Origin of the sequence: Ensifer sp. NPDC090286 (genome assembly GCF_044769565.1) — a bacterium.
Taxonomy (GTDB): Bacteria; Pseudomonadota; Alphaproteobacteria; order Rhizobiales; family Rhizobiaceae; genus Ensifer.
In genome coordinates this window covers 390,948-845,405 of the sequence record NZ_JBIVYF010000003.1, presented here as the reverse complement: position 1 = coordinate 845,405, position 454,458 = coordinate 390,948, and the positions used below count along the sequence as shown (strand labels likewise).

Annotated in this window: 424 protein-coding genes, 6 tRNA genes, 1 pseudogene and 1 riboswitch (2 of these 432 running past the window's edge); of the genes and pseudogenes, 258 read left to right on the top strand and 173 right to left on the bottom strand. The window is 63.2% G+C overall.

Annotated features, from left to right (window positions below; translation table 11 throughout):
- From ACIQUG_RS19255 to dnaN, 7 genes are all read right to left on the bottom strand, one after another.
- A protein-coding gene (locus ACIQUG_RS19255) for a hypothetical protein (protein WP_034804494.1) crosses the window boundary here: on the bottom strand, positions 1–88 show its 5' portion. It extends 74 nt beyond the left edge of the window; only the first 88 of its 162 coding nucleotides appear in the window; the start codon lies at positions 86–88; its stop codon lies beyond the left edge, outside the window.
- A 240-nt stretch (positions 89–328) separates the two neighbouring features.
- Positions 329–1,309, bottom strand: a complete 981-nt coding sequence (locus ACIQUG_RS19250; RefSeq protein ID WP_043615439.1) for a complex I NDUFA9 subunit family protein — start codon at positions 1,307–1,309, stop codon at positions 329–331.
- 121 nt (positions 1,310–1,430) lie between these two features.
- Positions 1,431–1,718 (bottom strand): DUF1330 domain-containing protein, encoded by a 288-nt coding sequence (locus tag ACIQUG_RS19245; protein ID WP_043615443.1) that lies wholly within the window; start codon positions 1,716–1,718, stop codon positions 1,431–1,433.
- Positions 1,719–1,833: 115 nt separating this feature from the next.
- Positions 1,834–2,538: an orotidine-5'-phosphate decarboxylase gene (pyrF, locus tag ACIQUG_RS19240; protein ID WP_402323548.1), complete on the bottom strand. Its 705-nt coding sequence runs from the start codon at positions 2,536–2,538 to the stop codon at positions 1,834–1,836.
- 3 nt (positions 2,539–2,541) lie between these two features.
- Entirely contained in the window at positions 2,542–3,129 is a 588-nt protein-coding gene (locus ACIQUG_RS19235; RefSeq protein WP_402323547.1) for a histidine phosphatase family protein, read from the bottom strand.
- A gap of 4 nt (positions 3,130–3,133) precedes the next feature.
- Positions 3,134–3,736, bottom strand: a complete 603-nt coding sequence (gene pmtA / locus ACIQUG_RS19230; RefSeq protein WP_402323546.1) for a phospholipid N-methyltransferase PmtA — start codon at positions 3,734–3,736, stop codon at positions 3,134–3,136.
- 237 nt (positions 3,737–3,973) lie between these two features.
- Positions 3,974–5,092 carry a DNA polymerase III subunit beta gene (gene dnaN / locus ACIQUG_RS19225; RefSeq protein ID WP_192448080.1) on the bottom strand — a complete coding sequence of 373 codons (1,119 nt, stop codon included), beginning with the start codon at positions 5,090–5,092 and terminating at the stop codon, positions 3,974–3,976.
- A gap of 252 nt (positions 5,093–5,344) precedes the next feature.
- On the opposite strand from dnaN, the gene rsmI reads away from it, so the two are divergent.
- From rsmI to ACIQUG_RS19175, 10 genes are all read left to right on the top strand, one after another.
- A complete protein-coding gene (rsmI, locus tag ACIQUG_RS19220; RefSeq protein ID WP_402323545.1) occupies positions 5,345–6,274 on the top strand; it encodes a 16S rRNA (cytidine(1402)-2'-O)-methyltransferase in 930 nt (309 codons plus the stop codon).
- Positions 6,264–6,632 (top strand): YraN family protein, encoded by a 369-nt coding sequence (locus ACIQUG_RS19215; protein WP_402323544.1) that lies wholly within the window; start codon positions 6,264–6,266, stop codon positions 6,630–6,632. Before rsmI ends, ACIQUG_RS19215 begins: the two co-directional genes overlap by 11 nt.
- Positions 6,633–6,792: 160 nt before the next feature.
- The gene (locus ACIQUG_RS19210; RefSeq protein WP_402323543.1) at positions 6,793–8,091 is read left to right on the top strand and encodes an extracellular solute-binding protein; all 1,299 of its coding nucleotides are present in this window, start codon (positions 6,793–6,795) and stop codon (positions 8,089–8,091) included.
- Between the two features lie 5 nt (positions 8,092–8,096).
- A complete protein-coding gene (locus ACIQUG_RS19205; RefSeq protein WP_402323542.1) occupies positions 8,097–9,101 on the top strand; it encodes an ABC transporter permease subunit in 1,005 nt (334 codons plus the stop codon).
- A gap of 10 nt (positions 9,102–9,111) precedes the next feature.
- A complete protein-coding gene (gene ugpE / locus ACIQUG_RS19200; protein ID WP_402323541.1) occupies positions 9,112–9,954 on the top strand; it encodes a sn-glycerol-3-phosphate ABC transporter permease UgpE in 843 nt (280 codons plus the stop codon).
- A 65-nt stretch (positions 9,955–10,019) separates the two neighbouring features.
- Complete coding sequence (locus ACIQUG_RS19195; protein ID WP_402323540.1) at positions 10,020–11,132, top strand: sn-glycerol-3-phosphate import ATP-binding protein UgpC; 1,113 nt, start codon at positions 10,020–10,022, stop codon at positions 11,130–11,132.
- Positions 11,129–12,118 (top strand): endonuclease/exonuclease/phosphatase family protein, encoded by a 990-nt coding sequence (locus ACIQUG_RS19190; RefSeq protein WP_402323539.1) that lies wholly within the window; start codon positions 11,129–11,131, stop codon positions 12,116–12,118. The genes ACIQUG_RS19195 and ACIQUG_RS19190 overlap by 4 nt, the downstream gene beginning before the upstream one ends.
- 147 nt (positions 12,119–12,265) lie before the next feature.
- Entirely contained in the window at positions 12,266–13,213 is a 948-nt protein-coding gene (gene gshB, locus ACIQUG_RS19185; protein ID WP_112770645.1) for a glutathione synthase, read from the top strand.
- A gap of 215 nt (positions 13,214–13,428) precedes the next feature.
- A complete protein-coding gene (locus ACIQUG_RS19180) occupies positions 13,429–14,961 on the top strand; it encodes a YifB family Mg chelatase-like AAA ATPase (RefSeq protein ID WP_402323538.1) in 1,533 nt (510 codons plus the stop codon).
- A 114-nt stretch (positions 14,962–15,075) separates the two neighbouring features.
- Positions 15,076–15,564, top strand: a complete 489-nt coding sequence (locus ACIQUG_RS19175; protein WP_402323537.1) for an SRPBCC domain-containing protein — start codon at positions 15,076–15,078, stop codon at positions 15,562–15,564.
- A 76-nt stretch (positions 15,565–15,640) separates the two neighbouring features.
- Here the strand turns inward: ACIQUG_RS19175 and cysK are convergent, their stop codons facing one another.
- Positions 15,641–16,609 (bottom strand): cysteine synthase A, encoded by a 969-nt coding sequence (gene cysK, locus ACIQUG_RS19170; protein WP_402323536.1) that lies wholly within the window; start codon positions 16,607–16,609, stop codon positions 15,641–15,643.
- Positions 16,610–16,746: 137 nt separating this feature from the next.
- A complete protein-coding gene (locus ACIQUG_RS19165; RefSeq protein WP_402323535.1) occupies positions 16,747–17,364 on the bottom strand; it encodes a LysE family translocator in 618 nt (205 codons plus the stop codon).
- Between the two features lie 173 nt (positions 17,365–17,537).
- On the opposite strand from ACIQUG_RS19165, the gene ACIQUG_RS19160 reads away from it, so the two are divergent.
- Entirely contained in the window at positions 17,538–18,170 is a 633-nt protein-coding gene (locus ACIQUG_RS19160; protein ID WP_402323534.1) for a LysE family translocator, read from the top strand.
- A gap of 39 nt (positions 18,171–18,209) precedes the next feature.
- Here ACIQUG_RS19160 and ACIQUG_RS19155 read toward each other — a convergent pair whose 3' ends face one another.
- Positions 18,210–18,515, bottom strand: coding sequence for an NIPSNAP family protein (locus ACIQUG_RS19155; protein ID WP_043615489.1), 306 nt, complete (start codon positions 18,513–18,515; stop codon positions 18,210–18,212).
- A complete protein-coding gene (locus ACIQUG_RS19150) occupies positions 18,512–19,426 on the bottom strand; it encodes a DMT family transporter (RefSeq protein WP_402323533.1) in 915 nt (304 codons plus the stop codon). Before ACIQUG_RS19150 ends, ACIQUG_RS19155 begins: the two co-directional genes overlap by 4 nt.
- A 132-nt stretch (positions 19,427–19,558) precedes the next feature.
- On the opposite strand from ACIQUG_RS19150, the gene ACIQUG_RS19145 reads away from it, so the two are divergent.
- Positions 19,559–19,996, top strand: a complete 438-nt coding sequence (locus ACIQUG_RS19145) for an Lrp/AsnC family transcriptional regulator (protein WP_402323532.1) — start codon at positions 19,559–19,561, stop codon at positions 19,994–19,996.
- A gap of 13 nt (positions 19,997–20,009) precedes the next feature.
- Here ACIQUG_RS19145 and dut read toward each other — a convergent pair whose 3' ends face one another.
- Positions 20,010–20,483: a dUTP diphosphatase gene (gene dut / locus ACIQUG_RS19140; RefSeq protein WP_402323531.1), complete on the bottom strand. Its 474-nt coding sequence runs from the start codon at positions 20,481–20,483 to the stop codon at positions 20,010–20,012.
- Between the two features lie 91 nt (positions 20,484–20,574).
- On the opposite strand from dut, the gene ACIQUG_RS19135 reads away from it, so the two are divergent.
- Positions 20,575–22,158 (top strand): peptide chain release factor 3, encoded by a 1,584-nt coding sequence (locus ACIQUG_RS19135; protein WP_402323530.1) that lies wholly within the window; start codon positions 20,575–20,577, stop codon positions 22,156–22,158.
- A 73-nt stretch (positions 22,159–22,231) separates the two neighbouring features.
- Here the strand turns inward: ACIQUG_RS19135 and ACIQUG_RS19130 are convergent, their stop codons facing one another.
- The 3 genes from ACIQUG_RS19130 to ACIQUG_RS19120 form a co-directional block, all read right to left on the bottom strand.
- Positions 22,232–22,930 carry a B3/4 domain-containing protein gene (locus ACIQUG_RS19130; protein ID WP_402323529.1) on the bottom strand — a complete coding sequence of 233 codons (699 nt, stop codon included), beginning with the start codon at positions 22,928–22,930 and terminating at the stop codon, positions 22,232–22,234.
- A gap of 33 nt (positions 22,931–22,963) precedes the next feature.
- On the bottom strand, positions 22,964–23,881 hold the full coding sequence (locus ACIQUG_RS19125) for a DMT family transporter (RefSeq protein ID WP_402323528.1): 918 nt from the start codon (positions 23,879–23,881) through the stop codon (positions 22,964–22,966).
- Positions 23,882–23,976: 95 nt separating this feature from the next.
- Positions 23,977–24,783: an AraC family transcriptional regulator gene (locus tag ACIQUG_RS19120; protein WP_402323527.1), complete on the bottom strand. Its 807-nt coding sequence runs from the start codon at positions 24,781–24,783 to the stop codon at positions 23,977–23,979.
- Here ACIQUG_RS19120 and ACIQUG_RS19115 point away from each other — a divergent pair.
- Positions 24,737–25,663, top strand: a complete 927-nt coding sequence (locus ACIQUG_RS19115; RefSeq protein WP_402323526.1) for a DUF2268 domain-containing putative Zn-dependent protease — start codon at positions 24,737–24,739, stop codon at positions 25,661–25,663. The genes ACIQUG_RS19120 and ACIQUG_RS19115 overlap by 47 nt on opposite strands.
- A gap of 18 nt (positions 25,664–25,681) precedes the next feature.
- Here ACIQUG_RS19115 and ACIQUG_RS19110 read toward each other — a convergent pair whose 3' ends face one another.
- The 7 genes from ACIQUG_RS19110 to ACIQUG_RS19080 all read right to left on the bottom strand — a co-directional run bounded on the left by ACIQUG_RS19110 (position 25,682) and on the right by ACIQUG_RS19080 (position 34,434).
- Positions 25,682–26,101, bottom strand: coding sequence for a GFA family protein (locus ACIQUG_RS19110; protein WP_402323525.1), 420 nt, complete (start codon positions 26,099–26,101; stop codon positions 25,682–25,684).
- A 173-nt stretch (positions 26,102–26,274) separates the two neighbouring features.
- Positions 26,275–27,075, bottom strand: a complete 801-nt coding sequence (iolB, locus tag ACIQUG_RS19105; protein ID WP_402323524.1) for a 5-deoxy-glucuronate isomerase — start codon at positions 27,073–27,075, stop codon at positions 26,275–26,277.
- A gap of 117 nt (positions 27,076–27,192) precedes the next feature.
- Positions 27,193–28,092 (bottom strand): myo-inosose-2 dehydratase, encoded by a 900-nt coding sequence (iolE, locus tag ACIQUG_RS19100; protein ID WP_402323523.1) that lies wholly within the window; start codon positions 28,090–28,092, stop codon positions 27,193–27,195.
- Positions 28,093–28,190: 98 nt separating this feature from the next.
- Positions 28,191–30,044, bottom strand: coding sequence for a 3D-(3,5/4)-trihydroxycyclohexane-1,2-dione acylhydrolase (decyclizing) (iolD, locus tag ACIQUG_RS19095; RefSeq protein WP_402323522.1), 1,854 nt, complete (start codon positions 30,042–30,044; stop codon positions 28,191–28,193).
- 73 nt (positions 30,045–30,117) lie between these two features.
- Positions 30,118–32,055, bottom strand: coding sequence for a 5-dehydro-2-deoxygluconokinase (iolC, locus tag ACIQUG_RS19090; RefSeq protein ID WP_402323521.1), 1,938 nt, complete (start codon positions 32,053–32,055; stop codon positions 30,118–30,120).
- A 124-nt stretch (positions 32,056–32,179) separates the two neighbouring features.
- The gene (locus ACIQUG_RS19085) at positions 32,180–33,034 is read right to left on the bottom strand and encodes a MurR/RpiR family transcriptional regulator (RefSeq protein WP_402323520.1); all 855 of its coding nucleotides are present in this window, start codon (positions 33,032–33,034) and stop codon (positions 32,180–32,182) included.
- Between the two features lie 272 nt (positions 33,035–33,306).
- On the bottom strand, positions 33,307–34,434 hold the full coding sequence (locus tag ACIQUG_RS19080) for a Gfo/Idh/MocA family protein (RefSeq protein ID WP_402323519.1): 1,128 nt from the start codon (positions 34,432–34,434) through the stop codon (positions 33,307–33,309).
- Between the two features lie 270 nt (positions 34,435–34,704).
- On the opposite strand from ACIQUG_RS19080, the gene ACIQUG_RS19075 reads away from it, so the two are divergent.
- Positions 34,705–35,511 carry a class II glutamine amidotransferase gene (locus ACIQUG_RS19075; protein ID WP_043615528.1) on the top strand — a complete coding sequence of 269 codons (807 nt, stop codon included), beginning with the start codon at positions 34,705–34,707 and terminating at the stop codon, positions 35,509–35,511.
- Positions 35,512–35,704: 193 nt separating this feature from the next.
- Here ACIQUG_RS19075 and coaBC read toward each other — a convergent pair whose 3' ends face one another.
- Complete coding sequence (gene coaBC / locus ACIQUG_RS19070; RefSeq protein ID WP_402323751.1) at positions 35,705–36,925, bottom strand: bifunctional phosphopantothenoylcysteine decarboxylase/phosphopantothenate--cysteine ligase CoaBC; 1,221 nt, start codon at positions 36,923–36,925, stop codon at positions 35,705–35,707.
- Between the two features lie 265 nt (positions 36,926–37,190).
- Here coaBC and ACIQUG_RS19065 point away from each other — a divergent pair, with 265 nt between their 5' ends.
- Together ACIQUG_RS19065 and ACIQUG_RS19060 are read left to right on the top strand one after the other, a co-directional pair.
- A complete protein-coding gene (locus tag ACIQUG_RS19065) occupies positions 37,191–39,002 on the top strand; it encodes a diguanylate cyclase (RefSeq protein WP_402323518.1) in 1,812 nt (603 codons plus the stop codon).
- Positions 39,003–39,162: 160 nt separating this feature from the next.
- Entirely contained in the window at positions 39,163–40,743 is a 1,581-nt protein-coding gene (locus ACIQUG_RS19060) for an ABC-F family ATP-binding cassette domain-containing protein (RefSeq protein ID WP_402323517.1), read from the top strand.
- A gap of 7 nt (positions 40,744–40,750) precedes the next feature.
- On the opposite strand, the gene ACIQUG_RS19055 is transcribed toward ACIQUG_RS19060, so the two are convergent.
- The 4 genes from ACIQUG_RS19055 to ACIQUG_RS19040 all read right to left on the bottom strand — a co-directional run bounded on the left by ACIQUG_RS19055 (position 40,751) and on the right by ACIQUG_RS19040 (position 44,431).
- Complete coding sequence (locus tag ACIQUG_RS19055; protein ID WP_402323516.1) at positions 40,751–41,653, bottom strand: cation diffusion facilitator family transporter; 903 nt, start codon at positions 41,651–41,653, stop codon at positions 40,751–40,753.
- A gap of 226 nt (positions 41,654–41,879) precedes the next feature.
- Positions 41,880–43,148: an MFS transporter gene (locus tag ACIQUG_RS19050; protein WP_402323515.1), complete on the bottom strand. Its 1,269-nt coding sequence runs from the start codon at positions 43,146–43,148 to the stop codon at positions 41,880–41,882.
- Positions 43,149–43,355: 207 nt separating this feature from the next.
- Positions 43,356–43,826 carry a nucleoside deaminase gene (locus tag ACIQUG_RS19045; protein WP_402323514.1) on the bottom strand — a complete coding sequence of 157 codons (471 nt, stop codon included), beginning with the start codon at positions 43,824–43,826 and terminating at the stop codon, positions 43,356–43,358.
- 11 nt (positions 43,827–43,837) lie between these two features.
- A complete protein-coding gene (locus ACIQUG_RS19040) occupies positions 43,838–44,431 on the bottom strand; it encodes an ankyrin repeat domain-containing protein (RefSeq protein WP_402323750.1) in 594 nt (197 codons plus the stop codon).
- Between the two features lie 358 nt (positions 44,432–44,789).
- Here ACIQUG_RS19040 and ACIQUG_RS19035 point away from each other — a divergent pair, with 358 nt between their 5' ends.
- Entirely contained in the window at positions 44,790–45,662 is an 873-nt protein-coding gene (locus ACIQUG_RS19035; protein WP_402323513.1) for a LysR family transcriptional regulator, read from the top strand.
- Positions 45,663–45,713: 51 nt separating this feature from the next.
- Here the strand turns inward: ACIQUG_RS19035 and ACIQUG_RS19030 are convergent, their stop codons facing one another.
- The 5 genes from ACIQUG_RS19030 to ubiE all read right to left on the bottom strand — a co-directional run bounded on the left by ACIQUG_RS19030 (position 45,714) and on the right by ubiE (position 50,185).
- Positions 45,714–46,493 (bottom strand): SDR family oxidoreductase, encoded by a 780-nt coding sequence (locus tag ACIQUG_RS19030; protein WP_402323512.1) that lies wholly within the window; start codon positions 46,491–46,493, stop codon positions 45,714–45,716.
- 157 nt (positions 46,494–46,650) lie between these two features.
- Positions 46,651–46,911: a hypothetical protein gene (locus tag ACIQUG_RS19025; protein WP_402323511.1), complete on the bottom strand. Its 261-nt coding sequence runs from the start codon at positions 46,909–46,911 to the stop codon at positions 46,651–46,653.
- 167 nt (positions 46,912–47,078) lie between these two features.
- Positions 47,079–47,609, bottom strand: coding sequence for a GNAT family N-acetyltransferase (locus ACIQUG_RS19020; protein WP_402323510.1), 531 nt, complete (start codon positions 47,607–47,609; stop codon positions 47,079–47,081).
- Positions 47,610–47,828: 219 nt separating this feature from the next.
- Positions 47,829–49,403, bottom strand: a complete 1,575-nt coding sequence (ubiB, locus tag ACIQUG_RS19015) for a 2-polyprenylphenol 6-hydroxylase (protein ID WP_402323509.1) — start codon at positions 49,401–49,403, stop codon at positions 47,829–47,831.
- 5 nt (positions 49,404–49,408) lie between these two features.
- Positions 49,409–50,185 carry a bifunctional demethylmenaquinone methyltransferase/2-methoxy-6-polyprenyl-1,4-benzoquinol methylase UbiE gene (gene ubiE / locus ACIQUG_RS19010; RefSeq protein WP_402323508.1) on the bottom strand — a complete coding sequence of 259 codons (777 nt, stop codon included), beginning with the start codon at positions 50,183–50,185 and terminating at the stop codon, positions 49,409–49,411.
- A 172-nt stretch (positions 50,186–50,357) separates the two neighbouring features.
- Between ubiE and mutM the strand changes: the two genes are divergently transcribed.
- The 4 genes from mutM to dnaA all read left to right on the top strand — a co-directional run bounded on the left by mutM (position 50,358) and on the right by dnaA (position 55,113).
- Positions 50,358–51,248, top strand: coding sequence for a bifunctional DNA-formamidopyrimidine glycosylase/DNA-(apurinic or apyrimidinic site) lyase (gene mutM / locus ACIQUG_RS19005; RefSeq protein ID WP_402323507.1), 891 nt, complete (start codon positions 50,358–50,360; stop codon positions 51,246–51,248).
- Between the two features lie 46 nt (positions 51,249–51,294).
- Positions 51,295–52,068 (top strand): enoyl-CoA hydratase, encoded by a 774-nt coding sequence (locus ACIQUG_RS19000; RefSeq protein ID WP_402323506.1) that lies wholly within the window; start codon positions 51,295–51,297, stop codon positions 52,066–52,068.
- A 190-nt stretch (positions 52,069–52,258) separates the two neighbouring features.
- Positions 52,259–52,525 (top strand): 30S ribosomal protein S20, encoded by a 267-nt coding sequence (gene rpsT / locus ACIQUG_RS18995; RefSeq protein WP_043615568.1) that lies wholly within the window; start codon positions 52,259–52,261, stop codon positions 52,523–52,525.
- Positions 52,526–53,667: 1,142 nt separating this feature from the next.
- Entirely contained in the window at positions 53,668–55,113 is a 1,446-nt protein-coding gene (gene dnaA, locus ACIQUG_RS18990) for a chromosomal replication initiator protein DnaA (protein ID WP_043615700.1), read from the top strand.
- A 50-nt stretch (positions 55,114–55,163) separates the two neighbouring features.
- Here the strand turns inward: dnaA and gcvA are convergent, their stop codons facing one another.
- Positions 55,164–56,108: a transcriptional regulator GcvA gene (gcvA, locus tag ACIQUG_RS18985; protein WP_402323505.1), complete on the bottom strand. Its 945-nt coding sequence runs from the start codon at positions 56,106–56,108 to the stop codon at positions 55,164–55,166.
- A 134-nt stretch (positions 56,109–56,242) separates the two neighbouring features.
- On the opposite strand from gcvA, the gene ACIQUG_RS18980 reads away from it, so the two are divergent.
- The 6 genes from ACIQUG_RS18980 to ACIQUG_RS18955 all read left to right on the top strand — a co-directional run bounded on the left by ACIQUG_RS18980 (position 56,243) and on the right by ACIQUG_RS18955 (position 60,567).
- Positions 56,243–57,202, top strand: coding sequence for a DMT family transporter (locus ACIQUG_RS18980; RefSeq protein WP_402323504.1), 960 nt, complete (start codon positions 56,243–56,245; stop codon positions 57,200–57,202).
- A gap of 123 nt (positions 57,203–57,325) precedes the next feature.
- The gene (locus ACIQUG_RS18975; RefSeq protein ID WP_402323503.1) at positions 57,326–57,700 is read left to right on the top strand and encodes a YciI family protein; all 375 of its coding nucleotides are present in this window, start codon (positions 57,326–57,328) and stop codon (positions 57,698–57,700) included.
- The gene (locus ACIQUG_RS18970) at positions 57,697–58,968 is read left to right on the top strand and encodes an RNA polymerase sigma factor (RefSeq protein WP_402323502.1); all 1,272 of its coding nucleotides are present in this window, start codon (positions 57,697–57,699) and stop codon (positions 58,966–58,968) included. Before ACIQUG_RS18975 ends, ACIQUG_RS18970 begins: the two co-directional genes overlap by 4 nt.
- Before the next feature lie 69 nt (positions 58,969–59,037).
- A complete protein-coding gene (locus tag ACIQUG_RS18965; protein ID WP_052201752.1) occupies positions 59,038–59,451 on the top strand; it encodes a DoxX family protein in 414 nt (137 codons plus the stop codon).
- Positions 59,452–59,474: 23 nt separating this feature from the next.
- Positions 59,475–59,846 carry a DUF1801 domain-containing protein gene (locus tag ACIQUG_RS18960; RefSeq protein WP_402323501.1) on the top strand — a complete coding sequence of 124 codons (372 nt, stop codon included), beginning with the start codon at positions 59,475–59,477 and terminating at the stop codon, positions 59,844–59,846.
- A 106-nt stretch (positions 59,847–59,952) separates the two neighbouring features.
- Complete coding sequence (locus tag ACIQUG_RS18955) at positions 59,953–60,567, top strand: glutathione S-transferase family protein (protein WP_402323500.1); 615 nt, start codon at positions 59,953–59,955, stop codon at positions 60,565–60,567.
- Between the two features lie 82 nt (positions 60,568–60,649).
- Here ACIQUG_RS18955 and hemW read toward each other — a convergent pair whose 3' ends face one another.
- From hemW to rph, 4 genes are all read right to left on the bottom strand, one after another.
- Positions 60,650–61,834: a radical SAM family heme chaperone HemW gene (gene hemW / locus ACIQUG_RS18950; protein WP_402323749.1), complete on the bottom strand. Its 1,185-nt coding sequence runs from the start codon at positions 61,832–61,834 to the stop codon at positions 60,650–60,652.
- A gap of 79 nt (positions 61,835–61,913) precedes the next feature.
- Entirely contained in the window at positions 61,914–62,558 is a 645-nt protein-coding gene (rdgB, locus tag ACIQUG_RS18945) for an RdgB/HAM1 family non-canonical purine NTP pyrophosphatase (protein WP_402323499.1), read from the bottom strand.
- A 17-nt stretch (positions 62,559–62,575) separates the two neighbouring features.
- Complete coding sequence (locus ACIQUG_RS18940; RefSeq protein WP_402323498.1) at positions 62,576–62,995, bottom strand: VOC family protein; 420 nt, start codon at positions 62,993–62,995, stop codon at positions 62,576–62,578.
- Between the two features lie 15 nt (positions 62,996–63,010).
- Positions 63,011–63,730, bottom strand: coding sequence for a ribonuclease PH (rph, locus tag ACIQUG_RS18935; RefSeq protein WP_113536647.1), 720 nt, complete (start codon positions 63,728–63,730; stop codon positions 63,011–63,013).
- A gap of 262 nt (positions 63,731–63,992) precedes the next feature.
- Between rph and hrcA the strand changes: the two genes are divergently transcribed.
- Both hrcA and grpE read left to right on the top strand, forming a co-directional pair.
- Positions 63,993–65,072: a heat-inducible transcriptional repressor HrcA gene (gene hrcA / locus ACIQUG_RS18930; RefSeq protein WP_205237234.1), complete on the top strand. Its 1,080-nt coding sequence runs from the start codon at positions 63,993–63,995 to the stop codon at positions 65,070–65,072.
- Between the two features lie 164 nt (positions 65,073–65,236).
- Positions 65,237–65,845 carry a nucleotide exchange factor GrpE gene (gene grpE, locus ACIQUG_RS18925; protein ID WP_402323497.1) on the top strand — a complete coding sequence of 203 codons (609 nt, stop codon included), beginning with the start codon at positions 65,237–65,239 and terminating at the stop codon, positions 65,843–65,845.
- Between the two features lie 91 nt (positions 65,846–65,936).
- On the opposite strand, the gene ACIQUG_RS18920 is transcribed toward grpE, so the two are convergent.
- Positions 65,937–67,172: a D-arabinono-1,4-lactone oxidase gene (locus tag ACIQUG_RS18920; protein WP_402323496.1), complete on the bottom strand. Its 1,236-nt coding sequence runs from the start codon at positions 67,170–67,172 to the stop codon at positions 65,937–65,939.
- Positions 67,173–67,183: 11 nt separating this feature from the next.
- On the bottom strand, positions 67,184–67,951 hold the full coding sequence (locus tag ACIQUG_RS18915) for an SDR family NAD(P)-dependent oxidoreductase (protein ID WP_402323495.1): 768 nt from the start codon (positions 67,949–67,951) through the stop codon (positions 67,184–67,186).
- Positions 67,952–68,100: 149 nt separating this feature from the next.
- Between ACIQUG_RS18915 and ACIQUG_RS18910 the strand changes: the two genes are divergently transcribed.
- Complete coding sequence (locus ACIQUG_RS18910; protein WP_402323494.1) at positions 68,101–68,916, top strand: helix-turn-helix transcriptional regulator; 816 nt, start codon at positions 68,101–68,103, stop codon at positions 68,914–68,916.
- Positions 68,917–68,969: 53 nt separating this feature from the next.
- On the opposite strand, the gene ptsN is transcribed toward ACIQUG_RS18910, so the two are convergent.
- From ptsN to lptC, 6 genes are all read right to left on the bottom strand, one after another.
- A complete protein-coding gene (ptsN, locus tag ACIQUG_RS18905) occupies positions 68,970–69,434 on the bottom strand; it encodes a PTS IIA-like nitrogen regulatory protein PtsN (RefSeq protein ID WP_043615607.1) in 465 nt (154 codons plus the stop codon).
- 172 nt (positions 69,435–69,606) lie between these two features.
- Positions 69,607–70,179: a ribosome hibernation-promoting factor, HPF/YfiA family gene (gene hpf, locus ACIQUG_RS18900; protein ID WP_104662637.1), complete on the bottom strand. Its 573-nt coding sequence runs from the start codon at positions 70,177–70,179 to the stop codon at positions 69,607–69,609.
- A gap of 224 nt (positions 70,180–70,403) precedes the next feature.
- Positions 70,404–71,942, bottom strand: coding sequence for an RNA polymerase factor sigma-54 (gene rpoN / locus ACIQUG_RS18895; RefSeq protein ID WP_402323493.1), 1,539 nt, complete (start codon positions 71,940–71,942; stop codon positions 70,404–70,406).
- A gap of 146 nt (positions 71,943–72,088) precedes the next feature.
- Entirely contained in the window at positions 72,089–72,907 is an 819-nt protein-coding gene (gene lptB, locus ACIQUG_RS18890; protein WP_043615614.1) for an LPS export ABC transporter ATP-binding protein, read from the bottom strand.
- Positions 72,908–72,919: 12 nt separating this feature from the next.
- Entirely contained in the window at positions 72,920–73,480 is a 561-nt protein-coding gene (locus tag ACIQUG_RS18885; RefSeq protein WP_192448025.1) for an LptA/OstA family protein, read from the bottom strand.
- Positions 73,481–73,495: 15 nt separating this feature from the next.
- On the bottom strand, positions 73,496–74,164 hold the full coding sequence (lptC, locus tag ACIQUG_RS18880; RefSeq protein WP_402323492.1) for an LPS export ABC transporter periplasmic protein LptC: 669 nt from the start codon (positions 74,162–74,164) through the stop codon (positions 73,496–73,498).
- 263 nt (positions 74,165–74,427) lie between these two features.
- On the opposite strand from lptC, the gene sppA reads away from it, so the two are divergent.
- The 3 genes from sppA (at position 74,428) to ACIQUG_RS18865 (ending at position 76,271) form a co-directional block, all read left to right on the top strand.
- Complete coding sequence (gene sppA, locus ACIQUG_RS18875; RefSeq protein WP_043615623.1) at positions 74,428–75,387, top strand: signal peptide peptidase SppA; 960 nt, start codon at positions 74,428–74,430, stop codon at positions 75,385–75,387.
- A 36-nt stretch (positions 75,388–75,423) separates the two neighbouring features.
- Positions 75,424–75,819: an integration host factor subunit beta gene (locus tag ACIQUG_RS18870; protein WP_371742532.1), complete on the top strand. Its 396-nt coding sequence runs from the start codon at positions 75,424–75,426 to the stop codon at positions 75,817–75,819.
- Between the two features lie 107 nt (positions 75,820–75,926).
- Complete coding sequence (locus ACIQUG_RS18865; protein ID WP_034797442.1) at positions 75,927–76,271, top strand: lipopolysaccharide assembly protein LapA domain-containing protein; 345 nt, start codon at positions 75,927–75,929, stop codon at positions 76,269–76,271.
- A gap of 60 nt (positions 76,272–76,331) precedes the next feature.
- On the opposite strand, the gene ACIQUG_RS18860 is transcribed toward ACIQUG_RS18865, so the two are convergent.
- Complete coding sequence (locus ACIQUG_RS18860; protein WP_402323491.1) at positions 76,332–76,790, bottom strand: carbon monoxide dehydrogenase subunit G; 459 nt, start codon at positions 76,788–76,790, stop codon at positions 76,332–76,334.
- Positions 76,791–77,099: 309 nt separating this feature from the next.
- Here ACIQUG_RS18860 and ACIQUG_RS18855 point away from each other — a divergent pair, with 309 nt between their 5' ends.
- From ACIQUG_RS18855 to ACIQUG_RS18835, 5 genes are all read left to right on the top strand, one after another.
- On the top strand, positions 77,100–78,254 hold the full coding sequence (locus ACIQUG_RS18855) for a class I SAM-dependent methyltransferase (protein ID WP_402323490.1): 1,155 nt from the start codon (positions 77,100–77,102) through the stop codon (positions 78,252–78,254).
- Complete coding sequence (locus ACIQUG_RS18850; RefSeq protein ID WP_192448022.1) at positions 78,251–79,111, top strand: RNA methyltransferase; 861 nt, start codon at positions 78,251–78,253, stop codon at positions 79,109–79,111. The genes ACIQUG_RS18855 and ACIQUG_RS18850 overlap by 4 nt, the downstream gene beginning before the upstream one ends.
- On the top strand, positions 79,108–79,599 hold the full coding sequence (gene lspA / locus ACIQUG_RS18845) for a signal peptidase II (protein ID WP_402323489.1): 492 nt from the start codon (positions 79,108–79,110) through the stop codon (positions 79,597–79,599). The genes ACIQUG_RS18850 and lspA overlap by 4 nt, the downstream gene beginning before the upstream one ends.
- 55 nt (positions 79,600–79,654) lie before the next feature.
- Complete coding sequence (locus ACIQUG_RS18840; RefSeq protein WP_402323488.1) at positions 79,655–81,931, top strand: hybrid sensor histidine kinase/response regulator; 2,277 nt, start codon at positions 79,655–79,657, stop codon at positions 81,929–81,931.
- 121 nt (positions 81,932–82,052) lie between these two features.
- Positions 82,053–82,943: a GNAT family N-acetyltransferase gene (locus ACIQUG_RS18835; RefSeq protein WP_043615637.1), complete on the top strand. Its 891-nt coding sequence runs from the start codon at positions 82,053–82,055 to the stop codon at positions 82,941–82,943.
- Between the two features lie 349 nt (positions 82,944–83,292).
- Here ACIQUG_RS18835 and ACIQUG_RS18830 read toward each other — a convergent pair whose 3' ends face one another.
- The gene (locus ACIQUG_RS18830; protein WP_402323487.1) at positions 83,293–85,578 is read right to left on the bottom strand and encodes an NADP-dependent malic enzyme; all 2,286 of its coding nucleotides are present in this window, start codon (positions 85,576–85,578) and stop codon (positions 83,293–83,295) included.
- Between the two features lie 103 nt (positions 85,579–85,681).
- Between ACIQUG_RS18830 and mutS the strand changes: the two genes are divergently transcribed.
- From mutS to trmB, 18 genes are all read left to right on the top strand, one after another.
- Positions 85,682–88,435, top strand: coding sequence for a DNA mismatch repair protein MutS (gene mutS / locus ACIQUG_RS18825; protein WP_402323486.1), 2,754 nt, complete (start codon positions 85,682–85,684; stop codon positions 88,433–88,435).
- A 233-nt stretch (positions 88,436–88,668) separates the two neighbouring features.
- Positions 88,669–91,512 carry a [protein-PII] uridylyltransferase gene (locus tag ACIQUG_RS18820; RefSeq protein WP_402323485.1) on the top strand — a complete coding sequence of 948 codons (2,844 nt, stop codon included), beginning with the start codon at positions 88,669–88,671 and terminating at the stop codon, positions 91,510–91,512.
- Positions 91,509–93,104, top strand: a complete 1,596-nt coding sequence (murJ, locus tag ACIQUG_RS18815; protein WP_402323484.1) for a murein biosynthesis integral membrane protein MurJ — start codon at positions 91,509–91,511, stop codon at positions 93,102–93,104. The genes ACIQUG_RS18820 and murJ overlap by 4 nt, the downstream gene beginning before the upstream one ends.
- Positions 93,104–93,496, top strand: coding sequence for a VOC family protein (locus tag ACIQUG_RS18810; protein ID WP_402323483.1), 393 nt, complete (start codon positions 93,104–93,106; stop codon positions 93,494–93,496). Before murJ ends, ACIQUG_RS18810 begins: the two co-directional genes overlap by 1 nt.
- 111 nt (positions 93,497–93,607) lie before the next feature.
- Positions 93,608–94,672, top strand: coding sequence for a tryptophan--tRNA ligase (gene trpS / locus ACIQUG_RS18805; RefSeq protein ID WP_043615653.1), 1,065 nt, complete (start codon positions 93,608–93,610; stop codon positions 94,670–94,672).
- A gap of 165 nt (positions 94,673–94,837) precedes the next feature.
- Positions 94,838–95,329, top strand: coding sequence for a universal stress protein (locus tag ACIQUG_RS18800; protein ID WP_043615656.1), 492 nt, complete (start codon positions 94,838–94,840; stop codon positions 95,327–95,329).
- 106 nt (positions 95,330–95,435) lie between these two features.
- Entirely contained in the window at positions 95,436–96,002 is a 567-nt protein-coding gene (locus tag ACIQUG_RS18795; RefSeq protein ID WP_043615659.1) for a NifU family protein, read from the top strand.
- A gap of 101 nt (positions 96,003–96,103) precedes the next feature.
- Positions 96,104–96,763 (top strand): tRNA (adenosine(37)-N6)-threonylcarbamoyltransferase complex dimerization subunit type 1 TsaB, encoded by a 660-nt coding sequence (gene tsaB / locus ACIQUG_RS18790; protein ID WP_402323482.1) that lies wholly within the window; start codon positions 96,104–96,106, stop codon positions 96,761–96,763.
- Positions 96,764–96,769: 6 nt separating this feature from the next.
- Entirely contained in the window at positions 96,770–97,267 is a 498-nt protein-coding gene (locus ACIQUG_RS18785) for a GNAT family N-acetyltransferase (RefSeq protein ID WP_043615664.1), read from the top strand.
- Positions 97,268–97,421: 154 nt separating this feature from the next.
- Complete coding sequence (locus ACIQUG_RS18780) at positions 97,422–98,213, top strand: 1-acyl-sn-glycerol-3-phosphate acyltransferase (protein WP_060519777.1); 792 nt, start codon at positions 97,422–97,424, stop codon at positions 98,211–98,213.
- Positions 98,214–98,284: 71 nt separating this feature from the next.
- Positions 98,285–99,685 carry a tRNA (N6-isopentenyl adenosine(37)-C2)-methylthiotransferase MiaB gene (miaB, locus tag ACIQUG_RS18775; RefSeq protein ID WP_402323481.1) on the top strand — a complete coding sequence of 467 codons (1,401 nt, stop codon included), beginning with the start codon at positions 98,285–98,287 and terminating at the stop codon, positions 99,683–99,685.
- A gap of 27 nt (positions 99,686–99,712) precedes the next feature.
- On the top strand, positions 99,713–100,768 hold the full coding sequence (locus tag ACIQUG_RS18770; protein ID WP_043615671.1) for a PhoH family protein: 1,056 nt from the start codon (positions 99,713–99,715) through the stop codon (positions 100,766–100,768).
- Positions 100,769–100,786: 18 nt separating this feature from the next.
- Entirely contained in the window at positions 100,787–101,293 is a 507-nt protein-coding gene (gene ybeY, locus ACIQUG_RS18765; protein WP_402323480.1) for an rRNA maturation RNase YbeY, read from the top strand.
- Positions 101,294–101,305: 12 nt separating this feature from the next.
- Positions 101,306–102,466: a hemolysin family protein gene (locus ACIQUG_RS18760; RefSeq protein WP_402323479.1), complete on the top strand. Its 1,161-nt coding sequence runs from the start codon at positions 101,306–101,308 to the stop codon at positions 102,464–102,466.
- A 233-nt stretch (positions 102,467–102,699) separates the two neighbouring features.
- The gene (lnt, locus tag ACIQUG_RS18755; RefSeq protein ID WP_402323478.1) at positions 102,700–104,295 is read left to right on the top strand and encodes an apolipoprotein N-acyltransferase; all 1,596 of its coding nucleotides are present in this window, start codon (positions 102,700–102,702) and stop codon (positions 104,293–104,295) included.
- A gap of 146 nt (positions 104,296–104,441) precedes the next feature.
- The gene (locus ACIQUG_RS18750; RefSeq protein WP_043615681.1) at positions 104,442–104,861 is read left to right on the top strand and encodes a helix-turn-helix domain-containing protein; all 420 of its coding nucleotides are present in this window, start codon (positions 104,442–104,444) and stop codon (positions 104,859–104,861) included.
- A 201-nt stretch (positions 104,862–105,062) separates the two neighbouring features.
- Entirely contained in the window at positions 105,063–106,331 is a 1,269-nt protein-coding gene (gene metK, locus ACIQUG_RS18745) for a methionine adenosyltransferase (RefSeq protein WP_043615683.1), read from the top strand.
- Between the two features lie 167 nt (positions 106,332–106,498).
- The gene (gene trmB, locus ACIQUG_RS18740) at positions 106,499–107,197 is read left to right on the top strand and encodes a tRNA (guanosine(46)-N7)-methyltransferase TrmB (protein ID WP_402323477.1); all 699 of its coding nucleotides are present in this window, start codon (positions 106,499–106,501) and stop codon (positions 107,195–107,197) included.
- Positions 107,198–107,362: 165 nt separating this feature from the next.
- Here trmB and ACIQUG_RS18735 read toward each other — a convergent pair whose 3' ends face one another.
- Positions 107,363–107,620 (bottom strand): DUF1150 family protein, encoded by a 258-nt coding sequence (locus tag ACIQUG_RS18735; protein WP_034797387.1) that lies wholly within the window; start codon positions 107,618–107,620, stop codon positions 107,363–107,365.
- A 47-nt stretch (positions 107,621–107,667) separates the two neighbouring features.
- The gene (locus ACIQUG_RS18730) at positions 107,668–108,099 is read right to left on the bottom strand and encodes an Hsp20 family protein (protein WP_034797386.1); all 432 of its coding nucleotides are present in this window, start codon (positions 108,097–108,099) and stop codon (positions 107,668–107,670) included.
- Between the two features lie 240 nt (positions 108,100–108,339).
- Here ACIQUG_RS18730 and ACIQUG_RS18725 point away from each other — a divergent pair, with 240 nt between their 5' ends.
- Complete coding sequence (locus ACIQUG_RS18725) at positions 108,340–109,284, top strand: nucleoside hydrolase (RefSeq protein ID WP_402323476.1); 945 nt, start codon at positions 108,340–108,342, stop codon at positions 109,282–109,284.
- Between the two features lie 75 nt (positions 109,285–109,359).
- Here the strand turns inward: ACIQUG_RS18725 and ACIQUG_RS18720 are convergent, their stop codons facing one another.
- The 3 genes from ACIQUG_RS18720 to ACIQUG_RS18710 all read right to left on the bottom strand — a co-directional run bounded on the left by ACIQUG_RS18720 (position 109,360) and on the right by ACIQUG_RS18710 (position 114,267).
- Entirely contained in the window at positions 109,360–111,765 is a 2,406-nt protein-coding gene (locus tag ACIQUG_RS18720) for a methyl-accepting chemotaxis protein (protein WP_402323475.1), read from the bottom strand.
- A gap of 356 nt (positions 111,766–112,121) precedes the next feature.
- Positions 112,122–113,021 (bottom strand): ribokinase, encoded by a 900-nt coding sequence (locus tag ACIQUG_RS18715; protein WP_402323474.1) that lies wholly within the window; start codon positions 113,019–113,021, stop codon positions 112,122–112,124.
- 52 nt (positions 113,022–113,073) lie between these two features.
- Entirely contained in the window at positions 113,074–114,267 is a 1,194-nt protein-coding gene (locus ACIQUG_RS18710) for a DNA recombination protein RmuC (protein ID WP_402323473.1), read from the bottom strand.
- A 151-nt stretch (positions 114,268–114,418) separates the two neighbouring features.
- Between ACIQUG_RS18710 and def the strand changes: the two genes are divergently transcribed.
- The 3 genes from def to truA all read left to right on the top strand — a co-directional run bounded on the left by def (position 114,419) and on the right by truA (position 116,784).
- On the top strand, positions 114,419–114,943 hold the full coding sequence (gene def / locus ACIQUG_RS18705; RefSeq protein WP_043616874.1) for a peptide deformylase: 525 nt from the start codon (positions 114,419–114,421) through the stop codon (positions 114,941–114,943).
- A 162-nt stretch (positions 114,944–115,105) separates the two neighbouring features.
- Entirely contained in the window at positions 115,106–116,041 is a 936-nt protein-coding gene (fmt, locus tag ACIQUG_RS18700; RefSeq protein ID WP_402323472.1) for a methionyl-tRNA formyltransferase, read from the top strand.
- The gene (gene truA, locus ACIQUG_RS18695; protein ID WP_034797373.1) at positions 116,041–116,784 is read left to right on the top strand and encodes a tRNA pseudouridine(38-40) synthase TruA; all 744 of its coding nucleotides are present in this window, start codon (positions 116,041–116,043) and stop codon (positions 116,782–116,784) included. Before fmt ends, truA begins: the two co-directional genes overlap by 1 nt.
- 10 nt (positions 116,785–116,794) lie before the next feature.
- Here the strand turns inward: truA and ACIQUG_RS18690 are convergent, their stop codons facing one another.
- The 5 genes from ACIQUG_RS18690 to ACIQUG_RS18670 form a co-directional block, all read right to left on the bottom strand.
- Complete coding sequence (locus ACIQUG_RS18690) at positions 116,795–117,394, bottom strand: hypothetical protein (RefSeq protein ID WP_402323471.1); 600 nt, start codon at positions 117,392–117,394, stop codon at positions 116,795–116,797.
- Positions 117,381–118,574 carry a succinyl-diaminopimelate desuccinylase gene (gene dapE / locus ACIQUG_RS18685; RefSeq protein WP_402323470.1) on the bottom strand — a complete coding sequence of 398 codons (1,194 nt, stop codon included), beginning with the start codon at positions 118,572–118,574 and terminating at the stop codon, positions 117,381–117,383. Before dapE ends, ACIQUG_RS18690 begins: the two co-directional genes overlap by 14 nt.
- Before the next feature lie 246 nt (positions 118,575–118,820).
- Positions 118,821–122,006, bottom strand: coding sequence for an efflux RND transporter permease subunit (locus ACIQUG_RS18680; protein ID WP_402323469.1), 3,186 nt, complete (start codon positions 122,004–122,006; stop codon positions 118,821–118,823).
- A 128-nt stretch (positions 122,007–122,134) separates the two neighbouring features.
- Positions 122,135–123,337 (bottom strand): efflux RND transporter periplasmic adaptor subunit, encoded by a 1,203-nt coding sequence (locus ACIQUG_RS18675; RefSeq protein WP_192447997.1) that lies wholly within the window; start codon positions 123,335–123,337, stop codon positions 122,135–122,137.
- A 79-nt stretch (positions 123,338–123,416) separates the two neighbouring features.
- Positions 123,417–124,241 carry an alpha/beta hydrolase fold domain-containing protein gene (locus ACIQUG_RS18670; protein ID WP_043616803.1) on the bottom strand — a complete coding sequence of 275 codons (825 nt, stop codon included), beginning with the start codon at positions 124,239–124,241 and terminating at the stop codon, positions 123,417–123,419.
- A gap of 140 nt (positions 124,242–124,381) precedes the next feature.
- Between ACIQUG_RS18670 and ACIQUG_RS18665 the strand changes: the two genes are divergently transcribed.
- Positions 124,382–125,290: a LysR substrate-binding domain-containing protein gene (locus tag ACIQUG_RS18665; RefSeq protein ID WP_402323468.1), complete on the top strand. Its 909-nt coding sequence runs from the start codon at positions 124,382–124,384 to the stop codon at positions 125,288–125,290.
- A 161-nt stretch (positions 125,291–125,451) separates the two neighbouring features.
- Here ACIQUG_RS18665 and ACIQUG_RS18660 read toward each other — a convergent pair whose 3' ends face one another.
- The 3 genes from ACIQUG_RS18660 to dapD form a co-directional block, all read right to left on the bottom strand.
- On the bottom strand, positions 125,452–127,422 hold the full coding sequence (locus ACIQUG_RS18660) for a DEAD/DEAH box helicase (RefSeq protein ID WP_402323467.1): 1,971 nt from the start codon (positions 127,420–127,422) through the stop codon (positions 125,452–125,454).
- A 139-nt stretch (positions 127,423–127,561) separates the two neighbouring features.
- Complete coding sequence (locus tag ACIQUG_RS18655; protein WP_113536592.1) at positions 127,562–127,945, bottom strand: DUF805 domain-containing protein; 384 nt, start codon at positions 127,943–127,945, stop codon at positions 127,562–127,564.
- Positions 127,946–127,950: 5 nt separating this feature from the next.
- Positions 127,951–128,808: a 2,3,4,5-tetrahydropyridine-2,6-dicarboxylate N-succinyltransferase gene (dapD, locus tag ACIQUG_RS18650; protein ID WP_034797345.1), complete on the bottom strand. Its 858-nt coding sequence runs from the start codon at positions 128,806–128,808 to the stop codon at positions 127,951–127,953.
- Between the two features lie 365 nt (positions 128,809–129,173).
- Here dapD and ACIQUG_RS18645 point away from each other — a divergent pair, with 365 nt between their 5' ends.
- A complete protein-coding gene (locus tag ACIQUG_RS18645; protein WP_043616817.1) occupies positions 129,174–130,073 on the top strand; it encodes an LOG family protein in 900 nt (299 codons plus the stop codon).
- Positions 130,074–130,178: 105 nt separating this feature from the next.
- On the opposite strand, the gene ACIQUG_RS18640 is transcribed toward ACIQUG_RS18645, so the two are convergent.
- Together ACIQUG_RS18640 and ACIQUG_RS18635 are read right to left on the bottom strand one after the other, a co-directional pair.
- Entirely contained in the window at positions 130,179–130,700 is a 522-nt protein-coding gene (locus tag ACIQUG_RS18640; RefSeq protein WP_402323466.1) for an EF-hand domain-containing protein, read from the bottom strand.
- A 173-nt stretch (positions 130,701–130,873) separates the two neighbouring features.
- Positions 130,874–131,587: a pyrimidine 5'-nucleotidase gene (locus tag ACIQUG_RS18635; protein ID WP_402323465.1), complete on the bottom strand. Its 714-nt coding sequence runs from the start codon at positions 131,585–131,587 to the stop codon at positions 130,874–130,876.
- A gap of 158 nt (positions 131,588–131,745) precedes the next feature.
- Between ACIQUG_RS18635 and ACIQUG_RS18630 the strand changes: the two genes are divergently transcribed.
- From ACIQUG_RS18630 to bchE, 5 genes are all read left to right on the top strand, one after another.
- Positions 131,746–132,537 carry a sterol desaturase family protein gene (locus tag ACIQUG_RS18630; protein WP_402323464.1) on the top strand — a complete coding sequence of 264 codons (792 nt, stop codon included), beginning with the start codon at positions 131,746–131,748 and terminating at the stop codon, positions 132,535–132,537.
- 58 nt (positions 132,538–132,595) lie between these two features.
- Complete coding sequence (locus tag ACIQUG_RS18625) at positions 132,596–133,510, top strand: EamA family transporter (protein WP_402323463.1); 915 nt, start codon at positions 132,596–132,598, stop codon at positions 133,508–133,510.
- 75 nt (positions 133,511–133,585) lie between these two features.
- Positions 133,586–134,665 carry a bifunctional transcriptional activator/DNA repair enzyme AdaA gene (locus ACIQUG_RS18620; RefSeq protein WP_402323462.1) on the top strand — a complete coding sequence of 360 codons (1,080 nt, stop codon included), beginning with the start codon at positions 133,586–133,588 and terminating at the stop codon, positions 134,663–134,665.
- Entirely contained in the window at positions 134,662–135,432 is a 771-nt protein-coding gene (locus ACIQUG_RS18615; RefSeq protein ID WP_402323461.1) for an isocitrate lyase/phosphoenolpyruvate mutase family protein, read from the top strand. The genes ACIQUG_RS18620 and ACIQUG_RS18615 overlap by 4 nt, the downstream gene beginning before the upstream one ends.
- A 145-nt stretch (positions 135,433–135,577) precedes the next feature.
- Positions 135,578–137,107 (top strand): magnesium-protoporphyrin IX monomethyl ester anaerobic oxidative cyclase, encoded by a 1,530-nt coding sequence (gene bchE, locus ACIQUG_RS18610; RefSeq protein ID WP_402323460.1) that lies wholly within the window; start codon positions 135,578–135,580, stop codon positions 137,105–137,107.
- Between the two features lie 65 nt (positions 137,108–137,172).
- On the opposite strand, the gene argB is transcribed toward bchE, so the two are convergent.
- Complete coding sequence (argB, locus tag ACIQUG_RS18605; RefSeq protein ID WP_065372260.1) at positions 137,173–138,060, bottom strand: acetylglutamate kinase; 888 nt, start codon at positions 138,058–138,060, stop codon at positions 137,173–137,175.
- A 158-nt stretch (positions 138,061–138,218) separates the two neighbouring features.
- Here argB and ACIQUG_RS18600 point away from each other — a divergent pair, with 158 nt between their 5' ends.
- From ACIQUG_RS18600 to msrB, 4 genes are all read left to right on the top strand, one after another.
- On the top strand, positions 138,219–138,758 hold the full coding sequence (locus ACIQUG_RS18600; protein ID WP_402323459.1) for a sigma-70 family RNA polymerase sigma factor: 540 nt from the start codon (positions 138,219–138,221) through the stop codon (positions 138,756–138,758).
- Positions 138,755–139,474: an anti-sigma factor domain-containing protein gene (locus tag ACIQUG_RS18595; RefSeq protein ID WP_402323458.1), complete on the top strand. Its 720-nt coding sequence runs from the start codon at positions 138,755–138,757 to the stop codon at positions 139,472–139,474. The genes ACIQUG_RS18600 and ACIQUG_RS18595 overlap by 4 nt, the downstream gene beginning before the upstream one ends.
- A 164-nt stretch (positions 139,475–139,638) precedes the next feature.
- The gene (locus tag ACIQUG_RS18590; RefSeq protein WP_402323457.1) at positions 139,639–140,196 is read left to right on the top strand and encodes a fasciclin domain-containing protein; all 558 of its coding nucleotides are present in this window, start codon (positions 139,639–139,641) and stop codon (positions 140,194–140,196) included.
- Between the two features lie 206 nt (positions 140,197–140,402).
- The gene (gene msrB / locus ACIQUG_RS18585) at positions 140,403–140,894 is read left to right on the top strand and encodes a peptide-methionine (R)-S-oxide reductase MsrB (RefSeq protein ID WP_402323456.1); all 492 of its coding nucleotides are present in this window, start codon (positions 140,403–140,405) and stop codon (positions 140,892–140,894) included.
- Between the two features lie 13 nt (positions 140,895–140,907).
- Here msrB and ACIQUG_RS18580 read toward each other — a convergent pair whose 3' ends face one another.
- The 6 genes from ACIQUG_RS18580 to rpmH form a co-directional block, all read right to left on the bottom strand.
- A complete protein-coding gene (locus ACIQUG_RS18580) occupies positions 140,908–141,444 on the bottom strand; it encodes a DUF1269 domain-containing protein (RefSeq protein WP_043616846.1) in 537 nt (178 codons plus the stop codon).
- Positions 141,445–141,594: 150 nt separating this feature from the next.
- Entirely contained in the window at positions 141,595–142,248 is a 654-nt protein-coding gene (gene yihA / locus ACIQUG_RS18575; protein WP_402323748.1) for a ribosome biogenesis GTP-binding protein YihA/YsxC, read from the bottom strand.
- A gap of 56 nt (positions 142,249–142,304) precedes the next feature.
- Positions 142,305–143,237 carry a DMT family transporter gene (locus ACIQUG_RS18570; RefSeq protein WP_060607210.1) on the bottom strand — a complete coding sequence of 311 codons (933 nt, stop codon included), beginning with the start codon at positions 143,235–143,237 and terminating at the stop codon, positions 142,305–142,307.
- A gap of 158 nt (positions 143,238–143,395) precedes the next feature.
- A complete protein-coding gene (yidC, locus tag ACIQUG_RS18565; RefSeq protein WP_402323455.1) occupies positions 143,396–145,183 on the bottom strand; it encodes a membrane protein insertase YidC in 1,788 nt (595 codons plus the stop codon).
- A complete protein-coding gene (gene rnpA, locus ACIQUG_RS18560; RefSeq protein WP_034797300.1) occupies positions 145,183–145,581 on the bottom strand; it encodes a ribonuclease P protein component in 399 nt (132 codons plus the stop codon). The genes yidC and rnpA overlap by 1 nt, the downstream gene beginning before the upstream one ends.
- Positions 145,582–145,601: 20 nt before the next feature.
- A complete protein-coding gene (rpmH, locus tag ACIQUG_RS18555; RefSeq protein WP_077962533.1) occupies positions 145,602–145,736 on the bottom strand; it encodes a 50S ribosomal protein L34 in 135 nt (44 codons plus the stop codon).
- A gap of 397 nt (positions 145,737–146,133) precedes the next feature.
- On the opposite strand from rpmH, the gene ACIQUG_RS18550 reads away from it, so the two are divergent.
- Positions 146,134–148,137 carry a methyl-accepting chemotaxis protein gene (locus ACIQUG_RS18550; RefSeq protein ID WP_402323454.1) on the top strand — a complete coding sequence of 668 codons (2,004 nt, stop codon included), beginning with the start codon at positions 146,134–146,136 and terminating at the stop codon, positions 148,135–148,137.
- Between the two features lie 445 nt (positions 148,138–148,582).
- Positions 148,583–150,064: a HAMP domain-containing sensor histidine kinase gene (locus ACIQUG_RS18545; RefSeq protein ID WP_043616856.1), complete on the top strand. Its 1,482-nt coding sequence runs from the start codon at positions 148,583–148,585 to the stop codon at positions 150,062–150,064.
- Positions 150,065–150,122: 58 nt separating this feature from the next.
- On the opposite strand, the gene ACIQUG_RS18540 is transcribed toward ACIQUG_RS18545, so the two are convergent.
- Positions 150,123–150,368, bottom strand: a complete 246-nt coding sequence (locus ACIQUG_RS18540; RefSeq protein ID WP_402323453.1) for a hypothetical protein — start codon at positions 150,366–150,368, stop codon at positions 150,123–150,125.
- Between the two features lie 24 nt (positions 150,369–150,392).
- On the opposite strand from ACIQUG_RS18540, the gene ACIQUG_RS18535 reads away from it, so the two are divergent.
- Positions 150,393–150,469, top strand: a tRNA-Arg gene (locus ACIQUG_RS18535).
- 281 nt (positions 150,470–150,750) lie between these two features.
- A complete protein-coding gene (locus ACIQUG_RS18530; protein WP_402323452.1) occupies positions 150,751–151,620 on the top strand; it encodes a DUF6625 family protein in 870 nt (289 codons plus the stop codon).
- Between the two features lie 144 nt (positions 151,621–151,764).
- Here ACIQUG_RS18530 and ACIQUG_RS18525 read toward each other — a convergent pair whose 3' ends face one another.
- From ACIQUG_RS18525 to ACIQUG_RS18490, 8 genes are all read right to left on the bottom strand, one after another.
- On the bottom strand, positions 151,765–152,448 hold the full coding sequence (locus ACIQUG_RS18525; protein ID WP_402323451.1) for a hypothetical protein: 684 nt from the start codon (positions 152,446–152,448) through the stop codon (positions 151,765–151,767).
- Between the two features lie 202 nt (positions 152,449–152,650).
- Positions 152,651–153,028, bottom strand: coding sequence for a MerR family transcriptional regulator (locus ACIQUG_RS18520; protein WP_402323450.1), 378 nt, complete (start codon positions 153,026–153,028; stop codon positions 152,651–152,653).
- Positions 153,029–153,556: 528 nt separating this feature from the next.
- Positions 153,557–153,988, bottom strand: a complete 432-nt coding sequence (locus tag ACIQUG_RS18515; protein WP_402323449.1) for a DUF1810 domain-containing protein — start codon at positions 153,986–153,988, stop codon at positions 153,557–153,559.
- Positions 153,989–154,028: 40 nt separating this feature from the next.
- Positions 154,029–155,015: an aldo/keto reductase gene (locus ACIQUG_RS18510; RefSeq protein WP_402323448.1), complete on the bottom strand. Its 987-nt coding sequence runs from the start codon at positions 155,013–155,015 to the stop codon at positions 154,029–154,031.
- A 165-nt stretch (positions 155,016–155,180) separates the two neighbouring features.
- Positions 155,181–155,765 carry an IMPACT family protein gene (locus ACIQUG_RS18505; protein ID WP_402323447.1) on the bottom strand — a complete coding sequence of 195 codons (585 nt, stop codon included), beginning with the start codon at positions 155,763–155,765 and terminating at the stop codon, positions 155,181–155,183.
- Between the two features lie 335 nt (positions 155,766–156,100).
- Positions 156,101–159,808, bottom strand: coding sequence for a trifunctional transcriptional regulator/proline dehydrogenase/L-glutamate gamma-semialdehyde dehydrogenase (gene putA / locus ACIQUG_RS18500; RefSeq protein ID WP_402323446.1), 3,708 nt, complete (start codon positions 159,806–159,808; stop codon positions 156,101–156,103).
- A gap of 186 nt (positions 159,809–159,994) precedes the next feature.
- The gene (locus tag ACIQUG_RS18495; protein ID WP_043618902.1) at positions 159,995–160,309 is read right to left on the bottom strand and encodes a YkgJ family cysteine cluster protein; all 315 of its coding nucleotides are present in this window, start codon (positions 160,307–160,309) and stop codon (positions 159,995–159,997) included.
- Between the two features lie 41 nt (positions 160,310–160,350).
- Positions 160,351–161,157, bottom strand: a complete 807-nt coding sequence (locus ACIQUG_RS18490) for a phosphodiesterase (protein WP_402323445.1) — start codon at positions 161,155–161,157, stop codon at positions 160,351–160,353.
- Between the two features lie 200 nt (positions 161,158–161,357).
- Here ACIQUG_RS18490 and ACIQUG_RS18485 point away from each other — a divergent pair, with 200 nt between their 5' ends.
- Positions 161,358–162,392 (top strand): proline racemase family protein, encoded by a 1,035-nt coding sequence (locus ACIQUG_RS18485; protein WP_402323444.1) that lies wholly within the window; start codon positions 161,358–161,360, stop codon positions 162,390–162,392.
- Positions 162,393–162,479: 87 nt separating this feature from the next.
- Here ACIQUG_RS18485 and ACIQUG_RS18480 read toward each other — a convergent pair whose 3' ends face one another.
- Positions 162,480–162,779 carry a tetratricopeptide repeat protein gene (locus tag ACIQUG_RS18480; RefSeq protein ID WP_402323747.1) on the bottom strand — a complete coding sequence of 100 codons (300 nt, stop codon included), beginning with the start codon at positions 162,777–162,779 and terminating at the stop codon, positions 162,480–162,482.
- Between the two features lie 15 nt (positions 162,780–162,794).
- A pseudogene (locus tag ACIQUG_RS18475) lies at positions 162,795–163,340 on the bottom strand (sel1 repeat family protein); the annotation flags it as partial.
- Positions 163,341–163,556: 216 nt separating this feature from the next.
- Here ACIQUG_RS18475 and ACIQUG_RS18470 point away from each other — a divergent pair.
- On the top strand, positions 163,557–164,180 hold the full coding sequence (locus tag ACIQUG_RS18470; protein ID WP_402323746.1) for a FecR domain-containing protein: 624 nt from the start codon (positions 163,557–163,559) through the stop codon (positions 164,178–164,180).
- Between the two features lie 35 nt (positions 164,181–164,215).
- Here the strand turns inward: ACIQUG_RS18470 and ACIQUG_RS18465 are convergent, their stop codons facing one another.
- The gene (locus ACIQUG_RS18465) at positions 164,216–166,078 is read right to left on the bottom strand and encodes a CHASE2 domain-containing protein (protein ID WP_402323443.1); all 1,863 of its coding nucleotides are present in this window, start codon (positions 166,076–166,078) and stop codon (positions 164,216–164,218) included.
- A 5-nt stretch (positions 166,079–166,083) separates the two neighbouring features.
- A complete protein-coding gene (locus ACIQUG_RS18460; protein WP_402323442.1) occupies positions 166,084–166,788 on the bottom strand; it encodes a Crp/Fnr family transcriptional regulator in 705 nt (234 codons plus the stop codon).
- Positions 166,789–167,051: 263 nt separating this feature from the next.
- Between ACIQUG_RS18460 and ACIQUG_RS18455 the strand changes: the two genes are divergently transcribed.
- Positions 167,052–167,474, top strand: a complete 423-nt coding sequence (locus tag ACIQUG_RS18455; RefSeq protein ID WP_043618888.1) for a DoxX family protein — start codon at positions 167,052–167,054, stop codon at positions 167,472–167,474.
- A 184-nt stretch (positions 167,475–167,658) separates the two neighbouring features.
- Here ACIQUG_RS18455 and ACIQUG_RS18450 read toward each other — a convergent pair whose 3' ends face one another.
- Together ACIQUG_RS18450 and ACIQUG_RS18445 are read right to left on the bottom strand one after the other, a co-directional pair.
- Positions 167,659–168,087, bottom strand: coding sequence for an RbsD/FucU family protein (locus ACIQUG_RS18450; RefSeq protein WP_402323441.1), 429 nt, complete (start codon positions 168,085–168,087; stop codon positions 167,659–167,661).
- A complete protein-coding gene (locus tag ACIQUG_RS18445; protein ID WP_402323440.1) occupies positions 168,087–169,319 on the bottom strand; it encodes an ROK family transcriptional regulator in 1,233 nt (410 codons plus the stop codon). The genes ACIQUG_RS18450 and ACIQUG_RS18445 overlap by 1 nt, the downstream gene beginning before the upstream one ends.
- A gap of 342 nt (positions 169,320–169,661) precedes the next feature.
- Here ACIQUG_RS18445 and ACIQUG_RS18440 point away from each other — a divergent pair, with 342 nt between their 5' ends.
- The 7 genes from ACIQUG_RS18440 (at position 169,662) to ACIQUG_RS18410 (ending at position 176,433) form a co-directional block, all read left to right on the top strand.
- On the top strand, positions 169,662–170,687 hold the full coding sequence (locus ACIQUG_RS18440; RefSeq protein ID WP_402323439.1) for a sugar ABC transporter substrate-binding protein: 1,026 nt from the start codon (positions 169,662–169,664) through the stop codon (positions 170,685–170,687).
- 198 nt (positions 170,688–170,885) lie between these two features.
- A complete protein-coding gene (locus ACIQUG_RS18435) occupies positions 170,886–171,971 on the top strand; it encodes an ABC transporter permease (protein ID WP_402323438.1) in 1,086 nt (361 codons plus the stop codon).
- Positions 171,971–172,753, top strand: coding sequence for an ATP-binding cassette domain-containing protein (locus tag ACIQUG_RS18430; protein ID WP_043618874.1), 783 nt, complete (start codon positions 171,971–171,973; stop codon positions 172,751–172,753). The genes ACIQUG_RS18435 and ACIQUG_RS18430 overlap by 1 nt, the downstream gene beginning before the upstream one ends.
- Positions 172,750–173,370, top strand: a complete 621-nt coding sequence (locus ACIQUG_RS18425) for a nucleoside triphosphate hydrolase (protein ID WP_402323437.1) — start codon at positions 172,750–172,752, stop codon at positions 173,368–173,370. Before ACIQUG_RS18430 ends, ACIQUG_RS18425 begins: the two co-directional genes overlap by 4 nt.
- 186 nt (positions 173,371–173,556) lie before the next feature.
- Entirely contained in the window at positions 173,557–174,594 is a 1,038-nt protein-coding gene (pyrC, locus tag ACIQUG_RS18420) for a dihydroorotase (RefSeq protein WP_402323436.1), read from the top strand.
- A gap of 128 nt (positions 174,595–174,722) precedes the next feature.
- Positions 174,723–175,415, top strand: coding sequence for an orotate phosphoribosyltransferase (locus tag ACIQUG_RS18415; RefSeq protein ID WP_402323435.1), 693 nt, complete (start codon positions 174,723–174,725; stop codon positions 175,413–175,415).
- Positions 175,416–175,506: 91 nt separating this feature from the next.
- Positions 175,507–176,433 (top strand): carbohydrate kinase, encoded by a 927-nt coding sequence (locus tag ACIQUG_RS18410; protein ID WP_402323434.1) that lies wholly within the window; start codon positions 175,507–175,509, stop codon positions 176,431–176,433.
- Positions 176,434–176,436: 3 nt separating this feature from the next.
- On the opposite strand, the gene ACIQUG_RS18405 is transcribed toward ACIQUG_RS18410, so the two are convergent.
- The 5 genes from ACIQUG_RS18405 to ACIQUG_RS18385 form a co-directional block, all read right to left on the bottom strand.
- The gene (locus tag ACIQUG_RS18405) at positions 176,437–176,649 is read right to left on the bottom strand and encodes a helix-turn-helix transcriptional regulator (protein ID WP_034797229.1); all 213 of its coding nucleotides are present in this window, start codon (positions 176,647–176,649) and stop codon (positions 176,437–176,439) included.
- A gap of 3 nt (positions 176,650–176,652) precedes the next feature.
- Positions 176,653–177,207: a DUF2975 domain-containing protein gene (locus tag ACIQUG_RS18400; protein ID WP_402323433.1), complete on the bottom strand. Its 555-nt coding sequence runs from the start codon at positions 177,205–177,207 to the stop codon at positions 176,653–176,655.
- A gap of 135 nt (positions 177,208–177,342) precedes the next feature.
- On the bottom strand, positions 177,343–177,816 hold the full coding sequence (locus ACIQUG_RS18395) for a hypothetical protein (protein ID WP_402323432.1): 474 nt from the start codon (positions 177,814–177,816) through the stop codon (positions 177,343–177,345).
- A 153-nt stretch (positions 177,817–177,969) separates the two neighbouring features.
- Positions 177,970–179,595, bottom strand: a complete 1,626-nt coding sequence (gene pgi, locus ACIQUG_RS18390; RefSeq protein ID WP_402323431.1) for a glucose-6-phosphate isomerase — start codon at positions 179,593–179,595, stop codon at positions 177,970–177,972.
- A gap of 139 nt (positions 179,596–179,734) precedes the next feature.
- A complete protein-coding gene (locus ACIQUG_RS18385; RefSeq protein WP_402323430.1) occupies positions 179,735–181,435 on the bottom strand; it encodes a long-chain fatty acid--CoA ligase in 1,701 nt (566 codons plus the stop codon).
- 349 nt (positions 181,436–181,784) lie between these two features.
- Between ACIQUG_RS18385 and ACIQUG_RS18380 the strand changes: the two genes are divergently transcribed.
- The 8 genes from ACIQUG_RS18380 to ACIQUG_RS18345 all read left to right on the top strand — a co-directional run bounded on the left by ACIQUG_RS18380 (position 181,785) and on the right by ACIQUG_RS18345 (position 192,676).
- Positions 181,785–183,008 carry an MFS transporter gene (locus ACIQUG_RS18380; protein WP_246810618.1) on the top strand — a complete coding sequence of 408 codons (1,224 nt, stop codon included), beginning with the start codon at positions 181,785–181,787 and terminating at the stop codon, positions 183,006–183,008.
- 188 nt (positions 183,009–183,196) lie between these two features.
- Positions 183,197–184,357, top strand: coding sequence for an AI-2E family transporter (locus ACIQUG_RS18375; protein WP_043618916.1), 1,161 nt, complete (start codon positions 183,197–183,199; stop codon positions 184,355–184,357).
- A 327-nt stretch (positions 184,358–184,684) separates the two neighbouring features.
- Positions 184,685–184,771, top strand: coding sequence for a K(+)-transporting ATPase subunit F (gene kdpF, locus ACIQUG_RS18370; RefSeq protein ID WP_402323745.1), 87 nt, complete (start codon positions 184,685–184,687; stop codon positions 184,769–184,771).
- Positions 184,772–184,856: 85 nt separating this feature from the next.
- The gene (gene kdpA, locus ACIQUG_RS18365; protein ID WP_402323429.1) at positions 184,857–186,566 is read left to right on the top strand and encodes a potassium-transporting ATPase subunit KdpA; all 1,710 of its coding nucleotides are present in this window, start codon (positions 184,857–184,859) and stop codon (positions 186,564–186,566) included.
- Positions 186,567–186,578: 12 nt separating this feature from the next.
- Entirely contained in the window at positions 186,579–188,696 is a 2,118-nt protein-coding gene (gene kdpB, locus ACIQUG_RS18360) for a potassium-transporting ATPase subunit KdpB (protein WP_402323428.1), read from the top strand.
- Positions 188,697–188,698: 2 nt separating this feature from the next.
- Complete coding sequence (gene kdpC, locus ACIQUG_RS18355) at positions 188,699–189,268, top strand: potassium-transporting ATPase subunit KdpC (protein ID WP_402323427.1); 570 nt, start codon at positions 188,699–188,701, stop codon at positions 189,266–189,268.
- 22 nt (positions 189,269–189,290) lie between these two features.
- Complete coding sequence (locus tag ACIQUG_RS18350; RefSeq protein ID WP_402323426.1) at positions 189,291–191,987, top strand: DUF4118 domain-containing protein; 2,697 nt, start codon at positions 189,291–189,293, stop codon at positions 191,985–191,987.
- Positions 191,984–192,676, top strand: coding sequence for a response regulator (locus tag ACIQUG_RS18345; RefSeq protein WP_402323425.1), 693 nt, complete (start codon positions 191,984–191,986; stop codon positions 192,674–192,676). Before ACIQUG_RS18350 ends, ACIQUG_RS18345 begins: the two co-directional genes overlap by 4 nt.
- Before the next feature lie 31 nt (positions 192,677–192,707).
- On the opposite strand, the gene ACIQUG_RS18340 is transcribed toward ACIQUG_RS18345, so the two are convergent.
- Together ACIQUG_RS18340 and ampC are read right to left on the bottom strand one after the other, a co-directional pair.
- Entirely contained in the window at positions 192,708–193,862 is a 1,155-nt protein-coding gene (locus ACIQUG_RS18340) for an alpha/beta hydrolase (RefSeq protein WP_402323744.1), read from the bottom strand.
- A gap of 306 nt (positions 193,863–194,168) precedes the next feature.
- Entirely contained in the window at positions 194,169–195,341 is a 1,173-nt protein-coding gene (gene ampC, locus ACIQUG_RS18335) for a class C beta-lactamase (RefSeq protein ID WP_402323424.1), read from the bottom strand.
- A gap of 533 nt (positions 195,342–195,874) precedes the next feature.
- On the opposite strand from ampC, the gene ACIQUG_RS18330 reads away from it, so the two are divergent.
- The 6 genes from ACIQUG_RS18330 to ACIQUG_RS18305 all read left to right on the top strand — a co-directional run bounded on the left by ACIQUG_RS18330 (position 195,875) and on the right by ACIQUG_RS18305 (position 201,313).
- Complete coding sequence (locus tag ACIQUG_RS18330; protein ID WP_192447951.1) at positions 195,875–196,126, top strand: glycine zipper 2TM domain-containing protein; 252 nt, start codon at positions 195,875–195,877, stop codon at positions 196,124–196,126.
- 17 nt (positions 196,127–196,143) lie between these two features.
- The gene (locus tag ACIQUG_RS18325; protein WP_402323423.1) at positions 196,144–196,497 is read left to right on the top strand and encodes an EF-hand domain-containing protein; all 354 of its coding nucleotides are present in this window, start codon (positions 196,144–196,146) and stop codon (positions 196,495–196,497) included.
- A 451-nt stretch (positions 196,498–196,948) separates the two neighbouring features.
- The gene (locus tag ACIQUG_RS18320) at positions 196,949–198,253 is read left to right on the top strand and encodes a DUF3300 domain-containing protein (protein WP_402323743.1); all 1,305 of its coding nucleotides are present in this window, start codon (positions 196,949–196,951) and stop codon (positions 198,251–198,253) included.
- A gap of 20 nt (positions 198,254–198,273) precedes the next feature.
- Entirely contained in the window at positions 198,274–199,221 is a 948-nt protein-coding gene (locus ACIQUG_RS18315) for a DUF2950 domain-containing protein (protein WP_402323422.1), read from the top strand.
- 5 nt (positions 199,222–199,226) lie between these two features.
- Positions 199,227–200,462 (top strand): hypothetical protein, encoded by a 1,236-nt coding sequence (locus tag ACIQUG_RS18310; RefSeq protein WP_402323421.1) that lies wholly within the window; start codon positions 199,227–199,229, stop codon positions 200,460–200,462.
- 179 nt (positions 200,463–200,641) lie between these two features.
- Positions 200,642–201,313 (top strand): VOC family protein, encoded by a 672-nt coding sequence (locus ACIQUG_RS18305; protein ID WP_402323420.1) that lies wholly within the window; start codon positions 200,642–200,644, stop codon positions 201,311–201,313.
- A 39-nt stretch (positions 201,314–201,352) separates the two neighbouring features.
- Here the strand turns inward: ACIQUG_RS18305 and ACIQUG_RS18300 are convergent.
- Together ACIQUG_RS18300 and ACIQUG_RS18295 are read right to left on the bottom strand one after the other, a co-directional pair.
- Positions 201,353–201,428 (bottom strand) — tRNA-Thr (locus tag ACIQUG_RS18300).
- A gap of 76 nt (positions 201,429–201,504) precedes the next feature.
- Positions 201,505–202,515, bottom strand: coding sequence for an NAD(P)H-dependent flavin oxidoreductase (locus ACIQUG_RS18295; RefSeq protein ID WP_402323419.1), 1,011 nt, complete (start codon positions 202,513–202,515; stop codon positions 201,505–201,507).
- A 340-nt stretch (positions 202,516–202,855) separates the two neighbouring features.
- Between ACIQUG_RS18295 and ACIQUG_RS18290 the strand changes: the two genes are divergently transcribed.
- Positions 202,856–204,097, top strand: a complete 1,242-nt coding sequence (locus ACIQUG_RS18290) for a biotin transporter BioY (RefSeq protein ID WP_402323418.1) — start codon at positions 202,856–202,858, stop codon at positions 204,095–204,097.
- A gap of 84 nt (positions 204,098–204,181) precedes the next feature.
- On the opposite strand, the gene ppk2 is transcribed toward ACIQUG_RS18290, so the two are convergent.
- Positions 204,182–205,078, bottom strand: coding sequence for a polyphosphate kinase 2 (ppk2, locus tag ACIQUG_RS18285; protein ID WP_043622436.1), 897 nt, complete (start codon positions 205,076–205,078; stop codon positions 204,182–204,184).
- Between the two features lie 232 nt (positions 205,079–205,310).
- Between ppk2 and phoR the strand changes: the two genes are divergently transcribed.
- The 7 genes from phoR (at position 205,311) to phoB (ending at position 213,183) form a co-directional block, all read left to right on the top strand.
- On the top strand, positions 205,311–206,576 hold the full coding sequence (gene phoR / locus ACIQUG_RS18280; RefSeq protein WP_402323417.1) for a phosphate regulon sensor histidine kinase PhoR: 1,266 nt from the start codon (positions 205,311–205,313) through the stop codon (positions 206,574–206,576).
- A gap of 195 nt (positions 206,577–206,771) precedes the next feature.
- Complete coding sequence (locus tag ACIQUG_RS18275; RefSeq protein ID WP_402323416.1) at positions 206,772–207,806, top strand: substrate-binding domain-containing protein; 1,035 nt, start codon at positions 206,772–206,774, stop codon at positions 207,804–207,806.
- Between the two features lie 94 nt (positions 207,807–207,900).
- A complete protein-coding gene (gene pstC, locus ACIQUG_RS18270) occupies positions 207,901–209,385 on the top strand; it encodes a phosphate ABC transporter permease subunit PstC (protein WP_402323415.1) in 1,485 nt (494 codons plus the stop codon).
- Positions 209,382–210,704, top strand: a complete 1,323-nt coding sequence (pstA, locus tag ACIQUG_RS18265; RefSeq protein WP_205237174.1) for a phosphate ABC transporter permease PstA — start codon at positions 209,382–209,384, stop codon at positions 210,702–210,704. The genes pstC and pstA overlap by 4 nt, the downstream gene beginning before the upstream one ends.
- Before the next feature lie 13 nt (positions 210,705–210,717).
- The gene (pstB, locus tag ACIQUG_RS18260) at positions 210,718–211,533 is read left to right on the top strand and encodes a phosphate ABC transporter ATP-binding protein PstB (RefSeq protein WP_034797173.1); all 816 of its coding nucleotides are present in this window, start codon (positions 210,718–210,720) and stop codon (positions 211,531–211,533) included.
- A gap of 50 nt (positions 211,534–211,583) precedes the next feature.
- Entirely contained in the window at positions 211,584–212,297 is a 714-nt protein-coding gene (gene phoU, locus ACIQUG_RS18255; protein ID WP_089043230.1) for a phosphate signaling complex protein PhoU, read from the top strand.
- A 202-nt stretch (positions 212,298–212,499) separates the two neighbouring features.
- The gene (phoB, locus tag ACIQUG_RS18250) at positions 212,500–213,183 is read left to right on the top strand and encodes a phosphate regulon transcriptional regulator PhoB (protein ID WP_034797168.1); all 684 of its coding nucleotides are present in this window, start codon (positions 212,500–212,502) and stop codon (positions 213,181–213,183) included.
- Between the two features lie 68 nt (positions 213,184–213,251).
- Here the strand turns inward: phoB and ACIQUG_RS18245 are convergent, their stop codons facing one another.
- Positions 213,252–213,773: a GcrA family cell cycle regulator gene (locus ACIQUG_RS18245; protein WP_043622357.1), complete on the bottom strand. Its 522-nt coding sequence runs from the start codon at positions 213,771–213,773 to the stop codon at positions 213,252–213,254.
- Between the two features lie 421 nt (positions 213,774–214,194).
- Here ACIQUG_RS18245 and ACIQUG_RS18240 point away from each other — a divergent pair, with 421 nt between their 5' ends.
- The 3 genes from ACIQUG_RS18240 (at position 214,195) to ACIQUG_RS18230 (ending at position 217,639) form a co-directional block, all read left to right on the top strand.
- The gene (locus ACIQUG_RS18240; protein WP_043622361.1) at positions 214,195–215,394 is read left to right on the top strand and encodes an aspartate aminotransferase family protein; all 1,200 of its coding nucleotides are present in this window, start codon (positions 214,195–214,197) and stop codon (positions 215,392–215,394) included.
- Positions 215,395–215,498: 104 nt separating this feature from the next.
- Positions 215,499–216,416 (top strand): ornithine carbamoyltransferase, encoded by a 918-nt coding sequence (gene argF / locus ACIQUG_RS18235; RefSeq protein ID WP_043622364.1) that lies wholly within the window; start codon positions 215,499–215,501, stop codon positions 216,414–216,416.
- A 233-nt stretch (positions 216,417–216,649) separates the two neighbouring features.
- Positions 216,650–217,639 (top strand): Hsp33 family molecular chaperone, encoded by a 990-nt coding sequence (locus tag ACIQUG_RS18230; protein ID WP_192447938.1) that lies wholly within the window; start codon positions 216,650–216,652, stop codon positions 217,637–217,639.
- Positions 217,640–217,711: 72 nt separating this feature from the next.
- Here the strand turns inward: ACIQUG_RS18230 and apaG are convergent, their stop codons facing one another.
- Positions 217,712–218,104, bottom strand: a complete 393-nt coding sequence (apaG, locus tag ACIQUG_RS18225) for a Co2+/Mg2+ efflux protein ApaG (protein ID WP_043622371.1) — start codon at positions 218,102–218,104, stop codon at positions 217,712–217,714.
- On the opposite strand from apaG, the gene ACIQUG_RS18220 reads away from it, so the two are divergent.
- Positions 218,103–218,330, top strand: coding sequence for a hypothetical protein (locus tag ACIQUG_RS18220; RefSeq protein WP_402323414.1), 228 nt, complete (start codon positions 218,103–218,105; stop codon positions 218,328–218,330). The two genes, apaG and ACIQUG_RS18220, sit on opposite strands and share 2 nt — an antisense overlap.
- A 1-nt stretch (position 218,331) precedes the next feature.
- Here ACIQUG_RS18220 and ACIQUG_RS18215 read toward each other — a convergent pair whose 3' ends face one another.
- Positions 218,332–219,516 carry an O-succinylhomoserine sulfhydrylase gene (locus ACIQUG_RS18215; protein WP_402323413.1) on the bottom strand — a complete coding sequence of 395 codons (1,185 nt, stop codon included), beginning with the start codon at positions 219,514–219,516 and terminating at the stop codon, positions 218,332–218,334.
- Between the two features lie 44 nt (positions 219,517–219,560).
- A riboswitch (SAM riboswitch) is annotated at positions 219,561–219,639 on the bottom strand.
- A gap of 74 nt (positions 219,640–219,713) precedes the next feature.
- Between ACIQUG_RS18215 and ACIQUG_RS18210 the strand changes: the two genes are divergently transcribed.
- The 3 genes from ACIQUG_RS18210 (at position 219,714) to ACIQUG_RS18200 (ending at position 221,940) form a co-directional block, all read left to right on the top strand.
- Positions 219,714–220,811: a 2'-deoxycytidine 5'-triphosphate deaminase gene (locus tag ACIQUG_RS18210; protein WP_043622376.1), complete on the top strand. Its 1,098-nt coding sequence runs from the start codon at positions 219,714–219,716 to the stop codon at positions 220,809–220,811.
- 81 nt (positions 220,812–220,892) lie between these two features.
- Positions 220,893–220,967 (top strand) — tRNA-Gly (locus ACIQUG_RS18205).
- 139 nt (positions 220,968–221,106) lie between these two features.
- The gene (locus ACIQUG_RS18200; RefSeq protein WP_402323412.1) at positions 221,107–221,940 is read left to right on the top strand and encodes a transporter substrate-binding domain-containing protein; all 834 of its coding nucleotides are present in this window, start codon (positions 221,107–221,109) and stop codon (positions 221,938–221,940) included.
- 34 nt (positions 221,941–221,974) lie between these two features.
- Here the strand turns inward: ACIQUG_RS18200 and ACIQUG_RS18195 are convergent, their stop codons facing one another.
- The 3 genes from ACIQUG_RS18195 to ACIQUG_RS18185 all read right to left on the bottom strand — a co-directional run bounded on the left by ACIQUG_RS18195 (position 221,975) and on the right by ACIQUG_RS18185 (position 224,014).
- Entirely contained in the window at positions 221,975–222,385 is a 411-nt protein-coding gene (locus ACIQUG_RS18195) for a tellurite resistance TerB family protein (protein WP_043622382.1), read from the bottom strand.
- A 128-nt stretch (positions 222,386–222,513) separates the two neighbouring features.
- Positions 222,514–223,347: a thermonuclease family protein gene (locus ACIQUG_RS18190; protein ID WP_402323411.1), complete on the bottom strand. Its 834-nt coding sequence runs from the start codon at positions 223,345–223,347 to the stop codon at positions 222,514–222,516.
- A gap of 13 nt (positions 223,348–223,360) precedes the next feature.
- The gene (locus tag ACIQUG_RS18185; RefSeq protein ID WP_402323410.1) at positions 223,361–224,014 is read right to left on the bottom strand and encodes a helix-turn-helix transcriptional regulator; all 654 of its coding nucleotides are present in this window, start codon (positions 224,012–224,014) and stop codon (positions 223,361–223,363) included.
- 186 nt (positions 224,015–224,200) lie between these two features.
- Here ACIQUG_RS18185 and ACIQUG_RS18180 point away from each other — a divergent pair, with 186 nt between their 5' ends.
- Complete coding sequence (locus ACIQUG_RS18180; protein WP_402323409.1) at positions 224,201–225,283, top strand: calcium:proton antiporter; 1,083 nt, start codon at positions 224,201–224,203, stop codon at positions 225,281–225,283.
- A gap of 15 nt (positions 225,284–225,298) precedes the next feature.
- Here the strand turns inward: ACIQUG_RS18180 and ACIQUG_RS18175 are convergent, their stop codons facing one another.
- Positions 225,299–225,808, bottom strand: coding sequence for a winged helix-turn-helix transcriptional regulator (locus tag ACIQUG_RS18175; protein WP_402323408.1), 510 nt, complete (start codon positions 225,806–225,808; stop codon positions 225,299–225,301).
- Between the two features lie 133 nt (positions 225,809–225,941).
- On the opposite strand from ACIQUG_RS18175, the gene ACIQUG_RS18170 reads away from it, so the two are divergent.
- Positions 225,942–226,406 (top strand): SRPBCC family protein, encoded by a 465-nt coding sequence (locus ACIQUG_RS18170; protein ID WP_402323407.1) that lies wholly within the window; start codon positions 225,942–225,944, stop codon positions 226,404–226,406.
- A 68-nt stretch (positions 226,407–226,474) separates the two neighbouring features.
- Here the strand turns inward: ACIQUG_RS18170 and ACIQUG_RS18165 are convergent, their stop codons facing one another.
- Positions 226,475–227,056 carry a LysE family translocator gene (locus ACIQUG_RS18165; protein WP_402323406.1) on the bottom strand — a complete coding sequence of 194 codons (582 nt, stop codon included), beginning with the start codon at positions 227,054–227,056 and terminating at the stop codon, positions 226,475–226,477.
- Positions 227,057–227,275: 219 nt separating this feature from the next.
- On the opposite strand from ACIQUG_RS18165, the gene ACIQUG_RS18160 reads away from it, so the two are divergent.
- Positions 227,276–228,160: a DMT family transporter gene (locus tag ACIQUG_RS18160; protein ID WP_402323405.1), complete on the top strand. Its 885-nt coding sequence runs from the start codon at positions 227,276–227,278 to the stop codon at positions 228,158–228,160.
- A gap of 22 nt (positions 228,161–228,182) precedes the next feature.
- Here ACIQUG_RS18160 and ACIQUG_RS18155 read toward each other — a convergent pair whose 3' ends face one another.
- From ACIQUG_RS18155 to ACIQUG_RS18130, 6 genes are all read right to left on the bottom strand, one after another.
- Positions 228,183–229,016, bottom strand: a complete 834-nt coding sequence (locus ACIQUG_RS18155) for a methyltransferase domain-containing protein (protein ID WP_402323404.1) — start codon at positions 229,014–229,016, stop codon at positions 228,183–228,185.
- Between the two features lie 73 nt (positions 229,017–229,089).
- Entirely contained in the window at positions 229,090–229,518 is a 429-nt protein-coding gene (locus ACIQUG_RS18150) for a GNAT family N-acetyltransferase (protein WP_402323403.1), read from the bottom strand.
- Positions 229,519–229,678: 160 nt separating this feature from the next.
- Positions 229,679–231,895, bottom strand: a complete 2,217-nt coding sequence (locus ACIQUG_RS18145; protein ID WP_402323402.1) for a 3-hydroxyacyl-CoA dehydrogenase NAD-binding domain-containing protein — start codon at positions 231,893–231,895, stop codon at positions 229,679–229,681.
- 11 nt (positions 231,896–231,906) lie between these two features.
- On the bottom strand, positions 231,907–232,311 hold the full coding sequence (locus ACIQUG_RS18140; protein WP_192447927.1) for a YbaY family lipoprotein: 405 nt from the start codon (positions 232,309–232,311) through the stop codon (positions 231,907–231,909).
- Positions 232,312–232,322: 11 nt separating this feature from the next.
- On the bottom strand, positions 232,323–233,531 hold the full coding sequence (locus tag ACIQUG_RS18135; protein WP_192447926.1) for an acetyl-CoA C-acetyltransferase: 1,209 nt from the start codon (positions 233,529–233,531) through the stop codon (positions 232,323–232,325).
- Between the two features lie 65 nt (positions 233,532–233,596).
- Entirely contained in the window at positions 233,597–235,393 is a 1,797-nt protein-coding gene (locus ACIQUG_RS18130) for an acyl-CoA dehydrogenase C-terminal domain-containing protein (protein WP_402323401.1), read from the bottom strand.
- A 479-nt stretch (positions 235,394–235,872) separates the two neighbouring features.
- On the opposite strand from ACIQUG_RS18130, the gene ACIQUG_RS18125 reads away from it, so the two are divergent.
- The 4 genes from ACIQUG_RS18125 (at position 235,873) to ACIQUG_RS18110 (ending at position 242,108) form a co-directional block, all read left to right on the top strand.
- A complete protein-coding gene (locus ACIQUG_RS18125) occupies positions 235,873–239,691 on the top strand; it encodes a peptidoglycan-binding protein (protein ID WP_402323400.1) in 3,819 nt (1,272 codons plus the stop codon).
- Positions 239,692–240,031: 340 nt separating this feature from the next.
- Entirely contained in the window at positions 240,032–240,958 is a 927-nt protein-coding gene (locus ACIQUG_RS18120) for a sulfite exporter TauE/SafE family protein (RefSeq protein ID WP_192447923.1), read from the top strand.
- On the top strand, positions 240,958–241,758 hold the full coding sequence (locus ACIQUG_RS18115) for a TIGR02186 family protein (RefSeq protein ID WP_402323399.1): 801 nt from the start codon (positions 240,958–240,960) through the stop codon (positions 241,756–241,758). Before ACIQUG_RS18120 ends, ACIQUG_RS18115 begins: the two co-directional genes overlap by 1 nt.
- A gap of 113 nt (positions 241,759–241,871) precedes the next feature.
- The gene (locus ACIQUG_RS18110; protein WP_034797129.1) at positions 241,872–242,108 is read left to right on the top strand and encodes an Lrp/AsnC ligand binding domain-containing protein; all 237 of its coding nucleotides are present in this window, start codon (positions 241,872–241,874) and stop codon (positions 242,106–242,108) included.
- 51 nt (positions 242,109–242,159) lie between these two features.
- On the opposite strand, the gene pdeM is transcribed toward ACIQUG_RS18110, so the two are convergent.
- Together pdeM and ACIQUG_RS18100 are read right to left on the bottom strand one after the other, a co-directional pair.
- A complete protein-coding gene (gene pdeM / locus ACIQUG_RS18105) occupies positions 242,160–242,885 on the bottom strand; it encodes a ligase-associated DNA damage response endonuclease PdeM (protein ID WP_402323398.1) in 726 nt (241 codons plus the stop codon).
- Positions 242,886–242,969: 84 nt separating this feature from the next.
- On the bottom strand, positions 242,970–245,516 hold the full coding sequence (locus ACIQUG_RS18100; protein WP_402323397.1) for a ligase-associated DNA damage response DEXH box helicase: 2,547 nt from the start codon (positions 245,514–245,516) through the stop codon (positions 242,970–242,972).
- 108 nt (positions 245,517–245,624) lie between these two features.
- Here ACIQUG_RS18100 and ACIQUG_RS18095 point away from each other — a divergent pair, with 108 nt between their 5' ends.
- Positions 245,625–246,128, top strand: coding sequence for an Rrf2 family transcriptional regulator (locus ACIQUG_RS18095; RefSeq protein ID WP_205237160.1), 504 nt, complete (start codon positions 245,625–245,627; stop codon positions 246,126–246,128).
- A gap of 35 nt (positions 246,129–246,163) precedes the next feature.
- The gene (locus ACIQUG_RS18090) at positions 246,164–246,628 is read left to right on the top strand and encodes a carboxymuconolactone decarboxylase family protein (protein ID WP_043622424.1); all 465 of its coding nucleotides are present in this window, start codon (positions 246,164–246,166) and stop codon (positions 246,626–246,628) included.
- Positions 246,629–246,728: 100 nt separating this feature from the next.
- Here the strand turns inward: ACIQUG_RS18090 and ACIQUG_RS18085 are convergent, their stop codons facing one another.
- The gene (locus ACIQUG_RS18085; protein ID WP_043622427.1) at positions 246,729–247,364 is read right to left on the bottom strand and encodes a YitT family protein; all 636 of its coding nucleotides are present in this window, start codon (positions 247,362–247,364) and stop codon (positions 246,729–246,731) included.
- An 80-nt stretch (positions 247,365–247,444) separates the two neighbouring features.
- Positions 247,445–248,407: a methyltransferase gene (locus ACIQUG_RS18080; protein ID WP_402323396.1), complete on the bottom strand. Its 963-nt coding sequence runs from the start codon at positions 248,405–248,407 to the stop codon at positions 247,445–247,447.
- Between the two features lie 162 nt (positions 248,408–248,569).
- Between ACIQUG_RS18080 and ACIQUG_RS18075 the strand changes: the two genes are divergently transcribed.
- The 3 genes from ACIQUG_RS18075 (at position 248,570) to ACIQUG_RS18065 (ending at position 250,869) form a co-directional block, all read left to right on the top strand.
- Positions 248,570–248,836, top strand: a complete 267-nt coding sequence (locus tag ACIQUG_RS18075) for a DUF6460 domain-containing protein (protein ID WP_034797119.1) — start codon at positions 248,570–248,572, stop codon at positions 248,834–248,836.
- Positions 248,837–248,838: 2 nt separating this feature from the next.
- Positions 248,839–249,342 carry a CAP domain-containing protein gene (locus ACIQUG_RS18070; protein ID WP_402323395.1) on the top strand — a complete coding sequence of 168 codons (504 nt, stop codon included), beginning with the start codon at positions 248,839–248,841 and terminating at the stop codon, positions 249,340–249,342.
- A gap of 171 nt (positions 249,343–249,513) precedes the next feature.
- Positions 249,514–250,869 carry an MATE family efflux transporter gene (locus tag ACIQUG_RS18065; protein WP_402323394.1) on the top strand — a complete coding sequence of 452 codons (1,356 nt, stop codon included), beginning with the start codon at positions 249,514–249,516 and terminating at the stop codon, positions 250,867–250,869.
- On the opposite strand, the gene ACIQUG_RS18060 is transcribed toward ACIQUG_RS18065, so the two are convergent.
- Both ACIQUG_RS18060 and ACIQUG_RS18055 read right to left on the bottom strand, forming a co-directional pair.
- The gene (locus ACIQUG_RS18060) at positions 250,845–251,930 is read right to left on the bottom strand and encodes a quinone-dependent dihydroorotate dehydrogenase (protein WP_402323393.1); all 1,086 of its coding nucleotides are present in this window, start codon (positions 251,928–251,930) and stop codon (positions 250,845–250,847) included. The two genes, ACIQUG_RS18065 and ACIQUG_RS18060, sit on opposite strands and share 25 nt — an antisense overlap.
- Positions 251,927–252,274 carry a DUF952 domain-containing protein gene (locus tag ACIQUG_RS18055; RefSeq protein WP_192447914.1) on the bottom strand — a complete coding sequence of 116 codons (348 nt, stop codon included), beginning with the start codon at positions 252,272–252,274 and terminating at the stop codon, positions 251,927–251,929. Before ACIQUG_RS18055 ends, ACIQUG_RS18060 begins: the two co-directional genes overlap by 4 nt.
- A gap of 169 nt (positions 252,275–252,443) precedes the next feature.
- On the opposite strand from ACIQUG_RS18055, the gene ACIQUG_RS18050 reads away from it, so the two are divergent.
- Complete coding sequence (locus ACIQUG_RS18050; protein WP_402323392.1) at positions 252,444–252,863, top strand: hypothetical protein; 420 nt, start codon at positions 252,444–252,446, stop codon at positions 252,861–252,863.
- Between the two features lie 81 nt (positions 252,864–252,944).
- Positions 252,945–253,595 (top strand): response regulator transcription factor, encoded by a 651-nt coding sequence (locus ACIQUG_RS18045; RefSeq protein WP_034797087.1) that lies wholly within the window; start codon positions 252,945–252,947, stop codon positions 253,593–253,595.
- Between the two features lie 63 nt (positions 253,596–253,658).
- Here ACIQUG_RS18045 and ACIQUG_RS18040 read toward each other — a convergent pair whose 3' ends face one another.
- Positions 253,659–257,162 carry a NahK/ErcS family hybrid sensor histidine kinase/response regulator gene (locus tag ACIQUG_RS18040; RefSeq protein ID WP_402323391.1) on the bottom strand — a complete coding sequence of 1,168 codons (3,504 nt, stop codon included), beginning with the start codon at positions 257,160–257,162 and terminating at the stop codon, positions 253,659–253,661.
- 260 nt (positions 257,163–257,422) lie between these two features.
- Here ACIQUG_RS18040 and mscL point away from each other — a divergent pair, with 260 nt between their 5' ends.
- Positions 257,423–257,851 carry a large conductance mechanosensitive channel protein MscL gene (gene mscL / locus ACIQUG_RS18035; RefSeq protein WP_043613162.1) on the top strand — a complete coding sequence of 143 codons (429 nt, stop codon included), beginning with the start codon at positions 257,423–257,425 and terminating at the stop codon, positions 257,849–257,851.
- A gap of 206 nt (positions 257,852–258,057) precedes the next feature.
- Positions 258,058–259,224, top strand: a complete 1,167-nt coding sequence (locus ACIQUG_RS18030; RefSeq protein ID WP_402323390.1) for a pyridoxal phosphate-dependent aminotransferase — start codon at positions 258,058–258,060, stop codon at positions 259,222–259,224.
- 33 nt (positions 259,225–259,257) lie between these two features.
- Here the strand turns inward: ACIQUG_RS18030 and ACIQUG_RS18025 are convergent, their stop codons facing one another.
- From ACIQUG_RS18025 to ACIQUG_RS17985, 9 genes are all read right to left on the bottom strand, one after another.
- Positions 259,258–259,566 (bottom strand): chorismate mutase family protein, encoded by a 309-nt coding sequence (locus ACIQUG_RS18025; RefSeq protein ID WP_034797078.1) that lies wholly within the window; start codon positions 259,564–259,566, stop codon positions 259,258–259,260.
- A 452-nt stretch (positions 259,567–260,018) separates the two neighbouring features.
- Positions 260,019–261,023, bottom strand: a complete 1,005-nt coding sequence (gene cydB / locus ACIQUG_RS18020; RefSeq protein ID WP_402323389.1) for a cytochrome d ubiquinol oxidase subunit II — start codon at positions 261,021–261,023, stop codon at positions 260,019–260,021.
- Positions 261,013–262,440: a cytochrome ubiquinol oxidase subunit I gene (locus tag ACIQUG_RS18015; RefSeq protein WP_402323388.1), complete on the bottom strand. Its 1,428-nt coding sequence runs from the start codon at positions 262,438–262,440 to the stop codon at positions 261,013–261,015. Before ACIQUG_RS18015 ends, cydB begins: the two co-directional genes overlap by 11 nt.
- 323 nt (positions 262,441–262,763) lie before the next feature.
- Complete coding sequence (locus ACIQUG_RS18010) at positions 262,764–264,245, bottom strand: ArnT family glycosyltransferase (RefSeq protein WP_402323387.1); 1,482 nt, start codon at positions 264,243–264,245, stop codon at positions 262,764–262,766.
- Positions 264,246–264,400: 155 nt separating this feature from the next.
- Positions 264,401–265,570, bottom strand: a complete 1,170-nt coding sequence (locus tag ACIQUG_RS18005) for a M20 aminoacylase family protein (protein WP_402323386.1) — start codon at positions 265,568–265,570, stop codon at positions 264,401–264,403.
- 1 nt (position 265,571) lies between these two features.
- Positions 265,572–266,396 (bottom strand): ABC transporter permease, encoded by an 825-nt coding sequence (locus tag ACIQUG_RS18000; RefSeq protein WP_192447903.1) that lies wholly within the window; start codon positions 266,394–266,396, stop codon positions 265,572–265,574.
- Positions 266,393–267,118, bottom strand: coding sequence for an ABC transporter permease (locus tag ACIQUG_RS17995; protein ID WP_402323385.1), 726 nt, complete (start codon positions 267,116–267,118; stop codon positions 266,393–266,395). Before ACIQUG_RS17995 ends, ACIQUG_RS18000 begins: the two co-directional genes overlap by 4 nt.
- Before the next feature lie 102 nt (positions 267,119–267,220).
- Positions 267,221–268,003 (bottom strand): transporter substrate-binding domain-containing protein, encoded by a 783-nt coding sequence (locus ACIQUG_RS17990; RefSeq protein WP_192447901.1) that lies wholly within the window; start codon positions 268,001–268,003, stop codon positions 267,221–267,223.
- A gap of 36 nt (positions 268,004–268,039) precedes the next feature.
- Positions 268,040–268,813: an ABC transporter ATP-binding protein gene (locus ACIQUG_RS17985; RefSeq protein ID WP_043613145.1), complete on the bottom strand. Its 774-nt coding sequence runs from the start codon at positions 268,811–268,813 to the stop codon at positions 268,040–268,042.
- A 286-nt stretch (positions 268,814–269,099) separates the two neighbouring features.
- Between ACIQUG_RS17985 and ACIQUG_RS17980 the strand changes: the two genes are divergently transcribed.
- The 8 genes from ACIQUG_RS17980 to ACIQUG_RS17945 all read left to right on the top strand — a co-directional run bounded on the left by ACIQUG_RS17980 (position 269,100) and on the right by ACIQUG_RS17945 (position 278,326).
- Positions 269,100–269,723, top strand: coding sequence for a TetR/AcrR family transcriptional regulator (locus ACIQUG_RS17980; RefSeq protein WP_402323384.1), 624 nt, complete (start codon positions 269,100–269,102; stop codon positions 269,721–269,723).
- A gap of 17 nt (positions 269,724–269,740) precedes the next feature.
- Positions 269,741–270,931, top strand: a complete 1,191-nt coding sequence (locus ACIQUG_RS17975) for a pyridoxal phosphate-dependent aminotransferase (protein WP_402323383.1) — start codon at positions 269,741–269,743, stop codon at positions 270,929–270,931.
- The gene (locus tag ACIQUG_RS17970; protein ID WP_402323382.1) at positions 270,928–272,535 is read left to right on the top strand and encodes a 5-guanidino-2-oxopentanoate decarboxylase; all 1,608 of its coding nucleotides are present in this window, start codon (positions 270,928–270,930) and stop codon (positions 272,533–272,535) included. Before ACIQUG_RS17975 ends, ACIQUG_RS17970 begins: the two co-directional genes overlap by 4 nt.
- 165 nt (positions 272,536–272,700) lie before the next feature.
- A complete protein-coding gene (locus ACIQUG_RS17965; RefSeq protein WP_246764908.1) occupies positions 272,701–273,108 on the top strand; it encodes a hypothetical protein in 408 nt (135 codons plus the stop codon).
- Positions 273,109–273,219: 111 nt separating this feature from the next.
- On the top strand, positions 273,220–275,760 hold the full coding sequence (secD, locus tag ACIQUG_RS17960) for a protein translocase subunit SecD (RefSeq protein WP_402323381.1): 2,541 nt from the start codon (positions 273,220–273,222) through the stop codon (positions 275,758–275,760).
- Between the two features lie 513 nt (positions 275,761–276,273).
- Complete coding sequence (locus ACIQUG_RS17955; RefSeq protein ID WP_034797039.1) at positions 276,274–276,486, top strand: hypothetical protein; 213 nt, start codon at positions 276,274–276,276, stop codon at positions 276,484–276,486.
- A 233-nt stretch (positions 276,487–276,719) separates the two neighbouring features.
- Positions 276,720–277,172 (top strand): RrF2 family transcriptional regulator, encoded by a 453-nt coding sequence (locus ACIQUG_RS17950; protein WP_402323380.1) that lies wholly within the window; start codon positions 276,720–276,722, stop codon positions 277,170–277,172.
- A 143-nt stretch (positions 277,173–277,315) separates the two neighbouring features.
- On the top strand, positions 277,316–278,326 hold the full coding sequence (locus ACIQUG_RS17945) for an SIS domain-containing protein (protein WP_402323379.1): 1,011 nt from the start codon (positions 277,316–277,318) through the stop codon (positions 278,324–278,326).
- A gap of 36 nt (positions 278,327–278,362) precedes the next feature.
- Here the strand turns inward: ACIQUG_RS17945 and ACIQUG_RS17940 are convergent, their stop codons facing one another.
- On the bottom strand, positions 278,363–278,887 hold the full coding sequence (locus tag ACIQUG_RS17940; protein ID WP_402323378.1) for an Lrp/AsnC family transcriptional regulator: 525 nt from the start codon (positions 278,885–278,887) through the stop codon (positions 278,363–278,365).
- 48 nt (positions 278,888–278,935) lie between these two features.
- Here ACIQUG_RS17940 and ACIQUG_RS17935 point away from each other — a divergent pair, with 48 nt between their 5' ends.
- Complete coding sequence (locus ACIQUG_RS17935; RefSeq protein WP_402323377.1) at positions 278,936–280,123, top strand: MFS transporter; 1,188 nt, start codon at positions 278,936–278,938, stop codon at positions 280,121–280,123.
- A 21-nt stretch (positions 280,124–280,144) separates the two neighbouring features.
- Here the strand turns inward: ACIQUG_RS17935 and ACIQUG_RS17930 are convergent, their stop codons facing one another.
- The 5 genes from ACIQUG_RS17930 to ACIQUG_RS17910 form a co-directional block, all read right to left on the bottom strand.
- Entirely contained in the window at positions 280,145–281,458 is a 1,314-nt protein-coding gene (locus ACIQUG_RS17930) for a capsule biosynthesis protein (RefSeq protein ID WP_402323742.1), read from the bottom strand.
- 28 nt (positions 281,459–281,486) lie between these two features.
- Positions 281,487–283,079, bottom strand: coding sequence for an LTA synthase family protein (locus ACIQUG_RS17925; protein WP_402323376.1), 1,593 nt, complete (start codon positions 283,077–283,079; stop codon positions 281,487–281,489).
- A 97-nt stretch (positions 283,080–283,176) separates the two neighbouring features.
- On the bottom strand, positions 283,177–284,016 hold the full coding sequence (locus ACIQUG_RS17920) for an SDR family oxidoreductase (protein ID WP_402323375.1): 840 nt from the start codon (positions 284,014–284,016) through the stop codon (positions 283,177–283,179).
- Positions 284,017–284,100: 84 nt separating this feature from the next.
- Positions 284,101–285,516 carry an aminotransferase class I/II-fold pyridoxal phosphate-dependent enzyme gene (locus ACIQUG_RS17915; protein ID WP_043613128.1) on the bottom strand — a complete coding sequence of 472 codons (1,416 nt, stop codon included), beginning with the start codon at positions 285,514–285,516 and terminating at the stop codon, positions 284,101–284,103.
- Complete coding sequence (locus ACIQUG_RS17910; protein ID WP_402323374.1) at positions 285,513–293,024, bottom strand: type I polyketide synthase; 7,512 nt, start codon at positions 293,022–293,024, stop codon at positions 285,513–285,515. Before ACIQUG_RS17910 ends, ACIQUG_RS17915 begins: the two co-directional genes overlap by 4 nt.
- Positions 293,025–293,432: 408 nt before the next feature.
- Between ACIQUG_RS17910 and ACIQUG_RS17905 the strand changes: the two genes are divergently transcribed.
- The 3 genes from ACIQUG_RS17905 to pncB all read left to right on the top strand — a co-directional run bounded on the left by ACIQUG_RS17905 (position 293,433) and on the right by pncB (position 296,749).
- On the top strand, positions 293,433–294,620 hold the full coding sequence (locus ACIQUG_RS17905) for a polysaccharide biosynthesis/export family protein (RefSeq protein WP_192447888.1): 1,188 nt from the start codon (positions 293,433–293,435) through the stop codon (positions 294,618–294,620).
- A 179-nt stretch (positions 294,621–294,799) separates the two neighbouring features.
- A complete protein-coding gene (gene pncA, locus ACIQUG_RS17900) occupies positions 294,800–295,399 on the top strand; it encodes a bifunctional nicotinamidase/pyrazinamidase (RefSeq protein ID WP_402323373.1) in 600 nt (199 codons plus the stop codon).
- Between the two features lie 45 nt (positions 295,400–295,444).
- Positions 295,445–296,749 (top strand): nicotinate phosphoribosyltransferase, encoded by a 1,305-nt coding sequence (pncB, locus tag ACIQUG_RS17895; protein WP_034797014.1) that lies wholly within the window; start codon positions 295,445–295,447, stop codon positions 296,747–296,749.
- A gap of 342 nt (positions 296,750–297,091) precedes the next feature.
- On the opposite strand, the gene ACIQUG_RS17890 is transcribed toward pncB, so the two are convergent.
- Complete coding sequence (locus tag ACIQUG_RS17890) at positions 297,092–297,808, bottom strand: DNA helicase (RefSeq protein WP_402323372.1); 717 nt, start codon at positions 297,806–297,808, stop codon at positions 297,092–297,094.
- Between the two features lie 325 nt (positions 297,809–298,133).
- A tRNA-Thr gene (locus ACIQUG_RS17885) sits at positions 298,134–298,208 on the bottom strand.
- 151 nt (positions 298,209–298,359) lie between these two features.
- Between ACIQUG_RS17885 and ACIQUG_RS17880 the strand changes: the two genes are divergently transcribed.
- The 10 genes from ACIQUG_RS17880 to ACIQUG_RS17835 all read left to right on the top strand — a co-directional run bounded on the left by ACIQUG_RS17880 (position 298,360) and on the right by ACIQUG_RS17835 (position 304,912).
- Positions 298,360–298,611, top strand: coding sequence for a hypothetical protein (locus ACIQUG_RS17880; protein WP_402323741.1), 252 nt, complete (start codon positions 298,360–298,362; stop codon positions 298,609–298,611).
- Positions 298,612–298,873: 262 nt separating this feature from the next.
- Complete coding sequence (gene murA, locus ACIQUG_RS17875) at positions 298,874–300,166, top strand: UDP-N-acetylglucosamine 1-carboxyvinyltransferase (protein WP_192447886.1); 1,293 nt, start codon at positions 298,874–298,876, stop codon at positions 300,164–300,166.
- A gap of 106 nt (positions 300,167–300,272) precedes the next feature.
- Positions 300,273–300,713: a DUF2948 family protein gene (locus ACIQUG_RS17870; protein ID WP_043613197.1), complete on the top strand. Its 441-nt coding sequence runs from the start codon at positions 300,273–300,275 to the stop codon at positions 300,711–300,713.
- 55 nt (positions 300,714–300,768) lie between these two features.
- Positions 300,769–302,073, top strand: a complete 1,305-nt coding sequence (hisD, locus tag ACIQUG_RS17865) for a histidinol dehydrogenase (protein ID WP_402323371.1) — start codon at positions 300,769–300,771, stop codon at positions 302,071–302,073.
- The gene (locus ACIQUG_RS17860) at positions 302,070–302,546 is read left to right on the top strand and encodes a UPF0262 family protein (RefSeq protein ID WP_043613116.1); all 477 of its coding nucleotides are present in this window, start codon (positions 302,070–302,072) and stop codon (positions 302,544–302,546) included. The genes hisD and ACIQUG_RS17860 overlap by 4 nt, the downstream gene beginning before the upstream one ends.
- 14 nt (positions 302,547–302,560) lie before the next feature.
- Complete coding sequence (locus ACIQUG_RS17855) at positions 302,561–303,028, top strand: low molecular weight phosphatase family protein (RefSeq protein ID WP_402323370.1); 468 nt, start codon at positions 302,561–302,563, stop codon at positions 303,026–303,028.
- 270 nt (positions 303,029–303,298) lie between these two features.
- The gene (gene infA / locus ACIQUG_RS17850) at positions 303,299–303,517 is read left to right on the top strand and encodes a translation initiation factor IF-1 (RefSeq protein WP_004435948.1); all 219 of its coding nucleotides are present in this window, start codon (positions 303,299–303,301) and stop codon (positions 303,515–303,517) included.
- A gap of 143 nt (positions 303,518–303,660) precedes the next feature.
- The gene (locus ACIQUG_RS17845; protein ID WP_034797002.1) at positions 303,661–304,281 is read left to right on the top strand and encodes a Maf-like protein; all 621 of its coding nucleotides are present in this window, start codon (positions 303,661–303,663) and stop codon (positions 304,279–304,281) included.
- 4 nt (positions 304,282–304,285) lie between these two features.
- Entirely contained in the window at positions 304,286–304,498 is a 213-nt protein-coding gene (gene yacG, locus ACIQUG_RS17840; protein WP_043613109.1) for a DNA gyrase inhibitor YacG, read from the top strand.
- A 338-nt stretch (positions 304,499–304,836) separates the two neighbouring features.
- Positions 304,837–304,912 (top strand) — tRNA-Phe (locus ACIQUG_RS17835).
- Positions 304,913–304,985: 73 nt separating this feature from the next.
- On the opposite strand, the gene ACIQUG_RS17830 is transcribed toward ACIQUG_RS17835, so the two are convergent.
- Complete coding sequence (locus ACIQUG_RS17830) at positions 304,986–305,885, bottom strand: LysR family transcriptional regulator (protein WP_034796999.1); 900 nt, start codon at positions 305,883–305,885, stop codon at positions 304,986–304,988.
- Between the two features lie 98 nt (positions 305,886–305,983).
- On the opposite strand from ACIQUG_RS17830, the gene ACIQUG_RS17825 reads away from it, so the two are divergent.
- From ACIQUG_RS17825 to ACIQUG_RS17795, 7 genes are all read left to right on the top strand, one after another.
- Positions 305,984–307,054 (top strand): 4-oxalomesaconate tautomerase, encoded by a 1,071-nt coding sequence (locus tag ACIQUG_RS17825; protein WP_402323369.1) that lies wholly within the window; start codon positions 305,984–305,986, stop codon positions 307,052–307,054.
- Positions 307,055–307,108: 54 nt separating this feature from the next.
- Positions 307,109–308,089 (top strand): Bug family tripartite tricarboxylate transporter substrate binding protein, encoded by a 981-nt coding sequence (locus ACIQUG_RS17820; RefSeq protein ID WP_402323368.1) that lies wholly within the window; start codon positions 307,109–307,111, stop codon positions 308,087–308,089.
- A gap of 1 nt (position 308,090) precedes the next feature.
- Positions 308,091–308,612 (top strand): tripartite tricarboxylate transporter TctB family protein, encoded by a 522-nt coding sequence (locus ACIQUG_RS17815; RefSeq protein ID WP_402323367.1) that lies wholly within the window; start codon positions 308,091–308,093, stop codon positions 308,610–308,612.
- A gap of 1 nt (position 308,613) precedes the next feature.
- On the top strand, positions 308,614–310,119 hold the full coding sequence (locus ACIQUG_RS17810; protein WP_402323366.1) for a tripartite tricarboxylate transporter permease: 1,506 nt from the start codon (positions 308,614–308,616) through the stop codon (positions 310,117–310,119).
- A 197-nt stretch (positions 310,120–310,316) separates the two neighbouring features.
- Positions 310,317–311,363, top strand: a complete 1,047-nt coding sequence (locus ACIQUG_RS17805) for an acyltransferase family protein (protein ID WP_402323365.1) — start codon at positions 310,317–310,319, stop codon at positions 311,361–311,363.
- Between the two features lie 179 nt (positions 311,364–311,542).
- The gene (locus tag ACIQUG_RS17800) at positions 311,543–313,306 is read left to right on the top strand and encodes a flagellin (protein ID WP_402323364.1); all 1,764 of its coding nucleotides are present in this window, start codon (positions 311,543–311,545) and stop codon (positions 313,304–313,306) included.
- Between the two features lie 259 nt (positions 313,307–313,565).
- The gene (locus ACIQUG_RS17795; RefSeq protein ID WP_034796981.1) at positions 313,566–313,787 is read left to right on the top strand and encodes a hypothetical protein; all 222 of its coding nucleotides are present in this window, start codon (positions 313,566–313,568) and stop codon (positions 313,785–313,787) included.
- Positions 313,788–313,892: 105 nt separating this feature from the next.
- On the opposite strand, the gene ACIQUG_RS17790 is transcribed toward ACIQUG_RS17795, so the two are convergent.
- The 7 genes from ACIQUG_RS17790 to ACIQUG_RS17760 form a co-directional block, all read right to left on the bottom strand.
- Positions 313,893–315,140: a glycosyltransferase family 2 protein gene (locus ACIQUG_RS17790; RefSeq protein WP_402323363.1), complete on the bottom strand. Its 1,248-nt coding sequence runs from the start codon at positions 315,138–315,140 to the stop codon at positions 313,893–313,895.
- 463 nt (positions 315,141–315,603) lie between these two features.
- Positions 315,604–315,990 carry a DUF930 domain-containing protein gene (locus ACIQUG_RS17785; RefSeq protein ID WP_402323362.1) on the bottom strand — a complete coding sequence of 129 codons (387 nt, stop codon included), beginning with the start codon at positions 315,988–315,990 and terminating at the stop codon, positions 315,604–315,606.
- Positions 315,991–316,109: 119 nt separating this feature from the next.
- Positions 316,110–316,571 carry a YbaK/EbsC family protein gene (locus ACIQUG_RS17780; protein WP_043613094.1) on the bottom strand — a complete coding sequence of 154 codons (462 nt, stop codon included), beginning with the start codon at positions 316,569–316,571 and terminating at the stop codon, positions 316,110–316,112.
- Between the two features lie 87 nt (positions 316,572–316,658).
- Entirely contained in the window at positions 316,659–316,847 is a 189-nt protein-coding gene (locus tag ACIQUG_RS17775; protein WP_034796970.1) for a hypothetical protein, read from the bottom strand.
- Positions 316,848–316,975: 128 nt separating this feature from the next.
- Positions 316,976–317,230: a GlsB/YeaQ/YmgE family stress response membrane protein gene (locus tag ACIQUG_RS17770; protein ID WP_034796969.1), complete on the bottom strand. Its 255-nt coding sequence runs from the start codon at positions 317,228–317,230 to the stop codon at positions 316,976–316,978.
- Positions 317,231–317,386: 156 nt separating this feature from the next.
- On the bottom strand, positions 317,387–318,682 hold the full coding sequence (gene rhaI, locus ACIQUG_RS17765; protein WP_402323361.1) for an L-rhamnose catabolism isomerase: 1,296 nt from the start codon (positions 318,680–318,682) through the stop codon (positions 317,387–317,389).
- A 14-nt stretch (positions 318,683–318,696) separates the two neighbouring features.
- Positions 318,697–320,796, bottom strand: a complete 2,100-nt coding sequence (locus ACIQUG_RS17760) for a bifunctional rhamnulose-1-phosphate aldolase/short-chain dehydrogenase (protein ID WP_402323360.1) — start codon at positions 320,794–320,796, stop codon at positions 318,697–318,699.
- A 202-nt stretch (positions 320,797–320,998) separates the two neighbouring features.
- On the opposite strand from ACIQUG_RS17760, the gene ACIQUG_RS17755 reads away from it, so the two are divergent.
- From ACIQUG_RS17755 to ACIQUG_RS17725, 7 genes are all read left to right on the top strand, one after another.
- A complete protein-coding gene (locus ACIQUG_RS17755; protein ID WP_065774466.1) occupies positions 320,999–321,811 on the top strand; it encodes a DeoR/GlpR family DNA-binding transcription regulator in 813 nt (270 codons plus the stop codon).
- Between the two features lie 115 nt (positions 321,812–321,926).
- A complete protein-coding gene (rhaS, locus tag ACIQUG_RS17750) occupies positions 321,927–322,916 on the top strand; it encodes a rhamnose ABC transporter substrate-binding protein (protein ID WP_043613083.1) in 990 nt (329 codons plus the stop codon).
- A 256-nt stretch (positions 322,917–323,172) separates the two neighbouring features.
- Positions 323,173–324,669, top strand: coding sequence for a sugar ABC transporter ATP-binding protein (locus tag ACIQUG_RS17745; protein ID WP_402323359.1), 1,497 nt, complete (start codon positions 323,173–323,175; stop codon positions 324,667–324,669).
- Positions 324,666–325,646, top strand: a complete 981-nt coding sequence (locus tag ACIQUG_RS17740) for an ABC transporter permease (RefSeq protein WP_402323358.1) — start codon at positions 324,666–324,668, stop codon at positions 325,644–325,646. The genes ACIQUG_RS17745 and ACIQUG_RS17740 overlap by 4 nt, the downstream gene beginning before the upstream one ends.
- Positions 325,646–326,650, top strand: coding sequence for an ABC transporter permease (locus ACIQUG_RS17735; RefSeq protein ID WP_402323357.1), 1,005 nt, complete (start codon positions 325,646–325,648; stop codon positions 326,648–326,650). The genes ACIQUG_RS17740 and ACIQUG_RS17735 overlap by 1 nt, the downstream gene beginning before the upstream one ends.
- Positions 326,651–326,657: 7 nt before the next feature.
- Complete coding sequence (rhaM, locus tag ACIQUG_RS17730) at positions 326,658–326,972, top strand: L-rhamnose mutarotase (protein ID WP_402323356.1); 315 nt, start codon at positions 326,658–326,660, stop codon at positions 326,970–326,972.
- 4 nt (positions 326,973–326,976) lie between these two features.
- Positions 326,977–328,365 carry an FGGY-family carbohydrate kinase gene (locus ACIQUG_RS17725; protein ID WP_402323355.1) on the top strand — a complete coding sequence of 463 codons (1,389 nt, stop codon included), beginning with the start codon at positions 326,977–326,979 and terminating at the stop codon, positions 328,363–328,365.
- Positions 328,366–328,401: 36 nt separating this feature from the next.
- Here the strand turns inward: ACIQUG_RS17725 and ACIQUG_RS17720 are convergent, their stop codons facing one another.
- Positions 328,402–328,659 carry a hypothetical protein gene (locus ACIQUG_RS17720; protein ID WP_402323354.1) on the bottom strand — a complete coding sequence of 86 codons (258 nt, stop codon included), beginning with the start codon at positions 328,657–328,659 and terminating at the stop codon, positions 328,402–328,404.
- Positions 328,660–329,053: 394 nt separating this feature from the next.
- Between ACIQUG_RS17720 and ACIQUG_RS17715 the strand changes: the two genes are divergently transcribed.
- From ACIQUG_RS17715 to visR, 13 genes are all read left to right on the top strand, one after another.
- Entirely contained in the window at positions 329,054–330,670 is a 1,617-nt protein-coding gene (locus tag ACIQUG_RS17715) for a globin-coupled sensor protein (protein WP_402323353.1), read from the top strand.
- Positions 330,671–330,711: 41 nt separating this feature from the next.
- Complete coding sequence (locus ACIQUG_RS17710; protein ID WP_043613068.1) at positions 330,712–331,005, top strand: STAS domain-containing protein; 294 nt, start codon at positions 330,712–330,714, stop codon at positions 331,003–331,005.
- Positions 331,006–331,008: 3 nt separating this feature from the next.
- A complete protein-coding gene (locus ACIQUG_RS17705; RefSeq protein ID WP_025425897.1) occupies positions 331,009–331,374 on the top strand; it encodes a response regulator in 366 nt (121 codons plus the stop codon).
- Positions 331,375–331,393: 19 nt separating this feature from the next.
- The gene (locus tag ACIQUG_RS17700) at positions 331,394–333,685 is read left to right on the top strand and encodes a chemotaxis protein CheA (protein WP_402323352.1); all 2,292 of its coding nucleotides are present in this window, start codon (positions 331,394–331,396) and stop codon (positions 333,683–333,685) included.
- Positions 333,686–333,690: 5 nt separating this feature from the next.
- Positions 333,691–334,161 (top strand): chemotaxis protein CheW, encoded by a 471-nt coding sequence (locus ACIQUG_RS17695; protein WP_043613065.1) that lies wholly within the window; start codon positions 333,691–333,693, stop codon positions 334,159–334,161.
- Positions 334,158–335,066 carry a protein-glutamate O-methyltransferase CheR gene (gene cheR, locus ACIQUG_RS17690; RefSeq protein WP_402323351.1) on the top strand — a complete coding sequence of 303 codons (909 nt, stop codon included), beginning with the start codon at positions 334,158–334,160 and terminating at the stop codon, positions 335,064–335,066. Before ACIQUG_RS17695 ends, cheR begins: the two co-directional genes overlap by 4 nt.
- Entirely contained in the window at positions 335,063–336,121 is a 1,059-nt protein-coding gene (gene cheB, locus ACIQUG_RS17685) for a protein-glutamate O-methylesterase CheB (protein WP_402323350.1), read from the top strand. The genes cheR and cheB overlap by 4 nt, the downstream gene beginning before the upstream one ends.
- Positions 336,121–336,510: a response regulator gene (locus ACIQUG_RS17680; RefSeq protein ID WP_025425902.1), complete on the top strand. Its 390-nt coding sequence runs from the start codon at positions 336,121–336,123 to the stop codon at positions 336,508–336,510. The genes cheB and ACIQUG_RS17680 overlap by 1 nt, the downstream gene beginning before the upstream one ends.
- Positions 336,507–337,061: a chemoreceptor glutamine deamidase CheD gene (cheD, locus tag ACIQUG_RS17675; RefSeq protein WP_043613058.1), complete on the top strand. Its 555-nt coding sequence runs from the start codon at positions 336,507–336,509 to the stop codon at positions 337,059–337,061. Before ACIQUG_RS17680 ends, cheD begins: the two co-directional genes overlap by 4 nt.
- A 73-nt stretch (positions 337,062–337,134) precedes the next feature.
- Entirely contained in the window at positions 337,135–337,527 is a 393-nt protein-coding gene (locus ACIQUG_RS17670; protein ID WP_043613055.1) for a hypothetical protein, read from the top strand.
- A gap of 358 nt (positions 337,528–337,885) precedes the next feature.
- The gene (gene fliF / locus ACIQUG_RS17665; protein ID WP_205237095.1) at positions 337,886–339,562 is read left to right on the top strand and encodes a flagellar basal-body MS-ring/collar protein FliF; all 1,677 of its coding nucleotides are present in this window, start codon (positions 337,886–337,888) and stop codon (positions 339,560–339,562) included.
- An 842-nt stretch (positions 339,563–340,404) separates the two neighbouring features.
- On the top strand, positions 340,405–341,145 hold the full coding sequence (visN, locus tag ACIQUG_RS17660; RefSeq protein WP_402323349.1) for a transcriptional regulator VisN: 741 nt from the start codon (positions 340,405–340,407) through the stop codon (positions 341,143–341,145).
- A 12-nt stretch (positions 341,146–341,157) separates the two neighbouring features.
- Positions 341,158–341,904: a transcriptional regulator VisR gene (gene visR, locus ACIQUG_RS17655; protein ID WP_402323348.1), complete on the top strand. Its 747-nt coding sequence runs from the start codon at positions 341,158–341,160 to the stop codon at positions 341,902–341,904.
- Between the two features lie 106 nt (positions 341,905–342,010).
- Here the strand turns inward: visR and ACIQUG_RS17650 are convergent, their stop codons facing one another.
- The 6 genes from ACIQUG_RS17650 to motA form a co-directional block, all read right to left on the bottom strand.
- Complete coding sequence (locus ACIQUG_RS17650) at positions 342,011–342,451, bottom strand: hypothetical protein (protein WP_043613045.1); 441 nt, start codon at positions 342,449–342,451, stop codon at positions 342,011–342,013.
- Positions 342,452–342,456: 5 nt separating this feature from the next.
- Positions 342,457–343,533, bottom strand: a complete 1,077-nt coding sequence (flhB, locus tag ACIQUG_RS17645) for a flagellar biosynthesis protein FlhB (protein ID WP_043613043.1) — start codon at positions 343,531–343,533, stop codon at positions 342,457–342,459.
- Between the two features lie 198 nt (positions 343,534–343,731).
- Entirely contained in the window at positions 343,732–344,763 is a 1,032-nt protein-coding gene (gene fliG / locus ACIQUG_RS17640; protein ID WP_402323347.1) for a flagellar motor switch protein FliG, read from the bottom strand.
- A 29-nt stretch (positions 344,764–344,792) separates the two neighbouring features.
- Complete coding sequence (fliN, locus tag ACIQUG_RS17635; RefSeq protein WP_402323346.1) at positions 344,793–345,401, bottom strand: flagellar motor switch protein FliN; 609 nt, start codon at positions 345,399–345,401, stop codon at positions 344,793–344,795.
- Positions 345,402–345,461: 60 nt separating this feature from the next.
- Positions 345,462–346,397, bottom strand: a complete 936-nt coding sequence (locus tag ACIQUG_RS17630) for a FliM/FliN family flagellar motor switch protein (RefSeq protein WP_402323345.1) — start codon at positions 346,395–346,397, stop codon at positions 345,462–345,464.
- A gap of 4 nt (positions 346,398–346,401) precedes the next feature.
- On the bottom strand, positions 346,402–347,280 hold the full coding sequence (gene motA, locus ACIQUG_RS17625; RefSeq protein ID WP_043613037.1) for a flagellar motor stator protein MotA: 879 nt from the start codon (positions 347,278–347,280) through the stop codon (positions 346,402–346,404).
- A 182-nt stretch (positions 347,281–347,462) separates the two neighbouring features.
- Here motA and ACIQUG_RS17620 point away from each other — a divergent pair, with 182 nt between their 5' ends.
- The 14 genes from ACIQUG_RS17620 (at position 347,463) to fliP (ending at position 357,203) form a co-directional block, all read left to right on the top strand.
- Positions 347,463–348,242, top strand: a complete 780-nt coding sequence (locus ACIQUG_RS17620; protein WP_043613033.1) for a DUF1217 domain-containing protein — start codon at positions 347,463–347,465, stop codon at positions 348,240–348,242.
- Positions 348,243–348,244: 2 nt separating this feature from the next.
- Entirely contained in the window at positions 348,245–348,970 is a 726-nt protein-coding gene (gene flgF, locus ACIQUG_RS17615) for a flagellar basal-body rod protein FlgF (RefSeq protein WP_402323344.1), read from the top strand.
- Positions 348,971–348,988: 18 nt separating this feature from the next.
- Positions 348,989–350,380, top strand: a complete 1,392-nt coding sequence (fliI, locus tag ACIQUG_RS17610) for a flagellar protein export ATPase FliI (RefSeq protein ID WP_402323343.1) — start codon at positions 348,989–348,991, stop codon at positions 350,378–350,380.
- Positions 350,380–350,934, top strand: coding sequence for a flagellar protein (locus ACIQUG_RS17605; protein ID WP_402323342.1), 555 nt, complete (start codon positions 350,380–350,382; stop codon positions 350,932–350,934). The genes fliI and ACIQUG_RS17605 overlap by 1 nt, the downstream gene beginning before the upstream one ends.
- Before the next feature lie 178 nt (positions 350,935–351,112).
- A complete protein-coding gene (flgB, locus tag ACIQUG_RS17600; protein WP_034797574.1) occupies positions 351,113–351,493 on the top strand; it encodes a flagellar basal body rod protein FlgB in 381 nt (126 codons plus the stop codon).
- Between the two features lie 5 nt (positions 351,494–351,498).
- The gene (gene flgC, locus ACIQUG_RS17595) at positions 351,499–351,918 is read left to right on the top strand and encodes a flagellar basal body rod protein FlgC (RefSeq protein ID WP_034796910.1); all 420 of its coding nucleotides are present in this window, start codon (positions 351,499–351,501) and stop codon (positions 351,916–351,918) included.
- On the top strand, positions 351,918–352,259 hold the full coding sequence (locus ACIQUG_RS17590; protein WP_043613027.1) for a flagellar hook-basal body complex protein FliE: 342 nt from the start codon (positions 351,918–351,920) through the stop codon (positions 352,257–352,259). Before flgC ends, ACIQUG_RS17590 begins: the two co-directional genes overlap by 1 nt.
- 11 nt (positions 352,260–352,270) lie before the next feature.
- Positions 352,271–353,059, top strand: coding sequence for a flagellar basal-body rod protein FlgG (flgG, locus tag ACIQUG_RS17585; protein ID WP_034796905.1), 789 nt, complete (start codon positions 352,271–352,273; stop codon positions 353,057–353,059).
- Positions 353,060–353,076: 17 nt separating this feature from the next.
- Complete coding sequence (gene flgA, locus ACIQUG_RS17580) at positions 353,077–353,586, top strand: flagellar basal body P-ring formation chaperone FlgA (RefSeq protein WP_402323341.1); 510 nt, start codon at positions 353,077–353,079, stop codon at positions 353,584–353,586.
- Positions 353,583–354,698, top strand: coding sequence for a flagellar basal body P-ring protein FlgI (locus ACIQUG_RS17575; protein ID WP_402323340.1), 1,116 nt, complete (start codon positions 353,583–353,585; stop codon positions 354,696–354,698). The genes flgA and ACIQUG_RS17575 overlap by 4 nt, the downstream gene beginning before the upstream one ends.
- Positions 354,695–355,234, top strand: a complete 540-nt coding sequence (locus ACIQUG_RS17570; RefSeq protein ID WP_043613023.1) for a MotE family protein — start codon at positions 354,695–354,697, stop codon at positions 355,232–355,234. The genes ACIQUG_RS17575 and ACIQUG_RS17570 overlap by 4 nt, the downstream gene beginning before the upstream one ends.
- Positions 355,231–355,944: a flagellar basal body L-ring protein FlgH gene (gene flgH / locus ACIQUG_RS17565; protein ID WP_043613021.1), complete on the top strand. Its 714-nt coding sequence runs from the start codon at positions 355,231–355,233 to the stop codon at positions 355,942–355,944. Before ACIQUG_RS17570 ends, flgH begins: the two co-directional genes overlap by 4 nt.
- Positions 355,945–355,962: 18 nt before the next feature.
- Positions 355,963–356,457, top strand: a complete 495-nt coding sequence (locus tag ACIQUG_RS17560; RefSeq protein ID WP_402323339.1) for a flagellar basal body-associated FliL family protein — start codon at positions 355,963–355,965, stop codon at positions 356,455–356,457.
- 8 nt (positions 356,458–356,465) lie between these two features.
- On the top strand, positions 356,466–357,203 hold the full coding sequence (gene fliP / locus ACIQUG_RS17555) for a flagellar type III secretion system pore protein FliP (RefSeq protein ID WP_402323338.1): 738 nt from the start codon (positions 356,466–356,468) through the stop codon (positions 357,201–357,203).
- Positions 357,204–357,409: 206 nt separating this feature from the next.
- Here fliP and ACIQUG_RS17550 read toward each other — a convergent pair whose 3' ends face one another.
- Positions 357,410–359,323 (bottom strand): glycosyl transferase, encoded by a 1,914-nt coding sequence (locus ACIQUG_RS17550; RefSeq protein WP_402323337.1) that lies wholly within the window; start codon positions 359,321–359,323, stop codon positions 357,410–357,412.
- A gap of 368 nt (positions 359,324–359,691) precedes the next feature.
- Between ACIQUG_RS17550 and ACIQUG_RS17545 the strand changes: the two genes are divergently transcribed.
- The 22 genes from ACIQUG_RS17545 (at position 359,692) to ACIQUG_RS17440 (ending at position 380,139) form a co-directional block, all read left to right on the top strand.
- Complete coding sequence (locus ACIQUG_RS17545) at positions 359,692–360,633, top strand: flagellin (RefSeq protein ID WP_402323336.1); 942 nt, start codon at positions 359,692–359,694, stop codon at positions 360,631–360,633.
- 287 nt (positions 360,634–360,920) lie between these two features.
- Entirely contained in the window at positions 360,921–361,862 is a 942-nt protein-coding gene (locus ACIQUG_RS17540) for a flagellin (protein WP_402323335.1), read from the top strand.
- A 367-nt stretch (positions 361,863–362,229) separates the two neighbouring features.
- Positions 362,230–363,204 (top strand): flagellin, encoded by a 975-nt coding sequence (locus ACIQUG_RS17535; RefSeq protein ID WP_043624928.1) that lies wholly within the window; start codon positions 362,230–362,232, stop codon positions 363,202–363,204.
- Between the two features lie 450 nt (positions 363,205–363,654).
- On the top strand, positions 363,655–364,308 hold the full coding sequence (locus ACIQUG_RS17530) for a hypothetical protein (protein WP_402323334.1): 654 nt from the start codon (positions 363,655–363,657) through the stop codon (positions 364,306–364,308).
- Complete coding sequence (locus ACIQUG_RS17525) at positions 364,305–365,576, top strand: MotB family protein (protein WP_402323333.1); 1,272 nt, start codon at positions 364,305–364,307, stop codon at positions 365,574–365,576. Before ACIQUG_RS17530 ends, ACIQUG_RS17525 begins: the two co-directional genes overlap by 4 nt.
- Before the next feature lie 5 nt (positions 365,577–365,581).
- The gene (gene motC, locus ACIQUG_RS17520) at positions 365,582–366,883 is read left to right on the top strand and encodes a chemotaxis protein MotC (RefSeq protein WP_402323332.1); all 1,302 of its coding nucleotides are present in this window, start codon (positions 365,582–365,584) and stop codon (positions 366,881–366,883) included.
- Positions 366,880–368,295: a flagellar hook-length control protein FliK gene (locus ACIQUG_RS17515; RefSeq protein WP_402323331.1), complete on the top strand. Its 1,416-nt coding sequence runs from the start codon at positions 366,880–366,882 to the stop codon at positions 368,293–368,295. Before motC ends, ACIQUG_RS17515 begins: the two co-directional genes overlap by 4 nt.
- The gene (locus ACIQUG_RS17510) at positions 368,246–368,803 is read left to right on the top strand and encodes a transglycosylase SLT domain-containing protein (protein WP_192448310.1); all 558 of its coding nucleotides are present in this window, start codon (positions 368,246–368,248) and stop codon (positions 368,801–368,803) included. Before ACIQUG_RS17515 ends, ACIQUG_RS17510 begins: the two co-directional genes overlap by 50 nt.
- A 269-nt stretch (positions 368,804–369,072) precedes the next feature.
- On the top strand, positions 369,073–369,744 hold the full coding sequence (gene rem, locus ACIQUG_RS17505) for a transcriptional activator Rem (RefSeq protein WP_192447840.1): 672 nt from the start codon (positions 369,073–369,075) through the stop codon (positions 369,742–369,744).
- Between the two features lie 91 nt (positions 369,745–369,835).
- On the top strand, positions 369,836–371,047 hold the full coding sequence (locus tag ACIQUG_RS17500) for a flagellar hook protein FlgE (protein WP_192447839.1): 1,212 nt from the start codon (positions 369,836–369,838) through the stop codon (positions 371,045–371,047).
- A gap of 23 nt (positions 371,048–371,070) precedes the next feature.
- Positions 371,071–372,501 carry a flagellar hook-associated protein FlgK gene (gene flgK / locus ACIQUG_RS17495; protein ID WP_402323330.1) on the top strand — a complete coding sequence of 477 codons (1,431 nt, stop codon included), beginning with the start codon at positions 371,071–371,073 and terminating at the stop codon, positions 372,499–372,501.
- A 2-nt stretch (positions 372,502–372,503) separates the two neighbouring features.
- Positions 372,504–373,559 carry a flagellar hook-associated family protein gene (locus tag ACIQUG_RS17490; RefSeq protein WP_402323329.1) on the top strand — a complete coding sequence of 352 codons (1,056 nt, stop codon included), beginning with the start codon at positions 372,504–372,506 and terminating at the stop codon, positions 373,557–373,559.
- A gap of 34 nt (positions 373,560–373,593) precedes the next feature.
- Complete coding sequence (gene flaF / locus ACIQUG_RS17485) at positions 373,594–373,941, top strand: flagellar biosynthesis regulator FlaF (protein ID WP_034800744.1); 348 nt, start codon at positions 373,594–373,596, stop codon at positions 373,939–373,941.
- Complete coding sequence (gene flbT, locus ACIQUG_RS17480; protein WP_034800746.1) at positions 373,938–374,387, top strand: flagellar biosynthesis repressor FlbT; 450 nt, start codon at positions 373,938–373,940, stop codon at positions 374,385–374,387. Before flaF ends, flbT begins: the two co-directional genes overlap by 4 nt.
- Complete coding sequence (gene flgD / locus ACIQUG_RS17475) at positions 374,378–374,788, top strand: flagellar hook assembly protein FlgD (protein WP_034800748.1); 411 nt, start codon at positions 374,378–374,380, stop codon at positions 374,786–374,788. Before flbT ends, flgD begins: the two co-directional genes overlap by 10 nt.
- A gap of 7 nt (positions 374,789–374,795) precedes the next feature.
- Entirely contained in the window at positions 374,796–375,062 is a 267-nt protein-coding gene (gene fliQ, locus ACIQUG_RS17470) for a flagellar biosynthesis protein FliQ (RefSeq protein ID WP_043624946.1), read from the top strand.
- A gap of 129 nt (positions 375,063–375,191) precedes the next feature.
- Positions 375,192–377,279 (top strand): flagellar biosynthesis protein FlhA, encoded by a 2,088-nt coding sequence (flhA, locus tag ACIQUG_RS17465; protein ID WP_043624949.1) that lies wholly within the window; start codon positions 375,192–375,194, stop codon positions 377,277–377,279.
- A complete protein-coding gene (fliR, locus tag ACIQUG_RS17460; RefSeq protein WP_043624952.1) occupies positions 377,276–378,028 on the top strand; it encodes a flagellar biosynthetic protein FliR in 753 nt (250 codons plus the stop codon). Before flhA ends, fliR begins: the two co-directional genes overlap by 4 nt.
- Positions 378,029–378,032: 4 nt before the next feature.
- Positions 378,033–378,446, top strand: a complete 414-nt coding sequence (locus ACIQUG_RS17455) for a hypothetical protein (RefSeq protein ID WP_192447833.1) — start codon at positions 378,033–378,035, stop codon at positions 378,444–378,446.
- 80 nt (positions 378,447–378,526) lie between these two features.
- Positions 378,527–379,081 carry a rod-binding protein gene (locus ACIQUG_RS17450; RefSeq protein WP_043624958.1) on the top strand — a complete coding sequence of 185 codons (555 nt, stop codon included), beginning with the start codon at positions 378,527–378,529 and terminating at the stop codon, positions 379,079–379,081.
- 123 nt (positions 379,082–379,204) lie between these two features.
- On the top strand, positions 379,205–379,573 hold the full coding sequence (locus ACIQUG_RS17445; protein ID WP_043624961.1) for a hypothetical protein: 369 nt from the start codon (positions 379,205–379,207) through the stop codon (positions 379,571–379,573).
- On the top strand, positions 379,573–380,139 hold the full coding sequence (locus ACIQUG_RS17440) for a hypothetical protein (RefSeq protein ID WP_402323328.1): 567 nt from the start codon (positions 379,573–379,575) through the stop codon (positions 380,137–380,139). The genes ACIQUG_RS17445 and ACIQUG_RS17440 overlap by 1 nt, the downstream gene beginning before the upstream one ends.
- 64 nt (positions 380,140–380,203) lie before the next feature.
- On the opposite strand, the gene ACIQUG_RS17435 is transcribed toward ACIQUG_RS17440, so the two are convergent.
- Positions 380,204–381,193, bottom strand: coding sequence for a glycosyltransferase family 2 protein (locus tag ACIQUG_RS17435; RefSeq protein WP_402323327.1), 990 nt, complete (start codon positions 381,191–381,193; stop codon positions 380,204–380,206).
- Positions 381,194–381,333: 140 nt separating this feature from the next.
- On the opposite strand from ACIQUG_RS17435, the gene ACIQUG_RS17430 reads away from it, so the two are divergent.
- Genes ACIQUG_RS17430 through ACIQUG_RS17420 form a run of 3 tightly spaced genes read left to right on the top strand, consistent with a single transcriptional unit; the run spans position 381,334 to position 384,283 of the window.
- Positions 381,334–382,581 (top strand): glycosyltransferase family 4 protein, encoded by a 1,248-nt coding sequence (locus ACIQUG_RS17430; protein ID WP_402323326.1) that lies wholly within the window; start codon positions 381,334–381,336, stop codon positions 382,579–382,581.
- On the top strand, positions 382,578–383,393 hold the full coding sequence (locus tag ACIQUG_RS17425) for a WecB/TagA/CpsF family glycosyltransferase (RefSeq protein WP_402323325.1): 816 nt from the start codon (positions 382,578–382,580) through the stop codon (positions 383,391–383,393). Before ACIQUG_RS17430 ends, ACIQUG_RS17425 begins: the two co-directional genes overlap by 4 nt.
- An 11-nt stretch (positions 383,394–383,404) precedes the next feature.
- Entirely contained in the window at positions 383,405–384,283 is an 879-nt protein-coding gene (locus ACIQUG_RS17420) for a DUF6492 family protein (protein ID WP_402323324.1), read from the top strand.
- Positions 384,284–384,291: 8 nt separating this feature from the next.
- On the opposite strand, the gene ACIQUG_RS17415 is transcribed toward ACIQUG_RS17420, so the two are convergent.
- Positions 384,292–385,566 (bottom strand): lipopolysaccharide biosynthesis protein, encoded by a 1,275-nt coding sequence (locus ACIQUG_RS17415; RefSeq protein WP_402323323.1) that lies wholly within the window; start codon positions 385,564–385,566, stop codon positions 384,292–384,294.
- A gap of 257 nt (positions 385,567–385,823) precedes the next feature.
- Here ACIQUG_RS17415 and ACIQUG_RS17410 point away from each other — a divergent pair, with 257 nt between their 5' ends.
- Positions 385,824–387,839: a GumC family protein gene (locus tag ACIQUG_RS17410; RefSeq protein ID WP_402323322.1), complete on the top strand. Its 2,016-nt coding sequence runs from the start codon at positions 385,824–385,826 to the stop codon at positions 387,837–387,839.
- 255 nt (positions 387,840–388,094) lie between these two features.
- Positions 388,095–388,994 (top strand): bifunctional methylenetetrahydrofolate dehydrogenase/methenyltetrahydrofolate cyclohydrolase FolD, encoded by a 900-nt coding sequence (gene folD / locus ACIQUG_RS17405; RefSeq protein WP_402323321.1) that lies wholly within the window; start codon positions 388,095–388,097, stop codon positions 388,992–388,994.
- Between the two features lie 48 nt (positions 388,995–389,042).
- Here folD and ACIQUG_RS17400 read toward each other — a convergent pair whose 3' ends face one another.
- Positions 389,043–390,074 (bottom strand): substrate-binding domain-containing protein, encoded by a 1,032-nt coding sequence (locus ACIQUG_RS17400; RefSeq protein WP_043624972.1) that lies wholly within the window; start codon positions 390,072–390,074, stop codon positions 389,043–389,045.
- A gap of 292 nt (positions 390,075–390,366) precedes the next feature.
- Between ACIQUG_RS17400 and ACIQUG_RS17395 the strand changes: the two genes are divergently transcribed.
- The 7 genes from ACIQUG_RS17395 (at position 390,367) to ACIQUG_RS17365 (ending at position 397,979) form a co-directional block, all read left to right on the top strand.
- A complete protein-coding gene (locus ACIQUG_RS17395; RefSeq protein WP_402323320.1) occupies positions 390,367–391,725 on the top strand; it encodes an ABC transporter substrate-binding protein in 1,359 nt (452 codons plus the stop codon).
- Between the two features lie 192 nt (positions 391,726–391,917).
- Positions 391,918–392,931 (top strand): carbohydrate ABC transporter permease, encoded by a 1,014-nt coding sequence (locus ACIQUG_RS17390; RefSeq protein WP_402323319.1) that lies wholly within the window; start codon positions 391,918–391,920, stop codon positions 392,929–392,931.
- 1 nt (position 392,932) lies between these two features.
- Positions 392,933–394,078, top strand: coding sequence for a carbohydrate ABC transporter permease (locus tag ACIQUG_RS17385; protein WP_402323318.1), 1,146 nt, complete (start codon positions 392,933–392,935; stop codon positions 394,076–394,078).
- A 28-nt stretch (positions 394,079–394,106) separates the two neighbouring features.
- Positions 394,107–395,759, top strand: a complete 1,653-nt coding sequence (locus tag ACIQUG_RS17380; protein WP_402323740.1) for an alpha-glucosidase family protein — start codon at positions 394,107–394,109, stop codon at positions 395,757–395,759.
- Positions 395,760–395,820: 61 nt separating this feature from the next.
- On the top strand, positions 395,821–396,909 hold the full coding sequence (locus ACIQUG_RS17375; RefSeq protein ID WP_402323317.1) for an ABC transporter ATP-binding protein: 1,089 nt from the start codon (positions 395,821–395,823) through the stop codon (positions 396,907–396,909).
- A 221-nt stretch (positions 396,910–397,130) separates the two neighbouring features.
- Positions 397,131–397,535, top strand: coding sequence for a hypothetical protein (locus ACIQUG_RS17370; protein WP_402323316.1), 405 nt, complete (start codon positions 397,131–397,133; stop codon positions 397,533–397,535).
- Positions 397,536–397,613: 78 nt separating this feature from the next.
- Positions 397,614–397,979, top strand: coding sequence for a GFA family protein (locus ACIQUG_RS17365; RefSeq protein WP_402323315.1), 366 nt, complete (start codon positions 397,614–397,616; stop codon positions 397,977–397,979).
- A 58-nt stretch (positions 397,980–398,037) separates the two neighbouring features.
- On the opposite strand, the gene edd is transcribed toward ACIQUG_RS17365, so the two are convergent.
- From edd to ACIQUG_RS17340, 5 genes are all read right to left on the bottom strand, one after another.
- On the bottom strand, positions 398,038–399,858 hold the full coding sequence (gene edd, locus ACIQUG_RS17360; RefSeq protein ID WP_402323314.1) for a phosphogluconate dehydratase: 1,821 nt from the start codon (positions 399,856–399,858) through the stop codon (positions 398,038–398,040).
- Positions 399,859–400,050: 192 nt separating this feature from the next.
- Positions 400,051–400,749 carry a 6-phosphogluconolactonase gene (pgl, locus tag ACIQUG_RS17355; RefSeq protein WP_402323313.1) on the bottom strand — a complete coding sequence of 233 codons (699 nt, stop codon included), beginning with the start codon at positions 400,747–400,749 and terminating at the stop codon, positions 400,051–400,053.
- Positions 400,750–400,758: 9 nt separating this feature from the next.
- A complete protein-coding gene (gene zwf / locus ACIQUG_RS17350) occupies positions 400,759–402,234 on the bottom strand; it encodes a glucose-6-phosphate dehydrogenase (protein WP_402323312.1) in 1,476 nt (491 codons plus the stop codon).
- 97 nt (positions 402,235–402,331) lie between these two features.
- Positions 402,332–403,618 carry an NAD(P)/FAD-dependent oxidoreductase gene (locus ACIQUG_RS17345; RefSeq protein ID WP_402323311.1) on the bottom strand — a complete coding sequence of 429 codons (1,287 nt, stop codon included), beginning with the start codon at positions 403,616–403,618 and terminating at the stop codon, positions 402,332–402,334.
- A gap of 15 nt (positions 403,619–403,633) precedes the next feature.
- A complete protein-coding gene (locus tag ACIQUG_RS17340) occupies positions 403,634–405,070 on the bottom strand; it encodes a glutamine synthetase family protein (RefSeq protein ID WP_043617932.1) in 1,437 nt (478 codons plus the stop codon).
- Between the two features lie 123 nt (positions 405,071–405,193).
- On the opposite strand from ACIQUG_RS17340, the gene ACIQUG_RS17335 reads away from it, so the two are divergent.
- The 3 genes from ACIQUG_RS17335 (at position 405,194) to ACIQUG_RS17325 (ending at position 409,640) form a co-directional block, all read left to right on the top strand.
- Positions 405,194–406,378, top strand: a complete 1,185-nt coding sequence (locus ACIQUG_RS17335; RefSeq protein WP_402323310.1) for an NAD(P)/FAD-dependent oxidoreductase — start codon at positions 405,194–405,196, stop codon at positions 406,376–406,378.
- A gap of 235 nt (positions 406,379–406,613) precedes the next feature.
- Positions 406,614–406,760, top strand: a complete 147-nt coding sequence (locus tag ACIQUG_RS17330; protein WP_192447798.1) for a hypothetical protein — start codon at positions 406,614–406,616, stop codon at positions 406,758–406,760.
- Positions 406,761–407,114: 354 nt separating this feature from the next.
- Positions 407,115–409,640, top strand: a complete 2,526-nt coding sequence (locus ACIQUG_RS17325) for a methyl-accepting chemotaxis protein (RefSeq protein WP_402323309.1) — start codon at positions 407,115–407,117, stop codon at positions 409,638–409,640.
- A 90-nt stretch (positions 409,641–409,730) separates the two neighbouring features.
- Here the strand turns inward: ACIQUG_RS17325 and ACIQUG_RS17320 are convergent, their stop codons facing one another.
- Positions 409,731–409,934, bottom strand: a complete 204-nt coding sequence (locus tag ACIQUG_RS17320; RefSeq protein WP_402323308.1) for a hypothetical protein — start codon at positions 409,932–409,934, stop codon at positions 409,731–409,733.
- An 89-nt stretch (positions 409,935–410,023) separates the two neighbouring features.
- On the opposite strand from ACIQUG_RS17320, the gene ACIQUG_RS17315 reads away from it, so the two are divergent.
- Positions 410,024–410,905: a LysR family transcriptional regulator gene (locus tag ACIQUG_RS17315; RefSeq protein ID WP_192447794.1), complete on the top strand. Its 882-nt coding sequence runs from the start codon at positions 410,024–410,026 to the stop codon at positions 410,903–410,905.
- 67 nt (positions 410,906–410,972) lie between these two features.
- Here ACIQUG_RS17315 and ACIQUG_RS17310 read toward each other — a convergent pair whose 3' ends face one another.
- The 3 genes from ACIQUG_RS17310 to aceA form a co-directional block, all read right to left on the bottom strand.
- Entirely contained in the window at positions 410,973–412,082 is a 1,110-nt protein-coding gene (locus ACIQUG_RS17310; RefSeq protein WP_402323307.1) for a helix-turn-helix transcriptional regulator, read from the bottom strand.
- A 269-nt stretch (positions 412,083–412,351) separates the two neighbouring features.
- Positions 412,352–412,591: a hypothetical protein gene (locus ACIQUG_RS17305; protein WP_034800815.1), complete on the bottom strand. Its 240-nt coding sequence runs from the start codon at positions 412,589–412,591 to the stop codon at positions 412,352–412,354.
- A 121-nt stretch (positions 412,592–412,712) separates the two neighbouring features.
- Positions 412,713–414,002 (bottom strand): isocitrate lyase, encoded by a 1,290-nt coding sequence (gene aceA / locus ACIQUG_RS17300; protein ID WP_192447791.1) that lies wholly within the window; start codon positions 414,000–414,002, stop codon positions 412,713–412,715.
- A gap of 228 nt (positions 414,003–414,230) precedes the next feature.
- Here aceA and ACIQUG_RS17295 point away from each other — a divergent pair, with 228 nt between their 5' ends.
- Positions 414,231–415,640, top strand: coding sequence for a short-chain fatty acyl-CoA regulator family protein (locus tag ACIQUG_RS17295; protein ID WP_402323306.1), 1,410 nt, complete (start codon positions 414,231–414,233; stop codon positions 415,638–415,640).
- On the opposite strand, the gene ACIQUG_RS17290 is transcribed toward ACIQUG_RS17295, so the two are convergent.
- Positions 415,634–416,602, bottom strand: a complete 969-nt coding sequence (locus ACIQUG_RS17290; protein ID WP_402323305.1) for a fatty acid desaturase family protein — start codon at positions 416,600–416,602, stop codon at positions 415,634–415,636. The genes ACIQUG_RS17295 and ACIQUG_RS17290 overlap by 7 nt on opposite strands.
- Positions 416,603–416,937: 335 nt before the next feature.
- Here ACIQUG_RS17290 and ACIQUG_RS17285 point away from each other — a divergent pair, with 335 nt between their 5' ends.
- From ACIQUG_RS17285 to ACIQUG_RS17270, 4 genes are all read left to right on the top strand, one after another.
- Positions 416,938–418,032, top strand: coding sequence for a polyamine ABC transporter substrate-binding protein (locus ACIQUG_RS17285; RefSeq protein ID WP_043618210.1), 1,095 nt, complete (start codon positions 416,938–416,940; stop codon positions 418,030–418,032).
- 104 nt (positions 418,033–418,136) lie between these two features.
- Complete coding sequence (locus ACIQUG_RS17280; RefSeq protein WP_192448307.1) at positions 418,137–419,279, top strand: ABC transporter ATP-binding protein; 1,143 nt, start codon at positions 418,137–418,139, stop codon at positions 419,277–419,279.
- Between the two features lie 4 nt (positions 419,280–419,283).
- The gene (locus tag ACIQUG_RS17275; protein ID WP_043618213.1) at positions 419,284–420,195 is read left to right on the top strand and encodes an ABC transporter permease subunit; all 912 of its coding nucleotides are present in this window, start codon (positions 419,284–419,286) and stop codon (positions 420,193–420,195) included.
- Between the two features lie 3 nt (positions 420,196–420,198).
- Positions 420,199–421,017, top strand: coding sequence for an ABC transporter permease subunit (locus ACIQUG_RS17270; protein WP_192447783.1), 819 nt, complete (start codon positions 420,199–420,201; stop codon positions 421,015–421,017).
- 66 nt (positions 421,018–421,083) lie between these two features.
- Here the strand turns inward: ACIQUG_RS17270 and ACIQUG_RS17265 are convergent, their stop codons facing one another.
- Positions 421,084–422,901 (bottom strand): AsmA-like C-terminal region-containing protein, encoded by a 1,818-nt coding sequence (locus tag ACIQUG_RS17265; RefSeq protein WP_402323304.1) that lies wholly within the window; start codon positions 422,899–422,901, stop codon positions 421,084–421,086.
- Between the two features lie 186 nt (positions 422,902–423,087).
- Between ACIQUG_RS17265 and ACIQUG_RS17260 the strand changes: the two genes are divergently transcribed.
- Positions 423,088–425,040 (top strand): acetoacetate--CoA ligase, encoded by a 1,953-nt coding sequence (locus ACIQUG_RS17260; RefSeq protein ID WP_402323303.1) that lies wholly within the window; start codon positions 423,088–423,090, stop codon positions 425,038–425,040.
- A gap of 290 nt (positions 425,041–425,330) precedes the next feature.
- Here ACIQUG_RS17260 and ACIQUG_RS17255 read toward each other — a convergent pair whose 3' ends face one another.
- Both ACIQUG_RS17255 and ACIQUG_RS17250 read right to left on the bottom strand, forming a co-directional pair.
- Complete coding sequence (locus ACIQUG_RS17255; protein ID WP_402323302.1) at positions 425,331–427,013, bottom strand: ABC transporter permease; 1,683 nt, start codon at positions 427,011–427,013, stop codon at positions 425,331–425,333.
- Between the two features lie 92 nt (positions 427,014–427,105).
- On the bottom strand, positions 427,106–430,846 hold the full coding sequence (locus ACIQUG_RS17250; protein ID WP_402323301.1) for an ATP-binding protein: 3,741 nt from the start codon (positions 430,844–430,846) through the stop codon (positions 427,106–427,108).
- Positions 430,847–431,076: 230 nt separating this feature from the next.
- On the opposite strand from ACIQUG_RS17250, the gene ACIQUG_RS17245 reads away from it, so the two are divergent.
- A complete protein-coding gene (locus tag ACIQUG_RS17245; protein ID WP_043618231.1) occupies positions 431,077–431,526 on the top strand; it encodes a phasin in 450 nt (149 codons plus the stop codon).
- A gap of 189 nt (positions 431,527–431,715) precedes the next feature.
- Positions 431,716–431,792: transfer RNA gene (locus ACIQUG_RS17240), tRNA-His, on the top strand.
- A 49-nt stretch (positions 431,793–431,841) separates the two neighbouring features.
- Here the strand turns inward: ACIQUG_RS17240 and ACIQUG_RS17235 are convergent.
- Complete coding sequence (locus ACIQUG_RS17235) at positions 431,842–432,042, bottom strand: hypothetical protein (RefSeq protein WP_402323300.1); 201 nt, start codon at positions 432,040–432,042, stop codon at positions 431,842–431,844.
- A gap of 247 nt (positions 432,043–432,289) precedes the next feature.
- Between ACIQUG_RS17235 and ACIQUG_RS17230 the strand changes: the two genes are divergently transcribed.
- Complete coding sequence (locus tag ACIQUG_RS17230; protein WP_402323299.1) at positions 432,290–434,053, top strand: adenylate/guanylate cyclase domain-containing protein; 1,764 nt, start codon at positions 432,290–432,292, stop codon at positions 434,051–434,053.
- 54 nt (positions 434,054–434,107) lie between these two features.
- Here the strand turns inward: ACIQUG_RS17230 and ACIQUG_RS17225 are convergent, their stop codons facing one another.
- The gene (locus ACIQUG_RS17225) at positions 434,108–434,989 is read right to left on the bottom strand and encodes a LysR family transcriptional regulator (RefSeq protein ID WP_402323298.1); all 882 of its coding nucleotides are present in this window, start codon (positions 434,987–434,989) and stop codon (positions 434,108–434,110) included.
- 128 nt (positions 434,990–435,117) lie between these two features.
- Between ACIQUG_RS17225 and ACIQUG_RS17220 the strand changes: the two genes are divergently transcribed.
- Positions 435,118–436,614, top strand: a complete 1,497-nt coding sequence (locus ACIQUG_RS17220; protein WP_034800841.1) for a CoA-acylating methylmalonate-semialdehyde dehydrogenase — start codon at positions 435,118–435,120, stop codon at positions 436,612–436,614.
- Positions 436,615–436,794: 180 nt separating this feature from the next.
- Here ACIQUG_RS17220 and ACIQUG_RS17215 read toward each other — a convergent pair whose 3' ends face one another.
- The gene (locus tag ACIQUG_RS17215) at positions 436,795–437,814 is read right to left on the bottom strand and encodes a Fe(3+) ABC transporter substrate-binding protein (RefSeq protein WP_402323739.1); all 1,020 of its coding nucleotides are present in this window, start codon (positions 437,812–437,814) and stop codon (positions 436,795–436,797) included.
- Positions 437,815–438,027: 213 nt separating this feature from the next.
- On the opposite strand from ACIQUG_RS17215, the gene rirA reads away from it, so the two are divergent.
- A complete protein-coding gene (gene rirA, locus ACIQUG_RS17210; RefSeq protein ID WP_034801384.1) occupies positions 438,028–438,492 on the top strand; it encodes an iron-responsive transcriptional regulator RirA in 465 nt (154 codons plus the stop codon).
- 63 nt (positions 438,493–438,555) lie between these two features.
- Here rirA and ACIQUG_RS17205 read toward each other — a convergent pair whose 3' ends face one another.
- Together ACIQUG_RS17205 and ACIQUG_RS17200 are read right to left on the bottom strand one after the other, a co-directional pair.
- A complete protein-coding gene (locus ACIQUG_RS17205) occupies positions 438,556–439,011 on the bottom strand; it encodes a response regulator (protein ID WP_402323297.1) in 456 nt (151 codons plus the stop codon).
- A gap of 10 nt (positions 439,012–439,021) precedes the next feature.
- Positions 439,022–439,735, bottom strand: a complete 714-nt coding sequence (locus ACIQUG_RS17200) for a LuxR C-terminal-related transcriptional regulator (RefSeq protein WP_402323296.1) — start codon at positions 439,733–439,735, stop codon at positions 439,022–439,024.
- Positions 439,736–440,382: 647 nt separating this feature from the next.
- On the opposite strand from ACIQUG_RS17200, the gene ACIQUG_RS17195 reads away from it, so the two are divergent.
- The 8 genes from ACIQUG_RS17195 to ACIQUG_RS17160 all read left to right on the top strand — a co-directional run bounded on the left by ACIQUG_RS17195 (position 440,383) and on the right by ACIQUG_RS17160 (position 447,915).
- A complete protein-coding gene (locus tag ACIQUG_RS17195; protein WP_034800843.1) occupies positions 440,383–441,978 on the top strand; it encodes an ABC transporter substrate-binding protein in 1,596 nt (531 codons plus the stop codon).
- A 204-nt stretch (positions 441,979–442,182) separates the two neighbouring features.
- On the top strand, positions 442,183–443,187 hold the full coding sequence (locus ACIQUG_RS17190) for an ABC transporter permease subunit (protein ID WP_034800844.1): 1,005 nt from the start codon (positions 442,183–442,185) through the stop codon (positions 443,185–443,187).
- A gap of 10 nt (positions 443,188–443,197) precedes the next feature.
- Positions 443,198–444,106, top strand: a complete 909-nt coding sequence (locus ACIQUG_RS17185) for an ABC transporter permease subunit (protein ID WP_034800846.1) — start codon at positions 443,198–443,200, stop codon at positions 444,104–444,106.
- A 2-nt stretch (positions 444,107–444,108) separates the two neighbouring features.
- Positions 444,109–444,951, top strand: a complete 843-nt coding sequence (locus ACIQUG_RS17180) for an ABC transporter ATP-binding protein (RefSeq protein WP_402323295.1) — start codon at positions 444,109–444,111, stop codon at positions 444,949–444,951.
- Entirely contained in the window at positions 444,948–445,778 is an 831-nt protein-coding gene (locus tag ACIQUG_RS17175) for an ABC transporter ATP-binding protein (protein ID WP_043618254.1), read from the top strand. The genes ACIQUG_RS17180 and ACIQUG_RS17175 overlap by 4 nt, the downstream gene beginning before the upstream one ends.
- 173 nt (positions 445,779–445,951) lie before the next feature.
- Positions 445,952–446,299: a RidA family protein gene (locus ACIQUG_RS17170; protein ID WP_025426006.1), complete on the top strand. Its 348-nt coding sequence runs from the start codon at positions 445,952–445,954 to the stop codon at positions 446,297–446,299.
- A gap of 177 nt (positions 446,300–446,476) precedes the next feature.
- Entirely contained in the window at positions 446,477–446,647 is a 171-nt protein-coding gene (locus tag ACIQUG_RS17165; protein ID WP_090425577.1) for a hypothetical protein, read from the top strand.
- Positions 446,648–446,784: 137 nt separating this feature from the next.
- The gene (locus ACIQUG_RS17160; protein ID WP_402323738.1) at positions 446,785–447,915 is read left to right on the top strand and encodes an AI-2E family transporter; all 1,131 of its coding nucleotides are present in this window, start codon (positions 446,785–446,787) and stop codon (positions 447,913–447,915) included.
- A 29-nt stretch (positions 447,916–447,944) separates the two neighbouring features.
- Here ACIQUG_RS17160 and ACIQUG_RS17155 read toward each other — a convergent pair whose 3' ends face one another.
- Positions 447,945–448,742, bottom strand: coding sequence for a response regulator (locus tag ACIQUG_RS17155; protein WP_402323294.1), 798 nt, complete (start codon positions 448,740–448,742; stop codon positions 447,945–447,947).
- 156 nt (positions 448,743–448,898) lie between these two features.
- On the opposite strand from ACIQUG_RS17155, the gene ACIQUG_RS17150 reads away from it, so the two are divergent.
- Positions 448,899–449,147 carry a NepR family anti-sigma factor gene (locus tag ACIQUG_RS17150; protein ID WP_402323293.1) on the top strand — a complete coding sequence of 83 codons (249 nt, stop codon included), beginning with the start codon at positions 448,899–448,901 and terminating at the stop codon, positions 449,145–449,147.
- 46 nt (positions 449,148–449,193) lie between these two features.
- Here ACIQUG_RS17150 and ACIQUG_RS17145 read toward each other — a convergent pair whose 3' ends face one another.
- Positions 449,194–449,442 carry a glycine zipper domain-containing protein gene (locus tag ACIQUG_RS17145; protein ID WP_034800856.1) on the bottom strand — a complete coding sequence of 83 codons (249 nt, stop codon included), beginning with the start codon at positions 449,440–449,442 and terminating at the stop codon, positions 449,194–449,196.
- 512 nt (positions 449,443–449,954) lie between these two features.
- Between ACIQUG_RS17145 and ACIQUG_RS17140 the strand changes: the two genes are divergently transcribed.
- Both ACIQUG_RS17140 and ACIQUG_RS17135 read left to right on the top strand, forming a co-directional pair.
- Positions 449,955–450,278 carry a hypothetical protein gene (locus ACIQUG_RS17140; protein WP_402323292.1) on the top strand — a complete coding sequence of 108 codons (324 nt, stop codon included), beginning with the start codon at positions 449,955–449,957 and terminating at the stop codon, positions 450,276–450,278.
- Between the two features lie 75 nt (positions 450,279–450,353).
- Positions 450,354–450,551, top strand: a complete 198-nt coding sequence (locus tag ACIQUG_RS17135; protein WP_043618266.1) for a CsbD family protein — start codon at positions 450,354–450,356, stop codon at positions 450,549–450,551.
- A 105-nt stretch (positions 450,552–450,656) separates the two neighbouring features.
- Here ACIQUG_RS17135 and ACIQUG_RS17130 read toward each other — a convergent pair whose 3' ends face one another.
- On the bottom strand, positions 450,657–450,851 hold the full coding sequence (locus ACIQUG_RS17130; protein ID WP_402323291.1) for a hypothetical protein: 195 nt from the start codon (positions 450,849–450,851) through the stop codon (positions 450,657–450,659).
- 226 nt (positions 450,852–451,077) lie between these two features.
- Between ACIQUG_RS17130 and ACIQUG_RS17125 the strand changes: the two genes are divergently transcribed.
- The 3 genes from ACIQUG_RS17125 to ACIQUG_RS17115 all read left to right on the top strand — a co-directional run bounded on the left by ACIQUG_RS17125 (position 451,078) and on the right by ACIQUG_RS17115 (position 453,224).
- Complete coding sequence (locus ACIQUG_RS17125; RefSeq protein ID WP_034800864.1) at positions 451,078–451,242, top strand: DUF1328 domain-containing protein; 165 nt, start codon at positions 451,078–451,080, stop codon at positions 451,240–451,242.
- A gap of 156 nt (positions 451,243–451,398) precedes the next feature.
- Positions 451,399–451,902, top strand: coding sequence for a TIGR00645 family protein (locus ACIQUG_RS17120; protein WP_082006056.1), 504 nt, complete (start codon positions 451,399–451,401; stop codon positions 451,900–451,902).
- A gap of 68 nt (positions 451,903–451,970) precedes the next feature.
- Positions 451,971–453,224, top strand: a complete 1,254-nt coding sequence (locus ACIQUG_RS17115; RefSeq protein ID WP_402323290.1) for an NAD(P)/FAD-dependent oxidoreductase — start codon at positions 451,971–451,973, stop codon at positions 453,222–453,224.
- Positions 453,225–453,296: 72 nt separating this feature from the next.
- On the opposite strand, the gene ACIQUG_RS17110 is transcribed toward ACIQUG_RS17115, so the two are convergent.
- Positions 453,297–454,091 carry an SDR family NAD(P)-dependent oxidoreductase gene (locus ACIQUG_RS17110; RefSeq protein WP_402323289.1) on the bottom strand — a complete coding sequence of 265 codons (795 nt, stop codon included), beginning with the start codon at positions 454,089–454,091 and terminating at the stop codon, positions 453,297–453,299.
- A 51-nt stretch (positions 454,092–454,142) separates the two neighbouring features.
- On the opposite strand from ACIQUG_RS17110, the gene ACIQUG_RS17105 reads away from it, so the two are divergent.
- Positions 454,143–454,458 carry the 5' portion of a TetR/AcrR family transcriptional regulator gene (locus ACIQUG_RS17105; protein WP_402323288.1) on the top strand. It continues 302 nt past the right edge of the window, so 316 of the gene's 618 nt are visible here — the first part of the coding sequence; its start codon is at positions 454,143–454,145; its stop codon lies beyond the right edge, outside the window.

The following is a 454,458-nucleotide window of genomic DNA, read 5'->3' as shown; positions in this document are numbered from 1 at the left end:
TGCTGGCGACCGTGTTCGGCGCCATGAACGAGCCAGCCAGAATGATCAGTGCCGCACACGCAAAAAAGATTGCGATCGACTTGCCCATGGACGCTATGCCTTTCGAGATTGATGCTGCCGCCCGCCGTCATGCCTTGGGATCGGGGGCGCGAGGCGGTGTTTAGTTGGTGGATATGACATGATCAATATCAGGACATGTTGAATTTGCGGTAAATGCCAATCGCTTTTGCCAGTGCGGCAGAACTGCAACGCTGTTACCGCAATACAACAGAAAACAGCCGCCGGAGGTTCCGGCGGCCGTTCAAAAAAATCGCTGGGTCGCTGCCGATCAGGCGGCGCGGCCGCTACGGGTGTACTGGCCCTGAGGGCGGTAGCGCACGAGGTAGGTCGGCAGGATCGGTTCCAGCATCGTCGGGTCGATGCCGATGCCCGAAAGCGTGCGGCCTTCCGAAACGGCCTTTGCCGAGACGACATTGTCGGATTTCAGCAACACCACCTGGTCGGCGGTGAGCGGCGGCGTGACGAAGGGGATCAGCGACGAAACGCTGCCGATGAGGGACGCAACGCCGAAGGGCAGCGAGACGAGTGCGCGCTTGCGGTCGATCGTGTTGAGCATGATCTCGAGACAGTCGCGGAAGCTCAAGACGTCCGGGCCGCCGAGTTCGTAGATCTTGCCCTTGGCGATCTTGCCGTCGACGGCGCGAGCAACGGCCTCGGCGACGTCGGTCACGTAGACGGGCTGGAACTTCGTCTCGCCGCCACCGATCAACGGCAGGGCCGGCGAGAAGCGGGCCATGTTGGCGAACTTGTTGAAGAAGCCGTCCTCGGGACCGAAGACGACCGACGGACGCAGGATGATTGCGTCGGGCTTCGTTTCCAGGATCGCAGCCTCGGCGCGGCCCTTGCTGCGGGCGTAGTTCGAGGCGGACGATGCGTCGGCGCCGATGGCGGAGATGTGGGTCAGCGTCGCGCCGACGCCGCGGGCGGCTTCAGCCACCGCACGGGCGCCGAAATCCTGGACGGCATCGAAGGTGTTGCGGCCGCTTTCGAACAGCACGCCGACGCAGTTGATGACGTGATCGGAGCCTTCGACGGCGCGGTCGACCGATTTACGGTAACGCAGGTTCGCCTGGACGAAGGAGATCTGGCCGACATTGCCGAGCGGCTGGAGATGGCCGGCAAGATCCGGACGGCGAACGGCGACGCGGATGCGATAGCCGCGCTTGGCGAGCGCGCGCACCACATGACGGCCGACGAACCCGGATCCGCCGAAAATCGTCACCAGCGGCGGAAGGTTGGACAAGGTCATGGGATGTGCACTCCTGATCGGATCGGAAAGAATTGATTGCTACATAGCCCAACAGCCGCGAGAGGTGAAGGCCAATCGACGCCTGCGTGCAGAGCCTGCTGAAGGTTGGAGGCGGTGGGGATCAGACGCCTTCGACGACCACCATCTCGGCGTCGGCGACTTCCTGGCGGATCGCAGCGGCAATCTGGTACTCGGGCGAGTTATAACAGTCGATCGCCGCCTGCAGAGACGGAAATTCGATCACCACGTTGCGGGCGCGAACGCCACCTTCCAGCCGGTGATGCACACCGCCGCGTGCCAGAAAATTGGCGCCGTACTTCTCGAAGGCCGGCTTTGCGGCCGCCACATAGTCCTTGTAGCGCTCGGGGTCGCGGACATCGACCCGTGCGATCCAGTATCCCTTGGCCATACTGAGCTCCTCGTCTTGCAGCACGAAAGGCTGACGGGAGTGTTACTTCCGGCAAATTTGGGTCGAGGTCAAGCGGATCGGCCGGCCGCGCGGGTCCTAGGGCTGCCGCCCGGCATCAGCGGGCAAGCGCGCCGTTCATTTCGGCAAGGATGGCGCGGGCAGCGACAAGCGGCTCGGCGGCTGCGACGATTGGGCGCGCGACGACGAGATGGCTGGATCCGGCCTTGAGCGCCTCGGAGGGCGTCATCACCCGCTTCTGGTCGCCCTTGTCCGCGCCGGCCGGGCGGATGCCCGGAGTGACGAGCGCCATGTTGGGGCCGATAATCTTGCGCACGGCCGAAGATTCTTCCGCCGAGCAGACGATGCCGCCCATGCCCGCGGCGCGCGCCTGTTCGGCCCGGCGCAGCACCAGCGTGTGCGGGTCGTATTCGTAGCCGGCATCGATCACGTCCTGCTCGTCCATCGAGGTGAGCACGGTGACGCCGAGCAGGCAGAGGTCGGAGCCTTTTGCAGCCTCGACAGCCGCCTTCATCGCCTTCGGATAGGCGTGCAGGGTCAGCATCGACATGCCCATCTTGGCGATGTTCTCGACGCCCTTGGCCACCGTGTTGTCGATATCGAGCAGCTTCATGTCGAGGAAGATCTTCTTGCCGCTCTTGGCCAGGTCGCGTGCGAATTCCAGGCCGCCGGCAAAGACCAGCTGGTAGCCGATCTTGTAGAAGGAGACGTCGTTTCCGAGCGTCGACACGATCTTCTCGGCATCCGCAATCGTCGGAAGGTCGAGGCCTACGATCAGTCTGTCGCGCGCGGTTTCGGTCATCGTCTAAATCCCCTGCCAGTGTTCCATCGGGGTCCAGTCGCATGCGACGGCTCGATCCGCAAGGCGGAAAGCAAAGACATTGCCGCCGCCGCCACCCTTCTGGTCGGCGGCGCGCGCGATCGGCGCGCCGGTGAGCCGACATTTCAGAAGCGTGCCGACGCCGCCGTGGCCGACGAAGGCGATCGGCATCTTCGGATCGTGATCGCCGAGGATCCGAAAGACCGCATTCGAGATGCGGGCCTGGGCGTCGATCGCCCGCTCCCAGCCCTTGAAGCTCTCGGTGGGATTGGCGAAGAACCAGTCGGCCGCCTTCTCGAATTCCGGCGGCGGCAGGAAGCCGGTAGCCGACCGATCGTTCTCGCCCATGTCGTGGTGGACCTCAACCGTCACGCCGGCCGCATCGGCCAGCAGTTGTGCGGTCTCGATCGCCTTGGTTTCGTCGCTCGAAACGATCCGTCCGAGCGAACGCACCCAGGGCAACGCGGCGGTGATGACCGCGCGTTCGCGGCCAACGGTGGAAAGGCCCCATTGCGGGACGGGCACATCAGGATCGATCTGGACCTGCGGATGGGTGACGTAGACGCCGAACATCCTGTCAGTGCGCCCGGCGATAGACCCAGAGCTGCGCCGGCGGAATGTTGCGCACGACGAAGTCGAGATGCTGGATGCTGTAGCGGTCCGGCATGGCAACGACGGGCGACAAAGGTCCGTAGGAAATCTGCACGACCGGCCGGCCGACCGGAATGCGCGACAGCAGATCGTCGATCAGTTCGACGCGCCGGTGCATCGGGAAGTTCAGAAGCGGCACGGCCGAGACGACGCTGTCGAAGGTCTGGCCATTGAGTTCGCCAAGGGTATGCTCCAGATCGAAAGCATCGCCGTTGATGAAGTTGACGCCGTTGAAGTTGGTCTTGAGCTGATTGTAGAAATCGGTCGAATACTCGATCGATACGAGATTGGACGGCTCAAGGCCACGTTCCAGGATCGCCTTGGTGATGACGCCAGTGCCGGGGCCGAGCTCAAGAACCGGTATGCCCGAGGCCGGGTTGATGACGCTTGCCATTCGGCGCGCGGTGACGGAGGAGGTCGGCAGGATCGCGCCGACGGCCTTGGCGTTGCTCATCCATCCCTTGAAAAAGCGAATCTCCTCGTCGAACTTCCGTCCGAGCCGTTCCTTCACCTTCACGCGCAAATTCATTGAACCCCTCAAAACCGCTGTCCTCTCCTCGCACAGGCCGTCCGCGCAAAATTCCCCACCCGGTGATTCGAGCCGGTGGCGGCGGCGTCAACATAATGTGTCCCCATCTGCGGCAAAAACAAGTCTGTCTGCGCCTGAAAGCGTTCGCTTATCAACAGCCCGCAAATGCCGCGGCCAACAAAAAACCCGCCACGCGCGGGCGTGACGGGTTGGCAATTCGTGCCGCGTCAGGCCCGGCTACACGCGCATCGGCATGAGCACATAGAGCGCATCTTCAGCGGCCAGATCACGGACGAGCGTCGGCGAGCCCGGGTCTGCCAGCATGAAGATCGCATCGGTGCCGGTCAGTTGCGACGTGATGTCGAGCAGGTACTTGGCGTTGAAGCCGATTTCGAGCGGATCGTGGTCGTAGCCGACGGGCAGTTCTTCCGTAGCACTACCGGAATCCGGATTGTTGACCGTCAGCGTCATCTGGCCTTCGTTCAGCGCCAGCTTGACGGCGCGGCCGCGCTCCGAAGAGATCGTCGATACGCGGTCGACGGCCTGGGCGAAAGACTGGCAATCGACGCGCAGTTCCTTGTCGTTGTTGGCCGGGATGACGCGCTGGTAGTCGGGGAAGGTGCCGTCGATCAGCTTCGAGGTCATGACGATCGAGCCCATCGTCAGGCGGATCTTGGCGTCGGAGACTTCGACGGTGACGACGAGATCCGGGTTGTCGAGCAGCTTCTGCAATTCGCTGACGGTCTTGCGCGGGATGATGATGCCCGGCATGCCTTCGGAACCGGACGGCGCTTCGACGTCGGCGCGCGCCAGGCGGTGGCCGTCCGTTGCGACAGCGCGAAGCTTCAGCTCACCCTTGCTTTCGACCGTGTGGACGAAGATGCCGTTGAGATAGTAGCGGGTTTCCTCGGTCGAGATCGCGAACTGGGTGCGATCGATCAACATCTTGAGGTCGGTCGCCTTGAGGCGGAACGAATGCGAGAAGCTGCCAGCGGTCAAGTCCGGGAAGTCGGATTGCGGCAGGCACTGCAGCGAGAACTTGGAGCGGCCCGAGGCGACGGTCATCGCCGTGCCTTCGGCGTTGGTGGCGAGCAGCACTTCCGAACCGTCGGGAAGCTTGCGCACGATGTCGTAGAGCAGGTGCGCCGGCACAGTGGTCGCGCCCGCCTGTTCCACCTGCGCCGGGGTCGCCTCGGTGATTTCGAGGTCGAGGTCGGTCGCCTTCATTTCGAGGCTGGCGCCGTCGGAACGCAGGAGCACGTTCGAGAGGATCGGGATCGTGTTTCGCCGCTCCACCACGCGGTGCACGTGGTTCAGCGATTTCAGGAGGTTGGATCGCTCGAGAGTAATGCGCATGGGATGCCGCTTTCAACCATTGCCCGGCGGGCGAAACGTCCGCCTGAGCGTCAACTGCGAGTGCCCCGGCCGACCGACCGGATAGATGTGGACCGGCAAAATGGCAGAAAGAGCGCCCGGAAAGCAAGGGGTTTGAGGGCTTCTGTCCCCAGATGCGGCACGTAGGCCCGCCGTCTTGCCCTTGCTCTGTCATGGTGGCTCACTCATAAAGGCCGGATAGACACATCGGTCAGCACGATCAGGACGTTACAGGTGGAAAAGCAGAAGACAGCGGAACCGGCAGGCGGACAGAGGGAGCGCAGCTACCGGCTGCACAATGTGAGCGTTCCGGCCCGCCCCCTCGATGCCGCGCTCTATCTGGTGGCGACCCCGATCGGCAATCTCGGCGATATCACGCTGCGGGCGCTGGAAACGCTGGCCGGCGCCGATGTGCTTGCCTGCGAGGACACGCGGGTTACACGCGTGCTGCTCGACCGCTACGGCATCGTCAATCGGCCCTATGCCTACCACGAGCACAATGCCGACGAGGTTGGGCCTCGGTTGCTGGCAGCGCTTGCGGAAGGGCGTTCGGTGGCGCTGGTCTCCGATGCCGGCACGCCGCTGGTCTCCGACCCCGGCTATCGCTTGGGGCAGCTTGCGATCGAAGCCGGACATCGCGTCGTGCCGATCCCCGGCGCCTCGGCGCCACTGGCAGCGCTCGTCGGTTCGGGCCTGCCGAACGACGCTTTCCTCTTTGCCGGTTTCCTGCCGACCAAGGACAAGGCCAAGCGCGATCGCCTCAGGGAACTCGCCGCCGTGCCGGCAACCATCCTGTTCTTCGAATCGCCGCACCGGATCGCTGCGACGGTTGCCGCGGCGGCCGACGTTTTGGGGGACGGCAGACGGGCGTCCGTGTGCCGCGAATTGACCAAGACCTTCGAGGAGTTTCGCCGCGGCACGCTCGGCGAGCTTGCCACCCATTATGAACAGGCGGGGCCGGTCAAGGGCGAGATCGTGCTCGTCATCGGCCCTCCTGACGCCGCGCCCGAACCGGAAGCGGCCGATGTCGATGCGCTGCTGCAAAGCCTCGTTGCCGACATGCCCACCGGCAAGGCGGCAACCGAAGCCGCCCGCCAGACGGGCCTGCCGCGCAAGGAACTCTATGACCGGCTGCTGCAACTGAAGGAGCGCCATGACGACTGATGGCGGCGACAGGCGGAAGCTGAAGGCGCTGAGGCGAGGATACCTTGCCGAATACCGCGCCGCGCTTTGTCTCCTGCTCAAGGGCTACCGCATCGTCGCCATGCGCCATCGCACCAAACTTGGCGAGATCGACATCATCGCAAGGCGGGGCGACCTCATCGCCTGCGTCGAGGTCAAGGCCCGCCGCTCGGCCGAAGACGGCGTCTTTGCCGTGACGGCGACGGCACAGAGGCGCATTCGTGCCGCAAGCGATCTCTGGCTGGCGAAACAGCCGGATTTCAACAGGCTTTCCGTACGTTACGACATCGTCACGGTGACACCCTGGGGCTGGCCGCGGCACCTGGCGGATGCGTTCTGAGCCGGTACCGGATGACGGAAAATGATCGCGTTGTTCCGTCCGAGTTTCCAGTTGGAACATATTCGCGAATTTGTAATCGTTCCGACATAAAAGCGTTACCAGCCTGTCATTGAAGGTCACTAGTCCACTGCCATCCGCAACCCGGTGGAGAGGATTAGTCATGTTCAAGAAGTTTACGCTCGCAGCCCTTACCCTTGCCTTTTCGGCGACCTCGTCGCTCGCCGCGACCGATATTACCTGGTGGCACGGCATGGCCGGCCGCAACGGCGAAGTCATCAATGAAGTTTCCAAGAAGTTCAACGAAGCCCAGAGCGCCTGCGCGCTGACCCCGGTTTCCAAGGGCACCTACGAGGAAGCGCTCGCTTCCGGCATCGCCGCCTTCCGCTCGGGCGAACAGCCGAACATCCTGCAGGTCTTCGACGCCGGTGCCGCCACCATCATCAACGCCAAGGGCGCGGTCATCCCCGCCGAAGACCTGATCATCAAGGCTGGCCACAACTTCGACCGCAACGCCTTCATCGACGGCGTGCGCTACTTCTACGCCGACAGCGAAGGCAAGTTCGTCGGCATGCCGTTCAACTCGTCGGCGCCGATTATGTACATCAACGACGAAGCGCTGAAGAAGGCCGGCGTCGAAGCGCCGAAGACCTGGGAAGAGTTCGAAGCTGCCGCCCCGAAGCTCAAGGAAGCCGGCTACATCCCGCTCGTCCAGTCGCAACTGACCTGGCAGTTCACCGAGAACTTCTTTTCGCGCAACAACATCCAGTTCGCCACCAACAACAACGGCTATGATGCCGTCGCCGACACCGAGCTGAAGGTCACCGACCCGAACCTCGTCATGATGTTCGACAAGCTCAAGGCCTGGAAGGACGAAGGCTACTTCGCGTTCTACGGCGCCGGCTGGAACGACAACCAGAAGGTCTTCGAAGAAGGCAAGGCCGCCTTCTGGATCGGTTCGTCGGGCTCCTTCGGCGGCCTGCAGAAAACGGCGCAGATGCCGTTCTCGGCAACCTTCCTGCCCTATTGGGGCTCGATCAAGGGCGCCGGCACCAACTCGTTCATCGGCGGTGCTGCTCTGTTTGCCATGTCCGGCAAGTCGGATGAGGAAAACAAGTGCGTTGCCGACTTCTTCCAGTTCCTGACCTCGCCTGAGATCCAGTACTTCTACCACAAGGCCACCGGCTACGTCGCCATCACCAAGGCAGCCTACGAGCTTGCCCAGAAGGACGGCTACTACAAGGAGAAGCCGGTTGCCGAAGTCGGCATCAAGCAACTCATGCTGCCGGCCGGCGACTGGTCGAAGGGCTACCGCCTCGGCTTCTACCCGCAGATCCGCGAAATCATGGAACGCGAGTACGGCCGCATCTTCTCGGGCGAAACGACCGTCAAGGACGCGTTCGATACGATCGAGAAGGAAGGCAACGAGCTGCTCGCTCGCTTCGCCAAGACGGCCGGCTGATCTCCATGTCGACCGTGACAGATCTCCTCCCCGCGTCGCGGGGAGGGACCGGAACAAAGACCGGGGGGCGTCGCTTCGGCGCCTTCCGGTTTTTCGGTGGCCAGTCGAATAGCGGAGGGGAAAGTGCTGCAAAGCGCGTGCAGTTCTCCTCGCGGTTCCTGCCTTACCTCTTCCTCGCGCCGCAGCTCGCGATCATCTTCATCTTCTTCTACTGGCCCTCGGTTCAGGCGATCCAGTCGTCCTTCTATCTCGAAGATCCCTTCGGCTTCGGTTCGACCTTCGTCGGCATGACCAACTACACGGACGTGCTGAAGTCGGGCGAATATCTCGGAATTGCCCGCTTTACTGCCGTCTTCACCGCGCTCGTGACGTTCTTTGCGCTGTCGATCGGCCTGTTGCTCGCCGTCAAGGCGGATGGCGTCATTCGCGGCAACGCCGCCTACAAGACGCTGCTCATCTGGGTCTATGCCATCGCCCCGCCGGTCGCCGGCCTCATCGGCATGATGTTCTTCGACCAGCATATCGGCCCGATCGTCGAGCTTGCGCGATGGTTCGGCTGGGACATCAAGGTGGGCCTCAACTACTTCGACACCGCCTTTTCCATGGTGGTCGTCTCGGTCTGGAAACAGATCCCCTACAACTTCATCTTCTTTCTTTCGGGCCTGCAGGGCATTCCGGTGGCGGTTCGTGAGGCGGCGGCGATCGATTGCCGCTCGGGCTTCCGCCGCTTCTGGACGGTGATCCTGCCGCTTCTGGCGCCGACCGCCTTCTTCCTTCTGATCATCAACGTCACCTATGCGCTGTTCGATACCTTCGGCGTCATCGACGTGATGGTGAAGGACAAGGCCGCCAACAACCCGATCACCCTTGTCTACAAGGTCTACATGGACGGGTTCCGCGGCAACGATCTCGGCGGCTCCTCGGCCCAGTCGGTGATCCTGATGCTGATCGTCTTCGTTCTCACCATATTCCAGTTCCGCTTCATCGAGCGGCGCGTGCACTACAATTGAGGCGGGGCCGATGTATCGCACCAAGATTTTCGACCACGTCATCCTCCTCTTCGGCGTCTTCATCATGGTGGCGCCGGTTGTCGTCGCCTTCATGACCTCGACCCACGAGGCGGCCGATATTCACCGCAATGGCCTCAGCCTCACCTGGGGCGGCCATTTCGTCGAGACCTACACGACGGTGCTGACGCGCGAGGGCGGCTTCACCGGCAAGATCACCGGCTTCAACATGATGCTGAACTCGATGATCCTGGGCCTCGGCTTTGCCGTCGGCAAGATCGTGCTGTCCATGCTGGCCGCCTATGCGCTGGTCTATTTCCGCTTTCCGCTCGCGACCTTCTTCTTCTGGGTGATCTTCACCACGCTGCTTTTGCCGCTCGAAGTGCGCATCCTTCCGTCCTACGAAGTGATGAACACGCTGAAGCTGACGAACACCTATACCGGCCTGATCGTGCCGCTGCTCGCATCCGCCACCGGCACCTTCTATTTCCGGCAGTTCTTCAAGTCGGTGCCGGACGAGTTGCTGGAGGCGGCCCGTATCGACGGCGCGGGGCCGTTCAAGTTCTTCATCGACGTCCTGGTGCCGCTGTCGCGCACGATGATGGCGGCGATCTTTATCATCATGTTCGTCTACGGCTGGAACCAGTATCTTTGGCCGACGTTGATGACCACGGACGAAGGCTTCTTCACGCTGGTGCGCGGCATCAAGCAGATCCTGCTCGTCTGGGTCGGCTCGAACATCCCCGACTACAACGAGGCCTTCGCGTTGGCGATCCTCGCCATGCTGCCGCCTGTCATGATCGTCGTGATCTTCCAGCGCTGGTTCATCAAGGGCCTGACCGAAAGCGACAAATAGCGGAGCGGCGGCGGGACAAAGGTCCCGCCCGCTCCTGAAACGACACCAATTTTACGGAGGCAGCCATGGCGGCCATTACTATCGCCGAGGTCTCGAAGATCTATCACGGCAATGTCGAGGCGGTGAAATCCGTCTCGATCGACATCGAGGACGGCGAATTCATCGTGCTGGTCGGCCCGTCCGGCTGCGGCAAGTCCACGCTCTTGCGCATGGTTGCCGGCCTTGAAACGATATCCAAGGGCACGGTGACGATCGGCTCGCGCGTCATCAACGACGTCGATCCGGCCGAGCGCGACATCGCCATGGTCTTCCAGAACTACGCGCTCTATCCGCACATGACCGTCTACGAAAACCTCGCCTACGGCCTGAAGAACCGCAAGACGCCGAAGGCGGAGATCGACGCCCGCGTCGCCGAAGCCGCGCGCATGCTGGAAATCGAGCCCTATCTCTCCCGCAAGCCCCGCGCGCTCTCGGGCGGCCAGCGCCAGCGCGTCGCCATGGGCCGCGCCATCGTGCGCAAACCGGCGGCCTTCCTCTTCGACGAGCCGCTCTCCAACCTCGATGCCAAGCTGCGCGTGTCTATGCGCGGCGAGATCAAGCGCTTGCAGAAACGCCTCGGCACGACCTCGCTCTACGTCACCCATGACCAGCTCGAAGCTATGACGCTTGCCGACCGGCTGGTGGTTCTGAACGGCGGCCGCATCGAACAGATCGGCCGGCCGCTCGACGTCTATCACCGCCCGGCCTCGACCTTCGTCGCGAGTTTCATTGGCTCGCCGGCTATGAACCTGATCAAGGGGCACATCGATGGCGGCAGCTTGCAGATCGGTCTCTACAGGATAGACCTCGCCGGCCGCGCGCCGGTGGAGGGTGCCGTCACCGTCGGCTTGCGCGCCGAGGATCTCCGGCTTGCGGGCGTCGGCGAGGACGCCATGCTGTTTCAGGTCGACTATGTCGAGGAACTGGGCGCGCAGCGGCTCGTGCATGGCACCATCGAGGGCCAGGCGCTGACCATCGCGCTGTCTCCGGAAACGCCGCTGTCGGGCGATCTCGCGGTGACCATCGCGGTCGACCGCCTGCACTTCTTCTCGCCCGAGACCGGAAAGCGGCTGGAGCGCGGCACGTCGTTTGCCAATGAAGCCCCGGCGCAGACCCTTCGCCTGGAGACCGCATCGTGATTTTCGAAACCGTCGAGCAACTTGCCGTTCCCTCGCTTGAAACCCGCGCCAGCTTTGCCGAGATCGTTCGCACCATCGCCGCCCATGACGCCGCCATGGCTGCCCGGCCGGAGATGAACAGCGTCGAGGTCGGTGGTGCGCCGTCCTCCGAGACGTCGCTCGCCTTTCCGTTCACCGTCTCTGCCTGGAACCTGGAACGCTGCCTGTTTGCGCCGGAAAGTGCTGCACATCTGGCCGAAACGGGCGCGCCGGTCGTCCTGCTTTCGGAAATGGACAACGGCATGGCCCGCACCGGCCAGCGTCATCCGACCGCCGAAGTCGCCGATATGCTCGGCATGCAATACGCCTATGGCATCGAGTTCATCGAGCTTGGCCTCGGCTCCGACACCGAGCGCGAATTCTGCGAGGACGATTTCAACGCCAAGGGTTTCCATGGCAATGCGTTGATGGCATCCGTACCGCTCAGTCGACCCTTCATGCTGCGCCTCTGGGGTGAACGCCTGTGGTTCACCGATGGCGAGCAGCCGCGCCTTGGCGAACGTATGGCGATCGGCGCCGTCATTGAGACCGAGGCCGGTCCCTTCGTCGCCGTCTCCACCCATCTCGAAAGCGCAACGACCGCCGTCTATCGCGAGCGCCAGGTCAAGGAATTGATCGATGCCCTCGACGAGACTTTCCCGGGCCTGCCGCTGCTGATCGGCGGGGACCTCAACACCGGCAACCATGCCGGCGGCGACTTCGAGGCCGAAGGCCTCTTTGCCATCAGTGCCGCACGCGGCTTTACCCGCCACGGCGGCTCGCTCGACATCATGACCACACGGCCGAGCCTCATCACCCGCTGGCCGGAACGGGCGATGAAGCTCGACTGGTTCCTGTCGCGCGGTCTGAAAATTGGCGAGACCCGCATCATCCCGTCGCTCGACGAAACCGGCCGGCCGCTTTCGGACCACGATCTCATCACCTGCGTCGTCGAAGGCTTCGAATAGGCCCGGCTCTCCTTGCCTAAGGCCCGCCCGCATTCTACATGTCGAGGGCTTTACCAGTGCGGCAGGGGGCAGCGGTTTTCCCGTCCTCTTCCGTTCCGGTAGTTTGAAATCGATCACGGCTGTCCGTGATCCATGAGGGATGGGTAGATGGCGAAAATCGTCAATGTCGGGGTCCAGATGGACCATGTGTCGGGCATCAACATTGCGGGGGATTCCACCTTCGCCATGAGCCTCGAGGCACAGTCGCGCGGCTATCGCCTTTTCCACTACACGCCCGAAAAGCTGTCGCTGCGCGACGGCAAGGTCTATGCGAGCGTGCAGCCGATGACGCTGCGCGACGTCAAGGGTGACCACTTCACGCTTGGCGAAGCCGAGCGCGTCGATCTCTCGACCATGGACGTCATCTTGCTCCGCCAGGACCCGCCCTTCGACATGGCCTACATCACCTCGACGCATCTTCTGGAACGCCTGCATCCGAAGACGCTCGTTGTCAACGACCCCGCCTGGGTGCGCAATTCGCCGGAGAAGATCTTCGTCACCGAATTCGCCGACCTGATGCCGAAGACGCTGATCACCCGCGATCCCGCCGAAATCGCCAGCTTCCGCCAGGAAATGGGCGATATAATCCTGAAGCCACTCTACGGCAACGGCGGCGCCGGGGTCTTCCACTCGACCCGCGACGACCGCAACATGTCGTCTCTCCTGGAAATGTTCGGGCAGATGTTCCGCGAGCCCTTCATCGCCCAGGAATACCTGCCGGCCGTGCGCAAGGGCGACAAGCGCATCCTGCTCGTCGATGGAGAGCCGGTGGGCGCCATCAACCGCGTTCCGGCGGACCATGACGCCCGCTCCAACATGCATGCCGGCGGCCGCCCGGAGCCAACCGAACTGACGGCGCGCGAGAAGGAAATCTGCGCGCGCATCGCGCCGGCACTCAAGGAGCGCGGTTTCCTCTTCGTCGGCATCGACGTTATCGGCGACTACATGACCGAGATCAACGTGACCTCGCCGACCGGCATCCGCGAAGTCAAGAAGTTCGGCGGCGCCGATGTCGCCAGTCTTCTCTGGGACGCGATCGAACGCAAGCGCGCCTGATCAATACCTCGGCCGACGATCCATCTCGGGTCGATGGCGCTGCCGCGGGCTTCCGCCCGCGGCCGTTTGCTGGAACGCCCTTGCCGGTGCGTCCACCTCTTTCAGATGTTCTGTTATTGTTCTTGTTTTTGTGCGTGATCCGTGCAAGGCTTCTGCCTGCAACCCTGGGCGGTTGCGGCGCCCGATAGCCGGGCTGCCTGGGCGAGGGGGCAAGCATGGTCGCGCGCGTCAGCACGGTGGCATTTCAGGGTATCGAGGGGTTGCCTGTTGACGTGCAGGTGATGGTTGCGCCCGGCAAGGTCGGCATGCAGATCGTCGGCCTGCCGGACAAGGCAGTCGCCGAAAGCCGCGAGCGGGTACAGGCCGCGTTGCATGCGTCTGGTCTCGCCCTGCCGGCCAAGCGGGTCACCGTCAATCTCGCGCCCGCCGATCTGCCGAAGGAAGGCAGCCATTTCGACCTCGCCATCGCACTCGGGCTGATGGCAGCCCTCGGCGCCATCCCCGGCGACGCGCTGGCGCCTTATGTGGTCATCGGCGAACTCAATCTCGATGGCACCATTGCCGCCGTTGCCGGGGCGCTTCCCGCCGCGATCGGCGCCAACGCGCTCGGTAAGGGGCTGATCTGCCCGGCCGAAAGCGGACCAGAGGCGGCCTGGGCCGGCGCCGAGATCGATATCCTTGCGCCGCGCAGCTTGATCGCGATCGCCAATCATTTCCGCGGCACGCAGGTGCTTTCTCGGCCTGAAGCCGCCATCCGCTCGGGCGCATCTAATCTGCCCGATCTCGCCGACATCAAGGGACAGGAGAGCGCCAAGCGGGCGCTCGAGGTGGCTGCTGCCGGCAACCACAATCTCTTGATGGTCGGCCCGCCCGGATCGGGCAAGTCGATGCTTGCTGCCCGCCTGCCGTCGATCCTGCCGCCGCTCAATCCGGCCGAATTGCTCGAAGTGTCGATGATCCACTCGATCGCCGGGCAGTTGCCGGGCGGCAAGCTTTCGGACCGACGGCCGTTCCGCACGCCGCACCATTCCGCCACCATGGCCGCGATGGTTGGTGGCGGCCTTCGCGCCAAGCCCGGCGAGGCGTCGCTCGCCCATAACGGCGTGCTGTTTCTCGACGAGTTTCCGGAATTCACGCCGCAGGTACTCGATGCGCTGCGCCAGCCGCTCGAAACGGCCGAATGCATCATCGCCCGCGCCAATCACCGGGTGAGCTATCCCGCCGCGATCCAGCTTGTCGCCGCCATGAACCCCTGCCGCTGCGGCATGGCCGGCGAGCCGGGCCGTAGCTGCGCCCGCGGCCCGCGCTGTATGTCCGACTACCAGGCGCGCATCTCCGGCCCGCTGATGGACCGCATCGATATCCGCATCGACGTGCCGGCCGTCAGCGCCGCTGATCTCCTGAAGCCGGCGGCCGCCGAAAGCAGCGAGGTCGTCGCCCGTCGCGTCGCCCGCGCCCGCGCCATGCAGATCGACCGCTTTGCCGCCCTCGGCCATGCGGAGCTGACCAGCAATGCGCGCGCATCGACCTCGCTGATCGAGAAGATTGCGGCACCCGATGCGGCCGGGCTGCAGCTTCTCAGGGACGCTGCCGAAAAGATGAAGTTCTCCGCCCGTGGCTACCACCGTGTGCTGAAGGTCGCCCGCACGCTCGCCGATCTCGATGGCGCAGTAACCGTCGGCCGCATTCATCTCGCCGAGGCGATTTCCTATCGCATTGCCGGCGAGCGGCTGCAGGCGGCTGCCTGACGAGGGCAGACAAGACTGTGGATGCCCAGCTCTCGCCGTCTCGGGCACGCATGATGCTGGAAGCGGATCGTCCAAGCTTTCTTGAAGCAGCTTGGCCGGCGAGGAGTGAACTGGATGACGGATACTCCAACGGGCAGAAGAACCGATCGCGCCGAATGTCTGATCCAGGCGTCGCCGTCGGCGGTCTATGCCGCGATCATTGATCCCGTTGCCGTGGCGGTCTGGTTGCCGACCGAGGGCATGAAGGGGCAGGTGCATGCCTTTGAGCCGCACGTCGGCGGCGCGTTCCACATGGAGTTGATCTACGAGGCGCCGGACGACAGGACGCAGGGTAAGAGTTCGGAGGATGCCGACATCGTTTCCGGTCGCTTCGTCGTGTTGGAGCCGGATCGGTGCGTGGTGCAGGAGACGGAGTTTCAATCCGACGATCCGGCTTTTGCCGGGACGATGCGGATCACCTGGGCGCTGGAGCCGGTTGCAGATGGCACCCGCGTCAGCGTCACCTGCGAAAACGTGCCGGAGGGCATTTCGAAGGAAGATCACGACGCCGGCCTGCGCTCGACGCTTGCCAATCTTGCAGGCTTCACGGAGCAGGCTGGCTGAAGCGGAACCACGCATCAACGACGAACAAAAAGGGCGCCCGTGGCGCCCTTTCCAATTGTAAGTGATGCCAGCCCGATCAGCCGCCCAGGCCCTCGAACAGCACCGTCGAAAGGTAGCGTTCGGCAAAGGACGGGATGATGACGACGATGGTCTTGCCGGCGTTTTCCTCGCGCTGGCCGATCTCGATCGCGGCGGTGAGTGCGGCGCCCGCGGAAATGCCGACCGGCACGCCTTCGAGCTTGGCGACCAGGCGTGCCAATTCGATCGCTTCCGCGCTGTTGACGGTGACGATCTCGTCATAGACCGTGGTGTCGAGGATCGCCGGGGCAAAGCCTGCGCCGATGCCCTGGATCTTGTGCGGGCCGGGGGCGCCACCCGACAGGACCGGGGATTCTTCCGGCTCGACGGCGATCACCTTGATCGAGGGCTTGCGCGCCTTCAGCACCTGGCCGGCGCCGGTAATCGTGCCACCGGTGCCGATGCCGGAGACGAAGATGTCGACCGCGCCGTCCGTGTCGTTCCAGATTTCCTCGGCCGTCGTCTTGCGGTGGATTTCCGGATTGGCCGGGTTTTCGAACTGCTGCGGAATGATGGCGTCCGGCAGCGTCTCGACCAGTTCCTGCGCCTTGGCGATCGCGCCCTTCATGCCCTTGGCGCCTTCGGTCAGCACCAGCTCGGCGCCGAGCAGCGCCAGCATCTTGCGCCGCTCGACCGACATGGTCTCCGGCATCGTCAGGATCAGCTTGTAGCCTTTGGCGGCCGCGACGAAGGCGAGCGCGATGCCGGTGTTGCCGGAGGTCGGCTCCACCAGCGTCGTGCGGCCGGGCGTAATCTTGCCCTGCGCTTCCAGGCTCTCGATCATCGCCACGCCGATACGGTCCTTGACCGAGGCGATCGGGTTGAAGAATTCGAGCTTGGCCAGCAGGTTCGCCTTGACGCCCTTTTCCTTGGCAAGCTTGTCCAGCCGCACGATGGGCGTGTCGCCGATCGTTTCCGTGATCGAGGAGTAGACGCGGCCGCGGCCGGGCTTGCGTGTGTCGGACATGGGTTTCTCCCTTGGGCGTGAAGTGTCGTGCTACGAGAATAGGAACAATGGGCGCGCAATTCCAGAACGACAAACACCGCGCGGCGATCCGCCGAAGGAAAAACCACCGGCGAAGTCGTTGTTCGGGAAAAGTTTTTTCAGTTGGCGCGAACGGCGATATAAGCCGCCGTCCCGGCAAGCACGCTGGCGGCAACCCGGTTCAGAGCTTTCAGGGCCTTCGGTTGCTTGAGCAACTGACGCGCACGCGAGGCGAGCAGCATATAGGGCACGAGCACGCTTAGGAGCACCAGGAAGGTGGCGGTCAGCAGCAGGCCGTAATCGCCGGGGCCGATCGCCCTGATGTCGATCAGCGTCGGCACGAGCGCCACGTAAAACAGCATTGTCTTCGGATTGCCGAGCGTGATCAGCAGGCCGGACAGGAAGGACATGGCCGCACTCGTCGACGGCTTTGCCTTGATGTCCTCGGGCAGCAGCCCCGCGCTCCAGAGCTTCCAGGCGATGTAAGCGAGATAGAGAACTCCGGCAAACTTCACCACCAGGAAGGCTGTGGTGAAGGTCTGGGCGATCAGCGCGAGCCCGAGGATAACGGCCGTCAGATAGATCATGTCGCCAAGCGCGATGCCGAGGCCCATGAAGAAGGTTTCGCGGAAACCGGAGCCGAGCGCGCGCGCAACCAGCGCCGTCACGCCGGGGCCGGGGATGGCAGCGGCGATGAAGAGCGCGCCGCTATAGGCGATGAGGGCCGCGAGCGTCATGGAACGTCCTTGCGAAGAAGATGCCGATATCTACCGCAAGCGACCGAAAAAGGAAATCACCGAACTGCGATCGGCGGCGTCCGCTGACGAAATTGACCGGGTGACAAGTCTGCCGTTGTCCGCTGCAGCGAAATGCGTAGAGCTTGCTGAAAACGAGCGAAAGGCGCCTCTCCATGCCCGAGTTGAAGGATATAATCGGCTTTGCCCTCCTGGCCCTTGGCATGGTGCTGACGCCGGGGCCGAACATGATCTATCTGATCTCGCGCTCGATCAGCCAGGGGCCTGGCGCCGGCTTGATCTCGCTCGGCGGGGTGGCGCTCGGCTTCGTCGTCTACATGGTCTCGGCGGCACTCGGGATCACCGCGCTGCTCCTGGCCGTGCCCTTCGCCTATGATGCGCTTCGCATCGCCGGTGCGGCCTACCTTTTCTATCTCGCCTGGCAGGCTGTTAGGCCCGGCGGACGCTCGCCCTTTCAGGTCAAGAACCTGCCCAAGGACGGACCGAAGAAGCTGTTCGTCATGGGTTTCCTGACGAGCCTGCTCAATCCCAAGGTGGCGGTGCTCTATCTCTCGCTGCTGCCGCAGTTCATCCGGCCGGAGCTCGGCAACGTGCTCGGGCAATCGCTGGTCTTCGGCTCGATCCAGATCGCGACCAGCGTGACCGTCAACGCCATGATCGCGCTCGCCGCCAGCGGTATCGCCGCCTTCCTTGCCGGGCGGCCGTTGTTCATGGTGGTGCAGCGCTGGGCGATGGGCACGGCGCTGTTCGGCTTCGCGCTGAGCATGGCCTCGGAAGCGCGGCGCTAACGCGCGCTTGCCGATGCGTTCTTCAATCCCGGAGCGGGCTTACTCGAAAACCGGCCGCATGAAGCTGCGTTCGTAGCTGAGGATGCAGCGCGTCTTCTCGGCATAGGCGAAGGCGTCCTGGCATTCGGGATCCGCGGCCATTTCCTTGCGGTAGGCCTCGTAGGCGGCCAGGCTCGGAAAGCTGAAGAGCGCCAACGCAATATTGTTCGCCCCCTCGTGCGGCAGGAAGTAGCCGTGATGCGTGCCGCCCAGCCGATTGACGAGCGGGATCCAGAGCTTGGCGTAGTGCTCGAACTCGGCCGCCTTGTAAGGGTCGATAACGTATTTCAGGTAGCAGGTGATCATGCGGTTCTCCCTTCGCGTTCCCGCTTGATAGAAGAGGGAAGGCGAAGTTTCCAGCCAAGAGTCATGCCGGCGGCGGCAACAAGGATCGCGACCGAGCCAGCGATCTGGATCGGCTGCAGCTGGTGCCCGAAGGCGAAGCGGTCGACGACGATCGCGGCGATCGGATAGATGAAGGAAAGCGCGCCGGTCACATGTGTCGGCAGCCGCTGGATCGCGCCGTAGAGCAGCACATACATCAGCCCGGTGTGGATGATGCCGAGGGTCAGGACGATCGACCATTGCGTTGCGCCTGACGGGGCGGGTGCGGCAAGCGCCATCGGCGCCAGCATCACGGTGCCGGTGATTACCTGGATCAGCGCGATCAGATGCGGCGGCGTGCCCTTGAGCAGCTTGGTCGCAATTGCTGCGATCGCGTAGAAGAAGGCAGCGCCGATCGAAAGGGCAACGCCGATCAGATAATCTTCGGGCGCGAAGCCCTGGCCGGGCTTGGCCGAAATGATCGCGAGCATGCCGGCGAACGACACCAGGAGCCAGAAGATCTTTGTGACAGTGATCTTCTCGCCGAGGAACACGGCGCCGAGCCCCAAGAGCATGAAGGGCTGGGTGTTGTAGACCATGGTCGCGATCGAGATCGATGCGTGGGAATAGGCGGCGAACAGCAGCAGCCAGTTGACGACGATGGCGATACCGCCGACGACCGACAGCAGCAGCATCCGCCGGCTGAAGTGACGACGGTCGAGAAGTCCGAGCGCCCAGGCGATGGCAACGAGTGTCACGGCCCCGAAGACGCAGCGCCAGAACACCACGCTCGTCACCGGCTGCCCCGACATCAGCACGAACCAGCCGATGGTACCGGAGATCAGCATTGCTGCCGTCATCTCGATACTGCCGCGTTTGAGTTCGGTATTCATGGTCGCTGCTCTCCTATTGGTGATCGGAGAATAGCCGGTACTCATGGCCTTTCCCATGGATGAACGAAGGCAATTGCGCTATATTGCCTAATTATCGAAGTTCTGATTGTTGTTGTGACTTATGGTGTCGTAATGCTGGACGAGATGGACCGACGTATCCTCGACATACTGGCAGCCAATGCCCGGGTGTCGCTGAAGGAGTTGGCGCAAGAGGCGGGGCTCTCATCGCCGAGCGCGGCCGACCGGCTGCGCAAGCTGGAAGAGCGCGGCGTCCTCGACGGTTTCACCATCGCCCTCAACCCCGCCAAGGTCGGCTACCCGCTGCAGGCGGTCATCCGCGTGCGGCCGATGCCGGGCATGCTGCACATCGTCGAGCGGCTGATCCAGGAAACGCCGGAATTCGTCGAATGCGACAAGGTCACCGGCGACGATTGCTTCATCGCCAAGCTCTACGTGCGTGACATGGCGCAGCTCGACACGATCCTCGACCGGATCGCCGAGAAGGCGCAGACCAACACCTCGATCGTCAAGTCGACGCCGGTCAAGCGCCGCCTGCCGCCGCTCCTTTAATGGGAAATCTGTCTTAAACGCCGGTCGAGCCGAAGCCGCCGGCGCCGCGTGCCGTCTCGCTTGCCCCGTCGGCCTCGCGAACCGTGACCTGCGTGACCGGTGCGATCACCATCTGGGCGATGCGCATGCCGCGCTCGATGATGAATTCCTCGTCACCGAGATTGACCAGCAGCACCTTCACTTCGCCGCGATAGTCGCTGTCGATCGTGCCGGGCGTGTTGAGGCAGGTGATGCCGTGCTTGAAGGCAAGGCCAGAGCGCGGGCGGATCTGCGCCTCGTAGCCGGCGGGCACTTCGAAGATGAAGCCGGTCGGAACGAGGGCGCGCTTGCCGGGGTTCAGCATCAGGGGCCGATCGGCGGCAACGCCTGCGCGCAAATCCATGCCGGCAGCGCCTGCGGTCTCGTAGGCCGGAAGCTCCAGGCCTTCGCCGTGCGGCAGGCGAACGAGGTTGAGGGTCGGGCGGGATAGGGGCGTGTGCGTGCTCATGCCCGCATAAGCCGGGCCACGGGCGCCTCGGTCAATTGCATAATCGGGGCCGAGCCTGTAAAGGACGCGGCAACTCACAGGATTTTACGATATGGCTGAAACTCTCGCCGAGGCGGTCTCCCGCCGCCGCACATTTGCGATTATCGCCCACCCGGACGCCGGTAAGACCACGCTCACGGAAAAGTTGCTGCTGTTCGGCGGTGCCATCCAGCTCGCCGGTGAGGTCAAGGCCAAGAAGGACCGCATCCAGACCCGTTCGGACTGGATGAAGATCGAGCGCGAGCGCGGCATCTCGGTCGTCACCTCGGTGATGACCTTCGAGTATGGCGGCAACGTCTTCAACATTCTCGATACGCCCGGTCACGAAGACTTCGCCGACGACACCTACCGCACGCTGACGGCGGTGGATGCGGCCGTCATGGTCATCGACGCCGCCAAGGGTATCGAGCCGCGTACGCTGAAGCTCTTCGAAGTCTGCCGCATGCGCGACATCCCGATCATCACCTTCGTCAACAAGATGGACCGCGAGAGCCGCGATCCCTTCGAGATCCTGGACGAGGTCGAGGAAAAGCTGGCGCTCGACTGCGCGCCGGTGACCTGGCCGATCGGGCGCTCCAAGACCTTCTGCGGCTCCTACAATCTCGCCGACAACACCGTGCGCGGGTCCGACACGCAGGAAATCCCGACCAAGGTCAACGGTCCGGAAATGGCCTCCCATCGCCTGCCGGAAAACGAGCGCGATGCCTTCACCGAAGAGCTGATGCTGGCGATCGAGGCGTGCAAGCCCTTCGACAAGAAGGCCTTCCTCGAAGGTCACCTGACCCCGGTCTTCTTCGGCTCGGCGCTGCGCAACTTCGGTGTGCGCGATCTCATCAACGCGCTCGGCCACATCGCGCCGCCGCCGCGCGACCAGGTGGCGGATGTCCGCACGGTGCATGCCACCGACGACAAGATGACGGCCTTCGTCTTCAAGATCCAGGCCAACATGGACCCGAACCATCGCGACCGCATCGCCTTTGCCCGCGTCTGCTCCGGCAAGCTGGAGCGCGGCATGAAGGCGCGGCTGTCGCGCACCGGCAAGCAGCTCGGCCTCAGCGCCCCGCAGTTCTTCTTCGCCTCGCAGCGCCAGCTCGCCGACACAGCTTACGCCGGCGACGTCGTTGGTATCCCGAACCATGGCACGCTTCGTATCGGCGACACGCTGACCGAAGGCGAACCGCTGGTGTTCCAGGGCGTGCCGAACTTCTCGCCGGAAATCCTGCGCCGCGTGCGCTTGGAAGATGCGATGAAGGCCAAGAAGCTGAAGGAAGCGCTGCAGCAGATGGCGGAAGAGGGCGTCGTGCAGCTCTTCTCGCCGGAAGACGGTTCTCCGGCGATCGTCGGTGTCGTCGGTGCGCTGCAGCTCGACGTGTTGAAGGAGCGCCTCAGCGCCGAATACGGCCTGCCGGTCTCCTTCGAAATGTCGCGCTTCTCGGTCTGCCGCTGGATCTCGTCCGACCAGCCTGCCGAACTCGACAAGTTTGTCACGGCCCGCCGCGGCGACATCGCCCGCGATCTCGACGGCGACCCTGTGTTTTTGGCGCAGGACAGCTTCTCGCTGCGCTACGAGGCCGAGCGTTACCCGGCGATCAAGATGGTCGCGATCAAGGAATATCACGTCGCCAAGGCGGCCTGATTGTTTGCGTCCGGCCGATGCCAAGGCATCGGCCGGTCTCTCGGCGCTCAGGCGCCGTGTCCGAACGAAATCCCTAAACCGAAAAATCGAAACGCGGCGACCAACGATCGAGCATGGCCACGCTTGGACGAGCGCCCCAGCTCTGTTCGATGGCCGGCGAAAGTACTGTGAGCAGGCGGTCGATGTCCTCACGTGCCGTCTCTTGCAGCGCCTCCGCCACGATCAGCGCTCGCGTGGTCTCAGGTCGTATCGCCGAAAGGCCGCTCTGCCGGTTGGTCCAGCGTCGGGCATGCGCCCGCCCCTCGGCATCAGTGAAGACCACTTCGGCTGGATCCGGATTTTCCGTTTCTCCTGAGAACGTCAGATAATGCTCGTTGCCGGATGCCCGGCAGACATGCAGATGGCCGGCAACCTGCGCTAGATCGAAGACCGCGATCGGTATGGCGAAGGCGAGCGACGCGGCGTTGCAGAGATCGATCAGCGGGTGGATCGAAGGCAGGTCGCCTTCCTTGCGGAAGCGGCGGAGCAAGGCTTCGGACGCCGAGCGATACTGCGTCGGCTTCAATCCCATCTTGGCAAAGGTCCGGCGCCAGGCCTGGATCTCGGGCAGGTCGCTTTCCGAACCTGAACCGAGACGATCGTTTGCGATCGCCTGGAACTGGCGAACATGGTCCTCGACCGAGACGCCGCCACTGATGCCATCGATGAAAAGCGCGCCGGCGCTCAGCTCCGGGAAATCGCGCCAGATGTCGTCTGCGTGCTGGAAGTGCATGGAAGTCCTCGAATTGGGTGCGTTCATTCTGGTTCAGGCCTTTGCGGTCGGAAGGGCGCGAGCTGTCCTTCGGCCAGCGAGGATCTGGGGCAGGGTCAGGCCGAGGACGGCGGCGAGCACACAGCCGATCCCAAGCAATTGTGGGACGCCGACCGGCTCGCCGAGCAAGAGAAAGGCGAAGGCGACAGCTGAAACGGGCGCCAGCGCGGTGAAGACGGAAGCCTCGGTGCCGCTCACTTTGGCCGCCCCCGCATACCAGAGCAAGAACCCGGCAACGGTCGGGATGAGGGCGTAGTAGAGAACCGCAACGATTGCGTCCCTGTCGATCGCGGACGTTGCATGCGTCTCGAAGAGTGCCGGGATGACGGCGACCACGAAGCCGAGGCCGGCCATCAGCGTCGAAAGCGCGAGCGGCGAGATCTCCGTCTTCACGCGCTTGTTGAGAAGGATGAAAAGGCCCTCGCAGATGACGGCGCCGAAGATGAGGGCGATGCCGAGCGGCGAATGGGTCCCGCCTTCACCGGGCTTGAAGACGATGGTGAGCACGCCGGCTGCGGCAAGCGCGATCGCCGCGAGTACTTTGCGGTCCGGGCGCTCGCCGAGAAGAAGGATGGCGATGGCGGCGGAGACCACCGGCAGGGTGCCGATCACCACGCCCGCATCGGTTGCCGACGTCAGGCTCAGGCCGGCGATCAAGAGCGTCGTATAGCCGACGCTGCCGGCGCCCGCCTGGGCAATGAGGAGAAGCCAGTCGCGGCCTTTCAGTTTCGGCCATGACGTCCTAGTGAGCCACATCAACAGCAGGAAGAGCGGGAAGGCGACGGCAAAGCGCAGCGCGGTGGCCGTGAACGGTGGCAGGCCCGCTGCGATGATCTTGCTGGCGATGACCGTGCTGCCGACGAGGATCATCGCCAGCGACAGATAGAGATAGCCTTGAAATTTTCCCGACACGCCCGTTCTCCGTTGCTACGCCACGCTTGTCGCTGCGCGGCCGGTGCAGCAATGCGCCCGGGGGAGGGCTCTGGTCTTGAACGGAATTGCGGGTGCTACTTTTTGGCCTCGGCATAAATGCCGGGCGAGAGGCCATACTTGCTGACGAAGACGCGGGTCATGTGGCTCTGGTCGGCAAAGCCGGCCGTAAACGCAGCCTCTGCCAGCGGCATGCCTCCACCGATCAGGCGGCGAGCGAGATCGATCCGGCGCTGGACGATATAGGCATGTGGCGTCAGGCCGACCGCGCTTGCGAAATTGCGCACCAGCTGAAACCGGCTGAGCCCGGCTTCAGCGGCGAGATCGGCAAGCGTGATCGCGGCCGTCGGGTCGTCGTCGATCATCGTCTTTGCCGCCGTGACTGTTGCCGGCTTCTCACCCTGGTGTCGCTTGCCGGTGGCAAGAACGCCTGCCAGCAGCATGAGGAGCTGTTCTTCATGCCGGATGGCGTCGGCCCTGGCCGTTGGGTCGGTGATGGCCGCAAACAGCGCCCGAAATTGATCTGCCACCTCCCGGTCGTGAAAGGCGGGGGCAGTGAACTCGCCGGAATCCGCGCGGCCCTGGCTGATATCCTCGGCGGCAGCGGCGATGACGGATGGATCGAAATAGAGCATGCGCCAGGCGCGGCCGGCATCGCCGATCGGCATGCCGTCATGCACTTCGCCAGGGTTGACGGTGATCATGTCGCCGGCGCCGGCTTCGACCATGCCACGGCCACTGAGCGACTTCTGCGCGCCCTCATAGATGAGACCGATGCCGAACTGGTCGTGGGTGTGACGGGCGAAGGACTGGCGCGTTTCGGCCTCGACCGCGTCTATGCCCGCGGCCGCGCTACGCAGCATCCTGATCTTGCCCTTCGCCATCTCGCGCGCCTGCTCCGGTCTCCAGTCTCGTCTTGTACACCGCAGGGCCGCCTCCGGCCATCGCAATGACGCGTCCTCGGGCTCACATCCGCGGCTAACGGAAACTTTCATCTTTTCGACGTTGCAATCACCGGCCGCATCCTTACGTTGCGATCCCAAGCGGCGCGAAAGGGAGATGATCGAAATGCTGGATCTGCGTGTTCACTTCCTCGAAGCGGACGGATCTCTGGCGCCGTGGCGCGAACGGATACTGGAGTCCGTGCGCGAGACCGCCGAGCGGATCGGCGCGGAGGTTTCTGCCTCAGACAGCGCCGCACCCATCGATGTCCTCGTCGAGCATCGTGCGGGCGAGACGATTCCCGAACTCGGTGTTGCGGGCGCCTGCTATCGCCGGGCGCTGGTCTTCTTCACGGTCGATCCCGGCAACGAGAATTTCGAGGCGAGCCTTGCTGCGGGAGAAGTGCGCAAATTGCTGACGCACGAGCTGCATCATTCCTTCCGCCACGGCGCTTGCGGTTATGGTTCCAAGCTCGGCGAAGCTTTGGTCAGCGAGGGGCTGGCCGATGCCTTCGATGCCGAGATCAACGGCGGCGACGGCCACGCGTGGAATCATGCGCTCAAAGCTGCAGACTGGGAAGGCTTGTTGGAGCGCGCCGAGCGAGAGCTTTGGGCCGAGACTTATGATCACGCGGGCTGGTTTTTCGGAACCGATCGCTCGCTACCGCGCTGGGCCGGCTACACGATCGGCTATCACCTGGTGAAGACCTATCTGGCGGCGAACCCGGATGCGCGCCCGTCGCAGATGACGGCAACGCCCGCATCGGTGGTGATCGGCGAGGCCTGGGCACCGCTCAAGGAACGCCTGCTCGTTGCGGCATGATGGTTTCGTTCGAGACGACTAGGTGTGAGGCGGCTCGTCGCGATCACGCCCCGGCAGCTTCCTGACGTCGCCGATCCAGGGCAGCGCGGAGGTGCACCAGATCTGCGAACGCGGCCTGAGCTGCCGGCGCTGGTTGATCGTTCCCACCCGGATGCCGACCTCCAGTGCGTCCTCGTCCGTGCCGGTCGTATAGACCGGAGAGCCGCAGTTGGGGCAGAAGAACTGCAGCCGCTGCCGGCCGTTTGCGCCGATCTTCACATAGAGCTTCGGCTCGCCGCCGGTCAGCCGGAAGTTCTCCCGCTCTGTGCCGGCGGTGACGCGGTAGGCCGATCCCGTGAGTTGCTGGCAATCGGTGCAATGGCAGATGCCGACATCGGCCGGATCGATCTCCGCCTCGTAGGTCACGAAGCCGCAATGGCATTGCCCGTCGATGTGCATGAAGCCCTCCCTGAAAGCGGGAAAGCTAGGGCGGAGCCGCAAAAAGTGTATGCCGTTCTCATCCGCCCCTAAGCCTTAGCGAGTGTTGGGGCGCGACTGTTGCGACGCTTCGTTCCGCCTTTGTGGCGTAGGGAGGAAGCGCGATGGTGCAATGCCGTTTGGTTCGACGCCGCTTACACGCCAGTGAACAGCCACTCGTGTTCGCGGGCGTTGTGGAACTTCCAGATCCGCTTCGGCCCGGCCATGACGTTGAGATAGTAGACGTCGTAGCCATGCACGGCGGCGACCGGATGATAGCCCTTCGGCACCAGCGTCACGTCGCCGTCCTCGACAGCCATTGTTTCGTCGAGCGAGCGGTCGTCGGTATAGACGCGCTGCATCGCAAAACCCTGCGGCGGGTTGATGCGGTGGTAGTAGGTCTCTTCCAGATAGCTCTCGGCCGGCAGGTCGTCCTGGTCGTGCTTGTGCGGCGGATAGGAGGAGGTGTGGCCACCGGGGGTGATCACTTCGACCACGAGCAGCGACTGCGCCGAGGCGTCGTCTTCCGGCATGATGTTGGTGACGTAGCGGGTGTTGGTGCCCTTGCCGCGGGTCATCTGCGGATGGGTGCCTGGGGCGATGACCTTCGCCTTGAAGCCGTCGCCGCCCGGGGCCGAGCAGATGGCAAGGTCGAGGTCGGAGGTGGCCGTTGCCTGCCAGCGGCTGCCTTTCGGCACGTAGACGGCATAGGGCTGGCCCTCGAACGGCGTCATGCGCTCGCCGAGCTCGCCGAAGCTTTCGCCGTCGACGGCGACCTTCGCCTTGCCGGACACGAGCACCAGGCAGATTTCCTTGTCGCCGGTCTCGCCCTCGGTCGTCTCGCCCGCTTTCAGCCGTTCCAGCGCGAAGCCGACATAGGTCCAGCCGGCGCTCTCCGGTGTCACGTTTTGCATGAGGCCCGATTTGGCCTTCGGTTTGACGAGCAGCTTGGACATGTCGATCTCCCTAACTCTTTTATCATGGGGCGCCGGTCGTACGGTCTGCCCCTCTCCTTGGGTTTAACCCGAGGAGAGGGGCTCGCGCCATCGAACCCGGCGACCGAAAGTCTGGGCTTACTTGTCGAGCCCGGCTTCCTTGGCAAAGGCCTTCAGCGACTTCAGCCCGAGCGACTGGTATTCGAACGGGTTGCGCACGGCGGAATCCTGCTCCGCCTCGATCACCAGCCAGCCGGAATAGTTGTGTTCTGCGGCGATCTTCAGCACCGGCAGGAAGTCGACCCCGCCTTCGCTGTCGCCCGGAACCGTGAAGACGCCACGGCGCACGCCCTCGAGGAAGGAGAGGCCTTCGCCTTCGACTACCTTGCGGACAGCGGGGCGCACGTTCTTGCAATGGATGTGGCGGACGCGGTGCATGTATTTCTTTGCGACCTCGGCCGGATCGGAACCGCCGAACCACGCGTGGCCGGTATCGAGCAACAGCTTGGTCGCCGGGCCGGTGTTCTGCATCAAGAGGTCGATCTCCTCGCCGGTCTGGACGATCGTGCCCATGTGGTGGTGGTAGACGAGGTCGATGCCCTGGTCGGCGCAATACTGAGCGATCGCTTCGAGATCGGCGCCAAACTTCTTCCACTGGTCAGCCGGCAGCACCGGCTTGTCGTTTGCGACCGACTTCGTATCGTCGCCATGGATGGCGTTCGAGGTTTCGCAGACGATCGCCACCTTGCAGCCATTGTACTTCAGGAGATCGAGATGCGGCTGGATCGCCTTCTTCTCGGCCTCGACGTCATGGGTGAGCAGGTTGGTCGAGTGCCAGCCGGAAACGAAGACGAGATCATAAGCGCCGAGCTTCTGCTTCAGTGCCTCCGGATCGGACGGCATCTTGTGGCCCTTCTCGATGCCGTCGAAGCCGATCTTCTGGCAATCGGACAGGCAGTCCTCGAGCGTCAGATGCGCGCCGATCGAATGATCGTCGTCGTTGCTCCAGGCGATCGGGTTGGTTCCGTAGCGGATCATGTCTTTCACTTTCTGATGCCATCCGCGCAAAGCGGATATCTTGTGAGCATAAACGGGAAAAGCGCCCGCGCGAAAACGCGGGCGCCGAAAGGGCAATCTTAGCCGAAGCGCTGGGCGGCGAGCGCCTTCTCGTAACCCTCGCGCGCCGCGTTGACCTGGGCGCGGCCCGAGACCTCGGGCACCGCGACATCCCACCAGTGGCCGCCAGCCTGCGTGGTAACAAGGGGGTCGGTGTCGATGACGATGACCGTCGTGCGCGTCTCGCTTGCCGTTTCCTTGAGTGCGGTTTCGAGCTCGGAGATCGAGCCGACCTTGCGGGTGACGGCGCCCATCGCGCCGGCATGCGCCGCAAAGTCGATTTGCGGCAGTTCGACGTGATGCGTGTCCTTCAGGAGATTGTTGAAGTTCGCGCCGCCGGTGCCCATCTGCAGCCGGTTGATGCAGCCGTAGCCGGCATTGTCGAGCAGCACGATGGTGAACTTGGCGCCGAGCATGATCGAAGAGGCTATCTCCGAGTTCAGCATCATATAGCTGCCGTCACCGACCATGACGATCACGTCGCTCTCGGGCTTTGCGAGCTTGACGCCGAGGCCGCCGGCCACTTCGTAGCCCATGGTCGAGAAGCCGTATTCCATATGGTAGCCGCCGGGCTCTTCCGCCTGCCACAGCTTGTGCAGTTCGCCCGGCAGACCGCCTGCGGCGCAGACGAGCGTCGTGTTCTTGGCTCCGCGGGCGCGCTGCACGGCGCCGATCACCTGGGCGTCGGAGGGAAGGGCCGCATTGGTCGTGGCCGTTGCCTTGTCGGCAACCGCCAGCCATTCGGCCTTGCCGGACTTGGCCTTGGCGGTCCAGCTCGGATCGGCCTTGTAGCTGCCGAGACCGCCGGAGATACGGTTGAGGCCGGCGCGCGCGTCGGCAATCAGCGGCAGTCCGTTGTGCTTGCCGGCGTCGAAAGGCTGGACGTTGAGGCCGATGATCTTCAAGCCTTCGTTCTTGAAGAGCGCCCAGGAGCCAGTCGTGAAGTCCTGCAGGCGCGAGCCGACGGCAAGCACCACGTCGGCGTCCTCGGCAAGCGCGTTGGAGGCGGAGGTTCCGGTCACACCGACCGAGCCCATGTTCAGCGTATGCGAATGCGGCAGCGCCGACTTGCCGGCCTGGGTCTCGACGACCGGGATGCCGTGGCGCTCGGCGAAATCGCCGAGTTCCTTGCTTGCTTCCGAATAAAGCACGCCGCCGCCGGCGATGATGATCGGCTTCTTCGCTGCCTTCAGCACCGCAATGGCCGTCGCCAGTTCGTCGAGATCGGGCTCGATGCGGCGCGGCACCCAGACCTTCTCGTCGAAGAAGTTCTCCGGATAATCATAGGCTTCGGCCTGTACGTCCTGGCAGAGCGACAGCGTCACCGGGCCGCAATCGGCGGGATCCGTCAGCACCTGCATGGCGCGGCGCAGCGCCGGGATGATCTGCTCGGGGCGGGTGATGCGGTCGAAGTAGCGCGACACCGGGCGGAAGCAGTCGTTCGCCGAGATCGTGCCGTCGCCGAAGCTTTCCACCTGCTGCAGCACCGGATCGGGTCGGCGGTTGGCAAAGACGTCGCCGGGCAGGAAGAGCACCGGCAGGCGGTTGACGTGGGCAAGGGCCGCCGAGGTCACCATGTTGAGCGCGCCGGGGCCGATCGAGGTGGTGCAGGCCATGAAGCGACGGCGGAAGCTCGCCTTGGCAAAGGCGATTGCGGCATTGGCCATGCCCTGCTCGTTCTGGGCGCGGTAGGTCGGCAGCGTCTCCTTGATCGCATGCAGCGCCTCGCCGACGCCAGCGACGTTGCCGTGACCGAAGATCGCGAAGACGCCGCCGAAGATCGGCACCTTCTTGCCATCGATGACGGTCATCTGGCGGGTCAGGAACTGCGCCACCGCCTGTGCCATGGTCAGGCGCACGGTCTTCTGGCTCATAATCTGTTTCCTCCTCGTGGCGGAATCGTCCTGTTCCACCCTGTCTGCTGCATGGTCGACGATTGCGTCGATCCTATGCCGCCTTTGTTTCACCCAGTTGCAGCCAGAGATCGACCAGGGCCTTGAACTTTCCGGCCATGTCGGCGATCGCCTGGTCGTCGCTCATCGTGCCGCCGAGCCAGGCCCTGCCGGCATCAGCGAAGATCGTGCGGCCGACGGCAAAGCCGCGAACCGTCTTCGAGGTGCGAGCGGCGGCAAATCCGTCCTTCAGCTGCTCATAGGGCGCCTCGAGGCCCAAGAGCACCACGCCGCGGCAGAGCGGATCGCGGGCCTCGATGACGGCATCGATCGCTGCCCAGGCGCCGCGGCTTGCCTGCGGCTCGAGCTTCCACCAGTCCGGCTTGAGGCCGGCATCGTAGAGCTCGGTCAGCGCCCGCGGAATGGTCTGGTCGTCGAGCTTGCCATGCTTGCCGGCAATGATCTCGATCAGGATCTCACGGCCAACCTTGCGCGCCGCCTCGAAGGCCGAGCGGAGCTTTGCCACCTGCTGGGCTTTCAGCTCTGCCGGATCGTCCGGGTGATAGAAGGAGAGGACCTTGATGCAGTGGTCGACCGGCCAGTCGATCAGGCGGCTGCCGAGATCCTGGCTGAATTCGAATTGCAGCGGCCGCGAGCCCGGAAGCTCGATCGGCTTGCCGATCCAGAAATCGCGGTGGGCGCCGGCGGCATAAAGCGCATCGCGGCCGTATTTGTCGTCGATCAGCATGCCGAAACCGGAGCGGCCGGCCGCGACCTGGGCGGCGGCCTTCACCGCCAGCACCTTGAAGGCTGGAATGCGGTCCAGCAAGGACTGGTCGCCGGCGGCCATGTCTTCGAGCTGGCTGCGATGGTCGATCGCCAGTGCCATCAGCAGCGGAATGTCGCGGCGGCGGGTGGTCGCCCAGTGAACGTGGTTGATCGCCTCGTCCTTGCGCAGGGCCCGCTCCTTGCTGCCCTTTTCCAGGAAGAACTGTAGCTCGGTCCATGTCGGGATTTCAGGCGCGCAGAGCAGGCGCGAGACGGCGAAGGCGCCGCAGGCATTGGCCCATGTGGCCGACGTCGCGTGCGGCTCGTTTTTCAGCCAGCCGCGCAGGAAACCGGACATGAAGGCGTCGCCGGCGCCGAGCACGTTGTAGACCTCGATCGGGAAGCCCTTGCCGACGATGCCGTCTTCGAGGTCGTCGGTGATCGGACCGTCATAAACGATGCAGCCCATCGGTCCGCGCTTGAGCACAATCGTCGCCTTGGAGAGCGAGCGGATCGTTTTCAGCGCCTGCAAGAGGTCGCTTTCGCCGGACGCGATCAGCACTTCCTCTTCGGTGCCAACGATCAGGTCGCAGTCGGCGAGAACGGTCTTCAGGTGCGCCGAAACGCGATCCGACGCGATGTATCGGCTCTCGCCGGCGTCATGGCCGGCAAGGCCCCAGAGGTTCGGGCGGTAGTCGATGTCGAAGACGACCTTCGCGCCATTTTCCTTGGCGATGCGGATCGCCTTGCGCTGGGCGGCGTCCGTGTTCGGCTTGGAGAAATGCGTGCCGGAGACAAGCACGGCGCGGGCGGAGCGGATGAATTCTTCCGAAATGTCGTCTTCGCAAAGCGCGTTGTCGGCGCAGTTGTCGCGATAAAAGAGCAGCGGGAAGGTCTTGTCGTTTTCGACCGCGAGGATCGCAAGCGCCGTCAGCCGCTCCGGATCGGTGACAATGCCGCGGGTCTCGACGCCTTCACGGGTGAGCTGCTCGCGGATGAAACGGCCCATCTGCTCGTTGCCGACGCGGGTCAGAAGCGCTGACTTCAGACCGAGGCGCGCCGTGCCGACCGAGATGTTGCACGGGCAGCCGCCGACGGACTTCGCAAAGCTCGAAACATCTTCAAGCCGCGTGCCGATCTGCTGGCCATAAAGATCGACCGAGGCTCGGCCGATGGTGATCAGGTCGAGCGGCTTTGCTCCCTGTGCCGAAACGTTCTGGCTCACTGCTTCCTCCCCGCGGACACCTTGGCGGGCCCGACCATTTCCGTACTGTGGGTGATGGCCGTATGAAACATAAATTCCGACGTTTCGTCAATATGGAATTTTCATTCTATCTGTTCCGTTTCGCCTAGCTGCCCTCGGCGAGGCGCTGACGCTTCTCGGCAATGGCGACCGTCAATGCCATTGCAAAGGCCATGCTGGCCGAAAGCGAACGGAAGCCGGCATGATCGGCCTCGACCAGTTCGAACCAGACCTTCGAGGATTCTGCGAGCGGCGAGAAGGCCGAGTCCGTCAGCGACACGACCGGCACCTTGCGTTCGGCGAGAAGCCGCGCCTGGGCGGCACTTTCAGACGCATAGGGCGAGAAGCTGACGGCAAAGGCGGCATCGTTCTTCGTCGCCATGGCCAGCATGTCTTCGTCGATGCCGGCGGCGGTGCCGACGAGCTGGTACTTCACCTTCAGCTTGCCGAAGGCATAGGCCATGTAGCTGGAGATCGGATAGGAGCGGCGCTTGGCGATCAGGTAGACGGTGTCGGCCTTGGCGAGGATATCGACGGCGCGCTCAAAGGCTTCCGGATCCACCGACGAGGCGATGTTGTCGAGCGAGCGGTGGGCGGCAGCGACGAAGCCGTTGAAGATCGAGCCGCTTTCGAGCTTGCTGTGATCGTTGGCGCTGAGCGCCTTCAACCGGTCCTCATAGCCGGGCGTGCGCTCGCGCAGCCGGGCGCGAAAGATCTGCTGCAGGCTGGAAAAGCCCTCGAAGCCGAAATGCTGGGCGAAGCGCACCAGAGTCGACGGCTGCACTTCGGCCGAGGTGGCGATGCTCGCGGCTGTGCCGAAGGCGATTTCATCGGGATTGTCGAGCGAATAGGCGGCGACCTGGCGCAGCCGTTTCGGCAGCTCCGCCTTGCGTTCCAGAATGGCGGCCTTCAGCGCCTCGAAATCCTGCGGCACCTCTGTCGTCGTTTCCGGCATGGCCATGTCTCGCTCGTCTCCCTCGATATCAGTCTGGCTTTTGACCTCACCCTAATCGATTAGTCGGGAACGGGATAGAACAGGCGTTCTATTTTTCCTCCAGCATTTCCAGCAAAAGTGCGCAGCGGTTTTGCGTCCGGAAATGCGCAGCAGAACAGAGAGCATTTCCAGCAAAAGTGCGCAGCGGTTTTGCGTCCGGAAATGCGCAGCAGAACAGAGAGCATTTCCAGCAAAAGTGCTCAGCCGTTTTGCGTTCGCAACGCGCAGCACGGAACCGCTTAGATCTGCACCCATTCGTTGGTCTTGGCCGATTGATAAGTTGCCGAAAGCACCTTCTGCACCTCGTAGCCTTCGCGGAAATCCGTCGAAGGCGCCTTGCCGCCGGCGATGGCGTCGAGGAACTCCTTGACCTCGATCGCCTTCAGGTCGTTGAAGCCGATCTGGTGGCCGGGCGCCACGCAGAAGGCGCCATAGGGCGGATGCTCCGGCCCCGCCCAGATGGTCTTGAAGCCGCGGGTGCGGATGTCGTCGCCGGTCTTGTAGAGGCGAATTTCGTTCAGCCGCTCCTGGGTGAAGACAATGCTTCCCTTCGAGCCGTAGATCTCGAAGTCGTGCTGCATCTTGCGGCCGGTCGCGATCCAGCTTGCCTCGAAGCTGCCGGTCGCACCGTTCTCGAAGCGCACGAAGGCGCGGGTGATGTCGTCGACCTCGACTGCGCGGGTTTCACTGGAGCCGGCGGAAACCGGGCGTTCGGGGATCTGGATGATGGTTTCCGCCAGCACCCGGCTGATCGGGCCGACCAGGTGGCGCATGGAGGCGATGATGTGGCTGCCGATATCGGCAAGCGCGCCGCCACCGCTGGCCGGGTTCAGGCGCCAGCCCCACGGAACCTGCGCATCGGCCATGAAGTCTTCCGCATGAATGCCGCGCATCGAACGGATTTCGCCGATCTCGCCGCTTTCGATGATGTCCTTGGCAAGGAAGATCAGCGGGTTCTTCAGATAGTTGAAGCCGACCTGGGTGACGACGCCGGCCTTTTCCGCCGCTTCGACCATCTCCAGGCATTCGGCAACGGTCGGCGCCAGCGGCTTTTCGCAATAGACGTGCTTGCCATGGGCGATCGCCGCCAGCGCCATCTCCTTGTGCAAGAGGTTCGGCGTGGTGATGTCGATGATGTCGATATCCGGATCGGTCAGGAGTTCGCGCCAGTCGGCCGTCGCCTTGCGGAAGCCCAGTTGGCCGCGAGCGCGCTCCGCGCTCTCGACGGTCACGTCGGCGACCGAAACCAGATCGAGCTCGAAGGGCAGGTCGAAGACCCGTGCGGCAATGGTGAAGCCGAGCGCATGGGCCTTGCCCATGAAGCCCGTGCCGATCAGGCCGATGCCGAGTTTGCGCTTGCTGCCCATGCCGAATTCCTCCCTGGCGGCGCTGCCGTATTGGTTCGAAATGAAATGAATTGTGCAAGATTTGTCAATATGGAATATTTGTTCGAAATAGGGTGGGGTGCGCGCCCTGTGCCACTCGAAACAGCCAAATCTGTGTGTTCCGGCTAGTTTCACCTTGACGAAGGGGGAATGTGTTAACGCATTTTTACCATGTTCCGTTGGAACATCGCATTTCGTCATGGTTAACGAATCGCCCTCACGTGAACGGGGCGGAGCTGGAGTGAAGTCAGCATGTGCCGCTGGGCAGCCTATCGCGGAGAGCCGCTCTATCTCGAGGAACTGGTGACCTCTCCGGCGCACTCGCTGATCGAGCAGTCCCATTGCGCGACACGGGCCAAGACCGCCACCAACGGCGACGGTTTCGGCATCGCCTGGTATGGCGATCACCCGGAGCCCGGACGTTACCGCGATATCCTGCCCGCCTGGTCCGACTGCAACCTGAAGAGCATCGCAAGGCAGATCCGCTCGCCGCTTTTCCTTGCCCATGTGCGTGCCGCAACCGGCGGCGGCACAAGGCGCGACAACTGTCATCCCTTCGTCTTCGGCCGCTGGTCCTTCATGCACAACGGCCAGATCGGCGACTTCGAGCATCTGCGCCGACCGATGGAGAGCATGCTCGACAACGACCTCTATTCGGCGCGCACCGGCACGACGGATTCGGAGCTCCTGTTTCTGCTCGCCATGCAGTTTGGCCTCGACCGCGATCCGCTCGGCGCCATCGCCGAGGCGCTGGCCTTCATCGAGCAGCTTGCCGAACATCTGGAGCGCCAGGTGCTGGTGCGCTTCACCGCCGCTTTCTCCGACGGCCAGGATCTCTACGCCGTGCGCTACGCCTCCGACTGGAAGGCGCCGACTCTCTATGCCGCACCGATGGGCCCGAGCGGCGGCTATTGCCTCGTTTCCGAGCCGCTCAACGACGACGACAGTGCCTGGGTGGAAATCCCCGACGGCACGGCGGTTATCGTCGGCGAAAATGGCGTCGATGTCCGGTTGTTTTCGACCAAGGGCACGCCGGTTCGGTCGCGCCAGCTGGCTTGAGATATCGCATCCACGACTGCAGCAGTTGTCGTCGGCCCCTCATCAGGCTGCCGCCACCTTCTCCCCGCAGGCGGAGCGAAGGGACAGGATAGCGCCGTCTTCACTCTACCTCACCGTAGCTGGGTAGGGCACGTCCCCTCGCCCCGCCGGCGGGGGAGGGTTAGTCTTCGGGTTTAACCCGGGCGATGGTGGATCAGCCCCGATCTTTCCGCGCCAGCTCGTCGGCGATCATCGCCGCAAGCTTCTCCGCGACCGCGTCCTTGTCCATCTCCGGCCAATCATCATTGCCGGTGGCCGAGATCAGTTTCACCTTATTGCGGTCGCCGCCCATGATGCCGGTTGCCGGCGACACGTCGTTGGCGAGGATGAAGTCTGCGCCCTTGCGCTCGAGCTTGGCGCGGCCGTTGTCGGCGACATTTTCGGTTTCGGCGGCAAAGCCGATGACGAGTTTCGGCCGCTTGGCGTGGTGGCCGACCGTCTTCAGGATATCGGGGTTTTCAGCAAGCTGCAACGGCGGCGGCGCCTCGCCGGGCTTCTTCTTGATCTTGTTGCCGGCGGCCGTCGCCACCCGCCAGTCTGCAACGGCGGCGACCATGACGGCAACGTCGGCAGGGAGGGCGGCAAGCACCGCGTCGCGCATCTCTTCGGCCCGTTCCACATGCACGACCTTCACGCCGGCCGGATCCGGGATCGTCACTGGGCCGGAGACCAGCGTGACGTTTGCGCCGAGTTTCGCGAGCGCCGCGGCGATCGCATGGCCTTGTTTGCCCGAGGAGCGGTTTGCGATGTAGCGCACCGGGTCGATCGGCTCATGCGTCGGCCCTGACGTGACGACGACGCTGCGTCCGGCAAGCGGTTTTGGCTTTCCGCCAAGAAGATCCTCGACGGCCGCGACGATCGCCAGCGGCTCGCTCATGCGGCCTTCGCCGGCCTCGCCGCTTTCCGCCATCTCGCCCGCTTCGGGACCGATGAAGCGGATGCCGTCCTTGGCAAGGGTCGCCCGGTTGCGGCGGGTTGCCGGATGCGCCCACATCTTCGGGTTCATCGCCGGCGCGACCAGCACAGGCCGGTCGGTCGCGAGCAGAATGGTCGTGGCGAGATCATCCGCGTGGCCGTTCGCCATCTTCGCCATCAGGTCGGCGGTGGCCGGTGCCACGACGATCAGGTCGCATTCGCGGGCAAGGCGGATATGGCCGACATCCTGCTCGTCCTCGCGGGAGAACAGCTCGAGATAGACATGCGAGGCCGAAAGAGCACCGACGGCCAGCGGCGTCACGAACTGCTGTGCGCCCGATGTCATCACCGGCCGCACGCTCGCGCCGCGTTCCCTGAGGCGCCGGATGAGATCGAGGCTCTTATAGGCCGCGATGCCGCCTGAGATGATGAGGAGAATACGCTTGCCCGACAGTGTCATTTGCACCCGGCCCTTCGGCCGTCCTCTTGCCCGGCATGGGCTGCCGAGCCTACGCGATACCAGAATAATCCAGGCGACCGGCCTCACCGACGCCTTTGATGTCGAACCTACTTGAGCGATCTGCCGGGCGCAACGTGTCCGGAGGGGTCGGCAGGTCGAGGCTGAACAAAAGCCGCGCCGCTTGCATCAACCGGGGCAGGGGCTGTTGCCGAAGCCTGATAATGCGGTTAATCCGCTCTCAATCCGCGGGGGCTAAGCTTCTTCCATGCGAATAAATGCGATCACAAACTGGGCCTATGGCGTGACCGTCCTTCTGACGGGGCTTTCTGGTGCCGCCTTCATCCTGTCGACCGACAGCGCGATCAAGGAACGCCAGGCGGTTGAGCAACATCTGGTGCTTGATACGCTCGGCGAAGAGCTTGCGCTCGGGGCTGAAACGCGAAGTGACGAGGCACGCCTTTATGTGATGCGCGGCGACGAGCGCCATCTCGAAGCCTTCCACCGCGCCGAGGAAGAAGAACGCCGGCGCGAGGAGGCGACCAAGACCGCAACCAAGCTTGGCGCGACGCCGGCGGAGATCGCCGCCTTGCAGGAAATCGTTCGCGAGGCGGAAGCCCTCGACAAGGTCGAGGTTGCCGCCATCGAGGCCTATCAGAAGGCTGACCGCGCCGGCGCGCAGGAAAAGCTCTTCGGGCCCGAGCACGAGCGTCTGCAGACCGCCCTTCTTGAGACGGTGGCGCGGTTCAGGGACCTGACCAACGTTCGGACCGGCGCGGCCCTCAACGAGGCGCAGGAGCGCAGCGATTGGTATGCGGCCGCCGCCAAGACGATGCTCGGCATCACCGCCGCCCTGTTCCTGAGCGTGCTCTATTTCATTCTCAAGCGCCGCGTCGCCATGCCGCTTACCCGAATGAGCGGCATCGTCACCCGCCTTGCCGAGCAGGATTATGCGGTAGAGGTCCCGCTCGATCGGCGCCGCGACGAGATCGGTGAGATGAACCAGGCGATCCATATCTTCCGTGAGAACGGCCTGGAGCGGGATCGGCTGGACGCGGAGCGGCGGCTGGACCAGCAGACCAAGGATCTCATCCTGCAGATGATGCACCGGCTGCAGGCCTGCCAGAGCCAGGACGAGCTGGCCGAGGTCGTCGCCCGTTTCGCGCCGCAGGTCTTTCCCAATCTTGCCGGCCATCTCTATGTGCTGAACGACAGCCGGACGCTTTTGACTCGCGTCGGCACCTGGCTCGATCCGCAGCATTCAGCGCCGACGTTTCCGTCCAGCGCTTGCTGGGGGCTTCGCCGCGGCCGGCCGCATGTCAGCAACCGCGGCCACAGCGACATTGCCTGCCAGCACCTCGACGATGACGGCGTGATCGGCCTCTGCGTGCCGCTGACGGCCCAGGGCGACACGATCGGGCTGCTCTATTTCGAAGAGCGGTCTGAGGAGGAGTTCGCGGTCGAAGCGTCGCGCCTCTATCTCGAGCTGATCGCCGAAAACATCGGGCTTGCCGTCGCCAATCTTCAACTGCGCGAAAAGCTCACCAATCTCGCCGTCCGCGATGCACTGACGGGCCTGCTCAACCGGCGCTGCCTGGACGAGGCGCTGAACCGGCAGCCACGCGGGCAGGACGGCAAGCCGCTCAGCTGCCTGATGATCGACATCGACCACTTCAAGCGCTTCAACGACGAGTTCGGCCACGATGCCGGCGACGTCGTCATGCAATATGTCGCCCAGATCATCGTCGATACGGTCGGCGATGCCGGCAGCGCCTACCGCTTCGGCGGCGAGGAGTTCACCGTGCTCATGCCCGACGCCGGCGAAGCAGCGGGCTTCGAGCTTGCCGAGCGGCTGAGGACCCGGATAGGCACGACGCCGCTTTCGCATCGCGGCCGCATTCTGGGCACGGTGTCGGTCTCGGTCGGCGTTGCCGCGGCGCCGGACGATGGGCCCGTTGCCACGCTTTTGACCCGGGCCGACGCCGCTCTTCTCGACGCGAAGAACCACGGCCGAAACCGGAGCGTGCGCGCCTCGGGGCTCGCCTTTGGCGACGACGAGGCGCGACGCAGCCTCGCCTGATCCCCTGGCTTCCGGCACACCGTATCGAATGCCCCGCCTTGAAACGGGCGCATTCGATGCTATCTATGACCCGATAGAAATCTGAACAGGATACACGCATCGATGGATTTCACCCTGACCGCCAAGCCGAACCGTCTTGCCATCAGGGAAAACCGTATCCATGCCTGCTTCGATTTCACTCTCCCAAATTTCGTGGTCCACGCCTGAGGGCAGAAGCCTCCTTTCCGATCTCGATCTGACCTTTGGTCCTGTCCGCACCGGCCTTGTCGGCCGCAATGGCGTTGGCAAATCCACGCTGCTGCGACTGGTCGACGGCACGCTGACACCGCAGGGCGGCAAGGTCAGTGTTGTCGGCAGCCTCGGCGTGCTCAGCCAGACCGTTCAGGTCGCGGCAGGCGAGACCGTCGCCGATCTCTTCGGCGTCACCGACGCGCTTGCGGTTCTGCAGAAAGCGGACGAGGGGCACGCTTCCGTGGACGAACTGGCTTCTGCCGATTGGACGCTGGAGGCCCGCATGGAGGAGGCGCTTGCGCGCGTCGGTCTGGACGCGGCAGCGCAAACGCGCCTTGCCGCCCTGTCCGGCGGGCAGATGACCCGCGTGAAACTTGCCGCGCTCGTCTTCAAGGAACCGGATTTCATTCTGCTCGACGAACCCACCAACAATCTCGACAAGGAAGGGCGTGCCGCCGTTGCCGCGCTGATGGCGGGCTGGCGCGGCGGCGCCATCGTCGTCAGCCATGACCGTGAACTCCTGGAGACGATGGACGCGATCGTCGAACTCACGACGCTTGGTGCGACGACCTATGGCGGCAACTGGAGCCATTATCGCGAACGCAAGGCGATCGAGCTGGCGTCCGCGCGCCACGATCTCGCCGATGCCGAGCGGCGTCTGGCCGAGGTGGAGCGCAAGACCCAGGAGACGGCCGAACGCAAGGCGCGCAAGGATGCCGCCGGCCGCCGAAAGCGGGCCAAGGGCGACGAACCGCTGCTCCTGCTCGACGCCAGGAAGGAGCGCAGCGAAAAGACCGGCGGCGACAATGCCCGCCTCGCTGAACGGCGGCGGGACCAGGCAGTCGGCGATCTCGTCGACGCGCGTGAACGCATCGAGATCCTGCAGCCTCTGACCGTCCGCCTGCCGGCGACCGGCCTGCCTTCCGGCCGCAGCGTCCTGCAGGTCGATGATGTCAGCGTTGGTTATGGACCGGGAAAGCCGATCGTCGATCGGCTGTCGCTTTCGGTCGTCGGGCCGGAGCGCATGGCGCTCACCGGTCGCAACGGTTCGGGCAAGACGACGCTGTTGTCGCTACTGACGGGTGATCTCGAGCCATGGTCCGGCACGGTGCGCGTCCAGGTCGATCACGCCATGCTCGACCAGAAGGTAAGCCTGCTCGATCCTCGTCTGTCGATCCGCGACAATTTCCGGCGCCTCAATCCCGACGCCAGCGAGAACGATTGCCGGGCGGCGCTCGCCCGCTTCATGTTCCGGTCGGATGCTGCGCTGCAGGTCGTCTCAAGTCTCAGCGGCGGCCAGATGCTGCGCGCCGGTCTCGCCTGTGTGCTCAGCGGCAGCAAGCCGCCGCAGCTCCTCATCCTCGACGAGCCGACCAACCATCTGGACATCGATTCCATCGAGGCGGTCGAGGCGGGGCTCAGGGCCTATGACGGCGCGCTGCTCGTCGTCAGCCACGACCAGGCCTTCCTGGAGGCGATCGGCATCACCAGGCGGATCGAACTTTCCTGAAGGAGGATTATTCCGCCCAGCGCGCGTCGCCGGTAAAGGCGATCGTCAGCCAGCGGTCAGGGCCGGGATCGCCGATCTCTTCGCCGATCTCGGCGCGGATCCGGTCGAGTTCGGCGAGCGTGCCGACCTTGGTTTCGGGCGTTCCGATCAGATAGACCTCGATCGTCTTGGAGCGCCCGACCTTGGCGACATAGGTGCGGTAATCGGCAAAGCCGTGACGCGTGACGGCGTTTGCCGCCGCCTGCCGCACCCGCTCGTCGAGTTCGGCGGGTGCGACGAGGAAGATCTCCTTCAATGCGTGGAAGACCGTGCGGATCGGCAGCGGGATCAGGCAGAGCGTCAGCACGATCAGGATCGCCGGGTCGACATAGGGCGTGACGTATTCATAAGCCGTCCCCTTCAGGGCGGCGGCGATCGCAAAGGCGACGAGCAGCGCGGAGGTGATCGCACCGGACATCGCCCAGGCGCGCACGTCGAGCGCCAGGAACTCCGAGCCGATCGGCCGGTTCGCCCGGCGTACATAGAAGAACATGACGGCGCAGATCACCACGACGACGGCCGCATAGGCGATCGCCCAGTCGAAGGCGAGGTGGTTGCCGCCCGACAGGAGCGAGCCGACGGCGTTCACCATCGCGTAGAAGGAAAGCAGCGTCAGCAGCCCGGCATTGAAGAGCAGCACCATCGGCTCGATGTGCCAGAAGCCCATCTGGAAGCGCTTGCTCGGCTTCGGGATCAGCTGCGTCACGCCGAGCGCGAGCAAGGTCATGGAGGCGTCGACGGCCGAGAACACACCGTCGAACACGATCGATACCGAACCCGAAAGCAGACCGAAGATAACGCCCGTCACCCCGACGACGACGGTGGCCGCGATCGATTGTTTGAGGACTGTCTGTTCGCTTGGCGCACTCATGATCTTGTTTTTACTCCGGTTTTGGCGCGGTGCTTAGGCGTTGGCAGTGTCGAAATGGTGGCAAGGAGGGGCGATGACGCTGCAAGCATAGCGTTTCGGCCCGTCGCAAGACAGTCGCGACGGGATGGCGCTCAGGCGCATGACATTGGGTTTTGTCGATTGGCGGGTTCAAATAATACCGCCGCGTCCCGGCCGATCGCCGGACAGGATCCCCTGTAGCGGAGGGCTAGGCGAACTGTCCCAGCCGCAAGAGGTCTCCCGTCGCGGCGCCATTGTCGAGCGCCGTGGCGCGCGCGGCCTCGGGCCGCGGCGGCGGCATGGAATGGCCGATCGCAAACAGAAGCGCACCTGCCGCCGCAAACAGCCCGAACAGCAGGAACATGCCGGCGCCGCCGACGGCGCCAAGCGCAAGGCCGCCGATGAGCGGCCCGAGGAAGTTTCCGAATGTCGAGAGCGAATGGGCGCCGAAATAGGTGCCCCGATTGCCGGCGTTGGAAATGCCGTCGACCAGCACATATTCCGAGGGCACGACCAGCACCTCGCCGATGGTGAAGAGGATCATCGAGGCGACCAGCATTTCCATTCCGGACGAGGCGGCAAATCCGATCTCGCCGATCAGGAACAGCAGGCTGCCAAGCGACAGCGCGCGCAGGGCGCCGATCCGTTCGATGACGAAGCGGGCCGGCGTGCTGGCGACCAGTACCGTTACCGCGTTGGTCGAAACCAAAAGCGCAAAGAGCGTGATGCCGTCCTCGAAGCCGCTGTTGAGATACTGCGACAGGGTCACCGACCATTGACCGTGAACGGCGAGAAGCAGGGTACCGCCGACGACGAAGAAGACCAGGCGCCGGTCGCGCAAGGCGGCGACAAGTCCGCGCCAGCCAACGGCACTCCCTGACGCTCGTTCGGTCTCGGTGGACTGCCTGCTGCTGGCCTCGGGTACCGTGAGCAAGATCACGAGACCGAAGGCTGCATGGATGACGCCGGCGATGACGAACAGCGTCACATAGGCCGCACCGACCCATACGCCGATCAACGGCCCGATCGCCCAGCCGGCATTGATGGCGAGATAGCGCCAGGAGAAAACCTTGAGGCGCAGATGTTCAGGCGCCGCATCGCTCATCAAGGCACGCGCGACCGGCTCAAAAACGGCGGCGGCAACGGCAGAGACGATGTGGGCCAGCGCGAAGGCGGCGATCGATTGTGCCAGTCCGAGCCCGGCCAGCGCCAGTCCGGCCATGAAGAGTGCGACGGTCAGCACAGCTTTTCGGCCAATTCGGTCCGAGAGCGTGCCGGCGAAAGGGCTGACGATCGCGCCGAGCAGCGGACCCATGCCGATCAACGCGCCGATGCTGGCGGGGGTGAGGCCGAAGTCACGCTGGAGGCGGATCGCAAGGAAGGTCAGGCTCATGCCTTTGGCGATCGTCACCACGCCGGAGCCCGCGATGAGAAGCAGCGCGACGAAGCGGCCGGCTTTTTCGGAATAGGCAGTCATCACGGGCACCTGCTGGCTGGAAACCGCCCGGTCTCCTTAAAGGATGGGGCAGAGCAAAAGGAAGAAACGCCTATGCGATTACAGCCGGCACGTGTGTTCGGCAAGGGGCATCGTTTCCCCGATCCTCTGGACCGAACAGAAGGCCCGAGGCGGCCGTCGGCCGCCCCGGCTGTTCACATCCGGATGGCCGGGCGTTGACCCGGCGGCTCAGCCCTTGGCCTGTCGCGCTTGCCAGGCCGCGTAAAGCGGTGCCGTCCCGGCATCGTCGACCGGCACGTGGCGGAAGCGCATGGCCTGCTCGGCGAGCGGTTTTGCCAGTTCCGCATAGATCGCTGCGGTCGAGAGGCCAAAGGGCTCGGCGTCGGCATTCGAGTTCGCATAGGCGATCTCGGTGATCCCGGCCATGCGCATGGCGGCAAGGCACATCGGGCAGGGCTGGCCGCTGGCATAGACGGCGGCGCCTTCGAGCCGCGGGGAGCGAAGATTCTGGGCGGCCTCCCGCAGCGCGTTCAGTTCCGCATGCGAGGTCGGGTCGCCGGATGACAGCATCTCGTTGACGCCGCGACCGACGATCTCGCCATCCTTGACGACGACGGCGCCGAAGGGGCGTCCGCCTTTCTCGACGTTGCGGCGGGCAAGCGTTACCGCCTCGGCCAGATAGGTCTGTTCCTGGGTCATGGGAGTTCTTTCTAGCGGGCGCCGGCGTCGGCCAGCAGCTTCTCGATCTTGCCATAGCCGCGCTGGCGGGAATGGGTCAGCGGGCTGACACCCTCGCCATCGGCAAGGTTCACGTCGGCGCCGGCCGCAATCAGCAGCCGTACGATCTCGGTGTGTTTTTCGCCGCCGCTGCCGAGGATGATGGCTTCGAGCAGCGCGGTCCAGCCGAGGCGGTTGACGTGATCGACGTCGATGCCGGCTTCGATCAAGGTCTTGACGGTCTCGACATGGCCGCGCTCGGCGGCCGGGATCAGCGCCGTTCCGCCATAGCGGTTGGTGCTCTTGAGGTCGGCGCCATTGGCAAGCGTCAGCTTCAGGATTTCGAGATGCCCGCGCGCGCCGGCATAGAGGTAGGGGCTGTCCTGGATCTTGTCCTTGGCGTTGACGTCGGCGCCGGCCTCGATCAGGGCACGCGCCGCATCGACGCGATTTTCATGGGTGGCGGCGAGCAGCGCCGTCGCACCGCTGGCGTCGCGCGCTTCGATGCTCGCGCCTTCCTTGAGCAGCGCCTTCACCTTGTCTGGATCGCCAGTCTCGGCGGCGGAGATCAGTTGGTTTTCAAGCATCGAAGCCCCCACGGTTTGAGGTGCAAGGCTGAAGGCGGCAATCGATACGCCGATCAGCGAGCCGAAAAGTCTTGGTCGCATTTGGTCTTTCCGATCATGCAGGCCGGTCGAATGGATCGACCGATCGCAATGGTTCCGGTTACGAGCGAAACGAGGAAACCCGGAAGGGGCTCCGTCCATGCCGCTCTCGCTCATCGCGATCTCGTGCTTACTTGAGCCGATCCGTGACCTTTTCAAGGGCGCAAGACACGCGTCGTCGCCGAACGTCTCCCGCGCCCGGTATGGCCCCCCGTCCGCGACCTTAGGCACTGCTGCATTCATTTGGAAATTAAATATATGAATGCTATCAAGTGGAACTATGAATGGTCAGCCTTTCGATCTGGATCTGCTGAGAGCTTTCGCGACGGTGGCCGATTGCGGTGGATTCACCGCTGCCGCCGGCCGGCTCAATTCCACCCAGTCGACGGTCAGCCAGAAAGTCCTGCGGCTGGAAGAACAGGCCGGTCATCGGCTGCTCGAACGCAGCCATCGTCAGGTCCGGCTGACCGAAGCGGGCGAGCAGTTGATCGGCTATGCGCGGCGCATGCTGGCGCTCGATGCAGAGGCGCGGCAGCTTCTCTCCGGCGCATCGGTCGCCGCGACGCTGCGCCTCGGCCTGCCCGAAGACTTTGCCGCCGGTCGCACGACCCGCATGCTTTCGGCCTTTGCCCGCCGGCATGACAATGTCAGGCTCGAAGTGACGAGTGGGCTCAGCCGCGAGCTGCGGTCACTCTATGATCGCAGCGAGCTCGATATCGTCGTCGTCAAGCAGCGCCGCGGTTCAGGCGAAGCGGTGCAGCGGTGGCAGGAGACCCTGTGCTGGATCGATAGCGCCGCCCATCCAGTTCTGGCGCTCGATCCCTTACCGCTCGTCGTCTTTCCGCCGCGCGGGCTTTATCGCGACGACATGGTGGCGGCGCTGGATGCCTCAGGGCGACGCTGGCGCGTGAGCTATACGAGTTCCAGCCTTGCCAGCATTCAGTCGGCCGTTGCCGATGGGCTCGGCATCAGCCTGCTGCCGGCCCGCGTCGTCCATGAGGGGCACCGGGTGGTGAAGCCGCAGGACGGGCTGCCGATGATCGAGACGATGGAGATCGGGCTCTATTACCGGCCGGAGGCCGGCGCTCTGGTCACGCGGCTTGCAGAGGATCTCTCAGCGCTCATCGGCGATGACAGCCGGGACGAGGCATGACCTCGCCTTCGCAGGTTCCCCCAATCCGTCGGCGGAAATGTCTTGACCGTATCAGAGCATCGAACGGCTGAGGCCGCCATCGACGGGCAGCGCCACGCCGGTGATGTAGCTTGCCTGGCGGCCGGCAAGGAAGGCCGCGGCCGCCCCGAATTCCGCCGGTGTGCCGTAGCGGCCGATCGGGATGTCGCGTTGGCTGCGGGCTGCGACCGTTGCGATATCGAGCCCCTCGCTTTCGGCGTCCATCCGGTCGAAGCTGAGCGTGCGGTCGGTGGCAAGCCGCCCCGGCAGAAGCAGGTTGACGGTCACGCCGTCGGCCGCGACTTCGCCGGCGAGCGTCTTCAACCAGCCGGCAACCGCACTTCTGAGTGCGTTCGACGCGGTGAGCCCGACGATCGGCTCGCGGATGCTGGTGGAGGCGACGGCAATGATGCGCCCGAACTGGCGTTCCCGCATGCCGGGCAGCAGCCGTCCGGTGATGCGCATGCCAGCCAGTACCATGGTCTCGAATTGCACCCGCCAGAAGTCCGGCTCGATGACCGAGGCAGGCGAGGGCGGCGGCCCGCCGCCATTCAGCACCAGAATGTCGATCGTACCGAAATCGGCTTCGAGCTGGTCCAGCAGGCCATCGAGGCTTTCGGGTTTCGAGAGGTCGAGGGCATAGCCGCGCGCCGAAGGGCTGACGTCGGCTGCCACTTTGGCGGCCGATGCCGCATCGCGGCCGGTCAGCGCCACGATGACGCCTTCGCTGGCAAGAGCCTCGGCAATGCCGCGCCCGAGCCCCTTGCTGCCGCCGAGCACCAGCGCGCGTTTTCCAGCGATGCCAAGATCCATGGCCGACCCTCCTCGATTGCGGAATTCAGAATGGCTCGGCATCCGAGCTACACCAGATTTCCGCGCAGCGGAATCGTTTTGACGCCGGTGGGGTGGAAATGCAAAAGCCCGGCCGCATGGCGGCCGGGCTCTCAAGCGCCCTCCCTCATTCTGTCGCTTAGCGGCAGATGCGGATTTTCTTGTAGTAGCGGTTGCCGTAGCTGTCGTAGCGCTTCACCGTCTTCAGGAAGCAATAGGGTTCGTCCTCGTAGTAGTAAGGCCCGCCATAATAGCTGTCGACATAGCCGACACGGCCGCTCCAGCCATGGCCGTAATAGCCGTCGCTGAAGCCGATCGAGAAACCGCCGGCCTGAGACGGTGCCGCAAAGGAGATGGCGGCGATGGCGGCGACAGCGGCTGCGACGATGAACTTGCGCATGAAATCTCTCCTCTGGAATGGTTGGGATGATCCTTCGTCATCCATGAGACGAAAGTCGCATGCTTCCGATATATGCGCAGTTACGAATGGAACAGGATGTAGCCGGAGGTTGCGTGAACGCGCGCTCCGCCGGCCACAGCCTAAGCTGTCGTCGAGCGTCGTGTTCTTCAGACGCCGTTTAGCCCTGCCAGGGCGCGAATGCGCGCCATCGCGAACACGTCGGCGAGAACGCCGTGCCGCAGCGCATAGGCCCGGTGCGTGCCTTCCATCTCGAAGCCGGCCTTGCGGTAGAGCGCGATCGCCGGCTCGTTGTCGGTAAAGACCGTAAGCTCGATGCGGCTGATGCCGAGCCAGTTGTCGGCGGCATCGATCAGAGCGGTCAGCAACGACTTACCGATGCCTTCGCCGCGATGATTGTCGTCGACGCTGATCCCAAGGGCTGCCGAATGATGCCGGCGCCCCTTGCTGCGGTGTAGTCCGGCCAGGCCGAGGATCCGACCGGCGCGCTCGGCGACGATGACGATGCTGTCGTCCGAAAGGGTTTCCAGCCACTTGCGTGTCTGTTCCGGATTGGAGAACGGCTGGCGCAGCGTGCCTGAGCGGATGCCCGGCTGGCTCATCAGCGCCGAGATCGCTTCGAAATCGACGGCGCGGGCCGCGCGGATGCTGATATCTGAAGGGTCGTTCGCCTCGGTCATTGTTTCCTCTCTTGGCTCCGAGGAAACAGGACCAACCCTGCTCGCCTCGGCAGGGTTGGTGGGGGGACATTTCGCCTTAAGTCAGCGCAACAGGTCTCCCGCACACCCCTGGGGTATGCGTGCAAAGCACCATTGCGAGCATCGAGCGATTGTCCATGAGGGGACGATAGCAAGCGAGGGTAGAAAAGCAAGCCGGTTCGGCGACCGGATTGCCGACGGTCAAGTCACCTGCCAGGCGATATAGACGAGGGTGGCGGCGATCAGCCAGAGCGCGATGCGGCCAGAGCGCGTGTGTTTCGCCTCCGCCTTCCCGATCGCATGCGCGGTCTCGGCATCGAAACGCAGGCCGTTTTCGCTCATCGCCATGATCTCGCTCGAGAACTTCTCCGTGCGTGCGGCGATTTCAGGCGCGGCTTCGGCCAGCCGCAGTGCGGCATGCAGGCCGTCGCGCAGATCCGTGACGATGCGCTTCGGCCCCAGATTGTCGCGGATCCATTTGCCGACGACCGGCTCGGACGCCTTCCACATGTTGAAGCGCGGATTAAGCGTGCGTGCGACCCCTTCGACGACCACCATGGTCTTCTGCAGCATGACGAGCTCGGGACGCGTCTGCATGTCGAAGAGTTCGGTGACCTCGAAAAGCAGCGTCAGCAGCTTCGCCATCGAGATGGTTTCGGCCGGCTGGCCGTGGATCGGCTCGCCGATCGCGCGGATCGCCTGGGCGAAACTCGCAGCATCGTGGTGCGAGGGCACGTAGCCCGCCTCGAAATGCACGTCGGCAACGCGCTGGTAGTCGCGGGTGATGAAGCCGAAGAGGATCTCGGCCAGGAACCGGCGCTCCTTCTTGCCGAGACGGCCGACGATGCCCATGTCGACGGCGACGATATGGCCGGCGTCATCGACGAAGAGATTGCCCTGGTGCATGTCGGCATGGAAGAAGCCGTCGCGCAGCGTGTGGCGCAGGAAGGACTGGATCAGCACTTCGGCGAGAAGGTTGAGGTCGTGGCCGGCGGCCTTCAGCCCCTCGATATCCGACATCTTGACGCCGTCGATCCATTCCATGGTGACGACGTCACGCCCGGTCCGTTCCCAGTCGACCTTCGGCACGCGGAAGCCGGAATCGTCCTTGGTGTTCTCGCCAAGTTCGGAAAGCGCGGCCGCCTCCAGGCGAAGATCCATCTCGATCTTCGTCGTCTGCTCCAGCGTCTTGGTCACCTCAACCGGCTTCAGCCGGCGCGTATAGGGCAGGAAACGTTCCTGCATGTGGCTGACGAGATACATCGCCTCGATGTCGGAGGCGAAGCGCTGGCGCACACCCGGGCGGATGACCTTGACGGCGACCTTGTCCGGTCCGCTGTCGCGCATCACGATCGCCGGATGCACCTGCGCGATCGAGGCCGCGGCCATCGGCTCGGAAAATTCGGCGTAGAGATCGTCGACCGTCCGGCCGAGCGAGCCTTGGATCGCGGCCTTCGCCTCGTTCTGCGGGAAGGTCGCCATGCGATCCTGCAACAGCGACAGGTCGGCGGCAAACTCCGCGCCGACGACGTCGGGGCGGGTTGCAAGGAATTGGCCGATCTTCACATAGGAAGGGCCGAGCCGGGCGACGGCGCGCGACAGCCGGTCGCTGCGCTCTTCTCCCGGAACCCTGCGGCGCGCCAAAAGTCCGGCTGCCTTCTGGGCGAAACGGGCAAAGGGTGGCAGGTGCTCCGTCGGGACGGCCGAGACGACGCCTTCGCGCACGAGAACCCAGCCGATCCGCGCGAGGCGGATATATGCTCCAGGCGTGCTCATCGGGATCAGATTTTCCAGCCGGAATGCAGCGCTGCGATGCCGCCGGTGTAATTGGTGAAGGAAACGCGGGAGAAACCCACCTCCTTGATCATCGTCGCGAAGTCTTTCTGGTTCGGGAACTTGCGGATCGATTCCACCAGATACTGGTAGGGCGCTTCGTCGCCGGTGATCAGCTTGCCGAACTTCGGGATCGCGTTGAACGACCATGCGTCATAGAAGCGGTCGAGCAGCGGCATTTCGACTTCGGAAAATTCCAGCACCAGCAGGCGGCCGCCGCGCTTCAGCACCCGGTATGCTTCCTTCAGCGCCACGTCGATGCGCGGCACGTTGCGGATGCCGAACGCGATCGTATATGCATCGAAGGTGTTGGCCTCGAAGGGCAGGTCCTCGGCATTGGCCTCGACGAAATCGAGATTGGCGGAGAGCTTCTTCTTCTCGGCCCGCTCGGCGCCGACGGCCAGCATCGAGCCGTTGATGTCGAGCACGGTCGAATGCGCCTTGCGGTCGGAGGCCTCGATGATGCGGAAGGCGATGTCGCCGGTGCCGCCGGCAACGTCGAGGGTCCTGTAACCCTCGCGGCGTGGCGGGTTGAGGGCGGCGATCATCGCGTCCTTCCAGGCGCGATGCAGGCCGGCCGACATCACGTCGTTCATGATGTCGTAGCGCTTGGCGACCTTGTGGAACACGTCGTTGACGAGCGGCTGCTTCTCGCCCGTGCCGACGTTGCGGAAACCGAAGGATGTTTCCATGCCGCCATCGGCCGATACGCGCTGATCCGTCATACGAAGAACTCCACCTGAACCAATTTTTCCGGCACCATAGCGAAAAGGCCCGCCACGCGCTATCTCGTGGGCGGGACCGCGGCTGCGGCATAGCGCACCCCTATAGGATAAGAAGGCCGCCAAGGAAATGCCAACCACCGCATCCGGTGGCTGAGATCGAAGGAGTGCATGCATGCCGGAGTTGCCCGAGGTCGAAACCGTCAAGCGCGGCCTGGCGCCGACCATGGAGGGGGCGCTGCTGGTCAATGCGGAACTGCGCCGTCCGGATCTGCGATTTCCTTTCCCGGAGAATTTCTCCTCGACCGTTGCCGGCCAGCGCATCGTATCGCTGTCGCGCCGCGCCAAGTATCTGATGATCGATCTGGAAGCCGGCGACGTGATCATCGCCCACCTCGGCATGTCCGGCTCCTTCCGCATAGAGGCGGGACCGGCGGCAGCAACGCCGGGCGAATTCCACCATCCGCGCGGCAAGGACGAAAAGCACGATCACGTCATTTTCCATCTCGACGGCGCGCAAGGCCCGGTGCGGGTGATCTACAACGACCCGCGCCGCTTCGGCTTCATGGACCTTGCTCGCCGCGACACGGTGGCAAACCACGCCTATTTCCGCGCGCTCGGCGAGGAGCCGACCGGCAACGTGCTCGATGCCGCCTATCTCGCCGCACGCTTTGCCGGCAAGGCGCAGCCGCTGAAGGCGGCTTTGCTCGACCAGAAGAACATCGCCGGTCTCGGCAACATCTATGTCTGCGAGGCGCTGTGGCGCTCGCACCTGTCGCCGCTGAAAGCGGCCGGCGCGCTCGTCGACAAGCGCGGCAAGCCGAAGGACGGGCTCGTGCGCCTGACCGACGCGATCCGCGAGGTCATCGCCGATGCCATCGCCGCTGGCGGATCGTCGCTGAAGGACCATATCCAGGCCGACGGTTCGCTCGGCTACTTCCAGCACTCCTTCTCCGTCTACGACCGCGAAGGAGAGGCTTGCCGCACGCCCGGCTGCAACGGTACGGTCGCGCGGATCGTGCAGGCGGGCCGCTCGACCTTCTATTGCCCGCATTGCCAGAAATGAACGCCGGTCCGTGAGCGGTCTGGCGCATGAACCGGAGGAAACAGGAATGACCTACGAAACGCTGCTGGTCGAAACACGCGGCCGCGTCGGCCTGGTGACGCTCAATCGTCCGCAGGCGCTGAACGCGCTGAACTCGACCGTGATGCGCGAGCTTGCCGCAGCTCTGAAGGCCTTCGATGCCGACAAGGAGATCGGCGCCGTCGTCCTCGCCGGCTCGGAGAAGGCCTTTGCCGCCGGCGCCGATATCAAGGAGATGCAGACGCTCGATTTCGTCGACAGCTATCTCGGCGACTTCATCGGCGGTTGGGACCAGGTGGCGGCAGCCCGCAAGCCTTTGATCGCTGCCGTTTCCGGCTATGCGCTCGGCGGCGGCTGCGAGCTGGCGATGATGTGCGACTTCATCATCGCGTCCGAGACCGCGAAATTTGGCCAGCCGGAAATCACCCTCGGCGTCATTCCCGGCATGGGCGGCTCCCAGCGTCTGACGCGCGCCGTCGGCAAGGCGAAGGCCATGGACCTGGTTCTGACCGGCCGGATGATGGATGCGGCCGAGGCCGAACGCGCGGGACTCGTATCGCGTGTGGTGGCGCCGGAGAAACTGATGGAGGAAGCGCTGGCCGCGGCCGAGAAGATCGCCTCCTTCTCGCTGCCGGCGGTCATGATGGCGAAGGAGGCCGTAAGCCGCTCGCTGGAGGTAACGCTTGCCGAAGGCCTGCGTTTCGAGCGGCGTCTCTTCCACTCGCTGTTTGCGACCGAGGACCAGAAGGAGGGCATGGCCGCCTTCGTCGCCAAGCGCAAGCCGGACTTCAAGCATCGCTAGCGCAAGGGGAGGCGCGCAGATTCTGGAAAATGCGCGTTGACGGGGCGGCCGTTTCCCGCTATACGCCGCCCTCAGTTTGGAACGCCATCCTGGGCTTTCCGGAAATACTCCCGAATTGCTTTGATGACAGGTCGCAGTGACCCGGCACGGCGAGGGCGGAGTTCATGTCAGTTTTCGAAGAGAGGCACAAATGGCCAATACAACTTCGGCGAAAAAGGCGACCCGCAAGATCGCACGCCGCACTGCAGTGAACAAGGCACGTCGTTCGCGCGTCCGTGGCTTCATCCGCAAGGTAGAAGAAGCGATCGCCACCGGCGACCAGGCTGTCGCAGCCGCAGCGCTCAAGGCAGCTCAGCCCGAGCTGATGCGCGCCGCCACCAAGGGCGTCCTGCACGCCAACACTGCATCGCGCAAGGTTTCGCGTCTTGCACAGCGCGTAAAGTCGCTTTCGGCCTAATCCGGCTAAGAAAAATCTGTTAATCGAGAGCCCGGCCCTTGCGCCGGGCTTTTCGGATTCATACTTCTGTCATTGCGATGGTTAATCTGGCGGCTTGGGCTTATGTCAGTGCGATGACAAAATTTATATAATTATTTCAATGACTTGTGAGAGGTCCTTATCAAAGGGATGTCTCTGGCTGGGGGTCCGTTAGGCCCATTCTGAGTCAAGCGAATTTTTATTTTTTTTCTTTTTCGCCAGCTAAGCAAAGAGCGAAAAATCAAAACCCTTGATTCAACAGGGATTCTTCTCGGACTCGGAATGCGGCAAGCAAATGGCAGCCGGAGAGTCAACGGCCGGCGCTTAAGGTTGCGTAAAAATCGCGATTGATCTTGCCCATCGATCCTGCCTAAATGCCCTCCACAGGGGACACGGACCACATCTGTAAAAGGAAGCAAAAGAGGCCATTTCGAAGAAATGGTTTCGATGTTTCTGTCCTTTGTATCAGGGCGGCTCCGCGTCGTTCAATCAGACAAGTCGAAGGTGAAAAACCGGATGGTTCATACCACTCCGGACGAGAAACTTTCGTCCTGTGATTGTGAGGCGGCCATCTGCAGCACCGTGCGTCCGGTCGGACGCCTGAAGGTCGCTGCGGCGCTTTGACGGCTGCCTATCCTGCCCTTTGATCGGCTACGACAAAGGAAACACGCAGGCGGTCTCGATGGAGGGTGCAAGCGGCGCCCGACGCGAGGCCAAGGTCCAACGCGCGGCTCATCGCTTCGTACGAGGGTGCGAGGAGCTGTTGACGAGGAGGAGGATCCGGTACGGCGCGGGAGCGCGTCGAAGGGATTGTTGACAAGAGGCGCGAGGGGACATCCTCCGGCCCGAAGGGCAGGTGGGTGCGCGTAGCGCGCAGCGAGGCGGGAGATGAGGAGCCCGGCGTCGTCTGCGACTGTGACGTTCGGCGAAAGCGGCATGGCCTTCGAAGGCGCCGCGGGCGACGGACATAAGAGATGAGGCCGGCAGCGATGACGGCATCTGAACATGAATTGGAAGGCGGCAAAATGCAGATGAATTTGGTGACGGCGGGCGCACTTCAGAAAGAAGGAGACGCATTTCAGGCCGGAAGCAATCTATCTCAGGCGGCGGGGGAAAAAATCGACATGAGGCACGACGCACTGTTCGAGCGGGTAAGTGCGCGTCTCAAAGCTCAAGTCGGTCCGGATGTCTTTGCAAGCTGGTTTGGGCGTCTGAAGCTCCATTCCGTATCCAAGAGCGTTGTGCGCCTATCGGTGCCGACCACGTTCCTGAAGTCCTGGATCAACAACCGTTATCTCGACCTCATAACCTCGATCTTCCAGCAGGAAGACGGCGAGATCATGAAGATCGAGATCCTGGTGCGCACGGCAACCCGTGGCGCCCGTCCGACCACCCAGGAAGATGTGCTGCCGCAGGCGGCAGAAGCAGCTCCGGCCCAGCCCGCGCGCCGTCCGGCCGCAGCCCAGCCGGTGGCAAGCGTTGCTGCGGCGACCGTCGCAAGCATGCAGAAGCCGACCCAGGCGCCGCTTTTCGGCTCGCCGCTCGACCAGCGCTACAATTTCGAGAGCTTCGTCGAGGGTTCCTCGAACCGCGTGGCGCTTGCCGCCGCCCGGACGATCGCGGAAGCCGGCGCCGGTGCGGTGCGGTTCAACCCGCTCTTCATCCACTCGAGCGTCGGCCTCGGCAAGACGCACCTTCTGCAGGCCATCGCCATCCAGGCGCTGCAGAGCGCGCGTGCACCGCGCGTCGTCTACCTGACGGCCGAATACTTCATGTGGCGTTTCGCCACCGCGATCCGCGACAACGACGCGCTGTCCTTGAAGGAGTCGCTGCGCAACATCGATCTCCTGATCATCGACGACATGCAGTTCCTGCAGGGCAAGTCGATCCAGCATGAGTTCTGCCATCTCCTGAACATGCTGCTCGATTCCGCCAAGCAGGTCGTCGTCGCCGCCGACCGCGCACCGTGGGAACTGGAATCGCTCGACAGCCGCGTTCGTTCGCGTCTCCAGGGCGGTGTCGCCATCGAGATGGACGGCCCGGACTATGACATGCGCCTGGAAATGCTGAAGCGTCGCCTGGACACGGCCCGTCAGGACGACGGCTCGCTCGACATTCCCGGCGAAATCCTCAGCCATGTGGCACGCAACGTGACCGCCAGCGGCCGCGAACTGGAAGGCGCCTTCAACCAGCTCCTGTTCCGCCGCTCCTTCGAGCCGCAGCTCTCGATCGAGCGCGTCGATGAACTGCTCGGCCACCTCGTCAACGCCGGCGAACCCCGCCGTGTGCGCATCGAGGACATCCAGCGCGTCGTCGCCAAGCACTACAACGTCTCGCGCCAGGAGCTTGTCTCCAACCGCCGCACCCGTGTCATCGTCAAGCCGCGCCAGATCGCCATGTATCTGTCGAAGACGCTGACGCCGCGCTCCTTCCCGGAGATCGGCCGTCGCTTCGGCGGACGCGACCACACGACCGTGCTGCACGCCGTGCGCAAGATCGAGGAGCTGATCTCGGGTGACACCAAGCTCAGCCATGAGATCGAACTGCTGAAGCGCCTGATCAACGAATAGTCGAGGCGGATTGCCGAAAAAAAGCCCGGGTTCGCCCGGGCTCTTTTGTTTTACCGGACCGCTTTCAGTGTCGGCCGCGGCGAACGCTTGGCCTCCGGATTTCCCACGCCCTGTTCGGCCCGTGCCTGCTCGATGATCCAGGCGCGAAAGGCCGTGACCGGCGGCCGGTCGAGAGCCGCCGGCGGGTATACGAGATGATAGGCAAGCCCGGTCATGACGCCCTCGGGGAAGGGGGCTTCCAGCACGCCCTCCGCAAGCTCGCGCGTGACCAGCGACAGGCGCACCAGTGCAACGCCGTCGCCGGCCTTGGCCGCCTCGATGGCGCCGTTGCTGTTGACGAAGACTGGCCCCCGTCCGGCATCCACCCCGTCGGCGCCTGCCGCATCCAGCCACAGCCTCCAATCCTGACGGTGCACGTCGTGCAGGAGCACATGCGCGGCAAGATGGCCCGGCGTATCGAGCGGGTTCCTGGCGCGTAGTGCCGGGTGAAGGACGGGGACCGGGTCGTCATCGATCAGCCGTTCACTGACGAGCCCGTCATAGCGGCCAAGCCCGTGGCGGATGGCAATGTCGACCCCGTCGGTGCTGAAGTCCGTCAACCGGTTGGTGGTGCTGATGCGCACGTCGATGCCAGGCACCTGCAGCTCGAAGGCGCCGATGCGCGGGACCAGCCATTGGGCGGCAAAAGTGGGCGTGCAGCTCACCGTCAGCACCGGCGCGCGCTTGCGTGCCGTCAGTTCCTCGGTCGCCTCGCGCATCATCCGGAACGCGCGCCTGAGTGTCGCGAAATAGGTGCTGCCGTCCTCCGTCAGCACCAACTGTCTCGGCCGGCGCTCAAACAGCGTCACGCCAAGCGTCTGCTCCAGTTCGCGCACCTGCAGGCTGACCGCGCCAGGCGTCACGTTGAGTTCCTGTGCGGCCTTCGTCACGCTCGAATGGCGCGCCGTCGCCTCGAAGGCGCGCAGCGAGGCGAGGGAGGGAAGGGATGTCGCCATGGTTTAGCCAAACTCAATCATGTGTCGAGAAATGATCGTTTGTTCGAAGCTCAATATCCTGAGAATAATGGCACAAAGTCAAGATGGTCGATGCCATCACGGTTTAGCCTGACAAACAAACGAGGGTTAAGGCAATGACACAAGCAACGCAGGCCAAGGTCATGGGCGCCCGGGAATGGGGCATGTTGATCCTGCTCTCCATTTTGTGGGGCGGTTCGTTCTTCTTCATCGGTGTCGCCGTCAAGGCGTTGCCGCCGGTCACGATCGTGGCGCTCCGCGTCAGTCTCGCGGCGCTCGCGCTGCTCGCCTTCGTTCGTCTGATGGGGCTGTCGATGCCGCGCGACCCGCGCGTGTGGCTCGCTTTCTTCGGCATGGGTCTGCTCAACAATCTCATCCCCTTCTCGTTGATCGTCTGGGGGCAGACGCATATCGCCAGCGGCCTTGCCTCGATCCTCAATGCGACGACTCCGCTTTTCGGCGTGATCGTCGCGCATCTCCTGACCGATGACGAGAAACTGACAGCCAACCGTTTTGCCGGTGTCGTCGTCGGCTTCCTCGGGGTTGCGATGATGATTGGCCCCGCGGCGCTCGGTGGTCTCGGTTCGAACCTGCTTGCCCAGGTCGCCGTGCTTGGGGCTGCGCTCTCCTATGCGCTCGCCGGTGTCTTTGCCCGCCGCTTCAAGCGCATGGGCGTGGTGCCGATCGTGACGGCGACCGGCCAGGTCTCGGCTGCAAGCATCATGCTGGTCCCGCTGTCGCTGCTGATCGATCACCCCTGGACGCTTCCCATGCCGGGCTTCGACGTCTGGGCCGCGATCGTCGGCATCGCGTTGATTTCCACGGCGCTCGCTTACGTCCTGTTCTTCCGCATCCTGGAAACGGCCGGCGTCACCAACCTGATGCTCGTCACCTTCCTGATCCCCGTCAGCGCCATCCTGCTCGGTGCGATGTTCCTCGGCGAGACGCTGGAGCCCAAGCATTTCCTGGGCATGACGCTGATTGCCGCCGGGCTTGCGGCGATCGACGGACGGCTCCTGCGCCTCTTCCGTCGCCCGGCCGTCAACCCCATCTTGGAGTGCCGCGACAACCTCTGAGGATTTCAGGTTTACACGCATGGCGGGCCGGTAGGCGAAAGCACTACCGGCCTGTTTTTTTCATTCGGGTTGTCGGCTATCTGTCGATGTCATCGTCTTTGATTTGAGGAGCAGGAGAGTTCCATGCTTTACGCCGTATTTTGCTACAATAACGAGAATGTCACCGACACCTGGAGCAAAGAGGAGGACGAAAGGGTGATGCGGGACATGGCAGCTGTCGAGCGCAAGTATGCCGAGGCCGGCAAGCTTGGGCCGATCGCCCGCCTGATGCCGACCATGACGGCGACGACGCTCCGGCACAGCCATGCCGAGACGATCGTTACCGATGGCCCCTTCGCCGAAACGAAGGAGCAGTTGCTCGGCTTTTTCGTGATCGACTGCGTATCTCTGGACGAGGCACTCCAGTTCGCCCGCGAACTCGGTGATGCCAATCCATCGGCTGGCTCCTACGAAATCCGTCCCCTTGCCATCTACAAACCCAGTGAGCTTGCTTCATGACAGACACATCCTGGATAGACCTCGCACTCGTTTCTGCCCGGCCGCAGGCCGTGGGCGCGCTGTTGCGCTATTTCCGCAACCTCGACACCGCCGAAGAAGCGTTTCAGGAGGCCTGTATCCGGGCTTTGAAGACCTGGCCGAAGAGCGGCCCACCGCGTGACCCCGCGGCCTGGCTGATCTTCGTCGGCCGCAACAGCGGCATCGACAAGGTTCGCCGCCAGTCCCGCGAGACGGCGCTGCCGCCGGAGGAAATCCTCTCCGACCTCGAAGATCGGGAGGGCGCGCTTGCCGACCAGCTCGACGGTTCCCACTATCGCGACGACATTCTTCGCCTCCTGTTCGTCTGTAGCAATCCGGCGCTGCCGGCAACGCAGCAGATCGCGCTGGCGCTGCGCATCGTCTCGGGCCTTTCGGTCAAGCAGATCGCGCGCGCCTTCCTCGTCAGCGAGGCGGCGATGGAACAGCGCATCACCCGTGCCAAATCCCGGGTCGCCGCCGCCGGGCTTGCCTTCGAGACCCCGGATGCGGCCGATCGGTCAGACCGGCTCGCCGCCGTCGCGACGATGATCTACCTCGTCTTCAACGAGGGCTATTCGGCGATGAACGGACCGGAAAGCGTCTCGGCCGACCTGTGCCAGGAGGCGATCCGGCTCGGACGCCTGCTGCTTCAGCTTTTCCCGGCCGAGCCTGAGATCATGGGGCTGACGGCGCTGCTGATGATCCAGCATTCGCGGGCACGCGCCCGGTTCGATGCCGATGGCGCCGTCATCCTGCTCGAAGACCAGGACCGGGGCCTGTGGGACCGCCCGCTGATCGACGAGGCCTTGGCGCTGATCGACAGGGCGATGCAGTATCGCCAACCGGGCGCCTACCAGATCCAGGCGGCGATCGCGGCGCTGCATGCCCGCGCCGAACGGGCGGATGAGACCGACTGGGCGCAGATCGACCTGCTCTACCAGGCGCTCGAACGGCTGCAGCCATCGCCGGTGATCACGCTCAACCGCGCCGTGGCGGTTTCGAAGCGTCAGGGCCCGGAAGCGGCGCTGGCGATGATCGCGCCCTTGGCGGAAAAGCTCTCCGGCTATTTCTATTTCCATGGCCTGAGCGGCCATCTCCTGAAGCAGCTTGGCAAGGTTCGCGAAGCGCGCGTCGCCTTCGACCATGCGATCGCACTCGCCACCAACGCGGCCGAATGCGCTTACATCCGCATGCAGCTCGACAAGCTCGATGAAACGCCTGGCATCGAGATCTCCGAAAGAAAAATCTGACGGCCGCTGTCGGGATCCCGCATGCGGTTTCGTCCTTGGACCGAGAACGAAATCCAAGGAGAGAGACCCATGACCACCAGCCTTGCAGTGCCGGCCCCGACGGCAAAGTCGATCATCCTCGGCCGCTTCCTCAGCGGCCTGCTTGTCGCCTTCCTGATCTTCGATGCGGCCATCAAGCTCGTGCCGCTTGCCGTCGTCACCGAAACCATGGTCGCGCTCGGCTACTCGGCCGACCAGGGCCTGGCACGTCTGCTCGGCATTCTCACATTGCTATGCACGGTGCTCTATGTGATCCCGCGCACCTCCATCCTCGGCGCCATTCTGCTCACCGGCTATCTCGGTGGCGCGATGGCGACGCATCTTCGGGCCGGCAGCCCGCTCTTCACCCATCTGCTTTTCGGCTTCTATCTCGGCGTGATCGCCTGGGGCGGCCTCTGGCTTCGGGATCCGCGCCTGCGCGCGCTCATCCCGCTCAAGAACTGATAGCAAGCGACAGAAAGACGACCATGACCAAGACAGTCAACGACTACATCGCCGGTCTCTCCGGCGTTCCCGCCGACGTGGCGAAACGCCTGCATGATGCCCTCCTGGCCACAGGCGCACTCACCGACGCCGTCAAATGGGGCCACCCCATCTATGAGGCCGGCGGCGCGGTCTGTCTGCTCAAGGGGGCAAAGGATTACGTGACCTTCGGCTTCTGGCGCGGCGCCGAAATGCTCGATCTCGACGCCCGCCTGGAGAAGGGCGGCGGCAAGGGCGACATGGCCTATATTCGGTTGCGCACCACCGATGACGTGGACGACGCTCAGGTCACCCGTCTGGTTGCCAGGGGCATCGAGCTCAACCAGCTGAAGGGCGATCCGATGAAGGCGGCCTAGACGAAACAAACTTGCAGCTCGGCCGATGAAACAGAGCGCCTTTATCGGTCGTGATGCAATATCTCTTCACGGGACAAAAATTCACACCAGATCCCGCGAGATAGACATGATCCTCTACTACCAGACCCATTCCCCCTTCGCTCGCAAGGCGCTCGTCTTTGCCCATGAGGTCGGCTTTGCCGACCGGCTCGAGGTCATTCATCACGAGACCAGCCCGACACGGCGAAACGAGGAGGTCTATGCAGAAAACCCGCTCGGCAAGGTTCCGATCCTGTTGCGTGAGGGGCAGGAGCCGATCTTCGACAGCGACGTGATCTGCGCTTATCTCGACACGCTCCATGAGGGCCGCAAGCTGATCCCTGAGGCGGGCGAGCCGCGCTGGCGCGCGCTCAGGCTGCAGTCGGTGGCGCAGGTGCTGGCGCAGACCGGTATCGGCCTTCGCTGGGAGGGGGAGCGCAGGCCGGAGCATCTGCGTTATCCGGCGCTTGCCGATGGTTATGCCGAGAAGATCGAGGCGACCTACGATTGGCTGGAGCGGACGCTGGATCCGGAGGCTGCCGTCGATGTCGGCCAGATTGCGCTCGCAACCACGCTCTCCTGGATGGCTTTCCGCGACTTGCCGTCGTTCCGGGATCGGCCGCGCTTGACCCGCTGGTTCGACGCTTTCGAAGAGCGGCCGTCCATGCGGGCGACGCCGCTGTCGGGCGAAACGTTCGATTGAACCGGTAGCCGGCGAAAAAAAACCGGACGCCGCTGCGGACCATTGCCCGACAGTGGCCGTCCGCTGCTGCGTCACGATCGCCTTACGGGCAGGCGAGATCGGCAACCACCGCGTCGAGGATCAACATGCCCGACGGCGTGCAGCGCAGGCGGGAATTGCCGAGCCGCTCGATGAAGCCGTGATCGATCAGGAACTGTTCGCGCTCCGGGTCCGGATCGCGGCCGGAAAGGGTCTGCCAGCGGGCGAGATCGACGCCTTCTTTCAGCCGCAGGCCCATCAGCAGCAACTCGTCGGACTGTGCTTCGAGATCGAGCGATTCTCGTTCGATCATGCCGTGGCCATGGGTCTCGACAAGATGCAGCCAGGCCTCGGGCTTGCGCTCCGTGGAGGTCGCGATCTTGCCATTGCCGATGCCAAGGCGCCCATGGGCGCCCGGGCCGATGCCGGCGTAATCGCCATAGCGCCAGTAGGTGAGGTTGTGGCGGCTTTCGGCGCCCGGCCGGGCGTGGTTCGAAACCTCGTAGGCCGGCATGCCGATCGAAGCCGTGATGTCCTGGGTCGCCTCGTAGAGCACCGCCGATTGTTCACCGTCGGGAACGATGAGCTTGCCGGCCTTGTGAAGGCCGAAAAAGGGCGTGCCTTCCTCGATCGTCAGCTGGTAGAGCGACAGGTGGTCGACCGCGTAGGAGACGGCCTCCTTCAGCTCGCGCTCCCACTCCTCGACCGTCTGGTTCGGGCGGGCGTAGATCAGGTCGAAGGACATGCGCGGAAAGATCTCGCGCGCCAGTCGGATCGCCTTCAGTGCATCCTCGACATTGTGCAGTCGGCCGAGGAATTTCAGGTCTCGGTCGTTCAGCGCCTGGACGCCGAGCGAGACGCGGTTGACGCCGGCGGCACGGTAGCCGTGGAAGCGTGTCGCCTCGACGCTCGACGGGTTCGCCTCCATGGTGATCTCGATGCCGTCGGGCACATGCCAGTGGCGGGCGATGCCCTGGAGGATGGCGTCGACCGTGGCGGGTTCCATCAAGGACGGCGTTCCGCCGCCCATGAAGACGCTGGTGACCGTGCGCGGGCCGGAAAGCTCGCGCACTTCTTCCATTTCCTTGAGAAAAGCGGCAACGAAACGCGGCTGGTCCACCGGCTGGTGGCGCACATGGCTGTTGAAGTCGCAATAGGGGCATTTGGCCGCGCAGAACGGCCAATGCACATAGACCCCGAAACCGGGGTCCATGCCGTCACCGATCGCCGATAGCGTGGCAGTCTGCATTATTGCGTCTCTCATGGTCACATTTCATCGGGAGCGGGGATGCGGCGGATAAATTCGCGGTTTCCTCCTCCCGCTCCGATCACGCTCCGAGGCAGGTTTCGGCAAAGATCTTGAAGGCGCGGGCGCGGTGCGACAGGGCCTCTTCGTCGCCCGGCTTCCAGCCGTGCTTCTCGTCGGCGCTCATCTCGCCGAAGGTGGTGTCATAGCCCTTGGGCTGGAACACCGGATCATAGCCGAAGCCCTGGCTGCCGCGCGGCGGCCAGACGACGAAGCCTTCGACCTCGCCGCGGAAGAGTTCCACATGGCCGTCCGGCCAGGCAAGGCAGAGAACCGAGACGAAGCGGGCGGTGCGCTCGGAAGGCGTTTTGGCGCCTTTCTCCTGCAGCGCATCTTCGACCTTCTGCATGGCCATGGCGAAGTCGCGGCTGCCATCTTCGCGCTCGGCCCAGTTGGCGGTATAGACGCCGGGTGCGCCGTCGAGCGCGTCGATCGCGAGACCCGAATCGTCCGAAAGCGCCGGCAGGCCGGAGGCGTTGGCCGAGGCGAGCGCCTTGATCGTGGCGTTCTCCTCGAAGGTCGTTCCGGTCTCGTCGGGCTCGACGAAATTGAGGTCTGCGGCCGACTTCGCCTCGAAGCCGAGCGGGCCGATGAGATCGCGGATTTCGCGGATCTTGCCGGCATTGTGGCTGGCGACGATCAGCGTCTTGTTGTCCAGTTTGCGCATGGTGTCTCGTTTCGTGTTCATTCGATGGACCAGAGGCCCGGTTCCGCACATTCAAGGCTGTTGCCGGCCGGGTCGCGGAAATAGAAGGACCGCGCCCCGTTCGGCCAGCGAAGATCGCTTTCGATCGCGACGCCTGCCGACTCCAGTTTTGCTCTCCAGGCGTCGAGCGCCTCGGCCGGCACCCGAAAGCACATATGCCCCCGGCCGGTCGTCCCGTGCGGAGGCACCGGCAGGGCGGCGTCCGGCGCTGGCGGTTTCACCGTTTCGGCCGGATTGAAGATCAACAGCACGCCCGGTCCGCAGCGATAGAAGACGTGACGATTACCGGCGCGGGTGATCTTTCCGAGGCCAAGAATGCCGCCATAGAAGGCCTCGGCGGCATCGAGATCGGCTGCGTAGAGCGCGGTCTCGAGAATGCCTTCCAGCGCCGGGGCCATCCTGACGTTCCTTCCTCAGCCGGCGATTGCCTGCTTCTGCAGCGCCACCAGTTCGGCAATGCCGTTCTTGGCAAGGCCCATCAGGCTTGCGAATTCCTCTTCCGAGAACGGCTTGCCTTCCGCCGTGCCCTGGATCTCGACGATGCCGCCCGAGCCGGTCATGACGAAGTTGGCGTCGGTCTCGGCAGCGGAATCTTCGAGGTAGTCGAGATCGATCACCGACTGGTTGGCGAAGATGCCGCAAGAGATGGCGGCGACATGATCCTTCAGGACCTTCTCGACCTTGACCATGTTGCGGGCTTCCATCCACTTCAGGCAGTCGTGCAGCGCGATCCAGGCGCCGGTGATCGAGGCCGTGCGTGTGCCGCCATCGGCCTGGATGACGTCGCAGTCGATCGAGATCTGGCGTTCGCCGAGCGCCGGCAGATCGACGACGGCACGCAGCGACCGGCCGATCAGCCGCTGGATTTCCTGGGTGCGGCCGCTCTGCTTGCCGCTTGCCGCCTCGCGCCGCATGCGCTCGCCGGTGGCGCGCGGCAGCATGCCGTACTCCGCCGTCACCCAGCCCTTGCCGCCATTGCGCAGCCAGGCCGGAACCTTTTCCTCAAGGCTGGCGGTGCACAGCACATGCGTATCGCCGAACCGCACCAGACACGAGCCTTCCGCATGCTTGGAAAAATTGCGCTCGAAAGAAACCTTGCGCATTTGATCGGTTTTTCTGCCGGATGGCCGCATCGTCAACTCCTATCGTATCTCGTGAGCCTTCTACTGCATAATTCCCTAAATCGAAATCGATTTAGGGACAAAATTGTGCAGCAGTTTAAGGTGCTGCAGCGACCTTTGGCGCGCCCGAGGACGCGCAGTGCTGCAGAACATGACGCGGGCAAAGGGAGCCGGTGGAAAGCCGGGCAATCGACCGTTTTTTCCCTTTTGCCAACGGGCCGCCGGGACACTATATTCCGGCCACGGCAGGATGTGCCTGCATATGTGGAGTGACATGGTACTGCGCAATCCCGGAGCAAAGGAAATCGCCGCGGCGCTCGACGAGCGCTCGGGCGAAATTTTCCGTCGCATCGTGGAGACCTATCTGACGAGCGGCGAGCCGCTCGGCTCGCGCAATCTGTCGCGGCTTTTGCCGATGGCACTGTCGCCCGCCTCCGTGCGCAACGTGATGAGCGACCTCGAAGACCTCGGCCTCATCTATTCGCCGCATGTGAGCGCCGGTCGCCTGCCGACCCAGACGGGCCTGCGCTTCTTCGTCGACGCCTTCATGCAGGTCGGCAATCTCTCACCTGAAGACCGCGCCTCGATCGACCGGCATGTCCGGCGCGACGACCATACCCAGCCGGTCGATGCGCTTTTGACCGAAGCGAGCCAGATGCTGTCCGGCATGTCGCGCGGCGCGGGTCTTGTCATCACCGCCAAGGCCGATCCGGTGCTGAAGCATGTCGAGTTCATCCGCCTGGCGCCGACCAAGGCGCTGGCCGTGCTCGTCGGCGAACATGACCAGGTGGAAAACCGCATCATCGAGCTGCCGGCAGGCGTCACCAGCTCGCAGCTTACGGAAGCCGCAAACTTCCTCAACGCCCATCTCGCCGGACAGACGATCGCCGAGGTGCGCACCCAGCTCGAAAGGGTGAAGCTGACGGTGCGCGGCGAACTCGACGCGCTGTCGCAGGATCTGGTCGAGCGCGGCCTCGCCATCTGGTCGGGCAACGAGGGCGACGAGAAGCCGGCGCGCCTGATCGTGCGCGGCCGTGCCAACCTGCTCGAAGGGCTCGAAGGCGCAGAGGATATCGACCGGCTCAGAATGCTGTTCGACGATCTGGAAAAGAAGGACAGCATGATCGAGCTGCTCGATCTTGCCGAAAGCGGCCCGGGTGTGCGGATCTTCATCGGCTCGGAAAACAAGCTGTTCTCGCTGTCCGGCTCCTCGCTGATCGTTGCACCCTATCGCGATGGCGAGGACCGCATCGTTGGTGCCGTCGGTGTCATCGGTCCGACGCGGCTCAACTACTCGCGCATCGTTCCGATGGTCGACTATACCGCGCAGCTGATGTCGCGGCTTTCGCGCTAAGAGCGCGCCTTTAGCGCACGTGCGCCATTGAACCCTTGATTTTTCGGCCCCAAACCTCGATATCGGCTTCAAATCCAGTTCCTGAGCATTTTTGCTGAAACGCAGGCTCGCGCTTGCGGTGTGGAAATGCGAAGGACAATAGAGACGACACTGCGGAGAACGTCATGACCGACGATACGAACAAGCACGGACCCGAGGCCACCGACGAGGTATTCGACGCCGCACCGGACGCTGTCGAGACAGCAGCCGTTGCCGAGCCCGATCCGTTGGAACTCGCCCGGGCCGAGAGCGCCGAGCTGCGCGACAAGTACCTTCGGCTTGCCGCCGAGATGGACAACCTGCGCCGTCGCACCGAACGCGACGTCAAGGATGCCAAGTCCTATTCGGTTGCAGGCTTTGCCCGCGACATGTTGGCGGTATCCGACAACCTGCGCCGCGCGCTCGACGCCATTCCGGCGGAAGCCAAGGAAGCTGGCGAAGCCGGTCTCAACACGCTGATCGAAGGCGTGGAGATGACCGAGCGCTCGATGCTTTCGGCGCTCGAGCGCCACGGCGTCAAGAAGCTGGAGCCGGAAGGCCAGAAGTTCGACCCGAACTTCCACCAGGCGATGTTCGAAATCCCGAATGCGGATGTGCCGAACAACACGGTGCTGCAGGTCGTCCAGGCCGGCTACACCATCGGCGACCGCGTCCTGCGTCCGGCCATGGTCGGCGTTTCCAAGGGCGGCCCCAAGGTCGTTGCCGGCGAGAACGGCGACACGCCGGCCGCCTGATCCCGCCAAACGGAATTCAACAAAAACGCCGCGCGAACTTCGCGCGGCGTTTTTGTTTGGTGCACCGTGCGGCGGTAGCTGCGGGCAAGACTTACCCGAACAATTGCTGCAGGTGATCGTTGAGGAAGCGTCCTTCGGGATCGACCTTGGCCCTCAGCGCCCGGAAGTCGCCGGCGCGGGGGTAGAGTGCCGTTACATCCTCGGCGCCGAGGAAGTGCAGCTTGCCCCAGTGCGGCCGCGAGCCGTACTGCCTGAGGATCGTGTCCACGTCCTTCAGGTATTCCCAATAGTCGGTGCCCGGCTCGCCGGAGACCGACAGCGTGATCGAGTCCTGCTCGAAGAACGGGCTGATCCAGCCGGTGTCGCCGGCGGTGAAGCGATACTCGATCGGATAGATGCACGTCGGGTGCTTTTCCAGCATCAGCTTGCGCACCGCCTTGACCGCTTCCTTGCCGTGGGCGACGGGCACCGCATATTCGAGCTCGTGGAAGTTCGGCACGTATTCGATCGGGTAGATCTCCGAGGAATAGGCGATCTTCTCGAAACCGCGCTCCATCGGCGCTTCCCCGGTGATGTCGATCACCTTCATCTCGCAGACGTCGGAGGTCTTGTCGGTGGTCGAAACCGAGGCCGTATCCGGCAGGCAGTAGCAGTGGCGGCTCTCGGGCACCGGGCACCAGAAGAAGCCGAAATGGCGGTGCTTGGCGGCAAGCTCGTCGTGCTGCTCGATCATTTCGTCGAAGGTGCAGCGCCAGAGCTTTTCATGGAGATTGTAGCTCTCCATCGCCTGCAGGGTAATCTCCGAGATCACGCCGAGCATGCCGACGGAGACGCGCGCCGCCTCAAGCAGGTCCGGCGTCGTCTCGTCGACGACGAGAATGCTGCCGTCCGGTTGCACGAGGCGCATGCCGACGATCTGCGAGGCCATGTTGCCAAGCCTGGCGCCGGTGCCATGGGTGCCTGTTGTCAGCGCGCCGGCCAGCGCCTGGCTGTCGATATCGCCCTGGTTGATCAGCGACAGGCCGTTTTCCTTCAGCACCTTGCCGAGCTGGTTGATGGTGGTGCCGGCCTTTACCGCGACGCGCTTGCGCGCACTGTCGATCCCGACGACACCTTGCATGCTGGAAAGCGTCAGATGCAGCCCGCTCGTCAGCGCCACCGGTGTGAAGGAGTGGCCGGACCCGGCGCAACGGACGTTCAGCCCCTGCGCTGTCGCATCGCGCACCATTTCGGCCAGCGCCGCCTCGCTCTCCGGCGCGCCGCGATGGCGCACGATGCATGATTGGTTTCCGACCCAGTTGCGCCAGTGGCCACCTGCCTGAAGCATTTTCCCCTCCCTCAAACCGCGGTGAAGCAATTGTCGACGAACAGATGCGTGCCGTTGACGAAGCTCGCCTCGTCGCTCGCCAGAAACAATGCGGCGCTGGCCACTTCCTTCGGATCGCACATGCGGCCCTGCTGCGCGGCGATCGCCGCTTCCGAAACGTCGACGCCATATTTGCTGAGGCCAACGAGTTCGCGCTTGCCGTGGTCGGTGGCGATGAAGCCCGGGCAGACGGCGTTGCAGCGGATGCCGCGGTCGCGAAACTCGACGGCGATGGCGCGGGCGAACATGTGGCAGGCGCCCTTGGTGGTGTCGTAGAGCACTTCCATCGGTGTGGCCGCCACGGCCGAGATCGACGAGGTGCAGACGATGCTGCCGCCGCCGGCCGCAAGCATGCCCGGCAACACTGCCTTGGTCATCAGGAACATGCTGCGCACATTGACCGCCATCAGCCGGTCCCACTCGTCCTCCTCCGTTTCGAGGAAGGGGCCGACGGCAAGGATGCCGGCGTGGTTGAAGAGCACGGTGATGGAGCCGAAGGCCGCTTCGACCGCCTTGACGGCGGAGGTCACCTCTGCCGACACCGAGACGTCGGCGGGGGCGAAAATCGCCTCGCCGCCATTGGCGCGGATCGAGGCGGCCACCTCTTCGCCCTTGCTGCGCGGCAGGTCGACGATCGCGACCTTGGCGCCTTCGCGCGCGAACAGCTCGGATGCGGCAAGACCGCAGCCTCCCGCGCCACCGCTGATCAGCGCCACCTTGCCTGAAAGCCTGCCTGCCATCGTCATCCTCCCCTTGGGCGTCCTTCGCAACTGTCGCCAATGACGACCCGCGATGGATCCGGTTTCTCACTCCCCGGGAATTATTGTTGACGAGTGAGGGGCTGTCGATATCCCATGGGGGATACGTAGGGTTGGGGGATGACAAGGGAATGCTCGCAAGCGAGTCCGCCGATATCTCGGCGATGATCGGCCTGATCGGCACGGAGGATTTCGGCCGGGCGCTCGACCGGATGCTCCGGTCGGTCACCGGCTTCGATCTCTCGGTCGTGTTTGCCTACCCCTACGATGCCAGGCCGATCGTCCTGCATGACGGCTATACGGCCAAGGTGTCGGCAAGTGCGCTTTCCGCCTATCTCGGCGGCGCCTATCTGCTCGATCCCTTCTATGTCGCCTGTTGCGCCGGCCAGCCTGCGGGCCTCTGGCGAATGCGCGAGCTGGCGCCGGACCAGTTCTTCCAGTCCGACTTCTCGTCGTCGGCGGAAGTGCATCCTTGCGTGTCGATGGAATCCGGCGTTCTCGTCGAGGAGGTGGGCTTCGTCATCCCGCTCGATGGCGGCCTGCAGGCGACCTATTCGCTGATGCGCGGCCGCGGCGGCGAACCTTTCAGCGAGGCGGAACTGGCGCGGCTCCGCGTCTACGAGCCGATCGTGCGCGAGGCCATCCGGTCGAACTGGCGCCAGCGGGGCCAGACGGTCGCGCCGCCGCCTTCCGAGGAGGGCGACGACGATGCGATGGAAGCGGCGTTCGAGAGCCTGTGTTCAGATCGACTGACCAAGCAGCAGCGCAACATCGTGCGCCTGATCCTCAGGGGCCACAGCAACCTGTCGATCGGCAAGGTGATGAACATTGCCGAAGGGACGGTGCGCATCCACCGCAAGAACATCTATCGCCGGCTCGGCATTTCGAGCCAGGGTGCGCTGTTCCGGATTTTCATTGATCATTTGAACGGGCGTCAGCTCTATTGACGCAAGGTTCGGGCGACTGTGCGCATCCTGCCGGATGCGCCCGTTGTTCAAGCTCAGGCGGCGTGCGAGGTCGCGTCGTCGTCGAGCAGCGTGTAGATCGCGCTGGCGGAATCGCTCGAACGGATCTTGGCGACCATGTCCTGGTCGCGAAGCACGCGGGCGATGCGCGACAGGGCCTTGAGGTGGTCCGCGCCGGCGCCTTCCGGAGCAAGAAGCAGGAACACGAGATCGACCGGCTGGTCGTCGAGCGCCTCGAAATCGACAGGCGTGTCGAGACGCGCGAAGATGCCGATGATCGAGGGAAGGTTGTTGAGCTTGCCGTGCGGGATGGCGATACCGTTGCCGACGCCGGTGGAACCAAGGCGCTCGCGCTGCAGGATCACGTCGAAGATTTCACGCTCCGGAAGCCCGGTGATCTTAGAAGCTTTTGCCGCCAATTCCTGAAGGAGCTGTTTTTTCGAGTTGGCCCTCATGGCCGGGATGATCGCATTTTGATGCAGTAGACCTGCCAATGCCATTCTTTTGTCCTCGTTCGCCGGTTAGAGCCGGACAACATCATCATAAATGCGTCGCAATGGCTCTAACCATCTTTGTCATGGCGGGTTCCATGCACAGAAAAGTCACATTTTCCGGCCTGGCCGCTGAGTTGCGGGAGAGGGACGCCGGCATGCCGGCATCCCTCTTTTTCGCTCATGCTTTGATATTGGCAGCGTCGATCCAGCCAATATTTCCATCGTTGCGTCTGTAGACGATATTCAAGTCATCCTTGCCTGGGCTGCGGAACATCAGGACGGGTTCGTCCGTCATGTCGAGTGCCATCACGGCACTGGCGACAGACATCGTCCTCAACTGTTTCGTGCTTTCGGCGACGATCGTCGGTGCGTAATCCTCGGGGACTTCGTCATCCTCGAAGGGCACCGAATCCATCACTGTGTAGGCCACTTCGGCAGCGTTCTGTCCGTTGCCGTTGTGATGATCCTTCAGCTTGCGCTTGTAGCGACGCAGGCGCTTTTCGATGCGGTCCGACGCCGCGTCGAAGGCTGCCTGTGGATCGTTCGCCTGGCCATTCGCCTGCATTACCACGCCCGTATCGAGATGAAGCTTGCAGTCGGCGCTAAAGCGCGGCCCGGATTTTTCCACAGTGACCTGGCTTGAATATCCTCCGTCGAAATATTTGGTAACGGCCTGCTCGATCTGCTCGCCAATGCGGGCGCGGAACGAATCGCCGATTTCCATCTGTTTACCGGATACACGCACACTCATGGAGTTTCCTCTCTCGTTCGTGATTTGCGCAGCCAGTCTATTCCAAGCGGTCCCGTCATCCAAGCCTTTCAGACTTGCGAGCGCGCCTCTGTCGCAGCCACCGGTCGCACCGGTCGCCTCCGGGGCGAGCATGTCCCCGGCAATTGCGGCGGGCTCATATCGCCTGTGTCGGAGAGAGTCAATCGAAGGTCGCAAAAAAGTTAATGCGCCTTAACGTTCGGGGCTCAGAAACCGGAGGCCTTGGCGAGCGCGCGCTTCTCCCGCCGGCGCTGCACGGAGGAGGGGATGTTCATCGCCTCCCGGTATTTGGCGACCGTGCGCCGCGCGATGTCGATGCCGGCCTTTTTGAGGATGTCGACGATGTCGTCGTCGGAAAGCACAGCCTCGGTGCTCTCCTCCTGGATCAGCGTGCGGATCTTGTGGCGCACGGATTCCGCCGAATGGCTGTCGCCGCCTTCGGCCGAGCCGATCGAGACGGTGAAGAAATATTTAAGCTCGAACAGCCCGCGCGGCGTCAGCATGTACTTGTTCGAGGTGACGCGGCTGACGGTCGATTCATGCATCTTGATGGCGTCGGCCACGGTCTTGAGGTTCAGCGGCCGGAGATGCCCGATGCCGTTGGCGAGAAAGGCGTCCTGCTGGCGCACGATCTCCGTCGCGACCTTCATGATCGTGCGGGCGCGCTGGTCGAGGCTACGCGTCAACCAGTTGGCATTCTGCAGGCATTCGTTGAGGAAGGCCTGGTCGGCGCTGTTTTTCTGCGTGCCGCGCGAAACCGAAGCGAAGTAGTCCTGGTTGACCAGAACGCGCGGCAAAGCGTCCGGATTGAGCTCGACCAGCCACGACCCGTCGGGCGCTGCCCGCACGACGATATCGGGCACGATCGCCTCGCTGACGCTGGTCTCGAAGCTGGTGCCTGGCTTCGGATCGAGCTTGCGGATTTCCGCCAGCATGTCGATCAGGTCTTCCTCGTCGACGCCGCAGATCTTCTTGAGCGTTGCGAAGTCCCGCCGCGCCAGAAGTTCGAGATTGGCAAGCAGTGCCTCCATCGCCGGGTCGAACCGGTCGCGGGCGCGCAGCTGGATGGCGAGACATTCGCCGAGCGAACGGGCAAAGACGCCCGGCGGATCGAACTGCTGCAGCGTCAGCAGTACCCTGACGACATCGGCATGCGCGGTACCCAGCCGTTCGCCGACCTCGCCGAGGTCCGCCTGCAGATAGCCGGCGTCGTCCAGCTGGTCGATAAGGTGCTGTGCGATCAGGCGGTCTGACGGCGTCGGCAGTGCGAAGGGCAATTGCTCCAGAAGCGTTTCGCGCAGGCTCTTGCGGCCGGCGACGAAGTCGTCGAGGTCGTAGTCTTCGCCCTCGCCGCCGCCGGGCATCGATTTCCACTGGCCAAGCAATTCCGGCGCGTCGGCGCGCTGCGGTGCCGTGTCGTCCTGGAAGACATTGGCAAAATCGGCATCGAGCTGGTCGTCGAGCCGCTCGCCGCTTTGCGATGTGGCGCTGTCATAGAGATCCGCCTGGCCGCCGCCGTCGTCGTTCCCGCCACTCTCGTCGCCGCCGGCCATCTCGCCCCGTTCCGGGGTGAGCTGATCGTCATTTGCCTGAAATTCGAGCAGCGGGTTCTTTTCGACTTCCTGGGCGATGAACTGGTTGAGTTCAAGATGCGTCATCTGCAGCAGCTGAATCGACTGCATGAGTTGTGGCGTCATCACCAGGGACTGGGACTGGCGCAGATGAAGGCTGGCGGACAGGGCCATGCTGACGCGAAACTCCCGAGAAATCTCCAGGGGCCGCGGTGCTACTCCGGTCGCCGATCGGGCCCTTTTCTTAATTGGCCCAAAAATTGCTTATCGGAAAGGTTTGGTCAAGCGCGATCGCGGGCGGAATCGCCCGCGAGGCGGTCTCAGAGGCTGAAATTGTCGCCGAGATAGAGCCGGCGCACGTCAGGATTGGTGACGATGTCGTTGGCGCGACCATGCGTCAGCACTTCGCCGGCATGGATAATGTAGGCGCGATCGATGAGACCAAGCGTCTCGCGAACGTTGTGGTCGGTGATCAGCACGCCGATGCCGCGCGAGGTCAGATGCCGGACAAGTGCCTGGATGTCGGCGACCGAGATCGGGTCGACGCCGGCAAAGGGCTCGTCGAGCAACATGAAGGTCGGGTCGGTCGCAAGCGCGCGGGCGATTTCGAGACGGCGGCGTTCGCCACCGGAAAGCGCGATCGCCGGCGACTTGCGCAAATGCGTGATGTTGAACTCGCCGAGCAGGTCGTTGAGCTTGCTCTCGCGTCGCTCCAGGTTCTTGTCGTGGACCTCGAGCACGGCGCGGATGTTCTCCTCGACCGTCAGTCCGCGGAAGATCGACGCTTCCTGCGGCAGGTAGCCGACGCCGAGGCGCGCACGCCGATACATCGGCATGGTCGTCACGTCGTTGCCGTTGATCTCGATCGAGCCCTCGTCGACGGGGACGAGGCCGGTGATCATGTAGAAGCAGGTGGTCTTGCCGGCGCCGTTCGGTCCGAGCAGGCCTACGGCTTCGCCGCGCCGCACCACGAGCGACACGCCGTTGACGACCCGGCGCTCGCGATAGGCCTTGGTCAGCCCACGGGCGATCAGCGTGCCGTCATAGCGCGCCTTGTCGACCGCATGGCCGGAGGCGACCGCAGCGGTCGCCGACGGTTTGCGGACCCGTTTGCGCTTGTGGAGGAAGGGAAGTTGCACGAGCGGTCTACGTCAGTTCGTCTTGCGGGACTTCGGGTCGAGCTGGATCTGCACGCGTCCGCCGCAGGCTTCGAGCTGGGCCTCACCGGTTTCCATCTGGACGTTGAGCTGGCAGCCGACGAAGACGTTCTTGCCTTCCGAGAGGACGACTTTGTCGCCCTTGAGAACGAAGACCTGCTTGGTCATGTCGAACGAGCCGGTGTCGGCCGTCGCCTGCTGGGTGCCGGAGCTCAGGAAAACCTTGTTGCTGACCTCGATGCGGTCGATGTCGGCGTCGCCGCTCGAAACCGAGCCGCCGCCGGACTTGTAGAAGACGACCATGTTGCCCGCCTGCAGCGTCGTCGTGCCCTGCACGACCTTGACGTTGCCGCTGAAGATCGCCTTGCTTTCCGGGTCCTTGATTTCGAGCTTGTCGCTCTCGATCTGGATCGGCTTGTCGTTGGACAGCTCAAGGCCCTTCATCTTGCTCGACGTGGCCTGCGCAAAAGCGCCGGAGGCAATAATCAAAGCGCCGGCCCCGGCAATGGCCAGGCTGGCGGAAATCTTGAAAAATGATGCGGTTGTGACCGACATGGAGTGCACCGGGTCCTATTTCGCGTTTTTGCGGATGGCGGTGGGCTCGACGTTCACCCTCACCATGCCCTCGAAAATTACAATACGTCCCTTATCCGTCATTCGCAGCGTCTGCGCAATGATCGAACCACCCTTCATGCTGATCGCAACGGGCTGCTTCGTTTCCATCTCGCCGCCATTGATGTCCAGATAGGCCGACTGGAAGTCGGCGTTGATGCCATTATTGACGGAAATGGTGAACGGGGCGTTCATGTCGAGCGTATTGGCGCCGCGATCATAGATGCCGTTGGTGGCGTCGACGGTTGCGATCATCGAATCCTTCATCGGCATTTCCGCGTGGATCGTCTGCAGCGTGATGATGTCCGGGTTGGCGATATCCTGAAGCGCCCGCTGGGCCTTCATCGAATAGCTGATGCCCTGCTTGTTGCGGCCGGAGATCGCCGGGTTCTTCATGACGATCTTGCCATCCTCGATCGTCGCGGTCTCGATCTGCAGGTCGACGGGCATGAAGGCGCGCACGAAGGAGACGGCGGCAAAAATGACGGCGATGACGCCGGCGATGATCGGCAGGATGATCTTCAGGCGACGCACGCGCGCGGAATGCCGCGCGGCGAGCGCGTAGGCGTCGGCGGAGCTCGCACCCGTATCGGCAAAGATGCCCGGGGCTGGCGCGTGGTTCAACATGAAAAGGCCTGTCGGTTCTACTGCTTTTGTCGCTGACCCGGCGAAGGGGTCATTTACATACATTGGTGTAAGTCGTCGCAAATATGGATATTTTTTGCTGTCGCACAATGGCGCCGCAAAAAAACTCGGGTAAGGCGCAAAAACGCCCGCCGCGGCTTTCAACCGTGACCAAGCGCGTTTATGGAATATGCCTCTTCGCGCGCAGATAGCACGTTCCCGCGGAAACTGACAGAAGCAGCGCCAACAAATCGGGAGAAACCCACATGGACGAACTCGCCATCGCCGATCGCCGCAGCCTGCGCCGGAAGTTGAGCTTCTGGCGCTTTGTGGTGGCGGGCCTGCTTCTCCTCGTCGCGCTCGCAATCTTTGCCTGGTCCGGTGCTGCCGACGACGTCGGCCACAACAGGCAGCATGTGGCGCGCGTCGCGATCACCGGCCTGATCCAGGATGACCGCGAGCTGCTCGAGCGTCTGCAGAAGATTGCCGACAACGACAGCGTCAAGGCGCTGGTCGTGACCATTTCGTCGCCGGGCGGCACCACCTATGGCGGCGAGGTCATCTATAAGGCGATCCGTAAGGTCGCCGCCAAGAAACCGGTCGTTTCCGACGTGCGCACGCTTGCCGCTTCGGCGGGCTACATGATTGCGCTCGGCGGCGATACGATCGTTGCCGGCGAAAGCTCGATCACCGGCTCCATCGGCGTCATCTTCCAGTACCCGCAGGTCAAGGAGCTGATGGACAAGCTCGGCGTCTCCCTGGAATCGATCAAGTCGCGGCCGCTGAAGGCGGAACCTTCGCCCTTCCATCCGGCCAGCGACGAGGCGAAGGCCATGATCCAGTCGATGATCGACGACAGCTATGCCTGGTTCGTCGACCTGGTTGCCGAGCGCCGCAAGTTGTCGCGTCCCGATGCGTTGCTGCTCGCCGACGGACGCATTTTCACCGGTCGCCAGGCGCTGAAGGCCAAGCTCGTCGACAAGCTCGGCGGCGAGGACGAAATTCGCGCCTTCCTCACCGAGAAAAAGGTGTCGAAGGACCTGCCGATCGTCGATTGGGAAGCCCCCCGCAAGACCCTGCCTTTTGGCCTCGGCGCGCTGGTCGGCAACTGGATCAAGATGTTGGGATATGACGCTTTTCCGGCAATGAGCGGGCTCGAAAAAGTTGCAGGCGACAAGTTGTTTCTTGACGGTCTTGTTTCGGTTTGGCAGGTTGATGGCCAATGAGCAAGGCGACATATACCCAGCCTGAGCCGTCGAGCGATGTCGGTGATTTTGCAAATGCCGCGCACCGCCTTGCGGAAATCACAATGCAGACCGAAAAAGCAAAACAAACAAGAATTTGAGGGGGCGACAGTGATCAAGTCAGAACTGGTGCAGATTGTTGCAGCTCGCAATCCGCATCTCTACCACCGCGACGTCGAAAATATCGTCAACGCGGTCCTCGATGAGATCACCGACGCGCTCGCCGCAGGCAACCGGGTCGAACTGCGTGGCTTCGGCGCCTTCTCGGTCAAGAACCGGCCCTCGCGGTCCGGGCGCAACCCTCGAACCGGCGATTCCGTTTTCGTTGAGGAAAAATGGGTGCCGTTCTTCAAGACCGGCAAGGAACTGCGCGAGCGGCTCAACCCGGGCATGAACGGCGACGACGAGGATTGATTATCCTTGGCGGTCTACTGAGGCCCCCAACGACCCCCTGTAAACGAGGCCCGTTGCCGGCAAGTGTCCGGCAGAGAGCGTGGGCGTCGGCGAAATGGAGCGATTGAATGTTCAAGAAACTGATCAACATCGTTGTTCTTGTACCGGTCGCCATCATCCTGATTGTGCTCAGCGTGGCCAACCGCCAGAGCGTGACGCTGGCACTGAACCCCTTCCGGCCGGAAGACAGCGTGCTTTCTGTGAGCGCGCCGTTCTTCGTCTTCCTGTTCCTTGCGGTCATCGTCGGCGTCATTCTCGGTGCCGCTGCGACCTGGTTCAGCCAGGGCAAGTACCGGCGGCGCGCGCGCAACGAGGCCAACGAAGCAGTGAAGTGGCACCGCGAGGCGGAGAAACACCGCAGCCAGGCGGAAAAGCTCGCAACCCAGGCGACGCTGGCAGCGCCGCAGAACTGATCAGAAGCTCACAAGCCTGAGAAGGCCGAGGCGGGATGCCCGCTCGGCCGCGTTGCGTCTTCAGCTCGCAGCTTCCGCCGGGCCGCCAACGGCGGCGCCAAAATCGGCGAAGAATTGCTGCGCCAGTTTCTTGGCGGTCGAGTCGATCAGACGCGAGCCGAGCTGCGCGAGCTTCCCACCGATCTCTGCCTTGACGTCGTAACGCAGCACCGTTTCGTCCCCGTCCTCGGTCAAGGCGACATCGGCGCCGCCCTTGGCAAAGCCGGCGATGCCGCCCTTGCCTTCGCCCGAGATCGTATAGCTCTCTGGCGGATTGAGGTTGGAGAGCACGACATTGCCGGTGAAGGAGGCCGAGACCGGGCCGATCTTGATCTTCACCACGGCCGCAAGCTCGGTCGGCGACGTCATTTCCAGCGACTGGCATCCGGGGATGCATCGTTTGAGGATTTCCGGGTCGTTGAGGCCGCGCCACACCGCGTCGCGCCCAGCCGCAATCCGTTCTTCGCCGGTCATGTCCATGCGTTTTCCTCCCCCGTGGCGGCGCCAGGCGCCCGATTTCGGCGCGCAAACATCGCTCCGACACATTAGACCTGCCGCGGAATTTTGTCGCGAAGCCGGTTCCGGCCCATGGAAATTCGCAGCGGTTCTCGCGCCTTGATCTTCGCAAAACGGAAACGGCTTTGCCAAGAGCATCAGCGATGCTATTTGCAGCTTCAAGAGATGCTGCGGCTTCAGGCTGCGGCGACAAACCTCATGGCGTCCGCCGGCTCGTCCCGGATACTGCGCAGGCAGGCGGCCCATGCACCAACAAAGCCCAGGGATTTCAGCGTGAAGGAAAAGGACCGGCGGTCGAAGAATGCCTCCGTGACGACGGCCAAGGGCCGTGGTGCCGAAGCGCGTGGCGGCGGCCGCCACGCAGAGAAGCGTTCGGCACCGCCAAAGGGCGGCGGCTTCAAGGAGCGGCCGGCGCGACCGGCGGCAGCGCAGGGCGCGGAGACGCGCGAGAAGCCAGCAAAGCATGCGCCTGCGCAGGAAACGCCGGCGCGGGTGATCGCGCGGCGAACCGGCGACAAGCCGGCCGAGCGCGTGCCGCTCATTCTTGAAACGTCCGACGCTTCCGGCTACCACCTGATCGACAGCGGCGCCGGCGAGAAACTGGAACAGTACGGTCCCTATCGCATCGTGCGCCCCGAGGCGCAGGCGCTCTGGCCGCGCAACCTGCCCGACAGCGTCTGGGAGAAGGCCGACGCGATCTTCACCGGCGACACCGACGAAGACGGCATGGGCCGTTGGCGCTTTCCCGGCGCCGTGCTCGGCGAGACCTGGCCGATGCAGCTTCTCAATACGGAATTCCACGGCCGTTTCACCTCGTTCCGCCATGTCGGCGTCTTTCCCGAACAGCTCGCGCACTGGAGCTGGGTGAAGGAGCAGGTCGAGGCGGCCGGACGGCCGCTGAAGGTTCTGAACCTCTTCGGCTACACCGGCGTCGCCTCGCTGATCGCCGCCAGGGCCGGCGCCGAGGTCACCCATGTCGACGCCTCCAAGAAGGCGATCGGCTGGGCGCGCGAAAACCAGCAGCTGGCGCGGGCCGAAAACCTGCCGATCCGCTGGATCTGCGACGATGCGATGAAGTTCATCCAGCGCGAAGAGCGACGCGGCAGCCGCTACGACATCATCTTGACCGACCCGCCGAAGTTTGGCCGCGGGCCGAACGGCGAGGTCTGGCAGCTTTTCGACCACCTGGCCGCGATGCTCGACATCTGCCGCGAGATCCTGTCGCCGGAGGCGCGCGGCCTGGTGCTGACGGCCTATTCGATCCGGGCGAGCTTCTACTCGATCCATGAACTGATGCGCGAGACGATGCGCGGCCGCGGCGGCCGGGTGGAGTCGGGCGAACTCATCATCCGCGAGGGCGGGCTTGACGGCCGCGAGCCGGGCAGGGCGCTTTCGACTTCACTCTTCAGCCGGTGGGTACCGCAATGACGAACGACAGAAGCGAGCACGGCACTGGTCGTGTCGGTCAGGTGAAGGAGGTCACGAGCCTCACCAACCCGATCATCAAGGACATCCGCGCGCTGACGCAGAAGAAGCACCGCGACGAGACGCGCTCCTTCATGGCCGAAGGCCTGAAGCTGGTGATCGACGCGCTCGACCTCGGCTGGAAGATCAAGACGCTGATCTATGCCAAGGCCGCCAAGGGCAAGCCGCATGTCGAACAGGTGGCGGCCAAGACCTTTGCCAAGGGCGGGCTGGTGCTGGAAGTCAGCGAGAAGGTGCTGTCGACGATCACCCGGCGCGACAATCCGCAGATGGTCGTCGGCATCTTCGAGCAGCGCTACCAGTCGCTGAAGGACCTGAAGCCGCAGCTCGGCGAAACCTATGTGGCGCTCGATCGCGTCCGTGACCCTGGCAACCTCGGCACCGTCATCCGCACGGCCGATGCCGCCGGTGCCTCCGGCGTCATTCTCGTCGGCGAGACCACCGATCCGTTTTCGCTCGAAACCGTGCGCGCGACGATGGGCTCGGTCTTTGCGATGCCGGTGGCGCGCGCCAGCGTCGAGGATTTCATCCGCTGGCAGAAATCCGCCGGCGTGAAGGTCGTCGCGACCCATCTTGCCGGCGCCGTCGACTATCGCACCATTGACTACAAGTCGAAGCCGGTCGTGCTTTTGATGGGCAACGAGCAGTCGGGGCTGCCGGAGGAGCTCGCCCGCGAGGCTGGTGCGCTTGCCCGCATCCCGCAGGCCGGCCGCGCCGACTCGCTCAACCTGGCGATCGCCACCGGCATTATGCTGTTCGAGGCACGCCGTCACCTTTTGACCCTGGATGCCCGTGCATGAACGAGAAGCAGGTGCTGTTTTCCCGGCCGGTGCCGATCGCGGTCTTTATCCTTCTTGCTCTGGCCGCCGATCAGGTGATCAAGTATCTGGTCGAGCTTTACCTGCCGTTCAACCAGGCGGTCCATGTCGTGCCGATGCTGGCGCTCTACCGCACCTACAACTACGGCGTCGCCTTCTCCATGCTTTCGGGTATGGAGGGCTGGTTCATCGTAGGCATGCGGCTCACCGTCTGCGCCTTCGTGCTCTGGCTGTGGAAGCGCACGCCGAAGGATCGGTTCTTTGCCCATTTCGGCTACGCGCTGATCATCGCCGGTGCGCTTGGTAACCTCGTCGACCGGGTGATCTTCGGCTACGTCATCGACTACATCCTGTTCTATACGGAGACGTGGTCCTTCGCCGTCTTCAATCTGGCCGATACCTTCATCACCATCGGTGCCGGGGCGATCATCCTTGACGAGCTGCTGCACGCGAAAAAGGCGGATCGGTAAGATTTTATCGAAGCCTTGAAGCCATTCGGAACGCCTGTCGTGTTAGCCGGAACGCATGAGCGAACCGTCACGACTGCTAGAGCGGATCGAAACCGGCTTCGGGAGAGATGCCCGGGCGGGTAGCGCTGCGTCGGTTTCGGCGCTTCCGCTCGATGGACCGCCGTCCCGTGAGGTGTCGGCGCAGCCCGCTTCCGGTGCGCGCCCTGCGCTTAATTATGCGTCCCTGGCGCTGCTCGGCCTGGTCGCTTCCGGCCTTATCCTCGTCGTCGGCATGACTGCCGGCTTCCACCTGTTCGCCGCGGCGATTGCCGCGGCCGGCGTGGTCGGTGCGCTTCTGCTCGCCGTCGAAGCCATCCGCGCGTTTGACAGCGTGCCGGTTTCCGACGAGGCGGAGCGAGACAAGGATTGGCACCGCTCCGAAACCTCGGCGCTACTTTCGACCATTCACGATGCGCTGGGCGACCTTGCGATAATGCGCGGCATGGACGGAAAGATTGTCCACGCCAATGCCGTCTTTCATCAGATCTGCGGCCGGTCGGATGTCCGGGGCATGGCCTGCGGCGCCCTTGGCCTGACCTTCGAGCCGAAGGCCGCGCCCAATCATTACCTCGTGCGCATCGCCGCTGCCGAGGGCATCCGTCTTTTCGATTGGCATGACGTGATCGCCCGCGATCCGGCGAGCGGCAAGCTGATGCGCCACAGCATTGCACGCGACGTCACCGAGGAAGCGCGGGCGGCGCGCGAGCGCGAGGCGGCGCGCCGGCGGGCTGAAGAGGCGAGTCAGGCAAAATCGCGACTGCTTGCCACCGTCAGCCATGAAATCCGCACGCCGCTTTCGGGCATTCTCGGCATGAGCCATCTGCTCGGCCAGACCCGCCTGTCGAGCGAACAGAAGAACTATCTCGCCGGAATGCAGCAATCCGGTCACGCGCTGGTCCAGCTGGTCGAAGACCTGATCGACTTTTCGTCGCTTTCGGCCGGTCGCTTCCAGTTTCGCCCGAGCCGGCAGGATCCGCGCGGCGTGATCGAGAGCGTCGTGGAAATGCTCTCCAACCGCGCCCACGAGAAGGGCATCGAGATCGGCGCCACCGTTTCCGTCGATGTCCCCGCACTGATGGCCTTCGACGCGGCGCGCCTGCGCCAGGTGCTTTTCAATGTCATCGGCAACGCGGTCAAATTTACGGAAGTCGGCGGCGTCTTCGTCAGCGCCGACACGATCGAAGACTGCGTGCGGATCCGCATCGACGATACGGGTCCGGGGATGTCGCCCGACGATCTGAAACGCATCTTCGAGGAGTTCGAGCAGGCCGGCAACGACGAACAGCGCGCCAAGGGCACCGGTCTCGGCCTCGCCATATCCAGGCGCATCATGCAGGCCTGCGGCGGCAGCCTCACGGCCGCAAGCGCGCCCGGCCGCGGCAGCCGCTTCGAAATCCGCATGCCGCTTGCAGAGGTCGAGGCGATCGCGCCGGAGCGCCGCTCCACTCTTGCCGGATCGCATGTTCTGGTGATGGCCCCCGATGGCCCGGCCTCGGCGGCGCTGGCCGCAACCATCGCGACGCTTGGCGGGCGCTGCCACCGCGCAACGACGCTTGCCGCAGCCCAGCATGTTCTCGCCGACGTGCAGGCAGGCGGCGCGCCGCTCACCGACGTGATCGTCGATCACCGGCACGCCCAGCAGTACGAGCAGCTTCTGGCGCTGCAGCCGGCCATCGGGCGGCTGGAGGTTCGCCGCACCTATCTGATCAATCCGGAGGAGCGCAACAGCCACCCCGTCAACCAGATGGATGGCTACGAGGCCTGGCTGATCCGGCCCCTGCGCGAAAAGTCGCTGGTCGAAGTGCTGCTCGGCCGCCTGAAAGGCATCGAAAAGCGCGACGCGATCAACGACAACAGGCCGGTCCTGCGCGAGGAGCCGGTCGTCGAACCCGATCGTCGGCCGGGACACGGCATCCTGCTGGCCGAGGACGACCCGATCAATGCACTGATCATCCGCACCCTGCTGCAGCGCTCGGGACATGCGGTGCAACTGGTCAGCGACTTCGCGGGGGTCGCAGAGACGTTGCGGGCGCCCGCCGGAACCACATCGCCGGAGCTTCTCGTCACCGACCTCAACATGCCGGGTGGCGACGGGCTTTCCATGATGCGGCAGATACGCGCGGACGAGGCGTCGCGCGCGCTGGCGCGGCTGCCGGTGATCGTTCTGACGTCGGATATCCGCGAGGACATGCGCGACCGCCTGCTTGCCGCCGGTGCCGATGTCGTGCTCGCCAAGCCCGTGGAACCACAGGTGCTGACCGCCGAGATCGCGCGTCTGCTGCGCAAACGGTAACTCTTGCGGCGGTTACGGTATTGATCGGACAGCGGGGGTTGTACGCAATGTTCATGTCACTATGTTGTTGCAGAAACGTGGTCTAAGCCCCCGCAGACAGATTTGATTCGGGATGACGCGGATGGCCATCGAGCTACTGGATTCGGCGAACGTGGTTGACACTTCTCAGGCTTGCATCGGCAAGAAAGCCGCCGCTCCGGCGTCCGACGTTCTCGGCAGGATCGCCAATCTCGAGACGCGGCTCGCCCGCACGGCGTCGGAAATCGATGCCGCTCAGGCCGTGCGTTACAAGGTTTTCGTCGAGGAGATGAAGGCACAGGTCGGCCCCGAGGCCGATCGGCGCAAGCGCGACGTCGACAGCTGGGACGCGATCTGCGACCACCTTTTGGTTCTCGACACGTCGATCGAAGGCGACGCCGAGGATCAGATCGTCGGGACATACCGGTTGCTGCGCCAGGATGTGGCTGAGCGCTCGGGCGGCTTCTACTCGTCTTCCGAATTCGCGATCGACGCGCTTCTCGCCCGTCATCCGACCAAGCGCTTCATGGAACTCGGCCGTTCCTGCGTTCTGCCGGACTACCGCACCAAGCGCACGGTCGAACTCCTGTGGCAGGGCAACTGGGCCTATGCGCTCAAATACGGCATGGACGCGATGTTCGGCTGCGGTTCGTTCCCCGGTGTCGTTCCGGCCGAGCATGCGCTGGCGCTATCCTTCCTGCACCACAATATCCGCGCCCGCGACGACTGGGCCGTCAGCGCACGGCCCGAGCTGCACCGGACGATGGATCTGATGCCGGCCGAGGCGATCAATGCCAAGAAGGCGCTTGCCGCTCTGCCGCCCTTGATCAAGGGCTATATGCGTCTCGGCGCCATGGTCGGCGACGGCGCGGTGGTCGATCATGCGTTCCGCACCACCGACGTTCTGATCGTTTTGCCGATCAGCAACATCTCGGGCCGCTACCTCAACTACTACGGCGCAGATGCCGGACGTTTCGGTGGCGCCGCCTCCTGACCGGGTCCCGGTGGGGTTAACCAATTATTAATGATGGGTTTGACTTTCAGGGTCGAAAGAGAGACATGTATTGTCATGTTCTTCTCTAGTTTCATGACGAACGAATAGAGAAAATAAATGGAGAAACTGCCGATCTTCCGGAGGTCGACAGGCATAGGGTTCCCAAGACTCCGTCTTTCATTACCTTAAACATAAATGCATTACATGTTATTAAGCCCGCCTCCTTTTCGGAAAGCGGGCTTTTCTTCTTTGTATTTGTTTCGAATTGCTACCAGTCGGGATCGCGCATTGATCCGAATGGAGACGGCTGCACCGAAATGGAGCAGCCGTCGGGCCGGCAATACCGGTCCTACATGCCGGCGTTATAGGCTGCGATCGCCGCCATATTGACGATGTCGGAATCCTTCGCCGACATCGAGACGATCTGGATCGACTTGTCGAAGCCGACGAGCAACGGACCGATCACCGTCGAGCCGCCGAGTTCCTGCAGCATCTTGGTCGAGATCGATGCCGAGTGGAACGCCGGCATGACGAGCACGTTGGCCGTGCCCGATAGGCGGCAGAACGGGTATTGCTCCATGACCTTCGGATTGAGCGCCACGTCGGCGGCCATTTCACCGTCATACTCGAAATCGACGCGACGCTTGTCGAGGATGTTGACCGCCTCGCGCACCCGCTCGGAACGCTCGCCCTGGGGATGGCCGAAAGTGGAGTAGGCAAGCATCGCCACGCGCGGCACGTAGCCGAGACGCTTGGCGAGGCCGGCCGCTTCCTCGGCGATATCGGCAAGCTCCTCCGAAGAGGGCATGTCGTGAACCGCCGTGTCGGCGACGAGCACGGTACGGCCGCGGCAGAGCGCGATCGAGACGCCGATCACGCGGTGGCCGGGCTTCGGGTCGATGCAGCGGCGCACGTCTTCGAGCGCCGTCGAGTAGTTGCGGGTGAGACCCGTCACCATGCCGTCGGCGTCGCCGAGCGCCACCATGCAGGCGGCGAAGTGGTTACGGTCGTTGTTGATCAGGCGCTGGGCGTCGCGGAAGAGGAAACCCTTCCGCTGCAGGCGGGCATAGAGATAGTCCGTATAGGCGCCGACACGCTTGGAAAGCCGCGCATTGACGATCTGGATGCCGGGGCGGTCGAGGTCGATGCCCTCGCGTTCCGCCGTCTCGCGCATGCGCTCCTCGCGGCCGAGCAGGATGGCGGTGCCAAGCTGCTGGTTGGCATAGGCGATGGCCGAGCGCATGACCTGCACCTCTTCGCCTTCGGCAAAGACGATGCGCTTCGGCTGGCGCCGGACGCGCTCGTAGATGCGCTGCAACGTCGAGGCGATCGGGTCGCGGCGGGCGGAAAGCTGGCGGCCATAGGCTTCGAGGTCGGTGATCGGCTTGCGGGCAACGCCACTCTCGATCGCTGCCTTGGCGACCGCCATCGGGATCGCCGAGATCAGCCGCGGGTCGAAGGGGACCGGGATGATGTATTGCGGACCGAAGCGGGGCCGGTTGCCCTGGTAGGCGGCGGCGACATCGTCGGGAACGTCTTCCTTGGCAAGGCTGGCGAGCGCCTCGGCAGCGGCAATCTTCATCTCGTCGTTGATGGTCGTTGCGCGCACGTCCAGTGCACCGCGGAAGATGTAGGGGAAGCCGAGCACGTTGTTGACCTGGTTCGGATAGTCCGAACGGCCGGTCGCGACGATCGCGTCGTCGCGGATGCGGGCGACCTCTTCCGGGGTGATTTCCGGATCCGGGTTGGCCATGGCGAAGATGATCGGCCGCGGCGCCATCGAGCGCACCATGTCCTCCGAAAGCGCGCCCTTGGCCGAAAGACCGAAGACCACGTCGGCGCCGTCCATCGCTTCGGCGAGCGTGCGGCGGTCGGTCTTGACCGCATGGGCCGACTTCCACTGGTTCATGCCCTCGGTGCGGCCTTGGAAGATCACGCCCTTGGTATCGCACAGGATCACATTTTCCGGATTGAAGCCCATCGACTTGATGAGTTCGATGCAAGCGATGGCGGCGGCACCCGCGCCGTTGCAGACGAGCTTCGTCGTCTTGAAGTCGCGCCCGGTCAAGGCCAGCGCATTGATGAGGCCGGCCGCGGCGATGATCGCGGTGCCGTGCTGGTCGTCGTGGAACACCGGAATGTCCATGACCTCGCGCAGCTTCTGCTCGATGATGAAACAGTCCGGCGCCTTGATGTCTTCAAGGTTGATGCCGCCGAAGGAGGGCCCGAGGAAACGCACGCAGTTGATGAACTCGTCGACGTTTTCGGTATCGACTTCAAGGTCGATGGAATCGACATCGGCAAAGCGCTTGAACAGCACGGCCTTGCCTTCCATCACCGGCTTGGAGGCGAGCGCCCCGAGATTGCCGAGGCCGAGAATGGCGGTGCCGTTGGAGATGACCGCGACCATGTTGCCGCGCGTAGTATAGTCGTAGGCGGTGTTGGGGTCCTCGGCGATCGCCTTCACCGGCACGGCAACGCCCGGCGAGTAGGCAAGCGACAGGTCGCGTTGCGTCGCCATCGCCTTGGTGGGGGAAATCTCCAGCTTTCCGGGGCGACCCTGCGAGTGAAAATCAAGCGCTTCCTGCGCGGTGACGCTCGTCATGGTGCGATCGGTCTTGTCGGTGGCCGGCATGTTTCCTCTATCCTCCTGTGGGCGAGCCTTGCGGCGCGCCTCTTTATGGTTGTCGTCTACATTTGCTTGGCGATAGTGTGCCATCTCTTTTTTCGGAACAATCATGAATTTCGTGACAGACTATTCGACCCGGGCGGGGGAGGTTTTATCCGCAGCCGAACTGGCGAGCGAGGAAAGCCGTTCCACCGCGACGCCGATGATGGAACAATTCATCGAGATCAAGGCCAACAACCCGGACTCGCTGCTGTTCTACCGCATGGGCGACTTCTACGAACTGTTCTTCCAGGACGCGGTCGAAGCTTCGCGCGCGCTCGGCATCACGCTGACCAAGCGCGGCCAGCACATGGGTCAGGAAATCCCGATGTGCGGCGTGCCGGTGCATGCGGCCGATGATTATCTGCAGAAGCTGATCGGTCTCGGCTTCCGCGTCGCCGTCTGCGAGCAGGTGGAAGACCCGGCGGAAGCCAAGAAGCGCGGAGCCAAGTCGGTGGTGCGCCGCGACGTCGTGCGGCTGGTCACGCCAGGCACGATCACCGAAGAGAAACTGCTTTCGCCGTCCGAGACCAACTATCTGATGGCGCTGGCGCGGATCAAGAGCGGGTCCGAGCCTGCCTACGCGCTTGCCTGGATCGACATCTCCACCGGCATCTTCCGCCTCGCCGAGACCGCCGAGAGCCGACTGCTTGCCGATATCCTGCGCATCGAGCCGCGCGAACTGATCCTGGCCGATACGGTCTTTCACGACCCGGAACTGAGATCCGTCTTCGACGTGCTCGGCCGCGTTGCCGTACCGCAGCCTGCCGTGCTGTTCGATAGCGCCACGGCGGAGGGCCGTATTTCCCGCTATTTCGGCGTCAAGACGCTCGACGGCTTCGGCACGTTTTCACGCGCCGAACTGGCCGCGGCGTCGGCGGCGATCTCCTATGTCGAGAAGACCCAGCTTGCCGAACGTCCGGCACTCGGCACGCCCGAGCGCGAAAGTGCGGCCTCGACGCTGTTCATCGACCCGGCGACCCGCGGCAACCTCGAGCTCGTCAAGACGCTGTCCGGCGCACGCGAAGGCACGCTGCTGAAGGCGCTCGATCGCACCGTGACAAGCGGCGGCGCCCGGCTTCTCGCCGAGCGGCTGATGTCGCCGCTGACCGACCCGGACCGTATCAATGAGCGTCTCGACTCGATCGAGATCCTGGCGGACCAGCCGTCCTTTGCAGGCGATCTCCGCGATGCCCTGCGCCGCGCGCCAGACATGCCGCGCGCCCTGTCGCGGCTGGCACTCGGCCGCGGCGGCCCGCGGGATCTTGGCGCCATCCGGGCCGGCCTTCACGCCTCGGCCTCGATTTCGCGCCTGATGGCTGCCGGCACACTGTCGGACGAATTGAAACAGGCGCGTGCCGCGATCGACGCGCTGCCGGCAGGTCTGCTCGGTCTGCTCGACGCGACGCTCGGTGAAGAGCTGCCGCTTCTGAAGCGGGACGGCGGTTTCGTCTGCGAAGGTGCCAATGCCGAACTCGACGAGGTCCGGGGCCTGCGCGATCAGTCGCGCCGGGTGATCGCCGGGCTGCAGCTGCAATATTCCGAAGAGACCGGCATCAAGTCGCTGAAGATCAAGCACAACACCGTGCTCGGCTATTTCATCGAGGTGACGGCCGGCAATGCCGGTTCGATGACCGACACCGATGCCGGCCGCGCCCGCTTCATCCACCGCCAGACCATGGCGAACGCGATGCGCTTCACGACGACGGAGCTTGCCGAGCTCGAAAGCAAGATCGCCAATGCCGCCGACCGGGCGCTGTCGATCGAGCTTGCCGCCTTCGACCAGATGACGGCAGAGGTTGTGACTGCTGCCGAGACGCTGAAGGCTGCTGCACTGGCGCTTGCGACGGTCGACGTCTCCGTCGGCCTTGCGGTGCTTGCCGAAGAGCAGGCCTATGCAAGACCCACCGTCGACCGCTCGCGCATGTTCGCCATCGACGGCGGTCGTCATCCGGTGGTCGAACAGGCGCTGAAGCGCCAGGCATCGAACGCTTTTGTCGCCAACGGCTGCGATCTGTCACCGCCCGAGGGCGAAGAGGGCGGCGCGATCTGGCTGCTCACCGGTCCCAACATGGGCGGTAAATCGACATTCCTGCGCCAGAACGCCTTGATCGCGATCATGGCGCAGATGGGCACATTCGTACCGGCCACGAGCGCCCATATCGGCATCGTCGACCGGCTCTTTTCCCGCGTCGGCGCGTCGGACGATCTGGCGCGCGGCCGCTCGACCTTCATGGTCGAGATGGTCGAGACGGCGGCGATCCTCAACCAGGCAACCGACCGCTCGCTGGTCATCCTCGACGAGATCGGCCGTGGCACTGCCACCTTCGACGGTCTGTCGATTGCCTGGGCAGCGGTCGAGCACCTGCATGAGGCGAACCGCTGCCGCGGTCTCTTTGCGACCCACTTCCATGAGCTGACCGTGCTTTCGGAAAAGCTCGGCCGTCTCTCGAATGCGACGATGCGCGTCAAGGAATGGCACGGCGACGTGATCTTCCTGCACGAGGTCGGTCCGGGTGCTGCCGATCGCTCCTACGGCATTCAGGTCGCCCGTCTCGCCGGCCTGCCGGCCTCGGTCGTGGCCCGCGCCAAGGACGTGCTCGCCAAGCTCGAGGATGCGGACCGCAAGAACCCGGCGAGCCAGCTGATCGACGATCTGCCGCTGTTCCAGGTGGCGATCCGCCGCGAAGAGGTGAAGCCCGCCGGGAATTCCAAGGTCGACGAGGCGCTGAAGGCGCTGAACCCCGACGACATGACGCCGCGCGAGGCGCTCGATGCGCTCTATGCGCTGAAGAAGGAACTGAGCGCGACCAAGGCGGGGTGAGGAACGTGCGTGCGGTTTTCCGCCCGCATTCCGGCAACCCGTGGCCTGGGCGCTGCGCGCCTTTTTCCTGTGCAAGCCGTCGGTAAAAAGGCTATACAGCGCCGCGCGCCTTTGCGGGCGCGGCGCTTGAATGCTGTTTGGTCTTTATTCGGCCTCGGTCGCAAGGATCATGCAGGAGCGCTTGACAGCGAACGACCACGCAACCAGTCGGACAGGGCGCCCCTCGGCACTTCATGGGCAGACAAGACATCTCCTTTCCCGAAATTCTCGACGTCGCAGCGCTCCGGGCGAAATGCGACTTCATCGCCTCGGCCCATGCCGAACAGCGCGACCCGATGCGTCAGGCATTGCTCACGGCTTTCAAGCAGGCAAACATCGCTGGCCGGGCAAAGGCCCGTGAACTGTTCAATGCCGACGGTGCCGGCATTCTCTGCGCCGAGCGTATTTCCTGGCTGCAGGATCAGCTGATCACGGTGCTGCATGATTTCGTGCTGAACGAGATCTTCGATGCCGCCAATGCACCGCCGGCGTCGCGGATCGCCGTGACGGCGGTCGGCGGCTATGGCCGCGGCACGCTGGCGCCGGGCTCCGACATCGACCTTCTGTTCCTGCTGCCGGTGAAAAAGGCCGTCTGGGCCGAGCCGGCGATCGAGTTCATGCTCTATATCCTCTGGGATCTGGGCTTCAAGGTCGGCCACGCCACCCGCACCATCGACGAGTGCATCCGGTTGTCACGCGCCGACATGACGATCCGCACGGCCATCCTCGAGACACGCTACATCTGCGGCTCGCAGACGCTCTGCGCCGAACTGGAAACCCGCTTCGACCACGAGATCGTGCGCAACACCGGCCCGGACTTCATCGCCGCGAAGCTGGCCGAGCGCGACGAGCGTCACCGCAAGGCCGGCGACACGCGCTATCTCGTCGAGCCGAACGTCAAGGAAGGCAAGGGCGGACTTCGCGACCTGCACACGCTGTTCTGGATCGCCAAGTACTTCTACCGGCTGAAGGACACTGCCGACCTCGTCAAGCTCGGCGTCTTGTCGCGGCAGGAGTACCAGCTCTTCCAGAAGGCCGAGGACTTTCTCTGGGCGGTGCGCTGCCACATGCATTTCCTCACCGGCAAATCCGAGGAACGGCTTTCCTTCGATATCCAGCGCGAGATCGCCGAGGCGCTCGGTTACCATGACCACCCTGGCCTGTCCGCCGTCGAACGCTTCATGAAGCACTTCTTCCTGGTGGCAAAGGACGTCGGCGACCTCACCCGCATCTTCTGCGCCGCGCTCGAAGACCAGCAGGCCAAGGACGCGCCCGGCATTTCCGGCATCATCGGCCGCTTCACCCATCGCAGTCGCAAGATCGCTGGCACGCTCGATTTCGTCGACGACGGCGGCCGCATTGCGCTCGCAAGCCCCGACGTCTTCAAGCGCGACCCGGTCAATCTGCTGCGCTTCTTCCACGTCGCCGATATCAACGGGCTGGAATTCCATCCGGCGGCACTGCGCCAGGTCACGCGGTCGCTGAGCCTGATCAAGCCGGCGCTGCGCGAAAACGAAGAGGCGAACCGTCTCTTCCTGTCGATCCTCACTTCGCGCCGCAAGCCGGAACTGATCTTGCGCCGCATGAACGAGGCTGGCGTGCTCGGCCGCTTCATTCCGGATTTCGGCAAGATCGTCTCGATGATGCAGTTCAACATGTATCATCACTATACGGTCGATGAGCACCTGCTGCGCACCGTCGACGTGCTGTCTCGCATCGAGGGCGGCATCGAGGAGGAGGCTCATCCGCTCGTCGCCAAGCTGATGCCAGGGATCGAGGACCGTGAGGCGCTCTATGTCGCTGTGCTTTTGCACGACATCGCCAAGGGCCGGCCGGAGGACCATTCGACCGCCGGCGCCAAGGTGGCGCGCAAGCTCTGCCCGCGCTTCGGGCTGTCGCCGAAGCAGACCGAACTGGTCGCCTGGCTGATCGAGGAGCATCTGCTGATGTCGATGGTCGCCCAGACGCGCGACCTCAACGACCGCAAGACGATCGTCGATTTCGCCGAGCGGGTGCAGTCGCTCGATCGGCTGAAGATGCTGCTGGTGCTCACCGTCTGCGATATCCGCGCCGTCGGCCCGGGTGTCTGGAACGGCTGGAAGGGCCAGCTGCTGCGCACGCTCTATTACGAGACCGAGCTGTTGCTGTCGGGCGGCTTCTCGGAACTGTCGCGCAAGGAGCGTGCGGCCCATGCCGCGATCATGCTCGGCGAGGCCTTGACCGACTGGTCCGAAAAGGAACGCGACGACTATGTGCGCTTGCACTACCAGCCGTATCTCCTGACGGTGGCGCTGGAAGATCAGATCCGGCATGCGCGTTTCATCCGCGAGGCGGATGCCGCCGGCAAGGCTCTCGCGACCATGGTGCGCACCCACCAGTTCCATGCGATCACCGAAATCACCGTGCTTTCGCCGGACCATCCGCGGCTTCTGACTGTCATTGCCGGGGCCTGTGCGGCCGCCGGCGCCAACATCGTCGACGCGCAGATCTTCACGACCTCGGACGGACGCGCTCTCGACACTATTCTCGTCAACCGCGAGTTCGCTGTCGATGAGGACGAGATGCGCCGGGCGGCGAGCATCGGCAAGCTGATCGAGGACGTGCTTTCGGGCCGCAAGCGCCTGCCGGAGGTGATTGCCAGCCGCACCAAGGTGAAGAAGCGTACCAAGGCGTTTACCGTCACGCCGGAAGTGACGATCAGCAACACGCTGTCGAACAAGTTCACGGTGATCGAGGTCGAAGGCCTCGACCGTCCGGGCCTTCTGTCCGAGATCACCGCGGTGCTGTCCGACCTTTCGCTCGACATCGCCTCGGCGCACATCACCACCTTCGGTGAGAAGGTGATCGACACCTTCTACGTCACCGACCTCGTCGGCCAGAAGGTGACGAGTGAAAACCGTCAGATGAACATTGCCGCACGCCTCAAGGCCGTCATGGCCGGGGAGGGGGACGAAGCGCGCGACCGCATGCCCTCGGGCATCATCGCGCCGCCCCCGGGCGTTTCCTCCGCTCACAGAACGACAAAAGCCGAAACATGAGTCTGGTCAAGAAATTTGCAACCGTCGGCGGCGCGACGCTCGGAAGCCGCCTGTTCGGCTTCATCCGCGAAACCTTCATGGCGGCAGCGCTTGGCACCGGCCCGGTTGCCGACGCCTTCAACACCGCCTTCCGCCTGCCCAACACCTTCCGGCGCCTCTTTGCCGAAGGCGCCTTCAATTCCGCCTTCGTGCCGCTCTTTGCCCGGGAGATCGAGGCGAACGGCATGGATGGCGCGCGGCGTTTTTCCGAAGAGGTCTTCGGCGTCCTCTTCACCGTGCTTCTGTTCCTGACGATCGCGATGGAATTGACGATGCCCTTCATCGTCAGCAACCTGATCGCACCCGGCTTTGCCGACGAACCGGAAAAGCTCGGCAGCACCATCGTCTTTGCGGCGATCATGTTCCCCTATCTCGCCTGCATGTCGCTGGCGGCGATGATGGCGGGCATGCTGAATTCGCTGCACCGCTACTTCGCAGCGGCCATCGCACCGGTCTTCCTCAATTTCATCCTCATCGGCGTGCTCGGCTATGCCTGGTATGCGGGTCAGGATCCGATCGCGGTCGGCTATAGCCTCTCCTGGGGCGTCATGGCCGCCGGTCTCGTCCAGCTTGCGATCGTCTGGATCGCCGTGCGCGACGCCGGCATCAAGATCGGCCTTCGCCGCCCGAAGATGACCGCCAATGTCCGGCGTCTTTTGGTGCTGGCGCTTCCGGCGGCGATCACCGGCGGCATCACGCAGATCAACCTCCTGATCAACACCAACATCGCCTCGGCGCAGGAAGGTGCGGTGTCGTCGCTCGTCTATGCCGACCGCATCTACCAGCTTCCGCTCGGTGTCGTCGGCATTGCGGTCGCAACCGTGCTTCTGCCGGAACTTGCCCGGGCGCTGCGTTCGGGCAACGTCAACGAGGCCTCGAACCTGCAGAACCGCTCGGTCGAGTTCACGCTGTTCCTGACCCTGCCGGCCGCGGCCGCCTTGCTCGTCATGTCCGAGCCGATCGTCCGGTTACTGTTCGAGCGCGGCAAGTTTTCGGCCGATTCGACCGTCATCGTCGGCCATATCCTGGCGATCTACGGCCTCGGCCTGCCGGCTTTCGTGCTGATCAAGGCCTTCATTCCCGGCTTCTTCGCGCGCGAAGATACGCGCACCCCGATGATCTTCGCTGCGATTTCCGTCGTCGTGAACGTGTCCCTGGCGCTTACCCTGTTTCCACGTCTTGGCGCGAGCGGCATTGCCACCGCCGAGATCGTTGCCGGCTGGGTGAATGCCGTGCTGCTGTTCGCAACGCTTGTCTGGCGCGGCCATTGGGGCAGGGACATCCCGCTTCTGACCCGTATCCCCCGTCTCGTCATCGCCGCGGCGGGTATGGCGGCGGCGCTATATTATGCCGTCGACTGGTTCGCCTTCGAGCTGTCCTCGGCAGCCTCGCTCTTCACGCGGGCAACGACGCTGACGGGTCTCGTCGCGGTCTCCATGGTGATCTACTTCGCGCTTGCCTTCGGGCTCGGTGGCGCGAGCCTCGGGATGATCCGCCGCAACATCAAGCGCGGGGCGAAAGCGCCCGCCGCAGCACCTGAGGCGAGCGAATGATGCGCCAGACCATTGCACGCATTGCCCTGGTCGTGCCGGATTACGACGCCGGCATCGCCTTCTATTGCGGCAAGCTCGGTTTCGATCTCGTCGAAGACACCGTCCTCGACACCATCAAGCGCTGGGTCGTCGTCCGTCCCAAGGGTGCCGTCGAGACGGCATTGCTGCTCGCCAAGGCGCACGGCGAGCGCCAGCAGGCGGCGATCGGCAACCAGACCGGCGGCCGGGTCGGCTTCTTCCTGTTCACCGACGATTTTTCCCGCGACCATGCGGCGATGCTGGCCGCAGGCGTCGTCTTTCTGGAGGCGCCGCGCCACGAGCCCTATGGCACCGTGGCGGTCTTCAGCGACCCGTTCGGCAACCATTGGGATCTGCTGCAGCCGGCGGCATGAGGGTGCCTCGCCAGGCCCCTTGATTGCCTTGCATCCTGCGTGCATAAGCCATGCCGTTAGCAACATGGGCCAGCCGGCCCTGGGGCCCTCCACCAGCCTATTGAGGACGACATGAACGAATTCAAGCCGCTCGTATTCTCCGGCGTTCAGCCGACGGGCAATCTCCATCTCGGCAATTATCTCGGCGCGATCCGCAAGTTCGTGGCGCTGCAGGAAAACAACGATTGCATTTACTGCGTCGTCGACCTGCACTCGATCACCGCGCAGCTCGTGCATGAGGACCTGAAGGGGCAGATCCGCTCGATCGCCGCCGCCTTCATCGCTTCGGGCATCGACCCGAAAAAGCACATCGTTTTCAACCAGTCGGCCGTGCCGCAGCATGCGGAACTCGCCTGGATCTTCAACTGCGTCGCCCGTATCGGCTGGATGAACCGCATGACGCAGTTCAAGGACAAGGCCGGCAAGGACCGCGAGAACGCCTCGCTCGGTCTGCTCGCCTATCCGAGCCTGATGGCGGCTGACATCCTCGTCTATCGCGCCACCCATGTTCCTGTCGGTGACGACCAAAAGCAGCATCTGGAGCTGACGCGCGACATCGCCCAGAAGTTCAACATCGACTTCATGGAGCATATCCGCAGCGCCGGTTACGGCGTCGACATGGTTGTCGGTGAGGAGCCGATCCACGCCTACTTCCCGCCGGTGGAGCCGCTGATCGGTGGCGCAACGCCGCGCGTCATGTCGCTGCGTGACGGCACCAAGAAGATGTCGAAGTCGGATCCCTCCGATCTCTCGCGCGTCAACCTGATGGACGATGCCGAGACGATCTCGAAGAAGATCCGCAAGGCCAAGACCGATCCGGACGCGCTTCCGAGCGAAGTGGACGGTCTGAAGGGCCGTCCGGAAGCCGAAAACCTCGTCGGCATTTACGCGGCGCTGTCGGACAAGACCAAGGAACAGGTGCTCGCCGAGTTCGGTGGGCAGCAGTTCTCGGTCTTCAAGCCGGCGCTGGTCGACCTTGCGGTCGAAGTTCTCTCGCCGATCACGGCCGAGATGCGCCGGCTGATGGGCGACACCGCCCATATCGACGCGATCCTCAGGGATGGCGGCGAGCGGGCGCGGGCGCGTGCGGAAAAGACGATGCGCGAAGTGCGCGAAATCATCGGCTTCCTGCAGTAAATTGATTGGGTCCGGGGAACTCCCGGACCCAATTTCATTTTGATGGCCGGCTTTCACCAGCCGAAGGGAGCCTCGACCGGAAGCCTCGGGCACTTTTCCGTGTCCTCGTCCGAAACGCAAAAATCAGACCTTGCGGCGGCTCGCGCGGGATGTATTGTTCACCCTATGGTCTCGACCCGACTCTCTCGACTTGAAGGACACCGCCGCAAATTCATGGCGGTGATTGACGATACCCCGGAATGCGGGCGCGCCGTGCACTATGCGGGCATGCGCGCCAAGAATTCCAATGGTGGCCTCGTCCTGCTCTATGTGATCGCCGACGGCGACTTCCAGCAATGGCTGGGGGTTGAGGAAATCATGCGTGCGGAAGCGCGCGAGGAGGCCGAGGCGACGCTCGCCAAGGTGTCCCAATCGGTGCGCGAGCGCATCGGTATCGAGCCGGAGGTCGTCATCCGCGAGGGCACGGCGACCGACCAAATCCACGCGGCGATCGAAGAGGATCGCGATATCGCCATTCTGGTTCTCGCAGCCGGTTCCGCGAAAGAAGGCCCCGGTCCGCTGGTGTCGTCCATTGCCGGCAAGGCCGCGGCCTTTCCGATCCCCGTCACGGTCATCCCCGATGCCCTGACGGACGAGGAGATCGACGCGCTTAGCTGACCTGCGTCGCTATGTGCTCTTGCGAGCCGAGAGCCATGCTCCTATATTCTTTTGAATTATTCTAAAAAGCTGGGCGGATGCCGCTCCCGGCGAAACGGAGACAGACATGTTCATTCAGACCGAAGCCACGCCGAATCCGGCGACGCTGAAGTTTTTGCCGGGCAAGGTCGTCCTGGAAAACGGCACGGCCGAATTCCGCGACGAGGAAGAAGCACGCGCCGGCTCGCCGCTTGCGGCACGGCTGTTTTCGATCCCCGGCGTCACTGGCGTCTATTTCGGCTACGATTTCATCACCGTCACCAAGGAAGGCCAGGAATGGCAGCACCTGAAGCCGGCGATCCTCGGTTCGATCATGGAGCACTTCATGTCGGGCCAGGCGATCATGGCTGGCAGCGGCCGCGCCGAGCAGTCCGACGAGGAAGACGAGTTCTTCGACGAGGGTGACGAGACGATCGTCGCCACGATCAAGGAACTCTTGGAAACCCGCGTGCGTCCGGCCGTCGCCCAGGATGGCGGCGACATCACCTTCCGCGGCTTCAAGGACGGGACAGTCTTCCTCAACATGAAGGGCGCCTGCTCCGGTTGCCCGTCGTCCACCGCGACGCTGAAGCATGGCGTGCAGAACCTGCTGCGCCACTTCGTTCCCGAGGTGGAGGCCGTCGAGGCCGTCTAATATAGCGCGCGCCTGTCCGGCGCGCCGGTTTCGCGTATCGATTTTGCCGCAAAGCCCGATCGGCTTTGCGGCTTGTGGCGTCTGAAAGATCCTGCGTTGAAATGATTGTACTTGCGCTCGACACGTCCGGTTCCGGTTGCTCCGTTGCCGTCTATGACAGCGAAACGGAAGCCGTGCTCGGGCGTTCCGGGGCCGATCTCGGCAAGGGACATGCCGAGCGGCTGATGGAATTCGTCGACGAGGCGCTGGCTGCGTCCGGCCGGTCGCTTGACGCTATCGACCGTATCGCCGTCACCGTCGGCCCGGGATCCTTCACCGGCATTCGCGTTGGCGTCGCGGCCGCTCGTGGCCTGGCTCTGGCGCTCGGCAAACCCGCCGTCGGCGTTTCGACGCTTGCCGTCGTCGCCGAGGGACTGCGCCGCACGGCAGCCGGAAAGCCCGTCCTCGTCGCCATCGACGCCAAGCGGGACGAGGTCTATCTCCAGGCTTTCGATGCGACCGGCAGTGCCACAGGCGAGCCCGAAGCCCTCTCAGTCGAAAGTGCCCGCGAACGCTACGCCGATTTCGACGGCGTCATTGGCGGCTCCGGTGCGCATCTCGTCGCTGCCGATCTGCCGTCCAAACCTTCAGAACTCATCGATGTTGCCGCGGTTGCCGCCCTTGGCGCCGCTGCCGATCCAGCCTCGGCCAAGCCGCGTCCGCTATATCTCAGAGGCCCCGACGCCAAGCCGCAGGCGGGCTTCGCGATTGCCCGAGCATAGACCGAGATGAGCTTTACCGATTATTTCACCCGCCGCACCGAGTTCGACATCTTCCCCCTGGAGGAAGCGGACCTGATCGCCGCGGCGGCGCTGCATCGTCAGCGTTTCGCGTCCCCGTGGAGCGATGGCGAAATCCATGCGCTTTTGGTGCAGGAAACGGTGTTCGGCTTTGTCGCCCGGCAGACCAATGGCAGCTTCCGCCCGGCCTTCGGTGGGTTTGTCCTGTCGCGTGCGGTTGCCGGCGAGGCGGAAATCCTGACGATCGGCGTCGAGCCGCGTTATGCGCGCTCCGGTCTCGGCTGGCGGTTGATGCAGGCGGCGATGCGCGAAGCGCTGGTCAAGGGCTCCGAGGCCCTGTTCCTCGAAGTGGACGAGACCAATCAGCCGGCAATCGGGCTTTACCGTAAGCTCGGCTTCAACAAGGTCGGCGAACGCCGCGCCTATTACCAGGACAAGGCCGGCCAGCGGACCGCCGCGCTTGTCATGCGGCTCGATCTTCGCTAGTCCCGACACGGACAGGAGCAGGATGAGGAAGGCCAAGGCGGTCTTTCGCCCGCATCCGGCATTGCCCAATTGGAACAGGTCACGATGATCGCGCCGCGGTTCGGCTGAAGATCATCACGATTCTCAAGGTCTCGCGCAGGAAAACTCTTCCCGGATGGTCAATTGGCTACGGATCGCGATCTTCGCAGCGCTTCTGGCGCTGGTTTCGCTCGTGCTGATGCCGATCCAGGTCGTCTGCCTCTGGCTTGACCTGAAACCCCGGCGCCGTCTGCCGCGATATTGGCACCGGCTCGCCTGTTACCTTCTCGGCATCAAGGTGCGCGTCCACGGAATGGCGGATCGCCGCCGGCCGCTTTTGATCTGCGCCAACCATGCCTCCTGGAAGGACATTCTGGTGCTCTCCTCGGTTGCCGATGTCGTTTTCGTCGCCAAGTCCGAGGTGAAGGGCTGGCCGGTCTTCGGCGTGCTTGCCCGGCTGCAGGCGTCGATCTTCGTCGAGCGCGAACAGAAGCGCTCGACCGGCAAGCAGGTGAGCGAAATCGGCGAGCGCATGGCCGCCGGCGAAATCGTCGTGCTGTTTCCCGAGGGGACGACCTCGGACGGCAACCGTTTGCTGGAGATCAAGACCTCGCTTTTCGGTGCGGCCGCTTCCGCCGTGCCGCATTCGCCGACCGGTCTCGTGCATGTGCAGCCGGTCGCGATCTCCTACACCGGCATCCACGGCATGCCGATGGGCCGCTTCAACCGGCCGATCGCCGCCTGGCCGGGCGACACCGAGCTGGTGCCGCATCTGCTCGGCATCCTGCGCGAGGGCGCGATCGAGGTTGACGTCGATTTCGGTGAGGCGATTGACTACGACCGCCACACCAACCGCAAGGAAGTGAGCCGTACGGTCGAGCAACGCATCCGCAGCATGCTGTCGGATCGCCTGCGCGGGCGGGCCTGAGACGTCCCGGGCAAGGGCGGCCGCGCTGAAAATACTTCAACTTCCGACCGCTTTGCACTAAAGAACCCGGCATGACCCAGGAAACTGCCCTTCTGTCGACGACGCCCGCCACGGGCGACGAGCGCGCCCCGGCCCGCAAGGTCTTCGTCAAGACCTACGGCTGCCAGATGAACGTCTACGATTCCGACCGCATGACGGACGCCCTGTCGCGCGACGGCTATGTCTCGACCGACGTGCTGGAAGACGCTGACTTCGTGCTGCTCAACACCTGTCACATCCGCGAGAAGGCGGCGGAAAAGGTCTATTCCGAACTCGGCCGCCTGCGCGACCTGAAGAAGGAAAGGGCCAAGGAAGGCCGCGAGATGGTGATCGGCGTTGCCGGCTGCGTCGCGCAGGCCGAAGGCAACGAGATCTTGCGGCGCGCACCTGCCGTCGATCTCGTGATCGGCCCGACCACCTATCACCGGCTGCCCGAGGCGTTGAAGCGTGCCCGCAGCGGCGAGCGCGTCGTGCAGACGGACTATGCCGTCGAAGACAAGTTCGAGCACCTGCCGGCACCCGACAAGGCAAAGACCCGCCTGCGCGGCGTCACCGCCTTCCTCACGGTTCAGGAAGGCTGCGACAAGTTCTGCACCTTCTGTGTCGTGCCCTATACGCGCGGTTCCGAGGTTTCCCGTCCCGTTGCCCAGATCGTCTCGGAGGCGGAAAAGCTGGTCGAGGGCGGCGTGCGCGAAATCACCCTGCTCGGCCAGAACGTCAACGCCTGGCATGGCGTCGGGCCCGATGGCCGCGAATGGGGCCTTGGCGACCTGCTTTTACGCCTTGGCGAGATCGAGGGCCTTGCCCGGCTGCGTTACACCACCAGCCATCCGCGCGACATGGACGACAGCCTGATCGAGGCGCATCGCTCGATGGAAAAGCTGATGCCCTACCTTCACCTGCCGGTGCAGTCGGGCTCCGACCGCATCCTGAAGGCGATGAACCGCAGGCATACGGCGGCGGAATATCTGGCGCTGATCGCGCGCATCCGCGCCATCCAGCCGGACCTCGCCCTGTCGGGCGATTTCATCGTCGGCTTCCCCGGGGAGACCGATGAGGACTTCGAAGACACCATGCGCCTCGTCGAGGCCGTGGGTTATGCACAGGCATTTTCGTTCAAATATTCGACCCGTCCCGGCACGCCGGGCGCCGAGCTCGGCGACCAAGTTCCCGAGGACGTGAAAGCCAAGCGCTTGGAAAAATTGCAGGCTTTGCTGTTTTCCCAGCAGCGTGCCTTTGCCGAGTCCTGCGTCGGCCGCGAAATCGACCTGCTTCTGGAGAAGAAAGGGCGCATGCCCGGCCAGCTCGTCGGGCGTTCGCCGTGGCTGCAGCCGGTGAATGTTGATGCAAAAGCATCGCAAATCGGTGACATTATCAAGGTGCGAATCATCAAGGCCGGGCCGAACAGCCTGTTTGCGGAGATGATCGGGTAAGGACCGAAAACAAGGAGCCTGAACCGCTTGAACGGACACGAATTGATCTCTTCATCCACGCGCCAGTCGAAAACCACTGCGACAGACGCCAATCACTTCGTGCTGACCTTCGAGAACAATCGGTTCGCCAGCGAGCTCTTCGGCCAGTTCGATCAAAACTTGAAGCTTCTCGAAGAGCGCCTGCGCATCGACGCCCGGCCGCGCGGCAATTCCGTCGCGATCTCGGGTGACGTCGTCGCCACCAACCAGGCTCGCCGAGCTCTCGATTATCTCTACGGGCGGTTGCAGAGCGGCGCGTCGATCGATACGTCTGATGTCGAGGGCGCGATCCGTATGGCGGTTGCCGCCGACGATCAGCTACAATTGCCGACCATGGAGCGTAAAGCCAAATTGACAATGGCGCAGATTTCGACGCGCAAGAAGACGATCGCCGCGCGCACGCCGACGCAGGATGCCTATATCCGTGCGCTCGAGCGGTCCGAGCTGGTCTTCGGCGTAGGCCCCGCCGGTACCGGCAAGACCTATCTTGCCGTTGCCCACGCCGCACAGCTGCTTGAGCGCGGCGCCGTCGACCGCATCGTGCTGTCGCGTCCTGCCGTCGAGGCGGGCGAGCGCCTGGGCTTCCTGCCGGGCGACATGAAGGAGAAGGTCGACCCTTACCTTCGGCCGCTCTACGACGCGCTCTATGACATGATGCCGGGCGACAAGGTCGAACGCGCCATTACCGCCGGCGTCATCGAAATCGCGCCGCTCGCCTTCATGCGCGGTCGTACGCTTGGCAATGCCGCCGTCATCCTCGACGAGGCGCAGAACACGACATCGATGCAGATGAAGATGTTCCTGACCCGCCTGGGTGAAAACGGCCGGATGATCGTCACCGGCGATCCGAGCCAGGTGGACTTGCCGCGTGGCGTCAAGTCGGGCCTGGTCGAGGCGCTGCAGATCTTGAAGGGCGTCGAGGGCGTCTCGGTCGTCCGCTTTAAGGATGCCGATGTCGTCCGCCATCCGATGGTGGCGCGCATCGTCAGGGCCTACGAGTCCCACACGGCCGTGCACGACGAAAGCGAGCAGGGCGACCGCTGACAGGCGGTCGCTGCGATCATGACGGCATTGGATATCCAGATCAGCGTGGAAGAGGGCAACTGGCCGGACGAAGAGGCGTTGCTCGCTTTCTCGTCGCCCGTGCTCGAAGCGGCGGCAGCCTTTCTTGCAAGCGAAGAAAAGCAGCCGCTGCCGAAGATGGCGCCGGAGCTCTCGCTCGTCTTCACCGACGACGCCTCCATGCGGGCGATCAACGCCGAGTGGCGCAACCAGGACAAACCGACCAACGTTCTGTCCTTCCCCGCCTTTCCCGTGACGCCCGGAAAGATGCCCGGGCCGATGCTCGGCGACATCATCGTTGCCCGCGAGACGCTCGAGCGCGAGGCGGTGGAGCTCGACAAGTCCTTCGATCAGCACCTGACGCATCTTCTCGTGCATGGATTCCTGCATCTTTTCGGCTATGATCATATGGAAGATGACGAAGCCGAAAGAATGGAAAGCCTGGAGACTCGCATTTTGGCGCGTCTTGGCTTATCTGACCCCTACGGGGATCGTACCCCGGATTAACAGTTTGGACCGATGAGCGATTATAAAACACAGCCCGTCGCGCTGGCGACCGAGGAGGCAGATGCCTCCGGAGAGGCGGAGGCGGGCAGTAGTAGCACCGCCACTCGACACGAGGGCACGAAATCCACTTCCACCTTCTGGAGCCGGGCCGCGCGCCTTTTGCGCGGCGCAAGTCCATCGAGCCTGCGCGAGGATCTTGCTGACGCGCTGCAGACCGATGCCGACAGCAACACGGTCTTTTCGCCTGGCGAACGGGCGATGCTCAACAACATCCTGCGCTTCCGCGAGGTCCGGGTCGAGGACGTGATGGTCCCCCGCGCCGACATTGAGGCAGTCGATCAGAGCATCACCATTGGCGAGCTGATGGTGATCTTCGAGGAATCCGGCCGCTCGCGCATGCCGGTCTATAGCGAAGGGCTCGATGACCCTCGCGGCATGGTCCACATTCGCGACCTGCTGTCCTACGTCACCAAACAGGCCCGCAATCGCCGTCGCAACGGCAAGGCCCAGGCTTCGACGACAGCTACGTCCGAAAAGACGCCGCGCTCGCCTAAGGCAAGTTTCGACCTTGCGCGCGTCGATCTCGGCAAGTCGCTGGAAGAGGCGGGCATCGTCCGCCAGCTTCTCTTCGTGCCACCTTCGATGCTGGCCTCCGACCTGATGCAGCGCATGCAGGCGGCCCGTATCCAGATGGCGCTCGTCATCGACGAATATGGCGGAACCGATGGTCTCGTCTCGCTCGAAGACATCGTCGAGATGGTCGTCGGCGACATCGAGGACGAGCACGACGACGACGAAGTCATGTTCGCGCGCACCTCGGACGATGTCTTTATCGCCGACGCCCGTGTCGAGCTGGAAGAGATCGCCGCGGCGATCGGTCCCGACTTCGACGTGCGCGAACAGCTCGAAGACGTCGACACGCTCGGCGGCCTGATCTTCGCCTCGCTTGGCCGCATTCCCGTGCGCGGCGAGGTCGTCCAGGCGATCCCGGGCTTCGAGTTCCAGATCCTCGATGCCGATCCACGCCGCGTGAAGCGCGTCCGCATCATGCGCAAGCGCCCGCCTGCCCGCCGCCGCGTCCTGCGGCCGGAAGGCGAGACGGTTGCGGAGGCCGGCGCGATCAATCGCGCCAACGGTGCAGCCGCGCCAGAGGCAACGGCGGACGAACAATAATCGTCCGGTTCCCGCGCGTCTTTGCGCGCGGGGGATACCTCTTATCGCCCACCTTCGATGGCTCCCACGCCCGTGTCGTAAGCACCGATCAAGGGCTGTGGCACCTTGCCTTGACCCCTAATCCAGCCCCGAAAGGGGACAAGCAGCCGGTTTTTTGGAAGACTGGCCCCGATTGATTCGGGTGTTGTTGCGCTCCTCCGCCGTGGCAGGCGGCGGGATCGACTGGAGGCTGCATGGTAAGACTGGCTGGCAGGGTGATGTTACTTTCCGGGTTTCCCCGGGCTTTGCTCGCTTTCTTCGCGGGGCTCATCGCGGTTCTGGCGCAGCCGCCCTTCGGCATCTTCGCCTTTGCTTTCGTCGCTTTCCCGATCCTCGTCTGGTTGCTTGATGGTGCGACCGGAAATCCGGATGGTGGCTTCATCCGGCGGCTCTGGCCCTCGGCGGTTGTCGGCTGGTGGTTCGGCTTCGGCTACTTCCTCGGGGGGCTCTGGTGGCTCGGCAACGCCCTGCTCGTCGAGGCCGATGAGTTTGCCTGGGCGCTGCCGCTCGCCGTCGTCGGTCTGCCGGCCTTTCTTGCGCTCTTCTATGCGCTGGCAACGCTGATCGCGCGCCTGTTCTGGTCCGATGGCGTCGGGCGCATCGCCGCACTCGCGCTCGGCTTCGGCCTTGCCGAATGGCTGCGCAGCTTCCTTTTTACCGGCTTTCCCTGGAATGCGATTGGCTATGCGGCCATGCCGATGCCGCTGATGATGCAGTCGGCAAGCGTCGTCAATCTTTCGACCATCAACATGCTTGCCGTCTTCGTTTTCGCCGCGCCCGCCCTGATCGCGACGGGCCGGGGGAGCCGGATCGGACTTTCGCTTGCCGTCGTGCTTTTTGCCGCCCATGTGGGCTTCGGCTTCTACCGCCTGGCGCAGCCGGCGCCGGCCTCGCCTGAACCGCCGCTGACCGTACGCCTCGTCCAGCCGGTGATCGATCAGGCAAAGAAGCTCGATGACGGCGAGCGTGCCGCCGTGTTCGAGGAGCATCTGGCCCTGACCGCGGTCGCTCCGGAGAAAGACGGCAAGCGGCCGGATATCGTCGTCTGGCCCGAGACGTCGATCCCCTTCATCCTCACCGACAATCCGGACGCACTGGCGCGCATCGCCGAGGTGCTCGACGACGACCAGATCCTGGTTGCCGGTGCCGTACGCGTGGAGGATGCCGGCGGCGGGCTGCCACCCCGCTACTACAACTCGATCTATATGATCGACGGTCGGGGCCAGATCATCGGCGCTGCCGACAAGGTGCATCTGGTGCCCTTCGGCGAATATCTTCCCTTCGAGGACCTGTTGTCATCCTGGGGACTGAGTTCGGTCGCCGCGTCGATGCCCGGTGGCTTCACCGCGGCCAAGAACCGCTCGCTGCTGACGCTGCCCAACGGCCGCACGCTCTATCCGCTCGTTTGCTACGAGGCGATCTTCCCGGATGAGATCGATGGGGCCGCGCGCCGGGCCGATGTGCTTCTCAATATCACCAACGATGCCTGGTTCGGAGATACGCCGGGCCCGCGCCAGCATTTCCATCAGGCACAATTAAGGGCCGTGGAAACGGGCACCCCCCTTGTCCGAGCGGCAAACAGCGGTATATCAGCAATTGTTGATGCACGTGGGGTTTTAATGGTAGGATTATCCTACAATTATAGGGGAGTGGTCGACACACTTCTGCCGGGAAGGATGCCTACCCCGTTGGACGACGCTATGCGAAGCCGCGTTTTCTGGCTGGGTGCGATCTTCCTCCTTCTGGTTGCAGTGTTTTCGCGTGTTAGTTTTAATATTAGGAAGAATTGACCTAAAACCCCTAAAATTGCATAGTGGTCCGCACCATCGTCCTTGTTGTGCTGGCTCTGTCCTTATCACCGTGGCGGTCGCTTCGGTGAGCGTAGGTCTCATGCCGGGCGATGGATAAACGAAACAGCGTGTTTGGGAACGCAGATATGATCGAAAACAAGAAGAAGCCGAACCCGATCGACATTCATGTCGGAAGTCGGATTCGTCTTCGCCGTACGATGCTTGGCATGAGCCAGGAGAAGCTCGGCGAAAGTCTGGGGATCACCTTCCAGCAGATCCAGAAGTACGAGAAGGGCACGAACCGCGTTGGCGCCAGCCGGCTGCAGAACATTTCCGGCATCCTGAACGTTCCGGTTTCCTTCTTCTTCGAGGATGCCCCGGGCGAAAACAATGCCGGTCAGTCGGGCATGGCAGAAGCTTCCAGCTCGAACTACGTCGTCGATTTCCTGTCGTCCTCCGAGGGGCTGCAGCTCAACCGCGCTTTCGTCAAGATCACCGACCCGAAGGTTCGCCGCCGGCTCGTCGATCTCGTCAAGGCACTCGCTGCGGAAGCAGAAAGCGAATAGTTCCAACGTTCCCCGTCGGGACTTGAAAACAAAGCGGCCTCTGTGCCGCTTTTTTCTTGCGCGCCTTTCCCTCCGGCGCACCAAAGTGATTGGCCGCGATGGCGATATAAAGATATATTTATGTCGTTGTGTGCTTGTTTTTCGGTCGCAAAACCACTAACACCGTGCCAGCGCTTTTTCTTCATTGAGGGGACTTCCCGCATGCGTGCAAACTACCTGTTCACGAGTGAATCCGTAGCCGAAGGTCATCCGGACAAGGTGTGTGACCGTATCTCCGACGAGATCGTGGATCTGGTCTACCGTGAAGCGGCCAAGACCGGTGTCGATCCCTGGGGCGTGCGTATCGCCTGCGAGACGCTGGCAACCACCAATCGCGTCGTGATTGCCGGCGAAGTGCGTCTGCCGCCGAGCCTTCTGAAGAAGGACAAGGACGGCAACGACGTCATCAACCCCTCGAAGTTCAAGTCCGCGGCCCGCAAGGCGATCCGCGAGATCGGCTATGAGCAGGACGGCTTCCACTGGAAGACGGCGAAGATCGACGTGCTCCTGCACTTCCAGTCCGCCCACATTGCGCAGGGCGTCGACAGCGCCGCCGACAAGCAGGGCGAAGAGGGTGCCGGCGACCAGGGCATCATGTTCGGCTACGCCTGCCGCGAAACCGCCGAGCTGATGCCGGCGCCGATCTACTATTCGCACCGCATCCTCAACCTGCTCGCCGCTGCCCGCAAGAAGGGCGAGGGCGAAGTCGCCAAGCTCGGCCCCGACGCCAAGAGCCAGGTCACGGTTCGTTACGTCGACGGCAAGCCGACGGAAGTCACCTCGATCGTTCTGTCGACGCAGCACCTCGATGACACCTGGGATTCGGCCAAGGTTCGCGCGGTCGTCGAGCCCTATATCCGCGAAGCCCTCGACGATCTGAAGATCGCCGACGACTGCACCTGGTACATCAACCCGACCGGCAAGTTCGTCATCGGCGGCCCGGACGGCGACGCCGGCCTCACCGGCCGCAAGATCATCGTTGACACCTATGGCGGTGCCGCACCGCACGGCGGCGGCGCCTTCTCGGGTAAGGACACGACCAAGGTCGACCGTTCGGCCGCCTATGCTGCCCGTTACCTGGCAAAGAACGTCGTTGCCGCCGGTCTGTCCGACCGCTGCACGATCCAGCTGTCCTACGCCATCGGCGTTGCCCAGCCGCTGTCGATCTATGTCGACCTGCATGGCACCGGCAAGGTTTCGGAAGACCAGGTCGAAGATGCGATCCGCAAGACGATGGACCTGTCGCCGACCGGCATCCGCCGTCATCTCGACCTCAACAAGCCGATCTATGCCAAGACGTCTGCCTATGGCCACTTCGGCCGCAAGGCTGGCCGCGACGGTTCCTTCTCCTGGGAGAAGCTCGACCTCGTGAAGCCGCTGAAGGCTGCGATCGAAGAGGGCGGCGCTGTCAACGGCCGCGCTGCTGCCTAAACAGGCGATCGGCGCGCCGTCACGCAGCGCATTGAAGATAGCGCAACGTCCTGCTATCAGGCGCTTGCGAAAATCAGGGCGGGTGCTCCGGCAAGGAGCGCCCGCTTCGTTCATTTTGATTTTGGGTTGGCCTGATCCAGGATCGGTATGACCAAGGGAAAGACGACATGACCGAACCGCGCCGCGCCAGAGCAACCGAGGCCTTCTTCGGCCGCCGCAAGGGCAAGCCGTTGCGCGAGCGGCAGGCGGGGCACCTGGAAACCGTGTTGCCGACCCTGAAGCTCGACCTTTCGAACCCGGCGCCGGCGGACCTGAAGACGCTCTATCCTGAGCGCGTGGACCGCATGCGCCTCGAAATCGGTTTCGGCGGGGGCGAGCACCTGATCCACCGCGCGGCCGAAGCGCCATCGACCGGCTTTATCGGCGTCGAACCCTTCGTCAATTCGATGGCCAAGCTCGTCGGTCATATTGAGGAGCGCGGCGTCAGCAACGTCAGGCTCTATGACGACGATGCCACCCAGGTCCTCGACTGGCTGCCGGCCGCGTCGATCGACCAGATCGACCTGCTCTACCCGGACCCGTGGCCGAAGCGCAAACACTGGAAGCGCCGTTTCGTCTCCAAGGTCAATCTCGACCGCTTCGCCCGCGTGCTGAAGCCCGGCGGCGTGTTCTGCTTCGCCTCGGATATCGATACCTATGTCAACTGGACGCTGTTGCACTGCCGCGATCACGCGGCTTTCGAGTGGACGGCAGAGAAGGCTTCCGATTGGCTGACGCCCTATGAGGGATGGCCGAGCACGCGCTACGAGGCCAAGGCACGCAGGGAAGGGCGCAGCTCCGCCTATCTCACGTTTCGGCGGGTCTAAAGCAATTCCAGGAAAAGTGCGGAGCGGTTTTCCGTCCGGAATTGCGGACTAGGAGATCAATTCCAGGAAAAGTGCGAAGCGGCTTCCGCTCCGGCCTGCGTCGCTCTCGCGAGCGACGGCTTTCAATCAAACATCATGGCGCTGCCGCCATGGACGGCAGCACTGTCAGTGCAGGGTAACGGTCTTCAGATCGTCCTCGGCCGCCTTGAAGAAGGTGCTGGAACGGTTGTCTGTCAAAAGGATCGGCGTGCCATCGGCGCCGAACAGCGCCCAGAGATCAATACCCGGTCCCATCTCCGGTGCTTCCGGGAAGCAGCGCGAGACTTCTTCCGAGCGCATTTTCCGGATGTAGCCGATTTCGCCTTCGCCGAGATGGGCGAGGTCGTTCTTCGACAGCGACGAGCTGATGTCTTTCAGTCCCATGGTGACACTCCGTGGTCGCCGGTGAGGGGAGAATCCCGCCGGTTATCCTACTCTGGGACTGAAATGTTAATTTTCTTTACCATACGAACCGGTTCGGGACGAACGAGGTCGACCGAGAGCAGGCCGTTGCGCAGTTCCGCGCCCAGAACCTTCATGCCGTCGGCAAGAACGAAGGTGCGCTGGAACTGGCGTGCCGCGATGCCGCGGTGCAGGTAGTCGCGGTCGCCGTTGTCGATCTGCCGGCCGCGGATGACGAGCTGGTTCTCTTCGGTGGTGACTTCGAGATCCTCTTCGGAAAAACCTGCCACGGCGAGCGTGATGCGCAACCGTTCCGGTTCGTCGGTCGAGGCATCGCCGCGAACGCGTTCTATGTTGTAGGGCGGGTATCCGTCGTTGCCCTTGGCGATGCGCTCAAGGGTCTTTTCCATCGTATCGAAACCCAGCAGAAGCGGGCTCGTAAAAGGGGTAATTCGGCTCATTCTTCAAGTCCTTGCGAGATCAAGCGACCGTTGTTCGGACCTGCCTTGCAGCATCCTTTCCGCAATATGGTAGCTGTGCGCAATGAGTGCAAGCCGCTTGCCTCCGGCGTGCACGCAAATCATAGTCCGCTCTCGCAGAATCCGGGAATGGGACCAAGGAACGCTTGGGCGTTCACTCCCGCCCGGCCGAATGCAACGTATCGATCGCGCCGAACACCGTGATCCAGGGAGGACGAGAAAGTGCCCGTGCCGAGAAAGATAATCATAGACACCGACCCCGGGCAGGACGATGCCGCCGCGATCATGCTCGCCTTCGGCAGCCCGGAAGAGATCGACCTGCTCGGCATCACCGCAGTTGCCGGCAACGTGCCGCTGGCGCTGACGGCCCGCAACGCGCGCATCCTGTGCGAACTCTGCGACCGGCCGAAGGTTCGGGTGTTTTCCGGCGCCGACAAGCCGATCGCCCGCCCGCTGGTCACCGCCGAGCACGTCCACGGCAAGACCGGGCTCGACGGCCCGGAGCTTGCCGAACCGACGATGAAACTCGAGGAACAGAATGCGGTCGACTTCATCGTCGAGACGTTGCGAAAGGAGCCAGAGGGCACCGTGACGCTCTGCACGCTCGGCCCGCTCACCAACATCGCGTTGGCCCTGCAGAAGGCGCCTGACATTGCTCCGCGGGTCAAGGAACTGGTGATGATGGGGGGCGGCTTCTTCGAAGGCGGCAACATCACGCCTGCCGCCGAATTCAACGTCTACGTCGATCCCGAGGCAGCCGACATCGTCTTCCGTTCGGGCATTCCGATCGTGATGATGCCGCTCGACGTCACGCACCGGGTGCTGACCCACAAGGCGCGTGTCCAGAAGATCCGCGACATCGGCAGCCGCCCAGCGATCGCCATGGCCGAGATGCTCGAATTCTTCGAGCGTTTCGATATCGAGAAATACGGCACCGATGGCGGCCCGCTGCACGACCCGACGGTCATTGCCTATCTGCTGCGGCCCGAGCTTTTCACCGGCCGCGATTGCAACGTCGCGATCGAGACCAAGTCGGAGCTGACGGCCGGCATGACCGTCGTCGACTGGTGGCAGGTCACCGGTCGGCCACACAACGCCAAGGTCATGCGCTTCGTCGACGACCAGGGTTTCTTCGATCTTCTGACCGAGCGGCTGGCCCGCATCTGAGCCTCGGTTCGATCATCGTACTCCAAACGAAAACGGCGCCCCGAGAGGCGCCGTTTTCTTTTCTCGTTCCGCTGATCAGAACTCTTCCCAGTTATCCTGGGCAAGCGCGTTGGCGCCGGAGGTCTGGGTCAGCACCCGCTGTGTCGAAGCCGAGTAATTGCTTCGCGCCGGGCTTGCGGCCGGAGCGGGCCGCGCTTCGCGGGCGGGAGCCGCGACCGGAGCCGGGCGTTCAGCCGCGCGCATGCGCTCGGCCGTGCCGCGCAGCATTGCTGCCGAGGACGGCTGCGCCGTTGTTGTCGCCTGCGCGACCCGGAAGCGCGCAACGAGCGTGTTGAGCGTGCGCGCTTCCTCGTTGAGCGCCATGCCGGCGGCGGTCGTTTCCTCGACCATGGCGGCGTTCTGCTGGGTGACCTGGTCCATCTGGTTGACGGCCGAGTTGATCTCCTTCAGGCCGACGGCCTGCTCGGAAGCGGAGCTCGAGATCTGGCGGATGAGGCCGTTGATCTGCACCACCTGCTCGGCGATCTTCTCGAGTGCGCCGCCGGCCTTGCCGACGAGATCGACGCCTTCGCGCACCTGGCCGGCTGAGGTGTTGATCAGGGTCTTGATCTCCTTGGCGGCGTTGGCGGAGCGCTGGGCGAGTTCGCGTACTTCCTGGGCGACGACGGCAAAACCCTTGCCGGCGTCACCGGCACGCGCCGCTTCGACACCGGCATTCAGTGCCAGAAGGTTGGTCTGGAAGGCGATTTCGTCGATGACGCCGATGATGCGGCTGACCTCGTGCGAGGACTGTTCGATGCCCTTCATCGCGGCGATCGCCTTCTGCACCACTTCGCCCGACTGTCCGGCGTCGCTGCTGGCCACGTCCACCGATTTCGCCGCAACCTTGGCGTTCTCTGCGCTGGCGTTGACCTGCGAGGTCAGCTCGTCGAGGGCTGCTGCGGTTTCTTCCAGGCTTGCGGCCTGCTGTTCGGTGCGGTGCGACAGGTCGTTGGCGGCGCTGCTGATTTCGCTGGTGCCGTTGCTGATGTTGACGACCGAATGGTTGACGGTGCGGATCGTCTCTTCGAGGCTTTCCATCGTCGCGTTGAAGTCGCGCTTGAGCTGCGCGTATTCGCCCGGGAAATCGTCGGTGATGCGGAAGGCGAGATCGCCGGACGACAGATGCGAGAGACCCTTGCCGAGGCGTGCGACGATGTCGCGCTGTAGAGCGCTCGATTCGGCGCGCTCGGTTTCCGAGCGGCCGCGTTCGCGCTCAGCCTGTTCGCGCTCATGGCGGGCTTCGCCTTCGAGGCGTTTGGTATCGGCAAGCTGATGGCGGAAGCCTTCGAGCGCCTTGGCGACTTCGCCGGTTTCGTCGGAACGATCCTGGCCGGCGATCGCCTTGGTGTAGTCGCCGTGGCTGAGGTCGTTCACGTCCTTGACGAGGCTTGCCAGCGGCTTCTGCACGAAACCACGAACGGCGAGATAGAGACCAAGCAGCACGGCGCCGAGCACGACGAGGCCGCCGACGATCATCATGTAGGTCTGATCCTTGACCGGAGCGTTGATCGCGGTGCGCGGCACGTCGACGAGCACGATCCAGCTGGTGCTCACGCCCGAGAGGGTGAACGGATAGACGAGACGGTCGAAGGGCTCGTTGCCATCATAGGAGAGGTTGGAGATGATGCCCGGCTTGCCGGAGGCGAGCGCGTTCTTGACGACCTCGTTGCCTTCGCCGTCATACTCCTTGAGCAGAAGGTCCGGGATCGGCGCGACCAGCCATTTGCCGGTCTGCGACAGCAGGTAGACGCGGCCGGTGTCGAAGGGCTTCAGCTTCGAGAGGCCATCGCCGAGCGAAGCGAGCGAAATGTCGACGCCGGTGACGCCGAGAAGCTTGCCGCCGGACATGACCGGATAGGCGATCGAGCTCATCGCGGTCGGAACGTCGGTGTCCTGTGCGGTGTAGGGCTGAGTGATTGCACCCTTGCCGCTTGTTGCAGCGAGTTTGTACCACTCGGCCGCGTAGTCAGCGCCGAAAGTGGAGTACTGGATTTCGTTGGTGCGGCTCTTCGACCAGTAGGGCGTGAAGATGCCCTTGTCGTTACCGCCCAGTTCCTTGTTGTTGACGACGTCTTCCTGGCGGCCGTCGAAGGCCTTGGGCTCCTCCGCGAACCAGCTGCCGAAGGCAAACGGGTTCTGCTCGAGGTTTGCCCTGAGGATGTTGATCACCCCGGTGCGCTCCAGCGACTTTTCGGCATGTGCGCGGCCGAGGATGCCCGCCATCGAGCGGGCCGCACTTGCAAGCTCGCCGATGTCGCCGGCAATGTCGGAGGCAATCGCGCGGGCTTCGCCGCTTGCCTGCTCGAGGACCAGCGTTTCGACGCGGTCCTGGGTCTGGGAGATGAGAACGAAATTCGAGGCAAGCAGGACAAGTGCGATCGTGCCGCCTGTCACCGCGATCAGTTTGGTCGCCAGCGATTTGGCTTGGAACTTGAACATGAAATCCTCACGTGCTGGGAGGTCCGCAGGTTTCGCCTGCGGTGGACGCATTTCGCAATGGGGGTGAACTCCATCATGGAGCGTCAGATGCCGACCGGCATGTTGGAGGCGACCAGGCGCTTCGGCCGGTTTTCTCAGGGTCCTGAATAGACTGGAGAATCTTAAGATAGGGCCAACACGGACGTTATTTTACGCGTCGCTTGCATAAAATTGCGCGCAAAGTTTTATGTCCGCGACATCGGCTGTCCGGATTGCGCAAGGTCGTCGGGAGGGGGAAAACGATGCGGGCATGGGGCCGGCAGTAATGAAGACGGGCGAAAATCGCCCGTCTCGAGCGTGCGCTTTCAGGTGCGGCTCTAGAGGCGCGATGCCACGTCCGCGGCGAGCGGGATCGAAGGCTGGGCGCCGCTCTTCAGGCAGGCGAGAGAACCCGCGACCGCTGCGCGGCGCAGGGCGTCGGGGAAGGTGATGCCGGCATCGAGGCTGGCTGCGAGATAGCCACAGAAGGTGTCGCCGGCGCCGACGGTATCGACCGGTTCGATCTTCAGGCCCTTGGCGCGCTGGATCTCGCCTGCATGAACGGCGACAACGCCTTCGGCACCAAGCGTGACGATGACCGTCTGACCGGTCTCCGCGTGCAGCGCCTTCATCGCCTCTTCGCGCTCAGTGCTCCCGATCCCGCTCTTGCCGGCGAGCAGTTCGAATTCGGTTTCGTTGGCGATGACGATATCGGCCATGCGGCCAAGGCGGGCTGCCTCGGGCGTCAGCGGCGCAATGTTGATGACCGAGCGCACACCCTTCTGTTTGGCGGCGGTGAGCGCCTTTTCGACCGAAGCGGCCGGAATTTCGAGCTGCAACATCAGTGTGTCGCCGGGCTTCATGCCATCGACTGCCTTTTCAGCATCGGCCTCATTGACCGTCGCATTGGCGCTGGCGACGACGACGATGACATTTTCGCCGTCACCGCCGACGAGGATATGCGCGGTGCCGGTCGGCTCGCTGACCGTCTTGGTCAACGACAGGTCGGCGCCGGCACCCTTCAGCAGTTCGAGCGCGCCGTCGGCAAAGCTGTCCTTGCCTACCGCGCCTGCCATCTGCACCGTGGCGCCGGCGCGCCGTGCGGCCAGCGCCTGGTTTGCGCCCTTGCCGCCAGCGGCGGTCGAGAAGCCGGTGCCGGCGACGGTTTCGCCGGGCTTCGGAAGGCGTGCGGTGGTGGCGATCAGATCCATGTTGATGGACCCAAAAACAGTAATCATGTGTAGGTATCCTGTCGGCTTTGCGAATTGGGCCGGAGAGTGCCCGACAGCCTCAGTCCTCGTCAACCACCCGCAGGCGCAATTGCCCGACGCGATTGTCGACCGGGGCACGTGGTTCGCCAGCGTCCCGTGTGCCGCCTTCCGCTTGCAATTCGAGGGCCTCGATCTTGGCGCCGCGGCGGGTGAGCTTGCTGGAGGAGACGAGGATGTCCTCGACATCCTTCTGGCTCATGGCGAAATGGCCCTGCAGCTTGCGCACACGTTCGTCGAGACGGCCGAGATCCTCCATCAGCCGCGCGACTTCGCCCTGGATCAGGTGCGCCTGCTCGCGCATGCGCGCATCCTTGAGGATCGCCTGGATCACCTGGATCGACAAAAGGAGCAGGGAGGGTGAGACGATGACGATCCGCTGGCGGTGCGCCTTTTGCACTATCGCTTCGAAATGCTCGTGGATCTCCGCAAAGATCGATTCCGAGGGGACGAAGAGGAAGGCGGTGTCCTGCGTCTCTCCCGGGATCAGATATTTGCCGGCGATATCGCGCACATGCGTTTCCATGTCGCGGCGAAAGAGTTGGGCGATCTGCTGACGGCGTTCCGGGGTCGGCGCGTCACGCATTGCGTTCCAGGCTTCGAGCGGAAACTTGGCGTCGATGACGAGCGGCGGCTGGCCGTTCGGCATGCGGATGGTGCAGTCGGGCCGCACCCCGTTCGACAGCGTCGCCTGGAATTCGAAGGCGCCCATCGGCAGCCCGTCGGCGATGATCGCTTCCATACGCGACTGGCCGAAGGCGCCGCGCGTCTGCTTGTTCGAGAGGATCGCCTGAAGCCCGGCCATATCCTTGGCGAGCGACTGGATGTTGTTCTGGGCCGTGTCGATGACAGCGAGGCGCTCCTGCAGCCGGCGCAGGTTTTCGTGCGTCGCCTTGGTCTGCTCGCTGATCGAGGTACCGATACGGTGGGTCATGCCGTCGATGCGCTGGCTGAGCGTCTGGTTGAGTTCCGCCTGCCGGGCGCCGAACACCTCGGCCATCGCCGCGACCCGCCCTTGCATCTCCGTCTGGGCGGCGAGCAGCATTGCCATCTGCTCCTGCCGCTCCTCGTCGCGGTTGTCCCGTCGCCGCGAAAGCGCCATCAAAATTGCAACGACGACCACCAGGCCGGCGGCAATCACGAGATGGCCCAGGGTGATCGGCAGAGTGCCGATGAAAAACAGCGGCTGGGCGAAGGGAAGGGGCGCAGGTTCCATGCGCCAAACCTAACAGATTCTCTCGCGAAGTGTAGATCAAAACAAGAACAGATGCGCGTCGAGGTTAATGCCCGGCCGGGGGCGAACGGGTGCCGCAGGTGGCAAGGCAATTTCCTTGCGCGTCGATGGAAAGATCGGCTATGGGAGCATCATGACCATCAAGCCGCTCATCATCCTTCCCGATCCTGTGCTTCGCCAGGTTTCCACGCCGATCGAAACCGTCGACGCGGACGTCCGCCGTCTGGCCGACGACATGCTCGAAACCATGTATGATGCCCCCGGCATCGGCCTTGCCGCGATCCAGATCGGTGTCGCCAGGCGCATGCTGGTGCTCGACGTTTCGAAAGAAGGCGACGAGAAGACGCCGCTTGTCTTCATCAACCCCGAGATCGTCGCTTCGTCCGACACCTATTCGGTCTACGAGGAAGGCTGCCTGTCGATCCCGGATTATTACGCCGAGGTCGAGCGCCCCGCTGTCATCACCGTCAAGCATCTCGACCGTGACGGCAAGGAACAGACGATCGAGGCCGATGGCCTGCTCGCCACCTGCCTGCAGCATGAGATCGACCACCTAAACGGCGTGCTGTTCATCGACCATATCTCCAAGCTCAAGCGCGACATGGTGATCCGCAAGTTCACCAAGGCCGCCAAGACGCGCGGCGCCAAGGCGATCTGAGCCTTCGATCGCGGACGATCGCGCGAAAGCTTGAAGGCGGGAACCCATTGAACATTCCAGGAAGCGCGTGAAACGGCTTTCCTGGAATTGTCCTGTTTTAGAGAATGAGATCATTTCGCCGTTTCCCCGCATGAAGTGATCTGAAAGGACGGAGTTACCGCCTTGTCGCTTCGCATCATCTTCATGGGCACGCCGGAATTTTCGGTGCCGACACTCGCGGCACTGGCTGAGGCCGGCCATCAGATCGTCGCCGCCTACACCCAGCCGCCGCGGCCGGGCGGCCGCCGCGGACTCGACCTGCAGAAGTCGCCGGTGCACCAGGCGGCCGAGCTGCTCGGCATTCCGGTGCTGACGCCGGTCAACTTCAAGGACGAGGCGGACCGCCAGACCTTCCGTGATTTCGACGCCGACGTCGCCGTCGTCGTCGCCTATGGCCTGCTGCTGCCCGAGGCCATTCTCACCGGCACCAAGCTCGGCTGCTACAACGGCCACGCCTCGCTGCTGCCGCGCTGGCGCGGGGCAGCGCCCATCCAGCGCGCGATCATGGCCGGTGACCACGAGACCGGCATGATGGTGATGAAGATGGAAAAGGGGCTCGACACCGGCCCGGTCGCGCTTACCAAGACGGTCCAGATCGACGAGACGATGACCGGTGGCGAGCTACACGACCGACTGATGCAGGTCGGCGCCAGCCTGATGCGGGAAGCGATGGCGAAGCTCGAGGCTGGCGACCTGCCGCTGACGGTGCAGGCCGAAGAGGGCGTCGTCTACGCCCAGAAGATCAGCAAGACCGAGACCCGCATCGATTTCGCCCGTCCCGCCCGCGCGGTGCACGACCATATCCGCGGCCTGTCGCCGTTCCCGGGCGCCTGGTTCGAGCTTGAGATCGCCGGCAAGCCGGAACGCATCAAGGTTCTGAACTCGGAACCCGCTTCCGGCGCGGGCGAGGCCGGCACGGTGCTCGACGATAATCTGACGATTGCCTGCGCCGAGGGCGCCGTTCGGCTCACCCGCCTGCAGCGCGCCGGCGGCAAGGCGCTCCCCGTTGCCGACTTCCTGCGCGGAACGCCGGTTGCGCCCGGCACGAGGGTCGGCTGATGCCGCGGTTCAAGCTGACCGTAGAGTATGACGGTTCGGATTATGTCGGCTGGCAGCGGCAGGACAACGGAGAGTCCGTACAAGGGGCGATCGAAAAGGCGATCCTGTCCCTCACCGGCGAGACGGTATCGATCCGCGGTGCTGGCCGTACCGATTCCGGCGTGCACGCCAGCGGTCAGGTCATGCATGCGGACCTCACGCGTCCCTGGAAGCCCTATACGCTGCGCAACGCGCTGAATGCCCATCTGGGGCTTGCGGGCGAGCGGGTGGCGATCCTCGAGGCCGAGGAAGTGTCCGAGGAATTCGACGCGCGCTTCTCGGCGCTGCGCCGGCATTATCTCTACCGCATCATCTCACGGCCCGCGCCGCTGGCGCTGGAAGCCCGGCGCGCCTGGTGGGTGCCGAAGCCGCTCGACCATGAAGCCATGCACGCGGGCGCCCAGCGCCTCGTCGGCCATCACGACTTTACCACCTTCCGCTCAGCCCATTGCCAGGCGGCGAGCCCGGTGCGCACGCTCGATCGGCTGGACGTCGCGCTTGTCGCCGGCGTCATCGAGATCCGCGCGACGGCGCAGAGCTTCCTGCACAACCAGATCCGCTCCTTCGCCGGCTCGTTGAAGCTGGTGGGCGAGGGCAAGTGGACGCCTGACGATCTGCAGGCAGCGCTTGAAGCCCGCAACCGCAAGGCCTGCGGCCCCGTCGCCCCGCCCGATGGGCTTTATTTCCTTCAGGTAGACTACTGATCCCGAAGTCTTAGCTTGTCGGGATCAGGCCGAAGAAGCGCTGCAGGAGATCGCCGATCATCATCGACGGCAGCAGGAAGAGCGCGGTCAGCGCCGAGGCAAGCAGCGTCTGGTTGCCGGTCACCATCCGCAAGAGCCGGAAGAGCACCGCAACGCTGATGACGAGCAGCGCCAGCCAGATGAAGCTCGTCAGCCCCTGGCTCCCGGGAATGACGACGCGGATCGCCGCCGGCAACGCCATGGCGTAGGAGAGTGGCACCGAGAGCCAGTTGGTGGTGACGACGATCGGTACCACCGCTCCGGCAAAGCCGAGCGGTCGCGAGAGAATGGCGATCAGCACCAGCGGCAGGAGCCAGCTGACGAGATCGACGACGAGCAGCTTGAAGATGAAGCCGATACCGATCGTGGTGCCGTCAGGCATGACCGAGAGGTAGTAGAGCCGCCAGGACGCCCAGGTGACGGCGATCGCCGGCAGGCACCAGAGCATGGACGTGAACGAGCGCCAGAGACCGCTCTCGCTGAAATCGAGCCAGCGGAAGCCTTCTTCGTTACCCTGCGCCAGGAGCCAGAGCCCCCGGATATAGGCAAGCACCTCATCAAGCAGCGGCATGGCCGAACCAGCGGAAGATGAAGGTTTCATAGATATTGGTCAGCGTCTCGAGGTCGGCGACGGCGACCCGTTCGTCGACCATGTGCATGGTCTGGCCGACGAGACCGAATTCGACCACCGGGCAATAGTCCTTGATGAAGCGCGCATCCGAGGTGCCGCCGGTCGTCGACAGCTTCGGCTGACGCCCGGTGACGGCCTCGACCGCCCCGGAGAGCGACGAGATCAGCGCATTGTTGCGCGTCAAAAACACGTGGCTGGGGCGCTCGGCCCAGACGATTTCGTAGCGAACGGGCGCACGGTCTGGGCGCAGGCTACCGTTTGCCGCAGCACGGTCGAGCCGGGCGATGATCTCCGCCATCAGGCTTTCCGCGGTCCAGGTGTCGTTGAAGCGGATGTTGAAGGCAGCTGTCGCCTTGGCCGGGATGACGTTGACGGCGCCGTTGCCGACATCGATCGTCGTCACTTCCAGATTGGAGGGCTGGAAGCTCTCGGTGCCGTTGTCGAAGGGCGGGTCCATCAGCGCCTGCGTCAGCTGCAGGATGCCGCGCACGGGGCTGTCGGCAAGGTGCGGATAGGCCGCGTGGCCCTGCACGCCGTGAACGGTGATGCGCCCGGAAAGCGAGCCGCGCCGGCCGATCTTGATCATGTCGCCAAGCTGATCCGGGTTGGTCGGCTCGCCGACGAGGCACGCATCCCAGCGCTCGCCCTTGTCGGCCGCCCATTGCAGGAGCTTGGTGGTGCCGTTGATCGCCGGACCCTCTTCGTCGCCGGTGATGAGGAAGGAGACCGAGCCTTTCGGGGTGCCATGCTTTTCGACATGGCGAGCGATTGCCGCGACGAAGCAGGCGATGCCGCCCTTCATGTCGACCGCGCCGCGGCCATACATCTCGCCGCCGGCGATGTCGGCCGAAAACGGTCCGTGGCTCCAGGCCGCCTCGTCGCCGACGGGAACGACATCCGTGTGCCCGGCAAACATCAGATGCGGGCCTTCGGTTCCGAGCCGCGCGTAGAGGTTTTCGATATCGGGCGTGCCGGCCTCCTTGGCCATCACGCGGTCGACCGCGAAGCCGAGCGGCTTCAGCATGGCTTCGAGCGCGGAAAGCGCGCCGCCTTCGGCCGGGGTAACCGAGGGGCAACGGATGAGGGTGGCGAGATTGGCGATCGGATCGGTGGAGGTCATTTAGCGTTATGCCGTCTGCATGGCCATGAGAGGCCTTGGGAATGGAGGTGCTGGTTTATCCGATCGCCAGCAAACTGTCACGCAAGATGGCGACCTGTTGCGCGAGATGGGCGACTGTGGCGCGGGACGGGGAGCTGTGACGCCGGACGCAAAACGGCGCTGCGCCTGGGCGGAGGCGCAGCGCCGCAGCTTCGGCGGGCCGGAGTGATCCGGCCCGCCTGAAGATCGCGAAGGGAAGGAGAAGGCTTATTCTCCGGGCGCCAGATGCGGCGCTTCGATTTGGGCTCCCGTGTGCTTCAACGGTCGCTCGCCGGCGAGCTTGCGGATCAGCACGTAGAACACCGGCGTCATGAAGATGCCGAAGGCGGTGACGCCGATCATGCCTGCAAAGACCGCGACACCCATGGCCGAGCGCATTTCCGCGCCGGCGCCGGTGGATATCACCAGGGGAACAACGCCCATGATGAAGGCCATCGAGGTCATCAGGATCGGCCGCAGCCGCAGCCGGCTTGCCTCGATCGCCGCCTTGACCGGCGTGCTGCCCGACAGTTCCAGTTCGCGAGCGAACTCGACGATCAGGATGGCGTTCTTCGCCGATAGCCCGACCAGGACGATCAGACCGATCTGGGTGAAGACGTTATTGTCGCCTCCGGTCAGCCAGACGCCCACCAGCGCCGCCATGATGCCCATCGGCACGATCAGGATGATCGCGATCGGCAGCGTCAGGCTTTCATACTGGGCAGCAAGCACGAGATAGACGAGCAGCAGTGCCAGCGGGAAGACCAGGATGCCGGAGTTGCCGGCAAGGATCTGCTGGTAGGTCAGGTCCGTCCACTCGTAGCCAATGCCCGGCGGCAGGGTTTCAGCGGCGATGCGCTCGATGGCAGCCTGCGCCTGGCCGGACGAGAAGCCCGGTGCCGGGCCGCCGTTGATGTCGGCCGACAGGAAGCCGTTGTACCGGATCGCCCGTTCGGCACCCACGGTCTGCTCGACCTTCAGAAGCGCCGACAGCGGGATCATCTCGCCGGACTGCGAACGGACCTTCAGCTTGCCGATGTCGTCGGCATGGCTGCGGTAGTTGGCATCCGCCTGGATGCGCACGCTGTAGGTGCGGCCGAAGGCGTTGAAGTCGTTGACGTAGAGCGAACCGAGGTAGATCTGCAGCGTCTCGAAGACGTCGGTGACGGCCACGCCGAGCTGGCGCGCCTTCACACGGTCAAGGTCGGCATAGAGCTGCGGCACGTTGATCTGGTAGCTCGAATAGAGCCCGGCCAGCTCAGGCGCCTGGTAGGCCTTGGCGAGGAAGGCCTTGGCCGCCTCGTCGAGCGCCTGGTAGCCGAGGCCGTTCTTGTCCTCGAGCTGCAGCTTGAAGCCGCCTGTCGTGCCGAGACCCTGGACGGGCGGCGGCGGGAACATGGCGATGAAGGCATCCTGGATGACGCCGAATTCCTGGTTGAGCTGCATGGCGATCGCACCGCCGGAGAGCTCGGGTGTCTCGCGCTCCTCGAAAGGCTTGAGTGCGACGAAGACGATGCCGGAGTTCGACGAGTTGGTGAAGCCGTTGATCGACAGGCCCGGGAAGGCGATGGCGTTTTCGACGCCCGGATGCTTGAGCGCGATCTCGCTCATGCGCTTGATCACGTCTTCCGAACGGTCGAGGGTGGCTGCGTCCGGAAGCTGGGCAAAGCCGATCAGGTACTGCTTGTCCTGCGCCGGCACGAAGCCGCCGGGGACCGCGCGAAACAGCGTGAAGGTGACGCCGAGCAGCACGACATAGACGACCATGATCAGCGACTTGCGGGTCAGGATCCGCCCGACGCCGCGGCCATAGGCTTCCGAGCTTGCACCGAAGAAGCGGTTGAAGCCACGGAAGAACCAGCCGAACAGCCTGTCCATCACCCGCGTCAGCCAGTCCTTCGGCGCGTGGTGGTCCTTCAGAAGAAGAGCGGCCAGTGCCGGGGAAAGCGTCAGCGAGTTGAGCGCCGAAATGACGGTCGAGATGGCGATCGTCAGCGCGAACTGGCGATAGAACTGGCCGGTGAGGCCGGTGATGAAGGCAAGCGGCACGAACACGGCGACGAGCACCAGCGCGATCGCGATGATCGGACCCGAGACTTCCTGCATGGCGCGATAGGTCGCCTGGACCGGCGATAGGCCCTGCTCGATGTTGCGTTCGACGTTTTCCACCACGACGATCGCGTCGTCGACGACAATGCCGATCGCGAGCACCAGGCCGAAGAGGCTGAGCGCGTTGATCGAGAAGCCGAAGACGTACATGACGGCGAAGGTGCCGACGATCGAGACCGGAACGGCGACGAGCGGGATGATCGAGGCGCGCCAGGTCTGCAGGAAGATGATGACGACGAGCACGACGAGCGCGATCGCTTCGAGCAACGTGTCGACGACCGATTCGATCGAGGCGCGCACGAACTGCGTGGTGTCGTAGACGATGCCATAGTCGACGCCTGCAGGCATGGTGAGCTTCATCTCGGCCATCGCCTCGCGGACGTCGTCGGAGATCTGGATCGCGTTCGAGCCAGGCGCCTGGAAGACGGCCATGCCGACAGCCGGCTTGTTGTCGAGCAACGAGCGCAGCGAATAGTCGGAGGCGCCCATTTCGACGCGGGCGACGTCACCGAGGCGGGTGACTTCGCCCTGGGCACCGGACTTGACGACGATGTTTTCGAAATCCTCAGGCGTCTGCAGGCGCCCTTGCGCGTTGACGGAAAGCTGCAGGTCGAGACCGGGGACGGACGGCGAGGCGCCGATGACGCCGGCTGCCGCCTGAACGTTCTGGCCGCGCACCGCATTGGCGATATCGCCGGCGGCCAGGCCGCGCTCGGCCGCCTTCTGCGGGTCGATCCAGATGCGCATCGAATAGTCGCCGCCGCCGAAGATCTGCACCTGGCCGACACCTTCGATGCGGGCCAGCCGATCCTTGACGTTGAGCACACCGTAGTTGCGCAGGTAGTTGATGTCGTACTGGCCGTTGGGCGAAAGCAGGTGCACGACCATGGTCAGGTCGGGCGAGCTCTTGACCGTGGTGACGCCGAGGCGGCGTACTTCCTCAGGCAACCGCGGCTCGGCCTGCGAGACGCGGTTCTGAACGAGCTGTTGCGCCTGGTCCGGGTCGGTGCCGAGCGCGAAGGTGACGGTCAGCGTCATCAGGCCGTCGGCGGTCGCCTGGCTCTGCATGTAGAGCATGTCTTCGACGCCGTTGATCTGCTCTTCAAGCGGTGTCGCCACCGTCTCGGCGATGACCGCGGGGTTTGCACCCGGATACTGCGCGCGCACGACGATCTGCGGCGGGACGACTTCGGGATATTCGGAGATCGGCAGACCGGTCATGCCGATCAGGCCGCCCACGAAGATCAGGACCGACAAGACGCCCGCGAAGACCGGGCGGTCGACGAAGAAGCGTGAGAAGTTCATGGTATCCCCCTTGGGATGCGTTCGGGCAGACCTCCGGCGGGCGCGGCGAAAAAGCTCGCCGCGCAGCCATGTCTGCAGAGTGATGCTTAGGCAGGCGCCTCTTCACACCGGGCGAAGAGGCGCCGGGATTACTTGGCGATCGAAGCGGTCGTTTCCTCGACCTGCTGCGGTGCCACGACGACGCCGGGGCGAACCCGCTGCAGGCCGTTGACGACGATGTTCTCGCCGGACTTCAGGCCGCTTTCGACGATGCGCAGGCCGTCGGAATTCGGCCCCAGCTTCACCTGGCGATACTCGACCTTGTTGTCGGTGCCGACGACGAAGACGAACTTCTTGTCCTGGTCGGAGCCGATGGCGCGGTCGCTGATCACAAGCTTTTCCTCAGGGTCCGGCTCGCCGATGCGGATGCGGACGAACTGTCCGGGGATCAACCGGCCGTCGGCGTTTTCAAGCGCCGCGCGCACCCGGATCGTGCCGGTTGCCGCATCCACCTCATTGTTGATGAGCTGGATATGGCCCAAGATCGGCGTGCCGTCGTCGGCGGCGGTGCCGACCTGGACCGGCAGCCGCTCGATCGCGTTGCCGCCGGCTGACGCCGCGAGCCGGGCGAGAGCGGTGGTAACCACCTCTTCGCTGGCGTTGAAGCTCGCATAGATCGGATCGACGGAAACGAGCGTCGTCAGTACCGGCGAAGCCGAGCCGGCAGCAACGAGGTTGCCGGCGGTGACGTCGAGCCGGCCGACGCGGCCGGAGATCGGCGCACGGACCTCGGTATATTGCAGGTCGAGTTCGGCCGTTCGCAGCGCCGCTTTGGCCGAGCGCACCTCGGCCTGGGCTTCGTCGTAGGCGCTGGCGCGCTGGTCGACGCTGCTCTGCGGCACGGCGCTGGTGGTCACCAGCTTGCGGCCGCGCTCAAGTTCGATCTTGGCGAGCGACACACGCGCTTCGGCGGCTTCGACCTGCGCCTTCGCCCGCTCGACGGCCGCGGCATAGGGCTCGGGATCGATCGTCACCAGCAGGTCACCCTGCTTGACCAGCGCGCCTTCGCGGAAGTGCGCCTTGAGGATGGCGCCGCCGACGCGCGGGCGAACCTCCACGCGCTCGATCGCTTCGAGGCGCCCGGAGAATTCCTCCCAGGTGGTGATGCGCTTGGACTGCGCCCGCGCCACCGAGACCGGCACGGCCGGCGGCGCGGCGGCCGACGCATCGGTCGCGGCATCGGCCTCGAAATGCTGCGGCAGGCCGAACATGACGGCAGCGCCGCCGCCGACAGACAAAAGGATACTCAGGCCGGCGCCCCAGAGGGCCCGGCGGGTCACTGTCGATGTCATCTTTTCTCTCCTTGCCGGTTGGGAGCCGGCGCTTTGCGTTCGATGCCAGATCGGGGAATGAGCCTCGGAGCGGCCCCGCCTAACGCACCGTCATTTCCGCCGGCTTTGCCCCCGCCTTCTGGAAGAAGCGGGCGAAGATGCCGGTAATTTCTTTCTGCTGTGCCGACCAGCTTTCGCCGGTATCCGCGTTCTGCGGCAACCATCCGGCGCGTCCCGGAAGCACGTGGGACTCCACCGCCACGCCCGCCTTGCGCAGGCGCTCGGCATAGGCCTCAGCCTCGTCGCGCATCGGACACTGCTCGCTGGTCACGATCAGCGAAGGCACGAGGCCCGCGAGCCGCGTACAGTGAGCCGGCGCGGCGTAAGGGTGGGTGAAGCCACCGTTCTGGCCGAGATAACGCTGCCAGCCGTCGGCGATCGATTGCGCCGAGGACTGGGGACAGTATTGCCGGAACGATGCCGTTGCCAGGCATGGATCCAGCATCGGCGACAGCAGGATCTGGCCCTTGAGATCGGTCAGATACTGGTCTCGCGCCATCAACGCGGCACCGGCGGCGACATTGCCGCCAGCCTCTTCGCCGGCCACGAACAGCGACGACTTCTTGTGTGCGAACTGCGGGCAGCGCGCGCGCATCGACGACAGCATGGCATAGGCGACGTCGAGCGCCGCAGGAAAGGGATTGAGGCAGGCCGCGGAATACTCCGGAGAGATCACCACCGCTCCGGCTGCCGCGAGTGCCTCGGCGACGCGCTCGCCGGCGGCGATCGTTCCGCCGACGAAGGAGCCGCCATGCAGGTGCAGCACGATCGGCGGCGGATTGAGCAGGGCCTCGCCGCGGTAGACGCGTGCCGTGCACGAGCCTTGGCCCGTCTGCATCGTCTCCACTTTGAACTGTTCGCCCATCTCTCTTGCCTTCGGCCCGAGCCAAACCCACATGTGGCGACATCACGCCACGATGGGAGAATAGCATTGTCTTCTGTCTGGAATAGTCTTTTCAATCTGATTACACTATTCGTATTCTCGAACAATTACGGCTCTTGAAAATGGACCAGCTCACGGCCATGCGCGCGTTTCTCCGGGTCGTCGAAACCGGAAATTTCACCCGCGCTTCCGCTTCGCTGAATATGCCCAAGGCGACATTGACCAATCTCATCCAGGGGTTGGAGGCGCATCTGCGCACAAAACTTCTGAACCGCACGACCCGCCGAGTGCTGGTGACGCCCGATGGCGCGCTCTACTACGAACGGGCTGCCCGCCTTTTGACCGACCTCGACGAACTCGACGGCAGTCTTTCGAGCGCCCAGACCCTGCCGAAGGGACGGCTCAGGGTGGAGATGGCCAGCGCGATTGCCAACCTGATCGTCATTCCGGCTCTGCCGGAGTTCCACAAACGCTATCCCGACATCCAGATCGACCTCGGGGTTTCGGACCGGACGGTCGACTATGTGGCGGAGAATGTCGACTGCGCCATTCGTGTCGGCGCGCTCACCGACCAGTCCTTGATCGCACGCCGCATCACCGAGATGAGCTTCGTCGCCTGCGCAGCACCCGACTATCTCTCGCGCCACGCGGTCCCGCAGCACCCCTCGGATCTCTCGAAAAACTGCTACGTCGTCGGCTATTTCCGGCCGCAGACCGGGCAGCAGTTGCCGTTCTACTTCAAGCGCGGCAACGAGGAGATCGAGGTGAACGGCCGCTACGCCGTGGCGGCGAACGAGGCCACCACCTATCTCGCGGCGGCGCGCGCCGGCCTCGGCGTCATCCAGGCGCCGCGTTTCATGGTGCGGGACGACCTCGAGACCGGCGCCATGCGGCCGGTGCTTGAGGATTGGGAGGTCGAGCCCATGCCGATCTATCTCGTCTATCCGCCGAACCGGCACCTCAGCAGCCGCCTGCGCGTCTTCGCCGATTGGGTGGTCAAGATCGTCGCCCAGTCGCAGCTCGACGCCTGACCGTCACGCGCGCTGGCTCGATGCCGCGCATGAACCACGTTGTGCGGAGCGTCGAGCGCTGGTGCCGAGACGGTTCTTCCCGGTCTTCGGCGCAATAAAAAAGGCGCCGCGATCCGATCGCAGCGCCTTCTTGATTGGCTTTGGAGTTGCCGTCGCCGGGCTCAGCCCTGGCGGTTCTTGGCATTGCCCTTGGGCTTGGTCTTGGGCTTGAAGCCGCCATCCTTGCCGGCGTCCGGCTTGCCCTTCTTCTTGTTGGCCCAGGGCTTGTCGGCGGCCTTTGCCGGCGGCCGGTCCTCGGTATAGGCCGGCCCTTCGGAATAGCCGGGCTTCTTGTCGAACTTGCGCTTCGGCTTGAAGTCGCCGCGGTCGTCGCCACGGGCCGTGTCGTCAGAATAGGGGCGCTTCTTGCCGAAGCCCGCCTTGTCCTTGGAAAAGTTCGGCTTGTCCCTGGAGAAGCTCGGCTTTTCCTGGCGCTGCTGCGAGAGATCCGGCGCGCCGGCGAGCGGCTTCACGCGAATGCCTTTTTCCAGCATCTTGTCCTTGCCGATCGCCGACAGGAACCGTTCGGCGCCATCGGCGGTCATCTCGACGAAGGTTTCTTCCTGCTGCATGCGGATCGCGCCGATGTCGCGCTTGGTCAGCTTGCCGTGACGGCAGAGCATCGGGATCAGCCAGCGCGGCTCGGCACTCTGCTTGCGGCCGACGGACAGCGAGAACCAGCTGCCGTCGCTGAAATCCGCGCGCTCGGCGCCAAAATCCTCGCGCGGTCCACGATCTTCGCGCGGCGCGCGTTCGTCGCGGCGCGGCTTGGCGCCGACGGCGACCTCGATCAGGTCTTCCGGAGCCGACCGTCCCGAACGGAACTGGCGCACGAAGGCGGCGGCCATCTGCTCGGCGCCGTGGCGCTCGAGCAGCGCTGCGACGATCGCCTGCTCGTCTTCGCGGATCGGCTCGGCAAAGCTCGTATCGGCAAGCAGCCGCTCGTCGTCACGCTGGCTTACCTCGTCGGCCGACGGCGGGCGTGCCCAGGTCGCGGTGATCCGGCCGCCGTCGAGCAGGCGCTCGGCCTTGCGGCGCTGGTTGACCGGAACGATCAGGGCGCTGACGCCCTTCTGGCCGGCGCGACCGGTGCGGCCGCTGCGGTGAAGCAGCGTCTCGGAGTTCGTCGGCAGATCGGCGTGAATAACCAGTTCCAGGCCCGGAAGGTCGATGCCGCGGGCAGCGACGTCGGTCGCAATGCAGACGCGGGCGCGGCCGTCGCGCATGGCCTGCAGCGCATGGGTGCGTTCGTTCTGGCTGAGCTCGCCCGAAAGCGCCACTACCGAGAAGCCGCGATTGTTGAAGCGGGCGGTCAGATGGTTGACCGCGGCGCGGGTCGAGCAGAAGACGATGGCGTTGCGGGCTTCGTAGTAGCGCAGCACGTTGATGATTGCGTTTTCGCGGTCGTTCGGCGCAACCGTCAGCGCACGGTATTCGATGTCGACATGCTGCTTCTGTTCGGAAGCGGTGCTGATGCGGACGGCGTCGCGCTGGTAGTTCTTGGCAAGCGTCGCGATCGACTTCGGCACGGTGGCCGAGAACATCAGCGTGCGACGATCATCCGGAGACTCTTCGAGAATGAATTCGAGGTCTTCGCGGAAGCCGAGGTCGAGCATCTCGTCGGCTTCGTCGAGCACGATGGCGCGCAGCGCGGAGATGTCGAGCGAGTTGCGGCGGATGTGGTCGCAAAGGCGACCCGGCGTGCCGACGACGATGTGGGCGCCGCGCTCCAGGGTGCGCTTCTCGGTGCGCATGTCCATGCCGCCGACGCACGAAGCGATCGTCGCGCCGGTCTCACCGTAGAGCCATTCGAGCTCGCGCTTGACCTGCAGCGCCAGTTCGCGCGTCGGTGCAATTGCGAGCGCCAGGGGGGCACCCGCAGGCCCGAAGCGGCGTTCGTCGCCAAGCAGCGTCGGCGCCAGCGCCAGGCCGAAGGCGACCGTCTTGCCGGACCCGGTCTGCGCCGAAACCAGGGCGTCGCGCCCGGCAAGTTCCGGATCGCGCATCGCCTGTTGAACCGGCGTCAATTCGTTGTAACCGCGTTTTGCCAACGCCTCGGCGATCGCAGGCGCGATCCCTTCGAATTCAGTCATATCTTGTCTTTCGGATATCGGTCGTAGAGCCCAGGACGAACGGATCGTCTCGGTGCCAATTGCCGCGGCCAACACGTCGCGGGCCTGTCATGGCGCGCTACATACGCGCTCGCGCGGTTCTTGTACAGGGGCGAAGGCTTCAGGGGCCGGGTTCGTCGCTGCGCGCGCCGAATTCGTTGGGCCCCTGATCGCCCGGCCAGAGGCAAAGGGCGATGAAGACGACCGGGCTCAGGACCGGGATAAACAGAGTGAGGGAAAGCGGGCCGGGATAGCCGATGTCGTGCAGGCGCTTGATCGCCAGCAGCGCGATGGAGGGTAGCGAGACGAGGCTCGAGACGACGAATGCCAGCGTCCAGAGCGCCAGCACCGTCTCGTTGCCCTCGTTGGCGACCATCCGGGCGACCATGAAGCCGCCGATCAGGAACCAGAACAGCCAGGAGAGAAAGAAGGGCAGGCGGCCGATGCGACCGGAGGGGCTGAAGAACAGCCAGGTCATGCTCGGCTGCGGCCCCTCCGGTGTCATCGCAATCAGTCCCGAAGCAGTTCGTTGATGCCGGTCTTCGAGCGGGTCTTCTCGTCGACGCGCTTCACGATGACGGCGCAATAGAGGTTCGGCGCCGGCTGGCCGTTGCCCATGGTCGAGCCCGAGGGCATCGAGCCCGCGACGACGACCGAGTAGGGCGGCACTTCGCCATAGGTCACTTCGCCGGTGGCGCGGTCGACGATCTTGGTCGACTTGCCGATGAAGACGCCCATGCCGAGGACGGAGCCTTCGCGCACGATGCAGCCTTCGACGACTTCCGAGCGGGCGCCGATGAAGCAATTGTCTTCGATGATCGTCGGGCCGGCCTGCATCGGCTCCAGCACGCCGCCGATGCCGACGCCGCCCGAGAGGTGCACGTTCTTGCCGATCTGGGCGCAGGAGCCGACGGTCGCCCAGGTGTCGACCATCGTGCCTTCGCCGACATAGGCGCCGAGGTTGACGAAGGAGGGCATCAAGATGGCGTTGGGGGCGATGTAGGCCGAACGGCGCACGACGCAGTTCGGAACGGCGCGGAAGCCGGCCTTCTCGAACTCGTTGACGCTCCAGCCGTCGAACTTCGAGGGCACCTTGTCCCACCAGACCGACTGGCCCGGGCCGCCCTTGACGATTTCCATCGGGTTGAGGCGGAAGGAGAGCAGCACGGCTTTCTTCAGCCACTGATTGACCGTCCAGTTACCGTCTTCGCCGCGCTGGGCGACGCGGACCTTGCCGCTGTCGAGCAGGTTCAGCGCCGTCTCGACGGCATCGCGCACCGCGCCGCGGGTTCCGGTGTTGACGGAATCGCGGTCTTCAAAGGCGGCTTCGATCGTCTGCGACAGGGAGGCGAGGTCGTGGTTCGTCATCGGAATTCCTTAAAGTTCGGCGGTTATCCTGCGAAAGCTCTACTGCATAAATCCGAAAATCGGAATCGATTTAAGGACAAAATTATGCGGCAGATCTAGCTGCTGCAGCGACCTTGACATGTCCCGAGCGGCAGCGACTGCACGACATGATCCTGAAAAGTTGAAGGGCTTTTCAGGCCGCCGGAGTGGCCGGGGCTTGGCAAACTGAGGCGAACACGGCACTACAGCGCCGCGTACCCGTTCGGGATACGCAAAGGCCGCCGCAGCGCGCTGATGCGCTTGCGACCTTCATGACCGAGGATTGAGGATAGGACGCGTCTGGACGAGATGCCGATTGTCCGGAACGCGACGGGAAAGACGAGAATATGGCACGCATGAAGAAGCGCGCTCTGCGCCGCAAAGATGGGGTCTGGGATCCGCTGGCCGACAGCTCGCAGAGCCGGCAACGCGCACAGACCGTTCCGGTCACGCCGCAATCGGCTTCGCCTTCCTATCGCCTCGCCTACATCGACGACGATTTTCTCTGCCGCGAGGAACTGCGCCCGATCCGGCTGCAGCTCGAACTCTTAAAGACCGAAATGATGCTGGAGGAGCGCGGCATCAATTCCACCGTCGTCATGTTCGGCGGCGCGCGCATTCCCGAACCCGGCGGTGACGCCTGGGCGGCGAAGAACGAGACGCAGCGCCAGAACCTGGAGGCCGCCTCGGTCTATTACGAGGAAGCGCGAAAGTTCGCGCGGCTTTGCTCCGAGCATTCGGCCAAGCTGAACTACAAGGAATATGTCGTCGTCACCGGCGGCGGCCCCGGCGTGATGGAAGCCGGCAATCGCGGCGCCGATGATGTCGGCGCGCCGTCGATCGGCCTCAACATCGTGCTGCCGCACGAGCAGGCGCCCAATCGCTACGTGACGCCGGAACTGTCGTTCAACTTCCACTACTTCGCCATCCGCAAGATGCATTTCCTGCTGCGGGCGAAGGCGGTCACCGTTTTCCCCGGTGGCTTCGGCACGTTGGACGAACTGTTCGAGACGATGACGCTGATGCAGACCGGGCGCCTGGCGCTGGTTCCGCTTATTCTGTTCGGGGAAAAGTTCTGGCGCTCGATCGTCAATTTCGAGGCGCTCGCCGAATTCGGCACGATCGCGCCCAACGATGTCGATCTGGTCCAGTTCGTCGAAACGGCCGATGAAGCCTGGGATATCATTTCCCGCTTCTACGAAACGGTCGATCCGAAGTCCGTTCCGATGGCAAACGGCCGCCGCTGATCGCAGCGGTCCGAAAAAGCGCATAGCCCCTCGCGCGGGTTGCAAGGGGCTATGGGCTAGGCAGGAGCCTCTCCACCGGGCGGTGGGGAGAGAGAAGAGCTCCCGTCAGATCCTTTTGGTGAAGTCGGCCGCGTCTATGACGCCGTCACCATTCTTGTCGCGCCGCTTGAACATCGTCTCGGCGGCGCTTGAAACTTCGCTGGCGCTCAAGGAGCCGTTGCCGTCGGTATCGACGCGCTTGAAGGCCTTCGGGCGCAGCCCCGGCAACATCGCCGGGCGGGCTTCCTTCAGCTTGGCAAGGGCGGTCTCGCGCTCCGTGCCGGCCTTGCCCTTGGCATCTTTCCAGGCCTGGCGTGCCTCGCGGAAGGCTTCACGCTTGACCTTCATTTCCTCGGCGCTGATCTGCCCGTCGCCGTTGGTGTCGAAGGTTTTGAAGTTGTCGGAGATCCGCGCCTGGAACTCGGTGAGCGAAACCTTCTGGTCCTTGTTGGTGTCGAGCCGCTCAATCATGCGCTGGCCGCGCTGCTCGGGCGTCATCTTATCGCGGGCGGCAAAGGAGGGGGAGGCCATTCCGGTGACGGCGACGGAGAGTGCAGCCACGCCGAGGATCAGGGTCTTGTTCGGCATCATGCGTCCTTTCGATCGGTTGTTTCTGATCGCAAGGATAGACGCAGGTGCAGCCGACGCCAGTTAAACTTTTGTAATTTAAGTCATTGGCCGAAAAGGGGTTTTTCGGCGGCGAAATTGTGTCGGGGCGGGCGGGGCACTGTCTCTGCGATGTCCCGCCCGTATCCGTTTTTCTAGAGATCCGTGAGGAGACGGTGCAGGAAGCCCGTGAGGTTTTCCGTCACGTAGTCGATCTGTTCGTCGGTGTCGTTCGACTTTTCCCAGGATTCCGCAAAGGTGTATTCGAGGTTCTGCGGCACCAGGAGCACAGTCTTCATGCCCAGCGCCTTCGGCACCAGGAGATTGCGCGGCAGGTCCTCGAACATGACGGCATTGCGGGTATCGACCCGGTGCAGGCTCATGAACTTGTCATAGGTCTCGCCGGCGGGCTTCGGCACGAAATCGGCGGCGACGATGTCGAAGATGTCGTCGAAATGGTCGAGGATGCCGAGTGCCCGGGCCGTCATCTGCGCATGGGCAACACTGCCATTGGTGAAGATGAACTTGCGGCCAGGAAGCGACTTGATGGCCTCGCCGAGCGCCGGGTCGGCGGGAACGATCGAATAGTCGATCGCGTGCGCCTGCTCGAGGAACTCGTTCGGATCGATGCCGTGATGGACCATCAGGCCTTTGAGCGTCGTGCCGTGGTCGCGGTAGTAATCCTTCTGCAGCTTCTTGGCGTCTGCCGGCTCCAGTGACAAAAGCTTCGCCACATAGGCCGTCATGTTGCGGTCGATCTGCGCAAACAGGTTGACGTGATGCGGATAGAGCGTGTTGTCGAGGTCGAACACCCAGTCGGTGACATGGGCAAATTCGGAGCGGGTCGGCAGGCGGTCGAGCTTTTTCATGACCGCCTTATGACACGGCCAACCGTGGCGGCAAACGGGAAAATAGCGATGCGGGGTTCGGGGGCGTAATGCTGGCGCATAGATTAGCGCTTTGAATTGGCAGTTGTGCGTGGCATCTTCCAGCTCGCGCGGTTTTTGGCTCGGGGACGCGGATGCCAATGTCTGACGAAGTGTTCTATCTGCTCTTTCTGTTCGGATTTTACACGTTCACCGTCGTTACCTATTTCGCGCTCGGCTATGGCATTACATGGCTCAACGAGCGCAATCCCGAGCGAAAGATCCAGAAGGGGCGCGGCTCCGACAGACGCCGCAGCGCCGAGATCCGCCAGAGCCTCAAATCGATGTTCAGCGCCTGCCTGCCGCTGACGATCGGCCTTTACGCCCAGCAGAAGGGCTGGGCGCCGGCGCCCTGGACGCTCACCTGGTGGAACGCCCTGCCGCTCTTCGTGCTCAGCATGATCCTCTACGATGCCTGGTTCTATTTCATGCACCGGCTGCTGCACACCAAGTGGCTCTATCCGCTGCATGCCCTGCATCATAAAAGCGTTGCACCAACAATCTGGAGCACCTATTCGGAAGACGTCGTCGACAACTTCCTGCTTCAGAGCTTTTCGGCCGTCGTCGTTTTCGTCGTGCCGTTTCCGCCGCTGGTGCTCGTCGCCCATCGGCTGTTCGAACATTTCAACGGCATGATCGGCCATTGCGGCTTCGAATATTTTGCCGCTTCGACTGCGCGCCACCCGTCTCCACTGTTGTGCACGACGTTCCATGATCAGCACCATTCGGGCTTCAGGTACAATTACGCCAACTATTTCTCCTTCTGGGACCGTGTGCTCGGAACGCTCGCGCCCAACTACGATCAGCGTGTGAAGACCTTCGAGGACGAGGCGCCGCGGATCACGATCAGCGAGGGCACGGACCTCGCACAGGCGCCGGAACGGGCAGAGTAGCAATCGGTCCGGCAGGTGGTCCTTGGCAACGAGCCGGCCTGCATGCTAGCTCGAAACGATGGAAACCTGGGTCCTCATCACCATCGCCGCGGCCTTCCTTCAGAATGTCCGCTCCGCAATGCAGAAACACTTGAAAGGCGTCATGGGCACGACGGGCGCGACCTTCGTGCGCTTCGGCTTCGGCCTGCCGTTCGCCCTCCTCTACCTCATTGTGCTCTGGCAGGTGGTGGGCCGTCCGCTGCCGGTGCCGAATGGCACATTCTTCCTCTGGGCGGTGATCGGGGGGCTTGCGCAGATTGCCGCGACCTTCCTGCTCGTCCATCTCTTCTCCTTCCGCAACTTCGCCGTCGGCACCGCCTATTCGCGCACCGAGCCGGCGCAGGCGGCCCTCTTCGGCCTGATCTTCCTCGGCGAAAAGGCGAGCCAGGGCACGCTGGTGGCGATCGCCATCTCGGTCGTCGGCGTGATGCTGATTTCGGTGGCGCGCACGACCCTGAGCGCGCGCACGCTGGTGACCTCGGTATTCTCGCGCACGGCCGGCATCGGACTGCTGTCCGGCACCTTCTTCGGTCTTTCGGCTGTCGCCTACCGTTCGGCGTCGCTCGCACTGGCGCCGAGCCTGCCGGCACCCGACTACATGATGCAGGCAAGCTTCACGCTCGGCTTTGTCATCCTCCTGCAGACCGTCGTCATGCTGATCTGGATCGTGCTGCGCGAACGCGACGAGCTGCCGCGCATCGCGGCCGCCTGGAAGCCGGCCTTTGTCGTCGGCTTCGTCGGCGCGTCTGCCTCCTTCGGCTGGTTCATGGCGATGACCCTGCAGCAGGCGGCCGTCGTCAAGGTCGTGGCCCAGGTGGAAATGCTCTTCACCTTCGCCTCGTCCTTCTTCATCTTCCGGGAATGGATCAACCGGCTGGAGCTTTTGGGTTGCCTCCTGATCGTGCTTGGCGTCGTGATGCTCGTGCTCATCTGAAGACGAGCATCGGTCTGAAAAATAGACGCCCGAAAACCGGCGTCGCCCGACCCCGGGGCGTGCTAGAACGGCAGCATGTTGTTCGATCTCCCCTCCGATGACACGCTCTACGATGCACTGATTGCGCGCAGCAGCGACTACGAAGGTTCCGCCTTCGTCTGCGTCAAGACAACAGGCGTCTTCTGCCGCCTGTCCTGCCCCGCCCGCAAGCCGAAGCGGGAGAACACGATCTTCGTCGGCTCGATCGGAACCTGCCTGGAGACGGGCTTCCGTCCCTGCCAGCGGTGCCGGCCGCTTGCCACCTTCGGCGCCAAGGACCCGCTCGTCCAGGAGCTTCTGCAGGCGCTGGAAGCGGCGCCCGAACGGCGCTGGAGCGAGGACGATCTCGTTCGCCGCGGGTTCGATCCGTCGACCGTCCGGCGCGCCTTCAAGCGCGCACTCGGCATCACCTTCCTCGATCTCGCGCGGCATCGCCGCCTGGGGCTTGCCGCCCGCCAGCTCGCCGACGGCGGGCGGGTGATCGACGCCCAGCTCGAGGCCGGCTATCAGTCGCCGAGCGGCTTTCGCGCCGCCTTCCAGCGCCTGCTCGGCGATGCGCCGGCGGCAGCCCAGGGGAGGGCGCTGCTCTCGTCCGACTGGATCGAAACGCCGATCGGGCCGATGGTCGCGGTTGCCGATGCGACGCACCTCCATCTGCTGGAGTTCCATGAGCGCAAGGCGCTGCCGACGGAACTGGAGGCGCTGAAGCGCGCGACGCGCTCGGCCATCGTTCCCGGCCGGACGACGCCGATCGACCAGATCGAAGGCGAGTTGAAGAGCTACTTCGCCGGCGAGACGAGCGGATTTCAAACCCCGCTTGCGCCTGGGGGGACGCCCTTCGAGCGCAACGTCTGGGCGAAGCTCGTGAAGATTCCCGCCGGCGGAACGCGTTCCTATGGTGACATTGCCCGCGAGGTCGCTACCATCCAGTCCGCTCGTGCGGTCGCCAAGGCCAACGGTTCGAACCGGATCGCCATCGTCATTCCGTGCCACCGTTGCCTCGGTGCGGATGGTTCGTTGACCGGCTACGGCGGCGGGCTCTGGCGCAAGCAATGGCTGCTTCGGCACGAGGCGAAGATGAAACCAGTCAGCCTATTGGTGGAGGAAACGCAATGAACCAGAAGGAAAAGGCGCTCGCCTTTGCCGCCCTGCATGAAAAGGGCGACCCGGTGGTGCTCTACAATATCTGGGACGCCGGCAGCGCCAAGGCGGTGGCCGAAGCCGGCGCCAAGGCGCTTGCGACCGGAAGCTGGTCGGTGGCCGCTGCCCACGGCTTCGGCGACGGCGAGAAGGTGCCGCTGGCATGGCTTGCCGATATCGCGCGCCTGATCGTGGCTTCGACCGACCTGCCCGTCAGCATCGATTTTGAGGGCGCCTATTCCGACGACCCGGCGACCGGTGCCGCCAATGTCTCGCGCATCCTCGACGTCGGCGCCATCGGCATCAATTTCGAGGACCAGATCGTCGGCAAGGGGGGCGTGCACCCGGTCGAAAAGCAGGCGACGCGCATCCGCGCCATCCGCGATATGGCCGACCGGCGCGGCATCCCGCTGTTCATCAACGCCCGCACCGATCTCTTCCTGCAGGAGGGTGACGAGAGCCGGCATGCCGGCCTCGCCGACGAGGCGATTGCCCGCGGCAAGGCCTATGCCGAAGCCGGCGCCAGCGGCTTCTTCGTGCCGTGGCTGGTGGACGAGACGCTGATCGCCAAGGTCTGTGCTGCCTCTAGCCTGCCCGTCAACATCATGATGCGACCGGCCGCACCCGACCTGAAGGCGCTCGCCCGCGTCGGCGTCTCGCGCGTCAGCTATGGCCCGGGGCCCTATCGCGTAATGATGGAGAAGCTGAAGGCGGCGGCGATCGAGGTCTACGCTCCGCGCTGACGTGAGGGCCGGCTGGCCGCGCGGCGCAAGCTGCGCGATCTCACCGTAAAAACGTACGTTTTTGGCCGCAGCTTGGAGCTGTTATTTCCGCAATCTTCAGCTTTATCGTGTCTCTGGCAATTCTTTGCGACCCGAGAGGCACCGTATGAAGATTGTTCTGCTCAATCCGCCGCATACGGCCATCGGTAGCCGTATTCCCGATGACCATCTTCCGCCGCTCGGCCTGCTCGCCGTTGGCGGGCCGCTCCTTGATGACGGCCATGCCGTGCGGCTCATAGATTGCGAATTCGGCCCTTTGGGCTTCGAGGAGATTGTCGCACGCGTGCTCGACGACTGCCCGGATCTTCTGCTGATCGGTCATTCGGGGTCGACCTCGGCCCACCCGACCGCCAGGCGTATTGCCAGCGATGTCAGAATGGCCGCACCGTCCGTGCGGGTGATCTATGGCGGTGTGTTCCCGACCTATCATTGGCGCGAGGTTCTGAGCGAGAGCGGCGCTTTCGATTTCATCGTCAGGGGAGAAGGCGAGGAGACAGTCCGACGGCTCGTGGGCGCCCTGTCATCCTTGGAACCCTTGAGCGAGGTTCCGGGCATCGCCTATCGCGATGATGGCGGCAGAGCTCTCGCCACCCGTCCGGCCGAAGCGATCGCCAATCTCGATGCCTACCGCATCGGCTGGGAGCTGATCGAGCATAGGCATTACAGCTATTGGGGCGGAAAGCGCGCTGTCGTGCTGCAGTTTTCGAGAGGGTGCCCGCATTTGTGCAACTATTGCGGCCAGCGCGGTTTCTGGACGCGATGGCGACACCGGGATCCGGCCGCGTTCGCGAAGGAGATCGCCCGCCTCCACCGCGAAGAGGGCGTGGAACTGATCAATCTCGCCGACGAAAACCCGACCTCGTCGCGCAAAGCCTGGCTCGCCTTCCTGAATGCCATGATCGCCGAGAACGTACCGGTGCAGATCGTCGGTTCGACGCGGGCGGACGATATTGTGCGCGATGCCGACATATTGCCCCTCTATCGCAAGGCCGGTGTCGTGCGTTGGCTGCTCGGAATGGAAAACACTGACGACGCCACGTTGAAGCTCATCAAAAAGGGCGGGACGACCACGAGCGACCGACAGGCAATCGCGCTCCTGCGCCAGCACGATATTCTCTCGATGGCCACCTGGGTGGTCGGCTTCGAGGAGGAGCGCCTGGGCGACCTTTGGCGCGGCTTCAAGCAGCTCCTGTCCTATGATCCGGACCAGATCCAGGCGCTTTACGTCACGCCCCACCGGTGGACCCCCTTCTTTGGTCTTGCCAGAGATCGCACCGTCATCGAGCCGGACGTCCGCAAATGGGACTATAAGCATCAGGTACTGAAGATGAAGCACCTTCATCCAGCCGTGCTCTTCCTGAGCGTCAAGTTGATCGAGGTTGCGATCCAGGCGCGGCCGAAGGCCCTCGCACGCGTTCTCCTGCACCGCGATCCGCAGCAGCGCCATTCGATGCGGTGGTACACTCGCATGGGACGCAGGGTCTGGTTTCACGAGCTCTACGAATTCGTCTTCCGCCGCCGCCATTTCGACTCCGGGCCGACGCTTCAGGTGTTCTGGGGCGCGCCGCAGGAGACCGAGGAAGAATCGATGCTGCCGCCGCGCCGGCGCCGTCCGGCAGACAGCGCGGCCGCATAAAAAATCCGGAAGCCGTGCGGGACGACTTCCGGATCCTCGTCTTGCCATTTTTCCGGTCGGCTTGATCAGGGCACGATCAGCGTGCCGGCGCCGCGTTCGGTGAAGATTTCGAGCAGCACCGAATGGGCGGTCTTGCCGTTGAGGATGACGACGCCCTGGACGCCCGCCTTGATCGCGTCGATGCAGGTCTCGACCTTCGGGATCATGCCGCCGGAGATCGTGCCGTCGGCAATCAGTGCGCGCGCCTGGGAAACCGAGAGTTCCTTGATCAGGTTGCCCTGCTTGTCGAGCACGCCCGGAACGTCCGTCAGGAACAGCAGGCGCGTGGCGTTGAGCGCGCCGGCAATCGCACCGGCAAAGGTATCGGCGTTGATGTTGTAGGTGTGGCCGTCACGGCCCGGCGCCACCGGTGCGATCACCGGGATCATTTCCGAGCGGGCAAGCAGGTCGATCAGCGTGCGGTCGACTTCGACCACTTCGCCGACGAAGCCGAGATCGAGCACGCGCTCGATGTTGCTGTCCGGATCCTTGATCGTCTTGCGCGCCTTTTCGGCGAAGACCATGTTGCCGTCCTTGCCACAAAGGCCGATCGCCCATTCGCCCGTCTGGTTGATGAGCGCGACGATCTCCTTGTTGATCGAGCCGGCCAGCACCATCTCGACGATCTCGACGGTCTTTTCGTCGGTGACGCGCAGGCCGCCTTCGAACTTCGATTCGATGCCCATCTTCGTCAGCATCGCGCCGATCTGCGGGCCGCCGCCATGCACGACGATCGGGTTGACGCCCGACTGTTTCAGAAGCGCGATGTCGCTGGCAAAAGCGCGGCCGAGTTCGCTGTTGCCCATGGCGTGGCCGCCATATTTGACGACGATCGTCTTGTTTTCGTAGCGCTGCATGTAGGGCAGGGCCTGGGTGAGCAGGCGTGCCTGGATTTCACTTTCATTGGCGGACATGGCGGACCCTCGAAAAATACCGGCTGCTGTTTAGCGCAAGTTCCGGACCGAGGGAATGATCGGCGAACAAGATAAAGCCGGAATGACGGAACGGCTGGCACATTGTGATCGGCGCCCTATCTCACGTTTCGTGAACGAGGCTTTGGGGCGCGCACTGGATGATGGACGAGGACATAGCCGGGCTGCTCGGCCGCATTTCGCTCGGCGACCGCGATGCCTTTTCCGAACTCTATCGCCAGACCAGCCCGAAACTCTTCGGCATCTGCTTGCGTATCCTTGCAAACAGGAGCGAAGCGGAAGAAGCCCTACAGGAAATCTACGTCAAGATCTGGCAGCGCGCCGGGCGTTTCGCGCAAGGACAGGCGTCGGCGGCGTCCTGGCTGGCGGCGATAGCGCGCAATCAGGCGATCGATCTCATCCGGGCGCGCAAACCAGCCGCCAACGTGATTGACGAAGCCTACGATTTGGCTGATCCTGCTGCCGATCCGGAAAAATCGGCAGTGGTGAAAGCGGAGGGCAGGCGGATCGACGTCTGCATGGAGGAGCTTGAAAAAGACCGCGCGGAAGCGGTGCGGCGCGCCTATGTCGAGGGCCTGAGCTACCAGGAACTGGCTGACGTCTTCGCGGTGCCGCTGAACACGATGCGGACTTGGTTGAGGCGCAGCCTCCTGAAGTTGCGAGAGTGTATGGAGCGATGACGACACCAACCCCAGAGGGCCGGGACTTTCGCCGCGACGAGGTGATAGCGGGCGAGTATGTGCTCGGCGTGTTGTCTGCCGACGATCGCCGCAAGGTCGAAGCCCGGCTTGCCTCCGATCGCAACTTCGCCGCCATGGTCGACCGCTGGCAGAGCAACCTATCCTCCTTCGACGAAGCCTATGATCCGGTGGTGCCTCCACCCAGGACTTTCGCCGCGATCGAGCGGCAACTTTTCGATACGCTGCGGCCGGAGCCTGTGCGGTCTCGCGGGCTGTGGCATTCGCTGGCGCTCTGGCGTGGGCTGGCGCTCGCCTCGCTTGCCGCGCTGATGGTGATGGGCGCCTCCATGGCCGGCCTGTTCGAGACGCCGTCGACCGGTGCTTCGCTCGTTGCAGAGCTTACGGGCAAAGGGGCCGCCATCGATCTCGTCGCCCGCTTCGACCGGACATCGGGCCGCCTGCAGGTAACGCCGGTGGCCGCCAGCCAGGCGGAACAGAAATCGCTCGAACTCTGGCTGATCAACGGCAGCAATCCGGCGATTTCGCTCGGTGTTTTGCCGCAGACCGGGGAAGGCGAAATCGCCGTGCCGTCGACATTCCGCTCGAGGATCTCCGCCGGTTCGGTTCTTGCCGTCAGCATCGAGCCGCTCGGCGGTTCGCCAACCGGCGTGGCCACCGGACCGATCATCGCGCTCGGCAAGGCGCGAAACCTCTGATCGCATCAGCCTGATAAATACCTTTATCTATCAATCGGCTAACTTTCCCGCGAATTCCTGAAACTCTTTCTGTCGTCCTTCCGTTGCTTGTCCTGTTCCCCGCAGGGAACGGCAGCTTCGGCGGGCGGCGCTATGCCGCCTCCCTCAACAGGAAGGAAGAGAAGATGTTCACGTCTGCCATCCGCTTGGTCGCAACAGCGTCCGTCCTCGCAGCAAGTGCATTCGTCGCCCACGCCGAAAATCCTGTCGTCGGCGGCGCGCCGATGTATGCGGAGAAAAACATTGTCGAAAACGCGGTCAATTCCAAGGATCACACGACGCTGGTCGCCGCCGTCAAGGCCGCCGGCCTGGTGAAGACGCTGGAGGGCAAGGGGCCATTCACGGTGTTTGCGCCGACGAATGCCGCCTTTGACGCACTGCCGGCCGGTACTGTCGATACGCTGCTGAAGCCGGAAAACAAGGACAAGCTCGCCAAGGTCCTGACCTGCCATGTGGTTGCCGCCGACGCGATGTCGGCGACGATTGCCGAGATGATCAAGAAGGACGGCGGCGAGCATGACGTCAAGACGGTCGGGGGCTGTGTGCTGAAAGCCAGGGAGGATGGCGGCAAGCTGATGCTGACCGATGAAACCGGCGGTACCGCGACGGTAACGATCGCCGACGTCAAGCAGTCGAACGGCGTCATCCACGTGATCGACAAGGTTCTCCTGCCGAAAAGCTGACCCTCCGATGCGCCGGGCCGCTGCCGGCGGCCTGGCGCATCTGTCGCACGGGATGGCTTTTCGCCGCGTCACGACGCTTTGAACGGCATTGTTTTGCAGTGGCTCCGTCCGGGCGCTATCGTCGATCTGGACATCCGACAAATCGACAACTTACAGCGCACCGCACGAATGATCGTGACGCGCTTTAGGTCAGGTAGGAGGTTATCATGATCAGCCGGCGCGTCTTCCTGATGGCAGGCACGGCATTGGCCGCAGCATTCGCGTTCCGCGGCCTCACGCCGCTGGCATGGGCTGCGGGAACGGAGACCTTCGAAGTCGTCAAATCAGATGCCGAATGGCGGGCGACCCTCACCGACGACCAGTACCGGATCCTGCGGCACGAGGATACGGAGCGCCCCTTTACCAGCGCGCTCAACCACGAAAAGCGCAAGGGCACCTTCCAATGCGCCGGCTGCGCGCTGCCGCTCTATTCGTCCGAGGCGAAATATGACAGCGGCACCGGCTGGCCAAGCTTCTGGCAATCGCTCCCCAATGCCGTGGCGACACGGGAAGACAATTCGCTGCTCATGACCCGGACGGAATGCCATTGCCGCCGTTGCGGCGGCCACCTCGGTCACGTCTTCGACGACGGCCCGCCACCGACCGGCAAGCGCCATTGCATCAATGGCCTGGCGCTTGCCTTCGTGCTGTCTCGATAAGTCAGCCGGACGACTAGGCGCCGGCAGGCGGCGTAGCCGGTGCTGCGCCGGAGAGGGCTGCCTGCAGCTTCTGCTCCTGTTCGGGCGAAAGCGACGTCTTCAGCACGCGGCCGCGCAGGTCGGGGAATTCGGCGAGAACCTTTTCCGGCTGAACCTTGCGCACCAGGATGAACAGAGCGGAGGAATTGTTCGGGATGGTGTTGCCGAGCGACTTGATGAATTCGTCGTCGATACCGTAGTCGCTAAGCGACCCCGAGAGAGCGCCGGCACCCGCGCCCAGCGCGCCGCCGATTGCAAAGCCCGCCAGCGGGTTGAGGAACAGAAGGCCGACCAGGCCGCCCCAGAGCGAGCCGGAGAGCAGGCCCGAGGTGGCGCCGACGGCCGTCAGGTTGAGGCTCTGCTTCAGGTGGACCTTGCCTTCGGTGTCGCGCACGACGACCACGGCATCCTCGAGATCGATCAGATATTCCTTCTTCAGCCCGGCGAGCCGGACCAGAACTCTGTCAGCCTCCTCGGGGGAATCGAACCCGACAACGATCAAATCGGACATGTCTCACTCCTATCTCTGGCCGCGCCACCGTTCTGGGCGCAACGCAGAGATAGAGCGGATTGCATGTCGGGGTAGTGACAGAGATCAAAGACAGAGGATTGGCAGAGGTTGCCGAGGCCGCGCCGCCCCGGGATTGTCGCGCGGGTTCCGCTAGTGGGCAATCGCCGTGGCGATCGCGGCCCGCAGTTCCTCGAGACCTTCCCCCTTTTCCGAAGAGGTCGAAAGGACCTCCGGGTAGGCGGCCGGATGCTTCTTGATCTTTTCGAGCGTCTCGGCGACCAGCCGCGGCACGCCGGCGGCCTTGATCTTGTCGGTCTTGGTCAACACGAGCTGATAGGAGACCGCTGCCTTGTCGAGCAGGTCGAGCACCTCGTCGTCGTTCTTCTTGATGCCGTGACGGCTGTCGATCAGCACATAGACGCGCTTCAGCGTCGAGCGGCCGCGCAGATAGTCGAAGACGAGTTTCGTCCAGGCATCGACCTGGTCCTTCGGCGCCTGGGCATAGCCGTAGCCGGGCATGTCGACCAGTGCCATCGGCGGCAGGTCGTTGGCCTCGCCGGAAAAACCGTCCGGCACGAAATAGTTGAGTTCCTGGGTGCGGCCAGGTGTGTTGGAGGTTCTCGCCAGGCCCTTGTGGCCGACCAGCGCGTTGATCAACGACGATTTGCCGACGTTCGACCGACCCGCAAAGGCAATCTCGGCCGGTCCTTCGGGTGGCAGGAATTTCATGGCGGGAACGCCGCGAATGAAAATCCACGGCCGGCCGAACAACGGCTTGTCGTCTTTGGGTCTGGTATCGGCCATCGGCGGTCGGTCCTTCATCGAGAAAGTCCTTGGCTTCAAGGTTTTGGCCGTGGATGTCAAGGCGTCGGCGTGCGGACCGGCCGTGTGGGGATGGTTTGCGTCCGCCGGAACTCGTTGAGCAGGTAGGCAAGCAACGCCAGAAGAATGAAGGTGCCGCCGACGATCGTCCGGCTGCTCGGTACCTCGCCATGGATGATCGCGACCCAGAGCGGCCCCAGCACGGTTTCCGCCGTCCCGAGCAGTGCGGCCAGCGCCGAGGGCACCAGCCGGGCGCCGGTGACGAAGAGCGCCATGCCAAGCCCGAGGTTGAAGGCGCCGAAGACGAAGAGCAGCGCGAGTTCGCCCCCGGTCACCGCCAGGCCCGACGACTGGCTGGCGGCAATGCCGCTTGCGGCAAAGCAGCCGAAGCAGGTGGCGGGCGTCATGCGCACATGCGGGTAGCGGCGGGTAATGACGGTCGCCAGTGCGAAGACGACGGGGATCAACAGCGCCAGCGCGTCGCCGACCGGTGACATTGTTCCCGTCAGGCTTTCCGACACCATGATCCCGACGCCGAAGATGACGGCGGTGATCGCACCCCAGGTGAAGCGCGAGACCCGTTCGCGAAACAATACCCAGCTCATCAGTGCTGCAAACAGCGGCACACCGGCGCCGAGCAGAACGACATTGGCGATCGTCGTGTAGGAGATCGCAATGATGAAGGACGTCGAGGCGATGGTGAAACAGAGCCCGACGGCGATGCCCGGCCAGCCCATGCCCTTGAACAGCGCCACCGTGCCGCGCGGTCCGTCGCGCACCAGCATGAAGGCGAGCAGGAACAGGCCGGCGAACAGGCAGCGCCAGAAGACGATCGTCCAGCTGTCGGAAATGTGCAGGAAGCGCGCAATGGCGCCGCCGAAGCTCCAGAAGAAGGCCGAGCCGAAGACGAGCAGGGCGCCAAGCTTCTCGTTGGCGGCAAACGGGGCGGAAGTGGCCGACGGGTCGGTCATGGCAAGTTGTCCTGGAGCAGGGGCGCGCTGATTTCAATAACGCCAGATGCCCGCACCGCACGCCCGCGTCAACGCCATCCGCGTGTCGCGCCGCGGCGTGGAAACAAAAAAGCCCCGGACCGAAGTCCGGGGCTCTGCGATTGTGGTGTCGGCCGGCATCACTCCGCCGGTTTGGGTTTTTTCGAGAACAAGCCCTTCAGATTGTCGAAGAGCTCGATCTTCACGCCTTGGCGCTTCATGATGATCGACTGCTGCAGCACCGAAAGCGTGTTGTTCCAGGCCCAGTAGATCACCAGACCGGCCGGGAAGGAGGCCAGCATGAAGGTGAAGACCACGGGCATCCAGGTGAACAGCATCGCCTGGGTCGGATCCGGCGGCGTCGGGTTCATGCGCATCTGCACGAACATGGTGACGCCCATGATGATCGGCCAGACACCGAGGTGCAGGAAGGCCGGACCATCGAACGGCAGCAGGCCGAAGAGGTTGACGATCGTCGTCGGATCCGGCGCCGAGAGGTCGCGGATCCAACCGAAGAACGGTGCGTGACGCATTTCGATGGTGATGTAGATCACCTTGTAGAGCGCGAAGAACACCGGGATCTGGATCAGGATCGGCCAGCAGCCCGCGAGCGGGTTGATCTTCTCGTCCTTGTAGAGCTGCATCATCGCCTGCTGCAGCCCCATGCGGTCGTCGCCGAACTTCTTCTTCAGTTCCTCCATCTTCGGCTGAACCTTCTTCATGTTCGCCATCGATGCGTACTGCTTGTTGGCGAGCGGGAAGAAGATGGCCTTGACCACGATGGTGGTGATCAGGATGGCGATGCCGAAGTTGCCGAACAGACGGAAGAAGAAGTCCATCATTTTGAACATCGGCTTGGTGATGAAGTAGAACCAGCCCCAGTCGATCAGCTTGTCGAAGTTGGGGATCGAGTAGGCCACTTCATAGTTGTCGACGACAGGAACTTCCTTGGCGCCGGCAAAGACGAGGTTCTTGATTTCCGAGGACTGGCCAGGCGCGACCGTGATCGCGTCGCTCTTGTAGTCGCTCTGGTAGCGGGCGCGACCGTCGGTAAAGTGCGTGAAGCGCGTGTCGTAGGGGGTTGCCTGCGGCGGAACGATGGCCGCTGCCCAGTACTTGTCGGTGATGCCGAGCCAGCCGCCGGTCGCCTTGCCCGGCTCGACCGACTTTTCGTCTTCGATCTTGCCGTACTTCAGTTCCTGCAGGCCGTGTTCGCCAAGCACGCCGATGAAGCCTTCATGCAGCACGTAGACGCTCGGCGTCGTCGGCTTGTTGAAGCGGGTCACGCGGCCGTAGGAGGAAAGGCTGAGGGGCTCGGCTGCACCGTTCTTGATGCTGTCGACCACCTGGAACATGTAATGTTCGTCAACCGAGATGGTGCGATTGAACGTGACGCCCTTTTCGTTGGTGAAGGTGAGCGTCACCGGGGTTGCCGAGGTCAGCTTGTCGCCGCCCGAAAGCGTCCAGACGGTCTGCGGGCCGGGCACGGTGCCGGTCGCGTCGCTGCCGACATAGCCGATTTCGGCAAAGTAACCGTCAGCGGTTTCAGCCGGGCTGAAAAGGGTGATGACCGGGCTCTTCGGATTGACCGTCTCGCGGTACTCCTTGAGCTTCAGGTCGTCGAAGCGGGCGCCGGTCAGGTTGATGGAGCCGGAAAGCGCCGGCGTGTCGATCGCAACGCGGGCCGACTTGGCAATGGCCTGGTCGCGGTTTTCACCGGCGCCCGGGATTGCGCCGCCACCCGGCAGGGCCTGGCCTGGCGTCTGCTGTGCCGGCGTTGCCGACTGCGACTGTGCCTGCTGGGCCTGCAGCGCTTCCGCAGCGATGCGTTCCTTTTCAATCTTCGGATTGACGTAAAGGAACTGCCAGGCAATGAGGATCAGCACGGACAGGCCAATCGCCACGAAATAGTTGCGGTTTTTTTCCATCATAGTTTCCTGGAACCGGCCGGCGGCCGCTTCTGTTTCGGCTTGTTTTCGATGCGCTCGTGAAGGCCCCGGGTCAAGGCGTCGAAGGGAGCATTCAGGAGTTCGCGTCGGGCGACAATCACATAGTCGTGTCCGGGTTTCATTGCAAACCCGGCGGAAAGCCGCACCGCCTCTTTCAGGCGTCGGCGCATCCGGTTTCGCTCGACGGCATTGCCGTGTTTCTTGGTCACGGTGAAGCCGACGCGGGCTTCGCCTTCCGGATCGTTGCGGTCGAGCACTTCGAGGAGAAACAGGGGGCCTCTGCGGCCTTCTCCAGCCCGAACGGCCAAAAACTGCGGACGGCTTTTCAGCCGCCCGACAGTCGTTTTGTCTTTATCTGACGTCATGTGCCCGGACACTGGTTTCGGGCAGTTTCGGCTTAAGCCGAAAGACGCTTGCGGCCACGAGCCCGGCGGGCTGCGAGGACCTTCTGGCCACCCTTGGTAGCCATACGCGAACGGAAGCCGTGGCGACGCTTGCGGACAAGCTTGGACGGTTGGTAAGTACGCTTCATTTATTTAATACCGCGGTGTGCGGCCCTTCTTGGGTTTGCGTGTAGCAAGGAGCGTTTACGTTATCGGACATGGCTCCGCCATTTCGGGCAGGAGGGCTTGACCGGACGTGGGCGGCTTATAAGGGGAATTTTCCCGGAAAGTCAATTGCGGGCGGCGATTCAGTGGCGACAGCGCCGCAAAAAGCGCCGGTGCACCCGCCAATGGCGATCCGTCGGACCGCGAAAAGGAAGGTCAACTAGCCGAGATTGGTAAAGGGAGCCCTAACTGGATCTCCCCAGAATGCCGGTCGAGGCCGACGAGCTTTATTAACCACGCCTATTTTAGGGTCTTCCCGGTGCATATGGGGCGGCGGCATGTCCGATAATCGGACGCTCTCGTCACTCCGTGGAGGTCGGGATGAAAATACGCGGTAAGATCAATCTAATTGTCGGCATCATGAGTGTGCTGGCCGTTGCTGTGACCGGCATGTCGCTGGTCGCCGTCAACAAATACAACGAGAAATTCCACCAGTACGAGAACGTGGCGACGCGCGCCTTCAACGCGGAACGCCTCAACCGCCTGGTGACCGCGGTGGTGATGGAATCGCGCGGCGTCTATGCCGCCCCGACCGTCGAGAAGGCCAAGCCGTTTGCCGAAGGCATCCGCAAGAACCTCGACAAGATCGATACGCTGCTTGCCGAGTGGCGCCCGCTGATCCCCGCCGAAACCAAGGCGTCCTTCGACACGCTGGTCGCGCGCGCCGCGGAATTCAGGACGTTCCGCGTCGAGACGGCGCGGCTTGGCGAAGAAGTTTCGCCCCAGGCTGCCAACGAGCAGGGCAACACCGACGCCAACCGTGCGAACCGCAAGGCGTTCCAGGAACAGATCGACGGCGTCGTCGACATCAACCTGAAGACGCTTGAAGTCGTGACGGCTGACACGGCCGTCTTCGAACGCAGCGTGATCGTCACGATTCTTGCTATCGCCGGCCTCGGCCTCATCGCAGGCATTGGCGCCGCCTTCTACATCGCCACCAACCATCTGAGCCGTCCGATCCTTGAATTGACGGGCAAGATGAAGCAGCTGGCTGGCGGCGATCTCGCCGCGACGGTGCCCTTCGTCGGCCGAAAAGACGAGATCGGCGAAATGGCCGAAGCCGTCGAGGTCTTCAAGCAGAACGGCCTTGCCGTCCGCGACCTCAACGCCCAGGAAGCGGTGCTGCGTGAAAAGAGCGCCGACCTGCAGTCGAGCATCGGTGTCGTCGTTGCGGCCGCCGCCGCCGGCGATTTCACCAAGCGCATCGGCAAGGACTACGAGAACGACGATCTCAACCGCTTTGCTGGCAGCGTCAACGAGCTGGTCGGCAGCGTCGATGCCGGTATCGCCGAAACCCGCCGGGTGATCGCGAGCCTTGCGGCCGGCGACCTGACTCAGAGCATGAACGGCCACTACCAGGGCGCCTTCGCCGAGCTGCAGAAGAACGTCAACGAGACGCTCTCCACGCTGCAAAAGACGCTGCGCGAGGTCCGTGTGACGACCGACTCGATCAATGGCAACTCGTCCGAACTGCGCTCGGCCGCCGACGATCTGTCCAAGCGCACGGAACAGCAGGCGGCCGCCCTTGAGGAAACGTCTGCCGCTCTTGATCAGATCACCGTTGCCGTGAAGAGCTCCACCGAGCGGGCCCAGGAAGCGACCGTGATGGTCAACGAGGCCAAGCACAGCGCCGCCCAGTCGGCAGCCGTCGTGCGCAACGCCGTCGACGCCATGGGGCGCATCGAGCAGGCTTCGAGCGAAATCGGCCAGATCACCAACGTGATCGACGAAATCGCCTTCCAGACCAACCTCCTGGCGCTGAACGCCGGCGTCGAGGCAGCCCGTGCCGGTGATGCAGGTAAGGGCTTCGCAGTCGTCGCGCAGGAAGTGCGTGAGCTCGCACAGCGCGCCGCAAGTGCCGCCAAGGATATCAAGTCGCTGATCTCCAAGTCCGGCAGCGAAGTGGCAACCGGCGTCCGCCTGGTACAGGAGACCGGTTCGGCGCTTGGCGAGATCGAGGAACGGGTCCTGAAAATCAACGACCACATCCACTCGATCGCGACCGCCGCGCGCGAACAATCGACGGGCCTCAGCGAAGTCAGCACCGCTGTCAACCAGATGGACCAGGTGACCCAGCAGAACGCTGCCATGGTGGAAGAGGCGAATGCCGCAACCCACAAGCTCTCGGGTGAAGCCAACAATCTCGCGAGCCTGATCGCCTACTTCAAGGTCGACAATGTTGCCGCGCGGCCGATCGCCGTGGCCCGCGAGACGGCCCAGCCGGTCGCATCGCCGGCACGGCGCATGATGGGCAACGTTGCCCGCGCCTTTGGCGGCGGCGGCTCCGCTGCGGCGGCCGCCAAGGACGATTGGGAAGAGTTCTGATCGGCGGATAGCCTCGCCAGGTGATTGGAGCCCGCGGTGCCACAAGGTGCCGCGGGCTTTCTGTTTTCGAGGCCATCAAGACTTGCCGTCTGATCATCGGCAGGGCTGTCGTCGTCGTCCGCAAGGGCGCGCCACGCGAACTGTTCCCTGGGTGACTTACATCGATGCCAATTCTGTGCAGGTAGGTCGAGCCGAGGCGGCGGTGTGCCGAGATTTGCTTCGGCGATGCGAGGGGAGAAAGATGAGCGGGATGCGATCCTTGGTCATGATCGACGGCACGAGACGGAGAGATGGCCGCGCCTATGCCGCACCCTCTAAAGTCCGTCAGCGATTGGAAAAACGGCCGCCATCTCCTATTATGCGCTCCAGGCGCGATGCCCCATGGCCCGGATGTTCATACGGGGTCCCAGGCGTTTTGGTTGACGGGCAGGAAAGTTTTTAAGGCATGGCGGAAGAAACACGTCCGGCGAAGGCAGGCGAGGCATTGAGAACCAGTGCCGGGTTTTTCCGAGGTCTATCCGGCAAGTTGCTGCTGTTGACCATCGTTTTCGTCATGCTGGCCGAAGTGCTGATTTTCGCTCCGTCCGTTGCTACCATGCGCATCCGCTGGCTCGAGGATCGGCTGAATACGGCAGCGGCCGCAGCCGTCGTCGTCGATGGTCTGCAGAATGTCGAGCTGCCGCGCAGCGTCCAGAAGGACACGCTGATGGCGACCGGCACCAAGGCGATCGTCATCCGGCGCAAGGACGCCTCGCGCATGATTGCGCTCACCGACATGCCGCTCGAGATCCAGGGCGAGTACGACGTCGCCAATTCCACCGCCGTCGCCGCCATCCGCGATGCGTTCGACACGCTGCTCTTCGGCGGCGATCGCGTGATCCGCGTCTATGGTCCGCTTGGCGAAAGCGATGCGACGATCGAGCTCCTGATGAAGGATGCGAGCCTGCGCAAGGCGATGCTCGTCTACTCGCGCAATGTCTTTGTCCTGTCGCTGATCATTTCGCTGATCACCGCGGCGCTGATCTTTCTCGCCATCAACCGCATGCTGATCGCGCCGATCCGGCGGATGACGGCGAACATGCAGGACTTTTCCAACGACCCGGCCGATCCCGCCCGCGTGCTCGTGCCGCCGCAGGGTCACGACGAACTTGCCGTCGCCGGCCAGCATCTCGCCAGCATGCAGCGCGAACTGCAAAAGACGCTGAAGCAGCAGAAGAGCCTGGCCGAACTCGGGCTCGCGGTGTCGAAGATCAACCACGACATGCGCAACATCCTGTCCTCGGCGCAGCTGATTTCCGACCGGCTGGCCGACGTCGACGATCCGGTCGTCAAGCGCTTCGCGCCGACCCTTTTGCGCACCATCGACCGCGCCGTCGGCTACACCCGCGAAGTCCTGTCCTATGGTCGCACCACCGAGGCCGAGCCGCATCGGCGCTTCGTCGCGCTGAAGCCGCTGGTCTCCGATGTCGCCGAACTGCTGGCGATCGATCCGCAAGCCGGCATCGATTTCCAGATCCAGATGCAGGACGATCTCGAGGTCGACGCCGACAGCGAGCAGCTCTTTCGTGTGGTGCACAATATCTGCCGCAACGCCGTGCAGGCGCTGACCAATCACGAGCCGGAGGACGGGCGCCCACGGGCCGTCGCTGTCTCCGCCATGCGCATCGGCAGCGTCGTCACCATTTCCGTCGACGATACCGGGCCTGGAATGCCGCCGAAGGCCCGGGAGAACCTCTTTGCTGCCTTCCGCGGTTCGGCCCGCTCCGGCGGTACAGGCCTTGGCCTCGCGATCGCCCGGGAACTCGTGCTTGCCCATGGCGGCACGATCGCGCTCGTCGAAAAGCCGACGCCCGGCACGCTGTTCCGCATCGAATTGCCCGACCGGCCGGTGCCGCTCGACGCCTTCCGTTCGAAGTTCCGCCATTAGACCGGCGTTTAGGCGACGCAGGTGGGGCCCGAGGTTGCGTCGTTTTCAATGATTCCATTCACAAATGGGCTGCGCGCGTTCCGCGATACGGCTGACCGTGCGAAGCGAAAGCGGCAAATGCGGGTCCCTCGAAAAAATTCGCGGCCAGGCTCGCAGGCCACGATGCCTTGCTTTCCAGCGGATTCAGCACCGGCACGGTTTCGTCCTTCCACAGCAAAGCGGAATTGCCGTCGTAAAAATGAATTTTTTTGCGGAACGGCGCTTGCAATCCCCGAAAGGACCCTTTAGAGAACCGCTCACGCAAGCGGTTTGACCGCGGCAGACAAACGCACCCGTAGCTCAGCTGGATAGAGCACCAGACTACGAATCTGGGGGTCAGGAGTTCGAATCTCTTCGGGTGCGCCATTCTTTTCAATAGCTTACTAGCTTTTTTGCACGGTCGTATGACGACGCCCTTTCGCTCGGTTTTGCCCTGTTCCGCAGTGGTCCGATGAGCGGTGCGCAATTTTGCAACTTGGCGGGTTTTCTCCAGGCTTTGCTGCCGTCCGCGCGCTGACGTCGGAAGATCTTGATGTGCTGTGGATGAAACAGGCGCGGCAATATTCAATAATATTTCGATGCTTTAACGTGGATTTTATCCAAGAATACAATAAGCCATCGCTTATTAAGATCGAGTGCTCATTTGCATGAAACGATTGCTGCTTATTTCGCCATGGTTCGGGGCGTGGCCTGAATGGATAAATTTCTTTATCGAGTCCTGTAAGCACAATCGTGAAATTGACTGGTTGATACCAACTGATCAAGATGAGCCTGAAAACAATGCGCCAAATGTAAAGTTTATTCACTATTCGTTTGATGATTATAGAGAGAAACTCTCCAGCGAAGTTGGCGTCGATCTTCACAATCTAACGCCATATAAGTTGTGTGATTTAAAGCCATTTTTGGGGTTGATATTCTCAAGGCAGCTGGAAGGCTACAAGTATTTTGGGTATTGCGACAATGATATTGTTTTTGGAGATTTGCGGGCGATATACACTGACGATATTCTTGACAGGTATGAAGCGATTTCATCGCATTCAGACAGAATGGCCGGTCATCTGTCGGTTTTTCGAAATACGCCCAAAATGCAGACAATCGCCAAACGCATTCCAAATTGGCGTGAGCGAATAGCGGCCGTCGAACACTTCGGTTTGGACGAAGGTGCTTTGACAACGATGATGGTGCCGCGCCGCAAGCATGTCATCAAAAGGCTGTTGGCGCCGAAGTCGCTCCTGGTTGAGCGTTATACGACACCTGGCGGTGGCGAACGTCTTTGGCCGGATGGTTTGCAGAGCCCTGACGCATGGATCTGGAAGAACGGACAGCTCTCGAATGAGCGGTTCTCGTCCGGCATATTGTATCTTCACTTCATGTTTTGGCATTCAAGCCGCTGGCGGCGTCCGCACACGGGGGCGGCTCCGTGGTTGAGTTTGGATAAGATTGTCCAGTGCGATTGGCGGGAAGCTGCGCAGAAGGGTTTCTCTATTTCGCCTCACGGAATTCGCCTGTTAGCTTAGGCGTAGTGAGGGCAATACGTTTGGCCGCCATTTCTGGCGCGGCCGACGTATCTGTGGCGCCCAAATATCTCGGCCGGTACGTGCGTCGCGGCCTTACGTTTCGCGACGCACGTCTCCTAACCCCCAAGCGCCTTCCTTGTAGCGCTAGGATTGGCCTACGCTGTAGCCCTTCTCGACGAGCCAGGCATCGTGAAGCCACTTTTCCGTTCCGCGGCGGCCGGGAAAGCTGATCCAGTGAATGTCGCGCTCGAAGACCATGACCTTTCGGTCCGCGCCGACGATGACCCACATCCAAAGGCCGTCGGCCTGGTTGCGCATCTTGACCTTCATGCCCGTGAGGGTCAGGTCTTCGCTGCGGCCGTTGCGGGCAACCCGCAGGGGTTCGTCATGCGGGTCGATCCAGCTGATCCTCATGCCCGGTAGAAGGTCTGGCGCTGCCTCGCGCAGGAAATCCATGGCGATTGCCTGCGCTTCCTCGCGGGTCGGCAATGGGCGGCCGACCAGATCCAGGTCGATCCGGGCAAAGCCCTTGAGGCGGCCATCGTCGGCGATGACGGTGCTGAAATGCTCGCCGCCGAGCGTTGCATTGCGTCCGTCGGCGCGCGCGTAGCGGACGAGTTCCGCAGCTTCACCATCGACGATGGCGGTGCGGCGGCCCGCCTCGCGGTAACCGGCGGGCATGAAGGCGCCGATGGTGGCGGCTGCGGGCCGAGCGCTATCGCTTGCAGCGGGCCTCTCTCCTGTCTCTGCGAAGGCCATGTTTGCGGTTGCCGTGCTGGCGACAAGGCCGAAGGCGGCAAGAACCGCGAGAGGGCGTCTATGCGGCATGTCCAGAGCTCCTTTGTCTGGTTGGGGGGCGGAAGGTGGTCATGAAACCGATCGCGGATCGCCAAGGGGGCACCTGAGAAGCGGATGCTGCCGACAACGGAAGCGGAGTCCCGGCAGGGAGCTGGCGGGGCACGCGGATCTATGAATAAAACCTGACGTCAGATGTAGATTTAACATATGCCGCGTCCCGTTCGTGCCGCGTTCACTTTTGCCGCGCCTCGGCGATCAGCCCGTGCATGCGGGCGATGTTGTTTTCGAGGTCCCGTTTGAATGTCGAGAGTTCGTCGAGTTGGGCATTCGTCTTGTCGAGTTGGGCCTGCAGGATTTCCAGCACGCGCTCCTTGCCCCGGATGCCGCTGGCATCCTCGAAATAGAGGTCGATGACTGCGGCGATCTCGTCGAGGCTGAGACCGAGACGCTTCAGCGCCGCGATCTTCTCCAGCCGTTTCGCAGCGGTCTCGTCATAGTAGCGGTAGCCGGCCCCTTCGCGCTCGGCCGGCTTCACCAGGCCCAGCCGCTCGTAATAATGGATCGTGCGGTGGCTGACGCCGGCCCGTTCCGACAATTCCCCAATCTGCATGAGCGACGACAATCCGACACCTATCTAAACCTGACGTTGAGTGTAGATTTAAGAAGCGATCTGCCGTTCGTCAATGGTGGTAGTGCCGCTTGTTTCGAAGGAGCGGGCAGTGCGCCGCATCCGGTGGGGCTTCGGGCGCCGGGTCAGTTCCGGCAACGCCGCCCTTCTAAAGGATTAGGAGACAATAATATATGTTAGTATATAATGATTTACGCTTCTCGGGAGCGGTGTTGCGGCGGCGAATGGGCCGGGTTGCTACGATTGAGACCCCGATCACGAAAGCGCTGGTGGGTTCACGATCTTTTGACGCCGAAGTGTGAAAATCGGTCCCGCGGCTTCCTATATGAAGGAGGAAGGGGCCGCTCGAAGAAAGGAGGTGCCGATGTATCGCTATATGATGAAAGAACTGCTGGTGATTGTTGCTGGCCTTTCGGTTTGTGCCTTCATGATCCTGTTCTTCCTGATCAATTCGACGACCAACCTCTGAGGGTCGCCGAAGCGCGCTTCCTGAGCGCTTGAACGCCGGCATCAACGCCGCTGCGCCAGGATCTCCATAGTGCGCCGATCCTTCTCTCCCGCGAAATAGCGCGCAAGCGCCGCTCCGAACGGTCCTCCGTCTTCCTCGACCTCGGCAAACAGGGTCATCGATGACCGGAACTTCATGTCATCGGGGCTTGAGAAAATGTCGTGGGCCGATTTGCCCGCAACCGCATTTGCGCGCTTGGTGCATTCTCGCAGCCTCGGGCCGAGCACCGGGTGGGCGAGATAGACCGACGCTTCGTCGAGCCCGGAGATCGCGTAGCGCTGTGCCATCGGCGAATGGCCGAGGCCGGCAAGCTGCGGAAAGATGAACCACATCCAGTGGGTTCGCTTTTGGCCATGCCCGAGTTCATCGAGGACCGCGGCATAGACGCGGTCCTGAGCGTCGATAAACCGTTGCAGGTCGAAGGCTTCGGTCATCGCTGCACCTCCCTTGGCCGCCCCGTCGGCGAGGCGTCAGTTACCAGCGGTGATGAACATGAACCTTCACCAGCCGCTCGTAAACCGCTGCAATCGCCGCCTTCGTGTCGTCGTCGATGGCAGCAAGCGCGCTGGTCGCGGCATTCGACTGTGCCTGCGCCTCGTTGCGGGCGCCCGGGATCACCACGGAGACCGCCTGCTGCTCGAGGATCCAGCGCAGCGCAAACTGCGCCATAGGCACGCCCTGAGGCGTGAGCGGGCGAAGCTGCTCGACCGCTTCCAGCGCCGCTTCGAACGGCACGCCGGCAAAGGTCTCGCCGACATCGAAGGCTTCGCCATGCCGGTTGAAGTTGCGATGGTCGTCGGCGGCAAATGCGGTTTCGCGGTTGATCTTGCCCGAAAGCAGACCGGAGGCGAGCGGCACGCGCACGATGACGCCAACGTTCTTTTTCTGTGCTTCGGCGAAGAACAGCTCGTGCGGGCGCTGGCGGAAGATGTTGTAGATGATCTGCACGGTCGCAACGCCGGGATATTCGATCGCCTTTAGCGCTTCCTCGACCTTTTCGACCGAGACGCCGTAGTGGCGGATCTTGCCCTTGGCGACGAGCCGGTCGAGCGCGCCGAACAGCTCCGGCCGATAGTAGACCTCGGTCGGCGGGCAATGGAGCTGTACCAGGTCGAGCGTCTCGACGCCGAGATTGGTAAGGCTGCGGTCGATGAAGGCTTCGATGTTCTCGCCCGTATAGCCTTCGCTGACATGCGGGCTCAGCCGGCGGCCGGCCTTGGTCGCGACGAAGGGCTTGTCGCCACCGCGTTCCTTCAACACCGCTGCAATGATCTTTTCGGAGCGGCCGTCGCCATAAACGTCGGCGGTGTCGACGAAGGTCACGCCGGCGTCGAGCGCGGCATTGAGCGCCCGCTTGCCGTCCGCCTCGCTGACATCGCCCCAGGAGCCGCCAATTTGCCAGGCGCCGAAGCCGATCTCGGATATGGTTGCGCCGGTCTTGCCAAGAACTCTCGTCTTCATTGTGCTGTCTCCTGTTGTGCGTCGCGGATCATACGCTGGCTGGGGCGCTTCTAGTATGACTGTTTGGATCGAGTAAATTAGCGTGAGATGTGACGCAGAGATCCGCGCACATCTTTTGGTCGTTCCGATCGGTGCGGCGTCGCGAGGTTTCTCGGACCCAAGAGCCTAGTCGTCCAGCGAAACCACGGCCTTGCCGCGGCTGAGGTCGACGACCATGGCGAGGATCGCTTCTGCCTCGTCCTTGCGCAGCTCGACGGTCAGTACGGGCCCCTTGTCGGTGAAGCTTTCGTTATTGATCGCCACATCGCGCGCGAGAAGCCGCGCCTTGATCAGTGCCATATCGGAAAAGTCGAGGGCGACGGTGGCGCGCACGGTCTCGATCATCTCGATCTTTTCTGCCGCCCTGAGGCACAGCGCCGCCGTGCCGCCATAGGCGCGCACCAGGCCGCCGCTGCCAAGCAGGATGCCGCCGAACCAGCGGGTCACCACGACCGCGACGCCGTCGAGATCCTGGCCGTCGATGGCGGCCAGGATCGGCTTGCCCGCCGTGCCGCTCGGCTCGCCATCGTCGCTGAAGCGGTAGGCCTGGCCGAGCCGCCAGGCCCAGCAATTGTGATTGGCCGTCGGGTCGGAATGGGAGGCGAGGAAGTCTTTCGCAGCCTGTTCGTCGGCAATGGGCGCGGCAAAGGCCAGAAAGCGGCTTTTCTTGACGTCCTGGTTTGCCGTTTCAATGCGCTTGAGGGTGAACATGGCTGCTTCCGTTTCTTGAGAAGCTGATAACGGATTGTTGGGGGCGGCGCCACAATGGTTTGGATCAGCGCCGGATCTGGCGCGGCGCTGTAATTGAGGCCGCGTGTTTCCGCCGTCAATCCCCTGCTTGCCACAGCAATCCAGTCACGGCGCGTCTGCGCCGTGGGAAGACTCATTTTTCGCGCCGCCGACGCGGCGCGGCTGGATCCTTGTGATGGCGCACAGGGGGTGATGAGGTGGATAGGGGACGGCCGTTACCGCTGGATGATGCCCCTGTTTCTTCATTGCCTCTCCCACGTTCGGGAGAGGCATTCTTGTCGTGTGACCGATGTCGATCAGCCGATCGCCATCAGGCTGGCATTGCCGCCGGCCGCGGCCGTGTTGATCGAGGTCGAGACCTCCTCGAGCAGCCAGTTCAGGCAATAGGCGTCGGGGTTCTTGCCGATCTCTTCACTCGAGGCTGCCTGGACGAGAACGAGCGGGCCCGGCAGGCCGGCGATCGTCTTGCTGACCGCGCGCACCCGGGCACCATCACCTTCGACAAGCGCGCCTGCGAACGGACCGTCGGTTGCCCAGTCCTTGGACCAGGAGAGGCGTGCGGAGACGCTCGCCGGCAGGTCCTTCAGCGAAGCCTGCAGGCCGGAAGCCGCGTCGACGACGACGGTGTTGCCGGTGGCAAGGGCGGCACCCAGCTGGTGGTAGAGACCGGTTTCCGTCGCCGGTACCAGAAGCACGCGGCCGCGCGGATGCAGCGCATAGAGGTTGCGCTCGCCGACCGGGCCCGGAAGCTCGGAGGCAAGGCCGAGGGCCGAGTTGCTGCCGGCGGTGCGGGCGGCTTCGGCTTCCGCCTTGGCACCCTTGCCGTCGAGCCACTTGGCGAAGTCGAGCAGAGCAGGATCGGTGTGAACCGAGCTGTGCTGCGGCGGCACCGGGGCCGTGGCGACGAGGCGGCCGAGATAGAGCGGGCCACCCGCCTTCGGGCCGGTACCGGAGAGGCCGCGTCCGCCAAAGGGCTGTACGCCGACGACGGCGCCGATGACGTTGCGGTTGACGTAGAGGTTGCCCGCCTTCACCCGCGAGGTGACGTGGGCAATCGTCTCGTCGAGGCGCGTGTGCAGGCCGAAGGTCAGGCCATAGCCGGTGGCGTTGATGTCGTCGATCAGCCGGTCGAGATCGTCGCGGCGGTAGCGAATGACATGCAACACCGGACCGAAGACTTCGCGCTTCAGGTCGGAGAGCTTGTCGAGCTCGATGATCGTCGGCGGCACGAAGGTGCCCTGCTCGGTGCCGGAGGCAGGACCGATCTGTTCAACCTTGCGGCCGAGGCCGCGCATCGTGTCGATGTGCTTCTCGATAATACCCTTGGCTTCTGCGGTGATAACCGGACCGACATCGACCGAGAGGCGGTCCGTGCGGCCGATCTTCAGCTCGTGCAGAGCGCCCTTCAGCATCGAAAGCGTGCGGTCGGCCACGTCTTCCTGCAGGCAGAGAACACGCAGCGCCGAGCAGCGCTGGCCGGCGCTGTCGAAGGCCGAGGCGATCACGTCGCCGACGACCTGCTCGGCAAGCGCCGAGCTGTCGACGATCATAGCGTTCTGACCGCCGGTCTCGGCAATCAGCGGGATCGGCCGGCCGGCCGGCGACAGCCGATCGGCAAGCTGCGCCTGGATCAGGCGGGCGACTTCGGTCGAGCCGGTGAACATCACGCCGGCGATTTCAGGAGCTGCGACCAGTGCGGCACCAATGCGGCCGTCGCCGGGCAGCAGCTGCAGCGCTGCGGCCGGGATGCCGGCCTCGTGCAGGATGCGCACGCCTTCGGCGGCGATCAGCGGCGTTTCCTCGGCAGGCTTTGCCAGCACAGGGTTGCCGGCAACCAGCGCTGCGGCAATCTGGCCGGCGAAGATCGCCAGCGGGAAGTTCCACGGGCTGATGCAGACGATCGGACCGAGCGCCTTGTGGGCCGGGCCGAGCGTGCGGCGCGTCTGTTCGGCGTAGTAGCGCAGGAAGTCGATCGCCTCGCGCACTTCGGCGATCGCGTTCGGCAGCGACTTGCCGGCTTCGCGCGAGATCAGGCCGAGCAGGGTTGGCATGCGCGCCTGCATCAGGTCGGCAGCGCGCATGAGGCAGGCGGCGCGCTCGGCCGGCGAAACGGTAGCCCAGCTTGCAGCTGCCTTGGCGGCAAGGTTAGCTGCCTGGCGGGCGTCGGCTTCCGAGGCCTCGGTGACCGAGCCGACCACGTCACGGTGATCGCCGGGGTTGAGGACGGCACGGGTTTCGCCGGAGGCAGGGCCGGTTGCCAGCAGCGGCACGGCCTTCCAGTCGACGGCAGCACTTGCCTGAAGCGCTGCGGTCAGCGAGGTGAGGCCCGCTTCGTTCGAAAGGTCGAGGCCGGCGGAGTTGCGGCGCGTTTCACCGAAGAGGTTGTCGGGCAGCGCGATCTGGTCGTGCGGCGCACCGACGACGGGCATGGCGCGGACGATCTCGACCGGATCGGCGATCAGTTCGTCGACCGAAACCTTCGGGTCGGCGATGCGGTTGACGAAGGAGGAGTTCGCACCGTTTTCGAGCAGGCGACGAACGAGATAGGCAAGGAGCGTCTCATGGGTGCCGACAGGCGCATAGATGCGGCAGGGACGGTCGAGATTGCCCTTGCCGACCACTTCGTCATAGAGCGGCTCGCCCATGCCGTGCAGGCACTGGAACTCGTACTTGCCGACCTTGAAGTCCTTGCCGGCCATTTCGTAGATGGTCGCGAGCGACTGCGCGTTGTGGGTGGCAAACTGCGGGAAGATCACGTCGGTCGCGGCCAGCAGTTTCTTGGCGCAGGCGATGTAGGAAACGTCGGTGTAGATCTTGCGCGTGTAGACCGGGAAGTCTTCCAGGCCGTCGAGCTGGGCGCGCTTGATCTCGGCATCCCAATAGGCGCCCTTGACGAGGCGCACCATGACGCGGCGTTCGGCGCGGCGGGCAAGGTCGATGATGAAGTCGAGCACGTAGGGGCAGCGCTTGCCGTAGGCCTGGACGACGAAGCCCATGCCGGCCCAGCCGGCGAGGTCCTTGTCGAGGCACAGCTCTTCGAGCAGGTCGAGCGAAAGTTCGAGACGGTCGGCTTCCTCCGCGTCGATGTTGAGGCCGATGTCGTATTTCTTGGCGATGACGGCGAGCGCCTTCACCTTCGGCAAAAGCTCTTCCATGACGCGCGAGGCCTGCGAACGGGCATAGCGCGGGTGAAGGGCCGAAAGCTTGATCGAGATGCCGGGGCCTTCATAGATGCCGCGGCCGGCCGATGCCTTGCCGATCGCATGGATCGCCTGCTCGTAGTCGCGGTAGTAGCGCTCCGCGTCGGCGGCTGTGGTCGCCGCTTCGCCGAGCATGTCGTAGGAATAGCGGAAGCCCTTCTGCTCGAGCGCGCGCGAGCGGCGCAGCGCCTCGTCGATGGTCTCGCCGGTGACGAACTGTTCGCCCATCATGCGCATCGCCATGTCGACGCCGCGGCGGATGACCGGCTCGCCGCAACGCGCGATCAGGCGGGTGAGGGCGGCGGAAAGGCTGCGGTCGTTGACGGTCGAGGTCAGCTTGCCGGTAACGACGAGACCCCAGGTGGCGGCGTTGACGAACAGCGAGCGACCGCCGCCGATATGCGATTTCCAGTCGCCGTCGGCGATCTTGTCGCGGATCAGCGCGTCACGGGTTGCCGTGTCCGGGATGCGCAGCAGCGCTTCGGCCAGGCACATCAGCGCCACGCCTTCCTGGCTCGACAGCGAATATTCCTGCACCAGTCCTTCGACGCCCGAGCCCTTGTGCTTGGCGCGCAGCGCCTCGATCAGCTTGCGGGCGGTCTTGGCGGCGGCGGCACGGGTGGCCGCGTCGAGCGTTGCAGCTTCGACCAGTGCCGGCAGTGCTTCCGTTTCCGGCCGGCGGTAGGCGGCGGTGATCGCCTGGCGCAGCGTGCTCTGCGGTCGAACCGGCGGGGCGAATTCGGCAAAGGGAGCCTGCGGCGCGCCGGTCTCTGCAGTGGTCTTGTGAAGCGGTGTCTGGCTCATCGAGCGCTATCCTCCGGGAAGCGGTTTGAAGGGCGCAGCGCGCGCCCGATCGTGGCCGGAAAATACGCTTCCTTTCACCGTACATCCATCCGGCAAATTTGATCTTTCGCGGAATGTTTCACCGTCCGGTGCATGCGGAGCCGCAGAGGATGCGGAATGTTCGCAAAATCACCGGATGATCCGGTGTTATGCGGCCTTGCCGAAGTGCTTCTCGCGGGCCATCAGGCACTCGTCGTCGCCGGGCATGCAGGTGCGACAGACGATCGGCCGGATCGCGTAGATCTTGCAGCCGACATGGTCGCCGAGCTTGCCGCTGAGCGCCAAGCAGCGATCGTCCTCGCAGCGCATGCCGCCGAGGTCGGCGGACACATATTCCGCCGGAATCAGGTCGAGCTCCTCGTCCGTCTCCAGCGAGAAACGCGGCCAGTCGGCCGAATAGGCGCAGCAGGCGCCGCAGCTCTGGCAATCGAAGCTTTCGTCGAGGGATACGGGTTCGGTCATAGCCTCAAACTAGCATGAAGGTCCGCGGTCTGAAATGGCCCTTACGCGATGGCGGCGTCCCGGCGGGCGATCTCGTAGTCCTCCGTATGCACTAGCACGCCATCGTCGGTTACAACGGCGATGCCATAGGCGGCCGGCTCGTCGACCGACAGCGAGGCGTCGGGTGCATCGAAGGGCATCGGTTGCTGGTGTACGGGGCTCTTGAAGACCGAGAACGGAATGCCGCCGCAGGAGCCACTGATCGTCCGGTGCACATGGCCGGCGAAGATGTGCCGCACGTTGCCGTGCCGTTTGACGAGGTCGTAAAACTCCGTCTCGTTGGCGAGCCGGATCATGTCCATGCCGCTAAAGCCCGTCCTGTGCGGCGGATGGTGCATGAAGATGAGCACCGGCCGGTCGCCGGCATCGGCCAGTTGCCTGTCGAGCCAGGCGAGCCGCTTGGCGCAAAGCACACCCGCATGGCTGGTCGGATAATCATAGGGCGGGGCAAACAGCGTATCGAGCAGGAGGATACGGCAGTCGGCAAAATCGATTGCCTGCTGCACGAAACCGTTCTCGTCGGTCGCCGCGTCGGCAAAGACCTCGCGGAACACCTCGCGCCGGTCATGATTGCCGATGGTGATGGCGACCGGCGGCGTCAGCTGATTGATCAGCCGCTTCAGGCGTTCGTAGGACGCAGGGTCTGCGTGGTGGGTGAGATCGCCCATGAAGACGACTCGGTCCGCATCCGCATGGTAGCGGTTGACATGGGCAATGCCGTTGGCCAGCCGCTGATACGGATCGAGGCCGATGATCGTCGTGCCCTCGGGCACCATGTGCAGGTCGGTGAAGATGATCAGCTTTGTCATGGAGTTCCAGAGGGTTGCGTCCGATTGGCCCAAGCTGTCGTGCGGGCGGACTTGCGTCAAGCCGCATCTTTGGGCTCGACAGACGAAGAGCGGCTCGCGGTTTTTCTTGCGGGCGACCGCGGAAAGCGGTAATGCAGGCGCATCTGATATATCAGCCATGATCGTCGTTGAGGCGATGGCAAACGCGTTGGAGAAACGGCATGCGGTGGAAGCGCACGATCCAGTTGCTGGACGTTCATTGCGAGGGCGAAATCGGCAAGGTCGCGATCGGCGGCGTGCCGAAGATCCCGGGCAACTCGATCGCCGAGCAGCTCAACCACATCAACACGGTCGACGACAGCCTGCGCCGGTTCCTATGCTTGGAGCCGCGTTCCGGCTCGATCGGCTCGGTCAACTTGCTGGTGCCGCCGAAGCGGCCAGAAGCTGACGCCGGCTTCATCATCCTGCAGGCCGACCAGGCGCACGCCATGTCGGGCTCGAACTCGATCTGCGTCACGACCGCGCTCTTGGAATCCGGCATCATCGAGATGAAGGAACCCGAGACCGTCGTCATGCTCGACACCGCCTCCGGCCTCGTCAAGGCAACCGCCACCTGCCGCGACGGCCGGTGCGAGAAGGTGAAGCTGACCATGGTGCCGTCCTTCGTGCATGAGCTCGACGTCGAGGTCGACACGCCGCAGTGGGGCAAGATCAAGCTCGACCTTTGCTATGGCGGCATCTTCTACGCCCTGGTCGATGTCGGCCAGATCGGCACGACGATCGACAAGGCGAACGCCCGCGAGATCGTCGAAGCCGGCATGATCCTCAAAGACATCGTCAACCGCACCACCCCGGTCGTCCATCCCGAAATCCCCGAGATCAAGGGCGTCGCCTATGTGATGTTCCGTGATGTCGAGGCCGACGGCACGATCCGCACCTGCACCACCATGTGGCCGGGCCGCGTCGATCGTTCGCCCTGCGGCACGGGCAGCTCGGCCAACCTCGCGACGCTGCATGCGCGCGGCAAGGTGAAGGTCGGCGACGTCCTGAAATCGCGCTCGATCATCGGTTCGGAGTTCGAAGTCGGCCTCGAAGGTGTGACCACCGTTGCCGGCCGCGAGGCGATCATCCCGACGATCGCCGGCCGAGGCTGGACCTTCGGCCTGCACCAGGTGGCGCTCGATCCGTTCGATCCGCTGGCCGACGGCTTCGCGCTGACCGATACCTGGGGGCCGCAGGCAGGCGAAATCCGCTAGTCGGCTCTTAGGGGCTGTTCCAAACGAAAACGCGGGCCGAAGATCATGGGATCTCCGACCCGCGTGGCCCTTGGGAGGCGTGTTCGATTACTTGATGCGGCTGGCCTTGGGCAGCATGGCTGTCTCAAACCCATTGCTTACACTGAGTTCGGCGAGCTTCTGGCCGGCAAACGCATCGCCTTCATTGGCCGCCTTGCGGAAGATTTCCCGTGCCGCGGGGATATCCTTGTTGATGCCTTCGCCGTTCTCGAGCATCAGGCCGAGATTGACCATGGCGTCGACATTGCCGCGGTCGGCGGCCAGCCGGTAGAACTTGGCGGCCTTCGCGTTGTCCTCGGCAACCAGCTTTCCTTCATCCAGGATGACCGCGAGATTGAAGGCGGCCACGTCGTCGCCGGCGAGCGATGCCCGTTCGAACCATGCGATCGCCAGTTCGCCGTTGACCGAGGTTCCCATGCCGTCGCGATAGGAAACGCCGAGATTGTAGGCAGCAAGAACGTTGCCGGCGGCGGCCGCCTTCTGGTTCAGCGCGAATTCGGTGGCGATATCACCGCCTTCGCCGACAAGGACGGCATAGTTGGTCATGGCGAGCGCATGGCCATGCTCGGCGGCTTCGCCGAGGATACGCTGCGACTGGATCTTCTGGCCGGCCTTGTCGAGTACGCGGGCCAGCTGAAACTCGGTGCGGGCGCCACTCTTCTGGTTATAGGCCTCGCGGCAGGCCGACAGCGCCACGCCGATCTTGATGTCCTCGGTGGCAACGGCCGGGAAGGCCATATTGCGCTGCAGGTCGAAAATGCTGCCTGCCTCGCGGTCGCAGACATCGGCTGCAGAAAGCTCGGCGGCGCGGGCTGAAGGAAGTGCGATCGCAGCAACCGCCAGCAGGCTGACGACGGCCAGGAATACGGCGTTGATGATGCGGGTGCCGGATGCGCTGCGATTTTCCATGAAGCTCTCCCTTCTCTTGACCGTGAACTTATCGCTGTTCGTTGGAGACGGCTGTTCCGGCGGGAACAGCCCGGCAAGGAAAGCTCTGGCGAAGTGGCGAGGGACTGCCGCGGGCCCGGCCTCGCGCCCGCTTGCATCCGGGAGCGCCGGGGCTATCCTCGGATGGCGGCAGCGCACGAAACGGGAGAGATGCAAATGGATGATCTGGCAGCGTCGATGCGCAAGTTGCTGGTGAGCCGGCGCGTCGTCGTCGGCGGCCTGTTGCTGACGGCAGTCGGCCGCGGTGCTGCGCCCGCCTGGGCAGACTCAGCCCTTGGCGAGGCGACGGAGGTCCGTGGCGATGTTCGGCTAAGACAGGCGAAAAAGGACAAGCCGCTCGCCGTCGGCGGCCAGCTTTTCGAGAATGACCGCGTGCACACGAACGCCGAAAGTTTTGCAACCTTGAACCTCGGCACGGATACGCGCGTGCTTCTGGGCGCCGAAACCGAACTGCTCGTTGACAGTTTCATTGCCGGGCAGGGCGGCACGCTCGAGCTTGGAACGGGTCGCATGGTCTTCGACCGGCCCGAGGGGCTGCCGAAGGTCGACGTCGCCGTGCGCACCGCCTTCGGCATGATAGGCGTGCGCGGCACCAAGTTCTTCTGTGGCCCGAGCCGGGCCGTCTTTGCCGTCTTCGTCGAACATGGAAGCGTTTCGGTCGCGCGCGGCGGCGTCACCAAGATCGTCGCTGCCGGGCAGGGGGTGGAGTTTCATCACCGCGGCGACGCCCCGAGCGAGCCCGTCAACTGGGGCGAGGCGCGCATCAAGGAAGCCTATGCCAGCGTCGGCCTGACGCGCTGAGCTGACGCCGGACCGAGATTATCCGGCGCGCCGCGTCAGTCGGCGACCGTGAACAGTTCCATCGTCGAGAACCCGCGGATCTCGTGGCTGCCGAGCGGGCGAAGCGGCCGTTTGCTTTCCTGAGCGGCAGCAGGCCCGACACAGATCGCCGTGCCGAGAAACTTGTTTGCCTCCTGCAGGCGCGCTGCCAGATTGATCGCGTCGCCGTGGGCGGTGTAGTCGAGCTTGCCGCCGGCGCCGACCTCGCCGACGACGGCCGGCCCGGTCTCGATGCCGATCCGCGTCCGGCCGAAACCGTTGGCGGCGAACTGCGGACGCCTGCGCATCTCTTCCGTCAGCGCGTTGATCGCCTTGGCGCAATCGATCGCCCTGTCGACATGATCGGCCAGGTCCTCCGGGGCGTTGAAGAACGCGTGCACCGCATCGCCCACCACCTTGTCGACCATGCCGCCATGGTCGGCCACCAGCGCGTTGACTTCGGCGAAATAGATGTCGAGCAGGGCGATGAGTTCGCGCGGCTTCAGTCTCTGCGACAGGGTGGAAAAGCTCTCGATGTCGGTAAAGAGCGCCGTCACCTGACGCTCCTCGCCAGCCATGCGGGCAAGTCCGGGATTGTCGATATAGCGGGCGACCACCGACTGCGGCAGATATTGCGAAAACTTCTGCCTGGCCGTCGCTTCCGCGCGCCGAACCTCGGCAAATTGCAGCACGCTGGTCACCGCAAGGACGGCAATAAGCGCGATCGAAATGCTGACGGCATCGATGAGCCAGCCGCTGCCATCGTAGATGACGGCGGCAGCAGCGACTGCGGTCGCGACAGCGCCAAGGCCGAGCGCCGCCGATGTCAGCGGGCGCAGGCGGGTGGCGGCAAAGGCGACGCCGAGGCCGGCGACAAGTGCAGCCACGGCTTCCGCCAGCGGCAGTCGGCCGTCGCGCTGCGGCAGGAAGCCGGTCAGGATCGCATTGGCGATGTCGGCGTGGATCTGCACCGAGGGTTCGAGCGGCATCGACGCGCTCGGCCTGAGGCCCCCGAGGCTTGGCAGGCTGCTGCCGATCAGCACGAGCTTGCCGGCGAAGCGTTCCGCCGAAGCCTTGCCGGACAGGACGTCGGCCGCCGAAACCGTGCGTTCGCTCAGCCGTTCCTGCGGGCTTGCGACGAAACGCAGGCTTCCGGTGTCGTCGAGCAAGATTGTTTGCCCGTCGATGCGCACCCAGGCCGGCTGGCCGCCGAGGATAGGCGTGCCACCGCCCCGCATCTGCCGGGTCGCTTCGATCGCCAGCGTCGGATAGGCGTCGTTGCCGAGGATGGCATAGGCCTGAACCCGGCGTATGCGCGCATCCTCGTCGCCGACGAGAAACGAGGCCGCCGCCGCACTTGCCTGATCCATGAAGGCCGGGCACGAGGTTTCCGCCCCGTCGAGAAACCACAGTTCGGGTGCGGTGAAGGGACGGCTGAGCGCCAGCGGCGGCACGGGACGCGGCCGCTCCTGCACCGTATCGGCAACGAGGAAACCAAGCACGACGGCGGTCTTCGAAAGGGCTGCGGCAAGCGCCGGGTTGCCGTCGGCGGTGGGGTTACAATCGGCGCTGAAGACGAAGTCGACCGCAATCACCTTTGCGCCCGCGGTCGCGAGCTGCGACAGAAGCTCCGCGGTCGCTGCCCGGTCCCACTCGCCCGAGGGGCGCGACTGGTGGGCCTGCCGGTCGATGTCGACGACGACGATGTCGGGGGACTGGGGTGCCGGAACCCATTGCGTCAGGCTGTCGAAGAACAGCTCGCGCTGGGTTTCGAACAGAGGTCCGGCGTAGAGATAGAGCGCGATGGCCGCAAGCAGGCTCGTGAGGCAACCGCCGGCAAGCGGCGTGAAACGCAAACGCCGGCGCTGCTCAGCGACCATACGGTCTAGCCCTCCTCGGGGTCAGCAATGCTCTGCAGGCGGCCAACCTTGCAGGCGATGATGCCTTCGTTGCGCTTGATCGCGCCGCTTTCCTCCAGCCATTGGATGGCGCGGTTCACCTTTGGCCGGCTGGCGCCGAGCACGCCGGCGATATCCGTTTGGCTCATGGTCAGCCTTAGATTGGCGCTTTCCGGCAATTCGTTGCCGTGGATCTGCCGGAGCGTCGCGAGGAAGAAGCGCGCCACCCGGGCGTTGAGGTCGTAAAGCGCGATGGTTTCCAGCCGCTCGGTCGTGTCGCGAAGCTGGGCACAGAGAAAGCGGATGACCGCTTCGGCCGCTTCGGGGCGATTGGTGACGATTTCGAGAAAGGCCTTCTTGCCGATCACATAGCCTTCGGACGCGGTCATGGTCGTCGCATCGGCCGAACGGGTCTGGCCGTCGAGCACTGCCATCTCGCCGAAGATCGCGCCGGCTTCGTGCTGGCGCAGCATGAGCTCGCGTCCCTGCGGCGTGATCAGCGACAGCTTGATGCGCCCGGAGATGACGACAATCATGTAATTGCCTTCGTCGCCGCGCTGGAAGATCACGGTGCCGGCCGGCCACTTCCGGTAGGTTGCGATATCCGCAAGCTCGGCGATCGTGCTCTTGTCGAATTCTTCAAAAATCGGAAACGAGCGCCAGAATGTCGGGCTCCGGTTGATTTCGTTCATGTCATGCCCCCGCGCGGCGTTCCCCAGCCGCGCCGAAATTCTTTGCCCAGCCGCTGCGTCCTTGCAACAGAAAAGAACGGCGCGCCGTCGTTGTGGTCCCGCATTGCCTTGCAGTTCTGCGTCGAGAACCGGTCGGTAGAAGGTTGACGATGGGTCGTAGCCGTTTCATTTTTGTGAACGATCTGTCGCTTGCGGAGCGGCTAGATGATTTTGAGAATGCTGATACTTCTGTTGTCAACAACCGTTTCTCACAGGAGCCTTCCATGCCTCAGAATGTTGCCGTCCTCGTCGGACGCATCCTGCTTTCTATCATGTTCATCATGTCCGGTTTCAGCAAGCTGATGGATCCCTCGGGCACCGCCCAGATGATCACCGGCGCCGGCTGGCCGGCTCCGACCGTGCTTGCCTATCTCGCAGGTCTCTTCGAGCTTGTTGCCGGTCTCGCCGTCCTCGTCGGCTTCCAGACGAAGATTGCTGCCTATCTGCTCGCCGCCTTCAGCCTGGTCACCGCCTTTGCCTTCCACAGCGGCGCGATCAATGTTCCGAACTTCCCGCCGGAAGCCAATGGCCTGCTCACCGTCTTCAACGGCCTGATGATGATGAAGAACGTTGCGATCGCCGGCGGCTTCCTGGTGCTCGGTGCTTTCGGCCCCGGCGCGCTGTCGGTCGACAAGCGCGGCGCCTGAGGCTTGGTCTCACCGCAATAACAAAAGCCCGCCGTCCATCGGCGGGCTTTTTGCGTTTGAACAGGGTCGGAGTGGGATGCGTGCGGAAAACAGCGCACACTTCTCCTCATCGCGTTCTCGGCGCGTTCGGTCTTTGATTTTCGCATGTCGCGCAAAACCGCTGCGCGACTTTGCGCGACATGCTCTAGGGATAGATCACGCCCTTGCGCAGGATGACGTTGCCGTAAAGTCGAGGCTCGCTGGTCTGCACGACCGTATGGGCGGCTCGAACGCGCGGATAGAAATCGGCGCCGAGCAGGGGAACGACGTGGCGGTTCGGCTCGTGCCTGCCGCAGCACGCGACGATCTCCTGGTGGACGGGATCGAGCGCGTCCTTGTCCTGTTTGACCGTTGCCCGGAAGATCGCGTCGGCCACGAAATCGTCGATCGGCAAGACGCTCAAGATGGCGTCGAGCACCGGGATCAGCCCATGCCCGTCGAGCCGCACGAGCCGGCGCGCATGTTCCTGGCCGGGATAGTTGCCATCCACCAGCGCGATCTCGTCGCCGTGGCCCATCGCCCGCAGCGTTGCGAGCAGTTCCGGACTGAGGATCGGGTTTAGGCCTTTCAGCATCAGCCGAGCTCCTTGAAGAGGACATTGGTGTCGAGCAGGTAGCGGGAAAAGAGCGGCAGGCTCGCGCCGCCGATGGCGCGCGCGTGGCTGCCGACCATGCCTTCCACCAGTTCGGGAATGGTCACGCCCTGAAGGTCGAGGTCGTAGAGCGCCTTGCGGGTGGCGGAAAGCAGCCGCGCCCGCACCCAGGGCGGGAAGCCGCCGTCGATGACGACGGCGGAGAAGTCGACGATCGAGACGGCTGACACCACCGCCTGGGCAAGGGCTGCGCCGCAATCCTCGATCCAGATATCGAGCGGCTCGCCGAAATCGATCCAGTCGTCGGCCGAATACCAAAGCGGTCGCGGATCGATGCCGCGCTCGCGCAGGAGGTTCTCGAGCACGAAGACCGAGGCGATCTTGAGCAACTGGATGGTCTTGCCGTCCTTGCCCGAGACCGGCAGCGGGCCGACGGCGCCGGCCGTGCCGGTGCGTCCGGAAAAGAGCGCGGAGTTCAGCACGACGCCGCCGCCGATGAACGAGCCGATGTAGAAATAGACGAAATCCGGATAGCTGGCGCCGACGCCGAAGGCGAGTTCTGCGCCGCAGGCGCTGGTGCCGTCGTTCTGCAGGAAAACCGGATAGGTGGTGCGGGCCGCGACCGCCGCCTGCAGGTCGACGTCGCGCCACTTGTTCATCTCTTCGCGCGGCGCGCCCACTTCCTCCGCCCAGTTCCAGAGCTCGAAGGGCGTGGCGATGCCGATGCCGGCAATGCGCTTGCGCTGATCGGGGCCAAGCTGCTGCTCGAGCTTTGCCATGCCCGAAATGATGAAATCGACGAGGTCGCCGGGCAGCGGATAGGGGTGCACATGGTGCAGATGCAGACGGATGGTGCCGACGAAATCCATCAGCACCAGATCGGCGCTGCGTCGGCCGATCTTGACGCCGAAGGAATAGACCGCGTCCGGATTGAGCCGCATCGGCGTCGAGGGCTGCCCGACCTTGCCTCTGACGGGATCGCCCTTGACCAGAAGGCCGTCGCTTTCGAGCGCCCGCATGATCACCGAAACGGTCTGCGCCGATAGGCCGGAGCGCCGGGCAATGTCGGCCTTGGAGAGGCCGCCGTGGCGCCGGACAAGCGACATGACCAGCCGCTCGTTATAGGCGCGCACACGCGTCTGGTTGGCACCGCCGCTCGGGTCGATGACTTCAGGTTGCGTCGGTCCCCGGTCGGGGCCGTCTGTCAGTGACATGCCACCGTCTCCTCCCGTTGGCATTGGATCATGTGCGCAGGATGCAGGCGGAAACCGCATGGGGCATTCCCCATCCCGTTCTGCTGCCCGCTTGGCGCAGGTCTCTTGTTTCCACTTGTCGCGGCTCTGTCAATTTGATCGGCGCGCCAATCCTCCGGTGGTGCGCCTTGATCCCAAGAATGCCACATCGAAATAATAATTCAATTTGATTTATTTATTGACACCCCGGAATTTTAGTGTTTGTTTTTATCTCGGAAGCGCCAATTGCAGCGGAGGAGAATGCTGCGCTGGCGTGGCCTGGGCCGGTCCGCCGGCACGATTTTCAATCCTTGGGAGGATTTCATGAGGAAGACTGTTCTTTCCGCCGCCTTTGGCGCGCTGTCGCTTGGCGTCGTCTTCGCCGCACCGGCACAGGCTGCCGATGTCAGCGCCTGCCTGATTACCAAGACCGACACCAACCCCTTCTTCGTCAAGATGAAGGAGGGCGCCACCGCCAAGGCCAAGGAACTCGGCGTGACGCTGAAGGCCTATGCCGGCAAGATCGACGGCGACCATGACAGCCAGGTGGCCGCCATCGAATCCTGCATCGCCGATGGCGCAAAGGGCATCCTGATTGCCGCCTCCGACACCAAGGCGATCGTCGATCAGGTGAAGAAGGCGCAGGAAGCCGGTCTGCTCGTGATCGCGCTCGACACCCCGCTCGATCCGGCGACCGCAGCCGATGCGACCTTTGCCACCGACAACCTGCTCGCCGGCAAGCTGATCGGCCAGTGGGCCGCCGCCACCATGGGCGAGGGCGCCAAGACCGCCAAGGTCGGCTTCCTCGACCTGACGCCGTCGCAGCCGACGGTCGACGTTCTGCGCGACCAGGGCTTCATGATGGGCTTCGGCATCGATACGAAGGATCCGAACAAGATCGGCGATGAGGATGATCCGCGCATCGTCGGCCACGACGTCACCAACGGCAACGAGGAAGGCGGCCGCAAGGCCATGGAAAACCTTCTGCAGAAGGATCCCGACATCAACGTCATCCACACGATCAACGAGCCGGCCGCCGTCGGCGCCTACCAGGCGCTGAAGGCCGTGGGCAAGGAAAAGGACGTGCTCATCGTCTCGGTCGACGGCGGTTGCCCGGGCGTCAAGTCGGTCGCCGAAGGCGTCATCGGCGCGACCTCGCAGCAGTACCCGCTGATGATGGCGGCCCTCGGCATCGAGGCGATCAAGAAGTTCGCCGACACCGGTGAAAAGCCGAAGCCGACCGAAGGCAAGGACTTCTTCGACACCGGCGTTTCGCTGGTCACCGACAAGCCGGCCGCCGGCGTCGAATCGATCGACACCAAGGTCGGTACGGAGAAGTGCTGGGGCTGATTGCTCGGCCTTGCGGTCACGATGACAATGCAACGCAAGGGCGGCCCCGGCCGCCCTTCGCGTAAGCGCCGATGTCTTTGACAAGGCGACGAAAACCGCGCAGCTTTTGTAAGAGTGCTATTGCCCGCGTCTTGGTGGGCGGGCTGTGCACGACACCATCGCAACCCCTTGGGAGTGGGGTTCACGGGAGGAAGGTCCATGGGCGAGCCCAACACAGCCGCACAGCCATCCCAGGAATTCGAAAAAGTCCTGGTCAACAGTTCGACGCAGGTCGCGTCGTTCGACACGCATGACAAGACCGCGATCCAGAAGATCCAGCATTTCCTGCATTCGACCCCGGCCGCCGTGCCGTTCATCGTGCTGGTTGCGGCGATCCTGATCTTCGGCATTGCCATCGGCGGGAAGTTCTTCTCGTCCTACACGCTGACCCTGATCCTGCAGCAGATCGCCATCGTCGGCATCCTCGGCGCCGCGCAGACGCTGGTGATCCTGACCGCCGGCATCGACCTTTCGATCGGCGTCATCATGGTGCTATCGGCTGTCATCATGGGCAATTGCGCCGTGACCTACGGCCTTCCCGCCCCGATCGCGATCTTCCTCGGCTTCGTCGTTGGCGGTGCCTGCGGCTTCCTCAACGGCTTCCTCGTCTCCAGGGTCAAGCTTCCGCCGTTCATCGTCACGCTCGGCACCTGGTACGTGATCATGTCGACGAACTTCATCTACTCGGCCAATGCGACGATCCGCGAAGCGGACGTGACGGCCGTCACCCAGATGCTCCACGTCTTCGGTTTCAGCTTCAAGGTGGGCTCCGCCGTCTTCACGCTCGGCGTGGTGATGATGGTCGTGCTGGTCTTCGGCCTCTGGTATGCCCTCAACCACACCGCCTGGGGACGACACCTCTATGCCGTCGGCGATGATCCGGAAGCGGCCAAGCTCTCCGGTATCCGTACCAGCCGTGTCCTGCTCAGCGCCTATACGCTCGCCGGGCTGATCGCAGCGCTTGCCGCCTGGGTCTCGATCGGCCGCAACGGCTCGATTTCGCCATCCGCGGCCGTCACCGACTACAACCTCCAGGCCATCACAGCAGCGGTGATCGGCGGCATCTCGCTCTTCGGCGGACGTGGATCGATCCTTGGAACCCTGATCGGCGCGATGATCGTCGGTGTCGTCTCCATGGGTCTCAACATGCTGGGCGCCGACCCGCAATGGAAGGTCTTCCTCACCGGCGTGCTGATCATCACCGCCGTCGCAATCGACCAATGGATCAGAAAGGTAGCAGGCTGATGGCCCAGGAACCCATTCTCACCGCCCGCGGTCTGGTCAAGCGTTACGGCCGTGTCACCGCTCTCGACCAAGCCGATTTCGATCTCTATCCCGGCGAAATTCTCGCCGTGATCGGTGACAACGGCGCCGGAAAATCCTCGATGATCAAGGCGATTTCGGGTGCGATCCATCCTGACGAAGGGGAGATCAAGCTCGAGGGGCAGACGGTCAACTTCCGGTCGCCGATGGACGCGCGCGCCGCCGGCATCGAGACGGTCTACCAGAACCTGGCGCTGTCGCCGGCGCTGTCGATCGCCGACAACATGTTCCTCGGTCGCGAGATCCGTAAACCCGGCATCATGGGCAAGCTCTTCCGCACCCTCGATCGCTCGGCGATGGAGCAGAAGGCACGGGCAAAGCTCTCCGAGCTTGGACTGATGACCATCCAGAACATCAACCAGGCGGTGGAAACGCTCTCGGGCGGCCAGCGCCAGGGCGTTGCCGTGGCGCGCGCCGCGGCCTTCGGCTCCAAGGTGGTGATCATGGACGAGCCGACCGCGGCACTCGGCGTCAAGGAGAGCCGGCGCGTGCTGGAGCTGATCCTTGACGTGCGCGCCCGCGGCCTGCCGATCGTCTTGATCTCGCACAACATGCCGCATGTGTTCGAGGTGGCCGACCGCATCCACGTGCACCGTCTCGGCAAGCGTCTCTGCGTCATCAATCCGAAGGAGCACACGATGTCGGATGCGGTTGCCTTCATGACCGGGGCGAAGGAGCCGCCGCGCGAGGCCCTTGCGGCATGAACGTCGAGCCGATCGCCAACGAAATTCTGAAACGGGCGGCCGGTGCCGCCCGCTTCGTCGTCGCCATCGCCGGGCCGCCCGGTGCCGGCAAGTCGACGCTGGCCGAGGCGGTGACCGAAACCCTGGTTGCCGGCGGCGAAAAGGCGGCGGTGCTGCCGATGGACGGTTTCCACATGGACAATGCCGTTCTCGAGGAAAAAGGTCTGCTCCCACGCAAGGGGTCGCCGGAGACCTTCGACGTCAGGGCTTTTCTTTCGACGGTCGCAGCCGTCCGTGCCAATGACGGCGAGGTGTTGGTTCCGGTCTTCGACCGCTCGCGCGAGATCGCGATCGCCTCGGCCCGGATCGTCGCGCCCGAAACCCGCATCATCCTGGTGGAGGGCAATTACCTGCTGCTCGACGAGGCGCCTTGGACGGGGCTCGAAGGCGCCTTCGATTTCTCGATCTTCATCAACCCCGGCGTCGAGGAACTGGAGCGGCGGCTTCTAAAACGCTGGTACGATCACGGCTATGACGAGGAGGCGGCAAAGCGCAAGGCCCTTGGCAACGACATCCCGAACGCGCATCGGGTGGTGGAGCGTCAGCGGGCTGCCGATCTGGTGCTTGCGGATTTCTGAGCGATGGCCGGATTGCGGATTGTGTTTGCGGGCGCATTGGTGATATCGAGACGCGGTTCCACCACATGAGAAACCGCCCGCCACCCGCGCACCCGCCGGCTCGCAAAGCCGCGCGCGCGGATCGGGCGCGAGCCCGGGGCTGCGGTTTTCCGTCTGCGCCTGCTCTGACCTAGGAGAACGCTGACCATGCAAGACCTCGTTATCCGCCGCCCGGATGATTGGCACCTTCACCTGCGCGACGGCGACATGCTGAAGGGCGTCATTGCCGATACCAGCCGCCATTTCGCCCGCGCGATCATCATGCCCAACCTTGTGCCGCCGGTCGTCACCACCGCAGACGCCTCCGCCTATCGCGAACGCATCGTCTCGGCGATCCCGGCCGGGGACCGGTTCGAGCCGCTGATGACGCTCTACCTGACCGCAGGCACCAATCCCGACGACGTCGAGGCCGGCCACAACAGCGGCCTCGTCAAGGCGGTCAAGCTATACCCAGCAGGTGCGACGACCAACTCGCACAGCGGCGTGCGCAACATCGACGAGGCGATGCCGGTCTTGGAGCGTATGGCAAAGATCGGCCTGCCGCTCTGCGTGCATGGCGAAGTCACGAGCGCGGATGTCGATATCTTCGACCGTGAAGCCGTATTCATCGAGACCGTTCTCGACCCCTTGCGCCAGCGCCTGCCGGAACTGAAGGTGACGATGGAGCATGTCACCACCAAGGACGGCATCGACTACATCAAGGCGTCGAAAGCGAACCTTGCAGGTTCGATCACCACCCATCACCTGATCATCAACCGCAACGCCATTCTCGTTGGCGGGATCAAGCCGCATTACTACTGCCTGCCGGTTGCCAAGCGCGAGAACCACCGTCTCGCACTGCGCGCGGCCGCGGTCTCCGGCGACAAGCGCTTCTTCCTCGGCACGGACTCCGCACCACACGTCGATCCGCTGAAGGAATGCGCCTGCGGCTGCGCCGGCATCTACACCTCGATCAACACCATGAGCTGCCTGGCGCATGTGTTCGAGGAGGAAAGCGCGCTCGACACGCTCGAAGCCTTCGCCTCGCTGAACGGCCCCGCCTGGTATGGCCTGCCGGTGAACGAGGAAACGATCACGCTGCGCAAGCAGGCCGAGGCCGTCACCTATCCGAAGAAGATCGAGACCGGCGCCGGTACGGTCACTGTTTTCGATCCGATGTTCCCGCTGCACTGGGCCGTCGTTTGATCGCAACTGCATAATTCCCTGGATCGGATGGATCCAAAGGCAAAATTATGCAGCAGTTGAAGATGTTACAGCGACCTTTGCGCGGCTGAACAGACGCGCGGCGCTGCAGAGAATTGAAGGAGAGTTTGATGTTTTCCAATGCGTTCACCGACAAAGCCGTCATGGCAGAGCTGGTCGCCAAGATGCTCTGGGAGATCAAGGCGGTGCATTTCAGCGCCGACAAGCCCTACAAGCTGTCGTCTGGCATGGCGAGCCCTGTTTATATCGACTGCCGCAAGCTGATTTCCTATCCGCGCATCCGCTCGGCGGTGATGGATTTTGCCGCCGCATCGATCCTGCGCGAAGCCGGTTTTGAGAAGTTCGACGTGGTTGCAGGCGGTGAAACCGCCGGCATTCCCTTCGCCGCGATGCTTGCCGAGCGCCTCGGCCTGCCGATGATCTATGTGCGCAAGGCGCCGAAGGGCCACGGCCGCAACGCCCAGATCGAGGGCCATATGCCGGAAGGCGCCCGCGTCCTCGTCATCGAAGACCTGACGACGGCCGGCGGTTCGATGTTCAAGTTCATCGATGCAATTCGTGCGGCCGGCGGCGTCGTCGACCATGGCATTGCGCTCTTCTACTACGACATCTTCCCGGAAGCGGTCGGCGAGATGAAGGGCAAGGGCGTCGACCTGCACTGGATCGCCACCTGGCGCAACGTGCTTGCGGTCGCCCGCGAGCAGAAGCTGTTCGACGAAAAAACGCTCAGTGAGGTCGAGGCCTTCCTCAATGCGCCGCTCGCCTGGTCGGGCCGCAACGGCGGCGTCAGCGCGCTGGCGTAATATCTGGCGAGGCCCCGGTCTGCCGGGGCCTCGCCGCGTCTTGAGATACGCTTTTTAAATCGATTGAAAATCTGTTGAGGAGGATAAGCCGATGATCGTATGCTGCGGAGAAGCGCTGATCGACATGCTGCCGCGGGACACGACCGCGGGCGAGAGCGCCTTTGCGCCCTATGCCGGCGGCGCAATCTTCAACACGGCGATCGCCCTTGGTCGCCTCGGCATCCAGACCGGCTTCTTCACCGGCCTCTCCGACGACATGTTCGGCGATATCCTGCGCGAGACGCTGAAGGCGGCCAATGTCGATTTCGGCCCCTGCGCGACGCTGTCGCTGCACACGACGCTCGCCTTCGTCAAGCTGGTCAACGGCCACGCGAGCTACGCCTTCTTCGACGAAAACACTGCCGGCCGCATGATCACGTCAGAGCATCTGCCGGCGCTTGGCGACTTCTGCGAGGCGCTGCACTTCGGCGCGATCAGCCTGATCCCCGAGCCCTGCGGCTCGACCTATGAAGCGCTGATGACGCGCGAGCATGAGAAGCGGGTGATTTCCTTCGACCCGAACATCCGGCCCGGCTTCATCAAGGACAGGGAAGCGCACCTCGCCCGCATGAACCGCATGGCGGCGATGTCGGATATCATCAAGTTCTCCGACGAGGATCTTGCCTGGTTCGGCATGGAAGGCAGCCACGACGATCTCGCCGCCGAATGGCTGAGACGCGGCCCGAAGCTGGTGCTGATCACCAAGGGCGCCGATGGTGCCGTCGGCTACACCGCCCGTCACAAGGTCGAAGTTGCCGGTGAGCGGGTGACGGTGGTCGATACCGTTGGCGCCGGTGACACGTTCGATGCCGGCGTACTGGCATCGCTCAAGCTGGCCGGCCTCCTGAGCAAGGCAGATGTTGCAGATCTCACTGAGACCGCCGTCCGCAATGCGCTGGCGCTCGGCGCCAAGGCGGCAGCCGTCACTGTCTCGCGAGCCGGTGCCAACCCGCCGTGGAAGCACGAAATCGGTCTTTGATCGTCAGTCCGGATCCGGGCGGTACTCCAGGATATCGCCCGGCTGGCAGTCGAGCGCTGCGCAGATCTTTTCCAGCGTGTCGAAGCGCACGCCCTTCACCTTTCCCGATTTCAACAGCGAGATGTTCTGCTCGGTGATCCCCACCTGCTCGGCAAGATCGCGTGAACGAACCTTGCGTTTCGCCAGCATCACATCGAGATTGACGACGATCGGCATGCGTTAGACGAAGCTCCTGTTCTCCGCTTCGATCCCCGACGCGATGACCATGACGTGGCCCAGTCCGACGACCAGGCCCGCCATCAATAGCACGATCATCGTGCCGCCGTTGATGTCGAACATCACCGCATGCCCCGTGGCGCCCGGATTGTCATAGGTTACGGCCAATATGCCGATCCCATTGCTGACGGTCATGCACAGCGAACCGAAAAGGGCGGTGAGGCCCACCCGCCGCAACAGCACGCCGTTGCGGCTCGAGAGGATTTCTCCACGCTGGAAGCTGTCGAAAAGCTGCCAGGCGAATGCCAGGCCGGCAATGACAAGCGCGTTGTTGAGCGCGGCCAGGAAGACGACGGTCCCGATGGCGCGATAGGACAGCGTGATCACCTCGACACGGGGGAAGACGATGTCGCGAACGCCCTGCTCGAAGCCTTGCCGGTCGAAGAAGATCTGCCAATGGGTGTAGACGACCGCCGAACAGAACAACGCTCCGCACAAAATGATCATGAGTTTCATCAAGCGGCTGAGCTTGCGCAGCCTCTCGGCGGAGTTCGTCATAACAAGCCCTTTATCGTTTCACTTGTGTTTTTATCGTAAAACAATAAATAATGGCCGTCAATTGTGATGTTGGTTTGTGACGAGGCTGAACGAGCACGGGCGGCCTCGCCCTCTCAGGCGCAAGGGAGGCACGCCCTAGGAGCGGATTGCCCAGGTCGCTGCAGCGGTATCGAGCCTGAATTTTGCAGAGTTCTGGATCGAAGACGTGATGCAGAGCATAGAGTCGATCTTGTTCATTTGACGGATGAGTTCGAGATATCTCGCTTGCTCATTCGAATTGAGCTGCTCCGCGTTCGCCATGATCCAAGGGATAATTTCGCGAGAGGCCTCTTCCGGTGGCGTGTCCTTTGCCGTCAGCAGCATCGATCGCGTGAATGTCCGCGCCGCCAGTGTTTTGACCGGTTGCGTGCTGTGGCGGAACGGCATGCTCGTCAGTGGGCATCCCTCCATCGCCCGTTCGACGTGGGACTGAACGAGATCGGGGCTCTCTTCGAATAGGGAAACATAGGTCGCGGCAAAAGGCGTCTTGTCATCATTCGAGATGACATAGGCGCCTGAAGCGCCTATCGCCAAAAGTGCGGCCGCAAGGATAGCTATACGCATCAACACTATCCGTTGCGTGTACAGCTACAGGTAAATGCGATAAGAATCGGCTAAGAAATAATGCTGCCTTTGATTATGCGTCTGCCAAGGCCCGTGGCCCGGTGCGCCGAAAGGCTGCGCGGAAGGCGCGATCTGCACCCTCCGCGCTCAGCGTTTGGTCTAATGCGCAGCCTTCAGCAGTGCTGCCACCAACCCTGCCGTGGACGAATCGTGACCTTCGGCACTTTCCTTGCCTTCGACGACCGGAAGCAGTCCGGTCGCCAGTTCCTTGCCGAGTTCGACGCCCCACTGGTCGAAGGAGTTGATGTTGAAGAGTGCGCCCTCGACGAAGACGCGGTGCTCGTAAAGCGCGATCAGGCGACCGAGCGCGAAGGGGTCGAGCTGGTCGTAAACGATCGTCAGCGACGGACGGTTGCCGGTGAAGACGCGGTGCGGGGCAATCTTGTCGGCCTTGGCGTCTGCCATGCCCTTGGCGGTCAGCTGTGCCTTGGCTTCCGCGAGCGTGCGGCCCTTCATCAGCGCTTCCGACTGGGCCAGGCAATTGGCGATCAAAAGCTCGTGCTGGTGGCGCAGGTTCTTCTCGTGACCGTTGGCGGCGATCATGAACTCGGCCGGAATGACGTCCGTGCCCTGGTGGATCAGCTGGTAGAAGGCATGCTGGCCGTTGGTGCCGGGCTCGCCCCAAACGACCGGTCCTGTCGAATACTCGACCGGTGTGCTGTCGAGCGTCACGGCCTTGCCGTTCGATTCCATATCGAGCTGCTGCAGGTAGGCGGGAAAACGCGACAGGCGCTGGTCATAGGGCAGGATCGCGCGCGAGGGATAGCCGAGCACATTGCGGTGGTAGAAGCCGAGGAGGCCGAGCAGGACCGGAATGTTCTCACGGATCGGGGCGGTGCGGAAATGCTCGTCGATGGCATGGCCGCCATCGAGGAAGCGGCCGAAATTCTCCTTGCCGACCGCGATCATCAGCGGCAGGCCGATCGCCGACCAGATCGAGTAGCGCCCACCGACCCAATCCCAGAAGCCGAAGACGCGGGCCTGGTCGATGCCGAAGGCGGCGACCTTGTCGAGCGCGGTCGAAACGGCAGCGAAGTGATGGCCGACGGCAGCCTCGCCGAGCTTGCTGGCGATGAAGGCGCGGGCGGTCGCCGCATTGGTCATCGTCTCGATGGTGGTGAAGGTCTTCGAGGCGATGATGAAGAGCGAGGTTTCCGGATCGACCAGCTTCAGCGTATCGGCAATATGGGCGCCATCGATGTTGGAAACGAAGTGCAGGCGCGGGCCGTCGTGGAACGGCGCGAGCGCCAGTGTCGCCATGACCGGGCCGAGGTCGGAGCCGCCGATGCCGATGTTGACGACGTCGGTGATCTTCTTGCCGGTCGCACCTTTCAGCGCGCCCGAGCGGATACCGTCGGCAAAGGCGCCCATGGCGGCAAGCACGCCGTTGACGTCGGGCATCACGTCCTTGCCGTCGACGAAGATCGGTCGGTTGCTGCGGTTGCGTAGCGCCGTGTGCAGGACGGCGCGCTCCTCGGTGATGTTGATGATATCGCCGCGGAACATGGCGTCCCGCTTCTCCTCGACCTTGGCGGCCTTGGCGAGCGCCTCGAGGCCATCCAGCACCTTGTCGTTGACGGCGCATTTCGAATAGTCGAGCAGCAGGTCGCCGAGCGTGGTGCTGAAGCGCGCGAAACGTTCTGCGTCTGCGGCGAAGGCCGCGCGGATATCGGTTGCGTTGGTTTCAGCGGCGGTTGCTTTGAGTTGGTCGACAAGCGCTTTCATCGCGGGGCTCCTTGGTCGGACAGGGGTGTCGGACAATCGCCTGCGTAGCTATTCGCTTTAAGTGGACCAAATCAAGACTGGAAAACCGCCGAAGTGGCGGTTTTCAGGATTTTTTAAATCGTTTGAATTTTGGAGTAGTTTACCCGCGCAGGTCCTTGCGCAGGATCTTGCCGACATTGGTCTTCGGCAGTTCGGTGCGGAATTCGACGAAACGCGGGCGCTTGTAATTGGTGAGGTTGGCGGCGCAGTGGCGCTTGACCTCTTCTTCCGTCAGTGCCGCGTCCCTCTTGACCACGAAGAGCTTCACCGCTTCGCCGGAATGCTCGTCCGGAATGCCGATCGCCGCGCATTCGAGGATGCCGGGATGGGTCATCGCCACTTCCTCGATCTCGTTGGGGAAGACGTTGAAGCCGGAGACCAGGATCATGTCCTTCTTGCGGTCGACGATCTTGACGAGGCCGTCGGCGTTCATGAAGCCGATGTCGCCCGAGCGGAAGAAGCCATCCGGCGAGATCGCCTTGGCCGTCTCGTCCGGCCGCTGCCAGTAGCCGGCCATCACCTGCGGTCCGCGGATGCAGATTTCGCCGACTTCGCCGATCGCCAGCGTATTGCCCTGGTCGTCGCGGATCTCGACGTCGGTGGACGGGATCGGCATGCCGATCGTGCCGGTGAACTCGGTCGCGTCGAGGATGTTGGCCGTTGCCACCGGCGAGGTCTCCGACAGGCCGTAGCCTTCGGCGATCGAGCAGCCGGTCATCTGCTTCCAGCGTTCGGCGACCGGGCGCTGGATCGCCATGCCGCCGCCGAAGGTCAGCATCAGCGACGAGAAGTCGAGCTTCTGGAACTCCGCATTGTTCATCAGCGCGTTGAACAGCGTGTTGAGGCCCGGGAAGATGTTTGTCCTGTGCTTGCTGAGTTCCTTGACGAAGCCCGGAATGTCACGCGGATTGGGGATCAGGATATTGTTGCCGCCGGTGGCAAGGCCCATCAGCGAATTCACCGTCAGCGCGAAGATATGGTAGAGCGGCAGCGCGCACATGAAGACGAGATTGTCTGGCCGGGCCCTCGAGCGGAACGCCGTCTGGAACCAGATTTCCATCTGCGCCATGTTCGACAAAAGGTTCGAATGGGTGAGCGTCGCCCCCTTCGAGACGCCAGTCGTCCCGCCGGTATATTGCAGGAAGGCGACGTCGCTGGCGGCGACATTGGGCTTGGTCAGCGTGCTGCGCCCACCCTTGGCAAGCACGTCCTTGAATGAAAGGTGTCCCGGGATCGACCAGGCCGGAACGAGCTTCTTGACGCGGCGGACCACCAGGTTGACGATCGCGCCCTTGAGGCCGAGCATGTCGCCCATGGTCGCGACGACGACGTGCTTGACCGAGGTCTTGTCGACCACCTGCTGCACGGTATGGGCGAAATTCTCCAGAACGAAGATCGCCTTGGCGCCCGAGTCGACCAACTGGTGCTGCAGCTCGCGCGGCGTGTAGAGGGGGTTGACGTTGACGACGGTGAAGCCGGCTCTGAGGATGCCGTAGACGATCACCGGGTTCTGCAGAATGTTCGGCATCATCACCGCGACGCGGTCGCCCTTGGCAAGGCCGAGTGATTGCAGCCAGGCGCCGATCCGCGCGGACTGGGCGTTGAGATCGGCAAAGGTGAGCGTCTTGCCCATGCAGGTGAAGGCCGGGCGGCTCGAATAGCGGGCCACGGCATGGTCGAAGAATTCGCCGATCGACTTGTAGGGCAGGGGGCCAATTTCGCCGGCTATTCCGGCTGGGTAGGATTTCAGCCAGATCTTGCCTGGGCTGATACCCGTCTGTTGTGCGCTGACTTCCGCCATGACCTCTCTCCCTCTGGTCGCCACAGGCTGGCCTGATCGCGGCCTGAGAAAATCCCTCCCGATCCTCTCACGCCGATGAAGATGATGCTTTTGCGACACCTCTTCAAGCTGAGATTCGGGATTATATAACTTTGACGTAAACGTCAACCGAGCTTACGGTTAACAGGCCTCTGCGGGCCTCGCGAAAAAGTATGACGAGAACCGCAAAAGCTTTGCCTGCCGCGGGAAAAACCTGTATTGCATTGCAGCATATCCCTGTTGGTCCAATCCAACATCCGTCGACATATCCCCCAGATTTTTCTCCGGCCGCAAGGCACGGCGACACTGGCCCTTGCCCATGAGTGATCCCATGTGTGACGAAGCCTTCACCTCTGCCGTCGATCCGCGCCGGGCCCGCGTGTCCGCCGCCGAAGTGGCGCTCGCCGTCGGCGGCTTCGGCATCGGTACCGGCGAGTTCGCCATCATGGGTCTGCTGCCGCAGGTCGCCGAAGACGTATCGGTCTCGGTACCCCAGGCCGGCGCTGTCATCAGCGCCTATGCACTCGGCGTCGTCGTCGGTGCGCCGCTGATCGCGGTGCTTGCCGCTCGCTTCTCGCGCTTCCGGGTGCTTCTGGTCCTGATGCTGGTTTTTGCCGTCGGCAACTTCGCGAGCGCCATCGCTCCGGATTTCTACACGCTGATTGCCGCGCGCTTCTTCGCCGGCCTGCCGCACGGCGCCTATTTCGGCGTCGCTGCCCTGGTGGCGGCGGGCCTTGCCGCGCCGAACCAGCGGGCCCGCGCCGTCGGGCGCGTGATGATGGGGCTGACCATCGCCACGCTCTTCGGCACGCCGCTCGTCGCCTGGTTCGGCCAGGCGCTCGGCTGGCGCTCCGCCTTTGCCATTGTCGGTGCCATCAGCCTCCTGACCATGGCGCTCACCTTCGCCCACGTGCCGCGGGACAAGGGCAACCCGAAGGCGACGCCGCTTCGCGAACTGGGGGCGCTCGGCAAGCTGCAGGTCTGGCTGATGCTCGGCATCTGCGCCATCGGCTGCGGCGGCATGTTCGCCGTCTTCAGCTACATCACGCCGGCGCTGACCGAAGTCGCGGGTGTTTCGCTTGGCAATGTGCCGATCATGCTTTCGGTGTTCGGTGCCGGCATGATCCTCGGCAACATCGTCGGGGCACGGCTTGCCGACTGGGCGCTGATGCCGGCGATCGGCATCGCCATCGCCTTCAACATCTTCGCCTATGTGCTTTTCTATTTCACCATGGGCAATCCGTGGATCGCCATCGTCAACGTACTCTTCATCGGCGGCGGCTTTGCCGTCGTCCCGGGCGTACAGACGCGGCTGATGGATGTCGCCGGCGAGGCCCAGACGCTGGCTGCCGCCCTTAGCCACTCCGCCTTCAATCTCGCCAATGCGCTTGGCGCCTGGCTCGGTGGTGTTTCGATTGCCGCCGGTTACGGCTGGACCTCCACCGGTCTCGTCGGTGCCGTTCTCGGCGTCGCCGGCTTCGGCATCTTTCTCGCTTCAGTCTTCGTCGATCGCGCACAGCCTGCGCGTATGGCTGCAAAACCTGCGGCGGAATGACCGGCTTTATCGAAAGAAAGCCAGGGGCTCTTGAACCCTCCTAAATTTTTCTGTCATGTCCCGCCGCTAGCGTCGACCACGGCCCTGAAACTACCGTAAAGCAGGGGCAAAGGGGCGGCGCGCGGCGCCAGACAGGCTGGCAAGGCCTCGGGTTTGTTGTAAAGTCGTCGAAAGACGGAGGATCATTGGTGCAATTGGGCAATCGCGAACGAGAGAATTTTGCCGTGGAGCCGCGGCTCCTTGGGCAAACCGCTATTTCGCGCCATGCCCTTGTCGGCCCTATGACCGCTGCCCGCTGGATGCTGGTCTTCGTTCTGCTTGCCGGCGTCTACTTCTTCCATGGTTTCGTCGTTCCGGTTCTGGCCGCCGTCGTCATCGGTTTTGCCAGCTGGCCGATCTATCGCCGGCTGCTCGCCGGTGTGAACGGCAACCGGACGCTGGCCGCCACCATCGCGATCGTCTGCGTCATTTCCTTCATCGTCGTGCCGATCTCGATCGCTGCCGTTTATGCAGTCGACGAGGTGCGCGACTGGGTCGTCTGGGCGGTCGAGACCAATGCCAATGGTGCCGTGGTGCCCGCCTGGCTGTCCGGTATCCCGGTTGCCGGCGCCTGGCTCGGCGAACAATGGGTCAAGCATATCGGCCATCCGGGTGCGCTCGGCGAACTCGTCCAGCTCGTCAGCGGCTCCAACATCGGCAATATCTATCGTGGCGTGCTGGTCGTGGGTGCATCGACGTTCCATGCCTTCCTGACGCTGCTGTTCATGATGATCACGCTGTTCTTCGTCTATCGCGACGGCCAGTCCTTCTCCGGCCAGCTCGACAAGCTCGGCGAGCGCATCTTCCCGATGCGCTGGGAGCGGCTGTCGCGGGTCGTGCCGCTGACGATCAGCTCCACGGTCACCGGCATGGGCATCATCGCCATCGGCGAGGGCATCGTGCTCGGCGTCGCCTACTGGCTTGCCGGCGTGCCGTCGCCGGTCACCCTCGGCATCATCACCGGCCTGATGGCGCTGATCCCGGGCGGCGCGCCGCTCTGCTTCACGCTGGTCTCGGTCTATCTTGTTGCCAGCGGTTCGCCCGTTCACGGCCTGGCGCTGTTCACCTGGGGCACGACCGAACTCTTCATCGTCGACAAGACGCTGCGCCCGCGCCTCGTCGGCGGCCCGATCAAGCTTCCCTTCCTGCCGACCTTCTTCGGCCTCGTCGGCGGCGTGAAGACCATGGGCTTCCTCGGCCTCTTCGTCGGCCCGGTGCTGATGGCGCTGCTCGTTGCCATCTGGCGCGAATGGATGCGCGAAGTCACCGCGCCCACCGAAACGAGCGTGAACCACATCATCAAGGGCTAGGCGTCACGCCAAGCCGGCGGTCGCGGACGTGCGGTCGCCCTGGATCTGTCCGGCATCTCGCTGATAGGCCGATAACGACCGGATCCCGCGCTTATGAAGATCGCATTCCGCCTTCGGTAGCGGACCCTGGCGGGCGTCTTTATCTTTTCCTTATGCCGCCTTCCGACCATCGCAATCGATAATTGACCCGTTGCGGATGCACACTCCGGACCTCAACAGTCCGGAGAATTTGCATGTCCGATGTTCTTTTTCTTGCCGCCGGCATCGGCGGCTTTGTCGTGTTCGCGCTTTATGCGCGCGCGCTGAGCCGGCTTTAGGGAGGGCGTCATGATTGAAGCCCTGCTCGGTCTTGCCGTCGCTGTCGCGCTTGCGGCCTACCTCGTCGTCACCCTCGTTCGCCCGGAACGGTTCTGACCCGGTCGACGGGATCGGACCCGTTGGCCGTTCGCATCAGCCGGGCGCCGTCGCGCCGTCCGGCCGCCCTTAGCGGAGTAATCTCATGTCTATCATCGGGTGGCTGCAGATCAGCCTCCTCTTCATCGCCGTCCTGATCGTCATCAAGCCGTTGGGGCTTTACATGGCGCGGGTCTTCTCCGGTGAACGCAACGTCTTTTCGCCCGTCCTCGGCCCCGTCGAACGCGGCCTTTATCTTGCCGCCGGCGTCGATCCGAAGAAGGAGCAGGGCTGGCTCGCCTATACGATGTCGATGCTTGCCTTCAGCCTCGCGGGCTTCGTCTCGCTCTACGCGATCCTCCGGCTGCAAGCCTATCTGCCGATGAACCCGCAAGGCTTCTCGGGCATGCCGTCCGACCTCGCCTTCAACACGGCGGTCAGCTTCGTCACCAACACCAACTGGCAGAACTACGGCGGCGAAACCACGCTCAGCCATTTCAGCCAGATGGCCGGGCTCACGGTGCATAACTTCGTCTCGGCTGCGACCGGCATCGCCATGGCGCTCGCCGTCACCCGCGCCTTCGCCCGCTCGAACGCTTCGACCGTCGGCAATTTCTGGGTCGATCTCACCCGCTCGACGCTTTACGTGCTCCTGCCGATTGCCGTCGTCATGGCGCTTGCCATGGTCTGGAGCGGCCTGCCGCAGACCTTCCACGCCGATCTCACCGCTACCACGCTCGAAGGCGCCAAGCAGACGATCTCAGTCGGCCCGGTCGCAAGCCAGGAAGCGATCAAACAACTCGGCACCAATGGCGGCGGCTTCTTCAACGTCAACGCTGCCCATCCGTTCGAAAACCCGACGGCCTTTTCCAATTATCTCAACATCTTCTCGATGCTGTCGATCTCGGCGGCGCTCGTCTACACCTTCGGCCAGATGGTCGGCAACCGCCGCCAGGGCTGGGCCTTCATCGCCGTCACCGGCATCCTTTTGATCTCAGGCGTCGCGATCGTTTACTGGGCTGAAGCCCAGGGCAACCCGATCCTGACCGCCCTTGGCCTCGATGCCGCCCAGGGCAACATGGAGGGCAAGGAAGTTCGCTTCGGCCAGGCGATGACCGCGCTCTATGCGGCTGTCACGACGGGCCTGTCGGATGGCGGCGTCAACGGCATGCACGGCTCGCTGACGGGCCTCGGCGGTCTCGTGCCGATGTTCCTGATGCAGCTTGGCGAAGTCCTGCCGGGTGGCGTCGGTTCCGGTCTCTACGGCATGGTCGTCTTTGCGATCCTTGCCGTCTTCGTTGCCGGCCTGATGGTCGGCCGCACGCCGGAACTGCTCGGCAAGAAGATCGAAAGCCGCGAGATGAAATACGCGATGTTCGCCGTCCTCATCCTGCCGGCAACGATCCTCGGCTTTGCCGCCGTCTCCGCGATGCTGCCCTTTGCCGTCGCCAGCATCGGCACGGCGGGTCCGCATGGCCTGTCGGAAATCCTCTATGCCTTCACGTCGGCGGCCGGCAACAACGGCTCGGCTTTCGGCGGGCTCACCGGCAACACGCCCTGGTACAACACCACCCTTGGGTTCGCGATGTTGCTCGGCCGCTTCGCCTATGCCGTTCCGGTGATGGCGATCGCCGGCTCGATCGCGGTCAAGACCCGCGTACCGGCCTCCAAGGGGACCTTCCCGACCGACACGCCGCTCTTCGTCGGCCTGCTCGTCGGCATCATCCTCATTCTCGGCGGGCTGCAGTTCTTCCCGGCGCTCGCTCTCGGTCCCATCGTCGAGCATCTCTCGATGCTTGCCGGTCAGACCTTCTAAAGGAATTCGCACATGTCTTCCAAACCAGTTGCTCCCAGTCTTCTGGACCCGGCCATTCTTCTGCCGGCAATCAAGGCGGCCTTCGTCAAGCTCGACCCGCGCCAGCTCGTGCGCAATCCGGTGATCTTCGTCACCGAAGTGGTCGCCGCCGTTGTCACCGGCCTCTTCGTCCGCGATCTCGTAACCGGCGGCGGAAGCGCGCTCTTTTCTGGTCAGATCGCTGCCTGGCTCTGGTTCACCGTGCTCTTCGCCACCTTTGCCGAGGCCGTCGCCGAAGGCCGCGGCAAGGCCCAGGCCGACAGCCTGCGCCGTACCAAGTCCGAGCTGACGGCGCGCAAGCTCGTCGCCGACGAAGGCCGTGAGACCCAGACGATCCCGGCGACATCGCTCAAGGTCGGCGACCTCGTGCTTGTCGAGGCCGGCGAACTGATCCCCGGCGACGGTGAAGTCGTCGAAGGCGTCGCTTCCGTCAACGAGAGCGCCATCACCGGTGAATCCGCGCCCGTCATCCGCGAATCCGGTGGCGACCGCTCGGCCGTAACCGGCGGCACGCAGGTGCTGTCCGACTGGATCAAGGTCCGCATTGGCGTCGCCCCCGGCGACACCTTCGTCGACCGCATGATCGCTCTGATCGAGGGTGCCCAGCGCCAGAAGACCCCGAACGAGATCGCCCTTTCGATCCTGCTTTCTGGCCTGACGCTGATCTTCCTCGTCGCCGTCGTCACGCTCTGGGGCCTTGCCGGTTATTCCGGTACCGTTCTCTCGGTCACCGTGCTGGCCGCCCTGCTCGTAACGCTGATCCCGACCACCATCGGTGGCCTGCTTTCGGCGATCGGCATCGCCGGCATGGACCGTCTGGTCCGTTTCAACGTCATCGCCACCTCTGGCCGCGCTGTCGAGGCTGCCGGCGACGTCGATACGCTGCTGCTCGACAAGACCGGCACCATCACCTTCGGCAACCGCATGGCCGCCGACTTCATGCCGGTGCCGGGCGTTACCGAGGCCGAGCTTGCCGATGCCGCACTGCTTGCAAGCCTTGCCGACGAGACGCCCGAGGGCCGCTCGATCGCAGCCCTTGCCACCGGCGAATTCGGCCGCCAGGCGCCAGATGTGTCGCTGCCCGCGTCCGACAAGGGCGAGGTCCTGGCGCTCGCCGTCGGCGGCGGCGCAAGCCGGGCCGGTGCGACCCGGATCGACGCGGTCATTCCCTTCGCTGCGGAAACGAGGCTTTCGGGCGTAGACTTCGGCGGGCGCCGGCTGCGCAAGGGTGCCGTCGACTCGATCCTGAAGTTCACCGGCATCCGCGACGAGAACGTGCCGAACGAGTTTCGCCGCGCCGTCGACCAGGTGGCCCGCACCGGCGGCACCCCGCTTGCCGTCGCCGACGGTCCGCGCCTGCTCGGCGTCATCCACCTGAAGGATGTGGTCAAGCCCGGCATCAAGGAACGCTTCGCCGCCCTTCGCGCCATGGGCATCCGCACGGTCATGGTCACCGGCGACAACCCGGTGACTGCGGCAGCCATCGCGTCCGAAGCCGGCGTCGACGACTTCCTCGCCGAAGCCACCCCCGAGGACAAGCTTGGCTACATCCGCAAGGAACAGCAGGGCGGTCGTCTCATCGCCATGTGCGGCGACGGCACCAACGACGCGCCGGCGCTCGCCCAGGCCGATGTCGGCGTCGCCATGCAGACCGGGACGCAGGCCGCCCGCGAGGCCGCCAACATGGTGGACCTCGATTCCAGTCCGACGAAACTCATCGAGATCGTCGAGATCGGCAAGCAGCTGCTGATGACCCGCGGTTCGTTGACGACCTTTTCGATCGCCAACGACGTGGCGAAGTACTTCGCCATCATCCCGGCGCTGTTCATCACCACCTATCCGGCCCTGGCCGCGCTCAACGTCATGGGCCTAGCCTCGCCGCAGTCGGCGATCCTGTCGGCGGTGATCTTCAACGCGCTCATCATCGTCGCGCTGATCCCGCTGGCGCTGAAGGGCGTCAAATACCGGCCGGTCGGTGCGGCAGCCCTTCTGCGCCGCAACCTGCTCGTCTACGGCCTCGGCGGCATTGTCCTGCCCTTCGCCGGCATCAAGCTCGTCGACCTTGCCGTCAACGCACTCAATCTGGTGTAATCATGCTGAATCAACTTCGCCCCGCCATCGTGATGATCGTGCTTTTGACCGCGATCACCGGCCTTGCCTATCCCTTCGCCATCACCGGCGCCTCCCAGGTGTTGATGCCCGCCCAGGCAAATGGCAGCCTCATCGAAAAGGACGGCGCCGTCATCGGCTCCGCCCTCATCGGCCAGAATTTCACCTCCGACAAGTATTTCTGGCCGCGGCCCTCCGCGACCGGTCCGGAAGCCTACAATGCCGGGGCGTCGAGCGGCTCCAACCTCGGCACCACCTCGGTCAAGCTGAAGGATCGCGTTGCAGCCGATGTCGAGCGGCTGAAGGCAGTCGGCGTCAACGGTGAAATTCCGGCGGATGCGGCGACCACGTCAGGCTCCGGTCTCGACCCGCACATTACGCCGGCCTTTGCCGAAGCCCAGGTTGCCCGCGTCGCCAAGGCGCGGGGCCTGAGCGAAGCGGACGTCGCCGGCCTGGTTTCCAGGGCGACGGAGGAACGGCTGTTCGGGGTCGTAGGCGAGCCGCGCGTCAATGTGCTAGAACTCAACCTGGCCCTTGATGCGCCCCGAACCTGATTCCTCACGCCTGAGATCATGAATGCCCGACAGTGAACGCGACGCCAAAAGTCGCCCGGATCCAGACGCATTGCTGGCGCTTGCCGCGCAGGACCGCCGGGGAAAGCTGACCGTATTCCTCGGTGCCGCTCCCGGCGTCGGCAAGACCTATGCGATGTTGTCGCGGGCCCGCCGACTGAAGGACGACGGCATCGATATCGTCGTCGGGCTGGTGGAGACACATGGGCGCAGCGAGACCGCAGCGCTCATCGATGGATTGGAAATACTGCCGCGCCGCGATGTGAACCATCGCGGCCGCGTGCTGTCGGAGTTCGACCTGGACGCCGCCCTTCTCCGGCGTCCGAGGATCATCGTCGTCGACGAACTGGCCCATAGCAACCCGGCCGAAAGCCGGCACCCCAAACGCTATCAGGACATCGAGGAACTGATCGCCGCCGGCATCGATGTCTGGACAGCGCTCAACATCCAGCATCTCGAAAGCCTCTCGGACATCGTCGCCCAGATTACCGGTGTTCCCGTGCGCGAGCGGGTGCCGGATACCGTGCTGAAGCGGGCCGACGAGGTGCTGCTTGTCGATCTGCCGCCGGCCGAGCTGATAGAGCGCCTGAAGGACGGCAAGGTCTATCTGCCCGATAGCGCCAAGCGCGCCGTCGACCGCTTCTTCCGCCTCGGCAACCTGACGGCGCTGCGCGAACTCGCGCTCCGGCGCACGGCCGACCGGGTCGATGACCAGATGGTCGACTACCTCAAGCAGAACGCGATCGAAGGCATCTGGGCGAGCGGAGAGCGCCTGCTCGTCTGCATCGGCCCCGATCCGCTGTCGGAAAAGGTCGTGCGTACCGCAAGCCGGCTTGCCGAGGGTTTGAACGCACCCTGGATCGTCGTCTTCATCGAGCGCGCCGACCGCGAAAGCGGCGACGGGGAGGACGTGCGCCGGCTCGACGAAACCTTCCGTCTTGCCGAACAGCTCGGCGCCGAAACCCGTCGCATCGTCGGCAATGATTTTGTCGAGGAAATCCTGAAGCTCGCGCGCCGCGAGCATGCGACGCAGATCGTCATCGGCGCGCGCCGCCAATCCTTCCCGATGCGGTTCTTCCGGCAGTCGCTTCCCGATGCCCTGGCCGAGCGCGTGTCCGGCATAGGCATCTACCTCGTTACCGACCGCGAGACGACGCCCGTCAAGCGGCGATCGAAGAGGAAGAGGACGTTGCCGCCGGGAACCGGGCGGGCGATCGGCATCGCTGCCGGATCGGTCGCCATCTCGACCGGTGTCGGCCTGCTGCTCGGCCGTTTCGTCGTCCTGCCCAACATCTCGCTGCTTTATCTGCTCGCGGTGCTGGCGTCCGCGACCTATGCCGGCCATATCGCGGCGATCGCCGCAGCGCTGTTTTCGGTGCTCGCCTACAATTTCTTTTTCATCAAACCGACCGGCACTTTCACCATCGCCGAGCCGCACGAGGTTTTCGCGCTCGTTGTCTTCCTGGTTGCTGCGGCACTCGCGGGCAGCCTCGCCTCCCGCGTGCGCGAACAGGCGAAGGCAGCGCGGCAGCGTGCCGCCGCGACCCAGGCGCTTTATGATTTTTCCCGCAAGCTTTCCGGCACGGCCAAGCCGGATGACGTGCTTTGGGCGGCGGTCACGCAGATGCAGTCGACGCTGAAACGCAGCGCCGCCCTCTTGTTGCCCGAGGAAGGTGACCTGCAGCTGAAGGCGGCCTGGCCGCCGGACACCGAACTTGACGTCACCGACATCATGGCGGCGCGCTGGGCCATGGATAAACGCGAGCCGGCCGGCAATGGCACCGGCACGTTGCCGAACAGCCCCTTCCACTTCCGTCCGCTGACCAGCCCGCATGGCGTCGTCGGCGTCTGTGGCTTCGTCCAGGCGGACAAGCCGCTGGAGATCAACGAGGAGCGGGCACTGGCGGCGATCCTGGACCAGACGGCGATCGCGGTCGACCGGGCGCGCCTGTCGCGCGAAAGCCTCGACCAGGCGGCCAAGCTCGAAGGTGAACGGTTCCGCGCCGCTCTTCTCTCATCCATCTCGCATGACCTGAGAACCCCGCTTGCGACGATCACCGGTGCCGTCACTAGCCTGCGCCAGCTCGGCGACCGTATGCCGCCGGAAAGCCGCGACGACCTGTTGCAGTCGATCGAGGAGGAGGGCGGCCGGCTGACGCGCTTCGTCGCCAACCTGCTCGACATGACCCGCATCGAGGCAGGCACCGTCAACGCCAAGCGCGATTGGGTCGATGTCGCCGACGTCGTGCGGGCCGCCGTCGATCGCGCCCGCAAGTATTTCCCGGACCGCGAGGTCGAAACCAGCATTGCAGCCGACCTGCCCTTGATGCGCGGCGACAGCGTGCTGCTCGGCCAGGTACTGTTCAACCTGCTCGACAATGCCAACAAGTATGGCGGCGACGAGCCGATCAGCATCTATGCCCGTACCGAAGGCAGCGAGATTGTGCTGTCGGTAACCGATCTCGGCAAGGGCATTCCGCCGCGGGATCTCGAGCAGGTCTTCGAGAAATTCTTCCGCCGCGGCAAGGCCGACGGCCGCACGCCGGGAACGGGACTGGGACTGTCGATCGCCAGGGGCTTCGTCGAGGCGATGGGCGGACAGATCAAGGCGGAAAGCCCGGCGCTTCGCCGCCGCGGCACGCGCATTTCCATGCGCTTTCCCGCCGCCAAGCCCGAAATTTCCGAAAAGGACCGTGCATGAGCGTGGAGCGTATCCTCGTCGTCGACGACGAACCCCAGATCCAGCGTTTCCTGAAACCCGCGCTGAGTGCCGCCGGCTATGACGTTCGCGAGGCGATGACCGGTGCCGAGGCGCTGAAGGCAGCCGCGACGATGGCACCGGATGTCGTCATCCTCGATCTCGGCCTGCCGGACATGGACGGCAAGGAGGTCATCGCCAACTTGCGCGGCTGGTCGCAGGTGCCGATCATCATCCTGTCGGCCCGCGACAGGGAAAGCGAAAAGATCGCAGCACTCGATCTCGGCGCCGACGATTACATCGAAAAACCTTTCGGCATCGGCGAACTGACCGCCCGCATCCGCGCGGCCCTTCGCCACCGGGTGCAGATGGAAGGCGGCCAGACGCAGCTGTCCGCCGATGGCGTTTCGATCGACACGATCAAGCGGGTGGTGACGAAGGACGGCGAGCCCGTCCGGCTGACGCCGAAGGAATACGATCTCCTGGTGATGTTGGCCCACCACGCCGGCCGCGTCGTCACCCACAAGACGCTGCTCACCTCGGTCTGGGGCGTGGCCCATGGCGAAGATCTGCACTATCTGCGCGTCTTCATCGGGCAACTGCGCGGCAAGATCGAGCGCGATCCGGCGGACCCGAAGATCATCCGTACCGAGCCTGGCGTCGGCTACCGCTTCGTCGGCGACGACGGTTGACGGTGGTTGCCGCCAACGGCCGCTGAGACCCTTACTTGATCTTCACCGGCGTCGGCATGTCGGTCGCGAGCGTATCTCCGACGACCACCTTCTTCTTCTTTGCCGGTTGCGGGTTTTCGAGGATCGACACAGGCGCCGAGACCGTCACGGCCGCGACGTTGCCGACGTTTCTCGCCGTGCCGGCGACGACTGCCGCAATGCCGGTACCGACAGAGATGTCGGAGTCGGTCAGCGTCTGTCCGGTGGCGAGCCGCGTGCCGATCAACTGGACGATTTCAGGGCTTTCGGCGAACTTTCCGTGGTGCAGGCCGTCCTCAGACTTAACCTTCGTCAGATCGATGGCGGTGATGCCGGCGCGTTCCAGCTGGGTCCGGTAGGGCTCTGCCGACGGGTCGATTGCGCCTAGGCGAGAGACGTCGCCGGAAATGAAGCTGGAAAGCGCCAGCGCCCGGTCGTCCTGCGAAACGAAGATCGTGAATTTCGGCCGCTTGTGGCCCATCTCGACAAACTGCTTGGCAAAGACATCGAGGTCGATATCCGGCGAAGCGAGAATGACGTTCTCGATCTTCGACGGCACGTTGCCGTCGCGGATACCCATCTGGCGCAGCGATTCCATCGTCAGCCAGGTGCCCATGGAGTGGGCGAGGATGGTGATGCTCTTGACCTTCGGCGCGTCGGAAAGCTTCTTCAGAATGTCTTCAAGGGCCGTGCGCGAATAGTTCGTGCTTTCCTTGTCGTAATTGTAGTCGAACACGTTGGCGCGCGAGGGCCAGGTGAAGAGAACGGGCGTCGCCTTCACGTCCGAATCGTGGACGATCTGCGCCAGCCGGTAGACCGAATCCTCGTAGCGGTTGTTGAAGCCGTGCACGAAGACGAAGGCGTTGCCGCCGACATCGTGCTGCAGGAACCAGGACTTGGCCTCGTCGAGCGACCTGAGCTCATTGACCCGCGTGACGGCGAATTCCTTGGCCGGATTCGGCGGCAGCTTGCGCGGCCATTGTACCGTGCCCGACTTGCGTGCCGTTTCCGGCGGGATCGAAACCGCGACATCGGTGAGGAAGGTGTTGGCGTCGCGCTCGCCGGAAAAGAGGGTTGCCGGATCGCCCGAGGGTTCGCGCGTGGTCGCCACAAGCATGTCGACGGTGGAGGCGCCTGGAACCGGCGCGGTCAGCGCGACAGGCGCCATCACGCCCTTGGCATGGCCGCCGCAGCCGGCAAGCAGCGACAAGGCTGCAAGCACGAAGATCGTCCGCCCCCTGCCTGCACGTTGCCGATGTAACGAACTCTGAACTCCCAACCACTCGAACATCGGCATCCCCACATACGCCTGAACTCGACTGCATCTGATAGCGCTTTCGCGAAACGCAGATGACAATACTCGGCGTTAATATGCAAGCAGGCCCTGATTGAAGATTCGCTACAGAGTTGTTGGTGGACGTCGTTTCCCGCGCCGCGGGCTCGCCACGACACGGGAATTTCCCGCGGAATGCCGTTACTTCGCTCTCGCTTCGAGCGCCGTCAGGATCGCGTGGGCCGCCTTGATCCTCTCGGGGATCGGAACGTTGCGGTTGGCAAGCAGCACGATGCCGATCTTCTTTTCCGGCACGAAGGCGACATATCCACCGAAGCCGTTGGTGGAGCCGGTCTTGTTGTAGAGCGTCGAACCGTCGGGTTGCCTTGGCGGGCTCAATGCCTTGACCGGGTTGCTCTTCAGGGCCATGTCGCGCGAATTGCCGTCGAGCAGCCGCTCCAGCGAGACAGGGTAGGGGTACTGCTCCCAGCCGAGCCCCTGCACCATCTTGCCGCTGTCGAAATACCCCACGTGAGTGGCTTCGATCGCCTTGCGGATAGGCCCGTCCAACTGTTCAGGCCGGATGTTGGCCTCGACGAAGCGGATCATGTCTGCCGTCGACGACTTCACCCCATAGGCCTCCGCGTCGAAGGTTCCGGCAGTGACGCGAATGGGCTTGTCGGCCTTGCCGTAGCCCCAGGCGTAGCTGCCCATCTGGCTGTCGGGAACGCGGACATAGCTGTGCTTCAGCCCGAGCTTGGGAAAGATCTCGCTTTCGAGGACCGCGCTGAAGTCGCCGCCCATCGCCAATGCCGCGGTGTGGCCGAAGAGGCCGATGCTCGGGTTGGAATAGCGACGCTTCTTGCCGGGTTTGGCTTCCGGCTTCCACGTGCTGAAATAGTCGACCATGTCGGCGTCGCTCTTGACCGCATCGGGGAACTGCAGCGGCAGCCCGCCGGCGGTATAGGTGGCGAGATGGAGGAGGGTCGCCTTGTCGATCGCCGTGCCCGCAAGGGCCGGCATGAATTTGCCGGGATGGTCGTCGAACGAGAGCTTGCCGGTCACCTGCGCATAGGACGCCAGTGTCGAGGCGAAGGTCTTGCTGATCGAGCCGAGTTCGAACAGCGTATCTTCGGTGACTGGAGCCTTCGTTTCCTTGGAAGCGACGCCGTAATTCATGAAGTAGCGCTGGCCGTCAACGGTCACCGCGACGGCGATGCCCGGCACCTTGTGTTCGTGCATGACAGGGCGGATTGCCTTGTCCACGGCAGCGGCAATCTGGGCCCGATCGCCGCCTTCGGCGAGCGCGTTCGACGCGAGGGTTGCAAGGATTGCAGTAGCAAGGCCTAATTTAATTGTCGCCAATCTGTCCATTCGATGTGTTCTCTCTCGATAGGTGTTTTGTCGGTGGCGCGGGCATTGGGGGGCGTGCGGCCACGGTCGGAGATGGGTGTCGGATCGAGCCGGCGCTTTACCAACCCCTTTTTCCCGTCAGGTCATGGAGACCTGCAAGGGGAGCCCAACAGGACGGCCAAGAGCTAGACCGCCCGGCCCGACAGCACAAATGACGATATTTCGAGGGAGACCCTAGAAAATCTAAGGCGAGATGTCGCGCCGGGGGAGCCTGATTTTCAGGGGGCGAAGGCGGCGGCGAGGGGCGTTGGCGCCGTGCATTCCATAAAATTGCGTGGTCCGTTGTCATTGCAGGCGCTCGGGCGTAGTATTCGCCGGCAGTTTAAGGCCCCGTTGTTGCCAGGCTGCATGTTTAATCCACGAGCTGCTTCTGATCGAACAGAAGAGTCTCCCCGATTCCGGGAGCATACTCGGAAGCTTATTTACATCCGACGCCAATCAATGGCGCCTCCGCCGATCTCTATTGCAATCAGACGGCCATATTGGAGGATAAAATGAGCAAGCAGACCATAACTCTCATTCTTGCCGGCGCCCTAGCCTTATCGGGGTGCCAATCAGCCTATGTGTCCAAGAGCGGTCCGACCGGCAACGAATTCGGCTGCATTGCCGGAACCGTTGGCGGGGCCATCGTCGGCGGCCTGATCGGCTCGACGATCGGTTCAGGTACCGGTCAGCTTTGGGCGGTTGGTGGCGGAGCGACGCTTGGCGCTGCTGCCGGCAACGCGCTGGCATGCCGCTATTATTGATCAAGGAACAAAGCAGGATGAAGAAAATCGTTCTTATGGGCGTGCTTGCGCTCGGCCAGATCACACCGGCGATCGCGCAGCAGCAGGCTGCGACGATGAATCAGGGACAGATGAGCGCGCTCGACAGCAACAAGGACGGCGCGATCGAGCGGTCCGAGTATGAGGCCTTCATGTCGAACGCCTTCGCCAGTCTCGACAAGAACAAGGACGGGAGTCTGACCTCCGAGGAAACGAAGCAGGCGCTGAACGCTCAGCAGTTTGCCGCCACCGATACCAACGGTGACGGCAAGATCAGCCGGAACGAGTTTCTGGATCGGGTCATGGCGGACTTCAAGACCGCCGACCGAAGTGGTGACGGCGCCCTGAAATGACGCACGGTGCCGGTGCCGGCCGCCATGAAGTTCGGCCGTCCCGGCTGCCGGCACAGGCTCCGGGCGACGGCCATCGCGCAAGAAAGGAGGCGTGCACGCTGATATGGCCTCATTTTCCGGTTGCATTTGCCGGGCGTTCTGTTTCTCTTAGCTAAAATTCACCGGCAGCTGGTCACCTGGCTGCCGGTGCTCATGCCGCTCTTCCTGATTGTCCCATTCGGCTTTCTGACAAGTGACTTGGTTCCCAATGCAAGCATCCGTCTTGCGCAAGGGGGCGTCGACGACAGCAAATGGGAGTTCTCGCGATTGCTCCGCCGGCCGCATGGCCGGCGCCTTGACGTCCAAGCCGGGGGATCTCCCGGGCTCGTTTGTTGATCGTTGTGCCTGGATAGGAGAGACCATGTTCGACCGACCTCGTTCTTTGCGTGCGCCGACGGTGGCATTGCTTGCCATGCTGACGGGTTCGTGTGCGGTGGGCACTGCGCTGGCGCAGGAGCAGGCCGCCACCCAGGCGGCGACCGACGAGGCGCCGCAGCCGCTCAGCGAAGACGAACTCGAGGTCCTCGTCGCGCGTATCGCGCTCTATCCCGACGAACTCGTCGCGCTCGTGACTTCCGCTTCGCTCTATCCGCTGCAGATCGTCGAGGCGGAGCGCTTCCTGGAGGTTTCCAAGACCAAGAAGGATATGAAGCCAAAGGACAGCTGGGACGGCAGCATCGTCTCGCTGCTGAACTATCCTCAGATCGTCAAGATGATGAGCGACGACCTCGACTGGACCCAGTCGCTCAGCGACGCGCTCGCCTACCAGCAGCAGGATGTGCTCGTCGCCATCCAGCAATTGCGCGACAAGGCGGTCGCCGACGGCGTCATCAAGTCGGACGACAAGGTGGTGGTGAAGCAGGAAAACAACAACGTCGTGATCCAGGCCGCCGATCCGGAAAAAATCTACGTCCCGCAATACGAGCCGCAGATGCTCTATGATCCGGGCTATCAGCCGGCCCCGATCGCCTATTATCCCGAGCCCTACCCGAACTACTACTATCCGACGGCGACCTTCTTTGCGGGCGCCATCACCGGTGCCGCCTTTGCCGCCGTCGTCGACTGGGACGACTGGGGCGTGTGGGGTGGACGCTGGAACGGCGGCGACGTCGATATCGATTGCAACAATTGCTTCAACAACATCAACGGCAAGGTGAAGTTCAACGACGTCGACTGGAAGAATGTCGATCGCAGCAAGATCAGCTTCGACAAGAACCAGTTCGCCAAGATCGATCGCACCTCGATGGAGCGGGATTTCAAGTCGGCGAAAGGCAACAACATCGCCAACCGGGCGAAGGTGGCCCGCACCGACCAGGTCGGCGCGGCGGCAAACAGGGCCGGAAGCCGGATCTCGGTCGACGACGTGCGCAAGAGCAAGGTCGACGCGCGCCAGCGGGAGAACATCGCTCGGCCCGACGGCGGTCTTGGTGATCGCAAGCCGGGCAACCAGATCAAGTCGCGCCCCGCAGGCGGCGACAAGATTGGTAACGCCAGGGCCTCCGGCAAGATCGATCGCCCGATCGCCAAGCCGAAGGCGGGTGGCAAGATCGATCGCGGCGGTGACGGGAGACCGTCGGCCCTTGGTCAGGTTCAGGGTGGACGGGTGACCAAGATGCAGTCCGACCGCGGGCGGCAGGCAATGGGTGGCGGCCATCGCGGCGGCGGCCAGCCACACCGCGAGGTTAGACGTGGTGGTGGCGGCGGACGGCATCGGTAACGCGAAGGAGGAGAACGAACATGGCCAAGATCATCCGCAATCTGTTCCTGTCCTCGGTCGCCGCTGCCGCTCTGGCCGGAGGCGCGTTCGCCGCACAGGCGCAAGAGGCGCGCACCCCGATTTCCGAATACGCGGCAGCAAGCGATCCGCCGGCCTTCGACACGCCGGAACAGGCGGTCGACGCCTTCAAGTCGGCCGTCGCTTCCGGCGATTTCGACAAGCTCGCAAACCTCGTCGGCCTTGATGCCGCCAAGGCCAAGACGAGCGACGGCGTCATGGATGCCTATGCCGATATTCAGGCAGGGGTGAAGAAGAAGGTGGCGATGCAGGATGTCGAGAACCGCAAGGTTCTGGAGATCGGTGAGGTGCTCTGGCCCTTCCCGTTCCCGATCTCCAAGGGCGACGACGGCAAGTGGGCTTTCGACACCTATGTCGGCCTTGAGGAAATCGCCAATCGCCTCGTCGGCCGCAACGAGCTCGACACGATCGCCACGGTCCGCGCCTATGTCGAAGCGCAGGAGGAATATGCGCTTGAGGATCACGATGGCGACGGCGTTCTCGAATACGCGCAGAAGCTGATCAGCAGCGAGGGCAAGACCGACGGGCTCTACTGGCCCGCCGGCGAAGGCGAGCCGCAAAGCCCGGCCGGCGAAGCGCTCGCCGACGGTGCAGTGCTTGCCAAGGCGCAGGCCGGCAAGGGCTATTTCGGCTATCGCTACCGCGTGCTGATGAGCCAGGGCGACAACATCGCCGGCGGCAAGTTCGACTACATCATCAACGGCAACATGATCGCCGGCTTCGCGCTCGTCGCCTGGCCGGTGAAATATGGCGTGACGGGCGTTCACACCTTCGTCGTCAACCGCAACGGAACCGTCTACCAGGCCGATCTCGGCGACAAGACCGAGAGCGTGGCTGAAGGGATCCGGCAGTTCAACCCGAACGACAACTGGCAGGTCGTGGAGGACTGACGCCGATGAGCGCAGCGGACGATCCCGGCGGCAAGGCAGTCGGCAGCGACGCTGCGGATGCCGCTCCGGCGGCCCGGCAGGGAAAGATCGCGGAATATCTCGCGTCCCATGGCGGGCCGTTCTTTGAGCTCCAGGCACGGCTGAAACTGTTGCGCACGAACGCCCTGCAATCGGGTAAGAGGGCGCTGATTTTCGTTGCCCTCGCCTGGGGCGTTCCCTTTCTTCTCGGCTTGCCGGAGAGCCTGTCGCTCGATCACAGCCAGGGCGCCTACCTGACCGATCCCGGTGCATGGGCGAAGTTCTTCATCGCCATAGCCGCCTTCGTGCTCGCGGATCAGCAGGTCGAGCGCGGCCTGCGCATCAAGCTCGGGCAATTCGCCCGCGCGCCCCTCATCGCCCCAACTTCGCTGCCTTCAGCCGCAACGGCGATTTCCGTGGCGCTGAAGCAGCGCGACTCGCGACTTGCGGAATTGATCTGCCTGGCTATCGCGGCGTTTGCGGCGCTTCTTTCCTTCCTCAATTTCCATACGACCGACGCTTCGTTCTGGGCCGTTGAACACACGGCAGAAGGCAACAGGATAACCGCGGCCGGCTGGTGGTCGATCTGCGTCAGCCTGCCGTTCTTCGTGTTCCTGTTCCTGCGCGGCGTCTGGCGGCATCTCGTCTGGGCGCAGCTGCTGCGCAAAATCGCACAGCTGGAATTGCGCCTTGTCGCCGCCCATCCGGATGGCAAGGGCGGGCTCGGCTTCCTGTCGCAATACCCGAACGCCTACATGTTCTTCGTCTTCGGCATGAGTGCAGCGATTGCCGCGGCAATCATGAAGCACCTGCTGCAGGAAACGCTGTCGATGACGACCTTCAGCATGATCATGAGCGGCTGGCTTGCGATCGTCATCGCCTTCTTCGCCTATCCGCTGTCGGCGTTCTCCAAGCCGCTGGCGCGGCTGAAGGAAACCGGGCTCCTGATGTTCGGCGTCCAGGCAACGCGCTTCCAGCGTGCGGCCGAACGCAAGGTGCTCGGCCGCAACGTGGCCGCCGACCCCGGCCCAGAGCCGGACGAGGAGATCGCCGACCCGGGCAAACTGTTCGACGCCAGCAAGAAACTCTCGACCATGCTTATCAGCCGCGACGCCGTCATCCCGGTCGCCGCCGCCGCCCTCATCCCCTTCGCCGTCGCCGGCGCGACAAGGCTGCCCTACAAGGAAGTGTTTTCGGTCTTGAAGAAGCTGCTGTTGTTGTGAAGGTGGGCGCACGCCGACGTTTTGTCGGGATCCGATACCGGATTGCGCTCGGTGGCTTTCAGAACGGAAAATCCGGCTGTCAGTTGGTCAGGATCGGGAAGCATCTTGACCTCAACTTGAGTTGAGGTCGTACCACCGATCCTGGTAACGCCAATTGTCACGCGACGGGATCGGACTTCATGCGCATTTCCAGACTGATACTGCCTGCTTCGAATGTCTCCAAAAGTGCAGGCTTTTTCCGCGACATCCTCGACCTGCCGACAGCCGGAGGCGTCATCCGGATAGGGTGGAGTGAAATCCAGCTGATCCCTGCCGTGGGGGAAACGCCGCACGGCGTGCACCTGGCCTTCAACGTGCCCTATGCGCGCTTTGATGCGGCCGCCGCATGGTTGAAGGAACGGACGTCGCTGCAGAGCGAGCCGGACGGCAACGAGCGCTTTGCGCTTGAGGCAGATTGGCAGTCGAGATCCGTCTATTTCGATGGCCCCGACAATGCCGTGCTTGAGTTGATCGGTCGCCGCAGGCTTGTCCATCCTGCGGGAGATCGTCCATTTTCCGGGGCTGACTTACACTGCCTGAGCGAGGTCGGCATTCCCGTCGACGACGTTGAGGGAACCGCGGCCGAGGCAGCCTGGACGTTCGGTGTCGGAACCGTCGGATCCGCCTCTGCCAGCTTTGCTGCCATTGGCGATGACGAAGGGCTATTGATCGCCGTCGAGCCGAACCGGCCCTGGTTTCCGGAAAAGAGCAAGCTGCCAGGCGCTTACGGTCTGGAGATCTGGGTGAGCGGCGTGAGGTCGCCTGGAACCATGTCTGATGTCCGCCACGGCTGGAAAGTCCGCACGAGATAGCGCGCGTTCGGCGGTCGTTCGTTGGTTTCCGGAGAAGAATGGTGCCGCTTACGTGACTCGAACACGTGACCCCATCATTACGAATGATGTGCTCTACCGACTGAGCTAAAGCGGCCCGGAGGCAGTTCCGCGGACGTCCGCGGAACGAATGTGAGGCGCTGATAAACGCAAAGCGCCGAGATTTCAAGCCATCAGTTGCGAGAACTTGAAAATTCCTTGTTGGCTGTCGCTGCGGGTGCGGAATGCAGGCCGAGGCGGGTGCGGGCCGCGTCGTATTCGCGCTCGAGCCGGTCGACCATGCGGGCGACGGATGTCACTTCCTTGACTGCCCCGATGCCCTGGCCGCAGCCCCAGATGTCCTTCCAGGCCTTGGCGCCGTCAGTCGCTGCGCCGAAATCCATTTTCGACGGGTCGGCCTCGGGCAGGTTTTCCGGATCCATGCCGGCGGCCGAGATCGAGGGCTTGAGGTAGTTGCCGTGGATACCGGTGAAGTAATTGGAGTAGACGATGTCGGCCGCATTGCTGTCGACGATCATCTGCTTGTAGGCGTCGCTGGCGCGCGCCTCTTCCGTCGCGATGAAGGGCGAGCCGATATAGGCCATGTCGGCGCCCATCGCCTGGGCCGCGAGGATCGCGCCGCCGGTCGCGATCGCACCGGACAGAAGCAGCGGCCCGTCGAACCAGGAGCGGACTTCCTGGACCAGAGCGAAGGGGGACAGTGTGCCCGCATGGCCGCCGGCGCCGGCAGCAACCGCAATCAGGCCGTCGGCGCCCTTGCGGATCGCCGAATTGGCATGGCGATTGTTGATGACGTCGTGAAGCACGATACCGCCATAGGAATGGATGGCGGCATTGACCTCCGGCACGGCGCCGAGCGAGGAAATGACGACCGGCACCTTGTACTTGATGCAGAGCATCAAGTCCTGCTCGAGCCGCGCATTGGACTTGTGCACGATCTGGTTGACGGCAAAGGGCGCGGCGCGCCGGCCCGGATTCTTGGCATCATGATCGGCGAGCGTCTCGGTGATCTCCGCCAGCCATTCGTCGAGTTGCGATTGCGGGCGGGCGTTCAACGCCGGGAAGGCGCCGATCACGCCGGCCTTGCATTGCGCAATCGTCAGCTGTGGGTTGGAAATGATGAACAGGGGGGCGCCGACAACCGGCAGTCTCGTCGTTCCGGAAAGAATTGGCGGAAGCGGCATCGGTTTCTCCATCCCTCGGTAAGGCGCACCAAATTTTTGACGTTTGCGTAAACGTCAAAATAGATAGCAGCAAGTTGGCCGCTTGCAAAGGGCGGCTTGACCGCGATGTCGCCGCCTCTTTTTCGCGCAGGCGCGGCCAAGCAAAGCGTTTTCCCCCGCCTTGGCCGGCAGCGCCCGTCGCCGGACTTGCGGATTTTGGCAGCAGCGGTTACGCAATTGTTAACAAAACCAACGGCGTGCCTCCAGATTTAACCCTTATGCCTTGCGGTTGGATCGAGAGCGGTGGTCAACCGCGGCGCGCCGGCAGGTCCAAAGCCCTGCCTACACAGAAGGACTTGATGTGAGCGGACTTGAGACTGCAATCAGAAATGCCCTTGAGCGTTCCGATCGCACCAATGCGGAAACGCGGGCGCGCATCTATCAATCTGCCCGCCAGGCGCTGGAAACCGGACTGCAGAAGCAGGGTATCGAGGACGGCAACGTCATCGCCCAGCAGCGCCATCGGCTCGAAGCCGTCATCCATGCGATCGAAACGGAGGAGAGGGCGGCGCTGAGGACGCGACAGCCGGCGCCGCCGGTGGTCAGCCTCGACGATGCCGCGCGGGCGCGCGGGGCCGCACAGCCGCGGGTCGAGCCGCAGGTCCGGTCGCAGCCGCAGACGCAGGCCCAACCTCAACCCCAGACCCAGACGCCGCCCCAGAGCCAGCCACAGGCCCCGGCGACGGGGCGTCGGGAACCCGGCTTTGCCGCTGACGCGCCGCGTCAGGCGGCGAGCGACGGTGGTCTCGGTGGTCTCGGCGGTCTGCGCGCCGATCGTGACGGTCCGGTGGTGTCGACGCGCGCAGCGGCCGAGAGCACGGCGGATGCTGGCGAAGCGGCGGGCCTTGCGCCGACGGTCCGCGGAGATACGCGCAAGCGCCGGCGCAAGCGCAGCCGCTTTTTGTCTTTCACCATGGTGGTTCTCACGCTTGCAGCCGCTGTCGGGGCCGCGGTCTGGTGGGTGCAGACCAACGATCTCCTGAAGTCCGCCGCCGAGCGCGACACCAATGTCGCCAATCCTCCGGCATCGGTTGCCTCCGAAAGCTTCGATGGCGCCGCCGGATTGCAGACGCTGGGTGCCCAGCAGGGATTCACCGGTGACTGGGTGGAGGTCTTCAAGCCGACGGAAACCGGCGCGATCGCGCCCGGCGCGCAGGCCAAGGTCGAGCCTGTGGACGACGAAGGCGGGCGGCGTGTCTTGTTGACCTCGCAAGTCGCCGACGCGGCTGGGGACATCACCATCGAGATCCCGGCCGTCGTTCTGGCTGAACTCTCCGGCAAGACGTCGACCCTGGCGCTGACCGTGCAGGCCGAGCCCGGCAAGACCACGGAGTTTGCCGTCGAGTGCAATTTCTCCTCGCTCGGCGAATGCGGCCGTTACCGCTTCACCGTGCATGACGAGCGGATCGACATGTTGTTCAAGGTCACCTTCGACCGCAGTCTGGCGCCGAGTTCGCCCGGCCAGATCGTGATCAACAGCGATATCACCGGCGAGGGCAACAGCCTCAACCTCTACGCCATCCGCGTCCTGCCGGGGCAATAAGACCGGTCGCCAAGGCTTTTCGAGAAAGGGCGGCAGGAAAACCTGCCGGCCGCTCAGCTTTGCCGGCTCTGACGGGGCCGGCGTCTATTTCAGGAAGCCGTGGCCGGATCCGACGATCTTGTCGTCGATCTCGCCGATCGCACCCTTGTCCTTGCCGTCGTAATCGAGCGAATGCAGGATGTGGCGGATCAGGTTGAGCCGGGCCCGCCGCTTGTCGTTGCCGCGCACCACCGTCCAGGGTGCATGATCCGTGTGGGTCGCCTTCAGCATCTCGTCGCGCTTGGCGGTGTAATCGTCCCATTTGTTGAGCGCCGCGATGTCCATCGGCGACAGCTTCCAGATCTTCAGCGGGTCGTGGCGGCGATCGTGGAAGCGCTTGAGCTGCATCTCGCGGCCGATATTGATCCAGAATTTGAAGAACTGGATGCCTTCATGCACGATCATCTTCTCGAAGCGGGGAACTTGCTTCAGGAACTGTTTGTGCTCTTCGGGCGTGCAGAAGCCCATGACCGGCTCGACGCCGGCGCGGTTGTACCAGGAGCGGTCGAACAGCACGAATTCGCCAGCCGTCGGCATGGTCGCGACATAGCGCTGGAAATACCATTGGCCGTGCTCGGTTTCGGTCGGCTTGGTCAGCGCGACGACGCGCGCCCAGCGGGGGTTGAGGTTGTCCATCGTCGCATGGATCGCACCGCCCTTGCCGGCAGCGTCCCGGCCCTCGAACAGCGCCATCATGCGCTTGCCGGTCTTCTGCTGCCAGAGCTGGACCTTGACCAGCTCGACCTGAAGCGCTTCCAGCGTCTCGGTGTACTCGTCCTCGTCGAGCTTCTTCTTGTAGGGATAGTCGTCGGAGGAAAAGGACGCGTCGTCGATCCATTTCGGCAACTCGGGATTGTCGATGTCGAAAACGCGGCTCTTGCCGTCGATTTCGAGTTCCACTGCGCGGTTCTCGGCCTTGTCCGTCGTTTCCGTCGACGCCATCGGTTCGCCCTTTCGGCTTGGCGCACGGGCCCGAAAACCGGCCTCGATCATCGGAAGGATCATGCGCGTTTTCAAACTTTCGGGCCCGCGCCAGCCGTCTGATGAAGAAGGCGCTCGCGACCCGATTTCGTTGGAGGAGGCCATAATTGCGTTGCGGATTCAAGCCGGTCGTGAAAATCATGTCATGAAGGATCGCTATTCCTCGACCATTTTGGTCCGGGAGGAAAAGAAAGTGATTCACGAGGATGTCGAGGTGGGCGGTTCGAAAGCGTTCTGGCGGAACCTGGTTCCGCGATTGAAAGCAGAGCGCTGGCTGCTGGGACTAACCGTGCTGCTGGCGATCCTTGCGACCATCGCGGGCATTCATTTCCTCATTGTCCTGCCCTTCTGGATCGTTCTCGTCGCCGCCTTGCTCAACCGTAGCGCGCCGGCCTCGGTGATCCTGAGCCCGGCCAAGGCGGTGGTTGCTGCCGGCCCGGCGAGCGATCCGCTCGTGCCGGCATTGAACGCACTCGACATGCCGGTTCTGGTGATCGCCGCCGACGAGACGGTGGTTTTCCAGAACATCGCCGCCGAGAAGGCCTTCGGGACCATCCCGCCAAACACCTATCTCGCCGCTCGGGTGCGCTCGCCCGGCATCCTCGACATGGTCCGCGAGACGATGGCGACCGGCAAGGCGAACCAGATCGAGCATAACGAGCAGTTGCCGTCCGACGCCGTCTATGTGGTGCGCGTCGCACCGGCTGAGATTCCGGGCGACGGGCCGGTCAAGCGGATCTTCCTGCTGACCTATCGCGACATCTCCCAGGCGCGCCGCATCGACCGCATGCGCTCGGACTTCGTCGCCAATGCCAGCCACGAGCTGCGCACGCCGCTGGCGTCCTTGCGCGGCTTCATCGAAACGCTCCAGGGCCCGGCGCGCAACGATCTGAAGGCGCAGGAAAAGTTCTTCGGCATCATGCACGAGCAGGCGACGCGCATGAGCCGGCTCGTCGACGATCTGCTGTCGCTGTCGCGGCTGGAGCTGCGCTCGCACATCGCGCCCGATGATCCGGTCGATCTGGCGCCACTGCTCGGGCATGTCCGCGACAGCCTGCTGCCGCTGGCGAAGGATCTGGATGTCACTGTCTCGCTCGTCGTGCCGGACAAGCCGGTGGTCGTCCGCGGCGAACGCGACGAACTCATCGAGGTCTTCGAGAACCTGATCGAGAATGCCTGCAAGTACGGCCAGGAAGGCAAGAAGGTGGACGTTACCTTGCGCGGCGGCGAGGGCGGCGAGGCCGAGGTCGTCGTCAAGGACTATGGCCCGGGCATTCCGGCCGAACATGTGCCGCGCATCACCGAGCGGTTTTACCGGGTCAATGTCGAAGCCAGCCGCTCGAAGAAGGGCACTGGCCTTGGTCTTGCCATCGCCAAGCACATTCTTACGCGCCACCGCGCCCGCCTCCTCATCCATTCCGAGGTCGGCAAAGGCACGACCTTTACGGTCCGCTTCTGACATATTGGTGCGGGAAAACCCGGGGCCGTTCATTTTCCATTAGCGTTTTCAATGACATGAGCTGTCATAAATGTTTCGTCAAACTGACATAAAAGGTGTGGCCATCGGCAGCTAGTTAGGGGCAGCCGATAAGACGGCGAAGAGCGCTGCAACGCTTGGCGCACACCAACACAAGCCCATTCCGGGAGAACTTTTATGAAAGCTCTTAAACTCACTGTCGCGGCGCTCGTCGCGTCCGTCGCTTTTGCTGGCGCCGCCGCCGCTCGCGACCAGGTTCAGGTCGCTGGCTCCTCGACCGTTCTTCCCTACGCCAAGATCGTCGCCGAGACGTTCGGCGAGACCTTCCCTGATTTCAAGACCCCGGTCGTCGAATCCGGCGGCTCTTCGGCTGGTCTGAAGGAATTCTGCAAGGGCGTCGGCCCGGACACCATCGACATCGCCAACTCCTCGCGCAAGATCAAGGACAGCGAAGTCGAGGCCTGCAAGGCCGCTGGCGTCACCGAAATCCAGGAAGTGAAGATCGGTTATGACGGCATCGTCTTTGCGACCGACGCCGGCAATGCCGACCTCGCCCTGAAGCCGGAAGACCTCTACAAGGCGCTTGCTGCTGAAGTCGTCGTCGACGGCAAGGTCGTCGCCAACCCCTACAAGAAGTGGTCCGAAGTCAACGCCGCCCTGCCGGCCGTCGAAATCGCCGCTTACATCCCGGGCGAAAAGCATGGCACGCGCGAAGTCTTCGAAGAGAAGATCCTCGCTGCAGGCTGCAAGGACGCTGGCGCCGTTGACGTGATCAAGGCTGCCGTTGCCGATGAAAAGCAGCAGCACAGCAAGTGCGTCGCGGTCCGCAAGGACGGCATGGCTGTCGACATCGACGGCGACTACACCGAAACGCTCGCCCGTATCGCAGCCAACAAGAACGGCATCGGCGTGTTCGGCCTGTCCTTCTACGAAAACAACGCCGACAAGCTGAAGGTCGCGACCGTCAACGGCATCGTACCGTCGACCGAAACGATCGCTTCCGGCGAGTATCCGGTTTCCCGCCCGCTGTACTTCTACGTCAAGAAGGCACATCTCGGCGTTATCCCGGGCCTCAAGGAATATGTTGAGTTCTTCCTCGACGATCAGATGATCGGCCCGGAAAGCCCGCTCGCCGAATACGGCCTGGTTGCCGCTCCGGACGCTGAGCGCGAAGAAATCCGCAAGGCTTTCTCTGCCGGCAACATGCTCTGATAACGACAAGCCCCGGCGCGATGTCTTCGCGCCGGGGCATGCCTTCATTCGATTTGCCGGCACCCATGACGGGCGATGCCGGGGAGACGTGCCGATGAGTACTTCGCTCCTTCTTTTGCTCATTATTATTATTGGTTTCATTGCTTATTTTGCAGGTCGCGCCCGTTCGTTGGCGCAGTCCGGCGGCAAGCTCTCCAACCTTCATTCCCTGCCGGGCTACCACGGTAGCTACGTCGCCATCTGGGCGATGCTTCCGGCAGCGCTCGTTCTTGGCACCTGGCTGTTCGCCGCTCCCGTCTATATCGACGGAAGCACGCGCGCGGCCCTGCCGGATACCGTCCAGAGCCAGGGCCCTGCCGCCGTGCAGCTCGCGCTCGGTCAGGTCAAATCCGTTGCCGGTGGTCTTCTGCGCCTGAGCGGCGAGGAACTCGCGGCGCTCGAGAGTGGCTCTGCCAATCTGCGCGCGACGCTCGCCTCCAAGGGCGTGGCCCTTGCCGGTGAAGGCGACCCCTACATGGTCACCGTCGCCAAGCACTTCAACGCGATGACCGCGACCAACCGCTGGCTGATGACGGTCGCCGTTCTGCTGATCGCGATCGCCGGCGGCGTCTACGCCATCCGCAACGTCGCGACCCGCTTCCGCGCCCGCAACCAGGTCGAGCGCGTCATTCTCGGCTCGCTGATCGTCGCGTCCTCCATCGCCATCCTGACGACGGTCGGCATCGTCGCCTCGATGCTGTCGGAAGCCGGCCGCTTCTTCACCATGGTCTCGCCGTTCGAGTTCTTCTTCGGCACGGTCTGGGATCCGCGCTTTGCGGCTGCCGGCAGCGGCGGCGCTTCGGGCCAATTCGGCCTGATCCCGCTCCTCGCCGGCACGCTCTATATCGCCTTCGTCGCCATGCTCTTCGCCGTGCCGATCGGCCTCTTTGCGGCGATCTACATGGCGGAATATGCAAGTCCGCGCCTGCGCTCCACCGCAAAGCCGCTGCTCGAAGTGCTCGCCGGCATTCCGACCATCGTCTACGGTTTCTTTGCGCTGGTGACCGTTGGCCCGTTCCTGCGCGATATCTCGGCGCAGATGAACGGTCTCATGACCGGCAACTACCAGAACTTCATCCAGGCACAGAGCGTGCTGACGGCCGGCATCGTCATGGGCATCATGCTGATCCCGTTCGTGTCGTCGTTGTCGGACGACATCATCACCCAGGTGCCGCGGGCCCTGCGTGACGGCTCGCTCGGCCTTGGCGCCACCCGCTCGGAAACGGTCAAGAAGGTGATCCTTCCCGCCGCTCTTCCCGGCATCGTCGGCGCGTTGCTGCTGACCGCCTCGCGCGCCGTCGGCGAGACCATGATCGTGGTGCTGGCAGCCGGTGTGGCGGCCCGCATGCAGATCAATCCTTTCGAGCCGATGACGACGGTGACGGTGAAGATTGTCAACCAGCTGACGGGTGACCTCGAGTTCACCTCGCCGCAGACGCTGGTGGCCTTCGCGCTGGGCATCACGCTCTTCGTCATCACGCTCGGCCTCAACATTTACGCGCTCTACATCGTGCGCAAATACCGGGAACAGTACGAATGACCGACATCGCTTCCCCGACCGTCCGGATCTCCGCCCGTCCCGCATCCGCCAAGCGCGATATCGGCATCAAGCGTCGCTATGCTGCCGAGCGCCGGTTCCGCTTTTACGGCATGGCCGCGATCAGCACTGGTCTCTTCTTCCTGGCATTGCTGCTGTGGACCGTCTTTTCCAACGGCTACACCGCATTCCAGCAGACGACGATCACGCTGCCGATCGAGTTCACCGAAAAGGTCATCGATCCCAAGGGCGAACGCGCGACCGACGGCAAGGTGCTGATGACCGCCAACTACCCGCTGCTGGTGCGCGACGCGCTCGTCAAGCAGCTCGGTATCGACGCCACCAAGCGGCCGCAGGTCAAGCAGGCGACCGACATGGTTTCCGCCAGCTCCCGCACGCTGCTGCGCGACATGGTCGTCGCCGACCCGTCGATCATCGGCAAGACGGTTCCGGTCACCCTGCTGGCCGAAGCCAACATCGACTCCGCCTTCAAGGGCCAGATCGATCTCTCGGTCGATGAGGGCAAGCGCAAGGTCAAGGACCAGCAGGTCACCTGGATGAACGAGCTGGCGAGCGCCGGCATCCTGAAGAAGAGCTTCAACACCGGCATCTTCACCTTCGGCGCCTCCAGCCGTCCTGAAGCGGCAGGCGTCGGCGTCGCTGCCCTCGGCTCGCTCTACATGATGCTGATCGTGCTGGTGCTGTCGCTTCCCATCGGCGTCGCCGCCTCGATCTACCTCGAGGAGTTTGCGCCGAAGAACCGGCTGACCGACCTGATCGAGGTCAACATCAACAACCTCGCGGCCGTTCCGTCGATCGTCTACGGTCTCTTAGGCCTTGCCGTCTTCATCAACTTCGCCGGCATGCCGCGCTCGGCAGCCGTCGTCGGCGGCTTCGTGCTGACGCTGATGACGCTTCCGACGATCATCATCGCCACCCGCGCGGCATTGAAGGCGGTCCCGCCGTCGATCCGCTCGGCGGCCCTCGGGCTCGGTGCGTCGAAGATGCAGACCATCTTCCACCACGTGCTGCCGCTCGCCATGCCCGGCATCCTGACCGGCACCATCATCGGTCTTGCCCATGCGCTTGGCGAAACCGCGCCGTTGCTCCTGATCGGCATGGTTGCCTTCGTCGTCGATTTTCCCGGTTCGCCGATGGAACCGTCGACGGCGCTGCCGGTGCAGATCTACATGTGGGCCAACGAGGCGGAACGCGCCTTCGTCGAGCGCACCTCCGGTGCAATCATCATTCTTCTCATCTTCCTGGTCGTCATGAACCTTGGAGCCATTCTGTTGCGACGTCGCTTTGAGCGCCGCTGGTAGTGAGGTAATTACTATGAACATCATGTCAGAAGCAGCAGTCGAGAAGGCCCTGGATCAGAAAATGAACACCGTGCCCTACAAGATGATCGGCAAGGATGTGTCGGTCTATTACGGCGAGAAGCGCGCGCTTTTCGACGTCAACCTCAACATCCGCGAGAACACCGTCACGGCGCTGATCGGTCCTTCGGGTTGCGGCAAGTCGACCTTCCTGCGCACGCTGAACCGCATGAACGACACGATCGAGAACTGCCGCGTCACCGGCAAGATCACGCTCGACGAGGACGACATCTACGACCCGACGATCGACGTCGTCGAACTGCGCGCCCGCGTCGGCATGGTCTTCCAGAAGCCGAATCCTTTCCCGAAGTCGATCTACGACAACGTCGCCTACGGTCCGCGCATCCACGGACTTGCCCGCACCAAGGCCGACTTTGACGAAGTGGTCGAGACCAGCCTGCAGAAGGCCGGTCTGTGGAACGAGGTAAAGGATCGTCTTCAGGAGCCGGGCACTGGCCTTTCCGGTGGTCAGCAGCAGCGCCTCTGCATCGCCCGTGCCGTCGCCGTCAGCCCGGAAGTCATCCTGATGGACGAGCCCTGCTCGGCGCTCGATCCGATCGCGACGGCCAAGGTTGAAGAACTCATCCACGAACTGCGCACGAACTTCACGATTGTCATCGTGACCCACTCGATGCAGCAGGCCGCCCGCGTTTCGCAGCGCACCGCCATGTTCCACCTCGGCAATCTCGTCGAGGAGAACGACACCGACAAGATGTTCACCAATCCGGATGACCAGCGCACCCAGGATTACATCATGGGCCGCTTCGGCTGAGGCCGCATAAGGCTGCAACAGTAACTGCAAAGCGCCCGTAAGGATCGACGATCATGTCCATGCATATCATGTCCGCCTATGACGAAGAACTGAAGTACCTGACGCGCCGCATCTCGGAGATGGGCGGTCTCGCCGAGCAGATGGTCGCCGAATCCGTTCGCGCGCTGGTCAATTCCGACCTCGCTCTCGCGCAGAAGGTGATCTCGGACGACACCGTTCTCGACGACGCCGAGCGCCAGATCGGCGAGAAGGCGATCGTCACCATCGCCAAGCGCCAGCCGGTCGCCGCCGACCTGCGCGAGATCATGGGATCGATCCGCATCGCCTCCGATCTGGAACGCGTCGGCGATCTCGGCAAGAACACCGCCAAGCGCGTGATCGCGGTTGCCGGATCCGGCATTCCGCGCAAGCTCGCCCGCGGCCTGGAGCACCTGGCGGAGCTTGCTCTCGTCCAGCTCAAGGAAGTGCTCGACGTCTACGCCTCGCGCTCGCCCGAGAAGGCCAACAGCATCCGCGAGCGCGACGAGGAGATCGATGCGATCTACACCTCGCTGTTCCGCGAGCTGCTGACCTACATGATGGAAGATCCGCGCAACATCACGCCCTGCACGCATCTTCTGTTCTGCGCCAAGAACATCGAGCGCATCGGCGACCACGCGACCAACATCGCCGAGACGATCTATTACATGGCGACGGGTGCTCAGCCGGAAGGCGAGCGTCCGAAGGATGACACCACGTCGACGCTGGGCTCGGTCAACGACTGAGCGCCGAGCGCGCCGTAAGCATGCATGCCCTTTGAAATTTGATCCGGTCGCGGCTTCGGTCGCGGCCCCGAATTCCTGTATCTGAAGCACGCGGTTTTCGCCCCGCCTTTGAAATCGGCGGACGTGCTCCAGATTTAGAGTGTCTGAGCGCCGGCCGGGCCGATGAGCCCAAGGGTCGCCCGCGGTAAGGAGACGTTACCTGATGTTGCCAAAAATCGCCGTAGTCGAAGACGAAGAGGCGCTGAGCGTTCTGCTGCGTTACAATCTGGAAGCCGAGGGCTTCGACGTCGACACGATCCTCAGGGGCGACGAGGCGGAGATCCGGCTTCAGGAGCGGCTGCCCGACCTGCTCATCCTCGACTGGATGCTGCCCGGTGTTTCCGGCATCGAACTTTGCCGCCGGCTGCGCCAGCGCCCGGAGACGGAGCGCCTGCCGATCATCATGCTGACGGCGCGCGGCGAGGAAAGCGAGCGCGTCCGGGGTCTGGCGACCGGCGCCGATGACTATGTGGTCAAGCCATTCTCCACTCCGGAGCTGATGGCGCGCGTCAAGGCGATGCTGCGCCGGGCAAAGCCCGAGGTGCTGTCGACGCTGCTTCGCTGCGGCGACATCGAACTCGACCGCGAGACCCACCGCGTTCACCGCCGCAGCCGCGAAGTGCGCCTCGGCCCGACCGAGTTCCGTCTTCTGGAGTTCCTGATGTCCTCGCCGGGCCGCGTCTTCTCGCGCTCGCAGCTTCTGGACGGCGTGTGGGGCCATGACATCTATGTCGACGAACGCACCGTCGACGTGCATGTCGGTCGCCTGCGCAAGGCTCTGAATTTCTCGAACATGCCGGACGTTATCCGCACCGTTCGCGGAGCCGGCTATTCGCTCGAAAGCTGACAGATCCGGAAGTCTCCAACAAAAAAAGGGGCCGATCGGCCCCTTTTTTATTGATGCTGTCCGGCTTCTTAGCGGGCCCTGCGGCGCTCGCCCGACGGCTGGTAGGCCAGCCGCGCATGGAAGGTGCAGTAAGGCGAGGATTCCGGGGAATCGTTGCCGCAGAAGTGAAACTCTTCCTTCAGCGGGTCGCCGATCGGCCACTTGCAGGTGCGCTCGGTGAGCTGGGTCAGCTCGAGGCGGCGCGACATCGGCACGACAACGTCGGTCCGGGTGCTGAAATCCTGCTCGGCAACGAGATCGACTTCGATTTCTTCCTTGAGAACGACAGCGCCGGCCGTGCGTGCAACCGGGCGGGCCGAAACGCGCGAAGCGTAGTTCGGCGCACGCGGTGCCGAAGTCGGGCGCTTCGGACGGGCCGCCGTCGTGGTGCTGCCGCCGGCCTTGGCGCGACCTGGCAGGCTCAGGCGGTGAACCTTGCCGATGACAGCGTTACGGCTGACGCCGCCGAGCTGTGCCGCGATCTGGCTCGCGCTCAGGCCCTCGGACCAAAGCTTCTTCAGTTTCTCCACCCGCTCGTCAGTCCAGTTCATTTCTGCACTCTCCGTTCTCAGCGTTGGGGATGGCAGAATCCCTCACCGCACCCCGGCTGAACCCCGGGGTTGCAAACGCGATAACTCTTTTGGTGACTAGGTCCGCCGCATGCGTCTAGTAATTGAATGTTAACGTACTGACCGCTGGACTCTGTGGCAAGAGTCCCGGGAATCAGGCCGAATCGATTTCGTAGTTTTCCCCAACTTGCTCGGCCGGCGTTGCATTTTTGCAAGCCCTCCCGGACGATTTTTCTGCTGCCAGGAATCGATCCTTCATGTTGCGCTGCAAGGCTTGGTTTTGTTGACATTGCAGCGCGAAATGGGAATAGTGCCTGCGCCGCCGAAAGGCGGCATTTTTGATTTTTATCGGACCGCGTGAGGCGCGGGATCGATGTCGATCTGGAGTGAAGGAGAGCCTCGCATGACTGCAACAACGCCGCTTTACGATACCTACATGCGCGCGCCGTTGCGTTTCGAGCGAGGAGAGGGCGCCTGGCTGATCGCTGAAGACGGTACGCGTTATCTCGATTTCGGCGCCGGCGTTGCCGTGAACTCGCTCGGCCACGCGCATCCCCACCTCGTCGAAGCGCTGAAGGCGCAGGCCGACAAGGTTTGGCACCTGTCCAACCTCTATGAGATTGCGGGCCAGGAAAGCCTCGGTCGCCGGCTGACGGCCGTGACCTTTGCCGACAAGGTGTTTTTCACCAATTCGGGTGCGGAAGCGCTGGAATGCGCCATCAAGACGGCACGGCGTTACCACTTCTCCAAGGGTCACCCGGAGAAATTCCACGTCATCACCTTTGAGGGCGCTTTCCACGGCCGCACGATCGCGACGATCGCCGCCGGCGGTCAGCAGAAATACATCGAAGGTTTCGGTCCGAAGGCGCCGGGCTTCTACCAGGTCCCGTTCGGCGACATCGCTGCCGTCAAGAATGCGATCACAGAGGAAACCGCAGCGATCCTGATTGAGCCGATCCAGGGCGAGGGCGGTATCCGCCCGGCGACCAAGGAGTTTATGCAGGAACTGCGCGCGCTCTGCGACGAGTTCGGCCTGCTCCTGATCCTCGACGAGGTTCAGACGGGCGTCGGCCGTACCGGCAAGCTGTTTGCCTATGAATGGGCCGACATCCGCCCGGATATCATGGCGGTCGCCAAGGGTATCGGCGGCGGCTTCCCGTTCGGCGCCTGCCTGGCGACCGAGGAAGCCGCATCTGGCATGGTGGCGGGCACGCACGGCTCCACCTATGGCGGCAATCCGCTGGCCATGGCTGTCGGCAACGCCGTGCTCGACGTCGTTCTTGCCGACGGGTTCCTCACGCATGTGCGCGATGTCGCGCTGGTCTTCCGTCAGGGTCTTGCGTCGCTCAAGGACCGTTTCCCTGATGTCATCGAGGAGATCCGCGGCGACGGTCTGATGCTGGGCATCAAGGTGAAGGGCCCTTCGGCCGATCTGCTGAAGGAAATTCGCGCGGAGAAGCTTCTGGCCGTGCCGGCCGGCGAAAACGTGCTGCGCTTGCTGCCGCCGCTGACGATCACGGCCGAAGAGGCCCGCGAGGGCCTGGCACGTATCGAACGCGCCGCCGAGGCGGTTCGCAAGGCAAGCGGCAACGCCGCAGCCTGAAGATAGCGACCCAGGGCCGAATAAGGCGCTAGAATGACCTTCGTGCGGGCACGTATATAGCGTGCCGCACCAGGGACCGATTTTTCAGACAGGAACCGAGTACGATGGCAGGCACCAGACATTTTCTCGATCTTTCGGCCATGACGGCCGCCGACCTCCGGACGATCATCGACGATGCGCGCGTCCGAAAGGCAGCGACCAAGGCCGGAACCGCCGAGAAGCCGCTCGCCGGCAAGATGCTGGCGATGATCTTCGAAAAGCCCTCCACCCGTACCCGCGTTTCCTTCGATGTCGGCATGCGCCAGCTCGGCGGCGAAACCCTGTTTCTGTCGGGCACCGAAATGCAGCTCGGCCGCGCCGAGACGATCGGCGACACGGCCAAGGTCCTGTCGCGTTACGTCGACGCCATCATGATCCGCACCACCGACCACCGCCGTCTTCTGGAGCTGGCCGAGCATGCGACGGTCCCCGTCATCAACGGCCTGACCGACGATACCCACCCCTGCCAGATCATGGCCGACATCCTGACCTTCGAGGAGCATCGCGGCCCGGTGAAGGGCAAGACGATTGCCTGGACCGGCGACGGCAACAACGTCCTGCATTCGCTGATCGAAGGTTCCGCCCGTTTCGGCTACCGCATGAACATGGCCGTGCCGCTCGGCTCCGAGCCGCAGGACAAGTTCCTGAATTGGGCGCGCAACAATGGCGGCGAGGTCCTCTTGTGTCATGACGCAGAGCAGGCCGTCGCCGACGCCAATTGCGTGGTGACCGACACGTGGATCTCGATGAACCAGGAACACCGCGCCCGCGGCCACAACGTCTTCCAGCCCTACCAGGTCAACGAGGCGCTGATGAAGCGTGCGGCCTCCGATGCGCTGTTCATGCACTGCCTGCCGGCGCACCGCGGCGAAGAGGTCACCGACGACGTGATCGACGGTCCGCAGTCGGTGGTCTTCGACGAGGCGGAAAACCGCCTGCACGCACAGAAGTCGGTCATCGCCTGGTGCATGGGGCTCGTCTGAGCCGCCGTCGGGCAAGATCTTGACATTGCCAATGCGCGACACGATCTAGGCGGCATACGGGCGCTCCTGAACGAGCGAGCGCGCAGCCGTCTGGGTGGTGCGTCGCAACGCGGCGGCACAAACCTGGTGGACAATCCGTTTATCGCGGGATCAAGTGATTACAGCGGGCATGTTGCGCCGGGGGACAGGAATGTCCCTGGCGCAATCTGGTTGGCTGAGGCAAGGAGCAAGACATGACCGACATGACGCCAGGGCTGGGTGAGTTCGACTTCGCCGGTGACGATCACGTTGTGCCTTTCCAGGTGGAAGGCCTCGACGTGCGCGGCCGCGCCGTGCAGCTCGGCCCGATGCTGGACGCAATTCTCGAGCGCCACAACTATCCGCTCCCGGTCGCGCGCCTGGTTGCCGAAACCGTCGTGCTCACCGTGCTGCTCGGGACCTCGCTGAAGTTCGAAGGCAAGCTGATCGTCCAGACGCAAGGCGATGGCCCGGTCGATCTGGTCGTCGCCGATTTCTCGACGCCGGATCGCGTGCGCGCCTATGCCCGCTACGATCAGGAAGCGCTCGCGGCTGCCGAAAAGGACGGCCGCACCCTTTCGCACGAGCTGCTCGGAAAGGGCGTACTCGCCTTCACCATCGATCAGGGCGCCCATACCCAGCGTTACCAGGGAATTGTTGCGCTTGACGGTGCGACGCTCGAGGAAATCGCCGGCGTCTATTTCCGTCAGTCGGAGCAGATCCCGACCAAGGTGCGCCTTGGCGTGGCCGAGCTTCTCGATCGCGACGAAAACGGCAAGCCGCGTCATCGCTGGCGCGCCGGCGGCATGGTTGCCCAGTTCTTGCCCGAAGCGCCGGAGCGCATGCGCCAGCCCGACCTCTCGGGCGGCGACGGCGATGACGGCGAAAGCACGTTCGAGGACGACGATCTCTGGGCCGAAGCCAAGGTGATGGTCGAAACGATCGACATGGACGAATTGACCGATCCGATGGTTGGAACCGAGCGGCTGCTCTATCGCCTGTTCCACGAGCGCGGCGTTCGCGTCTATGAACCGCAAGCGGTTTATGACCGTTGCAGCTGCTCGCGCGAAAAGCTTCAGTCGGTGTTGTCGAACCTGAGCACGGACGACCTCGAAAGCACCATCGACGATGGCGAAGTCAAGGTTACCTGCGAGTTCTGCTCGACGACCTATCGCTTCGAAGCAAGCGAGGTGCGCCCGCAGTAGCGGGCGCCTCCGGCCGATTGGCCGCGATTTAGAGCGACGCTAGTCCCACGGACGCGCTGTTCCGGATTGGCGTCAGTTCAGGGTGCGCACGAGCCCGGGTGAATCGAGCGAGAAGGCGGGGATGGCCACGTTGAAGGTCTCTCCGCCTTCCGATTCCATGCTGTAGTGACCGAACATCACGCCCGAGGGCGTATCCAGCGGGCATCCGGACGAGTACTCATAGGTATCTCCGGGATTGAGCAGCGGCTGCTCGCCGATGACGCCCGGACCGCTGACCTCGTCGACTTGCCCATTCTCATCGGTAATGTGCCAGTAGCGCGTCATCAACCGCACGGTCGCGTCCGAGTGGTTTGAGATGACGATGCGATAGCCCCAAACATAGCGGCCGTCATCGGGATCCGACTGTTCTTCGAGATAGTACGGCTCCACCGTAACTTCTATGTCGCGGGTCAAAGCGCGATACATGGGCATCACCTTGCTTCAGGTCTTTCAGGGTATTCTACAGCAAGATGGTTTCGTCAAGAATAACGGCAAGATTGTGCGATCCCACGATGGGACGGATGGTCGTGCTGACGGGATCGGGCGGGTGAAGCGTGCCTGGCGCCTTGGCGCTGGGCCGCCGGAAAGTCCTTACGTGACCACCGGCAAGGGGCGTCGGCCGCCGTTGGTCACGGCGGCCGCGTCTTCGTAAATCAGGCCTTCACGGCCTTCAGCGCGCGGGCGAAATCTTCCACCACATCGTCGCTGTCCTCGATACCGGCCGAGAAGCGCACGGTGCCGGCGGACATGCCGAGCTCCGTACGGGCCTCGTCGGTCAGGTTCTTGTGCGTGGTCGTGGCCGGATGGGTGATCAGGCTCTTGCTGTCGCCGAGGTTGTTGGAGATGCGCACGATCTCCAGTGCATTCTGCAGCGCGAAGGCAGCATCCTTGCCGCCCTTCAGTTCGAAGGCGACGAGCGTCGAGCCGCCGGTCATCTGCTTGGCGATGATATCGGCCTGTGGGTGATCCTTGCGGCCGGGATAGATGACCTTGGCGACCTGCGGCTGTTCCGCCAGGAAGTCGGCGACGCGGCGGGCCGTTTCCGTCTGCTGACGCACGCGCAGCGGCAGCGTCTCGATGCCCTTCAGCAGCGTCCAGGCGTTGAACGGCGACATCGCCGGGCCGGTGTGGCGGAAGTAGTCGTGCAGGTGCTCGTTGATCCATTCCTTGTCGGAAAGCACCACGCCGCCGAGGCAGCGGCCCTGGCCGTCGATATGCTTGGTGGCGGAATAGACGACGATATGGGCGCCGAGTTCCAGCGGCTTCTGGAAGAGCGGCGTCGCAAAGACGTTGTCGACGACGACCTTGGCGCCGATCTGGTTGGCGAGCTTGGCGACGCCGGCAATGTCGATGACTTCAAGCGTCGGGTTGGTCGGGCTTTCGAGGAAGAAGACCTTGGTGTTCTTCTGGATCGCCTTTTCCCAGTTGGTGAGATCGCGCCCGTCAACCAGCGTGCACTCGATGCCGTATTTCGGCGCCAGCGTCTCGACCACCCAACGGCAGGAGCCGAAGAGCGCGCGGGCAGCGACGATATGATCGCCGGCCTTCAACTGGCAGAGGATGGCGGCGGTGACCGCGGCCATGCCCGATGCGGTGGCGCGCGCGTCTTCAGCGCCTTCCAGCATGCACATGCGCTTTTCGAACATGTCGTTGGTCGGGCTGCCGTAGCGGGCGTAGATGAAACCTTCGGTCTCGCCCTTGAAGCGCGCTTCAGCCGCTTCCGAAGTCTCGTAGACGAAGCCCTGGGTGAGGAAGATCGCTTCGGAGGTCTCGCCGTGCTGGGAGCGGGTCGTGCCGCCATGGACCAGTTGCGTTGCGGGGCGCCAGTTTTTGCTCATGTGACGATCACTTTCAAAAACAAAAAAACCGGCCGCGTGAAGGGCCGGTTTGACACCCGGCCTTTTTAGCTACTTGTTTAACGTGGCTGCAAGCCGACCGGCCAAATCACCACGGGATAAAGCTTCAATACTGCCAGGGTACGCTTGCGTCAATTCCCGGAGTTTGGTTTTGTCTCGCAACTGAAAAGAGGACTGCAATGGGCCGCGACACTGGGATTTTGGCCGATCGCGCGATCGCCGCGCTGTTCGAATCGGGACGCCTGAAGAGCGAGAAGCCGCTGGATGACGATCAGATCCAGCCGGCGAGCCTCGACCTGCGCCTCGGCGCCAAGGCTTTTCGCGTCCGCGCGAGCTTCATGCCGGGTCCGTCTCATCTCGTTGCCGACAAGCTCGACCGGCTGAAGCTGCACGTGGTCGACCTGACCGAGGGCGCGGTGCTGGAGACCGGCTGCGTCTACATCGTGCCGTTGATGGAAAGCCTGGCGCTGCCGAAGGGCATGTCGGCCTCGGCCAACCCGAAGAGTTCGACCGGCCGCCTCGACATCTTCACCCGCGTCATCACCGACCGCGCCCAGGAATTCGACAAGATCCCGGCCGGCTACAGCGGTCCGCTTTATCTCGAAATCAGCCCGCGCACCTTCCCGATCGTCGTGCGCCGCGGCTCGCGCCTGTCGCAGATCCGCTTCCGCATGGGCCAATCGATCCTGTCGGAACAGGAATTGCAGGCGCTGCATGATAGCGACGTGCTGGTGGCGAGCGACAAGCCGAACGTCAGCGGTGGCGGCATCGCGCTGTCGATCGATCTGAAGGGCACCGGGCCCGAAGGCCTGATCGGCTATCGCGGCAAGCACCACACGGCGGTCATCGATGTTGACAAGAAGGCGCAGCACGCGATCTTCGATTTCTGGGAGCCGCTCTACAGCCGCGGCCGCGACGAACTGATCCTCGATCCGGATGAGTTCTACATTCTCGTTTCGCGCGAGGCCGTGCATGTGCCACCGCTTTATGCGGCCGAGATGACGCCGTTCGATCCGCTGGTCGGCGAATTCCGTGTGCATTACGCCGGTTTCTTCGATCCGGGCTTCGGTCATGCCTCTGCCGGCGGCACGGGCAGCCGTGCGGTGCTGGAAGTGCGCAGCCACGAGGTGCCGTTCATCCTCGAACACGGCCAGATCGTCGGCCGCCTGATCTACGAACACATGCTGGAACGCCCGGATGGTCTCTACGGTCTCGGCGTCGGCTCCAACTATCAGGCGCAGGGCCTGAAGCTCTCGAAGCATTTTCGCGCCGAGTAGGGGATTTCGAAGTGACCCTGGCGCGATCCGGCGCAAGGGTGCTTGACAGATCGCCCCGGTTCGGGAAATTTCGCAGGCGCCGCGGGTGTAGTTCAGCGGTAGAACGCCAGCTTCCCAAGCTGGATGTCGTCGGTTCGATCCCGATCACCCGCTCCATTCCTTCCTGACCGATCATTGCCTCGATGGCGTAAGGCCTATGGCCAGTTGCGCCGTGGACGGCTAACCTAGGACGGGATGAATCATCCGCGGTTCTAAGGGCCGCATCTGACACACGAGACGTGCCGGCCCGCTGCCCATGAAGCTTTTCTCCCTGTTTGCCCTTTGCGCGTCCTTGATCGCAACGCCGCTTGCGGCCCAGCCCAAGGATCTGCCGCTCCTTTTCGATGCGCGCGAACGCATCGCCAAGCCGGATCTCACGGGCCTCGCGCGCCTGCGCTTCTTGACGACGGTGGACTTTCCGCCGTTCAACTTCATCGATCAGTCGGGCAAGCTTTCGGGATTTCATGTCGATCTCGTGCGCGAGATCTGCCGCGAGCTCGACATTGAAGCCAAGTGCCAGATCCAGGCGGTGACCTATGCGGAGCTGCTGCCGGCGCTGGAACAGGGGCAGGGCGAGGCGGTGGCCGCCGGCGTCGCCGTCGGTCCGGAACTGCGCCAGCGCTTCGGCTTTTCGCGCGCCTTCATGCGGCTCCCGGCGCGGTTCGCGGTCAACACCAAGGCGGCGGGCGCAGTGGCCGCGCCGAAGGATCTGAAGGGCAAGCCGGTCGGCGTCGTTGCCGGAACCACGCATGAGGCGATGTTCAAGGCGTTCTTCCCGAAGATCGAGGCCAAGGTCTTTCCGGACCGCGAGGCCATGCTGACGGCGCTGCAGAAGGGCGATGTGCCGGCGGTGTTTTCCGACGGCATGCAGCTTTCCTTCTGGATCTCTGGCAGCGCTGCCGGCGGTTGCTGCGCGCTCGTCGATGGCGCCTACTTCTCGCAACGTTTCCTCGGCGAAGGCCTGACGATCATGAACCGCAAGTCGGAGCCGGCACTGACCCAGGCGATCGATCACGCGCTGCTGGCGTTGTCGCGCAGCGGCCGTTTGGAGGAAATCTACCTGCGCTACTTCCCGAACGGTATCTACTGAGCTTCAGGGCTTCCCGGTGCGGTCGTCGGCTGGCCTATCGGCGGAAGCGTGCGAGCGCGCCGCGCTCGATGGCGGCGCAGGTCAGTTTGTCGAGGCCAAGCCGGTCGCGCAGCAGCTGCAGCAGGCGGATTTCTTCGTTGCGGATGCGCTGGTCGGCAGCCGCGATCTCGACGGCGAGCGCGTAGGCCGTCTCGTGGAACTTCTCCGGCAGCGCTTCGCGCACGATCTCGAGCATGATGTCGAGCCCCTCGGGCGCCGCCAGCTGTGCCGAACATTCATGGCCGATATGGACGAGGCTATCCTCGTCGAATCCTTCGAACACGGGCAGGAACTGGACCAGCCGGCCGATGCGGGCAAACTCGTCGTCGCTCATCTCGCGGTCGACCGCCGACATCATCACCATGACATAGACGAGAGCTTCGTGGTGGCTGAGGCTTGGCAGCATGGGGCTTTCCGGTGGTAGGGCAATTCCAGGGAGAGGGTGGTTCCTGATCCGGAGTTGCGTCGTTTCAAAGAGTCGGGCCGTCTGTTGCTTTCGACAGACGGTCGAGAGCTGGGAATTGTCGCGGCTGTTTACAAGTCCGGTTCCGAGGCGTCCACTCCGAGGCCGAGGGTTGGATCGTCGAAGGTCATCGGCGTGTGGCTGAGGTCGCGCGGATCCTCGCCGTAAAAGCCGAGCTTCGCCTGGCGTGCCGCGTCGGCGCGCTTTTCGAGGGAGGAGCCCGCGACCGGTGTCGCCCAGCCATTGTCGACGAGCCAGATGGCGAGATCCTGCCCGCCAAGCGTGCAGGAGGCGGTGGCCGAAGGGCCGGGACCTGCTTCGGGCAGATCGCAGCTGACCGCACGTGCACGCAGGAAGTTTCGGAAGGCGGTTCGTGCGACGATGCCGCAGGGCCAGCTCTTGCCGCCGCTTTCGCAGGTCCGCTCCGCCTGCTCCGGCTCGATGCCGTCGATCTGCAGGGTCAGCTTGTCGAACTGGATCACGCCGGCGGCGACCGCGACCGGACGATAGAGCACGGTCGGCCCGGCGGCTTTCGCTTCCTTCTTCGGTTCCGACAGCGGCGCGCGCGGTTCCACCCGTTCGAGCGGCGCGCTGGTGACCGTGTCGGGCAGGCCGAACTGCTGCGGCTCGATGGCACGCGCCGCATTCTCCGTCGTGGAGGTGCCATGCGGTTGTTCGCCCGTCGTCGCTGCGCCTCCGGAGGGCGCGCCGAGGTCGAGCGGGACCTCGTCATTGGCCTGATCCGGCGTCGCCTCGAAATCGGTCATGTCGGGTGTTTCGAGAACGAGCTCGGGTGTGGCGGTGGTCTCGCGGTCGCGGATGGCGACGGCGCCCGCATAGAGGATGCCGGTGAAAAGGGCGATTGCGGCGATGCCGCCGGCAAGGGTGTACAAATGCTGCCGCATCAGGAAGGACGTCCTATTGGCTGGCCCAGATGATCCGGGCGATCCATTCGATCTGGCTGGTCTCGAAGCTGCGGTTCGGATGCTCGGGATTGAGCGACAGAAGTTCGATCACCCGCGGCGTCTGGCGCGTGAGCACCTTTGCCATGACCTCGCCCTCCTGCGTCTTCACCACGACGCGATCGCCCCGCCGGATCGGCGCGCCGGGGTCGACGATCAGGATGTCGCCGTCGCGGTAGAGCGGCAGCATGCTGTCTCCCTGTACCCCGAGTGCATAGGTGCCGCTGCGCTTTTCCGCATCCGTGGGAAAATCGATGACGTCCCAGCCCTGACCGGCGGGAAAGCCGCCGTCGTCGAAGTAGCCGCCGGCACCCGCCTGGGCAAAGCCGATCAGCGGGATCGTGGCAGCGGCCACAGGTTCCGAAGGCGCTGTGGCCCCGTCCGGCTGCAGCAGGCTTGTGAACTGGTCCATGGTGGCGCCGGTCGCCTCCAGCACCTTGGCGATCGATTCCGTCGAGGGCCAACGCTCCCGCCCGTCGGCGGAGCGACGCTTGGACTTGTTGAAGGAGGTCGGGTCGAGGCCGGCACGGCGCGCGAGACCGGAAGGCGAGAGCCGGTGGCGCTCGGCCAAGGTGTCGATAGCGTGCCAGATCGTGCCGTGAGACAACATGACGAGAGATCCAGGCCGGCAGGCGGCCACTTGCTGCTTTGGTTCCCGGCCACACTACCGAAACGCTGCAGGGCGGTAAAGAATCGGGAGGAAAATAGTCCTCGCCCCGTCATTTGCTTTGCGGGGCGTCGCCCCTATAGTTCCGGTGATGGGCAGGACAGGCTTTCGGTGGAGGGCGTTTTGTTGATGCGCATGAAAGCGGAACCCCTGCTGATCGTCGCCATGCTGGCCGCGGTCGCCGGACTTGCGCTCGAAGATCACCTGCTTGAGATGGGACGCCTCGCAACGCTTCTCGGTGCCGGCGGCCTGGTGGTCGCGATCGTGCTTGCGTCGCTGCGGGTATCGCATCACGCCGAAGTGCTGGCGTCGAAGGTCGGCGATCCCTATGGCACGATGATCCTGACGCTCTCGGCGGTGCTCGTCGAAGTCGTCGTGCTGGCGATCATGATGACGAGCGAGACGTCTCCGACGCTGGTGCGCGACACGATCTATGCGGCCGTCATGCTCGACATCAACGGCATCCTGGGGCTCGCGGCCCTGCTCGGCGGCCTGAAGCACGGCGAGCAGCCCTATAACGACGATTCCGCCCGCACCTACAGCGTGATGATCCTGACGGCGATGGGGATTTCGATGATCGTGCCGGAATTCGTGCCGGCGGCCAAATGGCATCTCTACTCGGCCTTCACCATCGGCGCGATGATCACGCTCTACGCTCTGTTCCTGCGCATGCAGGTGGGCGTGCACAGCTACTTCTTCAGCTACAGCTATCCGAAGGCGAAGGGCGAGGGGAGCGCGAGACAAGGCGATCCGGACCAGCCGGTGCTGCCGTCGATCGTGATCCTGATACTCGGCATCGTACTGATCGGCTTTCTAGCCGAAGTGATGTCGTCGCTGCTGACATCAGGCCTGAAGGGGAGTGGTGCACCGCTCGCCGTCACGGCCATCGTCGTCGCGGCGATTTCCGCCTCGCCGGAGATCATGACCGCCATGCGCGCCGCTCTCGCCAACCGCATGCAGGCGGTCGTCAACATCGCGCTCGGCGCCTCGCTTTCGACCGTCATCCTGACGGTGCCGGTGATGGAGGCGATCGCGCTCTATACCGGCCAGCCCTTCCTGATGGCGATGTCGCCGGTGCAGACGGTGATGGTTACGATCACGCTGATCGTTGCGGCGATCAACCTCAACGACGGCCAGACCAACGCGATTGAGGGCATGACGCATTTCGTGCTGTTTGCCACCTTCGTCATGCTCTCGGCGATCGGCCTCTGAGCGGATGGGCGAGCGTCAGGCCGTCGCCTCTTCGCGCGCCTTCCGGGCGACCACTTCTTCATAGGCGGCCTGCAGCGTTGCGCGCACCCTGGGAGGACCGTCGAGCGGCGTCCCCAGATGGTCGTGCCGCAACTCGTCCATGAAGCGGTCCCAGAGCGCCGGGCCGCCGTTCTCCATGAGTTCGGCACGAATGCTGAGCTCTTCGCTGACCGGCAGGTAGCGTCGCCCCCAGGCGCCGAGCTGGGCCATGATCGGCACCAGTGCAATCGTCATTTCCGTCAGGCTGTAGATCGCCTTCTGCTTGTGCGTGGGGTCGTCGCGCCTCGTCAGCATCCCCTGTTCGACCAGCATCTTCAGCCGGTCCGCCAGGATGTTCGAGGAGATGCCCTCCTGCGATCGCAGCAGCTCCCGGAAGTGCCGTTTGCCGCCGAAGATCATGTCGCGAATGATCAGCAGGCTCCATTTGTCGCCGAACACTTCGAGCGAAAGATTGATCGGGCAACCCGAGCGCATGTCGTCCTTCATTGGCACCTCTTTAAAACCGCTTGCATTATCGCATCACTGACGCTAACGTTCAACTGATTTCAAAATAATAGCAGTTTATAATCGAAATCAGTTAATCATAAGCCATCAGTTTCCGACCCAGAGGAGGCAAGACATGACTGATAGATCCGTGGAACATTCGTGCTTCACCATTGAGCGCAGCTTCAAGGCGACGCCGGTTGAGGTGTTCAGGGCGTTCTCGGAACCGGCCGCAAAGGAGCGCTGGTTCGTCAACGTCGAAGCCGGGGCGCAGATCACCCACGACTTCCGCGTCGGCGGCCGCGAAAGCGGTCGCTTCAGCGTGGACGACGGCACGACCTATTACGACGACACCATCTATCTGGATATCGTCGAGAACCGCCGGATCATCTTTGCCTATACGATGACGCAGAACGACAGGCGGATTTCCGCCTCCGTCGCCACGGTCGATATCCAGCCCGCGGGCACCGGCACGCGCCTGGTCTTTACCGAACAGGTGGCCTTCCTCGACGGGCTCGACAAGCTCGAATACCGGCGTGGAGGCTGGGAAGAATTGATGGGCGCCTTGGCGAAGGAACTCGGCGAGACGGTTGCCGCCTGAGGCACAACGACTGGCCGCTTCTCACGATCGATTTCCCGGAGGACGCGTGCTGGTCCTCCGGGATTTTTCTAGTGCATGGCGGCAATCGCGCTGCCGGCGATGCCGACAGAGAAGAGCGTGAGGCAGACGGCGGCGATCCGGCGCGGCAGGTGCGAGGCCGACAGGCCCTTGGAGATCTGCACCAGCAGGGCGCCGGCTCCGATCCAGGCCGACCCGGCAGCGACGACCAGCAGCGAAAAGCCGGCGATCCAGGGCCAGACGGCTGCCAATCCCGTCTGCGGCAACAGCACCAGGGCGACGATAAGGGCTTTCGGATTGAGCAGCGTCGTGACGAAGACTTGTTGGGTGGAGATGACAACGCCTTCGCTGCGTTCGGCATCGGTCGTCCAGAGCGCATAGGCGAGGTAGAGCACCCAGCAGGCGGCAATGAGCCTCAGCGCCAGGCCGAGGTTCGGATGGGCGGCGAGGAACGGGGCGAGCAGCGCGACGGCGGGAATGATCACCGCAAGATAGCCGCCGAGCTCGCCGGTCAAAAGCGGCAGCGACCGGCGCAAGCCCGCCGATGCGCCGGAAAGCCAGAGCAGCGTGTTCGTCGGACCGGGCGTCGCGAGCAGGACGAGGGCGGCAAGGGCGAAGGCGAGCGGCTGCATGTCATTGAGACCTAGGTTTCACGATCGTTATCGCCGCCTTCTAGCAGCGGTGCAAGCGCCGGTTCTTGATCTCCATCAAGCCTGGTGCCGGATCGTGGCGCAGGCCACCCCAAGAAATCGCCACAGCGCCACCCCGGCATGCCCCTTCCGCGCCCGACGCCGCCGCGCTATCAGACGGGCTCCGCCGCTTCTCTTCCCGCCGGCGTGATCGAGGCTCCCATGAACAAGACCGTCCTGTCAGGCATCGTCATGACGACGTTTTCCTATTTCCTGTTTTCGCTGCAGGATGCTTCGGTCAAATGGCTGGTCGTCGGCTTCTCGGTTTGGCAGATCCTGTTTACCCGCAGCATCACCATCCTTGTGCTTTGCCTCGTCATCGGCCGCGGCCAGCTGGTGCGCAATGCCATCGTATCGCCGGTGCTCAAGCCGCTCTTCGTGCGCAACCTTTTGCTGCTTGCCGCCTGGCTTTGCTATTTCAATGCGGCGCGTGATCTCAGCCTCGCCGAAATGACGACGCTCTATTATGCCGCGCCGATCGTCGTGACGCTGCTGGCGGTACCGATCCTGAAAGAGGACGTGCCGCCGATCCGCTGGTTCGCCGTTTTCATCGGCTTCGTCGGCGTGCTCGTCGCCTGCGATGTGCTTGGCACCGGCATGAAGCTGTCGCTGCCTGTGTTCCTGGCTCTGCTTGCCGCCGTCTTCTGGGCGATCGGCACGGTGATGCTGCGCAAGACCGCACTGCATGAAACGACCTTGGTGCAGATGACGATCTCCAACGTCTTCTTCATCGGCATGACCGGGGTTGCCGTCGGTTTCTTCTGGACGCCGCCTGCGCTCTTCGACGTCGCGCTGATGGCCGGTACCGGCGTCATCGCCGGCATCGCCCAGTACGCCTTTTTCGAGGGCATGCGTCGCGCACCGATCTCGGTGATCGCACCGTTCGAATATACCTCGCTCGTCTGGGCCTTCGGTCTCGGCTTCCTGATCTGGGGCGACGTGCCGGCAATGAACGTTTTCGCCGGCGCCGGACTGATCTTTGCGGCCGGCCTGCTGATCATCGTCGGCGAACGCCTGGCGCACCGGCGCCAGGGCGCGACAGCCTGAGGCCGAATGGAAGCGGAACGCTTCACGCCTTGATGACGAGGGCTTCCGGTATGCGACCGGTCAGCCGGAAGAACAGGTGGGACGTCACGAGCACGTTGGGGTCGGCAAGGTGGCGGTCGAGGGCGGCGAGATCGTCATCCAGCTGGACTTGGCTGATGAAAGCTTCGGCAACGAGCCTGTCACGGACATTGTTGATGAAATCCCGAAGGATCGATCGGCGGTCGTGGCCGGGCGGGTAGACGTGCTCGACCGCATCGACGGAAATCGCCTCGACGCCGGCACTCCGGAACAGCCGATGCAGCCGACGGCCGATGTTGAGGTCGATGCCTCTGGCCGTGGAATAGGCGGTGTAGGCGGCCAGCAGCCGGTCCCAGGCGGCAAGCGGCGGATCGCAGATATGCGCCAGGAAATCGGCCTCGAAACTCGCAATCCAGCCGCCGGGCCTCACCAGCGACACCATTTCGAGCACGATGAGTTCCGGCCGTGGCACGTTGACCAGCACCAGCCGCATATGGGCGCCGTCGAAGGAGCGGCGCGGCAGGCCGGTGGCATAGGCGTCGCCCTCACGCACCTCGACCTGCGGCAGCGCGTGGCCGGCAACGAAACGGCGGGCAAGCTCGACGAAATGCGGGTCGCGCTCGATGCCAAGCACCGAGCCGGTCGGCCCGACGCGTTTGCCGATGAGATGCAGCACGCCGCCGGGACCGCAACCGAGATCGACGACGCGCTCGCCCGGCTTGATGCCGACCCGTTCGAGTTGCTGGTCGGAATCGGGTGCGAGGTTGGCGATTTGTCGTTTCAGGCGTGCTTCTTCGGGCCCGGCGCGCCCAAGCAGATAGAGATCAGGCTCGCTCATGGCGTGTCCCCCTCTGAAGTCGCGGAGGATGCGCCCCCGCACGGAGGGCGTCAATCAGAAGATGCTGATAAGCTTAACGCGCCCGCGATGTCATGAAGCGGCGCTCGGCGGTTTCCTCATAGATCACAAGACCTTCGCGACGGTAGAAGGCCACCGCCGGATTGGTCGTCAGCACGCTTAGCCGTACGGGCAGGCCGATTGCTGCCGCCTCGACAAGCACCTGCCTCAGGGCGAAAGCTCCGTAACCACGCTTCTGATATGCGGGCGCGACATAGAGCTTGTTCACCCAGAGATGGTCCGCGCGCCGTGTCACCGAAACACAGCCGGCATCTTCGCCGTCTGCAACGATGACGCGATGTTCATCGAGGATCAGCGCATCCGCCGGACGCGGGCGCCAACTGCCCCAGAGTGCGACGGCATAGTCGCGCATGCAGGCTTCTTCGAGCCAGTGCAGATAAGGTTCGTCGCCGGGGACGGCGGCGCGGAATGTCGTTTTCGTCATGGCCTGGTCGTGGGTCGCGGTTCCATCAGCGCGGGCCTAACACCAGAACTGTAACAGGGTGATGGCGGCCGGGTGGGCGTTGAGCAAGGGCCTCAGATGAGCCGTGCTCAAACGAAAACAGGCCCCCCGAGGGGCCTGCTTCCAATGCGATGAGCGGGCCTTACGCCGCGTGTTTCTTCTCGCCGTAGGGGTCGAAGCGGCCGTAGAAGGTCTCGCCGCGCTCGGCCATTTCCTTCAAGAGCGCCGTCGGCTTGAAGTGGTCGCCATAGTCCTTGGCGAGCTTCTCGCACATCTTGACGAAGGCCTTTACGCCCATGCCGTCGATGTAGGAGAGCGTGCCGCCTGTGTAAGGCGCAAAGCCGAAGCCGAGGATCGAGCCGACGTCGGCTTCGCGCGGATCGGTGACGATGCCTTCTTCCACGGTGCGGGCCGCTTCGAGCGCGATCGTCGCCAGCAGGCGCTGCTTCAGCACCTCGACGTCGATCTTGTCGGCGTTCTTCTGTGGGTAGAGCGTCTTCAGCTCCGGCCACAGATACTTCTTGGCCGGCTTTGCCGGATACTCGTAGAAGCCCTTGCCGTTCTTGCGGCCTCGGCGGTCGAGGTCGTCAACCATCTTGTTGATCAGCGCCAGATGCTTGGGATCGACGGCCTTTTCGCCGAGGTCGGCGACGGTGGCTTTCAGGATCTTCTGGCTGAGGTCGATCGCCACTTCGTCGTTGAGCGACAGAGGTCCGACCGGCATGCCAGCCATCTTTGCGGCATTCTCGATCATTGCCGGCGGCACGCCTTCGATCAGCATGTCATAGGCTTCGTGGATGTAGCGGAAGACGCAGCGGTTGACGTAGAAGCCGCGGGTGTCGTTGACGACGATCGGCGTCTTCTTGATCGCGGCGACATAGTCGAGTGCCACGGCGAGCGCCCTGTCGCCGCTCTCCTTGCCGAGGATCACTTCCGTCAGCATCATCTTCTCGACCGGCGAGAAAAAGTGGACGCCGATGAACTGGGCCGGGCGCTTCGAGTTCTTGGCAAGCCCGGTGATCGGCAGCGTCGAGGTGTTGGAGGCAAAGATCGCGTCCTCGGCAATCACCGCTTCCACCTTCTCGATCACGTCCTTCTTGACCTGGCGATCCTCGAACACCGCTTCGACGACGAGGCCGGCGGTCTTCAGATCGTTGTAGTCGGCCGAAGGCGTGATGCGGGCAAGCAGGGCTTCGCCTTCTTCCTTGGTCAGTCGGCCCTTGCCGATCGAATCCTTGACCAGGACTTCCGAATGCGTCTTGCCCTTCGTCGCCGCTTCCATGTCTCGGTCGATCAGCGTGACCGGGATGCCGGCAGCGGCCGTCACATAGGCGATCGAGGCGCCCATGAAGCCGGCGCCGACGACGCCGACATGCTTGAACTCCGACTTCGGCACGCCGGCCGGGCGGCGGGCGCCCTTGCCGAGTTCCTGCATCGAGACGAACAGCGAGCGGATCATCGAGAAGGCTTCGGTCGTCTGAAGGATCTCGGTGAAGTAGCGCTGCTCGATCTTGAGCGCCGTATCGAACGGTACCTGCAGACCTTCATAGACGCATTTCAGGATGGCGATGGCGCCCGGATAGTTGCCGTAGGTCTCGCGGCGCAGGATGCCGGAAGCGGCCGGCCACAGCTGCGCCGAGGCTGGCGTCCAGATGCCGCCGCCCGGGACCTTGTAGCCCTTTTCGTCCCAGGGCTGCACCGGCTTCAGGCCGTTCTTGATCATCGCCTTGGCAGCCTCGACCAGTTTGTCGGCATCGACGACCTCATGCACCAGGCCGAGCGCCTTGGCGCGGGCTGCCGTCAGCGACGAACCCGTCGTCATCATCTGCAGCGCGTCCTGTGCGTTGGTAAGGCGCGGCACGCGCTGGGTGCCGCCGGCGCCCGGGAAGATGCCGACCTTGACTTCCGGCAACGCGATCTTCACCGATTTGGAATTGGAGGCGACGCGGCCGTGGCAGGCGAGCGAAAGCTCGAAGGCGCCGCCCATGCAGGTGCCGTTGATCGCCGAGACCCACGGCTTGCCGGAGGTTTCGAGCTTGCGGAACAGGCCCGTCATGCGGCCGACCAGATCGAAGAGCTTCTGGGCGGCGTTATCCGGATCCTTCTTCTTTTCTTCCTGCTGGAAGGTGAACATCGACTTGATCATCGACAGATCAGCGCCCCCGGAGAAGCTCGACTTGCCCGACGTGAAGACGACGCCCTTGATCGCCGCATCGGCAGTGTTCTGATCGACGATGGCGTTCAGCTCTTCCATCACCTCCTGGGTGAAGACGTTCATCGACTTCTCGGGCATGTCCCAGGTGACGAGCGCAATGCCGTCGGCGTCGGTCTCGATCTTGAAATTGGTGTAATTCGTCATGGTTCTCCCCCTCAGTAGAGAATGGGTTCGATCTGCAGCGAGACGTTCGATCCGCCGCTGTAACGTTGCTTGCTGGTGTTGGTGGCGATCAGCCGCCCGTCGCGCTCGACACGGATGCTGAAGCCGGCGTCGACAGCCTTGTCGAGTTCGGGCTTCGGCACCTGCAGCACGAAGGGCACGCGGGTGGCCTTGCCGTCGCTGACGACAGACGTCTCGGCGATCAGCTTGGCGGCGACGTCCATCACGCCCTGCTCTTCGAGCCGGATCGTGACGGTGCCGACTGGAACCGGGCCGCTGGCGACATTGGTGATCGCACCGGTGAGCGTGAAGCTGTCGCCGCCTTCCTCCTCGTCGGAGACGCAGCCCGCGGCTGCAAGCAGCCCCAGGCCCATCAGTCCAAGAAGGGTGCGGCGCATCACGTCCATCGTCAGACCCTTTCGATGATCGTGGCCGTGCCCATGCCGGCGCCGATGCAAAGGGTGACGAGCGCGGTGTTGAGATCGCGGCGCTCCAGTTCGTCGAGCACGGTGCCGAGGATCATCGCGCCGGTCGCGCCGAGCGGATGGCCCATGGCGATCGCGCCGCCGTTGACGTTGATCTTGTCGTGCGGGATGTCGAAGGCCTGCATGTAGCGCAGGACGACCGCCGCAAAGGCTTCGTTTAGCTCGAAGAGATCGATATCCGACAGCTTCATGTCGGCGCGCTTCAGCAGCTTCTCGGTGACGTCGACCGGGCCGGTCAGCATCAGTGCCGGGTCGGAGCCGATATTGGCGAAGGCGCGAATGCGGGCGCGGGGTTTCAGGCCCATGCTCTCGCCACCGGCCTTGGAGCCGAGCAGCACGGCTGCGGCGCCGTCGACGATCCCGGACGAATTGCCGGCATGGTGTACGTAGTTGATCTTCTCGATTTCAGGGTGTGCCTGGATGCCAACCGCTTCGAAGCCGCCCATTTCACCTGGCATCTGGAAGGACGGGTTGAGCGAGGCGAGTGCCTGCATGTCGGTGCCCGGACGCATGTGCTCGTCGCGGTCGAGGATGGTCAGACCGTTCTGGTCCTTGAAGGGAACGACGGACTTCTTGAAGTAGCCCTTTTCCCATGCATGCGCTGCGCGCTTCTGGCTTTCGACGGCATAGGCGTCGACGTCGTCGCGGCTGAAGCCGTACTTGGTGGCGATCAGGTCGGCCGAAACGCCCTGCGGCATGAAGAAGGCCGGCAGGTTGACCGACGGGTCCATGAACCAGGCGCCGCCGGACATGCCGAGGCCGACGCGCGACATCGATTCAACGCCGCCGGCAATGACGATGTCGTCGGCGCCTTGCGCGATCTTCGCTGCGCCGAAGTTGACGGCGTCGAGGCCGGAAGCGCAGAAGCGCGAGATCTGCATGCCGGGGGCACGGGTCGAATAGCCGGCTTCGAAGGCGGCAGCCTTCGGGATCACCGCGCCTGCGTCCATCACCGGATCGACGCAACCCATGATGATGTCGTCGACGGTCGACGTGTCGAGGTCGTTGCGGTCACGCACCGCTTCCAGCATCTTGGCGGCGAGCCGAACGGACGGCACTTCGTGCAGCGATCCGTCCTTCTTGCCACGGCCGCGCGGCGTGCGCACGTGGTCGTAAACGAAGACTTTCGTCATCTCTCATCTCCCTTTCGGCAGCACCTTGAGGTGCTGCCCGTCAAACACTTGTGAAATCGAACGCCTTAGAAGGCGGCCGCGTCGAGCGCCATCAGCGTGTCGGCGCCGGTCTCGATGCGGGCCTTGCGCAGGGCCGTTTCCGGCAGGATCCTTTCCATGAAGAAGGTCGCGGTGATCAGCTTGTTCTTCAGATAGTCTGCACGCGCCGTTTCGCCAGAGGCAAGCTTTTCCTCGGCCGTCTTGGCGATCTTCGCCCACATGTAGCCAAGCACGACGAGACCGAAGAGGTGCATGTAGTCGGTCGAGCCGGCGCCGGCATTGTCGGGCTTGGCCATGGCGTTCTGCATGAACCACATGGTGGCCGCCTGCAGGTCGTTGAGACCCTTCTTCAGCGCCTTGGTATAGGCGGCGAGCTTTTCGTTGCTGCGGTTCTCCTCGCAGAAGTCGCCGATCTCCTTGAACAACGCCATGACGGCGCGGCCGCCGTTGAGGCCCAGCTTGCGGCCGACGAGGTCGAGCGCCTGGATGCCGTTGGCGCCTTCGTAGATCATCGCGATGCGGGCATCGCGGACATACTGGCTCATGCCATGTTCTTCGATGTAGCCGTGGCCGCCGAACATCTGCTGCGCCATGACGGCGTGGTCGAAGCCCTTGTCGGTCAAGACGCCCTTGAGGATCGGCGTCATCAGCCCGAGAATGTCGTCTGCTGTCTGGCGGTCGGCTTCATTGTCGGAACGGTGCGCGATGTCGGATTTCAGCGCCGTCCAGAGCGTGAAGGCACGGCCGGCTTCGTTGAAGGCCCTGATCGTCATCAGCGTGCGGCGCACGTCCGGGTGCACGATGATCGGGTCGGCCTTCTTGTCGGGCGCCTTCGAGCCGGAGAGCGAACGGCCCTGGATGCGGTCGCGGGCATAGTTGGCGGCGTTCTGATAGGCGATCTCGGCGATCGAAAGGCCCTGCAGACCGACGCCGAGGCGGGCTTCGTTCATCATCACGAACATGGCGTTAAGGCCCTTGTTCTCCGTGCCGATGAGGTAGCCTTCGGCCTCGTCATAGTTCATGACGCAGGTCGAGTTGCCGTGGATGCCCATCTTGTGTTCGATCGCGCCGCAGGAAACGCCGTTGCGTTCGCCCGGCTCGCCATCGGCGTTGAGCTTGAACTTCGGCACGATGAACAGCGAAATGCCCTTCACGCCTTCCGGAGCGCCCTCGATGCGGGCCAGCACCAGATGGATGATGTTGTCGGACATGTCGTGTTCGCCGGCAGAGATGAAGATCTTCTGGCCGGAGATCTTGTAGGCGCCATTGCCGGTCGGAACCGCCTTGGTGCGCAACAGGCCGAGGTCGGTGCCGCAATGCGGCTCGGTCAGGTTCATCGTACCGGTCCAGGTGCCGGCGACCATCTTCGGCAGATAGGCCTGCTTCTGCTCGTCGGTGCCGTGAACCAGGATCGCGGCGATCGCGCCCTGGGTCAGGCCCGGATACATGGTCAGCGCCATGTTGGCCGACGACATGTACTCGCCGACGGCGGTGTGCAGCGTATAGGGCAGGCCCTGGCCGCCGAATTCTTCAGGCACGGCAAGGCCGAGCCAGCCGCCTTCGCGGTAGAGATCGAAGGCTTCCTTGAAGCCCTTCGGCACGCTGACCGAACCGTCGTCGCGACGCTTGCAGCCTTCCTGGTCGCCGGAAAGGTTGACCGGAAACAGAGCTTCTTCGGCAAGCTTGGCGGCTTCGCCGACGATCGCCTCGATCATGTCGGGCGTCGCATCGGCAAATCCGGGCAGGTTGTTGTAGCGCTCGATGCCGAGCACGTCGTTCAGGATGAAGAGGGTATCGTCGACCGGAGCCTTGTAGATGGGCATTCTTTCCTCGCCTTTGGTGCTTCGGGCCGCCGTCTGTCGTCGTCGACGCCCGGTTGCAGGATGCCGGATGCGCCGCCATCCTCATTGTTTCCAGGGCATCCACTCCTCCCGTTTTTCCACGGGAAAGCGGATGCCGCCGGGGCGGTCTCGCATCGTTGGCCGGATGCTACAAAATTTTGACGTTTGCGTAAACGTCAAAAATTGCGTGTCGTGCAGTTTGGTGGCGTGTGGGGAGGTCGGCGACACCGCAGCGCCTCAACTTCGTACGATCCTGCCAAATCGTTAAAAAATCATCCGCAGGTTAACCGCTTGTTTACCACGTTTCGTGAAAGGTGCGTGTTGAGATGGTCAAAGCTGCAACCTGTCCTGGCGTCGCATCGTTGTAGTTTTGCCCGCGTCGGAAGCGCCACAGGGGTGAAGAAAGCAGTTTTCTTCCGTGACGACTTTCGAGATGGCCGACGACAGGGGCGAAGAACAACATGAGTGGATTGCGATCAAATCCTCAGCGCGCAGGCAGCCAGTCCTATAGCGAGCGGCCGTCGCTCGACGCCTTGAACCGCACCATCGAAGGATTGGAGGCGCGGATCGAAGGCCTGATGAGCGGTACGACCCGCGACCCGGCGCCAAGGACGCCCGAGCGCGAACCCGTCCGGGAAACGGCATCGCCCCGCGATGCCGTCGCCGAAATCATGCAACGCCAGCGCAGCCTCAGCGCCTCGCGCGAGCGACCAGCGCTGAGTGACCGGCTGTCGCAGCGCGGGCCGGAACGGTATGCCCCCGAACGCCCCATTTCCGAACGCCCGGTCCAGGACCGCTACGTCGAAGAGCCGCGCCCCCAGCTTCACAGCCAGCCGCAGCGCGCCACCGCGGCCGTCAACGATATCGCCGAAGCCCTCGTCGGTTTGCGTCAGGACCTGAAGCGCGACATCACCGACGGCCTGACGCGCGAGATGAATTCGCTGCGCTCCGAAATTCGCGGCATCAAGGCCCAGGCGCAGGATCACAGCTTCGCCGAAGACGTGCGTGGCGACATGCAGCGCCTTGCCGACAGCATCCAGCATCTCGGCCGTCAGGCCTCGCCCGCCCAGGCTGACGCCTTGCGCGGCGATTTCGACGACCTGCGCGCGATGATCGACGGACTTGCGCGCGAAGACAGCATGCGCCGCATGGAAAACCGCTGGAATGGTGTCGAGGATCGGCTGATCGCGTTCGACCAGAGCCGCGACGACGAACTGGTAGCGCTCGCCTATCGGCTGGACGAAATCAAGTCGCAGATCGGCTCGCTGAAGAGCAGCTCCGCTGTCGATGTGCTCGAAGACAAGCTTATCGCCGTTGCCCAGGCGATCGAAATGCTCGGCCGGCAGATCCAGCCCGACGATCGCCGCCTCGTCTCGCAGTTTGCCGATCTTGACAGCCGGCTCGACGAAATCAGCCGCGCCATTGCCGCCAACAGCCGCACGACCCAGGGGCTTGATACCGGCTTCGTCAATCGCCTCGAAAGCCGGCTCGGCGATCTCTCCCACCAGATCGACAGCCTGTCGCGCCCGAACGATTCGGGCCTCAGCGCCCGTCTGGAAGCCCTGACCGTCCGTGTCGAGGATCTCGCCAGCGAAAAGGCCGCCGCCCGCCTGGAAGAGCGGCTCGACCAGCTCTCGCTGATGATGGAGCGCAGCAACAGGACGGCGCAGTCGGACCTCAACGATTACCTGTCGGATATCTCCCGCAAGATCGAGGCCCTCGACCAGGGCAGCGTCAACGACGCACTGGCCGAGCGGCTGGACTATCTCGCCCGCCGGATCGACGAGCTCGACGCCCACGGCGCCCAGCCTGTTTCCGATCCGCGTTTCGACCGGCTGGAAGATCGCCTCGCCGGTATCGCCCAGCGGCTGGAGGAAACACAGGCAGCGCCGTTCGACGACCGCGCGGCGCTTCAGAACCTTGAAGCCCAGATCGCCAACCTGTCGACGCTGGTCAGCCAGCCGCGGGCGGACGTCGCCCAGAGCGTGATGCCCGTCGATTTCGAAAACCGTATGACCGCGCTCGAGGACTATTTCTCGACCAGCGACGAATACATCGTCGAAGCCGCCCGCCAGGCGGCCGAAGCGGTGATGGAAGCCTATTCCAAGAACGGCCCAACGCAGGCCTCCTCCGGTGGCGACCTGGCCGCGATCTCGGCGCTCGCCGAAGACCTGCGGACACTTGAGGACTTGAGCCGCTCCAGCGAGGAGCGGACTGCGCGCACTTTCGAGGCGTTGCACGAAACCCTCGTCCACATCGCCGACAAGCTGGAACGCATCGAAAACCGCGAGCCGGCAATGGCGGCCCAGCCTGCCATGGCGGTGGTGCGCGAAGCCGCCCCGATGCCGCGCGCCGCGCAGCCGGAGTTCAACGACCCTTTCGGTGGCGGTGACCTCGATGATCGCTACGACGACCTGCAGCGCAATGTCCGCGCCCTCCAGGCGGAGGACCAGGCCGTCGCAGCCGAGGCCGCCGAACCGGTAACGGCCCTTGCCGACGATGCGCAGATCTCGACCGTCGAGCTCGAAGAAGAGCGCGAGCCGGTAGCCGCTGGCCGCACAGGCCTGCTCGCCGGCCTCACCCGTCGCTTTTCCGGCAAACGCTCGGAACAGGCACCGGAGCAGGCGCGCAAGCTCGTCGAGCCGACGCCGTCGATCGATCCCTCCGAAATGCTGGCGCCGGAAGAAGCAAACCAGCTGCTCGAGCCGGGCTCCGGCGTTCCGGACGTGAAGAAGATCCTGGAGCGCGTGCGCGCCGGGCAGATGAACAAGGCAGGCATTCAGCCGGCCGATGGCGACAAGTCGGACTTCATCGCCGCCGCTCGCCGCGCCGCCCAGCTCGCCGTCGAGGAAGCCGACACCCTCAACAAGACCGGCGACAAGGCCGCGACGTCCGGCATCGGCGGCGCTTTTGCCCGTCATCGCCGGCCGATCCTCATGGCCGTCGGCGCCGTGCTTTTGGCGATCATGTCCTACCCGATGGTCAGCTCGATGCTGAACAAGGACGAGATGCCGGTCGAACCGGTGGCGGTCATCGAGCAGACGGTCAACCCGCAGGCATCCGAATTCAAGGTCGCCGACGACCAGCTGATGCAGGGCACGACCGTTGCGGCACAGGCAGCACCGGTCGCTGCGTCCGAAACGGTTGTTGCGCCACCGCTCGATTCCGTTGAAGCGCCGGCAAAGACCCCCGAGGCCTCGATCGCGGTGACGGCAACGACCGTGCCGACGACCACCTTTGCAACGCCGGCAGAAGGCAAGGCGCCGATGCTTGCGCCTGTCGCCGAGACGAAGACGCCGGTCACCGAGTTCCAGCCGGCAGCGGCTGCAGCGACGCCGGTGGCGAGCGCTTCGGTCGCAAGCGCGCCGGCCGATGGTGCCGCGATGACCCCGTCGACCACTGCCGCTGCGGCCGTGGCGACCGACGTCGTATTGCCGGAAGGTTTTGGCCCGGTCGCGCTGGTGACGGCTGCCAAGGGTGGCGACCCGCTCGCCTTCTACGAAATCGCCGTGCGCTTCACCGAGGGCCGGGGCGTTCAGGAAAATATGGCGGAAGCCGCGAAATGGTATCAGCGCGCCGCCGATGCCGGCGTCGTGCCGGCTCAGTACCGTCTTGCGACCCTCTACGAGAAGGGCACCGGCGTGACGCGCGACACGGCCAAGGCGAAGGCGCTCTATATCGCTTCCGCCGGCCAGGGCAACGCCAGCGCCATGCATAACCTCGCAGTCATGCTGGCAAGCGGCCGCGATGGCGCGCCTGACTTTAACGAGGCAACGAAGTGGTTTGCCAAGGCTGCCGAACTCGGCATCCGCGACAGCCAGTTCAACCTTGCGGTTCTCTATGCCCGCGGCAACGGCGTGCCACAGGACCTGACGGAATCCTACAAGTGGTTCTCGGCGGCTGCCCGCGAAGGTGATCTCGATGCCGGCGCCAAGCGCGACGAGGTTGCCAAGGCGATGAAGCCGGAGCAGCTCGAAAGCGCCAAGGCCAAGGCCGAAGCCTGGAAGGCTGAGCCGGTCGACGCCAAGGCAAACAGCGTCGACGTTCCGGATGCATGGGTCGGCCCGGCCAACAAGACCGCCAGCGTCGACATGAGCAAGGCGGTCCGCAACATCCAGGCGATCCTCAACAACAACGGCTTCGACGCCGGCAAGCCGGATGGCCAGATGGGCAAGAAGACCGTCGGCGCCATCAAGGCTTTCCAGAAGTCGGTCGGCCAGGAGCCGACGGGCGAAATCACCGAGCAACTGGTCAAGGAATTGCTGAAGCGCAATTCCTGACCCTCAGGCCCAGCGCCGTAATAAAGCCGCAGAGCCGGGCGACACGGGTTGCGGGTGGCGAAGCCATCCGCCATGTGGCTGAAAAGGTTGAAATCTCGGGCTGCTGCATAATTCCTTAATCGGAATCGGGCTAAGGAAGAACCGATGCAGCAATCAAGGTCCGATTCTTGGCCTTGGCACGTCCTGGCGGAAGCGCAACGCTGCAGGAGTGCATGACGGAGGCCGCCTCGCCCTCGGGGGAGGTGTCGGCCCTTCGAATAATCCCTCAATCGTGGTGATTTGCTTGCCACACTAACTGGTTTGCCCGCATCGCGGGCCGTTGGCATATCGAGGATCCGGCGTGACGATCTATCTGCCCATCGCAGAGTTGTCGGTGAACATACTCATTATTCTCGGTATGGGCGCTGCCGTCGGCTTTCTGTCCGGCATGTTCGGCGTCGGTGGCGGGTTCCTGATCACGCCGCTCCTGATCTTCTACAATATTCCTCCCGTCGTCGCGGTGGCGACCGGTGCCAACCAGGTGGTGGCCTCGTCGATTTCGGGGGCGATCACGCATTTCCGAAGAGGCACCATCGACATCAAGCTCGGCACGGTGCTTCTGTGCGGCGGTCTTGCCGGCGCGACCGTCGGCGTCTGGCTGTTCTCGCTGCTGCGCCGCCTCGGCCAGCTCGACCTGGTGATCTCGCTGCTTTACGTCGTGCTGCTCGGCACCGTCGGCGGCCTGATGCTCTGGGAGAGCGTCGTCGCCATGCGCAAGGCGGCCAAGAACCAGCAGACGACCCTGCGCCGCCCCGGCCAGCACAACTGGGTGCATGGCCTGCCCCTGAAGATGCGCTTCAAGAAGTCGAAGATCTATCTGAGCGTCATTCCGGTGATCGCCCTCGGTTTCTGCATCGGCATCCTGACCTCGGTCATGGGTGTCGGCGGCGGCTTCATCATGGTGCCGGCGATGATCTATCTGCTGCGCATCCCGACCAATGTCGTCGTCGGCACGTCGCTGTTCCAGATCATCTTCGTGTCGGCCTACACGGTCATCGTCCAGGCTTCGACCAACTACACCGTCGACATCGTGCTCGCCTTCGTGCTGATGATCGCCGGCGTCATCGGCGCCCAATACGGCGTGCGCGTCGGCCAGAAGCTGCGCGGCGAACAGCTGCGCGCATTGCTGGCCCTGCTTGTTCTTGCCGTCGGTATCCGTCTGGCGATCGAGCTCGTCATCCCGCCGAAGGACGTCTACTCGGTCGTATCCGCGGGGTTCGGCTTCTGATGCTCCGCCTTGCCCGCACGACCCTTGCTCTTCTGGCGCTTGCTCTGGCCGTTCCCGTGCAGGCGGCGATCCAGGATGAGAACGCCGATTTCACCGAGAAGCTTGAGATCGGCATTTCCACCGATGAGATCGCCATCACCTCGGACTTCCGAGGTGCCGACCTGACGATTTTCGGTGCCGTCGACGGTTTCGACCAGAGCCTGCTCGCCCAGGGTCGATACAATATCGTCGTGTCGCTGGAAGGCCCGAAAGACAACGCGACGGTGCGCAAGAAAGAGCGGGTCTTCGGCATCTGGGTCAACACCAGCTCGATGACCTTCGAACTGGTGCCGGAATCCTATTCGCTGTCTTCGACGCGCGACATCGAGACGATCGCGCCACCCGGCGAGATGGGCAATATGGGCATCGGTGTCGATCACATGCGGCTGGTACCGCTCGGCTTCGTCGGCGACGGCAGCAATCTTGGCGAATTCCGTAATGCCTTTCGCCGCATCCGCGAGGGCAGCGGCGTCTACGAGCGCGATCCCGGCGGCGTGCAGTTCATCAGCTCCAGCCTGTTCAAGGCCTCGGTGCGGCTGCCGGCAAATGTGCCGAACGGCGTGCATGTCGTGCGCGCCTATCTCTTCCGCGACGGTGTCTTCGTCGCCGCGAAGGCGCTGCCGCTGCGCGTCGTCAAGACGGGCCTCGAACAGTTCATTACCCAGGCGGCGCACCAGCAGCCGCTGCTTTATGGCTTGATGGCCGTGCTGCTTGCGGTCATCACAGGCTGGGGCGCGAGCCTGATCTTCCGCAAGGAATAGTGACCGGCACGCTTCGCTGACATTTCCTTTTGCGCGACGGAGCGCTATGGAAAGGCATGCCACATGCGTTTCATCAGCGCGTGTCGCTGCACATAAAAAACAGAGGAAGCTCGATGAAACCGATTTTTGTCCAGTTGCAGTGCGCTCCCGGCAAGACCTACGAGGTCGCCGACGAGATCTACCGCAAGGAGATCGTTTCGGAGATGTATTCGACGAGCGGCGATTACGACCTGATCATCAAGGTCTATATCGAAGAAGGCCAGGACATCGGCAAGTTCATCAACGACAACATTGCCACGGTGCCGGGCATCTCGCGCTCGCTGACGACGCTGACCTTCAACGCGTTTTGATCGCAGGCGGCGCTCCGGCGCGGGAGAGCCGCGCCATTTTCACCGCTCTCGTCAGGCGATGAGATTGGCAAAGCGAACCGAGTAGATCCGGTCGCGCCCGAGCATATGGGCGACAAGCTTGCTGCGGTCGAAGAGGCCGGTCATGGCCCGGTGTCTGAGATCGAGCCCGCCGGTGGTGACGCCGAAAGCCGGCATCAGCAGGCGCGTGCCATCGGTCGCAAAGCAGGCGCGGCGCACCGCTCTTTCCCGTCTTACCACCGTTGCTGCCGGATGCAGGTGCCCGGCGATCTCGCCGACGGCATCGCCGCGCTTCGGCTCGTGCCGGAAGGTCAGCCCCGCATGGCTAAGCTCGTCCATCGAGGCGCCCGGCAGGCCGAAGGCGCCGTCGGGGTCGTGGTTGCCGTTGATCCAGACCCATTCGCGCCCATAGGCCATGGCGGCAATCATATGCCGGAAATGATCGGGCATTGCCGCCGAACCGACGCGGTCGTGGAAGTTGTCGCCGAGGCTGATGACGAGCTTCGGATCGTGCCGCGCGATCGCCGCCTCGAGCACGCGCAGCGTCGCAAGCGTATCGTAGGGCGGCAAAAGCATGCCGCGTCGGGCAAAGGCGGAGCCCTTCTCCAGGTGGAGGTCCGAGACGACCAGCGTGCCCGTCTCCGGCAGGTAGAGGCTACCGAGCGGATCGCACATCGCGACGACGCCGTTGACGATTGTCTGGGCGTGGAGGAGGGGAGTGGTCGTCTGAGCCGAGAGGGCGTGGGCAAGGCGATGCATGGTCACGGTCTCGCACGTTGTGTGCGGAGAGGGTAATAATCCGCCGACATCGACTGACTGCTCATTCTCAAGGTCATTTTCCTATCAATCCACATCCAGACCGCCCATCGCCTCGTGGATCAGGTCGTCGGCGGCTTCCGAAAGCAGGAAGTCCTGTGCCTCGCCCTGGACCATTTCCTTGCCGATCTCCAGCATGACGGGCACCGCCAGCGGCGAGATATGGTCGAGCCGTCGGTGGGTGATGTGGCCCTTGATTCGCTTCAGCATATCCCCGAGGCGGGCGATGTCCAAAAGCCCCGTTGCCGCGTCGTTGCGGGTCGCTTCGAGCAGCAGGTGATCCGGCTCGTGCGCGTGCAATACGTCGTAAATGAGGTCGGCCGAGACCGTCACCTGCCGGCCGGTCTTTTCCTTGCCGGGATGCCGCTGGTCGATCAGCCCGGCGATGACGGCGCAGTTGCGAAAGGTGCGTTTCAAGAGGAAGGATTCGTTGAGCCAGGCTTCGAGGTCGTCTCCCAGCATGTCCTCGTCGAAGAGATCGGCGAGCGCGCCGCGCCTGAGTTCGAAGGTCGCGCCGAGGTCGTCGAGCGCCCAGACCGCCAGCGAATAGTCGGTGGCGACGAAGCCGAGCGGCTTCAGCCCGGCGCGATCGAGCCTGCGGGTCAGCAGCATGCCGAGCGTCTGGTGCGCCAACCGCCCTTCGAAGGCATAGATGACCATGTAGTGGCGGCTGCCGCGCGGAAAAGTCTCGATCAGCAGCTCGTCCTCGCGCGGCAGCATCGAGACGTCCTTCTGCAAGGATAGCCAATCGCGCACCTGTTCCGGCAGCGCAGCACGCCGTGCCGGATCGGCAAGCATCCTTCGGACCTGTTCGGCGAGATAGGTCGAGAGCGGGAACTTGCCGCCGGCATAGCTCGGCACCTTGGGATCGAAGGTGAAAGCCTGGCTGACAAGGCACTCGTTTTCGCGGATGCCCTCGAAGCGCAGCACCTTGCCGGAGAACATGAAGGTGTCGCCCTGCGACAGCATTTCGAGGAAGTACTCCTCCACCTTGCCGAGCGGCATGCCGCCGCGGCCGAGCGAGCCGCGGGCGTTGCGCTTAACCATGCGCACGTTCAGCATCGGCGATTCCACGATGGTGCCGACGTTCAGCCGGTATTGCTGCGCCACAAGCGGATTGGAAACGCGATAGAGCCCGTCCTTGGTCTTTCGGATGCGGGCGTAGCGCTCGTAGGTCTTCAGCGCATAGCCCCCAGTCGCGACGAAATCGACGACGCGCTCGAAGGTCTCCCAGGCAAGTGTCGCGTAGGGCGAGGCACTGGTGATTTCGTCGAACAGCGCAAGCGGATCGAAGGGGGCGGCGCAGGCCATGCCGAGCACATGCTGGGCGAGCACGTCGAGCGCGCCCTTGCCGACGGGCGGCGTATCCTGCGCGCCGATATAGTTGGCGTCGAGCGCCGCCTGGCATTCCATCACCTCGAAGCGGTTGGCCGGCACCAGGATCGCCTTCGACGGTTCGTCCATGCGGTGGTTGGCGCGGCCGATGCGCTGGGCGAGGCGGCTCGCCCCCTTTGGCGCGCCCACATGCACGACGAGATCGACATCGCCCCAGTCGATGCCGAGGTCCAGCGTCGAGGTCGCAACGACGGCCCGCAGGCGGTTCTCCGCCATCGCCGCCTCGACCTTACGGCGCTGGGCGACGTCGAGCGAGCCGTGGTGCAGCGCGATCGGCAGATTGTCGTCGTTGTTCGTCCAGAGTTCCTGGAACAGAAGCTCAGCCTGGCTGCGGGTGTTGACGAAGAGCAGGGTGGTACCGTGCTCCTTGATCGCCTCGTAGACGTCGGGGATCGCGTAGCGCGCCGAGTGTCCGGCCCAGGGCACGTGTTCCTCGGTCTTCAAAATGGTGATCTGCGCCTTGGCCCCGCCCTTTACCTGAACGAGGCCTGCGTGATTGTTCGCGTCCGGCTCTTGCGGAGCCAGCCAGCGCTGCAGATCCATCGGGTCGGCGACCGTCGCCGAAAGGCCGATCGTCTGCAGGCCGGGCGCCAGTCGGCGCAGCCGCGCAAGGCCAAGGGAAAGCAGATGGCCGCGCTTGGAGGTGACGAGCGAATGCAGCTCGTCGAACACGACATAGCGCAGGTCCTTGAAGAAGCGCTGCGCCTCGCCGTTGGCAAGCAGCAGCGCCAGCTGTTCCGGCGTCGTCAGCAGAATGTCGGGCGGATTGAGCTTCTGTCGCTGGCGCTTGGCGGTGGGCGTATCGCCCGTGCGGTTCTCGACGCGCACAGGCAGGCCCATCTCGCCGACCGGCTTCATCAGGTTGCGTTCGATGTCGACGGCGAGCGCCTTCAGGGGAGAAATGTAGAGCGTGTGGATGCCGACGAAGGCTGAGCCCGGCGGAATTTTGCCGCGGCGGGTGAGACCGACCAGCGACGGCAGGAAGCCGGCGAGCGTCTTGCCGGCGCCGGTCGGCGCGATCAGCAGCGTGCTTTCCCCGGCCTCGGCGCGGGCGAGCAGCTCCAGCTGGTGCGCACGCGGCCGCCAGCCCTTCTCGCCGAACCAGCGCAGAAAGGGAGCGGGCAGGCTCAGGGCATCGCCCTGCGGCTCTCTGGAATCGATCCTGTTCACGGAGAACAAAGGTAGATCAAATCCGCCAAAAGAGAAGCCTGTCCGATGGGTGCAATCACGAGGATTGACTCTTGGTCTAATCGTAGATAAAAACTATCCACGATTATGGAGGCGCCCATGAAACTCGGTGACGGGGTCGAACAGGCCATTCACAGCGTGACGATGCTGAGCTGTCTTCAGCCGGGAAGCACCCTGTCGGCGGCGGCGCTTGCCGAGTTCCATGGTGTTTCCACCAGCTATCTCTTGAAGCACCTGCAGGCGATGTCCGGTGCCGGACTGCTGGAAGCGGTGCCGGGCCCCAAGGGTGGCTACCGTCTCGCCAAGACGCCGGAGAGGATCACTTTGCTCGATATCGTGCTTGCGGTCGAAGGCCCGGAGCCGGCGTTCCGCTGCAATGAGATCCGCCTGCGCGGTCCCAATCCCTACGCCTGCAAGCCGACGGCACCCTGCACCATCAATGTCGCGATGCTGAAGGCCGAGCAGGCCTACCGCGCCGAGCTGCGCCGCGTGACCATCGCCAGCATCCTGGACGATCTCAACGCCAAGGATGACGGCAGCGTATCGGCACGAACCGAAGCCTTTCTGGCGATCAACGAGCGCAAATCGTCCGCCAGCGCCTGACCTCCATCAACCCTGTTCAGCCCAAGGAGAAGTCCATGCAGCCGCGTTTCAACTTCGTCAAAGCCGCTCCCGATGCCTACAAGGCCGCGGCCGCCTTCGACAGCTACATCATCAAGGAATCGGGCCTGGAGCCGCGCCTGATCCATCTGATCAAGCTGCGCGCCTCGCAGATCAACGGCTGCGCCTATTGCATCGACATGCATGTGAAGGAAGCGCGACACACCGGCATGAGCGAGCAGTGGATCCACCTGATCTGCGCTTGGCGGGAATCGCCGATCTATGACGCGCGCGAACGCGCAGTGCTCGCCTGGACGGAATCGCTGACCAACCTTGCCCAGACCGGCGCGCCCGACGCGGATTTCGAGCCGCTGCGCGCGCACTTCAGCGAAGCCGAGATCACCAAGATCACCATGGCAATCGGCGTCATCAATGTCTGGAACCGTGTCGCTGTCGGCCTGCGTTCGCAGCATCCGGTCGATCAGCCGGTTATGGCCGCCTGATATCCAGTGAGGAAGCTCCAGCTAGCCCCGAGGTCCGCTTCGGGGCTAGCTGCTCTGCATCCTAGAGCGTCCTTGCGCGTTCTGGTGAACGCACGGCGCTCTAGAGCGCGATGTAACGATCAGCGCGGTGGTTGATGGCCACAAACAGGTTCAAGACGACTGCGCCGAGCACCGACCAGGCGACGACCGTGGGCGATGTCACGCCGAAGGCGAAGACGAGCACGACCATGTCGATCGCAAGCTGCACGAGGCCGGCGCGAATGCCGAAACGCTCCTGCAGGTAGATGCCGAGAATGCCGACGCCGCCGAGGCTGGCGCGGTGGCGATAGAGCGCCAAGAGGCCATAGCCAAGCAGAAGGCCGCCGAGGAGCGCCGCCCAGGCCGGCTGGATCGTGCCGATCTGGAAGAGGCGCGACTGGATGTCGGTCAGGAACGAGGTCACGCCGATGGCGATGAAGGTCTTGACCGTGAAGGCCGGGCCGAGCCGTTTCAGCGAAAGATAGAAGAAGGGCAGGTTCAGCAGGAAGAAGGCAAGGCCGAAATTGACGCCGAAGGCATAGTGTAAAAGGAAGGCGACGCCGGCCGTGCTGCCGGTCAGGAGGCCGGCGCTTGCGAGGAAATAGAGGCCGAGCGCTGCGATCAGGCTGCCGGTAAAGATGCCCTGCAGATCCTCGACGGCGGAATGCCGGGTCGGGCTGGTGTTCCAGAGACCGAAAACGCTGCTGATCTGAGCCATGGCGAAACCTCGATTGCGATGGCGTGAGCAATGCTGCAACGCACAACAACAATCAAGAAAAATATGTCAGTTATGCTGACCTATTTTTGCGACTCTGCCTTGCGTTTTATGCAGGCTTGCGCCAGGAACAGGATGCCGAACACCGGCGCACCGGCATCCATGCGGATGCCGGTGCGCTCGACCGCCAGCAGAGTGAGGCCATGCGCCGTGCAGAGGCCGCGGACATAGGCTTCGCCATGGGCGTAGCGCAGCGACGGCCGCAGCAGGAACTCCTCGGCATCGCCGGCGTCTTCTACCGAGAAGGCGAAGTAGCCCTCGGGTGCGAGCAGCCGGGTGGTGATGTCGAAAACACTGTCAAGATTGCCGAGATACATCAGCACGTCGGCGGCGCTGACGAGGTCGGCCCGGGCGGGCGCGAAGTTGCCGAAGATGCCGGAGGCATCAGGCGAAAGAGAAAGGTCGGCGCGGGCCAGCCGATCGTAGGTGGATTTCGCCTCGGCCTTGGCGAGCATGTTGATGGAGATGTCGAAACCTTCAAGGAACTGCGCCTGATCCCGGATGCGCTCGCCAAAAAGGCCGGTGCCGCAGCCGAGATCCGTCACATGCTCGAAGATGAGGCCTCCGGTGTGGCTTTGGATCAGCGCCGCGAGCTTCTGCGGCACGGTATAGCCGAGCTTCTCGACCAGCGCCTTGTCGAAGCGGTCGGCATAGTCGTCGAAGAGCCGCTCGACATAGAGGCTCGGCGGCTGTTCGGGCATGGCGGCAGCGCCAAGCAGGGCCAGTTTCAGGCCAGCGCCGAAGATATCCTGGGGGCTGAGCGCCAGTGTTTTCCTCAGCGCTTCGATCGCCGCCTCTTTCCGGCCAGATTTTTCTTCATAGTCCGCGAGCCGAAACCAGCCGGCTGCCCAGTTGGGTGCCTGTTCCAGCGCTTGCGCCATGAGTTCGGCCGCACTTGCGGGCTCGCCGCCCTCGGCAAGCATTTTTGCGTAGTCGGCGCGGCGGTCGGCGATCAGGTCGCCGGAGGAGAGCTGGTTGAGCGTCATCAATGTGAGATGTTGGTTGCGATCAGCGCTTCTGACGCCGGATGCCGCAAAATACAAGCGGAATCTGGCGCGATCGGAAGCCTGAGCCGTGCCCGCCGGGGCCAGCGACTTGCGACGCTGCCGATCGCGGCTTATGTGAAGACAAACAGGAGAAGTTCGCTGATGTCGGACGGAATGAACAGATTCTTGGGTGACTCGCCGCTGCGCGTGCTGGTCAAGCTCATCGTGGTGTCGATCCTCGTCGGCTTCGTGATGAGGATGTTCGGCTGGTATCCGACCGATATCTACTTCGCCGTCCGCAACTTCCTGCTCGACCTCTGGTACACCGGCTTTGCAGCACTTGGCCGGGTGGGCGACTACCTGTTGCTCGGCGCGGTGATCGTCGTGCCGGCCTTCGTCATCCTGCGCGTCCTGAACTTTCGGCGCTGACGATGCAGGACCGTTTTCTTCTGATCGAACGCCGCGGCCTGCTCCGCGCGACCGCCATCCTGTCGCTCGGCGCGCTCGCCGGCTGCAACACGTCCAAGGTGCTGATGCCCGAAAGCGGCACCGGCAGCGACCAGACCGCAGCGAGCCTCGGCTATGTCAACAAGCTGCGCAAGGGCAAGGGCCTGACCGAACTCGTCGCCGATCATGCGGCGTCCGCCGCGGCGATGCACCAGGCGGCGCGCATGGCCAAGGCCGGCAAGATGCAGCACCTGATCGGCTGGAACGACAGTTTCTACGACCGAATGAAGGGCCAGGGCGTGACGCTTCCGGCCGCTGAAAACATCGCCGTGGGCCAGGACGACGCCGAGCGCGCCTATGACGCCTGGTACAGGTCGCCCAAGCATCTCGAAAACATGCTCGGCAAATATCGCGGCCTCGGGGTCGCCGTCGCCCAGAACGACGCCTCCGGAAACCGTCCCTTCTGGGCCATGGTGCTTTCGGGCTGACAGGCTTCCAGCGGCTCGCAGCCGCTCCTGTGAGATTTGCCCCTGATCCCCCTCCGGGACCTTCTTCCCGTTATGACGGGAGAAGGGGACGCGCGGCAAATGCCACCTTGCATCCCCCCATGCTCATTCCCTAAAACGGTCATCTCTCACCGACCACGCCCGGACCGTTCGATGACCGCCTCTTCCGCCTCGCCGAGCGACGCTGCCGGCCCCTTTCACGTCACCCATCGGCTGATCCTGGCGATCGCGTTGCCGATGACGCTCGGCTTTCTGACGACGCCTCTGCTTGGTCTCGTCGATACCGCCGTTGTCGGACGCATGGGGCAGGCGACCTTGCTGGCGGGCCTTGCGGTCGGGGCCATCCTGTTCGACCTGATCTTCACCACCTTCAACTTCCTGCGGGCAGCGACCACGGGCCTGGTTGCCCAGGCCTATGGCCGCGGCGATCGGCGTGAGCAGCAGGCAGTGTTTTGGCGATCGCTGATCATCGCGCTCGTTTGCGGCATGGCCAGCCTTTTCCTTTCGCCGCTGCTTCTGTCCGGCGGCCTCTGGCTGATGGGGCCGGAGCCTGAGATAGCCGGCGTCACCAGCACCTATTTTCTCTGTCGCATCCTTTCTGCACCGGCGGCGCTTGCCAACTACGCCATCCTCGGCTTCGTGCTCGGCCGCGGCGAGGGCACCATCGGCCTGATGCTGCAGACACTGATCAACGGCATCAACATCGTGCTGTCGATCCTGCTCGGCCTGGTGTTCGGCTGGGGCGTGATGGGGGTTGCGCTCGCGACCGTCACCGGCGAAGTGATCGGTGCGCTCGTTGGCTTCGCCGTCGTCTATGGCCGCTTCGACAGCAGGGATGCGCCAAGCTGGGCCGAGATATTTGACCGCGAACGGCTGAAGCCGCTCTTCGGCCTCAACCGAGACATCATGATCCGCTCGTTCCTGCTTCTGGCAGCCTTCACGCTGATGACCCGCATCGGCACTGGCTTCGGGCCGGTGACGCTTGCGGCCAATGCGGTGCTGATGACGATTTTCCTCGTTGCCGGCTACTATCTCGACGGCCTCGCCAATGCGGCGGAACAGCTCATCGGACGCTCGATCGGCGCCGGTTACCGCCCGGCCTTCGATCGCGCACTCCGGCTGACGGCCGCCTGGTCACTGGGGCTCGCGCTGGTGACGACCGTCGCCTTCCTGCTGTTCGGTGACGGGCTCATCGATCTCCTGACCACGGCGCCGGATGTGCGCGCGGCGGCTTACGAATATCTGCCCTGGGCGGCCGTGACTGCGATGACCGGTGCGCTTGCCTTCCTGATGGACGGCGTCTTCATCGGCGCCACCTGGTCGCGCGAGATGCGCAACATGATGTTGGCGGCCTTTGTCGGCTATGCCGCAGCACTCGCCGTGCTGGTCCCCGCCTTCGGCAATCACGGCCTGTGGGCGGGGCTCAACCTGTTCCTGCTGATGCGGGGGCTGTTCCTGTTGTCGCGGATCCCGATGAAGGCGCGTCAGACGTTCTTGCCGGCCCAGTAGTCGAGACGGCTATCGCGGATATCGCGGATCGAGGTGAGCCGCTCGCGATCGCAGAGATCCGAGAGGCCACGTACGATGCGGCCGGGCAGGGCCGGGCCTTCATAGACCATGCAGGAATAGAGCTGCACGAGGTCGGCGCCGGCGCGGATCTTCTCTGCCGCGGTTTCGGCCGAGCTGACGCCGCCGACGCCGATGATCGGCAGCTTCGGGCCGACGCGCTTGCGCATGCGGGCAAGCACGGCCGTCGACTTATCAAAGAGTGGCTTGCCCGAGAGGCCGCCGGTCTCCTTCGCCTGGGCCTGGTCCTTGAGACCGTCGCGCGAAAGCGTCGTGTTGGAGACGATCAGGCCGTCGAGATCGTGCGCCAGCACTTCGGCGGCGATATCGTCCATGCCTACCTCGGTGAGATCGGGCGCGATCTTCAGGAAGACCGGAACGCGGCGATTGCTCCTCAGCGCCTCTTCGTCGCGCGCCGAGAGCACGGCCGACAGCAGGGCGGCGAGACTTTCGCGCGCTTGCAGGTCGCGCAGGCCCGGCGTGTTCGGTGAGGAGATGTTGGCGGTGAAATAGCGGGCGACCGAGTAGAACGTATGGATGCCGCCAACATAGTCGGCGATACGGTCGGCGCTGTCCTTGTTGGCGCCGATGTTGACGCCGATCAGCGCACCGCGCGAACAGGCCTTCAGTCGCGCCAGCGCTGCGCCATGGCCTTCATTGTTGAAGCCGAGGCGGTTGATCACCGCCTCATCCTCGACCAGCCGGAAGATGCGCGGCTTATCGTTGCCGGCCTGCGGCTTCGGCGTGACGGTGCCGATCTCGGTGAAGCCGAAGCCGATCTTCAGAAGCGCTTCCGGTACCTCGGCATTCTTGTCGTAGCCGGCCGCCATGCCGATCGGGTTTGGAAAAACGATGCCCGCGACCGTCTGAGAGAGCCGCTTGTCGGCCTTGGCAGGACAGTTCGGTACGAGCCCGGTCTTCAATGCCTTGATCGAAAGGCCGTGCGCAGCTTCCGGATCGAAGAGGAAAAGGCCGCGGCGGGCAAGGCTGGTCAGCGGGTTCATGCATCAAGTTCCGGGAAGATATGCGCGCCATCGGCGCCGAGCGGCAGTGGCTTTTCCCAGACGACGGCCGACAGGAAGAGGGGGGCATAGAGATGCGGGAAGAGGGCGCCGCCGCGTGAGGGCTCATAGACCAGTTCTTCGCCGAGCGCGTCGCCGTCGACGGCGACCAGCAGCAGGTCTACCTGTCCCTCGAAATAGCGCGCTGCGGTCTCGACCACCTGTTCGCCGGTCGAAAAATGGACGTAACCGTCGGCGAGATCGACGGGCGCGCCGTCGAAGCGTCCGCTGCGCTTGGCTTCCTGCCACAGCGATGCCGGAACGATTTTGTAGATGATGGAACCCATGGTGCCCGTCTGTCCCCGTAATTTTCTGTCGTGGCCTTGCCGTAAATATCGGCGATTGTCCATCGCAGAAGGACGACGATTCGCGCATAATCCGCGGTGAAGACCGATTTCGCTCTTCTCGTTCGCGCACAGATCACGTCCCGGCAAGGATCGTAACGGAGAAGATGTCATGAAAAACGCTGCTGCCATACTTATGTTCGGCACCGGATTGGCTCTGGCCGGCGGCGCCAGCGCACAGGATCCGGCCCCCGGACGCTACAGCATGCAGAAGTCCGAGACCGGCATCGCCCGGCTCGATACCCAGACCGGCGAGGTGTCGCTGTGCCAGGAGAAGGACGGCCAGTTGGTCTGCCGCATGGCCGCCGACGAGCGGGCCGCCTTCGAACAGGAATTGGACCTCCTGACGAAGCGGGTCGAGGCCTTGGAAAAGACGGCCAAGGCCGGTGAAAGTGTCGCAAAACAGGACCTTCCGGCTGAGGAAGAGATTGACCGCGCAATGGGCATCATGGAAAGAATGATGCGTAGGTTCATGGATATCGTGAAGGATCTCGAAGGCAGCGACTCCACTCAGGAGCCGCAGAAGACCTGAGTTGCCGGATCGGCCATGCGGGATGCGGATCGGCGCGTGGGGGCGCGCAGATTTCAGCCCGGGCTCTTGGGAGGGAGCAGCATGACACCGGACATGACCATCATCATCGCGGACGACCATCCGCTGTTTCGCGGCGCGATGCGCCAGGCGCTGAGCGGCGTCGACGGCGCGCCTGCCATCGTAGAGGCTGGCGATTTCGCAGCCGCGCGCAAGGCGGCGGCCGACAACCCTGACGCCGACCTCATGCTGCTCGACCTGACCATGCCCGGCGTCAGCGGGCTTTCCGGCCTAATCGCACTTCGCGCCGAATTTCCGAGCCTGCCGGTCATGGTGGTGTCGGCCCATGACGACCCGGCGACGATCCATCGCGCGCTCGATCTCGGCGCGTCCGGCTTTCTTTCGAAATCGGCCGGCATCGAGGAAATCCGCGAGGGGATCGAGAAGGTGATGGCCGGCGAGGTCTTCGTTCCCGCGGGTTACGACCAGGCGCAGGAATACGAGCCTGAGGTCGCCGATCTGCTCCAGCGCCTGCAGACCTTGACGCCGCAGCAATCCCGCGTCCTCAGCATGCTCGGCGAGGGCCTGCTCAACAAACAGATCGCTTACGAACTCGGCGTCTCCGAGGCGACGATCAAGGCGCATGTCTCGGCGATCCTCTTAAAGCTCAATGTCGACAGCCGCACCCAGGCGGTCATTCAGCTTTCGAAGATCGGCACCGTCGCCGCCGCCTGATGCGGCCCGCTTTGACTTTGAGATATCCCCTTGTTTCAGGCGGCCCCGAAATGCGGGAGCCGTTTATTCCGCAGCGGTTCGTGCCGCCGTCGAAAGCTGCGTCAGCCAGGCGCGCATCGCCGCCGGGCGCACCGGCTTGTTCTGGATCGCGATGCCGTCGCGTTCGGCCGCGGCGCGCACTTCCGGCGAGCGGTCGGCGGTCACCAGCAGCGCCGGCGTCGCTTCGCCGGTTGATGCCCGGATGCGCGCGACCGCCTCGATGCCGGTGCCGTCGTCGAGATGGTAGTCGGCGATGACGGCATGCGGTTTCTCGCCGGGTTGGGCACTGAATTCGGAACAGGCAGCCAGCGATTCCGCCGTGCTGACGATGCAGCCCCAGCCGGAAAGCAGCACCCGCATGCCCTCGAGGATCCGCGGCTCGTTGTCGATGCAGAGCACCCGCAGGCCGTTCAGCGCCTCGCTTGCCTTGCTCTGCGGCACCGGACGGACAGCGACGCGTTCGCCGGCGCTGGCATCGAGCGGGAGGGTCACCTTGAAGCCCGTGCCCTTGCCGGGCGTCGATTGCAGGCTGACGGGGTGGTTGAGCACGCGCGAGATGCGGTCGACGATCGAAAGACCGAGCCCAAGACCGGAGGCCGTGCGTGCGCCTTCGTCCAGTCGGGCGAATTCCTTGAAGACGGTGCGGAACTTCGACTGGGGAATACCGATGCCGGAATCGAGCACCTCGATCGTCGCCATGGCGCCATGCCTGCGCACCCCGACGAGCACCTTGCCGCTGAGCGTGTACTTGATCGCGTTGGAGACGAGGTTCTGGACGACGCGGCGCAGCAGGTTCGGATCACTGCGCACGACAAGCGATGTCGGCATGATGATCAGTTCGAGATCCTTGGCTCGCGCCATCGGGGCAAAATCGGTCTCGATCCTTCTGAGCAACTCGTTGAGCGGAACGGACTGTATCCGCGCCTTCATGGCGCCGGTGTCGAGGCGTGAAATGTCGAGCACGGCGCCAAGAATGGCCTCGACCGATTCCAGCGAGGAATCGATGTTTTCGACCAGCGTGCTGTTGTCGGATTCGCCGAGCCGTTCGACGAGCGACGAGGAATAGAGGCGGGCGGCGTTGAGCGGCTGCAGGATGTCGTGGCCGGCGGCGGCAAAGAACCGCGTCTTGCCGATATTGGCCTCTTCCGCGGCCGCGCGCGCCTCGGCGAGTTCCCGGTTCACCCGGGTGAGTTCGCCGGTGCGCTCGGCCACGCGCAGTTCCAGTGTCTCGTTCGCCTGCTTCAGCGCCATGTCGGCGGCGACGCGCTGGGTGATGTCGGTATAGGTGGTGACGATGCCCTTGTCGGGCATGGCGTTGGTGCGCACTTCGATGATGCGCTCGCCGTTGCCAAGTTCGAGCAGGAAGGGTTTGTCGAGCGTCAGGAAGTTGGCGATCAGCCCCTTTTCCTGATCCTTGCGAATGTCACCGCGCTTGGTGAGGATCGAGACGATATCGGCAAGCGGGAAGCCGACCTGGCCGGCTGCTTCGGGGAGATCCAGAAGCTGGCGGAAGCGCCGGTTCCAGATGATCAGGTTGTTGGCATTGTCAAAGACGGCGATGCCCTGGTCCATCTGCGAGAGCGCGGTCTGCAGCATATCCTGATTGTATTGCAGTGCCTCGCTCGCCTGGTCGAGCAGCCAGGCCGTCTCGGACGAGGTGTCGTCGCCGCGCTGCAGCGCGAGCGAAAGCACCAGCCGCGCCGAGGAAGAGCCGATGGCGCTGCCGAGCAGTTGCTCGGAGAAATGCACCACCGCCATGTCGGCGGGCGCGTTGTCGTCCAGCCAACGGCCGGTCTGGCGCTCATAGGTATGGAAGGAGCGCTGCATGCGCTCGGCGCCCATGTAGCGTGCGATCGTCGCCTTGAGGTCGCGCACGGTGACCTTGGTCTTGCGGCCGCGAAAGGCGCCTTCGGTGCGCGACCGCCGGGTGATGAATACGCCGGCCTGGAAGCGTTCGATCGGCTTCGGCGTGCGGGTCAGCGATCCGAGAATATAGGTGGCGCAGTTGACGAGCAGGCTGAGCGTCGTGGCGTTCACCAGCGGGTCCGCATCGGGACCCGAGAACAGGTCTGTGAACGGCAGCAGGAAGCTCAGCACCGTCGTTGCCACATGGGAGTTGTCGGGTCCGCCGAGGCTCGGCAGGAAAAGCAGATAGGCCCAGACGAGAAAGCCCGAGACCATGCCGGTGATCGCGCCGCGGGCATTGGCCTGGCGCCAGACAAGGCCGCCCAGCAGCGCCGGCGCCATCTGCGAGATCGCGACGAAGGAGAGCAGCCCGAGCGAGGCGAGGCCGGCGCTGATGTCGGCGGAGCGATAGTAGGCGTAGCCGAGCAGAAGCACGGCGAAGATTGCCGAGCGGCGGATGTTGAGCAGCGTGCCGGCCAAGTTCTCCTGCAAGCCGCCGCGCTGGCTGAGGTTGCGGCGCAGGAATACCGGCATGACGATGTCGTTGGAGATCATGATCGACAGTGCCACGGACGCGACGATCACCATCGCGGTCGCCGCCGAAAAGCCGCCGATGAAGGTGATCAGCGTCAGCACCGGCAGACCGTTGGCGAGCGGCAGCGTCAGGAGGTAGAGATCGGCGTCGCCGGAGCCGGAGAAGGTGAGGATGCCGGCGATGGCGATCGGCAGCACGAAGAGATTGATGCCGATCAGGTATAGCGGAAAGAGGATGCCGGCGGTGCGAAGTTCGCCTTCGGTGCGGTTTTCGACGACCGTCACATGGAACTGCCTGGGCAGCATGATGATCGCAAAGGCGGACGTGACGATCAACAGCACCCAGCGCGCTATCGGGGTCTCGTAGGAAAGCGCCGACTGCACGGCAGGGCTTTGCGCGGCCAGAGACCACAGGTGAGCCGGGCCGTTGAAAATGACGAAGACGATGTAGAAGCCAGCGGTGACGAGCGCCACCAGCTTGACCAGCGATTCCATCGCGATCGCGAGGATCAGTCCATCCTGGTGCTCGGTCGCATCCGTATGGCGCGTGCCGAAGACGATGGCGAAGCAGGCGAGGAAGAGCGTGACCAGCAGCGGCAGGTCGATGAAGCTTTGCCCGGCGCCGATGCCGTAGTCGCTGGTGTTGATCATGGCGGCGACCGAACTCGAGATCGCCTTCAGCTGCAGCGCGATATAGGGAATGGCGCCGACCAGCGAAATCAGCGCGACGATCGCGGCCACGGCCGGGTTCTTGCCGTAACGCGCGGCGATGAAGTCGGCGACCGATGTCAGCTTCTCGGTCTTGGCGAGCCGTATGATCTTGCGGATCAGCGGCATGCCCAGCGTGAACATCAGGATCGGGCCGATATAGATACCGGTGAATTCGAGCCCGCGTTCGGCCGCAAGCCCGATGCCGCCGAAATAGGTCCAGGACGTGCAGTAGATGGCAAGGCTCAGCGCATAGACGAGCGGCCTGCCTTTCAGCGCAGCGCTGTTCCTCCTGGCCCGCCGGTCGCCATAGCTCGCCACTGCAAACAGCAGCAGCAGATAGGCGAAGGCCGAGGCAAAGATGACCGAACCCGAAAGCATGCCTCATTCCTCCAGGGCGGAGCATAGGACAAGTCCGCCGGGTTGAGAATTGCCCTCGCATGAGTCTTAAGTTCAAGGCTCGACACGAGAAATCGGTGTGCAGCGCCGGCTGCCTTCCCGTTCCTGCTCTATCCGGTGCTAATTGATCAAAGGCAAAGAAAGGTTTTCTCGCTGCCCGCTTTGGTTTAGTTTCCGTAAACGCTTGCAGCGCGGGACAGCGCCGCCGGCCGTTTTCAAACGGGGATAATACGGAGAGATTTATGCTGAATGAGTTCAAGGAGTTTATTGCCCGCGGGAACGTGATGGATCTCGCGGTCGGTGTCATCATCGGCGCCGCCTTCAACAAGATCGTGACGTCGGTCGTCGAAGACCTGGTCATGCCGATCGTCGGTGCGCTCACCGGCGGCGGTTTCGATTTCTCCAATTACTTCCTGCCGCTTTCGGCCAACGTGACGGCCACGTCTCTCGCCGCCGCCCGCCAGCAGGGCGCCGTCTTTGCCTACGGCAACTTCATCACCGTGCTGATCAACTTCCTGATCCTTGCCTGGATCATCTTCCTGATGATCAAGGCGGTGAACCGCATGCGCGCTTCGATGGAAAAGAAGAAGGACGAAGCGCCGGCCGCACCGCCGCCGGAAGACATTCTGCTGCTCTCGGAAATCCGCGACCTGCTGAAGCAGCGCGCCTGAGTTTTTCCGCGCGGCCCCGGCTTTGCCGGGGCCGCGAAACATCACAAAAATCGATAAATCGGTCAGATAAAGTCGCGTGATCGCTTCGGCGAAAGCGGCTAGAAGCAACGGGCAAACCGGAGCGGTCCATTTCGCTCTAGTCCATTGGAATCTTTCATGATGATGTCAGGCGGCAGCCTGCACCATCGTGCATCCGGAGCCCGCCGATGACCACGCTTGCCACCATCAGCCCCCGCGCGCTTTCCGCGCCCGAAAGCGGTATCGTCGAGGTGGTGAACTATGCCCGCGGGCGCGATGGCCTGATCCCGCTCTGGGTGGGCGAGGGCGACCTGCCGACCCCTGCCTTCATCAGCGATATCGCGCGCGATGCGCTTGCCGCCGGCGAGACCTTCTATACCTGGCAGCGCGGCATCCCGCCGCTGCGTGAGGCGCTGTCGCGCTACTATCAGCGTCGCTTCCAGAAGACGCTTTCGCCCGAGCATTTCTACGTCGTCGGCTCCGGCATGCAAGCGATCAAGCTGTCGATCGAGGCGATCGCCTCGCCCGGCGACGAGATGGTGCTGTTGACGCCGGCCTGGCCGAACTTTGCCGCCGCCGCCGATCTCTCCGGCGTCCGGCCGGTTTCGGTCGAGCTGCGCTTCGAACACGGCAAATGGCAGCTCGATCTCGATCGACTGCAGGCGGCGATCGGCCCCAAGACCAAGGCGCTGTTCATCAACACCCCCTCGAACCCGACCGGCTGGACCGCGACCCGCGAGGAACTGGCTGCGATCCTGGCGCTGGCGCGCAGGCACGGGCTCTGGATCATCGCCGACGAGATCTACGCGCTCTATTATTATGGCGGCGCCCGCGCGCCGTCCTTCCTTGACGTGATGGAGGAAGGCGACCGCATCCTCTTCGTCAATTCCTTCTCGAAGAACTGGTCGATGACCGGCTGGCGCGTCGGCTGGATCGTCGCGCCACCGGAAATCGGCCAGGTTCTCGAAAACCTGGTGCAGTATTCGACCTCGGGTGTGGCCCAGTTCCTGCAGCGGGGTGCTGTCGCAGCGCTCGACGAGGGCGACGCCTTTGTCGATGCCAATGTCGCCAAGGCGGCAAAGAACCGTGACGTCTTCTGCGACGCGCTGATCGCCACCAACCGGGTGGAAACGCTGAAGCCCGACGGTGCGCTCTACGCGTTCCTGAAGATCGATGGCGTCACGGATTCGCGCGCAGCGGCAATCGACATCGTCGACAAGACCGGTGTCGGCCTGGCGCCGGGAACCGCGTTCGGTGACGGTGGCTCGCTGTTCATGCGGGCCTGCTTCCTGCGCGATCCGGGCCACGTGAAGGAAGCGGCGGACCGCCTGCAGGGTTACATTCTCGGGCGCTGACGGCCGCAGGCCGAAAGATCGGCGACGGCGACGTTACTCGTCGCCGGTTTCGCCGAGCAGCTTCTGCTCGTGGGCGATCGCGTGGCCGATCAACCGTGCCCAGATGTCTTCGTAAAAATCAGGATCGAGATTGACGCGCGCGGCGTTCTTGCGGGCGTTCTCGCGCACTTCCATCACCCGCGCCGGAATGTCGGCCTTCAGCTTCAGCGGCGCCTTGATCTCGGCCGCCCGGTCGATGTAGCCCCAGCGCTCGGCAAACAGCGCCATCAGCGCCTGGTCGAGCCGGTCGATCTCCGCTCGCACGTCGGCCATGGTTTCGCATTGCGCGGGGGTCTTCTGCATCTGTCTCGTCCAATTGCCTGGGGCGCAGCCAGCGCGGGCCAGGATGTTCGAGCGTCCCTCGGCTCTCAGCAAGCGGGGCGCTTCTGCGGCGCACTGCTAACAAACGGCGAGCTGTCTTGGAAGGGGCAACAGGGTCGCAGCCGGCGACCCCTCGAGGTGGTCACCTCAGCAGGCGATCGCTTTGCAGGGGAGGAGGGTGCGGTCCTGTCTCCGTCTGCGGCGATCGCCTGCTGACGTGTTAAAGGGAAGTTAGCCGGCCAAGCTTGAGCGAGGCTTTTTAGAGCGGGATGAGGAAAAGTGTCTGCGGTTTTCCGCCCGCATCCCGCTCCAATGGATCGACTACGTTCCGATCATCAGCTTGATCGCAAGGCCGACGATGGTGACGGCCGCCACCCCCGCGCACCAGAGACCGACGAACCAGAGAAGCTTGCGGCCTGTACCCGTCTCGCTGGTCAATGGTAGCCCTCCTCCGGGTCGACCTTGCCGCGGAACACCCAGTAGGCATAGGCGGTATAGGCGAGAATGATCGGCACCAGCACCAGAGCGCCGGCAAGCAGGAAGGAGAGGCTTTCCTCAGGGGCCGCCGCATCCCAGATCGTCAGCGATGGCGGCACCATATAGGGGTAGAAGCTGATGCCGATGCCGGCATAGCCGAGCACGAAGAGGCCGAGTGCGGCGATGAACGGCCGGCTGTCGTGGCGATTGCGGATGCCCGTGATCAGCGCATAGAGGCAGCCGAGAACGAGCGCCGGCACGATGACGCTGAAGATCGCGGTCGGAAATCCGAACCAGCGGTCCAGATATTGCGGCTCCAGGAACGGCGTCCACAGGCTGACGATACCCATCGCGGCAACGGTGGCGAAGGAGCATTTGAGCGCGAGGTCGCGAGCCCGATCGGCAAGGTCGCCATGGGTCTTCATCACCAGCCAGGTGGCGCCGAGCAGCGCATAACCGACGACGACGGCAATGCCGGTCATGATCGAGAACGGCGTCAGCCAGTCCCACCAGCCGCCGACATAGGCACGGTTCTCGACCGGAATGCCCTGGACGAGCGCGCCGAGCGTGATGCCTTGCGCAAAGGCCGCCAGCATCGAGCCGCCGGAGAAGGCCCAATTCCAGAGATACTCGGCCCGGCGCGTACGCCAGCGATATTCGAAGGCGACGCCGCGGAAGATGAGGCCGATGACCATGGCAATGATCGGCGCATAGAGCGCCGGCAGGATGGTCGCATAGGCCAGCGGAAACACCGCCATCAGGCCGCCGCCGCCGAGTACCAGCCAGGTCTCGTTGCCGTCCCAGACCGGAGCGACGGAATTCATCATCACGTCGCGGTCGTGCTTCTCCGGGAAAAACGGGAAGAGAATGCCGACGCCGAGGTCGAAGCCGTCGAGAATGACATAGGCGAGCACCGCAAAGGCGATGATGCCGGCCCAGATGAACGGCAGATCAAACTCCATGATGGCCTCCCTTGATGTTTGCATGGCTGGCGTGAGTGGCGGGGCCCGGCATGATGCCGGAACTGCGCAATGGTCCTTCGCCGAGCTCCGGCATCGGATCGCGCGGCAACCGCGCCATCAGCCTGAGGATGTAGAAGGTGCCGGCGCCGAAGACGAAGAAGTAGACGATGATGAAGGCGATCAGCGAGGCGGCGACGGCGGGTGCCGCGATCGGCGCCACCGAGTTTGCCGTCAGCAGGTGGCCGTAGACCGTATAGGGCTGGCGGCCAACTTCGGTCGTGACCCACCCGGCGAGCACGGCGACGAATCCGGCAGGCCCCATGGCGATCGCGGCACGGTGCAGCCAGACATTGCTGTCGAGCGTGCCGCGATAGCGACACCAGAGCGACCAGAGCCCGATGCCGAGCATGGCGAAGCCGAGGCCGACCATCACCCGGAACGACCAGAAGACGATGCCGACGGGCGGATGCAGCTCCTCGGGGATCGTATCGAGCCCGGCAAGCGGCGCGTTGAGATCATGCTTCAGAATCAGGCTCGAAAGCTTCGGGATCTCGATTGCATAGTCGACGCGCTTTTCAGGCGAGTTCGGAATGCCGAAGAGGATGAGCGGCGCACCGTCCGGATGGCTCTGGTAGTGTCCCTCCATCGCCATCACCTTGGCCGGCTGGTGTTCCAGTGTGTTGAGCCCGTGCATGTCGCCGGCAAAGATCTGGATCGGCGCGACGATCGCCGCCATCCACATCGCCATCGAGAACATCTTTCGCGCCCGCCGTGGCGCCGTCTTGCGGATCAGGTGCCAGGCGCCGCAGGCACCGACGACGAAGGCCGTCGTGAGGTAGGCGGCCAGAACCATGTGTGTGAGGCGATAGGGGAAGGACGGGTTGAAGACGATCGCCCACCAGTCGACCGGGACGAATTGGCCTGCCTCGTTCATGGCAAAGCCCGCCGGCGTCTGCATCCAGGAGTTCGCCGAAAGAATCCAGGTGGCCGAAATCAACGTGCCGATGGCGACCATGACGGTTGCGAGGAAATGCAGTTTTGGCCCGACGCGGTTGAGGCCGAAAAGCATGACGCCGAGGAAGCCTGCTTCGAGGAAGAAGGCGGTCAGCACCTCATAGCCCATCAGCGGCCCGATGATCGGCCCGGCCTTGTCGGAAAAGACGCTCCAGTTGGTGCCGAACTGGTAGGACATGACGATGCCGGAGACCACGCCCATGCCGAACGCGACGGCAAAGATCGTCTTCCAGAAATTGAAGAGCTCGAGATAGACCTCGTCCTTCGTCCACAGCCACAACCCTTCGAGCACCGCGAGGTAGCTCGCAAGCCCGATGGAAAAGGCGGGGAAGATGATGTGGAAGGAAACGGTGAAGGCAAACTGGAAGCGAGCGAGCAGGGTCGCATCGAAACTCTCAAACACGGGCGCAATCCTTTCAGACACGCGGATGCGACGCCTCACTGAAGCGTGGGCCGCAATGCTCTGGCTGCTGCATCATTCGTCCGGTGACCGATCGTCGATCAGGGGACCTATCTTGGCCTCTGGCCGAGGCAAATCCTTGGGTTGCGCCGGCTTTTCAGCATGCACTTGAATCTGCGCCAAATTTGCCAAACGTCAATGACGGCGCGTCCGCCACGTTGTCACACTGCGGCAATGTTGCGCTGCGGCATATTGGAGCGCGCCGAGCGGACGCCGGTGGGCGCCGGGGAAACACGACGCCCGGCCGGTGGCCTGTCCGGCAGCGACTAGTCGCTGCTCGCCACCTTGTCGCATGCCGGGGTTTGCGCGTCGCTGCCGTTGTCGTGACACGGTTCCGCCTTGGAGGGGACGGCCAGAGGCCTTGCCGCGAGCACGCCCATCCTCTTGCCGCGGTAGGGACTGTCCATGACCAGCTGATATCCGGAAAGGTCGTCGGCGTTTCGGCCAACGACGATCGCGCGGCCCTCGGGGTGGCTTGCAAACCATTGCGCCAGCCGCTGTGGAGGGACGTCGTCGACAGGTTTTTCCAGGCGAGCCAGGAAGCCGAACTCGGCGTGATAGTTGGCGACGAAGGCCCAGTCCCGGTCGCGATTTGCGCGCATATAGGCGGCGGTCGGCTCCAGATCATATCGCTTCAGGATCGTCGCCGACGCGATTGCCTGACCGACGACGATGGCCGTAACCATGGCCACCATATTCAGGACCAGGCGGCGGCTCGGGACATTTTTGAGACAGAGGACGACGGCAAGCACGACCGCCGGCACCAGCGGCATCAGGTAATGCGGCTGCTTTTCGCCGATCAGGGAAAAGCTTAAGAAAGTCGGGGCTGCCCAGAAAAGCAGGAACCGCGTGCCTTCCTCCTTAAGCCAGCCTTGGCGCAGCGCGGCAGCGCCTTTCCAGAAGCTTGGGAAAAACACCCACGGGATCATCATTGCGGGCAGCAGCGGCAGGTAGAAGTAGAAGGGCCGCACGTGGGCGTTGAGCGTGCCCGTCGCCCGGCCGACCGTCTGATCCCAGAGCAGCGAATGGGTAAACTTGCCGTCCGCCTGCATCAACACGGGGACGAGCCAGCAGAGAACGATGAGGCCGGCGATGGCAAGCGCTGCGAGGATGCCGAGATACCACCGGCCGGGTCGCCTGAGATCGTCTGCCCAGAGCGGAGCCAGCGCGATCGGGAACAGGATGTGAAGGAAAGCCACCGGTCCTCTGGCGAGAACGCCGAACCCCAGCGACAATCCGATCAGGAGGACGGAGCGCCAGTCCCGCTTGCGGGCATAAAGCACGATGCCGATCAGCGACAGCAACACGAAGACCGTGAGGGTGAGATCGAAATAGATCAGAGTGCTGTAAACGAGAAAGGGCAAGCTCGCGACCATGACCATCGCCGTGCGGTCAGCCTGCCGGTCGAAATCGGAAAAGAGCAGGCGGCCGAGCGCGATCGTGAGATAGACGCTTGCGAGCGAAGACAGGACGACCGGCAGCGTTGCCGCCCAACGGGTCACGCCGAAGACCGCCCATGAGGCGTTGATGAGCCAGAACAGCAGGGGCAGCTTGTGATGGTAAGGCTCGAAATTCATGGTCAGCGGCTGAAGCCAGTCGCGACGCAGGAGCATTTCCCAGGCGACGCTGGTGTAGCGCGTTTCGTCGATCGGAAGCAGCGGCCTGAACCATATCGCTGCGACAAACGGGATGAATACGACGAGCGGAAGCCAGAGGTGCCTTATCGGCTTGGGAAGGGCCAGATGCATGGTGTGTCAAGCTCCGCATCACGGTCGGTTTGCTTGCAGCACCATGCGGAGAGAACCTGTCTCGCGCCTGTCCAACATTTGAGCGAGATGAGTAAGCAGGCCGTGGTGGCGCGGGCAGGATCCGCGCCGCCAGGGCGGTAACCGTTCACGGCCTATCAGCTTCGGGAAAGATAGGCCTCGGCCAGCTCGGTCCAGAAGGCTGCGCCGATCGGCAGGAGGTCGTCGTTGAAATTGTAGCCGGGGTGATGCAGCGGCCGGTCGTCGTCGCTGGTCTTGGAGCCGAGGAAGAAATAGGTCCCCGGCCGTTCCTTCAGCATGTAGGCGAAATCCTCGCTGCCCATGAAGGGGCGGGCGAGATCGACCACCTTGTCGGCGCCGGCAAAGCGAACCGCGAGATCGCGGACGAAATCGGTCTCGGCCTTGTGGTTGATCGTCGCGTCGTAGCTGCGCTGGTAGTCCACGGTCGCACGCATGCCGAAGCTCGTGGCTTGCGCTTCGGCGATCATGCGGATGCGCCGTTCGAGTTCGTCGCGCACATCGGGCTCGAAGGATCGGATGCCGACGACGATCTCGGCGCGCTCGGGGATGATGTTGCTGGCCGAGCCGGCATGAAAGGCGCCGACGGTGACGACGGTCGGATCCATCGGGTGGATGTTGCGCGAGACGATCGATTGCAGCGCCATGACGATCGACGCGCCGCAGACGATTGGGTCGGCCGTCTCCTGCGGCTCGGCGCCATGCCCGCCGCGGCCGTGCACGGTGATGCGCGCCTCGTCGACAGCGGCCATGATCGGGCCTTCGCGAAGGGCGAACTGGCCGAAGGGAAGACCCGGCTCGTTGTGAAGCGCAAAAACCGCGTCGCAGGGAAACTGATCGAACAGGCCCTCGTCCATCATGATCTTGGCGCCGCCGAAATTCTCTTCGGCCGGCTGGAAAATCAGGTGAACCGTGCCGTCGAAATTACGCCGCTCGGCAAGGGCGCGGGCAGCACCGAGCAGCATCGTCGTGTGACCGTCGTGGCCGCAGGCGTGCATCAGGCCAGAGGTCTTGCTGGCATAATCGAGCCCGGTTTCCTCGAGAATCGGCAGTGCATCGATGTCGGCGCGGATGCCGACGGAGCGTTTGCCGGTGCCGTTCTTGAGCGTGCCGACGACACCGGTTTTCGCAAGGCCCGTCGTCACCTCGTAGCCGAGGCTTCTGAGATGTTCCGCGATGAAGGCGGAGGTGCGCGTCTCCGCCAGCCCGAGTTCGGGATGGGCATGCAGGTCGTGGCGAATGGCGACGAGTTCCGGCATGGCGTTGGTGATCGAGGGGGAAAGTTTCATGTCAGGCACCGCGGGTTGGGATGCGATTTTCGAACGTGCGGAAAGCCACCACCAGAATGCCGGTGAGGCACATGTAGATGAGCGCGAGCAAAAGCAGCGGCTCGTAGGTGAGGAAGGTTTCCTGCCGGACCTTGGAGATGACCGCATAGACGTCGACGACGGTGACGGTGGCGACAAGCGGCGTCGACTTCAGCTGCAGCACCGTTTCGCCGTTGAGCGTCGGTAGCGCCCGATGGATGGCGCGCGGCAGCCAGATGCGGCGGAACATCGTCCAGCGGCCCATGCCATAGGCCTTGGCCGCCTCGAGCTCGCCGTTCGGAACACCGGCAAAGGCGCCACGCATGACCTCGCCCTCGTAGGCGGCAAAGGAGATCGTCAGCGCCGCAACGCCATAGGGCCAGGCCTCGCGCAGATAGGGCCAGAGGAAGGATTGGCGGATTGCCGGAAACTGCGGGAACAGCGAGCCGAGACCGTAATAGAGCAGCCAGAGCTGCAACAGCAGCGGCGTGCCGCGGATGACCGTGCAGAAGACCTTGGCCGGCAATTTCAGGAACCAGGGGCCGGTCACCTGCACGAGGCCGATCGGCACGGCCAGCAGGAAGCCGAGAATGGCGGTGCTGAACAGCATCATCAGGCTGACGAGAATGCCCCAGCCCAGCCGCGGCAGGTAGCGCGGCAGCCAGTCCCATCGCATGAAGACGGCGACGGCGACGACGAAGGCGGCAAAGACCAGCATCATGACGATGCGGTGCGGTTGGAAGAAGCTCCTCGCTGTCGGCAGGTCTTCGGGCGTAAACGCAACGGCGTGGGTGGTTTCGTCGGTCATCGGCTCTCCGCAAAACCGCGTCGGGCATGGCGTTCGAGCATGCCGATGAAGACGTTGGAGATCAGCGTCAGCGCCAGATAGAGAGCGCCGGCCGCCAGGAAGAACAGGAGATAGGCCTTGGTCGTGCCGGCAGCCTGGCGGGTGACCAGCGTCAGCTCGCTGAAGCCGACGACGGCGAGAAGGGCCGTATCCTTGGTGGCGATCAGCCAGAGATTGGAGAGGCCGGGAATGGCATAGGGCAGCATCGCCGGCAGGGTGATGCGGCGCAGAACCATGGCAGGCGACATGCCATAGGCGCGTGCCGCCTCGATCTGGCCGGCGGGCACCGCCTTGATCGCGCCACGCAACACCTCGGTCGAATAGGCGCCCTGGACGACGCCGATGACGAAGATGCCGGCCATCAGGCCGCTGATGTCGACCGGGCCGATCGAAAACAACGCCAGAACCTGATTGAGCAGGTCGGTGCCGGCATAATAGAGCAGGAGGATCAGCACCAGCTCGGGCACCGCGCGCACGACCGTGGTGTAGCATTCGAGCAGATCGCGCAGGACCGGGCCGCCGTAGAGCTTGCCGAAGGCGCCGCCGATGCCGAGTGCCAGGCCGAGCGTGAAGCCGCCGACGGCGATCTGAATGGAATTGAAAAAGCCTTGCAGCAATACGCCGCCCCAGCCGGGCGCTGAAAGCGAGAGCAGGCCCCAATTGATGAGGGAATCCGCAGCCATGCGTCGTCGAGCTCCGATGGCGCCGGCCGGCGATCGCTACAGCGCTGCGGTCCGTTCGGACACGACAGCGCTGCGACGGTTCGATCGCCGGTCGATCGCGCCTTATCCGCCGTAGATGTCGAAGTCGAAGTACTTCTTCGAGAACGTATCGTAGGTGCCGTTGTCGCGGATCGCCTTGATGGCGGCGTTGATCTTGTCCTTGAGCTCGGTTTCGCCCTTGCGCAGGCCGACGCCGACGCCGGGGCCGATCACGGCGACGTCTTCGGCAACGTCACCCTTGTATTCGCAGCATTCCTTGCCCTGGTCGGTTGCCAGAAACGCCTTGAGCGCGATGGCATCCGCCTGCACCGCATCGAGGCGGCCGGCGGCGAGGTCGTTGTTGGCCTCGTCCTGCGTCTGGTATTCCTTGACCTCGACGCCGGCCGTCGCGAAGTGCTTGGCGGCATAGGCCTGGTGAACCGTCGAGACCTGGACGCCGAGCGTCTTGCCCTTCAGCCCTTCCGGCGAGGAGTTCATCTCGACGCCCTTGGTGCCGATGATCCCGGTCGGGGTGTTGTAGTACTTGTCGGAGAAATCGATCGTCTTCAGGCGCTCGTCGGTGATCGACATCGAGCTGATGATCATGTCGATCTTCTTCGAGGTCAGCGCCGGGATGATGCCGTCCCAGGCGACAGGCGTCAGCACGCATTCGAGCTTGGCCTCGGCGCACATCGCGTTCATGAACTCGACTTCCCAGCCTTCCCACTTGCCGCTGGCGTCAGGTGCCGTGAACGGCGGATAGGGTTCCGCTGCGACGCCGACCTTCAGCGCTTCCGCCGATGCCGCGACACCGCCGCTGACGGCGATCGCCGCCGCAACGGCCAGGACTTTCAATGCCTTCTTCATGCTGTTCCCCTTTTTGGTTGTTTAGCATTCAGGAATTCAGTGAATGGAACTGATGAACTTCTTGAGCCTTTCCGATTTCGGTGCGCCGAAGATGGCCTCCGGCGGGCCCTGCTCCTCGATCACGCCGTTGTGGAGGAAGACGATGTGGTTGGCGACGTCGCGCGCGAACTTCATCTCGTGGGTGACGAGGATCATCGTGCGCTTTTCACGCGCGAGGTCACCGATGACAGAGAGAACTTCGCCGACGAGTTCGGGATCGAGCGCCGAGGTCGGCTCGTCGAAGAGCATCACGAGCGGCTGGATGGCAAGCGCCCGGGCGATCGCGGCGCGCTGCTGCTGGCCGCCGGAGAGAAAGGCCGGGTAAGCGTCGCGTTTCTCGTAGAGGCCGACCCGTTTCAGCAGGGTTTCGGCGGTGGCGACCGCCTCGGCCTTCGGTTTGCCGAGCACATGGATTGGGGCTTCGATGACGTTTTCGAGGATGGTCATGTGCTGCCAGAGATTGAAGCTCTGGAACACCATGCCGAGCTGGCTGCGGATGCGCTGGACCTGTTTGCGGTCCTCCGGCACCAGGCCGCCGCGGCCGTCGGATTTCATCCGGATCTTTTCGCCATGCACGCTGACGCTGCCGGCGGAGGGGAGTTCGAGGAGATTGATGCAGCGAAGGAAGGTGGATTTGCCGGAGCCGCTGCCGCCGATGATGGCGATCACGTCGCCCTGCTTCGCCGTGAGCGAAACTCCCTTCAGCACTTCCAATGGCCCGAAACGCTTGTGCAGGTCAGTGACCGCGATTGCCTGGGCCGCATCCGTCATCGGCGCGCCGCTCCCATGGCTCTGCGAGCTTTGTCTGTCAGCATCGAAACAGTTCCCCTGTCGTCTTCCGCGCGGCATCTTTGGCCTGTCACGGGTTTTTGTTGGCAGGCATGGTTGCACTTGTGCCGCTATTGTTCAAGCGTATAATAATGGACGTCGCCGATTTTTTGACGCCCCGCCGATCGTTCGATTTCCCGAAGGAGCCGCCCATGCCGCCGTTCTGGCCGAAGCCTTTGCTGACCGCGCCTGAACAGCGTTTCGCGCCGGTTCGAGAGCAGAGTGCCGCATGAACAGACGCAGTTTTCACCGTGCGCCGGAAGGCGAACGCCGCCAGGAATTGATCGAAGCGACACTCGACTGCATCTCGGAATTCGGGCTGAAGGGCGCGACGGTCAGGCAGATCGCGATCCGCGCCGGGGTGACCGCCGGGCTGGTGCGCCACTACTTCGAATCGAAGGACCAGATGGTCGCCGAGGCCTATCGCGCCGTCATCGCCTCGCTCACTGAAAAGGCAAGCAAGGTCGAAGGCGACCCGGAAACCCGGCTCAGGGATTTCATCGCCATCAACCTCACCGAGCCGGTGGCCGACAGCCGCAGCATCTCGCTCTGGGCGGCCTTCATCAGCCAGGTCCGGGTCGATCCGGTGCTGTCGGAGATCCATCGCGAAGGCTATCTCGCCTTCCGCAATTCGCTGCAGGAACTGCTTGCCGATTTCCTTGCGGCCAAGGGCAAGCCGGCCGATACCGAAACCTGCCGGGCTTTCGCCATCGCCATCAACGGATTGGTCGACGGCCTCTGGGTCGAGGGCTGCCTTGCCGGCGATCTCTTTCGCGAGGGCGAGCTTGTCGCCATCGCCATGTCTTCGGTCGAGGCGCTGCTCGGCACGAGGATCGGAACTGCAAAACAATGAAAACGGGAGAAAGCACCATGCGCTACGCGTCCATCACCGAACGTCTTGCCGATCTTGGTTCGGGCAAATGGTCGCTGCATATCCGCGCCCGCCAGTTGAAGGCTGCCGGTGCCGACATCATCGAGTTGACGATCGGCGAACCGGATCTTCCGCCGGACCGTGCGCTGCTCGACGAATGCCAGCGGGCGATGAACGCCGGACGCTATCGCTACTCCAACGGCCGCGGGGAGCCGACGGTCGTGGCGGCCGTTGCGGAGAAATACCGTCGCCGCCGTGCTGATGTAACGAACGAGAACGTGCTTTGCTTTCCCGGCACGCAGACGGCGCTTTTCGCCGTGATCCTGGGTTTGGCGGAGGCCGGCGATGCCGTGCTCGTCGGCGATCCGCTCTATGCGACCTATGAAGGCGTGATCCGCTCGACCGGCGCCCATCCGGTGCTGGTGCCGCTGAAGCCTGAATTCGGCTTCCACATGCAGGCCGAGGATCTCGAAAAGGCGATCACGCCGGAGAGCCGGGTGCTGCTGCTGAATACGCCGCACAATCCGACCGGCGCCGTGCTGACGGCGGAAGAGATTGCCGCGATCGGCGAAGTCGCACGCCGTCACGATCTTTGGATCGTCTGCGACGAAGTCTATGAGGAGCTGGTGTTCGACGCCGTCTTTGCCTCGCCCTTCGACAATCCGGATCTCGCCGAACGCACGATCGTCGTCTCCTCGATCTCGAAGTCGCACGCCGCCCCCGGCTTTCGCAGCGGCTGGGCGGTCGGCCCGGTCGAGTTCACCGAGCGGCTGCTGCCGGTCTCCGAAACCATGCTTTTCGGCACGCAGCCCTTCATCGCCGACATGACCGCCTATGCCCTGACCCATGACATCGGTACCGCACGGCAGATGCGCCTGTCCTACAAGTCGCGGGCAGCGCAGATCGTCGCCGGTCTTGCCAAGGCGCCCGGCATCGAGGTGTTCGCGCCTGAGGCCGGCATGTTCATCTTGATCGATGTTTCGGGAACCGGCCTCGACGGCGATGCGTTTGCCTGGGCGCTGGTTGAAGAAGAGGGGGTTGCAGTCATGCCCGGATCGTCCTTTGGCGACGAAGCACAGAATTATCTGCGCGTCAGCCTGACCGTGCCCGATGCCGCCATCGACGAGGCCTGCCGCCGCATCACCGCCCTTGCCGAGCGGGCTAGCCAGCGCAAGGAGCGCCGCGCATGACCACGGAAAAAACGGTTGGAGAAGTCCTGGTCGACCTGCTCGAGGCCAATGGCGTCGAGGTGGTGTTCGGCATTCCCGGCGTGCACACGGTCGAGCTCTATCGGGGCCTTGCGGCATCGAAGATCCGCCACGTGACGCCACGGCATGAACAGGGCGCGGGTTTCATGGCCGACGGCTATGCCCGCGTCAGCGGCAAGCCGGGCGTCGTCCTCGTCATCACCGGGCCGGGGCTGACGAACACCATCACTGCGATGGCGCAGGCGCGCCAGGATTCGATACCGATGCTGGTGATCTCAGGCGTCAATCGCCGCGATTCACTCGGCCACGGTCGCGGCTTGCTGCACGAGCTGCCCGACCAGCACGGCATGATGAAGACGCTTGCGCTCTATTCGCACACGCTCCTCAATCCGGAAGACCTGCCTTTCGTCGTCGACCGCGCCTTCTCGGTGCTCGTCTCCGGCCGGCCGGGACCGGTGCATATCGAGATCCCGACCGACGTGATGTCGGCGAAGATCACGCCGCAGGCGGTGCGCCCGGCAACGGCCACCCGACCGCGCTCCGACAGCGAGACGCTGCAGCGTGCGGCGATCCTTTGCGCCGACGCCTCGCGCCCGGTCATCATCTGCGGCGGCGGCGCGCTGACGGCGGAGGCGGAAGTTACGGAGCTTGCCGAAAAGATCGGCGCGCCGGTCGTCACCACCGTCAATGCCCGCGGCATGTTCTCGGGCAGTCCCTTGAGGGTGCCCGCGAGCCCGAGCCTGAAGGCGGTGCGGTCGCTGCTGAAGGAGGCCGACCTAGTGCTGGCGCTCGGCACCGAAATGGGCCAGACCGACTACGACATGTATGCCGATGGCGGGTTTCCGGCCCTGCGCAACCTGATCCGCACCGACATCGATGCGGCGCAGCTCGCACGCGGGCCGCATGCAGCACTCTCCATCCTCTCCGGCGCCAAGGCGGCGACGGCGGGCATTCTCGCCTTCCTGCCGGGCCATGCCGCCAAGGATGGCGCGGGACGGGCCGAGACCGCGCGACGCGCGGCGCTGAAGGAACTGACGCCGAAGATGCGGGCTGAGATCGGCATCATCGACACCATCTACAAGGTCCTGCCGGATTGCACCGTCGTCGGCGACTCGACCCAGGCCGTCTATGCCGGCAACCTCTATTGCGATGCACCGCGGCAGCGCAGCTGGTTCAATTCGGCGACCGGCTACGGCTCCCTGGGCTACGCGCCGCCGGCAGCCGTTGGTGCGGCCGTTGCCGATCCGTCGCGGCCGGTCGTCTGCCTCGTCGGCGACGGCGGCTTCCAGTTCTCGCTGGCCGAAATCGGCTCGGCCGTCGATGCGCAGGCGCAGGTCATCTTCCTCGTCTGGAACAATGACGGTTACCAGGAAATCGAAAGCTACATGGTCGATGCCGGCGTCACGCCGGAGGGCGTCAAGCCTTCGGCGCCAGACTTCCTGATGGCGGCCAAGGCCTATGGCGTCGAGGGACAGCGGCTTGCTTCCGTCGGCGATCTCTCACAGGCGCTCGCCGAGGCGGGCAGGCGCAAGGGACCGTCGCTCATCGAGATCCACGAGCGGCGAACGAGCGGCCTTACGGCCTGAACAACGACAACGACGAAGCGGGCCGGATTTGACTTTTCCGGCCCGGAATGGTGTTAAAGGCGCCCATGCTCGATTCCGGCCATGTTCTCTAGGTAAGGTCGGGCATTCGGGCTCAATTTTCGTCTCGCTGGCGTTCGACCGCCAGGGAAAGGGACCGCGTCCTCGATGGACCGCATGGGTGGTGGCAGCAAGAACATGCAGGCCGGCCGGCTTCTCGCCGTGCTGTGGCTGTTCTGCGCCTCCTTCGCAATGCAGGTCATCTCGGTCGGACAGAGCATCCCGTCCCGTTCGGCATCCGGCGCCCAGGCCGGCAACGTCACCGATACCGGTTCGACCGATCGTCCCGCCGCCCGGCAGCTCTCGCGGGCGACACCGCTCTCTGACCTTCGATTTACGGCCGAGCGCAAGGACGCCAAGTCCGCAGCCGATGATGGCTTGCCGGCGCTCCTGCCGGCATCGCTCCAATTTGAATTTCCCCGCTCGTCGGACGGGCGGGTATTCCGAGAGACCGCCGCGTATCTCGGCGGGGCCGCGAACCATGGCCCCCATATTCGCGCACCTCCGCGCGTCTGATCCATCACTCGGATTTTGGCTGGCTGGCGGCTTCGGCTGCAGCTTTGCCCTTTATGAAACAAGCCCTGACGACGCGCCCCGTGCCCGCGCAGGCTCTTCTGGAACCACAACATGCGTACATCGAAATGGGCGATTCTCGTCTATGTCGTCGTGATCATCTTCGGATGTATCGCGGCGCTTCCGAACGTGCTGACGCCGGCACAACGTGAACAATTTGCAGGCTGGCTGCCGGTCAAGCCGGTGACCCTCGGCCTCGACCTCAAGGGCGGCTCGCACCTCGTTCTCGAAGTCGATGCTGCCGGCCTGCGCAAGGCTCGCCTCGAAACCCTGCTCGACGATACGCGCCGGGCCCTGCGCACCGAGCGCATTTCGGCCTCTTCGGCCCGCATTGCCGGCGACACCGTCACCGTGAAGATCGAAGATCCGGCTGACCGCGAAAAGGTCCTGCCGAAGCTGAAGGAACTCGCTGCCCCCGTCGGCACGCTCGGTTTCGGTGGCTCGGCCTCCGATATCGAGGTGACCGAGAGCGGCGACAGCATCAACATCGCCATGACCGAGGCCGGCCTTGCCGACCGCACCACCAAGGCGGTCGAGCAGAGCCTCGAAATCATCCGCCAGCGCGTTGATACCGTCGGCGTCGCAGAACCGCTGATTCAGCGCGTCGGTTCCGACCGTATCCTCGTCCAGCTCCCTGGCCTCGAGGATCCGACGGCCCTGCGCCAGCTCCTCGGCTCGACCGCGCAGATGAGTTTCCACATGGTCGACCAGGCCGTGGATCCCAATCAGCCGCCGCCGCGCGGCGTCGACATCCTGCCTGGTGCGCACGACAACAACAAATACGCCGTCGAAAGCCGTGTGGCGATTTCGGGCGAACGCCTGGCCGACGCCAAGGCTGGCTTCGACCAGCGCACCAACGAGCCGATCGTTTCCTTCACCTTCGATTCGCTTGGCGCCCGCCAGTTTGCTGAAATCACCCAGGCCGCCGTCGGTCGGCCCTTCGCCATCGTTCTTGACGGCAAGGTTCTGACGGCACCGGTCATTCGCGAACCGATCATCGGCGGCAACGGCCAGATCAGCGGCAATTTCACTGCAAAGGAAGCGACCGTTCTCTCCGCGCTGCTGCGCTCCGGCGCCCTGCCGGCACCGCTCACCGTCATCGAAGAACGCTCCGTCGGTCCGAACCTCGGCTCCGATTCCATCCGCATGGGCATCTACACCGGCCTTGCCGGCTTCGCCCTCGTCGTTACCCTGATGGTCGTTCTCTACGGCGCATGGGGCATGATCGCCAATGTCGGTCTGGTGCTGCACACGATCCTGACGATCGCGCTTCTGGCGATGCTAGGCTCGACGCTGACCTTGCCCGGTATCGCCGGTATCATTCTCGGCATCGGCATGGCGGTGGACGCCAACATCCTGATCAACGCCCGTATCCGCGAAGAGACGGAAGCCGGCGCCGGCGCGATGAAGGCGCTCGATATCGGCTTCAACAAGGCCTATGCGACCATCATCGACAGTAACGTCACGACGCTTTCGGGCACCGTGCTGCTGTTCGCCTTCGGCTCCGGTCCGGTCAAGGGCTTCGCCGTCACCATGATGCTCGGCATCATCATCTCGATGTTCACCTCGATCACCGTCGTTCGTCTGATGATGCGTGAAGTCGTCGTCCGCCGGAAGATGAAGAAGCTCGAGATCCCGTCGCTGTTCGGCAAGGTTCCGAAGCTTCCGTCCTTCTCCTTCATGAAGGGCCGTTTCGTTGCCATCGGCATGTCGGCCTTCCTGTCGGTAAGCTCGGTCGTGCTGTTCTTCACGCCTGGCCTTAACTACGGCATCGACTTCGTCGGTGGTATTCAGGTCGAAACCACCTCGAAGAACACGCTCGACCTTCCGACGCTGCGCCACAATCTCGAAGCGCTCAACATCGGCGAGGTGGCACTGCAGGAATTCGGCCAGGACAAGTCGGTCCTGATCCGCGTCCAGCGCCAGCCGGGTGGTGAGCAGGAGCAGACCGCTGCGCTCAACCGCATCAAGGATGCCGTCGTCCAGACGATCCCGGATGCGGCATTCGAGCGTACTGAGGTCGTCGGCCCGACTGTCAGCACCGAGCTTGCCCGTTCGGGCTTCCTCGCCGTCGGCCTCGCGATGGTGGCGATCCTGCTCTACATCTGGTTCCGCTTCGAATGGCACTTCGCCGTCGGCGCGATCGCCGTTCTCTTGCTCGACATCACCAAGACGATCGGCTTCTTCGCGCTGACAGGGATCGACTTCAACCTGACGGCCATCGCCGCGCTTCTGACGATGATCGGCTACTCGGTCAACGACAAGGTCGTGGTTTATGACCGCATGCGCGAGAACCTGCGCAAGTACAAGTCGATGCCGTTCTCCGATCTCATCGACATGAGTATCAACCAGGTGATCGCGCGATGCATCTTCACCTCGATGGCGACGGCCTTCTCGCTGGTGCCGATGGCGATCTGGGGCGGCGATGCCGTCAAGAGCTTCGCCTGGCCGATGATCTTCGGCGTGATCGTGGCAACGACCTCGTCGATCTACATCGGCGGTCCGATCCTGCTCTTCCTCAATCGTTGGTGGAAGGATCGCGAAGCGTCCCGCAGCGGCACGACCACGCCGCAGGCGGGAACGCCGGTGGCCTGATCGCCGTCTCTCAGGATATAAAACGTGAAGGGGCGGCCGCAACGGCCGCCCCTTTTTTGTCCGAATGTGCTGTCTTTATCCACCCGTGCCTTGCAGACTGATTCTTCGCTTCCTAAATAGCGTGGGTCTCCGGCTCCGGAACGGGTAGATGGATTTTGCGCCCTCTACCCCTAGAATTTCAGGGGTGAAGAAATTTTTTCTCCTTCTTCATCTTTTTAATTGACGGAATTGGTAGATTATTCTAGTTTGCCAATACGTGACGCGGGGAGTCCGCCTCACGGTTGTTCATCGAACGCTCCGGCATTGCTGATGCCGGGCCAGCCAAAGGAGTGTGACATGTCCGAAACCGTCTCGACCGCCGCCTTCTTCGGCACGCGTCTCCTTTGTCGCGCAACAGAGAAAAAATGGCTCATTCGCAATCTCTGCCGAATGTGACCTTCGAACCCCTCGAACTTTATCTTTTGCCGAAATTGAAAGTCTCCGCGCCACCGGCGTGGAAGGAGCGTTATTTGTATGAGCAAGCAGGTTATCGAATTTGGCGGCGAAGCCGTCGGCGTTGTTGTCCCGGATGAAGATCGCTTCAAGTTCCTGGCGGTGAAGTATCACGTCTGGGATCTGGACGCGAAGCGCTTCGGTTCGGCTGATGAGGCGCGTGCCGCGATCCGTCAGCTGTTGGCCCACCAGGCCGTCCAGGCAAAGCGGCAGAACCACAGTGCCGCTGCCTGAAGCAGCACTTGAAGCGGATGAGAAAAGCCGGTTTCGGCTTTTCTCCCGCCTCCGCCGCGAAGACATACGCAAATTCTGGCCGCATCGGCCGCACGCAATGCCCGCGACATCGGCCAATTCCCCACTATAATTATATGTTGGCAGTACGTTTCTTGTGCTATGCCAAGATATATTTGCATTTGCGCGGATGATTCCCGTTTTCTGGGGTGCCGCCGCAGGGAAAGCGTGCCGGAATGCTGACGAAGAAGGGAAAGTACGGACTGAAGGCCTTGGTCGATCTTGCACGGCTGGAGCCGGGGGAGACCGCCTTCATTACCGAGATCGCGCAGCGCAACAATATCCCGAAGAAATTCCTGGACACCATCCTGCTCGAACTGCGCAACGCCGGCATGCTGCGCTCGAAGAAGGGCCCCGGCGGCGGTTATTCGCTGTCGCGGCCGGCATCCGAAATCCGCATCGGTCACGTCATCCGTACGCTCGATGGGCCGCTTGCGCCGATCCGCTGCGCAAGCCGCACGGCCTATGAGGTGTGCGAAGACTGCAACGATCCCGAGACCTGTCAGGTGCGGGTGTCGATGACGACGGTGCGCGATGCCGTTGCCGCGATCCTCGATTCGATGACGCTCGAAGAATTCGCGGCCGACAAGTCGATGCCGCTCGAAATGGAAGAAATGCGCGCCGGCTGACGAAAACGTCGCCGATCGCGCCAGTTTTCCCCCGAACTCTGCCTGCAACACTTGGTTTGCCAAGAAAAAGCGCTTATCTGCCGTCAATGGTCTGGCGGACAGCGTTCCGCCTGTCGCGACGGCTTTGCAGAATTGAGGGCATCATGGGTTTGAGACATGCATCGGCAGGTGAGCGAACCGCGCTTGCGGCTTTGGATTCGATCAGCCGCACGCTGACGACCGCGATGGCCGGCATCAAGGCGCTGGCGGATCAATTTGGCGCCGACGAGGCCTTTGCCCGCAGCGTCGTCGATGCCGTCGAACTGATCGGCGAAAGCCAGGGGCGCGTCGTCGTCTCCGGCGTCGGCAAGAGCGGCCACATCGGCCGCAAGATCGCAGCCACCCTGGCATCGACCGGCACCTCCGCCTATTTCGTGCACCCCACCGAAGCGAGCCACGGCGACCTCGGCATGGTCACCTCGCAGGACGTGCTGATCCTGCTTTCCTGGTCGGGCGAGACGGCCGAGCTTGCCAACATGCTCACCTACGCCAAGCGCTTCAACGTGCCGGTCGTGTCGATCTGCGCCAACCGGGACAGCGTGCTGGCGCGCAACTCGGAAGTACCGATCGTGCTGCCGAAGGTTCAGGAAGCCTGCCCGCACGGCCTGGCGCCGACGACGTCGGCCATGCTGCAGCTTGCCATCGGCGACGCGCTGGCGATCGCGCTCCTGGAGCGGCGCGGCTTTTCGGCCGAAGACTTCAAGACCTTCCATCCGGGCGGCAAGCTCGGTGCGCAGCTGCGGCTGGTGCGCGAACTGGCGCATGACGGCGCCCAGATGCCGCTTCTCAGCGTCGGCCGCCCGATGAGCGAGGCGCTGATCGAGATGTCGTCCAAGGGTTTCGGCGTCGTCGGCATCGTCGACGGCGGCGGTAAGCTGACTGGCGTGATCACCGACGGCGACCTGCGCCGTCACATGTCCGGCGACCTGCTGCTGCAGCCGGTCGAGGCGGTGATGTCGCGCAATCCGCGCGTGATCCGCGGCGACGTGCTCGCAAGCGGCGCCATGGAATTCATGCAGCAGCACAAGGTGACCGTGCTGTTCGTCGTCGACGATGGCGGGGCGCCGGTCAGCATCCTGCATATCCACGACCTGCTGCGCGCCGGCGTCGTCTGAGGCCGGCAGAGCGGATCTCCGTCTGACGAAAGCAGCCTAACCTTTCACCACGGCGGGCCAGTCGCTCGTCGTGCCAGGCTGCACCGGTCGTTCCAGATAGGTCGAAAGCACCACATAGCTGCGCGTCGCCTTGACGCCGGGCGTGTCGTAGAGCCGCGCCAGCAGCCCTTCCAGCGCATGCGTGCTTTCGGTGCGCACCTTGAGCAACATGCAGGTGTCGCCGGCGACCGAGTGGATCTCCTCCACCTCAGGGCATTCCTCGATCGCCAGCAGTGCCTGCGTCTTGCCCCAGCCGGTCGTGTCGACATGGACGAAGGCAAGCAGCGTCTTTCCGACTGCGTCCGGATCGATGAGCGCCGACACGCGGCGGATCGCGCCCGAACGCCGGAGCCGTTTCACCCGTTCATGCGCCGCTGGCGGCGAAAGCCCGACGCGGTCGCCAAGCTCGGCATAGCTCGTGGTCGCGTCCTCGACGAGGACGCCTAATAGTTTTCGGTCCATGGCGTCGAGGTCGCGTTCCGGTGGACGCTTCCGCCGAACGTCATCTGTATTTTGGTCCATACCCGGAATTCCTCTTGTTGCTGAACGTCATTCTGCAAAAATGAAGGAATGACGAACATCGATCAACAAATTTCGCCAGATCCAATCGACAGGGCCTCGATCGACAGGGCGCGCATCCCGCCCTTCGCCTATGTGCTGACCGTGTGCGTCGGCGTCATCGGCTCGAATTCTCTGGCGCTGGGTCCGATCGCGCCGGAGGTGGCGCGGAGCCTCGGCGCGGATGTTCCCTCCGTGATGGTCGCGTCGGCCGCGTTCGGACTGGGCACGGCCGTCAGCGCCATCTTCCTCGGCCGCTTCATCGACCGCTACGGCCCTCATCGCATTCTGGCTGCCGCGCTGTTGCTTCTGGCCGCCGGGCTTGCCGGCAGTGCGCTTGCGCCCATGCTCGCCTTCCTGGTCGCCGCCCAGCTTGTTGTCGGCGTCGCCACCGGCATCGCGCTTCCCTCGATCTATACGCTGGCCTCGGTCATCGCGCCGGCCGGACGGGAGAGCGAGACGATCGGCCTGGTATTGACCGGCTGGACGCTCAGCATGGTGGCCGGTGTGCCGCTATCGGCAGCGATCGCCGACTTCGGGGGATGGCGCGCCGTTTACTTCGTCGTTGCCGCGGCCACGCTGGTTGCCTGCGCTGCCGTCAGGCTCGCGCCGGTACGGGAAGGTCTCGCCGGCAAAACGACGTCGCCGCTTGCCGCGCTTGGCGTGCGTGGCGCTGGGCCGCTGCTGATCGCCTGTGCCGCCTTCATGGCCGCCTTCTACGGCGTTTACGCCTATATCGGCGAACACCTGCATGCGGCGCTCGGATTGCCCCTCAGCGCCAATGGCCTTGTGGCCGTTTCCTACGGCTTCGGCTTCGGTGCGGCAGCACTGCTCGACCGGCTGATCGATCGCTTCGGCGCCGGCCGGTTGCTGCCCCTGATCTTCCTGGTCGTCGCTGGCGTCTATGTGGCGATGGCGGCCGCAAGCGGCTCTTACACGGCCATGCTGGTCGTCGTGTTCTTCTGGGGCCTTGCCAACCATTTCGGTCTCAACGTGCTGATCATGCGACTGACGGGGCTCGATCCCACAAGGCGGGGCGCGATCATGGGACTGAACAGCGGTGTCACCTATCTGTCACTCTTTGTGGGAACGCTTGGTTTCGGCGTCGTCTATGGCGGGGCTGGCTTTTCCGTGCTGCCCTTGGCCGCAGCCGGCCTGATGCTGGTCGCAGCAATCGCGGCAGCGCTCGCGCCACGCTAGGTCCACACGATGTAAAAACGGCTATCCTTGGCGGGAAGAGGAAGGCGCGCGTTTCGCTGGCTTCTGCCTCGGTGCGGGGTCAACAAAGGCTCCAGGCTCGTTGAGGCTGTCTTCGTGCAGCCGCTGGGCAATGGCTTCCGCACCGGCATCGGTTCCGGCGCGGGAATAGAGGTTTCCGCGCACCTGGATCGACGCCGCAAGCAGGCGGAACATGGCGACACTGAGCTCAGGCTCAGGCGCCTGCGGCGCCTGCCAGAAAGCGTCGAGTGGCTGTTGGTCGGTCAGGCCGGCAATATCGAAGACGGCAGTGCCGAGTACCTTGACCGGCCGCCCTTGCTTCAAGGCGTGCAGGCCGGCGGTCGAATTTACCGTGACCATGCCGGCGCTCGCCTCGCCAAGCGTATCGAGGTTGCCGCCGTCCAGATAGAAGACCCGTCCGCTCAAGCCAAGCGTTGCCGCTTGCTGCTCGATGAAGCTGCGCCACGGGATCAGGTCGTTGTCGAGCGGATGCACCTTGAAAACCAGGCGTGCATTCGGCGCGGCAAAGGCGCCGAAGGAGGTCAGGACGTCAGCGATCGCATCCTTCTGGCTGTTGAAGGGCGAATGCGCCCTGAGCTGAAAGTCGGTTTCGAGCTGAAGCGGATAGACGAAGTAGGGCACACGCTCCGAAAGGAGCTGCGAAACCGTTGCCACCGCCGCCGCGTTGCGCCGCTTCTCGGAGAGCAGCCGGCGTATCCAGCCGGTATATTCGGCGAGCGGATGAAAAATCGCATGACGCCGATAGTGCGGAAACAGGAACCAGAAGAAGACGTTCGGCAGATTGTAGAGCAGGTCGTAGCTCGCATCGGCGAGGAACGTCTGGCTGTAGCGCTTGCGCCAGTCCGGCTCCGGCAGATCTGCGGCGGCCGACAGGATCTGCCCGGCATCGACGGGAAAATGGGAGTTCGACGACATGCCGTTGCGCTCGAGCGTCAGCCAGTCCGGCCGCAGATATCCCATTTCGATAATGGCGACACTGACGCCGGCGCGACGGGCGACGGCCGTCGCGGCCTGGTGATAGGGGCGTTCTTCGCCCAACAGCAGCATGTCGGTGACGCCGTGGGTGGCGATGAATGCCTCGAGATAGCCGGGCCAGGCAGACGCCGTGCCGCGATAGTTGAAGCCGCCCTTGCGTCGCCAGATGATCTGGTCGCCGACGTTGAGGTTGATCCGCAGGCAGCGGTGGCCAAGGGCTTCGAGCCGGTCGGCGATCTTGCGGAAGATCGGCGAGGAGGGGCCCTGCAGGAACAGGAAGACCCGCTGCCTTGGCCGGCCGGCCGCACCGGCCGATGTCATCGAAGCGTTCTTCATCCGCCGACCGCCGCTAACGCAGCGTATCCTTTCTGAGGTTCGCGTGGTTGAGAAGCGCCTCGATCAGGTTCCAGGCTTCGACGTTGCTCGGCTCGGCCGGCTTGTGGGACGACCGCTTCGCCTTGGCGAGCGGCACGATCAGATAGTCCGTGCGCGGATCCGGGAAGGGATCGGCGAAGGATTTGAGCAACGGCGCATGGTCGCCGTAAAAGACGAGCCAGACCGGACGGTCTAGCTTGTCGAGGCGCTCGCTCAACGTGTTGAGCGCTGCGTCGGACTGCTCGAGGATGGCCAGATAGATGTCGACGGGGTTGGTAAGGTCGCCGACGCGGCCCGGCTCCCATGGGCCGTGATTGGCCATGGAGGCGACGAAGATGAAGCCGCTTTCGTCTTCGGGCAGCTTCTCGCTGGCGTCGATCACCTTTGCCGCGAGCTTCTCGTCGGAGACATAGGGTCCGTCTCGCTCGGGGCGATGGTCGAAGCCGTCGAGCATCGTCAGCTTGGAGAAGCCGAGCTGCGGCATCGCCTTGTGCCTCAGGAAGAAGGTGCGGTCATAGGGATGGATGAAGTGGGTGTGCCAGCCGGCACGCTTCATCTTTCCGGGCCAGACAACGTCGGCATAGTGCGACGCGCGCAGATAGGGATAGCTGGCGTCGACATGGATGTCGTCGGGCACGAGGCCGCTGATGACGGCGAATTCGGTGCGTAGCGTATAGCCGCCTTCGAACACGCTGCTGAGCCGGCCCCACTGCACTGCCTCGCGCCGCAGCCGGTCGAGCGTCGGCAGATTCAGCGTGTCGACGCCGAAGTGCCGCATGTCGATGAAGGATTCCGATTGCCAGACGACGATCAGTGGCGAGCCGTCGTCGCCGATGAGGTCCTGCACGGCGGCCCGTACGATTTCCGAGAGTTCGGCGACGATCTTTTCGCGGCGGACACCGAGCCAGATGATGAAGCGGAAGACGACCGAGCCGAAGGTGCCGAAGCGCACCGTGTTCATCTTGACGTCGAGGACCTTGAGCAGACGCTGCACCAATGCTGCAGTCGGCCGGTTCACCGGGCCGTAGAAGAGCAGGAGCCAGGGTCCGTAGGCGACGCCGAGCATCACCAGGATCCAGAAGGCCTTGCCCCGATCCGGCAGAATGGCCGGCTCGAAATACATGTAGAGGCCGGAAACGCCGAAGACGTAGAGGAAGGCGACGGTCCAGAAGACGACGTTCAGCGAGCTCGCGTAGAAGATCGTCTTGTACTTGAACACGTCGACGACGAGCGCGATGTCCGAGAAGATCAGCGGCTCGCGAATGAACTTGAACTTGGCGCGGGAAATACCGGTGAAGATGATGAAGAAGCTCATCGTGCCGGCCGCCGCATAGAGCGGACGCCAGGATCCCGCAAAGAAGCCGGCAAAGACCAGCGCGATCACCGGCAGGCGGGCAAGCACATCGATCACGTCCTGGGTGCGTCCGAAGGGCGAAGGATTGGCGCGCCGCTCGCGCTTCGGCAAGGCGAAGCGGTCGGTGAAGAAGATCACCGCACAGGACAGCAGATAACAACTAAGCGTCAGTGTTATCGGGTAGTCGTGCAGCTGAAAGGGAAGCAACGCCAAGCGGAAACCTTCATGTCTTCATGCCGGCCGATGCCGCTTTATGCGGCACAGCGTCCGCCCGACACTTAGATCTTATCGATGCTAGGTACAAGCATCGTCAGGTCCGGTGCTCGGACACTCCACGATTATGCGTCGCCGTGTTGCCGCACCGCACAATCGCCCGGTCGAACCACCAGTTGAGTAAGGGACGAACGGCGGGAGCGAAGCGGCCAAGGAGAAACAATGTCGTGCCGAAATAGACTTCGAACCGGCCGCGGTCGGTCCCCTTGACGATCCGCCTGGCCACCGCTTCAACTGGCCAGGGCCTGACCGTGCCCATGATCGTGGCGGCTTCCGGCGGTCGGGCCGCGAGCTCGCGCTGAAACTGCGGCGTTTCCGTATCCGGCGGAAAGCAGACGGAGACGCTGACGCCGTGCGGACGAGCTTCCGAACGCAGCGCCTGGGCAAAGCCGTGCACGGCGAACTTGGAGGCGCAGTAGGCCGAATAGCCGTAGATGCCGAGCAGCCCCGCGCCGGACGAGATCATCATGATCCGGCCGCGCCGGCGCCGCTTCATGCTGTCGTAGACAGCGCGGACCGCATGCACCGTGCCGGAGAAATTGGTGTCCATCTGCTGCCGGAACGAGGCGCTGTTGAGTTCCTCGAACCGGCCGGGTTCGACGATGCCCGCCGATGCCACCAGGATGTCGCAGGGGCCGAAAGCCTGTTCGCACCGCCGGATCGCCGCTTCGACATTGCTTTCCACCGCGACGTCGGCGGCCTCGATCCGGATGCTGTCGGCGTTCGCCTCGCTGGATGCGACAAGTTTCGCTTGCGCGTCTTCCAGGAGCCCGCGGGAGCGGGCGATCAACGAGAGGCGCGCCCCGCGCGCCGCGTAGATCGATGCAACCGCAAATCCGATACCGCTCGAGCCACCGGTAATGATCACATGCGTCATGCTGGTATTCCGCTCCAGAGTTCGGAAGGGTGCGAAGCGGCTCTGCTTCGGCAATCACATGACCCGGCAGAAAATGCGGTCAGGTCAGCGCGCCGAGAGCGCTTTCATCATCTGGTCGATGTCGATGCCGCCGAGGCCGAAGTTGCGTGCGGTAAGGTCGGCCAGACGCTCGGCCGTCAGTGTGACTGTGCGGCGGATCTGCTCTTCCGTGTGGTCGCTGGTGATGAAGAAGCGCAACCGCGCCAGCCCTTCCGGAACTGCCGGGTGGATGATCGGCAGCGCATTGACGCCTTCGGCAAGCAGGTCGTTCGACAGCTGGACTGCACGCAGGGAATCGCCAACCAGAACCGGAACGACGGAAAATCCGCTCGAGAGGCCCGTGTCCAGGCCCGCTTCCTTGGCAAGCTTGAGGAAGAGGGCGCCGTTGCGGCGCAACGCCGCCGTGCGTGTCGGCTCCCGTTCGAGAACTTCCAGGCTCGCGGTAGCCGCAGCCGCCAGCACCGGCGCAAGGCCGACGCTGTAGACGAAGCCGCCGGCCGAGGCCTTCAGCACTTCGACCAGTGCTTCACTGCCGGCGATATAGCCGCCGCAGCTCGACGTGGTTTTCGACAGCGTCCCCATCCAGATATCGATCTCGCGCGGATCGACGCCGAAATGTTCTGCAAGCCCGCGGCCGGTCTTGCCGAGAACGCCGAGCGAATGCGCTTCGTCGACCATCAGCCAGAAACCGTATTCGGCCCTAAGCTTCAGAAGCGCCGGCAGGTCGGCGACATCGCCGTCCATCGAGTAGATGCCCTCGACGATGACCATGATGCGGCGATAGTCGCCGGCAACGGTGCGCAGCACGTGTTCGAGGTCGGCGACGTCATTGTGCTTGAACAGGCGTCGTGTCGCGCCCGAGAGCTTGACGCCGGCAAGGGCGCTGTTGTGGATGAACTCGTCGTGGACGACGAGATCCTTCGGCCCCATCAGGCAGCTGATCGCCGCCACATTGGTGAGATAACCGCTGACGAAGCAGACGGCGGCATCGACGCCATAGAAGCTGGCGATCTTTTCTTCGAGCGCCACATGCACCGGGCGCTCGCCCGCGACGAGGCGGCTCGCCGAGGCGGAGATGCCGAAGGTGCCGATGGTGTCGCGTGCCCGCGCAAGCACCTCCGCATGGCGGTTGAGGCCAAGATAGTCATAGGAAGCAAAGTTGATCAGCTTCCGACCGTCGATGACGGTGGTGGCGCCCGCCGCCGTCTGGTGCGCACGATAGAACGGATTGGCGATGCCGAGCTGCTCGCTTGCGAACTTCTGCGTCATCACCTGCTTGTATTCCGGCAGGTCTTCGAAACGGGCCTGCTGCCGGCGTGCCGGCGGCGGCATCTCCCGCTCCGAGCGCGCCATGCGGTTGCGCTCGGAGGATTGATGCGTGTTTCTCATCCGGTCCAGCAGGTTCTCTTTGAGGCTGCTGGTCATCTTGGATGCGCCTGGACCGTTTCCGTTCGTGCTCATTGGCCTTGTGCTTTTTCCTTCGCCGTTCCGACGTGCCGCTGCGCAAGTTCGCTGACGATCTTGTCGTCGGCCGGTTCGGCATCGTCGCTCTGGTCGCGCTTGCTCACCTTTTCATAGAGCTTGCGCGCGACATCGCCAACCGTCGTGTTGTCGGCGACGCCGCTGAGCGGCATGTCGAAGCCGGTGTTCTGCTGGAAGCTCATGCCGAGTTCGACGGCCATGAGGCTGTCGAGGCCGATTTCCTTCAGAACCTTGCTGCGGGTGACAGTATCCTTCGATACGCGCAGGATTGCGGCGATTTCGCCGGCGACGAGATCGAAGAGAATGTCCTCGGCCTCCTGCGGCGACTTGCCCTCGATCATCGCGACGAGGTCCATCTTGGTGCCTTCGCCGCCCGTCGCATGCTGGTCGGCACTGCGCAGGATGACTTCGAAGAGGGCGTTGCGGGCGACAGGCAGATTGCGTGCCGCCGACCAGTCGATCTCCGAGATCATCACGGTTGCCGCGTCGACGGTGCCGGGATCGAAGGCCAGGTGGCTTTCGACCATGTCGAGCGCCGTCTGCGCCTTCAGCGCCGTCTTGCCGATACGCTTGGCGAGGATGTCGTTCACATCCGTGTTCTGGACCAGGTAGCCCCTGTCTGCGATCGCGCCGAAGCCGACGGCGAGACCCGCAAGGCCGCGGGCGCGGCGGGCGCGGGCGAGACCTTCGAGATAGCCGTTGGCCGCGACGTAATTCGCCTGTCCGGGGTTGCCGACGAGGGTCGTCGCCGACGAGAACAGGATGAAGTTGTCGATCTTGTCGCCGCTGGTCAGTTGATCGAGAACCGCGGCACCCTTGGCCTTGGTATCGATGACCGGCCGGTTGCGCTCGCGGTTGAGGTTGCTGATCAGCGCGTCGTCGAGCACCATGGCAGCATGGACGATCGAGCGCAGCGGCGCCACGGCGCGCAGGGTCTTGAGCAGGCGCTCCGTCGCTGCCGGATCGGTGACGTCGCAGGCATGAACCGTGGCGGCAACGCCGGCCTTCGCCCAGAGATCGATCATCGCCGTCGTCTCGGCATCCGCCTGGCCACGGCGCGAGCAGAGCGCGACCTTCGTCGCACCCTTTTCGACGAGCCAGTTGGCGGCAGCGAGGCCGAAGCCGCCGATGCCACCGACGACGAGATGCATGCCGTTCGGATCGACCTTCATGCCGCCATGCGGACGCTTGGCGACACGATGCGTGCCGGCGACCGGAGGAAGCACGACGATCTTGCCGATATGCCCGGCATTCTGCATCAGCCGGAAGGCGTTGCCGATCTCGTCGAAGTCGAAGGCGCGATAGGGAAGCGGGGTCAGCTTGCCGTCTTCGAACAGCGCACCGATCTCGGTGAAGATCCGCTTGGTCAGCTTCGGCTGATTGACCAGCAACTGGTCGGCGTCGATGCCGAAATAGCTGACATTGCGGCGGAACGGCCGAAGGCCGATCTTGCTGTCGGCGTAATAGTCGCGCTTGCCAAGCTCAAGGAAGCGGCCGAACGGCTTCACCAGCGCCAGGCTCTGCTCCATGGCCTCGGCGAACAGCGAGTTGAGCACGAGATCGACGCCTTCGCCGTCCGTTACGGCGCGAACGTCGTTGACGAAGTCGAGCGAACGGGAATCGAAGACGTGATCGGCGCCCAGCATCGACAGGAAGCGACGCTTCTCGCGCGATCCTGCCGTGGCAATGACCTTGGCGCCTTTCAGCTTTGCGACCTGCAGAGCGGCAAGACCGACGCCGCCGGCGGCGCCATGGATGAGGATCGTTTCGTCAGGCTGGATTCGTCCAAGCTCGACCATCGCGTAATAGGCGGTCAGGAACGCGACCGGGACCGTCGCTGCGGCGACCGGGCTGACCGATTGCGGCAACCTGGCGACACCGGCGCGCGAAACGACCGCGTGGGTCGAGAAGGCAGAGGACGCAATCGCCATGACGGCATCGCCCACGGCGAGGTCATCGACCCCGTCGCCGACCGCGACCACATGGCCGGAAAGCTCCATGCCGATCGTCGCGCCTGCGAAACCGTCTTCGAGCGCCTCTTCCGGCAGAAGGCCCATTGCCCACATCACGTCGCGGAAGTTGAGACCGGTGGCCGCGACCGCGACGACGACGTCACCCGGGCCTGGCGAGGGGATGTCGCTTTCTTCCCAGACGATGCTGCCGACCTGAGAGCTGACGCGCTGGCGGATGGTTGCAGCCTTGAAGGCAGTTGTTGCTGCGTGCGCATTGTCGACCGGTCCAGGCACGGCGCGGATCTCCGAAAGCGCAGCGCCAGCGTCGCCTTCGAGCAGCCATTCGCGGTTTGCTCCCGCGGCGCCAAGCAGCGGCAATGCCGCAGCCATCTGGGCAGCCGTCGCCGGCGAACCGTCGATGTCGAGCGAGTGGACGTCGAGGAACTCGTACTCGTTCTGAAGCACGCGGGCGAAGGCCCAGAGGCCGGCATTGACGCCGTCGCTTGCGACCGCTGCGCCGACCGTCCGGTTGGCGATCGGTGCGCCGCCAGGCGCAACAAGCACGAGACGGGGCCGCTTGTCGTCCGCCGGCTCTGCACCGCCGATATGCTGGCGCAACGCTTCGGCAAACGTGCCGAGCGCGAGGATCTGCGTTTGCAGAGAGGCAGAATCGTCGGTGCGCGACGCGGCCGTCGGCAAGGCGAGGAAGACTGCCCGAAGCGGTTGGGCCCCCAGAACCTCGAAGGCTGGCAGGAGCGCGGCCTTGTCCGCAGTCGCATCGCCGGTCAGGCTGACGCGAACGGCTGTCTCAGACGGTTCGCGCTGTTCGTGACCGCCGATCTCCAGCAACAGGTAGGGGCTGGACGCCGGTACCGCCACGTCTGCGGCAGCAGCAACTGTGCCGCGCGCTTCGAGCAGTATGACGTTGCCGCTTGCACATTCGCGGTCGGCAATGTCGATGTCGCGCAGGTCAAGATCGTCGAGGCATTTCTGCCAGTGCGGCGCAGCCGCGAGGTTGCCGATCGGAAACTCCGCCGTCTGGCTTCGCGCGAACCAACCCTCGGACAGGCCAAGCGCGAAGTCGTTGAACAACGACGGCGCGCTGACCGCGGCGATGATGCCACCGGTAGGACGTAGCGCGGTACGCAAGGCCGTGCGAACCGTCACATCGTCCTCGATCAGGCCGTAGAACCCATCGGAGGCGCTGACGGCAAGATCGAAGGCCGTAAGCGTCGCAAGTTCGCCCTTCTTTAGGATGTGCACATGGGCGTCGTTTTCGAAGGAGAGCTCAAGGCCGCGCTGGGCGTTGTCGCGTGCTTCGAACACGGTGAGGCTTGCACCATGCTTTTCGGCAAGCGTCGCCAGGCGTCGGGTGAAGCCGGCGGATACGCTGCCGAGCTCGACGATGCGCAGACGCGCTCCGGCGGGCTGCGTCGAGAGCGCTGTTTCGAGCGCTTCCAGCACGAAGGCCATGCGCTGACGGCTTGCCTCCGAGTGAACCGCCTGATGGTCGATGGTGGCGTCGCTGATGAAGTTCGAGGTCGAGGCCGCTTCGTCGCCCGCATGCAGGGCGTCGATGCGGGCAAGCGCTTCCGCGTAGGCATTGTTGATCAGCACGGCCTCGACGGCGCGGTCAGGCCGTTCGCCGTAGAGCTCGCTCAGAATTTCAGACACGCTCGGCAGGTTGTATTCCTGCGCGACGGTCCAGACACCATCCTTGTGCTCACAAAGCCCGGCATCTTCGAGCACGTAGAGGCAGCTCGTCAGGAAACACTGGAACGCGAAATCGCCGGGCAGGCTGCCGCCCTGGATCGTTGAACGACCCTTGCCGAGCTTGAGGGCGATCTCCTGGCAGGCGCGGTAGATCGCGGCATTGAAGAGCAGCGTCGCATTGTCGATGCCACCCTCGCCGGCGCCCGGCATGGCGATGGAGACCGGTGCCAGGCTGTTGCGCAGAAGACCCGGCAGGGCGGCTTCCGATTGTACTGCCTCGTAGTGGAAGGACAGCGCATCGAGCGTCTTGTGCTTGCGCAGATAGGTGCGGCGGAAACGGCAATCCTCGAAATGCGCGATCGGTTCGCCCGACTGGCCGAAGAAGTGGAACTTCGCCTTGATCGAGTTGGCGCTGACACGTTCGATTTCGATCATGGCGCGCGCGATCGGCAGGCCGCCATTGACGACACGGACCGAACCGAAACGGACCGGGATATAGGGTGCGCCGCTCTTGTCGCCGGTGAAGCGGTCGAAGAGCGCCACCAGGCCGTGGAAGGTCGCATCGACCGAGATCGGGTTCAGAGCATAGCTGACCAGAGGGTGTCCGGTGGCGTCTGCCGTCTTCAGTTCTACATCGACCAGGCGGTCGCTATAGGCAACCGCTTTCGCGAGCAGCTGGAAGCGGGGACCGTAGTCGAGGCCGAACTGCCGCGCCGTCTCATAGGCGCGGCCCGGTGCCACCGTTGCCGTCTTGGCAAGGCCCGCAAGCGACGGATAGGCGCGATCCCCGGCCGGCAGCGGCTTGCGGCAGCGGGCTACCGCATGCACGGCCCAGTCGTCTTCCGACAGCCGTTCGCGCGAACGGATCTCGAGGTCGCCGGTCTCTGGCGACAGGACGGTCGACAGCTCCATGATTTTCGTGTCGCTGAGTTCCAGCGGCCGGACGATTTCGAGATTGGTGATCTCGACTTCGTCGCTGCCATAGAACTGCTGTGCCGCAGCGACGGCGATCTCGATGAAGCCACTGCCCGGCAAGATCGCCTTGCCGTCGACCACGTGTTCGGCAAGGTCCGGGAAGAGATGGGCGTCGATATGGTTTTTCCAGCTGCCGCTGTTCGGATCGCTGCGCCAGCCGGTCAGGCGGTAAGGTCTGGCAATCCGGCCGAAGAGGTCCGTGGCATCGGTCGTCGCCGCCGGCCGCAGCTCGACTGGCTCGAACGGGAGGCTTGGCAGGGCGATCGATGCATTGCGCTTGCCGAAGACCCGGGTCGTGTCGACCACGGCGCCATGCGCAACGGCACGCGCCATCGCGGCCGAAATCGGATCCTGGCCGCTTTCGGCGACGTCTCTGAGCAGCGTCGGCACCACCATGCCGGGGGCGGCTGCCTGCTTGATCGTCTCCTTGACGTAGGACGACAGGATCGGGCGCGGCGAGATTTCGATGAACAGGCGGCAGCCCATTTCGATCGCGGCTTCTGCGGCCGCCTGGAAGCGGACCGGCTCGCGAACGTTCTTCCACCAGTATTCCGGATCGAGCTGCGTACCCTCGAGGGCGGCACCCGTCACCGTCGAGAGATAGGCGAGTTCGGTGCGGCGCGGCGCGATATCGGGGATGTCCGAGAGGAAGGCATCCTTCGCCCGGTCGATGATCGGATGGTGGAACGGATAGTTGATGTCGAGGATCTGGACAGGGATCTTCGCCTTGCGGGCGGCATCGCGGAAGGCCGAAATCTGTTCGGCCGGGCCCGAGATCGTAACGGAGTTATGGGCGTTGACCGCAGCAACGCAGAGTTCGTCAAGGCCGCGAGCCTCGGCGAAAGCGCGAGCAGCCTCTTCACCGAGCATAACGGCGGCCATCGTGCCATGGCCGGCAAGCAGGTCCTGGTGCAGCGAGCGCTTGGCAACGATCGAAACCGCATCGACGAGCGACAGCGCGCCGGCCGCGTAGGCGGCGGCGATTTCACCGACGGAGTGGCCGAAAACGGCGACCGGCTTGATGCCCATGGCTACCAGCGAATCCGACAGGGCGGCCTGCACCGCAAACAGCAGCGGCTGGGCGATCTTCGTGTCGGCAAGCTTCTTGTCGAGTTCAGGATCGGTCAGGAGATCGGTAAGCGCGATATCCGAGTGGAACTTGAACAGCGCGCTGACCGAGGTGAAACACTGGCGGAAATGCAGGTTTTCACGGAAGGCTTCCACACCCATGCCGGCCCATTGCGAGCCGTTGCCGGAGAACACGAACGCGACCTTGGCGTCGCGAGCGACGGCCTCGCCGACCTCGCCGATATCCGAGCCGGGCTTTTCCAGGTGGCTGGCGATCGCACGGACGATATCTTCGGGCTGGTCGCTACGGGCGGCAAACCGATGGCGCATATGGGTGCGGTTGGCACCCGATGCGGCGATCATCGCACGGGCTTCACCCTTGGAAGCATGCGCGAAAGCGGTCTTGTAGTCCTTGAGAAGGGCTTCCAGGCTCGACTGCGTATGGGCGCTCGCGAGGAACACGTGTCCCGAAGACGACGGGCTTGCGGCCTTTTCATCGGCGGCCGGTTCCGGGTCGCTGATGACGACGTGCGCATTGGCGCCGCCGAAACCGAAGGAGTTGATGCCGGCGAGGCGCGCGCGCTTTCCGCGCAGAAGCTCGATCGGGTTTGCTGTAACGCGGACGTTCAGGCCGTCGAAATCGATGTGCTCGTTCGGCGTGTCGAAGTGCAGCGATGCCGGCAGGTAATTGTTCTCGAGCGCCATCATGGCCTTCAGCATGCCGAAGAGGCCGGAGGCGGGTTCGGTGTGGCCGATGTTCGACTTGATCGAGCCGATCGGCACGGGCGCCCGGCGCTTGGCGCCGATGACCGTTCCGATCGACCAGACTTCCGCCGGGTCGCCGACCTTGGTGCCGGTGCCGTGGCCCTCGACGAAGGCCACCTGATTGGCGTCGATGCCGTTGCCTTCGTAGATCGCTCTCAGCAGATTGGCCTGGGCTTCGCGCGACGGCAGCGAAATGCCGTTGGTGCGCCCGGCCGAATTCACGCCGGTCGCGACGATGCGCGCATAGCTGCGGTCTTTTTCGCGGCGCGCCCGATCGGAACGGCGCAGCACGAAGACCACGCCGCCCTCGGCGCGCACGTAGCCGGCGCCGTCGTTATCATAGGCGCGGCAGAGGCCTTCCGGCGACAGCATGCGCGCCTGGGCGAAGCCGACGAAGGGCAGGGGGTGGGCAAGAATATTGACGCCGCCGACGATCGCCGTGTCGATCTCGCCCGATGTCAGTGCCCGCATCGCCTGGTCGAGCGCGACCAGCGAGGAGGAACAGGCGGTATCGACCGTCATGCTCGGGCCGCTGAGGCCGAAGATATGCGAGATGCGGTTCGACACGATCGACAGCGTGTTGCCGGTCATGAAATAGGGGCCGGCTGCGGCCGGATCCTCGACCGTCAGGTTGGCGTGGTCGAGGCTCGATGCGCCGATATAGACACCGACGTTTTCGCCGTGCAGCGACGTCGAGGAGATGTTGGCGTCCTCAAGCGCCCGCCAGGCAAGCTGCAGGAGCACGCGCTGCTGCGGGTCCATATACATGGCCTCGCGCTGCGACATGCCGAAGACGGCCGGGTCGAAATCGTAGAGTTGATCCAGCACACCGGCCGCGAAGGAATAGGTCTTTCCCTGCGTGCCCATGACGGGATGCCAGAATCGCGCGACGTCCCAGCGATCCGATGGAATGCTGGTGACGGTGCACTTGCCCTGACGTAGAAGTTTGAACAACGCCGAGGGCGATTCTGCTCCAGGGGCGAGGCATGCACGCCCAATAATCTCAACAGCCATGTATGATCGAACGCTCTAAAATGCCGTTAAAGTTGCACCTGCGATTGCGCGGCGGAGGTCAAAATGCAATCGCCAATCGTCATGCTTGTGGGCTATCCCCAGCTATATTCGTTCCGCCTCATTAGTCAGCTTTTAACTTAAAGTCCCTAGCTTTCAACCCCAAAGACTGAAGATATACACGCTGTCAACGCCAGTCCAAGTCGGATTGGGCGACAAACCACGCTCAAGGTATCGAAGGTATGACCAGAAAGACGCGGGCTCAAATAAATTGCCCGTCTTGGTCTTGGGGTGACTTGTTGTGGGACGGCGATTGTGCTTTTCAGAGACCGGCGAAATTCCCTGCCGGGGGATGATGCGGCGCGGAACCATGAGCAAAATCATGGCTGTGCCGAATGTGGAGTGTCGTAGTTGAAACGAGTCAGTGCCCTTCTGCTTTGTTCCGCCCTTGTCGGATGCCAGGCTGTGCCTGGTGAGGGACCGCTGGCTGGGGCGATCGTCAAGGATGCCGGCCAGTCCGGCGCCGAGATCGGCCGCCAGAATGCAACGGTTTTCGACATCGTCGATGTGGACGGGCGCTCCGCGCGTCTTGTTTCCGATTATGTCTCCTCGACGCTCAATCGCCGTTTCGGCATTGGCGGCGGTGTCGGCCGCGTCGTCATCGGCGTTGGCGACCAGCTCAAGGTTTCGATCTTCGAAGCCGGCAGCGACGGCCTGTTCTCGACGCAGGACTCCAAGCAGACCAGCATCGATCTCGTCGTTCAGCCGGATGGCAAGGCTGCCATCCCCTATGTCGGCCCGGTCAGTTTTGCCGGCCTGACACTGGAGCAGGCGCGCCAGGAAATCCTAGAAGCGCTGAAGCAGAAGGCCGTCGAGCCCGACGTCATCGTCACCAGCATGAGCACCGCATCGCGCAACGTCACGGTTTCGGGTGCCGTCGGCAAATCGTCGGTGGTGCCGCTGAGCCTCGTCGACGAAACGATCAACGAAGTCATCGCCAAGGCCGGTGGCCCGGTGGCCCAGCCCTATGAAACATTCGTCACATTGGTGCGCGGCAAGAAGACCGGAACGGTTCTTCTGAAGTCGATCATCGAAAACCCGTCGGAAAATATCCACGTCAAGCCGGGCGACCAGATCTTCGTGACGCGCGATCCGCGCCGCTTCACGATCCTCGGTGCGGTCAAGGCCAACCAGCGCGTCGAATTCGGCGCCAACGACCTGAACCTGCTCGAGGCCATGGGCCTTGCCGGCGGTGGTTCGGACTACACGCTCGACATGAAGGGCTACTTCATCTTCCGTTACGAAGAGCCCGATGTGGTCATGAGCCTGCTCGGTCAGCAGCGTTTCAACGAAATGCTGCGCAAGGGCATGAAGACCGACAGCGTCGGTCGCTACCCGATCGTCTACCGCTTCGACATGAGCAAGCCGGACAGCCTGATCGTCGGCCAGACGTTCCCGGTCAAGAATCGCGACGTCATCTACGCCTCGCGTCATCCGTCGGTCGATTTCTCGAAGTTCCTCAATTTCGTCGCCCAGCCGGTCGGCATCGCCAATTCCGGCTTCTCGATCGCGGACAACATCAACAATCTCGGAAACTGATTGTTTTCAATCGCATTTATTCAAGGGCGCCGGCCATGCCGGCGCCCTTTTTGCTTATCTATCCTGCTGATCCTCTAAGCCTGCGGAACTGGCTTGTCGTCGCTCAAATTCTGTGATTGATCTTGGACTTAAATCGATTTTGGTGATCGATAACCAGTTGATCGGCCAAGAGGTGAATGATGGCGGATAAAGCGTTGATCGTCGTGGATGTGCAGAACGATTTCTGCCCGGGCGGAGCGCTCGGCGTGGCAGGTGGCGACGAGATCGTGCCGATGATCAACGGCCTGATCGATCGCTTCGAGCATGTGGTTCTGACCCAGGATTGGCATCCGGCCGGCCACTCGAGCTTCGCCTCCAGCCATGCCGGCAAAAAAACCTTCGAAATGATCGCCATGCCCTATGGTGCGCAGACGCTCTGGCCGGATCATTGCGTGCAGGGCAGCGCTGGCGCCGAATTCCATCCGGCGCTCGAATGGACCCGCGCCGAGCTTTTGATCCGCAAGGGTTTCCGTCCCCAGATCGACAGCTATTCCGCTTTCTTCGAGAACGACCGCCGGACGCCGACCGGTCTTTCCGGCTATCTCAGGGACCGCAGCATCAAAAAGGTGACGCTCTGCGGGCTCGCGACCGATTTTTGCGTTGCCTTCTCTGCGCTCGACGCGGTGGCGCAGGGCTTCTCGACCTCGGTCGTTCTCGACGCCTGTCGGGGCATCGACCTCAATGGCTCGCTTCATGCCATGATCACGCGCATGCGTGACGCCGGCGTCGAGCTGAACTAGCCGGGATGATCTAGCCTCGCCCAAGAGGAAGGAGCAATTTCACCGATGACGAAGACCGATATCGCCAGGCGCGTCTACAATCACGCCTGGAAGCTCGACCCGATCGTGCGCAGCCTGCTGGACACGGATTTCTACAAGCTCCTGATGCTGCAGATGATCTGGCAGCTCTATCCGGATGTCGACGCGACCTTCTCGTTGATCAACCGCACGAAGACGGTGCGGCTTGCCGACGAGATCGACGAGCAGGAACTGCGCGAGCAGCTCGATCACGCGCGCGAACTGCGGTTCTCCAAGAAGGAAATGATTTGGCTTGCCGGTAATACGTTCTATGGCCGCAAGCAGATCTTCTCGCCGGAGTTTCTCGCCTGGCTCGCGAAATTCCGTTTGCCTGACTATGAGCTGAAACGCAGCGACGGCCAGTTCGAGCTGACCTTCCGCGGCCGCTGGGCGGAGACCACCATGTGGGAGATCCCGGCGCTGGCGATCATCAACGAGCTGCGCTCGCGCTCGGCAATGAAGGGCCTCGGCCCGTTTACCCTCGATGTGCTCTATGCCCGCGCTAAGGCAAAGATGTGGTCCAAGGTCGAGCGCCTCAGGCAATATCCGAACCTCAGGATTTCCGATTTCGGCACGCGCCGCCGCCATAGCTTCCTTTGGCAGCGCTGGTGCGTCGAGGCGCTGAAGGAAGGGATCGGAAGCTCGTTCTCCGGTACCAGCAACGTGTTGCTCGCCATGGACAACGATCTGGAAGCGCTTGGCACCAACGCACACGAATTGCCGATGGTGGCCGCAGCCCTTGCCCGCAACGACAAGGAACTGGCTGCCGCCCCCTACAAGGTGCTGCAGGACTGGAACCAGCTCTATGGCGGCAATCTCCTGATCGTCCTGCCCGATGCCTTCGGCACAGCGGCGTTCCTGCGTGACGCGCCGAAATGGGTGGCGGACTGGACGGGCTTTAGGCCGGACAGTGCGCCGCCGATCGAAGGCGGCGAAAAAATCGTCGCCTGGTGGAAGAAGATGGGCCGGGATCCCCGGGAAAAGCTGCTGATCTTCTCCGATGGTCTCGACGTCGACACGATCATCGAGACGTACCGCCACTTCGAGGGGCGCGTGCGCATGAGCTTCGGCTGGGGCACCAACCTTACCAACGATTTCGCCGGTTGCGCGCCGACAGAAATCAGCGGTCTCAGCCCGATTTCGATCGTCTGCAAGGTCAGCGAAGCCGATGGCCGCCCGGCGGTGAAGCTGTCCGACAATCCGCGTAAGGCGACCGGTGACCCGGCCGAGGTCGAGCGTTACCTCAAGTTCTTCGGCTCTCAGGATTTCGTGGAGCAGGCGGTCAAGGTCTGACCGCCAAGTAACGCAAGCAAGTAACGCCAAGTACGAAACAGGCGCATCAAAAAAGAAACCGGCAGAAGCCGGTTTCAAAAGGGGATCAAAGATGTTGCGATTGTCCATCATCGCAATGTCAAATCTGGCAGTGGAATCTTAAGGTCGCGTTAATCTGCCAACCTGCCGTTGCATTTTGCTTCTCTAGAATACGAACATGTAGAGAAGGATGATGACGATGAGCGGCACGCCCATAAGCCAGAGAACGATACCTTTCATTGAGAAGCCTCCGCGTTGCTGCCTTTGGAACGGTAACGCGGCGAAAGCGGATACGTTCCCGATGTCAGCCAGCCAAGCTTCGTATCAATTGATTGATTGGAGCCGAGCCTCCCCTTTGCTCAAGAAGCAGGCCTTGTCGAAAAGCCGGAGATCGAGCGGGTTCGGCATACGGATATCGTCCAGGTCCGGAAATGGTCTCGCGGCGGCTTCGAAGGACCGATCGATCTGCGAGATGAAGATGATGATGAGCCCGCGTTGCCGCGCGAATGCCCTCAATTTGCGCACCTGGTCGCCAAGCGTGGGGTTTTCGCGCCGCTGATCGAGAAGCTGGAGATAATCCACCACCACAAGCGTGCCTGGGTTCGCCGTCGACAGCCTGTCAACGATATGGTCGGCACTGATCGTGTCGGAGCAATCGATCTCGAATAACGACGCAAACTGGTCGTAGTCGGCCTTGATGGCGGTAAAGCGCCCGATCACGTCCGCAACGGTGTATTCCAGCGTGAAGAAGAAGGCTCTGTGGCCGGCCCTCATGGCCTCAACAGCAAGCGCGAGGCTTCGCAGCGTCTTACCCTGGCCGGGACGCGCGCCGAGGAGAACGAGATCGCCGGGGTCGAGCTGCGAATGCTGGATCGCCGTTTCGATGCCCGCCGCCGCGTGTTTGGCAGCAAGCAGGCTCCAATTGCTGTAACCCTCCTGCACGGCGATGCGATCGAGCGCCTCGTGCAAGGAAATGGCTTCGTCGCGGCATAGGCGTTTCGCCTTGCGTTTGAGATGGTAGATCGGCGCAGTCAGTTTCATCGGTAACCTCCTGATGCGAGCAACCTTCGCAATCCCTCCTTATGCGCAATGCTCGAACAGTCGGTTCGATGATGGGTGGCCCCGCATGAAATCTGCTTTCCCGATCGGAGGGGGGAGGCGTGGGCGCGCCCGAATCGAAGTGTAGCGCAGAGGACGTACCAGGTGAATGGCTGTCGGAGGACCGAAAAGGGTAAGGCGTGAGCTACTGACCCGTCACGGATGATGCGCTCAAATGTTCGGATGAGGCGGCTTACAGATGGCAACCGACGGAGCATTGCGAAGCGCTTTGCACGCGAATAAGCGATTGTATCTCTTGAGAGAAAACTGGTGCTGCTAGAGAGATTTGAACTCTCGGCCTCTCCCTTACCAAGGGAGTGCTCTACCCCTGAGCTATAGCAGCATCTGGCGGCCGGTTCGTGTGTCAGCCGCATCAAGCGAGGGGGCTATTGCCATAGCTGAGCGGGGAGTGCAAGCAGGTTTTCGAAGTTTTTCGTGAAGAGCTGTGAGAAAAGTCGCTGGCGCTTCCGAAGACCCTGGTTTTGCGCTATGGCATGGACATGCAAACAGACGACGAAGAAAGCGGCAAGGCCGTGTCCACGCCTGACGAGCGACAGGCGGACGGCAAGGTGCGCCAGAAAAAGATAAAGGATACGACCGAGGCGGACCTGAAAAAGGCGCGTCTTGCCAGGAACTTGCGCGACAACCTCATGCGCCGCAAGCAGCAGATGCGGGCGCGCCGATCCGGCGCTGCTGATGAAGTCAGCGGTCTTCCTGCCGCAAAAACGGACGAATCCCAAGATTAGTACGGGCAGGAAGCGGTATCCGCCGCTTCGTTCTCAATTTGCCGGCGGCATGGCCATCGGCCGTTCGAATGCACAGGTCCGTAAATCGGGACCGATCGCGGGGGAAAGCTGTGCAACGACCTAAATATTACAGCGCCAGGCGTCTGAACGGATGCGCGGCGTTCAAGGTACTTCTAATTTCGCGGCGTCTCCACTAAAGAGGCGCCTTCAGACAACATCGGATTATTTTGGAAAGGCGGGCCAAGCCCGTTCGAGAGGCCTCATGGATCGCATCAGGATTGTAGGCGGCAACAAGCTCAATGGCGTCATCCCGATTTCGGGCGCCAAGAATGCGGCCCTGCCGCTGATGATTGCGTCGCTTCTGACCGACGACACGCTGACGCTCGAAAACGTGCCGCACCTGGCCGACGTCGAGCAGCTGATCCGCATCCTCGGCAATCATGGCGCGGACATCTCCGTCAACGGCCGCCGCGAGCGCCAGGGCGAGAGCTACGCCCGCACCATCCACTTCACCTGCCGCAACATCGTCGATACGACCGCCCCTTACGAGCTGGTCTCGAAGATGCGCGCAAGCTTCTGGGTCATCGGCCCGCTGCTCGCCCGTGAAGGCAAGGCGCGCGTTTCGCTGCCGGGCGGGTGCGCCATCGGCACGCGTCCGGTCGATCTTTTCATCGAGGGCCTCAAGGCGCTTTCCGCCAACATCGAGATCGATGGCGGCTACGTCAACGCGACGGCGCCCGCCGGCGGCCTGATCGGCGCGCGTTACACCTTCCCGAAAGTGTCGGTCGGCGCCACTCACGTGCTGATGATGGCAGCGACCCTTGCCAATGGCACCACGGTGCTGGGCAATGCCGCACGCGAGCCTGAAGTCGTCGACCTTGCCAACTGCCTCAACGCCATGGGCGCCAAGATCACCGGCCAGGGCACTCCGACGATCACCATCGAGGGCGTGCGCTCGCTCTCCGGCGCGCGCCACCGCGTCCTGCCGGATCGCATCGAGACCGGCACCTATGCCATGGCCGTTGCCATGACCGGCGGCGACGTCATCCTCGAAGACACCGACATGGCCCTGCTCGACACGGCTCTCGAAGCGATCCGCCGCGCTGGCGCCGAGATCACCGAGACCAACAGCGGCATCCGCATCGTGCGCAATGGCGCCGGCATCAAGCCGGTGGATATCGTCACCGATCCCTTCCCGGGCTTCCCGACCGACCTGCAGGCGCAGTTCATGGGTCTGATGACGATGGCGAAGGGCACCTCGCACATCACCGAGACGATCTTCGAAAACCGCTTCATGCACGTGCAGGAACTCGCGCGTCTTGGCGCCAAGATCTCGCTCTCGGGCCAGACGGCCAAGATCGAGGGCGTCAGCCGCCTGAAGGGTGCGCCAGTCATGGCGACCGACCTTCGCGCCTCCGTCTCGCTCGTCATCGCCGGCCTTGCCGCCGAAGGCGAAACCATGGTCTCGCGCGTCTACCACCTCGACCGCGGCTTCGAGCGGCTCGAAGAGAAGCTCACCCGTTGCGGTGCGCATGTGGAGCGCGTCAGCGACTGATTTCTTCGGTTGCGCCTGATACCGTTGCGGTTTCAGGCGCAACATCCTATGTCCATTTCAATTGTGGCACGGCAAGATGTGCGGCGAAACGAAAGGAATGGATGGCATGACCGGATTGAAGCTGCTGGCGCTCGACGAGGAGGATCTCGCTGTCGTCTCCGCCCACGTCCAGGATGCCGTGTTCAAGGTTTCGGGCCTGGAATACGACGCGCGCCGCAAGCAGTTTTCGCTCATCGTCAACCGCTTCGTCTGGGAAACGGCCGATGGCAAGCGCCGCTCCTTCGAGCGCCGGCGGGCGCTTCTCCTCTTCAAGCGGGTGAATGCGGTGCGCTCCGTCGGCTTCGACCGGCGTGATGGCGAAGCGGTGCTCGATCTGCTGACGCTGAAGTTCACGGTAGAGGGCGAGGGGCCGGAAGGCACGCTGGAGCTGGTTCTGGCTGGCGACGCCTCGATCGCGCTTGACGTCGAATGCATCGAAACGCAGCTTGCGGATACCGGCGGGGCGTGGGAAACCGCTTTCAAGCCCAAGCACCCCGAAGGCGCTTGACGCTGATCGATCCGCCCACATTGGCATGTGACACTGGCATACGAGGACGTCCCCTTTGGCAATCAGGCTTAATTTTCTCGACGGTGACTTCGAACAAAAGTTCGCGTCATTCCTGACGACCAAGCGTGAGGTGTCCGAGGACGTCAATGCGGTGGTCAAGAAGATCATCGACGACGTGCGGCTGCGCGGCGATGCGGCGCTTGCCGAATACTCCAAGCGTTTCGATGGCGTCGATTTCTCGGTGACGCCGATGGCCGTCAGCGCCGCTGAGATCGATGCGGCGATCCAGGAAGTCGAGCCGGAGGTTCTCGGTGCGCTCAAGGTCGCCGCCACTCGTATCGAGGCGCACCATGCGCGCCAGCGCCCGAAGGACGATATTTACGAGGACTCCATGGGTGTCGGCCTCGGCTCGCGCTGGACGGCAGTCGATGCCGTCGGCCTCTATGTGCCTGGTGGGACCGCGAGCTATCCGAGTTCGGTGCTGATGAATGCGCTGCCGGCGAAAGTTGCGGGCGTTCCCCGCATCGTCATGGTGGTGCCGGCAATGGGCGGTGCGATCAATCCGGCAGTATTGGCTGCGGCACGGCTTGCCGGCGTCGAGGAAATCTATCGCATCGGCGGCGCGCAGGCCGTAGCCGCCCTTGCCTATGGCACCGAGACGATTGCGCCGGTCGCCAAGATCGTCGGCCCGGGCAATGCCTATGTGGCTGCGGCCAAGCGCCAGGTTTTCGGCACGGTCGGTATCGACATGATCGCCGGCCCCTCCGAAGTGCTGGTCATTGCCGACAAGCACAACGATCCGGACTGGATCGCCGCCGATTTGCTCGCCCAGGCCGAGCACGATGTCGGCGCCCAGTCGATCCTGATCACCGACGATGCGGAATTCGGCCAGGCGGTCGAGAACGCGGTCGAGCGGCAATTGAAGACGCTGCCGCGCGCCGAAACGGCGTCGGCAAGCTGGCGCGATTTCGGCGCCGTCATCCTCGTGCCCGATCTTGCAGAGGCCGTACCGCTGGCAAACCGGATCGCTGCCGAACACTTGGAGCTGGCACTCGCCGACCCGGAACCGATGGTCGCCAAGATCCGCAATGCCGGCGCGATTTTCGTTGGCCGCCATACGCCCGAGGTCATCGGCGACTATGTCGGCGGCTCCAACCACGTGCTGCCGACCGCCCGCTCGGCGCGCTTCTCCTCCGGCCTCGGCGTGCTCGATTATATGAAGCGCACCTCGATCCTGCGCCTTGACGCCGAGCAGTTGCGGATCCTCGGGCCGGCGGCGATCGTTCTTGCCAAATCCGAAGGCCTTGAGGCCCATGCGCGCTCCGTCGCCATTCGCCTCAATCTCGGTGATGCTGGATGAAGGCGGACCGCAACCAGCGTCTCTGCGATGTCGTTCTGGACGAGACCATCGGCCGCTCGACCCCTGACGTGGAGCATGAACGCGCGGTTGCGATCTTCGACCTGCTCGAAGAAAACCTGTTCGAGCCGGCCGGCCATCCGGGCGGCCCCTACAAGCTCAACCTCTCGCTTGTCGATGCGAAGCTGGTTTTCGCGATCTCGACCGAGAAAGGCGACGGTGTCGCCACCCATATCCTGTCGCTGACCCCGTTCCGCCGGATCGTGAAGGACTACTTCATGATCTGCGAGAGCTACTACGAAGCGATCCGCTCGGCGACGCCGAGCCAGATCGAGGCGATCGACATGGGGCGGCGTGGCATCCATAATGAAGGTTCGCAGACGCTGATGGATCGCCTCTCCGGCAAGATCCGGTTGGATTTCGACACTGCCCGCCGCCTGTTCACGCTCGTCTGCGTGCTCTACTGGCGCGGGTGAGGGCGGCGACCGGCATGGCGGGAACCGAGGCTCAGCGCTTGAAAATGCCCCGCTCGGTCCTCTTCATGTGCGGCATGAACGCCATCCGCTCGCCGATGGCCGAAGCACTCGCCAAGGCGGCGCTGCCGGCCGGAACCTATGTTGCCTCAGCGGGTGTACGGCATGGGGAGCGCGATCCCTTCGTCGACGTGGTCATGGCCGAAGTGGGCCTGAGCCTCGGTCGCCATCAGCCGCATACGCTGGACGAGCTGGAGGACGACTACTTCGACCTCATCGTCACGCTGGCGCCGGAAGCCCATCACAAGGCGCTCGAATTGACGCGTTCCATGGCCGTCGACGTGGTCTACTGGCCGACGCCGGATCCGACGGTGGCCGCCGGCACGCGCGAGCAGATCGTCGATGCCTATCGCGCGGTGCGCGATCACCTGTCGATGCTGATCAATCATCGGTTGGTCGGCTCGAAGAAGTCGGAAGACGTCTGAGGCTTTGCTGAAAATTCGCGGGCGGTTTCCAGCCCAAGACGTTTCCATGCCCGCTTAAATCCCGATCGATTTAAGACTAGAGACATGGAGCGGTACGAAGTGCTATAGCGGCTTCGCGCTTCTGATCCGACGCGCGGCACAGTAGCCCGTCACAAAAGCGCAAAAGCCGGTCTTAGATGGTTCACAAATCCTCGTCGATTGTGTAGTTTCCGGCGAATTTTTCGGGATACCTGACGGTTCCCTAAACAAAGATAGAAAGAACAGTCCTACATGGCGAAAGAAGAAGTCCTTGAATTTCCGGGCGTGGTCACCGAATTGCTTCCGAATGCGACGTTCCGCGTGAAGCTCGAAAACGAGCATGAGATCATCGCTCACACGGCTGGCCGCATGCGCAAGAACCGCATCCGCGTGCTTGCCGGCGACAAGGTTCTCGTTGAAATGACCCCGTACGACCTTACCAAGGGCCGTATCACCTACCGCTTCAAGTAAGCCGCTCCGGCTCTTGGCAATTCCTGGAGCATTTCCGCTTCTTCTTCGAATCGCGAAAACGCTCTAACCTTTGGTTGGATTGCAATTCCGTAAACCGCCTATCGCATTTTGCTGGAATTGCTCTGGAGTGACGGCTCGTTCCGATGACAGTGGCCAAGAAACTGATACTTGCGTCCGGTTCGCCGCGCCGCGTCGAGCTTCTGGCGCAGGCCGGCATCGAGCCCGCGCGCCTGATGCCGATGGATCTCGATGAGACGCCGAAGCGTGCCGAACATCCGCGTTCGCTCGCACGGCGCCTGTCGGCCGAAAAGGCACGGGCGGCGCTTGCTGCAGTCAAGGGCGAGGCCGGCTGGGACGGAAGCTACATCCTGGCGGCCGATACGGTCGTCTGTGTTGGCCGCCGCATCCTGCCGAAGCCGGAACTTGTCAGCGAGGCCTCGAGCGCGCTGCATCTTCTTTCCGGCCGCAGCCATCGCGTCTATACCGGCGTCTGCCTGATCACGCCGGACAAAACCGTGCGCCAGAAGGTCGTCGACACCAAGGTGCGCTTCAAGCGCCTGTCCGGCTTCGATATCGAGAGCTACCTCGCGTCGGGCCAATGGCGTGGCAAGGCGGGCGGCTACGGCATCCAGGGCATCGCCGGCAGCTTCGTCGTCAAACTCGTCGGCTCCTACAGCAACGTCGTCGGCCTGCCGCTCTACGAAACCGTCAGCCTGCTTGTCGGCGAAGGCTATGACGTGCACAATCGTTGGCTGGAAGGCTGAACGAGTGACTGACGAAACGAAGAAAAGCGGTTCGAACGTCGCGCCCCTGCGCGCGCCGCGCCCATGCCCGGAATGTGGCCGGCCGTCGCACCGCGAACACTACCCCTTCTGCTCCGATCGCTGCCGCAATGTCGACCTCAACCGTTGGCTCTCCGGCTCCTACGCTATTCCGGTCGCTGACGACGAGGCGAAGGCCGACGACGGCGACGACCGCTAGGCGTGCCGCCACGGCCGGACCCGCTGGTCCGGCTTTCCTTCTCCACATCCTCTTTGCCACGGACGACGCCGCGAAGATCCTCGCGCGCCACCGCGTGCGTGCTATCATCTTTTTCGGCTTCCAACGATCGCTTTCCACGAAAAATGGACGAGGGAGAGGATGCGATCTCTCTGAAACTCCTGGCTTTTTCGGTCATTCGATTGTCCACAGGATTTCGGTCAAAAAACTTTCATTTGGCGCTGGACACCGCCGAACAAGATGCTATAACCCCGCTCGTTCCCGGGGCACACAAGCGCCCCGATGGCTCCGGAAGGAGCCGATGCCCGAAACGGCAGGATGCCCGGATAGCTCAGTTGGTAGAGCAGCGGATTGAAAATCCGCGTGTCGGTGGTTCAAATCCGCCTCCGGGCACCATTTTTCTTCTCGAAGATCTTGGTCCTTTAAAGTGCATTTCGCGCTAGCGTGTGTTCGCCACGCGATTGCCCCCTCAATACGTCGTCCACTCTTGCACCAGCATCTCGCGAAAGCGGATGGCGGCCGGTGATAGTCTGCCGCCGCGGCGTTCGACGAGGCCGATGGTGCGGCTGACGGTGGGAGCGGTCAGCGGGACTGTGGCGATGACCGGGTGTTCGACCTGAGGGGTCGCCAGCCGCGGCATCACCGAGATGCCGAGGCCCGCCTCGACGAGACCGAGCGAGGTCGAGAGGTGGTTGACCTCATAGAACCAGTTGAGCTGCACCTGTGCCGTTGTCAGCGCCCGGTCGAGCACGGCGCGGTTGCCGCTGGTCTTGCTCACCCCGATCAGCGGGTGGCCGGTCAGATCCGCCCAGGTCAGTTGCTTCGACGTCGCCAGCGGATGGTCGCGGCGGCAGGCGAGCACGAAGGGGTCGTCGACGAGTGGCGTGAAGCTGAGATCGGGGCGCGCAGCGCCTGTTATGTTGATGCCGAATTCCACCTCGCCGTTGGCGACCGCATCGAGCCCTTCATTGGCCGAGAGATCGAGGATGCGGAAGCGGATGCCCGGGAATTTCTCGTTGAAGGACTGCACAACCCTGGGGAGAAAGTAGAAGGCCGCTGTCGGGACCGAGGCGATGGTGACTTGGGCGCGGTGTCGCCCGCCGAGATCGCTGATCGAGAGGATCGATTCCTCGAATTCGTCCACCAGCCGCCGCACCAGCGGCAGAAGCTCGCGCCCGACCTGCGTCGGCGCCACGTGCCGGGTCGTGCGTTCGATCAACTGCGCGCCGACGGAGGCTTCAAAACCCTTGATCCGCCGTGAAAGCGCAGGTTGTGAAAGATTGAGCTGGCGGGCAGCTTCGTTGAACGAGCCGAGGTCGAGGACGGCGAGAAAAGCCTTGAGGTCGAGGAATTCGAAATTATTGCGCATATCGGAATAATTACGTCATTCTTTGCATTTCACAACAGATTTGATCCGTGAGATCCCTCCGATCAGCTGGTTGCGGCCGGTGCGGAGGAGCATGCGGAATGGATGACTTGATCAGGATACCCTGCGTGATGATGCGCGGCGGAACGTCGAAGGGACCGTTTTTTCTGTCTCGCGATCTTCCGGCTGATCCGGTCGAGCGCGACCGCCTGCTGCTCGAAATCATGGGGTCCGGCCACCCGTTGCAGATCGATGGCATCGGTGGCGGCAACTCGCTGACGAGCAAGGTCGCGATCGTTGGCCCGTCGAGCCGCCCGGAAGCCGATGTCGATTATCTCTTCGCCCAGGTGAAGGTTCTGGAGCGCAGCGTCGATACGGCGCCGAACTGCGGCAACATGCTCTCGGCCGTCGGTCCCTTCGCCATCGAGGCCGGCCTGGTGCAGCCGACCGGCGACGAAACGGTCATCAAGGTGCACAACGTCAACACCGGCAAGATCATCGACGCCCGCATCCAGACCCCTGGCGGCGCGATCGCCTATCAGGGCGAGGCCGCCATCGACGGCGTCCCGGGCAAGGCCGCCCCCGTCTATCTCGCCTTTCGCGACGCGATCGGCGCCAAGACCGGCCGGCTCTTGCCGAGCGGTAAGGCCACCGATGTCATTCTCGGCCTCGAAGTGACGCTGCTGGATGGCGCCACGCCGGTGGTGATCATCACCGGCGAGGATATGGGCTACACCGGCTCGGAGCCGGCTGCGGTTTTCGACGCCGATGCGGATTTCATGGCCCGGCTCGAGCAAATCCGGCGGGAGGCCGGGAGGCTGATGGGGATGGGGGACGTCAGCCAGTCGGTTCTGCCGAAGCCGGTGCTGATCGGCGCGCCCGCAAACGGCGGCGATCTGGCCGTGCGCTATTTCACGCCCGCCAATTGCCACACGGCGCTTGCAACGACCGGCGCGGTGAGCCTCGGCCTGGCGGCAACGATCCCGACGAGCCTGGTGGGGCAGCGGTTTCCGGAGCTCTCGCTGCCGGCGACGCTCGCCTTCGAGCACCCGACCGGCGAACTCCGGGTGAGGGTCGAGAAGGCCATGGGAGACAATAGCCCGACGGTGTCTGTCATGCGCACCACACGTCGGCTGTTTGAAGGTGCGGCTCTTGTTCGCAAAGACGCTTAGGGTCTTGCCGAGCAACGTGTCGCGAATGCATTAACGAACTGGGAGGAGAACAAAATGCCCATGAAATTTACCCGTCGCGTCGCCCTTGCCCTGTGCGGGGTTGCCATGACCATGTCGGTCGCAGCCCCTGTGATGGCGCAGGATGCCTATCCGTCCAAGCCGATCACGCTGGTGGTTTCCTATGCCGCCGGCGGCGGTACGGATGCCATCGCCCGTGTCTTTGCCGCCCGGCTCGAAAAGGCGCTCGGCGGTCGCGTCATCGTCGAAAACCGCCCGGGTGCTGCCGCCAACCTCGGCACTGAGGTTGCTGCTGCCGCTGACCCCGACGGCTACACCCTGTTGATCGGCAATCAGGGCCCGATGGTCGTCAACCCGCATATCTTCAAGCTGAAGGCCGATCCGGGCACCGACCTCGATCCGATCGCCATGATCGCCGATGCGTCCCTCGTCGTCGTCGTCGGACCGTCGCTCAAGGTTAACACGCTCGGCGAGCTCGTCGAGGCGGCCAAGTCCGGAGAGCTGGTCTATGGTTCGGCCGGCAATGCCTCGGCCAGCCATCTCGGCGCCCTGCTGCTCGGCCAGACCGCCGGCATCAAGGTCAGGCACGTTCCGTACAAGGGTGCTGGCCCGGCGGTGAACGACCTCGTCGGCGGCCATATCGACTTCATGGTCACAACCATTCCCTCGGCGATCGGGCTGATCGAGAGCGGCACGCTGAAGGCGCTCGCCGTCACCGGCGACAAGCGCTTTGCGAGCCTGCCGGATGTGCCGACCGCCATCGAAGCCGGCGTCCTGGGTTACACTGCATCGGCCTGGTACGGCCTCGTCGGTCCGAAGGGCATGCCGGCGGACGTGAAGTCGAAGCTCGAAGCGGCGACGACCGAAACGCTCAGCGATGCCGACGTGCTCGACAAGCTGAAGAACGACGGTGCCGTGCCGTCCTCCATGGGCCCCCAGGCCTTTGCCGATTTCATGGCCAAGGAGCGCGCGCGCTGGGGCGACGTGGTGAAAGCCGCCGACATCAAGGTCGAGTAAGATGCAGGCCACGTCCACGAACACTGAAACCGAGCCCTCTGCGGGAGGGCTCGGCCGGGAGAGGCTTGCCGGCATCGTGCTGGTCGGCCTCGGCGGGCTTGGCCTCTGGGCCGGCTCGGATTTGCCCTTCATGACCTCGGAAGGCGTCGGCTCGGGGTTGATGCCTCGGCTGCTCTCCATCGTCATCCTGGGGCTCGGGCTCCTGCAACTGGTGCTGAGCCGAAAGGATCCGGGGCCATCGACCGGCCGCTGGGCGATCCGCGAGACGATCCCGGTCATCCTCGGCGTCGTTCTCTTTGCCGTTACGGTGCGTGGCTATCATCTCGGTCCGGTTACCATTCCCGGTCTCGGTCTGTCGATCGCCTGTCCGCTGGCGGTCGTCGCTTCCGGCCTTGCCGCGCGCGATGCGCGCCTTGGCGAACTTCTCGTCTTTGCCGCCGTGCTAACAGCCTTCTGCATCGGCCTCTTTCGCTATGCGCTCGGGCTTTCGGTTCCCGTCGCGCCCTGGCTTCTAGGATACTGAGATGCTGGACGTTTTTATCAACCTCGGCCTCGGCATGACCGTGGCGTTCACCTTGCAGAACATCGCGCTCTGCTTCATCGGCTGTCTCATCGGCACGCTGGTCGGCGTGTTGCCAGGCGTCGGCCCGGTCGCCACCATCGCGATCCTCCTGCCGGTCACCCTCTCGCTCGATCCGACCGGCTCGCTGATCATGCTCGCCGGTATCTACTACGGCGCCCAGTACGGCGGCTCGACCACAGCCATCCTCGTCAACATTCCCGGTGAAGCGACAGCGGTCGTCACCGCCATCGACGGTCACAAGATGGCCCAGAATGGCCAGGCGGGGCTTGCGCTCGGCCTGGCGGCGATCGGTTCGTTCTTTGCCGGCACGGTTGCCACCATCGTGATTGCCGCCCTCGGCGTTCCGATGACGCGCATGGGCCTTCTCTTCGGTCCGACCGAGTATTTCTCGCTGATGATCATGGGTCTCGTCTTCGCCGTCGTGCTGGCGCACGGCTCGCTCCTGAAGGCGGTGTCGATGATCCTCGTCGGCGTGCTGCTCTCCTGCGTTGGCGCCGACATGGAGACGGGCCGCGAGCGCATGACCTTCGGCCTTGAAATGCTCCAGGACGGCATCGAATTCGTCGTGCTGGCCATGGGCATCTTCGGCTTCGGCGAGATCTTCAAGAACCTTGCCGATCCGGAATCCCGAGATGTCGTGCGCAGCCGCATCGGCCGCCTGTGGCCGACGCTGAAGGAGCTGAAGGAAAACTTCCCGCCGATCCTGCGCGGTACCTTCCTCGGCTCTGTCCTTGGCGTTCTGCCGGGCAACGGCGCGATCCTCGGTCCCTTTGCCAGCTATGCGGTGGAAAAGCGCATGTCGAAGCGGCCGCAGGACTTCGGCCATGGCGCGCCGGCGGCCGTCGCCGGCCCGGAAAGCGCCAACAATGCCGGCGCGCAGACCTCCTTCATCCCGCTTCTCACCCTCGGCCTGCCGCCAAACGCGGTGATGGCGCTGATGGTCGGCGCGATGATGATCCAGGGCATCGTGCCCGGACCGCAGGTGATCGAGCGCAATCCGGAACTGTTCTGGGGGCTCATCGCCTCGATGTGGATCGGCAACCTCATGCTGGTCATCATCAACCTGCCGCTGATCGGGCTCTGGGTGAAGCTGCTGCGCGTGCCCTATCGCCTGCTGTTTCCGGCGATCGTCTGCTTCTGCTGCATCGGCCTCTATTCGATCGCCAACGATGCCGCCCAGGTGATGATGGCCGCCCTGTTCGGGATCATCGGTTACGCCCTCTACAAGCTCGAATTCGAGCCTGCGCCGTTGGCGCTCGGCTTCGTGCTCGGCCGCTTGCTCGAGGAGAAGCTGCGCCAGTCGCTGATCATCTCCGGCGGCAGCCCGCTGACCTTCCTGCAATCGCCACTGTCGGCCATTCTGCTTGCGATCGCCGTCATGGCGCTCGTGGTCGCCATCTCGCCGTCGATGCGGCGAAACCGCGACGAGGTCTTCAAGGAAGCCTAGGCCTGGTTTGAAACCTTGGTAAAGGCCACGGGCGTGCCGCGCCCGTGGCTTTTTTGTTTTCGGCTCGGCGGAAGAGGTATCGTCTCTGGTCGATCAAGAACATCGCTCCTCTTCACAAGTGCGCGGAAGCGGCGTAATCTCCAAGGATATTCTTAAGTAGAAATAATTTAAGTATTATATCCTGCGGGGACAAAGGAATGGCTGCGACGGGAGCGCGCGGCGACAGGCGGGAGCAAATTGACGGGCTTCGCGTGATCGCCATGACGGGGGTATTGTACGTCCATTACTGGAACGAGCATCCCACACTTGAATCGGTTCGAGTCTCACTCTTCTTCATCATCAGCGGCTTTCTGATCGGGGTGATCCTGCTGTCGGCAAAAGACACCCAGGCGACGATCAACGTCACCAACTTCTACATTCGCCGATCGCTCCGCCTGCTTCCGGCCCTGTTCCTGATGCTGTTCGTGGCGGCGTGGTTCAACATGGATGGCATACGCAACAGCCTTGTGTGGCACACGTTTCAGATGTCGAGCCTGTATTTCGCCATTACCCAGGACTGGGAGCCCTGGGTTGCCGCGCATCTCTGGAGCCTCAACATCGTCGAGCAGTTCTACCTGACCGCTCCGCTGATCATCATCTTCCTGAGCCGGCGGCATATATTCGTGGCCTATGTCCTCATCTTCACGATGTCGGTGATCGCGCGGACCTATAGCGACGAGCTCGGCCTTCTCGCCTGGTCAAACATCGTTCTTGCCTTCGACCCCGTGGCGGCAGGGGCCATCCTGGCGCTGGTCAAGGACAATGTCGACGTGCGGGCTGTGCTAACGAGCAAGCTCAACAACCTCGCGTCGGTCGCTATCATCGCGTCGCCGCTCCTCGTCGGTATCAAGTTCGGCCACTCGGAAACCTACAAGTTGCTTTGCATCTACGCGCTGGCGTCAATCGTTCTGAGCTCCTACATCGGATACAAGGGCGTGTCGGCCTATCTGCTTGCAAACCCCGTCACGCGCTTCCTCAGCCGGGTCAGCTACGCGACCTATGTGTACCATATGGCGCTCTGGTGGCTGGTCGCGGAGCAGTGGCCGGCGCTCTACAAGGCAGGGCCGATGACATTCCTCGTCATGAGCACCATCACCGTGATCGTCGCGACGATTTCCTGGCATCTGGTGGAAAAGCACTTCGACGCCCTGAAAGCCCTGTTCCCGGTAACCCAGCCGGTGCCACTCGCCGCCGAGCGTGCCTGACCCCGGCTATGGGACGGGCCGGGGCAGGGCCGCAATTTTTGCCAACGACCGGAAGCGCCGACGCAATATTTGCACGTCGAGGCGGGTTTCTTAAGTCCGCGTTAACCACGTATTTGATTGTATCGCCGCAATCACAGCGGCCCATGATGGGCATTTTTCAATTTTAAGATGTCACTAATATGGTCAGCATTCTCACGAACGCTGGGGCGATTTCTGCGCTCCAGACTCTGCGTACAATCAATTCCGGCATGGCCGAGGTGCGCGGGCAACTGAACTCCGGCCTCAGAATTCAGACCGCGGCGGACAACGCCGCCTATTGGTCGATTTCGACAACCATGCGCTCCGACGCCAAGGCCGTGTCCGCGGTTCAGGACGCGCTCGGGCTCGGAGCGGCCAAGGTCGAAACGGCCTATGCGGCGATGGATGCCGTTACCGGTATTCTCAGCGAGTTCAAGGCCAGGCTGGTGACGGCGAGGGAGCCTGGCGTCGACAAGGGCAAGCTTCAAAAGGAACTCGACCAGCTCAAGCGACAGATCCTGAGCATCGTGGATTCGGCGAGCTTCAGCGGGCAGAACTGGCTGAGAACCAGCGTCTCCGACATCTATGACAGCGACCTGAACCGCACCTCCGTCGCCTCCTCGTTTTCGCGAGACGCCCGAAACGGCGTGTCGCTGAACACGGCCGACTTTTTCCTGCGGGACTCCTCGCTGTTCAACAGCACCGGCGGCGGCATCCTGCAGGCCGATACGCGGGATCTGAGAACGGTCGGCGGCATCCGCTTCGTGACCTCGGTCGATGTCGATGGTTACACGACCAACAGCAACTACAACAACCGGGCGGGCCAGGCCGGCGAATTCGTGTTCCATTTTGCTGGACCGATCAGCTTTGCGAGCCCCGGCGACACGATCACCTTCGACGTCACCGTCGACAAGGACAGCCCCTCCCAGGGCCTGTCCCTGCCGCTGCATACGGGCAAGACGATCGGCGTCACCGTGGACCGGGCGACGGTCGATACGGTGCTCGGAGCCGGCGCCAACGGCGTTATCTCGGACTACACGCAGTACGCCGCCGTCCTGAAACATGCGGTCGAGCAGGCCGGAACCGGCGCCACGGTGCAGACGTACCGGCACGACTATGAGCCCTATCCGCCGATCGTCGATCAGATCGGCTTCAAGACGCTGCAGAATTCCGGGTTTAACGGATCCTATGTCGAGGTCTCCAACTTGGTCATCAACACGACGACCGGAGGTGCTGGAGGGCTTTCGCCCAATGCCGGTTTCGGAACGCGCGGATCGGAGATGACGCTGACCTTCGAGCAGTTCGAGGTCTACAAGGACGTTGTCGTGTCGTTCAATTTTTCGGTGAACGGCGAGGCGCCGAGCAGCCACGCCTTCGATCGCAACCAGGTCAACGCACTGCTTGGCAAGGATACGGGCAAGATCGAGACGGTGGACGAAATGGTGATGGTGCTTCAGTCGCTCATCACCCGGCCCGACACGATCATCCAGAACAACGGGTCAGGCGGGATCCTGATAAAGTCCGATCCGGCCGCCGATCGGAAATCCGGTGCCGGAACCTTTATCGGCTTCACCAACATCGATGTGAACATCGAACCGATCGCCCGCAGAAACTTCCTTGACGTCGATATCGCGGCGAACCCGCAATCGGTCGATTCCTATCTCCAATACATCGAGGTCGTCCTGCAGCGGACCATCGATGGCGCCGCAGCACTCGGCTCGCTGCTGTCGCGCATCGATATGCAGACAACCTTCGCACAGACGCTGATGGCGACGATCGACGAGGGTGTCGGTCGTCTGGTGGATGCCGACATGAATGAAACGTCGACACGGCTGAAGGCCCTGCAATCCCAGGAGCAGCTCGGCATCCAGGCTTTGCAGATCGCCAATTCCGACGCTCAGAGCATTCTGCAGCTTTTCCGCTGAGACAAGTCGCAGCGATCGATCTGGCGGGTTTGCTCCAGCGAGGGGAGAATTCCGCCCGCCGTGCGGACCTGGCTTCGACTGACCCCGAAGCTTAACCCAGCCAAGTTTCCCCGGCTGTCACCTGCGTTACAGGCGTGTCGCAGCTTCTGCCTATTCTGGCGCCCGGGAGGACCTGAGCGGCGCAGTTCGTCGCCGCACAATTTAGGCCACGACATCCGGGAAAAAGACGGGGGCGTGGCCGGGTCAACGAGGATCAGACATGCGTAAACTTGCGACACTCTCTCTGGCAGCTTTGGTGACTGCGACGGTCGCCGTGGGCGGCGTCGCTCCGGCATTTGCCGGCGGAAGCTACTACAAGGGCGTATCGACAACGCCCATCAACGAAGGCCACAAGAGCGAGAAGTACAATCCTGAGGCCAAGGTCGTGAACCGCCCGCCGCCGCGCAACGGCGCCTACTACAAGGGCATCATGCGCAAGTAGTGCGGTATCCCTGGGGCGTGCGTGGCCAAGCGGCCTCTTGCCCGTCGCGCTTCCCGGCATAACCTGCAAAAAGAAACGAGGGCGCCAGCGGCGCCCTTTTATATTTCAAAGCAGAACGTGGTTGAGGATGTCGCTTTCGCTGACCACCAGGTTCGGCAGGTGCCCCTTGCGAAGATAGTGCTTGCGGTCGCTGTCAACAGTGACGAAAACGGCCGTGCGGGCAATTTCCTCCGGCGTGAGTTCCGTCGTGCCCGGAACGACAGCGAGATGGGAGCGCAAGCCAAGATCACGCAACAGCTCTTCGATCGCTCCATAGTCGTCGACCCCGTGAAGCACCAGACGATCGATCTCGGCCACCGAGTTCGTGTGCCACATCACCGTCTGCAGGGCGACCATGAGCGGCAGAACGCCCTTTGACCGCTGCAGTTCGGGATGGTGTTCGAAGCCGCCGAGCATCAGACGGGTATAAAGCTCATAGGCGCGGATGTAGTCCTTCTTCGCGATCCACATGCGCAGCGCGACCGTCATGCGCAGCATGGTGAAATCCCGCACCTGCGCATCGAGATAGGCCCGGCGCTCGGGCGTCAGCCGCACGGCGCCGCGCTTGGCGCCGGAATAGAGGAAATATTCAAGGCCGCCGCGGTAGCTGTCCCAGGCGGTGAGCACGTCGGCATGGCCGGCCTGCGGTCGGTCGCGAGCAATCTTCGAGCGGGTGACCTGTCGATAGAACGGCTTTCTCAGGAAGGCGACGGCGCCCTGCTCCAGGAAATGGGCGAGATAGGCGAAGGCCCAATAGGCGAAGTTCCTGGGCACCCAGGCTGACCGTAGCGCCGACGCCCGGTAGATGCCGATTTCCGGAAACACGTGTCGTTCGCAGAGGAAGTCGAACACCTCCTCGAATGCGCGCTTCTTGAACTTCGTGTCCTTGTCGACGATGTAGAACGGCGGATCGTCACGCTCTTCGACTTCGTCATGCGTGTACCAGGGCGCGTAGCAGGCGGTGATTTCCGGATTGAGATCCAGGTAGCGGATCGCCTCGCGCAGGCCGTCGTTGATCAGGATGTCGTCGTCGGCAAGGTAGAGCACATATTCGCCGGTCGCGCGGCTGAAGGCGCTGACGACGTTTGCGCCGGAACCGTAGTTTTCCGCCTGCCTGAGATAGCGAATCGGCAAGCCCTTGGCGATGAAGCGCTCGGCCACGTCGCGCGTATCGTCCGTCGACGCGTTGTCGGAGATGATGATCTCGTACTTGTAGGAGAATTGGTAAAGGTCGACGAAATAGGCGAGCGCCTTTTCGAGAAACGCCGCGCGATTGTAGGTTGGAATGCAAATGCTCAGCTTAACCTGGCTCACGCGCCTCTCCATGGTGCTCATTTCGCGCGATTTCTCGTCGCTCGGACGTTGCCCGTTGCCCGCATTGCCAGCCCTGGGGCCACCGCAAGACGCGGGGAAACCGCGCATGCAGGGAACTTCCCCTGCCCAGCCGTTATTCAGTGTCGATCTTGTGTGAGCCTTGTCTTGGATAGGGGGTGCCCGACCTCTCTCGGCATCAATCGAATTAACGCTTTGTTAACCATGCGGGCGCACTCTCGGATCAGGCTCACGCCGCTCCTTGTCCGACGGATCTAAGCGGCGGACGGAATACGCTGTCGCGGTCGTTCCGATGGTGCCGAGGTAAGGGTGTACGATATGGCAGAGCACATGATGAAAATGCTGATGAGCATCATGGCGGCGTTGTCGTTCGGCTCGCTGCTCTTTCTCGTGGCCATCCTTTAGGGCTGGCCATCTTTAACGCCGCGGCGTCCTTCGACGTCCGTCAGGGGTAGAGGTAGAATTCGTCCCAGCTCTCGTGCGGCACCAGCTCGCCGATCTTGTATTCGAAAGACAGGACATCCAGGTGCTCGGCGTCGGTGCGGCACTTGAACTTCAGCTTGTACCATTCCCCCTTGCTGCGGAACACGGCGCCCGGCGCCTTCATCTTGTCTTCCTTCACGACCGGTTCGGCGAAAGTATAGGCAATCACCTTGTCCGGTTTGAAGCTCGATTTGTCGGCGTTGATGCGCTCCATCGCTTCGGTGTCACAGCGCTGCTCCAGACGGGTCTGCGGATCGAGCTTCTCGAACTGGCGTACCAGGGACTGATCCATCGCCAGCGCCGGGGAAAACGTGGCGGCGAAGATGAGCGGGTACGCGAGTAGCTTCATGCTTGACGGACTCCTGGTAACGGAAGGACGGACCCAGCAAATCACTGCCGGGGCGCGCCTGCGGTTTCAGTTAAGCTTTGTGGCCATTCCAAGGCAGGCCACGTATCCGAAACGGCAAACTACGTTTCGGATACGTCGATCCACTCGGCGCCGGTCAGTTCGGCGATGCGGGTCGGGCTGATGTGCACAGCCGCATTGGTGGCGCCGGCGGCCGGCACGACGATGTCGTAGGCCTTGAGCGACATGTCGCAATAGATGCTGTGCGGCTTGGCAAGACCGAAGGGACAGACGCCGCCGACCGGATGGCCCGTTTCGGCCTCCACCTCGTCGAAACCGAGCATGCGCGCCTTGGTGCCGAAGCGGGCTTTGTATTTCTTGTTGTCGAGGCGGGCGTCGCCGCGCGTGACGATCAGGATCACGTCGTCTCCGACGCGAAGCGCCAGCGTCTTGGCAATTTGCGCCGGCTCGACGCCATGGCCCTCGGCCGCAAGCGCGACCGTTGCTGTGCTTTGCTGAAGCTCGATGACGTCGATGTCGGGGGCATGCTCTGAAAAGAAGTCTTTGACGGAGGTCAGGCTCATGGCGAACAGTTCACGTTATTAAAAGGCAATGGCGATCGGCCGTGGCGCGAAGAGCGCGATGATCTTGTTGCCGGGCGCGCAAATCTCTCAATCGTCGTTGGAAGCGTCAAGGTCTTCCGGACGAAGACCTTCCTGCTGCGGTGGCAGGTAGCCGTGATTGGTGAACCAGTTTTCGAGGATCGCGATGATCGCCTGATCCCGTGTCTGCATTCCCGGGTGATCGGCAATGAACGACTTGAGCGCCGTTTCGATCTTGTCGGTGTAAAGCGCGTTCATGCTCGCCTCCATCTGGCTAAATGCGATGTCCCGTCCGGCGGATCACAGTGCTACAGCGCCCTTCGCGCGTCCAGATGGAACGGCGCGGGGATGTCCCGGGCGCGAAGGGTACTGCCGCCGGCGATGGGTCAGGCCTGTTTGACGATGCGGATCAGCACCAGAAGGATGACGGCGCCGATCGTCGCGTGCAGGATCGCCGAGAGGATGCCGGTTCCGAGACTGATGCCGATCGCCGGGAAGAGGAAACCGGCGATGAAGGCGCCGATGATACCGACGACCATATTGCCGATGAGGCCGAAACCGCCGCCCTTGACGATGAGCCCGGCGAGCCAGCCAGCGACCGCGCCGACGATCAGGAAGACAAGAATGCTTTCAATGCCCATGAACGGGTTCCTTTCCGTTGGATCTCCAAGGGAAAGATAGATCAGGAATTGAAATCAGATAGGGGGCAATTTCATCGCGCAGCGATTTTTTGAGCTGTCGAGGGTGGGATGCGGCGCCGGGCCTCAAATGTCAGCCCGGTGCCGCTTGGTTCAGGGTTAGACGATACCGCCCCCGCCGCCGGCAACTGCCGGGCGCTCAGCCGCGACTTTCGCGCGGTAACCGCTCTTGCGGTAGGTCGCAACAGGTGCGATTGCGCCGCCGCTGTCGAGCCGCGCCATTGCGAGGATCGGCTCGACATCGGTGCGGAAGGCTACCTTCAGCGTCTCGCTCGCCATCAGCGCATCGTTGTCGTCCTGGTAGCCTGCGAGCGCCGGGCGGTCGACGATCAGCGCCTGGGCATAGGCGCGGCAGACCTCGGTGGCGCTCGTCGTCAGGCTTTCGATCGGGTCGGTGACGTTGTGGCTCTGGTCGAGCATATGCGCCGGCTGGAACCCCTTGGCCTTGCGGGTCTCCGCATCCACGAGCTCGTTGAAGACGAGGAACAGCCGGTAGGGGTCGATCGAGCCGGTGTCGAGATCGTCGTCACCGTACTTCGAATCGTTGAAGTGGAAACCGCCAAGCTTGCCGAACTGGATGAGGCGGGCGACGATCATCTCGATATTGACGTTCGGCGCATGGTGGCCGAGATCGACGAGGCAGAAGGCCTTGGGGCCGAGTTCCTGGGCGATCAGGTAGTTGCTGCCCCAGTCCTGGACGACGGTCGAGTAGAAGGCCGGCTCGAACATCTTGTGTTCGGTGTAGACGCGCCAGTCCTCCGGCAGCGCCGCATAGACCGCTTTCATCGCATCGAGATAACGCTCGAAAGCGCGGGTGAAGTTGCTCTGGCCGGGGAAGTTGGAGCCGTCGCCGACCCAGACCGTCAGCGCCCTGGAGCCGAGCTGCCGGCCGATCTCAATGCATTCGAGGTTGTGCTCCACCGCTTGGGCGCGCGTGGCGGCGTCGGCATGCGACAGCGAGCCGTACTTGTAGGAATGTTCCTGGCCCGGCGCATCGGAGAAGGTGTTGGAGTTCATTGCATCGAAGCCGAGGCCGAGCGACGTGCCCTTTTCTCTCAGTTCGGAAATGTCGCTCACCTTGTCCCAGGGGATATGCAGCGACACGGCCGGCGTCGCCCGCGTCAGTTGCTGGATGACGGCGCAATCTTCGAGCTTGTCGAAGATGTTGCGCGGCTCGCCCTTGCCGGGGAAGCGGGCAAAGCGCGTGCCGCCGGTGCCGACACCCCAGGAAGGAACGGCAACGCCGTAGGCGGCGACCTTGCGCTTGATCTCGTCGATCGCGATGCCGCGCCGGTTGAGCCTCTCGCCGAGGCTCTCATAATCCCGGCGAAGTGCACTGAGCCGGCTTTCGTTCTCGGCCTCGACCGTCGCCTGGCTGATCATGGTGGTCGTCATGAAACTCTCCTCGATCAGCGGGTAAACGACTGGGCGTTGCCTGCGTCGACATTGATGATGTTGCCGGTCGATTTCGCCGACATGTCGGAGGAAAGGAAATAGATCGCCTCGGCGATATCCTCGGGAAAGACGCTGAGCTTCAGCATCGAGCGTTCGCGATAATGCGCCTCCAGGTCGTCGACATCCATCTTGTAGGCGGCGGCGCGCTGTTCCTTCCATTCGCTGGTCCAGATCTTCGAGCCGCGCAGCACCGCGTCCGGATTGACGACGTTGACGCGGATCTGTGCGGCAGCACCTTCCAGTGCGAGGCAGCGGGCGAGGTGGATTTCGGCGGCCTTCGCGGTGCAATAGGCCGACGCGCCGGGGGAGGCGGCAAGGCCGTTCTTGGAGGCGACGAAGACGACGTTGCCGCCGGCCTTCTGCTGGCGGAAGATGCGGAAGGCTTCTCGCGAGACGAGGAAATAGCCTGTCGTCAGGATGTCGATGTTCTTGGTCCAGAGCGCCAACGTCGTGTCCTCGATCGCAGCGGACGAGGCGAGGCCGGCATTGGAAACGAGGATATCGAGGCCGCCGAAGGCGAGCAGCGCGTCGGCAAAGCCGCCCTCGACCGCCGTCTCGCTGGTAACGTTCATGCTGACGGAGCGGACGAAATCCTTGCCGTAGCGCTTGGAGAGTTCGCCTTCGGCCGCCGCAAGCGCGGTCTCGTCGATATCGGCGAGCACGACGCAGGCGCCCTCCTGCATCAGCCGGTTGGCCGTCGCCTTGCCGATGCCGCCGGCGCCGCCGGTGACGAGCGCGATCCGGCCGGCGAGGCTCTTCGGCTTCGGCATGCGCTGCAGCTTTGCTTCCTCAAGCAGCCAGTATTCGATGTCGAAGGCTTCCTGTTCCGGCAGGCCGACATAGGTGGAGACGCCGGAGGCGCCGCGCATGACGTTGATGGCGTTGACATAGAATTCGCCAGAGATGCGGGCGGTCGCCTTGTCCTTGGCAAAGGTGATCATGCCGACGCCGGGCACGAGATAGACCACTGCATTCGGATCGCGCATCGCCGGGCTGTCGGCATGTTTGCAGCGCTCGTAATAGGCGGCGTAGTCGGCGCGATAGGCGGCGATCGCTTCCGGCAGCGCTGCCAGCGTCTTGTCGGCATCGGGGCTGGCCGGGTCGAAATCGACCACCAGCGGCCGGATCTTGGTGCGCAGGAAGTGGTCGGGGCAGCTCGTGCCGAGGGCGGCCAGCGGCTTCAGATCCTTCGACGTGACGAAATCGAGCACGGCCTGGCTGTCGTCGAAATGGCCGACCTTCTTCTCGTCGGCGCTGATCAGGCCGCGGATGACGGGCATCAGCTTGCGCGCAACGTCGGCGCGGGCCGCCGCGTCGAGCGCGGGCTTCACCGCACCGCCAAAGGCAGGCCTGGCGTTTTCGGCCTCGAACCAGGCAATCGCCTTGTTGATGATCTCGACCGTGGTCTCGTAGGCTTCCTTCGCCGTGTCGCCCCAGGTGAAGAGGCCATGGCTTTCAAGCACGACACCGCGCGCCCTGGGATTTTCCAGGCAGAATTTTTCGAGCCACAGGCCGAGTTCGTAGCCCGGGCGCTTCCAAGGCAGCCAGCCGATGTCGTCGCCATAAATCTTTGCGGTCAGTTCACGGCTGTTCTTGGCCGCGGCGATCGCGATGATCGCATCGGGGTGCATGTGGTCGACATGCTTTTTCGGCACATAGGCATGCAGGGGCGTATCGATCGAGGCGGCGCGCGGATTGAGGTTGAAGGTGCAATGCGGCAGGTAGCCGACCATCTCGTCTTCGAACGCGACGCCGCGATAGATGGACTTCAGTGCATTGAGCTTGTCCATATAGAGCGTGGCAAAGCCGTCGAGCTTGATCGTGCCGACGTCGCCGCCCGAACCCTTGACCCAGAGAACCTCGACCGTGCCGCCCCCAAGCGGGTCCTTCTCCATGACCTTGGCCGAGGTGTTGCCGCCGCCGTAATTGGTGATGCGTTTGTCGGAGCCGAGCAGGTTGGAGCGATAGAGCAGGCGCTCGGATTCGCTCATGCCGGCAGCCTTTGCCTCGTCCCAAAGGTTTGCAAGTCGCGCACCCTGCTGCTTGTCGAGCATCTCGAATTCCTCCCGGTCTGATGTCGCGCGGCTTGGCGACCGCGCAGAGATGTGGTTGGCATCAGATCACAGGACTTGAGCGTTAAAGTCAATCAAAAACGATCAAGTTCGCGCATACTGCGCTGCACAATGAAAAAATATGATTGTTTGTGATTGACAATGGTCGATCGTGATGGAAGCATGAACGCCATCGGAGGAACGCATGCACGAGAAAGAACGACACCGGATCATTCAGTCGGCGGTTCAGGAAAAACCCGTTGTCACCGTCCAGGAACTGGTCGATCTGACCGATAGTTCCGAGGCGACGATCCGGCGCGATATTGCAGCTCTCCACGTGCAGAAGAAGCTGCGCCGGGTGCGCGGCGGCGCCGAGGCGATCAATCCGCCGCAATTCGTCGGGCTCGCCGGCCGGCCGTTCAAGGTCAACGAAGGCCTGCATGCCCGGGAGAAGCAGGCGATCGCCAAGGAGGCGGTGGCGCTCTGCGAGGACGGTGAGCCGATCATCATCAACGGTGGCACCACCACCTTTCAGATGGTGCATTTCCTCAGCAATCGGCGGATGCAGGTTTTCACCAATTCCTTTCCGATCGCCGAGCATCTTCTGAAGCACTCGAAGAATACGGTGATGCTGTCGGGCGGCACGATCTACCGCGAGCAGAACATCATCCTCAGCCCCTTCGACAATGACGTGACGCGCAATTTCTATGCGCGCCGCATGTTCATGGGGGCGCAGGGCCTCGGCCCGCTCGGCCTGATGGAGGCGGATCCGCTGTTGATCCAGGCGGAGCAGAAACTGATCGACCAGGCCGACGAACTCGTCGTGCTGGTCGACTCCTCGAAATTTCACAAGCGTTCCAGCCTGATCCTGTGCGGATTGAAGCGGATCGCCACTGTCATCACGGATTCGGGCATCGAGGACAGGCATGCCGCGATGCTCGAAAATGCCGGCGTGCGGCTGGTCGTTGCCAGCTCGAGAGCCGGCGCAGATGCGGAGAACATGTCCTCGTCCGCCTGAGGCAGGCGAGGAGAGGGGAAGGTGACGCTCACGACCGGAGGGGCCGGGGCATCGCCAATGGAGGAAATCGCGCCGGTGACGCTTGTCGCGTGCCGGTCATTGGGAGGAAATGAGCATGAAGATCCTGAAGTCACTGATGGTCACGGCCGCCGTTTCGCTGGCGCTGATGGCCAATGCCGCGCATGCGGAGAACAAGAAGATCGCGCTCGTGGTCAAGGCGCTCGGCATCGGCTTCTTCGAAGCCGCCAACAAGGGCGCGCAGGAAGCTGCCAAGGAACTGGGCGACGTCGAGGTGATCTACACCGGCCCGACGACGACGACCGCCGAAGGCCAGATCGAGGTGATCAACTCGCTGATCGCCCAGAAGGTTGATGCCATCGCCGTTTCCGCCAACGACACCGACGCCCTCGTTCCGGCGCTGAAGAAGGCGATGGATCGCGGCATCAAGGTCATCTCCTGGGACTCGGGCGTCGCCAAGGATGGCCGCCTGATGCACCTCAACCCGTCGTCGAGCCCACTGATCGGCAACATGATCATCAAGCTCGCCGCCGACAACCTGCCTGAAGGCGGCGACGTCGCAGTGCTGTCGGCAACGGCGACCTCGACCAACCAGAACACCTGGATCGCCGAGATGAAGAAGGTTGAGGGCAACTACAAGGGCATCAATGTCGTCGCGACCGTCTACGGCGACGACCTCGCCGACAAGTCCTACCGCGAAACGCAAGGCCTCATTCAGTCCTATCCGAACCTGAAGGCGATCATCGCGCCGACCTCTGTCGGCATCGTCGCAGCCGCCCAGGCCGTCACCGACGCCGGCAAGATCGGCCAGATCAACGTCACCGGCCTCGGCCTTCCCTCGGAAATGGCCGGCCACGTGAAGTCGGGCGCCTCCAAGTCCTTCGCAATCTGGAACCCGATCGACCTCGGGTACTCCGCAACGATGATTGCCTACGACCTGATCAACGGTGCCGAAGCCAAGCCCGGCGCGGAACTGAAGATGGGCCGCATGGGTGCCGTCAAGCTCGACGACAACAACGAAGGCGCGATGGCCGACCCGTTCGTCTACGATGCCAAGAATGTCGAGGAATTCGCCAAGATCTTCTGATCCGGCGAAAGCCCCTCATCCGGCTGCCGGCACCTTCTCCCCGTTCGACGGGGAGAAGGGACAAGCGGCAACGGTTTGCCCCCTTCCCGACGAGGAGGGAAGAGTGCGGCATACTCGTTCCCTGTCTCCGTCGGCGGAGAGAGGGCAGGGTGAGGGGTAACCTCGCGCGGCGTAACCGTCGCCTCGACAAGCTTTGCATAATCGAAACGACTGAATGGTGGACTGTCTCTTGCTGCAGGATACGCTCACATCGCGGATGAAGCCCGCAATCGCGCTCGAGGGGATTTCGAAGTCCTTTCCCGGCGTGAAGGCGCTCTCCGATGTTTCGCTGGCGCTCTATCCAGGATCGGTGACCGCGCTGATCGGCGAAAACGGAGCCGGAAAATCGACGCTGGTGAAGATCCTGACCGGAATCTACCAGCCGGACGAGGGCACGATCTCCGTCAGTGACCAGGAGGTTCATTTCCCGACGGCGCTTGCGGCCGCCCGCGCCGGCGTCACCGCGATCCACCAGGAAACCGTGCTCTTCGACGAGCTTTCGGTCGCCGAGAACATCTTTCTCGGCCACGCTCCGCGCAATCGCTTCGGGCTGATCGACTGGAAGAAGCTCAATGCCGATGCACGCGCTCTGCTTGCGCGGGCCGGCGCCGATCTCGATCCGACCATCCGCCTGCGCGATCTCGGCATCGCCAAGAAGCATCTGGTCGCGATCGCCCGCGCGCTGTCGATCGATGCGCAGGTGGTGATCATGGATGAGCCGACGGCGGCGCTGTCGCACAAGGAAATCCACGAACTCTATGCCCTCGTCGAACGGCTGAAGGCAGACGGCAAGGCGATCCTGTTCATCAGCCACAAGTTCGATGAGATCTTCCGCATCGCCGACCGCTACACGGTGTTTCGCGACGGAACGATGGTCGACGAAGGGCTGATCGCCGATGTCGGCCAGGACGAACTGGTGCGCCTCATGGTCGGCCGCGCCGTCGGCTCGGTCTACCCGAAGAAGGACGTGGCGATCGGTGAACCGGTGTTGACCGTTTCGGGCTATCGCCATCCGACCGAATTCGAGGACATCAACTTCGAGCTTCGCCGCGGAGAGATCCTCGGTTTCTACGGCCTCGTCGGCGCTGGCCGTTCCGAATTCATGCAGTCGATGATCGGCGTCACCCGGCCATCGGCCGGCGCCGTCCGGCTCGATGGCGAGGTGCTGGTGATCCGCAGCCCGTCTGAAGCGATCCGGGCTGGTATCGTCTATGTGCCGGAAGAGCGCGGCCGCCAGGGTGCGATCATCGGCCTGCCGATCTTCCAGAACGTCACCTTGCCCTCGCTGTCGCGCACCTCGCGCTCAGGCTTTCTGAAACTCGCCAACGAGTTCGCGCTCGCCCGCGAGTACACCGCGCGCCTCGACCTGCGCGCCGCCTCGCTCGATCAGGACGTCGGCACGCTTTCGGGGGGCAACCAGCAGAAGGTGGTCATCGCCAAGTGGCTGGCGACGAAGCCGAAGGTGATCATCCTCGACGAGCCGACCAAGGGCATCGACATCGGCTCCAAGGCAGCGGTCCACGCCTTCATGAGCGAACTGGCCGCACAGGGCCTCAGCGTCATCATGGTCTCCTCGGAAATCCCGGAGATCATGGGCATGTCTGATCGCGTCATCGTCATGCGCGAGGGGCGGATCGCCGGGCGCTTCGAGCGCGCGGATCTGACGGCGGAAAAGCTGGTGCGTGCCGCTGCCGGCATTCAGGAGGCCGCGTGATGGCAAACATCCTCAGGAACCGCGAACTGTTGCTGGTCGGCGCGATCGCCGTGCTGCTGGCGCTGATCACCTGGCGTTTCCCACCCTTCGTCGCGCCCGCGAACCTCGCACGCGTCTATAACGACACGTCGATCCTGATCATTCTGGGGCTTGGCCAGATGGCGGTGATCCTGACACGCTGCATCGATCTCTCGATGGCCGCCAACCTCGCGCTCTCGGGCATGGTGGCGGCAATGCTGAACGCCGCCTTTCCGGGGCTGCCGATCCCGCTGATCATCCTTGCGGCGGTCGCGCTCGGCACGCTGCTCGGCATGATCAACGGCGCGCTCGTCTGGAAGCTCGACATTCCGCCGATCGTCGTAACCCTCGGCACGCTCACCATCTATCGCGGCATGATCTTTCTCCTGAGTGGCGGCAAGTGGATCAACGCCCACCAGATGAGCGACGCCTTCAAGGCCTTGCCGCGCGACGAACTCCTTGGTTTCCCGGTTCTCTCCTGGCTCTCGCTGGTGATGATCGCGCTCGTCTTCCTGCTGATGAGCCGCACGGCGCTCGGACGTGCCCTCTATGCGGTCGGCGGCAATCCGCATGCGGCGGTCTATACCGGCATCGATGTCGGCCGCACCCGCTTCTTTGCCTATTGCCTTTCGGGCGCGCTCGCCGGGCTCTCGGGTTATCTTTGGGTATCGCGTTATGCCGTCGCCTATGTCGATATTGCCGCCGGCTTCGAGCTCGATATCATCGCTGCCTGCGTCATCGGCGGCATATCGATTGCCGGTGGTATCGGCACGGTGGCAGGCGCGGTGCTCGGTGCGCTGTTCCTCGGCGTGATCAAGAACGCGCTACCGGTCATCAACATCTCGCCCTTCGCCCAGTTGGCGATTTCGGGCATGGTCATCATCATTGCCGTTGCCGTCAACGCCCGCGCCGAGCGGCGCAAGGGCCGCGTCATCTTGAGAAAGGCGGAGGCTGTCTGATGGCCGAGACCCACCTTACCCCACGGCATACTCCCGACCGACTGGAAGGCCGCGGCGCGCGGTTGCTGAAGAGTTGGGAAAGCCTGCTGCTCGTCGTTGCCTGCCTCATCTTCCTCGGAAACTCGCTGGCCTCGCCCTATTTCCTCGACCCGTGGAACCTTTCGGACGCGACCTTCAACTTCACCGAAAAGGCGATGATTGCCTTCGCCATGGCGCTGGTGATCATTTCCGGCGAGATCGATCTGTCGGTGGCCTCGATCATCGCGCTCGCCTCGACGGCGATGGGCTATGCCGTCCAGCTCGGTTTCGATACGCCGGCGCTGGTGGTGATCGGCCTCTCCGTCGGGCTCATTTGCGGGGCGATCAACGGCTTGTTGATTACCGGTCTCGGGCTGCCGTCGATCGTGGTGACGATCGGCACCATGAGCCTTTTCCGCGGCCTCTCCTTCATCATTCTCGGCGACCAGGCTTTCACCGGTTATCCCGACAGCTTCTCCTGGTTCGGCCAAGGCTATGTCTGGTGGGTGTTCTCCTTCGAGTTCACGCTCTTCGTTGCCCTTGCGGTCGTCTATGGTGTTTTCCTGCACAAGACCAATTTCGGCCGTGCGGTCTATGCCATCGGCAACAACCAGACGGCAGCACTCTTCTCCGGCATCCGCGTTGCGCGCATCAAGTTCATACTATTCCTTTTGACCGGGCTGATGGCCGGGCTTGCCTCGATCTGCCTGACTTCGCGGCTCGGGTCGACGCGCCCGTCGATCGCGCTCGGCTGGGAGCTCGAAGTGGTGACGATGGTGGTGCTCGGCGGCGTCAACATTCTCGGCGGCTCCGGCACCATCCCCGGCGTCGTGCTGGCCGCCCTGATCATGGGCATGGTGACCTTCGGCTTCGGCCTGCTCAACGTGCCGGGCATCGTCATGTCGATTTTCATCGGCCTGCTGCTGATCTCGGTGATCGCGCTCCCCATTCTCTGGCGGCGCGCGCGCCAGCGTCTCGCACATTGAGGATTCGATGGAAAAATACGCGTTCCGTATGCGCCTGAACCCGGGTATGGCCGCCGAATATAAGGCACGGCACGATGCCATCTGGCCGGAACTGGCCGCCCTGCTGAAGGAGGCCGGCGTCTCCGACTACTCCATCCATCTGGACGAGGAGACCGATCTGCTTTTCGGCGTGCTCTGGCGCACGGACGACCATCGCATGGTCGAGCTGCCGTCCCATCCCATCATGCAGAGATGGTGGGCCTACATGGCCGACATCATGGAAACCCATGGCGATAACGAGCCGGTGGCGGTGCCGCTCAAGACCGTCTTTCATATGGAATGATCGCATGCGGGTTGTTGGCGTTATCGATATCGGCAAGACCAATGCCAAGGTCGCAGCTGTTGATCTCGACCGTTTCGAGGAGATCGCCGTCCGCAAGACGGCGAATGCGGTGCTGACCGATGGTCCTTATCCGCATTTCGATGTCGAACGTCTCTGGGCCTTCCTGCTCGAAAGCCTCGCAGCACTCCATGCCGAACACGCCTTCGAGGCGATCTCGATCACCACCCATGGCGCGACCGCCGTCGTGCTCGATGCATCAGGCAATCTGGCGCTTCCGGTGCTTGACTATGAGCACGCCGGCCCCGACAGCCTCGCCGCCGAGTATGATAAAGTCAGGCCGCCCTTTTCCGAGACCGGTTCCGCGCGCCTGCCGATGGGGCTCAATGTCGGCGCACAACTCTATTGGCAGCAGAAGACATTTCCCGACGCCTTCGCCAGGGTCGCCTCGATCCTCACCTATGCGCAATATTGGACCTATCGGCTGACCGGCACGCTCTGCAACGAACTGACCTCGCTCGGCTGCCACACGGATCTCTGGAACCCGCGGGCCGGCACGTTCTCGACCCTGGTCGAACGCCAGGGGTGGGCGCCTCTTTTCGCACCGGTCTTGAAGGCTCGCGATATCGCCGGTGCTCTGCGGCCGGAGCTATGTGCTGCAACGGGCATCGCATCGGGGACCCCGGTCCATTGCGGCATTCACGATTCCAACGCCTCGCTGTTGCCGCATCTGCTGACGCGGGCCGCGCCCTTCTCGGTGGTCTCCACCGGGACCTGGGTGGTGATGCTCGCGGTAGGCGCCGAGGCGAAGGCGCTCGACGAACACCGCGACACGCTTGTAAACGTCAACGCGCTTGGCGATCCCGTACCCTCCGCCCGCTTCATGGGTGGTCGCGCCTTCCAGCTTCTGTTGGGGGAGGGGGCGGTCCCCGTGTCGCCGGAAACGGAAGAGGCCGTGGCCACCGCCTGCCACATGCTGCTGCCGTCCATTCCCGAGGGTTCCGGTCCCTTTCCCGCCGCAAAGGCGATCTGGACGACGGACGAAGAGGAGTTTGACCCGGCCGAACGTTTCGTCGTTGTCTCGTTCCACCTGGCGCTGATGACGGCCACCTGTCTCGGCCTGATCGGAGCCCGCGGCGACATCGTCGTCGAAGGGCCCTTTGCTTCCAATGGGACCTATCTGCGCATGCTTTCTGCCGCGACCGGCCGGCCGGTCTTTGCCGATCCCCACAATATCACGGGGACAAGCCTCGGTGCTGCGTGTCTCGTTAAGGGATCCGCGGTCAGGACCGGGGTCGAGCCGCTGGCCGGCGAGATCAAGAAGAGCTTCGCCGCCTATGCGCAGGCATGGCAAAAGGCGACGCAGGACCATGTGGGCAAAGAAAAGCGGCCGTAGAACATCCGTCCCCGGCCGCAGAGATGCCTGGTTGTGTCAGTAAGAGACGGGCTGAAGCCCGATCAAAACACAGAACTGCGCTTTGCCGACCGGTTGTGCTCGATGTTGAGAACGATCGATACTGCCATCATTGTCAGGATTGCTGTGAGTGCGGCGCCAATGCCAAGAACAATCATTGTTCGTTTCCTGTAAGCGCATCGTCATGATGTCGCTTTGCGTGATGCGAAGGTTTCTTCGCGCATGCAGCGCCCACTTCACTTTCGCTTCGATACGCGAGCGCAAGTCGAAGTACAATTCTAAACTCTTGTGATTGAGAACCTGTTGGTTTCAGGGGCGTTTATTACAGTTTTGTTGCAGCGCAAAAATAGCGCGCGAAAACACCCTGTGAATTTTAGTGATTCCGATTAGAGGCGAGGGACCGTTAACCTTCAAGCAAGGAATTAACCATAAACATGGTCCCACACGTCGGAATGGGATAATTCACAAGTCTCCTCAAGGCATGATGCCGCCCCGCCGTACCGGTTCCGGTCCGGTATCCATTCTTCACCGAATCTACTTGCGGGATGAACGACAGCAGACGCTTTTCGGCGGAGGCTGATCTCATCGATGTGGCGTGCACGTCCGGTGGACCGTGGCCCTCCCTGATGCTCCCCAGGCAAATTCCGAACGTGCACACCGGGGATCAGCGTTGAGGCAGGAAGCATCGTCAGAACAGGCAAAAAAGGGCCAGGCAGGCAGCCTGCTGGAGCGCCTGCGCTTTGCCGGGCTCGATGACGAGAGCTGCAACCGCGTCCGCGATCACAGGCAAAAGCTTTCTCCCCGGATCGATCAGGCGCTTCGCGACCTCTTCCAGCGTCTCCAGACCTATCCCGACGCCGCCCGCCATTTCGACAGCGACCGCCAGATCGATCGCCTCCAGGATCTTCAGTCGTCGCACTGGAACGTGCTGACCGACGCACGCTTTGACGGGCTCTATGCCGAGCGCATCAAGGTGCTCGCAGACACCGCAAGCCGCATGGGCCTCGACCCGCGCTGGCAGATGGCAAGCCATGCCGTCGTACTCGAACATCTCATCGTCGGGCTCATCGAAGACGCTTGGCCTCGATCTTTCCTGCCGATGGGCAAGGCGCGCCGCCGCGAACTTTGCGACCTCGTCGCCGCTCTGGTGCGCACGACCTTCGTCGACAGCGAGATCGGCGTTTCGCTCCGCTTCAACGCTCTCCGCCAGCAGCATCAGCGGCAGCTCGCCGAGCAGCGCAGCGCCGACGAACAGGAAGTGAAGGCGCTTTTCGGCGACTTTGCCGAAGGCGTGAGCCAGGGCGATCTCGGCGCGCGGCTGCCGGAAACGGCCGTCGAAGCCTATCAGCCGATCGTCGCGAGCCTGAATGCTGCGCTTGAACAGATCCAGCAAAGCCTTCAGGCGTCCGATCAGCGCAACCAGGCCGCCGGGGCCCTCGTCGACCGCATGCGCGATGGCGCAACCGCCTTCTCGGGCAAGGCGAGCGCTGAAGCCGAAGCGCTTTCCGGGCAGCTTGCCATGCTCTCCGACATGGCCGGACGCATGGCGACCGGCTCGGGCCGGATCAGCGCCACGGAGACGAAGACCAACGAGACCCGCCTCGCCGTCGAGCGCAGTGGCGAAATCGCCGGCCAGGCGATCACCGCCATGGCCGACATCGAGGCTTCGGCTGAAAAGATCGGCCAGATCATCGGCGTCATCGACGAGATCGCCTTCCAGACCAACCTTCTGGCGCTCAACGCCGGAATCGAAGCGGCGCGCGCCGGCGACAGCGGTCGCGGTTTTGCCGTCGTTGCCCAGGAAGTACGCGCGCTGGCGCAGCGCTCCGGCGAAGCGGCGCGCGAAATCAAGCAGCTCGTTTCCGGCACCAAGGCGCAGGTCGAGACCGGCGTCGAGATCGTCGGCCGCACCCAGGACGCAATCAGCAGCATTGTCGAGCAGGTGACGTCGATCAATTCCGCCGTCTCCGGCATCGCCCGCGAGGCGGAGCAGCAGGTCGGCGACCTCCGCGGCGTTGCCAGCGAAATCGGCACGATCTCCAGGGGCGTCGAGGCAAGTGCCGCGCTCGCCGGCGATACCGTCCGCTCGTCGGACGATCTTCACACAGTCATCGTCGAACTCGGCGAGACCATCCGTCAGTTCCGCTTGGAGCGCCGCCATCCGGTTGCGCAGGCACGCATCGGTCGCGAGCCCTTCCGTCACGCATCGGCCGCCGTTGCCGACGAGCCGGCCGCACCGCTGTTTGACGACGGGCTGCAGCGGCAGCTCGCCGGTTGGCAGCGCTGATTATTAGGGCAGTAGAGAGTTAGCAGTCGAGGAAGACAGGAATGGCCAGCAAGAAGACCGCTCAGAAGACGCTTAGCCTCGCTCCGGTTTTGGACCTGAACGAGGCGACGGCACTGCACGAGAAGCTGCTCGCGCTCAAGGGCAGCGACATCGTGATCGACGCTTCTGCGGTCGAGCGGGTCGGGACGCTTTGTGTCCAGGTGCTGATGGCCGGCGCCAAGACCTGGGAAGAGGATCATTTGTCTTTCACCTTCAGCAAGGTGTCGGACGCTTTCGACAAAACGACACAGCTCATCGGGGTCGAGATCGACCACCTGATGGCAAAGGAGATTTGAGAAATGAAGAAGCGAGTTCTGACGGTCGACGACTCCCGGACGATCCGAAACATGCTGCTGGTCACGTTGAACAATGCCGGTTTCGAAACGATCCAGGCCGAAGACGGCGTCGAGGGCCTTGAGGTCCTGGAGGAAGCCAATCCGGACGTGATCGTCACCGACATCAACATGCCGCGTCTCGACGGTTTCGGCTTCATCGAAGGCGTGCGCAAGAACGATCGCTACCGCGCCATTCCGATCCTGGTACTGACCACCGAAAGCGATGCGGAAAAGAAGAACCGCGCGCGTCAGGCGGGTGCAACCGGCTGGATCGTCAAGCCGTTCGACCCGACCAAACTCATCGATGCAATCGAGCGCGTAACGGCCTGAAGTCCGGGGATAGCCTCCAATGGATATGAACGAAATCAAAGAGATCTTCTTCCAGGAATGCGAGGAACAACTCGCCGAACTGGAATCGGGTCTGCTGAAGCTCAATGATGGCGACCGCGACCCGGAAACGGTCAATGCCGTTTTCCGTGCGGTGCACTCCATCAAGGGTGGTGCCGGCGCCTTCGGGCTGGACGACCTGGTCTCCTTCGCGCACGTGTTCGAGACGACCCTTGATTGCGTTCGTTCCAACAGGCTCGATCCCGGTCCGGAAGTTCTGAAGGTGATGCTGAAGTCGGCCGACGTGCTCGCCGACCTCACCAACGCTGCGCGCGATGGCGGCAGCGTCGATGAGGCGCGCAGCCGCCAGCTGATCAAGGAACTCGAGGCGCTCGCAAACGGCGAAGTGCCGCAGGCGTCGGCAGCACCGGTCGAAGCGGTTGCCAAGCCGGTCGCCGCCGTGGCGCCGCCGCCGGTCAACGACGAAGGCTTCCAGCCGGTCGCCTTCTCCTTCGATGACTTCGACGCGGCCGAAGAACCGCCGCTGATGGAAATGCCCACCTACGAGATCGTCTTCAAGCCGAAGTCCGATCTCTACGCCAAGGGTAACGAGGCAACGCTGCTTCTGCGCGACCTCTCGCGCCTCGGCGAGATGAGCATCCACTGCGACATGGGCGCACTGCCGACGCTCGATCGGCTGAGCCCGGAAAGTGCTTATTTCTTCTGGAAGATCTCGCTCAAGACCGACAAGGGCGAGGACGCGATCCGCACCGTCTTCGAATTTGCCGAGTGGGATTGCGACCTGGAGATTTCGCTGATCGAAGACGAGGCGACGCAGTCGGGCGAAGAGCTGCCGATGCAGCCCGTTCCCTTCGACCTGTCGATCCTTGATGACGAACCGGCGGTATCGGTCGGTGTCGTCGAGGAAGAAGAACAGCTTGCCTCCCAGCAGCAGGATCGCGACGCCGCGGTTTCGGCTGCCGGCACGGCCAGCAACGTGCTGCAGATGGCGCAGTCCGCCGCCCGCGTACCGGCCGAAAAGGCGGCACCCGCTGCCAGTGCCGCCGCACAGAGCGCTGCCGCGCAACAGGCTGCCGCATCGGCTGCAACGCCGACTATCCGCGTCGATCTCGATCGCGTCGACCGCCTGATCAACCTTGTCGGCGAACTCGTGATCAACCAGGCGATGCTCTCGCAGAGCGTCGTCGAGAACGACACCAACGGTACGTCCTCGATCAATATGGGCCTCGAAGAGCTGCAGCAGCTCACCCGCGAGATCCAGGATTCGGTCATGGCGATCCGCGCCCAGCCGGTGAAGCCTGTCTTCCAGCGCATGTCGCGTATCGTTCGCGAAATCGCCGACATGACCGGCAAGTCGGTCCGCCTCATCACCGAAGGTGAGAACACCGAAGTCGACAAGACGGTCATCGACAAGCTTGCCGAGCCGCTGACCCACATGATCCGCAACGCGGTCGATCACGGCCTCGAAACGCCGGAAAAGCGCCTTGCCGCCGGCAAGAGCGCCGAAGGTACGGTCCGCCTGACGGCGAAGCACCGTTCCGGCCGCATCGTCATCGAGCTTGCCGACGACGGCGCCGGCATCAACCGCGAGAAGGTGCGCCAGAAGGCGATCGACAACGACCTGATCGCCGCCGATGCCAATCTGTCGGACGAAGAGATCGACAATCTGATCTTCCACGCCGGCTTCTCGACGGCCGACAAGATCTCCGACATCTCCGGCCGCGGTGTCGGTATGGACGTGGTCAAGCGCTCGATCCAGGCGCTCGGCGGTCGCATAAACATCTCCTCGAAGCCGGGCCACGGTTCGGTCTTCACCATGAGCCTGCCGCTGACGCTCGCCGTTCTCGACGGCATGGTGGTCACCGTTGCCAACCAGACGCTGGTTGTGCCGCTGACCGCGATCGTCGAAACGCTGCAGCCGGAAGCCTCGGCGATCCACTCCTTCGGCTCCAACCAGCGGCTCATCTCGATCCGCAACTCGTTCTGCCCGCTCGTCGACGTCGGTCGCATCCTCAACTTCCGCGCCATCCAGGCGAACCCGGTCGAGGGCGTCGCGCTCTTGGTGGAATCGGAAGGTGGCGGCCAGCGCGCTTTGATGGTCGATGCGATCCAGGGGCAGCGCCAGGTGGTGATCAAGAGCCTGGAAGCCAACTACACCCACGTGCCGGGTATCGCCGCCGCGACCATTCTCGGTGACGGCCGCGTGGCGCTCATCCTCGATGTCGACGCGATCGTCGCCGCCTCGCGCGGGCATTCGCTGAAACCTGAAATGTCACTTGCTGCAGTCGGATAATGACAATGACCTATGCCGCAAAAAATCTGACGACGGACGGACGGGAGCTGATCGCTTTCCGCGTCGGTGATCAGGAATTCTGCGTAAACATCATGCAGGTGCGCGAGATCCGTGGCTGGACGCCCGCGACATCCATGCCGCATGCGCCATCCTATGTGCTGGGTGTCATCAACCTTCGCGGTGCGGTGCTGCCGATCGTCGATCTCTCGGCCCGGCTCGGCATGAAACCGGCCGAACCGAACGTGCGCCACGTCATCATCGTCGCACAGGTCAAGAGCCAGGTCGTCGGCCTTCTGGTCGACGCTGTCTCCGACATCCTGACGATCACGGACGACAAGATCCAGCCGACGCCGGATGTCATCTCGTCGGAGTTCGAAAAGAGCTTTGCGCGCGGTGTGCTCGCGATCGAAGGCCGGATGATCTGTCTTATTGAACTGGAAGCGATCTTCCCGCAGGAAGAAAGGGAAGCCGCATGAGAAGCCAGATCATCGCCGAACAGAAGCTGTCGCCGGACGAGTGCCTGGCGAGCGGCGAGTATCCGTTGACCCGTCGCGATCTTACCGAGATCGCCGCGATGATCTATGCGGATGCCGGCATCTACCTCAACGAGACCAAGGCGTCGCTCGTCTATTCGCGGCTGTCGAAGCACATCCGCAATCTCGGGCTCAAAGGCTTCCGCGAGTATTGCCAGCTGGTCGCTTCGCCCGCCGGTGCGGCCGCACGGCGCGACATGCTTTCGCACCTGACGACGAACTTCACGCGCTTTTTCCGCGAGAACCATCACTTCGAGCACCTGAAGACCGACGTGTTGCCGGAGTTGATCGCGCGTGCCAAGGCCGGTGGCCGGGTGCGCATCTGGTCGGCCGCCTGCTCGGATGGGCAGGAGCCCTATTCGATCGCGCTGACGGTCCTGTCGCTGCTGCCGAACGCCGCCGACTACGACTTCCGCATCCTTGCGACAGACATCGACCCGAAGATCCTGGCGCTCGCTCGCGCCGGTGCCTACGACGCGACCGCGCTCGAAACCGTCAATCCGGCCATGCGCAAGCAATATTTCTCCGAGGTCAACAGCGGCGGCCGCTTCAAGTGGCAGGTCGATGATCGCGTCAAGCGGCTGATCACCTTCAACGAACTGAACCTGATGGCGCAGTGGCCGTTCAAGGGTCCGTTCGACGTCATCTTCTGCCGCAACGTCGTCATCTATTTCGACGAGCCGACGCAGATGAAGATCTGGTCGCGCTTCGCCGGCATGCTGAACACCGACGGTCACCTTTATATCGGCCATTCCGAACGGGTGTCCGGTGACGCCAAGGCGCACTTCGACAACATCGGCATTACCACCTACCGCCACACCGGCAAATTTCATGGAGGACGGGCATGACAGCTCCCGCTCGTGTTCTCGTCGTTGACGACTCCGCCACAATGCGTGGCCTGATCACCGCCGTGCTCAACGCCGATCCTGACGTGACCGTCGTCGGCCAGGCGGCCGACGCCATGGAAGCGCGCCAGGCGATCAAGCAGCTCGATCCCGATGTCGTCACCCTCGACATCGAAATGCCGAACATGAACGGCCTCGAATTCCTCGACAAGATCATGCGGCTGCGGCCGATGCCGGTCATCATGGTCTCGACGCTCACCCACAAGGGGGCCGAAGCCACGATCGCCGCACTTGAGATCGGCGCCTTCGATTGCGTCGGCAAGCCGCATCCCGGCGACCCGCATCCCTTTGCCGGCCTCGTCGACAAGGTGAAGGCAGCGGCTCGCTCGCAACGCAAGTTCATCATCACGGGTAACAAGGTTGCGGCGCCGGCTCCGGCCAATGCGAACACGGCGTCTGAATACCGGGCCGGTCGCAAGATTATCGCCATCGGCGCCTCGACCGGCGGCGTTGAAGCCCTGATCACGGTCCTGCAGAAGTTCCCGGCCAATTGCCCGCCGACGGTGATCACACAGCACATGCCGCACACCTTCACCAAGAGCTTCGCAGAACGGCTGAACCGCCTCTGCGCGCCTGCGGTGCAGGAGGCGACGGACGGTGCGCGGCTCGAAATCGGCAAGGTTTACCTGGCGCCCGGTGGCGAGCGCCATCTGCAGGTCGCCAATCCGACGGCGCCCTGCTGCCGGCTGGTGGACCGCGACCCGGTCAACGGGCATCGGCCTTCGGTCGACGTACTGTTCGATTCGGTCGCCGAGCTTGCCGGGCGCAATGCGATCGGTGTCATTCTGACCGGCATGGGGCGCGACGGCGCCTCCGGTCTCCTGAAAATGCGGCATGCCGGAGCAAAGACCTTCGGCCAGAACGAAAAGACATGTGTCGTCTACGGCATGCCGAGAGTCGCCTATGAATTGGGCGCCGTTGAAACCCAGCTCCCCCTCGGCTCCATCGGGGAGGAGGTCCTGAAAGCAGCGGCGCTCCGCAAGGAAGGAAGCGAATAATGTCCATCGCCGAAAAAATCAAAGTTCTGATCGTCGACGATCAGGTGACGAGCCGCCTGCTCCTGGGTGACGCCCTGCAGCAGCTCGGCTTCAAGCAGATCACCGCCGCCGGTGACGGGGAGCAGGGCATGAAGATCATGGCTCAGAACCCGCACCACCTGGTGATCTCCGACTTCAACATGCCGAAGATGGACGGGCTTGGTCTGCTGCAGGCGGTCCGTTCGAACCCGGCGACCAAGAAGGCGGCCTTCATCATCCTGACGGCCCAGGGCGACCGTGCCCTCGTCCAGAAGGCGGCCGCCCTCGGTGCCAACAACGTTCTGGCCAAGCCCTTCACCATCGAAAAGATGAAGGCTGCGATCGAAGCCGTATTCGGGGCGCTCAAATGAACATGGAAGCCGCCGGCAAGCGCGTGCATGTCATTCAGGGCGAGTACAAGGTCTTCAACGATCCCAACATCGTTTTGTCGACCATTCTCGGCTCCTGTGTGGCAGCCTGCATGCGCGATCCCGTGGTCGGCGTCGGCGGCATGAATCACTTCCTGCTGCCAGGTTCCGCGACGTCGCCCACATCCGGCGGCGACGCGACCCGCTACGGGGTCCACCTCATGGAGTTGCTCATCAACGGTCTCCTGAAACAGGGCGCTCGGCGAGATCGTCTCGAAGCCAAGATCTTCGGCGGCGCCAAGACGATCGCGCGGTTTTCCAATGTCGGAGAACAGAACGCCGCCTTCGCACGCCAGTTCCTGCTCGACGAGGGCATCCGTATCGTCGGCGAGAGCACCGGTGGCGAGCACGGTCGCAAGCTCGAATACTGGCCGTCGTCCGGCCGCGCCCGGCAATATGCCCTGACCGGCGTCGAAACGCAGCGCACGGTGCAACTGGAGGAACGCCCGATCGTCGCGCCGAAGCCGGCCGAAAGCTCCATCGAATTCTTCTGATCCTGCGAGGCAGGCGCCTCGCAGGCCCGAAATACGACTTCTACCGCAGCCCCGAGCCACGTGAGACATACACATGCAGACCGACTACCAGGCCCACATGCCGCACGTGGAAGAAGCGCTCCCCGAAGTGCTGATGCGCATCGTCACCGAATTGCACGACGTCGCCTATCTAATCGAGCGGATCGAGCCGCAGCTTGCCGGTGACCATGGTGCCGATGCGCTTGCCAATCCCGACAAGATGATGGTGCTGCAGGGCATCGACCTTGCGGTGCAGAAGACCCGCGGGCTGGCCGAATTCATCGACACGATTACCGCATCGATCCCGGACGCCTGGATGGTCGACGTCACCACGGCCGTCAATCTTGTGAAGCTTGCCGATATGAAAAAGGCACTTGGCAACGGCATGTTGCGCCACGGCCACTCCCAGCCGCTGACGAAGGCGGCCGGCGATTTCGAAGCGTTCTGACGCTTGCGAAGCGCGCTGCAAGGCGCGCGCCTGAGAATATCCTTTTATAATCAGCAGCTTGCTGCACCGTGTCCCGATGCCGTTGCGGCTCTGCGGCGAGGCTTGGCTGCGCCCGACGGCCCGTTTCGCGCCGGTGGATAAGTTTTGTGGCGAGGCTTCCGCCGCTTCGATTGGGCTCATCAAGCCAAGTTCGCGCAAGTTTCGTTTCCTACGGTCCGGATCGGGACTGGTGGATTCGCGCGCATTGGAAGTCGATACTCGGCATGTCGATACCCAGAAAACCCGAATGTTGGAACTGCGCAGGGCGCTCGGCCGATGATCGGCCCGATGACCTTGCGATACTGGGTGCGGAAACAGAATGAGTCTGTTGGATCAACTCTCGACGTTCACGAAGAACCTGAGCAGTCTCGGGCAAGGCAAGCTGATCGCGTTGGCGGCGGCTGGCATTGTTGCGGTCGGCATGGTGCTCGGGGCTGGAATTTACGTCAACAGACCCTCGTTCGAGACGCTATATGTCGGGCTCGAACGCAGCGATGTCACCCAGATCAGCATCGCGCTGGCTGAGGCCAACATCGATTTCAATGTTGGGGCTGACGGTGCCAGTTTGCAGGTTCCGGTCGGCATGACCAGCAAGGCGCGCCTGCTGCTGGCCGAGCGTGGCCTGCCGAGCAGCGCCAATGCCGGCTATGAACTCTTCGACAATGTCGGTTCGCTCGGCCTCACCTCCTTCATGCAGGAAGTGACCCGCGTGCGTGCCCTCGAAGGCGAAATCGGCCGCACCATCCAGCAGATTTCCGGTATCGCCGCCGCCCGCGTGCACATCGTGATGCCGGAGCGCGGCAGCTTCCGCAAGGCAGACCAGAACCCCACCGCCTCGGTCATGATCCGCGCCAGCGCCACGGTCGGCCGCAGCGCCGCCGCTTCGATCCGTCACCTCGTCGCCTCGTCCGTACCGGGGCTCGACGTCGATGACGTGACCGTGCTCGATTCGACCGGGCAGCTTCTCGCCTCCGGCGACGACCCGGCCAACAGCGCCCTTAATCAGTCGCTCGGCGTTGTCCAGAACGTGCAGACCGAGCTTGAGAAGAAGATCGACAACGCGCTTGCTCCGTTCCTCGGCATGGACAACTTCCGCTCGAGCGTCACGGCGCGTCTGAACACCGACACGCAGCAGATCCAGGAAACGGTCTTCGATCCGGAATCGCGTGTCGAGCGCTCGACCCGTGTGACCAAGGAAGAGCAGAAGTCCAGCCAGCAGCAGCCGGACAATGCCGCGACCGTACAGCAGAACATTCCTCAGGCCGCCCCGAAGGGTGGTGCCGGCCCGCAGTCGAGCGACCAGGCCGAGAAGAAGGAAGAACAGACCAACTACGAAATCAACAGCAAGACGATCGCCACCGTCAAGAACAGCTACACGGTTGAGCGGCTCTCCGTTGCCGTCGTCGTCAACCGTGGCCGCCTGGCAGCGATGGTGGGCGAGCCGGCCGACCAGGCCAAGATCGACGCCTATCTCGCTGACATGCAGAAGATCGTCGCCTCGGCTGCAGGCCTCGACACCAGCCGCGGCGATATCGTGACCCTGACTGCCATGGACTTCGTCGAGACGCAGCTGCTCGACCAGGCGGTTGCCGGCCCGGGTGTCATGGAAACGCTTACCCGCAACCTCGGCGGCATCATCAATGCGCTGGCCTTCATCGTGGTCGCCTTCCTGGTGGTCTGGATGGGCATGCGGCCACTGGCTCGCCAGCTCGGTCTCGGCGGCGGCGCCGGCCAGATCCAGGGGGAGGCCGCTGGCCTCGAGCTGCCCGACTTCTCTCCGGCCACTGCCGGCGCCGGTGGCGCGCTCATGGAAGGCTTCGGCTCGGACTTCGGCTTCGACAGCACCGACGACCTGCTCAGCATGGGCGACGACAGCGGCAGCTTCAACCGCCGCGTCAAGGAAGGGCCGGAGCGGCGCCTGGCTCGCATGGTCGAGATCAGCGAAGAGCGCGCGGCGAAGATCCTGCGCAAGTGGGCTCTCGACAAGGCGGCCTGACGGACAGAAAACGACCCCGGAACTTCTTGCAAATCCCGCCCTTGTGGCGGGATTTTTCTTGTCGCCGCCACGCCTCATCGCGCTTGCGCTGGGTTTTGGTGTTCGGGTCAAATATTGCCGGAGTCCGGCCGCCATATTTCATCTGGCGCCGAAATTGCTTCAAGTTTCCAACGGAGTCCGGTCGAGTCCTGGTGGAATCTCGGATGGTAATATTTTAACGATATCTTAATTTATAGATTCGGCGCGCCCGCATGACGTGCATTCCGCGTTGCTATCTACTATTCCGGATTCGGGCTATACAGAGTTCATCGCAAATATAACATTATTACTATAGAAATTTATTCTTTGACTTTCACAATTTATATATCGGTAAAATGAGCGGCGCCTGAAAATAGGCTGGTGCATTTGAGCAACAGCTATGAAAACAAAGTATAATATCGCGCGCATTCGAAATTCTCTGTGCGCGAAAAACCGTCCTTTTTTGGGATGAAATCCCATCATTTTCCTCTCGCGATGCCGCCCCCTCTCTCGTTCCGCGCGCGAAAATCGCTGATTTCCAAGAGAAAAGGCTTTTCCTTTCAAGGTGTTGCGATTCTAAGTCGGTTCTTGCCGCAGCAGATGGGTGTCGGCAGAGGCGTGCGATCGCGAATCGCGACATGCCGGCGATGCGAAGTAAATAGCCAGAAGAGGGCGATGTTTTTTTTCTCGCGTCGATGTACATTTTTAGCAGTTGATTCGCGTCCTGATCTGCGACTGGTGGTAATATTCGGCTTCGGCCGGCTGTTGGCGGCGGCAGCGCAAATGCAGTTCCGGGATGTGGATCCGGCACAGGGGCTGAACTCATGGACATTTCGCAAGCAGACATTGCTGTCTGGCCTTTGCCGACGGCACCGACACGCGCACGCGGCGGCGGGTTTTCGCGCGAGCAGCTTTTGCGACGACTGGGCGAAGTCGCCGGGCGCGGCGGTCTCGGAAGCGGTCTTTCGGCTCTGACGGAATATGTCGGCGCGAGTCACTATCTCCTGGCGCGCTATGATCTGTCGCAGGACAGCGGCCTCGACCACGTGGTCTGCTCGGACTGGCCTTTCGACGTCGTTCGGCGGCTTTCCGGCGTGATCACCGCGCTTCATGCCAAGACGACGGAACTGGAAAAGTGCCTCGCGGTGCTGCAGCCGTGTTTTCATGCGCTGCCCGACAATACCGAGTTGCCGCGCGGCATCAGCCGCGAATACTGCGCAATCACCTTCAATGTCGGGCGCCTGCGCTTCTCCCTGATGCTGCTGGTCCCGGACGACGTGATCCTGTCGCAGGAGAGCCTGCGGGACGTCACGCTTCTGGCGGGCTATCTGGCAAGCTTCACCACGCGCGCCGAAGTGCGCCATGACCGCGACTTCGAGCTGACCGAGCGCGAACTGGAGTGCCTGTTCTGGATTGCCGAAGGCAAGACCAGCGAAGAGATCGCGGTAATCCTGGGCATCTCGCGCAACACCATCAACAACTACATCACCAGCGTCATGCGCAAGACCGCGACCCGGACGCGGTCCGAAGCGATTGCCTACGCGGTGCGCAATAATCTTGTGTAAGGAACGGGCGCGATGACGCATTTTCTTGGCGGCGGGCGGATCGAGGACGAGCAGAAGCTCGCAAGAAACGGCAACCGCGCCGCGCGAGCGGCCACCTTGGTCACGCGCCTGCAAGCCATGCAGCGTCAGATCAACGCCAAGCACTTCGCAGTCTTGCGCCTCAACGGCAAGGGAACCGGCAGTGCCCGAAAGCTCACCTGCGTCCTCGACAACTGGGGCGTAGCAGCGGAAGCCAATGCCCATGATCTCGTCAACGCCTATGGCGAAGAACTGGTCGCGCATCTCGACCAGTCGCTGCTGCCGATCCTTTGGGACGGCGCCGGCGAGCACCAGGCGGCCGAGCTTTCCGAGCTTGCGCCTTTCGCGTATCGCCTGAAGGGTCGCAAGCTTCCCTATTCCGGCATTGCTTTCCCCGTCAGGCTCGGCGCCCAGGGCAACGGTTACGTCGTCTTTGCCGGCAGCTACGTCGACGCCTCCACGGAGCAGGTGGTCGATCTGCACGGCCGCAGCTGCATGATCATGACCGATCTTCTGGCGGCCGACGAGAAGCGCGTCGCCCCGGCGGAAACCTTGAGCGATCGCGAGATCGCCTGCCTGCAGATGGCGGGCGACGGTCACATCAGCGAAGAGATCGCCGAGCGCATGGGACTTTCGGTCCACACGGTCAACGCCTATCTGGGGGCTGCGACCACCAAGCTCGATTCGGTCAACCGCATCCAGGCGATCGCCAAGGCGATCCGCCTCGGCTACATCAGCTAGCCCCGGACACGACGGACCACGCCGGCCTTTTGGGCAGCGGAGCCGAGGGAATTGAACCTGCCAGCGTCAATCGCACGTCCAGACGAGATCCGTCCGAGTGGCGCTTTCAGCTCGCCAGCGGCAACTCGTAGGACTTGATGAATTTCGCCTCTGCGAGGCTCCGCGCCAGAAAGGCCGTGTTCTCGTCCGGGTCGGACGACGGGTTCTGGAAATTGATGTGGCTGATTTCGATCCCGGCCGTCTCGTTGCCGAGCGACAGGCGGACATAGATGGTCACGCCGCGGGGCTTCAGTTCGAGGTCGAGCACGATTTCCGGCTCGCTGTCCCAATCCAGATTGTAGTTGCCGCCGAGGCCGAAATTGACCGTGCCGGGCAGAAAATAGAGCTCCGCTGCCGATTCGACGAGGTCAGCGAGGCTGGCATAGGACTCGAACCGCAATAGCGCGATGAAATCGGCGGCGTCGATGAGACGCAGTTCGGTCGCCACAGGGCGAATTGCTTCAGCTACGATCTGTTCTCGCTTCTCGGAGAATTCGCACTTTTTCATCGGAGTTATGTCATCCGTTTTGGTTGCGACGCATGCACGCGGTGAATGAGTTCGGCAACTGCCTTGTAAAACACCGGTGGAATCACACTATCGACCGAGACTTGTGCAAACATGGAGCGTGCAAGCGGCGGGTCCTCGAAGACGGGAATGCCGTTTTTCTCTGCGATTTCACGGATCTTGAGGGCAACCAGGTCCTGGCCCATTGCCACGACGATAGGCGCGTCGCTCTCCTCGCGGACATAACGCAAGGCGACGGCATAGTGGGTCGGGTTGGCGATGACCAGCGTGGCGCGCGGCACCGACGAGATCATGCGTTTGCGCGCCCGGTCGCGCTGCATCGAGCGCAGGCGCGACTTGACGATCGGGTCGCCCTGCGCCTGCTTCATTTCCTCCTTCACTTCCTGCTTGGTCATCATCAGTTCGGTGTACCAATGGTGCCGCGACCAGAAGAGGTCGGCGATCGCCAGCACTGCAGTCGACAGCAGAATGACGATCATGATCTCGTTGAGGTCGCTCGCCATCGTCGAGAACATCGTGACCGGATCGGAAAACATCAGGTCGAGCGTGGCGAAATAGTCGTTCCAGAGCACCAGGACGACGACGACGGATACGATGATGATCTTGAACAGCGACTTGCCGAATTCGACCAGGCCCTGGATGCCGAAGATCCGCTTGAGCCCCGCCATCGGTGATACCCGATTGAGCTTGGGCTGGATGCGGTCGAGAACCGGCAGGGGTAAGTTCTGGAAGATGGAGGCGCCGACACCGAAGACGATCAGCAGGACGAAAACCGGGACAACCAGGGCCGTCGATTTCCAGATCAGATGGGTGATCAGGGCCACGACGTCGGTGGCGTTTTCCAGCCGCCAGGCCTCGGGTTGCTCGAAGATATCCTTGAGCGCCTCGGTGAGGGTGGCGACGCCGTCGGTCAGGAAGAAGACGAAGAAAATGTAGATCGCGAGCGTCGATGCGAACATCGTGGCTTCGCGCGAAAAGGGCACATTACCCTTTTCGGCGGCGTCGGAGATCTTCTTCTCTGACGGGGCTTCTGTTTTGCTGTCTTTATCCTGATCGTCCGACATGAGACAGGACGGCTCCCAGTTCCTCTGCAGCGACGCGCGTCCGGCGGACATACGCCCTGCATTGCGCCTCCTGTAGTGGACCCAGCGCGGGAACCAGGCAAGAGTTGAGCCCCGGCATTCGCCGGGGCTCAACAGAAATTACCCTTCGGGGAGCGGTCCGTTGGCCGCGTTGCGCGGCTCGTTGGACGGAGGCAGGCCTCAGGCGGCCTGCACGTCCTTTTCCTTGAGCTCGAGCTGTCCGTTCGCAGCCAGCCGGATGGCTTCCTGCGTGATCGAACGCCGTGCGATGGCGATATCGCGCGGGTTGATGCCGGCATCGCCCATGGCGAGATCGGACTCGATCATGCGGCGCTGGCGCGCGCCGATGGAGGCAAGCACCGATTCGCGCAGTTCCGACGTCGAGCCGCGCAGCGCCATCGTGATGATGTCGGTCGACACGTCGTTGAAGAGCTGAACGCGGCTGCGCTGCGGCATGTAGAGCACGTCGTCGAAGAGGAAGATCTTCGGACGAACCTTGTTGGCCGACGCGGTGCTGAGCGATTCGAGCGAGGCAAGCAGCGTATCGACCTGCGGCTTGTCGAGTTCGTTCATGACCTCGGCGATCTTGGCCGGGCCTGCCGAATTGCGCTCCGCTTCCATCTCGCCGATCATTTCCATGACGCGGTTTTCGATGATTGTGGCGGCCTTCGGGTTGACGTCCTTCATGTTGACGGCACGCTTCAGGATGTCCGGGCGCTGTTCTTCCGACAGCTGCAGCAGCACCTTGGCACCGAAGCTCGAAGGCATCATCGACAGCACGTAAGCGATCGTCTGTGCATGTTCCTTGGCAAGCTGGACGGAAACGGCGACCGGGTCGCATTCCTGCAGGCGATCCCAGATGTTGGCTTCGTAAGACTGGAACGTGGCGCGTCGGCCGAGCAGGCCGTCGACTTCGTCCGGCGTCAGGCCTTCCTCGAGAATGCTCTCGATCGCCTTGGCGTTGTCCATGAGGCCGGCGCCCTCGGTGAAGAGGTCTTCGAACTCGTTGACGAGGGCTTCGAGTTCATGCGGCGGAATGGCGCGCAGCGACTGTGCCGAGGCGATGATCGACTGCAGTTCGCTCTGGGTGAAGAACTTCAACAGCTTGCTGGCGACGCCCTTGCCCATGGCAAGCAGAACGGCCGCCGCCTTGTCCGTCTGGCTGAGCGGCCTTGATAGCGCCTGAGCCTCGAAACTTTCGAAATCCATCATGGATTCATCCTTCGCCCAATCATTGGGCCCTATGACTTCTTATTGCCCTTGATCTCGATGAGTTTGACGCCGAAGCGGGTATCGTCGCCTTCGAGAACAGTAATTTCGCCACGGCCGATCACGCGACCGTTGACCATGATCTCCACCGGCTCGCCGATGCGGCGATCCAGCGCGATCGTTGCGCCTTCGCTGAGGTTCATGAGGCCCGAGACCTGCATCCGGCTCGAGCCGAGCACGATCTGCACATCGATCGGAATGTCCATGATCAGATCGAGATTGGCGTTCATGCCGCTGCCGGGCGGCGTATCGACGGCCGCATCAGCGCTGTCGAAGGACGTCGCGGCAAAATCCGTGCCGCCGAAATCGCTCGTCGCGGCCGCGCCGCCGAGATCGGCGCCGAAGTCGCTGGAGCCGAAATCGCCGCCGAATGCGTCGAGGCCGCCAGCGGCCGGTGCGCCAAAATCACTGCCGAAATCGGTCGTGCCAAGCGTTTCGCCGCCGAATTCGGAGCCGAAAGCATCAGGCGTGTCGGAATCCTGCTTCAGGACACCGCGCAGGTCGTTGATCGCCTGGTCGAGTTCCATATCTCCGACAGTGACTTCGGCCTGTTCGTTGATGGGTGCTTTTTTGGGTGCCATGTGAGAACTATTCCAGTTGAAGCTTGCCTCAGGCATGCTGCGAGCGCGCGGCAGGCCGATTTAACTCATGATGTGGCGAAGGATGTCCTGTTCGGATCCGTGCGTATCCTTGACCCGAACCGTGTATTTCGATCCGGCGCGCCCGAATTCGCAGACATAGAGGTCGCGGCCATTGGCGTTGACGTCGACGCGAACGTCCTGGGCATCGAGGAAGGGAATGACGTCGCCCGGTTGCAGGCGGCTGATCGTGTCGAGCGTCAGGCTTTCGAGCCGGATGCGCGCCTCGATCGTCACCGCCGAACGGCGAACCTGCTCCTCCAGCTGTTCCGTCCACTCGGCCTTTGCCTTGCGCTGCTGTCCGCTTCCCTTGGGGAAGACGATCGTCGTCTTCAGAAGCACGCTTTGCGGAACGATGATCGAGAAGGTGGAAAGCACGGGGCCGAAGCCGATCGTCATGTCGATCGCGCCGGCGTGAACGTCCTCGATCATCGGATCGGGCTTGGCGCGCGCCACGCTGTTGAGCGGGCGTTCGACGATCGGCTCGAAGCTGCCAGGCGCATTGACGGCCGTCCTGAGCACGTCGGCGATCTTCTCGAACAGCGGCACGGCCACGTCGATTTCGATCTGGGAAAGGGCGCGCGGCTGTGGCTCCTCGATGCCGGCGGGCTCGGCGCCGAGCAGCGCCTCCACCAGAGCGATGATGATCGGGCTGTCGCAGCCGATCTGAAAGTCCGTGCACCAGTTGCGCAGCGAAACCTCGCTGATGAGCACGCCCGTGCCCATCGACGAGATCAAGTCGCGGCGCATCCCGGTCCGGTGGCCGGCATAGCCGATGGTGATGTCGAGACCCGTCTCCGCCCGGCACATGTCCGGCAGGAATTCGCCGAAGACCTGGCCGAGTTCGAGGGCCAGCCGGCCGATCACCCGGTCGTCGCCGAGCGCGCCGGTCATACGCGCGAGGAGCTTGCGGTCGAATGCGTGAACGTTGGAGGTCATCAGATCAAGCCGCCTTGCTTTCGCCGCCGCCGCCGGGGTTCATCATTTCCTGCTCGACCGCGTCGATCGACGGACGCTCGTAGGCCGAGATGGTCTTGCGGCCATATTCGAGAGCAACCTGCGGAACCGAGCCGTTCATGTAGGCAAGCAGTGTCTGCTTGACGATGATGTAGAGCCGGTTCTGCTTCTCGCGCACCGATTTGACGTTGGCCACGAGCGGCGCGACGATCGAATAGGAAAGAAACACGCCGAGCAGTGTGCCGACGAGAGCGGCCGCGATCTTGGCGCCCAGAACTTCGGGCGCCTCGCTGATCGCGCCCATCGCCTTGATGACGCCGAGAACAGCCGCGACGATACCGATCGCCGGGAAGGCGTCGCCCATCGTGTTCAGCGCGTGGTAGCACTTCATCTTGTCGTGCGTGATGGTCTGGATTTCCTCGTCCATCAGCGCTTCGATCTCGTGCGAGCGGGCGTTTCCAATGATGATCAGGCGCACGTAGTCGCAGATGAAGGCGGTCAGTTCCTTGTTCTTCAGAACCGTCGGCGCCGACTGGAAGATCGTGGATTCCTCGGGGTTGTCGATGTGGCTTTCGATCTCGTTGCGCGACTTGGTGCGCAGGTCGCGCATCAGCGAATAGAGAACGCCGAGCGTGTCGAGATACTCGCGCTCCTTCGGCACCTTGTGGCGAAAGGCTTCGCCAAGCGCCTTGCCGGTATCCTTCACCACCTTCATCGAGTTGGCCATGATGAAGCCGCCGACGCCGGCGCCGCCGATGATCAGCAGTTCGAACGGCTGGTTGAGAACTTCCATGTGGCCGCCCATCGCCAGATAGCCGCCGAGGATACAGCCGAACGTCACAAGAAGTCCGATGATGATGTTCATATTCGATACCTGTCGCGATCTTATTTTCCGCTAAGGGGATACGGTTTCATCCTTGCGTGAGGCTGGCCGGTCCTGGCGACAGGGCCACCTGGCGGAACAGGTTCGCGCAAGGCTGTCCGGTCAGGATTTGTCAGAACAGGCTCAGGGGCTGCCTGTCTCATTCCGGCAGGGGCGGAGCGATCGTGACCACGACCTATACGAGCTACAAGCTGATTACGGCCGACTTGACGAAGTCGCTGGCCCGCGTTGCCGAGCAGCCGGACGTGGCGCGCGAGACCGCGTACTATCTGTCGAAGATCGGCGACGTCAAAACGATCGACGACTTCTTTGCCGATACCCGGCTCTACAATTACGCGATGAAGGCGCACGGCCTCGAAGACATGGCCTATGCCAAGGCCTTCATGCGCAAGGTGCTGACGGAAGGTGTCGACAACGAAGATGCCTTCGCCAACAAGCTGACCGACAATCGCTACAAGCAGCTCGTCGAATCGCTGAATTTTGCAGCCCACGGCGCGGCCGCCACGTCCTTCGATCGTGCGCAAAAGGGCGTCGCAGAAAAATACACGCGCCAGACCCTGGAACAGGACGCAGGCGAAGAGAATGCCGGCGTCAGGCTTGCGCTTTATTTTTCCCGCATGGCGCCGACGATCAACAGCGGTTACGCCATCATCGCCGACGAGGCGATCGCCCAGGTGGTGCGCACGGCCCTGCAACTGCCCGACGAATTTGCAGCGACCAATGTCGATCGCCAGGCCGAGACCTATGAACAGGCGCTCGATTTCAAGGACTTCCAGGACCCGACCAAGGTTGCCGATTTTCTCGACCGGTTCACTGCGCTCTGGGAAACCAAAAATTCAACGGACGGTTATGATCCGCTCGCGGTCTTCGGCTCGTCGAGCGGCTACGGCATTTCTTCCGATCTTCTCCTGTCCATCAACAGCCTGAAACTCGGGGGAAACTGAGCGTGCAAACCGGTCTTTACGTCGCGATTTCGTCGCAGATGGCGCTTGAAAAGCGCCTCAACACACTTGCCGACAACATCGCGAACGCCAACACCGTCGGCTTCCGTGGCACCGAGGTGAAGTTCAACCAGATGCTCGGCGACACCAAACCGACGAAGGTCGCCTATGTCAGCAAGGGCGAGGAGTTCCTGAACACCAGCAACGGCTCGCTCTCGCGCACCGGATCGGCGCTCGACTTTGCCATCAAGGGCGATGCCTGGTTCCAGATCGAGACGCCATCCGGTCAGGCGCTGACGCGCGACGGGCGTTTCACGCTGACGGACACCGGCGAACTCGTCACCATCCGCGGCTATCCGGTGCTCGACGCCGGCGGCGCGCCGATCCAGCTCAACGGCAATGGCGGTGAAATCACTGTCGGCGCCGATGGCGCGCTTCATCAGAACGGCGTCGCCGTCGCCTCGCTCGGCCTTTACGAGGCCGACTTCAGCCAGGGCTTCATCCGTCTCGACAACAGCGCCGTTCAACCGGCAGCGCAGGTCGAGCCGGTGGTCGACCGGTTCGATGTGGGCGTCATGCAGGGTTTCGTCGAGGAGTCCAACGTCAATGCCATCCAGGAAATGTCGCAGCTGATCATGGTCACCCGCGCCTTCGACCAAATCACCGCCCTCTTGCGTGACAGCGAAGGATCGCTCGAAGAAGCGGTCAAGACGCTTGGCGGCAGTCGTTAATCTGTGACGGACATCGGCATGCAAAGCGAAGGCCTGAAACCGAGCGCGGAATCGACATCTCTGGCGGCACTTGCCGGCCTGGTCGAGCGCTATGCCAAGCCCGAATTCTCGATCGCGCCCGGCGGTCACGTCCAGACGATCTCGCCCGGCCACTACACGGTAACCGGCCTGTCGCGACATGTCCGGCTCGGCGATTTCGTCGCCCACAAGAGCGTCACCGGCACCCATCTCGGCGAGGTGGTCCGGGTCGAACCGGAGCGGGTGGTCGTCTGCCCGATCGAGCCCGGAGACCCGATCGGCATCCATGACACCGTCATTCGCAAGGGCGCCTTCCGCGTCGCGCCGACCGACCAATGGTGCGGCCGCGCGATCAATGCGCTCGGCGAGCCGATCGATGGTCTCGGTCCCCTGCAACAGGGCGACGTGCGCCGCTCGATCACCAACACCGCGCCGCCGTCGATGACGCGCAAGCGGGTCGAGAAGGGTTTCCTGACCGGCGTGCGTGCGATCGACATCTTCTCGCCGCTCTGCCTCGGCCAGCGTCTCGGCATCTTCGCCGGCTCCGGCGTCGGCAAGTCGACGCTGCTCTCCATGCTGGCGCGGGCCGATGCCTTCGACAAGGTGGTAATTGCGCTGGTCGGCGAACGCGGCCGTGAAGTGCGCGAATTCATCGAGGATACGCTGGGCGACAATCTGGCGAAGTCCGTCGCGGTCGTCGCGACAAGCGACGAGAGCCCGATGCTGCGCAAGATGGCGCCGCTGACCGCCGTCACCATCGCCGAGCATTATCGCGACAACGGTGACAACGTTCTGTTGATCGTCGACAGCGTCACCCGCTTCGCCCATGCGATCCGCGAGGTCGCAACCGCGTCCGGCGAGCCGCCGATCGCGCGCGGCTATCCGGCCTCGGTCTTCACCGAACTGCCGCGCCTGCTGGAGCGTGCCGGCCCGGGCATCGAAGGCGCCGGCACGATCACGGCGATCATCTCCATCCTCGTCGACGGCGACAACCACAACGATCCGGTCGCCGACTCGACTCGCGGCATCCTCGATGGCCACATCGTGCTCGAGCGCAGCCTTGCGGAGGAGGGGCGGTATCCGCCGATCAATCCGCTCGCCTCGATCTCGCGTCTGGCGCGCAAGGCCTGGACCCCCGACCAGGAGAAGCTGGTCTCGCGCCTGAAGGCGCTGATCCACCGCTTCGAAGAGACCCGCGACCTTCGCCTGATCGGCGGCTACCGCCCGGGTGGCGATCCTGACCTCGACATGGCGATCAAACAGGTCCCGGTCATTTACGAGGTACTGACGCAGACCGCCGGTGAGCGCCCGGCACAGGACGCCTTTTCCGATCTCGCCAACGCGCTGAAGGCGGCGGCGATGGGCAATCAGCCGGGTGCGAGAGCGAGGTGATGACCATGACCGATTATGATGCGGACGAGATGGTTCATCAGCGCAAGCGCAGCCGCATGCCGATGACCGACAAGTTCCTGGCCGCGACCGGCGTGGCGCTTGCCGCCTTCGCGACCTTCTTTCCCTGGTATGCCTTCTTCCATCAGGACAAGTTCACCATGCCGCCCTTGTGGCAGGGCTCGACCCGCGACCTGCCGGAGCGCGCCGCGCGCAACGTCGTCTCGGTCTCCCCGCTTGCCATGCCCGACGCGGACGGCGAGACCATGGCCGCCATCGACCAGCTGACGACGGCGACCGTGCCCGGCATCGGCGCTGGTCCGGGGCCGGAAGGGACAGCCGCAGAAGAGGGGCTGTCACAGCCCTTTCCCGGCAAGTCCGGCTTCAAGCTGATGCATGTCGCCAATGGTCGTGCGCTGATCGAGGATGCGAGCGGCATGTACATCGTGCGCGTCGGTTCGGTTCTGCCCGACAACACGCGTCTTGCCACGCTCGAACAGCGGGATGGCCACTGGGTGATGATCACCTCCTCCGGCGAAATGTACCAGGCCAACTGATTTAGGCCTGCTTTCTTGCCTCTGACCGCCGCGCCATCTCTGACGGATGACGCGGCTTTCCGCCTTTTGTGGGCAATCTCCGGCCGTCGCCGCCGCGTTCCCTCGGGCATCGCTTTCCGACGAAAGTCCCACGCAAGATTACCGGCCTAGGTTCGCATCACCAAGCATGGAGCTTTTGATGCAACCGATTCAGCTTTTCGAACTCGCGTCCCGGCAGGCCCAGTGGCTGACCGTTCGCCAGAACGTGGTGGCCGGCAACATCGCCAATGCGAACACGCCGCACTACAAGGCCAAGGACGTCAAGCCGTTCGAGAGCGTTCTGCAGGACGCCGGCATCCAGATGGCGGCGACCAACAAGATGCATTTCACGGACGGCCTCGCAGCCTCTCAAGTGGCTGAAGTCGGCATGGTCGACGGTGTGCAGATCCAGCAATCGGGCAACAGCGTCGCGATCGAGCAGGAAATGATGAAGACCGGCGAGATCAAGCGCGACTACGAGCTCTCCGCGGGCCTTGTGAAGGCCTTTCACCGAATGATGCTAATGGCGGTACGGAAGTAAGAACCATGGATCCATTGACCTCGGCCCTCAAGGTATCGGCCTCCGGCCTGCAGGCGGAATCGACCCGCCTGCGCATCGTCTCCGAAAACATCGCCAACGCCCGCTCCACCGGCGATACGCCGGGCGCGGATCCCTATCGCCGCAAGACCATCAGCTTTGCTGCCGAAGTGGACCGCGCAAGCGGCGCCTCGCTGGTCGAGATCGAGCGCCAGGGTACGGACGATTCGGACTTCAACATCGAGTTCGATCCGGGCAATCCGGCCGCCAACGAAAAGGGCATGGTCAAGCTGCCGAACGTCAACATCCTGGTCGAGATGGCCGATATGCGCGAAGCCAACCGCGCCTATGAGGCGAACCTGCAGACCATCAAGCAGTCCCGTGACCTGATTTCCCAGACAATCGACCTGTTGAGAGCCTCGCAATAATGATCGATGCAGTTAAATCCCTCGGCGCGTTCTCGGTCACCAAAGAGACCGACGGCACCCACTCTACGTCATCCTCGTCGTCGATCTTCGGCATGCCGGCCGCCACCCAGGGCGTGCCGCAGGGGCAGAGCTTCGCTTCGGTTCTCGGCGACATGGCGACCGACGCCATCGGCGCGATGAAGAAGGCGGAAGGCATGTCGCTCGACGGCATTCGCGGCCAGGCAAACACCCGTGAGGTGGTCGATGCGGTGATGAGCGCCGAACAGTCGCTGCAGACCGCGATCGCGATCCGCGACAAGGTGGTCACCGCCTACCTCGAAATTGCGCGCATGCAGATCTGAAGGAACGAGACATGAAGGCCCTTTCCATTGCCGCCACCGGCATGAACGCCCAGCAGCTGAACCTCGAAGTCATCGCGAACAACATCGCGAACATCAACACGACGGGTTACAAGCGCGCGCGTGCCGAGTTTTCCGATCTGCTGTACCAGACCGAACGCGCCCAGGGCGTGCCGAACCGCTCCAACCAGGCGATCGTCCCGGAAGGCGCGATCATCGGCCTCGGCGTGCAGACGGCAGCCGTGCGCAATCTTCACATCCAGGGCAGCATGGTTTCGACCGGCAACGAGTACGACCTGGCGCTGATCGGCCGCGGCTGGTTCCAGGTCGAAACGCCCGATGGCGAGACGGTCTATACCCGCGCCGGCGCCTTCAACAAGAATGCCCAGGGCCAGCTCGTAACGATCGACGGCTACACCGTTGTTCCGGGTATCACCGTTCCGCAGGACGCGACCGACATCGTCTTCACCAGCTCCGGCCAGGTGATGGTGCGCATCGGCAACGACCCCGCCATGCAGGAAATCGGCCAGCTGACGATCGCCAACTTCGTCAACGAGGCGGGCCTCGAGCCGCAGGGCGAAAACCTCTTCAAGCAGACGCCGGCCTCCGGCGACGCGATCGTCGGCACGCCGGCCGATCCGGGCTTCGCGCAGATCAAGCAGAAGTATCTCGAAGCGTCCAACGTCGATCCGGTCAAGGAAATCACCGATCTGATCTCGGCGCAGCGCGCCTACGAGATGAACTCCAAGATCATTCAGGCCGCCGACGAAATGGCGGCCACGGTGAGCAAGAACCTCAGGTAACGAAAGAGGGGGCAAACATGACGTTTCGCCGATCCGCAGACATCAAGGCTTCGAAGGCCGGCCGCGCCAGGGCGCGGCGGCTGGCGGCTGGCGCGCTCTTTGCCGCCGCTTTCCTGTTGCCTTCGGCAGGTTATGCGGAACGGCTGACGGCGGTAATCCCCACGCAGACCATCTATCCGGGCGAAACCGTCGATGCGAGCCGCGTCGAAGTCGTCGACGTCACCAACCCCGATCTCGCCGACGGTTACATCAGAACCCTGGGCGAGATCGACGGCAAGGTCACCAAGCGCACGCTTCTTCCCGGCCGGGTGATCCTCGCGAGCGCGCTGCGGGAGCAGTACGCCGTCGAGCGCGGTTCGACCGTGCGCCTCGTCTTCAGCAATGGCGGCCTGACCATCAGCGCTGCCGGATCGCCGCTCCAGGACGCCGCCGTCGGCGAACTGATCCGGGCGCGCAACATCGATACCGGCGTCATCGTTTCCGGAACGGTGATGGCCGACGGCACTGTCCATGTGGTGGCGAAATGAAAATGCTTGCATGCAAATGGTTCCTGTCGCTGGCCGTCGCGTTCTCCATGGCGCTGACGCCCGCCTTCGGCGCATCCAGGATCAAGGACGTCGCCTCGCTTCAGGCGGGCCGTGACAACCAGCTCATCGGATACGGCCTTGTCGTCGGCCTCCAGGGCACGGGCGACAGCCTGCGCTCGTCGCCGTTCACCGACCAGTCAATCCGCGCGATGCTGCAGAATCTCGGCATCTCCACCCAAGGCGGCGAGTCCCGGACGCGCAACGTCGCGGCCGTGCTGGTGACGGCGAACCTGCCGCCTTTCGCCAGCCCCGGCAGCCGCGTCGACGTCACCGTCGGATCGCTCGGCGACAGCACGTCGCTGCGTGGCGGCACACTGGTCATGACCTCGCTTTCAGGCGCGGACGGCCAGATCTATGCGGTTGCGCAAGGCTCCGTCGTCGTCACCGGCTTCAACGCGCAGGGCGATGCTGCGACGCTCAACCAGGGTGTCACGACGTCTGGTCGCGTGCCGAACGGCGCCATCATCGAGCGCGAGCTGCCGTCGAAGTTCAAGGACGGCTTCAACCTTGTGCTGCAGCTGCGCAATCCTGATTTCTCGACCGCTGTCGGCATGGCCGCAGCGATCAACAAATATGCGGCCCAGCAATATGGCGGTCGCATTGCGGAAGCCCGCGATAGCCAGGCCGTTCTCGTCGAGAAGCCGAAGATGGCGGATCTGGCGCGACTGATGGCCGACATCGAAAACATCGTCATCGAAACCGACGTGCCCGCGCGCGTCGTCATCAACGAACGCACCGGCACGATCGTCATCGGCCAGGATGTCCGGGTCAACGAGGTGGCCGTCAGCTACGGAACCTTGACCGTGGAAGTCAGCGAGACGCCGACGGTGGTGCAGCCGCTGCCCTTCTCGCGCGGACAGACGGCGATGGAACCGAACACGACCATCAACGCGCAGTCCGACGGCGGCACGGTGGCGATCCTCAACGGGTCGAGCCTTCGCTCGCTCGTCGCCGGCCTCAACAACATCGGCGTCAAGCCGGATGGCATCATCGCTATCCTGCAGAGTATCAAGTCGGCCGGTGCCCTCCAGGCGGAGCTCGTGCTGCAATGACGGCAAACGACAATCATTCTCTCGGCCTGACGCCCAAGCTGCTGCTCGCCGCAGCGGCTGTCGCGTCCATGCTCTCGATGCCCGGCGCCTTCGCCCAGGACGTCACGGCGCCGCCGGCCAGCGATGCGACCCAGAACGAGATCCAGCAGTTCTGCACCAACATCGCCGATGCCGCGCGCGACCAGCGCTATGTGCTGCAGCGCAAGGATCTCGAAACGCTGCAGGCCAGCATCGACGAGCGTATCGCAACGCTTGAAAAGCGCCGCGACGAATACGAAGACTGGCTGAAGCGCCGCAACGATTTCCTGAAACAGGCGGAACTCAACCTCGTCGGCATCTACAAGACGATGAAGCCGGACGCGGCTGCCGGCAAGCTTGAGATGGTGAGGCCCGAAATTGCCGCCGCCATCGTCATGCAGCTGCCGGCGCGCCAGTCGTCGTTGATCCTGAGCGAAATGAGCGACGAGAAGGCGGCGGTCCTCACCAACATCATCTCGAGCGCCAGCGACCCGAACACCTCGAAGGAACCATCATGAAAACGCGTCTAACGGCTATACTGACCGGGGCCGCCCTCCTTGCGGGATGTCAGAACCAGGCGCTCAACGAAATCGGCCGCGCGCCGTCGATGAGCCCGATCGGCAGCGGCCTGCAATATTCGCAGACGCCGCAGCTGGCGATGTATCCGAAGCAGCCGCGCCAGATGACGAACGGCTATTCATTGTGGAACGACCAGCAGGCGGCCCTCTTCAAGGACGCACGCGCGATCAATGTCGGCGACATCCTGACGGTCGACATCAAGATCAACGAAGGCGCCACCTTCGACAACAAGACCGACCGCAGCCGCAAGAATGCGAGCGGCTTCAACATCGGCGCCAACGGCAAGTCGCAGACGAGCGATTTCGATTGGTCGGGCGAACTGAAATACGGCTCGAACACCAAGACCGAAGGCGACGGCAAGACCGAGCGCTCGGAAAAGCTGCGCCTGCTCGTTGCGGCCGTCGTGACCGGCGTGCTCGAAAACGGCAACCTGTTGATCAGCGGTTCGCAGGAAGTGCGCGTCAACCATGAACTGCGCATCCTGAACGTCGCCGGCATCGTCCGGCCGCGGGACGTCGATGCCGACAACGTCATCTCCTACGACCGCATCGCCGAGGCACGCATCTCCTACGGTGGCCGTGGCCGCCTGACTGAAGTGCAGCAGCCGCCCTACGGCCAGCAGTTCATGGATCTATTTTCGCCGATCTGATCGGCAGGGAACGGCAAGATGGAAGAACTCGATTCCAACGCTCCGAAGCCGCCGTCGAAGGTGCTGACCATCGCGGCCATCGCCGTGCTGACGCTGCTTGCCGGTGGCGGCGGCTGGCTGGTCGGCGGCCTGCTCGCGCCACCGCCGCCAAAGGAGCAGGTGGAAGCAGCCAAGGAGCCGGCCGCCAATGCGACCGGCGAAGAGGGGCTGCCGAAGGTCGCGATCGAAGCGAATGGCGTTGTCCAGCTCGACCCGATCACCACGAACCTTGCCTATCCCTCGGAAAACTGGATCCGCCTGGAAGTGGCGCTGCAGTTCGACGGCGTGCCCGACCCGAAACTGGCCGAGCAGATCCACCAGGATATCGCCGCCTACCTGAAGACCGTCTCCCTGCAGCAGATCCAGGGACCACGCGGCTTTCAATATCTCCGGGATGACATCCAGGAGCGGGTTGACCTGCGCTCCGATGGGCGCGTAACCAATGTGATGTTCAGAACCTTCGTCATCCAATGATTCGATAAATGGTCCGGCTAGTCGCCTTTATAGTTGCCATGATGGCGATGTCCGGTATTGCCGGCGCCCAGAGCTTCCCCTCTGATATCCTGAATACGCCTGTCGACGGCTCTGCCGCTTCGTGGATCATCCGCACTTTCGGTCTTCTGACCGTGCTGTCGGTGGCCCCCGGCATCCTGATCATGGTCACCAGCTTTCCGCGCTTCGTGATCGCCTTTGCGATCCTGCGCACCGGCATGGGCTTGGCAACGACGCCGTCCAACATGATCATGGTTTCGCTGGCGCTGTTCATGACCTTCTATGTCATGGGGCCGACCTTCGATCGTGCCTGGCGGGATGGCATCGATCCGCTGATGAAGAACCAGATCACCGAGACGGAGGCGATCCCCCGGATCACCGAGCCGTTCCGCGACTTCATGCTCGCCAACACGCGCGACAAGGACCTGCAGCTCTTCATCGACATCGCCAAGGAAAAGGGCCAGACGATCGTCGTCGACGATAAAGTCGACTTGCGCGCCGTCGTGCCGGCCTTCATGATCTCGGAAATTCGCCGCGGCTTCGAAATCGGCTTCCTGATCATGCTGCCGTTCCTGGTGATCGACCTGATCGTCGCCACCATCACCATGGCCATGGGCATGATGATGCTACCGCCGACGGCGATCTCGCTGCCGTTCAAGATTCTCTTCTTCGTCTTGATCGACGGCTGGAACCTGCTCGTCGGCAGCCTGGTGCGCTCCTTCAGTTAGGTCTGCCGCGCAAACCTGCGCGGCGCGGGAACGACAGATCAAAAATTCAAAGAGGAAAGGCGTGCCCCACAGACCGCGATGGGCTCACCTTTGACGCATGACGCTCCGGATCATTCGCGTCATCGGGCGTCGCGATCTTCGAAACGGGACAACAAAAAAGGCAGCGCCGCTGCGCTGCCTTTTGTCTTTTTAGGAATTGTCGCCGTTCAGCGTTCGAACGACCCGCTGCGTGGCGGCAACGCCGGAACGTCGATGTGATCGGGTACAAGACCGCGCTTGGCGCGATCGGCCATCATTTCATAGCCCGTTTCCAGGTGCTGGCAGAAACGTTCCGCGTCGAACAGCGGCATCCGGAACCGGTTCTCGTCCAGCCTCTTACGATAGTCGGCGATCTTGTCACGGTTGTTGTAGAGCGCGACAGCTTCCTTGACGTAGTCCTCCGGTCCGGTGGCCACGAGTTCCGGCACGCCGATGGCGTTCAGCAGGCTCTCGCTCACGCGTGAAGCGAAGTTCGTGCCTTTGAAGGAGAGCACCGGCAGGCCTGCCCAGAGCTGCTCGGATGTGGTCGTGTGGCCGTTATAGGGATAGGTGTCGAGGCCGAGATCGGCGAGCGGAACGCGGTCGACGTGGTTCTGGTAGGCGAGCTTGCCGCAGATGACGATGCGCTTGGTATCGATGCCGGCGCTCTTGAACTTGGCCAGCAGATTTGTGCGTGCGTCCGCCCTGTCGCACAGCAGCCACAGCAGGCTTCCCGGCGTCTGGCGGAGAATGTCGACCCAGAGGTTGACCGTCTGAAGCGAGATCTTGCGGTTTGCGTTGAAGGAGGCAAACACAAATGCATCTTCGGGAAGGCCGACATTCTGTCGCGACATCGCCCGGGGGCGTGCGCGCTCGTAGGGATCGTTGGGCTGGTAGGTCTCCGGCAGGCGGCAGTACTTTTCATAGTAATGCGCCTTGCTGCTGTCCGGAAGCACGCACGGGTCGCCGATGATGTAGTCGAGATCGACGTTGACCGTCGTGCCTGGGAAGCCGAGCCAGCCGACCTGCACGGGAGCTGCCGCCCGGTTGAAGATCGAGACCCGGCTTTCGAGCGTATGCCCCTTCAGGTCGACGAGAATGTCGATGTTTTCCTGGCGAATGACGTGCGCGGCCTCGTCGTCGGAGAGGTCGCCGATCTCGACGATCCTGCCCCATTTTGCGCGTATGTCCTGGTCGCGCGTCGCGAGCGCGTTCTTGGTATGGCAGAAGAGGGTGACATCGAAGCGCGTCTTGTCGTGCGCCATCAACACCGCCTTCAGCAGCTTCATCGTCGCATGGTCGTCCCAGAAGTCGGCGGAAACATAGCCGATGCGGATACGCTCGCCCCAGCTGTGCGGCGCGGCGCGGCGGACTTCCGTCAGGCTGCTCGGGAACGGGTTGAGCTGCGCGCCGGCGACACGGTTGAAGCTTTCGTCGCCGCACCAGGTCGCATGATAGTAGGGCGCTTCAGCCGCAAGAATTTCGGTCTGCCCGGCTTTCAGCGCCCTCTGGATGTCGCGTTCATGCTTCTCGACTTCGGCATAGTCGTTGGCTTCGCGCGCATAGACGAGATGGGCCGACCGCAACGTGGTGTTCTTCGGGTTGTTGCGGAAGAGGTTGGCCAGCGCGTCACGATCTTGCAGGTCGTTGATCTCGGCGGTCAACAGCTTGAAGGCAAGCGCATTGTGCAGGCGGTTGGTGCTCAAGGTCAGCGGCGCCTTGAAAAGCCCGAGGATTTCCTTTTCGCCACGCTTGAGGAAAATCGAGGCGATGATGAAGGCGATCTCGGCGTCCGTCTTGGCCTTCTCCAGAAGCGGCAGTCCGATGCTCAGCGCCTCGTCCTCCTGCCCGTTTGCGAAGTAGAGCTTCATGGCGTCGGTGAGGTAATCCTCCGCACGCGAGCCGCCGGCTTCACCAGCGAGCTGGTAGGCGCGGGCCGCCTCAGCCTTGAAGCCGAGTTTTACAAGCACCTTCGCCAGAAGCACGTAGGTCTTGGTGTCGCGGTTGATCCCCATCAGCACATTCAGCTGGTTGAGCGCGTCCGTGTACTGCCCCTTCTGGTATTGCCGGGAGGCGGTCGAAAAGATGGCTTGGGCGTTCACTAAGAGCTCCGTCGAAGAGTGCGGCGACCGGCGCCGGCTTGCTAGTCCTTGTTCGAAGGCGAGTTTACTTGGGGGAGCTTGCCTCAGGCAGGAGCGAACGACCGTTGGACACATCTATCCCGGCGGCGGCGGGACTGTGTCTCCTGCATCCGAGACACCATTAAAGTCTTGTTAAGTATAAGTTATCTCGAACCAAGCTGCCTTGGGCATTTAATCAATTCGCAAGCTTTGCACGCGATAGTCCCTTTCACATGACGGGTTTGGTTTCTTCCGAGATAGTTGGAACCGAGTGGCATGAAGCCGATCCGCCATCACCGGGAAGTCCGGTATGTCCCCTAAATCGTCTAAAGTAATCAAGGGACACTCTAATGACGAGCATCATCACCAATTCTTCCGCCATGGGCGCACTCGCCACCCTGCGTTCGATCAACTCCTCGATGGAAACCACCCAGGAGCGTATTTCGTCGGGTCTGCGCGTCGGTACCGCGGCTGACAACGCTGCTTACTGGTCGATCGCGACCACCATGCGTTCGGACAACAAGGCCCTCTCGGCCGTTCAGGACGCCCTCGGCCTCGGCGCTGCCAAGACCGACGTTGCTTCGTCGGCCATGGAAAACTCCAAGGACGTCGTCGACGAAATCAAGAAGAAGCTGGTAACCGCCAGCGAGCCGGGCGTTGACAAGAGCAAGATCCAGAAGGAAATCAAGGAGCTGCAGAACCAGCTCGTGAGCATTGCCAAGTCGGCTTCCTTCTCGGGCGAAAACTGGGTTTACACCGACCCGAACAACGCTGCCGGCACGAAGTCGGTCGTTGGTTCGTTCAACCGCGACGCCAAGGGCAATGTCAGCCTGACGACGCTGCAGTACGACACCAACAAGAGCTCGCTCATCGAAGTGAACGCTTCTGGCGCCAACGTCACCAACGGCACGGGCCTGCTTTCCAGCAACATCTCGTACTCGGACGCAACCGGTGCAACCGTAGCTCTGTCCTTCAGCGTTCTGTCGCTCGACATCACCAACATGACGACCGGCGCTCTGTCGCAGGCTCTGTCGGGTGTTGACTCGGTCCTGACGCAGATGACGGACGCAGCTGCCGACCTCGGTGCGCTCAACAGCCGTATTGACCTGCAGAAGGGCTTCGTCGAAAACCTTTCGGACTCGATCGAGAAGGGCGTTGGCCGCCTCGTCGACGCCGACATGAACGAGGAATCGACCCGCCTGAAGGCACTGCAGACGCAGCAGCAGCTCGGCATCCAGGCACTGTCGATCGCCAACTCGAACTCGCAGAACATCCTGTCGCTGTTCCGTTAATCGACGGGCTGAAGGGGCGGGCCATGGCCCGCACCCGAAGCAAGACACGAAACCGCGCCTCGCAAGAGGCGCGGTTTTTCTTTGTCGCCAATGCACTGATAAAACTTCGAATAGTTTCTCCGGGTTTTAGGGTTCGTTAACCACGATGGTGTTTGTTGTAACCATCGAAACGACGGGTTGACCCGAACAGATTAGAGCGTCAGCAGGCATGAGGCTGACCGTCGTTTCCCGGTAATCCCGGAATGTCCCTTTCCATTTCATCTTTGCCAACAAGGGGCACTCAGCCAATGACAAGCATTCTGACCAACTCTTCCGCCATGGGCGCACTCGCTACCCTGCGTTCGATCAACTCCTCGATGGAAACCACCCAGGAGCGCATCTCCTCGGGCCTGCGCGTCGGTACCGCGGCTGACAACGCTGCTTACTGGTCGATCGCGACCACCATGCGTTCGGACAACAAGTCGCTCGAAGCCGTTCAGGACGCCCTCGGCCTCGGCGCTGCGAAGACCGACGTTGCTTCGTCGGCCATGGAAAACTCCAAGGACGTCGTCGACGAAATCAAGAAGAAGCTGGTTGCCGCCAGCGAGCCGGGCGTTGACAAGAGCAAGATCCAGAAGGAAATCAAGGAACTGCAGAACCAGCTCTTGAGCATTGCCAAGTCGGCTTCCTTCTCGGGCGAAAACTGGGTCTACACCGACCCGAACAACGCTGCTGGCACGAAGTCGATTGTCGGTTCGTTCAACCGCGACGCCAAGGGCAATGTCAGCCTGACGACGCTGCAGTACGACACCAACAAGAGCTCGCTCATCGAAGTGAACGCTTCTGGCGCCAACGTCACGAACGGCACGGGCCTGCTTTCCAGCAACATCTCGTACTCGGACACAACCGGTGCGACCGTAGCACTCGCCTACAGCGTCATGACGCTCGACATCACCAACATGACGACCGGCGCTCTGTCGCAGGCTCTGTCGGGTGTTGACTCGGTCCTGACGCAGATGACCGACGCAGCTGCCGACCTCGGTGCGCTCAACAGCCGTATTGACCTGCAGAAGGGCTTCGTCGAAAACCTTTCGGACTCGATCGAGAAGGGCGTTGGCCGCCTCGTCGACGCCGACATGAACGAGGAATCGACCCGCCTGAAGGCTCTGCAGACGCAGCAGCAGCTCGGCATCCAGGCACTCACGATCGCCAACACCAACTCGCAGAACATCCTGTCGCTGTTCCGTTAATCGATCGACCGAACCTGACGGGCGATCCTCGCCCGTCACCTCGAAAAGAAGCCGCACATCCCCCGTGGATCGTGCGGCTTTTTCGTTTTGCGCTCCGGTGTGCCATGGCCGCCAGGCGTCGCCGGCGTCCGTTCCAAGCGAACCGCGCCCACCTTAACGTTTCGTCCATCTTCCCTTATTTTTGTTCACCTTTGTTACCGACTTCCTAACGGTGTTAACCATTTGTTAACTATGAGATCGTTACATATTCGTTAAGAGCGAAGGGTCGCCTCCAGGGCAAAACAGGGGCGATTCGCATGATGCCAGTCCCATCGCTGCCGGTAACACTCCGGAATGTCCTTATGAATTCAATCGGGACAGGTGACCAATGACCAGCATCATGACCAACACCGCCGCCATGGCGGCTCTCCAGACTTTGCGTTCGATCAACTCCGACATGGCCGAAGTCCAGGACCGCATCTCCTCGGGCTATCGCGTGCAGACGGCCGCGGACAACGCCGCCTATTGGTCGATCGCGACCACCATGCGCTCCGACAACGCGGCGCTCTCCACCGTTCAGGACGCCCTCGGCCTCGGCGCCGCCAAGATCGACACGGCCTATGCGGCGATGAATTCCTCGATCGAGGTCGTCAGCGCGATCAAGAGCAAGCTCGTCGCGGCGAGCGAGCCGGGCGTCGACAAGCTGAAGATTGACAAGGAAATCTCCGAGCTCAAGAACCAGCTCATCTCGGCCGCACAGTCCGCATCGTTCTCCAGTGAAAACTGGCTCTATAACGCCGCCACGGCCCCGGTCGGCACGAAGTCGGTTGTCGCCTCGTTCAACCGTGACGCCAACGGCAACGTGTCGGTCACCACGCTCGACTTCGACACTTCGCAGTCAATGCTGATCGACAAGCAGAATGCGAGCCGCGGCATCCTGACCCGGAACTACGACGCGTCCCAGCTCACCTCTCCTCCCGGCACGGCGGGCGCACGCCTGTACCACCTGATCGGCGCGCCGGCGACGACGCCGATCGGCACGACGGCGGAAATCAAGCTGACCGCATCGACGACGCCTGCCGAAATGTCCGACATGATCAGCGTCGTCGAACGTATCCTCAACCAGTTGACGGATGCCGGCTCCACGCTCGGCGCCATCACCAAGCGCATCGAGCTGCAGGAAGGCTTCATCGCCAACCTGATGGATACGATCGATAAGGGCGTCGGTCGTCTGGTCGATGCCGACATGAACGAGGAATCGACGCGACTGAAGGCGCTGCAGACGCAGCAGCAACTGGGCATCCAGGCGCTCTCGATCGCCAACACCAATTCCGAAAACATCCTGCGCCTGTTCCAGCAGTAAGGCGCGGCGGCGGACAGCGGCCCGAAGCGGCCGCCGATCTGCCAAACTGAGCCCATCGCCCCGATGTGGGTGACGGCACTTTGAGTTCTGCCACGTCGTCGGTCACGGCACCCGGTGGAAACTGTTGGACCGCGCTAATTGCCCTGGCGCGGTCCAACACATTCATTTTCGCACAAGTTTGACCGAATAGCCTTCCCTCGCAGTCCTGTCGGATGACTGCCGGCCAAAATGACCTTTGCGCCGTCGCCTGCATCGGATCGTTCCGGGACCAACCGACCCCGGATCACGCCGATGTACGTCAAGAATGCTGGGTTCGCCGTATCCGACGGTCGGGCCCGAGGGAGACATGTCAGCAGTGCCAGGAGCAATGGAAGTCCGCGCCAGGGAGCGCCGCCTCTCAAGCAGATGGGGATCGCCGCATTGCCGCAGGTCCGCTGCAGGGGGCCGGCCATGAGTGCAATGCTCTCCCGCTATCTCAAGGACTTCAGCGCGCCGAAAGTCGAGCTGTCGCTGATGCCGCCGAAATATTTCCCTGATCTGGATGCCGACTATGCCGATGGCGAGCGCCTCGGCGCGAGACCAGCCATGCCGGAAATCGATATCGATGCGGAGCGTCGGAGAGCCTTTGCCGAAGGGCGGGCCGAGGCGACCGCGGAACTCGTGTTTGAACACGAAAAGCAAATTGCCGAACTCCAGGCGGCGCACGCGGCCGAACTCGAGGCGCTGACGCGGCGCTTCGAGGAGGAAACCGCGAACCGTCTGGCGCAGCGCATCGACGAAATGACCGAAGGGCTTGCTGTCGCACTCGGCGATCAGGCCGCTCGCGTGCTTGTACCGGTCATGGGCGATGCCCTCATGCAGCGCGCCGTTGCCGATATGGCGCAGATGTTGCGCCAGGGCCTTGTGGCCGGCGAAGGCTGCACCATCGTTGTCAAGGGCCCGGCGTCTCTCTTCGAGGCGCTGAAGCGCCAGCTTGGAGAAGACTTGCCGTCCCTGCGGCACGTCGAATCCGACGATGTCGATCTCGCCGTCGAGATGGATGGCACCATCCTCGTGACGCGCATGGCCGCCTGGGCCGATACAGTTCGGAAAGTTCTCGCATGAGCGACGAAAACCACCACAACGGCAAGCACGAGATCATCATCGTCAAGCGCCACAGCGGCAGCCATGACGGTCACCATGGCGGCTCCTGGAAGATCGCCTATGCCGACTTCATGACCGCAATGATGGCCTTCTTTCTCGTGATGTGGCTGATCAATGCCGCCAACGAAGAGACGAAGGCGGCGATCGCTTCCTATTTCAACCCGGTGCAATTGACCGACCAGAAGCCGGCCGAACGTGGCCTGAAGGACCCGGCCAAGGATGCGCAGGGCGAAGAAACGCAGCAGCGTTCGAAGGTCGACGGCGAGCAGGACAAGTCCGGTGGCTCGGCCAAGACCGGCGATCAGCTGACGGCGACGTCGGGCGAAGAGACGAAGTATTCCGACGCCGACTTCTTCGAAAACCCCTATTCGGTGCTTTCCGAAATCGCGCGCGAGGTCGGCCAGCAAGCCAACATCAGCGTCAAGGGTGAGGGCGGTGCGGCCCAGTCCGGCCCGGCCACCGGCGCCGATGGCGGCGAGGCCTATCGTGACCCGTTCGACCCGGACTTCTGGACCAAGCAGGTCGAAGTCAAGGACGCCGGCAACACGGCCGAAACCGTCGCTGCCCTTGCCGACAAGTCGACGGAGCCCGCAGGTGCGACGCCGACTGTCAAGAAGTCCGAGGCAGACGCGTCGGAACAGACGCCCGACGCGGCCGACAAACAGGCCGGCGACGGCAAGGACACGAACACGGGCGCTGGCAAGGACACGGCGGATGCCGCGGCCGGCGAAAAGCCGAAGGCCGAAACTGCCGCGGCCGACGCCAAGGCGCAGGCGGCCGAACTCCAGGCCGAGCTGAAGAAGCAGCTTGCCGGCGAGGCGGGCCAGCTGGCCGAGGGACTTGTCGTGACGCCTGCTGAAGGCGGCCTGATGGTAACGATCAGCGAGCGCACCGATGCGCAGATGTTTTCCATCGGTTCTGCCGTGCCGCAAAAGGAGCTGGTGCTGGCGATGGAAAAGATCGGCCATCTCCTGGCCGAGCGTCCAGGTGCCGTTGCGATCCGCGGCCATACCGACGGTCGCCCCTTCAAGGATGGCACCTATGACAACTGGCGGCTCTCCGCCGCCCGCGCCCAGAGCGCCTATTACATGCTCGTCCGTGGCGGCCTGAAGGAAGATCGCGTCAGCCAGATCAGCGGCTTCGCCGACCGGCGCCTGCAGATCCCCGGCGATCCCTACGCCCCGGGCAACCGGCGCATCGAGATCCTCCTGCAATCGGCTCCGGGTTAAGCGCCATGCTGAGACGCCTGCGAACCGCTCTGATGGCCTGCTGCGTGCTGGCGACCCCCTTTGCAGCGGGGGCTGCCAGGGCGAACGATATCGAGGAGCTCGCACCCTTCAAGATGATCCGGTCGCTGCAATATGTGCAGGACTCGGTCGTTCTTGGCGACCATTCGGCGATCGAAATGCAGCGTTTCATGCTAGGCGCGATCGACAAGCGCCTGCGTGCGGCCGACGCGACTGTCTTCCGTGATCCGCGCAACGTCGATGCGGCGCTGGTCTATGCGATGAGCGGCGGCAATCCGGAGACGTTGAAGTACCTAGCGGATCACGACGTGGCGGGGAACTTCGATTCCCGCGTCACCGACGCGCTGACGCAATATCTGAACGGCAAGGGCGGCCTGATCGTCGAGAACCTGTCCAAGGCCGCGCCTGAATACCGCAGCGCCCGCATCGGTCCCTATCTCTACCTCATCCTCGGCAATGCGACGTCGCAGCAGGATCCCGTGGGCGCGATGAAGTACTACGACTGGGCCCGTCTTGCGGCCCCGGGTACGATCATCGAAGAGGCTGCCCTGCGCCGCTCGGTCTTCCTCGCGGTTCAGGCGGGCGACGCGGACAAGGGCTTCCGCTACGCGCTGACCTATGCCCGCCGCTACCTGACGTCTCCCTATGCCAGCCAGTTTGCGGATGTCTTCGTCGAACTAGCCGTCGCCCATTTCGATGGCGAAGCGCAGGGGCGGATCTCGGAGATCCTCGGCTTCATGGACGCGCCGCGCCAGCGCGAGGTTTTCCTTCGCGTCGCTCGCCGCGCGGCGATCGCCGGCAAGCAGGAGCTTGCGAAGCTCGCCTCTGAGCGCGCCGAGGCGCTCGGCGCCGACGGTGCGGCGCAGCCGAAACTGCTCGCCAGCTTCTATGCCGGATTGGCTTCGGTGCCCTCCAACGACGTCTTCGCCGCAACGGCGAACCTGGCGGCGATTTCAGATGCGGAGCTTTCGCCGCGCGACCGCGCCCTGCGGGACGCTGCAAAGGCGGTTGCGGACGCCGTCGTTCGGCCACCTGCCGGTGAAAGCCTCACGCAAGCGTTTGTGTCTAAACCCGATAGACCGGTTGAAGCGAATGCGTCGGCCGCAAGCGAGGAAACTGGCAGCGGTATGAGCCCCTTTGGAAGCGCGCAGACCCCGGCGGTAGCGCCGACGACAGTGGCTGCATCCCGCGCTGACGAGGTGGCGGACCCGGAGCACGATGGCTTCGTGGCGAAAGGACGATCGAAGATCGACGAGATCGACGCTCTCCTCAAGGGAGATGACAAATGAGGGCTGAGGACACTCTGCGCATGCCTCCGGCGCCTGTCGGCACTGGAAGCGGACGAACGGGCGGCAAGGAACAGGCCGGTGGTGCGTCGGCCGGCGCGTTTGAAGATGCCGTGGCCAATGCCGGGCGACAGAAAAACAACGACCAGCCAGGTTCAGGCAAGGGTGGCAACGACGCCGCTGGCGGCAGCGACGCGGAGGCGGGAGCCTTGATCGACAAGGACAATATTGCCAAGGCCGCAGGCAGGGCCGCGACACGCAGCATCAGCCTCGGTCGCAACGAACAGTTCGACGAGCACGCGCTGCGCGACCATTTCCAGATGGCCGAACGCGGTGTCGGCGGCAAACGTGCCGTCGACAAGGCCGATCCGGTCAAGACGGCTGCCGTGTCCGACGATCTGGCGCAAGTGGTGGCTGATGACGAACTCGCCGAGCGCATCGCTGCCCTGACGAAGGGCGTCGGCAAGGCGTCGGCAGATCGCACCGCGGTCGATAGCGACGCCAACGCTGGCGGCGAGGGCGCAGAAGCCAAGCAGACAAAGACGGCGATGGACGATCTGCTGACGCTGCTCGGCGGGGCCCAGACGGCACAGCCTCAAGGACAGACGGCGGCCGCGCGTCAGGCAGCGGACGGCCAGACTGAAGCTGCACTGCCGGTTGCCGGTGGCAGCGAGCATAGCGTGAAAGCCGAGGCGCAGGCAGGCGAGAGCGATCCCGATCGGCTCTTCCGTTTCGCCCGGGCCGACGGCAAGGGACAGGCCGTTTCCATGAGCCTTTCGAAGGACGGTGACGCGGCGTTCGACGCCGCCCGTTCGCAGGGCTCCGCCAAGGTCGAGAACGTCACCGTCCTCGAGGCACGGCGTTATCTCGGCATCTCGATGAGCCCGAACACCAGCGCCGTGGCGGACGCCATCGCCGGCGAGGCCACCAGTTCGCTGCAGCCAAGCGCTGCACTCGCTCAGCCGGGTGCGTGGACGCAGGCCGGTAAGACGCTCAACACCCTGAAGATCCAGCTTCACCCGATCGAGCTTGGCCTCGTCACGGCCACGCTGCGCCTGAAGGACGACGAGCTGCAGGTCGAACTCAAGGTCGAGAACGGCGACGCCTTCCGGCAGTTGCGCGACGATCAGAACGATCTGGTCAAGGCGTTGCGCGCTCAGGGCTTTGCTGTCGACCAGGTGAACATCGTGTTCAACTCCAGCGGCGACACGTCGTCGGGCGGCGGCTCGCAAGCCCAGGCCCAGGCACAAGCCGGGCAACAGGGCCGAGATCGCGCCGATGGCAATGGCCAGGGACGACAGCAGCGACAGGACGACAGCCAGTCTTCGGCGGCGGAAAGGTGGGTTGGCAATGGCGGGACAGACGATGCGGCTGCCGGCACTGAGCGCTCTCGTACTGGTCACGTCTACATGTAGTGCTTTTGCGAGCGCAGACGCCGGCGTCTGCGAGCGCGAGATCATCAGCGCGGCGGCGAAGTACGATATCCCGGCCGGGATCCTCTATTCGGTCGGGCTGACCGAAACCGGCCGCAAGGGATCGCTTCAACCCTACGCGATGAACATCGAGGGCAAGGCCTATTTCGGCAGCAGCGAACAGGACGTTCTGACCCAGTTCGGCAACGCGCGGGCACAGGGCGCCAAGCTCATCGATCTCGGCTGCATGCAGATCAACTATTACTTCCATGGCGAGCATTTCAGCTCGCCGCAGGAGATGCTTGACCCGCAGAAGAATGTCGAATATGCCGCACGCTTCCTGGCCAACCTCCATGCGAGGCACGAGACCTGGACGATGGCCGTTGCGCGCTATCACGCGGGCCCGAACAACGACCCGGCGCAGAAGAAATATGTCTGCCGGGTGATCGCGAATCTCGTCGCGACCGGCTACGGCAAGTGGACGCCGAACGCCACGCAGTTTTGCCAATAAGCAACCAAAAATTGTATTAGCATCCGGTTTGCCGCATTGTGGCGACAATGCGCGGACAATGTGACCGCAAGCGATTTGTCGTAGTCCGTTAACTTTTCCACATTATTTTAGTATCGCTTCGGGGTGGGTGCCACTAGATATAGATCAAATCGGCGAAACATGGTTAATCAATTATTAATTCCACCCAGTAACTTCCTCTAGTTGTTCATGAATCCCTCGATTCGTACCTCTCAATCAGTGCGGAGCCATACTGATTCGGAGGCGGGCGAATGATCGTAGTGGTTGATGAAAGAGAGCTGGTGAAGGACGGGTATGCGTCCCTCTTCGGACGTGAAGGTATTCCCTCGACGGGATTCGATCCCAAGGAATTTGGAGAGTGGGTAAACGCGGCTGCCGATTCGGATATCGATGCCGTGGAAGCCTTCCTGATCGGTCAGGGCGACACCACCTTCACGCTGCCGCGGGCCATCCGCGATCGCTCGATGGCGCCGGTCATCGCGATGAGCGACACGCCGTCCCTCGAAAACACGCTTGCACTCTTTGATTGCGGCGTCGACGACGTCGTGCGCAAGCCGATTCACCCCCGCGAAATCCTCGCCCGGGTCGCTGCGATCCGCCGGCGCCTGAAGGCGATCGCCAACTTTACCGACATCGGTCCGATCCGCGTTTTTGCCGACGGCCGTGATCCGGAAATCAACGGCGATGTCTTCGCCCTGCCGCGCCGCGAGCGCCGCATTCTCGAATATTTGGTCGCAAACCGCGGCCGTCGCGTCTCCAAGTCGCAGATCTTCAACGCGATCTACGGGATCTTCGACGAGGACGTCGAGGAAAACGTCGTCGAAAGCCACATCAGCAAGCTGCGCAAGAAACTGCGCAAGAAGCTCGGTTTCGACCCGATCGATTCGAAGCGTTTCCTTGGCTACTGCATCGACTGGAACTGAGCGCCACGCCGAAGGGCGGGCACTGAACCAAGACAGGTTCACGCAAGGCCCGCTTCCTAGTGTCGCCGTAACAAGGAAATGAGGATCCGATATGAGTCTCTATGGCAGCATGAGAACGGGTGTGTCCGGTATGAACGCCCAGTCGAACCGTCTGGGCACCGTCGCCGAGAACATCGCGAACGCCAACACGACCGGCTACAAGCGCGCCTCCACTGAGTTTTCGTCGATGATCCTGCCTTCGGGCGGCGGCAACTACAATTCCGGCGGCGTCGAGACGCAGGTGCGCTACAGCATCTCCCAGCAGGGCGGCACCAGCTACACGACGTCGGCCAGCGACCTTGCCATCAACGGCGGCGGCTTCTTCATCGTTTCGGGCAATGGCGGCGAGAACTTCCTGACGCGCGCCGGCTCCTTCGTGCCGGACAAGAACGGCAACCTCGTCAACACGGCCGGCTTCACGCTGATGGGCTACGAGTACAAGGCCGGCGTCGATCCGACCGTTGTCGTCAACGGCTTTGACGGCCTTGTGCCGGTACAGCTCAAGGACGAGGGCCTCGTTGCGGCCGGCTCGACCAAGGGTACGATGGAAGCAAACCTGCCCTCCGGCGCGGCCGTCGGCGATCAATCGAAGACTTCGATGGTCGTTTACGACAGTCAAGGCAACACCCGCATTCTCGACTTCACCTACACGAAGACAGGTCCGAACGCCTGGGGCCTGAACGTTGTCGATCGCACGTCGGGCACGACGGTCGGTACCCAGACCATGACGTTCGACGCGGCCGGCAAGCGCACTGGCGCCGTCCCCGCGACACTCACCACGACGGCCATCAACAACCTGCCCGGCACCGGCGCCAATCTCGGCGCAATCACGATCGACACCACCAAGACCACGCAGCTCGGCGGCGACTTCAGCAGCACCGGCGGTGGCATTGACGGCAGCAAGCCGAGCAAGATGTCGGGCTTCGAGATCGACAAGGAAGGTATCGTTTACGTCAAATATGGCGACGGCAACCTCATCCCCAAGTTCCGCATCGCCCTTGCGACTGTCCAGAGCCCGGACAAGCTGCAGCCGCAGTCCGGCAACGTCTACTCGCAGGGGGCAGATTCGGGCGTTATCGTTACCGGTTTTGCGGGCTCTGGCGCTTTCGGCAACATCCAGTCCAAGGCACTCGAAAACTCCAACGTCGATATCGCCAACGAGCTGACTTCGATGATCGAGGCGCAGCGCAACTACACGGCAAACTCCAAGGTGTTCCAGACCGCCTCGGACCTGCTTGACGTGCTTGTCAACCTGAAACGGTAATTGAAAGAGATACGGTCCGCGTCATGTCGCTGTCCTCCGCAATATCCATCGCACAGCAGGCCTTCAGCAACACGGCGCAACAGACCGCGATCGTGTCGAAGAACATCGCGAATGCGGGCAATGCGGATTATTCGCGTCGCCTTGCCCTCTTGGGCAGCACCGGCAACGGTGCGCAGGTCGTATCCATCTACCGGGCACAGAATGAGGCGTTGCTCAAGCAGAGCATCGCCAGCATCGGCGAAGCCTCCGGCCAGGCGCGGCTTCGCGAAGGCCTGGAACTCCTGAAATCGGGTCTCGGCGGCAACAACTACGAGACTGCGCCGTCGAAGCTGCTCTCGGAGTTTCGCAACAGCCTGCAGACGCTGGCATCGACCCCGGGCAACAAGACGATCGCGGCGGCTGCGGTCACCAGCGCCCAGGACCTTGCGGACTCCCTGAACAAGACTTCTGCCAACGTGCAGAACATGCGCGAAGATGCCGACAAGGAAATCGCTCTTGAGGTCGACAAGCTGAACAGCCTGCTTGCGGACTTCGAGCGGGTGAACAACGAGGTCAAGTCGGCAACGGCGACGGGAGGCGACGCAAACGACGCGCTCGACCAACGCGACAAAATCCTGAAGCAGATTTCGGAGATCGTCGGCATCTCCACCGTGACACGCGGCAACAACGATACGGTAATTTTCACCACCGACGGCACGGTGCTTTTCGAGAACATTCCGCGCCAGGTGACGTTTGCGCCGACAACGACGTATGACGCCACCGTCACCGGCAACAAGATTTTTGTCGACGGCGTGCCGATCGCGCCCGGAAGCGGTGCCGATACGACCGCCAAGGGCAAGCTTGCGAGCCTCGTGCAGCTGCGCGACGATATTGGGCCGAAGTTCCAGTCGCAGCTGGACGAGATCGCCCGTGGTCTCGTCGAGCTCTTCAAGGAGGGCGGCCAACCCGGTCTCTTCACTTGGGGCACAGCCGCGGTGCCTCCGGCAGGAACTGTCGTTCCAGGCCTGGCGTCGAAGATCACGGTCAATGCGCTGGCGAAGGCCAACCCGCTTCTCCTGCGTGATGGCGGTTTCAACGGCGTGGTATCGAACCCTGGCGGTGCAGCCAATCCGAGCCCCGGATATACGGGCCTGCTCGATGGCTTCATCAACAAGATGGGTGAGAACATGTCGTTCGACCCGTCGACCGGTCTCGATGGAACCAGCAGCCTGCTGAATTTTGCGACCGGTTCGGTCGGCTGGCTCGAACAGACGCGCAAGACCGCCTCGACCGCCGACGACAACAAGCGCGCCATGCTGTCGCGCACTCAGGAAGCGCTCAGCAAGCAGACCGGCGTGAGCATCGACGAGGAACTGTCGCTGCTGCTCGATCTCGAACAATCCTACAAAGCATCGGCCAAGCTGGTGAGCACCGTGGACGCCATGATGGCGGCCCTGATGGAAGCTGTGAGGTAATCATGAAGACGTCCTACGTTTCTAATCTGGCGATCCAGACCGCCATGCGCATGACGATTCAGCAGAACCAGATGGATCTGCTTAAGGCAACCCAGGAACAGACGACCGGTCGGCACTACGACGTTGGCCTGACGCTTGGCGCGACGGCTTCGCGCTCGCTCAACCTTCAGCGCGAGATCGACCGGCTGAACTCGATGAAGAGCACCAACTCGGTCGTGACCCAGCGCCTCTCCGGCTCGCAGGGCGCGCTGGAAACGATGGCGAAAGCGGCCGAAAAGGTGCGCGACACGCTCGTTACCTACAAGGGTAACGATGCCGCGAGCCAGCTGAAGATCCAGAAGACCGAGATCATGGGCGCGCTGCAGACCTTCACTGCGGCTGCCAACACGTCCTTCAACGGCGAGTTCCTGTTTTCGGGCATCAATACCGACGCCAAGCCTGTCGCCGACTACACCGCTACGTCTGCGGCAAAGACTGCCTTCGACACCGCGTTTACCGCGTTCAAGTCCGCCAATGGCATCACGTCCGACGACCAGATCACCGCCGCGCAGATGAAGACGTTCATCACCGGTCTGGAAACGAGCTTCATGGATACCACCCCCGGAGGGTATTGGGACACCAACTGGTCGGACGCATCCAGCCAGAACATGACGAGCCGGATCAGCGCCAGCGAGGTGATCGAAAGCTCGACCAACGCCAATACCAAGGGCTTCCGTATGTTTGCCTTGGCGAGCGTGATCGCGGCCGAGCTGATGGACAAGAACATCACGCCTGACGCGCGTGCAGCCGTAGGCACCGCGGCGCTGGACTATGCAGAGCAGGGCATCGCCGCGCTCAACGGCGAACGCAGCCAGCTCGGTATCTCGGAATCGCGCGTGAAGAAGGCGAACACCTCGATCGACGCGCAGCTCAAGCTGGTCAACACGCATGTCGCCGACCTCGAAGGCATCGATCCGATCGAGACATCGACCCGGATCAACACGCTCAAGGTGCAGTTGGAAACGTCCTATACACTAACGTCGCGACTACAGCAGATGAGCTTGCTCAATTTCCTCTAGTGTGAGGAGCCGGACAAACATGAAGGATGTCTGAATGTACCAATTTTCCTATGCCGAGATCATGGAGGACGGCGTCGCCGACTCCAAGAATCGGGAACGGCAGGTACTCGATCGCTCGATCGCGCTCATGGAAGCAGCGAAACAGCAGAAAGGGTATTCGAGAGAGGCCATCGAGGCCATCTACTTTACCCGGCGCCTGTGGATCCGTTTCATCGAAGATCTGCGTGCTCCGGAGAACCAGCTGAACGAAGAGCTGCGCGCCAATCTGATTTCGATCGCCATCTGGATACTCAACGAGACGGAAAAGATCCGCAAACGCGAATCCTCCAACTTCCAGGGCATAATTGACATTACCACCATCATCAGGGATGGACTGAAATGAAGAGCACACTGCGTATCTCGCTGAAGTCGGGCGAACGGATTTTTGTAAACGGCGCGGTGCTGCGCGTGGACCGTAAGGTCGCGGTCGAGTTCCTGAACGATGTGACGTTCCTGCTCGAAAACCACGTGCTGCAGCCGGAAGACGCAACGACGCCGCTGAAGCAGCTCTATTTCATCGCGCAGATGATCCTCATCAATCCGGAAGGCGCCGAGCAGTCGACCGCCATGTTCCGCAAGTCGATCGTCATGCTCTTGAACTGCTTCAAGAACGAAGAGATCCTTGCCGAGCTGAAGCGTGTTGACGGCCTGGTGACCAACGGTCGCGCCTTCGAAGCGCTCAAGGCGATCCGTGGCCTCTACGCCATCGAAGACCGCATTCTCAACACGCAGGAAATCACGCCGGCAACGGTCGAGCAGATTCGCAAGGAGATCGCACCATGGCGGTAAGCGGCGTCAGCAACAACGGCTACACCCCGAACGTTTCGGCTCAGGATTCGGGCGGCGACGCCGCCAAGGCATCGCTCAACTACGAAAGCTTCCTGAAGCTGCTCGTCGCCCAGATGAAGAATCAGGATCCGACGCAGCCGATGGATGCGACGCAGCAGATCGCGCAGCTTGCGACCTTCTCGCAGGTCGAGCAGACGATCAAGACCAACAAGAACCTTGAAAGCCTGTTGCAGCGCACGTCGCTGAGCGAAGCGGACGCCGTCATCGGGCGCACTGTCACCAGCGAAGACGGCAAGACCACTGGCGTGGTTAAGGAAGTGAAACTATACTCTGACGGAATCATTGCGGTGCTGGATAACGGCAAGGAGCTTGTTATCGGCCCGGGCGTCAAGGTGAAGTGATAACTCCATGAATGAGGCGGATGCCCTCGATATCGTACAGGCCGCGATCTGGACCGTGATCGTGGCCTCGGGGCCCGCCGTTCTCGCCGCGATGATCGTCGGCGTCGTCATCGCCTTCATTCAGGCGCTGACCCAGGTCCAGGAAATGACGCTGACCTTCGTCCCGAAGATTCTTGCCGTCATGATCACGGTTGCCGTGTCCGCGCCCTTCATCGGCGCTCAGATCTCGATTTTCACCGACATCATCTTCTCGCGCATTCAGTCCGGATTCTGATCCCGCACCGCCGGCCATCGGCCAGCGACGCCATGAAACCCTCGCGCAAGCTTGGACGGGTATCTCCATCTCTATAGTGGGGCAGCGCGTGTGAATGCTGCCTTGATCTCATGATGAGACGGAAGAGACATGGCACAACAAGCAGCGCTGATCATCCCGAAAGTAGCTCCGAAGGGCCGGGACATCGGCTTCGCGCTCGGGATCGTGGCGATCCTGTCGATTCTCTTCCTGCCGATCCCGCCATTTCTGATCGACATGGGACTGGCTTTCTCGATCGCCTTTTCGGTGCTGATCCTGATGGTCTCGCTGTGGATCCAGCGCCCGCTCGAGTTCTCCTCGTTCCCGACCATCCTGCTGATCTCGACGATGGTGCGCCTGGCGTTGAACATCGCCACCACCCGCGTCATCCTTTCGCATGGTCATGAAGGCCACGGTGCTGCCGGCGGCGTCATCTCCGGTTTCGCCAGCCTCGTCATGTCCGGCGACTTCGTCATCGGTCTGATCGTCTTCCTGATCTTGATCACCGTGAACTTCATCGTCATCACCAAGGGTGCGACGCGTATCGCCGAAGTCGGCGCGCGCTTCACCCTCGATGCGATCCCCGGCAAGCAGATGTCGATCGACGCCGACCTGTCGGCGGGCCTGATCGACGAGAAGGAAGCGCAGCGCCGCCGGCGTGAACTCGAAGAGGAAAGCTCCTTCTACGGCGCCATGGACGGTGCCTCCAAGTTCGTCCGCGGGGACGCGATCGCCGGCCTGATCATCACCGCGATCAACATCTTCGGCGGCATCATCATCGGTTACCTGCGTCATGGCATGCCGATCAGCGAAGCCGCCGACGTTTTCGTCAAGCTGTCGGTCGGTGACGGCCTCGTCTCGCAGATCCCTGCACTCATCGTCTCGCTCGCTGCCGGCCTTCTGGTATCGCGCGGCGGCACATCCGGCTCCACCGACCAGGCCGTCGTCGGCCAGCTCGGCGGCTACCCGAAGGCGCTGATGGTCGCCTCCGGTCTGATCATTCTTTTGGCCGTGGTTCCCGGTCTGCCGTTCCTGCCCTTCGCCGTTCTCGGCGGCGGCATGGCGTTCCTGAGCTGGCTCGTGCCGCGCCAGATCGAGGCTGCCAATGCCGCGCGTCGCGCCGAAGAGGCCGCCAAGGTCCAGCAGACCAAGGAAGGCGAGCAGGACTCCGTCAAGTCAGTGCTGAAGACCGCCGAGATCGAGCTTCTGCTCGGCAAGCAGGTCTCGACCCGCCTCCTCGGTGCGCACCAGGAACTCGCCTTCCGCGTCGGCAAGATGCGCCGCAAGTTCGCCGGTCAGTACGGCCTCGTCATCCCGGAAATCAAGGTTTCCGACGACATCAGCATTCCGGACAAGGCCTACCATATCCGCATTCACGGCACGACGATCGCGTCCAACACGGTGCGCGTCGGCGAAGTCCTGGTGGTCACCGGCGGCGGTCGCCGCCCGAGTGTTCCGGGCGACGAGATCCGAGAACCCGCCTTCGGCATGCCGGCGGTCTCGATCCTCGAAACCTTCACCGAGGACCTGAAGCGCGAAGGCTTCCACCCGATCGACAACGTCTCGGTGGTGCTGACCCACCTGAGCGAAGTGATCCGCAACAACCTGCCGCACCTGCTCTCCTATAAGGACGTCAAGGTGCTGATCGAGCGGCTCGATCCGGAATACCGCAAGCTCGCCGACGAAATCTGCACCTCGCACATGTCCTATTCGGGCCTGCAGGCGGTGTTGAAGCTGCTGCTGGCGGAGCGGGTCTCGATCCGCAACCTGCACCTGATCCTCGAAGCGGTCGCCGAACTCGCGCCGCATGTGCGCAAGACCGAGCAGATTGTCGAGCACGTTCGCGTGCGCATGTCGCAGCAGCTGTGCGGCGACCTTGCCGACAACGGCATCCTGCGCGTGCTGCGCCTCGGCAACAAGTGGGACATGGTCTTCCATCAGGCGCTCAAGCGCGACGCCAAGGGCGAGGTTGTCGAGTTCGACATCGATCCGCGTCACCTCGAAGAGTTCAGCGAGCAGGCGACGAAAGTTATCCGTGAACATCTCGATCGCGGCATGCCCTTCGTGCTGGTAAGTTCGCCCGAATCTCGTTCTTATGTGCGCATGATCATCGAGCGCCTCTTTGCCACCTTGCCCGTGCTCTCGCATGTCGAGCTTGCCAAGGGCCTTGAGATCAAGATCATCGGCTCCATTTCATGATCACCGACCCGGAGGGCACGGTGCTGGCGCTGTTCGCGGCTTTCTGCCGGATCGGCGGCTGCATCATGATCATGCCCGGGTTCTCCAGCGCACGCGTTCCGATGCAGGTGCGGCTGTTCATTGCAGTCGCGGTTTCCATGGCGATCCTGCCTGTCATGTGGACGGACATCTATCCGCAGGTGACCGGCAAGGGGCACAGCTACATCTACCTGATCGCCGCCGAGACGGCGGTCGGCGCGGTCATGGGCCTTGTCGCCCGCTACTATGTTCTGGGACTGCAGTTCACCGGAACGGCGATCACCATGCTGATGGGCTTTGCTTCGCCGCCATCGTCGGACGTGATCGAAGATACGCCCGAAAACCAGGTGACCAGCTTGATCAGCTTCACCGGCCTGATGGTGCTGTTCATGCTGGACTTCCACCATGTGATGATCGAGGCGATCGTTCAATCCTATCGCGCCATGCCGATCGGCACGCCCTTCGATCCGCAAGGCGTGCTGATCACGCTCACGGATTCGCTGTCGCAGATCTTCATGATCATGCTGAGGCTCGCGAGCCCCTTCATCATCTATGGCCTGCTGTTCAACGTGGCGATCGGCATGGTGAACAAGCTGGCGCCGCAGATCCCGATCTACTTCATCTCGCAGCCCTATTTGATCATGGGCGGCTTGTTCCTGCTCTATCTCGGTATCGCCGCGATGCTGCGCCTGTTCGGCGACGGTTTCGCGCTGGTCATGCAGGGAGGATAGCCGGATGAAGACCCGCTCGCAGAAACTCAAGCGGCTCGTCGCCGTCCAGCGCCATCTCGAACAGATGGCGGAGGCGGATTTCGTCGAGATGGTGCGGCAGCGCGAGGTCCTGGCCGAGACGATCGATGTCGTCGTCGATGCCATGGGCTCGGCGCACCCGATGCACCGCATGTTCTCCGGCCACTATTCCTCGCAGATCGGAAGGCTCGTGCAGAAGGACCAGATGCTGCACGGCATCCAGCAAACGCACGAGGCGCGCATGCTGAGAGAGCGCGCGAAAGCCGACCGGCTCGAGGAAAACATGAAGGAGGCCCGCCAGTCCGAGGACCGTGAAGAGGCCGACAATTCCATCTACGACCTGATCGATCAACACGTTACGGGCAACGCGCCAGCTTCCGGTAAGCTTGACGGGCGATAGTGCGTCATTCCCGGTTTGCTCCGATGGCGGAGCGGACCCGGGCCGACCAATGCACAGGCTCGATTTTGAGAGGATTCGTCATGGCCATCTCTCCGCCCAGCGATCTGGTGATGGATGTCGTGCGCGCCGCCGACCCCGCCGAAGTGCAGGAAGCGCAGGCGCGGTTGAAGGCCAACCGTGCCGCCTTCAAGGCAACGAGTCTCGCGGAAAACGGCAACGGCTTTGCCGCTGCCGTCAACGTTCTGAACCTGTCGCCCGAAGGTTCGAGCGGCCTCGGCGACCTCAACAACCGCGTTGAACAGAAGAAGATTCCGGAAACCTATCGCAAGTTCGAGGCCATGGTGCTGCAGAACTTCGTGAAGTCGATGCTGCCGACCGAAAGCGAGAACGTCTTCGGCAAGGGCAACGCAGGTGACATCTGGAAGAGCATGATGGCCGAGCAGATCGGCGACGTGATCTCCAAGAGCGGTGGCATCGGCATTGCCGAACAGCTCGCAGGCGCCGAAGGCACCGATCGGGTTCAGGCATCGCTCGACGGCAACAGCCGAAACCTCGCCGCAAGCCTCGTGCAGGAATACGAGCGCAAGACGCTGACCGGCTTCTCGACCGACAACGACAAGAACAAGCAAGCCTAGGGCGGGGTCGGGGAACTGCTTGCAGTTTTCCATCCGCATTCCGCTCTAATTCATAGGAATAGATCGCTTGAGAATCCGGTCGATCCGACCAGAAATCATCGTGATCCAATTGGGAGTTGATTCATGGAAGCCATGGCATCCAATGACGTCCGGATCCAGAACGTGCTCGGCCGCCTGGAAATGATCCTCGACAACGAGAACAGCCGGATCGGCGTCGACCCGGAATTCGATATCAAGACATCGAACGCCCACAAGAGCCGTTGCCTCTACGAACTGACGATGCTGCATCGTGACATGCTGCCGGGCGAAAACTCTTCGGCTTTCTCCTCGCATGCACTGCATCTGCGCGAGAAGCTGTCGGTCAATTCGCAGAAGGTGGAGGCCCATCTCGAAGCGGTTCGCGCCGTCGTCGACCTCCTGAAGACCGCCGCTCAGGATGCCGATGCGGACGGCATCTATTCCGAAGCGCAGTTCCGCTATAGCGATTTCTGATGCTGAAGCTTGTTTTCACCGGGATCTGGGTCTGCGCGGTCACGCTCGGATCGGTCTATTTCTCGATGCAAAGCGCCTCCGCGCCCGTCGTCGCTGACGGCGAGACCGCCCGGCGCGCAGCGGAGCAATATGTTCCCGGTGAGATGATCACCATCCCGGTCATCCGGGATGGTTCGGTTCAGGGCTATTTCCTGACCAAGCTTTCCTTCTCCGCCACCAAGGAGGGGATCAACAACCTTCGCGCGCCGCTGCGTCAGATGGTTACCGATGAGCTTTACGATTTGCTCGTCGGCTCGAAATTCATCGACATCGCCGACACCGGTACGTTCGACCTGCCGACGTTCAAGACGACGGTCAAGGACGGCCTGAACAAGAAGCTCGGCGGAGAGGTGATTACCGAGGTGCTCGTCGAGCAGCTCGAATATCTGACCAAGGAAGACGTCAAGCGCGTCGCCAACAGCCAGAACGTGCCGCGGCAAAAGCCGGTCCCGATCGTCGACAAGAACGGCAATGTCGCCGATGACAAGTTGCCGGAAGGCGCCGTCAAGGCAAGCAGCTCACACTGACGAGAGCCAGAACGTCCGGCCGGTTCCGCTCGGCCGCCTGCCATCGGCAAGACGGTATCGGTCGTCAGTTCTTTTCCGGGGTGCGGTACTGCTCGTTGACGAGGCCGAGCTCGGCCATCAGCCGGCCGATTGCCACATAGAAATGGTATGACCCGGCCGCCGCCAACCCGCTCTTGTTCCACAGTTCCAGCCCACGCGGGATCGATGCGCCAAGCAGCGCCAGCGATTTGCCGAAGGTCCTGAGGCGGCCCTTGAAGCTCGGGTCTCGCCGATGTTCGAGCATCGTCGAGATGGCGCCGTTCCTGAGGCTGCGCGCCCTGATCCAGGATGCGCTGGTGCGGCGGGCCGGCACCGTCTCGGCAACCCAGGCATCGGCCGCCCAGGCAAACGAAAACCCTTTCGCCTTGCAGCGGCTGTAGAAATCCGCATCGCCGCCGCCGATGAAGTTGAAGGCGGGATCCAGGAACGGTTGCGGCATCGCGTCCAGCACTCCGCGCGTGACGAGCACGTTGCCGGAGGAATAGAGGATGGGAACCGGCCCTGTCGCATCATAATGGGGCGTGAAGACCGGATGGCGTTTCCACTTCTGCCCGCCATCGCCTTCGAAAACCGGAAGCTGCGGGCCGCCGACCATATCGGCGCCGGTCGTTTCCTGTGCCGCGATGAGGCAATCGAGCCATTCGGGCGCCGCCACTTCGTCGTCGTCGATGATCGCGATCGCCTTGAGGTTCGGATAGGTCGCGAGCGCCGTCGCCCAGCCGGCATTGTAGGCGTAGCAGTTTCCGCGCTGGTGCGCGACGATCACGACCGATTCCGAAGGATGCCCGAGGAAGAAGTCCTTGGCCGCCGTAGCCCCGGCCAGCCCGTCGGCATCGTTTTCGACGACGACCGTGGCGAAGGAGAGGTCAGGCCTTTGGGAAACAATGGTTTTTAGCGTCTTGACGACATGCTCCGGCCGACGGAACGTCGGCAGCACGACGACGAGTTCGATGTCGCCGGCGTCTTCCAGCTCTGTCCGGAAGTAGACGGAAATGTCCTGGCCGGTCGTCGTCATGGCGAAACCTGTAAAAGCAAAATTGCGTCGCAATACAGCAAATCTTCCTAAACAGATGCTGAACCTTGGCGGCAGTTTTTGAAAGGGGTCTTTAAGCGCTCCTTCATCCCATGCTGCTAATGAAGGCCGCAGTTCCATTCATGACGCGTGGCAAAATGCATCTGGTCCTGGTCTCTTCGCTCGTTCCCGTCGCCAATCCGGCGTCCGGTTTCGACATTGCCAACCGGGCGGTGCTCGACGGTCTGCGCGCGCTCGGTCATCGGGTCAGTGTCATCGGTTTTCTTCAGCCGGGACGCGCGCCCGCGCCCGATTGCGACATGCATCTGCTCGGCGAACTGGAAGTCACCAATGCCAAGGTGGGCACGTGGCAGAAGCTGAGCTGGCTCGCGACGGCCTTCCTCAACCGCACGACCGTCTCATCCGGCAAGATGCTTGTGGTGTCGACGAGCCGGATCCAGTCGATCCTCGAGAGTCTCGCTCCGTTCGACGGTCTCGTGCTCAACTCGGTGCAACTGCCGGCCGCTTTCCAGCAGGTCTTCCGCCCTTATCCGTCGATCTATGTTGCGCACAATGTCGAGGCGGATTCCGCCTTTGAGAACGCCGAGCGGGCCAAGGGTACGGTCGAACGTTTTCTTTTCCGGCGCGAGGCGCAGTATCTCGAACGCTACGAGCAGCAACTGGCGCAAAATGCCGTGGCCGTTTGGACGTTTGCGGAGGCCGACCGCTTCGGCTTCGGCCGCGCCGTCAGCGACCGGGCCTTCGTGCTACCGCTGGTCACCGGTTGGGACGCGGCTGCGGTACCGGAGGAAACACCTGACCTCCAGCGGGACCTCGGCTTGATCGGGACCTGGAGCTGGCGGCCGAACCGATTGGGGCTCGACTGGTTTCTCGCCGAGGTCGTACCGCATCTGCCGCAGGATCTTTCGATTGCCATTGCCGGCCAGATGGATGGCATCCCGGCGGTTTCCCATCCCGGCGTCCGCTTCGTCGGGCGGGTGCCCGATGCACGCGCCTTCGTCACGGAAAGTGCGGTCGTACCGCTCGTCAGCCGGGGCGGTACGGGCGTGCAGTTGAAAAGCATCGAGACCTTCGAACTCGGCATGCCATCCGTGGCGACGCAGGCGTCGCTGCGCGGCATCGAGGCGCTCCCTGAGAACTGCGCGGCGGCCGAAGATCCGGCCGAATTCGCGCGCCTGTTGGTCGACAAGGTCACCCGCGCGCGCGACGGCGACCGCCAGCGGCTTGACGGTTCGGTCTTCCACCGCGCCCAGAAGGCAAAGCTGATGCGGGTCATGCGCAACGTGCTGGCCGGCCTTACCCCCAGTGCCGCGGCCGAAACACCTTCGGTACCGCCCGAGCTGAAGGTCCATGACGGGGGACGGTCGTGACCAAGACGACCGCCGGCGCGAACGCCGCCTTGTCCAGGCGCCTCATCCTGGGCATGCCGGTGGTCGATTTCGACTGGGAGAGTGCTTTTGGCTTTGCGGCCGACGCGCTGTCGCGCCCCGGCGGGCAAACGACGCTCGCCTTCCTCAATGCCAACAATGCCAATCTGATGATGCGCGACGGCGCGTACCGCGAGGTCCTCGGCCGCCAGGTCGTCCTTCCCGACGGTCACGGCGTCGATATCGCTTCCTATCTCTTCTACGGCAGCATGTTCCCGGCCAATCTCAACGGCACGGATTTCGTGCCGGCGCTGCTGACCTTCATTGACCGGCCGCTGCGCGTCGCGATGATCGGCGCCCGTGGGAAGGTGCTGGCGCGCGCGGCCGAGAATTTTCGCAGGCACGCGCCATGGCACGAGTTTATTCCCGTTTCCGACGGGTTCTTCGATCGTGACCGCTCCGAAGAGGTGCTTGCCGATGTCCGGGCGCTGAATGCCGATATCCTGCTGGTGGCGATGGGAAGCCCCGGCCAGGAGAAATGGGTCGATGCCCATGTGGGGCCGCAGGACGCCCGGTTGGTCATCACCGTCGGCGCGCTCTTCGATTTCGTCGCCGAGGCGTTTCCGCGGGCGCCGAAATTCCTGCGCCGGATGCGGCTCGAATGGTTCTTCCGCCTGGCGATCGAGCCCCGGCGTATGTGGCGCCGCTATGTCCTTGGCAACCCGCTCTTCCTCTTTCACGTCCTTTGGCACAAGCTGTCGGGACGGGCGCGGGAAAGCGTCGCCGACGCCAACCTTCGGACGGGAACATCGTGAACGGTCAGACCATGCGCACAGCCATTGTCACAGCGTCCTACGCCAATGACTTCGAGCGCTGCCGGCTGATGTGCGAAAGCATGGACCGCAAGCTTCAGGGCGATTGGAAGCACTATCTGCTGGTTGCCGATTTCGACGTGAAGCTCTTCCGGCAACTGGAGGGCTCCAGGCGCCAGGTAATCAGCGAACGCGATCTCCTGCCTTGGTGGCTGCATCCCGTCACCGACCCGCTATCCGGCGGACGCCGGAAGCTGTGGCTCAGCCCGTTCGGCCTGCCGCTGCGCGGCTGGCATGCCCAGCAGCTTCGCCGCCTGGCGCTCGCGCGCCATATCGACGAGGCGGCCATGTTTGCCGTCGATTCCGATGTCGTCTTCCTGCGTGCCTTCGATCCCGCCAGCCTCTGGCAGAAGGAACGGCTGACGCTCTACCGCAAGGACGGGGCGATCAACGCGCATATGCGCTCCAACCACCTCGAATGGCTCGCCCATTCCGACCGGCTTCTCGGCATCGGCCCCTACGCGCTGCCGGCCAACGACTATATCAACACGCTGATCGCGTGGCGCACCGATACCAGCCGCAAGCTGCTCGAACATATCGAGACGCTGTATGGCAGGAACTGGGTGAGGGCGATGACCCGTACCCGCGCCTTCTCCGAATGCACGATCTATGGCCGCTTCGTCGACGAGGTGCTCGGCGGGGAAGGGCACGTTCCCTCCGATGCCGCGCTCTGCCATGTGCTCTGGTTCGAAGACAGCTATCGCCAGGATCTCACCGGTCTCAGGGCGTTCCTGAAGGACATGGCGCCGCATCAGATCGGCATCGGCGTTCAGTCCTTCGTCGGCCACGACCTCGACGATATCCGCCGGGCGGTGTTCGAACTCGCGGCCTGACGCGCGGCTTAGATGACCCGATCGGTCGGTTTCCTGAGTGCCGAATAGGTCAGTCCGAACGAGACGGCGTAGAGGACCAGGAAGATCCCGTTGAGTGCCGGCGCCCATGTCGCGACATCCGTCGTCGTCTGCAGCAACAGCACCAGCAATCCCACCTTGACGATGCCGGCAATCAACAGGTTCAGCATGCGCCGCACCGTGCGACCGGTCGCGTAGAGCAGTTCGGAATGATACTCGATCAGGTTGCGGAACGAGGGCACGAGCAGGATCATCGCGACGATCGGCGCGGCCGCCGACACGTTGCGCCCAAGGCCATCGGGAAAGACCCACAGATAGAACGCCATGGCCGCGATGGCGGCAAAGGACGCAAGCGCCACTAGGAGTTCGATCGACAGCCGGACACCCCAGCGGGCAATCGCCTCGGGCGTTCGCATGATGCGCTGGACGAGCAAGGTGTTGAACGACCGCACCGGCAGCGCCGTCAGGTCCGCCAGCCGCATCAGGATGGCATAGAGACCGGACACCGCCGGACCGCCGATCGCAAGCACGGCGATCTTGTCGAACTCCGACTGGATGTAGAAGAGCACCTCGGCGCCGGCGACCGACACGGAATCCGCCCAGCGCCGGAAGTAGAGCCGGGGCTGCCAGCGCAGCCGCACACGCGGATAGAACCAGAAAAGAGCCACCAGCAGGCCCAGCGTATTTGCAAGCAGATAGAGGTAGGACCAGGCCTCGAGTGTTTTCCAGGGGAGCAACGCAAGGAGCAGGGCAGCACCGGTGCGGATCGCCGTTCCGATCACCACGAGCAAGGCGCCGCGCCCGAAGCGACCGAGGCCGTTCAGCACGATGACGGCGGTCTCCAGCCCGCGCCAGCAGAGGATCTCGGCCATCATAAAGGCAGCAAAGGTGCCGGCCGCCATGTCGCGGGAAAAGAGGGCGAGGAAGGTGAGCGCGCCGATGATTGCGATCAACGGCAGTGACAGGAGGGCGCCGACCAGGAAGCCGGCGCTATAGGTGCCGACCAGTAGCGGCTTGACGGTCGCGACCCGATAGAGCGGCGACATGAAGCCGAAGGCGAGCACGCGCGATATCATGATGCCGGCGGCGGACGCGGTTGCGAACAGCCCGAAGTCGGCGATGGCGAGCGTGTTGGCAACGGCGATGAAATAGACGAGCGACAGCACGAGCCGGCCCGCCGAGCCTCCGGTCATCGAGAGGTAAGCGTGGATGAGCGCCCGGTGGCGGAGATAAAGCGCTTTGACGCGATGAGGCACGGCCGACATTCCAGTAGCGCGTCTCCGGCTCGATGCCGATAGAAGCGCTCTATCTCCTTGATATCTCACAGTTCCAAGGGCAGGGCTTGCAAAGCGCCGCCTGGAATTGCGCTCGTCCTTCCGTCATAGGCGGGAAAGCTTAATAAGGCGTGAGATCAGGCCCTTCGCATCCTCGTTTCCGCTAAAGTTAACGATTTGTTTTCCATGTTTCCTTAGGTTGGCTTCACTATTCGGAATTCGCCGTTTCGGCAGCCGCGGGATCAGTCATGTTCAACATCGACGACGAGAAACGCCCGGTTCCGCGTGCATCGTTGCTCGATTTTGCAGCAGAGGACACGCGCGATCCCGCGCGTGCGCGCGACAGGCGCACCGCCGACGCGTCGGGTGAGGGCTCGTCCTTGCTTGGTCGCCCGTCCGGCTCCGGTGGATCAACCAATCACGCAGCGGCGCCGGATAAAAACCGCGCAAAAGGTCGGCAGGCGCGCGGCGAAACGGCACGGGCTTCAGGCAAGGCCCCGGTTGCCCGCAGCCAGGGACGCCTCGGCGGCATGCGTGACAAGTTTGCGCGCTGGCTGATCGATCGTCCGCCCGAGGGTGCTGTGCCGACGGTGACTGCCGACGGGCAAACGGCAGGCGATCGTCCGCTCGTTGATATCAAGACCGTGGTTCGCGCGGTCTGGCAGCTTCGCAAGATTATACTCGCGACCACGGCGCTTGGCGCCGTCGGTGGCGTTCTGCTGGCGCTATCGACGCCGAGCACCTTCGTCTCCGAAAGCAAGCTCTATGTCGATCCGCGCGAAGTGCGGTTGACGGATTCCGATCTGTCGAAACAATCGCTGGCAACCGAAGGCATTCTCGCCATCGTCGACAGCCAGCTCGAAGTGTTGCGCTCGCGAACGGTCATGGAAAAGGTCGCAGCCAGTCTCGAACTGGAAAAGGACGCAGAGTTTGCCGGCAGGATGGCCGGTGGCGATGCGTCCGCGCGCGTCCTGAAGAATTTGGGCGACGCCATTCAGGTCTGGCGCGATCCGAAAACTTTCATCGTCACTGTCGAGGCAAAGACCAGGGACCCCGAGAAGTCGGCCCTGATCGCCAACCGGCTGGTGGAGACCTTCCTCGGTGAGGAGACGGCTGCGCAGTCGGGCTTCTTCCAGAAGACCACCGTTGCACTCGACGCGCGCATCAAGGAACTGAAGGCCGAGCTCGATGCAGCCGAAAAGGCGGTTGAGGACTACAAGGCGGCGAACGATATCGTCGGTGCCGGCGGTGAGCTGATCGCCGACAAGCAGCTCCTCAGCCTCAGCGACCAGGTCGCTGCGGCGCGCAACCGCATCGCCGAAGCGAAAGCCAAGGCCGATGCCTCCGGCAAGGTTCAGCTCAACGATGTCCTGACCGGTGCCTATCCGGAGGAAATCAGCTCGCTGGCGCTCTCCGAACTGCGCAAGCAATATGCGGCGACCAAGGCGCAACTGAGTGCGCTTGACGCGAGCCTCGGGCCTCGCCACCCGCAACGCATAGCTGTTCAGCAGGCGCTCGAGGCGTCGCGCTCCGAGATCGCCAACGAGTTGCGCCGCATCGCGGCCGCGGCCGGGACCGAGCTCGACCGCGCCCAGCGAACGGAACAGGATCTGGTGCAGCAGCTTGCCGTGCAGAAGGCCCGGCAGATCGATTCCTCGGCCGAATTCGTCGAACTGCGCGAACTGCAGCGGAAAGCGGCGGCAACCCGCGAAATCTACGAATCCTTCCTGAAGCGCGCCGGCGAAACGCGCGAAGAGGAAAAGCTGACCGCAAAGAACATCCGGGTGATCTCCAAGGCCGAGCCGGCGCTGCAGGCAAAGGGGCCCTCCCGCAAGATCATCGTGATTGCCGCCACCATGGCGGGTTTCTTTGCCGGCCTCGGCCTCGGCGTGTTGCTCGGCATCTATCGCAGCTTGAACGGATTGTTCCCCGCGGCCCGAAAGGTCGAGGACGACCCGGCGCCCGAGCCGCCGGAACCCGATGGCGGCCCCGAGCCCACACGGCGCTCGCAGCCGCAGCCCGATCCGGCCTCGGCCAAGCTCGAACTGCCGCCGCAGTTCAGCCCGGCCGCGCACCACGCGCAGTCGCTGAACGCTGCCTATGCCGTCGCTCGCCGCAGCGCGACGGCAGGTCCGGCTGCGGCCGAACCGATGCCGCAGACCGTAGACGAGGATGACGCCGACATCGCCAAGGTCCAGGAAGGCCTTCGCGCGCTCAGGTCCCGGGTCGAGCACTATTCCCGCCAGAAGCTTGCGCGCCGTTGATACGACGGGAAGGCGGAGAGCATGCTCCGCTCGCCTTGCATCTTGTGAGGCTGGGACCTCAAGTCTTTCGACGAAACCACGTCCACCTCTCAGTCTTGAGAGGAAATATCGTCGGGGCGCCCGAAACGGCAGCCAACCGCGCCGCCGCCTCTTGCATTTATGCGTTTGGGACAGCATAGGGCGCGTTGAGGCCATCGCCTTTTCTGAGGCGAACTAGAGTATGCCGCGTGAACAGGAAGCCAGGAGGAACATGCCGTGACGACTGTGATTGATGGCAAGAAGGTCGCCGCTTCGGTGATCGAAAGCGTGAAGGCCGCGACCCGTGCGCTCGAAACGGATGCAGGCGTTCGCGCAGGTCTCGCCGTCGTGATCGTCGGCGACGATCCGGCAAGCCACGCCTATGTTTCTTCGAAGAGCAAGATGGCCAAGGAATGCGGTTTCCAGTCGGTCCAGCACACCTTGGCCGAGGCAACCACCCAGGAAGACCTCGCGGCACTCGTCGCTAAGCTCAACGCCGATCCCTCCATTCACGGCATTCTCGTGCAGCTGCCGCTGCCGAAACATCTGAATTCCGAGCCGATCATCCAGTCGATCCTGCCGGAAAAGGACGTCGACGGCCTGCACGTCGTCAATGCCGGCAAGCTCGCGACCGGCGATCTCGAAGGCGGTCTCGTTTCCTGCACGCCGGCCGGCGCCATGGTCTTCGTGCGCCAGACCCATGGCGACGATCTCTCCGGCCTGAACGCCGTCGTCATCGGCCGTTCGAACCTGTTCGGCAAGCCGATGTCGGCCCTGTTGCTCGCCGCCAACGCGACGGTCACGACCGCCCATTCGCGCACCAAGGATCTGCCGGCCGTCTGCCGCAACGCGGATATCCTCGTTGCCGCCGTCGGCCGTCCGGAGATGGTGAAAGCCGATTGGGTAAAGCCGGGCGCGACGGTGATCGACGTCGGCATCAACCGCGTATCGGCGCCCGAGAAGGGCGAGGGCAAGTCCAAGCTCGTCGGCGACGTCGCCTTTGCGGAAGCCGCCGAGGTTGCAGGCGTGATCACGCCGGTGCCGGGTGGCGTCGGGCCGATGACCATCGCCATGCTGATGGCCAACACCGTGATTGCCGCCTATCGCAAGGCCGGCCGCAAGCCGCCGCGCTTCTGATCCTGGCTCACATGGGATGACAGGACGCGTCGCGATTGCGGCGCGTTTTCATTTTTGTGGGGCCGGTCCCGTCGAGGCGCGCACGATCAGTTCGGCGCGCCAGAGTTCCTGTTCCGGATAGTCGCCGCGCTTCAGGATGCCGCCGATCAGCCGTGTGGCGATCCGCGCGCCGGCGGCCCGGAGCGACGAGCGCGTCGTCGTCAGCGGGATGCTGAAATTCTCGGGCTTCAGCATCGGCAGCACGTCGTCATGGGCGATCAGCGAAATGTCTTCGCCGATTTTCAAACCCGCCTGGTTGATCGCCCGGACTGCGCCAAGCGCCAGCACCGTACTTGAACAGAGCACCGCCGTCGGCGGCTGCGCATTCTGCAGGAAGGGCTGCATGCTGCGATAGCCGTGCTCGTCGGTCATCAGCGAATGCTGGACAAGCGCCTCGTCGAGCGAAAGGCCGTGTTCGGCAAGCGCCCGCAGCATGCCCTTTTTCCGGCGAATGGAAAAAGCCAGATATTCCGGGCCGTTGATCAGCGCGATCCGCTGGTGCCCGAGTTGTATGAGCAGCCGCGTCGCGTCGTAGAAGGCACTCGTATTGTCGATGTCGAGGAATGGGTAGTCGCGGCTTTCGCCGATCGACCGGCCGTGGACCACGAAGGGGATCGACAGCGATTTCAGCATGGCGATGCGCGGATCGTTGGCGCGCATATAGGCAAGGAACAGCGCATCGACATTGCCGCTTGCCGCCAGGCGCCGGAAGGTCACTTCCTCGTCCTCCGGCGCGCTCGGATTGAGCACGAAGTGGAAGTCGTGCTTGACCGCCTCTTCCGCCAGCCCCGCCAGGAACTCGCCGAAATGCACGTCGGAATCGATGCCGGGCGCAATCGGCATGACCATGCCGATCGAATAGGCCTTGCCGGTGGCAAGCCGCTGGGCGGCGCGGTTCGGCCGGTAGCCGGTTTCGCGTACGGCCTCAAGCACGCGCTGGCGGGTCTCGGCATTGACTTCCGGATAACCGTTCAAAGCCCGACTGACCGTCGTCTGTGACAGGCCGAGCAGTTCCGCAAGTTGCTTGAGATTGACCGCCATGGTCAGGATTCCTCCCAAAGCGCTTTGGATATCCCTATGATTTTTAGTGTTTGGTCCCAGCGCCCAAGGTTTGTGTAGCATCCGTTTTTCGAGCAACAAAGCGGAATTCAACCATGGCGCGGTGCAAAACGATACCGCAGAGCACAAAAATGTCGCCGATAGAGCAGGTTCCGGGAAAGCTCTTGACTCCTTCAGTGTCGCAATGGTTTGTTAGCGAACTCAAAGCGCTTTGAATTTTTGCGCATTGACGTCTGCCCGGGGGGATCCGGGTTCATCTTGGGAGGAGAAAGACGTGAAGAGATCATTGCTGTTGGGCGTGGCCGCCTTTGCCCTGATTGCGGGTGCAGCCGGCGCCGCCGACCTCAAGTTCAAGCCGGGCGAAGATAGCAAGTTCAACTGGGCGAGCTTCGAGGAATTCAAGAAGGGCCACGACCTCAAGGGCCAGACGTTGACGATCTTCGGCCCCTGGCGCGGTGAGGACGAGGCGCTGTTCAAGAGCGTCTATGCCTACTTCACCGAAGCGACGGGTGCCGAGATCAAGTACTCCTCGTCCGAAAACTACGAACAACAGATCGTCATCGATACCCAGGCCGGAAGCCCCTCCGAAGTCTCCATCCTGCCGCAGCCGGGTCTGATCGCCGATCTCGCCTCCAAGGGCTATTTGACGCCGCTCGGCGACGACACCCAGAAGTGGCTGCTCGACAACTACGCCGCCGGCCAGTCCTGGGTCGATCTGTCGACCTACAAGGGCAAGGACGGCAATGCCGCGCTCTATGCGTTTCCCTACAAGATCGACGTGAAGTCGCTCGTCTGGTACTCGCCCGAAAACTTCGAAGACGCCGGGTACGAAGTGCCGAAGACCATGGAAGAGCTGAAGGCGCTGACTGAGAAGATCGCCGCTGACGGCGGCAAGCCCTGGTGCATCGGCCTCGGTTCGGGCGGCGCGACCGGCTGGCCGGCGACCGACTGGGTCGAGGACATGATGCTGCGCACCCAGCCGGCCGATGTCTACGACAAGTGGGTCAAGAACGAGATCCCGTTCACCGATCCGGCCGTCGTCGGCGCGATCGACGAGTTCGGTTGGTTTGCGAAGAACGACAAGTTCGTCGATGGTGGCGCTGCAGCCGTTGCTTCCACCGACTTCCGCGACAGCCCGAAGGGCCTCTTCGCCTCGCCGCCGAAATGCTACCTGCACCACCAGGCGTCGTTCATCCCGTCCTTCTTCCCTGAGGGCACCAAGATCGGCGAGGATGCCGACTTCTTCTACATGCCGCCCTACGAGAGCAAGAAGGAACTCGGCAATCCGGTGCTCGGCGCCGGCACGCTGGCGATGATCACCAAGGATTCGCCGGCCGCACGCGCCTTCATCGAATTTCTGAAGACGCCGATCGCGCATGAAGTCTGGATGGCGCAGACGAGCTTCCTGACGCCCTACAAGAGCGTCAACGTCGACACCTACGGCAACCCGCCGCTGAAGAAGCAGGGCGAGATCCTGCTGAATGCCACCACCTTCCGCTTCGACGGTTCCGACCTGATGCCGGGCAAGATCGGTGCCGGTGCGTTCTGGACCGGCATGGTCGATTTCGTCGGCGGCAAGTCCTCGGCCGAAGTCGCCGACGGCGTGCAGAAGGCCTGGGACGCCATCAAGTAACAACCGAATACGGGCGGCGGAAACGCCGCCCGTTGCCGACCCGGGTTCGCTGCCAGGGCGGGGCGAGGGGAAGCCTGTGCGCTTCTCCGTCCGCTTCCCGCACTCGACCTACCAGACGAAGCGCGCCCCAATGAGAACGGCGACAATCGCCAGCCCTGCACGGGGACGTGCACCCAAGGGGAGGGACATGTCATGTTTTATCAGCTTGCCGCTGCTGCGGGGTTCATGCTGGCCGGTGTGCTCGGCTGCGCCGCCTATTTCTGGGGAACCAGTCTCGTTCTCGACCTGATCTTCCCGTCCAAGGGAAAATCCGGTGCGGTTGCGTCGCGAAACCTGCGCATCACCAATGCCATCCGGCCGTGGCTGTTCCTGGCACCCGCGCTCTTTGCGCTCGCGACCTATCTCGTCTATCCGGTCTTCATGTCGCTCCTGTACAGCGTGCATGATCGCGCCGGGCAGAATTTCGTCGGCGTCAGCAATTATGCCTGGATGGTCAATGACGGCGAATTCCGCCAGTCGATCTTCAACAATTTCCTCTGGTTGCTCGTCGTACCAGCGCTTTCGACCTTCTTCGGTCTGGTCATTGCCGCGCTCACCGACCGCATCTGGTGGGGCAATATCGCCAAGACCTTGATCTTCATGCCGATGGCGATCTCCTTTGTCGGCGCCGCGGTCATTTGGAAGTTCATCTACGACTTCCGTCCGGAAGGCGCGGAGCAGATCGGTCTTTTGAACGCCATCGTGGTCGCCTTCGGCGGCGCGCCGCAAGCCTGGATCACGCTGCCCTTCTGGAACAACTTCTTCCTGATGGCGATTCTCGTCTGGATCCAGACCGGTTTTGCCATGGTCATCCTGTCGGCAGCCCTTCGCGGCATCCCGGAGGAGACGGTCGAAGCGGCCGTCATCGACGGCGCCAATGGCTGGCAGATCTTCTTCAAGATCATGGTGCCGCAGATCTGGGGCACGATCGCCGTGGTGTGGACGACCATCACCATCCTCGTTCTGAAGGTCTTCGACATCGTTCTCGCCATGACCAACGGTCAATGGCAAAGCCAGGTGCTCGCCAACCTCATGTTCGACTGGATGTTCCGCGGAGGCGGGGATTTCGGGCGAGGCGCGGCGATCGCCGTCGTCATCATGGTGCTCGTCGTTCCGATCATGGTCTGGAACATCCGCAATGCGGCCAAGGAAATGAAGGGGCACTGAGATGAATCCAGCGACACGCTCTCCCCTCATGTGGGTCGTCCACCTCTCGGTCTTCTTGATCGTCGCGCTCTGGACCCTGCCGACCGCGGGCCTTCTGATCTCGTCGCTGCGCGACAAGGATCAGCTCGCCGTCTCCGGCTGGTGGACGGCGCTTTCGACCTCGTCGCAGAACATCGTCGTTCGAGCACCCGGCCCGGAGACCCAGGTCGAGCGCGACGGCAAGTTCGTGATCTCCGGCAACCTGCTCGAAGGCCAGCCGGGCCAGATTTCCGCCTTCGGTTTCAACAGCCGCGAACCGACTGCGTTCAAGGCCGGCGAGACCGCCGAGCTGAACGACGGCGAGAAGCTGACGGTCCAGGCGGACGGTAATTTCGAGATCCTCTCCGACAAGAAGATGGAAGGGTCGCGCGGCCAGCGCGTCTTCGTCACGGCGTCGTCGCCGCCGCGTTTCACCTTCGACAATTATGTCGAGGTCCTGAGCGCCGAAGGCATCGGCCGGTCCTTCATCAATTCGCTGACGGTCGCCGTACCGGCGACGATCATCCCGATCATGATTGCGGCCTTTGCAGCCTATGCACTCGCCTGGATGCCGTTTCCGGGGAGGGCGATCCTGATCGCCGTCGTCGTCGGGCTTCTCGTCGTGCCGCTGCAGATGTCGCTGATCCCGCTTTTGAAGCTCTATAACGGCGTCGGCGCCTTCTTCGGCGTTCCGGCCAAGACCTATGTCGGCATCTGGCTGGCGCATACCGGCTTCGGCCTGCCGCTGGCGATCTATCTCTTGCGCAACTACATGGCCGGCCTGCCACGCGAGATCATGGAATCCGCCCGCGTCGACGGCGCCAGCGATTTCGATATCTTCGTCAAGATCATCCTGCCCTTGTCCTTCCCGGCGCTCGCCTCCTTCGCGATCTTCCAGTTCCTTTGGACCTGGAACGACCTGCTCGTGGCGATTGTTTTTCTGGGCGCCGGGCCCGACGAACTGGTCCTGACCGGTCGCCTCGTCAACCTCTTGGGCTCACGTGGCGGCAACTGGGAGATCCTGACGGCCTCCGCTTTCATTACCATCATCGTTCCGCTGATCGTCTTCTTCAGCCTGCAGCGCTATCTCGTGCGCGGCCTGCTGGCGGGTTCGGTCAAGGGCGGCTGACAATCAAGGACTTTCGACGACAATGAGCATGACCGAAATGAGCCAATCCACGATGCAGCCTGACAAGGACTGGTGGCGCGGCGCGGTGATCTACCAGATCTATCCGCGCTCCTATCAGGACTCCAACGGCGACGGTATCGGCGACCTCAAGGGCATCGTTGCCCGGTTGCCGCATATCGCTGCGCTCGGTGCCGATGCCATCTGGATTTCGCCGTTCTTCACCTCGCCGATGAAGGACTTCGGTTACGACGTCTCCAACTACACCGATGTCGACCCGATCTTCGGCACCCTTGCCGATTTCGACGCCGTCATCGCCGAGGCGCACCGCCTCGGCATCCGGGTGATGATCGACCTCGTTCTGTCGCATACCGCGGACCAGCATCCCTGGTTCGTCGAAAGCCGGTCGAGCCGCACGAACGCCAAGGCCGACTGGTATGTCTGGGCCGACTCCAAGCCGGACGGCACGCCGCCCAACAACTGGCTGTCGATCTTCGGCGGTTCGGCCTGGGCCTGGGATCCGACGCGCCTGCAATATTACCTGCACAACTTCCTGACCTCGCAGCCGGACCTGAACCTGCACAACCCGCAGGTTCAGGACGCGCTGCTTGGCGTCGAGCGCTTCTGGCTGGAGCGCGGCGTCGACGGTTTCCGCCTCGACACCATCAACTTCTACTTCCACGACAAGCAACTGCGCGACAACCCGGCGCTGGCGCCGGAACGCCGCAACGCCCAGACGGCGCCGGCGGTGAACCCCTATAACTATCAGGAACATCTCTACGACAAGAACCAGCCGGAAAACCTGGAATTCCTCAAGCGCTTCCGCGCGGTGATGGACGAGTTCCCGGCGATTGCCGCCGTCGGCGAGGTCGGCGACAGCCAGCGCGGCCTCGAGATCGCGGGCGAATACACGTCCGGCGGCGACAAGATGCAGATGTGCTACGCCTTCGAGTTCCTGGCGCCGGATCCGCTGACGCCGGCGTCCGTTGCCGAGGTCCTGCGCAATTTCGAGAAGGCAGCCCCTGAGGGCTGGGCCTGCTGGGCATTTTCCAACCACGACGTCGTGCGCCATGTCAGCCGCTGGGGCGCGGGCATTGCCGACCGCGACGCCCACGCCAAGCTGCTGGCGAGCCTGTTGATGTCGCTGCGCGGCTCGGTCTGCATCTATCAGGGCGAAGAACTGGCGTTGTCGGAAGCAGAACTGGCCTATGAGGATCTGAAAGATCCCTACGGCATCCAGTTCTGGCCCGATTTCAAGGGCCGCGACGGCTGCCGTACGCCAATGGTCTGGGACGCTGCCCTGGTCAATGGCGGCTTCGGCAACGCAAAACCTTGGCTGCCGGTGCCGGCTGAGCACCTGACGCGCGCCGTATCGGCGCAAAAGGGCGATCAGGCGTCGGTGCTCGAGCACTACCGCCGTTTCCTGCATTTCCGCAAAGCCCATCCGGCCTTCGCCAAGGGTGAGATCGAGTTCGTGGCGACGGACGGGCAGGTGCTCGGCTTTATCAGGAGCCACGGCAACGAGAAGCTTTTCTGCCTCTTCAACATGGGCGACGCGCCGGCTTCGGCCACGCTGCCGAACGAGCCCGTCTCGGCGCTCGAAGGCCACGGCTTCGCCGCCGAGGTGAAGGACAGAACGGTCCATCTGCCCGCCTGGGACGCGTATTTCGCACGGTTGGTCTGACAGGCCGGCCGAACCAAAATGAGAGCAAGAACTGACGGGAAGAACCGAAGGGGAGGGTGCAATGACGGGTCTGCTGCTTAAAGATATCCGCAAATCCTACGGCGCGATCGATGTCATCCACGGCATCGATCTCGACATCAAGCAGGGCGAGTTCATCGTCTTCGTCGGCCCGTCCGGCTGCGGAAAATCGACGCTTCTGCGCATGATCGCCGGTCTCGAAGAGATCACCGGCGGCGACATGTTCATCGATGGCGAGCGGGTCAACACCGTGCCGCCGTCCAAGCGCGGCATCGCGATGGTGTTCCAGTCCTACGCGCTCTATCCGCACATGACCGTCTACGACAACATGGCCTTCGGCATGCGGATCGCCAAGGAGACGAAGGAGGAGATCGATCGCCGCGTGCGCAACGCTGCCGACATTCTCCAGCTGACCAAGTATCTCGACCGGTTGCCGAAGGCTCTGTCGGGCGGCCAGCGCCAGCGTGTCGCGATCGGTCGGGCGATCTGCCGCAACCCCAAGGTCTTCCTGTTCGACGAGCCCCTGTCGAACCTCGATGCGGCCCTTCGCGTCGCCACCCGCATCGAGATCGCGAAGCTCAGTGAGCAGATGTCGGACACGACGATGATTTACGTCACGCACGACCAGGTGGAGGCCATGACGCTTGCCGACCGCATCGTCGTCCTGTCGCAGGGCCATATCGAGCAGGTGGGTGCGCCGCTCGAGCTTTACGAACGCCCAGCCAACCTCTTCGTCGCGCGCTTCATCGGCTCGCCGGCGATGAACATCATTCCATCGACCGTGACGGCAACCGGCGGACAGACGACGGTCAAGCTGACCGGCGGCAAGAGCGTCACGCTCGACATCGCGACGGATGCCGCGCAGAACGGCAAGACGGCAAGCTTCGGCGTGCGCCCGGAAGACCTGCAGGCCACCACCAGCGACGACTTCCTGTTCGAAGGCACGATCTCGATCGTCGAGGCGCTCGGCGAAGTGACCCTGCTTTACATCGAGGGCCTGGTCGACAAGGAGCCGATCATCGCCAAGATCCCCGGCATCCTGCCGGTCCATCGCGGCGACAAGGTGCGCTTTACCGCCGACAAGGCCAAGCTGCATCTCTTCAACGCCGAGGGCCGCAGCTACCGCGCCTAGTTCGAGGGGGCGGCTTTTCGCCGGCATCCTGGCGGGCGAGGCCTCTCTTTGCGGCAAGACGCGACGCGATGTTCCGTTTGGAATTGCGTAACCAAGAATCCTTGTCTTTGCCTTGAACCGCCCGGTTTTCCGGGCGGTTTTTCGTATGCCTGCGGGATCGAACCGTCTGTTAAATCTCTGCCGCTAATCTGCGTCAAAAGGGGATACGGAAAGGCATTTCGATGAACGGGGCAGCATTGCAGCAGCACTTCCTGAACAAGGAAGAGTCCTTCATGTACGATCGGGAGACGAACTTCCCGATGGAGGACACGCGAAACGAGGCGCGCATCGAATATACCGAGAAGGGCATGACGCAGCTGAGCTCCCGCCGCTGCGAGATCATCAAGCTGTCGAAGAGCGGTGCGGTTCTCGGCATCCTGACAAAGTACCAGCTGCCGCAGAATTTCTATCTGGATATCCCGAGCGCACGCATCCAGATGGTCGGCTGCCTGACGAAGCGCGTGCATGCCAACAACATCATCGAAGCGCGCTTCCTGCGGCTTCTGAGCGACCGCGACCTCAACCGCATCTTCGTCTACAGCAGCCATCCGAACCACCGGAACCGGACGCTCGACATCTATCGCTGAGGTGCCGCGTCGGGCTTGACGGCCCTGCCGCGCTCAATGGATGGTTGTGGTCTCAATCAACGGGATCGGACCTGAACCATGCAGCGACCCTATCGGCTTTCCTGCCATTGCGGCGATATCGCCGTCGAAGTCGACGAAGAGCTTACCGGTCTCGTCGACTGCAATTGCTCGACCTGCCGGCGCTCCGGCTTCCTGCATTGGAAGGTGGACGCCGCCAAGGTGAAGCTCTTGTCCGAAAAGCGCCGCCTGTCGAGCTACATCTGGCGCGGCCTTAACGAGGGGCACCATTTCTGCCCGACCTGTTCGACGCCGATCATGCGCAGCGGCTACCCGGACAACAAGATCTCGATCAATGCCCGCTGCATCGAGGGCGTCGATGTCTTCACGCTGGAGATCGAGCGCTATGACGGGCGCAACGACATGTTCCCCGGGCCGCTGCCCTGAGCTTTCCGATCGTCTGGAGACCAAAGCGCCGCGCCGATGGGGACGGCGCTTTTGTAGGTCAGTGGAAGAGCACGCTCGCGCCCTGATCAGCCGCACCCGCAATCGCGCGGAACGGCGCGAACAGTTCGCGGCCCATTCCGAAGTCGTTGTCGGAGAGGTCGGCATGTGCCGGCACCCGCGTCTTCAGCGCGATATCCTCGACCAGCACCTCGATCGTGCCTGCAACAGCGTCGATGCGCACGATGTCGCCTTCCTGGATGCGAGCGATCGGGCCGCCGTCCTTCGCTTCCGGCGTCACGTGGATCGCCGCCGGCACCTTGCCCGAGGCACCGGACATGCGGCCGTCCGTCAGGATGGCGACGCGCTGGCCGCGGTCCTGCAGGATGCCGAGCACGGTCGTCAGCTTGTGCAGTTCCGGCATGCCGTTGGCCTTCGGGCCCTGGAAGCGCACGACGGCGACGAAGTCGCCCTCGAGCTTGCCGGCCTTGAACGCGGCGTTGAGTTCGGCCTGGTCGTGGAAGATCTTGGCAGGCGCCTCGATGATGTGACGATCCGGCTTGACGGCAGAGATCTTGATGACGGCCTTGCCGAGATTGCCGGTCAGCATCTTGAGCCCGCCCGAATGCTGGAACGGCTGCTCGATGGTCGCAAGCACCTTCGGATCAGCGCTTTCCTTCGGCGTCGGCACGCGCTCGACATTGCCGTCGGCGCCGAGGCGTACGTCGATCTTGTAGGCGTCGAGACCCTGGCCGACGACTGTGCGCACGTCGTCGTGCAGCAGGCCGGCGCGAAGCAGCTGGCTGATCAGGAAGCCCATGCCGCCGGCGGCGTGGAAGTGGTTCACGTCGGCAAGCCCGTTCGGATAGACGCGCGCCAACAGCGGCACGATGTCCGAGAGCTCGGAGATGTCCTGCCAGGTGAGCACGATGCCGGCAGCCCGCGCCATGGCGACGAGGTGCATCGTGTGGTTGGTCGAGCCGCCGGTCGCATGCAGGCCGACGACGCCGTTGACGATCGAGCGTTCGTCGATCATCTCGCCGGCCGGGGTGAATTCGTTGCCCATGGCGGTGATCGCCAGCGCCCGCTTTGCCGCTTCCTTCGTCAGCGCGTCGCGCAGCGGCGTGCCCGGATTGATGAAAGAGGCGCCGGGCAGATGGAAGCCCATGATCTCCATCAGCATCTGGTTGGAGTTGGCGGTGCCGTAGAAGGTACAGGTGCCCGGTCCGTGATAGGACTTGGATTCCGCTTCGAGCAGTTCTTCGCGCCCGACCTTGCCTTCGGCAAAGAGCTGGCGGACCCGCGCCTTCTCGTCGTTCGGCAGGCCAGAGGTCATCGGTCCGGCCGGCACGAAGATCGCCGGCAGATGACCGAAGGTGAGTGCCGCAATCACCAGGCCCGGAACGATCTTGTCGCAGACGCCGAGATAGACGGTGCTGTCGAACATGTTGTGCGACAGGCCGATGCCGGCGGACATGGCGATCAGGTCGCGGGAAAACAGCGACAGCTCCATGCCCGGCTGCCCCTGGGTGACGCCGTCGCACATGGCCGGCACGCCGCCGGCAACCTGCGCGACGCCGCCCGCCTCACGTGCCGCGTCGCGGATCAGCGCCGGATAGGTCTCGAACGGTTGATGCGCCGACAGCATGTCGTTGTAGGAGGTGATGATGCCGAGATTGGCCACACGGTCGCCCGCAAGCGCCACCTTCTCGGCGGGGGAACAGACGGCAAAGCCATGCGCGAGGTTGCCGCAACCGAGCACGCTGCGGTGCGGACCGCTCGATGCAGCCCGACGGACGCGATCGAGATAGGGCTCGCGGTGCGGTTTCGAGCGCTCGACGATGCGAGCGGTGATCGCGGCAATGCGGGAATCGGCGGACATGGCAAATCCTGTTCCGGAGTCCAGTGACTCCTCATCTTCATCCAGTCATCGAACCGGAACATGACGCTTGGGAGGTGCGTCTGTGTCCCGGCAGTTTTTCAAAACACCTGTTCGTTCCGGCGGGGCGCACCACCGGGCGAATGTGTCTGCAGCCTTCAAGTCGGGCCTCATCGACCCGGCATTGATGGTGTTTTAGGGCGCCCAGTAGATCTCGACCGGCGATGCGGCTCGGCGCAGCATCGCGCGGATCGGCATGTCCTTCTCGTCACCGGCTTCTTCCGCCTTGGCGAGAACGGTCTTCTTGCCTTCGCCCTCGATGTGGAGGACGAGAAGTCGCGCATCCTGAAGGCTGGCAAACGTCAGCGTCAGCCGGGTTTCGCCGGCGCCTTCCGCTTCCATCGTGATCACGCCGCGCGGCGTTGCCGGGTCGATGGCACGGGCAAGCTGCGAACCGCCGGGGAAGAACGATGCCGTATGCCCGTCCGTACCCATGCCCAGGATCGCCACATCGAAGGGCGCGCCGACGGCGGCGGTCTCGCGGCTGGCGATCTCGGCTGCGGCCTCGGCCGAAGGGGCTGCATGGTAAAGCGGCAGGAATGTCGCCGCAGCCGCCTTGCCCTGAAGCAGGTTGGCGGCCACCAGGCCATGATTGGAGCGGTCGCTTTCCGGCGGTACGAAGCGCTCGTCGACGAGCGTGACCGTGACCTTGTCCCAGGCGATGTTCCTGTTGGACAGCGCCCGGAAAAAGGCCTTGGGCGTCGAGCCGCCGGAAACGGCGATGCTCGCCGAGCCGCGCGCGGCAATGCCGGCCGCCAATGCGGCGCTCACGGCGTGGGCAAGGCCTTCCGCCAATGCCGCACCGTTTTCGAATGTATGAAGCGTCGTCGTCATGGTCGCACCCTAGATCGCATCGTTCCACGTGCGGCCGTCGCGCTCGATGAGCGCAATCGACTGGCTCGGTCCCCAGGTGCCGGCGGTATAGCCCTGCACCTGCTGCCCGGTTTCCTCCCAGGCCTTCAGGATCGGATCCACCCACTTCCACGCGGCCTCGACCTCGTCGCGGCGTACGAACAGCGTCTGGTTGTTGCGCACGACGTCGAAGAGGAGGCGCTCATAGGCATCGGCATTGCGCACGGCAAAGGCCTCGGCGAAGCTCATGTCGAGCGAGACGCTGCGCAGGCGCATGCCGCCCGGGCCCGGGTCCTTGATCATCAGCGACTGCTTCACGCCTTCGTTCGGCTGCAGTCGGATGACGAGCTGGTTGGCCGAGATGCGGCCGGCATTGTTGTCGAAGATCGAGTGCGGGATCTGCTTGAAGGTGATAACGATTTCCGACATGCGGCCTGCAAGGCGCTTGCCGGTGCGGATGTAGAAGGGCACGCCGGCCCAACGCCAGTTGCTGACTTCCGCCTTGATCGCCACGAAGGTCTCGGTGTTGGAAACGCCGCCTTCGAGCTCTTCGAGGTAGCCCTTGACCGGGCCGCCGGCGGAGGCGCCGGCGCGGTACTGACCGCGCACCGTCACCTGCTCGACGTTGGACGACGTGATCGGCTTCAGCGCGCGCAGGACCTTCAGCTTCTCGTCGCGAACGGCTTCGGCGTCCATCGAGGTCGGCGCTTCCATGGCGACGAAGCAGACGAGCTGCAGGATATGGTTCTGCACCATGTCACGCAGCGCACCGGCCTTGTCGTAGTAGCCTGCGCGGTTTTCCAGGCCGACCGCTTCCGACACGGTGATCTGCACGTGGTCGATATGGGCGGAGTTCCAGAGCGGCTCGTAAAGCGCATTGGCAAAGCGCAGCGCCATCAGGTTCTGCACCGTCTCCTTGCCGAGATAGTGGTCGATGCGGAAGATCTGCTCTTCGCGGAAGACCTTGCCGATCGTGTCGTTGAGCTCGGTCGCCGACGCAAGGTCGCGGCCGATCGGCTTTTCGACGACGATGCGGGTGTTCTTGGTGATCAGCTTGTGGTCGCGGATCCGCTCCGAGATGTCGCCGAAGATCGCCGGGCCGACGGCGAGATAGAAGGCGCGGATGCGCTCCTTGCCCTCTTCGAGCAGCTTCTTCAGCGTGTCCCAGCCCTGGTCGGACTTGGCGTCGACGGACACGTAAAACAGCCGCGCCGCAAACTTGGCGACCTCTTCTTCCTTGTATTCGTCGGCTTTGAGATGTTCCTTCAGCGCATCGACGGCAAACTTGCGATATTCCTCATGGCTGAGTGCCGCGCGCGACGCGCCGATGATGCGGGTCGGCTCGGTGATCTGGCCTTCCAGCTGCCGGTGGTAGAGCGCCGGCAGCAGCTTGCGCTCCGCAAGATCGCCGGTGCCCCCGAACACAACATAATCAAATGGTTCGACGGGAATGATCTGGCTGCTCATGGAATATCTCGATCTGTTCAGGTCAGGGACACATATAATCTAATCGATTTAAACGCGCTAGGGTGCGGCGCAATAAAATGCTGCCGCAGGCGTTTCTTTAGAACCTGTCGCGTAATGCGTACCAGCTTAGGGCGAGGAAGAGAAGGGCGGAGCGGAAGCGCGTTCCACCCGGAAAAGCCGGGATTTTCAGGGCTTTCAGGAGATCGAGTTCGGTCTCCTTGCCAAGCGCCAGGTCGGCATAGAGCTTGCCGCAATAGTTGGAAAGCATCACGCCGTGGCCGGAATAACCGCCGATCGAGGTAACGCCCGGCATCACTTCACGACAGAACGGCGTGCGCGGCATGGTGATGCCGACCGAGCCGCCCCAGGCATGGGTGATCTCGATATTGGCAAGCTGCGGATAGATCTCGCTGATCTGCCGGCGGATATGGGTGGAGATGTCGAGCGGATTGTCGGCGGTATAGGCCTCGCGCCCGCCGAAAAGCAGCCGCCCGTCGCGCGACTTGCGGAAATAGCGCACGACAAAGCGCGAATCGTCGACCGATTCGCCGCCGGGAATGACATCGGGATGATCGGCAAGCACGCTGGTCGCGCCGATGAAGGAACGGATCGGCATCACGTGACTGGCGCTTACCGGCTCCAGATTGCCGATATAGGCGTTGCAGGCAACGAGCACGCGGTCGGCGGTAATCGTGCCGCGATCGGTGGCGATGACGATCCCGCCCGCATTCCGGTCGATCTTCAGCGCCTTGGTCTGTTCGAACAGATGCGCGCCGGCAAGGGCCGCCTGTTTGGCAAGCCCGACCAGCAGCTTCATCGGATGGATATGGCCGGTTCCCGTGTCGCGGATGCCGAAGTGATAATGGCTCGATCCGAGCCGGCTTGCGGTCTCTTCGCGCTCCATGAACGACAGATGCGGATAGCCGAAGCGCGTGGCCATCGCTTCGGCATGATCGCGGTAGTCCTTTTCGAGACTTTTCTTGTGCCCGACCGAGAGCTGGCCGGGCACGAACTCGATGTCGATCTCGTGGGTGCTGGCGAAATCGAGCACATAGCGCTTGGCGTTCTCCGCCATGGTGAACAGCGCCTGCGCCCGCTCATGGCCAAGGCTTTCCTCGGTCTCGTCCGCCCAGGCGCGCTGGCCGGTGCCGAATTGGCCGCCATTGCGCCCGGATGCCCCGTCGCCGAAGCGACAGGCATCGATCAAGGTGACGTCGACGCCCTGGCGCGCCAGGTTGAGGGCAGCCTGCAGGCCGGTATAGCCGCCGCCGACGATCGCCACGTCCGCCTTGCGCGAACCGGGCATCGCCGGGTAATCCGGTCGATCCGGCACGGTTGCCTCATACCAGGAGAAACCGGGCGAAATCGGGCTTTGCCAGGGCATGGAAGGCCTTTCGGATCAGACGTTGAGAAGCAGGAATTCGCGTTCCCAGGGGCTGATGACCTGCATGAAGGTCTCGAACTCGCCACGCTTGACGCCGGCATAGATGGCGATGAACTCGGGGCTGAGCACATCTGCAAGCGAGGGTGCCGATTCCAGCAGCGCAACGGCTTCGAGCAGGCCGCGGGGCAGGTCGATCTCGCCCTCGTTGGCCGTGTCCTCGGTCGGCGCCGTCGGATCGCGCTGTTCTATGATGCCGAGATAGCCGCAGGCGAGCGAGGCCGCGAGCGCCAGATAGGGATTGGCATCCGAACTCGGCAGCCGGTTCTCGATACGCCGGGCGACCGGCTCCGACACCGGGATGCGGAAGGCGGTGGTGCGGTTGTCGTAGCCCCAGGCGGTGTTGACCGGCGCCGACATGTCGGGCGTCAGTCGGCGGAAGGAGTTCACATAGGGTGCCATCATCACCAGCGTGCGCGGCACGTAGTGCTGCATGCCGCCGATGAAGTGGAAGAATTCCTTCGATGCGGAACCGTCCGGGTTGGAGAACAGGTTGCGGCCGGTGTTGATCTCGACCACCGACTGGTGAATGTGCATCGCCGAGCCCGGCTGGCCCTGCATCGGCTTGGCCATGAAGGTGGCATAGATGCCGTGTTTCAGCGCCGCCTCGCGGATCGTCCGTTTGAACAGGAAGACCTGGTCGGCCAGCTCGATCGGATCGCCATGGCGCAGGTTGATTTCCAGCTGCGCCGGTCCTTCTTCGTGGATCAGCGTATCGATCTCGAGACCCTGCTTCTCGGAGAAGTGATAGATGTCGTCGATCAGTTCATCGAATTCGTTGATGCCGGCGATCGAATAACCTTGGCCGCCGAGGATCGAGCGACCGGAGCGGCCTTTCGGCGGATGCAGGGGATAGTCTGGATCGTCATTGGTGGCGACGAGGTAGAATTCGATCTCGGGTGCGACGACCGGCTTCCAGCCCTTCTGCTTGTAGAGATCGACCACGCGCTTCAGCACGTTGCGCGGCGTGTAGCTGATCTGCTCGCCCTGCGAGCCGACGATGTCGCAGATCACCTGCGCCGTCGGGTCGGTCTCCCAGGGAACGACCGAAAGGGTCGAAAGATCGGGCACGAGCTTGATGTCGCTGTCGCGGGAATCGTAGCGGAACTGGCCGGTTTCGTCCGGATACTCGCCCGAGATCGTGTGGCGGTAGACCGCCGAGGGCAGCGCCAGCGAGGTGTTGGAGGTGAACTTCGAGGTCGGCATCATCTTGCCGCGCGGAACGCCGGCGAGGTCGGGCGTGATGCATTCGACGTCTTCGATGCCGCGGATCTTGAGCCAGTCCGTGGCTTCCTTCCAGGTCTTCACACCGCGGAGGGAGTGGAGGGCGGGGGGTATTTTCGAAGTCTTGCTGATTTTCGTTGTTTGTTGGGCAGCACTTCTCTTGGAGGGCATAAATCACCGGTTTTGGCTTCGGATAGCGCATCATAACCACAGATTGGCAATTGGCTAGATGGGCTTGATCATTGACTTTCTGCTTTGCCCCCGGAATGGAAGGACAAACGAGCGGAGTGTTTCGTGGCTGAAAAGACAGATGTGGTCATCATTGGCGCCGGTGCCGCCGGCATGATGTGCGCCATCGAGGCGGGCAAGCGCGGCCGCCGCGTGGCCGTGCTCGACCATGCCAAGGCGCCGGGTGAAAAGATCCGCATCTCCGGCGGTGGCCGCTGCAACTTCACCAATATCCATGCGGGGCCGAAGAACTTTCTGTCCGCCAATCCGCATTTCGCAAAGTCGGCGCTGGCGCGCTACACGCCGCGCGATTTCCTCGCTTTAGTCGAAAGGCATGGCATCGCCTGGCACGAAAAGACCCTCGGTCAACTCTTCTGCGACCATTCGGCGAAAGACATCATCAAGATGCTGCTGTCCGAAATGCGCGACGTTCATGCCGATCTTCGCCTCGAAACGACGATCGAAAGCGTCGAGCGCCATGGCGCCGGTTTTCGCGTGATGACGGGCGAGGGACCGATCGATGCACAGTCGTTGGTCGTTGCCAGCGGCGGCAAGTCGATACCGAAGATGGGGGCGACCGGGCTTGCCTACCGGATCGCCGAGCAGTTCGGTCTCGGGCTCATCGAAACGCGTCCCGGTCTCGTGCCGCTGACGCTCGATCCGGCGCAACTCGAAGCGATCGGTGATCTGGCCGGCGTCGCTGCCGATGCGGAAGCGCGGTCCGGCAAGACGGCGTTCCGCGAGGCGGTGCTGATCACCCATCGCGGCCTAAGCGGCCCGGCCATCCTGCAGATCTCCTCCTATTGGCGCGAGGGGCAGGAGATCGTGCTCAGGTTGATGCCCGACATCGACATTGCCTCCCTTCTCAAGGATGCGAGGCGCAGTCACGGCAAGCAGGCGGTGCAGACGGCACTCGGTGATATCCTGCCGCGGCGGCTGGCACAGTTTTTCGCCGACGGCGCAAAGCTGACCGGGCGCCAGTTGGCCGATCTCTCGGACAAGACCATCAATCAGCTTGCCACCTCGATCCAGGCCTGGACCATCAAGCCAGCCGGTTCGGAAGGCTACCGCACGGCAGAAGTCACGCTTGGCGGCGTCGATACCAACGGGCTCGACTCCAAGACGATGCAGGCAAAGGCGGTGCCGGGGCTCTATTTTATTGGCGAGTGCGTCGATGTGACCGGCTGGCTCGGTGGCTACAATTTCCAATGGGCCTGGGCGTCGGGCTTTGCGGCCGGCCAGGACGCCTGATTTCCCCGGTTTTGGCGGGTCGAGCTTCAGTGATTGTTAATGTATCTCGCCGAACCTTTATCCTTGTCGGCACAGCCGGCAGTTGGTGGGATCGGATTGTCGCGTAAACGGAAATAACACTGTTTCTGATTTTTTGACTTTCTTCCGCCACGGCATGGCTGCAATATAACTGTGACGGGCAATACGGGTCATGCGGACCCAGCGTTGCCGGTCAATGTGACAAGGACAGGATGCCATGAACCAAATCCGCCGCCGTCCCCGCGCCATCGCGATCGCCCGCACCGATGAGAGCCGTCAGCAGAAGGCCGCACTCACGCGCCTCGCCTTGATTGCATTCTTTGCCGTTGCCGCCCTCGCAGCCCTTCCGGCTCTCTGGTTCTGAGTTCAGGGGATCGGCCTTAAGCGGCCGCCTCTCGGGCGCATTTGACGCGTCCGCGCACGCCTACGGAATTTCTGCCGCGGGTTGAATGCGCTTATACAAATTTTAATCGTTCAAAACAGATAGTGCGACGATGTGAGTTTCGTCAGGTTCACGTTGCCGAGGAGTGGCGCCGTGGATCCGCAATGATTGCCGACGGACTGGCGGTGTGCGCCGCATGATTTTTCGAAAAACATCAGCCTGTTTGCGCATCGGGTGGCTCTCGATCGTTCGCACATTCACGCCCTGTCGTTGAGTGCGAAGACCTAGCGAGCCGTCGGGGGAGGCGAATGCGAGCTGCGAGCCAAGGTGTTTTCCATGTTCATCGATAGAATTCTTGCCCGTTTCAAGATCCAGACGAAGGTGCTGTTTTTCATTCTGCCCTTCGTCGTCAGCATCTGTGCCGTCGGTATCACCGGCCTCTATGCGTCCGGCCTGCTTCAGGGACGCATGGAGATTTCCAACAGCGTGTTGCAGACCTTGAGCGGCTTCAAGGATGTCTATGCGGGCATGAACGCCTTCCTGCATTCGACCACCGAAGAAACCCGTGATGCCGTGCAGTCGACGATCTCGGCGCAGAAGGACGTGCTCGCCGATACCGCTGCACAGGTCGCCGGCCAGAACGGCCAGGACGAACTGAAGGCTGCGATCGCGGCGACGAGCGACATCGAGGCCCGCATCGGCGGCCTTTGGACGCTGCACGTTGGCGAGCAGGACCTGCGCACGGCAATGAACTCGAACCTCGACGCCTTGCTGATCGAGCGCGCCAAGATCAACGAAGAATCGAACCGCCTGCAATACGCCGTTCGCAAGAGCGAGAACGCCGCCAAGACCATGCTGCGCGAAGCCGAAAAGCTGATGCGCGCAAGCCGCTTCTTCAACGAGTTCGGCACCGAAGTGAGCAAGGCGATCACGGTCGACGAGAAGCTGAAGGCGGTCAAGGAACGCTTCCCGATGATCGGCCGCACCGAGCGTGATATTTTCCGCCTGCTGCCGAAGGACGAAAAGTCGCTTACCGAGACCATCACCTCGGCATCGAGCGAGATCGGCGCCATCCTGAAGGCGCCGGCCGGACCGGAAACGCTTGCCGGTATTTCCAAGTATGTCGACCGCTTCCGCACGGCGAGCTTCCGCCTGGAAGCGGCGTCCGTCGGCAAGATGCGTGACGCGACGCGGATTTTCGCCGAACTCGACGAACAGATCGTCACGACGGAATCGGTTCTGACAGCTACCCGTCGTCTCTCGTCGTCGATCACCGATATCCAGATTTCCGCAGCCACCTTCATGGGCCTGACGAACGAGAGCAATCGCCAGAAGCTACTCGACAAGTCGCTCGCCGTTCAGCAGAACATGGCGACGCTTCGCGGTGTCGCGAGCGACGGCGCCTCCTTCGACAAGATCGCCGACACGCTGATGCCGATCCTGACGGCGATGAAGAAGGATGCCGCAGCGCTCGTCGAGATCACCGTCAAGCGCACCGCAGATTTCGACGCCGCCGGGCAATCGATCAACCAGATCTGGACCGACCTCACCGAATTTGCCGAACAGCAGAAGGTTGCCGCCGGGACCGAGCGTAACGAGGCGAACCAGATCTCGGTCGCCGCGACCGTTGCCGGTGTCGTCATCGCGCTTCTGGCCGGCATCGCCCTGACGCTGACGCTGAAGAAGCCGATCGGCCAGATCACCGCGGCAATGCGTCGTCTCGCCGATGGCCGCCTCGACACGACGATCGACGGCGACGGCCGCCGCGACGAAATCGGCGACATGGCGCGCGCCCTTGGCGTGTTCAAGGAGAACGCGCTCTCCAAGGTGCGCATCGAGGCCGAAAGCGAAGAGCAGCGGACGCGCGCCGATATGGAGCGCAGCCGCAACGACCAGGAAAAGCGCGAGCTCGATCGCCAGATCGATCTCGCCGTCAGCGAGCTTGCCGCTGGCCTAGGCCGCCTGGCCCAGGGCGACCTGTCGCGCCAGATCGACGTGCCGTTCCATGGTCGCCTCGAGCAGCTGCGCCAGGACTTCAACGGTTCGCTGATCCGCCTGCAAAACACGCTCGCCCAGATCCGCGCCAATGCGCAGGCGATCCAGGAGAGCGGCTCCAGCATGCATCATGCGGCAGATTCGCTGTCGAAGCGCACGGAGGCCCAGGCCGCCTCGCTCGAAGAAACCGCGGCTGCCGTCGATCAGATCACCGTCACCGTCCGTTCCTCGGCCGAGCGTGCCGGCGAGGCCAACCATGCGGTGATCCAGACGAAGCGTAGCGCCGACAGTTCGGCGACCGTCGTCACCAACGCGATCGCCGCCATGGGACGCATCGAGGAGGCTTCGCGCCAGATCGAGCAGATCATCGAGGTGATCGACGACATCGCCTTCCAGACCAACCTCCTGGCGCTCAACGCCGGTATCGAGGCGGCGCGCGCCGGTGAGGCCGGCAAGGGTTTTGCCGTCGTCGCCCAGGAAGTGCGCGAACTGGCGCAGCGCTCGGCGGAGGCCGCGCGTGAGATCAAGGGGCTCATCAACAAGTCGACGAACGAGGTCAATGCCGGTTCGCACCTGGTCAAGGAAACCGGCGAAGTGCTGGCCTCGATCAGCGCCCAGATCGTCACCGTCAGCCAGCATGTCGAGATGATCGCAACCGCCAGCCGTGACCAGGCCGTAGCGCTCAACGAGGTCAATGGCTCGGTCAACCAGATGGACCAGATGACGCAGCAGAACGCTTCGATGGTGGAAGAGGCGACGGCGACAAGCCGCGCGCTCGCCAACCAGGCCGACACGCTGATGATGCTGGTCGAGCAGTTCCGGCTGGAGCCGGAGGCGGAAGACTACGACAGCTACCGGGCAGCCTGAGGCGTCCGGCAAAGGGTTTCGCTGGCGGCAGGCAACGTCGCCAGCCGAAAGCACGGCACCCGATGCCGTGCGACATAACAAGGGCAGGGGCTAACATTGCACCGCGTGGCCGCAGGGCTTCGCGGTGCTTTTTTTATCGGCGTGGAGGCTGCTCTTGCGTCGCCTGGTGACTGCGGCCGCGAGTGCTGTGAACGCCCGACGTAGAAGGCCGGGCGGTTTCGGATCGAAATCCTCGTCCCAGCGGCGCGTTTTCAGGGCCATGTCGGCGATGTAGACCATTGCCATCATTTCCATCGTGATGCTCCTCAGTTGATGGGCATCACTTCTTTTATGCAGCAAAACCAGTTTTACATACATCGGATATCGCTCTATGTTTTTCACCGATGAAAGACATGGATTGGGATATCTACCGCTGTTTCATGAGCGTGGCGCGCGCCGGCGGGCTCACCGGAGCAGCGCAGGCGCTCGGGTCCAGCCCGGCGACCGTCGGCCGGCGGATGCTGGAGCTTGAGGAACGCACCGGCCGCACGCTGTTTCTGCGCAGCCAGACCGGCTATCAGCTCACTGGCGATGGCGAACTTCTGTTCGAGCAGCTTCAGGAAATGGAATCGGCGGCGCGCCGGGTCGAGAGCTGGCGCCAGGAAGGCGAGGGCGCGACGGTCCGCATCACCGTCGGCACTTGGATCGCCTGGCTGCTGGCGGAGAATTTTCCGGCGCTTTGCACCGAAAGGGACGGCTTCAGCCTGGCGATAACCGTCGGCGAGACACGCGCCAGCCTCGCTTATCGCGAGACCGATATCGGCATCCGCGCCTTCGAGCCGGAGGAGGCCTACTTGGCGGCAAGTCCGGTCGGCGACGTCGCCTATGCCGCCTATCGCCAGAAGAACGCGCCGCCGGGCGCGAGCGCGCGATGGGTGGCCGTCGGCGAGGAGGAGGCGATCTCCGCCTATCTGCGCTGGCCGCACGAGCAGGTGAAGGGGGGCTGGGAGGGACGGATCGTCGCCACGGTCACACGGCCGCGCTCGCTGCTCGATCTCGCACGCGCCGGCGCCGGCTGTGCGGTGCTTCCCTGCTTCGTCGGCGATCTCGATCCGATGCTGGAGCGCGCCGGCGAGGAGATCCCGGCGCTCCGGCACCGGCAATGGATCGTCATGAACAACGAGGACAGGCACCGCAAGGAGATACGAACGGTGGTCGATCGCATGACGAAGCTCTTGCGCAGTCACGTGGATATCTTTGCCGGAAAGCGACCGCGCCGCAGCTGAGACGGGCAGCCCCTGTTGGCTCCGGTGGCAGGGAACGCCGCCGCCTGGGTGCTTCGTGGGTGCGCGATCAGCGCATCAGCAGCTTGACGAGTGCGGCCTGCGAATTGACCCGGGTCTTGGCATAGATGCTTTTGAGCTGTGTCCGGGTCGTCTCATAGCTGACGCCGTTGGCCTGCGACATTTCCTTCAGCGTCAGGCCGGCGGCGATACCGCAGGCAATGCGGATCTCAGCCGGGGTCAGGCCGTAATGGTCCTTCAGATGGTCGTGCCTGAGATCGCCGATGAGCGACGTTGCAGGCTCGATCAGAACCGCTACCGTCGGCCCGTCGAGAAGCTCGGTAAAGATGGTGGCGCTTCGCCGGACCAGGGTGATGCGGAAGGCGCCGTGTTCGGCGGTCCTGACGACACGCAGCTGCGGCTGCGCCGGGGCGCCGACCGGCGAGGCCAGAAGCTCGAGTGCCGCATTGGTTTCCGGTTCGTCCATGAACAGACGGCCGTTGACCGCGACCCGGAACGGCGAGCCGTTCGCCGCCATTCGTTCGGCGTTGTGGTTCATCGAGCGGATGCGCAGATTGTCGCCCACATAGATCACGCCGACGCCGATCGTATCGAGCAGGGTCCGGCCCTCATGCTGCTCGGCCATCATCAGGTCGCGCCGCCGCAGGAAGTCGAAGGCGCGCTTCAGGTGGGGCGCAAGGAGCGTGTAGTGGTCGGCCGCCTGCTGGTTGAGGTCCTCGTCCGTCGAAGAGGTGCAGGTCGACAGGAGCAAGGTCCGCGTCGGGCTGCGCACGATGGTCACGCCGACCGTGGTCTCGCTGCCGGTCTGGCGCTTCAGCCAGTCATTGTAGAATTCCGATTTCGTCAGCTCCGCGCGCGAGACGATATGCTCGCCCGAGAGGCCGCGCCCCACCGGCACGAGAACCGATTTCGGTATCCAAGGGTTGATCGCCGCAAAGTGATCGTTGAACTGGTCGATGGCATCGGGGGTAAAGCCGGAGACATAGGGCACGCAGGCCGCTGGTGACGCGAGGTCATGGTAATGGAGCGCGGAACGCCCGTTGGGCATGGTCGTCGTCAGCCGGTCGAGAAAATCCTGCCAGCCGCAATCGCCAAAGGCGGCGCCGTAGATCAGCTCCGTCAGTTCGGCGGTATCTGCAGGTTTCGTCGAACGATACATGCGTGCCTTTGCCTAAGACAGGTATGCCTAATATAGCCAGGCATCGCAGATTCGATCAACCTGAAATAGCGGAGACAAGCATTCGTTGCGTGCTGTGTCATCCTAACAACGCAGAATAGCCGGCAAAGCGCCGGCCATTCCAATTTCTCCCACTTTCAATCGCTTTCGACAAAATCAACCTGTGGTCGCTTTTGTCGCTGCAGCCACGGCTGTAGGGCAGAGCGGTAGCGACGACAGCAGGATCGCCGCAAACAGCGTTGTGGCGAGCATCATGGCCGGCCCTGGGTGACGATAACCGGGATCAACAAGTCGCCCCAGTTGCCTTCGCCGCCGTGGTGACGGGCCGAGCGCACAAGCTCGACCGAAACGCCGGCATCGACGGCCTTCATCACGGACTGGTTGAGGCGGTGCAGGTCGTTGGCGACCATGCGGATTGCTGCCTGCTGGTCCGGGGTCATCGCCGAAGACTGTTCCTCGGCCCGTTCCTTGACGCGTGTCTGGACTGTCATTGGACTTCTCCTTGAGGTTCGAGGCTGGAGCGTGTTTGCGGTTTTCCGCCCGCATCCATTTCACTTACGAGGGGTCGGCAGGAGCGCAGCGGGCAGGGATTGCCACGCTCCCGCCGGGCTTTCACTCTGCGGCCGGGCGGAACTGATCGTGCTCGGTCGATTCCTTCATCGCTGTTGTCGAGGACTGGCCGCCGGTGATCGCCATCGAGACGGCGTCGAAATAGCCGGTGCCGACTTCGCGCTGGTGCTTGGTGGCGGTGTAGCCGTTGACCTCGGCGGCGAATTCCGCCTCCTGCAGCTCCGAATAGGCGGCCATCTGCCGTGCCTTGTAGCCACGCGCCAGTTCGAACATGCCGAAGTTCAGCTGGTGGAAGCCGGCCAGTGTGATGAACTGGAACTTGTAGCCCATCGCACCGAGCTCCCGCTGGAACTTGGCGATCGTCGCGTCGTCGAGGTTCTTTTTCCAGTTGAACGACGGCGAGCAATTGTAGGCGAGCAGCTTGCCCGGATGCACCTTGTGCACGCCCTCGGCGAACTTGCGGGCCTGCTCGAGATCCGGCTTCGAGGTTTCGCACCAGATGAGGTCGCAATGCGGCGCATAGGCAACAGCGCGGGCGATGCAGGGCTCAAGCCCGTTCTTCACCTGGTAGAAGCCTTCGACCGTACGGCCGGCATCGTAGTCGACGAAGGGGCGATCGCGCTCGTCGATGTCGGAGGTAAGCAACTTCGCCGCTTCGGCATCGGTGCGGGCGATGACCAGCGTCGGCGTGCCCATGACGTCGGCGGCAAGCCGGGCCGCGTTCAGGTTGCGGATATGGGCCGCCGTCGGGATCAGCACCTTGCCTCCGAGATGGCCGCACTTCTTTTCAGACGCAAGTTGGTCCTCGTAGTGGACGCCGGCAGCCCCTGCCTCGATAAAGGCCTTCATGATCTCGAAGGCGTTGAGAGGGCCGCCGAAGCCGGCTTCGGCGTCGGCGACGATCGGTGCGAACCAGGTGTCGACCGAAAGGCCCTTGCCCTCGGAGGTCTCGATCTGGTCGGCGCGCTGCAGCGTACGATTGATGCGCTTGGCAAGCTCAGGCGCGGCATTGGCCGGATAGAGCGACTGGTCCGGATACATGGCCGAAGCGGTGTTGGCATCGGCTGCGACCTGCCAGCCGGAGAGATAGATCGCCTTCAGGCCAGCGCGGACCATCTGCATGGCCTGGTTGCCCGAGAGTGCGCCCAGCGCGTTGACGAAGTCGTCCTCGTGAATGAGTTTCCACAAGCGGTTCGCGCCCATTTCGGCCAGCGAATGGCGGATCTCGACCGACCCGCGCAGCCGCTTCACGGTCTCTGCTGTATAGGGTCGATCGACGCCATCGAAGCGGCCTTGCGGTGCGCTGGGAACGAGCTTGTAAAAATCAGTCATTACTTCCTCCTGTCAAAATCAAACACCCATTCGACTTTTGTCGTACGGCGCCTTGTGTTTCGAGTTCATGTGACAGTTTTTACATTGCGCTGCAGTATTCGGCTATTGGAAACAATGAACTGGCGAGATCAAAAGGGTTATCTTGTCTTGCCTTTGACAGAGTGGCGAAGTAAATTTGTAAAAAATGTAAAGCGCTGTGCGCCGTGCGAATTGTAAAGGTAGTGACAAATGGCCGAGAACAAGATCTTTGCCGGTCCGCGGGTCAGGCGTATTCGCAATGGCCTGTCGCTGACCCAGACTGCCATGGCCGAGGCGCTCGGCATCTCTCCGTCCTACCTCAATCTGATCGAGCGCAACCAGCGACCGCTGACGGTGCAACTGCTTTTGAAGCTTGCCTCGGTCTACAAGGTCGATCTCGACGAATTGCAGGGCGAAACCGGCGGCAGCCTCACGCAATTGCGTGAGGTTTTCGCCGATCCGCTGCTGTCGGCGGAGTTGCCGGGGGAGCAGGAACTGATCGAGGTGGCGGAAGCTGCCCCCAATGCCGCCGGCGGCGTCGTCAAGCTCTATCGCGCCTATCGCGAACAGGCCTCACGCCTCAAGGATTTGGCGGACCTTCTGGCGGGGCAGGGGCACATGGAGGCGCTTTCGGGCACGCGGCTGCCGATGGACGAGGTGCGCGAGACCTTCGAGGGACGGCCGAATTATTTCGCCGGCATCGAGGCGGCGGCGGAAACCTTCCACGAGGCGCTATCGCCGGGTGACGATCTGATCGGCGCGCTCAAGACCTGGCTGAAGAAGGAGCACGGCCTCGTCGTGCGCAGCCTGCCGGTGCACGCCATGCCGAACCTGCGCCGTCGCTTCGACAGGCACTCCATGCGCCTCTTCGTCTCCGAGCGGCTTTCGCCCTACGACCAGTTGCGCGAGGTCGCCATGGAAGCCGTGTCGATTGCCTGTCATGAGGCGATCACGGCGGAGCTTGGGATGTCAAGGCTCTCGACGGCGGAAGCGCGCCGCATCGCTCGCTTCGAGCTGGCGCGCTACGGCGCGCACGCCCTGATGATGCCCTATGCCGCTTTCCTTGCCGCCGCGCAGCGGGCGAAGTACGACATCGATGTCCTGCGCGCCCGCTTCCAGGTCTCGTTCGAGCAGGCCGCCAACCGGCTGACCATGCTGCAGCGGCCGGGCGCCCAGGGGCTGCCGTTCTTCCTGATGGAGATCGACAATGCCGGCCACCGGCTGCGGCGGGCCGGCGCATCTGGCTTTCCGCAGGCGAAATTCGGTGGTGGCTGTCCGAAGCTCAATATCCACGCCGCCTTCTCGGTGCCGGGGCAGGTCCTGGTCGATCGTGTCGAAATGCCCGACGGTGCCGAGTTCCTGACGGTGGCACGCACGCTGGAGGGGCCGCAGGCGGCGTTCCATGAGCGTGTCCGGCGCACGGCGCTTCTTCTTGGCTGCGAGGCGTCGGTTGCCGACGAGACCGTCTATGGGGCCGCGTTGCCGCCGGCAGTCGCGATCGGTGCCGCCTGTCGGCTCTGCGAGCGCCAGGGCTGTCTGGCGCGCGCCGAGCCGCCGGTCACCCGGCCGCTCGGGCTCGACGAAATGGCGACGGGACTCAGCGTTTTCGATTTTCAGTAGCTGACGGGGTGCTCGTTGGGCAGAAGCGGCGCATTCGCCGCGAAGCACTCTGCCGGCAGTCCCGTCGTGTAGCCGCGGGTGATGTGCGCCTTGTCGGCATAGGCCCTGTTGCGCATCAAAATCGCGTGCAGTTCCGGCAAATTGTAGAACGGTACGCCCGGATAGAGATGGTGCTCCAGGTGGTAGTTGATGTTGTGGGGTGCGAAGAACAGCTTCTCCCAGGCGTGCGGATAGACCGTGCGTGAACTCGTCAGTTCATCGCTATAATCCATACTGCCGAAATGTTCGGCGACGCTGCGTATATAAAGGAACAGGCAGAAGAAGGTGAGAAACGGCAGCACCCAGTAGAGCGCCACTTCCCGCCAGATGCCGAAGAACGTGAAGATCGCGGCGGCGGCGACGTAGAAGCCGATGCGCAGCAGCTTGTACTGAAGCGTCGAGCGATCGTTCTTCCCCATGCGCTTGGCCATGTACAGCATGTCGCGCAGCGAATTGACCGCGACGAGATAGCCGAGCAGTTGCGTGATACCGCGCACGACCTTCTGCGGGAAAGTGAATTGCGGCATGCCGAGCTTCGCCGTCCAGTCCGGATCCTGATCGGTATTGGCATGCTGGTGGTGGGCGAGGTGGTTCTGGCGATAGCCGTCGACGGTGGCCAGCACCGGCCAGGCGAGCAACAGGTCGCTCATCCAGTCGCTGAGTTTCCGGTTGCGGATGATGCGGTAGTGCGCCGCCTCGTGGATCATGCAGCCGAGCGCATGCATGCGTCCGGCGATCAGCATCACGGCAACGAGGTAGACGAAGAGGTTGCCGAAATATTCGCTGATGGCGATGGCTGCTGCAATCAACGCCCAGTCGAATGCGATTGCCGCAAGGGCCTTGCGTGGCTCGAGCACCGACAGGCGCTTCAACTGCTTCGGATCGATCCTGCGGCTTTTCCCGCCGACGACCTGCTCACCCATGACGACACCTGAGATCCTTCACCGCTACTGTCGGGAAAATCGCATGGCGATCATGGTTAATCAATCGTAAATGGCGGTCCGTACAGAGGCGGCAAAGCTATGGTTAACGGTGCCGCTGCGGCCGGGTCGAGGGCGACAGGCTGGAAGCCGGCCGCCATAAGTGCCCGTTTTTCTTCGACTTGTGAAACTGACGAGCCCACAGGGCGGCGCTTCTTATCGGCACGAAAGCGCTTGAGGTTATCGAGAAAGATGCCTAACCTCCGGCCTGAACGAAGCGGATTGGACGGTGTCCCGGTGTGCCGGGCCCGATACGAAAAAACCAAGAGGGGAGTTGTATGTCCAAGCTCATCGTCACAACCCTGGCGGCAGCCGTTCTGGCCGGCTCGACCATGCTGGCCTCCGCGCAGGAGCGCGTGGTCAACGTCTACAACTGGTCGGACTATATCGACAGCAGCATTCTGGAAGATTTCACCAAGGAGACCGGCATCAAGGTCGTCTACGACGTCTTCGACAGCAACGAGATCCTGGAGACGAAGCTGCTTGCGGGTGGTTCGGGCTACGACGTGGTGGTGCCGACGGCAACCTTCCTGCAGCGGCAGATCGCCGCGGGCGTGTTCCAGAAGCTCGACAAGTCGAAGCTGCCGAACCTTTCCAATATGTGGGACGTGATCATGGAGCGTACGGCCAAGTACGATCCGGGCAACGACTATGCCATCGACTACATGTGGGGCACGACCGGCATCGGCTACAACGTCGACAAGATGAAGGCGATCCTCGGCACGGACGAGAAGCCCAACTGGGACGTCATCTTCAAGCCGGAACTGGCGGCGAAGTTCAAGGATTGCGGCATCCACATCCTCGATTCTCCGACCGACGTGATGCCTTCGGCGCTCGCTTACCTCGGCCTCAATCCGGATAGTCACGAGGCGGCAGACCTGGAAAAGGCCGCTGAGCTGCTGGCGAGCATCCGTCCCAATGTGCGCAAGTTCCATTCGTCGGAATACATCAATGCGCTTGCCAACGGCGACATCTGCCTTGCAATCGGCTTTTCCGGCGACGTCTTCCAGGCCCGCGACCGTGCGGCCGAAGCCAAGGCCGGTGTGACCGTCGACTACGCGATCCCGTCCCAAGGCGCGCAGATGTGGTTCGACATGCTTGCGATCCCGGCTGATGCACCGCACGTCGAGGAGGCGCACGCCTTCCTCAACTACATGATGAAGCCCGAAGTCGTGGCCAAGGCATCGAACTACGTCTTCTACGCCAACGGCAACAAGGCCTCGCAGCAGTTCCTCGACAAGGCTGTTTTGGAAGACAGCGCCATCTATCCGTCGGACGAGGTGATGCAGAAACTGTTCACGGTGACGCCCTTCGAGGCGAAAGAACAGAGGGTGTTGACCCGACTCTGGACAAAGGTCGTAACCGGCCAGTAAGAGCGGAAAACGAATTGCCCGGACCTCAAAATCCGGGCAATTTTCTTAAGGGGGCACCGGGGAAAACGAGAGTGCCCATCGGCTGTATCATTCGGGGATAGATGATGAAGTCTCTCGGCAGTATCCGGCGGTCCTTTGCCCCTTGGGCGGATCCCGCTTCCAAGCCATTCATTTCCTTCAAGAACGTGACCAAGCGGTTCGGCGATTTCACCGCCGTCGACGACCTTTCGCTGGATATCTACACGCGCGAGTTCTTTGCGCTGCTGGGTGCGTCCGGCTGCGGAAAGTCGACGCTTCTGCGCATGCTCGCCGGCTTCGAACAGCCGACGTCGGGCGAGATCATCCTCGACGGGCAGAGCCTCGCCGGCATTCCGCCCTACAGGCGTCCGGTCAATATGATGTTCCAGTCCTACGCGCTCTTCCCACATATGAACGTGGAGAAGAACATCGCCTTCGGCCTGAAGCAGGATGGCATGCCGAAGGCGGATATTGCCGAGCGCGTCGCCCAGATGCTGAAGCTGGTGAAGCTCGAGAAGTTCTCCCAGCGCAAGCCGCACCAGCTTTCAGGCGGTCAGCGCCAGCGTGTCGCGCTTGCCCGCTCGCTCGCCAAGCGGCCGAAGGTGCTGCTCCTCGACGAACCGCTCGGCGCGCTCGACAAGAAACTGCGCGAGGAAACCCAGTTCGAACTGATGGATCTGCAGCAGGAACTCGGCCTCACCTTCGTCGTCGTCACCCACGACCAGGAAGAGGCGATGACCATGGCCGACCGCATCGCGGTGATGAGCCACGGCAAGGTCATCCAGGTGGCGACGCCTGCCGAAATCTACGAGGCGCCGAACTCGCGTTTCGTCGCGGACTTCATCGGCGACGTCAACATTTTCGAAGGAGCGGTCTCCGGAGCCGAGGGCGGCTATGTGCGCCTTGAAGGCACCAACGGTTTCCCCATCCGCATGGCATCGCCCGAGACGCCGGCTGCCGGCGGCAAGTCGGCCGTCGCCGTCCGCCCGGAAAAGATCCGCGTCAGCCGTCAGCCGCCGGCGCACGCGCCCGTCAACGCCGTTCAGGGCGAGATCTGGGATATCGGCTATCTCGGCGACATGACCGTCTTCCACGTGCGCCTGAAGGATGGACGCGTGATCAAGGCGTCGTCGCTCAACGCAGTGCGCGCGGTCGAGGATCCGCTCGGCTACGACCAGGAGGTCTGGGTTTCCTTCGGCGAAGACGCCGGCGTCGTTCTGAAGGATTGAGGCCATGACCCGTGTCGCATCCGCTCTCTTCAGCCGCCTCGTCATCATCATCCCCTATGCCTGGCTGCTGTTTTTCTTTCTGATCCCGTTCTTCATCGTCTTCCGCATCTCGCTGTCGCAGACGGCGGTGGCGATGCCGCCCTATACGCCGGTCTTCGATCTCTTCGGTGGCCTGTCCGGCATCCTTGAAAAGGCGAAAGAGTTCTCGTTCGACAACTACGTCTGGCTGACGGAGGATGTCCTCTACTTCAACGCCTATGTGTCGAGCGTCATCATCGCGGCGGTTTCGACCGTGCTGACGCTGCTGATCGCCTATCCGGTCGCCTACGGCATGGCGAAGGCGCCGAAGACCATTCGCCCGACGTTGCTGATGCTCGTGATCCTGCCGTTCTGGACGAGCTTCCTGATCCGCGTCTACGCCTGGATCGCGATCCTGAAACCCGAAGGGTTGCTCAACCAGTTCCTGCTGAGCATCAACGTCATCGACCAGCCGCTGATCATCCTCAACACCAATTGGGCGATCTACATCGGCATCGTCTATTCCTATCTGCCGTTCATGGTGCTGCCGATCTATTCGTCGCTCGAGAAGATGGATCACACCCTGACGGAGGCGGCACTCGACCTCGGCTGCACGCCGTTTACCGCCTTCTGGCGTGTGACCTTCCCGATGTCGCTGGCGGGCGTCGTCGCCGGCTGCCTGCTGGTCTTCATCCCCGCCGTCGGCGAATTCGTTATCCCCGACCTGCTCGGCGGTTCGGAGACGTTGATGATCGGCAAGACGCTCTGGAACGAGTTCAATGCCAACCGCGACTGGCCGGTTTCCTCGGCCGTGGCGACGATCCTGCTTCTGATCCTGGTGCTACCGATCGTCTACTTCCAGAACGCCCAGGCCAAAGCCGACAGCGAGGGGAGGTAGGACATGGGCAACTGGTCACGTTTCAACATCGCCTCGATCGTGCTCGGCTTCGGCTTCCTCTACCTGCCGATCGTGCTTCTGGTGATCTTCTCCTTCAACGAATCGAAACTTGTCACCGTCTGGGCCGGGTTTTCGACCAAGTGGTACGCGCAGCTCTGGCACAATCAGGCCCTGCTCGATGCCGCCTGGGTGACGATCCGCGTCGCGCTGATCTCGGCGACCTTCGCCACGGTGCTCGGTACGCTCGCGGCTTTGGCGCTCGTCCGCTACACCCGCTTCCGTGGCCGCATGCTGTTTTCCGGCATGGTCTATGCGCCGCTCGTCATGCCCGAGGTGATCACCGGCCTGTCGCTGCTGTTGCTGTTCGTTGCCATTGGTCTCGACCGCGGCTTCTGGACGATCACGCTGGCGCACATCACCTTCACCATGTGCTTCGTTGCCGTGGTGGTGCAGTCGCGGTTGCTCAGCTTCGACCGGTCGATCGAAGAGGCGGCCCTCGATCTCGGCGCCACTCCGGTGACAACCTTCTTCTCGATCACCCTTCCGGTCATCGCGCCCGCGGTGTTTTCCGGCTGGGTTCTCGCCTTCACGCTGTCGCTGGACGATCTGGTGATCTCGAGCTTCACCACGGGACCGGGCGCCACGACGCTGCCGATGAAGATCTACAGCCAGGTGCGGCTGGGCGTGACGCCGGAAATCAACGCGATCTGCACCATCCTCATTGGCGTGGTCGCGATCGGCGTGGTGGTTGCCTCGATCGTTACCAAGCAGCGCGAAGCGCAACGCGAGCGGGACGAGCGGGCCGCCTTCGCCCAGTCCTGATCCGCTGCGCTTTCGCCAAGGCCCGCTTATGAAACCAGCGGCCGGTGTCCCTGACACCGGCCGTTTTCAGTTGGGTTCGCCGAGAACCGACAGGGGCGAGATCACCGCATTCGGCCAGGAGCCGCCGACGAAGAAACGCAGCCTTTGCCCGGCGTTCAGCGTGTCGATGTAGGTGCCGGCAAGCGCCAGGCTGCCGCTGCGATAGGGAATGACGCCGTTGACCGAAAGATTGCCGGTCTGGCCGGCAAAGAGCGCCCGGTTCAGCCGCGCCGACCCTTCCTCGAAGCTGGCGTCGATATCCGCGGTCTGGAACGCGAAGTTGCCGTCGCTCGCCTGCGACAGCGAAAAGAATTCGCCGGCCCGCACAAGGTTCGTAAAGGCATTTGCGTCGAAGCCGGTGAGGTTGCCATTGGCAAGCGAAAGCCTGATGCGGCCGGAAGCCTCGGCAACCTGCGCGCGCCAGAACGCGTGTTGCGTCGTAAGATCCAGATTGACATTGCCCCGGCCGGTTGGGATCGGGCCGGTGAAGCCGAAGTCTGCAAGGGCTGCAGCAAGGTCGGCATTTTTCAGCACCAGTTCCAGCCTGCCGCCGCCGGCCAGACCCTCTTCCGAAGCGGCGAGCCGACCGCTGAGCCGGCCATTGGCATAGGTGCTGTCGGCGACGTTGACGGAGGCGTGCCCGTGATCGAAGATGACCCCGGCGGCAAGATCTTCGAGCCGCAGCGGGCCGACCAGCGCCTCCTGCGCCGACAGCCGCACATCGGCACGCCAGCTGCGCATGAATGCATCGCCGAGTTGTTGCCTGAGTTCATCCGGCTCCAGCGGGTCGATGAACGGCTGCAGTCCGTTGAGATCGATGCGGTCGAAGGCGAGCGTGCCTTCGATGCGGTGGGTATCGTCGATCGGCGTTGAGATGTCGAGGATGCCGGTCGCGTTGGCGCCGCCGAGCGTCAGGTGAAGTTCGTCGAGCTTCAGCGAGGCCTTGCCGCTGGTGACGTTGGCACTCAGGCTGAAGCCGCTGTCCGGCAGGGTGCCTGCCGTCTTGCCCCTGTACCAGGCGGCAAGGGCCTGCAGCGAGGCAGTCGAAACCTGCAGCCGTCCCGCCGCGGCCGGTGCCTGGGAGAGATTGCCGTTGCCTTCGAATGAGAGATTGAGCGCCGCCGAGGATAGCGACGTCTTCAGCGCCGCGTTGCGGCCGGTCAGCAGCATCAGCGGTTCGTCGCATTCGAGCGTCCAGGCCACCACCTGCCCTGCAAGGGTGCCGGAAAGCCGGGCGCTGAGCCGCTTGGTGAACGACGGCCAGGAGACTGTTCCGGATATGCCGGAAAATTCCCGCGTCTGGTTGGTGACGAGGTCGATGATCTGCAGGCGGCCGTTTTCGACCGTGATGTCGCCGAAGGGCGTATCCTTGTCGGCGGCCTGCACATCCGGTGTATTCAGCCAGTGCGGCCGCTGCCAGTTGAGTGTGCCGTCCGTGCGCCGCTCAAGGGTCACGACCGGCTCGACCAGCCGGACATCGTGCAGCGCCGGCGTGCCGTCGATCGCCGAGAACAGGCTGAACGTCGCGGTAATGCTGCCGATATGCGCGAGCTTGCGGGACGATCCGTCCGTCGTTTCGATCGTCGCCGAGCGGAGCGTCAGCGTCGGTTCCGGCCAGAAGCTGATCTCGGGATTGCCGGCGATCCGGCTTTTGCCGCCGGACCAGGCATTCAGCATGTGCTCCACGGTCGGACGCACGTTCGTGGTTGAAATCAGCAGAGGCAGGACGGCGTTGTAGCCGGCTGCAAGCCCGACGCCGATTGCGGCCGGCCACAGGAAATGGCGGCGCTTCAGCCGCGACAACAGGCGTACGTCGCGCATCATATGCAGAAATTTACGTCTCATGTCCGCCTGGTCGCCGTCGCTTGGGTCACGTGAGCTTGGATAGGCCTTCGGTCTTCAGAAATCAAATGCGACGGACAGGCAACAGACAGGTAAATGTCGTCCACGCGATGACGAGGCGCTTGCCGGTGCTGTTTATTTTGCGATGCAGCATGGTATAGAGGGCATGGAGCAGGAGTGGAGGAAAGCATGCACGCAGAGCAGCCGTTGTGGGTTCCGGGTCCGGAAATCCTTGCGCATAGCCCCATGGCCGAATTCATCGCCTGGAGCAGCAAACGCTTCGGCAGAACCTTTGCGGATTATGATGCTTTCCACGCCTGGTCGGTAGCCGAGCGCGGCGACTTCTGGACCGCGGTCTGGGAACACTGTGGCGTCATCGGCGAACGCGGCGCGACAGCCCTCGTCAACGGCGACCGCATGCTCGATGCCCGCTTCTTCCCCGAGGCAAAGCTGAACTTTGCCGAGAACCTTCTTCGCGAGACCGGCGACGGCGACGCGCTCGTCTTCCGCGGTGAAGACAAGGTCGACTATCGCCTCTCGTGGGACGAACTTCGCGCGCTGGTATCGCGCCTGCAGCAGGCGCTGAAGGCTGAAGGTATCGGCCCCGGCGACCGCGTTGCAGCGATGATGCCGAACATGCCCGAGACCATCGCCTTGATGTTGGCGACCGCCTCGATCGGCGCGATCTGGTCGTCCTGTTCTCCCGATTTCGGCGAGCAGGGCGTTCTCGATCGTTTCGGCCAGATCACGCCGAAGCTGTTCATCACTTGCGACGGCTATTGGTACAATGGCAAGCGCCAGGACGTCGACGCTAAGGTTCGCGCGGTCTCCAAGGCGCTTGGCGTGCCGGCGCTGATTGTTCCCTATGCCGGCGACAGCGCGGCACTCGCGGCCTCGATCGAGGGTGGCGCGACGCTCGACGATTTCATCGCACCGTTTGCGGCAGCAACCCTGACCTTCGAACGCTTGCCTTTCGGCCATCCGCTCTATGTGCTGTTTTCCTCAGGCACGACGGGCGTTCCCAAATGCATCGTGCATTCGGCCGGCGGCACGCTTCTGCAGCACCTTAAGGAGCATCGTTTCCACTGCGGCCTTCGTCGCGGCGAAAAGCTCTTCTATTTCACCACCTGCGGCTGGATGATGTGGAACTGGCTGGTGTCGGGCCTGGCCGTCGGCGCCACCCTCTGCCTGTTCGACGGCTCGCCCTTCTATCCCGACGGCAACGTGCTCTTCGACTATGCCGCGGCCGAGAAGTTCGCGGTGTTCGGCACCTCCGCGAAATACATCGACGCCGTGCGCAAGGGCGGCTTCGTCCCGGCCAACACGCATGATCTCTCCACCCTTCGGCTATTGACCTCGACCGGTTCGCCGCTGTCACCGGAAGGCTTCTCCTTCGTCTACGACGGCATCAAGTCGGACGTTCAGCTTGCCTCGATCTCGGGCGGTACCGACATCGTTTCCTGCTTCGTCCTCGGCAACCCGCTGAAGCCCGTCTGGCGCGGCGAAATCCAGGGGCCGGGTCTTGGTCTCGCGATCGACGTCTGGAACGACGAAGGGCAATCGGTGCGCGGTGAGAAGGGGGAACTCGTCTGCACCAAGGCCTTCCCGTCGATGCCGGTGATGTTCTGGAACGACCCGGAAGGCGCCAAGTATCGCGCCGCCTATTTCGAGCGTTTCGACAATGTCTGGTGCCATGGCGACTTCGCCGAATGGACAGAGCATGGCGGCATCATCATCCACGGGCGCTCGGACGCAACCTTGAATCCCGGCGGGGTGCGCATCGGCACGGCGGAGATCTACAATCAGGTCGAGCAGATGGAAGAGGTCGCAGAGGCGCTCTGCATCGGGCAGGACTGGGAAGACGACGTGCGCGTCGTCCTCTTCGTTCGCCTTGCCGCTGGCGTTTCCCTGACCGACGACCTGACGAAGGCGATCAAGAACCGCATCCGCGTCGGCGCCTCGCCGCGCCATGTGCCAGCAAAGGTGATCGCGGTCGCCGATATCCCGCGCACGAAGTCCGGCAAGATCGTCGAGCTTGCCGTCCGCGATGTCGTGCATGGCCGTCCGGTGAAGAACAAGGAGGCGCTCGCCAACCCGGAAGCGCTCGATCTTTATGCCGGACTGGATGCCCTTAAAAATTGAGGGTGCGTTAACGGATTCGCGTCGTTGGAATTAACCAAGGCTTCAGACTTGCTGAAAAATCCCTAAAATTGCGGATCCGGCGGGTAAGGTCTTGTTAAGGATTGGGGGCGCATGGTCATGCCAACTTGAGGCCGATCGATGTTGGATCGGCGTTCGGCAGAGATGCCGTCGCAGACATGACGTCGTTACTTCTCGAGCGATTGTTGGTTTAGCATTCAACTATCGAGGTGGCCTCCCAGCCACCTTTTTTTTATGCGTTTCTCGTCTGCCCGGGCCTTGCTGAACGAGGCTCAGGAGCGGCGCTCAAGCGACCGCGACACGAGGATGACCGGGATCATGCCGGCGACCACGATGATCATCGCGGCGACTGAAGCGTCTTCGACCTTGGCCCGGGACGCGTCCTCATAGACGAGCGTCGCCAGCGTGTTGAAGTTGAAGGGCCTGAGCATGATCGTCGCCGACAGCTCCTTCATCGTCTCGATGAAGACGAGGAGCGCGGCGGTCAGCACCGCCGGACGCATCATCGGCAGAAGGACGGTGCGCAGCGTCTGGCCGCCGGTGCGGCCGAGCGCGCGCGCCGCCATGTCGAGATGCGGCGAGAGCTTCTGGAAACCGGCTTCGAGCGAACCCTCGGCCATGGTGAGGAAGCGCACGCTGCAGGCGTAGATGATCGCAAAGCCGGTGCCGGTCATCATCAGCCCGGTGGAAACACCGAACGTATCGCGCATGCCGGCATCGATGATGTTGTCGAGAGCGGCCAGCGGGAAGAGCACCCCGATCGCAAGAACGGTGCCTGGCACGCCATAGCCGAAGGAGGCGAGGCGTCCGGCGATGTCGCTCACCCGCGAATGTCCCGTGCGCGCCGCATAGGCGAGCACGAACCCGAGCAGAACGGTAACGGTTGCGGTGGCGCCCGAGACGAGGATGCTATGGAACAGCGCGTTGAGCAGTCGCGGCTCGATGAACTGGTCGATGCGCTTGAGCGCAAAATTGCCGAGGATCAGCACGGGAACGGCAAAGCCTGAAAGCACCGGCAGCAGGCAGGCGACCGTGGCGGCCCACTTCTTCCAGCCGGACAGCACGAGCCGGGCGGCGTCGTGGACGGCGGATGTCGTCTTCTGGCTGGAGAAGCGCTGGCGCCGCCGCGCGGCCCGCTCGATCATCATCAGGCCGATGACGAAGACCAGCATGATGCAGGCGATCTGTGCAGCGCCCGCAAGGCTGCCGCGGTTGAGCCAGGTGTCGAAGATCGAGAAGGTCAGCGTCTGCACGCCGAGGAATTCGACCGCACCGATGTCGTTCAGCGTTTCCATCGCCACCAGCGTCAGGCCGATCATGATGGCCGGGCGGGCCATCGGGATCTGGATGCGGAAGAACACCTTCAGCGGCCCGGCACCGAGCGTGCGCGCGACGTCGGCGGCGGCGCGCCCCTGCATCAGGAACATCGAGCGGCAGGCGAGATAGATGTAGGGATAGAGAACCGAACTCAGCACCAGCACGGCGCCGCCGAGCGAGCGGATATCTGGAAACCAGTAGTCACGGCTCGTCTTGAAGCCGAAGATCGCGCGGATAAGCCCCTGTACCGGCCCGGTAAAGGTGAAAAGCTCGCCGAATGCATAGGCCGCGAGATAGGCGGGGATTGCGAGCGGCAAGACCAGAGCGGCTGACAGGAAGCGTCGCAGCGGGAACTCGCAGCTTGCGACGAGCCAGGCGGTGAGAATGCCGACGAAGGCGGTTGCAGCGCCCGTCAGCGAGATCAAGAGCAGCGTGCGCCCGGTGGCGCGCGGAATGACGTTCTGCATCAGATGCGGCCAGTCGCCGCCGCCGCCCGAGATCGCCAGCCAGGTAATCGCGATGATCGGCATCAGCACGATGAGCGATGTCAATCCGGCCCAGGTCGCCAGCAGGGGATGCGAAAGACCGGTTCCGGCACGCGCATGGCGGCGCTTGATGCTCTGAGATGTGGACTGCAATCGATCGATTCCGCGGCATGACGGCAGGGCATGGCCAGTGGCGGCCAGCAAACTGGCCACCACAAGTCAACATTTCCTTATAGCATCCGGTCTCAGTTCGCCAAGACGCGTTGTGACGGGAAGGAAATTTCCACCAGCGTTCCCTCGTTCGGCGCCGAAGTGATCGAGAAGTGGGCGCGGTTCGCCTCTGCCATCGCCTTGGTCAGAGGCAGGCCGAGCCCGGTGCCGTCGCCACGCTTGCGCGCGCCCGTCGTCACCTGCCGGAACGGCTTCATCGCCTGGTCCAGTTCACCGCGGGTCATGCCAACGCCGGTATCGCGGATCCGCAGCATGACGCTGCCATTGGCCTCGTAGGAGGTCGATACCACGATCTGGCCGCCCGAGGGCGTGAAGCGGATGGCGTTCGCCAGAATGTTGAGCGCGATCTGCTTGATCGACCGGCCGTCGGCCACGACGTTGGGCACGGCCGCCGACAGCGAGGTGCGGATGATGACACGCTGGCTGTTGGCCTGCGGCTGAACCAGCGACACGGCTTCCGAGACCGCGTCATTGATTTCCACGGCGCCGAAGTCGAGCTCCATTTCGCCGGCCTCGATCTTGGAGATGTCGAGCAGATCGTTGACGATATCGAGCACATGGCGACCGGAGCGGCCGATGTCGCCGGCATATTCGATGTAGCGCGGGTGGCCGACCGGGCCGAAATGCTCACTCGCCATCATGTCGGAAAAGCCAATGATCGCATTGAGCGGCGTGCGGATCTCGTGGCTGACGCGGGCGAGGAACTCGGTCTTGTGGGCATTGGCCGTTTCGGCCGCGCGCTTGGCGTTGCGCAGTTCCTCTTCCGTGCGCTTCCACTGGGTGATGTCGCGGATAACGGCGCAAAAGCCGTTGGAGGCCGAAAGCCGCCCGATGGTCATGAACAGCGGAATGAAGCCGCCGTTCGCTTCCCGGCCGATCACCTCGCGCCCGTCGTTCAGAACACTCGCGACACCGTGGCCGGAAAGCCCGTGCAGGTAGTCGATGACTGCCTTCTGGCTTTCGTGGGCGAAGAGCGCGGCGAAAGGTTTGCCGCGGATCTCGCCCTCGTCATAGTTGAAGAGCGCGCTTGCCGAGCGGTTCATCGAGCGGATGTCGCCGTCATGGCCGAGAACGACAACGCCGTCGGTCGCGGTTTCGAGGATCGACTTCAGCTCGTCGATTTCCGTCTTCAGGCGATCGACGTCGTCATCGGAGATGGCCCGGTCGAGCTTGCTCGATGGCATGTTCGCGGCTGCCGGCGTCAGCGCCAGCATCAGCGCGCTCCGGCCGTCCCAGCGGATCGTGTGCAGGCGTGCGGTGACCGGACGCATCTGGCCGTCGTTGCGGATCAGCATCATCGTGCCGTCGGGTTCCTGGTCGGTCGCCTCTTCGCCGTTGGCAAAGAGCGCGTCGAGGCCGCCTTCCTGGACGAAGTCGTCGAGGTCGCCATAGGCGGTGAGCCGCAGGAATTCCGGATTGGCGTGCAGCAGTTCTTCACCGCGATGCACAAGCATGCCGATCGGCAGGCTGTCGAGGATCTCGCCGCTAAGGCCGATATCGGCCGCTTGCGGCTGGGGATCCACGTTCGCCTGTTCGTCTTCGGCGACGCCGTCGTCGGTCTTCGCTTCGGCTTCTTCTGCGTCAGGCTGCTCTTCTGCCTCTGGCGTCGAGGACGAAATGGTTTCGTGCGCGTCCACCGGCAAGGGCGTGCTCGCATCGACCGGCGCGTCGCTTTCCTCGACCGGCGCGGTTTCCGTCGGCTTGCCGAAATGCTCGCCCAATTGCCGCGCAATTTCGCGGAACGCCGCCTGTTCGCCACGCGTCAGCGCGGTTGCGGCGCGATGTTTCTCGAGTTCGACGATCTTGTCGGAGGCTGGAGGCTCGGTCGTATCGACCAGCTGCAGGGCAGGGCGCTCTCCCTGGAAGGGATCCTGAGGTGCCGCGTCGTGTTCATCGGAGGCGACTTCGGCTGCGTGGTCCGGCTCTGCCTCATCCACACTGGTGGAGAGGGCCTGGTCTTCGGTCGCGTCGTGATCCTGCACCGTTGCGGCAGGCTCGGCTTCCACTTCTGACGAGGGCTGTTCGACGGCCTGCGCCTCGTCCGAGGACCGTTCCTCGATCTCGGAGCCGGTAGCTGGAAGATGCGCGTAGTCTTCCGGCAACGTCGCTTCCGCGTCCGGTTCCTCCGCCATGTCCGTTGCGGCGTCGAATGTCAGGCCGTTGGCGTGTTCGTCTTCGACGGCATCGGCAAGGCGCACGATGCCGAAACCGCGGAAGCCGTCGAATTCGCGGGAGCGCGAGTAGGTGGGCAGCGCCGCCAGATCGACCGGAACCTTGAGGCTCGTGCCCTGCACGGGCCAGAAAATCGTCTTGCCCGACCAGGTGTCGCGGCGCTGCAGCAGCGCGCCGATCTTCTGGTCAGGATCGAGGCCGTAGCGTGCCGCCACTTCATTGAAGGTGGTGCCGATCACATCGGCGGCGCGCGGGCCGACGGCGGTGGCGAATTCCTCGGAGATCTCGCTGAAGCGGCCTTCGGCGTCGATCTTCCAGACGAAGCGCACCGCGCGAGCGCCGGGCACGAACGCGAAGTCGGCCTGTTTGGACGGGGCGGTCTCGGCGGCCTCGACCTTCTCGTCCTCGCGAACGACCTCTTCCGTCAACGAAATTTCATCGACGGCCGGCGTCTCGGCTGCGGTCACGTCGGTCGCGACCGCAGGTGCCTGCTCGCCTTCCTCTTCCGTTGGCTCCGCGCCCAGCACCGTAATGTCCGCATCTGCAGCCGCAAGCGCCTGCGGATCTGCAGCGGCAACCGCCTCCGGTTCTTCCGGCAGAACGACCTCGTCTGCAGCGACGTCGACGTCTGCGTTCTCAAGGTTGCCATCGTCCTGCGCGGCATCGGCTTCGACAGGCACCGCCTGTTCGAATGCGTCGGCCAGGGCAGCGTCTTCGGCTGGTGCAGCGCTTTCATCCAGCGCTTCGGCCGGTTCGACGGTGTCCGCTGCCTCTGGCGCCGTCGCCTCAGGAACCGTTGCCTCCGGAACCGCTGAAACGGGGGCGGGTGTCTCTGCGGTCGGCTCCAGTTCCCCGGCCGGCGCCAGGATCGGCAACGCTGGCGCCGCCTCAGTCTCTTCATCCGGATCGAGCGTGCCGAGAATGGTCTCGACAGCAAAGAGCAGGTGCAGCGACGGCTCGTCGGCGATCTTGCCGACCGCGGCCGGCAGGTGCCCTTTCCGCGTTGCGACCGGGCGCTTGATCAGCCAGTCGTGGTCCCGGGCGACGGCGTCGACGAGCTGCTTGCGCGTCTCGTCCGACATGCCGAGATCGATGAAGCCCGGCGAGTGCGCGATGATGCCGCCGTTGCCGTCGAGAACGGCCATGTGGGTGTCCGGCCCGTCGAGGCCGGCGATCATGCGTGCAGCGCGATCCTCAAGCGACAGCGGCGCGCCCGAATGCGGTGCGGTAAAGAGTACGGCGTCTTCGTCCGGACGCACGCGGATCATCTCCACGCTCACATTGAGCGGCGTGCCGCGGAAGCCAGAGAACTTGCGGATCGAAAGCTGGCGCCGGTCGCCGGCGCGCACGAGCTGCGCTCCCGCGGCCTTGAGCTGACGCAGCGACAGGTCGCCCTGGTCCGGTCCGGCGTCGATGAAATCATAGATCGACCCGGCGCCGAAAAAGGCCGCGCCCTGGTCGTTGGCCCAGAGAATACGCGCAAAGTCCCGCGAAAACAGGATCGCCGCGTCGCCGCGGGCAAAATGCTCCCGCACCCGCGCATGCACGGCGATATCAATGAAGGGATACTGTCTCGCGGGCATAAATGGGGCCTATTGACGGATCGCTTGCGGGTTAACACTCTATTAATACCCGGCAGGCCCGCAAGGGTCCAGCGAGGGCCGGAGCTTCGTCACGGCTTTCGGCGCGAAAGGTTAATTCTCCGGATTTTGTGCATTGCACAATTTTATTGCAATGCACAAGCAAGTAGTTTATATGATGCGCATCAATCAACGGCGCCTCTGAAGAGGGCCAGACACCAAGGAGCGCTTTCATGGCTACCAAGAAGACCGACGACGTATTTTCCCTTTCCTCTTTCGACCCGGCGAAGTTCACCGACAGCTTCCGCGACTTCGCGGAAAAGGGTGCCGTCCAGTCGAAGGAAGCCTATGCCAAGATGAAGACCGCTGCCGAAGAGGCAACGAAGACCGTCGAAGCAACGCTCGAAAGCGCCCAGACCGGCTCCGTCGAACTCGGTCTCAAGGCCATCGACGCGCTGCGCACCAATGCTGAAAATTCGCTGTCGCACATGGAAGCGCTGCTCGGCGTGAAGTCGCTGTCGGAATTCGTCGAACTGCAGACGAGCTTTGTCCGCAAGCAGGCCGAGCTCGCCGTCGAGCAGGCGAAGTCGATGCAGGAAGCTACCAAGAAGGTTGCCGAAAACGTCGCCAAGCCGGGCAAGGACGCCGCTGAAAAGGCGATGTCGTCCTTCAAGAAGGTCTAAAGTCAACAGACTGCGCCGGCTGAACAATGGCGATAGATTGTTGTCGCCCAATTCTGCCATCTGCGCCCAAATCCAAGAATCCGGATGGCTTGCCATCCGGATTTTTTCCAGGATAATCTCAAGTTAAGGCTTGCAAAGCGACGGAAGTCTCCGTATGTGAGCCGCCAAGCGACTGATGTCGCTTTATGTGCGGTTGTAGCTCAGTTGGTTAGAGCGCAGGTTTGTGGCACCTGAGGTCGTAGGTTCGATTCCCACCAACCGTACCATTTCTTCCCTATTCCACCGGTATAGAGACTTGCAGGGCGCCTTGCTCGGTCAGAACAGCTTGGCCAGGGCTCTGAGCGCCACGATATCCTGTACGCCGTTCTGATAAAGTTCGATGAGCCGGGCAGCGAGCGCCGTTGCCTCTGCCGACTGGCGCGAAAGTTCTCGCTCGCGCAGCGCTTCCTTGAAGACATCGTCGATCTTGGCGAGTTCACCCGGCAGGATCGGCCGGCCCGGAATGGACACAAGCATCCTTCCATACTCCTTTGTCGAAGCGGGAGCGCGTGCCGACTGCGACCGGCGTGTGGGAGCCATCGCCTTGAGCAAGCAGCTCTCTTGCCTGTGAAAGCAACGTCGGACCAGCGCGCCGGGTTCCTGTCGTCGCGATACCCAATGCGGGCTAGTATTTGGGCGTTGAGCGGATCCGGTTCGAATAGACATAGGGCTCATCCGCCGGTAAAATTTCGCCAAGAGGATTCCCAGTAAGGCGTCGCAATCCATGGCCAAAGAATCCATCACACGGCGGCTTGCCGCCATCCTGGCTGCCGATGTCGTCGGCTACAGCCGGCTGATGGAGCGAGACGAGAAGACCACCTACACACAATTGATGGCGCGGTGGAGCCAAGTGCTGGAACCGCTCGTCGAAACCCACCAAGGCCGGGTGTTCAAGCGGACGGGCGATGGCGTGCTCGTGGAGTTTTCGAGCGCCGTCAACGCGGTCGAATGTGCCGCCGCCTTGCAGCGGGCGATGGTTTTAGCCAATGCGGACGTGCCCCATGATCAGCAGATCGTGCTGCGCGTCGGCATCAACATGGGCGACATCATGGTCGCCGACAGCGATCTCTACGGCGATGGCGTCAATGTCGCCGCCCGGATCGAAGCGCTCGCCAGGCCCGGCGGCGTGGCGATTTCGGATGGGGTGCACGAATATGTACACGGCCGCATCGAGCTTGATTTCGTCGACAGCGGCCATCACGAGGTCAAGAACATCGAGCGGCCGGTGCATATCTGGAGCTGGTCGCCGGACGAATATGCCGACGCGCCGATTAGGGTCGCCGCCGAGGCCCCGCCGCAACTTCCGAGCCGACCGTCGATCGCCGTGCTGCCCTTCGACAACATGTCTGGCGACCCGGAGCAGGGCTATTTCGCCGACGGCATTACCGAGGACATTATCACCGATCTCTCCAAGGTCTCCGGTCTCTTCGTCATCGCCCGCAATTCCTCCTTTGCCTACAAGGGCAAGTCGGCGGATATCCGTCAGGTCAGCCGCGATCTCGGCGTTCGCTACGTGCTCGAAGGAAGCGTGCGCCGCGCCGCCAACCGCATTCGCATTAACGCCCAGATGATCGACGGAACCACCGGGGGCCATCTCTGGGCCGAGCGCTACGATCGCGGCATCGAGGACATCTTTGAAGTCCAGGACGAGGTGACGCGCACCATCGTGACGGCGCTCAAGGTGAAGCTGACGGCCGGCGAGACGGAGCGGCGCGAGGGGCGCGGCAAGGTCGATCCGGAGGCCTACGATCTGCTCGTGCGGTCGCGCCAGGCGATCTTGAGGTTCGACGCGGTGTCATCTGCGGAAGCGCGCAGCATGCTCGAGCGGGCGATCGTCATCGACCCGGAGCTTGCCGCAGCCTACGCGTCGCTCGCGATTATCGCGATGACCGACTACATCAATCGGTGGAACGGTGGCACCGTCGACAATATCGAGCGCGCTCTCAAGCTCGCGCGGAAAGCCGTCGAGACCGACGAGCATGAACCTCACGGCCACCACGCGCTCGCGATAGCACTCTGTTGGAAGCGCCGCTTCGACGAGGCCGAGCGGGCTGCCCAGCGCACGATCGAACTCGACCCGAACTCCGCCGGCGGCCACACGCAGCTTGGCACGATCAGGGATTTTCTCGGCCAGTTCGAGGAGGCCTTGCCCTTCTATACCCGCGCCCACCGGCTTGATCCGCAGTTCGACCTGGCGCTGCATTTCCTTGGCCGGACCCTGCTCAATCTCGGCCGCTTCGATGAAGCCGAGATCGCCTTCAAGCGGCGCCTGGCCCTGGCGCCGCGTTCGGACATGACGCGCTTCTATCTCGCCTGTCTCTATGGTCGCACCGGACGCCATGAGGAAGCGCGGCGCTACTGGCACGAAGTCTTCGAGGTCAATCCGGATTTTTCCATCGACCACTTCAAGCGGGCGATGCCCTACCAGGATCCGGCCGTCATTTCGCGACTGATCGACGGCCTCCGCGAAGCCGGGATCTCTCTTTAAATATCTGTCTCGACCGGGTTCGCCCGTGAGGAGCGTGCCTGGTCGCCTGATGTCTCAGACGAAGATTTGATGCTCCGCGGTCACCAGTTCCTGCAGGAAGGCGACGACGGTGCGCACGCGCACGAGATCGCGGGCGCTCTCGTGATAGGTGGTCCAGTAGGCGCGGCGAATGGTCGTTTCCGGCAGGATGCGTTTCAGCTCCGGCGCATGGCGGGCAATGTAGTTGTGCAGGATGCCGACGCCGGCGCTAGAGCGCACCGCCTCCGTCTGGCCGGTGGCGCTGGAGATCTCGAAGGACGCGTCCCAGCTGCGCATGATCTCGGCGGAGAAATTCAGCGACGGCGTGAAGATCAGGTCCTCGACGTAGCCGATGCGGCGGTGTCCCCTCAGATCGTCGATCGTCTGCGGCGTACCGTGTCTTTCGAGATAGTCGGCCGAGGCGTAGAGGCCGAGCGTGTAGTCGGTGAGTTTCGAAGACACGAGCCGGCCCTGTTCCGGCCGTTCGATGGTGATCGCGATATCGGCCTCGCGCTGCGACAGCGAGAAGGACCGAGGCACCGGCACCAGCTGCAGCTTCAGTTCCGGATAGCGCGCCGTCAGCCGGCCGAGCCGAGGGGCGAGGAAAGAGACGCCGAAGCCGTCGGGCGCGCCGATCCGCACCGTGCCGGCGATCGCCGTATCGATCCGGCCGATCTGCGACTGTGCTGCCAGCATCTCTGTCTCCATCCGCTCGGCAGCACTGAGGAAGATTTCACCCTCGGCGGTCAGCTCGCAGCCGTTCGGCCGGCGCACCAGCAGCCGCGTTTTCATTGCCTCTTCCAGCGCAGTCACCCGACGGCTGAGCGTGGCGTGATTGACACCCAGCCGCTTGGATGCGGCCAGGATCTGTCCGGTCCGCGCCACGGCTAGAAACATTCTGACATCGTCCCAGTTCATGGTGTTGAGCCCCGGCTGCGGTCGTTGGGCTTTAATTTTTGCACAACGGTTGCTGAATATCGGAAATTGATTTGTTGAAATCGTAGTGCGATCATGCCGCCACAATCAAGGTCTGGAGGAAACCATTCATGTACGAACTCGGTCATTTCATCGATGGCAAGCGCGTTGCCGGCAAGAGCGGTCGCGTCAGCAACATCTTCAACCCGGCAACGGGCGAAGTGCAGGGCACCGTGGCGCTCGCAAGCGACGCGGAACTTTCGGCAGCCGTCGAAAGCGCCAAGGCAGCACAGCCGAAATGGGCGGCCACCAACCCGCAGCGCCGCGCCCGCGTCTTCATGAAGTTCGTCGAACTTCTGAACGCCAACATGAACGAGCTCGCCGAGATCCTGTCGCGCGAGCACGGCAAGACGATCGAAGACGCCAAGGGTGACCTTATCCGCGGTCTCGAAGTCTGCGAATTCGTCATCGGCATTCCGCATCTGCAGAAGAGCGAGTTCACCGAAGGTGCCGGCCCCGGCATCGACATGTACTCGATCCGCCAGGCCGTCGGCATCGGCGCCGGCATCACCCCGTTCAACTTTCCGGCCATGATCCCGATGTGGATGTTCGCCCCGGCCATCGCCTGCGGCAACGCCTTCATCCTGAAGCCGTCCGAGCGTGATCCGTCTGTTCCGATCCGCCTTGCCGAACTGATGATCGAAGCCGGCCTGCCGGCAGGCATCCTCAACGTCGTCAACGGCGACAAGGGTGCGGTCGACGCGATCCTGACGCATCCGGATATCGCCGCCGTCTCCTTCGTCGGCTCGACCCCGATTGCCCGCTACGTCTATGGCACGGCTGCCATGAACGGCAAGCGCGCCCAGTGCTTCGGTGGCGCCAAGAACCACATGATCATCATGCCGGATGCCGATCTCGACCAGGCCGCCAACGCCCTGATGGGCGCCGGCTACGGTTCGGCCGGCGAGCGCTGCATGGCGATCTCGGTTGCCGTTCCGGTCGGTGAGGAAACCGCCAACCGCCTGATCAGCAAGCTGACGCCGATGGTCGAAAGCCTGCGCATCGGCCCCTACACCGACGAGAAGGCCGACATGGGCCCGGTTGTCACCAAGGAAGCCGAACAGCGTATCCGCAGCCTGATCGACAGCGGTGTCGAGCAGGGCGCAAAGCTCGTGGTCGACGGCCGCGACTTCAAGCTCCAGGGCTATGAGCAAGGCCACTTCATCGGCGGCTGCCTGTTCGACAACGTCACCCCGGACATGGACATCTACAAGACCGAAATCTTCGGACCGGTTCTCTCGGTCGTCCGCGCCAAGACCTACGAGGAAGCCCTCGATCTGCCGATGAAGCACGAGTACGGCAACGGCGTCGCGATCTATACCCGCGACGGTGATGCGGCCCGCGACTTTGCCTCGCGCATCAACATCGGCATGGTCGGTGTCAACGTTCCGATCCCGGTTCCGCTCGCCTACCACTCGTTCGGCGGCTGGAAGTCGTCCTCCTTCGGCGACCTCAACCAGCACGGCCCGGACTCGATCAAGTTCTGGACCCGCACCAAGACCATCACCGAGCGTTGGCCCTCGGGCATCAAGGACGGTGCCGAGTTCGTCATGCCGACGATGAAGTAACAACGGGATAAAGATCCTCCCGCCTCGGGGCCTCCTTCGGGAGGCCCTTTTTTGTTGAAGCGCGCCAGGCCTCCAGTTGTCGAACCGGCACAGGCAGGCGGCGGCCCGCATCCGACGCATGCTGCAAACGAAAACAGCGGGCCGATGGCCCGCTGTTTCTGTCTTGCGACTTGTCAGTGATCAGTCCTGCGGACCGTCGTTGTAGCCGACCTTGTCGACCAGCTCGGAAGCCTTCTTGCGGTTCGCGGCGATGTCGGCGAGCGGCAGGTCGTCCGGCTTGATCGGGCCGAAGGACTTGACGACGTCAGACGGCTCGGCGCCCGGCAGAACCGGATATTCGAACACCTGCTCGGCGTAGATCTTCTGGGCTTCGCCTTCCGACAGGAATTCCATCAGCTTCAGCGCGTTGTCCTTGTTCGGGGAGTTCTTGGCGAGCGCCATGCCCGAAATGTTGACGTGCGTGCCGCGGTCCTTGGCGTTCGGGAAGAGCACCTTGATGGCCGCTGCCCAATCCTTCTGTTCCGGCTCCTTCTCGTTGGTCATCATCAGACCGACATAGTAGGTGTTGCCGAGGGCCAGATCGCATTCGCCGGCAAGGATCGCCTTGGCCTGGTCGCGGTCGCCGCCATCGGGCTTCTTGGCGAGGTTGTTCTTGAGGCCCGTCAGCCACTTCTCGGTCTCGGCTTCGCCATGGTGGGCGATCATCGAGGCGAAGAGGCCGATGTTGTAGGAGTGCTGGCCGTCGCGGGTGCAGATCTTGCCCTTCCACTTGGGGTCGGCAAGCTCTTCATAGGTGATGTCGTCCTGCGCGACGCGCTCCTTGGAAGCATAGACGACGCGGCCGCGCGTGGTGAGCCCGAACCAGTTGCCCTCAGGATCGCGGAAATGCGCCGGGATGTCCTTGTTGATCGTCTCGTTGGCAACAGGTTGGGTGACGCCCGCATCCTTCGCCTCGGTCAGGCGGCTGATGTCGACGGTCAGGATCACGTCGGCCGGCGAGTTGGCGCCTTCGGCCTGGATACGCTCGACGAGACCCTTGTCGAGGAAGAGCACATTGGTAGTGATGCCGGTTTCCTTGGTGAAGGCGTCGAGCAGCGGCTTGATCAGGTCGGGCTGCCGGTACGAATAGATATTGACTTCACCATCGGCCCAGGCGGCGCTCGTTGCCAGCAGGGTTGCCGTCAGGGACAGAACGCCCATCGCTGCTCTTGAAACGGACATCGCTTCCTCCATTTTCTCGTTTGCGCTAAGTTAACAAAATTCCTCATCTTTCTGACCGGGGCGCCCCAATCAGTCAATCAGGAAACCGTAAACGCTCAACAAGAAGTGACTTTTCTGGCTTTTTGGAATTGTTCCAAACTACGATCCGTCCTATATGATGAGTTCGTGAACCTCTCGATGCCGGAGTGAATGATGCGTCTGACGAAGCAAACGAACTACGCGGTTCGCATGTTGATGTACTGCGCCGCCAACGGGGAAAAGCTCAGCCGCATTCCCGAAATCGCCAGGGCTTATGGCGTTTCCGAGTTGTTTCTCTTCAAGATCTTGCAGCCGCTGACCAAGGCCGGCCTCGTTGAAACCGTGCGTGGCCGCAACGGCGGCGTACGCCTGCCGAAGCCTGCCTCGGCGATCACGCTGTTCGACGTCGTCAAGGTGACGGAAGACAGTTTCGCGATGGCGGAATGCTTCGAAGCGGGTGAGATCGAATGCCCGCTCGTCGACAGCTGCGGCCTGAACTCGGCGCTGCGCAAGGCGCTGAACGCCTTCTTCGAAGTGCTGCAGGGCTACACGATCGACGACCTCGTCAAGGCTCGCCCGCAGATCAACTTCCTGCTTGGCCTGGAAGAAACCAAGCGTCCGCAGACCTCGGCTGCCTGATATCTCCGAACACCGCCGCGCACATCGCGCGGCATGGCCTGGCGGCTGACGTGCCGCCGGCTGTTATTCCTGCGGTAGATATTCCCGCAATATGAAGTCGATCGCAGTGGGGTCGATTTCAGCCTTGTCGATGCGGAAATCGGCGCCGTAATCCTCCAGATTCTGAAAATAGGCATCGGCGAGCGACGCTGAGATCACGCCGATCGGGCCGATATAACCCTGGTGCCGGAAGGCTGGGACCGTCTCGCGGAAATCGAGCTGCGGCCGCAGGCGGTTGTCGAGCAGGATCATCGACACCGGTTTGCCCGAGCGCAGGAATTCAAGCGCATCGTCCATCGTCTGGCAGTAGTGCAGCTCGATGTCGATGCTGCTCACCTTGCGGATGAGCGCGCGCAGGATCAGGTTTTCTGCCGGGTCGTCGTCAACGAGCAGGATGTGTGCTTTTCGCGTCATGACCGAATACCCTTGCTGATGGCGGGCGTCCCGTTCGTTGGGCGTGGCGGTGCGAAACGCGGCCACGCATCGGCTGCTACTGGATGATCTGCTCTCGGATTGCCTTCGCCACCATCTGGGTGCGATTGACGACGTCGAGTTTCTTCAGGATCGTTGCGGTGTGTGAGTTCACCGTGTGCTCCGACACCGAAACGATGAGCGCGATCTCGCTTGCCGTCTTGCCGTGCGAGATCCATTTGAGGATTTCGGTTTCGCGCGGCGTCAGTCCCATCCCGGCCTTGTTGGCAAGCGCGATGCGATAGAAATAGTCGAAGGCGGCGATCGCGTCATAGGCGAGCGCGACATGCTCGGCCCGGCCGATATCCTCCCCGTCTCCGAGAAAGAGCACGGCGTAGCGCGCGCCGGTCGAGGCTGCGTGCACCGGCACGCTGACGAGCAGTTCAAAGCCGAGTTGCACCAGCAGGTTCTGCCCAGCGTCGCAGCCGGGGTCGTCCGTCCGCCAGACCGACGAGATCGCCGAGCGGTGCAGTGTCTTGTAGAACACGGAGTCGCCGAAGCGATGGCGCTTGTCGTATTCTTCCGCGAGCCCGGAGGGCAGGTCGTGCAGCACCAGGCGGGTGGACAGCATGCAGGCGTCGTTCTCGTTGCCGAGCTGCAGGATGCCGAAATGGCTGAAGCCGAAGCGCAATGCCATCGTATGAAAAATGCGGAAGAAATCGACGCGGTTCAGCGCCTTCTCTAGCTCGTCGCGAAGGTCGTATCGCCTGTGATTTTCCAGCAAAGCCGCCACGGACTGGCTATCCCCTTATCGTCGCGCGGCAGTTTATCCCGCGCGCCGCAGCGATCAATCGGCAAAGTGCGTTGCCGGTATTGCAGGCAGGCAGCGTCATGCCCGTCCCTCGGCAAGCCTGCCGAACGACTGAAAGCAGTAAAAGGCAGCTGCCGGTCCCTCCCAAGGACGTCTGGGCACGTCGAATGTCTCCCCCGAGTTTTGTATACATTTTATTGCACAATCCCATTCGGGATTTCTACCATAGTATCTTGGGATTGACGGAAAGCTGTCGAAGCCGAATCGCATGTCCGTGCGGCCAATGACCACGGCTTTCTCCATCGCGCATTCGCCGAGGAGCGCAGGCGGCTGCCGCGGGTCGGCATCGCGCCGCTGACGGGCGGGCAGGGCGGGCCGCAGGCCCTGCGAAAGCGGCCAAAACGCCATGGAGTTTCGGTGCTGCAGCGCACTGTTTTGTCAGTCGATTCTAAAACAGTGGACGAATATCCCGGCTCTACCTGCGGACGAATTTTTCGCATAGACAAATTTCTGCGGCGACTTATTGCAATGCGACGCCAAATGTCGTTCCATCCGGCCTTGACCGGGGGGCAACGGCATTCCGCGTCAGGAAAACACGAGAACAAAAACAAATCTGGGAAGCAAAGCTCATGAAAAAGCTCACTACTCTGTTTGCAGCGACGGCGCTTGCCACGCTGATGGCCGGCTCCGCCTGGTCGAAGACGTTCGTTTATTGCTCGGAAGGTTCGCCAGAGGGTTTTGACCCGGGCCTGTACACCGCCGGCACGACCTTCGACGCGGCTGCGCACACGGTTTACAACCGCCTGCTCGAGTTCAAGAAGGGCACGACCGAAGTTGAGCCGGGCCTCGCCGAAAGCTGGACGATCTCCGACGACGGTCTGGTCTACACCTTCAAGCTGCGTCCGGGCGTCAAGTTCCAGACCACCGAGTTCTTTACGCCGTCGCGTGACTTCACTGCCGACGACGTGGTGTTCTCCTATGAGCGCCAGCTGAAGGCTGACAACCCGTGGAACAAGTACATTGCTGGCGCTTCGTGGGAATACGCAGCCGGCATGGGCTTCCCGGAAGTCATCAAGTCGGTTGAAAAGGTCGACGACCTGACCGTCAAGTTCACCCTGACGCGCAAGGAAGCTCCGTTCCTCGCCAACATCGCGATGCCGTTCGCTTCGATCCTGTCGAAGGAATACGCCGACAAGCTGCAGGCTGACGGCAAGATGGAGCAGATGAACCAGATGCCGCTCGGCACCGGTCCGTTCGCTTTCGTTGCCTACCAGCAGGATGCCGTCATCCGCTACAAGGCAAACCCGGACTACTGGGGTGGCAAGCAGAAGATCGACGACCTCGTCTTCGCGATCACCTCTGACGCTTCGGTTCGCTTCCAGAAGCTCCAGGCTGGCGAATGCCACCTGATGCCGTTCCCGAACGCTGCCGACGTTTCGAAGATGAAGGCAGACCCGAACCTGAAGGTCATGGAACAGGCCGGCCTCAACGTCTCCTACCTCGCCTACAACACCACGCAGGCTCCGTTCGACAAGCCGGAAGTCCGCAAGGCGCTGAACAAGGCGATCAACAAGCAGGCGATCGTCGATGCCGTGTTCCAGGGCGCTGCCCAGCCGGCCGTCAACCCGATCCCGCCGACGATGTGGTCGTACAACGACAAGATCGAAGACGACACCTACGAGCCGGAAGTCGCCAAGAAGATGCTTGAAGACGCAGGCGTCAAGGACCTGTCGATGAAGCTCTGGGCAATGCCGGTTTCGCGTCCGTACATGCTGAACGCCCGTCGCGCAGCTGAACTGATGCAGTCGGACTTCGCCAAGATCGGCGTCAAGGTCGAGATCGTCTCCTACGAGTGGGCCGAATACCTCGACAAGTCCAAGGCGAAGGATCGTGACGGTGCCGTCATCCTCGGCTGGACCGGCGACAACGGCGACCCGGACAACTTCCTCGACACGCTTCTCGGCTGCAACGCTGTCGGCGGCAACAACCGTGCACAATGGTGCAACCAGGAATTCGACGCTCTCGTGAAGAAGGCGAAGGAAACCTCGGATCCGGCAGAGCGCACCAAGCTCTACGAAGAGGCGCAGGTCGTCTTCAAGCGCGAAGCGCCGTGGGCCACGATCGACCACTCGCTCTCGGTCGTGCCGATGCGCAAGAACGTCGAGGGCTTCGTTCAGAGCCCGCTTGGTGATTTTGCCTTCGACGGCGTGGACATCACCGAGTAATTTAGTTAACTGATCCTTAAGGGGGCGTTTGCCAAGGGCAAGCGCCCCTCTTTGCATCCACTATAGCGACCCCGAGTTCCTGCTGGAGCGCAAAAGGTCGCTGTGGCATTTCGACTTGCTGTATGCTTGGCCGTTAAGTGGGAAAGCATGCGGTGGTGCCAGCGGCGGGATACAATGCCGCGGCAACATGGCGCGGGGTTTAACATGTTCCGATTTCTCTTGGGGCGATTGGCTGTCCTGATACCGACCTTCGTCGGCGTCTCCATCATCGCCTTCTCCTTCATCCGCCTGCTTCCGGGCGATCCGGTTGCGCTGCTTTCGGGCGAGCGCGTCATGTCGCCGGAGCGACATGCGGAAATCTCACACGCACTCGGCTTCGACCGGCCGATCGTGGTGCAATATCTCGATTATCTCTGGGGCGTGCTCCAGGGTGACTTCGGCACCTCGATCGTCACCAAGAAGCCGGTCATCGACCAGTTCTTCGAACTGTTCCCGGCAACCGTCGAGCTTTCGCTCTGCGCGATCTTGTTTGCGGTCATTCTCGGCATTCCGGCCGGCGTGATTGCTGCGATCAAGCGCGGCTCGGCCGTCGACCAGGCGATGATGGGCACGGCACTCGTCGGTTTTTCGATGCCGATCTTCTGGTGGGGCCTGCTGCTCATCATGCTCGTTTCCGGCATGCTGCAGTGGACGCCGGTCTCCGGCCGCATCTCGCTGATGTACTTCTTCCCGCCGGTCACCGGCTTCATGCTGATCGACTCGCTCCTGTCCGGCCAGGCTGGCGCCTTCAAGTCGGCCGTCAGCCACCTGATCCTGCCGACGATCGTGCTTGGAACCATTCCGCTTGCGGTCATCGCGCGCCAGACGCGCTCGGCGATGCTTGAAGTTCTCTCCGAAGACTACGTGCGCACGGCACGTGCCAAGGGCCTTTCGACCTTCCGGGTCGTCGGCGTCCATGCGCTGCGCAATGCGATGATCCCGGTGGTCACCACCATCGGCCTGCAGGTGGGCGTCATGCTCGCCGGCGCGATCCTGACCGAAACGATCTTCTCCTGGCCGGGCATCGGCAAGTGGATGGTGGATTCGGTGTCGCGTCGCGACTACGCCGTCATCCAGGGCGGCCTGCTCGTCATCGCCGCGGTGATCATGCTGGTCAACCTGATCGTCGACCTGCTCTACGGTCTCATCAATCCGCGCATCCGGCACTAAGGAGGGCGTCATGTCTCAAGCTGCTGCAACAAGCACCGTTTCGACCGATCCGTCCCGCCGGGCGCGTTTGGCCGAATTCTGGTATTACTTCTCCGAGAACCGTGGCGCCGTGATCGGTCTCGTGTTCTTCGTGTTCCTCGTTCTGCTCGCGGTCTTCGCACCGTGGGTCGCACCGCATGATCCGGTGGCACAGTACCGCGACGCGGTGCTGGTTCCGCCGGTCTGGCAGGAAGGCGGCCGCGCCGGATTCCTGCTCGGCACCGATGCTGTCGGCCGCGACATGCTGTCCCGCCTGATCTACGGCACGCGCTTCTCGCTGTTCGTCGGTGTCATCGTCACGACCCTGTCGCTCGTCGGCGGCATCGCACTTGGTGTCATCGCCGGCTACTTCCGTGGTTGGGTCGATACCGTCATCATGCGCGTGATGGACATCATCCTCGCCTTCCCGTCGCTGCTGCTCGCCCTCGTGCTGGTCGCAGTCCTCGGCCCGGGCCTCGTCAACGCCATGATCGCCATCGCGCTCGTCTTCCAGCCGCACTTCGTGCGCCTGACGCGTGCTGCCGTCATGAGCGAAAAGACCCGTGACTATGTCGTCGCCGCCAAGGTTGCCGGCGCCGGTCATGGCCGTCTGATGTTCAAGACGATCCTGCCGAACTGCATGGCGCCGCTGATCGTCCAGGCGACGCTCTCCTTCTCGAGCGCGATCCTTGACGCAGCCGCCCTCGGCTTCCTCGGCATGGGCGCACAGCCTCCGACACCGGAATGGGGCACGATGCTCGCCGAAGCGCGCGAGTTCATCAGCAGCCACTGGTGGGTGGTGACCCTTCCGGGTATCGCGATCCTGATCACCGTGCTTGCGATCAACCTGATGGGTGACGGCCTGCGCGATGCGCTCGATCCCAAGCTGAAGAGGTCCTGATCATGGCGCTTCTCGAAATCGAAAACCTGGTCGTCGAATTCCAGACGGCCTCCGGTCCCTTCCGCGCCGTCAACGGCGTGTCGATGAAGGTCCATGAAGGCGAAGTGCTTGCGATCGTCGGCGAAAGCGGCTCGGGCAAGTCCGTGTCGATGCTGGCCGCCATGGGGCTTCTGCCCTGGACGGCGAAGGTGACGGCCGACAAGCTCACTTTCAACGGTCGCGACCTCTTGGGCATGTCGGCCAGCGAAAAGCGCAAGATCGTCGGCAAGGACATTGCCATGATCTTCCAGGAGCCGATCGCCAGCCTCAACCCGTGCTTCACCGTCGGCTTCCAGATCGAGGAAGTGCTGCGCATCCACATGGGTCTCGACAAGGCCGGTCGCCGCAAGCGGGCGATCGAACTGTTCGAGGCGGTCGGTATTCCCGATCCGGTCGAGCGGCTCGGCCACTATCCGCACCAGATGTCGGGCGGCCAGTGCCAGCGCGTGATGATCGCGATCGCGATCGCCTGCAACCCGAAGCTCTTGATCGCCGACGAGCCGACCACCGCGCTCGACGTGACGATCCAGAAGCAGATCCTCGACCTGCTGATGAAGCTTCAGGCCGAGCACAAGATGGGCCTGATCATGATCACGCACAACATGGGCGTGGTTGCAGAAACCGCCGACCGCGTCGTCGTGCAGTACAAGGGTCGCAAGATGGAAGAGGCCGACGTGCTGACGCTCTTCGAAAACCCGAAGAGCAACTACACGCGCGCACTTCTGGCGGCTCTGCCTGACAACGCGACCGGCGATCGTCTGCCGACGATTTCCGAACTTTTCGTCGACGAAGGAGCGACCCAATGAGCGTGATCCTCGAAGCGCGCAATCTGGTGCGCGACTACCATATCCCCGGCGGCCTCATCAAAAAGGCAAAGACGGTTCACGCGCTGAAAGGCGTGAGCTTTTCCGTCGAAGAGGGCAAGACGCTGGCGATCGTCGGCGAAAGCGGCTGCGGCAAGTCCACGCTCGGCCGCATCCTCACGCTGATCGATCCGGCAACCTCGGGCGACCTTCTGATCGAGGGCAAGAAGATCGATATCTCCAAGGGCGACATGACGCCGGAGATGCGCCGCAAGGTGCAGATCGTCTTCCAGAACCCCTATGGCTCGCTCAACCCGCGCCAGAAGATCGGCGACATCCTGATGGAACCGCTGGTCATCAACACCGACACGCCGGCCGACGAACGTCGCGACCGGGCGATGACGATGCTGAAGAAGGTCGGTCTCACCGAATTGCACTTCAACCGCTATCCGCACATGTTCTCCGGCGGCCAGCGCCAGCGTATCGCCATTGCGCGTGCGTTGATGCTGAACCCGAAGCTGCTGGTGCTCGACGAGCCGGTCTCGGCGCTCGACCTGTCGGTCCAGGCACAGGTGCTGAACCTGCTCGCCGACCTTCAGGACGAGCTGAAGCTCACCTACGTCTTCATCAGCCACGACCTTTCGGTCGTGCGCTATATCGCTGACGATGTCATGGTGATGTATTTCGGCGAAGCGGTCGAATACGGCAGCCGCGACGAGGTCTTTGCCGATCCGAAGCACAGCTACACCAAGACGCTGTTTGCAGCGACGCCGCGTGCGGATGTCGAGAGCATCAAGGCGCGTCTCGCCAAGAAGAAGCAGGCGGCTTGATCTCGTCGATCTAGCGTCAATGAAACAGGAAGCCGGGACATCGTTCCCGGCTTCTTTGACTTGAGGGCATGATGGTGTAGAGGTGTCGCGCCGCCTTCAACTCTCGCCTTTCGGCGGCGGGCAGCCGCTTTTCGGCCGGACCGATCGTCCGGCCCAACCTCAGGAACACGTCCATGGAAATCAAGCGTTTCGAAACCGGCCCCCGTATGAGCCAGGCCGTCGTCTACAACAACACCGTCTACCTCGCTGGCCAGGTCGGCAATGCCGGTGACGATGTCGTGACGCAGACGAAGCAGGCGCTTGCCGAAGTCGACCGTCTTCTGGCGCTCGCCGGCACCGACAAGACCCGCATCCTTTCGGCCACCATCTGGCTCGCCGATATGGCAGACTTCCCGAAGATGAACTCGGTCTGGGACGCCTGGGCACCGCAGGGCAATACCCCGGCTCGCGCCACGGGCGAAGCCAAGCTCGCGACCCCGGAATACCTCGTCGAAGTCATCGTCGTCGCCGCTGCCGCTTAAGGCCGGCGCTACGGGATTTCCCGTCGTCTCATTCCTGCGCCGCCGGACTGTCGTCCGGCGGCGTTTTTCGTTCCCATTCCAGCTCCCGTGCGCGGAACCAAACGGCGCGCCGGCACGTTAAGTGTCCGATCCGAAGAAGCAGGCCAAAATCGGCCGCCACCATTGGGAGGACTGTCAATGCTCTACTGGCTGCCCCGTGTCTGTGTCCTTCTCCTGGCGGGCGTCATGATCGGTTTTGGGCTCGTTCCCTACACCGCCGCAGGTGTCGCCCATACCTTGCTCGTCATCATCCTGGGGCTCGGCCTGTTGTCGCTGACCCTGCATGTCTTCCCGCCGGAACACCATTGACCGTGCAAGATCAATCACGCGATGTGCCGCAAGCAGGGCCCGAGCAAAAGGCAGGGCGGCCTGATCTGTTGACCGGAAACGCGAACGACCCGCGCGCCGCCCTGGGCGAGGGCCGGCGCGGCATGATCGCGACTACGCTGCGGCGGGCGGGTGCTGCGCAGCAGCGCAAGCGCGCGCGGCGGATCGTCGAAGAAGAGGCTGCCGTTGCGACGGCGGCGCCATCGACCGCTCCGCGGCGGGACGGCATCGACCTGATGGTCGCCTGGAGCATCATCGGCCTTTTCGCCATTGCCGCATGTGCGGGCATCTACGCCATGGAAACGATCCTGCTACCGATCACGCTGGCGATCGTCGTCGGCGTGGTGCTCGGCCGGACCGCCGACGGGTTGGCGCGTTACGGTCTGCCGCCGATCTTCGGGGGGCTGCTGTTGGCGGGCATCTTCGTCACCGGCCTCTCGTGGCTCGTCAATGCGCTTCTCGGCCCGTTGACGGCGCTCGCCTCCGAGGCGCCGAAGCTCGCCGAAAGCGTGGTGGCGCGGGTGATGCCGTTCATTGATCGGTTCGAGTGGCTGCGGCTGGCCGTCGCGCGCAGCATCGGCAACGATGCGATTGCCGACACCGTCATGAAGAATGCCGGACCGATGCTTGCCGCCACTGCAGCCGGGCTGACACCCGCCTTGGTGCAGACCCTGATTTTCCTCGCGGCACTCGGCCTGTTTCTGCTCGGGCGGCTGCAACTGCGGAAGGCCGTCATCCTTGCCTTTGCCAGCCGCGAGCGGCGGCTTAGCGCCATTCGCATCATGAACGGCATCGAGGATGCGTTGGCACGATACTTCTCGATCGCCAGCGTGATCTATCTTTCGCTCGGCCTTGTGACGACGGTGATCGCTTTTGTCGGCGGCCTGGGCATGGCGCCGCTGTGGGGCCTGTTCGCTTTCGTCTCCAGCTTCATTCCCTATCTCGGCGTGACCGCGATGACGCTGAGCCTGCTGGTAGCGGGGCTGATGACGCACGAGGTGCTGTGGCTGGCATTGGCGCCGGCCGCGGTCTTCTTCGTCGTTCACCTTGCGATGGAAAACCTTGCCATTCCGGCGATCCTCGGCAACGAACTCGAGGTGAATCCGTTCCTGATCTTCCTGGCGATCGTGTTCTGGACCTGGATGTGGGGAGCGGTCGGCGCCATGTTGGCACTGCCGCTCTCTCTAATCGTTCTGGCCATTGTCGAGGAAATCAGCGACCAGCCGCCAGAACGTCAGCTACCTGGATAAGGGCCGGATAAGGGGACGTGTTGCCAGGCCTAGCGCCGGGCAGAGCGTGCGTGCTCGTCGAAGAACAGCGCCTGGCTGATCAGTGCCTTCACCATGTCCGGATTGAAGGGTTTGGTCACGAGGAAGGCCGGCTCCGGCCGCTTGCCTGTCAGCAGCCGTTCCGGGAAGGCGGTGATGAAGATCACCGGCACCGCGGCCTGTGTGAGGATCTCGTTGACGGCGTCGATGCCCGAGCTGCCATCGGCAAGCTGGATGTCGGCCAGGACCATCTTCGGCGAGGTCTTGCGGTAGAGATCGAGCGCCTCGCCGTGAGTGCGGGCGATCCCGGTCACGCGGTGGCCGAGACTGGTCACCATATCCTCGATATCGAGCGCGATCAGCGGCTCGTCCTCGATGATCAGGACGTCGGTTGCGACCTGGCGCGAGATGTCCTCCGAGGCGACGGTCAGCAGCTTTGAAAATTCGGCCTGGCTCAGGCTCATGACCTCGGCCGCATCGGCGATGGAAAAGCCCTCGACCGACACGAGCAGAAACGCCTGGCGCGGCACAGGCGCGATCAGCGACAGATTGGCGGCGGCCTGCTTCTCCCATGCGAACGGCGAGGTGTTTTCGCTGCGGTCGATCGAGATCTTTTCGAACTGTGAGCAGAACAGCTTGTAGAGGCTGATCCGGTCGTTCGAGGCTTCCGGAAAGAGACTGATGTCCTCGATCAGGGCTTCGAGAACAGCGGCCACATACCCGTCGCCTGCGGCCTGCGAGCCTGTAACGGCCCGCGCGTAACGGCGCAGAAAGGGCAGGTGGGGCGCAATCCGGGTCGAAAGTGACATCAACGACTTCCTTACGTGCAATGCGATTCGTTTGATTTCTGAGGATAGGAGGTATGTGGCGGAATAGATGGATGTTTTGAACACGTTTTTCGGCTTAGAGCAAATGGGGGACGTGTTCGAACGGTGTGCCGGCGATCTCGCACAGGCAGCAAAACCGTGAAGGACGAAGCGGTGGTGGAACGCAGCATGGACGATGAAACCGGAAAGCATGAAGGCGTGAGCCAACGGCGCGGCGGCACGGCCGAAGCGCGTGATATCGGCGGCTCGATCGGCGCCAGCTTGAAGGCGTTCTATCGGTCGCTCGAGCAGGAGCCCGTTCCGGAACTATTTCTCGATCTTCTTGAAAAACTGGATGAAGCGGAAGCTGCGGCCAAAGGCCCGTCGAAGGGTGGGGTTCCGCTCTGAGGGGGAAGAAACGGGCGGTTGCCCGTTTCTTCGTGAGATGCGCCGATCAGCAGGCGGCTTCGTAGCGGCGGCCGTAGCGGTCGCGATAGATGCAGCGGCCCGGCTCGTTGGCATTACCGATCAGCGCACCGGCAACACCGCCGATGGCAGCGCCCACGGCCGCACCCCTGACGTTGCCCGTCGCGGCGCCGCCGACGATCGCGCCGCCGGTTGCACCGATCGCCGCGCCCTTTTCTGTCTGCGTGCATGCCGCGAGGGGCAGGATCAGGCTTGCTACGATAAGTATCTTCTTCATGACGCGTTCCTATCCGAGGGTTGCTTTGTTGAACTGAGAATCAATTTTCGGTGAAATCGATTTGCCCGCGACTGGTGACGAACAGAATGACGACAATGAGGCATAGCCCGTACCGCTACCGCGCCGTCCTGATCGACCTTTGATGTAACCGTTCGGCGCTCTAAATGGGCGAACTCCTTGCGGTGTGTCCTTGCCTCGCCAGTATCTCCTCCGTCGCTCGGCCGCGGTCGCAGCGCTTGTTATCGTTGCGAAAACGAGAGCGCGGCGTTTTTGTTCCATTGTTGGTATGGCCGATGGTCGGTGGCAGTCGCCGCTGCGCGCCCTCGCGCCCTGTTGAACGCTGCGAACGGATGCAGGTTCTCGACCGTCTCCCGACCGTCGATGGGGGCTTCGACGGGCGCCCAAACGCGCAGCTCACGCCAAAGTTCCGGGAAATATTTCGCGCCCCTTTGCGGAACCGCAGATCGTGCATTGCCGTTTGCTGTTGGAGTTTGACGGAAGGGAGCATGCGAATGGAACATATTGCCGCCATCATGGTCCTGGTCGGCTGCATGCAGACGACAGAGGCCTGCCGCGAAGTGCCGGCGCCCACCGTGGCTTTCGAAACCGTGGACGAATGCCGCGAACTGCTTTCGCCCGCGATCGAGGCGACAGGAACGACCTTCAAGCATGCCTATGGCGCCTGCGCGGAAGTCGATCCGGCGCTGTTCGTGGAAGACGCGATCATCGAATGGCAGGTGAAGGCGCCTGGCCGGCTTCAGGTCAAGGTCAAGGTCGATGACGGCAGCTACGCCGTAGCCGCGCGCCACGACGTCGGCGCCAGGACTCGCAACTGATTTCACCGGCCGCGCAAGCGCAATTGCCCAAGCGCAACTGCACTTGCGCGGCCGCATCAACCGAAAGGACGGAAAATGAACTGGGATATTGTTGAAGGAAAATGGCACGAGCTGAAGGGCAAGGTTCAGACGCAGTGGGGTAAGCTCACCAATGACGACCTCGATGTCATCGATGGCCGCAGGGAAGAACTCGCCGGACGGATCCAGGCGCGGTACGGCGTCGCGCGTGATGAGGCGGAGCGCCAGATCGACGACTGGATGTCCCGCCGTTAGATGGTTCGAGGAAGGCCGTTACTCTTCTTTCCTGGAAGAACAACCGTAAAAGCAAAAGCCGCGCGACATCTGTCGCGCGGCTTTTGTTTGTGGTGCGCATCGCGCTTATTTCTTCTTTGCCTTCGCCTCTCGCTTGCGGAGTTCTTCCAGCAGAGACTGAAGCTTGGCGCTCTTTTCGTCGCCGTCGGTGTATAGGTCGCGCATCGTCTTTCCGATGTGAATATTTCTATCGGAGAGATGCGTCCGCTCCCGTCCGGCTTCGATCGCCGTTTTCCAGATATGTGCTGTCGGCATCTTCATTTCGACCCTGCGTGTTCCATGGATGAAGAACGTCAGAGTATTGCGAAGGTTCCGGGCATTTCCGGTGCAAACCGTGCCGATTTGGGACTCTTTCGTCTTTCATCGTAAACAGAATATTAATGTCGAGTGAAGCTGCGGAATTCTGCGCGCCGAATTTGATCGATAACTGGAACAAATTGAAAGCTATGGCGTTTGCTTTGCAGTGATTTAGGCAAGGAGAATTGCTATGTTATACTATGCGCTTGTCTTCCTCGTTGTGGCAATCATAGCGGGTGTACTTGGGTTTGGGGGTATTGCCGGCACGTCCGCGGGCATCGCGCAGATCCTCTTCTTCCTTTTCCTGGTCTTCCTGGTGATTTCGCTCGTTGCTGGCCTCGTGCGTCGCGGCTGACCGGAGCCCGAATTTGAGCGGATACGAATGGACGAAAATGGGCGGCGTTACGGCCGCCCTTGGTGCGTTTGGGGCTGGATCGTCTTGCTTGCCCTTGCCTGCCTGCTTGGCTATTGATGCCGAAACCGTCGCAATAGCCTTGAGGAACCGAACACCATGAAATCGCTGGAACTGCTCGTCGAGCGGATCATCCTCTCCAGCCGCTGGCTCCTCGTCATCTTCTATCTTGGCCTGGTAGCGGCGCTCGCCCTTTACGGCATCTCGTTCGCCTTCAAGCTGTTCAAGATCGCCAGCATGGTCTTCGTCTATGATGATGCGGAGATGATCCTGGCCATGCTCGCCCTGATCGATGCCGCGCTGGTCGCCAGCCTGATCGTGATGGTGATGATTTCAGGCTACGAGAACTTCGTCAGCCGTTTCGACGAAGGCGACGCGGAGGTCTCCTTCCTCGGCAAGCTCGATTCCGGCAGCCTGAAGATCAAGGTCGCGTCGTCGATCGTGGCCATTTCCTCGATCCACCTGCTGCAGATCTTCTTGAACGCGCAGCAATATTCCAGCGAACAGCTGATGTGGGCGACGATCATACATCTTGCCTTCGTCGTATCGGCCGTGTTGCTCGGCTATCTCGAGCAGATCATGACTGCGCTGAAGAAGAAGTGATACTGGTGCCGCGGCCCGACGTAAAAAGCCGCGGCTTGTCTTGATCGAGCAACGGGGGCAGCCTTTAGATGAAGACTGACGTAGTGGTCCTGGGCGCCGGTATCGTCGGCATTTCCACTGCCATCCATCTCGCCCGCCGCGGCAAGTCGGTGGTGCTGCTCGACCGTCGCGGCCCCGGCGAGGAAACCTCCTACGGCAATGCCGGCCTGATCCAGCGCGAGGGCGTCTTTCCCTATGGTTTCCCGCATGATTTCGGCGCGCTCTTTCGCTACGCGCTCAACAACACCATCGACGCCCATTACCATTTCCGCGCCCTTCCGGGCCTGGTGCCGTTCCTGGCACGCTACTGGTGGCACTCCGGTTTCACCCAACACCGGCGCATCGCCCAGCTCTATGCACCGCTGATCGAGCATTCGATCAGCGAACACCAGGATCTGATCGAGGCGTCCGGTGCCGGCGACCTCATCCGCAAGGATGGCTGGATGAAGGTGTTCCGCACCGAGAAGGAGCGCGACGCCGCGTACAAGGAAGCGGAAAAGCTCTCGGCCGGCTTCGGCGTCAACCACCAGAAGCTTTCGACCAGCGAGTTGAAGACGCTGGAACCGTCGATCAAGGCGGATCTCGTCGGTGGCCTGCGCTGGAGTGATCCCTGGTCGATCCGCGATCCGCACAGCCTCAACAAGGCCTATCTCGCTTATTTCCAGTCGCTCGGCGGCCGGCTCATTTCCGGCGATGCGGCGACGACCGAACACGTGCTCGAAGGTCCCGGCTGGCGTGTCGCCACCCCGGAAGGGCCGCTGGAGACGCGCGAAGTCGTCGTGGCGCTCGGCCCCTGGGCCGATACGGTGACCCGCAAGCTCGGTTACCATTTCCCGCTGGCCGTGAAGCGCGGCTACCACATGCACTATGGCACGCAGGAGGGCGCGCAGCTCAACAACTGGGTGCTCGATGCCGAGAAGGGCTATTTCCTGGCGCCGATGCTGCGCGGCATCCGTTTGACGACCGGCGCGGAATTTGCCTGGCGCGACGCGCCGAAGACGCCGGTGCAGCTGACGCGGGCCGAGCGGGTGGCGCGCGAGTTTTTCCCGCTGGCCGAACGCCGTGACGAAGAACCGTGGATGGGCGCGCGTCCCTGCACGCCGGACATGATGCCGCTGATCGGCAAGGCGCCGCGTCACGAGGGCCTGTGGTTTGCCTTCGGCCACGCCCATCACGGCATGACGCTCGGGCCGGTCACCGGCCGGGCGCTGGCGGAAGCCATGACCGGTGAAAAGACGGTCATCGACATCGCGCCCTACCGGCCGGAGCGCTTCCTGGCCTGACGGGTCCGAAGCCACAGCATCACGAAGTAGGAAAAGGCCGGAAGCTGGTTTCCGGCCTTTTTCTTTGGCTGATCAGGCGTTGGTGCCGCCGTCGATGGTGAATTCGGCGCCCGTGACGCTGCGGCCGTCAGGCCCCGCCAGCCAGGCGACGACGCCTGCCACGTCGCTGGCCTCGTTGAAGCGGGGGATCGCCATCAGTCCGCGTTGTGGGCCGGCATGGTCGCCGTTGGCCGGGTTCATGTCCGTGTCGGTCGAGCCCGGATGGACGATGTTGACGGTGATGCCCTTCGGCCCGAGATCGCGTGCCACCGCCTTTGTGAAGCCGATCAGCGCGCTCTTGCTCAGCACATACAGGCTCATGCCCGGCCATGGGACGCGGGCGGCAAGGTTGCTGCCGATCGTGATGACGCGTCCGCCATCCGGCATGTGCGCTGCCGCGGCGCGCGTGGCAAGGAACACCGCCTTCACATTGACGTCGATCGTCCGGTCGAAATCCTCCGCGGTTACCTCGTCCACCGTCCCGGCATCGAAGATGCCGGCATTGTTGACGAGAATGTCGATGCGACCGTGCTTCTCCGCAACCGACTTGACGGCAGCCTCGACCGCACCCGGATCGCGGTTGTCTGCCCGGATTGCCAGCGCGCTGCCGCCACCCCGCTTGATCTCCGCCACGAGCGCCTCGGCCTTTTCTTTCGACTGGCTGTAGGTCACCGCCACCGTTGCGCCGTCGCTCGCCAAGCGTTTTGCGATTGCAGCACCGATGCCGCGGCTGCCGCCCGTTACCAGGGCCACCTTGTCTTTCAAACTCGTCACTGGCTTCTCCAAATCTGTAGTGATCGATACATATAAAAGAGGGCGACTTGCCATCCGCTGTCAAGCGATTTATGTATTGATCGATATAAAAAGGGATCTGCCAGGATGAGCCGCGGGCGGCCACGCAGTTTTTCGAGGGACGAGGCGCTTGCAAGCGCCATGCAGCTCTTCTGGGACAAGGGCTATGACAATACCTCGCTTTCGGACCTGACCCGGGTCATGGGATTGAACCCACCGAGCATCTATGCGGCCTTCGGCAGCAAGGCGCAGCTCTTCATCGAGGCTGTGGATCTTTACGGCCGAACCGACGGTGCCGGCATCTGGGATGAACTGGAGGCGGTTCCGACCGCAAAGGCGGCGGTGCACGACCTGCTGAGACGCACGGCGGTGAATTTTACCCAGCGGGGCGAGCCGAGAGGCT

Coding starts and splice junctions, on each gene's coding strand:
- flgC (WP_034796910.1), top strand. CDS start 351,499: ATGGATCCATTGACCTCGGCCCTCAAGGTATCGGCCTCCGGCCTGCAG.
- ACIQUG_RS17130 (WP_402323291.1), bottom strand. CDS start 450,851: ATGAAGATGCCGACAGCACATATCTGGAAAACGGCGATCGAAGCCGGA.
- ACIQUG_RS18940 (WP_402323498.1), bottom strand. CDS start 62,995: ATGGCCCCGGCGCTGGAAGGCATTCTCGAGACCGCGCTCTACGCAGCC.
- ACIQUG_RS18320 (WP_402323743.1), top strand. CDS start 196,949: ATGCTGACGGGTTCGTGTGCGGTGGGCACTGCGCTGGCGCAGGAGCAG.
- ubiE (WP_402323508.1), bottom strand. CDS start 50,185: ATGACGGATCAGCGCGTATCGGCCGATGGCGGCATGGAAACATCCTTC.
- ACIQUG_RS18215 (WP_402323413.1), bottom strand. CDS start 219,516: ATGAGCAAAAACTGGCGCCCCGCAACGCAACTGGTCCATGGCGGCACG.
- flgA (WP_402323341.1), top strand. CDS start 353,077: ATGACGTTTCGCCGATCCGCAGACATCAAGGCTTCGAAGGCCGGCCGC.
- ACIQUG_RS19020 (WP_402323510.1), bottom strand. CDS start 47,609: ATGACCGAGGCGAACGACCCTTCAGATATCAGCATCCGCGCGGCCCGC.
- ACIQUG_RS17855 (WP_402323370.1), top strand. CDS start 302,561: ATGGCGGGAACCGAGGCTCAGCGCTTGAAAATGCCCCGCTCGGTCCTC.
- ACIQUG_RS18410 (WP_402323434.1), top strand. CDS start 175,507: ATGATCGTATGCTGCGGAGAAGCGCTGATCGACATGCTGCCGCGGGAC.
- ACIQUG_RS17375 (WP_402323317.1), top strand. CDS start 395,821: ATGACGGGTCTGCTGCTTAAAGATATCCGCAAATCCTACGGCGCGATC.
- trmB (WP_402323477.1), top strand. CDS start 106,499: ATGACCGAACCGCGCCGCGCCAGAGCAACCGAGGCCTTCTTCGGCCGC.
- flgK (WP_402323330.1), top strand. CDS start 371,071: ATGTCGCTGTCCTCCGCAATATCCATCGCACAGCAGGCCTTCAGCAAC.
- ACIQUG_RS18460 (WP_402323442.1), bottom strand. CDS start 166,788: ATGAACGAAATCAACCGGAGCCCGACATTCTGGCGCTCGTTTCCGATT.
- motC (WP_402323332.1), top strand. CDS start 365,582: ATGCTGAGACGCCTGCGAACCGCTCTGATGGCCTGCTGCGTGCTGGCG.
- ACIQUG_RS18190 (WP_402323411.1), bottom strand. CDS start 223,347: ATGCGGCAGCATTTGTACACCCTTGCCGGCGGCATCGCCGCAATCGCC.
- dnaN (WP_192448080.1), bottom strand. CDS start 5,092: ATGCGCATTACTCTCGAGCGATCCAACCTCCTGAAATCGCTGAACCAC.
- ACIQUG_RS19025 (WP_402323511.1), bottom strand. CDS start 46,911: ATGCGCAAGTTCATCGTCGCAGCCGCTGTCGCCGCCATCGCCGCCATC.
- ACIQUG_RS17590 (WP_043613027.1), top strand. CDS start 351,918: ATGATCGATGCAGTTAAATCCCTCGGCGCGTTCTCGGTCACCAAAGAG.
- pgl (WP_402323313.1), bottom strand. CDS start 400,749: ATGACGACGACGCTTCATACATTCGAAAACGGTGCGGCATTGGCGGAA.
- ACIQUG_RS18715 (WP_402323474.1), bottom strand. CDS start 113,021: ATGATTACTGTTTTTGGGTCCATCAACATGGATCTGATCGCCACCACC.
- ACIQUG_RS17260 (WP_402323303.1), top strand. CDS start 423,088: ATGCACGCAGAGCAGCCGTTGTGGGTTCCGGGTCCGGAAATCCTTGCG.
- ACIQUG_RS17500 (WP_192447839.1), top strand. CDS start 369,836: ATGAGTCTCTATGGCAGCATGAGAACGGGTGTGTCCGGTATGAACGCC.
- cheB (WP_402323350.1), top strand. CDS start 335,063: ATGACAGCTCCCGCTCGTGTTCTCGTCGTTGACGACTCCGCCACAATG.
- ACIQUG_RS17955 (WP_034797039.1), top strand. CDS start 276,274: ATGAGCAAGCAGGTTATCGAATTTGGCGGCGAAGCCGTCGGCGTTGTT.
- ybeY (WP_402323480.1), top strand. CDS start 100,787: ATGACGGCATTGGATATCCAGATCAGCGTGGAAGAGGGCAACTGGCCG.
- ACIQUG_RS18820 (WP_402323485.1), top strand. CDS start 88,669: ATGGGCAGACAAGACATCTCCTTTCCCGAAATTCTCGACGTCGCAGCG.
- dapE (WP_402323470.1), bottom strand. CDS start 118,574: ATGACCTCCACCGATCCGATCGCCAATCTCGCCACCCTCATCCGTTGC.
- ACIQUG_RS17290 (WP_402323305.1), bottom strand. CDS start 416,602: ATGGGTGAGCAGGTCGTCGGCGGGAAAAGCCGCAGGATCGATCCGAAG.
- ACIQUG_RS17710 (WP_043613068.1), top strand. CDS start 330,712: ATGGCCAGCAAGAAGACCGCTCAGAAGACGCTTAGCCTCGCTCCGGTT.
- ACIQUG_RS18795 (WP_043615659.1), top strand. CDS start 95,436: ATGTTCATTCAGACCGAAGCCACGCCGAATCCGGCGACGCTGAAGTTT.
- flgG (WP_034796905.1), top strand. CDS start 352,271: ATGAAGGCCCTTTCCATTGCCGCCACCGGCATGAACGCCCAGCAGCTG.
- ACIQUG_RS19080 (WP_402323519.1), bottom strand. CDS start 34,434: ATGGGCAGCAAGCGCAAACTCGGCATCGGCCTGATCGGCACGGGCTTC.
- ACIQUG_RS17245 (WP_043618231.1), top strand. CDS start 431,077: ATGGCTACCAAGAAGACCGACGACGTATTTTCCCTTTCCTCTTTCGAC.
- ACIQUG_RS18040 (WP_402323391.1), bottom strand. CDS start 257,162: ATGCTTTCGGGTTCGGTCATCTTTGCCTCGGCCTTCGCCTATCTGCTG.
- ACIQUG_RS17125 (WP_034800864.1), top strand. CDS start 451,078: ATGTTATACTATGCGCTTGTCTTCCTCGTTGTGGCAATCATAGCGGGT.
- ACIQUG_RS18660 (WP_402323467.1), bottom strand. CDS start 127,422: ATGACTGAATTCGAAGGGATCGCGCCTGCGATCGCCGAGGCGTTGGCA.
- ACIQUG_RS19075 (WP_043615528.1), top strand. CDS start 34,705: ATGTGCCGCTGGGCAGCCTATCGCGGAGAGCCGCTCTATCTCGAGGAA.
- ACIQUG_RS17780 (WP_043613094.1), bottom strand. CDS start 316,571: ATGAGCCTGACCTCCGTCAAAGACTTCTTTTCAGAGCATGCCCCCGAC.
- ACIQUG_RS18960 (WP_402323501.1), top strand. CDS start 59,475: ATGACCAAGACAGTCAACGACTACATCGCCGGTCTCTCCGGCGTTCCC.
- metK (WP_043615683.1), top strand. CDS start 105,063: ATGCGTGCAAACTACCTGTTCACGAGTGAATCCGTAGCCGAAGGTCAT.
- ACIQUG_RS18835 (WP_043615637.1), top strand. CDS start 82,053: ATGGCCATCGAGCTACTGGATTCGGCGAACGTGGTTGACACTTCTCAG.
- ACIQUG_RS18155 (WP_402323404.1), bottom strand. CDS start 229,016: ATGAGCGAGCCTGATCTCTATCTGCTTGGGCGCGCCGGGCCCGAAGAA.
- ACIQUG_RS17155 (WP_402323294.1), bottom strand. CDS start 448,742: ATGTCACTTTCGACCCGGATTGCGCCCCACCTGCCCTTTCTGCGCCGT.
- ACIQUG_RS18180 (WP_402323409.1), top strand. CDS start 224,201: ATGCGCATGAAAGCGGAACCCCTGCTGATCGTCGCCATGCTGGCCGCG.
- rhaI (WP_402323361.1), bottom strand. CDS start 318,682: ATGACGACCACCATGATCAGCCAGGCGACGGTCGAGGCCGAGAACGAA.
- ppk2 (WP_043622436.1), bottom strand. CDS start 205,078: ATGGCGTCGACGGAAACGACGGACAAGGCCGAGAACCGCGCAGTGGAA.
- ACIQUG_RS18175 (WP_402323408.1), bottom strand. CDS start 225,808: ATGAAGGACGACATGCGCTCGGGTTGCCCGATCAATCTTTCGCTCGAA.
- ACIQUG_RS18785 (WP_043615664.1), top strand. CDS start 96,770: ATGAGCTTTACCGATTATTTCACCCGCCGCACCGAGTTCGACATCTTC.
- ACIQUG_RS17120 (WP_082006056.1), top strand. CDS start 451,399: ATGAAATCGCTGGAACTGCTCGTCGAGCGGATCATCCTCTCCAGCCGC.
- ACIQUG_RS18665 (WP_402323468.1), top strand. CDS start 124,382: ATGGACCAGCTCACGGCCATGCGCGCGTTTCTCCGGGTCGTCGAAACC.
- ACIQUG_RS19160 (WP_402323534.1), top strand. CDS start 17,538: ATGCCCGAGTTGAAGGATATAATCGGCTTTGCCCTCCTGGCCCTTGGC.
- ACIQUG_RS18910 (WP_402323494.1), top strand. CDS start 68,101: ATGCTCGCAAGCGAGTCCGCCGATATCTCGGCGATGATCGGCCTGATC.
- dapD (WP_034797345.1), bottom strand. CDS start 128,808: ATGACGAACCACGACCTCGCCTCCCTGTCGCAGACGATCGAAGCCGCC.
- ACIQUG_RS17995 (WP_402323385.1), bottom strand. CDS start 267,118: ATGGCTGCGGATTCCCTCATCAATTGGGGCCTGCTCTCGCTTTCAGCG.
- ACIQUG_RS17545 (WP_402323336.1), top strand. CDS start 359,692: ATGACGAGCATCATCACCAATTCTTCCGCCATGGGCGCACTCGCCACC.
- ACIQUG_RS18630 (WP_402323464.1), top strand. CDS start 131,746: ATGTCTGACGAAGTGTTCTATCTGCTCTTTCTGTTCGGATTTTACACG.
- kdpA (WP_402323429.1), top strand. CDS start 184,857: ATGTCTATCATCGGGTGGCTGCAGATCAGCCTCCTCTTCATCGCCGTC.
- ACIQUG_RS18145 (WP_402323402.1), bottom strand. CDS start 231,895: ATGACGAATTACACCAATTTCAAGATCGAGACCGACGCCGACGGCATT.
- ACIQUG_RS18220 (WP_402323414.1), top strand. CDS start 218,103: ATGGGCATCACCTTGCTTCAGGTCTTTCAGGGTATTCTACAGCAAGAT.
- ACIQUG_RS19130 (WP_402323529.1), bottom strand. CDS start 22,930: ATGCACTTCCAGCACGCAGACGACATCTGGCGCGATTTCCCGGAGCTG.
- ACIQUG_RS18915 (WP_402323495.1), bottom strand. CDS start 67,951: ATGGCAGGCAGGCTTTCAGGCAAGGTGGCGCTGATCAGCGGTGGCGCG.
- ACIQUG_RS18710 (WP_402323473.1), bottom strand. CDS start 114,267: ATGGAACCTGCGCCCCTTCCCTTCGCCCAGCCGCTGTTTTTCATCGGC.
- ACIQUG_RS19110 (WP_402323525.1), bottom strand. CDS start 26,101: ATGCACATCGACGGGCAATGCCATTGCGGCTTCGTGACCTACGAGGCG.
- ACIQUG_RS18075 (WP_034797119.1), top strand. CDS start 248,570: ATGTCGGACGGAATGAACAGATTCTTGGGTGACTCGCCGCTGCGCGTG.
- ACIQUG_RS19180 (WP_402323538.1), top strand. CDS start 13,429: ATGGTCGCGCGCGTCAGCACGGTGGCATTTCAGGGTATCGAGGGGTTG.
- ACIQUG_RS18600 (WP_402323459.1), top strand. CDS start 138,219: ATGATGGACGAGGACATAGCCGGGCTGCTCGGCCGCATTTCGCTCGGC.
- ACIQUG_RS17400 (WP_043624972.1), bottom strand. CDS start 390,074: ATGGCGGTCAATCTCAAGCAACTTGCGGAACTGCTCGGCCTGTCACAG.
- ACIQUG_RS17890 (WP_402323372.1), bottom strand. CDS start 297,808: ATGAAACTGACTGCGCCGATCTACCATCTCAAACGCAAGGCGAAACGC.
- ACIQUG_RS18385 (WP_402323430.1), bottom strand. CDS start 181,435: ATGGCGGAAGTCAGCGCACAACAGACGGGTATCAGCCCAGGCAAGATC.
- hrcA (WP_205237234.1), top strand. CDS start 63,993: ATGGTACTGCGCAATCCCGGAGCAAAGGAAATCGCCGCGGCGCTCGAC.
- hpf (WP_104662637.1), bottom strand. CDS start 70,179: ATGAGTGTGCGTGTATCCGGTAAACAGATGGAAATCGGCGATTCGTTC.
- ACIQUG_RS17700 (WP_402323352.1), top strand. CDS start 331,394: ATGGATATGAACGAAATCAAAGAGATCTTCTTCCAGGAATGCGAGGAA.
- gshB (WP_112770645.1), top strand. CDS start 12,266: ATGGCGAAAATCGTCAATGTCGGGGTCCAGATGGACCATGTGTCGGGC.
- cheD (WP_043613058.1), top strand. CDS start 336,507: ATGAACATGGAAGCCGCCGGCAAGCGCGTGCATGTCATTCAGGGCGAG.
- ACIQUG_RS18965 (WP_052201752.1), top strand. CDS start 59,038: ATGACCACCAGCCTTGCAGTGCCGGCCCCGACGGCAAAGTCGATCATC.
- iolD (WP_402323522.1), bottom strand. CDS start 30,044: ATGAGCCAGAAGACCGTGCGCCTGACCATGGCACAGGCGGTGGCGCAG.
- ACIQUG_RS19030 (WP_402323512.1), bottom strand. CDS start 46,493: ATGGATCTTGGCATCGCTGGAAAACGCGCGCTGGTGCTCGGCGGCAGC.
- miaB (WP_402323481.1), top strand. CDS start 98,285: ATGACCCAGGAAACTGCCCTTCTGTCGACGACGCCCGCCACGGGCGAC.
- ACIQUG_RS17775 (WP_034796970.1), bottom strand. CDS start 316,847: ATGAACGCGCTTTACACCGACAAGATCGAAACGGCGCTCAAGTCGTTC.
- ACIQUG_RS17135 (WP_043618266.1), top strand. CDS start 450,354: ATGAACTGGGATATTGTTGAAGGAAAATGGCACGAGCTGAAGGGCAAG.
- ACIQUG_RS17975 (WP_402323383.1), top strand. CDS start 269,741: ATGCGCTACGCGTCCATCACCGAACGTCTTGCCGATCTTGGTTCGGGC.
- ACIQUG_RS17325 (WP_402323309.1), top strand. CDS start 407,115: ATGTTCATCGATAGAATTCTTGCCCGTTTCAAGATCCAGACGAAGGTG.
- ACIQUG_RS17230 (WP_402323299.1), top strand. CDS start 432,290: ATGGCCAAAGAATCCATCACACGGCGGCTTGCCGCCATCCTGGCTGCC.
- murA (WP_192447886.1), top strand. CDS start 298,874: ATGGATCGCATCAGGATTGTAGGCGGCAACAAGCTCAATGGCGTCATC.
- rem (WP_192447840.1), top strand. CDS start 369,073: ATGATCGTAGTGGTTGATGAAAGAGAGCTGGTGAAGGACGGGTATGCG.
- ACIQUG_RS17440 (WP_402323328.1), top strand. CDS start 379,573: ATGCTGAAGCTTGTTTTCACCGGGATCTGGGTCTGCGCGGTCACGCTC.
- ACIQUG_RS17950 (WP_402323380.1), top strand. CDS start 276,720: ATGCTGACGAAGAAGGGAAAGTACGGACTGAAGGCCTTGGTCGATCTT.
- ACIQUG_RS17165 (WP_090425577.1), top strand. CDS start 446,477: ATGCTCTACTGGCTGCCCCGTGTCTGTGTCCTTCTCCTGGCGGGCGTC.
- ACIQUG_RS18655 (WP_113536592.1), bottom strand. CDS start 127,945: ATGACACCGGAGGGGCCGCAGCCGAGCATGACCTGGCTGTTCTTCAGC.
- ACIQUG_RS17630 (WP_402323345.1), bottom strand. CDS start 346,397: ATGACCTCCAACGTTCACGCATTCGACCGCAAGCTCCTCGCGCGTATG.
- ACIQUG_RS18580 (WP_043616846.1), bottom strand. CDS start 141,444: ATGTCCGATTTGATCGTTGTCGGGTTCGATTCCCCCGAGGAGGCTGAC.
- ACIQUG_RS17265 (WP_402323304.1), bottom strand. CDS start 422,901: ATGAGACGTAAATTTCTGCATATGATGCGCGACGTACGCCTGTTGTCG.
- pstB (WP_034797173.1), top strand. CDS start 210,718: ATGAACATCATGTCAGAAGCAGCAGTCGAGAAGGCCCTGGATCAGAAA.
- ACIQUG_RS19050 (WP_402323515.1), bottom strand. CDS start 43,148: ATGACTGCCTATTCCGAAAAAGCCGGCCGCTTCGTCGCGCTGCTTCTC.
- ACIQUG_RS19040 (WP_402323750.1), bottom strand. CDS start 44,431: ATGCTTGAAAACCAACTGATCTCCGCCGCCGAGACTGGCGATCCAGAC.
- ACIQUG_RS19000 (WP_402323506.1), top strand. CDS start 51,295: ATGACCTACGAAACGCTGCTGGTCGAAACACGCGGCCGCGTCGGCCTG.
- ACIQUG_RS19145 (WP_402323532.1), top strand. CDS start 19,559: ATGCTGGACGAGATGGACCGACGTATCCTCGACATACTGGCAGCCAAT.
- ACIQUG_RS18550 (WP_402323454.1), top strand. CDS start 146,134: ATGAAAATACGCGGTAAGATCAATCTAATTGTCGGCATCATGAGTGTG.
- mutS (WP_402323486.1), top strand. CDS start 85,682: ATGAATTTCGTGACAGACTATTCGACCCGGGCGGGGGAGGTTTTATCC.
- ACIQUG_RS17880 (WP_402323741.1), top strand. CDS start 298,360: ATGGACATGCAAACAGACGACGAAGAAAGCGGCAAGGCCGTGTCCACG.
- ACIQUG_RS18680 (WP_402323469.1), bottom strand. CDS start 122,006: ATGAACTTCTCACGCTTCTTCGTCGACCGCCCGGTCTTCGCGGGCGTC.
- mutM (WP_402323507.1), top strand. CDS start 50,358: ATGCCGGAGTTGCCCGAGGTCGAAACCGTCAAGCGCGGCCTGGCGCCG.
- ACIQUG_RS18620 (WP_402323462.1), top strand. CDS start 133,586: ATGTTGTTCGATCTCCCCTCCGATGACACGCTCTACGATGCACTGATT.
- ACIQUG_RS18640 (WP_402323466.1), bottom strand. CDS start 130,700: ATGCCGAACAAGACCCTGATCCTCGGCGTGGCTGCACTCTCCGTCGCC.
- ACIQUG_RS17250 (WP_402323301.1), bottom strand. CDS start 430,846: ATGCCCGCGAGACAGTATCCCTTCATTGATATCGCCGTGCATGCGCGG.
- ACIQUG_RS17725 (WP_402323355.1), top strand. CDS start 326,977: ATGCGGGTTGTTGGCGTTATCGATATCGGCAAGACCAATGCCAAGGTC.
- ACIQUG_RS17575 (WP_402323340.1), top strand. CDS start 353,583: ATGAAAATGCTTGCATGCAAATGGTTCCTGTCGCTGGCCGTCGCGTTC.
- coaBC (WP_402323751.1), bottom strand. CDS start 36,925: ATGACACTGTCGGGCAAGCGTATTCTCCTCATCATCTCAGGCGGCATC.
- ACIQUG_RS18520 (WP_402323450.1), bottom strand. CDS start 153,028: ATGCAGATTGGGGAATTGTCGGAACGGGCCGGCGTCAGCCACCGCACG.
- ACIQUG_RS17225 (WP_402323298.1), bottom strand. CDS start 434,989: ATGAACTGGGACGATGTCAGAATGTTTCTAGCCGTGGCGCGGACCGGA.
- ACIQUG_RS17195 (WP_034800843.1), top strand. CDS start 440,383: ATGAAAAAGCTCACTACTCTGTTTGCAGCGACGGCGCTTGCCACGCTG.
- kdpB (WP_402323428.1), top strand. CDS start 186,579: ATGTCTTCCAAACCAGTTGCTCCCAGTCTTCTGGACCCGGCCATTCTT.
- ACIQUG_RS17330 (WP_192447798.1), top strand. CDS start 406,614: ATGAACCAAATCCGCCGCCGTCCCCGCGCCATCGCGATCGCCCGCACC.
- ACIQUG_RS17795 (WP_034796981.1), top strand. CDS start 313,566: ATGCGTAAACTTGCGACACTCTCTCTGGCAGCTTTGGTGACTGCGACG.
- flgH (WP_043613021.1), top strand. CDS start 355,231: ATGAAAACGCGTCTAACGGCTATACTGACCGGGGCCGCCCTCCTTGCG.
- ACIQUG_RS18150 (WP_402323403.1), bottom strand. CDS start 229,518: ATGACGAAAACGACATTCCGCGCCGCCGTCCCCGGCGACGAACCTTAT.
- ptsN (WP_043615607.1), bottom strand. CDS start 69,434: ATGGCATTGGCAGGTCTACTGCATCAAAATGCGATCATCCCGGCCATG.
- ACIQUG_RS18510 (WP_402323448.1), bottom strand. CDS start 155,015: ATGAAGACGAGAGTTCTTGGCAAGACCGGCGCAACCATATCCGAGATC.
- ACIQUG_RS17185 (WP_034800846.1), top strand. CDS start 443,198: ATGTCTCAAGCTGCTGCAACAAGCACCGTTTCGACCGATCCGTCCCGC.
- lnt (WP_402323478.1), top strand. CDS start 102,700: ATGGTAAGACTGGCTGGCAGGGTGATGTTACTTTCCGGGTTTCCCCGG.
- ACIQUG_RS17735 (WP_402323357.1), top strand. CDS start 325,646: ATGGCCGAGACCCACCTTACCCCACGGCATACTCCCGACCGACTGGAA.
- ACIQUG_RS17450 (WP_043624958.1), top strand. CDS start 378,527: ATGGCCATCTCTCCGCCCAGCGATCTGGTGATGGATGTCGTGCGCGCC.
- ACIQUG_RS17770 (WP_034796969.1), bottom strand. CDS start 317,230: ATGGGCATTGAAAGCATTCTTGTCTTCCTGATCGTCGGCGCGGTCGCT.
- ACIQUG_RS18750 (WP_043615681.1), top strand. CDS start 104,442: ATGATCGAAAACAAGAAGAAGCCGAACCCGATCGACATTCATGTCGGA.
- flbT (WP_034800746.1), top strand. CDS start 373,938: ATGAAGAGCACACTGCGTATCTCGCTGAAGTCGGGCGAACGGATTTTT.
- ACIQUG_RS18210 (WP_043622376.1), top strand. CDS start 219,714: ATGGGCCGCGACACTGGGATTTTGGCCGATCGCGCGATCGCCGCGCTG.
- ACIQUG_RS18070 (WP_402323395.1), top strand. CDS start 248,839: ATGCAGGACCGTTTTCTTCTGATCGAACGCCGCGGCCTGCTCCGCGCG.
- ACIQUG_RS18690 (WP_402323471.1), bottom strand. CDS start 117,394: ATGCCGCTGCTTGATGAGGTGCTTGCCTATATCCGGGGGCTCTGGCTC.
- ACIQUG_RS17605 (WP_402323342.1), top strand. CDS start 350,380: ATGACCATGACCGATTATGATGCGGACGAGATGGTTCATCAGCGCAAG.
- ACIQUG_RS18140 (WP_192447927.1), bottom strand. CDS start 232,311: ATGCGCCGCACCCTTCTTGGACTGATGGGCCTGGGGCTGCTTGCAGCC.
- ACIQUG_RS17365 (WP_402323315.1), top strand. CDS start 397,614: ATGCAGCGACCCTATCGGCTTTCCTGCCATTGCGGCGATATCGCCGTC.
- pstA (WP_205237174.1), top strand. CDS start 209,382: ATGACCGACATCGCTTCCCCGACCGTCCGGATCTCCGCCCGTCCCGCA.
- ACIQUG_RS18860 (WP_402323491.1), bottom strand. CDS start 76,790: ATGGACATGACCGGCGAAGAACGGATTGCGGCTGGGCGCGACGCGGTG.
- ACIQUG_RS18455 (WP_043618888.1), top strand. CDS start 167,052: ATGCCTCAGAATGTTGCCGTCCTCGTCGGACGCATCCTGCTTTCTATC.
- iolB (WP_402323524.1), bottom strand. CDS start 27,075: ATGTCCAAGCTGCTCGTCAAACCGAAGGCCAAATCGGGCCTCATGCAA.
- kdpC (WP_402323427.1), top strand. CDS start 188,699: ATGCTGAATCAACTTCGCCCCGCCATCGTGATGATCGTGCTTTTGACC.
- ACIQUG_RS17650 (WP_043613045.1), bottom strand. CDS start 342,451: ATGAAAAAGTGCGAATTCTCCGAGAAGCGAGAACAGATCGTAGCTGAA.
- ACIQUG_RS17515 (WP_402323331.1), top strand. CDS start 366,880: ATGAGGGCTGAGGACACTCTGCGCATGCCTCCGGCGCCTGTCGGCACT.
- ACIQUG_RS17970 (WP_402323382.1), top strand. CDS start 270,928: ATGACCACGGAAAAAACGGTTGGAGAAGTCCTGGTCGACCTGCTCGAG.
- ACIQUG_RS18185 (WP_402323410.1), bottom strand. CDS start 224,014: ATGTTGTCTCACGGCACGATCTGGCACGCTATCGACACCTTGGCCGAG.
- ACIQUG_RS17220 (WP_034800841.1), top strand. CDS start 435,118: ATGTACGAACTCGGTCATTTCATCGATGGCAAGCGCGTTGCCGGCAAG.
- pstC (WP_402323415.1), top strand. CDS start 207,901: ATGAGTACTTCGCTCCTTCTTTTGCTCATTATTATTATTGGTTTCATT.
- motA (WP_043613037.1), bottom strand. CDS start 347,280: ATGAACATCATCATCGGACTTCTTGTGACGTTCGGCTGTATCCTCGGC.
- ACIQUG_RS18160 (WP_402323405.1), top strand. CDS start 227,276: ATGAACAAGACCGTCCTGTCAGGCATCGTCATGACGACGTTTTCCTAT.
- ACIQUG_RS18080 (WP_402323396.1), bottom strand. CDS start 248,407: ATGACGCTCAACCAGCTCTCCTCCGGCGACCTGATCGCCGACCGCCGC.
- ACIQUG_RS17215 (WP_402323739.1), bottom strand. CDS start 437,814: ATGGGCGTTCTGTCCCTGACGGCAACCCTGCTGGCAACGAGCGCCGCC.
- ACIQUG_RS18495 (WP_043618902.1), bottom strand. CDS start 160,309: ATGACCGAACCCGTATCCCTCGACGAAAGCTTCGATTGCCAGAGCTGC.
- fliR (WP_043624952.1), top strand. CDS start 377,276: ATGATCACCGACCCGGAGGGCACGGTGCTGGCGCTGTTCGCGGCTTTC.
- ACIQUG_RS17825 (WP_402323369.1), top strand. CDS start 305,984: ATGGATGACTTGATCAGGATACCCTGCGTGATGATGCGCGGCGGAACG.
- ACIQUG_RS18165 (WP_402323406.1), bottom strand. CDS start 227,056: ATGCAGCCGCTCGCCTTCGCCCTTGCCGCCCTCGTCCTGCTCGCGACG.
- ACIQUG_RS17380 (WP_402323740.1), top strand. CDS start 394,107: ATGACCGAAATGAGCCAATCCACGATGCAGCCTGACAAGGACTGGTGG.
- ACIQUG_RS18645 (WP_043616817.1), top strand. CDS start 129,174: ATGGCACGCATGAAGAAGCGCGCTCTGCGCCGCAAAGATGGGGTCTGG.
- ugpE (WP_402323541.1), top strand. CDS start 9,112: ATGTATCGCACCAAGATTTTCGACCACGTCATCCTCCTCTTCGGCGTC.
- ACIQUG_RS19120 (WP_402323527.1), bottom strand. CDS start 24,783: ATGGCGAAGGGCAAGATCAGGATGCTGCGTAGCGCGGCCGCGGGCATA.
- ACIQUG_RS18200 (WP_402323412.1), top strand. CDS start 221,107: ATGAAGCTTTTCTCCCTGTTTGCCCTTTGCGCGTCCTTGATCGCAACG.
- ACIQUG_RS19065 (WP_402323518.1), top strand. CDS start 37,191: ATGCGAATAAATGCGATCACAAACTGGGCCTATGGCGTGACCGTCCTT.
- ACIQUG_RS17190 (WP_034800844.1), top strand. CDS start 442,183: ATGTTCCGATTTCTCTTGGGGCGATTGGCTGTCCTGATACCGACCTTC.
- ACIQUG_RS18430 (WP_043618874.1), top strand. CDS start 171,971: ATGGCCCAGGAACCCATTCTCACCGCCCGCGGTCTGGTCAAGCGTTAC.
- apaG (WP_043622371.1), bottom strand. CDS start 218,104: ATGTATCGCGCTTTGACCCGCGACATAGAAGTTACGGTGGAGCCGTAC.
- ACIQUG_RS17800 (WP_402323364.1), top strand. CDS start 311,543: ATGGTCAGCATTCTCACGAACGCTGGGGCGATTTCTGCGCTCCAGACT.
- ACIQUG_RS17385 (WP_402323318.1), top strand. CDS start 392,933: ATGAATCCAGCGACACGCTCTCCCCTCATGTGGGTCGTCCACCTCTCG.
- ACIQUG_RS17530 (WP_402323334.1), top strand. CDS start 363,655: ATGAGTGCAATGCTCTCCCGCTATCTCAAGGACTTCAGCGCGCCGAAA.
- ACIQUG_RS17315 (WP_192447794.1), top strand. CDS start 410,024: ATGAAAGACATGGATTGGGATATCTACCGCTGTTTCATGAGCGTGGCG.
- ACIQUG_RS17820 (WP_402323368.1), top strand. CDS start 307,109: ATGCCCATGAAATTTACCCGTCGCGTCGCCCTTGCCCTGTGCGGGGTT.
- ACIQUG_RS17235 (WP_402323300.1), bottom strand. CDS start 432,042: ATGCTTGTGTCCATTCCGGGCCGGCCGATCCTGCCGGGTGAACTCGCC.
- dut (WP_402323531.1), bottom strand. CDS start 20,483: ATGAGCACGCACACGCCCCTATCCCGCCCGACCCTCAACCTCGTTCGC.
- ACIQUG_RS18730 (WP_034797386.1), bottom strand. CDS start 108,099: ATGAGCCGAATTACCCCTTTTACGAGCCCGCTTCTGCTGGGTTTCGAT.
- ACIQUG_RS18590 (WP_402323457.1), top strand. CDS start 139,639: ATGTTCACGTCTGCCATCCGCTTGGTCGCAACAGCGTCCGTCCTCGCA.
- ACIQUG_RS18885 (WP_192448025.1), bottom strand. CDS start 73,480: ATGTCGGTCACAACCGCATCATTTTTCAAGATTTCCGCCAGCCTGGCC.
- ACIQUG_RS18050 (WP_402323392.1), top strand. CDS start 252,444: ATGAAAAACGCTGCTGCCATACTTATGTTCGGCACCGGATTGGCTCTG.
- msrB (WP_402323456.1), top strand. CDS start 140,403: ATGATCAGCCGGCGCGTCTTCCTGATGGCAGGCACGGCATTGGCCGCA.
- ACIQUG_RS18425 (WP_402323437.1), top strand. CDS start 172,750: ATGAACGTCGAGCCGATCGCCAACGAAATTCTGAAACGGGCGGCCGGT.
- ACIQUG_RS17270 (WP_192447783.1), top strand. CDS start 420,199: ATGGGCAACTGGTCACGTTTCAACATCGCCTCGATCGTGCTCGGCTTC.
- ACIQUG_RS18515 (WP_402323449.1), bottom strand. CDS start 153,988: ATGACCGAAGCCTTCGACCTGCAACGGTTTATCGACGCTCAGGACCGC.
- ACIQUG_RS17945 (WP_402323379.1), top strand. CDS start 277,316: ATGGGTTTGAGACATGCATCGGCAGGTGAGCGAACCGCGCTTGCGGCT.
- def (WP_043616874.1), top strand. CDS start 114,419: ATGACCATCAAGCCGCTCATCATCCTTCCCGATCCTGTGCTTCGCCAG.
- ACIQUG_RS17370 (WP_402323316.1), top strand. CDS start 397,131: ATGAACGGGGCAGCATTGCAGCAGCACTTCCTGAACAAGGAAGAGTCC.
- ACIQUG_RS17430 (WP_402323326.1), top strand. CDS start 381,334: ATGACGCGTGGCAAAATGCATCTGGTCCTGGTCTCTTCGCTCGTTCCC.
- ACIQUG_RS18615 (WP_402323461.1), top strand. CDS start 134,662: ATGAACCAGAAGGAAAAGGCGCTCGCCTTTGCCGCCCTGCATGAAAAG.
- ACIQUG_RS17785 (WP_402323362.1), bottom strand. CDS start 315,990: ATGAAGCTACTCGCGTACCCGCTCATCTTCGCCGCCACGTTTTCCCCG.
- ACIQUG_RS18865 (WP_034797442.1), top strand. CDS start 75,927: ATGTTCAAGAAACTGATCAACATCGTTGTTCTTGTACCGGTCGCCATC.
- pmtA (WP_402323546.1), bottom strand. CDS start 3,736: ATGAATTTGCGCGTGAAGGTGAAGGAACGGCTCGGACGGAAGTTCGAC.
- pncB (WP_034797014.1), top strand. CDS start 295,445: ATGACGAAGACCGATATCGCCAGGCGCGTCTACAATCACGCCTGGAAG.
- ACIQUG_RS17805 (WP_402323365.1), top strand. CDS start 310,317: ATGGCTGCGACGGGAGCGCGCGGCGACAGGCGGGAGCAAATTGACGGG.
- ACIQUG_RS18545 (WP_043616856.1), top strand. CDS start 148,583: ATGGCGGAAGAAACACGTCCGGCGAAGGCAGGCGAGGCATTGAGAACC.
- ACIQUG_RS18060 (WP_402323393.1), bottom strand. CDS start 251,930: ATGAACCCGCTGACCAGCCTTGCCCGCCGCGGCCTTTTCCTCTTCGAT.
- ACIQUG_RS17445 (WP_043624961.1), top strand. CDS start 379,205: ATGGAAGCCATGGCATCCAATGACGTCCGGATCCAGAACGTGCTCGGC.
- cydB (WP_402323389.1), bottom strand. CDS start 261,023: ATGGAGTTTGATCTGCCGTTCATCTGGGCCGGCATCATCGCCTTTGCG.
- ACIQUG_RS19245 (WP_043615443.1), bottom strand. CDS start 1,718: ATGGCCAAGGGATACTGGATCGCACGGGTCGATGTCCGCGACCCCGAG.
- cysK (WP_402323536.1), bottom strand. CDS start 16,609: ATGTCCGACACACGCAAGCCCGGCCGCGGCCGCGTCTACTCCTCGATC.
- lspA (WP_402323489.1), top strand. CDS start 79,108: ATGAACGAGAAGCAGGTGCTGTTTTCCCGGCCGGTGCCGATCGCGGTC.
- pdeM (WP_402323398.1), bottom strand. CDS start 242,885: ATGCATCGCCTTGCCCACGCCCTCTCGGCTCAGACGACCACTCCCCTC.
- ACIQUG_RS17910 (WP_402323374.1), bottom strand. CDS start 293,024: ATGGCTGTTGAGATTATTGGGCGTGCATGCCTCGCCCCTGGAGCAGAA.
- ACIQUG_RS18030 (WP_402323390.1), top strand. CDS start 258,058: ATGACCACGCTTGCCACCATCAGCCCCCGCGCGCTTTCCGCGCCCGAA.
- ACIQUG_RS17510 (WP_192448310.1), top strand. CDS start 368,246: ATGCGGCTGCCGGCACTGAGCGCTCTCGTACTGGTCACGTCTACATGT.
- ACIQUG_RS17570 (WP_043613023.1), top strand. CDS start 354,695: ATGACGGCAAACGACAATCATTCTCTCGGCCTGACGCCCAAGCTGCTG.
- ACIQUG_RS17455 (WP_192447833.1), top strand. CDS start 378,033: ATGAAGACCCGCTCGCAGAAACTCAAGCGGCTCGTCGCCGTCCAGCGC.
- ACIQUG_RS18010 (WP_402323387.1), bottom strand. CDS start 264,245: ATGCATCTGGCCCTTCCCAAGCCGATAAGGCACCTCTGGCTTCCGCTC.
- ACIQUG_RS17830 (WP_034796999.1), bottom strand. CDS start 305,885: ATGCGCAATAATTTCGAATTCCTCGACCTCAAGGCTTTTCTCGCCGTC.
- ACIQUG_RS18720 (WP_402323475.1), bottom strand. CDS start 111,765: ATGTTCAAGTTCCAAGCCAAATCGCTGGCGACCAAACTGATCGCGGTG.
- ACIQUG_RS17705 (WP_025425897.1), top strand. CDS start 331,009: ATGAAGAAGCGAGTTCTGACGGTCGACGACTCCCGGACGATCCGAAAC.
- argB (WP_065372260.1), bottom strand. CDS start 138,060: ATGTCCGCCAATGAAAGTGAAATCCAGGCACGCCTGCTCACCCAGGCC.
- ACIQUG_RS18595 (WP_402323458.1), top strand. CDS start 138,755: ATGACGACACCAACCCCAGAGGGCCGGGACTTTCGCCGCGACGAGGTG.
- yihA (WP_402323748.1), bottom strand. CDS start 142,248: ATGGCCGATACCAGACCCAAAGACGACAAGCCGTTGTTCGGCCGGCCG.
- ACIQUG_RS17915 (WP_043613128.1), bottom strand. CDS start 285,516: ATGAGCACGAACGGAAACGGTCCAGGCGCATCCAAGATGACCAGCAGC.
- secD (WP_402323381.1), top strand. CDS start 273,220: ATGCGTACATCGAAATGGGCGATTCTCGTCTATGTCGTCGTGATCATC.
- flaF (WP_034800744.1), top strand. CDS start 373,594: ATGTACCAATTTTCCTATGCCGAGATCATGGAGGACGGCGTCGCCGAC.
- ACIQUG_RS19045 (WP_402323514.1), bottom strand. CDS start 43,826: ATGACCCAGGAACAGACCTATCTGGCCGAGGCGGTAACGCTTGCCCGC.
- ACIQUG_RS18170 (WP_402323407.1), top strand. CDS start 225,942: ATGACTGATAGATCCGTGGAACATTCGTGCTTCACCATTGAGCGCAGC.
- ACIQUG_RS17985 (WP_043613145.1), bottom strand. CDS start 268,813: ATGACGGATGCGGCCCAGGCAATCGCGGTCACTGACCTGCACAAGCGT.
- ACIQUG_RS18340 (WP_402323744.1), bottom strand. CDS start 193,862: ATGGCGCCTGTCGCGCTGACCGCGCCGGTTCCAGGCGCCTCCACCGTC.
- grpE (WP_402323497.1), top strand. CDS start 65,237: ATGACCGACGATACGAACAAGCACGGACCCGAGGCCACCGACGAGGTA.
- aceA (WP_192447791.1), bottom strand. CDS start 414,002: ATGACTGATTTTTACAAGCTCGTTCCCAGCGCACCGCAAGGCCGCTTC.
- ACIQUG_RS17560 (WP_402323339.1), top strand. CDS start 355,963: ATGGAAGAACTCGATTCCAACGCTCCGAAGCCGCCGTCGAAGGTGCTG.
- visN (WP_402323349.1), top strand. CDS start 340,405: ATGGACATTTCGCAAGCAGACATTGCTGTCTGGCCTTTGCCGACGGCA.
- cheR (WP_402323351.1), top strand. CDS start 334,158: ATGAGAAGCCAGATCATCGCCGAACAGAAGCTGTCGCCGGACGAGTGC.
- flhA (WP_043624949.1), top strand. CDS start 375,192: ATGGCACAACAAGCAGCGCTGATCATCCCGAAAGTAGCTCCGAAGGGC.
- ACIQUG_RS19135 (WP_402323530.1), top strand. CDS start 20,575: ATGGCTGAAACTCTCGCCGAGGCGGTCTCCCGCCGCCGCACATTTGCG.
- fliQ (WP_043624946.1), top strand. CDS start 374,796: ATGAATGAGGCGGATGCCCTCGATATCGTACAGGCCGCGATCTGGACC.
- ACIQUG_RS17310 (WP_402323307.1), bottom strand. CDS start 412,082: ATGTATCGTTCGACGAAACCTGCAGATACCGCCGAACTGACGGAGCTG.
- ACIQUG_RS18450 (WP_402323441.1), bottom strand. CDS start 168,087: ATGCTGAAAGGCCTAAACCCGATCCTCAGTCCGGAACTGCTCGCAACG.
- ACIQUG_RS17760 (WP_402323360.1), bottom strand. CDS start 320,796: ATGCTCGACAAGCAGCAGGGTGCGCGACTTGCAAACCTTTGGGACGAG.
- tsaB (WP_402323482.1), top strand. CDS start 96,104: ATGATTGTACTTGCGCTCGACACGTCCGGTTCCGGTTGCTCCGTTGCC.
- ACIQUG_RS19210 (WP_402323543.1), top strand. CDS start 6,793: ATGTTCAAGAAGTTTACGCTCGCAGCCCTTACCCTTGCCTTTTCGGCG.
- zwf (WP_402323312.1), bottom strand. CDS start 402,234: ATGAGCAGCCAGATCATTCCCGTCGAACCATTTGATTATGTTGTGTTC.
- ACIQUG_RS17180 (WP_402323295.1), top strand. CDS start 444,109: ATGGCGCTTCTCGAAATCGAAAACCTGGTCGTCGAATTCCAGACGGCC.
- ACIQUG_RS19150 (WP_402323533.1), bottom strand. CDS start 19,426: ATGAATACCGAACTCAAACGCGGCAGTATCGAGATGACGGCAGCAATG.
- ACIQUG_RS17145 (WP_034800856.1), bottom strand. CDS start 449,442: ATGAAGAAGATACTTATCGTAGCAAGCCTGATCCTGCCCCTCGCGGCA.
- ACIQUG_RS18315 (WP_402323422.1), top strand. CDS start 198,274: ATGGCCAAGATCATCCGCAATCTGTTCCTGTCCTCGGTCGCCGCTGCC.
- ACIQUG_RS18675 (WP_192447997.1), bottom strand. CDS start 123,337: ATGACATCGACAGTGACCCGCCGGGCCCTCTGGGGCGCCGGCCTGAGT.
- ACIQUG_RS17860 (WP_043613116.1), top strand. CDS start 302,070: ATGAAGGCGGACCGCAACCAGCGTCTCTGCGATGTCGTTCTGGACGAG.
- dnaA (WP_043615700.1), top strand. CDS start 53,668: ATGAGGCACGACGCACTGTTCGAGCGGGTAAGTGCGCGTCTCAAAGCT.
- ACIQUG_RS18760 (WP_402323479.1), top strand. CDS start 101,306: ATGAGCGATTATAAAACACAGCCCGTCGCGCTGGCGACCGAGGAGGCA.
- ACIQUG_RS18305 (WP_402323420.1), top strand. CDS start 200,642: ATGCGCATTTCCAGACTGATACTGCCTGCTTCGAATGTCTCCAAAAGT.
- ACIQUG_RS18470 (WP_402323746.1), top strand. CDS start 163,557: ATGCGCAAGTTGCTGGTGAGCCGGCGCGTCGTCGTCGGCGGCCTGTTG.
- ACIQUG_RS18810 (WP_402323483.1), top strand. CDS start 93,104: ATGCGCCAGACCATTGCACGCATTGCCCTGGTCGTGCCGGATTACGAC.
- ACIQUG_RS17755 (WP_065774466.1), top strand. CDS start 320,999: ATGCACGAGAAAGAACGACACCGGATCATTCAGTCGGCGGTTCAGGAA.
- ACIQUG_RS18195 (WP_043622382.1), bottom strand. CDS start 222,385: ATGCTGCCAAGCCTCAGCCACCACGAAGCTCTCGTCTATGTCATGGTG.
- fliP (WP_402323338.1), top strand. CDS start 356,466: ATGGTCCGGCTAGTCGCCTTTATAGTTGCCATGATGGCGATGTCCGGT.
- edd (WP_402323314.1), bottom strand. CDS start 399,858: ATGTCCGCCGATTCCCGCATTGCCGCGATCACCGCTCGCATCGTCGAG.
- sppA (WP_043615623.1), top strand. CDS start 74,428: ATGGACGAACTCGCCATCGCCGATCGCCGCAGCCTGCGCCGGAAGTTG.
- ACIQUG_RS18085 (WP_043622427.1), bottom strand. CDS start 247,364: ATGGCTCAGATCAGCAGCGTTTTCGGTCTCTGGAACACCAGCCCGACC.
- ACIQUG_RS19155 (WP_043615489.1), bottom strand. CDS start 18,515: ATGATCACCTGCTACCTGAAATACGTTATCGACCCTTACAAGGCGGCC.
- ACIQUG_RS17930 (WP_402323742.1), bottom strand. CDS start 281,458: ATGACATCGGCCGGTGCGGCCGGCCGGCCAAGGCAGCGGGTCTTCCTG.
- flgD (WP_034800748.1), top strand. CDS start 374,378: ATGGCGGTAAGCGGCGTCAGCAACAACGGCTACACCCCGAACGTTTCG.
- ACIQUG_RS17305 (WP_034800815.1), bottom strand. CDS start 412,591: ATGACAGTCCAGACACGCGTCAAGGAACGGGCCGAGGAACAGTCTTCG.
- ACIQUG_RS18115 (WP_402323399.1), top strand. CDS start 240,958: ATGCTCCGCCTTGCCCGCACGACCCTTGCTCTTCTGGCGCTTGCTCTG.
- ACIQUG_RS18240 (WP_043622361.1), top strand. CDS start 214,195: ATGACTGCAACAACGCCGCTTTACGATACCTACATGCGCGCGCCGTTG.
- ACIQUG_RS18310 (WP_402323421.1), top strand. CDS start 199,227: ATGAGCGCAGCGGACGATCCCGGCGGCAAGGCAGTCGGCAGCGACGCT.
- pyrC (WP_402323436.1), top strand. CDS start 173,557: ATGCAAGACCTCGTTATCCGCCGCCCGGATGATTGGCACCTTCACCTG.
- ACIQUG_RS17280 (WP_192448307.1), top strand. CDS start 418,137: ATGAAGTCTCTCGGCAGTATCCGGCGGTCCTTTGCCCCTTGGGCGGAT.
- ACIQUG_RS18110 (WP_034797129.1), top strand. CDS start 241,872: ATGAAACCGATTTTTGTCCAGTTGCAGTGCGCTCCCGGCAAGACCTAC.
- ACIQUG_RS17435 (WP_402323327.1), bottom strand. CDS start 381,193: ATGACGACGACCGGCCAGGACATTTCCGTCTACTTCCGGACAGAGCTG.
- ACIQUG_RS19215 (WP_402323544.1), top strand. CDS start 6,264: ATGACGACTGATGGCGGCGACAGGCGGAAGCTGAAGGCGCTGAGGCGA.
- ACIQUG_RS18970 (WP_402323502.1), top strand. CDS start 57,697: ATGACAGACACATCCTGGATAGACCTCGCACTCGTTTCTGCCCGGCCG.
- ACIQUG_RS18295 (WP_402323419.1), bottom strand. CDS start 202,515: ATGCCGCTTCCGCCAATTCTTTCCGGAACGACGAGACTGCCGGTTGTC.
- yidC (WP_402323455.1), bottom strand. CDS start 145,183: ATGGAAAAAAACCGCAACTATTTCGTGGCGATTGGCCTGTCCGTGCTG.
- ACIQUG_RS19085 (WP_402323520.1), bottom strand. CDS start 33,034: ATGGCCATGCCGGAAACGACGACAGAGGTGCCGCAGGATTTCGAGGCG.
- gcvA (WP_402323505.1), bottom strand. CDS start 56,108: ATGGCGACATCCCTTCCCTCCCTCGCCTCGCTGCGCGCCTTCGAGGCG.
- rpsT (WP_043615568.1), top strand. CDS start 52,259: ATGGCCAATACAACTTCGGCGAAAAAGGCGACCCGCAAGATCGCACGC.
- ACIQUG_RS18325 (WP_402323423.1), top strand. CDS start 196,144: ATGAAGAAAATCGTTCTTATGGGCGTGCTTGCGCTCGGCCAGATCACA.
- ACIQUG_RS17810 (WP_402323366.1), top strand. CDS start 308,614: ATGCTGGACGTTTTTATCAACCTCGGCCTCGGCATGACCGTGGCGTTC.
- ACIQUG_RS18435 (WP_402323438.1), top strand. CDS start 170,886: ATGGGCGAGCCCAACACAGCCGCACAGCCATCCCAGGAATTCGAAAAA.
- ACIQUG_RS17670 (WP_043613055.1), top strand. CDS start 337,135: ATGCAGACCGACTACCAGGCCCACATGCCGCACGTGGAAGAAGCGCTC.
- ACIQUG_RS17390 (WP_402323319.1), top strand. CDS start 391,918: ATGTTTTATCAGCTTGCCGCTGCTGCGGGGTTCATGCTGGCCGGTGTG.
- phoB (WP_034797168.1), top strand. CDS start 212,500: ATGTTGCCAAAAATCGCCGTAGTCGAAGACGAAGAGGCGCTGAGCGTT.
- ACIQUG_RS18275 (WP_402323416.1), top strand. CDS start 206,772: ATGAAAGCTCTTAAACTCACTGTCGCGGCGCTCGTCGCGTCCGTCGCT.
- ACIQUG_RS18530 (WP_402323452.1), top strand. CDS start 150,751: ATGAAACGATTGCTGCTTATTTCGCCATGGTTCGGGGCGTGGCCTGAA.
- ACIQUG_RS18465 (WP_402323443.1), bottom strand. CDS start 166,078: ATGGTCGCTGAGCAGCGCCGGCGTTTGCGTTTCACGCCGCTTGCCGGC.
- ACIQUG_RS17965 (WP_246764908.1), top strand. CDS start 272,701: ATGGACCGCATGGGTGGTGGCAGCAAGAACATGCAGGCCGGCCGGCTT.
- hemW (WP_402323749.1), bottom strand. CDS start 61,834: ATGCAGACTGCCACGCTATCGGCGATCGGTGACGGCATGGACCCCGGT.
- putA (WP_402323446.1), bottom strand. CDS start 159,808: ATGAGCCAGACACCGCTTCACAAGACCACTGCAGAGACCGGCGCGCCG.
- ACIQUG_RS18005 (WP_402323386.1), bottom strand. CDS start 265,570: ATGAAACTTTCCCCCTCGATCACCAACGCCATGCCGGAACTCGTCGCC.
- ACIQUG_RS17540 (WP_402323335.1), top strand. CDS start 360,921: ATGACAAGCATTCTGACCAACTCTTCCGCCATGGGCGCACTCGCTACC.
- ACIQUG_RS19165 (WP_402323535.1), bottom strand. CDS start 17,364: ATGACGCTCGCGGCCCTCATCGCCTATAGCGGCGCGCTCTTCATCGCC.
- ACIQUG_RS17415 (WP_402323323.1), bottom strand. CDS start 385,566: ATGTCGGCCGTGCCTCATCGCGTCAAAGCGCTTTATCTCCGCCACCGG.
- ACIQUG_RS17170 (WP_025426006.1), top strand. CDS start 445,952: ATGGAAATCAAGCGTTTCGAAACCGGCCCCCGTATGAGCCAGGCCGTC.
- ACIQUG_RS17815 (WP_402323367.1), top strand. CDS start 308,091: ATGCAGGCCACGTCCACGAACACTGAAACCGAGCCCTCTGCGGGAGGG.
- pgi (WP_402323431.1), bottom strand. CDS start 179,595: ATGAAAGCGCTTGTCGACCAACTCAAAGCAACCGCCGCTGAAACCAAC.
- flhB (WP_043613043.1), bottom strand. CDS start 343,533: ATGTCGGACGATCAGGATAAAGACAGCAAAACAGAAGCCCCGTCAGAG.
- ACIQUG_RS19060 (WP_402323517.1), top strand. CDS start 39,163: ATGCCTGCTTCGATTTCACTCTCCCAAATTTCGTGGTCCACGCCTGAG.
- ACIQUG_RS19235 (WP_402323547.1), bottom strand. CDS start 3,129: ATGTTCGGCGTCTACGTCACCCATCCGCAGGTCCAGATCGATCCTGAT.
- rdgB (WP_402323499.1), bottom strand. CDS start 62,558: ATGCGCAAACTGGACAACAAGACGCTGATCGTCGCCAGCCACAATGCC.
- ACIQUG_RS18870 (WP_371742532.1), top strand. CDS start 75,424: ATGTCGGTGATTTTGCAAATGCCGCGCACCGCCTTGCGGAAATCACAA.
- ACIQUG_RS18490 (WP_402323445.1), bottom strand. CDS start 161,157: ATGACAAAGCTGATCATCTTCACCGACCTGCACATGGTGCCCGAGGGC.
- ACIQUG_RS17345 (WP_402323311.1), bottom strand. CDS start 403,618: ATGCCCTGGCAAAGCCCGATTTCGCCCGGTTTCTCCTGGTATGAGGCA.
- ACIQUG_RS18445 (WP_402323440.1), bottom strand. CDS start 169,319: ATGTCACTGACAGACGGCCCCGACCGGGGACCGACGCAACCTGAAGTC.
- ACIQUG_RS18130 (WP_402323401.1), bottom strand. CDS start 235,393: ATGCCCATCTACAAGGCTCCGGTCGACGATACCCTCTTCATCCTGAAC.
- ACIQUG_RS19175 (WP_402323537.1), top strand. CDS start 15,076: ATGACGGATACTCCAACGGGCAGAAGAACCGATCGCGCCGAATGTCTG.
- ACIQUG_RS19055 (WP_402323516.1), bottom strand. CDS start 41,653: ATGAGTGCGCCAAGCGAACAGACAGTCCTCAAACAATCGATCGCGGCC.
- ACIQUG_RS18840 (WP_402323488.1), top strand. CDS start 79,655: ATGAGCGAACCGTCACGACTGCTAGAGCGGATCGAAACCGGCTTCGGG.
- ACIQUG_RS18125 (WP_402323400.1), top strand. CDS start 235,873: ATGAGTGGATTGCGATCAAATCCTCAGCGCGCAGGCAGCCAGTCCTAT.
- ACIQUG_RS18980 (WP_402323504.1), top strand. CDS start 56,243: ATGACACAAGCAACGCAGGCCAAGGTCATGGGCGCCCGGGAATGGGGC.
- ACIQUG_RS19115 (WP_402323526.1), top strand. CDS start 24,737: ATGCCCGCGGCCGCGCTACGCAGCATCCTGATCTTGCCCTTCGCCATC.
- fliN (WP_402323346.1), bottom strand. CDS start 345,401: ATGGCACCCAAAAAAGCACCCATCAACGAACAGGCCGAAGTCACTGTC.
- ACIQUG_RS17140 (WP_402323292.1), top strand. CDS start 449,955: ATGGAACATATTGCCGCCATCATGGTCCTGGTCGGCTGCATGCAGACG.
- iolE (WP_402323523.1), bottom strand. CDS start 28,092: ATGATCCGCTACGGAACCAACCCGATCGCCTGGAGCAACGACGACGAT.
- fliF (WP_205237095.1), top strand. CDS start 337,886: ATGAGTCTGTTGGATCAACTCTCGACGTTCACGAAGAACCTGAGCAGT.
- ACIQUG_RS17845 (WP_034797002.1), top strand. CDS start 303,661: ATGACAGTGGCCAAGAAACTGATACTTGCGTCCGGTTCGCCGCGCCGC.
- ACIQUG_RS18850 (WP_192448022.1), top strand. CDS start 78,251: ATGACGAACGACAGAAGCGAGCACGGCACTGGTCGTGTCGGTCAGGTG.
- ACIQUG_RS19195 (WP_402323540.1), top strand. CDS start 10,020: ATGGCGGCCATTACTATCGCCGAGGTCTCGAAGATCTATCACGGCAAT.
- ACIQUG_RS17870 (WP_043613197.1), top strand. CDS start 300,273: ATGACCGGATTGAAGCTGCTGGCGCTCGACGAGGAGGATCTCGCTGTC.
- ACIQUG_RS17320 (WP_402323308.1), bottom strand. CDS start 409,934: ATGGAAATGATGGCAATGGTCTACATCGCCGACATGGCCCTGAAAACG.
- ACIQUG_RS18975 (WP_402323503.1), top strand. CDS start 57,326: ATGCTTTACGCCGTATTTTGCTACAATAACGAGAATGTCACCGACACC.
- ACIQUG_RS18405 (WP_034797229.1), bottom strand. CDS start 176,649: ATGCCGATCGTCGTCAATCTCGATGTGATGCTGGCGAAACGCAAGGTT.
- ACIQUG_RS17410 (WP_402323322.1), top strand. CDS start 385,824: ATGTTCAACATCGACGACGAGAAACGCCCGGTTCCGCGTGCATCGTTG.
- fliG (WP_402323347.1), bottom strand. CDS start 344,763: ATGATGGATTTCGAAAGTTTCGAGGCTCAGGCGCTATCAAGGCCGCTC.
- ACIQUG_RS18380 (WP_246810618.1), top strand. CDS start 181,785: ATGTGTGACGAAGCCTTCACCTCTGCCGTCGATCCGCGCCGGGCCCGC.
- ACIQUG_RS17935 (WP_402323377.1), top strand. CDS start 278,936: ATGACGAACATCGATCAACAAATTTCGCCAGATCCAATCGACAGGGCC.
- ACIQUG_RS18000 (WP_192447903.1), bottom strand. CDS start 266,396: ATGACCGACGAAACCACCCACGCCGTTGCGTTTACGCCCGAAGACCTG.
- ACIQUG_RS17175 (WP_043618254.1), top strand. CDS start 444,948: ATGAGCGTGATCCTCGAAGCGCGCAATCTGGTGCGCGACTACCATATC.
- ACIQUG_RS18230 (WP_192447938.1), top strand. CDS start 216,650: ATGACCGACATGACGCCAGGGCTGGGTGAGTTCGACTTCGCCGGTGAC.
- ACIQUG_RS18505 (WP_402323447.1), bottom strand. CDS start 155,765: ATGTTCACCCTCAAGCGCATTGAAACGGCAAACCAGGACGTCAAGAAA.
- ACIQUG_RS17745 (WP_402323359.1), top strand. CDS start 323,173: ATGAAGCCCGCAATCGCGCTCGAGGGGATTTCGAAGTCCTTTCCCGGC.
- pyrF (WP_402323548.1), bottom strand. CDS start 2,538: ATGACCGAAACCGCGCGCGACAGACTGATCGTAGGCCTCGACCTTCCG.
- ACIQUG_RS19035 (WP_402323513.1), top strand. CDS start 44,790: ATGAATGGTCAGCCTTTCGATCTGGATCTGCTGAGAGCTTTCGCGACG.
- rhaM (WP_402323356.1), top strand. CDS start 326,658: ATGGAAAAATACGCGTTCCGTATGCGCCTGAACCCGGGTATGGCCGCC.
- ACIQUG_RS17920 (WP_402323375.1), bottom strand. CDS start 284,016: ATGACGCATGTGATCATTACCGGTGGCTCGAGCGGTATCGGATTTGCG.
- ACIQUG_RS18245 (WP_043622357.1), bottom strand. CDS start 213,773: ATGAACTGGACTGACGAGCGGGTGGAGAAACTGAAGAAGCTTTGGTCC.
- ACIQUG_RS17990 (WP_192447901.1), bottom strand. CDS start 268,003: ATGAAGAAGGCATTGAAAGTCCTGGCCGTTGCGGCGGCGATCGCCGTC.
- rpmH (WP_077962533.1), bottom strand. CDS start 145,736: ATGAAGCGTACTTACCAACCGTCCAAGCTTGTCCGCAAGCGTCGCCAC.
- ACIQUG_RS18670 (WP_043616803.1), bottom strand. CDS start 124,241: ATGGGCGAACAGTTCAAAGTGGAGACGATGCAGACGGGCCAAGGCTCG.
- ACIQUG_RS18780 (WP_060519777.1), top strand. CDS start 97,422: ATGGTCAATTGGCTACGGATCGCGATCTTCGCAGCGCTTCTGGCGCTG.
- ACIQUG_RS18485 (WP_402323444.1), top strand. CDS start 161,358: ATGCGGTGGAAGCGCACGATCCAGTTGCTGGACGTTCATTGCGAGGGC.
- murJ (WP_402323484.1), top strand. CDS start 91,509: ATGAGTCTGGTCAAGAAATTTGCAACCGTCGGCGGCGCGACGCTCGGA.
- ACIQUG_RS18830 (WP_402323487.1), bottom strand. CDS start 85,578: ATGCCGGCCACCGACAAGACCGATCGCACCATGACGAGCGTCACCGCG.
- ACIQUG_RS19250 (WP_043615439.1), bottom strand. CDS start 1,309: ATGACCTTGTCCAACCTTCCGCCGCTGGTGACGATTTTCGGCGGATCC.
- ACIQUG_RS17340 (WP_043617932.1), bottom strand. CDS start 405,070: ATGCCCTCCAAGAGAAGTGCTGCCCAACAAACAACGAAAATCAGCAAG.
- rhaS (WP_043613083.1), top strand. CDS start 321,927: ATGAAGATCCTGAAGTCACTGATGGTCACGGCCGCCGTTTCGCTGGCG.
- ACIQUG_RS18345 (WP_402323425.1), top strand. CDS start 191,984: ATGAGCGTGGAGCGTATCCTCGTCGTCGACGACGAACCCCAGATCCAG.
- ACIQUG_RS17980 (WP_402323384.1), top strand. CDS start 269,100: ATGAACAGACGCAGTTTTCACCGTGCGCCGGAAGGCGAACGCCGCCAG.
- rirA (WP_034801384.1), top strand. CDS start 438,028: ATGCGTCTGACGAAGCAAACGAACTACGCGGTTCGCATGTTGATGTAC.
- mscL (WP_043613162.1), top strand. CDS start 257,423: ATGCTGAATGAGTTCAAGGAGTTTATTGCCCGCGGGAACGTGATGGAT.
- argF (WP_043622364.1), top strand. CDS start 215,499: ATGGCAGGCACCAGACATTTTCTCGATCTTTCGGCCATGACGGCCGCC.
- ACIQUG_RS18135 (WP_192447926.1), bottom strand. CDS start 233,531: ATGACGAAAGTCTTCGTTTACGACCACGTGCGCACGCCGCGCGGCCGT.
- bchE (WP_402323460.1), top strand. CDS start 135,578: ATGAAGATTGTTCTGCTCAATCCGCCGCATACGGCCATCGGTAGCCGT.
- ACIQUG_RS17275 (WP_043618213.1), top strand. CDS start 419,284: ATGACCCGTGTCGCATCCGCTCTCTTCAGCCGCCTCGTCATCATCATC.
- ubiB (WP_402323509.1), bottom strand. CDS start 49,403: ATGAGCACGCCTGGAGCATATATCCGCCTCGCGCGGATCGGCTGGGTT.
- ACIQUG_RS18330 (WP_192447951.1), top strand. CDS start 195,875: ATGAGCAAGCAGACCATAACTCTCATTCTTGCCGGCGCCCTAGCCTTA.
- rph (WP_113536647.1), bottom strand. CDS start 63,730: ATGCGGCCATCCGGCAGAAAAACCGATCAAATGCGCAAGGTTTCTTTC.
- visR (WP_402323348.1), top strand. CDS start 341,158: ATGACGCATTTTCTTGGCGGCGGGCGGATCGAGGACGAGCAGAAGCTC.
- ACIQUG_RS17535 (WP_043624928.1), top strand. CDS start 362,230: ATGACCAGCATCATGACCAACACCGCCGCCATGGCGGCTCTCCAGACT.
- ACIQUG_RS17420 (WP_402323324.1), top strand. CDS start 383,405: ATGCGCACAGCCATTGTCACAGCGTCCTACGCCAATGACTTCGAGCGC.
- fliI (WP_402323343.1), top strand. CDS start 348,989: ATGCAAAGCGAAGGCCTGAAACCGAGCGCGGAATCGACATCTCTGGCG.
- truA (WP_034797373.1), top strand. CDS start 116,041: ATGCCGCGGTTCAAGCTGACCGTAGAGTATGACGGTTCGGATTATGTC.
- ACIQUG_RS18025 (WP_034797078.1), bottom strand. CDS start 259,566: ATGCAGAAGACCCCCGCGCAATGCGAAACCATGGCCGACGTGCGAGCG.
- ACIQUG_RS17525 (WP_402323333.1), top strand. CDS start 364,305: ATGAGCGACGAAAACCACCACAACGGCAAGCACGAGATCATCATCGTC.
- ACIQUG_RS18625 (WP_402323463.1), top strand. CDS start 132,596: ATGGAAACCTGGGTCCTCATCACCATCGCCGCGGCCTTCCTTCAGAAT.
- ACIQUG_RS18440 (WP_402323439.1), top strand. CDS start 169,662: ATGAGGAAGACTGTTCTTTCCGCCGCCTTTGGCGCGCTGTCGCTTGGC.
- ACIQUG_RS18090 (WP_043622424.1), top strand. CDS start 246,164: ATGCAGCCGCGTTTCAACTTCGTCAAAGCCGCTCCCGATGCCTACAAG.
- infA (WP_004435948.1), top strand. CDS start 303,299: ATGGCGAAAGAAGAAGTCCTTGAATTTCCGGGCGTGGTCACCGAATTG.
- ACIQUG_RS18045 (WP_034797087.1), top strand. CDS start 252,945: ATGACACCGGACATGACCATCATCATCGCGGACGACCATCCGCTGTTT.
- ACIQUG_RS17695 (WP_043613065.1), top strand. CDS start 333,691: ATGACCTATGCCGCAAAAAATCTGACGACGGACGGACGGGAGCTGATC.
- ACIQUG_RS17110 (WP_402323289.1), bottom strand. CDS start 454,091: ATGGCAAGTCGCCCTCTTTTATATGTATCGATCACTACAGATTTGGAG.
- ACIQUG_RS17940 (WP_402323378.1), bottom strand. CDS start 278,887: ATGGACCAAAATACAGATGACGTTCGGCGGAAGCGTCCACCGGAACGC.
- ACIQUG_RS17295 (WP_402323306.1), top strand. CDS start 414,231: ATGGCCGAGAACAAGATCTTTGCCGGTCCGCGGGTCAGGCGTATTCGC.
- trpS (WP_043615653.1), top strand. CDS start 93,608: ATGAACGAATTCAAGCCGCTCGTATTCTCCGGCGTTCAGCCGACGGGC.
- ACIQUG_RS18635 (WP_402323465.1), bottom strand. CDS start 131,587: ATGAAAAAGCTCGACCGCCTGCCGACCCGCTCCGAATTTGCCCATGTC.
- pncA (WP_402323373.1), top strand. CDS start 294,800: ATGGCGGATAAAGCGTTGATCGTCGTGGATGTGCAGAACGATTTCTGC.
- ACIQUG_RS17680 (WP_025425902.1), top strand. CDS start 336,121: ATGTCCATCGCCGAAAAAATCAAAGTTCTGATCGTCGACGATCAGGTG.
- ACIQUG_RS18065 (WP_402323394.1), top strand. CDS start 249,514: ATGACCGCCTCTTCCGCCTCGCCGAGCGACGCTGCCGGCCCCTTTCAC.
- ACIQUG_RS18525 (WP_402323451.1), bottom strand. CDS start 152,448: ATGCCGCATAGACGCCCTCTCGCGGTTCTTGCCGCCTTCGGCCTTGTC.
- ACIQUG_RS18055 (WP_192447914.1), bottom strand. CDS start 252,274: ATGGGTTCCATCATCTACAAAATCGTTCCGGCATCGCTGTGGCAGGAA.
- ACIQUG_RS18920 (WP_402323496.1), bottom strand. CDS start 67,172: ATGCTTCAGGCAGGTGGCCACTGGCGCAACTGGGTCGGAAACCAATCA.
- ACIQUG_RS18800 (WP_043615656.1), top strand. CDS start 94,838: ATGGTCTCGACCCGACTCTCTCGACTTGAAGGACACCGCCGCAAATTC.
- ACIQUG_RS17285 (WP_043618210.1), top strand. CDS start 416,938: ATGTCCAAGCTCATCGTCACAACCCTGGCGGCAGCCGTTCTGGCCGGC.
- kdpF (WP_402323745.1), top strand. CDS start 184,685: ATGATTGAAGCCCTGCTCGGTCTTGCCGTCGCTGTCGCGCTTGCGGCC.
- ACIQUG_RS18350 (WP_402323426.1), top strand. CDS start 189,291: ATGCCCGACAGTGAACGCGACGCCAAAAGTCGCCCGGATCCAGACGCA.
- ACIQUG_RS18095 (WP_205237160.1), top strand. CDS start 245,625: ATGAAACTCGGTGACGGGGTCGAACAGGCCATTCACAGCGTGACGATG.
- ACIQUG_RS18400 (WP_402323433.1), bottom strand. CDS start 177,207: ATGACGAACTCCGCCGAGAGGCTGCGCAAGCTCAGCCGCTTGATGAAA.
- ACIQUG_RS18570 (WP_060607210.1), bottom strand. CDS start 143,237: ATGACCGACCCGTCGGCCACTTCCGCCCCGTTTGCCGCCAACGAGAAG.
- ACIQUG_RS19205 (WP_402323542.1), top strand. CDS start 8,097: ATGTCGACCGTGACAGATCTCCTCCCCGCGTCGCGGGGAGGGACCGGA.
- ACIQUG_RS18955 (WP_402323500.1), top strand. CDS start 59,953: ATGATCCTCTACTACCAGACCCATTCCCCCTTCGCTCGCAAGGCGCTC.
- rpoN (WP_402323493.1), bottom strand. CDS start 71,942: ATGGCCCTGTCCGCCAGCCTTCATCTGCGCCAGTCCCAGTCCCTGGTG.
- lptC (WP_402323492.1), bottom strand. CDS start 74,164: ATGTTGAACCACGCGCCAGCCCCGGGCATCTTTGCCGATACGGGTGCG.
- ACIQUG_RS18735 (WP_034797387.1), bottom strand. CDS start 107,620: ATGGGACTGAAAGACATCAGCTCGTCGCTGTCGAAGAACGACCTCGCC.
- flgB (WP_034797574.1), top strand. CDS start 351,113: ATGCAACCGATTCAGCTTTTCGAACTCGCGTCCCGGCAGGCCCAGTGG.
- ACIQUG_RS17490 (WP_402323329.1), top strand. CDS start 372,504: ATGAAGACGTCCTACGTTTCTAATCTGGCGATCCAGACCGCCATGCGC.
- ACIQUG_RS18415 (WP_402323435.1), top strand. CDS start 174,723: ATGTTTTCCAATGCGTTCACCGACAAAGCCGTCATGGCAGAGCTGGTC.
- ACIQUG_RS17115 (WP_402323290.1), top strand. CDS start 451,971: ATGAAGACTGACGTAGTGGTCCTGGGCGCCGGTATCGTCGGCATTTCC.
- ampC (WP_402323424.1), bottom strand. CDS start 195,341: ATGGACAGATTGGCGACAATTAAATTAGGCCTTGCTACTGCAATCCTT.